The 455,616-nt window shown below is 56.8% G+C and carries 443 protein-coding genes, 7 tRNA genes, 1 pseudogene and 1 riboswitch (1 of these 452 only partly in view); of the genes and pseudogenes, 224 read left to right on the top strand and 227 right to left on the bottom strand.

Features of this window, described 5'->3' with window-relative positions; translation table 11 throughout:
* The 4 genes from AC2FFA_RS02255 to AC2FFA_RS02240 form a co-directional block, all read left to right on the top strand.
* Positions 1–331: the 3' portion of an ester cyclase gene (locus tag AC2FFA_RS02255; RefSeq protein ID WP_299636209.1), read on the top strand. Its footprint begins 101 nt before the window's first position; the window shows 331 of its 432 coding nt (coding positions 102–432); its start codon lies off the left edge, out of view; the stop codon is at positions 329–331.
* Positions 332–456: 125 nt separating this feature from the next.
* On the top strand, positions 457–1,272 hold the full coding sequence (locus tag AC2FFA_RS02250; protein ID WP_496849675.1) for a chromate resistance protein ChrB domain-containing protein: 816 nt from the start codon (positions 457–459) through the stop codon (positions 1,270–1,272).
* A complete protein-coding gene (gene chrA / locus AC2FFA_RS02245; RefSeq protein ID WP_117869029.1) occupies positions 1,269–2,522 on the top strand; it encodes a chromate efflux transporter in 1,254 nt (417 codons plus the stop codon). Before AC2FFA_RS02250 ends, chrA begins: the two co-directional genes overlap by 4 nt.
* Before the next feature lie 76 nt (positions 2,523–2,598).
* Positions 2,599–3,063: an SspB family protein gene (locus AC2FFA_RS02240; protein ID WP_117869030.1), complete on the top strand. Its 465-nt coding sequence runs from the start codon at positions 2,599–2,601 to the stop codon at positions 3,061–3,063.
* Between the two features lie 27 nt (positions 3,064–3,090).
* On the opposite strand, the gene AC2FFA_RS02235 is transcribed toward AC2FFA_RS02240, so the two are convergent.
* The gene (locus tag AC2FFA_RS02235) at positions 3,091–3,654 is read right to left on the bottom strand and encodes a hypothetical protein (protein WP_496717500.1); all 564 of its coding nucleotides are present in this window, start codon (positions 3,652–3,654) and stop codon (positions 3,091–3,093) included.
* A gap of 205 nt (positions 3,655–3,859) precedes the next feature.
* Here AC2FFA_RS02235 and fumC point away from each other — a divergent pair, with 205 nt between their 5' ends.
* Genes fumC through AC2FFA_RS02215 form a run of 4 tightly spaced genes read left to right on the top strand, consistent with a single transcriptional unit; the run spans position 3,860 to position 6,310 of the window.
* Entirely contained in the window at positions 3,860–5,254 is a 1,395-nt protein-coding gene (fumC, locus tag AC2FFA_RS02230) for a class II fumarate hydratase (RefSeq protein ID WP_299896880.1), read from the top strand.
* Entirely contained in the window at positions 5,254–5,430 is a 177-nt protein-coding gene (locus tag AC2FFA_RS02225; RefSeq protein ID WP_117869033.1) for a DUF4169 family protein, read from the top strand. Before fumC ends, AC2FFA_RS02225 begins: the two co-directional genes overlap by 1 nt.
* Complete coding sequence (locus tag AC2FFA_RS02220) at positions 5,427–5,648, top strand: ribbon-helix-helix domain-containing protein (RefSeq protein ID WP_496849673.1); 222 nt, start codon at positions 5,427–5,429, stop codon at positions 5,646–5,648. Before AC2FFA_RS02225 ends, AC2FFA_RS02220 begins: the two co-directional genes overlap by 4 nt.
* Before the next feature lie 59 nt (positions 5,649–5,707).
* A complete protein-coding gene (locus AC2FFA_RS02215) occupies positions 5,708–6,310 on the top strand; it encodes a DNA-3-methyladenine glycosylase I (protein WP_299896873.1) in 603 nt (200 codons plus the stop codon).
* Between the two features lie 4 nt (positions 6,311–6,314).
* Here AC2FFA_RS02215 and AC2FFA_RS02210 read toward each other — a convergent pair whose 3' ends face one another.
* The 4 genes from AC2FFA_RS02210 to AC2FFA_RS02195 form a co-directional block, all read right to left on the bottom strand.
* The gene (locus AC2FFA_RS02210) at positions 6,315–7,196 is read right to left on the bottom strand and encodes a fructose bisphosphate aldolase (protein WP_299896871.1); all 882 of its coding nucleotides are present in this window, start codon (positions 7,194–7,196) and stop codon (positions 6,315–6,317) included.
* A 73-nt stretch (positions 7,197–7,269) separates the two neighbouring features.
* Entirely contained in the window at positions 7,270–8,619 is a 1,350-nt protein-coding gene (locus AC2FFA_RS02205; RefSeq protein WP_496849670.1) for a cytochrome P450, read from the bottom strand.
* Positions 8,616–9,818 (bottom strand): hypothetical protein, encoded by a 1,203-nt coding sequence (locus tag AC2FFA_RS02200; protein ID WP_496849669.1) that lies wholly within the window; start codon positions 9,816–9,818, stop codon positions 8,616–8,618. The genes AC2FFA_RS02205 and AC2FFA_RS02200 overlap by 4 nt, the downstream gene beginning before the upstream one ends.
* 62 nt (positions 9,819–9,880) lie before the next feature.
* Positions 9,881–10,633, bottom strand: coding sequence for a cytochrome c biogenesis CcdA family protein (locus tag AC2FFA_RS02195; protein ID WP_117869038.1), 753 nt, complete (start codon positions 10,631–10,633; stop codon positions 9,881–9,883).
* A 106-nt stretch (positions 10,634–10,739) separates the two neighbouring features.
* Here AC2FFA_RS02195 and AC2FFA_RS02190 point away from each other — a divergent pair, with 106 nt between their 5' ends.
* Complete coding sequence (locus AC2FFA_RS02190; RefSeq protein ID WP_117872764.1) at positions 10,740–10,973, top strand: sulfurtransferase TusA family protein; 234 nt, start codon at positions 10,740–10,742, stop codon at positions 10,971–10,973.
* A 50-nt stretch (positions 10,974–11,023) separates the two neighbouring features.
* Here AC2FFA_RS02190 and AC2FFA_RS02185 read toward each other — a convergent pair whose 3' ends face one another.
* From AC2FFA_RS02185 to purC, 8 genes are all read right to left on the bottom strand, one after another.
* Positions 11,024–13,891 (bottom strand): Rne/Rng family ribonuclease, encoded by a 2,868-nt coding sequence (locus tag AC2FFA_RS02185; protein WP_496849828.1) that lies wholly within the window; start codon positions 13,889–13,891, stop codon positions 11,024–11,026.
* 508 nt (positions 13,892–14,399) lie between these two features.
* Positions 14,400–15,734 carry a sigma-54-dependent transcriptional regulator gene (locus tag AC2FFA_RS02180; RefSeq protein WP_050603452.1) on the bottom strand — a complete coding sequence of 445 codons (1,335 nt, stop codon included), beginning with the start codon at positions 15,732–15,734 and terminating at the stop codon, positions 14,400–14,402.
* Between the two features lie 12 nt (positions 15,735–15,746).
* A complete protein-coding gene (locus AC2FFA_RS02175; RefSeq protein WP_117869040.1) occupies positions 15,747–17,525 on the bottom strand; it encodes a sensor histidine kinase in 1,779 nt (592 codons plus the stop codon).
* 36 nt (positions 17,526–17,561) lie between these two features.
* A complete protein-coding gene (purQ, locus tag AC2FFA_RS02170) occupies positions 17,562–18,230 on the bottom strand; it encodes a phosphoribosylformylglycinamidine synthase subunit PurQ (RefSeq protein WP_496849667.1) in 669 nt (222 codons plus the stop codon).
* A gap of 11 nt (positions 18,231–18,241) precedes the next feature.
* The gene (locus AC2FFA_RS02165) at positions 18,242–19,285 is read right to left on the bottom strand and encodes a zinc-dependent alcohol dehydrogenase family protein (protein ID WP_496849665.1); all 1,044 of its coding nucleotides are present in this window, start codon (positions 19,283–19,285) and stop codon (positions 18,242–18,244) included.
* Positions 19,286–19,289: 4 nt separating this feature from the next.
* Entirely contained in the window at positions 19,290–19,520 is a 231-nt protein-coding gene (gene purS, locus AC2FFA_RS02160) for a phosphoribosylformylglycinamidine synthase subunit PurS (protein WP_117872765.1), read from the bottom strand.
* Between the two features lie 115 nt (positions 19,521–19,635).
* Positions 19,636–20,301, bottom strand: a complete 666-nt coding sequence (locus AC2FFA_RS02155) for a MarC family protein (RefSeq protein WP_117869043.1) — start codon at positions 20,299–20,301, stop codon at positions 19,636–19,638.
* Positions 20,302–20,440: 139 nt separating this feature from the next.
* A complete protein-coding gene (gene purC, locus AC2FFA_RS02150) occupies positions 20,441–21,196 on the bottom strand; it encodes a phosphoribosylaminoimidazolesuccinocarboxamide synthase (RefSeq protein ID WP_117869044.1) in 756 nt (251 codons plus the stop codon).
* 187 nt (positions 21,197–21,383) lie between these two features.
* On the opposite strand from purC, the gene AC2FFA_RS02145 reads away from it, so the two are divergent.
* Both AC2FFA_RS02145 and bmt read left to right on the top strand, forming a co-directional pair.
* Positions 21,384–21,701, top strand: a complete 318-nt coding sequence (locus AC2FFA_RS02145; protein ID WP_117869045.1) for a DUF1476 domain-containing protein — start codon at positions 21,384–21,386, stop codon at positions 21,699–21,701.
* A 120-nt stretch (positions 21,702–21,821) separates the two neighbouring features.
* Positions 21,822–22,835: a betaine--homocysteine S-methyltransferase gene (gene bmt / locus AC2FFA_RS02140; protein WP_496849663.1), complete on the top strand. Its 1,014-nt coding sequence runs from the start codon at positions 21,822–21,824 to the stop codon at positions 22,833–22,835.
* A gap of 11 nt (positions 22,836–22,846) precedes the next feature.
* Here bmt and AC2FFA_RS02135 read toward each other — a convergent pair whose 3' ends face one another.
* The 10 genes from AC2FFA_RS02135 to AC2FFA_RS02090 form a co-directional block, all read right to left on the bottom strand.
* Positions 22,847–23,623: an enoyl-CoA hydratase-related protein gene (locus tag AC2FFA_RS02135; protein WP_117869047.1), complete on the bottom strand. Its 777-nt coding sequence runs from the start codon at positions 23,621–23,623 to the stop codon at positions 22,847–22,849.
* 75 nt (positions 23,624–23,698) lie between these two features.
* A complete protein-coding gene (locus tag AC2FFA_RS02130) occupies positions 23,699–24,154 on the bottom strand; it encodes a cytochrome c-type biogenesis protein (RefSeq protein WP_496849662.1) in 456 nt (151 codons plus the stop codon).
* Complete coding sequence (locus tag AC2FFA_RS02125; RefSeq protein ID WP_117872766.1) at positions 24,151–26,115, bottom strand: heme lyase CcmF/NrfE family subunit; 1,965 nt, start codon at positions 26,113–26,115, stop codon at positions 24,151–24,153. The genes AC2FFA_RS02130 and AC2FFA_RS02125 overlap by 4 nt, the downstream gene beginning before the upstream one ends.
* A 75-nt stretch (positions 26,116–26,190) precedes the next feature.
* Complete coding sequence (locus AC2FFA_RS02120; protein WP_496849660.1) at positions 26,191–26,769, bottom strand: holin family protein; 579 nt, start codon at positions 26,767–26,769, stop codon at positions 26,191–26,193.
* Complete coding sequence (locus tag AC2FFA_RS02115) at positions 26,760–27,371, bottom strand: holin-associated N-acetylmuramidase (RefSeq protein ID WP_117869050.1); 612 nt, start codon at positions 27,369–27,371, stop codon at positions 26,760–26,762. The genes AC2FFA_RS02120 and AC2FFA_RS02115 overlap by 10 nt, the downstream gene beginning before the upstream one ends.
* 118 nt (positions 27,372–27,489) lie before the next feature.
* Complete coding sequence (gene ccmE / locus AC2FFA_RS02110; RefSeq protein ID WP_299636146.1) at positions 27,490–27,936, bottom strand: cytochrome c maturation protein CcmE; 447 nt, start codon at positions 27,934–27,936, stop codon at positions 27,490–27,492.
* Between the two features lie 7 nt (positions 27,937–27,943).
* Positions 27,944–28,972: an N-acetyl-gamma-glutamyl-phosphate reductase gene (gene argC / locus AC2FFA_RS02105; protein ID WP_299896830.1), complete on the bottom strand. Its 1,029-nt coding sequence runs from the start codon at positions 28,970–28,972 to the stop codon at positions 27,944–27,946.
* Positions 28,973–29,066: 94 nt separating this feature from the next.
* Complete coding sequence (locus AC2FFA_RS02100) at positions 29,067–29,876, bottom strand: glutamate racemase (RefSeq protein ID WP_496849657.1); 810 nt, start codon at positions 29,874–29,876, stop codon at positions 29,067–29,069.
* Positions 29,877–29,884: 8 nt separating this feature from the next.
* Positions 29,885–30,763 (bottom strand): lysophospholipid acyltransferase family protein, encoded by an 879-nt coding sequence (locus AC2FFA_RS02095; protein WP_496849655.1) that lies wholly within the window; start codon positions 30,761–30,763, stop codon positions 29,885–29,887.
* A gap of 78 nt (positions 30,764–30,841) precedes the next feature.
* On the bottom strand, positions 30,842–34,261 hold the full coding sequence (locus tag AC2FFA_RS02090; protein WP_496849653.1) for an indolepyruvate ferredoxin oxidoreductase family protein: 3,420 nt from the start codon (positions 34,259–34,261) through the stop codon (positions 30,842–30,844).
* A 169-nt stretch (positions 34,262–34,430) separates the two neighbouring features.
* On the opposite strand from AC2FFA_RS02090, the gene AC2FFA_RS02085 reads away from it, so the two are divergent.
* The 5 genes from AC2FFA_RS02085 to grxD all read left to right on the top strand — a co-directional run bounded on the left by AC2FFA_RS02085 (position 34,431) and on the right by grxD (position 41,183).
* Positions 34,431–35,339 (top strand): LysR family transcriptional regulator, encoded by a 909-nt coding sequence (locus AC2FFA_RS02085; protein WP_117869056.1) that lies wholly within the window; start codon positions 34,431–34,433, stop codon positions 35,337–35,339.
* Positions 35,340–35,609: 270 nt separating this feature from the next.
* Positions 35,610–37,856 (top strand): mechanosensitive ion channel family protein, encoded by a 2,247-nt coding sequence (locus AC2FFA_RS02080; RefSeq protein WP_117872767.1) that lies wholly within the window; start codon positions 35,610–35,612, stop codon positions 37,854–37,856.
* A gap of 180 nt (positions 37,857–38,036) precedes the next feature.
* Positions 38,037–40,196: a phosphoribosylformylglycinamidine synthase subunit PurL gene (gene purL, locus AC2FFA_RS02075; RefSeq protein ID WP_117869057.1), complete on the top strand. Its 2,160-nt coding sequence runs from the start codon at positions 38,037–38,039 to the stop codon at positions 40,194–40,196.
* A gap of 135 nt (positions 40,197–40,331) precedes the next feature.
* Positions 40,332–40,568 carry a BolA/IbaG family iron-sulfur metabolism protein gene (locus AC2FFA_RS02070; protein ID WP_117869058.1) on the top strand — a complete coding sequence of 79 codons (237 nt, stop codon included), beginning with the start codon at positions 40,332–40,334 and terminating at the stop codon, positions 40,566–40,568.
* A gap of 252 nt (positions 40,569–40,820) precedes the next feature.
* The gene (grxD, locus tag AC2FFA_RS02065; RefSeq protein WP_117869060.1) at positions 40,821–41,183 is read left to right on the top strand and encodes a Grx4 family monothiol glutaredoxin; all 363 of its coding nucleotides are present in this window, start codon (positions 40,821–40,823) and stop codon (positions 41,181–41,183) included.
* 6 nt (positions 41,184–41,189) lie between these two features.
* On the opposite strand, the gene AC2FFA_RS02060 is transcribed toward grxD, so the two are convergent.
* From AC2FFA_RS02060 to AC2FFA_RS02050, 3 genes are read right to left on the bottom strand one after another with little or no spacing between them, the layout of a single operon-like run.
* The gene (locus tag AC2FFA_RS02060) at positions 41,190–41,537 is read right to left on the bottom strand and encodes an MliC family protein (RefSeq protein WP_496849650.1); all 348 of its coding nucleotides are present in this window, start codon (positions 41,535–41,537) and stop codon (positions 41,190–41,192) included.
* Positions 41,534–41,929 (bottom strand): cell division protein ZapA, encoded by a 396-nt coding sequence (locus tag AC2FFA_RS02055; RefSeq protein ID WP_117869062.1) that lies wholly within the window; start codon positions 41,927–41,929, stop codon positions 41,534–41,536. Before AC2FFA_RS02055 ends, AC2FFA_RS02060 begins: the two co-directional genes overlap by 4 nt.
* A complete protein-coding gene (locus tag AC2FFA_RS02050; RefSeq protein ID WP_496849648.1) occupies positions 41,929–42,783 on the bottom strand; it encodes a hypothetical protein in 855 nt (284 codons plus the stop codon). The genes AC2FFA_RS02055 and AC2FFA_RS02050 overlap by 1 nt, the downstream gene beginning before the upstream one ends.
* A 236-nt stretch (positions 42,784–43,019) precedes the next feature.
* Between AC2FFA_RS02050 and tkt the strand changes: the two genes are divergently transcribed.
* Positions 43,020–45,044 carry a transketolase gene (tkt, locus tag AC2FFA_RS02045; protein WP_496717478.1) on the top strand — a complete coding sequence of 675 codons (2,025 nt, stop codon included), beginning with the start codon at positions 43,020–43,022 and terminating at the stop codon, positions 45,042–45,044.
* 45 nt (positions 45,045–45,089) lie between these two features.
* Here the strand turns inward: tkt and AC2FFA_RS02040 are convergent, their stop codons facing one another.
* Both AC2FFA_RS02040 and AC2FFA_RS02035 read right to left on the bottom strand, forming a co-directional pair.
* Positions 45,090–45,497 (bottom strand): hypothetical protein, encoded by a 408-nt coding sequence (locus tag AC2FFA_RS02040; RefSeq protein WP_117869064.1) that lies wholly within the window; start codon positions 45,495–45,497, stop codon positions 45,090–45,092.
* Between the two features lies 1 nt (position 45,498).
* Positions 45,499–46,458 carry a DUF808 domain-containing protein gene (locus AC2FFA_RS02035; protein WP_117869065.1) on the bottom strand — a complete coding sequence of 320 codons (960 nt, stop codon included), beginning with the start codon at positions 46,456–46,458 and terminating at the stop codon, positions 45,499–45,501.
* A gap of 182 nt (positions 46,459–46,640) precedes the next feature.
* Here AC2FFA_RS02035 and gap (AC2FFA_RS02030) point away from each other — a divergent pair, with 182 nt between their 5' ends.
* The 3 genes from gap (AC2FFA_RS02030) to gap (AC2FFA_RS02020) all read left to right on the top strand — a co-directional run bounded on the left by gap (AC2FFA_RS02030) (position 46,641) and on the right by gap (AC2FFA_RS02020) (position 48,945).
* Complete coding sequence (gene gap, locus AC2FFA_RS02030) at positions 46,641–47,642, top strand: type I glyceraldehyde-3-phosphate dehydrogenase (RefSeq protein ID WP_496672987.1); 1,002 nt, start codon at positions 46,641–46,643, stop codon at positions 47,640–47,642.
* Between the two features lie 72 nt (positions 47,643–47,714).
* Positions 47,715–47,858 (top strand): hypothetical protein, encoded by a 144-nt coding sequence (locus AC2FFA_RS02025; protein WP_496682063.1) that lies wholly within the window; start codon positions 47,715–47,717, stop codon positions 47,856–47,858.
* A gap of 82 nt (positions 47,859–47,940) precedes the next feature.
* Positions 47,941–48,945, top strand: coding sequence for a type I glyceraldehyde-3-phosphate dehydrogenase (gap, locus tag AC2FFA_RS02020; protein ID WP_496849645.1), 1,005 nt, complete (start codon positions 47,941–47,943; stop codon positions 48,943–48,945).
* Here the strand turns inward: gap (AC2FFA_RS02020) and coaD are convergent.
* From coaD to AC2FFA_RS02005, 3 genes are all read right to left on the bottom strand, one after another.
* On the bottom strand, positions 48,937–49,428 hold the full coding sequence (gene coaD, locus AC2FFA_RS02015) for a pantetheine-phosphate adenylyltransferase (protein WP_117869068.1): 492 nt from the start codon (positions 49,426–49,428) through the stop codon (positions 48,937–48,939). The two genes, gap (AC2FFA_RS02020) and coaD, sit on opposite strands and share 9 nt — an antisense overlap.
* A gap of 85 nt (positions 49,429–49,513) precedes the next feature.
* Positions 49,514–49,951, bottom strand: coding sequence for a CBS domain-containing protein (locus tag AC2FFA_RS02010; protein ID WP_117869069.1), 438 nt, complete (start codon positions 49,949–49,951; stop codon positions 49,514–49,516).
* Positions 49,952–50,011: 60 nt separating this feature from the next.
* Complete coding sequence (locus AC2FFA_RS02005; protein WP_496849642.1) at positions 50,012–50,914, bottom strand: LysR family transcriptional regulator; 903 nt, start codon at positions 50,912–50,914, stop codon at positions 50,012–50,014.
* Between the two features lie 104 nt (positions 50,915–51,018).
* Between AC2FFA_RS02005 and AC2FFA_RS02000 the strand changes: the two genes are divergently transcribed.
* Complete coding sequence (locus AC2FFA_RS02000) at positions 51,019–52,518, top strand: CoA-acylating methylmalonate-semialdehyde dehydrogenase (protein WP_496849641.1); 1,500 nt, start codon at positions 51,019–51,021, stop codon at positions 52,516–52,518.
* Positions 52,519–52,721: 203 nt separating this feature from the next.
* Positions 52,722–53,306 carry a L,D-transpeptidase gene (locus AC2FFA_RS01995; RefSeq protein WP_299897247.1) on the top strand — a complete coding sequence of 195 codons (585 nt, stop codon included), beginning with the start codon at positions 52,722–52,724 and terminating at the stop codon, positions 53,304–53,306.
* A gap of 68 nt (positions 53,307–53,374) precedes the next feature.
* Here AC2FFA_RS01995 and AC2FFA_RS01990 read toward each other — a convergent pair whose 3' ends face one another.
* Positions 53,375–53,851 (bottom strand): fasciclin domain-containing protein, encoded by a 477-nt coding sequence (locus tag AC2FFA_RS01990; RefSeq protein WP_496849640.1) that lies wholly within the window; start codon positions 53,849–53,851, stop codon positions 53,375–53,377.
* Between the two features lie 71 nt (positions 53,852–53,922).
* The gene (locus AC2FFA_RS01985) at positions 53,923–54,774 is read right to left on the bottom strand and encodes a class I SAM-dependent methyltransferase (RefSeq protein WP_496849639.1); all 852 of its coding nucleotides are present in this window, start codon (positions 54,772–54,774) and stop codon (positions 53,923–53,925) included.
* 137 nt (positions 54,775–54,911) lie between these two features.
* Between AC2FFA_RS01985 and AC2FFA_RS01980 the strand changes: the two genes are divergently transcribed.
* The 5 genes from AC2FFA_RS01980 (at position 54,912) to AC2FFA_RS01960 (ending at position 59,470) form a co-directional block, all read left to right on the top strand.
* Entirely contained in the window at positions 54,912–56,027 is a 1,116-nt protein-coding gene (locus AC2FFA_RS01980; protein WP_117872769.1) for a carboxylate-amine ligase, read from the top strand.
* Positions 56,028–56,139: 112 nt separating this feature from the next.
* On the top strand, positions 56,140–57,282 hold the full coding sequence (locus AC2FFA_RS01975; protein WP_496849637.1) for an acyl-CoA dehydrogenase family protein: 1,143 nt from the start codon (positions 56,140–56,142) through the stop codon (positions 57,280–57,282).
* Between the two features lie 7 nt (positions 57,283–57,289).
* A complete protein-coding gene (locus AC2FFA_RS01970) occupies positions 57,290–58,330 on the top strand; it encodes an enoyl-CoA hydratase/isomerase family protein (RefSeq protein WP_496849635.1) in 1,041 nt (346 codons plus the stop codon).
* A gap of 3 nt (positions 58,331–58,333) precedes the next feature.
* Complete coding sequence (mmsB, locus tag AC2FFA_RS01965; RefSeq protein WP_496849634.1) at positions 58,334–59,206, top strand: 3-hydroxyisobutyrate dehydrogenase; 873 nt, start codon at positions 58,334–58,336, stop codon at positions 59,204–59,206.
* A gap of 72 nt (positions 59,207–59,278) precedes the next feature.
* Positions 59,279–59,470, top strand: coding sequence for a YgaP family membrane protein (locus AC2FFA_RS01960; protein ID WP_117869078.1), 192 nt, complete (start codon positions 59,279–59,281; stop codon positions 59,468–59,470).
* 37 nt (positions 59,471–59,507) lie between these two features.
* Here AC2FFA_RS01960 and uvrA read toward each other — a convergent pair whose 3' ends face one another.
* The 3 genes from uvrA to AC2FFA_RS01945 all read right to left on the bottom strand — a co-directional run bounded on the left by uvrA (position 59,508) and on the right by AC2FFA_RS01945 (position 62,741).
* The gene (gene uvrA / locus AC2FFA_RS01955) at positions 59,508–62,366 is read right to left on the bottom strand and encodes an excinuclease ABC subunit UvrA (RefSeq protein ID WP_496849631.1); all 2,859 of its coding nucleotides are present in this window, start codon (positions 62,364–62,366) and stop codon (positions 59,508–59,510) included.
* A 177-nt stretch (positions 62,367–62,543) separates the two neighbouring features.
* Positions 62,544–62,620: transfer RNA gene (locus AC2FFA_RS01950), tRNA-Asp, on the bottom strand.
* Positions 62,621–62,664: 44 nt separating this feature from the next.
* Positions 62,665–62,741, bottom strand: a tRNA-Asp gene (locus AC2FFA_RS01945).
* Between the two features lie 180 nt (positions 62,742–62,921).
* Between AC2FFA_RS01945 and AC2FFA_RS01940 the strand changes: the two genes are divergently transcribed.
* The 3 genes from AC2FFA_RS01940 (at position 62,922) to AC2FFA_RS01930 (ending at position 64,694) form a co-directional block, all read left to right on the top strand.
* Positions 62,922–62,996: transfer RNA gene (locus AC2FFA_RS01940), tRNA-Val, on the top strand.
* 112 nt (positions 62,997–63,108) lie between these two features.
* Complete coding sequence (locus tag AC2FFA_RS01935; protein ID WP_496849630.1) at positions 63,109–63,762, top strand: APC family permease; 654 nt, start codon at positions 63,109–63,111, stop codon at positions 63,760–63,762.
* Positions 63,763–63,764: 2 nt separating this feature from the next.
* The gene (locus AC2FFA_RS01930; RefSeq protein WP_496849628.1) at positions 63,765–64,694 is read left to right on the top strand and encodes an APC family permease; all 930 of its coding nucleotides are present in this window, start codon (positions 63,765–63,767) and stop codon (positions 64,692–64,694) included.
* A 48-nt stretch (positions 64,695–64,742) separates the two neighbouring features.
* Here AC2FFA_RS01930 and lon read toward each other — a convergent pair whose 3' ends face one another.
* From lon to AC2FFA_RS01910, 4 genes are all read right to left on the bottom strand, one after another.
* Complete coding sequence (gene lon / locus AC2FFA_RS01925; protein ID WP_496849626.1) at positions 64,743–67,151, bottom strand: endopeptidase La; 2,409 nt, start codon at positions 67,149–67,151, stop codon at positions 64,743–64,745.
* A gap of 223 nt (positions 67,152–67,374) precedes the next feature.
* On the bottom strand, positions 67,375–67,782 hold the full coding sequence (locus AC2FFA_RS01920; protein ID WP_496849625.1) for a DUF6636 domain-containing protein: 408 nt from the start codon (positions 67,780–67,782) through the stop codon (positions 67,375–67,377).
* A 92-nt stretch (positions 67,783–67,874) separates the two neighbouring features.
* Positions 67,875–69,005, bottom strand: a complete 1,131-nt coding sequence (tgt, locus tag AC2FFA_RS01915) for a tRNA guanosine(34) transglycosylase Tgt (RefSeq protein ID WP_496849623.1) — start codon at positions 69,003–69,005, stop codon at positions 67,875–67,877.
* Between the two features lie 63 nt (positions 69,006–69,068).
* Positions 69,069–69,980 (bottom strand): nucleoside hydrolase, encoded by a 912-nt coding sequence (locus tag AC2FFA_RS01910; protein ID WP_496849621.1) that lies wholly within the window; start codon positions 69,978–69,980, stop codon positions 69,069–69,071.
* A gap of 175 nt (positions 69,981–70,155) precedes the next feature.
* Between AC2FFA_RS01910 and AC2FFA_RS01905 the strand changes: the two genes are divergently transcribed.
* The 3 genes from AC2FFA_RS01905 to AC2FFA_RS01895 all read left to right on the top strand — a co-directional run bounded on the left by AC2FFA_RS01905 (position 70,156) and on the right by AC2FFA_RS01895 (position 71,781).
* A complete protein-coding gene (locus tag AC2FFA_RS01905) occupies positions 70,156–71,046 on the top strand; it encodes an SPFH domain-containing protein (protein ID WP_299643197.1) in 891 nt (296 codons plus the stop codon).
* Complete coding sequence (locus AC2FFA_RS01900; protein ID WP_117872770.1) at positions 71,046–71,324, top strand: NfeD family protein; 279 nt, start codon at positions 71,046–71,048, stop codon at positions 71,322–71,324. The genes AC2FFA_RS01905 and AC2FFA_RS01900 overlap by 1 nt, the downstream gene beginning before the upstream one ends.
* Before the next feature lie 94 nt (positions 71,325–71,418).
* Entirely contained in the window at positions 71,419–71,781 is a 363-nt protein-coding gene (locus tag AC2FFA_RS01895) for an SUF system Fe-S cluster assembly protein (RefSeq protein ID WP_117869086.1), read from the top strand.
* 224 nt (positions 71,782–72,005) lie between these two features.
* On the opposite strand, the gene AC2FFA_RS01890 is transcribed toward AC2FFA_RS01895, so the two are convergent.
* Positions 72,006–72,275, bottom strand: coding sequence for a hypothetical protein (locus AC2FFA_RS01890; RefSeq protein WP_496849619.1), 270 nt, complete (start codon positions 72,273–72,275; stop codon positions 72,006–72,008).
* Between the two features lie 289 nt (positions 72,276–72,564).
* On the opposite strand from AC2FFA_RS01890, the gene AC2FFA_RS01885 reads away from it, so the two are divergent.
* Both AC2FFA_RS01885 and tpiA read left to right on the top strand, forming a co-directional pair.
* Entirely contained in the window at positions 72,565–72,930 is a 366-nt protein-coding gene (locus AC2FFA_RS01885; RefSeq protein ID WP_117869088.1) for a HesB/IscA family protein, read from the top strand.
* A 149-nt stretch (positions 72,931–73,079) separates the two neighbouring features.
* A complete protein-coding gene (tpiA, locus tag AC2FFA_RS01880; protein ID WP_496849617.1) occupies positions 73,080–73,829 on the top strand; it encodes a triose-phosphate isomerase in 750 nt (249 codons plus the stop codon).
* A gap of 96 nt (positions 73,830–73,925) precedes the next feature.
* Here tpiA and AC2FFA_RS01875 read toward each other — a convergent pair whose 3' ends face one another.
* The 6 genes from AC2FFA_RS01875 to AC2FFA_RS01850 all read right to left on the bottom strand — a co-directional run bounded on the left by AC2FFA_RS01875 (position 73,926) and on the right by AC2FFA_RS01850 (position 80,926).
* A complete protein-coding gene (locus tag AC2FFA_RS01875) occupies positions 73,926–74,237 on the bottom strand; it encodes a DMT family transporter (RefSeq protein WP_117869090.1) in 312 nt (103 codons plus the stop codon).
* Between the two features lie 153 nt (positions 74,238–74,390).
* Entirely contained in the window at positions 74,391–75,767 is a 1,377-nt protein-coding gene (locus tag AC2FFA_RS01870) for a TRAP transporter large permease (RefSeq protein WP_496849614.1), read from the bottom strand.
* Complete coding sequence (locus tag AC2FFA_RS01865; protein WP_117869092.1) at positions 75,767–76,444, bottom strand: TRAP transporter small permease; 678 nt, start codon at positions 76,442–76,444, stop codon at positions 75,767–75,769. The genes AC2FFA_RS01870 and AC2FFA_RS01865 overlap by 1 nt, the downstream gene beginning before the upstream one ends.
* Before the next feature lie 111 nt (positions 76,445–76,555).
* The gene (locus tag AC2FFA_RS01860) at positions 76,556–77,557 is read right to left on the bottom strand and encodes a DctP family TRAP transporter solute-binding subunit (RefSeq protein WP_496849613.1); all 1,002 of its coding nucleotides are present in this window, start codon (positions 77,555–77,557) and stop codon (positions 76,556–76,558) included.
* A gap of 361 nt (positions 77,558–77,918) precedes the next feature.
* A complete protein-coding gene (locus AC2FFA_RS01855) occupies positions 77,919–79,148 on the bottom strand; it encodes a sigma-54-dependent transcriptional regulator (RefSeq protein ID WP_496849611.1) in 1,230 nt (409 codons plus the stop codon).
* Entirely contained in the window at positions 79,145–80,926 is a 1,782-nt protein-coding gene (locus tag AC2FFA_RS01850) for a sensor histidine kinase (protein WP_496849610.1), read from the bottom strand. The genes AC2FFA_RS01855 and AC2FFA_RS01850 overlap by 4 nt, the downstream gene beginning before the upstream one ends.
* Here AC2FFA_RS01850 and AC2FFA_RS01845 point away from each other — a divergent pair.
* Entirely contained in the window at positions 80,925–82,106 is a 1,182-nt protein-coding gene (locus AC2FFA_RS01845) for a cytochrome P450 (protein ID WP_496849609.1), read from the top strand. The two genes, AC2FFA_RS01850 and AC2FFA_RS01845, sit on opposite strands and share 2 nt — an antisense overlap.
* Before the next feature lie 137 nt (positions 82,107–82,243).
* Here the strand turns inward: AC2FFA_RS01845 and AC2FFA_RS01840 are convergent, their stop codons facing one another.
* Positions 82,244–82,726 (bottom strand): Lrp/AsnC family transcriptional regulator, encoded by a 483-nt coding sequence (locus tag AC2FFA_RS01840; RefSeq protein ID WP_117869097.1) that lies wholly within the window; start codon positions 82,724–82,726, stop codon positions 82,244–82,246.
* 144 nt (positions 82,727–82,870) lie between these two features.
* Between AC2FFA_RS01840 and cobA the strand changes: the two genes are divergently transcribed.
* The 7 genes from cobA to infC all read left to right on the top strand — a co-directional run bounded on the left by cobA (position 82,871) and on the right by infC (position 88,496).
* A complete protein-coding gene (gene cobA, locus AC2FFA_RS01835; protein ID WP_496849606.1) occupies positions 82,871–83,647 on the top strand; it encodes a uroporphyrinogen-III C-methyltransferase in 777 nt (258 codons plus the stop codon).
* A complete protein-coding gene (locus AC2FFA_RS01830) occupies positions 83,647–83,961 on the top strand; it encodes a DUF2849 domain-containing protein (RefSeq protein ID WP_299896719.1) in 315 nt (104 codons plus the stop codon). The genes cobA and AC2FFA_RS01830 overlap by 1 nt, the downstream gene beginning before the upstream one ends.
* A 65-nt stretch (positions 83,962–84,026) precedes the next feature.
* A complete protein-coding gene (locus AC2FFA_RS01825) occupies positions 84,027–85,691 on the top strand; it encodes a nitrite/sulfite reductase (RefSeq protein ID WP_496849605.1) in 1,665 nt (554 codons plus the stop codon).
* Positions 85,681–86,442 carry a phosphoadenylyl-sulfate reductase gene (locus tag AC2FFA_RS01820; RefSeq protein WP_496682018.1) on the top strand — a complete coding sequence of 254 codons (762 nt, stop codon included), beginning with the start codon at positions 85,681–85,683 and terminating at the stop codon, positions 86,440–86,442. The genes AC2FFA_RS01825 and AC2FFA_RS01820 overlap by 11 nt, the downstream gene beginning before the upstream one ends.
* A complete protein-coding gene (locus tag AC2FFA_RS01815) occupies positions 86,439–86,846 on the top strand; it encodes a DUF934 domain-containing protein (protein WP_496849604.1) in 408 nt (135 codons plus the stop codon). Before AC2FFA_RS01820 ends, AC2FFA_RS01815 begins: the two co-directional genes overlap by 4 nt.
* Positions 86,847–86,955: 109 nt before the next feature.
* On the top strand, positions 86,956–87,789 hold the full coding sequence (locus AC2FFA_RS01810; protein ID WP_117869103.1) for a ferredoxin--NADP reductase: 834 nt from the start codon (positions 86,956–86,958) through the stop codon (positions 87,787–87,789).
* Positions 87,790–87,905: 116 nt separating this feature from the next.
* Positions 87,906–88,496: a translation initiation factor IF-3 gene (gene infC, locus AC2FFA_RS01805; protein ID WP_496672140.1), complete on the top strand. Its 591-nt coding sequence runs from the start codon at positions 87,906–87,908 to the stop codon at positions 88,494–88,496.
* Positions 88,497–88,549: 53 nt separating this feature from the next.
* On the opposite strand, the gene AC2FFA_RS01800 is transcribed toward infC, so the two are convergent.
* The 3 genes from AC2FFA_RS01800 to AC2FFA_RS01790 are packed head-to-tail and all read right to left on the bottom strand — an operon-like array spanning position 88,550 to position 91,103.
* On the bottom strand, positions 88,550–88,975 hold the full coding sequence (locus AC2FFA_RS01800; protein WP_496849603.1) for a hypothetical protein: 426 nt from the start codon (positions 88,973–88,975) through the stop codon (positions 88,550–88,552).
* 41 nt (positions 88,976–89,016) lie between these two features.
* Positions 89,017–90,333, bottom strand: a complete 1,317-nt coding sequence (locus AC2FFA_RS01795) for an aspartate aminotransferase family protein (protein ID WP_496849601.1) — start codon at positions 90,331–90,333, stop codon at positions 89,017–89,019.
* Complete coding sequence (locus tag AC2FFA_RS01790; protein WP_496849599.1) at positions 90,330–91,103, bottom strand: beta-keto acid cleavage family enzyme; 774 nt, start codon at positions 91,101–91,103, stop codon at positions 90,330–90,332. The genes AC2FFA_RS01795 and AC2FFA_RS01790 overlap by 4 nt, the downstream gene beginning before the upstream one ends.
* 85 nt (positions 91,104–91,188) lie before the next feature.
* Here AC2FFA_RS01790 and AC2FFA_RS01785 point away from each other — a divergent pair, with 85 nt between their 5' ends.
* Positions 91,189–92,088: a MurR/RpiR family transcriptional regulator gene (locus tag AC2FFA_RS01785; RefSeq protein ID WP_496849598.1), complete on the top strand. Its 900-nt coding sequence runs from the start codon at positions 91,189–91,191 to the stop codon at positions 92,086–92,088.
* 65 nt (positions 92,089–92,153) lie between these two features.
* Here the strand turns inward: AC2FFA_RS01785 and AC2FFA_RS01780 are convergent, their stop codons facing one another.
* Positions 92,154–93,155 carry a molybdopterin-binding protein gene (locus tag AC2FFA_RS01780; protein ID WP_496849596.1) on the bottom strand — a complete coding sequence of 334 codons (1,002 nt, stop codon included), beginning with the start codon at positions 93,153–93,155 and terminating at the stop codon, positions 92,154–92,156.
* A complete protein-coding gene (locus tag AC2FFA_RS01775; protein ID WP_496849594.1) occupies positions 93,152–94,120 on the bottom strand; it encodes an XdhC family protein in 969 nt (322 codons plus the stop codon). The genes AC2FFA_RS01780 and AC2FFA_RS01775 overlap by 4 nt, the downstream gene beginning before the upstream one ends.
* Positions 94,121–94,349: 229 nt before the next feature.
* Between AC2FFA_RS01775 and AC2FFA_RS01770 the strand changes: the two genes are divergently transcribed.
* Positions 94,350–94,850, top strand: a complete 501-nt coding sequence (locus tag AC2FFA_RS01770) for a hypothetical protein (protein ID WP_496849592.1) — start codon at positions 94,350–94,352, stop codon at positions 94,848–94,850.
* Positions 94,851–94,854: 4 nt separating this feature from the next.
* Here the strand turns inward: AC2FFA_RS01770 and AC2FFA_RS01765 are convergent, their stop codons facing one another.
* The gene (locus AC2FFA_RS01765; protein ID WP_496849590.1) at positions 94,855–96,114 is read right to left on the bottom strand and encodes a vWA domain-containing protein; all 1,260 of its coding nucleotides are present in this window, start codon (positions 96,112–96,114) and stop codon (positions 94,855–94,857) included.
* Between the two features lie 6 nt (positions 96,115–96,120).
* Positions 96,121–97,029, bottom strand: coding sequence for an AAA family ATPase (locus tag AC2FFA_RS01760; RefSeq protein WP_117872772.1), 909 nt, complete (start codon positions 97,027–97,029; stop codon positions 96,121–96,123).
* A 162-nt stretch (positions 97,030–97,191) separates the two neighbouring features.
* Between AC2FFA_RS01760 and pyrC the strand changes: the two genes are divergently transcribed.
* Positions 97,192–98,229 (top strand): dihydroorotase, encoded by a 1,038-nt coding sequence (gene pyrC / locus AC2FFA_RS01755; protein ID WP_496849589.1) that lies wholly within the window; start codon positions 97,192–97,194, stop codon positions 98,227–98,229.
* Here the strand turns inward: pyrC and AC2FFA_RS01750 are convergent.
* Both AC2FFA_RS01750 and AC2FFA_RS01745 read right to left on the bottom strand, forming a co-directional pair.
* Positions 98,226–99,518: an MmgE/PrpD family protein gene (locus tag AC2FFA_RS01750; protein ID WP_496849587.1), complete on the bottom strand. Its 1,293-nt coding sequence runs from the start codon at positions 99,516–99,518 to the stop codon at positions 98,226–98,228. The genes pyrC and AC2FFA_RS01750 overlap by 4 nt on opposite strands.
* A 37-nt stretch (positions 99,519–99,555) precedes the next feature.
* On the bottom strand, positions 99,556–100,002 hold the full coding sequence (locus tag AC2FFA_RS01745) for a type II toxin-antitoxin system RatA family toxin (protein ID WP_117869114.1): 447 nt from the start codon (positions 100,000–100,002) through the stop codon (positions 99,556–99,558).
* Positions 100,003–100,074: 72 nt separating this feature from the next.
* Between AC2FFA_RS01745 and hpt the strand changes: the two genes are divergently transcribed.
* Entirely contained in the window at positions 100,075–100,617 is a 543-nt protein-coding gene (gene hpt / locus AC2FFA_RS01740; RefSeq protein ID WP_299642038.1) for a hypoxanthine phosphoribosyltransferase, read from the top strand.
* 120 nt (positions 100,618–100,737) lie between these two features.
* The gene (locus AC2FFA_RS01735; protein WP_299642036.1) at positions 100,738–101,094 is read left to right on the top strand and encodes a hypothetical protein; all 357 of its coding nucleotides are present in this window, start codon (positions 100,738–100,740) and stop codon (positions 101,092–101,094) included.
* Between the two features lie 11 nt (positions 101,095–101,105).
* Here the strand turns inward: AC2FFA_RS01735 and AC2FFA_RS01730 are convergent, their stop codons facing one another.
* Together AC2FFA_RS01730 and lipA are read right to left on the bottom strand one after the other, a co-directional pair.
* Positions 101,106–102,257, bottom strand: coding sequence for an amidohydrolase (locus AC2FFA_RS01730; protein ID WP_496849585.1), 1,152 nt, complete (start codon positions 102,255–102,257; stop codon positions 101,106–101,108).
* Entirely contained in the window at positions 102,254–103,204 is a 951-nt protein-coding gene (gene lipA, locus AC2FFA_RS01725) for a lipoyl synthase (RefSeq protein ID WP_117869117.1), read from the bottom strand. Before lipA ends, AC2FFA_RS01730 begins: the two co-directional genes overlap by 4 nt.
* Positions 103,205–103,467: 263 nt before the next feature.
* Here lipA and AC2FFA_RS01720 point away from each other — a divergent pair, with 263 nt between their 5' ends.
* A complete protein-coding gene (locus AC2FFA_RS01720) occupies positions 103,468–104,016 on the top strand; it encodes a peroxiredoxin (RefSeq protein ID WP_117869118.1) in 549 nt (182 codons plus the stop codon).
* 48 nt (positions 104,017–104,064) lie between these two features.
* Here AC2FFA_RS01720 and AC2FFA_RS01715 read toward each other — a convergent pair whose 3' ends face one another.
* Positions 104,065–105,144: a DUF6456 domain-containing protein gene (locus AC2FFA_RS01715; protein WP_496849583.1), complete on the bottom strand. Its 1,080-nt coding sequence runs from the start codon at positions 105,142–105,144 to the stop codon at positions 104,065–104,067.
* 240 nt (positions 105,145–105,384) lie between these two features.
* Between AC2FFA_RS01715 and AC2FFA_RS01710 the strand changes: the two genes are divergently transcribed.
* Positions 105,385–105,684 (top strand): DUF6477 family protein, encoded by a 300-nt coding sequence (locus AC2FFA_RS01710; RefSeq protein ID WP_496672053.1) that lies wholly within the window; start codon positions 105,385–105,387, stop codon positions 105,682–105,684.
* Here AC2FFA_RS01710 and AC2FFA_RS01705 read toward each other — a convergent pair whose 3' ends face one another.
* Both AC2FFA_RS01705 and AC2FFA_RS01700 read right to left on the bottom strand, forming a co-directional pair.
* Positions 105,685–107,229, bottom strand: a complete 1,545-nt coding sequence (locus AC2FFA_RS01705) for a trimethylamine methyltransferase family protein (protein ID WP_496849581.1) — start codon at positions 107,227–107,229, stop codon at positions 105,685–105,687. It abuts the gene before it with no gap.
* Positions 107,230–107,352: 123 nt separating this feature from the next.
* The gene (locus tag AC2FFA_RS01700; RefSeq protein WP_496849579.1) at positions 107,353–107,802 is read right to left on the bottom strand and encodes a GNAT family N-acetyltransferase; all 450 of its coding nucleotides are present in this window, start codon (positions 107,800–107,802) and stop codon (positions 107,353–107,355) included.
* Between the two features lie 93 nt (positions 107,803–107,895).
* On the opposite strand from AC2FFA_RS01700, the gene guaA reads away from it, so the two are divergent.
* The 9 genes from guaA (at position 107,896) to AC2FFA_RS01655 (ending at position 117,293) form a co-directional block, all read left to right on the top strand.
* Positions 107,896–109,455, top strand: coding sequence for a glutamine-hydrolyzing GMP synthase (gene guaA, locus AC2FFA_RS01695; RefSeq protein ID WP_496849578.1), 1,560 nt, complete (start codon positions 107,896–107,898; stop codon positions 109,453–109,455).
* Positions 109,456–109,660: 205 nt separating this feature from the next.
* Positions 109,661–110,566: a DMT family transporter gene (locus AC2FFA_RS01690; protein ID WP_299896660.1), complete on the top strand. Its 906-nt coding sequence runs from the start codon at positions 109,661–109,663 to the stop codon at positions 110,564–110,566.
* 126 nt (positions 110,567–110,692) lie between these two features.
* Positions 110,693–111,832, top strand: a complete 1,140-nt coding sequence (locus AC2FFA_RS01685; protein ID WP_496681975.1) for an OmpP1/FadL family transporter — start codon at positions 110,693–110,695, stop codon at positions 111,830–111,832.
* 100 nt (positions 111,833–111,932) lie between these two features.
* Entirely contained in the window at positions 111,933–112,829 is an 897-nt protein-coding gene (locus AC2FFA_RS01680; RefSeq protein ID WP_496849575.1) for a DMT family transporter, read from the top strand.
* Positions 112,830–112,876: 47 nt separating this feature from the next.
* On the top strand, positions 112,877–113,749 hold the full coding sequence (locus tag AC2FFA_RS01675; RefSeq protein ID WP_496849573.1) for an ATPase: 873 nt from the start codon (positions 112,877–112,879) through the stop codon (positions 113,747–113,749).
* 36 nt (positions 113,750–113,785) lie between these two features.
* Positions 113,786–114,703, top strand: a complete 918-nt coding sequence (metA, locus tag AC2FFA_RS01670) for a homoserine O-acetyltransferase MetA (protein ID WP_496849571.1) — start codon at positions 113,786–113,788, stop codon at positions 114,701–114,703.
* Entirely contained in the window at positions 114,693–115,646 is a 954-nt protein-coding gene (locus tag AC2FFA_RS01665; protein WP_496849569.1) for an alpha/beta fold hydrolase, read from the top strand. Before metA ends, AC2FFA_RS01665 begins: the two co-directional genes overlap by 11 nt.
* Positions 115,647–115,695: 49 nt before the next feature.
* The gene (gene ppk2 / locus AC2FFA_RS01660; RefSeq protein WP_117869130.1) at positions 115,696–116,565 is read left to right on the top strand and encodes a polyphosphate kinase 2; all 870 of its coding nucleotides are present in this window, start codon (positions 115,696–115,698) and stop codon (positions 116,563–116,565) included.
* A gap of 113 nt (positions 116,566–116,678) precedes the next feature.
* The gene (locus tag AC2FFA_RS01655; RefSeq protein ID WP_117872774.1) at positions 116,679–117,293 is read left to right on the top strand and encodes a TetR/AcrR family transcriptional regulator; all 615 of its coding nucleotides are present in this window, start codon (positions 116,679–116,681) and stop codon (positions 117,291–117,293) included.
* Between the two features lie 6 nt (positions 117,294–117,299).
* On the opposite strand, the gene AC2FFA_RS01650 is transcribed toward AC2FFA_RS01655, so the two are convergent.
* Both AC2FFA_RS01650 and AC2FFA_RS01645 read right to left on the bottom strand, forming a co-directional pair.
* Positions 117,300–118,358 carry an adenylate/guanylate cyclase domain-containing protein gene (locus tag AC2FFA_RS01650; RefSeq protein ID WP_117869131.1) on the bottom strand — a complete coding sequence of 353 codons (1,059 nt, stop codon included), beginning with the start codon at positions 118,356–118,358 and terminating at the stop codon, positions 117,300–117,302.
* The gene (locus tag AC2FFA_RS01645) at positions 118,355–118,723 is read right to left on the bottom strand and encodes a group I truncated hemoglobin (protein ID WP_117869132.1); all 369 of its coding nucleotides are present in this window, start codon (positions 118,721–118,723) and stop codon (positions 118,355–118,357) included. Before AC2FFA_RS01645 ends, AC2FFA_RS01650 begins: the two co-directional genes overlap by 4 nt.
* A 461-nt stretch (positions 118,724–119,184) precedes the next feature.
* On the opposite strand from AC2FFA_RS01645, the gene speB reads away from it, so the two are divergent.
* Positions 119,185–120,159, top strand: a complete 975-nt coding sequence (speB, locus tag AC2FFA_RS01640) for an agmatinase (protein WP_496849566.1) — start codon at positions 119,185–119,187, stop codon at positions 120,157–120,159.
* Positions 120,160–120,194: 35 nt separating this feature from the next.
* Here speB and AC2FFA_RS01635 read toward each other — a convergent pair whose 3' ends face one another.
* From AC2FFA_RS01635 to AC2FFA_RS01605, 7 genes are all read right to left on the bottom strand, one after another.
* On the bottom strand, positions 120,195–121,415 hold the full coding sequence (locus AC2FFA_RS01635; protein WP_496849564.1) for an aminopeptidase P family protein: 1,221 nt from the start codon (positions 121,413–121,415) through the stop codon (positions 120,195–120,197).
* Positions 121,416–121,577: 162 nt separating this feature from the next.
* Entirely contained in the window at positions 121,578–122,789 is a 1,212-nt protein-coding gene (locus tag AC2FFA_RS01630; protein WP_496849562.1) for an ABC transporter permease, read from the bottom strand.
* Between the two features lie 5 nt (positions 122,790–122,794).
* On the bottom strand, positions 122,795–124,069 hold the full coding sequence (locus AC2FFA_RS01625) for an ABC transporter permease (RefSeq protein WP_299896617.1): 1,275 nt from the start codon (positions 124,067–124,069) through the stop codon (positions 122,795–122,797).
* 70 nt (positions 124,070–124,139) lie between these two features.
* Positions 124,140–125,231: an extracellular solute-binding protein gene (locus AC2FFA_RS01620; protein ID WP_496849560.1), complete on the bottom strand. Its 1,092-nt coding sequence runs from the start codon at positions 125,229–125,231 to the stop codon at positions 124,140–124,142.
* A gap of 103 nt (positions 125,232–125,334) precedes the next feature.
* Positions 125,335–126,435 carry an ABC transporter ATP-binding protein gene (locus AC2FFA_RS01615; protein ID WP_117869138.1) on the bottom strand — a complete coding sequence of 367 codons (1,101 nt, stop codon included), beginning with the start codon at positions 126,433–126,435 and terminating at the stop codon, positions 125,335–125,337.
* Positions 126,436–126,572: 137 nt separating this feature from the next.
* Positions 126,573–127,283: a maleate cis-trans isomerase family protein gene (locus AC2FFA_RS01610; protein ID WP_299896612.1), complete on the bottom strand. Its 711-nt coding sequence runs from the start codon at positions 127,281–127,283 to the stop codon at positions 126,573–126,575.
* Entirely contained in the window at positions 127,280–128,425 is a 1,146-nt protein-coding gene (locus AC2FFA_RS01605) for a M24 family metallopeptidase (protein WP_117869140.1), read from the bottom strand. The genes AC2FFA_RS01610 and AC2FFA_RS01605 overlap by 4 nt, the downstream gene beginning before the upstream one ends.
* Before the next feature lie 194 nt (positions 128,426–128,619).
* Between AC2FFA_RS01605 and AC2FFA_RS01600 the strand changes: the two genes are divergently transcribed.
* Positions 128,620–129,804: a M24 family metallopeptidase gene (locus AC2FFA_RS01600; protein WP_117869141.1), complete on the top strand. Its 1,185-nt coding sequence runs from the start codon at positions 128,620–128,622 to the stop codon at positions 129,802–129,804.
* Positions 129,805–129,837: 33 nt separating this feature from the next.
* Here the strand turns inward: AC2FFA_RS01600 and AC2FFA_RS01595 are convergent, their stop codons facing one another.
* The gene (locus AC2FFA_RS01595; RefSeq protein ID WP_299896607.1) at positions 129,838–130,659 is read right to left on the bottom strand and encodes a LysR family transcriptional regulator; all 822 of its coding nucleotides are present in this window, start codon (positions 130,657–130,659) and stop codon (positions 129,838–129,840) included.
* A gap of 127 nt (positions 130,660–130,786) precedes the next feature.
* Here AC2FFA_RS01595 and AC2FFA_RS01590 point away from each other — a divergent pair, with 127 nt between their 5' ends.
* From AC2FFA_RS01590 to AC2FFA_RS01570, 5 genes are read left to right on the top strand one after another with little or no spacing between them, the layout of a single operon-like run.
* A complete protein-coding gene (locus AC2FFA_RS01590; protein ID WP_496849556.1) occupies positions 130,787–131,386 on the top strand; it encodes an amino acid synthesis family protein in 600 nt (199 codons plus the stop codon).
* The gene (locus tag AC2FFA_RS01585; protein ID WP_496849554.1) at positions 131,358–132,146 is read left to right on the top strand and encodes an alpha/beta fold hydrolase; all 789 of its coding nucleotides are present in this window, start codon (positions 131,358–131,360) and stop codon (positions 132,144–132,146) included. Before AC2FFA_RS01590 ends, AC2FFA_RS01585 begins: the two co-directional genes overlap by 29 nt.
* On the top strand, positions 132,143–133,060 hold the full coding sequence (locus AC2FFA_RS01580; RefSeq protein ID WP_496849553.1) for a flavin reductase family protein: 918 nt from the start codon (positions 132,143–132,145) through the stop codon (positions 133,058–133,060). Before AC2FFA_RS01585 ends, AC2FFA_RS01580 begins: the two co-directional genes overlap by 4 nt.
* A 3-nt stretch (positions 133,061–133,063) precedes the next feature.
* On the top strand, positions 133,064–134,098 hold the full coding sequence (locus AC2FFA_RS01575; protein ID WP_496681942.1) for an LLM class flavin-dependent oxidoreductase: 1,035 nt from the start codon (positions 133,064–133,066) through the stop codon (positions 134,096–134,098).
* 11 nt (positions 134,099–134,109) lie between these two features.
* Positions 134,110–135,588 (top strand): aldehyde dehydrogenase, encoded by a 1,479-nt coding sequence (locus AC2FFA_RS01570; RefSeq protein WP_496849552.1) that lies wholly within the window; start codon positions 134,110–134,112, stop codon positions 135,586–135,588.
* Positions 135,589–136,008: 420 nt separating this feature from the next.
* Here the strand turns inward: AC2FFA_RS01570 and AC2FFA_RS01565 are convergent, their stop codons facing one another.
* From AC2FFA_RS01565 to AC2FFA_RS01555, 3 genes are all read right to left on the bottom strand, one after another.
* Positions 136,009–136,275, bottom strand: a complete 267-nt coding sequence (locus AC2FFA_RS01565; RefSeq protein WP_496849550.1) for a transposase — start codon at positions 136,273–136,275, stop codon at positions 136,009–136,011.
* 105 nt (positions 136,276–136,380) lie between these two features.
* Positions 136,381–137,202 (bottom strand): phytanoyl-CoA dioxygenase family protein, encoded by an 822-nt coding sequence (locus AC2FFA_RS01560; RefSeq protein ID WP_496849548.1) that lies wholly within the window; start codon positions 137,200–137,202, stop codon positions 136,381–136,383.
* On the bottom strand, positions 137,195–138,253 hold the full coding sequence (locus AC2FFA_RS01555) for an L-idonate 5-dehydrogenase (protein ID WP_496849546.1): 1,059 nt from the start codon (positions 138,251–138,253) through the stop codon (positions 137,195–137,197). Before AC2FFA_RS01555 ends, AC2FFA_RS01560 begins: the two co-directional genes overlap by 8 nt.
* A gap of 70 nt (positions 138,254–138,323) precedes the next feature.
* Between AC2FFA_RS01555 and AC2FFA_RS01550 the strand changes: the two genes are divergently transcribed.
* Complete coding sequence (locus AC2FFA_RS01550; RefSeq protein WP_496849544.1) at positions 138,324–139,091, top strand: SDR family oxidoreductase; 768 nt, start codon at positions 138,324–138,326, stop codon at positions 139,089–139,091.
* A gap of 48 nt (positions 139,092–139,139) precedes the next feature.
* Here AC2FFA_RS01550 and AC2FFA_RS01545 read toward each other — a convergent pair whose 3' ends face one another.
* The 5 genes from AC2FFA_RS01545 to AC2FFA_RS01525 are packed head-to-tail and all read right to left on the bottom strand — an operon-like array spanning position 139,140 to position 144,074.
* The gene (locus AC2FFA_RS01545) at positions 139,140–139,730 is read right to left on the bottom strand and encodes a LysE family translocator (protein WP_496849542.1); all 591 of its coding nucleotides are present in this window, start codon (positions 139,728–139,730) and stop codon (positions 139,140–139,142) included.
* A gap of 16 nt (positions 139,731–139,746) precedes the next feature.
* Positions 139,747–140,670, bottom strand: a complete 924-nt coding sequence (locus AC2FFA_RS01540) for a 2-hydroxyacid dehydrogenase (protein WP_496849540.1) — start codon at positions 140,668–140,670, stop codon at positions 139,747–139,749.
* Entirely contained in the window at positions 140,663–141,511 is an 849-nt protein-coding gene (locus AC2FFA_RS01535) for a fumarylacetoacetate hydrolase family protein (RefSeq protein ID WP_117869153.1), read from the bottom strand. Before AC2FFA_RS01535 ends, AC2FFA_RS01540 begins: the two co-directional genes overlap by 8 nt.
* Positions 141,512–141,522: 11 nt before the next feature.
* Positions 141,523–143,319, bottom strand: a complete 1,797-nt coding sequence (locus tag AC2FFA_RS01530) for an IlvD/Edd family dehydratase (RefSeq protein WP_496671980.1) — start codon at positions 143,317–143,319, stop codon at positions 141,523–141,525.
* Positions 143,316–144,074 (bottom strand): SDR family oxidoreductase, encoded by a 759-nt coding sequence (locus AC2FFA_RS01525; protein ID WP_496849537.1) that lies wholly within the window; start codon positions 144,072–144,074, stop codon positions 143,316–143,318. The genes AC2FFA_RS01530 and AC2FFA_RS01525 overlap by 4 nt, the downstream gene beginning before the upstream one ends.
* A 189-nt stretch (positions 144,075–144,263) precedes the next feature.
* On the opposite strand from AC2FFA_RS01525, the gene AC2FFA_RS01520 reads away from it, so the two are divergent.
* Both AC2FFA_RS01520 and denD read left to right on the top strand, forming a co-directional pair.
* Entirely contained in the window at positions 144,264–145,148 is an 885-nt protein-coding gene (locus tag AC2FFA_RS01520) for an NAD(P)-dependent oxidoreductase (protein ID WP_496681924.1), read from the top strand.
* The gene (gene denD / locus AC2FFA_RS01515; protein ID WP_496849535.1) at positions 145,145–146,113 is read left to right on the top strand and encodes a D-erythronate dehydrogenase; all 969 of its coding nucleotides are present in this window, start codon (positions 145,145–145,147) and stop codon (positions 146,111–146,113) included. The genes AC2FFA_RS01520 and denD overlap by 4 nt, the downstream gene beginning before the upstream one ends.
* On the opposite strand, the gene AC2FFA_RS01510 is transcribed toward denD, so the two are convergent.
* Complete coding sequence (locus AC2FFA_RS01510; protein WP_299896564.1) at positions 146,110–146,760, bottom strand: GntR family transcriptional regulator; 651 nt, start codon at positions 146,758–146,760, stop codon at positions 146,110–146,112. The genes denD and AC2FFA_RS01510 overlap by 4 nt on opposite strands.
* Positions 146,761–146,957: 197 nt before the next feature.
* Here AC2FFA_RS01510 and AC2FFA_RS01505 point away from each other — a divergent pair, with 197 nt between their 5' ends.
* From AC2FFA_RS01505 to AC2FFA_RS01460, 10 genes and pseudogenes are all read left to right on the top strand, one after another.
* Positions 146,958–147,971: a TRAP transporter substrate-binding protein gene (locus AC2FFA_RS01505; protein WP_117869159.1), complete on the top strand. Its 1,014-nt coding sequence runs from the start codon at positions 146,958–146,960 to the stop codon at positions 147,969–147,971.
* Positions 147,972–148,050: 79 nt separating this feature from the next.
* Entirely contained in the window at positions 148,051–149,220 is a 1,170-nt protein-coding gene (locus AC2FFA_RS01500) for a mandelate racemase/muconate lactonizing enzyme family protein (protein WP_496681919.1), read from the top strand.
* Positions 149,221–149,236: 16 nt separating this feature from the next.
* The gene (locus tag AC2FFA_RS01495) at positions 149,237–150,079 is read left to right on the top strand and encodes a TRAP transporter small permease subunit (protein ID WP_254683807.1); all 843 of its coding nucleotides are present in this window, start codon (positions 149,237–149,239) and stop codon (positions 150,077–150,079) included.
* Positions 150,079–151,701, top strand: a complete 1,623-nt coding sequence (locus AC2FFA_RS01490; RefSeq protein ID WP_117869161.1) for a TRAP transporter large permease — start codon at positions 150,079–150,081, stop codon at positions 151,699–151,701. The genes AC2FFA_RS01495 and AC2FFA_RS01490 overlap by 1 nt, the downstream gene beginning before the upstream one ends.
* A gap of 10 nt (positions 151,702–151,711) precedes the next feature.
* A complete protein-coding gene (locus AC2FFA_RS01485; RefSeq protein ID WP_496849532.1) occupies positions 151,712–152,662 on the top strand; it encodes a phytanoyl-CoA dioxygenase family protein in 951 nt (316 codons plus the stop codon).
* Positions 152,663–152,686: 24 nt separating this feature from the next.
* The gene (locus tag AC2FFA_RS01480) at positions 152,687–154,189 is read left to right on the top strand and encodes a UxaA family hydrolase (RefSeq protein WP_496849530.1); all 1,503 of its coding nucleotides are present in this window, start codon (positions 152,687–152,689) and stop codon (positions 154,187–154,189) included.
* Positions 154,186–155,190 carry a Gfo/Idh/MocA family protein gene (locus AC2FFA_RS01475; protein WP_496849528.1) on the top strand — a complete coding sequence of 335 codons (1,005 nt, stop codon included), beginning with the start codon at positions 154,186–154,188 and terminating at the stop codon, positions 155,188–155,190. The genes AC2FFA_RS01480 and AC2FFA_RS01475 overlap by 4 nt, the downstream gene beginning before the upstream one ends.
* Positions 155,191–155,289: 99 nt before the next feature.
* Positions 155,290–156,219, top strand: a pseudogene (locus tag AC2FFA_RS01470) (NAD(P)-dependent oxidoreductase); the annotation flags it as partial.
* Between the two features lie 3 nt (positions 156,220–156,222).
* Positions 156,223–157,104, top strand: coding sequence for a DMT family transporter (locus AC2FFA_RS01465; RefSeq protein ID WP_496849527.1), 882 nt, complete (start codon positions 156,223–156,225; stop codon positions 157,102–157,104).
* On the top strand, positions 157,101–157,964 hold the full coding sequence (locus AC2FFA_RS01460) for a sugar kinase (protein WP_496849526.1): 864 nt from the start codon (positions 157,101–157,103) through the stop codon (positions 157,962–157,964). The genes AC2FFA_RS01465 and AC2FFA_RS01460 overlap by 4 nt, the downstream gene beginning before the upstream one ends.
* Here the strand turns inward: AC2FFA_RS01460 and AC2FFA_RS01455 are convergent.
* Together AC2FFA_RS01455 and uxaC are read right to left on the bottom strand one after the other, a co-directional pair.
* Complete coding sequence (locus AC2FFA_RS01455; RefSeq protein WP_496849524.1) at positions 157,951–159,147, bottom strand: mannitol dehydrogenase family protein; 1,197 nt, start codon at positions 159,145–159,147, stop codon at positions 157,951–157,953. The genes AC2FFA_RS01460 and AC2FFA_RS01455 overlap by 14 nt on opposite strands.
* A complete protein-coding gene (uxaC, locus tag AC2FFA_RS01450; protein ID WP_496682301.1) occupies positions 159,148–160,491 on the bottom strand; it encodes a glucuronate isomerase in 1,344 nt (447 codons plus the stop codon).
* Between the two features lie 123 nt (positions 160,492–160,614).
* Between uxaC and AC2FFA_RS01445 the strand changes: the two genes are divergently transcribed.
* The 7 genes from AC2FFA_RS01445 (at position 160,615) to AC2FFA_RS01415 (ending at position 167,378) form a co-directional block, all read left to right on the top strand.
* Positions 160,615–161,631, top strand: coding sequence for a Gfo/Idh/MocA family protein (locus AC2FFA_RS01445; protein ID WP_496849522.1), 1,017 nt, complete (start codon positions 160,615–160,617; stop codon positions 161,629–161,631).
* Entirely contained in the window at positions 161,628–162,629 is a 1,002-nt protein-coding gene (locus AC2FFA_RS01440; RefSeq protein ID WP_496849521.1) for a Gfo/Idh/MocA family protein, read from the top strand. The genes AC2FFA_RS01445 and AC2FFA_RS01440 overlap by 4 nt, the downstream gene beginning before the upstream one ends.
* A complete protein-coding gene (locus AC2FFA_RS01435; RefSeq protein WP_496849519.1) occupies positions 162,626–163,678 on the top strand; it encodes a Gfo/Idh/MocA family protein in 1,053 nt (350 codons plus the stop codon). Before AC2FFA_RS01440 ends, AC2FFA_RS01435 begins: the two co-directional genes overlap by 4 nt.
* Positions 163,675–164,856, top strand: coding sequence for a mannonate dehydratase (gene uxuA / locus AC2FFA_RS01430; RefSeq protein ID WP_496849517.1), 1,182 nt, complete (start codon positions 163,675–163,677; stop codon positions 164,854–164,856). Before AC2FFA_RS01435 ends, uxuA begins: the two co-directional genes overlap by 4 nt.
* A gap of 223 nt (positions 164,857–165,079) precedes the next feature.
* Positions 165,080–165,970, top strand: a complete 891-nt coding sequence (locus tag AC2FFA_RS01425) for an NAD(P)-dependent oxidoreductase (protein ID WP_496849515.1) — start codon at positions 165,080–165,082, stop codon at positions 165,968–165,970.
* 12 nt (positions 165,971–165,982) lie between these two features.
* A complete protein-coding gene (locus AC2FFA_RS01420; RefSeq protein ID WP_496681891.1) occupies positions 165,983–166,846 on the top strand; it encodes a sugar phosphate isomerase/epimerase family protein in 864 nt (287 codons plus the stop codon).
* A 112-nt stretch (positions 166,847–166,958) separates the two neighbouring features.
* Positions 166,959–167,378 carry a secondary thiamine-phosphate synthase enzyme YjbQ gene (locus AC2FFA_RS01415; RefSeq protein ID WP_299896510.1) on the top strand — a complete coding sequence of 140 codons (420 nt, stop codon included), beginning with the start codon at positions 166,959–166,961 and terminating at the stop codon, positions 167,376–167,378.
* A 30-nt stretch (positions 167,379–167,408) separates the two neighbouring features.
* Here AC2FFA_RS01415 and AC2FFA_RS01410 read toward each other — a convergent pair whose 3' ends face one another.
* From AC2FFA_RS01410 to AC2FFA_RS01370, 9 genes are all read right to left on the bottom strand, one after another.
* Positions 167,409–168,179, bottom strand: a complete 771-nt coding sequence (locus AC2FFA_RS01410; protein WP_117869176.1) for an SDR family oxidoreductase — start codon at positions 168,177–168,179, stop codon at positions 167,409–167,411.
* Complete coding sequence (locus tag AC2FFA_RS01405; RefSeq protein WP_496849513.1) at positions 168,176–169,216, bottom strand: zinc-dependent alcohol dehydrogenase; 1,041 nt, start codon at positions 169,214–169,216, stop codon at positions 168,176–168,178. The genes AC2FFA_RS01410 and AC2FFA_RS01405 overlap by 4 nt, the downstream gene beginning before the upstream one ends.
* Positions 169,213–170,313, bottom strand: coding sequence for a mandelate racemase/muconate lactonizing enzyme family protein (locus AC2FFA_RS01400; protein WP_496849511.1), 1,101 nt, complete (start codon positions 170,311–170,313; stop codon positions 169,213–169,215). Before AC2FFA_RS01400 ends, AC2FFA_RS01405 begins: the two co-directional genes overlap by 4 nt.
* A 355-nt stretch (positions 170,314–170,668) precedes the next feature.
* Positions 170,669–171,412, bottom strand: coding sequence for an SDR family NAD(P)-dependent oxidoreductase (locus tag AC2FFA_RS01395; RefSeq protein WP_496849510.1), 744 nt, complete (start codon positions 171,410–171,412; stop codon positions 170,669–170,671).
* A 54-nt stretch (positions 171,413–171,466) separates the two neighbouring features.
* Complete coding sequence (locus AC2FFA_RS01390) at positions 171,467–172,339, bottom strand: NAD(P)-dependent oxidoreductase (protein WP_496671917.1); 873 nt, start codon at positions 172,337–172,339, stop codon at positions 171,467–171,469.
* Positions 172,340–172,364: 25 nt separating this feature from the next.
* Positions 172,365–172,784: a GlcG/HbpS family heme-binding protein gene (locus AC2FFA_RS01385; RefSeq protein WP_496849508.1), complete on the bottom strand. Its 420-nt coding sequence runs from the start codon at positions 172,782–172,784 to the stop codon at positions 172,365–172,367.
* A 19-nt stretch (positions 172,785–172,803) separates the two neighbouring features.
* Positions 172,804–174,090: a TRAP transporter large permease gene (locus AC2FFA_RS01380; protein WP_058272447.1), complete on the bottom strand. Its 1,287-nt coding sequence runs from the start codon at positions 174,088–174,090 to the stop codon at positions 172,804–172,806.
* Positions 174,091–174,092: 2 nt separating this feature from the next.
* The gene (locus AC2FFA_RS01375) at positions 174,093–174,626 is read right to left on the bottom strand and encodes a TRAP transporter small permease (protein ID WP_117869182.1); all 534 of its coding nucleotides are present in this window, start codon (positions 174,624–174,626) and stop codon (positions 174,093–174,095) included.
* Positions 174,627–174,702: 76 nt separating this feature from the next.
* Positions 174,703–175,677 (bottom strand): TRAP transporter substrate-binding protein, encoded by a 975-nt coding sequence (locus AC2FFA_RS01370; RefSeq protein WP_496849506.1) that lies wholly within the window; start codon positions 175,675–175,677, stop codon positions 174,703–174,705.
* 322 nt (positions 175,678–175,999) lie between these two features.
* Between AC2FFA_RS01370 and AC2FFA_RS01365 the strand changes: the two genes are divergently transcribed.
* Positions 176,000–176,668 (top strand): GntR family transcriptional regulator, encoded by a 669-nt coding sequence (locus tag AC2FFA_RS01365; protein ID WP_496849504.1) that lies wholly within the window; start codon positions 176,000–176,002, stop codon positions 176,666–176,668.
* Positions 176,669–176,692: 24 nt separating this feature from the next.
* On the opposite strand, the gene AC2FFA_RS01360 is transcribed toward AC2FFA_RS01365, so the two are convergent.
* The 11 genes from AC2FFA_RS01360 to pyrH form a co-directional block, all read right to left on the bottom strand.
* On the bottom strand, positions 176,693–177,211 hold the full coding sequence (locus tag AC2FFA_RS01360) for a redoxin domain-containing protein (protein WP_496849502.1): 519 nt from the start codon (positions 177,209–177,211) through the stop codon (positions 176,693–176,695).
* A gap of 325 nt (positions 177,212–177,536) precedes the next feature.
* Positions 177,537–178,199: an IS6 family transposase gene (locus AC2FFA_RS01355; RefSeq protein WP_496849500.1), complete on the bottom strand. Its 663-nt coding sequence runs from the start codon at positions 178,197–178,199 to the stop codon at positions 177,537–177,539.
* Positions 178,200–178,521: 322 nt separating this feature from the next.
* Positions 178,522–178,611: transfer RNA gene (locus AC2FFA_RS01350), tRNA-Ser, on the bottom strand.
* A gap of 133 nt (positions 178,612–178,744) precedes the next feature.
* Positions 178,745–181,171, bottom strand: a complete 2,427-nt coding sequence (locus tag AC2FFA_RS01345; RefSeq protein ID WP_496849498.1) for a DUF3772 domain-containing protein — start codon at positions 181,169–181,171, stop codon at positions 178,745–178,747.
* Positions 181,171–182,205, bottom strand: a complete 1,035-nt coding sequence (locus AC2FFA_RS01340) for a cysteine synthase A (protein WP_117869187.1) — start codon at positions 182,203–182,205, stop codon at positions 181,171–181,173. The genes AC2FFA_RS01345 and AC2FFA_RS01340 overlap by 1 nt, the downstream gene beginning before the upstream one ends.
* A gap of 68 nt (positions 182,206–182,273) precedes the next feature.
* A complete protein-coding gene (locus AC2FFA_RS01335; protein WP_496849497.1) occupies positions 182,274–183,389 on the bottom strand; it encodes an NUDIX domain-containing protein in 1,116 nt (371 codons plus the stop codon).
* Between the two features lie 27 nt (positions 183,390–183,416).
* Positions 183,417–183,857, bottom strand: coding sequence for a TrgA family protein (locus AC2FFA_RS01330; RefSeq protein WP_299638645.1), 441 nt, complete (start codon positions 183,855–183,857; stop codon positions 183,417–183,419).
* A 15-nt stretch (positions 183,858–183,872) separates the two neighbouring features.
* The gene (locus AC2FFA_RS01325) at positions 183,873–185,081 is read right to left on the bottom strand and encodes a class I SAM-dependent methyltransferase (protein ID WP_496849496.1); all 1,209 of its coding nucleotides are present in this window, start codon (positions 185,079–185,081) and stop codon (positions 183,873–183,875) included.
* A gap of 69 nt (positions 185,082–185,150) precedes the next feature.
* On the bottom strand, positions 185,151–186,572 hold the full coding sequence (locus AC2FFA_RS01320) for a cryptochrome/photolyase family protein (protein ID WP_496849494.1): 1,422 nt from the start codon (positions 186,570–186,572) through the stop codon (positions 185,151–185,153).
* Between the two features lie 51 nt (positions 186,573–186,623).
* Positions 186,624–187,850, bottom strand: coding sequence for an aminotransferase class V-fold PLP-dependent enzyme (locus tag AC2FFA_RS01315; RefSeq protein WP_496849492.1), 1,227 nt, complete (start codon positions 187,848–187,850; stop codon positions 186,624–186,626).
* 264 nt (positions 187,851–188,114) lie between these two features.
* Complete coding sequence (gene pyrH, locus AC2FFA_RS01310; RefSeq protein WP_117869192.1) at positions 188,115–188,867, bottom strand: UMP kinase; 753 nt, start codon at positions 188,865–188,867, stop codon at positions 188,115–188,117.
* A gap of 97 nt (positions 188,868–188,964) precedes the next feature.
* Here pyrH and miaA point away from each other — a divergent pair, with 97 nt between their 5' ends.
* The 5 genes from miaA (at position 188,965) to AC2FFA_RS01285 (ending at position 196,718) form a co-directional block, all read left to right on the top strand.
* Positions 188,965–189,855, top strand: coding sequence for a tRNA (adenosine(37)-N6)-dimethylallyltransferase MiaA (miaA, locus tag AC2FFA_RS01305; RefSeq protein ID WP_117869193.1), 891 nt, complete (start codon positions 188,965–188,967; stop codon positions 189,853–189,855).
* 356 nt (positions 189,856–190,211) lie between these two features.
* Positions 190,212–191,876 carry an ABC transporter substrate-binding protein gene (locus tag AC2FFA_RS01300; protein ID WP_496849489.1) on the top strand — a complete coding sequence of 555 codons (1,665 nt, stop codon included), beginning with the start codon at positions 190,212–190,214 and terminating at the stop codon, positions 191,874–191,876.
* 136 nt (positions 191,877–192,012) lie between these two features.
* Positions 192,013–193,059, top strand: a complete 1,047-nt coding sequence (locus AC2FFA_RS01295; protein ID WP_117869195.1) for an ABC transporter permease — start codon at positions 192,013–192,015, stop codon at positions 193,057–193,059.
* Positions 193,060–193,072: 13 nt separating this feature from the next.
* Positions 193,073–194,536, top strand: coding sequence for an ABC transporter permease (locus tag AC2FFA_RS01290; protein ID WP_496849487.1), 1,464 nt, complete (start codon positions 193,073–193,075; stop codon positions 194,534–194,536).
* Between the two features lie 94 nt (positions 194,537–194,630).
* Positions 194,631–196,718: a dipeptide ABC transporter ATP-binding protein gene (locus AC2FFA_RS01285; RefSeq protein ID WP_496717366.1), complete on the top strand. Its 2,088-nt coding sequence runs from the start codon at positions 194,631–194,633 to the stop codon at positions 196,716–196,718.
* 120 nt (positions 196,719–196,838) lie between these two features.
* Here AC2FFA_RS01285 and AC2FFA_RS01280 read toward each other — a convergent pair whose 3' ends face one another.
* The 3 genes from AC2FFA_RS01280 to AC2FFA_RS01270 all read right to left on the bottom strand — a co-directional run bounded on the left by AC2FFA_RS01280 (position 196,839) and on the right by AC2FFA_RS01270 (position 199,593).
* On the bottom strand, positions 196,839–197,825 hold the full coding sequence (locus AC2FFA_RS01280) for an MBL fold metallo-hydrolase (protein WP_117869198.1): 987 nt from the start codon (positions 197,823–197,825) through the stop codon (positions 196,839–196,841).
* Between the two features lie 130 nt (positions 197,826–197,955).
* On the bottom strand, positions 197,956–198,918 hold the full coding sequence (locus AC2FFA_RS01275; RefSeq protein WP_496849485.1) for a LuxR C-terminal-related transcriptional regulator: 963 nt from the start codon (positions 198,916–198,918) through the stop codon (positions 197,956–197,958).
* 96 nt (positions 198,919–199,014) lie between these two features.
* Positions 199,015–199,593, bottom strand: coding sequence for a lytic transglycosylase domain-containing protein (locus AC2FFA_RS01270; RefSeq protein ID WP_496849483.1), 579 nt, complete (start codon positions 199,591–199,593; stop codon positions 199,015–199,017).
* Between the two features lie 203 nt (positions 199,594–199,796).
* Between AC2FFA_RS01270 and ssb the strand changes: the two genes are divergently transcribed.
* Together ssb and AC2FFA_RS01260 are read left to right on the top strand one after the other, a co-directional pair.
* On the top strand, positions 199,797–200,285 hold the full coding sequence (gene ssb / locus AC2FFA_RS01265; RefSeq protein ID WP_496849481.1) for a single-stranded DNA-binding protein: 489 nt from the start codon (positions 199,797–199,799) through the stop codon (positions 200,283–200,285).
* A gap of 18 nt (positions 200,286–200,303) precedes the next feature.
* Positions 200,304–201,374: a site-2 protease family protein gene (locus tag AC2FFA_RS01260; RefSeq protein WP_299896433.1), complete on the top strand. Its 1,071-nt coding sequence runs from the start codon at positions 200,304–200,306 to the stop codon at positions 201,372–201,374.
* A 9-nt stretch (positions 201,375–201,383) separates the two neighbouring features.
* Here the strand turns inward: AC2FFA_RS01260 and aroB are convergent, their stop codons facing one another.
* Complete coding sequence (gene aroB, locus AC2FFA_RS01255; RefSeq protein WP_496849479.1) at positions 201,384–202,496, bottom strand: 3-dehydroquinate synthase; 1,113 nt, start codon at positions 202,494–202,496, stop codon at positions 201,384–201,386.
* Positions 202,497–203,084, bottom strand: a complete 588-nt coding sequence (locus tag AC2FFA_RS01250) for a shikimate kinase (protein WP_496849477.1) — start codon at positions 203,082–203,084, stop codon at positions 202,497–202,499.
* 79 nt (positions 203,085–203,163) lie between these two features.
* On the opposite strand from AC2FFA_RS01250, the gene AC2FFA_RS01245 reads away from it, so the two are divergent.
* The 10 genes from AC2FFA_RS01245 (at position 203,164) to AC2FFA_RS01200 (ending at position 215,537) form a co-directional block, all read left to right on the top strand.
* On the top strand, positions 203,164–203,313 hold the full coding sequence (locus AC2FFA_RS01245) for a hypothetical protein (protein WP_162896777.1): 150 nt from the start codon (positions 203,164–203,166) through the stop codon (positions 203,311–203,313).
* Complete coding sequence (locus AC2FFA_RS01240) at positions 203,303–204,823, top strand: hypothetical protein (protein WP_496849474.1); 1,521 nt, start codon at positions 203,303–203,305, stop codon at positions 204,821–204,823. Before AC2FFA_RS01245 ends, AC2FFA_RS01240 begins: the two co-directional genes overlap by 11 nt.
* Positions 204,824–204,825: 2 nt before the next feature.
* Positions 204,826–205,782, top strand: coding sequence for a tyrosine recombinase (locus AC2FFA_RS01235; RefSeq protein ID WP_496849827.1), 957 nt, complete (start codon positions 204,826–204,828; stop codon positions 205,780–205,782).
* 63 nt (positions 205,783–205,845) lie between these two features.
* On the top strand, positions 205,846–207,153 hold the full coding sequence (locus AC2FFA_RS01230; RefSeq protein WP_117869206.1) for an HlyC/CorC family transporter: 1,308 nt from the start codon (positions 205,846–205,848) through the stop codon (positions 207,151–207,153).
* Between the two features lie 86 nt (positions 207,154–207,239).
* The gene (locus AC2FFA_RS01225; protein WP_496671862.1) at positions 207,240–207,995 is read left to right on the top strand and encodes an HpcH/HpaI aldolase family protein; all 756 of its coding nucleotides are present in this window, start codon (positions 207,240–207,242) and stop codon (positions 207,993–207,995) included.
* An 83-nt stretch (positions 207,996–208,078) separates the two neighbouring features.
* Positions 208,079–210,496: a GcvT family protein gene (locus tag AC2FFA_RS01220; protein WP_496849472.1), complete on the top strand. Its 2,418-nt coding sequence runs from the start codon at positions 208,079–208,081 to the stop codon at positions 210,494–210,496.
* A 31-nt stretch (positions 210,497–210,527) separates the two neighbouring features.
* Entirely contained in the window at positions 210,528–211,127 is a 600-nt protein-coding gene (locus tag AC2FFA_RS01215) for a nucleotidyltransferase family protein (protein WP_496849470.1), read from the top strand.
* A 749-nt stretch (positions 211,128–211,876) separates the two neighbouring features.
* Positions 211,877–213,313, top strand: a complete 1,437-nt coding sequence (locus AC2FFA_RS01210; RefSeq protein ID WP_496849468.1) for a DegQ family serine endoprotease — start codon at positions 211,877–211,879, stop codon at positions 213,311–213,313.
* Between the two features lie 180 nt (positions 213,314–213,493).
* The gene (locus AC2FFA_RS01205) at positions 213,494–214,174 is read left to right on the top strand and encodes a response regulator transcription factor (RefSeq protein ID WP_117869211.1); all 681 of its coding nucleotides are present in this window, start codon (positions 213,494–213,496) and stop codon (positions 214,172–214,174) included.
* 49 nt (positions 214,175–214,223) lie between these two features.
* Positions 214,224–215,537, top strand: coding sequence for an ATP-binding protein (locus AC2FFA_RS01200; RefSeq protein WP_254683809.1), 1,314 nt, complete (start codon positions 214,224–214,226; stop codon positions 215,535–215,537).
* Here AC2FFA_RS01200 and AC2FFA_RS01195 read toward each other — a convergent pair.
* Genes AC2FFA_RS01195 through AC2FFA_RS01185 form a run of 3 tightly spaced genes read right to left on the bottom strand, consistent with a single transcriptional unit; the run spans position 215,534 to position 218,277 of the window.
* Positions 215,534–216,001 (bottom strand): CYTH domain-containing protein, encoded by a 468-nt coding sequence (locus AC2FFA_RS01195; protein WP_117869213.1) that lies wholly within the window; start codon positions 215,999–216,001, stop codon positions 215,534–215,536. The genes AC2FFA_RS01200 and AC2FFA_RS01195 overlap by 4 nt on opposite strands.
* Complete coding sequence (locus tag AC2FFA_RS01190; RefSeq protein ID WP_496849465.1) at positions 215,998–216,753, bottom strand: ParA family protein; 756 nt, start codon at positions 216,751–216,753, stop codon at positions 215,998–216,000. Before AC2FFA_RS01190 ends, AC2FFA_RS01195 begins: the two co-directional genes overlap by 4 nt.
* Before the next feature lie 3 nt (positions 216,754–216,756).
* Positions 216,757–218,277: a CHAD domain-containing protein gene (locus AC2FFA_RS01185; RefSeq protein WP_496849463.1), complete on the bottom strand. Its 1,521-nt coding sequence runs from the start codon at positions 218,275–218,277 to the stop codon at positions 216,757–216,759.
* A 303-nt stretch (positions 218,278–218,580) separates the two neighbouring features.
* Here AC2FFA_RS01185 and AC2FFA_RS01180 point away from each other — a divergent pair, with 303 nt between their 5' ends.
* A complete protein-coding gene (locus tag AC2FFA_RS01180) occupies positions 218,581–218,928 on the top strand; it encodes a TfoX/Sxy family protein (RefSeq protein WP_117869216.1) in 348 nt (115 codons plus the stop codon).
* A 54-nt stretch (positions 218,929–218,982) separates the two neighbouring features.
* Here AC2FFA_RS01180 and ndk read toward each other — a convergent pair whose 3' ends face one another.
* Both ndk and AC2FFA_RS01170 read right to left on the bottom strand, forming a co-directional pair.
* Complete coding sequence (gene ndk / locus AC2FFA_RS01175) at positions 218,983–219,405, bottom strand: nucleoside-diphosphate kinase (RefSeq protein WP_496849460.1); 423 nt, start codon at positions 219,403–219,405, stop codon at positions 218,983–218,985.
* Positions 219,406–219,519: 114 nt separating this feature from the next.
* Positions 219,520–220,722, bottom strand: a complete 1,203-nt coding sequence (locus AC2FFA_RS01170; RefSeq protein ID WP_496849825.1) for a multidrug effflux MFS transporter — start codon at positions 220,720–220,722, stop codon at positions 219,520–219,522.
* A gap of 106 nt (positions 220,723–220,828) precedes the next feature.
* Here AC2FFA_RS01170 and AC2FFA_RS01165 point away from each other — a divergent pair, with 106 nt between their 5' ends.
* The 12 genes from AC2FFA_RS01165 (at position 220,829) to AC2FFA_RS01110 (ending at position 234,705) form a co-directional block, all read left to right on the top strand.
* The gene (locus AC2FFA_RS01165) at positions 220,829–222,679 is read left to right on the top strand and encodes an ABC-F family ATP-binding cassette domain-containing protein (protein ID WP_496849458.1); all 1,851 of its coding nucleotides are present in this window, start codon (positions 220,829–220,831) and stop codon (positions 222,677–222,679) included.
* The gene (locus AC2FFA_RS01160; RefSeq protein WP_496671835.1) at positions 222,676–223,065 is read left to right on the top strand and encodes an ACT domain-containing protein; all 390 of its coding nucleotides are present in this window, start codon (positions 222,676–222,678) and stop codon (positions 223,063–223,065) included. Before AC2FFA_RS01165 ends, AC2FFA_RS01160 begins: the two co-directional genes overlap by 4 nt.
* 2 nt (positions 223,066–223,067) lie before the next feature.
* Positions 223,068–223,685 carry a MarC family protein gene (locus tag AC2FFA_RS01155; protein ID WP_117869219.1) on the top strand — a complete coding sequence of 206 codons (618 nt, stop codon included), beginning with the start codon at positions 223,068–223,070 and terminating at the stop codon, positions 223,683–223,685.
* A 42-nt stretch (positions 223,686–223,727) separates the two neighbouring features.
* Positions 223,728–224,309, top strand: coding sequence for a retropepsin-like aspartic protease family protein (locus AC2FFA_RS01150; protein ID WP_299640456.1), 582 nt, complete (start codon positions 223,728–223,730; stop codon positions 224,307–224,309).
* Positions 224,310–224,357: 48 nt separating this feature from the next.
* Entirely contained in the window at positions 224,358–224,978 is a 621-nt protein-coding gene (locus AC2FFA_RS01145; RefSeq protein WP_496849456.1) for an ImuA family protein, read from the top strand.
* 62 nt (positions 224,979–225,040) lie between these two features.
* Complete coding sequence (locus AC2FFA_RS01140; RefSeq protein ID WP_496717345.1) at positions 225,041–226,255, top strand: MFS transporter; 1,215 nt, start codon at positions 225,041–225,043, stop codon at positions 226,253–226,255.
* On the top strand, positions 226,252–226,848 hold the full coding sequence (locus AC2FFA_RS01135; RefSeq protein WP_496849454.1) for a YceI family protein: 597 nt from the start codon (positions 226,252–226,254) through the stop codon (positions 226,846–226,848). Before AC2FFA_RS01140 ends, AC2FFA_RS01135 begins: the two co-directional genes overlap by 4 nt.
* 80 nt (positions 226,849–226,928) lie before the next feature.
* Entirely contained in the window at positions 226,929–228,158 is a 1,230-nt protein-coding gene (locus AC2FFA_RS01130) for an MFS transporter (protein ID WP_117869224.1), read from the top strand.
* Between the two features lie 59 nt (positions 228,159–228,217).
* Positions 228,218–228,382, top strand: coding sequence for a hypothetical protein (locus tag AC2FFA_RS01125; protein ID WP_496671820.1), 165 nt, complete (start codon positions 228,218–228,220; stop codon positions 228,380–228,382).
* 33 nt (positions 228,383–228,415) lie between these two features.
* The gene (metG, locus tag AC2FFA_RS01120; RefSeq protein WP_496849451.1) at positions 228,416–230,161 is read left to right on the top strand and encodes a methionine--tRNA ligase; all 1,746 of its coding nucleotides are present in this window, start codon (positions 228,416–228,418) and stop codon (positions 230,159–230,161) included.
* Between the two features lie 302 nt (positions 230,162–230,463).
* A complete protein-coding gene (locus AC2FFA_RS01115; RefSeq protein ID WP_496849823.1) occupies positions 230,464–231,564 on the top strand; it encodes an efflux RND transporter periplasmic adaptor subunit in 1,101 nt (366 codons plus the stop codon).
* A 3-nt stretch (positions 231,565–231,567) separates the two neighbouring features.
* Positions 231,568–234,705 (top strand): efflux RND transporter permease subunit, encoded by a 3,138-nt coding sequence (locus AC2FFA_RS01110; protein ID WP_496849449.1) that lies wholly within the window; start codon positions 231,568–231,570, stop codon positions 234,703–234,705.
* 74 nt (positions 234,706–234,779) lie between these two features.
* Here AC2FFA_RS01110 and glpD read toward each other — a convergent pair whose 3' ends face one another.
* A complete protein-coding gene (gene glpD, locus AC2FFA_RS01105; RefSeq protein ID WP_496849821.1) occupies positions 234,780–236,363 on the bottom strand; it encodes a glycerol-3-phosphate dehydrogenase in 1,584 nt (527 codons plus the stop codon).
* 180 nt (positions 236,364–236,543) lie between these two features.
* Between glpD and AC2FFA_RS01100 the strand changes: the two genes are divergently transcribed.
* From AC2FFA_RS01100 to AC2FFA_RS01075, 6 genes are all read left to right on the top strand, one after another.
* The gene (locus AC2FFA_RS01100) at positions 236,544–237,305 is read left to right on the top strand and encodes a DeoR/GlpR family DNA-binding transcription regulator (protein ID WP_496849448.1); all 762 of its coding nucleotides are present in this window, start codon (positions 236,544–236,546) and stop codon (positions 237,303–237,305) included.
* Positions 237,306–237,414: 109 nt separating this feature from the next.
* A complete protein-coding gene (locus tag AC2FFA_RS01095; protein WP_162896778.1) occupies positions 237,415–237,570 on the top strand; it encodes a DUF5993 family protein in 156 nt (51 codons plus the stop codon).
* A 10-nt stretch (positions 237,571–237,580) separates the two neighbouring features.
* Positions 237,581–238,150 (top strand): disulfide bond formation protein B, encoded by a 570-nt coding sequence (locus tag AC2FFA_RS01090; RefSeq protein ID WP_299896366.1) that lies wholly within the window; start codon positions 237,581–237,583, stop codon positions 238,148–238,150.
* A 35-nt stretch (positions 238,151–238,185) separates the two neighbouring features.
* On the top strand, positions 238,186–238,548 hold the full coding sequence (locus AC2FFA_RS01085; protein ID WP_496849447.1) for a DUF3302 domain-containing protein: 363 nt from the start codon (positions 238,186–238,188) through the stop codon (positions 238,546–238,548).
* Positions 238,549–238,569: 21 nt separating this feature from the next.
* On the top strand, positions 238,570–239,715 hold the full coding sequence (locus tag AC2FFA_RS01080) for an HlyD family secretion protein (protein ID WP_117869231.1): 1,146 nt from the start codon (positions 238,570–238,572) through the stop codon (positions 239,713–239,715).
* Between the two features lie 11 nt (positions 239,716–239,726).
* On the top strand, positions 239,727–241,277 hold the full coding sequence (locus AC2FFA_RS01075; protein ID WP_496849445.1) for an efflux transporter outer membrane subunit: 1,551 nt from the start codon (positions 239,727–239,729) through the stop codon (positions 241,275–241,277).
* A 3-nt stretch (positions 241,278–241,280) separates the two neighbouring features.
* Here the strand turns inward: AC2FFA_RS01075 and mprF are convergent, their stop codons facing one another.
* Positions 241,281–243,890: a bifunctional lysylphosphatidylglycerol flippase/synthetase MprF gene (mprF, locus tag AC2FFA_RS01070; RefSeq protein WP_496849444.1), complete on the bottom strand. Its 2,610-nt coding sequence runs from the start codon at positions 243,888–243,890 to the stop codon at positions 241,281–241,283.
* A gap of 117 nt (positions 243,891–244,007) precedes the next feature.
* A complete protein-coding gene (locus AC2FFA_RS01065) occupies positions 244,008–244,436 on the bottom strand; it encodes an Lrp/AsnC family transcriptional regulator (protein WP_117869233.1) in 429 nt (142 codons plus the stop codon).
* A gap of 86 nt (positions 244,437–244,522) precedes the next feature.
* On the opposite strand from AC2FFA_RS01065, the gene rocF reads away from it, so the two are divergent.
* Genes rocF through ocd form a run of 3 tightly spaced genes read left to right on the top strand, consistent with a single transcriptional unit; the run spans position 244,523 to position 247,413 of the window.
* Positions 244,523–245,443, top strand: a complete 921-nt coding sequence (rocF, locus tag AC2FFA_RS01060; RefSeq protein ID WP_496717334.1) for an arginase — start codon at positions 244,523–244,525, stop codon at positions 245,441–245,443.
* Positions 245,443–246,363 (top strand): citrulline utilization hydrolase CtlX, encoded by a 921-nt coding sequence (gene ctlX, locus AC2FFA_RS01055; protein WP_299896355.1) that lies wholly within the window; start codon positions 245,443–245,445, stop codon positions 246,361–246,363. The genes rocF and ctlX overlap by 1 nt, the downstream gene beginning before the upstream one ends.
* A 9-nt stretch (positions 246,364–246,372) precedes the next feature.
* Entirely contained in the window at positions 246,373–247,413 is a 1,041-nt protein-coding gene (ocd, locus tag AC2FFA_RS01050) for an ornithine cyclodeaminase (protein ID WP_117869236.1), read from the top strand.
* A gap of 138 nt (positions 247,414–247,551) precedes the next feature.
* On the opposite strand, the gene AC2FFA_RS01045 is transcribed toward ocd, so the two are convergent.
* From AC2FFA_RS01045 to AC2FFA_RS01035, 3 genes are read right to left on the bottom strand one after another with little or no spacing between them, the layout of a single operon-like run.
* Positions 247,552–248,955, bottom strand: coding sequence for a TRAP transporter large permease (locus tag AC2FFA_RS01045; RefSeq protein ID WP_299642438.1), 1,404 nt, complete (start codon positions 248,953–248,955; stop codon positions 247,552–247,554).
* A 3-nt stretch (positions 248,956–248,958) separates the two neighbouring features.
* Positions 248,959–249,588: a TRAP transporter small permease gene (locus AC2FFA_RS01040; RefSeq protein ID WP_117869238.1), complete on the bottom strand. Its 630-nt coding sequence runs from the start codon at positions 249,586–249,588 to the stop codon at positions 248,959–248,961.
* A 57-nt stretch (positions 249,589–249,645) separates the two neighbouring features.
* The gene (locus tag AC2FFA_RS01035; RefSeq protein WP_117869239.1) at positions 249,646–250,662 is read right to left on the bottom strand and encodes a C4-dicarboxylate TRAP transporter substrate-binding protein; all 1,017 of its coding nucleotides are present in this window, start codon (positions 250,660–250,662) and stop codon (positions 249,646–249,648) included.
* Positions 250,663–251,089: 427 nt separating this feature from the next.
* Between AC2FFA_RS01035 and acs the strand changes: the two genes are divergently transcribed.
* The 8 genes from acs to AC2FFA_RS00995 all read left to right on the top strand — a co-directional run bounded on the left by acs (position 251,090) and on the right by AC2FFA_RS00995 (position 260,479).
* The gene (gene acs, locus AC2FFA_RS01030) at positions 251,090–253,054 is read left to right on the top strand and encodes an acetate--CoA ligase (RefSeq protein ID WP_299896346.1); all 1,965 of its coding nucleotides are present in this window, start codon (positions 251,090–251,092) and stop codon (positions 253,052–253,054) included.
* 7 nt (positions 253,055–253,061) lie between these two features.
* On the top strand, positions 253,062–253,745 hold the full coding sequence (locus AC2FFA_RS01025) for an adenylate kinase (protein ID WP_117869241.1): 684 nt from the start codon (positions 253,062–253,064) through the stop codon (positions 253,743–253,745).
* Positions 253,746–253,925: 180 nt separating this feature from the next.
* Positions 253,926–254,207: a DUF4212 domain-containing protein gene (locus AC2FFA_RS01020; RefSeq protein WP_117872784.1), complete on the top strand. Its 282-nt coding sequence runs from the start codon at positions 253,926–253,928 to the stop codon at positions 254,205–254,207.
* Positions 254,208–254,212: 5 nt separating this feature from the next.
* Complete coding sequence (locus tag AC2FFA_RS01015) at positions 254,213–255,997, top strand: sodium:solute symporter family protein (RefSeq protein WP_299896339.1); 1,785 nt, start codon at positions 254,213–254,215, stop codon at positions 255,995–255,997.
* 108 nt (positions 255,998–256,105) lie between these two features.
* The gene (locus tag AC2FFA_RS01010; protein ID WP_496849439.1) at positions 256,106–257,929 is read left to right on the top strand and encodes a DUF294 nucleotidyltransferase-like domain-containing protein; all 1,824 of its coding nucleotides are present in this window, start codon (positions 256,106–256,108) and stop codon (positions 257,927–257,929) included.
* 27 nt (positions 257,930–257,956) lie between these two features.
* A complete protein-coding gene (locus AC2FFA_RS01005) occupies positions 257,957–258,475 on the top strand; it encodes a hypothetical protein (protein WP_117869244.1) in 519 nt (172 codons plus the stop codon).
* A gap of 2 nt (positions 258,476–258,477) precedes the next feature.
* The gene (locus AC2FFA_RS01000) at positions 258,478–259,890 is read left to right on the top strand and encodes a 3'-5' exonuclease (RefSeq protein ID WP_496849438.1); all 1,413 of its coding nucleotides are present in this window, start codon (positions 258,478–258,480) and stop codon (positions 259,888–259,890) included.
* A gap of 88 nt (positions 259,891–259,978) precedes the next feature.
* Complete coding sequence (locus AC2FFA_RS00995; protein WP_496849437.1) at positions 259,979–260,479, top strand: flavin reductase family protein; 501 nt, start codon at positions 259,979–259,981, stop codon at positions 260,477–260,479.
* Here AC2FFA_RS00995 and AC2FFA_RS00990 read toward each other — a convergent pair.
* From AC2FFA_RS00990 to AC2FFA_RS00980, 3 genes are read right to left on the bottom strand one after another with little or no spacing between them, the layout of a single operon-like run.
* Entirely contained in the window at positions 260,476–260,955 is a 480-nt protein-coding gene (locus AC2FFA_RS00990; RefSeq protein WP_496849435.1) for a DUF6505 family protein, read from the bottom strand. The two genes, AC2FFA_RS00995 and AC2FFA_RS00990, sit on opposite strands and share 4 nt — an antisense overlap.
* Positions 260,955–261,650 (bottom strand): biotin/lipoate--protein ligase family protein, encoded by a 696-nt coding sequence (locus AC2FFA_RS00985; protein ID WP_496717325.1) that lies wholly within the window; start codon positions 261,648–261,650, stop codon positions 260,955–260,957. The genes AC2FFA_RS00990 and AC2FFA_RS00985 overlap by 1 nt, the downstream gene beginning before the upstream one ends.
* Positions 261,647–262,708: an Mrp/NBP35 family ATP-binding protein gene (locus AC2FFA_RS00980; protein WP_299896331.1), complete on the bottom strand. Its 1,062-nt coding sequence runs from the start codon at positions 262,706–262,708 to the stop codon at positions 261,647–261,649. Before AC2FFA_RS00980 ends, AC2FFA_RS00985 begins: the two co-directional genes overlap by 4 nt.
* A 122-nt stretch (positions 262,709–262,830) precedes the next feature.
* Here AC2FFA_RS00980 and AC2FFA_RS00975 point away from each other — a divergent pair, with 122 nt between their 5' ends.
* Positions 262,831–263,559, top strand: coding sequence for a c-type cytochrome (locus tag AC2FFA_RS00975; RefSeq protein ID WP_496671776.1), 729 nt, complete (start codon positions 262,831–262,833; stop codon positions 263,557–263,559).
* Here the strand turns inward: AC2FFA_RS00975 and AC2FFA_RS00970 are convergent.
* Positions 263,553–265,505 (bottom strand): 4Fe-4S binding protein, encoded by a 1,953-nt coding sequence (locus tag AC2FFA_RS00970; RefSeq protein WP_496849433.1) that lies wholly within the window; start codon positions 265,503–265,505, stop codon positions 263,553–263,555. The two genes, AC2FFA_RS00975 and AC2FFA_RS00970, sit on opposite strands and share 7 nt — an antisense overlap.
* 263 nt (positions 265,506–265,768) lie before the next feature.
* Here AC2FFA_RS00970 and AC2FFA_RS00965 point away from each other — a divergent pair, with 263 nt between their 5' ends.
* The 11 genes from AC2FFA_RS00965 to AC2FFA_RS00915 all read left to right on the top strand — a co-directional run bounded on the left by AC2FFA_RS00965 (position 265,769) and on the right by AC2FFA_RS00915 (position 275,328).
* Complete coding sequence (locus AC2FFA_RS00965) at positions 265,769–266,323, top strand: DUF3305 domain-containing protein (protein ID WP_299896325.1); 555 nt, start codon at positions 265,769–265,771, stop codon at positions 266,321–266,323.
* Entirely contained in the window at positions 266,320–266,901 is a 582-nt protein-coding gene (locus AC2FFA_RS00960; RefSeq protein ID WP_496671770.1) for a DUF3306 domain-containing protein, read from the top strand. The genes AC2FFA_RS00965 and AC2FFA_RS00960 overlap by 4 nt, the downstream gene beginning before the upstream one ends.
* 4 nt (positions 266,902–266,905) lie before the next feature.
* The gene (locus AC2FFA_RS00955) at positions 266,906–267,517 is read left to right on the top strand and encodes a TorD/DmsD family molecular chaperone (protein WP_117869253.1); all 612 of its coding nucleotides are present in this window, start codon (positions 266,906–266,908) and stop codon (positions 267,515–267,517) included.
* A 57-nt stretch (positions 267,518–267,574) separates the two neighbouring features.
* Positions 267,575–267,763 carry a ubiquinol-cytochrome c reductase iron-sulfur subunit N-terminal domain-containing protein gene (locus AC2FFA_RS00950; RefSeq protein ID WP_117869254.1) on the top strand — a complete coding sequence of 63 codons (189 nt, stop codon included), beginning with the start codon at positions 267,575–267,577 and terminating at the stop codon, positions 267,761–267,763.
* A gap of 105 nt (positions 267,764–267,868) precedes the next feature.
* Positions 267,869–270,763 (top strand): formate dehydrogenase subunit alpha, encoded by a 2,895-nt coding sequence (locus AC2FFA_RS00945; protein ID WP_299896316.1) that lies wholly within the window; start codon positions 267,869–267,871, stop codon positions 270,761–270,763.
* A gap of 12 nt (positions 270,764–270,775) precedes the next feature.
* Positions 270,776–271,369, top strand: a complete 594-nt coding sequence (fdh3B, locus tag AC2FFA_RS00940) for a formate dehydrogenase FDH3 subunit beta (protein WP_010439472.1) — start codon at positions 270,776–270,778, stop codon at positions 271,367–271,369.
* Positions 271,370–271,478: 109 nt separating this feature from the next.
* Entirely contained in the window at positions 271,479–271,829 is a 351-nt protein-coding gene (locus AC2FFA_RS00935) for a putative quinol monooxygenase (protein WP_496849429.1), read from the top strand.
* Positions 271,830–271,856: 27 nt separating this feature from the next.
* Positions 271,857–273,053, top strand: a complete 1,197-nt coding sequence (locus tag AC2FFA_RS00930) for a formate dehydrogenase subunit gamma (protein ID WP_496849427.1) — start codon at positions 271,857–271,859, stop codon at positions 273,051–273,053.
* The gene (locus tag AC2FFA_RS00925; RefSeq protein WP_496849426.1) at positions 273,054–274,316 is read left to right on the top strand and encodes a c-type cytochrome; all 1,263 of its coding nucleotides are present in this window, start codon (positions 273,054–273,056) and stop codon (positions 274,314–274,316) included. It begins immediately after the preceding gene.
* A 13-nt stretch (positions 274,317–274,329) separates the two neighbouring features.
* Complete coding sequence (locus AC2FFA_RS00920) at positions 274,330–274,455, top strand: hypothetical protein (protein WP_256369669.1); 126 nt, start codon at positions 274,330–274,332, stop codon at positions 274,453–274,455.
* Positions 274,456–275,328, top strand: a complete 873-nt coding sequence (locus AC2FFA_RS00915) for a substrate-binding domain-containing protein (RefSeq protein WP_496849424.1) — start codon at positions 274,456–274,458, stop codon at positions 275,326–275,328. It begins immediately after the preceding gene.
* A 48-nt stretch (positions 275,329–275,376) separates the two neighbouring features.
* Here the strand turns inward: AC2FFA_RS00915 and AC2FFA_RS00910 are convergent, their stop codons facing one another.
* The 10 genes from AC2FFA_RS00910 to AC2FFA_RS00865 all read right to left on the bottom strand — a co-directional run bounded on the left by AC2FFA_RS00910 (position 275,377) and on the right by AC2FFA_RS00865 (position 284,701).
* A complete protein-coding gene (locus tag AC2FFA_RS00910) occupies positions 275,377–276,192 on the bottom strand; it encodes an ABC transporter substrate-binding protein (protein ID WP_496849422.1) in 816 nt (271 codons plus the stop codon).
* Between the two features lie 22 nt (positions 276,193–276,214).
* The gene (locus AC2FFA_RS00905; RefSeq protein WP_496849420.1) at positions 276,215–276,949 is read right to left on the bottom strand and encodes an ATP-binding cassette domain-containing protein; all 735 of its coding nucleotides are present in this window, start codon (positions 276,947–276,949) and stop codon (positions 276,215–276,217) included.
* Positions 276,942–277,655, bottom strand: coding sequence for an ABC transporter permease (locus tag AC2FFA_RS00900; RefSeq protein ID WP_496849418.1), 714 nt, complete (start codon positions 277,653–277,655; stop codon positions 276,942–276,944). Before AC2FFA_RS00900 ends, AC2FFA_RS00905 begins: the two co-directional genes overlap by 8 nt.
* A gap of 157 nt (positions 277,656–277,812) precedes the next feature.
* Positions 277,813–278,802 (bottom strand): ABC transporter substrate-binding protein, encoded by a 990-nt coding sequence (locus AC2FFA_RS00895; protein WP_171613730.1) that lies wholly within the window; start codon positions 278,800–278,802, stop codon positions 277,813–277,815.
* Positions 278,803–278,861: 59 nt separating this feature from the next.
* Positions 278,862–279,707, bottom strand: coding sequence for an ABC transporter permease (locus AC2FFA_RS00890; RefSeq protein ID WP_496849416.1), 846 nt, complete (start codon positions 279,705–279,707; stop codon positions 278,862–278,864).
* Positions 279,704–280,621 (bottom strand): ABC transporter permease, encoded by a 918-nt coding sequence (locus AC2FFA_RS00885; RefSeq protein WP_117869265.1) that lies wholly within the window; start codon positions 280,619–280,621, stop codon positions 279,704–279,706. Before AC2FFA_RS00885 ends, AC2FFA_RS00890 begins: the two co-directional genes overlap by 4 nt.
* Complete coding sequence (locus tag AC2FFA_RS00880) at positions 280,618–281,061, bottom strand: GNAT family N-acetyltransferase (RefSeq protein WP_299896287.1); 444 nt, start codon at positions 281,059–281,061, stop codon at positions 280,618–280,620. The genes AC2FFA_RS00885 and AC2FFA_RS00880 overlap by 4 nt, the downstream gene beginning before the upstream one ends.
* Positions 281,051–281,848 carry an ABC transporter ATP-binding protein gene (locus tag AC2FFA_RS00875; RefSeq protein ID WP_117869266.1) on the bottom strand — a complete coding sequence of 266 codons (798 nt, stop codon included), beginning with the start codon at positions 281,846–281,848 and terminating at the stop codon, positions 281,051–281,053. The genes AC2FFA_RS00880 and AC2FFA_RS00875 overlap by 11 nt, the downstream gene beginning before the upstream one ends.
* Positions 281,849–281,903: 55 nt before the next feature.
* The gene (gene hydA, locus AC2FFA_RS00870; protein WP_117869267.1) at positions 281,904–283,358 is read right to left on the bottom strand and encodes a dihydropyrimidinase; all 1,455 of its coding nucleotides are present in this window, start codon (positions 283,356–283,358) and stop codon (positions 281,904–281,906) included.
* 92 nt (positions 283,359–283,450) lie between these two features.
* Positions 283,451–284,701: a Zn-dependent hydrolase gene (locus tag AC2FFA_RS00865; RefSeq protein WP_496849413.1), complete on the bottom strand. Its 1,251-nt coding sequence runs from the start codon at positions 284,699–284,701 to the stop codon at positions 283,451–283,453.
* A gap of 172 nt (positions 284,702–284,873) precedes the next feature.
* Between AC2FFA_RS00865 and AC2FFA_RS00860 the strand changes: the two genes are divergently transcribed.
* Positions 284,874–285,482: a TetR family transcriptional regulator C-terminal domain-containing protein gene (locus tag AC2FFA_RS00860; protein WP_117869269.1), complete on the top strand. Its 609-nt coding sequence runs from the start codon at positions 284,874–284,876 to the stop codon at positions 285,480–285,482.
* A 47-nt stretch (positions 285,483–285,529) separates the two neighbouring features.
* On the opposite strand, the gene preA is transcribed toward AC2FFA_RS00860, so the two are convergent.
* From preA to AC2FFA_RS00845, 3 genes are read right to left on the bottom strand one after another with little or no spacing between them, the layout of a single operon-like run.
* Positions 285,530–286,834, bottom strand: coding sequence for an NAD-dependent dihydropyrimidine dehydrogenase subunit PreA (gene preA / locus AC2FFA_RS00855; protein ID WP_496849411.1), 1,305 nt, complete (start codon positions 286,832–286,834; stop codon positions 285,530–285,532).
* A gap of 18 nt (positions 286,835–286,852) precedes the next feature.
* The gene (locus AC2FFA_RS00850) at positions 286,853–287,689 is read right to left on the bottom strand and encodes a methyltransferase domain-containing protein (RefSeq protein ID WP_496671733.1); all 837 of its coding nucleotides are present in this window, start codon (positions 287,687–287,689) and stop codon (positions 286,853–286,855) included.
* A gap of 46 nt (positions 287,690–287,735) precedes the next feature.
* On the bottom strand, positions 287,736–289,070 hold the full coding sequence (locus AC2FFA_RS00845; protein ID WP_496849409.1) for an NAD(P)-dependent oxidoreductase: 1,335 nt from the start codon (positions 289,068–289,070) through the stop codon (positions 287,736–287,738).
* Between the two features lie 453 nt (positions 289,071–289,523).
* Between AC2FFA_RS00845 and AC2FFA_RS00840 the strand changes: the two genes are divergently transcribed.
* The 3 genes from AC2FFA_RS00840 (at position 289,524) to AC2FFA_RS00830 (ending at position 292,597) form a co-directional block, all read left to right on the top strand.
* A complete protein-coding gene (locus tag AC2FFA_RS00840) occupies positions 289,524–290,519 on the top strand; it encodes a GT-B fold glycosyltransferase domain-containing protein (RefSeq protein ID WP_496671727.1) in 996 nt (331 codons plus the stop codon).
* Between the two features lie 72 nt (positions 290,520–290,591).
* Complete coding sequence (locus AC2FFA_RS00835; RefSeq protein ID WP_496849408.1) at positions 290,592–291,884, top strand: O-acetylhomoserine aminocarboxypropyltransferase/cysteine synthase family protein; 1,293 nt, start codon at positions 290,592–290,594, stop codon at positions 291,882–291,884.
* A gap of 2 nt (positions 291,885–291,886) precedes the next feature.
* A complete protein-coding gene (locus AC2FFA_RS00830) occupies positions 291,887–292,597 on the top strand; it encodes a GNAT family N-acetyltransferase (protein ID WP_496849406.1) in 711 nt (236 codons plus the stop codon).
* Between the two features lie 2 nt (positions 292,598–292,599).
* On the opposite strand, the gene AC2FFA_RS00825 is transcribed toward AC2FFA_RS00830, so the two are convergent.
* A complete protein-coding gene (locus tag AC2FFA_RS00825; RefSeq protein ID WP_496849404.1) occupies positions 292,600–293,304 on the bottom strand; it encodes an SIMPL domain-containing protein in 705 nt (234 codons plus the stop codon).
* Positions 293,305–293,459: 155 nt separating this feature from the next.
* Here AC2FFA_RS00825 and AC2FFA_RS00820 point away from each other — a divergent pair, with 155 nt between their 5' ends.
* Positions 293,460–295,412: a hypothetical protein gene (locus tag AC2FFA_RS00820; RefSeq protein ID WP_496849402.1), complete on the top strand. Its 1,953-nt coding sequence runs from the start codon at positions 293,460–293,462 to the stop codon at positions 295,410–295,412.
* An 88-nt stretch (positions 295,413–295,500) separates the two neighbouring features.
* Here the strand turns inward: AC2FFA_RS00820 and hppD are convergent, their stop codons facing one another.
* A complete protein-coding gene (hppD, locus tag AC2FFA_RS00815) occupies positions 295,501–296,598 on the bottom strand; it encodes a 4-hydroxyphenylpyruvate dioxygenase (protein WP_496849400.1) in 1,098 nt (365 codons plus the stop codon).
* 147 nt (positions 296,599–296,745) lie between these two features.
* On the opposite strand from hppD, the gene AC2FFA_RS00810 reads away from it, so the two are divergent.
* Positions 296,746–297,201 (top strand): Lrp/AsnC family transcriptional regulator, encoded by a 456-nt coding sequence (locus AC2FFA_RS00810; RefSeq protein WP_117869278.1) that lies wholly within the window; start codon positions 296,746–296,748, stop codon positions 297,199–297,201.
* Positions 297,202–297,221: 20 nt separating this feature from the next.
* Positions 297,222–299,102 carry a monovalent cation:proton antiporter-2 (CPA2) family protein gene (locus AC2FFA_RS00805; protein WP_496717299.1) on the top strand — a complete coding sequence of 627 codons (1,881 nt, stop codon included), beginning with the start codon at positions 297,222–297,224 and terminating at the stop codon, positions 299,100–299,102.
* A 30-nt stretch (positions 299,103–299,132) separates the two neighbouring features.
* Here AC2FFA_RS00805 and cobT read toward each other — a convergent pair whose 3' ends face one another.
* Complete coding sequence (cobT, locus tag AC2FFA_RS00800; RefSeq protein WP_496849397.1) at positions 299,133–300,143, bottom strand: nicotinate-nucleotide--dimethylbenzimidazole phosphoribosyltransferase; 1,011 nt, start codon at positions 300,141–300,143, stop codon at positions 299,133–299,135.
* Between the two features lie 78 nt (positions 300,144–300,221).
* Here cobT and cobS point away from each other — a divergent pair, with 78 nt between their 5' ends.
* Positions 300,222–300,986, top strand: a complete 765-nt coding sequence (gene cobS, locus AC2FFA_RS00795; RefSeq protein WP_496849395.1) for an adenosylcobinamide-GDP ribazoletransferase — start codon at positions 300,222–300,224, stop codon at positions 300,984–300,986.
* On the opposite strand, the gene AC2FFA_RS00790 is transcribed toward cobS, so the two are convergent.
* The 6 genes from AC2FFA_RS00790 to AC2FFA_RS00765 all read right to left on the bottom strand — a co-directional run bounded on the left by AC2FFA_RS00790 (position 300,983) and on the right by AC2FFA_RS00765 (position 306,876).
* On the bottom strand, positions 300,983–301,744 hold the full coding sequence (locus AC2FFA_RS00790; RefSeq protein ID WP_117869281.1) for an ion channel: 762 nt from the start codon (positions 301,742–301,744) through the stop codon (positions 300,983–300,985). The two genes, cobS and AC2FFA_RS00790, sit on opposite strands and share 4 nt — an antisense overlap.
* Before the next feature lie 117 nt (positions 301,745–301,861).
* On the bottom strand, positions 301,862–302,371 hold the full coding sequence (locus AC2FFA_RS00785; RefSeq protein ID WP_117869282.1) for a CarD family transcriptional regulator: 510 nt from the start codon (positions 302,369–302,371) through the stop codon (positions 301,862–301,864).
* A gap of 282 nt (positions 302,372–302,653) precedes the next feature.
* Positions 302,654–302,992 carry a ferredoxin FdxA gene (fdxA, locus tag AC2FFA_RS00780; protein WP_117869283.1) on the bottom strand — a complete coding sequence of 113 codons (339 nt, stop codon included), beginning with the start codon at positions 302,990–302,992 and terminating at the stop codon, positions 302,654–302,656.
* Positions 302,993–303,058: 66 nt separating this feature from the next.
* Positions 303,059–303,424 (bottom strand): RNA-binding S4 domain-containing protein, encoded by a 366-nt coding sequence (locus AC2FFA_RS00775; protein ID WP_299896232.1) that lies wholly within the window; start codon positions 303,422–303,424, stop codon positions 303,059–303,061.
* A gap of 6 nt (positions 303,425–303,430) precedes the next feature.
* Positions 303,431–306,244: a helicase-related protein gene (locus AC2FFA_RS00770; protein WP_496849392.1), complete on the bottom strand. Its 2,814-nt coding sequence runs from the start codon at positions 306,242–306,244 to the stop codon at positions 303,431–303,433.
* A 23-nt stretch (positions 306,245–306,267) separates the two neighbouring features.
* Positions 306,268–306,876: a tetratricopeptide repeat protein gene (locus AC2FFA_RS00765; RefSeq protein ID WP_117869286.1), complete on the bottom strand. Its 609-nt coding sequence runs from the start codon at positions 306,874–306,876 to the stop codon at positions 306,268–306,270.
* Between the two features lie 30 nt (positions 306,877–306,906).
* Between AC2FFA_RS00765 and AC2FFA_RS00760 the strand changes: the two genes are divergently transcribed.
* From AC2FFA_RS00760 to AC2FFA_RS00750, 3 genes are all read left to right on the top strand, one after another.
* Entirely contained in the window at positions 306,907–307,197 is a 291-nt protein-coding gene (locus tag AC2FFA_RS00760; protein ID WP_299642517.1) for an SCP2 sterol-binding domain-containing protein, read from the top strand.
* A complete protein-coding gene (locus AC2FFA_RS00755) occupies positions 307,197–308,171 on the top strand; it encodes an alpha/beta fold hydrolase (protein WP_496849389.1) in 975 nt (324 codons plus the stop codon). The genes AC2FFA_RS00760 and AC2FFA_RS00755 overlap by 1 nt, the downstream gene beginning before the upstream one ends.
* 85 nt (positions 308,172–308,256) lie before the next feature.
* Positions 308,257–310,077, top strand: coding sequence for a M3 family oligoendopeptidase (locus AC2FFA_RS00750; protein ID WP_496849388.1), 1,821 nt, complete (start codon positions 308,257–308,259; stop codon positions 310,075–310,077).
* Positions 310,078–310,196: 119 nt separating this feature from the next.
* Here the strand turns inward: AC2FFA_RS00750 and AC2FFA_RS00745 are convergent, their stop codons facing one another.
* From AC2FFA_RS00745 to AC2FFA_RS00725, 5 genes are all read right to left on the bottom strand, one after another.
* The gene (locus AC2FFA_RS00745; RefSeq protein WP_496849386.1) at positions 310,197–311,063 is read right to left on the bottom strand and encodes an alpha/beta fold hydrolase; all 867 of its coding nucleotides are present in this window, start codon (positions 311,061–311,063) and stop codon (positions 310,197–310,199) included.
* Positions 311,064–311,228: 165 nt separating this feature from the next.
* The gene (locus tag AC2FFA_RS00740; protein ID WP_170346639.1) at positions 311,229–311,498 is read right to left on the bottom strand and encodes a DksA/TraR family C4-type zinc finger protein; all 270 of its coding nucleotides are present in this window, start codon (positions 311,496–311,498) and stop codon (positions 311,229–311,231) included.
* Between the two features lie 58 nt (positions 311,499–311,556).
* Positions 311,557–312,531 (bottom strand): Gfo/Idh/MocA family protein, encoded by a 975-nt coding sequence (locus AC2FFA_RS00735; protein WP_496849385.1) that lies wholly within the window; start codon positions 312,529–312,531, stop codon positions 311,557–311,559.
* A gap of 246 nt (positions 312,532–312,777) precedes the next feature.
* Complete coding sequence (rpoH, locus tag AC2FFA_RS00730) at positions 312,778–313,674, bottom strand: RNA polymerase sigma factor RpoH (RefSeq protein ID WP_299643484.1); 897 nt, start codon at positions 313,672–313,674, stop codon at positions 312,778–312,780.
* Positions 313,675–313,819: 145 nt separating this feature from the next.
* Positions 313,820–314,854, bottom strand: coding sequence for an RluA family pseudouridine synthase (locus AC2FFA_RS00725; protein WP_496717283.1), 1,035 nt, complete (start codon positions 314,852–314,854; stop codon positions 313,820–313,822).
* Here AC2FFA_RS00725 and AC2FFA_RS00720 point away from each other — a divergent pair.
* Positions 314,853–315,155: a DUF6476 family protein gene (locus tag AC2FFA_RS00720; RefSeq protein ID WP_496717282.1), complete on the top strand. Its 303-nt coding sequence runs from the start codon at positions 314,853–314,855 to the stop codon at positions 315,153–315,155. The genes AC2FFA_RS00725 and AC2FFA_RS00720 overlap by 2 nt on opposite strands.
* A 49-nt stretch (positions 315,156–315,204) precedes the next feature.
* Here the strand turns inward: AC2FFA_RS00720 and AC2FFA_RS00715 are convergent, their stop codons facing one another.
* The 4 genes from AC2FFA_RS00715 to AC2FFA_RS00700 form a co-directional block, all read right to left on the bottom strand.
* The gene (locus AC2FFA_RS00715) at positions 315,205–317,100 is read right to left on the bottom strand and encodes a glycosyltransferase family 32 protein (protein WP_496849383.1); all 1,896 of its coding nucleotides are present in this window, start codon (positions 317,098–317,100) and stop codon (positions 315,205–315,207) included.
* Positions 317,101–317,127: 27 nt separating this feature from the next.
* Positions 317,128–318,180 (bottom strand): glycosyltransferase family 2 protein, encoded by a 1,053-nt coding sequence (locus tag AC2FFA_RS00710; RefSeq protein ID WP_496817936.1) that lies wholly within the window; start codon positions 318,178–318,180, stop codon positions 317,128–317,130.
* A gap of 22 nt (positions 318,181–318,202) precedes the next feature.
* Positions 318,203–318,874, bottom strand: coding sequence for a class I SAM-dependent methyltransferase (locus tag AC2FFA_RS00705; protein ID WP_496681730.1), 672 nt, complete (start codon positions 318,872–318,874; stop codon positions 318,203–318,205).
* A 94-nt stretch (positions 318,875–318,968) separates the two neighbouring features.
* A complete protein-coding gene (locus tag AC2FFA_RS00700; RefSeq protein ID WP_496849380.1) occupies positions 318,969–320,852 on the bottom strand; it encodes a glycosyltransferase family 92 protein in 1,884 nt (627 codons plus the stop codon).
* Positions 320,853–321,169: 317 nt separating this feature from the next.
* Between AC2FFA_RS00700 and AC2FFA_RS00695 the strand changes: the two genes are divergently transcribed.
* The gene (locus AC2FFA_RS00695) at positions 321,170–322,267 is read left to right on the top strand and encodes an acyltransferase family protein (protein WP_496849379.1); all 1,098 of its coding nucleotides are present in this window, start codon (positions 321,170–321,172) and stop codon (positions 322,265–322,267) included.
* A gap of 32 nt (positions 322,268–322,299) precedes the next feature.
* On the opposite strand, the gene AC2FFA_RS00690 is transcribed toward AC2FFA_RS00695, so the two are convergent.
* Positions 322,300–323,130, bottom strand: coding sequence for a class I SAM-dependent methyltransferase (locus AC2FFA_RS00690; protein WP_496849377.1), 831 nt, complete (start codon positions 323,128–323,130; stop codon positions 322,300–322,302).
* 377 nt (positions 323,131–323,507) lie between these two features.
* Here AC2FFA_RS00690 and AC2FFA_RS00685 point away from each other — a divergent pair, with 377 nt between their 5' ends.
* Positions 323,508–324,260 (top strand): TylF/MycF/NovP-related O-methyltransferase, encoded by a 753-nt coding sequence (locus AC2FFA_RS00685; RefSeq protein WP_496675105.1) that lies wholly within the window; start codon positions 323,508–323,510, stop codon positions 324,258–324,260.
* 360 nt (positions 324,261–324,620) lie between these two features.
* On the opposite strand, the gene AC2FFA_RS00680 is transcribed toward AC2FFA_RS00685, so the two are convergent.
* Positions 324,621–324,707, bottom strand: a tRNA-Leu gene (locus AC2FFA_RS00680).
* 141 nt (positions 324,708–324,848) lie between these two features.
* Here AC2FFA_RS00680 and AC2FFA_RS00675 point away from each other — a divergent pair.
* Together AC2FFA_RS00675 and lipB are read left to right on the top strand one after the other, a co-directional pair.
* The gene (locus tag AC2FFA_RS00675) at positions 324,849–325,508 is read left to right on the top strand and encodes a DsbA family oxidoreductase (protein WP_496849376.1); all 660 of its coding nucleotides are present in this window, start codon (positions 324,849–324,851) and stop codon (positions 325,506–325,508) included.
* A gap of 39 nt (positions 325,509–325,547) precedes the next feature.
* The gene (lipB, locus tag AC2FFA_RS00670) at positions 325,548–326,204 is read left to right on the top strand and encodes a lipoyl(octanoyl) transferase LipB (RefSeq protein ID WP_496849374.1); all 657 of its coding nucleotides are present in this window, start codon (positions 325,548–325,550) and stop codon (positions 326,202–326,204) included.
* Positions 326,205–326,519: 315 nt separating this feature from the next.
* Here the strand turns inward: lipB and AC2FFA_RS00665 are convergent, their stop codons facing one another.
* Positions 326,520–327,461, bottom strand: a complete 942-nt coding sequence (locus AC2FFA_RS00665; RefSeq protein WP_496849372.1) for a cation diffusion facilitator family transporter — start codon at positions 327,459–327,461, stop codon at positions 326,520–326,522.
* Positions 327,462–327,543: 82 nt separating this feature from the next.
* Between AC2FFA_RS00665 and AC2FFA_RS00660 the strand changes: the two genes are divergently transcribed.
* Positions 327,544–327,966, top strand: a complete 423-nt coding sequence (locus AC2FFA_RS00660; RefSeq protein WP_496849370.1) for a MerR family transcriptional regulator — start codon at positions 327,544–327,546, stop codon at positions 327,964–327,966.
* Here the strand turns inward: AC2FFA_RS00660 and AC2FFA_RS00655 are convergent, their stop codons facing one another.
* Complete coding sequence (locus tag AC2FFA_RS00655; RefSeq protein ID WP_496675096.1) at positions 327,967–328,386, bottom strand: HIT family protein; 420 nt, start codon at positions 328,384–328,386, stop codon at positions 327,967–327,969.
* Between the two features lie 305 nt (positions 328,387–328,691).
* Between AC2FFA_RS00655 and ctaD the strand changes: the two genes are divergently transcribed.
* The 3 genes from ctaD to AC2FFA_RS00640 all read left to right on the top strand — a co-directional run bounded on the left by ctaD (position 328,692) and on the right by AC2FFA_RS00640 (position 331,610).
* Entirely contained in the window at positions 328,692–330,350 is a 1,659-nt protein-coding gene (gene ctaD / locus AC2FFA_RS00650) for a cytochrome c oxidase subunit I (protein WP_117869314.1), read from the top strand.
* Positions 330,351–330,474: 124 nt separating this feature from the next.
* Positions 330,475–331,074 (top strand): 2-hydroxychromene-2-carboxylate isomerase, encoded by a 600-nt coding sequence (locus AC2FFA_RS00645; RefSeq protein WP_496849367.1) that lies wholly within the window; start codon positions 330,475–330,477, stop codon positions 331,072–331,074.
* A 44-nt stretch (positions 331,075–331,118) separates the two neighbouring features.
* Positions 331,119–331,610, top strand: a complete 492-nt coding sequence (locus AC2FFA_RS00640) for a DUF2244 domain-containing protein (RefSeq protein ID WP_496849366.1) — start codon at positions 331,119–331,121, stop codon at positions 331,608–331,610.
* Positions 331,611–331,631: 21 nt separating this feature from the next.
* Here AC2FFA_RS00640 and AC2FFA_RS00635 read toward each other — a convergent pair whose 3' ends face one another.
* Entirely contained in the window at positions 331,632–332,117 is a 486-nt protein-coding gene (locus tag AC2FFA_RS00635) for a GatB/YqeY domain-containing protein (RefSeq protein WP_117869317.1), read from the bottom strand.
* A 183-nt stretch (positions 332,118–332,300) separates the two neighbouring features.
* Between AC2FFA_RS00635 and carA the strand changes: the two genes are divergently transcribed.
* A complete protein-coding gene (gene carA, locus AC2FFA_RS00630; RefSeq protein ID WP_496849364.1) occupies positions 332,301–333,467 on the top strand; it encodes a glutamine-hydrolyzing carbamoyl-phosphate synthase small subunit in 1,167 nt (388 codons plus the stop codon).
* Between the two features lie 81 nt (positions 333,468–333,548).
* Positions 333,549–335,426: a glycosyltransferase gene (locus AC2FFA_RS00625; protein ID WP_496849362.1), complete on the top strand. Its 1,878-nt coding sequence runs from the start codon at positions 333,549–333,551 to the stop codon at positions 335,424–335,426.
* Positions 335,427–335,429: 3 nt separating this feature from the next.
* Here the strand turns inward: AC2FFA_RS00625 and AC2FFA_RS00620 are convergent, their stop codons facing one another.
* Complete coding sequence (locus AC2FFA_RS00620) at positions 335,430–336,077, bottom strand: GntR family transcriptional regulator (RefSeq protein ID WP_117869320.1); 648 nt, start codon at positions 336,075–336,077, stop codon at positions 335,430–335,432.
* Between the two features lie 100 nt (positions 336,078–336,177).
* On the opposite strand from AC2FFA_RS00620, the gene AC2FFA_RS00615 reads away from it, so the two are divergent.
* The 3 genes from AC2FFA_RS00615 to AC2FFA_RS00605 all read left to right on the top strand — a co-directional run bounded on the left by AC2FFA_RS00615 (position 336,178) and on the right by AC2FFA_RS00605 (position 338,427).
* Positions 336,178–336,822 (top strand): pyrimidine 5'-nucleotidase, encoded by a 645-nt coding sequence (locus AC2FFA_RS00615; protein WP_496849361.1) that lies wholly within the window; start codon positions 336,178–336,180, stop codon positions 336,820–336,822.
* Between the two features lie 85 nt (positions 336,823–336,907).
* On the top strand, positions 336,908–337,156 hold the full coding sequence (locus tag AC2FFA_RS00610; protein WP_117869322.1) for a hypothetical protein: 249 nt from the start codon (positions 336,908–336,910) through the stop codon (positions 337,154–337,156).
* Between the two features lie 74 nt (positions 337,157–337,230).
* Positions 337,231–338,427 (top strand): UbiH/UbiF family hydroxylase, encoded by a 1,197-nt coding sequence (locus tag AC2FFA_RS00605; protein WP_496849358.1) that lies wholly within the window; start codon positions 337,231–337,233, stop codon positions 338,425–338,427.
* Positions 338,428–338,439: 12 nt separating this feature from the next.
* Here AC2FFA_RS00605 and AC2FFA_RS00600 read toward each other — a convergent pair whose 3' ends face one another.
* Positions 338,440–339,567, bottom strand: a complete 1,128-nt coding sequence (locus AC2FFA_RS00600) for an aminotransferase class V-fold PLP-dependent enzyme (protein ID WP_496849357.1) — start codon at positions 339,565–339,567, stop codon at positions 338,440–338,442.
* A gap of 231 nt (positions 339,568–339,798) precedes the next feature.
* On the opposite strand from AC2FFA_RS00600, the gene hutC reads away from it, so the two are divergent.
* On the top strand, positions 339,799–340,500 hold the full coding sequence (gene hutC / locus AC2FFA_RS00595) for a histidine utilization transcriptional repressor HutC (protein WP_254683811.1): 702 nt from the start codon (positions 339,799–339,801) through the stop codon (positions 340,498–340,500).
* Between the two features lie 6 nt (positions 340,501–340,506).
* Here the strand turns inward: hutC and AC2FFA_RS00590 are convergent, their stop codons facing one another.
* Both AC2FFA_RS00590 and AC2FFA_RS00585 read right to left on the bottom strand, forming a co-directional pair.
* Positions 340,507–340,965 carry an Lrp/AsnC family transcriptional regulator gene (locus AC2FFA_RS00590; protein ID WP_117869325.1) on the bottom strand — a complete coding sequence of 153 codons (459 nt, stop codon included), beginning with the start codon at positions 340,963–340,965 and terminating at the stop codon, positions 340,507–340,509.
* Positions 340,962–341,417 carry an Lrp/AsnC family transcriptional regulator gene (locus tag AC2FFA_RS00585; protein WP_117869326.1) on the bottom strand — a complete coding sequence of 152 codons (456 nt, stop codon included), beginning with the start codon at positions 341,415–341,417 and terminating at the stop codon, positions 340,962–340,964. The genes AC2FFA_RS00590 and AC2FFA_RS00585 overlap by 4 nt, the downstream gene beginning before the upstream one ends.
* Positions 341,418–341,548: 131 nt before the next feature.
* Here AC2FFA_RS00585 and ilvC point away from each other — a divergent pair, with 131 nt between their 5' ends.
* Positions 341,549–342,571, top strand: coding sequence for a ketol-acid reductoisomerase (ilvC, locus tag AC2FFA_RS00580; protein WP_117869327.1), 1,023 nt, complete (start codon positions 341,549–341,551; stop codon positions 342,569–342,571).
* A 134-nt stretch (positions 342,572–342,705) separates the two neighbouring features.
* On the top strand, positions 342,706–343,608 hold the full coding sequence (locus tag AC2FFA_RS00575) for a DMT family transporter (protein WP_496849354.1): 903 nt from the start codon (positions 342,706–342,708) through the stop codon (positions 343,606–343,608).
* Here the strand turns inward: AC2FFA_RS00575 and glmM are convergent.
* The 9 genes from glmM to AC2FFA_RS00530 form a co-directional block, all read right to left on the bottom strand.
* Positions 343,605–344,948 (bottom strand): phosphoglucosamine mutase, encoded by a 1,344-nt coding sequence (gene glmM / locus AC2FFA_RS00570; protein WP_117869329.1) that lies wholly within the window; start codon positions 344,946–344,948, stop codon positions 343,605–343,607. The two genes, AC2FFA_RS00575 and glmM, sit on opposite strands and share 4 nt — an antisense overlap.
* A gap of 33 nt (positions 344,949–344,981) precedes the next feature.
* Entirely contained in the window at positions 344,982–345,980 is a 999-nt protein-coding gene (folP, locus tag AC2FFA_RS00565; RefSeq protein WP_496681694.1) for a dihydropteroate synthase, read from the bottom strand.
* Positions 345,977–346,897, bottom strand: coding sequence for a dihydroneopterin aldolase (locus AC2FFA_RS00560; protein WP_299638497.1), 921 nt, complete (start codon positions 346,895–346,897; stop codon positions 345,977–345,979). The genes folP and AC2FFA_RS00560 overlap by 4 nt, the downstream gene beginning before the upstream one ends.
* 101 nt (positions 346,898–346,998) lie before the next feature.
* A complete protein-coding gene (locus AC2FFA_RS00555) occupies positions 346,999–348,372 on the bottom strand; it encodes a multicopper oxidase family protein (RefSeq protein WP_496849351.1) in 1,374 nt (457 codons plus the stop codon).
* A gap of 74 nt (positions 348,373–348,446) precedes the next feature.
* Positions 348,447–349,121 (bottom strand): cell wall hydrolase, encoded by a 675-nt coding sequence (locus AC2FFA_RS00550; protein WP_299896120.1) that lies wholly within the window; start codon positions 349,119–349,121, stop codon positions 348,447–348,449.
* A gap of 154 nt (positions 349,122–349,275) precedes the next feature.
* Positions 349,276–351,816 carry a putative PEP-binding protein gene (locus AC2FFA_RS00545; protein ID WP_117869333.1) on the bottom strand — a complete coding sequence of 847 codons (2,541 nt, stop codon included), beginning with the start codon at positions 351,814–351,816 and terminating at the stop codon, positions 349,276–349,278.
* An 89-nt stretch (positions 351,817–351,905) separates the two neighbouring features.
* Complete coding sequence (glyS, locus tag AC2FFA_RS00540) at positions 351,906–354,125, bottom strand: glycine--tRNA ligase subunit beta (protein WP_496849348.1); 2,220 nt, start codon at positions 354,123–354,125, stop codon at positions 351,906–351,908.
* A gap of 9 nt (positions 354,126–354,134) precedes the next feature.
* The gene (gltS, locus tag AC2FFA_RS00535; protein WP_496849347.1) at positions 354,135–355,343 is read right to left on the bottom strand and encodes a sodium/glutamate symporter; all 1,209 of its coding nucleotides are present in this window, start codon (positions 355,341–355,343) and stop codon (positions 354,135–354,137) included.
* Positions 355,344–355,351: 8 nt separating this feature from the next.
* Entirely contained in the window at positions 355,352–355,873 is a 522-nt protein-coding gene (locus AC2FFA_RS00530; protein WP_496849346.1) for a DUF6446 family protein, read from the bottom strand.
* Positions 355,874–355,951: 78 nt separating this feature from the next.
* On the opposite strand from AC2FFA_RS00530, the gene AC2FFA_RS00525 reads away from it, so the two are divergent.
* Entirely contained in the window at positions 355,952–356,584 is a 633-nt protein-coding gene (locus AC2FFA_RS00525) for a MarC family protein (RefSeq protein WP_117869337.1), read from the top strand.
* An 8-nt stretch (positions 356,585–356,592) separates the two neighbouring features.
* Here AC2FFA_RS00525 and AC2FFA_RS00520 read toward each other — a convergent pair whose 3' ends face one another.
* Entirely contained in the window at positions 356,593–357,522 is a 930-nt protein-coding gene (locus AC2FFA_RS00520; RefSeq protein WP_117869338.1) for a glycine--tRNA ligase subunit alpha, read from the bottom strand.
* 206 nt (positions 357,523–357,728) lie between these two features.
* Between AC2FFA_RS00520 and AC2FFA_RS00515 the strand changes: the two genes are divergently transcribed.
* Positions 357,729–359,468 carry a serine protease gene (locus tag AC2FFA_RS00515; RefSeq protein ID WP_496849343.1) on the top strand — a complete coding sequence of 580 codons (1,740 nt, stop codon included), beginning with the start codon at positions 357,729–357,731 and terminating at the stop codon, positions 359,466–359,468.
* A 51-nt stretch (positions 359,469–359,519) separates the two neighbouring features.
* Here the strand turns inward: AC2FFA_RS00515 and AC2FFA_RS00510 are convergent, their stop codons facing one another.
* Both AC2FFA_RS00510 and AC2FFA_RS00505 read right to left on the bottom strand, forming a co-directional pair.
* A complete protein-coding gene (locus tag AC2FFA_RS00510) occupies positions 359,520–361,094 on the bottom strand; it encodes a 5-guanidino-2-oxopentanoate decarboxylase (protein WP_496849341.1) in 1,575 nt (524 codons plus the stop codon).
* A complete protein-coding gene (locus AC2FFA_RS00505; protein WP_496849340.1) occupies positions 361,094–362,542 on the bottom strand; it encodes a TrkH family potassium uptake protein in 1,449 nt (482 codons plus the stop codon). Before AC2FFA_RS00505 ends, AC2FFA_RS00510 begins: the two co-directional genes overlap by 1 nt.
* A gap of 11 nt (positions 362,543–362,553) precedes the next feature.
* On the opposite strand from AC2FFA_RS00505, the gene AC2FFA_RS00500 reads away from it, so the two are divergent.
* Complete coding sequence (locus AC2FFA_RS00500) at positions 362,554–363,303, top strand: hypothetical protein (RefSeq protein ID WP_496849338.1); 750 nt, start codon at positions 362,554–362,556, stop codon at positions 363,301–363,303.
* A 340-nt stretch (positions 363,304–363,643) separates the two neighbouring features.
* Here AC2FFA_RS00500 and folE2 read toward each other — a convergent pair whose 3' ends face one another.
* Both folE2 and metZ read right to left on the bottom strand, forming a co-directional pair.
* Entirely contained in the window at positions 363,644–364,747 is a 1,104-nt protein-coding gene (gene folE2, locus AC2FFA_RS00495; RefSeq protein ID WP_496849336.1) for a GTP cyclohydrolase FolE2, read from the bottom strand.
* Positions 364,748–364,978: 231 nt separating this feature from the next.
* Positions 364,979–366,184, bottom strand: coding sequence for an O-succinylhomoserine sulfhydrylase (metZ, locus tag AC2FFA_RS00490; protein ID WP_496849334.1), 1,206 nt, complete (start codon positions 366,182–366,184; stop codon positions 364,979–364,981).
* 61 nt (positions 366,185–366,245) lie between these two features.
* Positions 366,246–366,323, bottom strand: a riboswitch (SAM riboswitch).
* Positions 366,324–366,444: 121 nt separating this feature from the next.
* Here metZ and AC2FFA_RS00485 point away from each other — a divergent pair.
* Positions 366,445–367,143: a glutathione S-transferase N-terminal domain-containing protein gene (locus tag AC2FFA_RS00485; protein ID WP_496849332.1), complete on the top strand. Its 699-nt coding sequence runs from the start codon at positions 366,445–366,447 to the stop codon at positions 367,141–367,143.
* Between the two features lie 804 nt (positions 367,144–367,947).
* Here AC2FFA_RS00485 and AC2FFA_RS00480 read toward each other — a convergent pair.
* A complete protein-coding gene (locus AC2FFA_RS00480; protein WP_496849330.1) occupies positions 367,948–368,319 on the bottom strand; it encodes an OB-fold nucleic acid binding domain-containing protein in 372 nt (123 codons plus the stop codon).
* Positions 368,320–368,446: 127 nt separating this feature from the next.
* Here AC2FFA_RS00480 and AC2FFA_RS00475 point away from each other — a divergent pair, with 127 nt between their 5' ends.
* Together AC2FFA_RS00475 and AC2FFA_RS00470 are read left to right on the top strand one after the other, a co-directional pair.
* The gene (locus AC2FFA_RS00475) at positions 368,447–368,770 is read left to right on the top strand and encodes a 2Fe-2S iron-sulfur cluster-binding protein (protein WP_117869348.1); all 324 of its coding nucleotides are present in this window, start codon (positions 368,447–368,449) and stop codon (positions 368,768–368,770) included.
* Positions 368,771–368,934: 164 nt separating this feature from the next.
* The gene (locus tag AC2FFA_RS00470; protein WP_496849328.1) at positions 368,935–369,513 is read left to right on the top strand and encodes an FG-GAP repeat domain-containing protein; all 579 of its coding nucleotides are present in this window, start codon (positions 368,935–368,937) and stop codon (positions 369,511–369,513) included.
* A 769-nt stretch (positions 369,514–370,282) separates the two neighbouring features.
* Here the strand turns inward: AC2FFA_RS00470 and AC2FFA_RS00465 are convergent.
* The 6 genes from AC2FFA_RS00465 to AC2FFA_RS00440 form a co-directional block, all read right to left on the bottom strand.
* Positions 370,283–370,960: an aspartate/glutamate racemase family protein gene (locus AC2FFA_RS00465; protein WP_496849326.1), complete on the bottom strand. Its 678-nt coding sequence runs from the start codon at positions 370,958–370,960 to the stop codon at positions 370,283–370,285.
* Positions 370,961–370,967: 7 nt separating this feature from the next.
* On the bottom strand, positions 370,968–371,690 hold the full coding sequence (locus AC2FFA_RS00460; RefSeq protein ID WP_496849324.1) for an ABC transporter ATP-binding protein: 723 nt from the start codon (positions 371,688–371,690) through the stop codon (positions 370,968–370,970).
* Between the two features lie 3 nt (positions 371,691–371,693).
* Positions 371,694–372,476, bottom strand: a complete 783-nt coding sequence (locus AC2FFA_RS00455) for an ABC transporter ATP-binding protein (protein ID WP_117869352.1) — start codon at positions 372,474–372,476, stop codon at positions 371,694–371,696.
* Positions 372,473–373,444 (bottom strand): branched-chain amino acid ABC transporter permease, encoded by a 972-nt coding sequence (locus AC2FFA_RS00450; RefSeq protein WP_117869353.1) that lies wholly within the window; start codon positions 373,442–373,444, stop codon positions 372,473–372,475. Before AC2FFA_RS00450 ends, AC2FFA_RS00455 begins: the two co-directional genes overlap by 4 nt.
* A 19-nt stretch (positions 373,445–373,463) precedes the next feature.
* Positions 373,464–374,333 (bottom strand): branched-chain amino acid ABC transporter permease, encoded by an 870-nt coding sequence (locus tag AC2FFA_RS00445; RefSeq protein ID WP_496849322.1) that lies wholly within the window; start codon positions 374,331–374,333, stop codon positions 373,464–373,466.
* A 94-nt stretch (positions 374,334–374,427) separates the two neighbouring features.
* Positions 374,428–375,615 (bottom strand): ABC transporter substrate-binding protein, encoded by a 1,188-nt coding sequence (locus tag AC2FFA_RS00440; protein ID WP_205511943.1) that lies wholly within the window; start codon positions 375,613–375,615, stop codon positions 374,428–374,430.
* A 230-nt stretch (positions 375,616–375,845) separates the two neighbouring features.
* Between AC2FFA_RS00440 and AC2FFA_RS00435 the strand changes: the two genes are divergently transcribed.
* A complete protein-coding gene (locus tag AC2FFA_RS00435) occupies positions 375,846–376,559 on the top strand; it encodes a GntR family transcriptional regulator (RefSeq protein WP_496849320.1) in 714 nt (237 codons plus the stop codon).
* Between the two features lie 462 nt (positions 376,560–377,021).
* On the opposite strand, the gene AC2FFA_RS00430 is transcribed toward AC2FFA_RS00435, so the two are convergent.
* The gene (locus AC2FFA_RS00430) at positions 377,022–377,198 is read right to left on the bottom strand and encodes a hypothetical protein (RefSeq protein ID WP_162896785.1); all 177 of its coding nucleotides are present in this window, start codon (positions 377,196–377,198) and stop codon (positions 377,022–377,024) included.
* 126 nt (positions 377,199–377,324) lie between these two features.
* Positions 377,325–377,549, bottom strand: coding sequence for a hypothetical protein (locus AC2FFA_RS00425; RefSeq protein WP_496849318.1), 225 nt, complete (start codon positions 377,547–377,549; stop codon positions 377,325–377,327).
* Positions 377,550–377,677: 128 nt separating this feature from the next.
* Here AC2FFA_RS00425 and AC2FFA_RS00420 point away from each other — a divergent pair, with 128 nt between their 5' ends.
* A complete protein-coding gene (locus AC2FFA_RS00420; RefSeq protein ID WP_496849316.1) occupies positions 377,678–378,397 on the top strand; it encodes a plasmid recombination protein in 720 nt (239 codons plus the stop codon).
* Between the two features lie 193 nt (positions 378,398–378,590).
* On the opposite strand, the gene AC2FFA_RS00415 is transcribed toward AC2FFA_RS00420, so the two are convergent.
* From AC2FFA_RS00415 to AC2FFA_RS00385, 7 genes are all read right to left on the bottom strand, one after another.
* Complete coding sequence (locus AC2FFA_RS00415; protein WP_496849314.1) at positions 378,591–380,390, bottom strand: NAD(P)-binding domain-containing protein; 1,800 nt, start codon at positions 380,388–380,390, stop codon at positions 378,591–378,593.
* Between the two features lie 148 nt (positions 380,391–380,538).
* Entirely contained in the window at positions 380,539–382,278 is a 1,740-nt protein-coding gene (locus AC2FFA_RS00410; protein WP_496849312.1) for a sigma-54-dependent Fis family transcriptional regulator, read from the bottom strand.
* Positions 382,279–382,616: 338 nt separating this feature from the next.
* Positions 382,617–384,116, bottom strand: a complete 1,500-nt coding sequence (locus AC2FFA_RS00405) for an AMP-binding protein (protein ID WP_496849310.1) — start codon at positions 384,114–384,116, stop codon at positions 382,617–382,619.
* A complete protein-coding gene (gene sauS, locus AC2FFA_RS00400) occupies positions 384,113–385,516 on the bottom strand; it encodes an acylating sulfoacetaldehyde dehydrogenase (protein ID WP_496849309.1) in 1,404 nt (467 codons plus the stop codon). The genes AC2FFA_RS00405 and sauS overlap by 4 nt, the downstream gene beginning before the upstream one ends.
* 61 nt (positions 385,517–385,577) lie before the next feature.
* The gene (locus AC2FFA_RS00395; protein ID WP_117869363.1) at positions 385,578–386,540 is read right to left on the bottom strand and encodes a tripartite tricarboxylate transporter substrate binding protein; all 963 of its coding nucleotides are present in this window, start codon (positions 386,538–386,540) and stop codon (positions 385,578–385,580) included.
* Between the two features lie 47 nt (positions 386,541–386,587).
* The gene (locus AC2FFA_RS00390) at positions 386,588–387,058 is read right to left on the bottom strand and encodes a tripartite tricarboxylate transporter TctB family protein (protein ID WP_117869364.1); all 471 of its coding nucleotides are present in this window, start codon (positions 387,056–387,058) and stop codon (positions 386,588–386,590) included.
* Positions 387,055–388,566 carry a tripartite tricarboxylate transporter permease gene (locus AC2FFA_RS00385; RefSeq protein WP_117869365.1) on the bottom strand — a complete coding sequence of 504 codons (1,512 nt, stop codon included), beginning with the start codon at positions 388,564–388,566 and terminating at the stop codon, positions 387,055–387,057. Before AC2FFA_RS00385 ends, AC2FFA_RS00390 begins: the two co-directional genes overlap by 4 nt.
* A gap of 97 nt (positions 388,567–388,663) precedes the next feature.
* Here AC2FFA_RS00385 and AC2FFA_RS00380 point away from each other — a divergent pair, with 97 nt between their 5' ends.
* Complete coding sequence (locus AC2FFA_RS00380; RefSeq protein ID WP_496849307.1) at positions 388,664–389,704, top strand: LacI family DNA-binding transcriptional regulator; 1,041 nt, start codon at positions 388,664–388,666, stop codon at positions 389,702–389,704.
* Between the two features lie 106 nt (positions 389,705–389,810).
* On the opposite strand, the gene purD is transcribed toward AC2FFA_RS00380, so the two are convergent.
* The gene (purD, locus tag AC2FFA_RS00375; protein ID WP_496849305.1) at positions 389,811–391,079 is read right to left on the bottom strand and encodes a phosphoribosylamine--glycine ligase; all 1,269 of its coding nucleotides are present in this window, start codon (positions 391,077–391,079) and stop codon (positions 389,811–389,813) included.
* A 75-nt stretch (positions 391,080–391,154) separates the two neighbouring features.
* On the opposite strand from purD, the gene xseA reads away from it, so the two are divergent.
* The gene (gene xseA, locus AC2FFA_RS00370) at positions 391,155–392,639 is read left to right on the top strand and encodes an exodeoxyribonuclease VII large subunit (protein ID WP_496849304.1); all 1,485 of its coding nucleotides are present in this window, start codon (positions 391,155–391,157) and stop codon (positions 392,637–392,639) included.
* A gap of 298 nt (positions 392,640–392,937) precedes the next feature.
* Positions 392,938–393,219: a glutathione binding-like protein gene (locus AC2FFA_RS00365; RefSeq protein ID WP_496849302.1), complete on the top strand. Its 282-nt coding sequence runs from the start codon at positions 392,938–392,940 to the stop codon at positions 393,217–393,219.
* 62 nt (positions 393,220–393,281) lie between these two features.
* Here AC2FFA_RS00365 and AC2FFA_RS00360 read toward each other — a convergent pair whose 3' ends face one another.
* Positions 393,282–393,662 carry a hypothetical protein gene (locus tag AC2FFA_RS00360; RefSeq protein ID WP_496849819.1) on the bottom strand — a complete coding sequence of 127 codons (381 nt, stop codon included), beginning with the start codon at positions 393,660–393,662 and terminating at the stop codon, positions 393,282–393,284.
* 155 nt (positions 393,663–393,817) lie between these two features.
* On the opposite strand from AC2FFA_RS00360, the gene AC2FFA_RS00355 reads away from it, so the two are divergent.
* The 5 genes from AC2FFA_RS00355 (at position 393,818) to AC2FFA_RS00335 (ending at position 398,053) form a co-directional block, all read left to right on the top strand.
* Positions 393,818–394,456 carry a lysoplasmalogenase gene (locus AC2FFA_RS00355; RefSeq protein WP_496849300.1) on the top strand — a complete coding sequence of 213 codons (639 nt, stop codon included), beginning with the start codon at positions 393,818–393,820 and terminating at the stop codon, positions 394,454–394,456.
* Positions 394,457–394,514: 58 nt separating this feature from the next.
* Entirely contained in the window at positions 394,515–395,654 is a 1,140-nt protein-coding gene (gene ftsY / locus AC2FFA_RS00350) for a signal recognition particle-docking protein FtsY (RefSeq protein WP_299896020.1), read from the top strand.
* 90 nt (positions 395,655–395,744) lie between these two features.
* Positions 395,745–396,647, top strand: coding sequence for an EamA family transporter (locus tag AC2FFA_RS00345; RefSeq protein WP_496720284.1), 903 nt, complete (start codon positions 395,745–395,747; stop codon positions 396,645–396,647).
* A 16-nt stretch (positions 396,648–396,663) separates the two neighbouring features.
* A complete protein-coding gene (locus tag AC2FFA_RS00340) occupies positions 396,664–397,269 on the top strand; it encodes an inner membrane-spanning protein YciB (RefSeq protein WP_496849298.1) in 606 nt (201 codons plus the stop codon).
* 115 nt (positions 397,270–397,384) lie between these two features.
* Positions 397,385–398,053: a Crp/Fnr family transcriptional regulator gene (locus AC2FFA_RS00335; protein ID WP_117872793.1), complete on the top strand. Its 669-nt coding sequence runs from the start codon at positions 397,385–397,387 to the stop codon at positions 398,051–398,053.
* 225 nt (positions 398,054–398,278) lie between these two features.
* Here AC2FFA_RS00335 and AC2FFA_RS00330 read toward each other — a convergent pair whose 3' ends face one another.
* From AC2FFA_RS00330 to rpiA, 6 genes are all read right to left on the bottom strand, one after another.
* On the bottom strand, positions 398,279–399,793 hold the full coding sequence (locus AC2FFA_RS00330; protein ID WP_496849296.1) for a Do family serine endopeptidase: 1,515 nt from the start codon (positions 399,791–399,793) through the stop codon (positions 398,279–398,281).
* 110 nt (positions 399,794–399,903) lie between these two features.
* Positions 399,904–400,098 (bottom strand): DUF2065 domain-containing protein, encoded by a 195-nt coding sequence (locus tag AC2FFA_RS00325; protein WP_117869374.1) that lies wholly within the window; start codon positions 400,096–400,098, stop codon positions 399,904–399,906.
* Complete coding sequence (hflC, locus tag AC2FFA_RS00320; RefSeq protein WP_117869375.1) at positions 400,098–400,994, bottom strand: protease modulator HflC; 897 nt, start codon at positions 400,992–400,994, stop codon at positions 400,098–400,100. The genes AC2FFA_RS00325 and hflC overlap by 1 nt, the downstream gene beginning before the upstream one ends.
* Complete coding sequence (hflK, locus tag AC2FFA_RS00315; RefSeq protein WP_117869376.1) at positions 400,994–402,136, bottom strand: FtsH protease activity modulator HflK; 1,143 nt, start codon at positions 402,134–402,136, stop codon at positions 400,994–400,996. The genes hflC and hflK overlap by 1 nt, the downstream gene beginning before the upstream one ends.
* A gap of 72 nt (positions 402,137–402,208) precedes the next feature.
* The gene (gene gor, locus AC2FFA_RS00310) at positions 402,209–403,567 is read right to left on the bottom strand and encodes a glutathione-disulfide reductase (RefSeq protein ID WP_496849293.1); all 1,359 of its coding nucleotides are present in this window, start codon (positions 403,565–403,567) and stop codon (positions 402,209–402,211) included.
* 125 nt (positions 403,568–403,692) lie between these two features.
* Positions 403,693–404,481 (bottom strand): ribose-5-phosphate isomerase RpiA, encoded by a 789-nt coding sequence (rpiA, locus tag AC2FFA_RS00305; RefSeq protein ID WP_496849292.1) that lies wholly within the window; start codon positions 404,479–404,481, stop codon positions 403,693–403,695.
* A 167-nt stretch (positions 404,482–404,648) separates the two neighbouring features.
* Here rpiA and AC2FFA_RS00300 point away from each other — a divergent pair, with 167 nt between their 5' ends.
* Genes AC2FFA_RS00300 through AC2FFA_RS00285 form a run of 4 tightly spaced genes read left to right on the top strand, consistent with a single transcriptional unit; the run spans position 404,649 to position 408,125 of the window.
* The gene (locus tag AC2FFA_RS00300) at positions 404,649–405,350 is read left to right on the top strand and encodes a glutathione S-transferase family protein (RefSeq protein WP_496849290.1); all 702 of its coding nucleotides are present in this window, start codon (positions 404,649–404,651) and stop codon (positions 405,348–405,350) included.
* A gap of 1 nt (position 405,351) precedes the next feature.
* On the top strand, positions 405,352–406,725 hold the full coding sequence (locus tag AC2FFA_RS00295) for an L-serine ammonia-lyase (protein ID WP_496849288.1): 1,374 nt from the start codon (positions 405,352–405,354) through the stop codon (positions 406,723–406,725).
* Positions 406,726–406,748: 23 nt separating this feature from the next.
* Positions 406,749–407,165, top strand: a complete 417-nt coding sequence (locus AC2FFA_RS00290; protein WP_496849286.1) for a GFA family protein — start codon at positions 406,749–406,751, stop codon at positions 407,163–407,165.
* Positions 407,166–407,210: 45 nt separating this feature from the next.
* A complete protein-coding gene (locus AC2FFA_RS00285) occupies positions 407,211–408,125 on the top strand; it encodes a DMT family transporter (RefSeq protein ID WP_117869382.1) in 915 nt (304 codons plus the stop codon).
* Here the strand turns inward: AC2FFA_RS00285 and AC2FFA_RS00280 are convergent.
* The gene (locus AC2FFA_RS00280; RefSeq protein WP_496849284.1) at positions 408,070–408,777 is read right to left on the bottom strand and encodes a thiamine diphosphokinase; all 708 of its coding nucleotides are present in this window, start codon (positions 408,775–408,777) and stop codon (positions 408,070–408,072) included. The two genes, AC2FFA_RS00285 and AC2FFA_RS00280, sit on opposite strands and share 56 nt — an antisense overlap.
* A gap of 123 nt (positions 408,778–408,900) precedes the next feature.
* Here AC2FFA_RS00280 and AC2FFA_RS00275 point away from each other — a divergent pair, with 123 nt between their 5' ends.
* Complete coding sequence (locus AC2FFA_RS00275) at positions 408,901–410,613, top strand: hypothetical protein (RefSeq protein WP_496849283.1); 1,713 nt, start codon at positions 408,901–408,903, stop codon at positions 410,611–410,613.
* Between the two features lie 161 nt (positions 410,614–410,774).
* The gene (locus AC2FFA_RS00270) at positions 410,775–411,377 is read left to right on the top strand and encodes a GNAT family N-acetyltransferase (protein ID WP_496849282.1); all 603 of its coding nucleotides are present in this window, start codon (positions 410,775–410,777) and stop codon (positions 411,375–411,377) included.
* On the opposite strand, the gene AC2FFA_RS00265 is transcribed toward AC2FFA_RS00270, so the two are convergent.
* From AC2FFA_RS00265 to nthA, 5 genes are all read right to left on the bottom strand, one after another.
* Positions 411,368–411,604: a DUF2842 domain-containing protein gene (locus AC2FFA_RS00265; RefSeq protein ID WP_496849281.1), complete on the bottom strand. Its 237-nt coding sequence runs from the start codon at positions 411,602–411,604 to the stop codon at positions 411,368–411,370. The genes AC2FFA_RS00270 and AC2FFA_RS00265 overlap by 10 nt on opposite strands.
* Entirely contained in the window at positions 411,604–412,899 is a 1,296-nt protein-coding gene (locus AC2FFA_RS00260; RefSeq protein ID WP_117869387.1) for an adenylosuccinate synthase, read from the bottom strand. The genes AC2FFA_RS00265 and AC2FFA_RS00260 overlap by 1 nt, the downstream gene beginning before the upstream one ends.
* 223 nt (positions 412,900–413,122) lie before the next feature.
* Positions 413,123–413,452, bottom strand: coding sequence for a nitrile hydratase accessory protein (locus AC2FFA_RS00255; protein ID WP_496849279.1), 330 nt, complete (start codon positions 413,450–413,452; stop codon positions 413,123–413,125).
* Positions 413,449–414,126: a nitrile hydratase subunit beta gene (nthB, locus tag AC2FFA_RS00250; RefSeq protein ID WP_496849277.1), complete on the bottom strand. Its 678-nt coding sequence runs from the start codon at positions 414,124–414,126 to the stop codon at positions 413,449–413,451. The genes AC2FFA_RS00255 and nthB overlap by 4 nt, the downstream gene beginning before the upstream one ends.
* Positions 414,123–414,737, bottom strand: coding sequence for a nitrile hydratase subunit alpha (gene nthA, locus AC2FFA_RS00245; RefSeq protein ID WP_117869390.1), 615 nt, complete (start codon positions 414,735–414,737; stop codon positions 414,123–414,125). Before nthA ends, nthB begins: the two co-directional genes overlap by 4 nt.
* 151 nt (positions 414,738–414,888) lie before the next feature.
* Here nthA and secG point away from each other — a divergent pair, with 151 nt between their 5' ends.
* The 12 genes from secG (at position 414,889) to AC2FFA_RS00185 (ending at position 424,131) form a co-directional block, all read left to right on the top strand.
* Positions 414,889–415,254: a preprotein translocase subunit SecG gene (gene secG / locus AC2FFA_RS00240; protein WP_117869391.1), complete on the top strand. Its 366-nt coding sequence runs from the start codon at positions 414,889–414,891 to the stop codon at positions 415,252–415,254.
* A gap of 160 nt (positions 415,255–415,414) precedes the next feature.
* Entirely contained in the window at positions 415,415–417,058 is a 1,644-nt protein-coding gene (pyrG, locus tag AC2FFA_RS00235) for a CTP synthase (RefSeq protein WP_299895979.1), read from the top strand.
* A gap of 122 nt (positions 417,059–417,180) precedes the next feature.
* The gene (locus tag AC2FFA_RS00230) at positions 417,181–417,663 is read left to right on the top strand and encodes a bacterioferritin (protein WP_117869392.1); all 483 of its coding nucleotides are present in this window, start codon (positions 417,181–417,183) and stop codon (positions 417,661–417,663) included.
* 167 nt (positions 417,664–417,830) lie between these two features.
* Positions 417,831–418,607 (top strand): isocitrate lyase/PEP mutase family protein, encoded by a 777-nt coding sequence (locus AC2FFA_RS00225; protein WP_496849274.1) that lies wholly within the window; start codon positions 417,831–417,833, stop codon positions 418,605–418,607.
* Between the two features lie 75 nt (positions 418,608–418,682).
* A complete protein-coding gene (locus AC2FFA_RS00220) occupies positions 418,683–418,976 on the top strand; it encodes a DUF1330 domain-containing protein (RefSeq protein WP_496849817.1) in 294 nt (97 codons plus the stop codon).
* Positions 418,977–419,018: 42 nt separating this feature from the next.
* Positions 419,019–419,468 (top strand): tellurite resistance TerB family protein, encoded by a 450-nt coding sequence (locus tag AC2FFA_RS00215; protein WP_117869395.1) that lies wholly within the window; start codon positions 419,019–419,021, stop codon positions 419,466–419,468.
* 20 nt (positions 419,469–419,488) lie between these two features.
* Positions 419,489–419,926, top strand: a complete 438-nt coding sequence (locus AC2FFA_RS00210) for a tellurite resistance TerB family protein (protein ID WP_117869396.1) — start codon at positions 419,489–419,491, stop codon at positions 419,924–419,926.
* Positions 419,927–419,931: 5 nt separating this feature from the next.
* A complete protein-coding gene (locus tag AC2FFA_RS00205) occupies positions 419,932–420,690 on the top strand; it encodes a phosphate/phosphite/phosphonate ABC transporter substrate-binding protein (protein WP_496849815.1) in 759 nt (252 codons plus the stop codon).
* Between the two features lie 109 nt (positions 420,691–420,799).
* Positions 420,800–421,576, top strand: coding sequence for an ABC transporter ATP-binding protein (locus tag AC2FFA_RS00200; protein ID WP_496849272.1), 777 nt, complete (start codon positions 420,800–420,802; stop codon positions 421,574–421,576).
* Between the two features lie 32 nt (positions 421,577–421,608).
* Positions 421,609–422,358, top strand: coding sequence for a transporter substrate-binding domain-containing protein (locus tag AC2FFA_RS00195; protein ID WP_117869399.1), 750 nt, complete (start codon positions 421,609–421,611; stop codon positions 422,356–422,358).
* A gap of 82 nt (positions 422,359–422,440) precedes the next feature.
* Complete coding sequence (locus AC2FFA_RS00190; RefSeq protein ID WP_117869400.1) at positions 422,441–423,328, top strand: ABC transporter permease; 888 nt, start codon at positions 422,441–422,443, stop codon at positions 423,326–423,328.
* A complete protein-coding gene (locus AC2FFA_RS00185; RefSeq protein ID WP_496849269.1) occupies positions 423,325–424,131 on the top strand; it encodes an ABC transporter permease in 807 nt (268 codons plus the stop codon). The genes AC2FFA_RS00190 and AC2FFA_RS00185 overlap by 4 nt, the downstream gene beginning before the upstream one ends.
* A 93-nt stretch (positions 424,132–424,224) precedes the next feature.
* Here AC2FFA_RS00185 and AC2FFA_RS00180 read toward each other — a convergent pair.
* Both AC2FFA_RS00180 and AC2FFA_RS00175 read right to left on the bottom strand, forming a co-directional pair.
* Positions 424,225–424,301: transfer RNA gene (locus AC2FFA_RS00180), tRNA-His, on the bottom strand.
* Between the two features lie 47 nt (positions 424,302–424,348).
* Positions 424,349–424,831 (bottom strand): GNAT family N-acetyltransferase, encoded by a 483-nt coding sequence (locus AC2FFA_RS00175; protein ID WP_496849267.1) that lies wholly within the window; start codon positions 424,829–424,831, stop codon positions 424,349–424,351.
* Between the two features lie 77 nt (positions 424,832–424,908).
* Here AC2FFA_RS00175 and AC2FFA_RS00170 point away from each other — a divergent pair, with 77 nt between their 5' ends.
* Positions 424,909–425,097: a DUF6324 family protein gene (locus AC2FFA_RS00170; protein WP_117869403.1), complete on the top strand. Its 189-nt coding sequence runs from the start codon at positions 424,909–424,911 to the stop codon at positions 425,095–425,097.
* A 5-nt stretch (positions 425,098–425,102) separates the two neighbouring features.
* On the opposite strand, the gene AC2FFA_RS00165 is transcribed toward AC2FFA_RS00170, so the two are convergent.
* The gene (locus tag AC2FFA_RS00165; protein ID WP_496720251.1) at positions 425,103–425,534 is read right to left on the bottom strand and encodes an MmcB family DNA repair protein; all 432 of its coding nucleotides are present in this window, start codon (positions 425,532–425,534) and stop codon (positions 425,103–425,105) included.
* A 113-nt stretch (positions 425,535–425,647) separates the two neighbouring features.
* Between AC2FFA_RS00165 and AC2FFA_RS00160 the strand changes: the two genes are divergently transcribed.
* Entirely contained in the window at positions 425,648–425,971 is a 324-nt protein-coding gene (locus AC2FFA_RS00160; RefSeq protein ID WP_496720249.1) for an ArsR/SmtB family transcription factor, read from the top strand.
* Positions 425,964–426,389, top strand: a complete 426-nt coding sequence (locus AC2FFA_RS00155; protein ID WP_496849265.1) for an SRPBCC family protein — start codon at positions 425,964–425,966, stop codon at positions 426,387–426,389. Before AC2FFA_RS00160 ends, AC2FFA_RS00155 begins: the two co-directional genes overlap by 8 nt.
* Positions 426,390–426,603: 214 nt before the next feature.
* Here AC2FFA_RS00155 and AC2FFA_RS00150 read toward each other — a convergent pair whose 3' ends face one another.
* The 5 genes from AC2FFA_RS00150 to AC2FFA_RS00130 form a co-directional block, all read right to left on the bottom strand.
* Positions 426,604–426,909 (bottom strand): hypothetical protein, encoded by a 306-nt coding sequence (locus AC2FFA_RS00150; RefSeq protein WP_299895950.1) that lies wholly within the window; start codon positions 426,907–426,909, stop codon positions 426,604–426,606.
* A 59-nt stretch (positions 426,910–426,968) separates the two neighbouring features.
* On the bottom strand, positions 426,969–427,451 hold the full coding sequence (gene nusB, locus AC2FFA_RS00145; protein ID WP_496849263.1) for a transcription antitermination factor NusB: 483 nt from the start codon (positions 427,449–427,451) through the stop codon (positions 426,969–426,971).
* On the bottom strand, positions 427,448–427,999 hold the full coding sequence (locus tag AC2FFA_RS00140; protein WP_299636648.1) for a 6,7-dimethyl-8-ribityllumazine synthase: 552 nt from the start codon (positions 427,997–427,999) through the stop codon (positions 427,448–427,450). Before AC2FFA_RS00140 ends, nusB begins: the two co-directional genes overlap by 4 nt.
* 2 nt (positions 428,000–428,001) lie before the next feature.
* Positions 428,002–429,123 (bottom strand): 3,4-dihydroxy-2-butanone-4-phosphate synthase, encoded by a 1,122-nt coding sequence (ribB, locus tag AC2FFA_RS00135; protein WP_496849261.1) that lies wholly within the window; start codon positions 429,121–429,123, stop codon positions 428,002–428,004.
* A gap of 99 nt (positions 429,124–429,222) precedes the next feature.
* Positions 429,223–429,810 (bottom strand): riboflavin synthase, encoded by a 588-nt coding sequence (locus AC2FFA_RS00130; RefSeq protein ID WP_496849259.1) that lies wholly within the window; start codon positions 429,808–429,810, stop codon positions 429,223–429,225.
* Positions 429,811–429,950: 140 nt separating this feature from the next.
* Between AC2FFA_RS00130 and AC2FFA_RS00125 the strand changes: the two genes are divergently transcribed.
* The 3 genes from AC2FFA_RS00125 (at position 429,951) to AC2FFA_RS00115 (ending at position 434,467) form a co-directional block, all read left to right on the top strand.
* A complete protein-coding gene (locus AC2FFA_RS00125) occupies positions 429,951–431,249 on the top strand; it encodes a capsule polysaccharide biogenesis protein (protein ID WP_496849257.1) in 1,299 nt (432 codons plus the stop codon).
* Positions 431,250–431,353: 104 nt separating this feature from the next.
* Positions 431,354–432,463, top strand: a complete 1,110-nt coding sequence (locus AC2FFA_RS00120; protein ID WP_205511946.1) for a polysaccharide biosynthesis/export family protein — start codon at positions 431,354–431,356, stop codon at positions 432,461–432,463.
* A gap of 3 nt (positions 432,464–432,466) precedes the next feature.
* On the top strand, positions 432,467–434,467 hold the full coding sequence (locus tag AC2FFA_RS00115) for a capsule polysaccharide biogenesis protein (protein ID WP_496849255.1): 2,001 nt from the start codon (positions 432,467–432,469) through the stop codon (positions 434,465–434,467).
* Positions 434,468–434,469: 2 nt separating this feature from the next.
* Here the strand turns inward: AC2FFA_RS00115 and ribD are convergent, their stop codons facing one another.
* The 6 genes from ribD to AC2FFA_RS00085 form a co-directional block, all read right to left on the bottom strand.
* Positions 434,470–435,570, bottom strand: a complete 1,101-nt coding sequence (gene ribD / locus AC2FFA_RS00110; protein ID WP_496849253.1) for a bifunctional diaminohydroxyphosphoribosylaminopyrimidine deaminase/5-amino-6-(5-phosphoribosylamino)uracil reductase RibD — start codon at positions 435,568–435,570, stop codon at positions 434,470–434,472.
* A complete protein-coding gene (nrdR, locus tag AC2FFA_RS00105; RefSeq protein ID WP_117869416.1) occupies positions 435,567–436,037 on the bottom strand; it encodes a transcriptional regulator NrdR in 471 nt (156 codons plus the stop codon). Before nrdR ends, ribD begins: the two co-directional genes overlap by 4 nt.
* Positions 436,038–436,157: 120 nt before the next feature.
* Positions 436,158–436,571: a secondary thiamine-phosphate synthase enzyme YjbQ gene (locus AC2FFA_RS00100; RefSeq protein ID WP_496849251.1), complete on the bottom strand. Its 414-nt coding sequence runs from the start codon at positions 436,569–436,571 to the stop codon at positions 436,158–436,160.
* A gap of 21 nt (positions 436,572–436,592) precedes the next feature.
* The gene (locus AC2FFA_RS00095) at positions 436,593–436,997 is read right to left on the bottom strand and encodes a hypothetical protein (RefSeq protein ID WP_496849250.1); all 405 of its coding nucleotides are present in this window, start codon (positions 436,995–436,997) and stop codon (positions 436,593–436,595) included.
* 78 nt (positions 436,998–437,075) lie between these two features.
* Positions 437,076–437,624, bottom strand: coding sequence for a DUF4166 domain-containing protein (locus AC2FFA_RS00090; protein ID WP_496849248.1), 549 nt, complete (start codon positions 437,622–437,624; stop codon positions 437,076–437,078).
* Positions 437,624–438,061, bottom strand: coding sequence for a thiol-disulfide oxidoreductase DCC family protein (locus tag AC2FFA_RS00085; protein ID WP_496849246.1), 438 nt, complete (start codon positions 438,059–438,061; stop codon positions 437,624–437,626). Before AC2FFA_RS00085 ends, AC2FFA_RS00090 begins: the two co-directional genes overlap by 1 nt.
* Positions 438,062–438,404: 343 nt before the next feature.
* On the opposite strand from AC2FFA_RS00085, the gene AC2FFA_RS00080 reads away from it, so the two are divergent.
* Positions 438,405–439,445 (top strand): helix-turn-helix domain-containing protein, encoded by a 1,041-nt coding sequence (locus AC2FFA_RS00080; RefSeq protein WP_496849244.1) that lies wholly within the window; start codon positions 438,405–438,407, stop codon positions 439,443–439,445.
* 150 nt (positions 439,446–439,595) lie between these two features.
* On the opposite strand, the gene rpoD is transcribed toward AC2FFA_RS00080, so the two are convergent.
* From rpoD to AC2FFA_RS00060, 4 genes are all read right to left on the bottom strand, one after another.
* The gene (gene rpoD / locus AC2FFA_RS00075) at positions 439,596–441,584 is read right to left on the bottom strand and encodes an RNA polymerase sigma factor RpoD (protein ID WP_496849242.1); all 1,989 of its coding nucleotides are present in this window, start codon (positions 441,582–441,584) and stop codon (positions 439,596–439,598) included.
* A gap of 116 nt (positions 441,585–441,700) precedes the next feature.
* A complete protein-coding gene (gene dnaG / locus AC2FFA_RS00070) occupies positions 441,701–443,644 on the bottom strand; it encodes a DNA primase (protein ID WP_496849241.1) in 1,944 nt (647 codons plus the stop codon).
* Positions 443,645–443,724: 80 nt separating this feature from the next.
* Positions 443,725–444,021: a hypothetical protein gene (locus AC2FFA_RS00065; protein ID WP_496849239.1), complete on the bottom strand. Its 297-nt coding sequence runs from the start codon at positions 444,019–444,021 to the stop codon at positions 443,725–443,727.
* 119 nt (positions 444,022–444,140) lie between these two features.
* Entirely contained in the window at positions 444,141–445,571 is a 1,431-nt protein-coding gene (locus AC2FFA_RS00060; RefSeq protein ID WP_299895907.1) for a Glu/Leu/Phe/Val family dehydrogenase, read from the bottom strand.
* 335 nt (positions 445,572–445,906) lie between these two features.
* On the opposite strand from AC2FFA_RS00060, the gene AC2FFA_RS00055 reads away from it, so the two are divergent.
* The 3 genes from AC2FFA_RS00055 to AC2FFA_RS00045 are packed head-to-tail and all read left to right on the top strand — an operon-like array spanning position 445,907 to position 448,672.
* Positions 445,907–447,544 (top strand): pilus assembly protein TadG-related protein, encoded by a 1,638-nt coding sequence (locus AC2FFA_RS00055; RefSeq protein ID WP_496849237.1) that lies wholly within the window; start codon positions 445,907–445,909, stop codon positions 447,542–447,544.
* Positions 447,541–448,071 carry a TadE/TadG family type IV pilus assembly protein gene (locus AC2FFA_RS00050; protein WP_209504322.1) on the top strand — a complete coding sequence of 177 codons (531 nt, stop codon included), beginning with the start codon at positions 447,541–447,543 and terminating at the stop codon, positions 448,069–448,071. Before AC2FFA_RS00055 ends, AC2FFA_RS00050 begins: the two co-directional genes overlap by 4 nt.
* 4 nt (positions 448,072–448,075) lie before the next feature.
* Positions 448,076–448,672 carry a TadE/TadG family type IV pilus assembly protein gene (locus AC2FFA_RS00045; RefSeq protein ID WP_209504323.1) on the top strand — a complete coding sequence of 199 codons (597 nt, stop codon included), beginning with the start codon at positions 448,076–448,078 and terminating at the stop codon, positions 448,670–448,672.
* Here the strand turns inward: AC2FFA_RS00045 and AC2FFA_RS00040 are convergent.
* Positions 448,634–449,113: a hypothetical protein gene (locus AC2FFA_RS00040; RefSeq protein WP_496849235.1), complete on the bottom strand. Its 480-nt coding sequence runs from the start codon at positions 449,111–449,113 to the stop codon at positions 448,634–448,636. The two genes, AC2FFA_RS00045 and AC2FFA_RS00040, sit on opposite strands and share 39 nt — an antisense overlap.
* A 157-nt stretch (positions 449,114–449,270) precedes the next feature.
* Here AC2FFA_RS00040 and AC2FFA_RS00035 point away from each other — a divergent pair, with 157 nt between their 5' ends.
* Positions 449,271–450,182: a pirin family protein gene (locus tag AC2FFA_RS00035; RefSeq protein WP_496849233.1), complete on the top strand. Its 912-nt coding sequence runs from the start codon at positions 449,271–449,273 to the stop codon at positions 450,180–450,182.
* Positions 450,183–450,203: 21 nt separating this feature from the next.
* Here the strand turns inward: AC2FFA_RS00035 and AC2FFA_RS00030 are convergent, their stop codons facing one another.
* The gene (locus tag AC2FFA_RS00030; RefSeq protein WP_117869430.1) at positions 450,204–450,791 is read right to left on the bottom strand and encodes a TetR/AcrR family transcriptional regulator; all 588 of its coding nucleotides are present in this window, start codon (positions 450,789–450,791) and stop codon (positions 450,204–450,206) included.
* Positions 450,792–450,893: 102 nt separating this feature from the next.
* On the opposite strand from AC2FFA_RS00030, the gene AC2FFA_RS00025 reads away from it, so the two are divergent.
* The 5 genes from AC2FFA_RS00025 (at position 450,894) to AC2FFA_RS00005 (ending at position 455,616) form a co-directional block, all read left to right on the top strand.
* Positions 450,894–451,142 carry a hypothetical protein gene (locus AC2FFA_RS00025; protein WP_496849232.1) on the top strand — a complete coding sequence of 83 codons (249 nt, stop codon included), beginning with the start codon at positions 450,894–450,896 and terminating at the stop codon, positions 451,140–451,142.
* Between the two features lie 127 nt (positions 451,143–451,269).
* Positions 451,270–452,556 (top strand): homoserine dehydrogenase, encoded by a 1,287-nt coding sequence (locus AC2FFA_RS00020; protein ID WP_496674950.1) that lies wholly within the window; start codon positions 451,270–451,272, stop codon positions 452,554–452,556.
* A 69-nt stretch (positions 452,557–452,625) separates the two neighbouring features.
* Positions 452,626–453,609, top strand: a complete 984-nt coding sequence (gene glpX / locus AC2FFA_RS00015) for a class II fructose-bisphosphatase (protein WP_117869433.1) — start codon at positions 452,626–452,628, stop codon at positions 453,607–453,609.
* Between the two features lie 91 nt (positions 453,610–453,700).
* Entirely contained in the window at positions 453,701–455,443 is a 1,743-nt protein-coding gene (gene recJ, locus AC2FFA_RS00010; protein WP_496849230.1) for a single-stranded-DNA-specific exonuclease RecJ, read from the top strand.
* A gap of 98 nt (positions 455,444–455,541) precedes the next feature.
* Positions 455,542–455,616, top strand: a tRNA-Glu gene (locus AC2FFA_RS00005).

Below are 455,616 nucleotides of genomic sequence, written 5' to 3'. Positions count from 1 at the left end.
AGGGCTGATTCCGGAAATGCAGGTCGGTGCCGACGATTTCCGGGATCTGGTCATGGCGTTCCGCCACATTCTGGGGGACATCAAGGTCGAGTTGCCCAAGATCATCGAAAACGGCGACTGGGTGTCAGCCATTCTGCATGTTCGTACTTTTCGTGCCGACAATGGCGCGCCACTGGAAGTCACCGGCCAGGTCATGGCGCGGTTCAAAGACGAAAAGATGGTCGAGGCTTACAATCATTTTGATTTCATCTCGTTTTTTGAAGAACTGGGCCAATTTCCATCAGACACCCTACCCGTGTGCATGACAGGGCAGCGCCTGGACTGGGCGTGAACACAACGCAATCTTGACCCCTATGACCCTTGCGCGTTAGCAAGTGTCATGGGGTAAGATTGCGAACGCCCCGTGAGGCGACAGCCCAAGTTTCGCATGTATCCGCGGTTACAAGGAAACATGCCATGGCATCGCCCAACTCTATTTCCCCCAAACAACTCCTGCGTCTGATTGGTACTCCGAATGCGCCCGTTCTATTCGACGTCTGCCTGAATGACGATTTTGACGAAGATCCCTATCTGATCCCCGCGTCAGTCCGGCACCCGGTCACAGATCTTCAGGGGCTGAAATGCAAGATCTCCGGCCGCTCGGCTGTGATTATCTGTCAAAAAGGTAAGAAGCTGAGCCAGGGCGTTGTATCCTGGCTGCGCAGCGAAGGGTATCAAGCCGAATATCTGGAAGGTGGTATGTATGCCTGGCGCGAATTGACCGACGCGCTACGCGTACCCGCAGCCCGCATTCCTGAACGGATTGGTGGTCATACGCTCTGGGTCACGCGCCACCGACCAAAGATCGACAGAATCGCATGTCCCTGGCTGATACGCAGGTTTGTTGATCCCGACGCAAAATTCCTGTTTGTGGCACCCGGCGAAGTCGAAAGCGTTTCGACTGCTTTCAGGGCGTCACCTTTTGATATCGAGAACACGTTCTGGAGCCACCGGGACGACAATTGCACGTTTGACACCATGTTGGATGAATTCGAGCTTCACTCCCCTGCACTTGACCGGTTGGCCACAATAATCCGGGCAGCAGACACGAACCGACACGCGCTTGCACCCGAAGCGGCGGGATTGTTGGCGGTGTCCGTCGGGCTTTCAAGGCAGTATCGCGATGACCACGAAAACCTGGAGGCCGGGATAACCCTTTACGACGCGCTGTATCGCTGGGCTCGCGATGGGTTTGACGAAAGCCATGACTGGCCCACAGGTCGAACACCATGACACCGGTACTGACAGAGATTATCAAGGTCTTCGGCAGGATCGGACTGCTGTCTTTCGGTGGACCCGCTGCACAAATTTCCTTGATGCATCAGGAATTGGTCGAGCGTCGATCCTGGCTGGATGAACAGACGTACCTGCGCGCCCTGTCTCTGTGCATGTTGCTACCTGGTCCAGAGGCGATGCAGCTTGCGACCTATGCGGGGTGGCGTCTGCGCGGTGTTGCTGGCGGGCTGATTGCCGGCAGCTTGTTCGTGTTGCCCGGCGCGGTGGTGATCGCGGTTCTGGTCGCACTCTATTCAGCATTTGGCGATATCCCCTTGGTGCAGTCGGCCTTCACGGGCATCAAGGCAACTGTCATCGTGATCGTTTTGCAGGCGCTTCGCAATCTTTCGCGTAAGGCATTGAACGATCGCGAGCACCGGACAATCGCAATTCTGTCCTTCCTGTCCATTTTTCTGCTGAACCTCCCCTTTCCAGCGATCATTTTCGCTGCCGCTTTCTGGGGGTACGTGACGTTCAAGGGACCCGTTGAAACACCCACACGGGAAGGAACATCACATCTGGCGCGTTCGCTTCGAACGATTGCTGTCTGGTTGCCGCTTTGGCTGGGTCCGCTTGTCGCTCTGAGCGTCACAGGCCATCAACTGCTGAGCGATCTAGGGTGGTTTTTTGCCCGTCTCGCTGTCGTGACCTTTGGCGGCGCATATGCCGTGTTGGCCTATATGACCCAAACGGTTGTTGACCAGTACCACTGGATCAGCACGGATCAGATGATAGATGGGCTGGGTCTGGCGGAAACGACACCGGGTCCGCTAATTCTTGTTACACAGTTTGTCGCCATGCTGACCGGGCAACAGACTGGTGGGTTTACGTTGGCACTTGCCGCAGGTGCAGTTGCATTGTGGGCGACGTTCGTTCCCTGCTTTCTTTGGATTTTTCTTGCGGCCCCTTATCTTGATCGTTTGGCTGCACGTCCCCGCCTGTCAGCAGCCCTGCACGGAATCACCGCAGCCGTCGTCGGAGTGATTCTCAACCTTTCCGTGTGGTTCGCCCTGAATGTTCTTTTCGAATCGGTGCCTGAAAAATCAATGGGGCCATTGGCAATACCCGCGCCGCAGTTATCCGCATTGGATTTCACAGCACTAAGTCTAACTATCCTTGCTGGGGCCTTGATTTTTCGACTGAAATTAGGGATGGGAACTGTGTTGGCCCTGATGTCGATGGCCGGGCTGGTTGCACACAATATCTGATCAATCCGGTCATACCCGCCCTTTCGTTTCCGAACAAAACCCCTATGCTGAGCATAACCACTTTTGAGGATCAAATATGTCGCAAGGCATCGATTATGGAAACCTGATGCACACCGCCATGCGCGGCCTGATCAAAACAGTGCTGACGGAAGTTTCCCGAACCGGTCTACCCGGGGCGCATCACTTCTTTATAACTTTCGACACGCGTGAGAATGGCGTGGAAATCGCAGACTGGCTGCGTGAACGCTATCCCGAAGAAATGACCATCGTCATGCAGCATTGGTTCGAGAACCTGGAAGTCGGAGAGGCCGGCTTTTCCATCACTTTGAATTTCGGAGACGCACCAGAACCGCTGTATGTCCCCTATTCCGCAATCAAGACGTTTGTGGATCCATCGGTCGAGTTCGGTCTTCGCTTTGAAAGCCCGGAAGATGAAGACGAGGAAGATCACATCATCGAAGATGAGATCGAAATCGAAGTCGAAGAAGATGAAGTCCATCACGATGCGGAAGTCGTGTCGCTGGACAGCTTCCGGAAATAACACTTAAAACCCCGCCCTGCGCGGGGTTTATCGCTTCATCAGAAAAGTCTCAACCGACCGGGATTTTTGGCCGTCGATGAATCGTGAGAACGCGAGGTTCAGCCCGCCTTCGGCCAGTGTACGGTCGAATTGCTGCAACTCATAACCTCCATCCTCATCTATAAACAACGAAAACACAGTCAGCGTGTCGCCGACAATGCGGCCCCATACAAACGGCTCGCCCTTCATCGGGTCCAATGGGACTTCGTGACCAAAGACATTGCGTTTCATCGCCGCCGAAAACACGTCCGGGCGGTCCGACGGGACAAAATCAATCGAAAACTTCTGTTCCTTTATACGACCGTCCAACTTGTAGGTTGTCGTCCGCCAACTGACGTTGAAACCGTTTTTGGTCTCGACAATAGAAACGCTCATGTCGCGTGGCGTTGCAGTGCCATCCGCGTCCACAACTTCGGCAGAACCGATATAGTCACCTAAGAATGGTGTTATGTCTGACGCGCGGGCCTGCAAACTCAGAATCGACAGCCACAAAGCGCAAACTGCAAGTATCGCGGCAGCTTTTTCAAGCTTAAGGCGATGGAAATTTGGCATTTTATCCTCCTGGGCGGTCATTGCTCTATTGTAGCCCAGAGGTGTCCGCAAACAACGCACATTCTCCCCCAACAACGATTAAAGTGACGCACCCCGCGCCTATACGTTTGACGTCCTTAAGTTTAAGGTGCGCGCAACTGGCCGATTGCGTCACGGCGTGGCTGCGGCTAAACGGCATACAACTGCATACCAGACGGAGTGACCGATGTCTCAAACCCGCACAGAATCCGACAGCTTTGGCCCGCTCGAGGTTCCTGCCGACAAGTATTGGGGCGCACAGACGCAGCGCTCGATCATGAATTTTCCCATCGGCTGGGAGAAGCAGCCGGTCGCCATCGTGCGCGCGCTGGGCGTGATCAAGAAAGCCTGCGCGATGGAGAACAAGGCGACCGGAACGCTGGACGTCAGGATTGCCGATGCGATCATCCAGGCCGCAGGCGAGGTGATCGAGGGCAAATTTGACGACAACTTCCCGCTGGTCGTATGGCAGACGGGTTCGGGCACCCAGTCGAACATGAATGCGAACGAGGTCATCGCCAACCGCGCTATCGAGATTCTGGGCGGCGTCATTGGCTCAAAGGACCCGGTGCACCCGAATGATCACTGCAACATGGGGCAATCGTCGAACGATACCTTCCCAACCGCCATGCATATCGCCACTGCAATGAGCGTCAGGGACGTGTTGCTTCCGGGGCTTGAGAAACTGGCGTCCGGGCTCGAGCAGAAGGCCAAGGAGTTCAAAGACATCATCAAGATCGGCCGAACGCACACGCAGGACGCGACACCGCTGACACTGGGTCAGGAATTCAGTGGCTATGCCCACCAGGTTCGTCAGGGGATCGCACGCGTACACGCGGCAATGCCGGGGATTTATGAACTGGCCCAGGGCGGTACGGCCGTTGGCACCGGCCTGAACACCCAACACGGCTGGGATAAAGCCGTTGCAGGCCATATGGCACAGATCACCGACCTGCCCTTCGTGACAGCCCCGAACAAGTTCGAAGCGCTGGCCGCCCATGATGCCATGGTCTTCCTTTCGGGCGCTTTAGCGACGATAGCCGGCAGCTGCTACAAGATCGCAAACGACATTCGTTTCTTGGGCTCCGGTCCTCGTTCCGGTCTGGGTGAGCTGATTCTGCCGGAAAATGAGCCCGGGTCGTCGATCATGCCCGGCAAGGTAAACCCGACGCAGGCCGAGGCACTGACTCAGGTCGCCGCGCATGTGATGGGCAACAACGCTGCGATGACATTTGCCGGGTCGCAAGGTCATTTCGAGTTGAACGTCTATAATCCGATGATGTCCTACAACCTGCTGCAATCGATCCAGTTGCTGGGTGATGCCTCCGACAGCTTTACCGAGCGGATGCTACTGGGCATCAAGGCCAATGAGCCGCGAATCGACAAGCTGATGAAGGAATCGCTGATGCTGGTCACGGCGCTTGCCCCAACCATCGGGTATGACAATGCCACCACCGTTGCGAAGACCGCTCATAAGAACGGCACCACCCTCAAGGAAGAAGCCATCGCGCTGGGCTTTGTGGATGAAGCAACCTTTGACGCCGTCGTCCGTCCCGAACAGATGATCGGCCCGAAAGACTGATGGGCAAGCCGGTCAATCTGAACCGGTATCGAAAAGAAAAAGCGCGGGCCGTGAAAAAGGCCCGCGCTGACCAGAACGCGGTCGCGTTTGGACAAACGAAAGCTGAAAAAGAAATCGTGAAGCTTCAACAAGAAAAACAAAAGCGCGACCTCGACAATCATGAGCTGGACGAATGAACGGCCGCCCTGTCAAACGCTCTCTGACCCTGAAAGGGCATCGAACCTCGGTTTCACTCGAGGATGAGTTCTGGAGGGCTTTTCGCGATATCGCTCATGAAAAAGGAAAACCAATCAATGTCTTGGCGGCTGAGATTGATGTGGAACGCGACCCGCAAACCGGCCTTGCATCGGCCATACGCGTCTTTGTTCTGAACTGGTTTCGCAATCGCGATTAGGACTTGTCACTCCTTGATCACCGCGTGTAACGTGAATGGAGAACAAAAGAGGTACATTCATGAGCAACACCATTACCGGCCCGGATGGTCAGCAAAGGTGCGCATGGTGTCAGGCCGCGCCCGAGTTCTTTGAGTATCACGACAATGAATGGGGCTACCCTGTTGGCGAAGACCAACGGTTGTTTGAAAAACTGTGCCTAGAGAGCTTTCAGTCAGGCCTCAGCTGGCGGACAATCCTGAACAAGCGCGAAAACTTCAGGAAAGCCTTCTGCGGATTTGATTTCAACAAGATGGCTGCGTTTTCTGATGCAGATGTGGAACGCCTGCTACAGGACGCCGGGATCATCCGTCATCGCGGCAAGATTGAAGCAGTGATCAACAATGCGCGTTGCGCGCAGGAGTTGGTGGCCGAGGAAGGGTCTCTGGCGGCCTATGTCTGGCGTTATGAAGCTAAAACGCCGCCGCCACCGCAAACAGCATCCACATCTCCCGAGTCTGTGGCCATGTCAAAGGATCTCAAGAAACGGGGGTGGAAGTTTGTTGGCCCCACAACCGTGTTTGCGTTCATGCAGGCCATGGGGCTGGTCAATGACCACGCCGAGGGCTGCATCGGCAGAAAAAAAGCGGCACAGATGCGCCGCTCTTTCACCAAACCTGCCTGACGGATCAGACCGAGGCTTTGTAAATCTTGTCGATGTTACCACCCAGAGCCGCGTTGAATTCGGCATCTGACTGCTGCTTCGACAGACCTTCGGTCAAAGCCCGCGAGAAGGATGCGATCATCTTGCCGTTCTGACCCAACAGGTCGCAGGCTTGTTCCGTCGAATAACCGCCCGACAAGGCCACAACACGCAATACCCGCGGGTGGTCTGCCAGCGCGTCATACAGGTTTGCCTTTGTCGGGATCGTCAGCTTCAGCATCACTTCCTGACCCTCGGCCAGTTGATCGAGGTTTTTGAGGATTTCCGCCTTCAGGATTTCTTCTGCCTCGGCCTTGGTTTGCGAATGGATGTTAACTTCGGGTTCCACGATCGGAACCATACCGGCATCGGTGACTTCGCGGGCAACGTCGAACTGTTGGGCAACCACCGCCGCGATGCCGTCGGCATTCGCTTCGTGAATGACAGAGCGTTCCTTGGTGCCGAACACACCATCGGCCTTGGCCAGGGTCTCGGCCAGACCGGGGATCGGTTTCATCACCTGGACGCCGTTTGCCTGTTCTTCCAGGCCTTTGTCGATCTTCAGGAAAGGCAAGATACCTTTGACCGACCACAGGTAGTCGGCAACCTTGCGGCCTTCGATCTCTTCCCCCAGCGTACGCTCGAACAGGATTGCGCCAATCACTTTGTCCTTGGTGAAGTCGTCGGCCAGAATGATGCGGGCACGCATCTTCTGGATTTCACCGAACATCTCTTCGTCTGAGCTGTAGTCAGATGCCTCGACACCATACAGCGCAAGCGCTTTCGGGGTTGATCCGCCGCTTTGATCCAGTGCCGCGATAAAGCCCGTGCCGTTGATCATCTGCGCGCGCTGTTCTGCTTTGGACATATTGTTTTCCCGTTCAATGATGATTCCGATGTTCTTCCCCGCATACAACAGGGCGTGAACCGATGGTAGGTTGTTAGCGCTCAAACAGGCGTAACCATATGCCATCTTTAGATCGAACCGTCAGATGTGCAACCGGAACAGGTGTTTTTCCCGGGATTGTTTCGAACCGGAAACGGCGCAAGAGCATCGACAGGATCAGCGGCCCTTCGACCATTGCAAACCCGGCCCCGGTGCACACTCGGGGGCCCGCAGAGAACGGAATGTAGGCGTCGCGCTGGCAGCGCTTGCCGTTTTCCGTGTCCCAACGCATAGGATCAAAACCGTCCGGATTGTCCCACAAACGCTCCTGACGGTGCAAATGCCAGGGGCTGATCACGATTTGCGCGCCAACCGGCACATCCCTGTTACGGAACCGTTCGGGGCACGTGGCCTCGCGGACCATCATGGGCACCGGAGGATAAAGGCGTAGCGCTTCGCGAAACACATCCCGGCTGATCCTGAGTTTTGAAACAGAGACAAATGAAGGCTCATCCAGAACAGCGGCTTCATCTGCAACTTTCTGTTGCCATTCCGGGTAAAGGGCCATCAGGTACAGCGTCCAGGCCAGGGCGGACGCACTGGTTTCATGCCCGGCAAGAAAAAAGATCGCTACCTGATCAACCATTTCCTCGGGGTCGAAGAACTGTCCGGTTTCGGGATCAGCCGTTGTCATGATCTTGGTCGCCAGATCATCCGGTGCCGTTCCGTCCTTGATGGCCTTTGCGCGTGTTCCGGTGAGTTCCGCAATCAGCGCCCTGATATCCCGCGCGTTTTGTTTCGTCGCCCTGGAATGGAACCGGGGCAGCCACTTTGGCAACGGAACAAAGGCCGCGAGATTCAGCAAAGGTTGCTCACGCTGATAGGCCAGAAACTTGTCAAACACCTGACTGGCAATAACGTGTTCGATAGGAACGGAAAACAAGGTGCGGAATATGACGTCCGCCGCCGCATGGCTTGTCTGTTCTTCAAATTCGATTTGTCCGCCGACGTGAGGTCGCAACCGTTCCACGCACGCCTCGGCAGCAGCCAGCATGGCAGGAAATGTATCCTTCAACCGCCCGCCTTCGAACGCCGGATCGATAATCCTCCGCTGTCGTTTCCAAGTCTCACCGTTGGTCAGAAATACCGAATTGCCAAGCAACGGCCGCAGGCCTTCGCTGATCCTGCCAGATTTCGGGAAATCGTCAGGTCGCTTCTTGAGGACCGTTTGAATCAGGTCCGGTTGATTGATCATGAACGACCGGAAGAACGGAGTTTTGAATTCGGCCATCCACGCGCGATACAACCGGGCTGGCTGGGCCGACAGCAGGTCATGTCTGAACAGTTTCAAATAGCGCAGCAAAGAAACCTTATCAGGGCGCGGTTCTGGCTTGGGCGGGGTCATGGGCGTACCGAGGTGAACTTGGACACAGGCGTCTCGATGCGGCTGCGCGAAGCCTCACGATCCGCAAACCTTTGCTTCAGCGTCAAAGGACCAGCCGTTATCCGGAAATAGTCATAGCTTCCCGGCTTGTCGAACGCGCAAAGGTACTGAAAGTGCAGGCGAAAAAACCGCCATCGCAATGCCTTCCAACGTTCCGGCGACAACGTTTGCGTAAAGGCCGCCGACAGGACCAGCGGCCAACGCTTGTCAGAGCGCGCAACCCCCGTGACCGCAACCGGATCGCAAAGAGCAAAGGCGCAGCCGTCTCCGGGGGCAGAGACATCGACCCAGGTGAGTTCAGACCGCGTGGACAGGAATTGCAGGTCGGACCGCAACTCATATGCCTGAGGCAGAAATGAAACCATCGGAACAACCTGCCCCAAACTGAGGAAAGACAGTGCTGCCCGCCGCTCCTGCGCGTTCGTTTTTCGGATCAGTTCAGCCAGAACAGACGTTCCCATATGCGCGCCCGAGCTGTGGCCTACGACCAGCACTTCATCCACATCGGACTTAAGCGCAGCTTCGATCGTTTCTCGAAACGAAGCCAACCTGTCATGCAGCTTGGCAGGAGTTTTTCCCTTCAACTGTGCAGAATAAGCGTAATCATGCATCAGGTAGTAAGCAAACAGCCGGTTATCGACCTTGCGAAACCATAACAACAGCGCAACGGCTGCGGCCGCTCCCGGGAACAGCCCCCACCAACCTGCCATGGCTGTGCATGCCCATGCTACCGCAAGCGCAATCAGCAACTGGGACACCAACATACCTACTGGATACAACGCCGCGATCACCGGCCCCTTACGGAGGCGCATCAGACGCCACAATGTGCCGGTTGAAATGTAGATCCAGGCCGTGCGTGCCAATTGCCAATAGGTCGCCGGAATCGAGACCGACATGCTGTCGCGCACGATGTCGGACCACACCAGAACCTCGAACTCAGTTTCAACGGTCAGGCCATCTTGTTCCGAGGTCACACGCCACCCAAAACGCTCGCCTGTCGTCTTTGGGGCGATTGCGATCTCGTACCCCGAGATCCGGGCCTGTTTTTGAGACTCGGTGCGATACAACTCTCGATACCGCCGAGGCGGCATCGGATCGTATCCGGGTATATAGAACACCCGACGTCTGCGCACCTGCGGCTGATTTGTGTGACTGCTCATGCCCTTACCTTCTGACGCGCAGGTTAACGCAGGCTTGAGGTCAAGGTAAGAGGGTCAGGTGCTCAACCGAAATTTGCCAGCGCCGGGAAGGTTTCCAGCAGCCACCAGCTAAAGCGGGTGAAAAGACCCGTGATCAGCATTATTCCGACAAACAACAGCAGGCCGCCCATGACCTTCTCGATCGTGCCCATATACGGTTTGATCCGGTTCATCACGGTCATAGAGCGATTCAGGAACATGGCTGCCAACAAGAACGGAATACCCAAACCCGCAGCGTAAACACCCAGCAAAAGCGTGCCTCGTGCAACCGAGGCTTCGTTGGCAGCCAGTGACAGGATCGCCCCCAGTTGTGGCCCAATGCACGGAGTCCAACCGAATGCAAAAGCAAGGCCAAGGATATAGGCACCAAAGACCGAACCACCGGAATCACCGGTTTCAATCCGTGCTTCGCGATCCAGAAAAGGAATCCGGAAAACATTCAGGAAGTGCAGACCGAAGACAATAACAACGGCTCCGGATAACTTGGCAAATAGCACCTGATTTTGCAGCACAAACGCGCCAAAGGCCGATGCGGTAAATCCAAGCAGCAAAAAGACGGTCGACAGTCCCATGACAAAGAACAGGGCCGACATGGTTGCCTTGCGCCGCGCGCGCGCCTCGTCCTGCATCTCATGTATGGTGACGCCGCTCATATACGCCAGGTAAGGCGGTACGATGGGCAATACGCAGGGCGACAGAAAGCTGATCAAACCACCCAGAAGCGCGACGAACATGGCGGGCAGAAGTCCCGCGTCTATGATTTCGATTCCGAACATGTTTCTGCACATATGTGATGAAGAACGATCCGTCACGGGGCCAAACAGTCACATCCTCGTGCTCGAAATCTGGACAATATTACAACTTCACCCTATCCCGAAAATCATGTCAGAGATTACAGATACCCTGGACGCCTTGGGCCTGTTGTGCCCGTTGCCCGTCCTGAAAGCCCGAAAACGACTGAAGTCTATGCCTGAAGGTGCTGTTCTGCGGGTACTGGCCGATGATCCTGCGGCCATAGTGGATGTCCCACATTTTTGTGCCGAGGCCGGACACACGCTACTTTCGCAAGACCTTGACGGCGCGCATCAGATTTATCTGATCCGGAAATCCTGCTGACCTTTTGCGAGGTCAAAAAAAAGGCGGGCCTGTCAGCCCGCCTTTTTTTGTCAACTTCCCAGCGACCACCAACCGCGCCGTTTAGGCTTGGTTGATACAGGGTCAGGTTCTTCCGCTACGGCTTCCAGCACCGGCTCGGGCGTTGCTACTACCGGCGCGTCATCGACGGGATCGTCGGCATCTTTTACCTCGGATGCTTCCACAGATTCCATAGATGGCTCTTCTGACTCATCGGTCTGTTCCGCCGCATGCGCCATATCCGTGCCGTTTACAGATTGCTCTGTTGGCAACGACGAATCAGGTTCCGCTTCGACAGATTCAGCGGTCACCTCAACCTGATCCGCTGAGACCTCAACGCCTTCACCCTCAATGCTCTCGCGAGCTTCTTCGGTCGCTGATTCTTCTGCAACAGCTTCAACCGCAATGGCAGTTGTTTCTTCAGACTGATTTGTAGCTTCTTCCGCTGTTACGTCTTTCTTACGACGACGTGGAGCACGTTTGCGCTTGGGCTTGGCAGGCTTCTCTTCCTCCGAAGCTTCAGCTTCAGCCGATTCAGCATTTTCAACGTCAGAAGCATCGCTCTCTGCGTCTTCTTGTGCAGGCGTTTCGTCCTCTTCCGCGCTCTGCTCCTGCGTGTCGCCATTGCCCGAGCCCTTTTTGCGGCGGCGGCGACGGCGTTTGCGCTTGGGTTTTGTCTCTTCTTCGGTCTGAGCGATTTCCTCTTCAGCCTCTTCCTCGTCAGAGGAATCGACAAGATCCATCAGCGACGCATCGACCGACACGACAGGCGCCGTGGCCTCGGGAACGATCCTGCTGGCCGTCTTGAATTTCTCCATCGAGAATTCCGGGCTGACCAGATGGATATCCCCTTCGATCCTTACCGACAGGCCGTACCGCGCCTCAATCTGCGCAATATGTTCCCGTTTCTGGTTCATAAGGAAGTTGGCGATGCTAACCGGGCAGCGTACTAACACTTCGCGCGAACGTCGACGGGTACCTTCTTCTTCAATTTGACGCAGGATAGACAAAGCCATGTTGTCGTCCGAGCGGATCAGGCCGGTGCCATGACACGCAGGGCAAGGCTGTGTCGTTGCCTCGATCATACCGGGGCGCAGGCGCTGACGGCTCATTTCCATCAAGCCAAAGCCCGAAATACGACCCACTTGGATGCGCGCACGGTCGGTTTTCAACCGCTCTTTCATACGCTTTTCAACGGCCGCATTATTCTTGCGCTCATCCATATCGATGAAGTCGATCACGATAAGACCGGCCAGATCGCGCAGACGCAACTGCCGTGCAACCTCCTCTGCAGCCTCAAGGTTGGTCTTGAGTGCGGTTTCCTCGATCGACCCTTCCTTCGTGGCACGGCCCGAGTTCACGTCGATCGCCACCAGTGCTTCAGTCACGCCGATCACGATATAGCCACCGGATTTCAACTGTACGGTCGGGTTGAACATCCCCGCCAGATAGCTTTCCACCTGATAGCGCGCGAACAGCGGCAGCGCATCCTCATACCGTTTCACGTTCTTGGCGTGAGACGGCATGATCATCTTCATGAAATCCTTGGCGATGCGGTATCCGCCCTCGCCTTCAACCAGAACCTCGTCGATATCGCGGTTATAAAGATCACGGATCGACCGTTTGATCAGGTCGCCTTCCTCATAGATTTTCGCGGGCGCAATGGATTTCAGCGTCAGTTCGCGGATCTGTTCCCACATGCGCTGCAGGTATTCATAGTCGCGCTTGATCTCGGATTTGGTGCGTTTGGCCCCTGCAGTCCGAATGATCAGACCAGCCCCGGTAGGCACATCAATTTCCGCAGCAATCTCTTTCAGTTTTTTACGGTCCGGCGCATTGGTGATCTTACGGCTGATGCCGCCGCCGCGCGCCGTGTTCGGCATCAAAACGCAATAGCGACCGGCCAGCGACAAATACGTGGTCAGAGCGGCACCCTTGTTGCCACGCTCTTCCTTGACGACCTGAACCAGCAAGACCTGACGTACTTTGATGACTTCCTGTATCTTGTAGCGACGCGGGCGCGGTTTGCGCGGCGGACGAATGTCTTCGCTGTCATCCTCATCAGCTACCGTTTCAATCGAAGCGTCTTTTGAAGCAGCGTCAGCGTTCAGCGTATCGTTGCCGTCCTCATCGGAGTCCTGTTGATCCTCAGTAGCGTCAACAGGTTCTTCTGTTTGCTCCGATTCAGATTGGGTTTCATCCCCTTCCGATTGAACTGCTTCTTCGGGTTCCACAGCCTCTTTGGCTTGTTCGTCTGCGTCGTTTTCCGACGCCTCGACAGCCTGTTCCGTGACAACCTCGGCAACGTCTAACGCGTCCTCATCCGATGCGGCTACAGCCGCTTCTTCGGCCGCCAGCGCGTCGTCACCATCTGGCTCCTCTACCGGAGTTTCAGCGACGACTTCCATCGGCGAGGTACCCTCGGGCACGTCTCCGTTGGAATCGTCACCCTCATCCAAATCAATGGTTTCCATGCCGGATGGTTCCGTCGACACCTCCATCGATTCGACCGGATCGTCGGATTTCACATCCGCGGCCTTTGAACGTGTCCGGGAACGCCGCTTCTTGGGTTTGGCCTCTTCAGCCTCATCGCGCGCCTTCATTGCCTCGGCATAGGCGCGCTCTTCCTCCATCAGCGCCTCGCGGTCAGCAACGGGGATCTGGTAATAGTCCGGATGAATTTCGGAAAACGCCAGGAAACCATGCCGGTTCCCGCCATAATCCACAAAAGCCGCCTGCAGTGACGGCTCAACCCGTGTTACTTTTGCAAGATAGATGTTGCCAGCAAGCTGGCGTTTGTTTTCGGACTCAAAATCGAACTCCTCAACCTTGTTTCCGTCCACCACCACGACGCGGGTTTCTTCCGCGTGGGTGGCATCGATAAGCATTTTCTTAGCCATGTGTCCTTGGTGCACCGCGCCAAACGCGTTGTCCTGACCTGTCCAGGCGGACAGGCGCTTTTGGGGAGGTGTCTTGTCAGGGCGATATCGGACGGCGCGCGGCAGGGTCTGGCGCTTTGGCCCCCTGCCCGTTCTCTCAATCGTTGCGCGCGCGTCATCGCGGTTCTTCTCCGACAGGCGCATCTGAACGCAGCCTGCCCATTTATTCCTTTCGCCCAGATGTTCCGGGCTCAGGTACTCTACTGCCCCTATCGAGGCACAATCGGTCTGCTGAACCGCGAGGTCTTGATCCTCACCAACGGATCAGCAGCGAAACTCAAAGATTCGGGACTTGTAGGCGTCAAATACACCCGGCCCGTTCGGACACAATAAAAGCAACCCTGTGGAAAAGACAATGGGCAAACTGCATTCCATCACCCAACCAGCGTGACGGATCCACTTCATCTGGCCAAAAATATCTCGGGGGAGGCGTTATAGGCGACGGGGGCAGAGCCCCCAATCGCATCGCTTAAAGATAATCCGAACGCTGGAGGCCGTATTTCGCCATCTTTTCGTTCAGCGTCCGACGCGGGAGGCACAGCTCATCCATGACAGACGCAATCGAACCCTTGTGCCTGCGCATCGTGTTGTCGATCAGCATTCGCTCGAACGCTTCGACATATTCTTTCAACGGTTTGCCTTCGGTCGTCATCACCGGTTGCATTTCCTCATGATCCGACATCAAAAGCGACGCGATCGTGCCTGACCCACGACGTGACTGAAGCACCGCCCGTTCGGCAATATTGATCAACTGACGCACATTGCCCGGCCAGGGGGCCTGCAACAACTGCGCAGCCTCCTGCGCGCTCACCTGAGGTGCATCGCAACCATATTCCTCGGCAAACTGCTCACTGAGACGGGTGAACAGGGTCAGGATATCTTCCCCACGCTGGCGCAACGGTGGCATGGTGATGCGCAGCGCCGCCAGGCGATAGAACAGATCTGGGCGCAGCACGTCTTCCGACGTCTTGCCCGCCTCCTGCAAGTTCGAGATGGCAACGATCCGAGTCTCCGCAGGTGTGCCTTGCTCGTTCATCACGCTCAACAGCTTGGCCTGCAACGTATCGCTCAACGCTTCGACATCTTCCAGAACCAGCGTCCCGCCTCGCGCCTCTTCGATGGCAGGCAGTTGCGCATCCTCGGGCATCATCGGACCAAAGAGACGCTTGGCCAGTGCGTCTTCTTCAAGCGCAGCACAGGATACAAGGACAAATTTCTTGCCTGCACGGCTGCCAACAGCATGAAGCGCGTGTGCTACAAGGGTTTTCCCGGTTCCGGTTTCTCCGTCGATCAACACATGACCGTCGGCCTGGCCGAGATCCAAAATATCCTCACGCAGCCGTTCCATAACCGGGCTGGCACCGATCAACTTGTTCATGATCTGCGTGCCACCGGACAGCTCTCGCCGCAGCGCACGGTTGTCCAGTGTCAGTCGGCGCGCATTGCTGGCGCGTTTGGCCAGCTCAGACATACGGTCTGGATTGAACGGTTTTTCAAGGAAGTCAAACGCGCCAACCCTCATCGCCTCAACCGCCATCGGGACATCGCCGTGACCGGTGATCATGATCACCGGCAGGGTGCTGTCGGCTCCCATCAGTTTTTTCAGAAGCTGAATGCCATCCATACCCGGCATCTTGATATCCGAGATCACGATCCCTGGATAATCCGGACCCAGAACCTTGAGCGCATCTTCCGCGCTGGCAAAGGTTTCCGTGTCATATCCGGACAAAGCAAGCCATTGGCTGATTGACTGGCGCATGTCCTGTTCGTCATCCACAATGGCAATTTTCATGGCCTGTGCCATAGTCATTCCTCGTTATTCCGCGGCCTCGAGGCCGTCGCTTCCCAGTGCTGGTAACTGCATTTCAAACACCGCACCGCCGTATTGGCCGTTGCGCGCAGTCAACCGTCCCCCATGGTCGTTCACGATCCCTGACGAGATGGCAAGCCCCAGCCCAACTCCATCTCCGGGTTGTTTGGTGGTATAGAACGGCTCGAACAGGTTCTCGATATTCTCGATCCCATGCCCGTTGTCGCGCACCGTCAGTACAGCCGTATCACCCGCCGCCAGGATGATTTCCACATCTGGCTCTGCCATTGATTTGGTGGCGTCCAGCGCGTTTCTCAAGAGGTTGACCATAACCTGCTCGATCCGCATCCGGTCCCCCATCACCATCACCGGTTCTTCAGGCAGGATCTGAGTGATCTTGACATGGCGCTGGCGCAACTGCGGTTCCATCATCGACAAGGCAGAGGCCAGTGCTTCGCCAAGGTTTACAGGTGAAAACGCGTCCGCCCCCTTGCGGGCGTAAGATTTGAGCTGCCGCGTAATCGCCCCCATCCGTTCGATCAGACCATCGATGCGGCCGAAACTTGCCAGCGCTTCTTCAGGCCGGTTTCGACGCAACAGCAAACGGGCACCGGCCAGATAGGTTTTCATTGCAGCCAGCGGTTGATTCAGCTCGTGACTGACTGCGGCTGACATCTCACCCAATGCCGCCAGTTTCGAGCTTTGGGCAAGGGTCTGTTCAGCCAAATCCAACGTCTTTTCAACCCGTTCGCGTTCAGCGATTTCCCGCTGTAGCCGGGCGTTCAATGCGCGAAGCTCTGCCGACTCGCGCTGAAACAGGGTCATGCGCAACGTCGCGCGTCGGCTCAGCGCGTAGAACGCCAGCGCCAGAAGAATCGCAAAGCCCATGATCTCGAGCGCCAGAACGCTGTTCACTTTCTCGCGGATCGAGGCATAGGTCGTGAATGACGTCATTTGCCAGCCGCGGAAGGGAATGCGCGTTTCCAGACGCATTACCGCCTCGCCTTGCAGGTAGGCGTCGGGTGGCAAAGCTGTCCAATCGGTCGTTGCGCGAATGGCCCGCTGGATGGCCCCTTGGGGTGGCTGACGCAGCAGGGCCGAGCCCTCATCTAGACCTCGCCAGCGCGGCTCAGTAGACAAGATGATGGTTCCGGTGCTGTCTGTAACCATCACCGCATCAGAAATACCGGCCCAGGCCTGTTCAAACTTTTGCAGATCGACTTCGACAACAATTACGCCCAGTATTTCAGCGCTGTTTTCAAGTCGCCGTGAGTAGACAAAGCTGTACCCGCCGGATTCCTTGGGAATGACGGAAAAGATTGTCGCATTTGACCGGATCGCGTCCACGAAATACGATGTGTTCCTGTGTGCCTCGCCCAGTTTACTCCGATCTGTCGCTGCAACCGTTCGCCCGTCACCATCCAACAACCTCAGCGACGCCGCACCGATTTCTTCGACGAAAGAGATCAATCGCTGCGTCGACAGCGAATAGTCCCTGGATTGCAACGCCGAAATCAGGGTCGGATCCCGCGCCAGCAATTGCGGCACGATGGAATTGCGCCGCAATTCGCTCAGCAAATTACCGGAATACAGCGCAAGGCGCAGCTCGGCCCGGTTGCGTGTGGATTCGGTGAACCTGTCAGTCAGCAGACGGTTGGTGACCCAAACCGTTGCGATTGTCGCCACCATCAAAACCAGAACAGCCAGCCGCAGCCGCCATCCCAATGGGGCGCCGCGAAACGGTTTCAGCAGTTTTGACCAGCCTGATCGCACGTCCGAGTTCATGGTCAGACGTTACGCGTGGGCGCGCGTGACCTCAAGTCACGCCGCTTGAAACACACCTGACAATGCGCGGAACAGCGCCGCCCCGTCGGTGCCGCCATGCCTTTGGTCCGCCGCGCGTTCGGGGTGCGGCATCATACCCAGAACACGACGGTTTTCGGAAAGGATCCCTGCGATATCACCGACCGAACCGTTGGGGTTCTCGGTATAGGTGAATGCGATCCTGTCCTGATCCCTCAACGCCGCCAGCGTCGCGTCATCCGCGAAATAGTTGCCGTCGTGATGCGCGATCGGAATACCAATCACGTCGCCCGCATTGTAGCCGCCGGTAAAAACACTGTCGCTGGTTGCGACTTTCAGGCCCACGGTCTTGCAGATGTATTTCAACCCGGCATTTCGCAACAGCGCCCCCGGCAGGATACCCGTTTCCGTGAGAACCTGAAATCCGTTGCAAATCCCCAAGGCGTAACCGCCGCGTTCGGTGTGATTGACCACGGCCTTGCAGATCGGAGATTTCGCGGCAATTGCACCACAGCGCAAATAGTCGCCATAGGAAAAACCACCTGGAACGCCCACGATATCAATGCCTTCCGGCAGCGCGGCATCTTTGTGCCAGACCATGTCGACCTGAAAACCGGCCTGCTCGAAAGCGACCGCGAGGTCTCGGTCACAGTTTGATCCGGGGAATACGATTACGGCTGCGCGCATGGCGGGCCCTCCTACGAGACAAAATCGGTGACGACCGCAACACCCGGAGGAGTTGAATGGTCAAAGGCGGCAAGCTCTGTGCTCACCTGGTTCAGAGATATTTTTCGCGTGACCAATGGGCTCAGGTCAACTCCGCCGCCTGCGATCAGCGATAACAAAGAGGGATAGCGCCAGCTTGGCATTCCACGCGTTCCGAAGACAGAAAGCTGACCGGAATAAAGAACATCCATCGGCAACGCCATCTGAGTGTGGTCCCCGGCAGGCATCCCGATCTGCACCATGCGCCCCATTTTACGCAGGGATCGCATCGCTGAAACGGTCGTCACTTCAATGCCAAGCGCCTCAATCGCAACATGAGCACCGCCACCGGTGAGATCCTTCACCGCCTGCGGCGCATCGCAGGTAGCCGCATTGACCGCCGCGTCAGCGCCCAGAGCCTTGGCATAGTTCAGTTTATCATCCGTGATATCGACAACCACGACACGAGCGCCAAGCGCCTTACCCAAAAGAAGCGTGGATATCCCTACTCCGCCGCCGCCGAAGACAGCGATCCATTCACCACCCTGAACCTTTGCCCGACCGACCAGAGCCTGCCAGGCTGTCGTCACCCTACACCCCAACGCGGCCGCGGTTTCCGGCGCAATACTGTCCGGCAATGACGTCAGGTTCGCATCGGCATGCGCCACCGCTATGTATTCCGCAAAAGCGCCGTCACAGGTGAACCCCGGTACAACCTGATCGGGGCAGATCGTCTGATGCCCCTGCGCGCAATCCGGACACCGGCCGCAAGCCAGAATGAAAGGTGCGATCACCCGATCCCCGACACGCCACCGGGTGACGCGCGCGCCGACTGAAACCACCTCTCCGCAATATTCATGCCCAGGAGTGATGGGCAAGACGACGTCCGGATCCGAACCAGACCACGCGTGCCAGTCTGACCGGCACACGCCGCAGGCCAGCACCCGCACGATAACGCCGTCTTCCGCAGGTGCGGGATCCGGGATCGTCGTTACCTCAAGCGGCTGACGGGAGGTGATCAGACGCGCGGCCCGCATTCAATCAGACCAGTTCGATCTCGTAGCGTTCGATAACCGTGTTGGCCAACAGTTTTTCGCACATCTCGGTCACATCTGCTTCGGTCGCGCCGTCGGCCAGTTCAAGGTCGATCACCTTGCCCTGACGCACACCTTCGACCTGATCAAAGCCCATTGCACCTAATGCGTGCCGAACTGCTTCGCCCTGCGGGTCCAGCACCCCGTTCTTGAGCATCACATGAACCCGTGCTTTCATTTTGGCAACTCCACCTGCGGGCCGCAATCTGCGGCCCATTTCGTTGCGCGGGGGATAGCGCGCCAAATGGCATTCGACAACCCTGTTTGCAAAGCAGTTTGCCGCAGCAATCCAACTATCCGCTTTCTTTGACCAATCCCGGATAATGCGCATCAATTGCATGGAACGTGCCCGTTAGAACCATCTCGACCGCGACGGCGACCAGCAGGATTGCCATGATCCGGGTCAGGACATTGATCATTGTCTCACCCAACAGGCGCGAGATCTGATCTGCGAACAACAAACCCAGCCCCACGATCGCGCAGGCAATCAGGATCGCCGAACCCAGCGTCAAGATTTCGGCGCCGTTAGAGAGTTGGTGCGAAAAAACAATCGTAATGGCAATCGTGCCCGGCCCGATGGTCAGAGGAATGGCCAGCGGTACGACGGCGAAATTCAATTTGCGCTCATGCCCGTCGTCCATAGCAGCCTGATCGCCCGGCGGCCTGTCCTCGGCCTTCAACATCGACATCCCGATTCCGAAAATGATGATCCCGCCAGCAATCCGAAAAGATGGCACATCAATACCGAACACCCCGAGCACTTCTTCCCCGATCACAACCGCGGTCAGCGCAATGACAGTAACCGAAATCGTAACAACGACCGCAACATGCCGCCGTTCGGCCGCAGTACAGTTCTTGGTCATGCTCAGAAAGATCGGGATATTGTACAGCGGATTGAAGATTGCAAGCACGGCTGCCAGAAACTTCAGAAACACTGTCTGATCAAACAGTTCAGCCATTTGACACCCATCCTGAACCTTTTGTGACTGCACGGGGCAAACATGCTCAGGAAACGGGAGGCTGTCAAATTCAACCGCCAACGAAAAAGCGCCGCAAACACAGCCGCGGCGCTTTGGCGAGGTTCCGATCCAGCCCTGCTTAGTTGATCAGCGTCGGTTTGGTGACATTGTTGCTGGGCAGGACGCCCAGTCGGCGTGCAACTTCGGAATAGGCGTCGGTCAAACTGCCCAAATCGCGGCGGAAGACGTCCTTGTCCAGTTTCTGGCCAGTTTCGATATCCCACAGGCGGCAGCTGTCGGGGCTGATTTCATCAGCAACGATCAGGCGCTGATAGTCGCCTTCGAACACGCGTCCGATCTCGATCTTGAAGTCCACCAGACGGATGCCCACCGCCAGCATCACACCACTCATGAAGTCGTTCACCCGCAGGGCGAGGCTGAGGATATCGTCCATGTCCTGCTGGCTGGCCCAGCCAAAAGCGGCAATGTGTTCTTCGGTGACAAGCGGGTCACCCAGCGAGTCGTCCTTGTAGCAATACTCGACGATCGGTCGGGGCAGTTGGGTGCCTTCTGCGATACCCAGACGCTTGGACATCGATCCGGCGGCATAGTTGCGCACGATCACTTCCAGCGGAACGATTTCGCAGTTGCGAACCAACTGCTCACGCATGTTCAGGCGGCGAATGAAGTGGTTCGGGATGCCGATCTGGGTCAGGCCGGTCATGAAGAACTCGGACAGGCGATTGTTGAGCACCCCCTTACCGTCGATCACGTCCTTCTTTTCCGCGTTGAAGGCAGTAGCGTCATCTTTGAAATACTGAACGATCGTGCCCGGTTCAGGGCCTTCGTACAGAATCTTGGCCTTGCCTTCGTAGATTTTCTTGCGACGCGCCATAAGCGACCTTTCCACTCTGCACAGAGGGATTGAGTCCCCTCACGTTGGCGTCCTCATAGTCCAAGCACCCATTTCCCGCAAGTTCATGTACCCGAGAGGCTTTGACGCAGCGCAAATCCCTTGCGTATGGGACGTCGTATAGTCATATCATCAGGAAACAAGATGTAACCCAAGAGGTCCTTACCCTATGACCACGTTCGACGAACGCGAAAACGCCTTTGAAGCCAAGTTTGCCCATGATGAAGAGATGCAGTTCAAGGCGCAGGCCCGCTGCAACAAACTTCTGGGTCTGTGGGCCGCAGAAAAGCTTGGTAAAACTGGTGCAGATGCAGAGGAATATGCAAGGACGGTTGTAATTTCAGACTTTGAGGAAGCCGGGCACGAAGATGTCGTACGCAAGGTTTCGGGCGATCTCGGAAACCTGTCCTCGGACGACGAAATCCGCGCAAAAATGGCCGATCTTCTGCCGGAAGCCAAGGCGCAGGTCCTGAGCGAGAAAGGCTGAGCCTCAGGTGCCTGACTCATGATCTTCATGAGTTTTATGAATTTGATTTGACGCCTTGGTCATGAGACACGGGGCGTCTCTTTTTTAACGGCGTTTTGCGCCTTTTTCTGGAACAACCCTATGACAAACGCGCTGAGCAAGCTTCTGGAAACCAATGACGCCATTCTGGCCGATGGTGCAACAGGGACGAACCTGTTCAACATGGGCCTGCAGTCTGGTGACGCTCCTGAACTTTGGAACGTGGATGCTCCGGACAAGATCCGGGCGCTGTATCAGGGTTCGGTTGATGCAGGCAGCGACCTGTTCCTGACCAACACATTCGGCGGCACATCGGCACGGCTGAAACTGCACGACGCGCAAAATCGCGTGGGAGAGTTGAACCGCATCGGTGCAGAGCTGGGACGTGAAGTCGCCGACAAAGCCGGACGACCTGTCATTGTTGCAGGATCGGTCGGCCCAACCGGAGAAATCATGGAACCGGTCGGCAGCCTGTCGCACGCCGAAGCAGTGGAAATGTTCCACGAACAGGCTGAAGCGCTGAAAGAAGGTGGCGTGGATGTTCTGTGGGTGGAAACCATCAGCGCACCCGAAGAGTTCCGCGCCGCTGCCGAAGCCTTTGCCCTGACCGACATGCCCTGGTGCGGCACGATGAGCTTTGACACGGCCGGTCGCACGATGATGGGTGTGACATCAGCCGATCTGGCCCAACTGGTCGAAACCTTGCCGAATCCGCCTATCGCGTTTGGCGCCAATTGCGGCACTGGCGCATCTGACATTCTGCGCACCGTTCTGGGTTTTGCCGCGCAAGGGACTGAGCGCCCACTGATCTCGAAGGGCAACGCAGGCATTCCGAAATACGTGGATGGTCACATTCACTATGACGGCACGCCCGAGCTGATGGGGCAGTATGCCGCCATGGCGCGGGATGCCGGCGCGACGATCATTGGCGGGTGCTGCGGAACCATGCCCGATCACCTGCGCAAGATGCGTGAGGCGTTGAACACCACGCCTCGTGGCGAACGCCCGACTCTCGATCAGATTGCTGATGCTCTGGGTCCGTTCACATCCGCCTCGGACGGGACGGATGACGATGCGACACCGGAACGCCGCACACGCCGCCGCCGCCGCGCATGATACCAGCCTGATCAGCGCCCTTCGAATTTCGGAGGGCGTTTTTCCATGAAGGCCACCACGCCTTCGGCGAAATCTCTGGAGCGGCCACATTTGCCTTGCAGGTGCGCCTCGGTCTCAAGCTGCTGTTGCAGGGTGTTTTCATAGGTTCCGCGAATGGCCCGCTTGATCGCGTCATAGGCCGCCGTGGGACCTTTCGCCAGATACTCTGCCCTTTTGCGCCAATGGTCGACAAATACGTCATCCGGCACGGCTTCCCAGATCATGCCCCATTCATCCGCCTGCTTTGCAGTGATCTTGTCTGCAAACAAGGCCGCGCCCATTGCTTTGGCCAGCCCCATCTGGCGAGGCATGAACCATGTTCCCCCAGCATCAGGAAGCAGGCCGATACGTGCAAATGCCTGCAGGAAATAGGCGCTTTCCGTCGCAATTACCACGTCGGCACAGAGGGCGAGGTTCGCGCCTGCCCCGGCTGCCGGTCCGTTAACCGCGGCAATCGTGGGCACCGGGCAATTGTGGATGGTGTCCAACATCGGTTCATATTCATCGCGCAACGACCGTTCCAGATCGATCTTGCCGGTTGACGACGCATCACCCAGGTCCTGCCCCGAACAAAACGCAGGACCAGCACCGGTGATAACTATACAGCGGGCCTTGACCGCTGCATCTTTCATGGCGTGAGTAATCTCTGCCCGCATTTGAGTGGTCAGTGCGTTCATCTTGTCCGGCCTGTTCAGTGTCAGAACTGCCAGACTGTCTGTAATATCCAAAGCAACCGTTTCGTAATTCATGAAAACCCTCCCGTCGCGCCACGTGTTTTTGCACACTTACTGGCCCTGACGGAACGGGAAAAGCGGAACCACGCGTCAGTCTTCAAGAATTTGACGCAGACGTTCTTTTTCGTCGTCGCTCAACGACGCGGAGTCAACCGAAGCATGAGCCTTGGCCCGGGCTCGGAGAAAGTTCAGCCCAACCGCGGCAGCGATCAACAGCATGATTGGCCCTGCCAACCACAAAAGCAGGTTCGAGCCGCTGGTGGTCGGCTTCAGAAGGACGTATTCGCCGAACCGATCTACGATAAACGCGATGGCCTGTTCGTCCGTATCCCCTGCGACCAACCGTTCCCGCAGCAGCAGACGCAGGTCTCGGGCTAGATCTGCGTTGCTTTCGTCAATGCTTTCATTGCGACACACAAGGCAACGCAACCCGGCGCTGAGATCGCGTGCCCGTTGTTCCAGAACAGGATCATCCAGTACTTCGTCAGGCTGAACCGCAAAGACAGGTGATGCGAGCATCATCAGAATCAGAACAAGGCGTTTCATTCTGCAGGTACTCCGCCAACCGGGGTTTTTCTGGCACCTGCGGCCACGCGGAACCGCCTGTCACACAGGCTCAAGACACCGCCGAGCGCCATCAGGATACATCCACCCCAGATCCAGTTTGCCAGCGGCTTGATATAGGTTCGCATGACCCAGCCGCCATCTGCCTGTTGATCACCGATCACGACATAGAGATCCCCAAGGAAACGATAATCGATGGCGGCTTCTGTCGTGGGCATTCGCGCAACGGGGTAATCCCGTTTTTCGGGATGCAATGTCCCGATCGGGCGGCCATTCTTTTCAATCAGAACATCCGCCGTGGTCGAGAAATAGTTCGGCCCCTCAACCCGACGGACGTCTTGCAGCGTCAGTGTGAACTGCCCGACTTCGAAAGGTTGTTTGAGCTGGGCGACGCGAATATCCTCGTCCTCCCACGCCGTCAGGCCGGCAATGGCAAAGATAGTGACCCCCAGTCCGGTATGAGCGACGGCTTTGCCCCAATCCGCGCCCGGCAGACGGAACAAGCGTTTCAGACTGCCGTTGCGACCTGTACGGCTCCACAAATCAACTGTGGCACCAAACGTAATCCACGCCCCAAGGAACAGACCCACTGGCCCCAAAGCGCTGCGCCCGGTCTGCATCGCCCAAACCAACAGGGAAATCGCCAGAGCCAGACCAAAGGCATAACGCAGGGACCAAGCTGTCTTTCCAATCCGCCCGCGTTTCCACGGCAGCATCGATCCAATCGGCAGAATTAATCCCAGCAGCACCATGAACGGTGAAAAAGCAGCATTGAAAAACGGAGCCCCGACCGAGAGTTTTCGATCAAACATCATCTCGGCCAACATCGGCCACATGGTGCCGACAAAAACCACAAAACAACTGACCGCCAACAAAACGTTGTTCACGATCAGCGCGCTTTCACGGCTGACCATGCCGAAGACGCCCTTGGCCTCCATCGCCTGCGCCCGTGCTGCAAACAAGGTCAGCGCGCCACCGATAAAGATCACCAGAATGATCAGAATAAAGACACCACGCTCGGGATCATTGGCAAAGGCGTGAACCGACGTCAGCAGCCCTGAACGAACGATGAATGTCCCGATCAACGAAAACCCGAATGCAATGATCGCCAGCAGGATGGTCCAGCTTTTCAGCGCCTCGCGCTTTTCCACAACGATTGCGGAATGCAGCAGCGCCGCCGCCAGAAGCCACGGCATGAACGAAGCGTTCTCAACCGGGTCCCAGAACCAGAAACCGCCCCAGCCCAGCTCATAGTAGGCCCACCAGGACCCCAGCGCGATACCTATGGTCAGAAAGACCCAGGCAGCTAGCGTCCATGGGCGAACCCATCGCCCCCAGGCCGCATCGATACGCCCTTCGATCAGTGCCGCGATGGCAAAGCTGAAAGCCATGCTCAGACCCACATAGCCGAGATACAGAAACGGCGGGTGGAAAGCCAAACCGGGATCCTGCAGGAGAGGGTTCAGATCGCGACCATCGAATGGTGCTATTGCCAGCCGGTCAAACGGGTTCGAAGTTAACAGAATGAATGCGAAAAACGCGACTGCGATGGATGATTGTACCGCCAGCACCCGCGCCTTCAGGCTTGGGGGCAACCCGCCCCCGAAGAAAGCTGCCATCGCTCCGAACAGAGTGACAATCAGCACCCACAGCAGCATCGACCCCTCGTGGTTCCCCCACGTCCCGCTGATCTTGTAAAGCATCGGCTTTGCTGAATGACTGTTTTCGACCACGATCCGCAGCGAAAAATCCGACATTATGAAAGCCCAGATCAGCGCACCGAAGGAAAACGCAGTTAGCAGGAACTGGACGATGGCAGCAGGCTCTGCAAACGCCATCCAGCCGGTCCAGTTTTTTGAAGCGCCGATCAAAGGCACCACGCTTTGCACGATGGCAACGAAAAAGGCGAGGATAAGGGCGAAGTGGCCGAGCTCTGTAATCATGCCCCGGAATATACTCCGAGGCCGAACCGGGGGCCATTAACTTTCGCATGATCCGGGAGCACATAGTGTCGCGGGTCAGCGCCCCCGAAGCCTGCGCCAATCGTTCAGTGCAGGGTTCGCGTCGGGATGTGAGGCGGTCTGTATCAGGTTGGCATCGGGGCCAGGGTCGGCGACGCCCGGACTGTCGCTGCGCATGGCCCGTACCGTTTCTATGTTTCCCATGACCGTCGGCAAGCGCTGCATCGCTGCACCTATATCCCGCTGAAAATCCTGCATTTTGCTCTGATGGCGCGCACCGAAATAGAAAGACACAATCACGCCCAGCAACCACCAAAGAGGTTCCGGCACCAGTGCAATGCCCTGCATACGTTCGGCAAACCACAGTGGATCCACCATTGCGGCAACGAACAATCCCAGCGTTCCAAGCGCCAAAGCCGGGCGCGGCAACCGGTTGACACCATCCATGACACGGTCGAACAGGCCCTTCTCAGCAACCTGAAACTCTCCGCCAAACTGCGTCATGGCCTGGCTTTGCAACTCTGTTGTTCTCTGAGCACGAGACTCAGCGTTTTCCCGGTATATTTCAACCGTTTCACGCACAGCGTTGCGACCGCCCCCGAACAACAGCGCCAATACTCCCGAAATCAGCCCCATGCCGAAACCCTTTCGTTGAATTCACTTTCCGACAAACGATAGCGCGGCGACAGAAACTCTTCGGCCCTTTTGATCCAACCGCCTTTGACCCCGGACCTGGTGCGTGCGTATTTTCTGGATGCCGGGCGTTTGTCGGCGAGCCGAAAGTAATAGTTCCGCCGCGCCACGCCGTACGCATCGCGCAGCGCATTGGGATCAGGCTGTGCCGCCTCTTCGCACGCCTGCGCCGTTTGCACGCCGATCACGCCATCTGCCACAACTTCAAACCCCATTTCGCGCAATAGCCGTTGCAGAATTTTCACCGCCTGTGCACCCGCATTCACATACATATCGAAGACAGAAGCATGCAGAACCTCTGGCAGCAGCGCGATACGCGGTTTTTCAAAGTAGTGCTGAACAAAGATATCGACTGCCTCGCGCTGAGTAAGCGCCCGAACGTCCATTTCGTCAACCAGCCCATCCCCGGTCAGATCCAATCCAAGCCTGCGCATAGTATGGATCGTGACACCAAACTTGGTTGTCCCGCCCGGATCGTCCGGGTCGCTTACGAATCCGCCTTCCCGATGCACAATTTCCTTGGCAATCTGCCGAACCGTTTGCATGGCGCCCTCATTTCGTTGAATGGCGCTGACGATCCTGAAAAAGGATTAACAAGCTTGAATGATTAAGGGCGCTGCCCGCATCCCGCGCGCAACGCCCTCAATACTAAATCCGGTTGGATCAGCTGTCTTCGGCCTCTTTGTATACACCCTGTTCCTTCAACGCGTCCACGACTTCCTTAGGCATGTAAGTCTCGTCATGTTTTGCAAGAATTTCAGTGGCTTCAAACACGCCGTTCACGTAGCTTCCGGTGCCCACCATACCCTGATTTTCAGAGAACAGGTCAGGCAGGACGCCGGTAAAAGAAACCTTGACGCTTTCGCCGCCATCGGTAACGACAAAACGCACGGTTTCACCCTGCCCACGGATGATCGAACCTTCTTCGACCAGGCCGCCAATCCGAAAGACCTCGGTCGGTTTGGGTGGTTCGGCAATCACCTGGCTTGGCGAGCGGAAAAAGTTGATCCCATCGCGCATGGCATACCCAATCAACGCCGTCGACGCCACCAAGGCAACGACAGCTACCAGAATGACTTGTACTCGGCGACGTTTCTTGAGCGTTTTCATACCATCCTCACGGGAATAACGGAGCCATCATCAGGCCTTGGGTTTCAATCTCACCTAACATCAGGTTGGCGTTCTGCAAGGCTTGGCCGCTGCTACCTTTTGTCAGGTTATCCAGCGCCGCGATCACGATCGCGCGCCGTTCGATCCGATCTGCCACAACACCGACATGACAGAAGTTGGACCCGCGCACATGGTGGGTCGACGGTGTCTCGCCCATTGGCAGCATCTGAATGAAAGGCTCGTCCGCGTACGCCTTTGCAAGCGTTTCATAGATGCTCAGCGGGTCGCCTTTTACGTATGTCGTGGCCAGAATGCCCCGGTTTGCAGGGATAAGGTGCGGTGTGAACTGCACATGAACCGTACGCCCGGCCAGTTTGGAAAACTCCTGATCGAATTCGCCCAGATGCCTGTGGGTCCCGCCGACGGCATAGGCATTGGCGCCCTCGCTCAGTTCGGCGTGTAGCAGGTTTTCTTTCAGCGACCGCCCTGCCCCGGAAACAGCGCATTTCAGATCCAGCACGATATCGTCCAGATCAATCACTCCGGCAGAAATCAGCGGCCGAAGAACGTATTGCCCGGTTGCCGCATTGCACCCCGTGCCCGCCACCAGTCGCGCGTCCCGGATTTCGTCGCGATAGAACTCGGTCAGGCCATAAACGGCCTCTTCCTGCTGCTCGAGCGCGGTATGCGGGTTTCCGTACCACTTTTCATATTCGTCCGGGTCAGTCAGCCGGAAGTCAGCAGACAGGTCAATGATTTTCAGATCCTTGGGCAGCGCACTGATCACTTCCTGACTGGTCTTGTGCGGAAGGGCACAAAAACACAGATCGATCCGGGAAAAATCGATCTCGGAAATCTTGCACAGATCCGGCAGGTCCATGTGGCGCAGATGGGGGAAAACCTGCGCCATTGTCATTCCCGCCTTCCGTTCAGCGGCCAGCGCAACGATATCCATGTTCGGGTGTTCGGCGATCAGCCGCACCAGTTCCGCGCCGGTATAGCCCGAGGCGCCTAGAATTGCGATTTTATGGGTCATGTCAGACCTCTTCTCAACGTGTGTCACATGTTACGACCGCCGATGCGACGGCCTTGAAATAAAGAAAGCAGAACGGCCGCGTCCTTGACCTAAGTCAGGCGGCCTCGAATGTGATTTGTCGTCGGAGGAACTGGGTTGCCCGATCGCTCACCACATTGGGTTTCCCCGTTGTCAGGAATCCTCCCGGGCCGTTACCCAACATGTTGGGGTGGCGATGCAAGTAATCCGAAAGGCTTTCAGCAACCAGCGCTCCCTGGCTGTAGACCTGTACGTCAGGTCCCAATGCCGCCTGAAATGCTTCGGCCATCAGCGGGTAATGCGTACAGCCCAGAATGGCTGCCTGCGGTTCGGGCATCTTGCGTTTGAGAGCATCCACATGGCTGCGCACCAGCGCCTCGGCCAGGATCATGTCAGCGTCTTCAATGGCATCCACAACGCCACCACATGCCTGCGCCTCGACATCCACGCCAATTGCCCGGAACGCCAGCTCGCGCTGAAAGGCCCGGCTGGATACAGTCGCGGGCGTGGCGAACAAGGCGACATGCTTGACCGCCACTTCGCGTGGTGGGGAATTGTCGCCCCATTGCCGTTCGGTCAGGGCTTCGATCAATGGAACAAAGACACCGAGAACCCTTTTGCCGTCGGGCACGCCTTCTTCCTGCATCCGACGCAGCGCCGCCGCACTGGCGGTGTTGCAAGCCAGAATCACCAGATTGCAGCCGCGATCCCAAAGGTCCTGCACGGCCTTTCGGGTCAGCTGATAGATGTCCTCGGCATCGCGCACACCGTACGGGGCATGCGCGCTGTCCGCGTAATACAGGAAATCAACGTCAGGCAGACGTGTCTGCGCGGCGCTCAGGACGGTAAGACCGCCCAATCCGGAATCAAAGATACCTACTGCCATTAGCCCCTTCAGGCGCGATGCCGTTCCTCAAACTCGTAGCCATAGTCATACGACTTCAGCGGTGTCGGAGACAGCTCATACGTCGCTTTGCGCAGGAAATCCATCATCTTGCGCGTATCCTTGCCCAGCGGGTCCAGAATGTCGCGTCCGATCGGCGCGCCAATCACCACATTGACCGGGGTATCGACACGTTTTTTGAATTCCTTGATCAGCAGTCCCATGCGCAGTGTGTTATGCATATGGCTTGCGATCTGAAACAGACGTGAGGTGTGCCCGTCGAAGAAAACCGGAACTACAGTGGCATTGGATTTGGCTACCATACGGGCCGTAAAACCGCGCCAACCCGGATCCATGGGATACGCGAACGGATTAACGCCAGTGCTGACCGTACCACCAGGGAAAATCCCGATCGCGCCACCATCCCCAAGGTAGTTAAACGCGGTTTTTCGCGTATCTAGGTTCAGCTTCAACGCTTCTTTTGTATCATCAAACGAAACTGGCAAAACGATACGGTTCAGGTCTTCGGCCTTGCGGAAAACGCGATTTGCAAGAATTCGGAAATCACCACGGGTCTGAGATAAAATGTGACCCATCATCAGGCCATCCAGAATTCCATACGGATGGTTTGCAATCAGGATAAGGGGACCCTCTTTGGGGATATTCGCCAGTGCGCCACCAACGACATCCAAGGTCAATCCATAGCGATCGACCATAACCGACCAGAAATCGCGACCCTTTGCGACCTCTTTCTCGTACCCGTCCGCCCGTTTTATCAGACGCAACCGGCCCGTGGTGTTTTCCATCATCCTAATAACCAACCGCCCCCCTCTGGTTTCGGCGGAATGGGCATACGAGATGTCACGAACGACATGACGGCGAGAAGACATGTAGGGCTCCGTTTTGCTGCGCGCAAAATAAATGCAAGCAGCAGTTTTGACCAGCTATCGTGACACCCGAGTGACGATTTACTCCGCTGCGGCCTGTAATTCAGGCCCACCGCTGCGGATCGATGCCAGCAGGTCCTCTCTCCGCTTGGCAGCTTTGGCCTGATTTTCCCGCAGTACCGGCCCAAATCCGCGGATATCCAGCGGTAAGCGGGCCAAAGCGGAAATCGCATCACGCGTCTCCTGCGACACCAGGGGCAAAACTTCGCGCATGTCCTTTTCATACTGGCGGATCAGGGCGCGTTCCATCTTGCGTTCGGATGAATACCCGAAAATGTCCAGAGGCGTCCCGCGCAACGCTTTCAGTTTGGTCAACAGTTTCAACGCAGTCATGATGGATTCGCTGAACGCACGCTTTTTTGGCCTGCCGTTGCCGCCCGATCCTCCGAATATCGGCGGGGCCAGATGGAAGGTCATCTTGAAGTCACCATCAAACTCTGCCGCCGCCTTTTCCCGGCTGGTCAGCAGAAGGCGCGCAACTTCGTACTCGTCCTTGTACGACAACAGCTTGTGATAGCCTTTTGCCACCGCTTCGCGTACATCCGCGTCCTCTACACTGTCCACCAGCTTGCGGTACCGCTTGGCCAGCCGTGCACCTTGATAGTCCGTCAGGTGCTGGGCACGGAACGCAATGATCTGGTCCAGTGACTTGGGCATTTCAGCCAGGGTTGGGGAAAGGATGGATTGTACTTCTTCTGGATGCAGAACCGCCCAACGGCCGACATCAAACGCGCGCTTGTTGCGTTCGACTGCTGCGCCGTTCAACTCAATGGCCTCAAATATCGCCTGATGGCTGACCGGCAACAGTCCGCGCTGCCAGGTCGCGCCGAAGATCATCATGTTGGAATATATTGAATCCCCCATCACTGCGCGCGCCAGTTCGGTCGCATCAAACAGCGAGACATCTTCTTTCAACCGCGCTTGCAGGGCCAGTTCCAGCTGATCCGTCGGAATGCTGAACTCGGTATCACGCGTGAAGTCGCCAGTCACCGTTTCATGGCTGTTCACGACGGCACCCGTACGTCCGGTACGCGTCAGGCCCAACGTTTTTGCGCCGGCCGAGACCACCAGATCACCGCCAATCAGCGCATGGGCTTCGCCAGTGGCGACACGTATCGCGCTGATGTCCTGGGGGCGGTTGGCCAATCTGCAGTGGATGTGAACTGCGCCGCCTTTCTGAGCCAGGCCCGCCATTTCCATCATGCCCGCGCCTTTTCCGTCAATCTGCGCCGCCTGCGCCAGGATGGCGCCAATGGTTACGACACCCGTACCGCCAACACCGGTAATCACGACGTTGTGCGTGCCGGTGATCTTCGGCAGATCCGGTTTTGGCAGATCCGGCAGATCAATTTCGGTCGTCGCCTCCTTGCGAATTTTCGCGCCCTCAAGCGTCACAAAAGACGGGCAGAAACCGTTCAAGCATGAAAAATCCTTGTTGCAGCTTGATTGATCAATGGCGCGCTTGCGACCCAGTTCAGTTTGCTGCGGAACGATCGAAACGCAGTTTGACTGTACGCCGCAATCACCACAGCCTTCGCATACATCGGTGTTGATGAACACCCGCTTGTCGGGGTCGGGGAATGTACCGCGCTTGCGGCGGCGGCGCTTTTCGGCGGCGCAGGTTTGAACATAAACGATGACCGAAACACCCTCGATCTCGCGAAACTTCTCCTGCACCTGCATGAGGTCGGCTCGCTCGAATGTCTGAACGCTGGCGGGCAAAGCCTTGAAGTTGACGTCTTCCTTTTCGTCATAAACCAGAGCCACCTCTCGGACACCCATTGCCTTGACCTCGGCAACAATCCGTTCGGCAGTCAGGTCACCTTCATTGTCCTGCCCGCCGGTCATGGCGACCGCGTCGTTGAACAGGATCTTGAAGGTGATGTTGGTACCTGCGGACAACGCCGCCCGGATCGCCTGAACGCCCGAATGGTTGTACGTGCCATCGCCAAGGTTCTGGAACACATGCTTGGTTGTCGAAAACGGTGCCTCGCCGATCCAGTTCGCGCCTTCCCCGCCCATTTGCGTGAATCCGGTCGTCTCGCGATCCATCCATTGTACCATGTAGTGACAGCCGATGCCGGCATAGGCGCGGCTGCCATCAGGCACCTTGGTCGAACTGTTGTGTGGACAGCCGGAACAGAAATACGGAAGCCGTGTCGCAATTTCCTGCGCGTTGTCAGCCCGGCGCGCTTCTGACAAAGACGCCAGCCCGGCCCGGATACCATCAGTCTCTCGCCCCTCTTCAATCAGGATTTCGCCCAGCTTTTCAGCGATCATGATCGGGTCAAGCGCACCCCGCGTCGGGAACAGTTCTTCCCGGTGTAACGTCCCGGCACCGCCTTTGTACCAGCCATAGACCCGGCGTCCGCGCCGGTCGTCAAAGATGGCCTCCTTGACCTGAACCTCGATCAGCTTGCGCTTTTCTTCGACGATCACGATCAGGTCCAGCCCCTCGGCCCAGTCGTGGAAACCGGCCATATCCAGCGGGAAAGTCTGCCCCACCTTGTAGGTGGTAATGCCCAGACGCTCGGCCTCGGCTTCGTCAATATTCAGAAGCGAAAGTGCATGTGTCAGGTCCAGCCAGTTCTTGCCTGCCGCGACAAAGCCTATCTTGGCGCCGGGTTTACCCCACATCCGCCTGTCCAGCTTGTTGGCGTGTGAAAACGTCTCGGCCGCGAACCTCTTGTAGTCGATAACGCGCGTTTCCTGCAGATGCGGCGTGTCCCCCAATCGAATGTTCAATCCGCCATCCGGCATATCGAATTCAGGGATGACCACCTGCATTCGGTCCGGACTGCCATCCACGACCGAGGTGACTTCGATCGTGTCCTTCATCGTCTTCAGGCCGACCCAGACACCCGCGAAACGGCTGAGTGCAAATCCATAAATTCCATAGTCGAGGATTTCCTGAACGCCAGCAGGGCTGACGATAGGCATATACATGTCGACCAGCGACCATTCGGACTGATGCAGCACCGTCGAGCTTTCGCCGGTATGGTCATCACCCATCGCCATGAGCACACCGCCATGTTTGGCGGTACCCGCCATGTTTGCGTGGCGCATGACGTCACCGGATCGGTCAACGCCCGGACCCTTGCCATACCAAAGCCCAAATACCCCATCGAACTTGCTGTCGCCGCGCAGACCCGCCTGCTGGCTGCCCCAAAGTGCGGTGGCTGCCAGATCTTCGTTCAAACCGAACTGAAACGTGACATCGCTTTCGGCCAACGGCTTCTGGGCTCGCATCATTTGCTGATCTACGGCCCCCAAAGGAGACCCGCGGTATCCAGTGACCAATCCCGCGGTGTTAAGACCCGCTTGCCGGTCTCTGGCCTTTTGCATCAGCATCAAGCGCACAAGCGCCTGTGTTCCGTTCAGAAGAACGGGGTTTTTCTCAAGATCGAACCGGTCGTTCAGCGTTATCTGTGGCTGGCTCATCAGACGTCTCCCCTCGTCAGATCAGTGTGCTTTACTTAGGTTCATTTTAGGTCATAATTTCTGACCTGTATAGAATTTATCCACTGATATGTAACGATTTCGTCCTTTGAATGTAGAACTTGTTACCTATTTCATATAGGGCTTCTGAAAGATAACGAAAGTTGCGGCGATGGATTGGGACAAGCTTAGAATATTTCACGCGGTGGCCGACGCCGGCAGCCTCACGCACGCCGGAGACAAGCTTAATCTGTCTCAATCCGCCGTAAGCCGACAGATCCGTGCACTGGAAGAGTCGCTGGATGCCACTCTTTTCCACCGTCATGCCCGGGGGCTGATTCTTACTGAACAGGGTGAATTGCTGTTCGACGCCACATCCGCCATGTCCAAACGGCTTGATGCCGCTGCTGCGCGTATTCGGGACAGCGAAGAAGAGGTCTTTGGTGTCTTGCGGGTCACGACGACTTTCGGGTTCGGAACACTCTGGTTAGCCCCGCGCCTGCCCAAGCTGTACGAGCAATACCCTGATCTGAACATCGACCTGATGCTTGAAGAACGCGTTCTTGACCTGCCAATGCGCGAGGCCGACGTCGCCATCCGTATGAAAGAGCCAAGCCAGGCTGATCTGGTGCGCAAACGTCTGATGACAGTTCAGATGATGTTGTATGCGACCCAGGACTATATCGAGACCCATGGCGGCATGCTGCAATCACTGGACGAGATCAAGGACCACCGTCTGATCTGCCAGACCCCTGCGGCACCGCAGGTTGGAGCCAGTGCATCCATGGTGCGCCACCTGATGACCTATAATCCCGGCTCCTTGCTGACGGTGAACAACTATTTTGGCGTGCTTCAGGGCGTTTTGCACAATCTGGGTATCGGTGTCCTGCCCGATTATGTCACGCAGGATTTTCCGCACCTTGTGCCCATCCTGTCAGACATCGAAACCGCAGATGTCCCGGTTTACTTGGCCTACCCGGAAGAATTACGGCACTCAAAACGCGTTGGCGCGTTCCGAGATTTTGTGCAGGACGAAATCATCGCGCAGCGCAAACAGCTGAAACAGATGGGAAAACTGTAGCTATGCGCATGCAGCATATCGGACATGAAGAGATCACAGGGTTAATTATCTTGAACGTTCACAAACTGACCCCTAAATGAGCACTCGAAGGCGGTGATGCTGAAACGCTCATCATCTTCATACCTCCCTGTTGGACTACGGCCGAGCTTATAGCTCGGCCTTTTTTTTGCCCAGGGCATTACATTAAACCAGCGAAAGCTCTGGGAAAAAAACACGCATAGGCATATGATCCCAAAAAAACGATACAATTTCGTGTTTGAGGGAAAATACATGTTCCACCTACCCCGCCTCGTTTTGGCGATCATCTCCGCATTATTCTTGGCGGTGCCGCTATACGCACAAGACACCGGTTCAACTTCTACCGTGACCATTCCGGAAGACCTGACACCCGAACAGGTCGACGATCTGGTCGCGCGTATGTCCGATGACCAGGTTCGCGCCATCCTATTGGAACGCCTTGATGCCGTGGCGGAAAAACAAGCCGCCGAGAAGGCGAACGTAGAAGACCCGTTGACGGAAATAAGCGATATCTGGGCAGAGATGGTCACGTCTTGGACTCATGTTCTGACCACCGTTCCCAACATTGTCACGGCACAGATAACCGCGTTCAGCAATTTTAGTGACACGTTCGGAACGACTGGTGTCTTTACTCTGTTCGGGCTTGTCCTCTCAGTGCTTGTTGTCGGGTTTATTGCTGAAAAGCTGTTTATTTTCCTGACCCGCCGCTGGCATGAGGCAACCGAAGCGGCGGACGAGGCCGACCTTTGGGGCGCCGTCAGCTACCTGTTTCGTCGGTTCTGCCGGGAAATCGCCGGGCTGATCGTATTCTATGTCGTGATACGCGCGGTCGGCCGCGGCCTTCTGACAACGGAACAGATCACCTATGCCGCTCCGTTTGTATTTTATCTTATCTGGGTGCCGCGTTTGGGTGCAGCGGCGTCACGCTTTGTTCTGGCACCGGAGAAACCTCAATTCCGGTTGGTCAACATAGACGACCACTGGGCAAAGTACCTGCATCGCAACCTGATCGGATTGTTGATCCTGATCGGGTTCACGCTGTTCGTCGTTCGGTTCAACGCGCTTAATGGCATCACGGGTGACGATACCCGCATTGGCTTCTGGCTGAACGCCGCAATTCACATCTATATCGCCGTAATCGCCTGGACTGCTCGCGAAGGGCTTTCGCAAATGATGCTGGGGACGGACCCGGACCATACGAAGTTCGATGAAGAAGTCGCGCATTATTACCCCTATTTTGCCATCGGCGTTTCGGTGGCGATCTGGCTGCTGGTTGAGTTTCTGGTCGCACAGCGCGACCCATCGACATTGAGGTTGCTGACCAACGGTGCACATTTCACAACCTTGTTCTGGTTGCTGATCGTCCCCGCGCTTGACACGCTGATCCGTGGTTTGGTGCGGCATTTGCAACCCCCCATGTCGGGCGAAGGCCCTCTTGCCGAACGCGCCTACCGTTCTGCGAAACGCAGCTATATCCGGATTGGTCGCGTTATCGCGGGCCTGGTCGTGGTTTTCATGATCGCACGCGCGTGGCACCTTGACCTGCGCAATGTCGCCTCAGCCGGTGTTGGTGCCGAAGTCGGCGGTGCTGTGATTGAGTTCCTGCTGATCATCGCCGTTGGCTATATCCTGAACGAGGTCGTCTCGTTGTGGATCAACCGTCGATTGGCAAGGGAACAAACTGCGGCCGAGGAGCTAGACGAAGAAGCAGGCGGTGAAGGCGGCGGTGCCGGTGGATCTCGTCTGGCGACCGTTTTGCCCCTGATGCGGATAACGGCCCAGATCACAATTGCCGTGATTTTTGGCCTGCTGGCACTGGGTGCATTAGGCATCAACATCACGCCGCTGCTGGCCGGTGCCGGTGTTCTGGGCCTGGCTATCGGCTTTGGCGCGCAGAAGCTGGTCGCTGATATCGTGGGCGGGGTATTCTTCCTGATCGACGATGCCTTCCGCGTAGGAGAATATGTCGACGTCGGCGGCACGATGGGAACGGTCGAGAAGATCTCGGTTCGCTCAATGCAGCTGCGTCACCATCGAGGTGCCGTGCATACGATCCCGTATGGTGAGATTCAGAAGCTGACAAACTTCAGCCGTGACTGGGTTATCATGAAGCTGAAATTCACCGTGCCGTTTGATACCGACCCCAACAAGGTCAAGAAGATCTTCAAGAAGATCGGTGCCGAGATGATGGCCGACGAGACCCACAAGGATGGCTTCCTGCAACCCTTCAAATCGCAGGGCGTGTTCGACTTTGACGATGTCGGCATGATCATCCGCGGCAAGTTCATGGCCAAGCCCGGAAAACAATTCACACTGCGCAAGGAAATCTTCAACCGGGTCAAGGCAGCCTTCAAGGAAAACGGCATCGACTTTGCCCGCCGTGAGGTGCGTGTTGCGATGCCGGGGCAGGAAGAAGCCGAAAACCTGACCCCGGAACAGAAGGCCGCTGTAGGTGCCGCAGCCGCAGCTCAACTCAACAAAGACCAGGGGTCAGCGTAACCTTCGCGGTTTACGCCTTCGATTTGCGCCAGTACTGCGGTGCATTTCTTCGGAACCGGCAGTGATGCCGGTTCCGTTTTTCTTTGAAAGAAGCAACCTGCGCCGTCTTGACCCTTTCCACACGCGCGCGCTTGCCCTACAAGGCGCGCAATCTCGGCCCACTTGGACACAGGACAGAAGATGCAAGAGCCCGCCATCACACCCGATCTGATTGCTGCACATGGGCTCAAGCCCGAGGAATACGACATGATCCTCGAGATCATCGGGCGTGAACCTACTTTCACCGAGCTTGGCATTTTCTCGGCCATGTGGAACGAACACTGTTCCTACAAGTCTTCGAAGAAATGGTTGCGCACCCTGCCCACCTCTGGGCCTCAGGTGATTTGCGGCCCGGGTGAGAACGCAGGTGTGGTCGATATCGGCGACGGTCAGGCTGTGGTCTTCAAGATGGAAAGCCACAATCACCCGTCTTACATCGAACCTTATCAGGGTGCTGCGACCGGCGTGGGGGGCATCCTGCGCGACGTCTTCACGATGGGCGCACGCCCCATCGCGTCCATGAACGCTTTGTCCTTTGGCGAACCCGGCCATCACAAGACCCGCCAACTGGTCAATGGTGTGGTCGAAGGGATTGGCGGCTACGGAAACTGCTTTGGCGTGCCTTGCGTCGGTGGCGAAGTCCGCTTCCACCCTGCCTACAACGGTAACTGCCTGGTGAACGCATTTGCAGCCGGTCTGGCCGACAGTGACAAGATCTTCTACTCGGCTGCCTCGGGCGTAGGTATGCCCGTCGTCTACCTAGGTGCAAAAACCGGTCGCGACGGCGTGGGCGGCGCAACCATGGCATCCGCCGAGTTCGACGACACCATCGAAGAAAAGCGCCCCACCGTGCAGGTCGGCGACCCCTTCACCGAAAAACGCCTGATGGAGGCGACGCTGGAACTGATGCGGACCGGTGCGGTGATCTCGATCCAGGATATGGGCGCGGCGGGCCTGACCTGTTCCGCCGTTGAAATGGGCGACAAGGGCGGCCTTGGCGTGCGTCTTGATCTGGAAAATGTCCCCCAGCGCGAAGAAAACATGACAGCCTATGAGATGATGCTGTCCGAGTCCCAGGAGCGTATGCTGATGGTCCTCAAGCCCGAGCTTGAGGCCGAGGCCCGCGCCGTCTTCGAAAAATGGGATCTTGATTTCGCAATCGTTGGCGAAACGATTGCCGAAGACCGCTTCCTGATCATGCATAACGGCGAAGTCAAAGCCGATCTGGTTCTGTCCAAACTGTCTTCTACCGCGCCGGAATACGACCGCCCATGGGAGCCTACGCCAGAGGCAGAGGAACTGGCCGAAGTGCCTCAGATCGACCCGATTGACGGGCTGCGCGCTCTGCTCGCTTCGCCCAACTACGCAGGCAAGCAGTGGGTCTATGAACAGTACGACACCATGGTGATGGCGGATTCCGTCCGTACGCCGGGTCTGGGTGCGGGCATGGTTCGCGTCCACGGTACCGACAAGGTGCTTGCCTTCACATCCGACGTGACCCCGCGCTATGTGCGCGCAAACCCTTTTGAGGGCGGCAAACAAGCCGTGGCCGAAGCCTATCGCAACCTGACCGCCGTTGGCGCAAAGCCGCTGGCCACCACGGACAACCTGAACTTCGGCAACCCCGAAAAGCCCGAGATCATGGGCCAGTTTGTCGGTGCCATTCAGGGCATCGGCGCCGCCGTTGACGCGTTGGATATGCCGATCGTGTCGGGCAACGTGTCTCTATACAATGAGACCGACGGGCAGGCCATTCTACCAACCCCCACCATTGGTGCAGTCGGCCTGTTGCAGCACTCGGACGAGGTCATCGGCAACGAGGTGCGCGAAGGTCATGTCGCGCTGGTGATAGGTGAAACCAAGGGGCATCTGGGTCAGTCCGCCCTGTTGGCAGAGGTCTTCAACCGCGAAGACGGCGATGCACCTCATGTCGATCTGGATGCCGAAAAGCGCAACGGTGATTTCATCCGCGCCAACCGCGAAATGATCAAGGCCTGCACCGACCTCAGCGATGGCGGTATCGCTCAGGCTGCCTTCGAACTGGCGGAAGCCGCAGGCGTTGGCGTGTGTCTGGACGATGCGCCGACTGAGTTCCTGTTCGGTGAAGATCAGGCCCGCTATCTTGTTGCGTGCAATTTCGATCAGGCCGAGGCATTGATGATTGCTGCCGGTCAGACCGGCGTTCCGCTGAATGCGGTTGGTCGTTTCACCGGCGAGACGGTCAAGATCGGCAGCTCGGAAGCCTCGCTTGATGAACTTGCCGCAGTTTACCGCAACAGCTTTGCCGAGGCCGTAGCCTGACAACGCCACACGAAAACCAATGGAAACCCGCGCTGTTATCCCGTGGGGGTTTCGTTGTTATTGCATGAGCCAGCGCCCTTGCACGGCCGGTTCATGCGCTCTACATCTTGGGAAAGACCTTCTGGAGTTACCTACATGCCGATGAGCGCCCACGAAATCGAACACCTGCTACGCGAAGCCTTTCCTGATGCCGAGATTCAGGTCGGTGGCCAGGACGGTGTTCATATGTCTGCCATGGTGGTGGACGAAAGCTTTCGCGGAAAGAACCGGGTACAACAGCAGCGTGCCGTTTATGCCGCGCTGAAAGGCAAGATGGATGGCCCGGATGGTGAGTTGCACGCGCTGGCGCTGACCACCAAAGTGCCGGAGTAAAATGGAACATGCGATTGTAATCTCAATTGCGGTCACTGTCTTTGTCGTGCTTGTCGCGCTATTGGCTTGGAGCCGATCCAAAAACGAACCGCAACCAAAGCGCGGATCGCTTCCTGGGATAGGTTATCGCACAATCCACGCAAACTATGATTCAGGCGGGTCTGGCGGAGGGCATTCCACGCAATATCGTGTCCCCAAAGACCCTCAAGACTACGCCAAAGCTATGATGCCGAAGAGCAAAGGAAACGCAAAATGACCGATGTAAAAACCCAGATCGACGAAACCGTCAAAGCCAATGACGTGGTGCTGTACATGAAAGGCACCAAGGAAATGCCTCAATGTGGCTTCTCGTCTCGTGTTGCCGGCGTTCTGAACTACATGGGTGTTGAATACACCGACGTGAACGTACTGGCCGACGAAGACGTGCGTCAGGGCATCAAGGATTATTCCGACTGGCCGACCGTGCCGCAGCTGTATGTCAAAGGCGAATTCGTAGGCGGTTGCGATATCATCACCGAAATGACCCTGTCCGGCGAACTGGACACGTTGTTTGAAGAAAACGGTGTCGGTTACAACAAGGAAGCAGCCGATAAAATCCGCGAAGCAAACGCGTAATCCGACCTACCGGCTGGAACAGTCCTGATAAATCACCTGCTCATTGGCGGCGCCTGCCGCCAAATAGCTGATTGCCGCGTTCCAGCCTTTTGACCGCAGGATATAGGTTCCTTGATCTCCAACGGATTCGTAGCGGATGCCCGACCCGCTTTCGACCTGGCGCATCGCAACCAGAGTGTTGTCCACCATCGTCGCCGCCGCGCCTGATCCGTCAAGCGCGTTGAAATAGGTCACCGGCAACGGAACTCCGTTCTCACAGGTAAATGTAACGGACAGAATGTCGATTTCGGCGAGTGCAGCTGTTGCCGGGAAAACAAGCAGAGCACCGAAAAAGAGATTGCGCAGGTACGTCATTGTGCCGTTTTCTCCTCAACCACCGAAGCCAGCGCTTCTGCACGTGCCGCCAGCTCTGCCAGCGTATCCGTGACGGAAGGCGGGACGACCGCGACTTCAATGCGCTCGGGTTCCGGCGCAGGCGCATTTCGCAGCGATTGAAGCTCGGCCTCGGCCTCGGCCAGCTTGGCCTCTAACGCCTTTACTTTGTCTTCCGTTGCCGCCGTCTTGTCAGCCAGCAGCAGACCGGCCATCAGCAACATGCGGGCTTCCGGCATCCGCCCGATCTGATCGGACAAAACCTGCGCTTCGTCATCCAGCATTTTCGCGGCAGCGTGCAGAAAGGGCTCTTCCCCGTCCCGGCAGGACACATCAAAACCGCGCCCGCCGATATGAATGGTTACCTCGGGCATTACTCTACCTCACCTTCAACAAGTTTCGCCTGCGACAACAGAGGTTCCAAACGTGCCAGCACGGCCTGTGCTTCGGCGGCGTCCGAAGCCTGCGCGGCACGTGTCGCCTCCAACTCGGCGACGGTGGCGCGGTTCAGCAATTCAGCATCCGTCAGCCCTTCTGCCGCCGCAGAGCGCAATTCTTCGACCGAATTCCGCAACTGCTCGTTCGCCTTGCGCATACGTTGCAGATCGTCATCAAGGCGGGACATTGCAGCACCATGGCTGGCCCTCTCGGCCCGCAGCATCTCAAGCTCTGCGCTCAGTTCATTGACCCGCTCGGTATCTTCAAGCTCTGCCTTGAGGCGGCTGTTTTCCGCTTCAACTTCTTTTGCCTGAGCAAGCAATTCACGCATTTGCTCAAGCTCGGCCTTCAACGCGGAAGGATCTCCGATTCCGTCAAGCTCTGCGCGCATCCTTTCGTTCTCGGACTTCAACGCTTCCAGTTCGGCACTGTTGTCCAACGCAGCCTTGGCCTCGGCCAGCTCGGCACGGGCCGCTTCAACAGACGTGATTTTTGCCCTGGCTTCTTCCAGCTCAGCGCGCAACGCATCCGTTTCGTCAGAGTCTGCTGGGGCTGTCCTCAACTCCTCCAGATCGGCACGCAGCTCGTCCACTTGCTGTTCGTGCTGCTCTTTCAGGGTCTTCAGGCGCTCCTGAAGCTGTGCATTGGCGACTCTTTCGTCTTCAAGTTCGGCCTGAAGCCTCTCATCCGCCCCGGTATTCCGGGACGCACCGCCCATTGCTTCGACCCCCGCACTGATACGGTCCATCGCAGCTACAATGCGGTGTTGTAATTCCTCTATCTGGCTCATGCCCCTGTCACCTCTTTATCAAGGTTCATTCTGTCGCGAAGTGATCCGAATCAAAACCGAATCCCGCTTGTTGACAGTCTAACGGAATGCGACAGAAAATACCCACTGTTTGGTTTCAACTACTTGGACCGCACTCTTCACCCGCCCAGTGCGATCAAGGCCCGGTTCCGCTTGCACTTTGGGTGCTGAATGGTATTGAGCCCGCAATCTGCTTTTTATCCAAAGGAACAACGCCCGTGGACCTGACTGCGCTGCGCAAAGCCAACCCCGAACACTGGGACAAAGCTGCGGCAATCCGCACCCTGACCCTTGACGCCGTCGCCGCCGCAAATTCCGGCCATTCCGGCATGCCCATGGGCATGGCCGATGTTGCGACCGTTCTATTCGAAAAGCACCTGAAATTTGATGCCTCCGCCCCGAACTGGCCCGACCGTGACCGGTTCATCCTCTCGGCTGGCCATGGTTCGATGCTGGTCTATTCGCTGCTCTATCTCACCGGTCATGCAGATGTAACGCTGGAAGAGATCAAGAACTTCCGCCAGTTGGGCGCCAAGACCGCGGGTCACCCCGAAAACTTTCTGGTCGACGGTGTTGAAACCACAACCGGCCCTCTTGGTCAGGGCATTTCCAACGCGGTGGGCTTTGCCATGGCCGAGGAAATCCAGCGCGCGCATTACGGCAAGAAAGTCGTGGATCACTATACTTACGTGATCGCGGGCGACGGCTGCCTGATGGAAGGTGTCAGTCAGGAAGCTATCACGTTGGCCGGCCGCCATGAGCTGAGCAAACTGATCGTCTTCTGGGACAACAACAACATCACCATCGACGGCACTGTCGATATTGCGGATCGCACCGATCAGGTCCGCCGTTTCGCGGCCTCGGGCTGGCATGTGATCGAAATCGACGGCCACGACCCCAAGGCCATCGATGCAGCCATCGTTCAGGCGAAGAAGTCGAACAAACCAACCATGATCGCCTGTGAAACCCACATCGCTCTGGGTCATGCTGCACAGGACACCTCGAAAGGTCATGGGGCACTGACAGATCAGGATCAACTGGAAGCCGCGAAAGAGGCCTATGGCTGGCCCCACGGCGCTTTCGAAGTTCCTGGCAACGTCAAATCCGCTTGGAAAGCCATTGGTGCACGTGGCACAGTCGAGCGTGCCGCTTGGGAAGAACGTTTCGCGCAACTGTCCGAGCGCAAGCAGGCCGAGTTCAACCGTGCCTATGCGTTTGAGGCCCCCAAGCGACTGGCTGGTGCCATTCGTGCGTTCAAAAAGCAGATGTCCGAAGAACAGCCGAAACTGGCCACCCGCGCCTCTTCTGAGAGGGTTCTGAACGTTGTGAACCCGATCATGACCGAGACCGTTGGTGGTTCGGCTGACCTGACCGGATCGAATAACACCAAGTCGGCTGATATGGGTGTCTTCCTGCCGGAAAACCGCAAAGGTCGCTATATTCACTACGGTATCCGCGAGCACGGCATGGCCGCAGCGATGAACGGTATGGCCCTGCACGGTGGCATCCGCCCCTATGGCGGTACGTTCATGGCCTTCACCGATTATGCCCGCCCATCGATGCGTCTTGCGGCACTGATGAAGATCCCGTCGGTTTTCGTGATGACCCACGACTCGATCGGTCTGGGCGAAGACGGCCCAACCCACCAGCCGGTGGAACATCTGGCCATCTCGCGCGCGACGCCGAACACCTATGTGTTCCGCCCCGCCGATACGATCGAAACCGCCGAAGCCTGGGAACTGGCGTTGACCTTCAAAGACAGCCCCTCGGTGCTGTCGCTGACCCGCCAGGGTGTGCCGACCGTGCGCAAGGATCACAAGACCAAGAACCTGACCGCGCAAGGCGCCTATGTTCTGGCCGAGGCCGAGGGCAAGCGTCAGGCGATCCTGATTGCAACAGGTTCAGAGGTTTCGCTGGCAATGGAAGCCAAGGCGATGCTCGAGGCCGAAGGCATCGGCACCCGCGTCGTCTCCATGCCCTGCATGGAGCTGTTCGCACAGCAGGACGAAGCCTATCGCAAGCGCGTGCTGCCCGCCGGTCCGGTTCGCGTCGGCATCGAGGCCGCCGTGCGCGCCGGTGGCTGGGATCGCTGGCTGTTGGGCGAGCGTGGCCGCGAAGCCAAGGCAGGCTTTATCGGCATGTCCAGCTTTGGCGCCTCGGCCCCTGCCGGTGAGCTGTACAAGCATTTCGGCATCACAGCCGAAGCAACCGTTGCCAAAGTCAAGGAACTGCTGGGACTGTGAGACAGGCCCACCTGATCGAGCAAAGGGCGGCCTTGGCCGCCCTTTTCAATTGGGTTCAGCGTTAACCCGAAGTGCAAGTTCTTCGTAGGCTTTCAGAGCGTAATCCAAACGCAACTCATACCGTCCTTGCACCACCACTTTCTCAGGGGCTTGCAAACCGAGGCAAGACAACGCCTGGCGAAGATGTGTTCCGGACAGCGGAACATAGGTGGCCGATTGTCCCACCAAAGCGTTGTAGAAGCGTCCCCCGAACCAATTACTACGCTTCTGCGCCGTGAACGCAGTATCAATACGAAAATGCAAGAAACCATACAGATCAGTTTCATCGAATGGGACTTCGTCGGCCGCAACACTCAAAGCAGATAGAAATGAAGCTCCGCCGGTTGATCCGCGCTTACCGACTTGCCGAACCAGAGGGCCATCAATCATCGCGGCCAGACGATAACGGGTCAACTCAATGTTTCGCCTTCTTGTTTAACAGTGGTGAAATGATCCGGGTCGCCACCGGGATCAAAACCAATCCCCAGGCCAAACCAAATACGCCATCCATCGTGGCCTTGGATATCCATTCAACTGCGCCAACCCATTGATCAGAAACCGAATGCCCAATTGCATAGGCCCAATCGTGGATATGATGGCCCAACCATCCAAAGCCCAACACCTCCATCCCGTGGATCACAATTGAGCCGCCGACCCACAGCATCGCCGCGGTTCCCACAATCGACAGGGTTTTCATCACCCCGGGCATCGCTTTGACCAAGCCGCGGCCCATACCACGACCAACAGGAGTTGGAGCGTTATTCGCCAGAAACAGCCCCACGTCATCCATCTTCACGATCAACGCCACCGACCCATAGACGGCCACCGTCACGCCAATCCCCACAACGGCCAAAGTAGCGGCCTGCATCCACAGGTTCGGGGCTTCGATCGCCGCCAATGCAATGGTCATGATCTCGGCAGACAGAATGAAATCCGTTTTGATGGCGCCCTTGACCTTTTGTTCCTCCAGATGGCCCGGGTCGGGGTTCTTCATGTCTTCCTCAATGACATGGCTTCCATGAGGAAACAGAACGTGAAAAATCTTCTCGGCCCCTTCAAAACACAAATATGACCCACCAAGCATCAACAAAGGCGTAATCAGCCACGGTGCAAAATTGGCCAGCAACAAAGCCACAGGCAGCAAGAGTATGATCTTGTTAAAGACCGAACCTCGCGCTATGCGCCAGATGATCGGCAGTTCACGCGCCGGGGCAAAGCCCTGCACGTACTTCGGTGTCACCGCTGCGTCATCAATAATCACACCAGCGGTTTTGGCCCCCGCCTTGCCTGCTGCTGCAACCACATCATCCACTGATGCCGCCGCAACTTTGGCAATGCCCGCCACATCATCCAACAGGGCCAAAAGACCACTCATCGCGTTTCCCTTCACATCTGCTGCTGCAAACCGGACCCTACCTGATCCAACGGCTAGCGCAAGCGTTAGCGCAACCGGCGCAGGTTTGCGCTAACACCTTAAAAATATGCCGTTTTTGCCCTTTTGAGATTCCCTTTTCGCCGCTATATGGCCCTCAAAGCAAGCGCATCTGGAGACGTCATATGACCATCAAGGTCGGTATCAATGGTTTTGGCCGTATTGGCCGCTGCACCCTGTCGCACATCGCCGCGTCCGGGCGCAACGACATCGAAGTGATCAAAGTCAACGCAACTGGCCCTTTGGAAACCTCGGCGCATCTGCTGAAATATGACAGTGTTCACGGGCGTTTCCCGCGCGAGGTTGCCATCGAAGGAAACACCATGGATCTGGGCCGAGGCCCGATGCAGATGTTTTCGACTTACGACATGAACGATCTGGATTGGGAAGGCTGCGACGTCGTTCTGGAATGCACAGGTAAATTCAATGACGGAACCAAGGCGAAAACCCACCTGGAGCGTGGTGCCGGCAAGGTTCTTCTGTCTGCTCCTGGCAAGAATGTCGACAAGACCATCGTCTTCGGTGTGAACCACAACACCCTGACCGCCAACGACAACATGGTATCCAACGGTTCGTGCACAACGAACTGTCTGGCTCCGCTGGCCAAGGTACTGGACGAAGGCGTCGGCATCGAACACGGCATCATGACCACCATCCATGCCTACACCGGGGACCAGCCTACTCTGGACCGTCGCCACAGCGACCTCTACCGTGCTCGCGCTGCTGCAATGTCGATGATCCCGACCTCGACCGGCGCGGCCAAGGCGCTGGGTGAGGTTCTGCCGAACCTGAAGGGTCGTCTGGACGGTTCTGCCATCCGCGTGCCTACTCCGAATGTCTCGGCGGTTGATCTGACATTTCGTGCTTCGCGTGACACCTCGACGGCCGAAATCAACGCGATCGTCGAAGAGGCCGCCAAAGGCCCGATGCAGCGCGTTCTGGGATATGAGCCCGCTCCGCTGGTGTCGACCGACTTCAACCACACTGAGGAAAGCTCGATCTTTGCACCGGATCAGACCCGCGTTGTCGATGACCGTATGGTCCGCGTTCTGGCCTGGTATGACAATGAATGGGGCTTCTCGGTCCGCATGGCCGACGTGGCTGTTGCGATGGGCCGCCTTAACTGACCTTTCGGACTTCGCTTGTACCTTGATGCCCGCTCAGGTTATCTGAGCGGGCATTTTACGTTCGGGACAGCAATGACCAACCAAATCGCTATCTGGCTCGGCCTTCTTCTGCTCGGCGGCATGATGCTGGATGTGACGCTGCACGGGACCGAACATCTGCTTTTCCTCGGAAAGAAGCTTTACGACTTTCTGGACTGGCTCGCTTTCTGGCGGTGACTGAGGTTTTCCTTGACATTTCGCTTGATCTGGCTTTGTTAGCGCTAACTCATATTGCTGAGACATTTGGACGGAGCAGACCATGACCTTGAAACTGGCGATCAACGGATTTGGACGGATCGGGCGCGGGGTTCTGCGCGCGGTGATAGAAAGCGGACGTACGGACGTTGAGATCGTCGCGATCAACGATCTTGGCAAACCCGACATGAACGCGCATCTCTTTGAATTTGACAGCGTTCACGGCCGTTACCCCAACCCGGTCACGCTCAACGATGCTGGTCTGGACGTGGGTCGTGGCCCAATTCGGCTGAGCAGCGAGCGCAACCCCGAGGATCTGCCCTGGTCAGATATTGACGTCGTTCTGGAATGTACGGGCGTGTTTCGTACGCGCGAAGCGGCAGAACGTCACTTCAAAAACGGCTCCCGGAAAGTTCTGATCTCTGCCCCTGCCAGAGGCGACGGCGGTGTGAAAACAATCGTCTTTGGTGTCAACGATAGCGAACTGACCGCCGAGGATCTGGTGGTCTCAAACGCGTCCTGCACCACCAACTGCCTGTCTCCTGTTGCTGCGGCTCTGGATGCCGGTATTGGTATCAAGCACGGCAACATGACCACGGTTCACGCTTACACTGCCAGCCAGCCGGTGCATGATACAGTTGGAAAAGATCCCTACCTGTCGCGAGCAGCGGCGCTGTCGATGATCCCTACGACAACCGGTGCAGCCGCTGCCGTGGGTCTGGTGCTGCCGCAAATCAAAGGGAAACTGACCGGTCAGGCCATCCGTGTTCCAACCCCGAATGTCTCGGTTGTTGATCTTGTGGCCGAGGTTTCACGCCCCACGACCGAAGAAGAGGTCAACCAACTGTTCGTCGATGCAGCCGCCAAAATTCCCGGAGTGCTTGCGGCGGAAAGCCGCCCTCTGGTTTCCATTGATTTCAATCACGATCCGCACAGCTCGACCGTTTCATTGGCTGAAACCAAAGTCACTGATGGCACATTGGTTCGTGTGCTGGCGTGGTATGACAATGAATGGGGTTTCTCGAACCGCATGCTGGACACAGCGGCCGCAATGGGTGCCCTAGCCTAACCGCTGTTTCAGCGCTTCATTGACTCGGGGCGTGACGAATTTCGACACGTCCCCGTTCAACCGGGCGATTTCCTTCACCAGCTTGGACGCAATTGCCTGATGGCGCGCTTCAGCCATCAAAAAGACGGTCTCAATCGAATCGTCCAGAGCGCGGTTCATGCCGACCATCTGAAACTCGTATTCGAAATCGGCGACCGCCCGCAGGCCCCGCACGATGATTTGCGCCCCTACATCCCTCGCGCAGTCAATCAGAAGGTTTTCGAAGGGATGCGCGATGATTTCGGTTCCGGTCTGTTCCGAAAGCCGGGCGCATTCCGCCTCGATCATGGCAACGCGCTCTTCCAACGAGAACAGAGGGCCTTTGTCCCGATTGATGGCCACACCGATAACCAGTTTATCCACCAAAGCTGCCGCCCGACGGATGATATCGATATGCCCCATCGTGATGGGATCAAAGGTTCCAGGATACAATCCAACCCGCATCGCGCCCTCCTGCGCAACAAAATTTCTGCGCAAGCAAACATAACTTTGCTGCAGGTGCAAGTGATTGCTTGGGCAACCCTTGTCGTCAGTGCCCCATTATCATGCCTTCTAGAGCATCTTTTTCCATCGCAAGTTCGGAAAGCTGGGCTTTCACCACATCACCCAAAGTGACAATACCTACGAGTTTTCCGTCTTCAACCACTGGCATATGGCGGAAACGCCCTTCGGTCATGCGGGACATGATGTCTTCTACCGTGGTCTGACGAGTCGCCGTCACAAGATCCTGTGTCATGTATGATTTTACCGGTTGATCCAGACAACCGCTGCCGCTGGCCGCCAGTTCCCGGACGATGTCACGTTCCGACAATATGCCGGCCGCGGTTTCGCCACCGTCGTCGGAAACAACGACCGTACCGATGCGCTTGTCCGCAAGAATCTTCGAGGCCTCTGAGATTGTCGCCGTTGACGCCACGGTCACGACACCATCTGTCGCTTTGGACTTCAGGATGGCCTGTACTAGCATGAAGAATACCTCCGGAATAATAACACTTATTCCAAAGCGTTGCGCGATTGCCGCGACCTGTCAAGCGTCGGGGTCTGCTTCCAAACGAAGCACTTCCTCGCGAATACCGCGTGTCAGGGCATCAGCAAATCGGTTCAACCGCTCGTTGCGCTGGTCTCCCTGATGCCGGACCAGATAGAAGCTGCGCGTCAAACTCACTTGATCCGTCAGGATTTTCCGAAGCCCCGGGTGGAACGGCAACGTGAAATCATGTGCCACGCAAACGCCAGTTCCCAGGCAGACCTGTCGCAACTGTACCGACACCGAATTCGATGCAAGAGCGACACGGTCAACGCCAATATCATTCAGGTAATCCAGTTCCAGGTCAAAGATCATGTCGGGGATATAGCCGATCAACCTGTGGCCCTTCAGGTCAGCGATGTTCCGGATCGGATCATGTCGCTTCAGATACTCTTCGGTCGCGACCATGTGCAGCTTGTAGTCGCTGATTTTCTTCACCAGCAGCTGTCCGGCAGTCGGCGCACTGACCGTGACTGCCATATCTGCTTCTCGACGGGACAGGTTGATCACACGCGGAAGCGCCAGGATCTGAATGTCCAGATCAGGGTTTGCATCGCTGATTTTGGCACAAACCTGAGGCAGCAGGTAGTTGGCACTACCGTCCGGCGCGCCAATCCTGATCTGTCCGCTCAGCGATTTCGTCGGTCCTGTTACCGCCCCGGCCGCCGCGCGCATCGCCTCTTCTGCGTGCAGCCCGTGTTCCAACAGCCGCTGTCCCGCCGGGGTCAGAACATAGCCTTGCTGCGACTTGGTGAACAATGTGGAATCAAGCGTTGCCTCCAAGCGTGCTATGCGCCGACCGGCGGTGGCAGGGTCGATCTTCAGGATGCGACCTGCGGAAGACAGGCTTTCCTCTCGCGCAACAGCCAGGAAAATCCGCATATCATCCCAATTTGGGGTCATTTTGATCCCTTTTGCATTTTTGCAATACTCTTTTGAGACATTGCCTCTGTTCGCGAGATTTCTGCAAGCCTATTCTGCGCGCAAATCTATCGGAGGAGCTATTGATGCAAGACCTGACCCATTTCCTGAACGGCGAAATGGTCGCCGGAACGTCCGGTCGTTTCGACGACGTCTACAACCCGGCAACGGGCGAAATTCAATACAAGTGCCCTATGGCCAGTGCAGCGGAAACCACCGCCGCGATCGAGGCCGCCGCCGCCGCCCAACCCGCATGGGGTGCAACCAACCCGCAAAAACGTGCGCGCGTCATGATGGCCATGGTCGGACTGATGAACCGCGACATGGACAAACTGGCCGAAGCGCTGAGCCGCGAGCACGGCAAAACCATCCCAGACGCAAAGGGCGATTTGCAGCGTGGTCTCGAAGTGATCGAATACTGCATTGGCGCGCCACAGATGCTGAAGGGCGAGTTTACCGACAGCGCGGGCCCCGGCATTGATATGTATTCCATGCGTCAGCCTTTGGGTGTTGTCGGCTCGATCATGCCGTTCAACTTCCCGGCCATGATGCCACTCTGGCACGTCGGCCCCGCTCTGGCCTGCGGTAACGCCGTTGTTCTGAAACCGTCTGAACGCGACCCATCAGTGCCCCTGATGCTGGCCGAACTGTTCGTCGAAGCCGGTTTGCCTAAAGGTGTTTTTCAGGTCGTAAACGGCGACAAGGAAGCGGTTGACACCATTCTCGACAGCGAGATCATTCAGGGCGTCAGTTTTGTCGGCTCAACCCCGATCGCGCAGTATATCTACAGCCGCGCAACGGCGAACGGAAAACGCGCCCAGTGTTTCGGCGGCGCCAAGAACCACATGATCGTCATGCCCGACGCTGATCTTGATCAGGCCGCCGACGCGCTGGTTGGCGCCGGTTTCGGTGCGGCAGGCGAACGCTGCATGGCGGTTTCGGTGGCTGTTCCCGTGGGTGAAGAGACCGCGGACGCACTGATCGAAAAACTGGTGCCGCGTATCGAAAAGCTGAAGGTTGGCCCCTACACTGCCGGCGATGATGTCGACATGGGCCCGGTTGTGACCGCCGCAGCGAAACAACGCATTCTGGGCCTGATCAATTCGGGCGTGGAACAGGGTGCGAAACTGGTTGTCGACAACCGCGACTTCAGCCTGCAAGGCTATGAGGACGGCTTCTTTGTCGGCCCGCATCTGTTCGACAACGTGACCCCCGAGATGGACATCTACAAACAGGAGATCTTTGGCCCGGTTCTGTCCACCGTGCGCGCGGGTTCGTATGAAGAAGCGCTGAAACTGGCGATGGATCACGAATACGGCAATGGCACCGCGATCTTTACCCGTGACGGCGACACCGCGCGTGACTTTGCCAGCCGGATCAATATCGGCATGGTGGGCATCAACGTTCCGATCCCGGTTCCGCTGGCCTATCACACCTTTGGCGGCTGGAAGAAGTCTATGTTCGGCGACCTGAATCAACACGGCCCGGACAGCTTCAAGTTCTACACCCGCACCAAAACAGTGACCGCACGCTGGCCGTCAGGCATCAAGGAAGGTGGCGAGTTCAACTTCAAGGCTATGGACTGATCCAACAGCCCCGAAGTTTTCATGCCCGGCCCGTTCAACGGCCGGGCTTTTCGCATCTTTCCGCCGAAAAACCTGCTTTCCATCACTCGCTCACAAGAAATTCAGGTGGTTCACTCTGGAAAAATGCGAACAATGCTCATATTTTGGCGTCAACAATATACCGAGCAGTGAACCTACCGGAGGCACCCTTGTCCCAATCCCGTATGACCCGTCGCTCTGCCTTGCTGGGCGTGGCCTCTTTGATGGCGACACCTGCCCTTGTTCGGGCACAAAGCGTGGATGCTTTTCCGGAAACGGAAGACGCAATCAGTACGCAACTGCCGGTGCGGCGCAACGTATCGTCCTTCTCGCAGCAGAACTGGCAGGACCATTTCGATGAAGTGGGCGCTGGTTGCCTGCTGGCCGATATCACCAGCCGCGCTGTCCATTACTGGGGGCCTGACGGCACATACAAACTGTACCCAAGTTCCGTACCCATGAGCGAAGAGCTTACCAAACGCGGGTACACGAAAGTCGTGCGCAAAACCGAATTCCCAAGCTGGACACCCACGGCATCAATGCGCGAACGTGACCCTTCGCTGCCGCTTCGGATGGAAGGTGGCGACCCCGGCAACCCGCTGGGAACCCGCGCCATGTATCTGGGTTGGCCTGCGTATCTGGTTCACGGAACGCACGACACGCGAAAGATCGGTCGCCAGAGTTCATCAGGTTGCATCGGCCTGTACAACCAGCATGTCGAAGAACTGTATCCGCTGGTCAAGGTCGGCACGCAGGTTCGTCTGGTCTGACCAATCATCTCTGTAAAGCAAAAGCCCCGGTCGATCGCCGGGGCTTTGTTGTTTCCAGAAACCAGACTTTATTCCGGCAGAATCACCGCATCGACGACGTGGATGACACCATTGCTGGCTTCAATATCTGCCTGCACGACTTTGGCGTCATTCACTTTCACGCCGTTTTTGGCATTGACGCTCAGCCGATCGCCCTGAACAGTCAGAACCTTGGCGCGTTTGCCGGCAATATCACCGGACATAACCTTGGCCGGAACCACGTGATAGGTCAGGATGGCGATCAGTTGATCCTTGTTTTCGGGTTTCAAGAGCGTCTCAACAGTACCTTCAGGAAGCGCAGCAAAGGCTTCGTCTGTGGGTGCAAATACGGTGAACGGACCATTCCCTTTCAGGGTCTCAACCAGCCCTGCGGCCTGAACGGCGGCAACCAATGTGTTGAAGGACCCGGCGGCAACGGCGGTGTCAACGATGTCGGCGGCCTGAGCCTTGAGTGGCATAGCGAATGCAAGTGCGGCGGCTGCGCCCATGAATGTGCGACGGAACATAGCTGTCTTCTCCTCTCCAGCGTGTTATGGAAAGGGATACGGACCTTTTGCCGCTGTGGATCACTCTGATATCATTTTTCTCTGAGCTGCACCCAGATACTCTGCGCGCGTCCTGTGGACAGAAACGGCAAGGCCGCAACGGCATCGGGCCGATCCTGTTGCAGGTAGTATCCCGGCCAAAGCATTGAATACGCGTCAGATTGCAGCAACGCGTGCAGCATGTACTGTTCTCCCCAACCTGGGCAATCATAGAAGAAGCGCTTGGGATATTCGTAGGGCAAAAACACATCGTGAACGTGGATCACCACCCCAGGTTTAAGCGTCGGTATGATGCGACAGAAAAGATGGGCAACGTCGTTGCTCATCCGCACAACATGGCTGGAGTCGATAAACAGAACGTCTCCGGCCTCCAGTTCTGCAAACAGTTCCGGGTCCGTTTCTTCGAGTCGTTCTTGTTCGAACCGATCTACAACGTGGGCAATGTCGGCACGAGGATAAGGGTCGATTGCGGTAATGGTGGTGTTCAGCCTGCCATCGATGATCGCCTGTCGGGTTACACGGGTAGAGTTGCCGCATCCGACTTCGATCACCCGCTTGGGTTGGAAGCGACGGATCATCAAATACAAAGCATCCGCATCCGGGCTGTCATAGTAACCATTTTCTGGGCAATAGCCGGTCTGGTTGCGCGCGGGATCTTTCAGTGCCTCCAAGGCTGCCTTGTGACGCTCGTATTCCGCCACCAGTTGTGAGATGTCGAACCCCTCCATTCCCGGGGACAACGCATATGCAGGACGCGCCAAGCCACCAGCAGCCTCGAAGGCTTCCAGCCGCGCCCGTTCATCCTGTTCCGTAACTCTGTCGACCAGTTTCACCCCCAATTCTTCAAGGGCGGCGTTGATCTTTGGGAATTTTCTGGGTTTCAAGGCGCTGGCTCCGCGATCTGTGATGCAACGTTCCTTACCGCTGCGGACCGTTTCTCTGCAAGGGTAAGCCGGGCAAACCCTTGGCAAAACGTAAATTTCCGTATTCACTGATTGAACTGACAACTGCGAGGGCCGCCATGCAGCAGGAATTTACACTCGGGATCGAAGAAGAATACCTGTTGGTGGATCGCGACAGCCTGCAATTGTCCGAAGCCCCCGAAGCGCTGATGGAAGCCTGCCAAAGCGATTTCGAAGGTCAGGTCAGTCCCGAGTTCCTGCAATGCCAGATAGAGGTTGGAACCAGACCACACACCACGGTAGCTTCAGCGCGCGAAGATCTGAAGCGGCTGCGGTCATGCGTGTCGAAACGGGCGGCCGAATACAACCTTTCCCCTATCGCCGTCTCTTGCCATCCCTTCGCCAACTGGAAAGACCAACACCACACCCGGAAAGAACGGTATGACGCGTTGCAACACGCACTAGGCGGTGTTGCCCGACGGATGCTGATCTGCGGGATGCATGTTCATGTTGGGGTCGAAGACCCTGCGCTTCGGGCCGACCTGATGCCGCAACTGTCGTACTTTCTGCCGCATCTCCTGGCGCTGTCCACATCTTCGCCTTACTGGAGCGGCGAGGATACCGGCCTGTCTTCATACCGTCTGACGGTGTTCGACAACCTGCCGCGTACCGGGCTGCCGCCAGTTTTTGCCAGTTGGAGCGAGTATGAACGGACCACGGGTATTCTGGTCGAGCTTGGCGTCATAGAAGACACCACCAAGATCTGGTGGGATCTGCGCCCTTCGCATCGTTTCCCAACTTTGGAAACACGGATCATGGATGTTCAACCACGGCTGGAGCACACTTTGTCTTTGGCGGCACTGGTGCAGGCGTTGACCCGGATGCTGTGCCGCCTGAAAGACCGCAACCTGCGCTGGCGGCAATATGATCGTTTTCTGATCGGTGAAAACCGCTGGCGCGCTCAACGCTACGGAGTGGGTGAAGGGCTGATTGATTTCGGCGACCGGTCGGTCAAGCCCATGTCTGAACTGATCGGCGACCTTATGGGGTTGTTGGCTGAAGACACCGAGGCCCTCGGCACGATGACTGAACTCGCACGGCTCAGGCAAATTGCTGAAAACGGCACTTCCGCCACGCGCCAACGCCGTATTCATGCCGAGGCAACAGCGCGCGGGGACGATCCGGGGAAAGCCGTCGTGCGCCACCTGATCGAGGAATTTCACGCCGACCTCTGAGTGTTTTCGGCCTCCGGCCCTTTTCAACCGACTCATTGTTGTGCCTGCAAAATTTCTGTAAGAATTCAGAAATAAACAACCGTTCAATTCATTGCCGACGGGAGGGAGCGTCATGGATTTCGCACTCAGCGAGGAACAAACAGCCATTTTCGACATGGCAAACGCGTTTGGGCAGGAAAACATCGCACCCTTTGCGCGCAAGTGGGAGGCGGACGGAACCATTCCAAAAACCCTGTGGCCACGGATAGGCGAGCTTGGCTTCGGCGCGCTTTACGTATCCGAGGAAAGCGGAGGCTCAAATCTGACCCGTCTGGATGCGACCCTGGTTTTCGAGGCCCTGTCAATGGCCTGCCCTTCGGTCGCCGCCTTCCTGTCGATCCACAACATGTGCGCCAAGATGTTGGACAATTTCGCGGATGATGACCTAAAGGCGCGCATCATGCCGGATGTTCTGAGCCTGAATACGGTTCTGAGCTATTGCCTGACGGAACCCGGTTCTGGCTCTGACGCGGCGGCGCTGAAAACCCGCGCCGAACGCACCAACGAAGGTTATACGTTGAATGGCACCAAGGCGTTCATCTCAGGCGGCGGCTATTCCGATGCCTATGTCTGTATGGTGCGTACCGGTCAGGATGGGCCCAAGGGGATCTCGACTGTATATGTCGAGGACGGCACGCCGGGGCTGAGCTTTGGGGCGCTGGAACAGAAAATGGGCTGGAAAAGCCAACCGACCGCGCAGGTTCAGTTCGACGACTGTAAAATTCCCGCTGGCAACCTTGTAGGCACCGAAGGCGACGGATTTAAATATGCCATGATGGGGCTGGATGGTGGGCGGCTCAACATTTCTGCCTGTTCCCTTGGGGCTGCTCAAGCCGGGCTGGATATGACGCTGCAATACATGTCCGAGCGCAAGGCATTCGGCCAATCCATCGATCAGTTCCAAGCCCTTCAGTTCCGTCTGGCAGATATGGAAATCGAATTGCAGGCTGCCCGCACCTTCCTGCGTCAGGCAGCGTGGAAACTGGATCAGGGGGCGCCCGATGCCACTAAATTCTGCGCCATGGCCAAGAAATTCGTGACTGAAACCGGATCGAAAGTGGTAGATCAGTGCCTGCAACTGCATGGCGGTTACGGATATCTTGCGGATTACGGCATCGAAAAGCTTGTGCGCGATCTGCGGGTGCATCAGATTTTGGAAGGCACGAACGAGATCATGCGCGTGATCGTTTCGCGTCAGTTGCTCGCCAACCGCTGAGGCCCCAATGTCAGACATCGAAATCCGCACCACAGGCCGCGCCGGACGCATCACCCTGACCCGCCCCCATGCGCTGAACGCGTTGAGCTATGACATGTGCATGGCCATCGACACGGCGATGCGCAACTGGCGTGAAGACGATGCCGTTGACCTGATCGTTCTGGACGCCGAGGGGGAAAAAGCCTTCTGTGCGGGTGGTGATATTGCCGAACTTTACGAAACAGGCACCAAAGGCAACTTTGCGTATGGTCAGAAGTTCTGGCGCGATGAATATCGTCTGAATGCCCTGATCTTCGAGTATCCCAAACCGGTCATCAGTTTTCTTCAGGGGTTTACCATGGGCGGCGGTGTCGGCATCGGCTGCCATGGCAGCCACCGCGTCGTCGGAGAAAGCTCCAGGATTGCAATGCCCGAATGCTCGATTGGCTTGGTTCCGGATGTTGGCGGTACGCTGATGCTGGCGCTCGCACCTGGGCGATTGGGTGAGTTTCTGGGAACCACAGGCTTCAGAATGGGACCTGCGGACGCGATCCTTGCGGGGTTTGCGGACCATTTCATCCCGCAATCGAGTTGGGCCGATCTGATCGAAATGCTGGAAGCGTCTGGAAATGCTGAACTGGTGGCCGAACATGCCGGAACACCACCCAATGACGAATTGGCAAAGTTGCAAACCGAAGTCGACAAGCATTTTTCCGGTGAAACACTGGGCGACATCCTGACCAGCCTGCGCAGTGATGATCACGAGTTTGCGCAAAAAGCTCTGGAAAAAATAAGAAAAAATGCACCGCTTTCCGTGGCCTGCACGATCGAGATGTTACACCGACTGCGTGGCCCCTCTCTCACCATGCGGCGCGCTTTGGATATGGAGTACCGCTTTACGCACCGATCCATGGAGCACGGTGATTTTCTGGAAGGCATCCGCGCGCAGATCATTGATAAAGACCGCAACCCGAACTGGCAGTTTCCCGATATGGACGTCCCTCTGGTGGCCGTCTCGAAAATGTTACAGCCATTGGGTGCGGACACCCTGACATTCGAGGAGGACTAAGAGATGCAGATCGGGTTCATAGGGCTTGGAAACATGGGGGCACCCATGGCGGTCAATCTGGCAAAGGCCGGGCATCAGGTTCTCGGATTCGACACCGCGGGCGTCACTGTTGACGGGGTTACGCAGGCCGATACTGCGACCGAAGCCGTTACCTCTTCCGATGCTGTCATAACAATGCTGCCGAATGGTGCCATTCTACGGGCAGTTGCAGATCAGATCATTCCCGCCATGGCGAAGGGTGCCGTTCTGATTGATTGCTCGACGGTTGACGTGGACAGCGCGCGCGCAGTCGCAGAACAGGCCAGCGGCGCTGGTCTGTTGTTCGTTGACGCTCCGGTTTCGGGTGGTGTCGGCGGTGCGGCAGGTGGCACCCTGACGTTCATGGCCGGTGGATCAGAAGCCGCCTTTGCAAAGGCTGCTCCCCTGTTCAACATCATGGGGCAAAAAGCGGTTCACTGCGGCGAAGCCGGAGCTGGCCAAGCCGCCAAGATCTGCAACAACATGATTCTGGGCGTCACCATGATTGCCACCTGTGAAGCTTTTGCCCTGGCCGACAAATTGGGTCTGGACCGCCAAAAGATGTTCGACGTGGTCAGCACCTCATCCGGGTACAGTTGGACGATGAACGCCTATTGCCCCGCCCCAGGCGTAGGGCCACAAAGCCCTGCCGACAATGGCTATACTCCTGGATTTGCAGCCGAATTGATGCTGAAAGACCTGCGACTCAGCCAACAAGCCGCAGACAGTGCTGATGCAGATACACCGATGGGACAGGCCGCGACTGCACTTTACGAACAATTCGTCGAAAACGAGGACGGACTGGGCCGCGATTTCAGCGCCATGCTTCCCCGGTTTGAAAAGCGAGGGCGAAGTTGATTCAAGTCATATTCCCATCAGGGAATATAAAGTATCCCAAAGCTATACCCTTTTGGAGAGGATACTTTCGTGATGACTAATAACATGGGTGGGATCGACAAAACACTTCGGATCGCAATAGGCATTGCGCTTATTCTGGGCGCTCTGCTGGGATACGGAACCTGGATGTGGATCGGCGTCGTGCCGTTGGTCACCGGCCTGCTTAATTCATGCCCCCTATACTCGGTGTTGGGAATCAGCACCTGTCCAGCCAAGAAACGTTGATTGGACAGGCGGTGGAGTGAGAGCTGCCTGAAGGCGCCTACTCCGCCGCCACTCGATCCGGGTTGAGCATGGTTTTCAGGTATCTACCGGTATGGCTGCGTTCGATTTGAGCGATCTCTTCGGGTGCACCAACGGCTACGATCTCACCACCACCGTCGCCGCCTTCAGGCCCGATGTCGATGATATGATCGGCGGTTTTCACAACGTCCAGATTATGCTCGATCACCACGACGGTATTGCCCTGATTCACCAATTCATGAAGCACTTCCAATAACTTACGCACATCTTCGAAATGCAGACCTGTGGTTGGCTCGTCCAGGATATAGAGCGTTCGCCCGGTTGACCGTTTTGACAGTTCTTTGGACAGTTTCACGCGCTGTGCCTCACCACCCGACAGCGTGGTCGCCTGTTGACCCACCTTGATATAGCCAAGACCAACGCGGGCCAGCGCATCCATCTTGTCGCGGATTGATGGCACGGCCTTGAAGAATTCCTGCGCGTCTTCCACCGTCATATCAAGCACATCCGCAATGGACTTGCCCTTAAACTTGATCTCAAGCGTTTCGCGATTGTACCGCGCGCCTTTGCAGGTTTCGCAGGTGACATAGACGTCAGGAAGGAAGTGCATCTCGATCTTGATGACGCCGTCGCCCTGACACGCCTCGCACCTTCCCCCCTTGACGTTGAAGCTGAAACGACCCGGCTTGTATCCCCGCGCTTTCGCCTCGGGCAGTCCGGCAAACCAGTCACGGATCGGGGTGAAGGCCCCGGTATAGGTTGCAGGGTTCGACCGCGGAGTCCGCCCGATCGGGCGCTGGTCAATATCGATGACCTTGTCCAGATGCTCCAATCCCTTGATAGTTTCACATGGTGCAGGTGTCTGCCGCGCACCGTTCAACCGCATCGAAGCCGTCTTGAACAACGTCTCAATCGTCAGGGTCGACTTACCGCCACCAGATACACCAGTGACACAAACGAACTTGCCCAAGGGAAACTCGGCCGTAATGTCCTTGAGATTGTTGCCCGAAGCCTTTACGACCGTTACCTTTTTCTTGTTTCCCTTGCGCCGATCGGCGGGTACTGGAATCTCGCGCAGACCCGACAGATACTGCCCCGTGATCGAGGCCGCGTCCGCTGCTATCTGCTCGGGCGTGCCGTGGCTGACCACCTGCCCGCCATGCACGCCTGCACCGGGGCCGATGTCGAACACATAATCTGCTTCGCGGATGGCTTCCTCGTCATGCTCGACAACAATCACGGTGTTGCCCTGATCCCGCAGATTCTTGAGCGTATCCAGCAACCGGTCATTATCACGTTGATGCAAGCCGATAGAGGGCTCGTCCAATACATAAAGAACCCCGGTCAGGCCCGAGCCGATCTGGCTTGCCAGACGAATACGCTGACTTTCGCCGCCAGACAGCGTTCCACTTGAACGAGACAGCGTAAGGTATTCCAAACCAACGTTATTCAGAAATCCCAAGCGCTCTCGAATTTCCTTGAGGATTGCGCGGGCAATCTCATTCTTCTGAGCACTCAGGTGGTTCGGGGCATCCTCAATCCAGGCCAGCGCTTCGCGGATGGACATTTGGACAACCTGACCGACGTGCAGCCCGGCGATCTTCACTGCCAAGGCTTCGGCCCGCAGACGATACCCTTCGCAGGTGCCGCATGGACGGTTATTTTGGTACCGCTCAAATTCCTCACGTATCCACGCGCTGTCGGTTTCGCGATAACGCCGTTCCATATTCGGTATCACGCCTTCGAAACTGCGCGTCACCTGATACACCCGTCCGCCTTCGTCATAGCGGAACTGGATTTCCTCATCGCCCGAGCCCCGCAGGAACACCTGCTGCACATTGCTGGGCAGGTCTTTCCAGGGCGTGTTTTTGTCAAACTCATAATGGCGCGCGATGGCTTCGATTGTCTGAAGGAAATATGGAGACTTGCCTTTCCTCCATGGCGCCAAGGCCCCGTCGTACAGCTTCAGCGTTTGATCCGGCACTACGAGACGCTCGTCAAAGAACAGCTCTACCCCCAACCCATCACAATCCGGGCAGGCTCCGAATGGCGCATTGAACGAAAACAGACGTGGTTCAATCTCGGGAATGGTGAATCCACTGACCGGGCAGGCAAAGTTTTCACTGAACGTAATCCGTTCCGGATCACCCTCACGGGGTGCCGTTTCCAGTATTGCTATCCCATCTGCCAAATCCAGAGCGGTGCGCAGGCTGTCGGCCAAACGCGTCTCCATCCCATCACGAACAACCAGACGGTCGACCACAACGTCGATGTCGTGACGGTATTTTTTGTCCAACGTCGGGGGCTGATCCAGCTCATAGAACTCACCATCCACCTTCACGCGCTGGAACCCCTGCTTGCGAAGCTCCAGGAATTCCTTCCGGTACTCACCTTTGCGGTCACGCACAATCGGGGCCAACAGATAGCCGCGCGTGCCCTCCGCCATCGTCATGATGCGGTCGACCATGTCCTGTACCTGCTGCGCCTCGATCGGCTGGCCAGTGGCCGGGCTGTACGGCGTGCCCGCGCGCGCAAAGAGCAGACGCAGATAATCGTAGATCTCGGTAACGGTCCCCACAGTCGAACGTGGGTTCTTGGAGGTCGTTTTCTGTTCAATCGAAATCGCAGGGGACAGACCACTGATATGATCGACATCGGGCTTTTCCATCATGTCGAGAAACTGCCGCGCATAGGCGGACAAGCTTTCGACGTAACGGCGCTGGCCTTCAGCATAAATCGTATCAAACGCCAGCGACGACTTGCCCGAACCAGACAGGCCTGTGATGACCACCAACTGATCCCGAGGGATATCGACGTCGATGCCCTTGAGGTTATGCTCGCGCGCGCCGCGCACCTCTATATTCTTCAGCTCAGCCATTTCCGGCCCCCAACAAACAAGTGGTTAAGAGATAGGCGAGCTTGCCCGAGTCTCCAACAGAAAAGTTAGAACATTTAGTGAACATACAGATTTTCGCCGACCAAATCAAACTATGGTCATGGTATCGTCCAGTCCAACGCGAGACTTTCTGATCAACAGGTGTTTTTGAGAAGAAAATGGCGCGGTTGACGGGGCTCGAACCCGCGACCCCCGGCGTGACAGGCCGGTACTCTAACCAACTGAGCTACAACCGCGCATCTATTTCATGGCCTTTACCCTGGACCAAGGTTGGCAGCGGTGGCGCGGTTGACGGGGCTCGAACCCGCGACCCCCGGCGTGACAGGCCGGTACTCTAACCATCTGAGCTACAACCGCCCGCTGCATGTTCATTGCTGAACGTTTGGGTGTATTATGGCTACGGTGGGGCAGCGTCAAGCGGCGTTTTGCAGTTTTTTGTCAGAATCCAGTTTTTTGTTCACGAGGCGTTTTTTGCCCTTGCGAGCTTGTCAATTTCACTTGCGACGCACTCTTTGGAAAGCTATGACCGCGTGTCATGGGTGATTAGCTCAGTGGTAGAGCGCTTCGTTCACATCGAAGATGTCAGGAGTTCAAATCTCTTATCACCCACCATCTCCTTTTTAATTCTTTGCTTAGAACCAGCGGGCTTGCCACGTTGGGATTTCGGCGACTATCGTGACCTATTTGGCCCAATAATTGGCCATACGCGGAGGCCGAGGTCATCATGACGGGGTTAAAGCGAGACATCGGCCTATTAGGACTGACCTTCATTTCCGTTGGGGGAATCATAGGGTCGGGCTGGCTATTTGGCCCCCTACTTGCGGTTCAACACGCGGGGCCGGCGGCTGTAATCTCATGGATTATTGGCGCGGTTGCCATGTTCATATTGGCAATCACCTTCGCCGAGATTTCCGCCATGCTTCCCATTCCGGGTGGGATTGCGCGCGTGCCACAGTTTTCGCATGGCAACATCGTGTCGATGGCCATGGGGTGGACGGCCTGGATCGGCTATAACACTACAGCACCAATTGAAGTTGAGGCCATGCTGAAATACCTCGCGCCCTATGCGCCTTGGCTGCATACGGCTGAGACTGGCGATCTGACCGGAGCAGGCGTTTTCGTCGCGTTGGTTTTCATGCTGCTGTTCGTTGCGGTAAATGCACTTGGGGTCAAGTTCTTCACGCGTGTTAATGCGGTCCTTACTTGGGCGAAGATCGCTATACCTGTGGTTCTGTCCATTTTGCTTATCGCAAGTCGCTTCAAGGTTGAAAACTTCTCGCGACCAGATGGATTTGCCCCTACGGTTTGCAAGGAATCATGGCCGCTGTTTCCACTGGAGGGATTATTTTTTCGTTCATTGGTTTTCGCCATGTGGTAGATATGGCTGGCGAAGTTCGAAATCCGAAGTTTGCCATTCCGGCCGCTTTGATATTGTCGATTGTCCTGTGCGCCGCCATTTACCTTGGCTTGCAAGTGGCTTTCATCGGCGCGCTCGACCCATCCATGCTTTCCAAGGGGTGGGCACAACTGAGTTTTGGTGGCGAAGGCCCTCTGGACGCAGTAATCACATCCGTCGGCTTGGTGTGGTTTCTGAGCCTGCTGAATGTCGGATCTGTAATAGGTCCCTTCGGCAATGGGCTGGTTTCAACCGGATCGAACGCGCGTATCGCCCTCGCCCTCTCCCAAAACGGGTTCCTGCCCAAACGATTGAAGGCCCTGTCGTCCTTTGGAGTCCCGTTATGGGCGCTGGCACTGAACTTTCTGATTGGAACGCTGTTCCTGCTGACGGTGCCTTTCACCACTGTTATTGCCCTGAACGGTGCGGCCATCGTCTTGTCATTTGCTGTCGGACCGGTTGCGGTGGTTTGTCTGCGGGATCTTTTACCCGACCATCCTCGGTCGATCCGCATACCGGCCGTTCGCCTTGTCGCGCTGTCGGCATTCGCCATTGCCACACTCATCGTCTATTGGAGCGGATGGGACACGGTCTGGCGGCTTGGCATCGCGCTGATCGTTGGGAAGGTTCTGTTGCTCGTCCGGTTCCGAAATCGTTTAGACGAAATGGACGTCACCGAAGCCTTGTGGCTGATGCCTTATTTTGCTGGTCTTGGGCTGATCTCGTTCCTAGGACAATTTGGAACCGGATCGTTGAAGCAAATTCCGTTTGGATGGGATATTCTGGTTTGCGTCCTGTTTTCATCGATCGTTTTCGTTCTTGCCGTTCGCTCAGCACTGTCACCGGAAAAGTTAAATGAATACATATCTGAAGAAGAGATAGTTGATCCAAAGAAACCCGTAATTGGATTGTAAAAAGGCGGAGCAATTGCCCCGCCTTTTTCATTCATCCAACCTGTCTGCTCAGTGTGCAGTGGCTGATGGCACCGTCGCGTCAGAAGAGGCCGCTGCCGCTGCAGCGGCCTCCTCGGCCGCTTCGTCCCATTCAATTGGTTCCGGTGTACGAACCAGAGAATGCTCAAGAACCTCCGAGACGTGCTTGACCGGGATGATCTTCAATCCCTCCTTCACATTGTCAGGGATATCCGCCAGATCCTTTTCGTTTTCTTCCGGGATCAGGACCGTCTTGATACCACCGCGCAGCGCAGCCAGCAGTTTTTCTTTCAAACCCCCAATCGGCATTGCGTTCCCGCGCAACGAGACCTCGCCCGTCATGGCGATGTCCTTACGAACAGGAATACCTGTCAGAACCGACACGATGGATGTCACCATCGCCAGACCCGCCGACGGACCATCCTTGGGCGTTGCGCCATCGGGCACGTGCACGTGGATGTCGATCTTGTCGAACTGCGGCGGCTTCACTCCTATCTTGGGAGAAATCGACCGCACATAAGACGAAGCCGCATCGATGGACTCTTTCATCACATCGCCTAGCTTACCAGTTGTCTTCATCCTACCCTTACCGGGCAGCTTCAACGCCTCGATATGCAGCAGATCGCCCCCAACCGAGGTCCAGGCCAAACCGGTCACGACACCAACCTGATCGTCCTGCTCGGCCAGACCGTAACGGAACTTTGGCACACCCAGGAACTCATCAAGGTTTTCAGGCGTGACCGTAACGGTTTCCGCCTTTTTCTTGATGATCTTGGTCAGCGACTTCCGTGCCACCTTGGCGATTTCACGCTCGAGGTTCCGCACACCAGCCTCGCGGGTATAGGTGCGGATTATCTTTTGCAGCGCCTCATCGGTCAGTTCAAATTCCTTGGCTTTCAGACCATGGTTTTTGACCTGCTTGGCGATCAGGTGTTGCTTGGCGATCTCTCTTTTTTCGTCCTCGGTATAGCCGGCCAGAGGAATGATCTCCATCCGGTCCAGCAGTGGCCCTGGCATGTTGTAGCTGTTGGACGTGGTCAGGAACATCACGTTGGACAGGTCATATTCGACCTCAAGGTAGTGATCCATGAACGTGCTGTTTTGTTCCGGGTCCAACACTTCCAGCATCGCCGAAGCCGGATCACCACGGAAATCCTGCCCCATCTTGTCGATCTCATCGAGCAGAATGAGAGGGTTCGTGGTTTTCGCCTTTTTCAGCGCCTGAATGATCTTCCCGGGCATCGACCCGATATATGTCCGGCGGTGCCCCCTGATTTCGGATTCGTCACGTACGCCACCCAGGCTGATACGAATGAATTCGCGCCCGGTCGCCCGCGCAACGGACTTACCAAGCGAGGTTTTACCCACGCCCGGAGGGCCCACGAGGCACATGATCGGGCCTTTCAGCTTTTTCGAACGCTGCTGAACGGCCAGATATTCAACGATCCGCTCCTTAACCTTCTCAAGGCCGTAGTGATCGGCATCCAGAACGTCTTGCGCGCGCGCCAGGTCCTTTTTGACGCGGGATTTGGTACCCCACGGCAAAGACAGAATCCAGTCCAGATAGTTGCGTACAACCGTGGCTTCGGCCGACATGGGCGACATGTTCTTGAGCTTCTTCAGCTCGCCTTCCACCTTTTCCAGCGCTTCCTTCGACAGCTTGGTCTCAGCGATTTTGGCTTCCAGCTCCGCAATTTCATTGCTGCCATCCTCGCCATCGCCAAGCTCTTTCTGAATGGCCTTCATCTGCTCATTCAGATAGTACTCTCGCTGGGTCTTCTCCATCTGGGATTTGACACGGGTCTTGATCTTTTTCTCGACCTGCAAAACCGACATTTCGCCCTGCATCAGGCCATAGACTTTTTCAAGCCGCTCGCTGACGCTGAGCGTTTCCAGCAGGTCCTGCTTTTGTTCGACCTCGATGCCCAGATGGCCCGACACAAGGTCGGCCAGTTTTGCCGGCTCGGTGGTTTCACCCACGGCCGTCAGCGCTTCTTCGGGGATGTTCTTACGCACCTTGGCATAGCGTTCGAACTCGTCCGCGACGGTGCGCAACAGGGCTTCGGTCGTGGTAACGTCTCCCGGAATCTCGGTCAGATATTCCGACCGCGCTTCGAAAAACTCTTCGTTTTCAAGAAACTCGGTGATCTGTACGCGCGCCTGCCCTTCGACAAGCACCTTGACGGTGCCATCGGGCAGTTTCAGCAGTTGCAGCACATTGGCCAGAACGCCGGACCGGTAAATACCGTCCTCATCCGGGTCATCGACGCCCGGATCAATCTGGCTGGACAACAGAATTTGTTTGTCGTCCTGCATCACCTCTTCCAGCGCGCGGACGGATTTGTCTCGGCCCACGAAGAGCGGCACGATCATATGCGGGAACACCACAATATCGCGCAGCGGCAGAACGGGGTATGAGGAGTTCAGAGGCTCTTGCATGCTCTATCCTTATCGTTGGCAAGATGGCGCTTGTCCCTCATCGAGGCAACATCCGGCCATCTCCTGTCTTGGACGATAAAGGTGGGGCCTCATCGCCCTTTTTCAACCTTACCGCCATGTAATGTGTCTCAGCATGAACCGAGGTTTTCGGGACTGCAAGATGTCCCGGGGACATATCCACCGAAATTAGTGTGACATGCGTATGCAATGCGCAATTCCAGGGTCAGAACACCCGCTGCACCGCCCGAGATAGAAAAAACCCGTGGCCGTCCCGGTTGCGACATTCCAGACCTTTTGTGGAAGAGCTGCAGGTAAATCCTCCGAACCGACCGGTGACGCCGTATTCCGCACGGTCGAATCCGTCCTGGTTCCGATTTAGCGGCTGGCACAGCATTTCCACAGGGCCGGTATCGAACATCAGGAAGTCATGCCCCCAGTCAGTTTGACAATTCGCGGGACGTGGCATCGCTGGTGGGCCGTATTTTTCAATAATCGTGCACTGGATGTCCGATGAATCCGCGCTTTCTCCCACCGAACACTGAATGTTTTCGGAAGGGGTTTCAAAAGTCCAGACGTCTGAAATTGCAGGGGTGGCGCAAAAAAACACTGCGCCGAGGAAAAAGCGAAACATGAAAGACTCTCCGGGTCGCGAACGAAAATGGCATTGCTTGAAGTGGTTTCAGGATACCGAAAAACCACGCAAATGTCACCCGAATGGACCGGTTACAGGGGCTCGACATCGCCCTGCGCGCGTTGCGCATGGAACTCGGCCTGCCACGCATCAAAGGTGCCCTCAGCAATCGCGTCCCGCATGCCCTGCATGATTTCCTGAAAGTAATGAAGGTTGTGCCAGGTCAGCAACATACCCGAGATCATCTCGTTGGCGCGGAACACATGGTGCAGGTAGGCGCGTGAGTAATTTGCGCAGGCCGGGCATGAACATTTCTCATCCAGCGGGCGCGGATCGTCTGCATGGCGCGCGTTCTTGATGTTCACGACGCCATAGCGGGTGAACACCTGACCGGTACGGCCTGAACGGGACGGCAAGACGCAATCCATCATGTCGATCCCTCGCGCCACTGCTCCGACTATATCATCCGGCTTGCCAACGCCCATCAGGTAACGCGGCTTGTCCACGGGCAGGAAATCGGGTGCATAATCGAGGCAGTCAAACATGGCCTCCTGCCCCTCGCCCACAGCCAAGCCGCCCACGGCGTAGCCTTCGAAGCCAATATTCTTCAACGCCTTGGCGCTTTCTTCCCGCAGGTCCTGCTCAAGACCACCCTGCATGATACCGAACAGAGCATGCCCAGGGCGATCCCCGAATGCGTCACGGGACCGCTCTGCCCAACGCATCGACAAACGCATGGATTCGGCGATCCGGTCACGATCTGCGGGCAACGCGGGGCATTCGTCAAAGCACATCACGATGTCGGAACCAAGAAGGCGTTGAATTTCCATTGACCGTTCAGGTGTCAGCTCGTGTTTCGACCCATCGATATGGGATTTGAAGGTCACACCCTTTTCGGTCAGCTTGCGCAAACCGGCCAGCGACATGACCTGAAACCCCCCCGAGTCCGTCAGGATGGGACGGTCCCAGTTCATGAATTTGTGTAACCCGCCCAGACGATCAATCCGTTCGGCCGTGGGACGCAGCATAAGATGATAGGTGTTGCCCAGCAGAATATCGGCCCCTGTGGCACGGACGCTTTCGGGCATCATCGCCTTGACTGTCGCCGCGGTACCAACTGGCATGAAGGCAGGTGTACGCACTTCGCCACGCGGTGTGTTGATAACACCGGTACGGGCCTTGCCGTCTGCTGCCTTGAGCTTGAAAGAGAATTGCTGGGTCATGTCATCGCCTCGGATCGCCGAACCGGGCAGGATTTGCCCGATCCGATCGGTCTTTGCAACCCGTCAGGGCAAGGACGCAACACGTTCGGTAAACAGACGCACGACCCCTGCCCCATCCACATCGCGACAAACACCAACCACTGGACGATCCGGGTCAGGTTGCGTCGCACCCATCCGATCGCCTTCCGTCACAACACGCAGCCCGGTTTCGACCATGTCGAACATCGCCCCGTGCGAGCAGGCGATCACAGCGGTTGAATCATGCAGGCCGCATCCTTCCAATCCGCCGATTTCTTTGTAGAATTTCAGGTAGAAGCGAGAGATGTCTCGCAAAAAAGATCCCATGTCGGGCGATTTTTGCGCCAAGGCTTCGAAATCTGCAGTCTCATACAGCGTCTTCAGGGTAACGTCCAAACCAACCAGAACCGTTTCGGGCGGAGCGGAAAAGACCTCGTCTGCTGCAAGGGCATCATGATAAATATTGGCTTCGGCATGTTCGGTGATGTTGCCCGAGCAGTACACGGCACCGCCCATGATCACCAACCGGCCAAGATTACCGGCAAATTCCGGGTCCAACCGCATTGCGTTGGCAATGTTGGTCAGCGGTCCGACCGCACACAGGACCAACTCTTCTTTATACATCCGGGCCATCTCAACCAGGAACTCTGCGGCCGGAAGATCGTGGTTTAATCCTAACTCGGGGACTTCGGTGAAATCGCCGAACCCTTCCGGGCCATGCACATGTTCAGACGGTGCATGACTATCAGTCCCCAGCGGGAATGAGGCCCCTTCTGCAACCGGAAGGTCCAGACCCAGCTTGTCCAGCAAGAACCGGGCATTGCGGCTGGACTGGTGAACATGTGTGTTGCCGAACACCGTGGTCAGGCCGATCAGGTCAAATTCAGGCGCAGCGGCGGCATAGGCGATCGCCATGGCATCGTCGATGCCTGGATCCGTATCGATAATCAATTTCATCCCCGCCCGATACCGCAAACAAGCCGGGATGCAAAGCAGTCACAGCAGTTCAGTTCAATGCTAAATTCCCATAGTGAGGCGTTTGCATCTGGCGGTTTTCCCTCCATACCAGAGTTGAAATCCCGCGACTCAATCCCCAAATGTATACCATTGTACACAATAAAAAGAGGACAGAATGACCGAAGATCAGATCATTGGACTGCTTTCGTCAAACATCATTTACCTTCTGGCCGCCGTGCTGGTGGTCATCGTTATTCTCAAGGGCATCAAGATCGTTCCGCAATCCGAAAAGTATGTTGTAGAACGGTTTGGAAGACTGCATTCGGTGCTTGGCCCTGGCATCAATTTCATTGTTCCGTTTCTGGACGTCGCCCGCCACAAGATCTCGATCCTCGAACGGCAGTTGCCGAATGCGACGCAAGACGCGATCACCAAGGATAACGTTCTGGTGCAGATCGACACCTCTGTCTTTTACCGCATTCTCGAGCCGGAAAAGACAGTCTATCGAATCCGCGATGTTGATGGTGCGATTGCAACCACCGTTGCTGGTATCGTTCGCGCCGAGATCGGCAAGATGGATCTGGACGAGGTACAGTCGAACCGCGCCCAGTTGATCACACGCATTCAGGAAAGCGTCGAAACTGCTGTGGATGACTGGGGGATTGAAGTCACCCGGGCCGAGATTCTGGATGTAAATCTGGATCAGGCCACCCGCGATGCCATGCTGCAACAGCTGAACGCGGAACGTGCCCGCCGCGCGCAGGTGACCGAAGCCGAAGGTCAGAAACGTGCCGTCGAATTGCACGCTGATGCCGAGCTGTACGCGGCAGAACAAACCGCCAAGGCACGACGCATTCAGGCCGAGGCCGAGGCATACGCGACAGGCGTCGTCGCCAAGGCCATTCAGGACAATGGCATCCAAGCTGCCCAGTATCAGGTTGCGTTGAAGCAAGTTGAAGCCCTTAATGCGCTGGGCAACGGATCTGGAAAGCAGACAATCGTCGTACCCGCCAACGCACTTGAAGCCTTTGGCGATGCGTTCAAAATGCTCAAAGGAGGTAGATGATGGCTGATCCCTTTTGGCTGACCTGGTGGATCTGGCTGGCGGCCGCGCTGGCACTGGGGATCCTGGAAATCGTTCTGCCCGGGTTCATCTTTCTGGGCTTTGCGATCGGAGCCGCGATCACCGGTCTTATCCTCGTCATCCCCGGAATGACAATGTCGTTGCATGTTCTCGCGCTGATCTTCGCAGTGCTTTCGTTGATCGCATGGCTTGTCCTGCGCAAGCTCTTCGCCTTGCCGCACGGCCAGGTCAAAACCTTCACCCATGACATCAATGACTAAGACATAGTGACGCTCACCCGAGCGCCACTCCCCTACTGGACGCTGTTGCAGGTATTCCCTATATAATCACTCAGGCAACTGACCCGAGGCAAAGATGACTCACCCGAGCGAACAGTTTGAAGGCACCCCGCTTATTGCGCCGTCAACGATTGAACACCCGCTTTACGAGGCCGTGGTCGAAGCGTGCCGCACAGTTTATGACCCTGAAATTCCGGTCAACATCTACGACCTGGGCCTGATCTATACGATCGACATTGCAGCGGACAACGCAGTGAAGGTCATCATGACCCTGACGGCGCCCGGATGTCCGGTCGCGGGCGACATGCCCGGCTGGATTGTCGAGGCAATCGAACCCGTTGCAGGTGTCAAAGAAGTTGATGTCGAACTGACATGGGAGCCGCCCTGGGGCATGGAGATGATGTCGGATGAGGCCCGTCTGGAACTGGGCTTTATGTAGAACCCAGGCACTTCATCCCAGCCAACTGTCACGAAACATTAGTATTTTCGTCACGCATTCGTGCAGCACCTGTCACAATCCTGACAGATAATACCTGTGGTTGGCATTGAAGAATGCTGTATCGAAGGCTGGGTGTGTTATGACCGCCCCCCGGATTCCTGGCCCAATAACATGGACCGTTCTTGCCCGAGAACGGTCCTTTTTTTCCGCTCTCATAACGGCGGTCAATTCAGATTGCAGGTTTCCTTGATTTCAGCGGCTCTGGCGTCCAGTTGTTTGATGTAATCTCCCGACAGCATTTGCAGTCTTTTTTGCTCGGTACCAGTGACCAGCCCAAGCAGAGCGCCGGCAGGAGTGATGGCGGCAATGCTTTCCAGTTGCATGTCTTCCGCGTGTTTCTTTTCCGACGCAATGGCACGCAAATCCCCTTCTGCCGTTGAACAATTCACCGGATGCCGTTCAGATCCCGTCGTGGCCCAAGCTTGGACGGACATCACACACACGTTTACGGAAAAAAGTGCGGTCGCAAAAAAAATTACTTTAACTTTCGACTCTAAATATTTCATATTTATACCACTTCATGTCATGCTATTAATTCAGGCAGGGTTCCAAAACTTCATAAGATCGATGCTAACCCCGCCTCCCGTACCAAGGCAAGTTATCGGATCGGCGACCCGGAAACATTATGCTTAACAGCGAATTCACATTCTTTACACCACATTGCCTTGAGCCCGAGGGGCTTGGACCCTAGATTGGGTGTAACGCGCGACAACGGAGACTTACATGTTCGGCATCCCCGGCAAACAGGCTGTGACCATGACGCCCAAAGCCGCAGAGCAGATTACCCGCCTGATGAATTCAGGCGGTCACGCTGGTTTGCGCATTGGTGTCAAGAAAGGCGGCTGTGCAGGCATGGAATACACCATGGAGTATGTCGATCAGGCAGATCCTCATGACGAAGTCGTCGAGCAGGATGGTGCACGCATCATGATTGCTCCAATGGCTCAGATGTTTCTGTTCGGAACCGAGATCGATTACGAAGTGTCGTTGTTGGAAGCCGGCTTCAAATTCAAGAACCCGAACGTCGTCGATGCCTGTGGCTGCGGAGAATCGATCAAGTTCGACGAAAACATCGCCCAACAAAGCTAAGCCCGCCTCACAACACGACATCTGAGCGGCGCAAGGAGGCTCAATCGTTGATTTCTGCTCCCGAAATCATCCGTCGAGCAGAATTGTAAGATGGTCCCGACAATGCTATCCGCATCCCTAAATCACCGGATGATCAGGGAGATACCGATATGCGGCGGAAGCTGGCGGCTGGAAACTGGAAAATGAATGGGACCGGCGCTGAGCTGGGTGAGTTGAAGGCGCTGTCTCAGAGCCATCCCAAGGCATCGGTCGACATCCTGATTTGTCCCCCGGCCACATTGCTCAGCCGCGCATCAATTGCCGTTCAGGGAACCGCTATCTCTGTTGGTGGTCAGGACTGTCATGCAGCGAAATCCGGCGCGCATACCGGAGATATCAGTGCCGATATGCTGGTGGATGCCGGAGCAACATCGGTCATTCTGGGCCATTCCGAACGGCGCGTGGACCACGGCGAGCTTGACGAAGTTGTGCGGGCCAAAGCGCGTGCGGCGATGGATGCGGGCCTGAAGGCGATCATCTGCGTCGGCGAAAGCCTTGAGCAACGGGAGGCGGCCAATACACTCGACATAATTGGCGGCCAGATGTCCGGCTCGATTCCGGATCAGTCAACCGGCGAGAACCTGATCGTCGCGTATGAACCGATCTGGGCAATTGGCACCGGCAAAGTTCCGACATTGGAAGAAATCGGGGAAGTTCACGACTTCATGCGCGCCCGGCTGGAGCGTCGCTTTGGCGAAGGCGTGGGCCGTTCCGTCCGTCTGCTCTATGGTGGCTCGGTGAAGCCCGGCAATGCGGCGGACATCTTTGCAGTTTCCAATGTCGATGGCGCACTTGTAGGCGGTGCCAGCCTGAAGGCGTCAGAGTTTTCGGGCATCATTCAAGCGTTGGAAAGCGTCTGAACCCGGGCTTTATTCCGCAATATCTTCGGCCCAAAAACGGTCTTTTTTCATGTGTGTCCCGCTCCCTGACGACGCGCTCAGGCTTGGCCTAAGGCTTCAGGCCAGCTTCATCACCACAAGGCCTGTCACGATCAGAACCGCCGCAGCAAATCGTGCGGGCGTCAGCGCTTCACCCAAAAACAGAACACCGACGCTGAACGCCCCCACTGCGCCGATCCCGGTCCAGATCGTGTAGGCGGTGCCCAACGGCAAATCGCGCATTGCCAGCGCCAACAGCCCGAAAGAGCCTATCATCGAAACGCCCATCACGGCCGTTGGCCACAATCGGGTGAACCCGGCTGATTGCTTCATGGCAACCGCCCAGACGATTTCCAGAAGACCGGCAAACAAAAGAAATATCCAGGGCATAAGGCAACCTCGTATCCGTTCGGGTCGTCCCGAATGATGTTCCAGAAAGGAGAGGTCGTCCTCTGAATCCCAGATAGGAACTCTGCACATGGTTTCAAGACGCAAAAAAGCCGGGCGGTCGAAACCACCCGGCTTTGTTCATTGTCGGACCATCTAATTGGTTATTATTTCCGGTCCCATGAAGGTGTTGGGCAGGAAGGTCGATATCCACGGAATATACGTCACCATGATCAGGAAAACGAAGAGCACGGCCAGGAACGGCAGCGCCGCCCTCACAACACTCATCATCGGCATACCCGCAACGCCCGAGGTCACGAACAGGTTCAGACCAACCGGAGGTGTGATCATCCCGATTTCCATGTTCACCACCATGATGATACCCAGATGGATCGGATCAATGCCCAGCTCGATGGCAATCGGGAACACCAGAGGCGCAACGATCACCAACAGGCCCGACGGCTCCATGAACTGACCGCCGATCAGCAGGATCACGTTCACCACAATCAGGAAAGCGACCGGACCAAGGCCCGCCGACAGCATCGCCTCGGCAATATGCTGCGGTACTTGCTCGTCGGTCAGAACATGCTTGAGGATCAGAGCGTTGGCGATGACAAACAGCAGCGTGACAGTCAGTTTCCCAGCCTCAAACAGCGTATGCTTGGTGTCCGGATGGAAGAACGCTGTGATCAGCGCATAGGGTTTTTTGAGCAGCGGCAGATTCTGCGCACCTTCTTCCATGCTCAACGGTCCCATGTCTTTGTACACAAAGCTGGCAATGAAGAACGCATAGACGGCAGCAACGGCAGCGGCTTCGGTCGGTGTAAAGATACCGCCATAAATACCGCCCAGAATGATCACGATCAGGAACAGGCCCCAACCGGCCTCGCGGGCTGAGGTAAAGACCTCTCCCCAGCCTTTCCATTCGCCTTTGGGCAGGTTCTTGACCTTGGCCATGACATAGATGGTGATCATCAGCATCAGCCCTGCCATCAGACCGGGAATAACACCCGCAAGGAACATGCGTCCAACCGAGACCTCAACAGCTGCAGCATAAACGACCATCACGATGGACGGAGGGATCAGAATGCCCAACGTACCTGCGTTACAGATCACACCGGCGGCGAACTCCTTGGAGTAACCCACCTGACGCATTCCCGCGATGACGATCGAGCCGATGGCGACCACGGTCGCCGGGGATGACCCGGACAGTGCTGCGAACAGCATGCAGGCAAACACGCCGGCGATCGCAAGACCGCCGGGCAAATGCCCGACACAGGCGATTGAGAACCGGATGATCCGCCGTGCCACACCGCCGGTCGTCATGAAAGACGAGGCCAGAATGAAGAACGGGATCGCCAGAAGGGTAAAATGCCCTTCGAACGCCTCGAACAACGTACCCGCGACCGAGGCCAACGAACTATCAGAATAGATCAGCAGGAACAGTGTCGAGCTGAGGCCAAGCGCAACTGCAATCGGAACACCGATCAGCAACAGGCCAATGACCATCGAGAAAAGAAGAATGACGTCCATCAGTTGTGCTCTCCCTGCTGAGCACGGACTTCTTCGATCTCGTCCTCGACTTCGTGGCTGGCGACAAGGCGATCCGTTTCACCACGCCAGATCTGAACGGCGACCTGGGTGAACCGGATCACCAGCAGCAGCATCGACACCGGCAGCACCAGATATGGCACCACCTTGGGAAGCTTTTCATAGCCTTCGCCATAGTTGATCAGATCTTCCAGAAACCGCAGCGGAGCGACCATTGGGATATCGTCCACTTCGTAGAAGCTCTGGCTGCGGGCGTCGAAATTGAACCCTGTCGGGAACCAGCGTCCGGATGTTGGCGGTAGATCCGCGAAGACGGCCCAGTAATCATAAGCGCCTTTCAGCAACAGCAACGAGAACACCAGGCAGCACCCCACAGCGATCAGCGCAAGAACGCGACGTGGCGCCGGGGCCAGCATGTTCAGGATTGCGTCCACGCCCAAATGAGAGTGTTTCTTGACCGCATACGAAGCGCCAAGCAGCACCAGCCAGCCGAAAGTGAATACAGTCAGCTCAAGCGCCCACAGGATATTGGAATTGAAAACAAACCGCGCGATCACGTTGGCAAATGTCACGACCGTCATCAGGCCCAACAGCAACGCAATCAGGGTTTCTTCGATATGGTCGACCAGCCCGCCTTGGCCGGATTTCGCACCAGACATCTCTCTGTCCCCACAATTTTATTGATGAGAAGGGTTGGGGCGGGCTTGTTCAGCCCGCCCGGCCAGCGCGTCGATAACTCCCCAGTCCCCGGACGCGTGACCTTATCCGGATCAGAACCCGGCGTTGATTGCCTGCGCGGCGTCGATTTTGTCCTGACCGACGTCACCAGCGAACTGGTCCCAAACGGGTTTCATCGCATCAACCCAGGCCTGACGCTGTTCAGGGTTCAGTTCACGAATGATACCACCTGCGTCTGTAATCGACGCTTTGGCTGCTTCGTTCACGGAAAAGGCTTCTTTGTTTCGCGCCTCGGTCACTTCGGCCAGAATGGTCAGGAACTGATCGCGCACTTCCGGATCCAGGCTGTCCAGCCAGTCCACAGAGGTTACAACCAGATAGTCGATGATGCCGTGGTTGGTTTCAGTGATGCCGTCCTGCACTTCGAAGAATTTCTTGCCATAGATATTCGACCAGGTGTTTTCCTGCCCATCCACAACACCCTGCTGCAGAGCGCCGTAAACTTCCGAGAACGCCATTTTCTGCGGGCTGCCACCGATGGCCTCCATCTGTGCCACCAGAACGTCCGAAGATTGTACACGGAACTTCAGGCCGTTAGCGTCCGACGGATCGAGCAGCGGCTTGTTCGCCGACATCTGCTTCATGCCGTTGTGCCAGAAGGCCAGCCCCTGCAGACCACGGCGCTGCATGCTGTCCTTCATGGCCTGACCATCAGCCGAAGCCTGGAATGCATCCACAGCGTCGATGTTCTTGAACATGAACGGCAGGTCAAACAGGCGGAACTGCTTGGTGAACTTTTCGAACTTCGACAGCGAGGGTGCGGCCAGCTGAACGTCGCCCTGCAACATCGCCTCCAGCACCTTGTCGTCGTTGTAGAGGGTTGAGTTCGGATAGACCTCCACGCACATCACGCCGTTCATCTCGTCGTTGACGCGCTGTTCCAGCAGCGATGCGGCGATGCCCTTGGGGTGTTTGTCGGTGTTGGTCACATGCGCGAATTTGACGACGATCTCACCATCGTCACAGGCTGCCAAACCTGCGGTGGCTGTGACTGTCAGCGCAAGAGCGGTTGCGGCCGTTGTCAGGAATTTCATCTGTCTTTTCCTCCCAGTCTTCCTTGAAACTATCCTTCGACACCAGGTCGGTATCGGATGCAGCGAAGTGAAACGAATCAACGCGATCCGCTCAATGATTTGTTCCCCGCCGTTCGATTTTCCATTTTACGCTTTTATTTCAGTGTGTTTAACCGTGAATTGAAACGATCCTCCGACGCACTCAAATCCCGAGTGCGAGATTCCGCACAGCAATTTTCCAGTTTGTGCGAAAACCCGCACACCCTCCGAATCAAGACAACCGAATCAATTGCTGCGAAACTGCAGTCCGCATTAGCGGGCTGCCTGGCCCAACAGCTTTAGACGCATGTTAATGCGGAAAAAGGTGGCGGGAGCCCGGCCGTTACCGCCGGTAATCTTCAGCCCGAATCTGATACCGTGCCAGCTTGTCGTAAAAAGTCTTGCGCGGCAGCTTCAACGCCTTCGCCGCATCTGACGCTTTGCCGTTGTGACGACCCAGCGCCGCGATAAGCAGTGACCGCTCGACCCGCGCCATCTGTTCGCTGAGGCCCAGATCTGTTGCCTGCGCGACTTCTTCCGGCATACCCAGCACAAACCGCATCGCGGCTGACATCAAAGATCGTGCGTTTCCCGGCCAGTCGCTCGCCATCAGCGACGCAAGATGCTCGGACGAAATCTCCGGGGCAGTAATTCCTGCCTGTTCCGCCGCCTGTGCCACGTAATGACGGAAGATCACCGGAATGTCGTCGGGACGTTCTGCGAGGGATGGAATGCGCACGCGCATTACATCCAGCCTGTAGAACAAGTCAGCATTAAACCGCCCTTCGGAACTCAGCACCGACAGATCAGCGGTCGTTCCCGCAATGATACGCCCACTCGGTCCATGCTCGATCAGCTCCAATGCCGCGTATTGCGTAGCTTGGGGCATGGCAGAAACTTCGTCCAGAAACAACGATCCGCCAGCGGCGTCTTCGCAGCTTTTGGCCAATTCATCGGGGCTGAGGCTTGAAGCGGTGCGTTTGACAAACGGCCCTTGCCCTGCGGGCGACATCAAATGCACGACCTCGGCGACCTTTGAAATGCCGCTGCCCGGCGGTCCTGTCACAAGTACCTCGACACCTGTCGGAGCGACTGTTCGAACCCGCTCGCGCAGCGCCTCGGCCTGCGGCGACAAGCCGAACAATAAGCGCGCGGCAGGGTCTCCACGTTCCAGCTCGGATTTCGCCGCTCTTTGCTCCAAAACCTGCGAACGCGCTGTGAAGGCGCGTTCAAGCACCTCCAAAAGGTCAGACGCGGCGCACGGCTTTTCCAGAAAATCGAACGCGCCCTTTCCCATGGCGTCGACAGCCATGGGAATATCGCCCTCCCCTGTCAAAAGCACCACGGGAAGATCCGGATCGATTTCCCGTGCATAAGACAAAAGATGGAACCCGTCCCGCCCGGGCATACGGATATCCGAGATGATGACACCGGGAAAATCGCGACGTATGTGATCCTTGGCCGCCACAAAGGATCCAGCGGTAATTGGCAGATAGTCCGCCAATTCCAAAGTTTGAGACAGGGCCTCGCGCACGGCAGCATCATCATCGACCAACAAAACCCTGCGCATCACGCGGCCTCTTCCTTGTCGCAAGGTTCCAGTTCGACGGTAAACATGGCCCCATCCTCAGTGTTCGCGCCCCGAATATCACCGCCGAAGCTTTGAACCAGCCCGTATGAAATCGAAAGCCCCAGCCCCAAACCTTCCGACGATCCAACGCTTTTCGTCGAATAGAAGGGCTCGAACATCCGATCGGGGTCTTCAATGCCGGGGCCTGTGTCCTGTAGGGAAACACTCAGCCGGGCACCTTTGCGCAGCGTTATCGTTATATTCCGTTTAGGTCGCCCCAGCATTGCATCCGCCGCATTGTTGATCAGATTCACAAACACCTGCACCAAACGTACTTCCCCCCCCCACACATACACAGCGCTGTTCTGGGGCTCCCAGTTCAGCGTCACATCATCATCTCGCAGGCGGGCCTCTGTCAGTTCAACTGCGGTGTTCAGAACCTGTATCAGGTCAACACGCCCCATTGGTTCGCTTTCGTTGCGGGCAAAAGCACGAAGGTTCTTGATGATCCGCGCCATCCGCGCCGCCATTTCGGATACTCGGCCCAGATTCTCGGCGGCCATTTCAGGTTTTCCCCGCGTCATGAATGCTGTGCCGTTATCTGCAAATTGCCGTATGGCCATAAGCGGCTGGTTCAGTTCATGACTGATCCCTGCCGACATTTGCCCCAAAGCGCTGAGCTTACCCGCCTGAACCAGGTCCGCCTGGGCCCGCCGAAGCGCCGCCTCGGCTTCTTCCCGTTCCGTCACTTCCTTGCGTAAGCTGGCATTTGCAACCGTCAGGTCATGGGTACGTTTGGCCACACGGCTTTCCAGAACGGCATTCGCTTCTGCCAGCGCCCGCCGCCGCTCCATGGCAAGAAAGAGCATCGCCCCGAAGGCCAGACAAATAGCCGCGACAGCCGCCGCCTGAAGCCTGGCAAGTTGCAGGGCCGGTGCCACGTCCACCAGAACCTCGGCAGTCATATCGATAACCGGCAAATCAAGAGTCAGGTGAAGCGCATCTCGTGGCAGGTAACGCCCCCAGTTCAAATGCCACAACTCGTGCCTGCTGACCTGTTTTGAAGAAAAATCAACGGCCGCACCATCTGGCGGCGTCAATCCCGCCTCACCGTCCGCCCGGCGCCAGAACAACAGGTCGGATCTGTTGGAAATGAAAACAACACCATCGGAATCGACAAAGAAAACCGCTTCGGTACTGCCGCGCCACGTCTGTTCAACGTCCTGAACATCAGCAACAACCATCAGCGCGCCTTCGATCTGGCCAGACGGGCCAAAAGCAGGGGCGGCGTAGGAATAAATCCGGTCATCGCCCGCGGGCACAACCTCATGCGCACTGCCCAGTGCGCCCTGCATCGCACGACGGAAAGCTGGGTGCCCGGCCATGTTGCGCTGGGACACCGGTTGCGCCGACACCAAAACCTGCCCGTTCTTATCCAGATACATCATGTTTACGGCGGCAGTCTTGTCTGCAACGTCCAGCAACATACCCCGAGCCTGGCGTATATCGGCCTGTGTTTCCAATTCATGCAAAACGGGATGTGTTGCCATCAGCACGGCAAGTTCCTGGTACACTTGCATCTGCGTGCTCAGCCGGTCAGCCGCCAGCTCAAGATCGGCCTCTGCCTTCTCGCTCAGCTGAGACAGGGCCTGCCGATACCCATAAGACCAGACAAACCCCGACAATAACCCGACGGCGAGCAAAAAACCGGATATGAACCAAACCCTGTGCATAGACAGGGTCTTGCATTCAACGCGCCGCATGGCAAGTGTGCGGCGCATGAAGTCTTTTTCGCAATCACCGACAGACCCGGGTTTCGTCCAAAACCCCTACTCGTTCTACGACATGGCGCGACGCGCAGGCGATCTGTTCTATTGGCAGGACTACGGTATGGTCGCCGCTGTTTCATCCTGCGCGGTTTGCGCCCTGTTTCGGGATCGCAGGTTTGGACGAGAGGTTCCGCCCGAACTGGCAGAGCAAGGTCCCGCCCATCTGGCGCCATGGCTGGACATCGAGGCCCATTCACTGCTTGAAGCAGAACCACCAAGGCACACACGCCTTCGGTCGCTGGTTATGCGCGCTTTCACGTCACGGGCGATTTCTGCGCTGCAACCCTCTATCGAAGACCTTTGCCGCGGCCTGATCAAAGACTTCCCTTGTAATTCGTTCGATCTGTTGGAAGCCTATTGCACTCAGGTGCCGGTGATCACCATCTGTCGGCTTCTCGGCGTACCCGAAAGCATGGCCCCCGACCTGTTGCAGTGGTCACACGATATGGTTGCCATGTATCAGGCCAATCGCACGCAGGACACAGAAGATAGGGCCGCCAAGTCATCTCGGGATTTTACCGGGTTCCTGCAGGAATACATAGAATTGCGGCGCAAAGATCCCGGTGACGATCTGATAACCCGGTTAATACGTGCCGAAGAAGAAGGCGAGAAACTGTCGCTCGACGAACTGGTTGCCACCTGCATCTTGCTGCTGAACGCAGGCCATGAGGCTACAGTGCATTCACTGGGGAACGGGGTAAAAACCTTGTTGCAGACCCATACCGCACCCGACGTCCTGGCACCTGATGGAATCGACGCAACCATCGAAGAGATTCTGCGCTATGACCCGCCTCTGCACATGTTCACTCGCTACGCGTATGAGGACGTCGATCTGTTCGGCCATTCATTCAAACGCGGCGAGCAAGTGGCACTGTTGCTTGGAGCAGCCAACCGCGACCCCGCTGTCTGGGCTGAACCGAACATGTTTCAGCCGCGCCGTCCGATTGAAGTCAACACAAGCTTTGGGGGCGGAATTCACTTCTGTGTCGGAGCACCACTGGCGCGTCTGGAAATGCGTATCGCTTTGCCGATCCTGTTCGAAAGCTGTCCAAATCTGCAACTGGCTGCACCGCCACTTTATTCTGACAGCTATCACTTTCACGGGCTGAATCAGCTGTTGGTCAGAACTTGATCATTGTAACACGCGCTGATCGTCGATGCCTCTGGCGATTATGAATCCGGCCGGATGAAAACACCCATCAGCTCATCTGGCTCAAAACACCCCGAAGGACGCGCCCGGAACGGGTGGAGGTGGCAGCGCCTCGGTTTTTAAGCCCCCTCGGCCAATGCATTCAGCGGCAGCATCGTCGTGGATTTGATTTCTTCCATGGACAATAAAGCCGTGACGTTATGCACGCGCACCTCCGAGATGAGCGACTGGTAGAACTGATCATAGGCACGTGCGTTCTTGACCCGGACCTTGAGAATGTAGTCGATGTCACCCGCCAATCGGTGCGCCTCTTGCACTTCGGGATGATCCTTCAATGCTTTCAGAAATTTACGTTGCCAGTCCGCCTCATGTTCCGAAGTTCGGATTAAGACAAAGAACGTGGCCTCGAACCCAAGCGCCTCGGCATCCAGCAGAACCGTTTGCTGACCAATAATCCCAGCCCCTTTGAGTTTACGGATACGATTCCAAACAGGCGTCTTTGAACTGCCGACCCGAGCCGCAATTTCGTCCAAAGATTGGCCCGCATCGCGTTGCAGCTCAGCCAGAATTTTTCGATCCGTGTCATCTATCCGCACCGACATTCCAATTTTCCTTCTGTTTCGATGCCCCTGTTCCGGTATTCCAGAATTTCGGAACACTTGTCCTTATTTCAGCGGCGATATGGCGCTTTGGTGGGAATATTTCCTATATTGAGGGTCAAGTCAAACAACACCCGAGACGATCCGATGCAGGATTTTCACACGACCAACCCCATAGGCCATGTCGACTTTGTCGGCGCTGGGCCCGGTGACCCCGAGTTGCTGACGCTCAAGGCGCTGACTGCGTTTGAGCAGGCGGATGTGGTGCTGCACGATCGCCTCATCAGCAAACCAGTGCTGGACATGGCCGCTCAAAAGGCCGTTTTGGTCGATGTCGGCAAGGCCGGGTTCGGCCCCTCGTGGAAGCAGAGCGATATCGACGCGCTTCTGGTCGAATACGCCCTGAATGGCCACCGTGTGGTGCGCCTGAAATCGGGCGACCCCACGGTCTTTGGTCGTCTGGACGAAGAAATCGAGGCCATAGATGCGGCCGGTATATCCTGGCAGATCATTCCCGGCATCACAGCGGCCTCTGCTGCCGTGGCTGGCATCGGTCAAAGCTTGACTCGCCGCGGACGCAACTCGTCGGTTCGATTTTTGACGGGACACGACATGCAAGGATTCGCAGATCACGATTGGAACGCTTTGGCTCAGCCGGGTTCCGTCGCAGCGATCTACATGGGCAAGAAATCCGCTCGGTTCATTCAGGGTCGTCTGATCATGCACAGCGCAGATCGCGCCACGCCCATTACTCTGGTCGAGAATGCCTCGCGTCCGGACCAGCGGATATTGGCCACCACGTTGGACCAATTGCCCACCGATCTGGCCGCCGCCGAAATGGATGGACCGGCGCTGACCTTCTATGGCCTTGCCCCGCGCGAAGCTGCGCAGGTTGTAACCGAATTCAACAAGGAGCTTGCCTGATGGCCCGCGCTTTTTCCCCCAAAGTCGTCACTGCAAATGACTTGCTCGAAGGCGACGTGATTTATCTGACCGAAGATGACCGCTGGTCCCGTGACCTGAGCGAAGCAGAACTGATCACCGACGAGGCACATGCGCAGGTTCGCCTGCTGGATGCCGCGCGTCAGGCAAACAAAATCGTGGGCGCCTACCTGGCCGATGCCGTTGCTGGCGAAAACGGTCCCGAACCCACACATTTCCGGGAAGACTTCCGCCGCACTGGTCCGTCCAACTATGCCCACGGCAAACAGGAAACTTCCCCGCAGCCCCGGGCCTGACCTCTGGCCCTTCTCTCTCCCCTTCAAGGCCCCAGGTTCGGGGCTGCAACCAAGGACAGCTAGACATGTATCGCTACTCCGAGTTTGACAAAGATTTTCTGGCAGAGCGTAACGCGCAGTTCCGCGCTCAGGTCGAGCGCCGTATCGACGGTTCGCTGACCGAAGACGAATTCAAACCCCTGCGCCTGATGAACGGTCTGTATCTGCAACTGCACGCCTATATGCTGCGGGTCGCCATTCCCTACGGCACGCTGAACAGCGCACAAATGCGCCAACTGGCCCTGCTGGCTGAAAAGTGGGACAAGGGCTATGGCCACTTCACCACCCGTCAGAACATCCAGTACAACTGGCCGAAACTAAAAGATGTGCCGGACATGCTGGACGCATTGGCCGAGGTTGGCATGCATGCCATTCAGACCTCGGGCAATACCATCCGCAACGTGACCGCCGACCATTTCGCCGGTGCCGCAGCGGATGAGGTCGCCGACCCGCGCCCTTACGCCGAACTGCTGCGCCAGTGGTCCACCGACCACCCGGAATTCCAGTTCATGCCGCGCAAGTTCAAGATCGCGATCACTGGTTCGGAAAACGACCGTGCTGTGATCAAAGCGCATGACATCGGCCTGCAACTGGTCGAGCGTGACGGCGTTCTGGGTACTCGTGTCATCGTCGGTGGCGGCCTAGGCCGGACGCCCATGATCGGCAAGGAACTTTCCGAATTCGTCGCATTCGATGATCTGCTGGCCTATCTGGAGGCGACCGTTTCCGTCTGGAACCAGATCGGACGCCGTGACAACAAATACAAAGCGCGCATCAAGATCACCGTGCACGAGCATGGTATCGACGCCATCCGCGCCAAGGTGAACCAGCGTTTCCTTCAGGTACGCCCGCAGTTCAAAGGCGCGGATATGAACCTGCTGGAGGAGATCAAGGATCATTTCGCGCCACCAGCCTACCGTCAGGCTTCGGTTGCGCCGTTCGAAAGCGCCTACACCAACGATCCGGTCTTCCGCTCGTGGGTCGATACCAACATCGCGCCGCACAAGAACGCGGACCATGCAATCGTCACGATCTCGATCAAGAAGCATGGCCTGACACCGGGTGATGCAACTGCCGAGCAGATGCGTGTGATGGCCGATCTGGCCGAAGAATTCGCCTATGACGAGCTGCGCATCAGCCATGAGCAGAACGTGATCCTGCCCCATGTCCACAAGTCGGACCTGCCTGCGATCCATGCGAAGCTGAAAGAGTACGAACTGGCCACCGCCAATATCGGCCTGATCAGCGACATCATCGCCTGCCCCGGCATGGACTACTGCGCACTGGCAACGGCCCGTTCAATCCCGGTTGCACAGGAAATTGCGACCCGCTTTGAGGATATGAAGCTAGAGCATGATATCGGTCACCTGAAGATCAAGATCTCGGGCTGCATCAACGCATGTGGTCACCACCACGTGGGGCACATCGGCATCCTGGGTCTGGATCGCGCAGGCGTCGAGAACTACCAGATCACTCTGGGTGGTGACGCGACCGAGACAGCCGCGATCGGCGACCGCACCGGTCCGGGCTTTGCCTATGATGAGATCGTGCCGGCCGTGGAACGCATCGTCGACACCTACCTGGATCTGCGCGAGAGTGCTGAAGAGACCTTTCTGATGACCTATCGCCGCGTCGGCATGGCCCCATTCAAGGCCGCCCTCTACCCCGAGGCTCGGGCGAATGCCGCTTGACCTGATCCAAACGGAACTGGGCAAAGATCGAAGCGACCTGACCGAGAAGGTCAACGCATTGAATGCCCGGTTTCGCCACCACAGCGCACATGATGTGATGCATGGTGCCATTGAAGAGATCGACGAACTTGCTCTGGTCTCCAGCTTCGGTGCGGAATCGGTGGTGCTGCTTCATATGGCTGCGGTGGTCGACAAGACGACACCGGTGCTGTTCGTCGACACCCAGATGCTGTTCACCGAAACGCTGGAATACCAACAGGAAGTCAGCGAGCGTCTGGGGCTCAAGAACATCAAGATCATTCGGGCGGATGACGAAGACATTCGACGTGAAGACCCCTATGGCGCGCTGCGTACGCGCGACATGGATGCGTGCTGCAACCTGCGTAAGACATTCCCGTTGCAACAGGCATTGACCGGGTATTGCGGCTGGATTACCGGGCGAAAACGGTTCCAGTCCGGAACTCGCGCCGCGCTCGAGTTTTTCGAGGTCGAAGACGGTACGGGCCGGATCAAGGTCAATCCGTTGGCCCACTGGGCGCCGGACGATGTGCGCGCCTATATGGAAGAAAACAACCTGCCCCGGCATCCGCTGGTGGCCAAAGGATACCCATCGATCGGCTGTGCGCCCTGCACCTCGCCGGTGAAGGAAGGCGAAGACCCTCGTGCCGGACGCTGGCGCGATCAGAACAAGGAAGAATGCGGCATTCATTTTGTCGACGGCAAGATGGTGCGCATCGGAGAGAAAACATGAACGTAATCGTAACGGATGAGGGCTTTTCGCCCGATGACTGGACCGACGGCTTTGTCACTCTGGACGATGCCGCGAACGACGTGGTTGCGCTGGACGTCAGCTCGGACACGGATCCTGATGAACTTTATGATCGGTTGGGCAGTGCCAGGCTGGTCCGGGTGGATTTTCCATCCTTTGCCGATGGTCGCGGCTTTACCATCGCCCGCGCCCTGCGCCTGAAGGGCTATATGGGACGCTTGCGCGCCAAAGGTCACGTTCTGGCTGACCAATATGCCATGGCGCGTCGCAGCGGCTTTGACGAAGTTGAGATTGACGAAGACCTGGCAGATCGCCAGCCCGAAGATCAGTGGCTTTCCCGGGCCAACTGGAAAGAGAACAACTATCAGGCCCGTTTGCGCGGTTAAAAGGCGCACATCGCCAGCTTGTGACACAAAGGGGGCAATCTGTCCCCTTTTCCTGACTTGGATCAACGATTAAACGGAGATGTCGGTTTAGCAGACCGACAGGTAAACGATGACAGAGATGAAGCACGTGAGCGAAGCAACTGCCGTAAAGGCCCCCGTCCTGCCGGACGCGCAAACCGTAACCGAGGTCAAACACTGGACCGACAGCCTGTTCTCTTTCAAGGTGACGCGCCCCGCCACGCTGCGTTTCCGCTCGGGCGAGTTCGTGATGATCGGTCTGCTGGGCGATAATGGCAAGCCATTGCTGCGCGCCTATTCAATCGCCTCGCCTTCGTGGGACGATGAGCTCGAGTTCTATTCGATCAAGGTGCAGGACGGCCCGCTGACTTCGAAGCTTCAGCATATCAAGCCCGGTGACCAGATCATCCTGCGCCCAAAGCCGGTTGGCACTTTGGTGCATGACGCCCTGCTGCCCGGCAAGCGTTTGTGGTTCTTTGCAACCGGCACCGGCTTTGCCCCGTTTGCTTCGCTGCTGCGTGAACCGCAAACATATGAAGATTATGACGAGGTCATCATCACCCACACCTGCCGCGAAGTGGCCGAGTTAGAATACGGCCGCCAATTGATCGACAGCATCCGCCAGGATGAAATGCTGGCCGAGCTTATTGGCGAAGGCTTCGCTGACAAGATCCGTTATTACCCGACGACAACGCGCGAAGAGAGCCCCAAGATGGGCCGGATTACCGACCTGCTGAAGGATGGCACCGTGTTCAGGGATCTGGGCATAGGAGGCGGAATCAAGCCCGAAACCGACCGCGCGATGGTCTGCGGTTCGCTGGCATTCAACCTGGATATCAAGGAAATCCTTGAAGGTTTTGGTCTGCGCGAAGGCGCGAATTCCGAACCCAAGGAGTTTGTGATCGAAAAGGCCTTTGTCGGCTAAAGGTAGGTTGCGTTCGGAGCTTTGTGGCCCCGAACGCAAAAAACACCGGACAAAACACTGTTTTTTCGCAACTGCCGGTGTTTATGCCGCTTGCAGTGCGGCCCGGCCCGGTTTAAATTCCGGGCTCGAAATTCTGCAATTATCAAAGGAATGAACCCATAGCTCGCAGACCTCACAACGCGCCGCCACAACGTGACACCGGCCCGCGCGTCAATGACAAGATCCGTGCCCCCGAAATCCGCCTGATTGGCGCCGAAGGTGAAAATGTCGGGGTGGTTCATCCCGCCAAAGCCATGCAGATGGCCGCCGATGCCGGTCTTGATCTGGTCGAAATTTCGCCCAATGCGAACCCACCGGTCTGCAAGATCATGGACTTCGGCAAATTCAAATATGAAACGCAGAAACGCGAAGCCGAAGCCCGCAAGAAGCAAAAGATCATCGAGGTGAAAGAGGTCAAGTTCCGACCCAACACCGACACGCATGATTACGATGTAAAGATGCGCAACGTATTCAAGTTTCTGGAGAACGGCGACAAGGTGAAAGTCACCCTGCGCTTCCGTGGCCGCGAAATGGCACACCAGAACCTGGGCCGCGAATTGCTGGAGCGTGTCGCTGAGGACATCAAAGAGCTGGGTAAGATCGAAAACATGCCGAAAATGGAAGGCCGTCAGATGATCATGATGATCGGCCCCCTTCCGCAGAAATAACCCGGCCCAAATACCGAAACGATCAAAGCCCCTTCGCCTTCGAAGGGGCTTTTTTAAGTCGCTTTCCTGCTTTTCAACCAATGAGCCGCATCCCTGAAGTCGAACACCAACGATGTGATGTCGACGATCAGAAGCAACCAAAGAAAGCGAACAAAGGCGGGGCTTAGGAATTCTTCTGACATCAGCAGAAGCGTCACGATGATGACCAGCGGCACCCAGCACAGAACGTGCGGCAGGGCCATCGCGCCGCTCATCCCGCGGGCAGCCACCATGATCGGTACGTTCAGCGCCATGCCCGCAATTGCAAGTAAAGCAATCAGATGCCCCCGTGGATGATCAAGAAAGGCCAGCGGAAACAGGTTAACCGGCACCAAAAAAGCGGCCACCCAGATCTGCACCCACAAAGGAAGCGCTCGGAAACTGCGCCAGATATCCAGCACCATGGACTTCGCCCCATACTGATACTTCGCCGGCGACATTAACAAACGTGCTGCGGGCGAACAGGGCATTCACAGTATTGTCAGAGCACTGCTGAAAGAGCGCGTTCCAGTTTTCCGACAAGCTCGCCTATCTGTTCTTCTTCTATAATGAAAGGCGGCGCGAGCAGGATATGGTCTCCGTTCCGACCATCCCTGGTGCCCGCCATGGGATAACAGATCAACCCCTCGGCAAGTGCTGCCTTCTTTAGCTTTCCGGCAATGCCCAGCGATGGATCAAATGGCGTCTTTGCCTCACGGTCTGCCACCAGTTCCACACCACGGAACAGGCCACGGCCCCGCAGGTCACCCACATTCGGGTGCTGTCCAAACGCAGCCTCCAGGGCGGATTGCAATTTGGTCCCGATGACCCCAGCGCGCGTTGGTAATTCACGTTCTGTCAATTCACGGACCACCGCCAGGGCGGCTGCCGTGGCCACGGGATGGCCGACATAAGTGTGACCATGCTGGAAAAACCCTGATCCATCACGGATCGCATCATATATCTCGCCCGTGCACAACATCGCTCCGATCGGTTGATAGCCTGCGCCCAACCCTTTGGCGATGCACAGAATATCCGGTGCGACGCCATCGTGATCGCAGGCAAACAAATGACCGGTGCGCCCCATTCCACACATCACCTCATCCAGAATCAGCAACACTCCGTATTGGTCGCAGATTTCGCGGATGCGCTTGAAGTATCCCTGAACCGCCGGAACCGCGCCAAGGGTAGCGCCGACGACAGGCTCGGCCATAAAGGCCATCACAGTGTCAGGCCCCAGCCGCAGGATTTCCGCCTCCAATTCATTGGCGACGCGTTGGCCGTAGTCAAAGCTGCTCTGGCCCTCAGGTTTCTCGGCGTATTCAAAACAGGCCGAAATATGTGTCATATCGATCAGCATCGGAGCAAACTGTGCCCGTCTCCAGGCGTTGCCACCAGCTGACAAAGCCCCCAGCGTGTTGCCATGGTAGCTCTGCTTGCGAGCTATGACATGACGACGTTCAGGCTGACCAACCTCCAGGAAGTACTGACGCGCGAGCTTGATCGCCGCTTCGGTCGCTTCGGACCCGCCCGAGACGAAATACACCCGGTCCAGGTCCCCGGGAGCATACTGGATCAACAGATCCGCCAATGCTTCAGCCGGTTCGGACGTCATGAACCCGGTATGTGCAAAGGCGATCTTTTCCACCTGCCGTTGCACCGCCTGTATCACCGCCGGGTTCGAATGCCCCAGACAAGACACTGCCGCGTCGCCGCAATCCAGATACCGCTTGCCGCTGGCGTCGATCAGATAACAGCCATCTCCACCCGCCGCGATGGGAAGGTCGGATTTTGTGTGGCGCGGGAAAACATGACTCATGTTTCAGTCCTTCCAAGAGTTTCAACCAAAGCAGCGACCGAAGCCGCGTTATCTGCCCACGGTGCGCCGCCTGGGCCCGTTAAGCTGTTTTCAAATCCGACCCGCACGTCGCCACCGCGCCGCGCAGCCTCGGCCAGACAGGCATGTTCCTGCGCCCCAAAAGCGCATACCATCCAATTTGACCGACTGAAGGGAAACACATCCAGATCCGCAGGGTCAGATTGCTGACCTTCGCTATACCGACCGAGCACAAGCAAACGGTCTGTCTGATCCGCTTTCACCACGCCTTTCAATTGCCAGTCTTCAAGCAAGTCCACGTCTTTCGCGTCATATAGAATATGCTGAACCCGCGTTCCCTGATCCGCGCACAACGCGTAGACCCGAGGCGCAAGATCAGGATCTCGCGCGATCTCTCTGACCGAAATGGATGCCCATTCTGGTTGAACCTTCTTCAGGCACTCAAATTGCGCTGTGACGTCGAAAACTCCTGCCGACTCGGTGGTGATCTGAATATCCATACCCGGCGCCGCACGCTGCAATTCGGTCAGCGTCTCGCGATACAATCCGGCATCCAGCGAATGGTTGCCTTCAGCATTCCGAACATGCAAATGCACGCCGTTCGCACCCGCCGCATAGCAGCCACGTGCAGTCATGATGATCTCGTCCGTTGTGACTGGCAGCGCCGGGTGATCCCGTCTGCCCCGCCGGGCGCCGTTTGGTGCGACCAGAATATACGGCCTGCCAGAGGCTTTTGCTGCGTTCGATGTCATGACGTCCTCTTATCCTGCCTCCAACTAATGCAATCACCTTACGTTTTCAATTTACCCATATAAAAACATATGTTTTATATTTCACATGACGCACCCTCTCACCTCCTTGGTTACGCAATTGCGCCGCGAGATCGATGAGATGCCGGCGCAAATGCAGGTCGCCGCAAAATACATCATCGATCATCCCGGCGACTTCGCATTGAATCCAATCCGAACCACCACCGATCGCATCGGCATCAGCTCGAATGTTCTGATCCGGCTGGCGCAACGCATGGGATATGACAGCTTTGACGCTTTTCGACGTCCGTTTCGAAACGCTCTGACAACCGACGGCGAAGACAGGTTTGGGCAAGACTGGCTGGAACACCTAAAGGAACAAGGGCAGTTTGGTGCGGCGCAGGCACGATTTGCGCAGAACGAAATAAATGTCGTGTCCAGATCGCTGCGGCTCATGGCCCCCCATTTGACGGAACAGGCCGTCGCGCACATCAGATCGGCGCGCCGCTGTTATGTGACTGCCACACGGTCCAGCCATGCGCTGGCCTATTATTTTCACTACGCCGGTCGCATGGCCCATCCCGGGCTTCAGTTGGTGCCCCGCCACATGGGCTCGGCCATCGACGACCTGGTCGAAGCCACCGCCGAGGATTGTCTGTTTGCCATCACGGTTCACCCCTATTCCGCCGACACGATTCAGTCGATGCGCTTTGCGCGCGACCGGTCGATGCGTATCGTGTTGCTGTCGGACAGCAAGGTTATCGCGCCGGGGGTGGAACCGGATGTCGTCCTGCCTGTCAGTACACGAACCCTGCACCCGTTTTCAAGTTTTTCAGGGGCAATGGCCGTCTTGGAGTGTCTGCTGGGGCATCTGTTTGACGCTGGGGGAGAGGCCGCCAGAGAGAGAGTGGAAGCCTATCAGAAGGCGCGGGAAGATACCGGAGCGTACTGGCGCCCCGGCGTTTTGCCAAAGTTCAGAAAACCTTAAACCAAATCATTCAAAGCTTCTGGGTCCAACAACAGAATTCGGCTCCGTTCAGGATCAGCGGCGGATTATTCTTTTCGTTTGGCGCGGGGTTGAGGTCTGGTCGGGATTTCCTTCAACAATCCCCCGACACCCATTCCGGCAATATCTGCCCCGGTCGTTTCGATCCCGCAGGCAATACGCGACAGAACCCAATCCGCCCCGTTCAATGCCGGAGATCGCGCGCACCCGGGCAACCCAATCACTGGTCGATCCTGCATCGAACCCAGAAACAGCAGGTTTCCCGGATCAACCGGCATACCGAACCGATCCACCTGCCCGCCGGCAAGCCGAACAGCAGATGGGGCAACATCATCAGGATCCGACGTCGCGGATCCGGTCAGGATCATCAGCAAATCACCAGCAGTCCTGGAAACCGCCTTGGCCAGTGCATCCACGCGATGCGGTACAATCTGCACATCACACAAATCCAGACCCAAGGCTTCGGTCCGCCCGCGAATGGCGGCGATCCCCTTTTCGTTGGAGGGGCCACCGGGGATATCCGTAACGATCAAACCTGCCGTCTTGTGAACGGGCTTTGCCAGACGCACGGCCCCTTGCGCCAGATTGGCGGCCCGCCGAACATCAGCTTCTGGCACGGCATATGAGATGACCTTGATGGTGGCGACCATGCCCTTCGGACCCATCTGCTGGTATTGCGGAACCGTCGCAACCGTAATCATCGGGTTGACCCGGTTGAACATCTCCAGTGCGTCCACATCCAGAACTGCCACGCCCGGCGCGTCCGCCAACAGGTTGACCCGGCCGGTAAACGCATCGGTCACGCGCAGATTGGCCGACGCCGCATCTGGCGCAAGAGCTGCGGCCAAGGTGCGTGCGGCTTCATCTTCATGGCAATCACCGGGTTCAAGGCGGGCAACGATCACGTCACTGATCCCCGCCTGCGTCAGCTGTGTCACATGCTTTGCCTGCAACGACAGTCCTTTACGCAGTTTTCTCCCGTCCGCCGTCACCGAATGAGCCAGAATGGCACCTTTTGCTTCGGAGACTGCTACCGGACCAAACCTCATGCCTTGCCTCGTAGAACAGCCGTCATCTGCGCCAGAATTGCGACGGCAATCTCGGATGGCCCGGCAGCCCCGATATCCAGCCCGATTGGCCCATGAATCCTCGAGATTTGCGATTCGGTAAAACCCGCCGCTTTCATACGTTCGACGCGTTTGGAATGGGTGCGTGTCGATCCCAATGCACCAATATAGAATACACCCGCATCCAGTGCAGCTTGCAGCGCCGGATCATCCAGTTTTGGATCATGCGTCAGCAGGACAATTGCGGTGCGCGCATCCAGCCCAAGTTTTTCCACAGCCTCATCCGGCCAATCCGTTAGGATCGTTTCCCCAGGGAAACGGGCGTTGGAGGCAAATGCGTCGCGCGGGTCGATAATGGCCGGATCATACCCAGCTATGCGCGCCATCGGCACCAGTGCCTGCGCGATGTGAACCGCGCCGACAATGATCAGCCGTAGCGGTGGGTTGTGTACCGCTACAAAGGTCCGGCCATCTTCTTCAAATCCAGAACGATCCATACGCAACCGTTCCGCATAGGCATTTCGGCGCAAGGCCCTGTGCCCGGTATCGATATTGACTTCATAAGCAATCGGTTCACGAGCGGCGCGGGCTGCAACCAGTTCCGCCAGCATCGGTTCGGGCAGAACCTTCCCGACGGGTTCGACAAGAACGCGTATGGTTCCGCCACAGGCCAGCCCGACCGCAAAGGCGTCTTCATCGCTCACCCCGAATTCCAGCAATCGGGCCTCACCTTCGTCAATGGCCTCAAGCGCTTCGACGATCACTGCACCCTCGACACAGCCACCTGACACAGAGCCTTCGATCCGGCCATCGCCGCCGATCACCAGTTGGGAACCAACCCGGCGCGGCGCGCTGCCCCAGGTTTCGACAACTGTAGCAAGCGCGGCGCCGCTGCCATCGCGGTGCCACTTCAGTGCCGTTTCCGGACTGTTGTCGAATCGTTCCATCAGAACCTCCAGACGTCGTCTGTTTCCCAACATAAGCAGGATTGGCCTGATGAAAAGCGCAACGCCCTTACCAAAACGTCTATGTTGAGCTTTGTGAGCCGATACCAATGCTCGAACTGTATTCAAGAAATCACAGCATTGATTATTAGTGCCACGGGTTTTAGCCTGCGCGTGCAGCCGGCCAAGTGACCGAGCCGCATATCAAACACATTTTTTCGGAGACAAGCAGTTGAAACACTATCTTGCACTGGGCGCAGTGGTTGGCCTTTTGACTTCAACCGCAGCGTGGGCTGACACATTCGAACGTTACGGAGAAGTAGCAGGCTGGAAAGTCTTCATCGACAACGAGAAGAAATCCTGCCTGATCGAGGCCGTAGACGATGCGGAAAACGTCGTTCAGATGGGCCTAACCGAAGATCGCGGCGTGGGATATGTGGGGGTATTCACCAAGGCAGAGACCGACATCAAACGTGGCGAGACGCAAGAAGTGGCCATCTTGATCGGCGACAACATCTATCTGGGTGAAGCCACAGGTATGAAAGGCAATATCACCAAGGGCTATTCCGGTGGCTATGTCCTGTCAGACAGCCCTCAATTCGCGGATGATCTGGCCAAGAAAAAGGTCATGATCGTGTTCCCCGAAACGTCATACGCTTTCACAGTCGATCTGACCGGCACATACAAAGCCATGGAAATGGCCCGTAAGTGCAATGAAGAACAGTTGTCATAGGCGACTATTCGGAAAGCGCGGCCAACAGCCGTGCTTTCTGCCCCTGGTCATCGGGTTGTGAGATCACGGAGGCCAGATCTTCGAGCGAGGCTATGGAATGCCCTGCCCTGAAACTGTCGACATGGGGCAGCATGGCCGCCACCCCCTGAGCCTTGGGGGCAAACCCGTCCCAGCGCAGCAGCGGGTTCAACCAGATCAGGCGTTTTGAGGACAGGTGCAGCCGCTCAACCTCTTTCTCCAGCCTCTCCGGTTCACCCCGCTCTAATCCGTCGGTGATCAGCAGAACAACGGCCCCCTGCCCCATGACCCGTCTTGACCAGTCTCTGTTGAACTGATGCAGACAGTCGCCGATGCGCGTGCCCCCTTCCCAATCCTGCGCCTCGGCCCCGGCAGCTGCAAGAGCTGCGTCAACGTCCCGCTGACGTAAGTGGCGGGTTATGTTGGTCAGGCGCGTGCCGAAAGTGAAAGCATGAACCTTGGCCCAACCTGCCCCCTTAGCGTTCGATACCGTGTGCAGGAAGTGCAGGATGGCACGGCTGTACTGGCTCATTGAACCTGAGATGTCGCACAGGGCCACAAGGTTTGGCCACCGCGGTTTGGGCTCTAGCCGGGCGATATCGCGCAACTCTCCTCCTTGCCGCATGGCTGCTCGCAAAGTGCGGGCACGGTCAATGCGGTGCCCCAGATGGCTGGTTTGACCTCGTCGGGATTCGATGGGCTTGACCGGCAGGGTCAACCGCGCCAAAACGCGCTTGGCTTGCGCGATTTCGGCGGTGCTCATCTGTTCAAAGTCCAGATTGCGGAGACGCTCCTCGGACGATGCCGTCTGCGTGGCGTCAATCTCGATTTCAGTTTCGCCTTCGTCTTGTGCCGCCAGCTCGGGCGTGTCGTGTTCGACGCCATCCAGAAGGGCCTCAGCCGCGCGTTTTTCGCCAGCATCCGCCTTGCGATCCTCCTGCACGCCCCGAATGGCGGGAAGCATCATGGCCATCATGTGCTCCATGTATCGCGGGTCGCGCCAGTACATTCGGAAGACTTGCGCGAAGATCGTGCGATGTTCGGGACGATTCACGAAACAGGCGTGTAGCGTCCAGTAGAAATCCCGTTTCTCGGTAAAACCCGCGGCTTGCACCGCGCGAATTGCGTCAATCACCCGCCCCGGACCAATCGGCAGACCCGCCTTCCGCAGCGCGCGGGCAAAATGGGTAATGTTCTGCGCTAGCTTCGGGTTGTCGGGAATTTCCAGCGGGATTTGTTCGGCCATAACGCGTCAGGCCGGTTCAAGCGTCGCTTTGGCCTCATCCAGAATGCGCTTGGCCTCAGACCCTTGCAGCTTCTGGATGTCGTCCTGGTATTTCAGGATCGCACCCAGCGTATCACCGATCACCTCGGGGCTGAGATTCATCACGTCCAGCGCCAGCAGACATTTGGCCCAGTCAATGGTTTCGGCCACGCCGGGTTTCTTGAACAGGTCCTCGGTGCGCAGACGCTGAACGAAAGCCACAACTTCGCGGCTGAGCGCATCGGCGGCCTCGGGCGCGCGCGCGTGCAGAATTTCGATCTCACGTTCGAAATCGGGATAATCGACCCAGTGATACAGGCAGCGGCGCTTGAGGGCATCGTGCACTTCGCGGGTCCGGTTCGACGTGACAATCACAATGGGTGGTTCGGGGGCTGCAACAGTGCCCAGTTCAGGGATTGTGACCTGAAAATCACTGAGGGCCTCCAGCAGAAAGGCTTCAAACGGTTCATCGGTCCGGTCCAGTTCGTCGATCAGAAGAACCGGCGCTCCGTTTTCGTCCGGGCGCATTGCCTGAAGCAGCGGGCGTTCGATCAGGTATTCATCCGAAAACAGTTCCGCTTGCAACGCGCCTCGGTCGGCTCCGCCCGAAGCTTCGGCCGTTCGGATCGCGACCATCTGCGCCGGAAAGTTCCATTCGTAAACCGCCGTGGACGCGTCCAGACCTTCGTAGCACTGCAATCGGATCAAACGGCGGTTCAGACCGGATGCCAGCGCCTTGGCGATTTCCGTCTTTCCGACACCTGCTTCACCTTCCAGAAACAACGGGCGACCAAGCTTCAGCGAAAGGAACACAACCGTGGCAAGGGCGCGCCCGCAGACATAGCCCTGACTTCCCAGCATCTGCTGCACGGCATCAATGGAATTAGGCTGCGTCATGGAACCTCTCTCTTCTTCGCGGATAAACAGGTCACGCAAGCGCCCTTGCGTCAAGGCCTTACCCCCTGCCTGAGCTACGACGTTCCGGTTGGTTGACAAGTTTTTTCGGCAACTCGTACTGCGCTGGTTGGTCTTTCGGGGCAGCTATGCTAGCGGAAGATCATGACTGATACCCTCACCATCCGCCGCCCCGACGACTGGCATCTGCATCTGCGCGATGGCGCCATGTTGCAGGCCGTTCTGCCCGAAACCGCACGTCATTTCGCCCGTGCGATCATAATGCCGAACCTCGTGCCGCCCGTTATACGCGGGGATCAGGCTGCCGCTTACCGCGACAAGATCCTGGCCGCCTTGCCCGACGGTATGAGGTTTGAGCCGCTGATGACCCTGTACCTGACCGAGGATACAGATGCGCAGGACGTCGCTGCCGCCCATGCCAGCGGGCTGATAAAAGCGGTCAAGCTGTACCCGGCGGGGGCCACGACCAATTCGGCCTCGGGCGTGCGTGACTTTGACAAGGTGCGCCCGGTTTTGGAGAAAATGGCCGAGATCGGCCTGCCCATGTGTGTTCATGGCGAAGTCACCGACACAGAGATCGACATCTTTGACCGCGAAGCCGTGTTCATCGACCGCGTTCTGGACCCGATCCGCCGGTCGACGCCGGGACTGCGCGTGGTGATGGAACATATCACCACGTCCGATGGTGTCGACTATGTCAAAGCCAACGAGGCGGATCTGGGTGCGACGATCACCGCGCACCACCTGATCATCAACCGCAACCATATTCTAGTGGGCGGGATCAAACCGCATTACTATTGCTTGCCGGTCGCCAAGCGCGAGGAACACCGCCAAGCCCTGCTGGCTGCTGCAACGTCGGGTGACGCGCGGTTCTTCCTGGGCACGGACAGCGCTCCGCACACGGATGCCAACAAGGAAATGGCCTGCGGCTGCGCGGGGTGTTTCACTGCGACAAATATCATGTCTCTGGTGGCCGAGATGTTCGACCGCGAAGGTGCCCTGGACAAGCTGGAGGCGTTCGTCTCGCTCAACGGGCCGGGCTTTTACCGCCTGCCTGTGAACGAAGAGACGATTACCCTGACCAAGGGCGAACCGGTTGAATACCCGTCAAAGATCGACACGGACGATGGACCTGTCACGGTGTTCGACCCGGGCTTTCCACTGCACTGGCGCGTGGCTTAACCCGCCATACGTTCAGCCAGATCACGGGCGCGACCTCCGATGCGCAGCATCGACCAGATCGCGTCTGCCTCATCCGTCCCGATCAGCTTCGATGCTTTGACGCGTACACGATCCTCGCGGTCAGATAGCGACATTGGGGTCATCAGGTCATGCGTTGCCTCGCGGCGAACACCGTCGCGACGCAGCAGGGCCAGATGCGCCTGCGTTTCCGACAGGCTTTCATCCGCTTCGACCGTGATGCGGTCTTGCAGAGACGTCATGCGCGGGTCCGCGCAGACCTTGTCGGTGTAGCTGCCCGGCAAAGCCGTATCATACCCCAGCGCCTGCATCGCGATGACCGTCCGATAAGAGAATTTTGCCCCCAGCCCGGTTGTGGGCGACAGCTGATTGCAAACGCTCATCCATCGGGGATGGGTTTTGATTTTGAGCTCGGCCACTTCGGGTTCCGCAATGTCCAGAGCGCGCGCCGCTTCCAACGCCGCGTGCAGGCCGTGGCAACAGGCGTGGAACTTGTGGCTTACCGTTTCGAACAGCCATTCATCGCCCAAACCATCCAGCGCGTTTTGATCCGCTGCACCCTGATGGGTCGCGCCAAATCCGTACGTGCCTTCCAACGCGTCGGCGTTGGCCTGAAATCCACGCTGAACAAGCAGAGCCGTCTCAACCCCGGCCGAAGCGGCTAGCCCGGCATTGTAAGGCTTGCCCATGGTTCCGAACTGGGCCTTCAGCCCAGCCGCGCGCGTTGCTGTCAAACCCAATACGGACCGCATCTGGGTTTTATCCAATCCTAGCAACCGACCGACGGCGACGGCAGCTCCGAATGCACCGGATGTCGCTGTCTGATGAAACCCGGCCTGATAATGACCCCTGCCCAGCCACATGCCGACACGGATTGAAGTTTCCATCCCGACCAGCGCGGCTTCGAGTAAGTCCACCAGAATGCGGTCATCCCATTCGGCTACGGCAAGGACGGCAGGTAGAATGGCAACTGACGGATGCCCTATATGCGCAAAATGCGTGTCGTCGTAATCCAGCGCATGGGAAACAGTTCCATTAACCAAAGCTGCGCCGCGCAATGGGGCCGCGCCCCCGCCGAACAGATGGGCCTGAGCGTTCCCGCCCTCGGCTAGAACCATATCGCGAACCGTACAAGACACGGGCTCAGACGCCCCAGCACGACCAACTGCAACCCAATCCAGAACAGACAAAGATGTGACAACCCTCGCCTGAGCTGTCGTTGAAACCGGGCCCGCCGCGAAGGTGGCCAATGCTGCTGTGAAATCCGTCATGGGCGCAGTCTAGCGTGCGCCCTTGCAGGGTAAAGGCCTAGCCGTAGAGTTCTTTCGCACGTGCCTCGAAGGCGCGCACAATCCGCTGCATGGCTTCGTTGAACACAACCCCGATAATCCCTTGCAGAATGGCGTTCTTGAACTCAAAATCCACATGGAACGAGATGTTGCAGCCCCCATCGGGCGCGTCCTCGAACTGCCAGTCGGATTTCATGTATTTGAAAGGTCCGTCGAGATATTCGGTGTCGATCTTTTTCTGATCGGAAAACAGAGTCACCCGGCTGCCGAACCGTTCGCGGAACACTTTGAACGAGATGACCAGATCGGCCTCCATCACCTCGGCCTCACCAACCGCATAGGTCTTGCGGATCCGGGCCGCGGCGCACCAGGGCAGAAACTTGGGGTAACTGCCTACATCCGCAACAAGATCATACATCTGCTGGGCTGTGTATGGCAGGTGGCGGGTTTCCGAATGGATTGGCATGATGTCCGGTATTTGCAGGTGACAATGGCGCGTCATGTCGTATGTTGCGCGCCAAAGATCAAGGGGGCTGCGATGACTAACCGCGCATATGTGATAGATGAGATGATCTCGGCCAAGGCCATCGCCGCCCGAATCGAGGAGTTATGCCGCGAGATAACGGATGAGTTCGGCGATACGGACAAGCTGGTCGTCGTGGGATTGCTACGCGGCAGTTTCGTCTTCATCGCCGATCTGGTACGTGAGCTGGATCTTCCCATCGAGGTAGATTTTCTTGAGGCATCCTCTTACGGTGATGCGATGGAAAGCAGCCGGGAAGTCCGCATTCTCAAAGACTTGCGCGGCGCGATTGAAGGTCGTGACGTGCTTGTTGTCGAAGATATCGTCGATACGGGCCACACACTGAACCATGTCACCAAGTTGCTTCAAAGCCGCAAGCCCTCTCGTTTGAAGTCCATTGCGTTGCTCGACAAACCCAGCCGTCGCGAAGTTGATTTCCGGTCAGACTGGATTGGCTTTGAAATTCCGGATGAATTCGTCGTGGGCTACGGGATCGACTACGCTCAGCGCAACCGCAACTTGCCCTTTATCGGCAAGGTTCGGTTTACCGAGGACTAGATGCACTTTTGTCGGGCAGTTTGAAGCTCAGCTTTGCAAGCTAAATTCAAAGATCCGAATAATAATAGACAAGCCAAATTGAGTCCGATTACTCTCCTTATCAACTTAGGGGGATTATCGATGAAGCGGATTGTTGCGACAGCTGGTGTCGTTATGGCGATCGTGGCACTTGCAAGTTCGGGTGCTGCAAAGGACAACAAGGGCAAAGGGCAAGGTGCCAATAAAAACAAGGTAGAGAAATCTATCAAGTCAAACGGCAAAGCTGTTCCGCCCGGTCAAATCAAAAGATATACGCGTGGCCAGAAGTTGCCCGATGATCTGAGTTTCGATTACATTGACGACCTCGGAAACTGGAAGCTTAAGCCGTTGGGACCCGGCCAGCGCTATATCCGGGTAGATGATGAAATTCTCTCGATATCTGATGATACGAAGACAGTTATAGAAGCCGTTGGAATCGTTGGTGATCTGGTCAATTAAGTGGATCGCGTCTAGCAGGTTTTGTGAAGCACGATATCAATCGCACTCAGAAAAATCCCGGTTCCAATCGGAATAAGCGCATCCGGGAAGTCATAGTCCGGGTTGTGCAGTTGCGGATGGTCCTGCCCCGCCCCCAACCAGAACATGGCCGCCTTGGCGCTTTTGCCGAACTGGCCGAAATCTTCGGAAAAACGCTGTGGCTGATCGACCAGCATGCAGGCGACGTCCTGATCGGCAAAGGCCTTTGCCAGAACCGTATCAGCTTCGGGATCATTGACACAGGCATCGAACACCTCGTCATAGCTGATTTCCACCGCCAACCCTTCGACCTTCGCTGTTTCGGCAACCAGGGATTCGGCCTCGGCCATCAGGCGCTCCATCCGCGCGTCCGAAACCGTGCGCAGGGTCACCCATAGTTCGGCCTGCCCCGGTGCGACGCCGACTGTGCGCTCGCCCAGAGTGGCATGGGTGACTGTGGTCAGAGCGTAGTCGTCATCCAATTCACCGCCCGCCCCCAATCCGGCCAATGCCAGCATCAGCCTGGACAAGGCACCTGCCGGCGACAAGCCATCTTGCGGGGCAGCTGCATGTGACGTCTTGCCTGTCAGAACAATTTGCATCCCACGCGAGGCGCAGTTCGCGGGACCTACACACAGCTCTACTGCGCCCAGTTCCAGCCCCGGCAAGTTATGCAGAGACAGCACGATGTCAGGCGAAACCTCAGCGAACTGAGGATCGGCCCGGTAAGCAATCGCACCATGTCCGGTTTCTTCGGCGGGTTGGAAAATCAGAACCACGCGGCCAGACTTCGGGCGTTGTTCCTTCAACGCTTCCGCCACCCCGAGAACCATCACCATGTGGCCATCATGGCCGCACAGATGCCCTTTGCCTGCAATCTGAGACGCATAAGCCAGATCCGAGAGTTCCTGAATTGGCAGTCCATCCAGTTCGCATCGAATTCCAACTGTGGGGCCGGGAACGTTGCTTTCGTAAACGGCAGCAACACCGTGCCCGCCAATGCCGCACAGAACCCTGTCTGCACCCGCTTGGCGCAAAAGATCAGCAACCCGCGCTGCGGTATTTTCCTCCTGCCCCGAAAGCTCCGGGTGTTGATGAAACTCGTGGCGCAAGCTGATGAGCTGCGCGATCCGCTCCGGTGTCACGCCTGCTGCAACTTTGCTTGCCGAGCCGCGCGAAGCCGGGCGAAATCGTCACCCGCGTGATACGAAGACCGGGTCAGAGGCGTCGCGGATACCATCAGGAACCCCTTGCCATAGGCCGCCTTTTCGTAAGATGCGAACTCTTCCGGCGTTACGAACCGATCCACTCCGTGATGTTTCGGAGTCGGTTGCAGGTACTGGCCGATGGTCAGGAAATCGATATCCGCCGCGCGCATGTCGTCCATGACCTGACGCACTTGCTGTTCATTTTCACCCAACCCGACCATGATGCCCGATTTGGTGAAGATGGACGGATCAAGCTCTTTCACGCGCTGCAGCAGGCGCAAGGAATGGAAGTATCGCGCACCCGGGCGGACTTCGGGATAGAGGCCCGGAACCGTTTCCAGATTGTGGTTGAACACATCCGGTTTCGCTTCGACCACAATCTCAAGGACATCCTCATCACATTTCAGGAAGTCAGGCGTCAGAATCTCGATCGTGGTTTTCGGAGAACGATGACGCACCGCGCGAATGGTCTGCGCAAAATGCTCAGCCCCGCCATCTTGCAGATCATCGCGGTCCACCGAGGTGATCACCACATGGTTCAGGCCGAGTTTTTCAACCGCGTGAGCCACGCGTCCGGGCTCAAACGCGTCAAGATCGTCGGGGCGACCGGTTGCAATATTGCAGAAGGTGCAGCCGCGCGTACAAATCTCGCCCATGATCATCATGGTGGCATGGCCCTGGCTCCAGCACTCTCCTACGTTGGGGCACCCGGCTTCTTCGCAGACCGTCACCAGATTGTTGTCACGCATGATCCGCCGCGTGTCCGCATAGCCTTTGCCGCCAGGTGCTTTGACCCTGATCCAACTTGGTTTCTTGGGCTGTGCATTGTCCGGACGATGGGCTTTTTCCGGATGGCGCTGTTCGGGGATCTTCAGATCTCGCACGGTCGTTTTCCTGACTTTGGGTCAACTCTTGTCGCTCATAACATAGACAGAAGCGCGGCGTTACACCAGCGGCGCATAGCCGCTATGCGTCGCAACCGCGCAATCGCAGAAAGTCATCATGCGCACATCAGTATTTCCGTATTAAATTTGATATTTAGCGGAACGTTGATCCTATTCGCAATCGCAGCATTTCCTCGATTGAATGCGGTTTAGAACTGTTTTAATTCACACCAAAACCACATGTGAATCACAGGAGTTTGACTATGAAATCCGGCGCAAAACTGCCCGACGTGACCTTTCACACCCGTGTCCGCGACGATTCCATCGAAGGACCAAACCCATTCCGTTGGGAAGACAAGACGACAGCTGACTATTTCGCCGGTAAGCGCGTAATCCTGTTCTCACTGCCAGGCGCGTTCACCCCGACCTGCTCGACTTTCCAGCTTCCCGGTTTTGAAAACGGCTATGCCGATTTCACGGCGATGGGGATCGACGAAATCTACTGCATGTCCGTCAACGACAGCTTCGTGATGAACAAATGGGCGCAGGATCAGGGCTTGAAGAACGTTAAGGTCATCCCCGACGGATCGGCGGAGTTCACCCGGAAAATGGGCATGTTGGTCGACAAGGACAATCTGGGTTTTGGTATGCGCTCATGGCGCTATGCGGCCATCGTCGATGATGGTGTCGTCGAAGCGTGGTTCGAAGAGCCCGGCTTGATGGATAACTGTCCAGAAGACCCTTATGGCGTGTCCTCGCCGGAAAACCTGATGAAACACCTGCGGGCGTCAGCAGAACCCGAAATGGCTTAAGCTGCAAATCCCGAGAAAAGGCCCGAATACACCGGGCCTTTTTTCTGTTCAGCCGATCAACCGGTCTCGTTCCGCCTGATCCTGATAATGTCGTTTCAATCGTTGCAAAGCGATCCGCAGAACAATCTCGCCGGATCGTGCTGACCAACCCATTCGCTTTTCCGCCAGTTCCAGTCCTTCCAGATAGCAACAGCACCGCAACGCGACATCACTCAGCCGTGGCCCCAGATCGGACAAGGCACGTGAAACCCGATCCTTGGCATCAGAAGCTTCCTTGCCCCCATGGCTTTCACTGTCAAAACTGCCTCGACCGCCTGTCGTCAGAAAGCGATCCCAGTTCTGTGAAACCTGAGGGCCGATCTGTGCCAACTCAAAGTCTTCGCGCAAACGCTCTCCGGCGCTGACAAGGGATTCATCCAAAAACGGCTTTCCGTCACGATCCCTTCTGCGCGCCAACGCTATCAGCGGGCTTTCCGCAGCATTGTATCGAATGCGTTTGGCCCGCTCGGCAGACCCGCCCGAAGGCTTGGCCTGAAAGGAACTCTGAGCTTCGGCAAAACCAAAGTCTGTCCCGGCACGCGCCTTGTTTTCTGCCTTGGCGATCAAATGACTTAGCGCGGTTCGCCCGGCTGTGGAAATCCGATATCGCGAAATACGACCAGGATTGTCGCAGGTTATCCAGTCTTTCAAAGCCAAGGCCTGTGCGAACCTGCACTCTACGACCGCGGTTCTAGTTGCCCCTGCCTCGCCGGTGTCGCGTACGACGACAGCCTTGTCCATTTCCTCGGCCACGGCGAGGACCGAACCCGTCTCGCTCAGGCGGCGCAACACACGCAGCGCTTCGTTTTCAAACTCTTCTTCAGCGGTGTTTTCTGACCCGATTGCCGGGCCGTCGATGCAATCCGAAGGTGAAAAATGCGTCTCTGCAAGCGATTGCAAAGCCCTATCCACCAATGGATCGTCGCGGCGCATTTCGATGCGCCTAATTTGTCTGAGGATCGTCGATGCATGGCATCCGGCTGATCGAGCGATATCGCGGATCGAGCGACCGGTCTCGGTATGAGCAAGGTACCTTTGCGCCCCCTCTGGAACCCATGCCGGAATGGTGAAAGCCATGTTGTTTTCCATAATTATTTGTCCTCGTCGACAAAACAAACTGCCACTTTTCGCCCTCGGAATGCGGGTTAACCAATTCTAACTAGAGGTCCATTCGTTACTCGTTCGTTAACCACACAAGGCAAGAACCAGATTTGATTCAAAAAGATATACAGTCGTGAAACCATCGCTCGGAGGGACTCTGACAAAGACAACACCCGCTAAGGTTGTGCAACACATGGCCCTTGAAATTTCGAAAAAGGGACACACGACATGCAGGACCTGATGACAATGATCGCTACCCTCCGCCGCCCACGCATGCTGGCGCGTGCTGCCAGATTCGGGGCGCGGGATTACAATCGGGAGAGGCATCTGCAACGCATTCTGGGATACGGTTCGCTGCCTAGTTCAGGTCAGGCGCTGGTGCGTTTGGTCGAGATGGAAAAAGAGGTAAATGAACAGCGAAAAGAAGACGATGCCGCATACTCACTGGTGCGGCATCTGGATCTGCTTATTGCGTTGTTGGGTGAGGCGCAGCTGTATCAGGCCAGCCGCGCCTCGGTTCTGCAATAATCAGGAAAACGAATCCGGCATGGAGGCCTTTTTTTCGGCGATATAGGCTTCCAGAGCCGCAGCGGTGTCCGGATCCATCTGGGGTTGCTGATAGTTGGCCAGCAAATGTTCAGCCCGAGCTGTGGCCAACGCTCTCGTGTCACGCGCGCCCTCTTCCTGCCAGGTTTCGTATGGTTTGTAATCCAGCACTTCGGATTTCCAGAAGGATTCCTTGAAGTTGGCCTGCGTGTGGGCACAGCCGAGATAGTGCCCACCCGGACCGACCTCGCGGATCGCATCCATGGCCTGAGCGTTTTCGTCATATGCAACGCCTTTGGCCAGCGAATGCAATACTCCCAACTGATCTGCATCCATGACGAACTTCTCGAAGTCGGCAACCAGACCGCCTTCCAGCCAGCCACAGGAATGCAGCATGAAGTTCACGCCCGACAGAAGGCCCATGTTCAATGAGTTCGCTGTTTCGTATGCTGCCTGCGCGTCCGGCAATTTCGATCCGCAGAACGAACCAGCCGACCGGTACGGAAGGTTCAGACGACGTGCCAGCTGGCCGGCACCATAAGTGATATGCGCAGCTTCGGGAGTGCCGAAGGTTGGCGCGCCCGAGTTCATATCGATCGATGTCACGAATGCACCGAAGATCGCGGGGGCACCCGGACGGATTATCTGGCTGTAGGCAACGCCGGCCATGACCTCGGCCAGAACCTGCGTCAAAGTACCGGCCACCGAGACCGGCGCCATCGCTCCGCCCACGATAAAGGGTGAGATGATGCAGGCCTGATTATTGCGCGCATAAACTTCCAGCGAGCCCATCATCACGTCGTCGAATGTCAACGGCGAGTTGATGTTGGTCAGCGAGGTCATCACGGTGTTTTCCTGCACGAACTCCTTACCGAACAGGATTTCGCACATTTCAACCGAATCCTGTGCCCGGCTGGGATCGGTCACAGAGCCCATGAAAGGCTTGTCCGACAGGGTCATATGCGCCTTCAGCATGTCCAGATGGCGCTTGTTCACCGGAATGTCGGTCGGCTCACACACCGTACCGCCCGAGTGGTGCAACCACTTGGACATATAGGCAAGTTTCACGAACTTGTTGAAATCGTCCATGGTTGCATAGCGGCGCCCACCCTGTGCATCACGCACGAATGGAGGACCGTAAACCGGGGCTAGAACCATGTTACGGCCACCGATCACAACTGATTTCTCGGGGTTGCGGGCGTGCTGGGTAAACTGGCTGGGGGCTGTCTTGATCAGCTCACGGGCCAGACCACGCGGGATGCGCACACGCTCACCGTCAATATCTGCGCCTGCGTCACGCCAACGTTCCAGCGCGGCCGGGTTGTCGACAAAGTTGACGCCGATTTCTTCCAACACGGTTTCAGCGTTGTTTTCGATAATCTCGAGCGCCTCTTCGTTGAGAATCTCGAAATTCGGAATGTTACGTTCGATGTATTTCGCAGTCTCGATACGAACTGCGGTACGCTCGGCACGGCGGGCAGCGCCACCGCCACCTCTCGCCCTGCGCCGGGTGTTTGCCTCTGCCATGAGAAAATCCCGTCTGGTTGGTTAGATTGAGCGTTTTGATACAGGTTTGCCAGAACCCAAGCATAGGGATTGCGGCGCTCTGGGGGGAAAAGCGACATTGCCGCCCCCCAACAAAGCCACCATTTAGTCGGGATCAGCCCCCAACGCTTTTTCCATAGTGAGACCGTTGCCCGCCTGAGCCGTCACTTTCCAACCCATGTGCAGATACATGGCAATCGTGCCCTTCATCATCTTATGGGTTCGCAACCTCAGCTTGGATAGTTTGCGCAACCTTGCTTCTTCTTCGGCAAACTGCATTAATCGCCGCGCGACTCCCTGCCCTTGGGCTTCAGGCGAAACCGCTAGGTTGAACACCATGATTGCGTCGTCGATGCGATCAAAAACGATGGCCCCGACTATACCGCCGGATATTGCAAGCACGACGTGGTGGGTCTTGATGTCATCCGCGATTCCGGCAGTGACGTCCGGCAGGTCCTCGATCAGGTTTGTTGCATCTGCATAGGCACTTTCCAGGCACCGCGTTACCTCATCTGCATCCGCCACATCAGCAGTTCTGAATTTGATCTTCGACATAGCACCTGATCTTTCCGCCGGTTTGACTCAGCTTTTGTATCAAATGATGCCATACCGCTTGCACATGCAAGGCTTGCAACTTATGAGCCGGTTATGACCCAGACATCCCACGACCGCCTTCTGATCATCGACTTCGGCAGCCAGGTTACGCAGCTTATCGCTCGCCGCCTGCGCGAGTTGAATGTCTATTGTGAAATTCACCCTTACCAGAATGTCACGATGGAATTCGTGCGGGAAATGGCGCCGCGCGCCGTGATTTTCTCGGGCGGTCCGGACAGCGTGACGCGCGAGGGCTCGCCCCGTGCTCCGCAAGAGATTTTTGATTATGGAGTTCCGATCCTCGGCATCTGCTATGGCCAGCAGGTGATGATGCATCAGCTTGGCGGCAAAGTCGAAAGCGGCCATGGCACAGCCGAGTTTGGTCGGGCCTTTGTTACACCGAAAGACAAACTGGATATCCTGGAGGGCTGGTTCGCGGACGGCGATGAACAAGTCTGGATGAGCCACGGCGACCATGTCAGTGAAATCGCACCGGGGTTTGAGGTATTTGGAACCTCGCCCAACGCACCTTATGCGATCACGGCTGATCCATCGCGGCACTTCTATGCCGTGCAGTTTCACCCCGAGGTACACCATACACCCAAGGGCGCGAAACTGTATGAAAACTTCGTTAAGCTGGCCGGGTTCAAGGGTGACTGGACCATGGGCGCTTATCGCGAAGACATGATCCGCAAGATCCGCGAACAAGTCGGAGACAAGAAGGTCATTTGCGGATTGTCCGGCGGCGTCGACAGCTCGGTTGCCGCGATCCTTATTCACGAAGCAATCGGGGATCAACTGACCTGCGTGTTCGTCGATCACGGGCTGCTGCGCAAGAATGAGGCCGAAGAAGTCGTCGGCATGTTCCGCCACAACTACAACATTCAGTTGATCCACGCAGACGAATCCGAGCTGTTTCTTGGGGAATTGGAAGGTCAGAGCGACCCCGAGACCAAGCGCAAGATCATCGGAAAACTGTTCATCGACGTGTTCCAGAAGCACGCCGATACCATCGACGGCGCCGAATTCCTGGCTCAGGGCACTCTCTATCCCGATGTGATCGAATCAGTGTCGTTCTCGGGCGGGCCTTCTGTAACGATCAAGTCCCATCACAACGTGGGCGGCCTGCCGGAAAAGATGGGCCTGAAACTGGTCGAACCGCTGCGTGAATTGTTCAAGGACGAAGTCCGCGCACTGGGCCGAGAACTTGGTCTGCCGCAGAGCTTCATCGGGCGCCACCCCTTCCCCGGACCGGGTCTGGCCATTCGCTGCCCCGGCGAGATCACCCGCGAAAAACTGGAAATCCTGCGCGAGGCTGACGCAATTTACATCGATCAGATCCGCAAGCACGGGCTCTATGATGACATCTGGCAGGCTTTTGTCGCCATCCTTCCAGTCCGCACAGTGGGCGTGATGGGCGATGGCCGCACCTATGATTACGCCTGTGCGTTGCGGGCCGTTACTTCGGTCGATGGAATGACAGCGGACTATTACCCCTTCAGCCACGAGTTCCTTGGCGAAACGGCGACCCGGATCATCAACGAGGTCAAGGGCATCAACCGATGCACATATGACATCACCTCGAAACCGCCCGGGACCATCGAGTGGGAATGATCCGGCAAAACACCACCGCGTTCGACGCCAAAAACGACCCGATCCGAGGAATTTCTTCCAAGCCGTGTTTGAAAAAGTCGGACGCGACCTTGAACCTGACGCTTCATAAGCGTTTCAATGATTCAACGAATTCAATCTTTTTGATCGCGTAGCGAAGGCCCCGACACCGGGGCCGTGACCGCGCGACCAGGTCGGGGTGTGGCACGTGAATCAGACACAAAAAAACACGTTCAAGGCCGCCTTGTGGATGACTGGAGCCATTGCGTCCTTCTCCTCGATGGCGGTTGCTGGTCGCGAACTGAGCGTCGTGCACGACACGTTCGAGATCATGATGTACCGAAGCCTGGTAGGGTTTGTTGTTGTCGCCCTCGTACTGACTGCCACAGGCGGTTGGGTTCAGGTTTCCACGCAACGCTTGGGTTTGCACGCCCTGCGAAACACCCTGCATTTCACAGGGCAGAATCTTTGGTTCTATGCGGTCGCTGTTGCGCCTTTGGCGCAGGTGTTCGCATTGGAATTCACCCAGCCGCTTTGGGTGATTCTGCTGTCGCCACTTCTTTTGAACGAACGCCTTACTGCGCTTAAGATGACGGCAGCGCTTATTGGTTTTGCCGGCGTTCTGATTGTTACGCGCCCTGGTACGGCGCCCTTGAGCCCCGGCCTTGTGACCGCAGCTGCGTCTGCGATTTTCTTCGCATTTACAACGATTTCGACCAAAAAACTCACACGTTTTGCCAGTATCGGCTGCATCGTTTTCTGGCTTACGACCATGCAGGCGGTTCTTGGGGCCATCGCTGCAGGTTTTGATGGACAGATTTCCTTGCCCACAGCGCAAAGCGCACCCTTTTTGATTCTGGTTGGGCTGGCCGGTCTGTTGGCCCATTTCTGCATAACCAACGCTCTTGCCATCGCCCCGGCGACAGTTGTGATCCCATTTGATTTTGCAAGGCTTCCTACGATCGCAGTGGTCGGAATGATCCTTTACCACGAACCCATCGACCATTGGGTCCTGATAGGTGCCGCAGTCATCTTTTCCGGTATTTTCCTGAATATCTGGTCCGAAAGTCGTAACAGTTTAGCAACAGTTGAAAACACTAGTCGCAATACGTAACGCACCGTCACCAGTTGACCTTAAAGTAACCAAAAAGAGAGTATCGCTCATCATACACGGGATAGGCGTTCGTCACACTCAGCTAAACGCCATTGAAACCCGCGGGAGATTGTTAGGGAGGACAGAATGAAAAAAACACTACTCGCGACCTGCGCTTTGTGTGCTGGAGCGACGGCAGGATACGCAGGCGGACTGGACCGCAGTGGTCAGGGCGTAAACCTGATCTTCGAAGAAGGATCAGTGGTTCAGTTTCGGTTGGGATACACCAACCCCAGCGTAACGGGCACCATGCCAGCTTTGGCTGGACCAAACATTGGGCAACCGGTCGATTCCGGTGAGGTCGCGAACGACTTTTTCACACCGCATCTGGGCTACAAAACGTCACTGACTGAAAAACTCGATTTCGCGATCATGTATGATCAGCCCTTTGGTGCCGATATCCAGTACGCAGCAGCCTTTCCGCTATCGATCAACCCGACTAATCCGTCAGACCCCCGCGTCTTGCAGGCAACCGCTGACACAGACGCGATTACAGCTTTGCTGAGGTACAAATTCGACGGTGGCTTCAGCGCGATTGGTGGTGTTCGCGCACAGCGTGTTACGGCTAATATTACCGTACCGCTTGCTGCCGGGTATAACGTTGATACCGATGCGGACGTTGCATTTGGGTACGTTGTTGGTGTGGCTTGGGAAAAACCTGAGATCGCTGCCAGAGTTGCGCTTACCTATAACTCGAAGATTTCACACGATCTTTCTCAGACAGAATCCAGTGCTTTGACTGGGGGTTTGCCCGTTAACTCTTCGAGTGAAATTGAAACACCCCAGTCGATCAATCTTGACTTTCAAACAGGTGTAGCACCAAAGACGCTTCTGTTCGGTTCAATCCGCTGGGTTGACTGGCCACAGCTCGTCTACAACCCGCCAAACTACCCACCCACCAGCAACCTTGTTGACTACGCTGATTCTACCTTCACGTATTCGTTGGGCATGGGGTACCAGTTCTCGGAAGAGTTCAGTGGCGCTGTGACGTTGGGCTACGAGACTTCCCAGGGCACCCCTGTATCAAACCTCGGCCCGACCGACGGGTTCTGGAGCATTGGTCTGGGCGGAACGTACTCGCTGGAGAATGCGAAGATTTCCGGCGGTGTTCGCTACACCGACATCGGTGATGCGACATCTAATGGCGCTGGCCCGAATGCACGCGGAACGTTCACTGGCAACAGCGCCTGGAGCGTAGGCTTCCAGATTACATACGCGCTGAACTAATCCAAAGATGATTATCCTCAAGGCTCCGCTGTTTCAGCGGAGCCTTTTTTTGCGCAGGTTTCGGGTCGCGGTTCCGTCTGCTGAATGCGAGTGTACGGCCATGAACACGCAAAAACACCTTTCTCAGCGCGCCTGGGCCGAACTCATTTTTCTGGCTGTCATTTGGGGCGCATCCTTTGTGGCCATTCGGATCGCCCTGGACTCCATTCCCGTTATGACATCGGTTTTGCACCGCACGTTCTGGGCGATGCTGGTGCTTTGGCTGGTAGCTTGGGCCAAGGGACTTTCCCTGCCCCGCTCACCCCGCATCTGGGGTGCATTCCTGATCATGGGGTTGCTGAACAATGTCATCCCATTCAGCTTGATGGCATGGGGTCAGCTTTACATCGACTCTGGCCTGACCGCTATTCTGAACGCGACCACGGCCATCTTTGGTGTTCTTGTTGCGGCACTGTTTTTCAAAGATGAGCGTTTGACACAAGCCCGGGTGATCGGCGTTTTTCTAGGTTTTCTCGGTGTCTCAATCATCATCGGAATTCAGACCTTCACGTCTTTCAGCCTGCAAAACACAGCCCAGCTTGCCGTGTTGGCCGGAACGCTCTCGTATGCTTTTGCCGCGGCTTGGGCGCGGTATCATCTGTCTGACCTTCACCCCGTCGTCGCGGCCGCTGGAATGCTGACCGGCTCGACCCTACTAATCCTGCCCCTGACGCTCATGACGGACGGGGTGCCAACGCTTGCTCTGCCCGCGGTCACCTGGGCTGCGATTGGGTATTACGCCATTGTGGCAACAGCGGGGGCATACCTTTTGTATTATCGAGTCCTGGCGATGGCGGGCAGCGGCAACCTGATGCTGGTGACGCTTGTTATCCCTCCTGTCGCCATCGTGCTTGGCGCGATTCTGCGAAACGAAGCGCTGCCGTCGAATGCCTATTTCGGCTTTGTTATCCTCGCCATGGGTCTTCTGGTATTGAACCAAGCTGGCCGCCGCGATTGACGCCGTCCGCTGCCCGATTTAGCAAAGGCAAAAAGGGACAGCACAAGATGATCTATAACACAGCCAAAGACTGGCGCACGGCACGCCGCAAGAAGGTGCTGTTCTTTGGCATGTCCGGTCTGGGTAAGACCTATGTCTCGAACATTCTTCGCGGCTCAGGGAACTGGTTTCATTACTCGATCGACTATCGCATCGGCACCCGGTACATGGGCGAATACATTACCGACAACGCAAAGGCCGAGGCGATGAAAGTCCCGTTCTTGCGTGACCTGCTACTGTCGGATTCCATTTATATCGGCTCCAATATCTCGTTCGCAAACCTGACTCCGGTCGCGGCCTATCTGGGCAAACCGGGCAACCCTGCCCTCGGCGGATTGGAAATGCCGGAATACCGACGCAGGCAGGAACAGTTTCGACTGGCCGAAATACACGCTCTGCTGGATACCGAGTATTTCATCGACCGCGCCGAGCGTCTGTACAAATACCCCCATTTCATCTGCGACACCGGTGGATCGATCTGCGAGTGGGTGGACCCCGAGGATCCGAACGACCGGGTACTGTTCGAGCTTTCGCAACACACCCTGATGATCTGGCTGAAGGGGGATGAGGAACACACGGCAGAGCTTGTACGTCGTTTTGACAAAGCCCCTAAGCCCATGTCCTATCAGGCCGAATTCCTGACCAGAGCCTGGACAGACTATCTGGAACAACACGGATGTTCGGAAACCGATGTGAATCCCGATGATTTCGTCCGTTGGACCTATGCGCAGGCCTTGGCGCACCGTCAGCCGCGCTACGAAGCCATGGCGAATAACTGGGGCGTGACGATTGCAGCCAATGACATCGGTAAAATCCGCGACGCCGCCGATTTCGATGAGTTGATCGAACACACCCTTGAGACCAGGCACAAAAACGCCTAACTACCAGTTTTCACTAATCCCTTAGAAGCCTGACATATGCCCATCAAAATCCCTTCAGATCTGCCTGCTTTTGACGTCCTGACCAAAGAGGGCGTCATGGTCATGGACGAAGATCAGGCAATGCGTCAGGACATCCGCCCACTGCGCATCGGCTTGCTGAACCTGATGCCCAAGAAAATCCAGACCGAAAACCAGTTCGCGCGTCTGATCGGGGCAACTCCATTGCAGATCGATCTGTCTTTGATCCGCATGACTGAACACCGGACCAAAACCACCGCCGCCGAGCATATGTCCGAGTTCTATCGTCCCTTTCAAGAGATCAAAGATCAGAAGCTCGACGGTCTGATCATTACCGGCGCCCCGATCGAACATCTGGAATTTTGTGATGTCACCTATTGGGATGAAATCAGCGAGATCTTCGACTGGACTCAAACCAACGTGCATTCCACCTTTGGTGTGTGTTGGGGCGGGATGGCGATGATCAACCATTTTCACGGTGTCAAAAAGCACATGCTGGACGCAAAAGCCTTTGGTTGTTTCCGGCATCGCAACCTGGATCTGGCGTCTCCGTTCTTGCGCGGTTTCTCGGATGACTGCGTCATTCCGGTCAGCCGATGGACTGAAATGAAACAGGATGAAATCGATCGCGCACCCGGGCTGAGAACCCTGTTGGGCAGCGACGATGTCGGCCCCTGTCTGGTCGAAGATCCCGGCCATCGCGCGTTGTATATCTTTAATCACTTCGAATATGACAGTGACACGCTGAAACAGGAATATGATCGGGACGTCAGCAACGGCACGCCTATCAACGTACCTATCAACTACTATCCCGACGATGATCCATCCAACACGCCGCAGAACCGGTGGCGCAGTCATGCACATCTGCTGTACGGCAACTGGATCAACGAGATCTATCAATCCACGCCTTTCAACATGACAAAAATTGGCCACTAAAGTCCTGATATCCCTTGGCCTGGCCGTTCTGGGCCTTGTCATACTGACAACCTGGCGCAGCGCCCGGAACGAAGCGCTGGCCGAGGCGGCTTACCCCCCCGAAGGTCAGATTCTGGATGTAGGCGGCCTCGCCGTGCACGCCGTGGTCATGGGGGACGGTCCTGATGTCGTTCTGATCCATGGTTCCAGCGGGAACACGCGCGATATGACCTTTGCGCTGGCCCCTATTCTGGCCAAGTCATACCGCGTGATCGTTTTTGACCGACCGGGGTTGGGCTATTCCGAAAGCTTCAATCCGAACGGTGAAACCCTCATTGAACAGGCGGATATCCTGCAACAGGCGGCGGCTCAGCTTGGGGCGGAAAAGCCCATCGTGGCCGGGCAGAGCTATGGCGGATCGGTCTCGCTGGCCTGGGCCGTGACCCGACCCGAGAATATCTCGGCTCTGGTTCTGATAGCTCCGGCCGCTATCCCGTGGGAAACGCCTTTGGATGGGTTCAACCGGCTTGCGTCAACCAAGTCGGGCAATGCGCTGGCCTTGCCCCTGATCAGCTCTTTCGTGCCCGAATGGTACGTAACACAGGCGTTGGACAAGGTATTTGCACCGCAAACGGCGCCGGAAGGCTATGCCGAACACTTTGGGCCAGGGCTGACGATCCGGCGTGGCTCGATGCATGCAAATGCCAAGCAACGCGCCAACCTGCTGGACGAAGTCACCCGCCTGCAACCCAGATATGGCGAGATTTCCGTACCGACCGAAATCATTCACGGAACGGCCGACGATACCGTTGGTCTAGAATGGCATTCTGAACGTCTGATCGAACAAATCCCCGGGGCCGAGTTGATCGAGTTACCGGGTGTCGGTCATATGCCACAGGTGGTCGCAGCACCCGAAGTTGCCGCCGCGATAGATCGCGCGGCGCAGCGAGCGGGTTTGCGTTAACCCAAGCTCTAATCCATAGTCAGATATGGATTTTATCGCGAGGTGACATATGGCCCGGTCAGGAAAAGGCTCCATCGAGAAGTATTTTCGGAAAGACGCGCCCAAATCTGTACGGGAAGAGATTCAAAACGCGAAAAAGGGCGATATTCTGAACCCGACCTACCCGTATTCTGAAAAAATGAAGTCCAAGGATTATGATGAGCAGATGGACCTGCTCCAGATTGAATTGGTCAAAATGCAATCCTGGGTCAAGGAAACCGATCAACGGGTAGCCATCATTTTCGAAGGCCGCGATGCCGCGGGCAAAGGTGGCACCATCAAGCGGTTTCGTGAAAACCTGAACCCCCGCGGCGCGCGCAACGTTGCGCTGGCCAAACCATCAGACGCCGAACGCAGCCAATGGTATTTCCAGCGCTACATCCTGCATCTGCCCGCCGCCGGAGAGATCGTGTTCTTTGATCGCAGTTGGTACAATCGAGGCGTCGTCGAGAATGTCTTTGGCTTCTGTTCACAGGAGCAGCGTGAGCGGTTCTTCCGACAGGTCCTGCCGCTTGAAACCGGTCTGGTGAATGACGGCATCCATTTTTTCAAATTCTGGCTTAATGTCGGGCGTGCAGAACAACTGAACCGTTTTCTGGCGCGCGAAAACGACCCTTTGAAGCAATGGAAGCTCAGCGCGATCGACGTGGCAGGGCTGAACAAATGGGACGAATACACGCAGTCGATCTCGGAAACCCTGACCCGATCGCATTCTGATGCCTGCCCGTGGACAATTGTCCGTTCTGACGACAAAAAACGCGCGCGCCTTGCGGCCATCCGAACGGTTTTGCATGCCTTGGACTATGAAGAGAAGGACAAGAAGAGTATCGGCGAGGTTGATGCCCGTATCTGCGGTGGCCCGGACGTGTGGGAGGCATAAATTGTCGCTCTGCCCTGCCCTGTCGATGCCTTCACGATCATGTATTGGACGACAATGCATCGGTGGTCTATGTCCTTGTCTTCCAACACCCAATCAATGCAACTGAGGCCGGGATGACGAAACGCGGTTATCACCACGGAAACCTGAAGCAAGCCCTGATCGAGGCAGCCTTGTCCCTGATCGAAGACAAGGGCCCGACCGGTTTCACGCTGTCCGAGGCCGCAAAAACTGCCGGTGTCACGCCTGCCGCCGTCTATCGTCATTTTCAAGGGCGCGAGGACCTGATTGCCGAAGCCGCACGGCAGGGGTTTGAGATGTTCGCAGACCTGATGCAATACGCCTACGACGAAGGACAGCCTTCAGCCCTTGCGGCTTTTGAAGCAACGGGGCGTGCTTATCTGGCCTTTGCACGCAAGAACCCCGGGCATTACATTGCCATGTTCGAAAGTGGAATATCCCTGAACCGCACGCCTGAATTGTCCCTGGCAGCAAATCGGGCGAAGTCTGTTCTTGAGCAAGCGGCCGCTGACCTGTCCCAGCATATTCCACCGGAAAAGCGCCCGCCTGCCTCGATGTTCAGCGCGCATATCTGGGCGATGAGCCACGGGGTCGTCGAGCTGTATGCCCGAAATACCGGCGCAACTTCGCCTTTCCCCCCCGAGGACTTGTTGGAAAGCGGTATCGGTATTTATCTGCGCGGTTTGGGTCTGATCCCACAGGACGAATGACGCCAGTCAGAATGAACGACTGCTCTGCGGCATACTCAAACCTGATGTCACATTGATCAGATCCATCTCACCCATCCCCTTGATATCAACGCACCCCAGATCCGAGACCTGAAACTCGTCGATCAGAGCATATTTCATCTCTTCCGGGGCCACGATATTCATGGGGTTGGCAAAGACCTGCAACCGGGATGCGATGTTCACGGCAGGGCCAAACACGTCATAGACATATTTCTGAATGCCCACGACCGATCCTACAGCCGCACCCATACCCAATCCGATCCGGGCCTGCCACTTATGCGGATGGCTTTCGTTGCGGCGCTCGAGATAGCGCAGAAACCTTACCGCGCAATGCGCCACTGCGGTCGCATGATCCGGTGTGGGATCGGGCATGCCTGATACGGCCAGATAGGCATCGCCAATCGTCTTGATCCGCTCACACCCGAATTGTTCGACGATCCGGTCAAATGCCGTGAAGATGTCGTTCAACTCACTCAAGGTCACTGTCGGGTCGGTCTTGGCCGCGAAATCCGTGAACCCGACAAAATCCAGCATCACCACCGAAACCTGCTGATACAGCTGCGGTGTGACAACGCCAAACGTCTTGAACTCTTCATACACCGCTCGCGGCATCAGGTTCAGCAACAGGCGTTCCACCCTCTCCTTTTCGCGCTCAAGCTCTCGGGTATTTCGCTCGACCATGGTGGAATAGCTGTCAATCATGCTTTCCAACTCCCGAATGCGGGTGATGTTCTGACATTCAACAATCAGCACCTGTTCGGACAACCCGCTGGCCAGCGAGACTGTGACCGCAAAAATCAGTGTCCTTCGCTTTGGTTTGATCTGCAATTCGACCGAGTACCGAAGGCCAGATTGCTTCACATCCTCCAGTTCCTTCGGGTCGAGATCAGAAAGAACGTCGCTTAGGGTACTGCCATTGTCAGGTGTACCGAACCATTCCCTGAAGGGCCCGTTGTGAAACACGAACTGCAGGTCGGATGCACGTACTACGGCGACGCCCACTCCGATCGCGCGCAGCAATTGTTCGTTTATAGCAAGAATGCTCATGCCGCATTCCGGGCGACGATGATCGAACGCTTTCCTTCGATCGCCTTCAGCGCAGTTTTGACGTCGCCGTCCGACATACCATGCTGACTCAGCGCGTCGCCAAAGAGCTCGGCCATGACGTCGAATTCATTGTGTGAAATGTTCAAATGCCGATGAACCACTTCGATCCTGTCATCACTGAAAGATGCCGGCCCGCCAATCAAGGACGAAACGAACTTGGTTTGATGGTCGATCAAACGCGGCATATCAATGTCTTCGAAATGGTGGCCGATCTCATCCGAGTCCAACGCCATTTCATAGAAAGTCATCACGACTCGGCTGATCGTTTTGAAGCCGCCATATTTTTCATAAAGTGTCTGTGCCACACGTATACCCGCGCGTTACCAATCAATAACCCCACAACTCTATATCAAATCGATTTTTTTGTTAACGCTTATGATTTTCTGACAGGGAACGATCAAAAACTGTCTTGTTGTACTGGAAAAACCACCAAAGCTTCGCTGGTGCCGAACCTGTTCCACCATAACCGTACCGTTTCTGGCCTGACCTCTATCCGACGTTCAAGCGGCATTAGCTATTTTTCCAATGTGAAAACGGGAAAGAAATGAATTGCACACCACAAACGGGAATATGTCTTGGCTAATCCTGAAGTGCTCCAATGGACTGGTCTGGGTGAACTTTGGACACAAGCCAGCCCACCCCACCGGAAGACATTTTCGCCTGATAAGCCCCCGGAACCTGTCGCTCAAAGAGAATTGTGTTCCAATACAGCGTGTCCTCATGTTCACATGAAGAAAATAAGGCACAACCATCGAAAGGACCGAAAGTGCAGGAACATGGATATGCGTCTGGGCGCCTAAATCTACCTTTCGTCGGAATATCGACCTTCGGAAAATCTCCATACATCGAAAACTGGGACAGAATTGATGCCGATGTTTGCGTCCTCGGCGCGCCCTTCGACTTTGGCACGCAGTGGCGCCCGGGTGCTCGGTTTGGTCCCCGGGCCGTTCGAGAGGCGTCGACCCTTTTCAGTTTCGGCCATGCTGGCGCCTATGATCATGAGGATGACGCGACCTATCTGGACAGTTCGGTTCGGATCGTCGACCTGGGGGACGCGGATATTGTCCACACCAAGACCGAGACCAGCCACAAGAACATAGCCTTTGGTGTGCGAAAGATTCTAGAGGCCGGAGCCCTTCCGCTGGTGATTGGCGGTGATCACTCGGTCAACATCCCCTGCATTTCTGCATTCGAAAGCAACTGCGCTGAAAACGGCCCAATACATGTCGTTCAAATCGATGCGCATTTGGACTTTGTCGATGAACGTCATGGCGTTACCAACGGGCACGGAAACCCCATGCGCCGCGCGATCGAGAAGGACTATGTTTCAGGGATGACCCAGTTGGGTATTCGGAACGTTTCGTCCACGTCCAAGGAAGGGTATGACGACGCGCGTGCGCGCGGATCGGATGTCCTGTCGGTACGGCAGGTTCGCAGACTGGGAACAGAGGCTGTTCTTGACCGCATACCCGCGGGAAAACGGTACTACGTGTCTATTGATATCGATGCATTTTGTCCATCGATCGCACCAGGGACCGGAACTCCAAGCCACGGAGGGTTTCTGTACTATGACGTTCTGGAGATCCTTCAGGGGCTCGCGAAAAGAGGTGACGTGGTCGGCATCGATCTTGTCGAAGTGGCCCCTGCCTACGATCCCACTGAAAGCACTCAGATACTGGCAGCGCAGCTTCTGCTGAATTTTCTGGGCTTCATATTTCACGAACGCGCTCTACACACGTAAAACATCGGGTGGAGCCGAGGCTCCACCCCAAAGCATCAGGCGCCGATAATGTTGTGACCCGGCCCGTAGGGGAATCCGGTGATGTTTTCGGCTCCGTCTTCACCCACTACCAGAATATCATGCTCTCTGTAGCCGCCCGCACCGGGCTGGCCTTCAGGGATCCACAGCATCGGCTCGATCGAGACCACCATGCCGGGTTCCAGCACGGTGTCGATGTCTTCGCGGAGCTCCAGACCGGCTTCGCGACCATAGTAATGGCTAAGAACACCAAACGAGTGGCCATAGCCGAAGGACCGGTATTGCAGCAGGCCTTCGTCGGCAAAGAACCGGTTGATCTCGGCGGTGATACCGGAACAGGTGGCACCGGGTTTGATCAGGCTGAGGCCAAGTTCATGCGCGGCCACATTGGCCTTCCACAGCCGCAGGCTGTCGGCATCCGGCTCGCCCAGAAACAGGGTCCGTTCCAAGGCGGTATAATAGCCCGAGATCATCGGAAAGGTGTTCAGTGACAGGATATCGCCTTTTTGCAACGCGCGTTTGGTGACCGGGTTATGCGCGCCGTCGGTGTTCAAACCCGATTGGAACCAAACCCAGGTGTCGCGATATTCGGCATCAGGATAGGCACGCGCGATTTCCACTTCCATCGCGTCTCGGCCGGCCATTGCAACCTCGATCTCGGTTGCGCCTTCGCGGATTGCGGCATGGATCGCAGCACCACCCACGTCGGCAGTACGGGCACCGCCCTTGATCAATTCGATTTCTTCAGCGGATTTGATCATCCGCGCGGCCATGGTGTCCGTCGCGATGTCAACCAATTCAGGCTCGCCAAGCATGCTCAGCGCTGTGTCGCGCGCCGCCAGCGTCATGTGGTCGCCTTCGATACCGATCCGTTTTGCATTGCCGATCAGGCTCGCAACTGCACGCCAGTAGTTGTCGCGCTTCCAGTCAGTATAAATAACGTTGTCTTCAACAGACCGGCGCCAGGGTTGCCCGGCATCAATATTGGCGGACACGGTGGTGCAGCTGTCCTGGGTCACAACGCAGCCATAGGGGCGCCCGAACGCACAGTACAGAAAGCCTGAGTAATAGGCGATATTCTGCATCGACGTCAGCAGCACCACTGGGATATCTCGCCTGGCCATTATCGCGCGAAGCTTGCCAAGACGGCGGTCATACTCGGCTTTGCTGAACTGCAACGGGGCCTTGTCACCATTGTGGCAGGTGAAGAACTCGGGGCGGTTTGAAATGTCAGTCATCTCTGGTCTCTCATCTTTGCCGGGCATGCAATTCCCGGCCACTTGTCCCGGCGTTCAGGACAGGCGGTCTCGGGGTCCGAGAGCCGATCACCTCCGTAGTCGCCGCGACGCCATCGCAGCGGAGATGAACAGGTGAATCGTTAGATCAGACGGTTTGCTGCGTCAAGCGGGCGAAAGACCCCGCAAACGTTCAGACCGACGCCGCAACAGTTCGACCGTAGTCAGCAGAGCAATAGACAGAACCACAAGGATTGTCGCAACCGCAAGAATGGTTGGACTGATCTGTTCCCGCAGGCCGGTGAACATCTGCCACGGCAACGTCTTTTGGCTGGCGGAGCCTACAAACAGCACCACAACCACTTCGTCGAATGATGTGATAAAGGCAAAGAGACCGCCAGATATGACGCCCGGCAGGATCAACGGCATCTGAATCTTGAAGAAGGTTCGCACGGGTCCAGCACCCATATTGGCTGCCGCCCGGGTCAGAGACCGATCAAAACCGACCAGAGTCGCGGTCACGGTGATGATCACAAACGGAATACCCAGAACGGCGTGGGCCAGAATAACTTTCAGATAGCCCACGAAATTCTTGTTCATGCCCAACGTACCTTCGAGGAAGCGCCCGATATCACTGTAGAAAAAGAACATGCCCGTCGCCGAGATGATCAGCGGGACAATCATCGGAGATATCAGAATTCCCATAATCGCACGGCGCCCGGGAACGTGAGACTGGCTGAGTCCAATGGCAGCCAGTGTTCCCAACGTTACCGAAATAACCGTCGCGATCGGCGCAATGATGAGCGAATTCTTGAAGCTGCGCTGCCATTCGTTGTTGGTGAAGAAATCTCGGTAGTGCTTAAGGGAATAGCCTTCCGGGTCCAGCCGCAGCATCTCGGGGGTGAATGTAAAGAAATCCTCTGCGTTGAAAGACAGCGGCAACACCACAAGGATCGGTGTGATCAGGAACACGAAGATCGCACCACAGATCACGCGAAACAGATAGTGATAAAAAACCTGTTGTGCCGTGAGGTATGGCAGCAGCTTGCGCCGATACCGCCCCTCGTACAACCAGAAGATAAACCAAGCGAAAAACCAGCCGCCGAGCAATCCCAATACTCCGCCCATCAGCCCGGCCACTATGAAACCAACGACACCGAACCCGATGATGTTGACCCAACGTGCGAGGTTTTCGTTCTTCACGAGATTTATGTAGACCCAAGCCAGCCCCGCGATCAGGACAGCTCCACCCAGGATACCCAGGAGGACCGAACCATTTCCGGCTCCGACAAAAATACCGGCAAAAGCCCCTGCGAGTGCGACACTGGGCAAAACCATGGACATGGGTTTGCGGGATATCGGTGTCAGTGCGGCCATCTTGATTATCCCAACTTCACGTTATCGATGCCCACGATCTTGTCGTAGACCCAGTAGAGCAGCAGCACGACCGCCAGAAGGATCGTACCCAAGGCCGCAGCCAGCCCCCAGTTCAGTGAGGACGAGATGTGATAGGCGATCCGGTTCGAAATAAAGACACCCTTGGTGCCGCCCACGATCTCGGGCGTGATGTAGTAACCGATTGCCAGAATGAACACGAGGATCGAACCGGCCCCGATCCCGGGCACGGATTGCGGGAAGTAGATACGCCAGAATGTCGTCCAGTTCGTCGCTCCCATGGATTTGGCAGCGCGCGTATAAGACGGCGGTATGGTCTGCATCACCGAATACATCGGCAAGATCATGAACGGCAAAAGGATATGCGTCATCGCGATGATGGTGCCGATCTGGTTGTTGATGATAATCAGCCGAGCGTCATCAGCGACCAGCCCCAGCCAAACGAGGGTATCGTTAATAACCCCCTGTTGTTGCAACATGACCTTCCACGCGGACGTTCGCACCAGAAGAGACGTCCAGAAGGGCAAAAGGACCAGTATCATCAACAGGTTCGACACCCGCATCGGAAGTGTCGCCAATAGGTAACTGACAGGGTATGCGAGCAGGATACAAGCGCCCGTTATCGCGAGCGACATGAACAGAGTACGTCCGAAAAGCTTGATGAGGATCCGCTTGTCTTCGGGTTGGGCCTGAGCGCCTTCCGGGGTTCTGCGCATATCGACGGCATTCAGGAAGTAGCCATTGGTGACCGCCGGTGAATGGGTCTTGATCACGCGCCAGGTTTGCGGATCTCCCCAGCCTTCATGGATCTCGATCAATTTCTCCTTGAAAGGCGCATCCGCTTCAGGATCCAGTTTTTTGATCTGACGCCCGGATTTGCGGAACAGCGAAGACATACCTGTTTCTTCGTAGTTCAGACGCGAACCAAGGCGAGTGTGTTCTTTGTTTTCGACCGCCACGACCATATCGCGAACGAAAGCATCGTAAACCGCTTCATCCGGAAGCTCCCCGCTTTGAGCATCCCAACCCTTCAGAGTTTCCACAGTAAGTGGAAGGGTTTCCGACACCATGCTGTTTTCCACCGAACGAAACAGCATCGACGCAATCGGCACGATGAAGGAAAACATGACGAACAGCAGAAGCGGAGCGACGAGCATCAACGCCCGCAATTTCTGCCGCCGCAGTGAACGTGCCAGCGATTGCTTGAGCGGCGTTCCGTCCGCTGCCAGCATCGGCCCTGCATTTTGGCTTGCGTCAGTCATCTGTGCCCCTTGGCTCTGCTTGAGTCTGAGGGCGGCGCGCCGCCCCCGACTTTTTCATGAAAACGCGCGCTTATTGCGCCAACCAGGCTTGGAACTTGGCTTCGATATCGTCGCGGTAATCCGCCCAGAACTCGTAGTTGTACAGGAACGTGTTCTTGGCGTTTTCCGGATCGGTCGGCATGTGCGGCGCCATATCGATACCCAGGTCGGCGTGCTGACCCACCAGCGGCGCTGACGATGCCCGGGCCGGACCGTACGAGATGTACTTGGCCTGATCCGCCAAACGCTGGGTGTCAGTTGCGAACATGATATAGTCCAGAGCGCGCTGCTGACGCTCTTCGCTCAGACCAGCAGGGATGATCCAACCGTCTAGGTCAAAGATCTGCGCGTCCCACAGCATGGCAACGGGCTGCTTCTGCTCTTCGATCACGCTGAACAGACGACCGTTATAGGTTGAACCCATGACGATCTCGCCATCAGCCAGAAGTTGCGGTGTATCCGCACCAGCGGACCACCAGACAACGCTGTCTTTGATCGTGTCGAGCTTTGCCAGCGCCTGATCCTGACCTTCCGGAGTGGCCAGAACGTCATAGACATCGTCTTTGGCGACGCCATCACAGATCAGAGCCCATTCCATGTTGTTGATCGCACGCTTTTCAAGCGAACGCTTGCCTGGATAGGCTTCCAGGTCAAATACGGCGCAGACATCGCTGGGCGGAGTGTCTCCGACAAGATCGGTGCGGTAACCAAAAGTGGTTGAATACACGATCTGCGGAATAAAGCAGTCGCTGACCAAAAGGTCGCCGAAATCCTCGGAGGCAGACGTGCCATCCGGCGCCGGCGCAAGCTGAGTGTCAAAGTCGATTTCAAGCGCAAGACCTTCGTCACAAAGACGAATTGCGTCGGCAGCCACAACATCAACCACATCCCAGGTGATGTTGCCGGCTTCGTTCATCGCGCGCAGTTTCGCAACTGCTTCGGCCGAGCTGTCATCATTCAGAATGGTGACACCTGTCTTTTCCGAATAGGGCTCGTGGTACGCCTTTAGCTGTGATTTGGAATAGGCGCCGCCCCAAGAAACGATCGTCATTTCTTCTGCGAATGCACCGCCAGCAATTGCCCCTAGTGCCGCTGCTGTTAACAATGTTTTGGTTGTCTTCATGAATTACTCCCAGTTCTTCCCGTTTATGTGTGTGGTCGGCTGATGCACGGGTTTTCACCAACCGGTCCCTCAGTGAGGTCGCGCTTGTTCCGCGCGACTTGGCCTATGCGTCGAGTGCACGACAATCCTGAGCCAGCCAGCCGATCTCGATCTCCTGCCCCGGTGACAGGCGGATCGCGTCTGGCGCGTTCCGGGTCTTGACGATGAACTCATCATTTCCGGCAACGGACATGCGGAAACGGAACACGTCACCCATGTAAATGAATTCTTTGACGGTTGCCTTCAGCGTATGTGCATCGGCGTGCAGGCGATCCTTGTTGAATTCTACCCGCTCGGGCCGGATCGATACTTTTGTCCGTTCGCCGGGTTCGCGAACATTGATCGGAACAGCGTCAATTTCAGAGCCATCATCCAGTTGGACGAGGCATGTATCGCCATCAATCGTCTTAATGACGCCTTCCATTGTGTTGTTTTCCCCGATGAACTGCGCAACGAAGCTGTTTTCCGGTTCTTCATAGAGCTGATCAGGCGGCGCAAGCTGCTGAATGCGGCCATCGTCAAATACGGCAACACGATCCGACATGGTCAATGCTTCGGTTTGGTCGTGGGTAACATAAACCGTGGTGATTCCCAGTTCATGCGCAAGACGTGTGATTTCGAACTGCATATGCTCACGCAGTTGTTTGTCCAAAGCGCCCAGAGGTTCGTCCATCAACACCAGTTCGGGTTCAAAAACCAAAGCGCGCGCCAAGGCAATTCGCTGTTGTTGACCGCCGGACAACTGAGCCGGACGTCGGCCGCCAAACGCACCCATCTGAACCATGTCCAGAGCACGTTGAACCTTTTCCTCCCGTTCAGACTTGCCCAGTTTGCGGACCTCCAAAGGGAACGAAAGGTTTTCGGCCACCGTCATGTGTGGGAACAGGGCATAGTTCTGAAAAACCATACCAATTCCGCGCTTATGCGGCGGGATATTGTTGATGGGTTTCCCGTCAAGGAGGATTTCGCCATGGGTCGCGGTTTCGAACCCGGCGAGCATCATAAGACATGTTGTCTTACCGGAACCCGACGGCCCGAGCATTGTAAGGAACTCACCCCTGGGCATCGCAAGATTTAGATCTTTAACGACGAGATTCTCGCCATCATAAGACTTCTGAACGCGTTGGAATTCGACAAACGCGGCGTCGTTCGTTGTACCGGTCACAAGACCCCCTGTTTCGTCAAATGATTATCCGAGAGCTTCGGATTTCATTGATCTGTAGGCAGCAGTTAAGACCATGCAGCCAGCATTTGGCAACTCTATTTAGCGGACTTTCTGCATTTTGAGTTCAACCTTAACACTCATTGAAAGCCGCTCAAGTCTCGCATGTGCCATGCAAGGCTTTGATTACTCGAAAGAACAGGCTTTCCGATCCGTTCACGAATCTCAGGGATTGCTTCAAGGGTGCGCAGGTTGGTACAGCTGAGGAAAACGGCCTCAACCGACGGATCAGATCCCAGTTTTGTTGCGGCTTCAATCACGGACTGCACCGAAATCCGAGCGACCTTTGCCTCTTCGGCCTGTCCGAATGTCCCGAAAACATCCATGGTTAAGCCGTTTTCCGAGAACGCGTTACGCAGCGGTGCGTTGACCTCTTCCACGTAAGGCGACAGCAGCGCAAACTTAGAAACACCAAGGTCCGCAGCGCAGGCCGTGGCCGCACGCAAAGGGTTTGTAACTTCCTCTGTTTTGCACGACTGCTTGATGAGTTCCTCCACACGCCCTGATCCAATGACGGAACTGGCCGACGTGCAGCCATAACCTACCACCCGAAAAGGTCGCGCGCTGGGCAATAATTCGGCCGCTGCCGGCAACGCCTTTTCCATCTCGGCAAGGCTTTCCGTTGTCACTTCAATGCCACTGGGAATCCGTGTTACATACAACGGACTTTTCCGGTCCGTGAAATACGTGCTGAATTCCGGCTCAATCGTCTCGTCGACCTGAAGTACGATCAATCCAAGTGGCGCGGCTTGCGGGTCGTCTTCGTCAAGCGTGTAAGGCACGTAAGTCATAGCTCAAGAATCTCCGGCCCGATGCGCGGGCTGATAAAGCGCGGGGCATCGTCTGTTAGGACAATGTTTTCTTCGTGAACTAGGATCTTGTCACCAACTGCAATACCCGGCTCCAGGGTCAGCACCATACCGGGTTCAAGAACGGTCTGGTCCGTCGGGATGAGGGACGGCCATTCAGTCAATGACATGCCCAACCCATGCCCCAGCCGACCGGCATCTGTGCCTTCAGAATCCTTGGTCAGCACCGTGTTCATTGCATGAAACAACTCTGCGGCGGTTGCGCCGGGCCGCGCGATTTCGAATGCAGCATCTGACGCTTCTATCAGCCTGGTGTAAGCAGATTTCACGTCGGAATTTGCTGGGCCGACAGACCAGTTGCGGTCGAAATCGCTGAAATAGCCATCCCAGACCAAGCCGGTGTCAAGCATCAGTACATCGCCATCCTTCAAGGGGGACGAAGACGCAGGCGAAATCACATCAGAATAACCGCCCTGCTCTGCCCCACCTGCGAGATATGGCACCCAGTCGGCGCCCTCTTCCAGACAGAGTATCTGGAAACCGCGAAATACTTCATCCAAAGGCACGCCGGCCCGTGCAATCTCGGGAACGCGCGCGAACGCGCGACCAGCTATGGCGCATGCAGTTTCGATCTTGGTGATTTCTGCATCGGATTTGACCATGCGAAGCTGGCGCAAAATGCCCTGATCTCCGGTGATGCAACGCGAACCGAGACTGTTTCGCAGGCGTTCAATGTCCGACAGGGGCATACGCGCGTGCGTCTCGTGCCCATCCGGCATTCCGATACGACCTTTGGGGGGCGTCAGTTCCGTCAGGGCATCCGTCAAAAGCGAAACGCCGTCATCCTGAAGGTCGGGTGAGCTCCACGTTCGGATGTCGTCGATCCAGGTTTGCCCCATCAATGAGGCGCCGATCGAGGGGATAACTGCGACCGGTTTGCCAGCCGCAGGCAGGATCAGGAACCAAGGGCGGGTCGGGCTTTCCCAGAATCTGGTCAGGTACCCGGTAAAGTAGCGCACATCGGTTTCCGTGGTCAGCAGCAGCGCCGACAGGCCCGCGGCACTCATCATCACCTGTGCGCGTTCAGTACGCGCGGCAAATTCTTCTGGATCGAACCCTCTCATCCGGCGGCCTCAGAGGTGGTGCGCCGCATGCAGGCTGAACCGATGAATCGACGCAGCCTGAATGGCCCAGTCTTTCGGCCCGTTCGGTGTGGATTGATATCGGTTTTCATGCACCCCCCGGAATTTTCATTCGTTGACGTGAGCGGATCGGTAGGGTTCTGTCAACCACAGTCTTTTGTTGACCGGAGGCGCCAATGACCCACTCTGATCCAGCCTTCAGCCAGGCGGAATATGATCGCCGTCTTGCCAAGACCCGAAAGGCGATGGCCGCAAAGGGAATTGACTGCCTTTTTGTCGAAGACCCATCGAACATCGGGTGGCTCACCGGGTATGAGGGATGGTCTTTTTACGTTCACCAGGGTGCCCTGGTTTTTCTTGACGCGGACCCAATCTGGTGGGGGCGTCGGCAGGATACAAACGGTGCGCTGCGTACGGTGTGGATGGGGGACGATCGGGTTTTCGGATACGCCGATCACTTCGTGCAGTCGACCACACGGCATCCAATGCAGGATCTGGCCAAGCTTATTGCTGACTGCGGACACGGCCAGAGCCGAATTGGGGTGGAGCTGGATAATTATTATTACTCGGCCAAAGCCCATATTACACTGACAACTGAACTGCCCGGGGCGACGCTGATAGATGCAACGGCTTTGGTCAACTGGCAACGGGTTGTAAAATCCGGCGAAGAAATCGCCCTGATGCGCAAGGCGGCCCGAATTTCAGAGTTTGTGACTGACGGCGTGCTTGAACGCGTTGAACCCGGCCTGCGCAAGAACGAACTGGTCGCGCAGATTTACCATGACGCGATAACGGGCGTCGAAGATGACTGGGGGGATTACGCGGCCATTGTACCACTGTTGCCGTCAGGGTCAGACGCCGCCGCGCCACATCTGACCTGGAATGGTGATGTGTTCAAATCGGGCGAATGCACCTTTTTTGAGTTGTCCGGCTGCTATCGCCGATATCATGCTCCGTTCTGTCGGTCGGTGTTTCTGGGACGGCCGCCTGATCATCTTAGAAGGGCCGAGGCGGCTTTGGTTGAAGGGTTGGAGGCGGGTCTGGAGGCTGCGCGGCCCGGCAATCGCGCAAAAGATATCGCCAAAGCGCTGGCCGCACCGCTGGAACGTGCGGGGATAGAACGCGGTGCTCGCTGTGGCTATCCTGTAGGCCTCAGCTATCCTCCGGACTGGGGCGAGCGCACGATCTCGTTGCGGGACGAAGACAATACGATCCTCGAAGCCGGGATGACATTTCACTTTATGCCCGGGCTATGGATGGATGATTGGGGGCTTGCGATCACCGAGACCATCCTGATCGATGAAAAAGGACCGGCAGAGTGTCTGTGCAAACGACCACGCAAAATATTCGTCAAGCCCTGATAGGCGCACGAACGATTGAAGGCCCGCGCCGGATCAAACCCGTATCTGTTCAAGCAACCAGTCACGAAACAATGCGGCCGCCGGATTGCTGGCGTCGGCGGAAAGATAATACCCTTCGTTGCATTCGACAGTGCTGTCATGTGCGCTTTCGACAAGACCGGTTGCCATCGCATGTTTCGCCAAAAATTCGCTGATCAGGGCAACCCCGCTGCCATGAACCGCCAAATGAAGCGCCATGCCGAACGTGTCGACGAAAACAGCAGGCTGCCGTCGCACGTCCTGCTTGTCGAACCACGTCTTCCATCCACTGGACGTGCCGACTGCTTCTATCAGGGGAAGGTCGAACGGATCCCCTGCAAGCGTCGGCGCCTTTAGAGCGACAAGCCTGTCAGGCCTCAGGCGCTCGGCCCCCCTGCCCACTTGTTTTTCTGACCCAAACCTGACCTGAACGTCAGCTTGCGACGCGTGAAAATCGTCAGGCCAGATTGCACTGAGCAGCCGCACACTGATCTCTGGATTGCGTGTGGTGAAGTCCGCGAGATTTGGGGCGATGACCCATTGCGCGACACTAACAGAGGTGGCGACCGTCAAGACATCTCCTGGTGCGCTTGCGTCGGCCCTTCCAGCAGCAGCGGCAAGTGCCTCAAGCGCACTGCCGACCTCGGGCAACAGTTTTCGCCCGGCATCCGTCAGGGCCAGACTGCGAGGATGTCTTACAAAAAGTGCTGTCCCCAGACGCATCTCAAGGGACTTTACCTGCTGACTGACGGCCGATTGAGTCAGACCTATTTCCTCGGCAGCCGCGGTAAAACTCAGGGTCCGGGCTGCTGCCTCGAAGGAACGAAACCAGGTCAAGGGTGGAAGTGATTTTCCCATTGATCAAGTTAGCCATTAATCTTTTTAATGCGAAAGCACATAATTCAATCATTTGTCAAAAACCACACTCGTTTCTACCTTTCTCCAGCGCGACAGGAGAGGTGTGATGAAGCCAGAAATACGCAAGATTGTAACCTACGATGAGGAAGTTCTTGTCGAGGGATTTCGCGCTGCGGAAATCCCGTGGCGCATGTTTGCCGTGGCCGCAGTGATTACAAATCCCTGGGCTGGTCGATATGTCGAAGACCTTAAACCCGAAATACACGCATATGGCCCCATACTCGGAAAGATGATGACGGACCGCATGATTGCGTTGGCCGGCAGTGGTGACGCAATCGAAGCCTATGGCAAGGCAGCCGTCGTCGGACTGAATGGCGAGGTCGAGCACGCCTCGGGCATTATTCATACCCTTCGGTTCGGCAACCACTACCGGCAGGCGGTCAGCGCGAAGTCCTATCTGGCTTTTACAAACACGCGTGGCCCTGCGAATGCGCCGATCATGGTGCCATTGATGGACAAAAACGATGCCGGGCGGCGTTCTCACTACCTGACGATTCAATTCTCGATCCCAGACGCACCACGCGACGACGAAATTGTCGTCGTACTGGGGGCGGCAACCTCGGGCAGACCGCATCACCGCATCGGCGACCGTTATCAGGATCTCAAGGATTTGGGCCATGACGTGGACAACCCGGCCGCGGTCTGAAATCGGCGGGCTGGCCGCAATCCAAACTGGCACAGGTCCGGAAATCCTGTTGCTCCACGGGGTTGGCCTGCGGGCCGAAGCCTGGGGCGCGCAGTTAGACGAGTTGGCCTCTGAAGCTCGCCTGACAGCGCCGGACATGCCCGGTCACGGAGAAAGCCCGTTGAGTTTTTTCGACACGGAGCTGTCGGAATACAGTGAAGCAGCACGGAATGTGCTGGGCAGTCTGAACGGTCCGGTCCTAGTTGTCGGCCACTCGATGGGTGCTATGATCGCGCTGGACCTTGCCGCCAAGGCGCCAGATCGGATTTGCGGCGTCGTGGCAATGAATGCCGTTTTTGAACGCGGCGCAAAGGCAGCGCAGGCGGTTCAGGAACGTGCTGCGGGACTGGATGGTGAAACACCGGTTGATCCAAACAGCACGCTGCGCCGGTGGTTCGGTGACATCGGTTCGCCTGAACGTGATGCCTGCCGCGAATGGCTGATGGCCATGGATCCGGCTGCTTACAAGCTGACCTATACGGTTTTTGCACAAAGCCAAAGTCCTTTGCGCAACGCGTTGGAGAAACTTGGCTGCCCCGCACTTTTCCTGACCGGAAGTCTGGAGCCGAACTCCACTCCCGACATGTCGCATAAAATGGCTGAAGTCACCCCGAACGGACGCACGCTGATCATCGATGGAGCGGCCCATATGATGCCGATGACACATTCAATTCAGGTCAACGCCGCCGTTTCCAGCTTTCAAAGCGAGGTGCTATCATGACCAAACTCGACCCCTGCGACCTTCGGCGGGCATTTGGCAGATTCATGACCGGCGTGACGGTAGTTACCACTCGCAACGCCTCTGGCATGGCCGTAGGCTTCACGGCAAATTCCTTCACTTCGGTTTCTCTCGACCCGCCACTGTTGATCGTTTGCCCAGGCAAGAACTTGTCTTCATACAGCGAATTCTCGGCCTGCACCCATTTCACGGTGAGTGTTCTGGCCGAGGGGCAAGAAGATGTGTCCAACACCTTCGCTGGCTTCAAAGGTGATCGGTTCGCCAAAACCGACCATAGCCTCGACGCGCGAGAGATCCCGTTGATCAACGGCGCAGTCGCGACATTTTCCTGCCAGACCCATCGAGTTATCGAGGCAGGTGACCATTGCGTTTTGATCGGTCAGGTCGAAGCCTATTCCCACGACGACCGCCCGGCGCTGGGCTACGCGAACGGGCGGTACTTTAGCCTTGGTCTGGAACGCGGCGCGCTTGAACCGACGGGGCGCCGGATCGTCTGCGGCGCAATCATCGAACACGAAGGCCGCGTGCTGCTTGAGAAAACGGATGCCGGTTTCAGGCCGCCGCAGGTCACATTGTCCGACCGGCGACAGTTGCGGGACAGCCTCCGGCAGGATCTGAATGATCGTGGCATCGACGCAAATCTCGGCGTCGTCTACTCGGTCTATGACGATGCCACAGCGCATCATGTCTACATATTGGGCAATGCGCCGGACCTTCCCAAACACGGCAAACTTGAGGCCGTCGCGATTGAAGATTTGGCGGCCCTTTCCTACACGACGACGCCAATCACCACCATGATTTCTCGTTTTGCGCTGGAAAGCCGAACCCGCGACTTCTCACTTTATCTGGGCAGCGCGCAGCAGGGCGACGTGCACAGCTTTTCTGAAAGGACCTGATGGATGGAGTTTTCCCTTTTTGCACACATGGAGCGGCTGAGCCCCGATCAACCCCATGAGAAGCTGTATGAAGAGTTCATCGCGCTGTGTAAAATGGCCGATGAGGCAGGAATGCGTGCTGTCTGGACCGGTGAGCACCACGGAATGGACTTTACGATCGCACCGAACCCTTTGATGTCCCTTGTAGATATCGCACATCACACCAAGAACGTGCGGCTTGGCACGGGTACAGTGGTTGCGCCGTTCTGGCATCCGATCAAACTGGCCGGCGAAACGGCTGCGGCGGACCTGATGACGGGCGGCCGTATCGAGTTGGGCATCGCCCGCGGCGCCTATTCGTATGAATATGAACGGATGGTGCCGGGGATGGATGCATGGGACGCTGGCCAGCGCATGCGGGAAATCGCGCCGCTTTTGCCCCGGCTGTGGGATGGTGACTGTGCCCATGAAGGAGAGTACTTCAAATTCCCGGCTACCACCTCGGCCCCCAAGCCGGTGCAACCCGGCGGGCCGCCCATCTGGATCGCGGCGCGGGATCCGAACAGTCATGAATTCGGTGTGCAGAACGGCTTTAATATTCAGGTCACACCGCTCTGGCAAGGCATGCATGAGATTGAAACGCTGATGGGCCGCTTTGAGGATGCCTGCGCAAACTATGACGGGCCGCGCCCCAAGATCATGCTTCTGCACCACACCTATGTTGGCAGTGACGATGCTGATCTGGATCGGGCCGCTCAGGAATTGTCTTGCTTCTACAACTACTTCGGGGCCTGGTTTCAAAACAAGCGGCCAGTCCAGCAGGGCTTGATCCAGAAGCTGACGGACGAAGAGATGGCGGCCAACACGATGATGGCTCCGGAAAACCTGGCGCGCGATCTGACTATCGGAACCGCAGATGAAGTCACGGAACGTCTGAAACGCTATGAAGACCTCGGCTACGATGAGTATTCGTTCTGGATAGACAGCGGTATGAGTTTCGAACGCAAGCGCGCATCGCTCGCCCGCTTCATCGACGATGTGATGTCCAAGTTTCAGTGAGGATCAAGACGATGCACCAGAAGCCACACTTCCAGCTTTATATCGACGGTTCGTGGACCGAAGGGGAACACGGGCAAGTGATGAGCTCGCAAAACCCTGCGACGGGCAAGGACTGGTCCAGTTTCGCCTGCGCCGCGCCGGAAGACGTGAACCGCGCCGTTTCTGCGGCGCGTCGGTCACTTGATGATCCAACGTGGCGCGACATGACACAAACCGCGCGCGGCAAACTGTTGTTCAGGCTTGCGGAACTGATCGAGGAAAACGCCAGACACCTGGGCCAGCTTGAGACCACTGACAGCGGTAAGCTGCTTGCCGAAACGGCGAGCCAGACAGCCTATGTCGGTGACTATTATCGATATTATGCGGGGCTCGCGGACAAGATCGAAGGGGCGGTTCTTCCGATCGACAAACCGGACATGCATGTCTTCACCAAACGCGAACCGATTGGTGTGGTGGTCGCTATCGTACCCTGGAACGCACAGATGTTCCTGACCGCAACCAAACTTGGACCCGCGATAGCGGCAGGATGTTCGGTCGTGCTGAAGGCCTCCGAAATTGCGCCCGCTCCGATGTTGGAGTTCGCACGGCTGATCGATGAAGCTGGTTTTCCGCCCGGTGTGGTCTCCGTCATTACCGGGGATGCCGAAAATTGCGCCATCCCGCTTACCCGGCACCCGGACGTGGACCGGATCGCATTCACCGGCGGCCCTGAAACAGCGCGCCATGTAGTGCGCAACTCGGCTGAAAACTTTGCGGTGACCACCTTGGAGCTGGGCGGAAAATCCCCGATCATCGTTTTTGATGATGCCAATCTGGATGGCGCCGCCAATGGCTTGATTGCGGGAAATTTCGGCGCCTCGGGTCAAAGCTGCGTGGCCGGTTCGCGCGGGCTGATTCACCGCCCAGTGCTGGATGCGCTTGCTGACAAGATCGAAGAGAAGATGAAGGGCGTCGTTATCGGTGATCCATTGGAAACGGCCACCAATATTGGCCCGCTCTGCACCGAAGCTCAGTTGGAAAGAATTCAGGCGACTTTGGCGAAAGCCACAGAACAAGGTGCACGCATCCGTTTCGGAGGAAAACCACTGGACCGGCCAGGCAACTACATGGACCCAACACTGGTGGAATGCACGAGCGCAGAGACTGAGACGCTGAAGGTCGAAATGTTCGGCCCCGTAATGTCGTTGCTGCCATTCGAAACGGAAGAGGAAGCCATCGCTTTGGCCAACGACTCTCAGTTTGGGCTTGGGTCTGGTGTTTTCACTGAAAACGTCGCCCGTGCCCACCGGGTTTCATCCCGTTTGAAATCGGGAATTTGCTGGATCAACACATACCGCGCCGTATCACCGATTGCACCTTTCGGCGGCTATAATCAATCCGGTTACGGCAGGGAGGCAGGAATCGAGGCCATTCACGATTACACGAGGACCAAAACTGTCTGGCTGAATACGTCAGAACAGCCAATGTCGAACCCATTCGTCATGCGCTGACAAAAATTTATTTCCTTGTCTTTTTGAAGGCGCAGGTGTTGCGCTTGTCCATCGCACCAAATTCTCTGAGCCCAGCTCATTATGATGCAACGCCTTGTGGTTTCCGGCTGTTTCGAAGCACCCGGATGGCGATCTTTAGTCCATTCGAACCGAATATCTTGTAATGGGTTCCGAATACGGCATTCGCATTCCCGGCAAAGTCGGAGCGACAGCCCAAAGAAACAAACGGGGTTATTTCCGGCCCTTCATGGACGCTATCGAAGTCGGCGATGACCAGGTTACGCACGAGGGGACGGCGAGCTCAGATTGAAACGGCTGTAGTTGCTCGACAAGTCGAGCGCTCAGCAGTTCCCTGTTTTGCTCTGAAATAGCGGTGCTGTCAGACAAATCCGAACCAGTCTCGGCTAGCAACTGTATTCCTTATATGGGTTGAGAATCCCAGTATTGACGGGATTTGCACAGAGCATTTGCTTTTGTGACGAGTTTTCGGGCCTCAGCGGTGATAATGATTTTGTACGATTTTCCGGCCGCGCGTTGGTGATCAGCGAAGGCTTTCAGAACCGAGTTGTGATGAGCCGCAACCAGCGCGGCCTGGAACATCACGTACCGTAGCAAGCGTCGTCCGCCGCCAATGGCTCGTTTCCCGCGCAAAGCCCCACTGTCATGGGCGATTGGTGCGAGTCTCATCAATACTGGGGTTCTCAATCCAAATAAGGAATTCAGTTGCTGGCCTTCGCAATTCAGGTTGGCTTTGGGTTCGATAAAAACATGATTCAGATCCTGCGACGGGAGTCATTGCGCCCCGGCGAAGAGTATTTGTTTCCTGCGGTCTGCATCCCTTTGACACAAAACGAAATCGCTCTCATTCAAAAAACCCCGGGGAGAGGGCGCAACTAAAAAATGTCCAAAATCATCACGCCCTGCGACTAGCGCAACCAGAGTTTTCACGCCGTTTTTCTGCTTCATTGAGGGCTTTATGAAACGCAACGCCGCACCAATGCGTCTAACGTCTGTGTTATTTGGTCCTGATGCGTGAAACAGATGCCCGTGATGCATGGATGCCTGCCCCGCACGTAATTCCACAGCGACTGCATCTTGTTCATTCACATCAACCGCGATTTCCTGCCCACGTGATAACAGATTGTTTTCGCTGAAGGTGTCCACGTGTGGCACGATACGGCTTTTATGGCTGCCGGGAACGAACTTCATACACCCGCTTTGCTCGGAAGCTTCCGAGATCGCAACCCAGCAGGTAACTTCCTCTGCGTCATCCAATCCCCAATAGGTCAGGTCCTGATGCCAGGAAACGATCTTTGTAGATCGAACTTCTTTGACAAATAGTGCTCCGCTCCAAACCATAAGGTCCGGTCCCAATACCGTTGAAGCAACTTCAATCAGTTTAGGATGGCGAAGAAGTGCGTCGAATGAAGGTATTAGTCTGTCCGGATAAGAATATAGCAGCTTCAGTTTATCTGGGTCGTCTTTGAGAATGCGCTCCGCTTCCTCAAAATCATCGCGCAATGCCCGGGTCTCGTTGTCTGTTAGGATGTCCAGCGGTGCTACGAAACCATCTCTTTCATAGGCCTCCGCGACGTCAGGCGATTGTCTATCCATTTTCATTATCCGTGAAAATCAACTGCACCTTCATTGATCGGCTTCGGTCAGATGCGATCTCGAACGCGGCTATCGCCTCCCGTACATCAAAGGAATGCGTCACCAACTGATCGACGTTAATTAGTCCGCTTCGCATCATCTCGACCGCGACTGAAAACTCGGAATGGAAACGGAAAGATCCGCGAAGTGCAATCTCTTTTGCAGTCAACACCTGCATCGGCACCGTCATGTCGCCCCCCAGACCAAGCTGAACTAAGGTTCCGCCCGGGCGCAAACAGGCAACGCCAGACGCCAGAGCGGGTTGGGCACCTGAACACTCCAAATGTATGTCAATTTGGCCCTTGTCTCTCTCAAAAAGCTCCAATTTTTGTGGTTCGTCCTTGGTGTTGATCACCTCGTCTGCACCGCAATCGCGAGCCGTGTTCAACGTCTGATCAGAAATATCGGTTGCTATAATTCTGGCAGCCCCTGACCGTCGTGCAACCATGATCGTAAGACACCCGATCGGACCGCAGCCTGTGACGAGTACCGTCTTACCGACCAGGCTCCCCGCCTGATTAACCGCGTGTAGACAAACAGCCAAAGGTTCCGCCATAGCAGCCTGCGCCGGGGTCAATCCATCTGCTGCAACACATTGGTTGGCTTTGACGACAAGTTTGCTCTGAAAGGCACCTTGGATATGAGGATATGGCATTGCGCTGCCGTAGAATTTCATATCAAGACAGTGGTTTTGCTGACCTTTCAGACAATAGAAGCAAGTTTGGCAGGGACAGGACGGAGAAATTGCGACCAGTTGACCAACGTTTAGCCCAACAGCACCTGCTCCGATGTCCAAAATTTCACCTGCAACTTCATGCCCAAGCGCCATAGGCTCACGCAACCTGATCGAACCAAATCCTCCGTGGTTAAAATAGTGCAGGTCAGAACCGCAAATTCCACCGGCCTTCATTTCAATCAGAGCTTCATCTGAACCTATGTCGCGAACGTTTCGAGTTTCCAACCTAAGATCCTTCGCAGCATGGACAACAACCGCGATATTGGCCGACGACATTGATAAGACCCCCCTATACAGATTGCCAAAAGATACGGATAGTCGGTGCCAACAACCAAGGAGTTTTTGCATGACGCTTGAATTGTTCGACCTAAAGGGAACTCGAGCACTGGTGACGGGCTCTAGCCAAGGCATTGGATTTGCGCTGGCTCGCGGCTTGGCCGCCGCCGGTGCAAAGGTCATTTTGAACGGGCGCGACACCGCAAAACTATCTGCAGCAGCCTCCGAGTTGAACCAGGCAGGCGCCTCGGTACGTGAACTTTCGTTCGATGTGACCGATCATGAAGGTGTCCGATCTGCTGTGGACGACTTTGAAGAAAAAATCGGCCCGATAGACATCTTGGTAAACAACGCCGGAATGCAACACAGGACAGAGTTACAGGATTTCCCCGCTGATGCCTTCGAGCGCCTACTACAGACAAATGTGGCGTCCGTCTTTCACGTCGGTCAGGCAGTGGCACGACATATGATTGAAAGAAAGTCTGGTAAGATCATTAACATTGCATCGGTTCAATCCGCATTGGCCAGACCGGGTATTGCGCCTTACACGGCGACAAAAGGTGCCGTGACCAACCTTACAAAAGGGATGGCAACTGATTGGGCCAAGTATGGTCTTAACTGCAATGCCATTGCGCCTGGATATTTCGATACGCCTTTGAACGCCGCCTTGGTTGCCGACCCAGAGTTCAGTGCATGGCTCGAGAAACGTACTCCGGCCGGCCGCTGGGGCAATGTGGAAGAACTCGTCGGTGCCGCAGTTTTCCTTGCGTCCCCCGCATCCAGCTTCGTCAATGGACATACTCTCTATGTCGATGGTGGAATAACCGCGTCACTCTGATCTGGAACTTTTAATCGTCTGCAAAGCGTGGCTGAACAAAGAAATCCGTCACACCACCGACTTCAAGGCAATCAGCACAACAACCAACAAAGAACCTGCCATCGCTAAGTTGATCCTTCGGTGCGACCTCTCGCTTAAATCAAGGCTACCTAGTTTTGCACCAGCACTCAGCCAGATCATGTGCACTGGCACCCAAATCGTATTGAAAACTATGACTTTTATGATGACCTCCATAAAAGGCGCTTCGGGCAAAAATGCAAACCCTGAAAACAATGCAGTGCCGACCACGTAAGCTTTTGGATTAATGAATTGTAGCGTCAGCCCATTTGCAAATCCAAGTGGTGAGTCTGCAGGAGAGAATCCAACTTTTGAGCCAGCGCTAGCAATGCGCCAGGCGAGAAAAACCAAGTATCCGACCGACGCAAACAACAACAAGTTTCTGAGCACTGGCACAGCCAACGCCGCGGCGGCTACTCCCGAGACCACCAACATCATGTTGATGAACCCGCCCAGCATCAAACCTGCGACAAATGCCAGACCTGCCCGAAAACCAAATGCTGATCCAATTCCGGCCGTTGTCAGAACACCAGGCCCCGGGGTAATCAGCAGAAAGAAAACCGCAACAGCAAACTCAAACACTTGTCAGATTGGCCATTTACACATCTCTGCATTCCGGAACAGCCGTGATAACCGATCCGTCCTTAAGATGTTGCAGCAGGTTGTCGACAGTGAGGTCACCCATGGCTGCACGCGTCTCAAGAGTCGCGCTACCAGCATGAGGAAGAAGAACGACGTTGGGCAGCTCGCGCAGTTCTTTTGGAACACGCGGTTCGCCCTCGAAAACATCCAGCCCCGCCCAACCGAGCTCACCGTTCTGCAATGCTTTGATAAGAGCAGTTTCGTCGACGACTGACCCGCGACTAACGTTTATCAGTGTTCCGTTCGCCCCCAACGCACGCAACACCTCAGCGTTTACCAGCTTATTGGTCGACGAGCCTCCGGGCGTGATGCATATCAGGATGTTCACGTGTTCCGCCAATCCAACCAAATTATCGAAGTAGCGGTACGGAACATCTTTCTGAGTCCGGGTATGATAAGAAATTTCGGGAGCCCATGGCTCCAACTTGTCAACGATCGCCTGACCAATGCGACCAAGACCAAGAATGCCTACTTTTTGATTATCCGCAGATCGGGTCAAAGGGGCGTTACCTTCAACTTCCCATCGTCCGGACCGAACGTAATCATCGTCACGTACGAGCTCTCGATAACATGACAGCAATAGCAGAACTGCCGTGGTTGCGACTTCTTTGTTCAACACATTAGGTGTGTGCGTCACGACAATCCCGCGCTCAGCAGCGGCATTTGCGTCGACGGCGTCGTAACCAACCCCATAGACGCTGATCATTTTCAGATTACTGAGGGAAGTCATTAGGTCATGCGGAACTCCGTCGTGCCCATTTGTAACGATATGCGTTATGCTTTCCGCGTTGAAATCATCCAATTGATGTATGTCGAATACTGAGGTCAGGCGGTCTCGCATCCGTTCTGTGATGCCGCCAATTTGCAACAAGTCAGTCATCTTGGCCGACCTTTTGCCTCTGAACACCCAACCCATCGATGCGAAGCTCCATGACGTCGCCTTTTTTTAGGTAAACTGGTTCCGGCTTGATCCCCATTCCAACACCGGGCGGTGTTCCAGTTGAAATGACGTCGCCTGGGTGCAGTGTGAAAAGCTGGCTTAGATGCTCAATGATCTCGGCAACGGAAAAGATCATCGTAGCGGTGTTCCCGGTTTGCATGCGCTGACCGTTTACATCCAGCGACATAGCAAGACTTTGAGGATCAGGCACCTCGTCTCGGGTCACTAGCCAAGGGCCGGTAGGGCCAAATGTGTCGCAGGATTTTCCTTTGGTCCATTGGCCTGTCAATTGAGTTTGAAAATGCCTTTCAGAGACATCGTTTACGATACAATAGCCAGCAACGTATTCGACCGCGTCAGCCTTGGAAACATATTTGGCCGTTTTGCCGATGACGACGCCGAGTTCGCATTCCCAGTCGGTGTGCGTAGATCCACGCGGCATGACTACGTCATCATATGCCCCAATGACCGCAGAATTTGCCTTGAAAAAAAGTATCGGATGCTTCGGGATTTGAGCACCGGTTTCTGCCGCATGGTCCGAGTAGTTTAATCCAATGCACAGGAATTTTCCGATTTTCCCAATACAAGGTGCGATGCGAGGATCACCCTCTACAATCGGTAGTTTGCCGGTATCCAATGAGCGCAGATTGTCAAGTGTTGCATCATCCAACATCTCACCCGTGATATCGTTGATGTGAGCAGACAGATCCCGTAGTAGGCCCTCAGAGTCGACCAAGGCGGGTTTTTCGGAGCCCTCGGCTCCGTAACGAACAAGTTTCATTTCTGTTCCTTTTAGTGATTGTCGCGTGGCAAGAAACCTCGCGCGATATCGCGGTAGTTTTCTGCACCCTTAAGGGTCATGCCACGATCCAGTCGATCTACTTTTTCGCGGAATATTTCCTGCCACGGTGATTGATTGGGCGGCATCGAATACCCACCGCGCGCCTCTAGATCGCGGGCGCGTTCATGCAGTTCTTCAAGAGAAACCAGCATATCTGCTGTGCCTTTGCCAAGATCGATGCGTAACCGGTCACCATTTTTTACCAAGGCCAACCCGCCGCCTTCCGCAGCTTCGGGTGAAGCATTCAGGATCGAAGGGCTTCCTGATGTGCCGGATTGCCGGCCATCACCGATGCAAGGAAGGGCTTCGATGCCTTGTTTCAACAAATATGCAGGCGGACGCATGTTCACGACCTCTGCGGCACCCGGGTATCCTTTTGGTCCGGCTCCGCGCATGATCAGAATACAGTTTGCGTCGATGTTTTCCGCGGGATCGTCGATCCGATGGTGAAAATCCTCAGGCCCATCAAAAACGACAGCGCTGCCCTCAAATGCATCGGGGTCGTCTGGGTTTGACAGGTAAGCCATTCGAAAAGCTGGCGAGATCACAGATGTCTTCATAATCGCGCTCTCGAACAGATTGCCCGAGAGATTGATGAACCCTGCTTGTTCCTTAACAGGGCTGCTGACAGGCTTGATCACATCACAATTAAGCGACCGGCGCATGGAGCAGTTTTGCCCCATCGCGTTGCCGTTCACCGTTAATGCATCGGGATGAGGAAGCAATCCAGCTTCAAGAAGCTCTCCGACAACTGCAGGAACGCCACCAGCATGTTGGTAATCTTCACCCAGGTATTTCCCGGCTGGTTGCATATTGACCAAAAGAGGTACGTCGTGGCCATGTTTCTGCCAGTCATCGTTGTTCAGCGGAACACCAAGATGCCGGGCAATTGCATTCAGGTGTATCGGCGCATTTGTCGATCCGCCAATGGCCGAGTTAATGACAATCGCATTCTCAAAAGCCTGACGTGTCATCACATCGCTGGGGCGTAAATCCTCCCAGACCATGTCCACAATGCGTTTACCGGTTTCATAGCTGATTTGACCGCGCTCTCTATACGGGGCTGGTATGGCTGCTGATCCCGGCAATTGCATTCCCAAGGCTTCAGCAAGCGAATTCATGGTCGTCGCCGTTCCCATGGTGTTGCAATAGCCAACCGAAGGTGCTGCGGCAGCAGCGATTTCCATAAACTCATCGGTATCAATTTCATCAGCTGCAAGGTCTTCGCGCGCTTTCCAAATAACCGTTCCCGATCCGGCGCGCTCACCTTTCCACCAGCCGTTGAGCATGGGGCCGACCGACAGGGCGATCGCTGGGATGTTGACAGTCGCAGCGGCCATGAGAAGTGCGGGCGTGGTCTTGTCGCAACCAATGTTCAGAACAACGCCATCAATCGGATACCCGAATAGACTCTCCACCAAGGACAGATAAGCGAGATTGCGGTCCAAAGAGGCAGTTGGCCGTTTACCGGTCTCTTGTATCGGGTGCACGGGAATTTCAATGCACGTTCCCCCGGCAGCGATGATCCCGTCGCGAACGCGTTTGGACAACTCGATATGGTGCCGATTGCAAGGGCTTAAATCGCTACCGGTCTGAGCAATGCCAATTATTGGCTTGCCCGACTGCAGCTCCTCACGGGTCAGTCCGTAGTTGAGATATCTTTCGAGATACAACGCGGTCATTTCCAAGTTTTCAGAATTCATAAACCACTTGCGAGACCGCAGATCATCCTTTGATATTACTGTCATTGGCCTGACCAACCCCCATCAATTATATGTGTGTGTCCTGTGGTGAATGCACTCTCATCACTCGCCAGATAGACGACCAATGCAGCAATCTCTTCTGCTTTTGCCACACGCCCCATAGGTTGACGTGCCACAAATTGTGCAAGCGCTTCTTCTCTGCTGCCCAGTTGCTTGCCCAATTTATCGACCCTGCCCCGCCAACTGGGACTGTCGACCGTTCCCGGGCATATGCAATTGCACCGAATTCCTTGCGTTATAAAATCCACGGCCACCGATTTCGTTAGCCCAACAACAGCAGCCTTAGTCGCGCCATAGACGAAGCGATTTGGCGCGCCTATTACAGATCCCAACGCGGACGACATATTGATTATCGACCCTCCGCCACGCTCAAGCATTCCGGGCAAAACAGCCTTAACAGTGCGCACCATTGAACGAACGTTTAGGTCCATGGCAAAATCCCATTCGTCATCTGTTGCTTCGAGAATTGTGCCGTGATGCACGAACCCAGCACAATTAAACAGAACGTCTGGTTTGGCCCGCTCGGCACCTTCTTGGACACTTTCATCATTCGTTACATCCATCTCGAAAATTTCTAAATTTTCGAGATTCTCTCCCCGAATCGAGTTTAGGTTTGTGATGTTTATGTCGGTCGCATAGACAATCGCGCCCTCTCTCGCCATTGCAACCGCGCTGGCAAGTCCGATCCCTTGCGCCGCAGCTGTAACCAACACACGCTTTCCCTTAAGTCTTTCTACCATTTATATTTTCCAACTTCCTTAGTCACAATTGCACCGCTGGCTTTTGGTCCACGGATCAACTGAAGTTCAAAGAAACCTTGGCAAGACTTCGACGACTTGTGGCATGTGAGGCCAGAAACGTTAGCGTATGACAGAGATTGTGGTTTGGCCATAACCAAGCGTGATACATCCCTAGGAGGACAGGAAATCATGAGCAAACAGTTTGATGTCGCTGTGTTGGGAACCGGCCTGATGGGCGTTCCCATGGCGCGGAATCTCCTCAAATCTGGCTTGTCTGTGACCGCATGGAACCGAACCCTAGACAAAGCCAAACCCTTGGTTGCGGAAGGTGCGACGGTAACGGACACCGCCGCGCTGGCGATAGCGGATGCAGACATTATTGTGACCATGCTTTCGGATGGATACGCAACTGGTGCGCTGTTGGCTGACGCGGCGTTCTGCGAGCACTTGAAGCCTGGAATGATCTGGATTGATATGTCTAGCGCCAAGCCTGAACACGCCCGAGAACAATCCGCGCAATTGGCCAGGATGGGGATATCTCATTTGGATGCCCCGGTTTCCGGTGGCACAAGAGGCGCCGAGGCGGCAACCCTTGCGATCATGGTAGGAGGAGACAAAGACGTACTGGAGCAAGTTAAACCAATTCTTTCAGCAATGGGCCAACCTGTCCACGTCGGCCCTAGTGGCTCAGGGCAATTGTGCAAACTGGCCAATCAAACAATTGTTGCTGTAACAATTTCAGCCGTCGCCGAAGCGACACTTTTGGCACAGCAAGGGGGTGCGGATCCAGTGGCCCTGCGTTCGGCATTGAAAGGCGGATTTGCTGATAGCGTTATCCTGCAACAACACGGTGAACGAATGTCTGAGGGCAATTTCGCACCCGGTGGCTTGTGTAAATTTCAGCTAAAGGACTTGGACAACACGTTGGAAGAAGCGAGAAGCCTAGGCATCGAACTGCCCAACACGCAATCTGTACGCGACCGCTTCAAGTATCTTATTGACGAAATGGCTGGGGCTGAACTGGACCATTCGGCTCTGTATCTGGAACTCAAAAAACGGAACAAAATGTCGTGAACCCGATTCTTGTCATTGGCGGAGGAGGGATGTTGGGCCAGAAGTTGGCTCATCGCATTGCGGCTGAAAAGACCTTTGGTGTGAATGCCCAAGTCTCACTGTTCGATCTCGCGTTTCCGCCAAACAGTGCGGTAGGCAATCAGATTGAGGGAAGCTTGACAGCGCCCGGCGTAGCCAAGTCTTTCGCCGCACAGCGCCCAGACGTCATTTTCCATCTCGCTGCTATAGTTTCTGGACAAGCTGAGACCGACTTTGCATTGGGTTGGGACGTCAACCTCATGGCGACGTGGTCACTGCTAAACGCGCTCAAAGATGAACACGAGGTGTCCAAAGGCGAGTACCGGCCGCGATTGGTTTTTGCCTCTTCCATAGCAGTTTTTGGAGCACCATTCCCCGACAAGATAAATGATCAGTTTCTCTCTGCGCCTTTAACCAGTTACGGGGCGCAGAAAGCGGCATCTGAAATAATGATCACGGACTTTAGCAGAAAAGGATTTATCGACGGTATTTCTCTGCGGTTGCCGACTTTGTGCGTACGCCCCGGTAAAGCCAACGCTGCCGCTTCGTCCTTCTTTTCAGGGATTATCCGAGAGCCTTTGAACGGAGAGGAGGCCATATTGCCTGTTGCCGATACTGTACGCCACTGGCATGCCAGTCCACGCGCAGCAGCGGCCTTCTTGACCCACGCTGCCAACTTGGACACCGAACTTTTGAACGACCGACGCTCGTTGAATATGCCTGGCGTAAGTTGCACGGTATCAGAACAGATTGAAGCGCTGCGTACTGTAGCCGGCCAAGACGCAGTTGCCTTAATAAAACGTATTCCTGACGCGGCAATTGAAAGTATAGTTAAGAATTGGCCCCGTGACTTTGAAACGGATCGTGCGCTGGACTTGGGATTCCGGGCGGAATCGAGTTTTGACGATATTGTCCGCGTGTATCTGGAAGATGATTACAAGCGTTAATGGCCCATCGTCTTTCCGGTCAAGTGGCGCTTAAGGTGGTCGTGAATTTTGTCTCTTGTTAATTGCTCATCCCCTGACAGAGCAGCTTCTAGTATATCTGCATGATGCCTTATGTTTTGAGAGATGAACTCGAAATTGCGGTCTGCCACCATCAATTGCTGTCTGAATTGAGAATAAATTCGGCCATGCATTTGCTTCAACGTTTCCGATCCACAAGCAGAAATCAACGTTTGGTGAAATTCCTTCTCCGAGGCAAACCAGATCTCGACAAGGTCGCTCGGGTCGTTTGCGGCGTGAATGCGTTTTTCGATATGGCTGAGTTTGTGATGTGCAGCCGTCAATCTTGCCTCCCAATCCACTCCGCCATTTCGGATCGACATTGCTGTGCCTTCTGCCTCCAGCAAAACACGGACGTGTGTCAATTCGATAAGCTTCTGCGGGGAACGCTTTGGCACGCGGAATCCCTTTTGTTCCTGAAAGTCCACCAAACCAACAGCGGCCAAACGAAAAAGGACTTCACGAACTGCACTCGCAGAGCAGCCATACTCTTTTCGCAGTTCTTCGGCCCGCACCTTGGATCCATGTTCGAATCCATTAGAGATTAGACGCATCTTAAGATCTTGATAAATATCTACTTCTTCGTTCATCCCAGTATGCGCCTTCAAGTTTGTCCAAGGAGCGTCTTAACGCTATTTTCGAATTTTTACAAGAATCTCGAAATTTTTCGTAATTTCAAATTTTTCTTGTTGCATTCGATTCGTCGGCTTAACGTTTACTCGCGTGACAGCAAAGGAGGCAGCAAGATCTCCCACTCCGCGCAACGCTCAACGTCTGGGAGGACAATATGAAAATAGTCAAGACAGCGGCCGTGGCGGCCGTAGCCACGACAATGGCAGCCGGCTTTGCGATGGCTGAAACAACGAAGCTCAGAATTCAAACCCATTTCTCGCCCGAAACTCTATCTGGCCAGATGGCCGCAAAATTCATTGAAGACATTCAGGAAATGTCGAACGGCGAAATCGAAGTTGAAATGTTCTATTCCTCTTCGGTGGTCAAATCAGTTGAAACATTCGATGCCGCAGCTACGGGAATTCTGGATTGCGACATGACGGGTGGCGGCTATCAGACCGGTAAGAATCCGGCCTTCCAGTTTGCGGGCGACCTGCTCGGCGGATACCAGAACCCATATCAGCAAATGGCTTGGCTTCTTCATGGCGGCGGTAGAGAAGCCGTAAACGATCTGTACAACGGCTACGACATGGAATTCATCGGATGGTGGATTCCCGGGCCGGAGTCGCTTGCTTCGACCAAGCCGATTGCAAAAGTGGAAGACTTCAAGGATTGGAAGTTCCGCTCGCCTCCAGGCCTGGCGACCAAAGTGTTCGCGGAACTTGGCGCTTCTCCGATCGTGATGGACTTCAACGAAATCTTTACGGCTTTAGAAACCGGTATCATTGATGGCGCGGATGCTGCAAACCTGACTAACAACGTGGGTCTGGGTCTATACGAGATCGCAGGTCACACAAACTATCCCGGTTTTCACTCGATGCCTGCAGATCACCTAGCCTGTCGCAAAGACGTTTGGGAAGCTATGCCTGCGCACCACAAGAAGATCATGGAAGTCGCAATGGATAGCTTGGCATTGCACAATGCCACAATCAATGAAGTGCAGAACGCTCAGACTGCAAAAGACCTGCAAGCAAAAGGGGTTCAGTTGTACGAATGGTCGCCTGAAGACCTGGCAGCGTATCGCGCGGCCGTTCAGGTCGGTTGGACTGAATTCGCGACGACCCCTGAGGCACAGGCACTTTTGGAAAGTCACATCAACTTCCTGCGTGACCTGGGAGCAATGCAGTAGTCAGGCTTCGACCGAATTACGACGCACGGAGAGGCCGCACTAGCGGCCCCTCCGGATCGGCGCCGGGATCCAGAACTTCATGAAAATCAAAAGAATAATAAGTCACGTACTGCAGTACGACATGCCGGAAGTTTTGGGCTATTCGCAGCAGTATTATGACAAGCGGACAACCCATCTCGTTGAAGTTCAAACGGACGAAGGGGTGACAGGCTGGGGAGAGTGCTTTGGCCCCGGCAACATAGCAGTAGCAAACAAGTCCATCGTCGAAAAAGTAATCCAACCTATGGTGCTGGGTTTGGACCCATTGGACAAAGACGTGATCTGGCACAAGGTGTACAACCTTCTCCGAGATCATGGGCAAAGTGGAATGCCGATGCAGGCCTTGTCCGGGGTAGATATCGCCCTTTGGGACATCACGGGCAAAATCACTGGCCTCCCCCTCCACAAGCTTGTCGGCGGTGCGCATCGGACAAGTGTTCCGTGCTACGGCTACGGCATGATGCTGCGGGATGAACCGATTTCTGATCTGGCCAACCGTTTCGAAGATGAAGCTGCAAAGATCAAGGCAATGGGGTTTACCGCGACCAAAATGAAAACCGGCTTTGGTCCTAAGCCAGATGTAAAGCTGTGCGAGGCGGTGCGACGCGGAGTTGGTGACGACTTTCCTTTTATGGTCGATGCAAACCATGCCTATACGACTTCGGACGCATTTTTTGTCGGTCGTGCGTTGGAAGAACTGGACGCATATTGGTTCGAAGAACCCGTCGCGCCAGAAGACATTGACGGGTACCGCGAACTGCGCTCTTCGCTTAAAGTCAACATCTCGGGCGGAGAGGCGGTATTCAATCGCTGGGCCTGGCGCAATCTTCTTGAAAATCGCGGCATCGATATAGCGCAGCCAGAAGTATGCGCTTTGGGCGGTGTTTCAGAGTATCTCAGGGTACTGGCCCTATGCCACGCACATTTCACTCCGGTCGTAAATCACGTCTGGGGCAGCGCCATCGCCGTCGCAACTAATCTGCACCTACTGGCCGCCATGCCAGCAATTCCAGGCGGTTTGCATCCATGGGAGCCAATGCTGGAGTTCGACACAACGGACAACAAGTTTCGGGACGATCTGCTGACCGTTCCGCTGGAAATTCAAAATCAGGTCAAGGCCAACAACGGCCGTGTCATGATCCCGACTGGCCCCGGACTGGGTGTCGAGCCGGATCGAGACTTTATCGATCACTACAGGATCGAAGGATAGGGACGAGGGTTACGCGATGCACAAGAATTCAGGCGGACCAATTGAATGGCTCATACCGTTGGCCTTCGTCGCGACTGCCAGTTGGCTTGTTTGGCATCTTCCAGCATTCCTGTTGGATTGGCTGCCTTACACCTCAGAATCTCTCAAAAGTCAGGTAACGGAAATCTACCTCCGCAGCGACGTCACGCCCGAAATGTCTGGTGTGTTCGGGGGGTACATCGACGTCATCGACGTGGCCGCGCTAGTGCTTTTACCTGTTCTTGCAGTGATTGGCACAAAGACCGTGCGCCCGGCGACGATGGAGTTCGAAGGCTCGACGGTTATGGACCGCGTCGCCCTGTTCATAGGCCGAGTTACGATGATGATGATAGCAATCATGACTGTCGTGATGCTCTACGAAGTCTTCATGCGCTACATATTGGAAAAGCCAACCGAGTGGGCCAACGAAATGACACTCTGGTTCGCCAGCTTTGTGTTTTTGATGTCTGGCTACTACGCCATGCAGCAACGCAGTCACATTAGAATATTCCTGCTGTACGATGCAGTTCCACGTTGGCTTCAGCGCGTTTTTGATACGGTTTCGACAATACTGATCGTGCTGTTTGCCTTCTTTCTGGTCTACGGCAGCTACAAACAGGTGTTCGTCAACAAGCTCTATAAATGGGAGCTTTATGGCTCCGCCTTCAATCCTCCGATCCCGGCGACATTGCAGCCGATGGTGCTGATCGTGATTACGCTCGTCGCAATGCAAGCAATTTTGAACCTGATCTCGGATTGGAACAAAGAACCGGAAATCCACACGGATGAACCGGATGAGGATGAGATTGAAATGATCAAGCGGGCGGTGGGACAAGACTGATGGATATTGGAACAATCTCACTCATCCTGATGGTCGCCCTGATCGTGCTTCTGGCGATCGGTATGCCCTTGGGTCTGGCCTCGGCCTCGCTTGCGGTTCTGGTTCTCGTCCTGAAGTTCGAACCTACACTTCTTTTGAACCCATTTTCATTCGGCGACGGCATTCTGACCGGCCGGCCGGGAACAGGGCCACTCTATATCCTGGCGCAGAAGATATACGGACTCTTAACGGACTACGTGCTCATATCCGTGCCATTGTTTATCTTCATGGCGTCGCTGCTAGAGCGGTCCGGGATCGCGCGCGACATGTATTCGTCGCTGAATGTCTGGCTGTCCAGAACACGTGGCGGCATCGCGATCGTGACCTCGATCATGGCGGTTATCATGGCGGCCATGTCCGGCATTATCGGCGGTGAGGTTGTCCTGCTGGGCCTTATCGCCCTGCCCCAGATGCTGCGCCTTGGCTACGATCAGAATCTCGCCATCGGCGTAATATGCGCCTCGGGGTCGCTGGGTACCATGATCCCGCCCTCGATCGTTCTGATCATCTATGGGCTGATCACCGAAACCTCGATCAAGTCGTTGTTCACCGCGTCGTTCATTCCCGGCTTCATGCTGGCCTCGATGATCATCCTGTACATTATCATCCGCACGCGGCTGAATCCTCACCACGCGCCGCTGCCTGAACCGGACCCGAACGACCCCGAACCGGTTGAAAAACGCAAGCTGTTTGCGGCCTTCATGAGCATCGTCGTAGCCGGTTTTTCCACCGTTCTGTTTGTCCGGGCCGCGTTTTTCGAGCTTTCTGGCTCGAACGCCGCCAGCCAGGGCGAACCAGCGCGATTGGGAACAGCTGACTACCTGCCTTGGTTTGCCGGCATCACGATCGTCGCCCTTCTGCTGATCTTCTTCGTCTTTGGCAGGCAGCGCGCCAAAATCGGGTGGGAAATGGGCAAAGGTCTCGTCGCGCCGCTGGTCGTCATCGGCGTCGTGCTCGGCTCGATCTATGGCGGGATCACCGGCATCACCGAGGCAGCAGGCATGGGCGCCTTCGCCGTTCTGATCATCGCCATTCTGCGGGGCGAAGGATCATTCGAGCTGGTTTGGGACAGTTTGATGCGGACGCTGAAGTCCACTGGCACCATCATCTGGGTGACCATCGGGGCCGCCGCGCTGGCGGGTGCTTACACCATAGCCGGCGGGCCTCAATATGTGGCCGATCTGATCGTCGGGCAGGACCTGCCGACCATGCTGGTCATTCTGGTAATGATGCTGATCCTGCTGTTCATGGGCGCGTTCATGGATTGGGTCGGCATCGTCCTGTTGATCATTCCTGTCTTTCTGCCGATCGTCCTGCGCCTTCCCATTGAGGAAATCGGACTCATTGGCCAGTTGCAGCCGAGCCATGTCGCCATCTGGTTTGGCGTCGTATTCTGTATGAACATGCAGGTCAGCTTCCTGTCCCCCCCATTTGGCCCGGCCGCGTTCTACCTGAAGTCGGTGGCCCCTCCGCATATCAGCCTGACGGATATCTTCCGCGGCTTCCTCCCATTCATCGGGATCCAGTTGCTGGCGCTTTCCGTTCTTCTGATCTGGCCGGGCATCATCGCGCTGCTTTTGTGAGGTAACACCCATGCTGACACAAGATCAGATTGGCAAGTTCCAGACAGATGGATACCTCGTGGTCGAGGATGTAATTCCCGCCGATGTCCTGGATCGGGTACAAGCCGAATACTCGGATGTCCTGAACCGGCTCTATGATGGTTGGTACAAAAAGGGTCTGGTCAAGGACGAGCCGTCCGGAATGACCTTCTGGGACAAACTACTGTCCGCCTATCAGGCTGGTTGCGACTATTTCCAGCCGCTGGACATCTCGTTGCCCGGCGATCGGATCATGGCGGACACACCTTTCCATATTGGGCCCGCCGTGTTCGACTTGCTGACGACCCCCCCCATGCTGGACATCGTCGAGCAGTTGATCGGGCCAGAGTTGGTCAGCAATCCGATCCAGCACGTTCGGCTGAAGCCACCTGCCCTCATGCTGACAAAGGACGAGGTTCGCGCGCACATCACCGCAACGGACTGGCATCAGGACCGGGCGGTTGCGTTAGAGGACGCGGACCAGTCCGACATGGTCACGGTTTGGATTGCCGTCAACGATGCAACGGTCAAAAACGGCTGCCTGCAAGTGCTGCCAAAGACCCAGGATCAATCAATCCTGCCGCATTGTGCGCGGACGCAGACAGGTATTGCCGAGGGGTTCATTGACGAAGACCGCGCCCTGCCCCTGCCTGTCAAGGCGGGTGGGATCATCCTGTTTGACCCTTTGACGCCACATGCTTCGCTGGTCAATGAAACAGACAGGTTCCGCTGGTCGTTCGATATCCGCTTCAGCGCGGCAGGTCAGCCCACAGGCCGAGACCATTTCCCCAGCTTCATCGCAAGGTCCAGATCGTGCCCCGAAACCGAATTGCGGGATTGGCGTGTCTGCAAGGCCAACTGGGAGTCGGCGCGAGCACGGCTGTCCGGACAACCGCATATTGATCTTCACCGGTGGACATCAGACTCGCCCTTTTGCGCCTAGATTCGGCCGCTAAGAAAGCTGACTATGACTTTTGTACGTTTAGATCGAACGGATAGTGTGGTGGTTGCCACTCGACCCTTGGAGGCAGGCAGTGTTGTCGAGGATGTCACGACTAATGCGCGCATCCCTTCAGGTCACAAGGTCGCCATGCGGATGCTTGCGCCAGGCGAACCGGTCAGAAAATACGCCCAGATTATCGGCTATGCCACTCAACCGATCCAACTCGGCGATCATGTCCATACCCACAACGTCGAGTTCCGCAACACCAGCGTGAACTACGAGTTCGCGACGGATCTCAGGCCCACGAAACCCGCCACCTCGGTCGATACGTTCATGGGTTACCACAGGGACAGCGGCCGGGTCGGCACCCGCAATTATGTCGCGGTCCTGACCACCGTGAATTGTTCGGCGACAGCGGCTCGCATGATCGCAAATCACTTTACGCTGGAAAAGTTGGCCGAGTATCCGAACGTCGATGGCGTGGTGGCCTTTGTCCACGGAACGGGCTGCGGAATGGCCGATTCCGGCGACGGTTTCGAAGCTCTCCAACGAGTCATGTGGGGGTTTGCGAAACACCCCAACCACGCTGCCGTTCTGATGGTCGGTCTGGGCTGCGAGATGAACCAGATCGACTGGCTGCTGGACGCGTATGGGCTAAAGCAGAGCCCCACCTTCCAGACGATGAACATCCAGAACGTCGCCGGATTGCGCCGGACCGTGGAGATGGGCATCAGCAAGATCAATCAGATGCTACCCCTTGCCAATAAGGCACGGCGTAGCGAAGCCCCAGCGTCCGAACTTATGGTTGCGCTGCAATGCGGTGGATCGGACGCTTGGTCTGGTGTGACCGCGAACCCGGCGCTCGGACACGCCTGCGACCTGTTGGTCGCCCAAGGCGGCACAGGTGTCCTTGCGGAAACGCCCGAGATCTACGGAGCAGAACACCTTCTGACCCGTCGCGCTCTCGATCGGGCAACTGGCGAAAAGCTGATCAGACTGATCAATTGGTGGCAGGACTACACCGCCCGCAATCATGCCTCAATGGACAACAACCCAAGCCCCGGCAACAAACAAGGGGGTCTGTCGACCATCCTTGAAAAATCGCTGGGGGCGGCGGTAAAGGGCGGAACCAGCCCTTTGACCGGCGTGTTCAAATACGCCGAACCCATCACCCGCAAAGGATTCACCTTTATGGACAGCCCCGGATATGACCCGGCCTCGGTAACCGGGCAGATCGCGGCCGGGTGCAACCTTGTGTGCTTCACCACGGGGCGTGGCTCTGCCTTTGGATCCAAACCGGCGCCCACGCTGAAAATCGCCACCAACTCTGAATTGGCGACTCGCATGCCCGAAGACATGGACGTGGATGCGGGAGACATTCTGACCAAAGGGGTCAGCGTCGAAGAAAAAGGACAGGAAATATACCGCCGGCTGCTCCAAGTCGCCTCGGGAGCGCGAACCAAGTCCGAGGCGCAGGGCTTGGGTGACTACGAATTCGTTCCCTGGCAAATCGGAGCAGTGATGTGAAAAGGATCCTTGTAGCCGGCGGTGGATTGATCGGTATCCGCCACGTCCGCGCCGTGATTGAGCATCCCGGCTGCATGTTGGTCGGGTTGGCCGATCCAGATGGCTCGATCAAGATAGAAGTGCCGCGTTTTGCTAGTGTGGACGAGGTGCAGGACCCGGTGGATGGCGTCATCATTGCGACGCCGACCCGCCTGCATGCAGAACATGGCATTCTGGCCGCATCCCGCGGTTGGCACATGCTAATCGAAAAGCCGGTTGCCGCATCAGTCGATGATGCCCTGCGCCTGAGGACGGCCGTTCGCCAGGCTAATGTCCGCAGCCTTGTAGGCCACCATCGGCGTTATCACACAACCTTGCAGCAACTGAAAGAGGTGATCGCGCAAGGTACGATTGGACAAGTCATCAACGTCTCGTTGCTGTGGGCCATGCGCAAACCCAACAGCTATTTTGAACAGAACTGGCGGACTTCGGATGGCAGCCCGGTCATGATCAATCTAGTGCACGATATCGATGTCATGCGCTTTGTGATCGGAGAAATCTCGGATGTCGCAGCCCTGCCCGGCGCGTCGGTCCGCGGATCGGATCGGATAGAAAGCGGCGCCGTCGCGATCGCCTTCGAAAACGGCGCGACAGGCACCATCAGCTTTGCCGACTCTGCGCCCAGCCCATGGGGGTTTGAGGCAGGAACCGGCGAAAACCCGAACATCGGCACGACCCGACAGGACATGATGTGGATCACTGGAACCAAGGGCGCTGTAAGTTTTCCTTCCATGACCCTGTGGCGTGGAAAGGATTGGGGCACTGCGGCCCAAAAAGACCAACTTCTACGACCGAAACAAAAACGCGAGCCGCTGGAGGCCCAGTTGGATCACTTTCTTGACGTGATCGACGGCGCCTCACCGTTGATCGACGTCGAGGATGCGGCCCGGACGCTCGAGGTCACATCACGGATAGAACAGGGGCTAAAAGCGCGGTCAGCTCGAGCGCGGGCGCCGACCTGAAGGAAATCCGGCCCCGGCGAAGAACCGGACCACCCAAAAAACCTATGATTACACGCCGGGTAATATGAGCATCCGAACTTCAAAACCGCTCGCGCCAGACACAAGAATGAAAACCAGAGACATTTACGGAAAGGGAAACCAATGAGCAAACCATCAATCGGGTTTATCGGCCTGGGACTAATGGGCGGAGCCATGGTAAGCCGGCTGTTGGACCAGGGATACTCGGTCACGGTCTTGGGAAACCGCGACCGAACGCATCTGGACGACGCGATTGACCGGGGGGCCCGTGAGGCGCAAAACGCCCGAGATCTGGCACAAGCCAGCGACATCGTGATGCTGTGCATGGGAACCTCTGAACAGGTCGAGGGTCGTATGCGCAGTGCAGATGGCGTGATCGAGGGATTGAAGCCCGGGGCGATCGTCATCGACTTTGGCACCTCGCTTCCGGGCAGCACACGCGCCTTGGCCAAGGAGGTTGCCGCAGCCGGCGGAAGCTATCTTGATGCGCCTCTTGGCCGGACGCCCTCGCACGCGCTGGAAGGCAAGCTCAACATCATGACTTCCGGCGACAAGGCAGCCTTTGACAAGGCTGGGCCGACACTGAAGGACTTGGGCGAAAACGTCTTTTACCTTGGCCCTGTCGGATCGGGGCACACCATCAAGTTGATCAACAACTTCTTCGCAATGACCGTCGCGAACGCGATGGCCGAAGCCTTTGCAATGGCAGATATCACCGGTGTTGACCGCAGGCAGCTTTATGACGTGATGGCCGCAGGACCGCTGCATTCCGGAATGATGGATTTCGTCAAAGCCTACGGTGTCGAGAATGACCCGAACCAACTCGCCTTCGCCATCAAGAACGCGGCAAAAGACCTTGGGTATTATGACCGCATGGCGCGCGAGGCCGGTGTTACCAGCGTGATGTCGCAGGGCGCGCTTTCAGCGCTGAACGACGCGCGCGACCACGGTCAGGCGGATGACATGGTCAGCCAGATGGTTGACTACTACGTCAAGCGCTTCAACACCTGAACGATGGCCGTCACCGCCAACCCCACCGCGGACTTGCCGCGTCTGGGCATCGTGCTGATGCTGACGGCGTGGCTGTTCTTTTCACTGGTGGACCTTGGGGCCAAGTGGTTGGCGTTGGCCGGCGTGCCGGCATTTCAATTGGCGTTCATGCGTTACGCGGGGCACTTCGTGATCTCGGTGGGTGTGATCGCCAAAGGCGGGATTGAGGTTGGCCGGTTCAAGACCGACCACCCATGGCAAGTCATCAGCCGGGCCTTGCTGCTGATCTCTGCGACCGTTTTCAACTTTTATGCCCTGCGGTTTCTACCTTTGACCGTCGTGTCAGCGATCATGTTCTCAAGCCCTGTCATCGTGTGTTTTCTGTCCGTTTTCGTGTTGAAAGAGAGCGTTGGCCCTTGGCGTTGGGCGGCCATCATCCTCGGCTTTCTGGGGGTTCTGGTTGTCGTCCGGCCGCTTGGCACGGCCTTTCATCCGACCATGTTGCTGATCGTCTACAACGCCACAGCGTTGGCCTTGTACTCGATGATGACGCGCAGGCTGTCCGGGGTTGTTGCCGTGAACACCATGCAGTTCTACCTCGGGCTTACCGGGACGGTGGTCCTACTGCCTTTCGCCATCTGGTTCTGGGTCCAGCCGGAAAACACCTGGAGCCTGATTGTTTTGATCGGTCTTGGCGTCTTTGGCTGGTGCGGGCATCAACTGCTGACGAACGCGCATCGTTTCGGAACGGCGAACCAGTTGATGCCATTCACCTATTCGTTCCTGATCTACGTTGCGATCTGGGGCTATCTGTTCTTTGACACGATACCGGACGCATTCACATTGGCAGGGGCCGCGCTGATCATGGTTGCAGGCCTCATAATCTGGAAAAGAGAAAAGAAATGACGCGAATTGCCTGTATCGGCGAAGCCATGATCGAATTGTCCATGCTGGAATCTGGCGCAAAGGTGGGCGTCGCTGGGGATTCGCTGAACACCGCCATCTACATGCACCGCGCCGCTCCTGATTTGCAGGTGGAGTATGTAACATGTCTGGGCGACGACCCGTTCTCGGAGCGTATCGCGGGGTTCATCGCCAGTCATGGTATCGTGACATCCGGCATCCGCATCATTCCGAACGCCTCCCCGGGACTCTATGCGATCACGACATCTGCGAACGGTGAACGCAGCTTTACCTATTGGCGCAGCGAGGCAGCCGCCCGTCAGCTTTTTGGCGATCACGACTTCAGTCTGCTGAACGGCTACGACGTGCTGTACTTGTCAGGGATTTCCGTGGCCATTCTTCCGCACGAGGTGAGACTTGCGCTGCTGGACTGGCTCGAAGGCTCTTCCATCCGGTTAGTCTATGACAGCAACTTTCGTCCGCGTCTTTGGGACAGCATCGAGCACGCCCGGCAGATCAACCAACGGCTTTGGCAGCGTGCAGACATAGCCCTGCCGTCCATTGACGACGAGATGGCGCTGTTCGGGGAAAGCCCGGATCAGGTGGCGGCACGCTTTTCCGATCATCACGGCATCGGTGCGTTGAAACGCGGAGAGGATGGCCCCCTGTCGATCGGTCAGAACATTGAGCAGACCTATGAGCCTGCCAAAAACGTGCTGGATACCACAGCCGCGGGCGACAGTTTCAACGGTGGGTACCTCGCAGCCTTGCTGACCGGAAAATCGCAGGCTGAGGCCCTGATGGCCGGACACAATCTGGCATCCACTGTTGTTCAGGTCCGCGGCGCAATCATTCCTGGATAAGTGGCGCGAGATCCTCAGCGCCGACAAGGCGCAAAAGCGGCACTACCGGGTCTGGCTGTTTAACGGCCGAGGCGATTTCCGACGCGCAAGGATCGTTCAGCGCCCTGCCTTCGGCGGTCTCGGACATGCAATAGGAAATCCAGGCCTGCATCCCCGCGATCACCGCTTGAGAGCCGGTTTTACGGAGTGTGGGAACAAACCGATACGGCAGCTTCTGACTGCCATCCATCGCGATTTGGTCCAGCCGGTGCGCCAACTCGGGGTTTTCAAACCGGCGCAACAGGGACTCGGCATAGTCCGGGACCTGTGCTTGCAGTGCAGCGGGCAGCGTTGCGCCCGCATCTTTCATCAACTCGGAAACCAGCGGGCACAAAACCGGGTCTCCAACCGCTTCGTGGACATAGGTCAAACCCCGCTCTAGCCCGGCATAAGCCAACAGTGAATGCGCACCGTTCAATATGCGCAGCTTTCGCGTCTCGTGCGGAACCACGTCATCGACCAGTTGCACACCTGGCCAATCCGGATGCGGGCCGGCGAAACTATCTTCGATTACCCACTCCGAGAACGCCTCTGTCGGAACAGCCATAGGGTCGCCGCTGATTGCGCGAACGGCGTCCGTGGTGGCCGGGGTGATCCGGTCGACCATGGCGTTGGGAAAGCGAACAGCGTCCCAATTCACGTCCAGACTGGCTGCTTTCGAAAAATCGGCAACCGCTGTTTCAAGCGTTTTTCCGTTCTCCATACGATTGTCGCAGCTCAGCACCGTCACTGGCTTGCGCCGTTCAGCAAGGCCAAAGGCAAGAAACCCGATCAGCGTCGCAGGCCCTTGCCCCGCCAGATCGGCGGCAATCGCCGGGTCTTGAAGGTTCAGCTTGCCCGCGGCATCCAAATGATAACCTTTCTCGGTCACGGTCGCCGAGATGATCTCAGCATCCGCCATTACAGTGAAAACCGCTGCACGATCCTCGGGCGCGACCAGAACGTCCCGCAGAGTTTTGATGCGACGGACGCCCTGCCCCTGTACGCACAGATCGTATTCGAAGCCCTGTCGGGCCAATCCATCCCGAACCGAGGATGAACGCAGGCTGACGCCGACAACGTCCCATCCGCCGGCTTGATCGGTGTAATCCAGCAAATGCGCCCGGGCAAAGTTTCCGAGGCCGAAGTGAAGAATTGTACCCATTTAGCTTTGCAATCCGTAAACCTGTTTCGCCAGATCGACCGCCAGCAACCGCGCGAGATGCTCGGCACTGTCCCGCCCGAAATAGCCGCGCGCAACCTGCTCGACCAGATGAAGCGCCACACCCCGTCGCCACAGGTCGTGACGTGCCGGTATGGACAAAAAGGCCCGCGTGTCGTCATTGAATCCAGCCAGATTGTAATATCCGGCCGTTTCAACGACCTGATCGAAATACCGCGCAATCCCGGCTGGGCTGTCATGGAACCACCAAGGCGGCCCGATCCGAAGGCACGGCCAATGTCCCGCCATAGGAGCCAGTTCACGAGCATAGGAGCCTTCGTCCAGTGTGAAAAGGATGACGCGCAGATCCGCCGTGTTTCCAACCCGGTTCAAAAGCGCCTCAAGGCCCGTAACCCAATCCATCGCGATTGGAATGTCAGCCCCCTTGTCCCGTCCGAATTCCCGCATCACCGCGTGGTTGGTGTTGCGCTTGCTACCGGCATGAATCTGCATGGTCAGACCATCATCGACGGACATCTGCGCCATTTCGATCAGCATATGCCCATAGAAGCGGCGGGCGTCCTGTTCGGTACCTTCCCGCCGTCTCAGCCGTTGGTAAAGCGCATCCGCGTCGCCCAGCCACTCGGTCTGCACGCGTTCAATACCGTGGTCGGTGGCCGTACAACCCAGTTGAATGAAATGAGCTCGTCGCATTCGCAGCGCGTTGAGGTAGCCATCATAGCTGCCCAGATCGCAGCCTGTCAGCTCCGCCAACTTGTCCAGGTTCTGTACGAATTCCGGGTCCGCCCCATCTAAAACCCCGTCCGGGCGGAAAGTCGGCACTACGCGCCCGCCCCAACCGCTTGTGCGGACAATCTGATGCTCCGCGAGATCGTCGAGAGCGGAATCAGTGGTGGCCAGAACCTCGATTCCGAACCTGTCGAACAAGGCCCTCGGACGAAATTCAGGTTGCGCCAGTTTTCCCGAAATCTCGTCATAGATCAGGTCGGCCGTACACGAGGACAAATCCTCAGACACGCCAAACGTTTCATTCAGCACGTAGTTCATCCAAATCCGGGATGGCGTCCCCAAAAACAGATGCCAATGCTCGGCAAAGGTGCGAAACACGGCGCGAGGATCCTTCTTGCGGCCCTCTTCGCCAACGCCAAGTTCGGACAATGGAACGCCTTGCGAGTAGAGCATACGGAACACGTAGTGGTCCGGAACCACCAGCAGCTCTGCCGGGTTGGGAAACGGCGCATCGGTTGCAAACCACCCCGGATCGCAGTGACCATGCGGAGACACGATCGGCAGGTCCTTGATACCGAGGTACAGGTCTTCTGCCATCCCTTTCAAACTACCAATCAATTCTGCCTCCGATACAGTTCCCCGCAATTGTTAACACAGTTTTTAATGGTTGCATCTTTCCCGTTCGAACCCGCAGACTGACCGTGTGATCCGGGGGAATGAATGAATATTGCGCTGATTGGTTTGGGGATGGTTTCTGGCACGCATGTCGCCGCCATTCGGGCATCGGATCAAGGCCTCAGTCTTGCCGGAGTCCTCGGGCGCAATCCTGACAAGGCAGCTGAGTTCGCGCGGCGAAACGATACCCGCGCATTCAGCTCGGTCGACGAAATCGCAAACGACCCAAACGTCGACTTTGCGATCATCGCAACTCCGCCTGATCAGCGCACAGAGTTGGTGCGGGTTCTTTCGACCGCTTCGAAACCGATCCTGATGGAAAAGCCCATCGAAAGAACGCTGGACGCCGCGACAGCCATCGTCGATCGGTGTGAGGCGTCAGGCGTGCCGCTGGGCATCGTCTTTCAACACCGCGCCCGCGCCGCCTCGCAAGCCCTGAAATCGGCAGTTGAACAAGGTGAGCTGGGCGCGATCGCAACGGTAGAGATCCGTGTCCCCTGGTGGCGCGATCAGAGTTACTATCACGAGCCTGGTCGCGGAACTTATGCACGCGACGGAGGCGGTGTCATGATCTCGCAGGCAATCCACACGCTTGACCTTGCGATGTGGCTGCTGGGGCCGATCTCGGACATTCAGGCCGTGATGAGAAAAACTCCGTTGCACGATCTCGAAGCCGAGGATTGGGCAGGTGCTGTCTTTGAAATGAAAAACGGCGCAGTGGGCACGTTGATGGCGACCACCGCCGAGTTTCCGGGGGCCGCTGAGTCCATCACCATACAGGGCACGCGCGCCAAGGCCTATCTGGAGTCAGGTGTCCTGACCTTGACCACATTCAATGGCCGGAAATCAACGGTTGGCGAAACCACCGCCACAGGCGGAGGGGCCGATCCCATGGCGTTCACCCATGCGTGGCATCAAGCGGTCATCGAGGATTTTGCCAAGGCCGTTGCCGGTGAAGGGCAGCCCATGGCCACCGGACGCAGTGCCCTATTGACCCACGCCGTCATCGACGCGATGCAGATCGCCAATCGAACCGGCCAGAAAACACGAGTCGCCTCATGAGTCTGACCTGCGTCGCCCTTGGCCTGGACCACCGCCATATCTATGGCATGACGGAAAACATGCGCAAAATCGGCATGGACTGCGTTGGCTATTGGACACAAGGCGATCCGGAAACGCTGGCGGGCTATGTCAAAAGGTTTCCCGATATTCCGCGGCTGACCCGACTGGAAGACGCCCTGAACTGCGGGGCGGATCTGGCGCTGATTTCGGCAATACCGGCGGATAGGGCCGCGTTGACAGTCCGCGCCATGCAGCACGGCATGGATGTCATGAGCGACAAGCCGGGCTGTACGACGTTCGAGCAACTCGACGATATCAAGCGAACGGTCGCGGACACCAGTCGAATCTGGTCGGTGAATTTTTCCGAACGGTTTGAAACGCCCGTCAGCACCCGGGCGACCGAGTTGGTCAAGGCCGGTTCGATCGGACGCGTGATCCAGACGGTCGGTCTTGGCCCGCACCGATTGAACCGGGCAACCCGGCCAGAATGGTTTTTTCAGCGTGACCGCTACGGCGGGATTCTGACCGACATCGCCTCGCATCAGATTGATCAGTTCCTGCACTACACAGGTTCAGAAACCGCGGAGATCACGAACGCCTATGTGGCGAACTACGCAAACCCGAACGATCCCGGATTGCAGGATTTTGGCGAAGTCAAACTGTGCAGCGAGAATGGTACCGGGTACGTCCGGGTTGACTGGCTCACGCCGGATGCGCTGCCAAACTGGGGGGATGGTCGTCTGACGATCCTGGGCACCGAAGGATATATCGAGTTGCGGAAATACGTCGATGTAGGCGGGGCCTCTGGTACAGACCATCTGATCCTCGTCAACGGCGAAACCTGCCAAAAGATCGACGCAACCGACGCCGGCCTTCCCTACTTCGCGCGCCTCGTCGACGACATCCGCAACCGGACCGAAACCGCAATGACGCAGACCCACTGCTTTACGGTCATGGAACTGGCGCTGCGCGCGCAGGAATTGGCGGAACGCAGATGATCAACGTTGCGATCCTTGGCGCAGGTATCGGTGAGCAGCATCTGAACGCGCTGGAACGGCTTGGTCGCACCTTCCAGGTAGCCGCCGTTGTCGACCAGAATGCGGATCGGATCGAACAGATCCGACAGAACTCGGATTTTCGAGCACTGAGCAACATTCAGGACGCGCTGGACGATCCGACGATAGATGTCATCGACGTCTGTCTGCCGCCCCATCTGCATGTACCGACCACCCTTGCGGCACTGGCCGCAGGAAAACACGTCGTCTGCGAGAAACCTCTTGCGACCTCGATGCAGGATGTGGATCGGATCACGGCAGCAGCACGCAGCGCGGGCAGGCAGGTGTTTCCGGTTTTTCAATACCGGTGGGGCTCGTCACTGGCACAATTGCGCCATCTGCAGCGCGCAGGCCTGACCGGAGCCGTCCAAACCGCCGCGCTGGAAACCCATTGGTCCCGAGGGGCAGACTACTATGCGGTGCCCTGGAGGGGAACATGGGCCGGTGAACGCGGCGGCGCAGTGCTGGGCCATGCGATCCACAACCATGATCTGCTGACTCATATCGCGGGTGATATCGCCTGGGTGTCTGCGATGGTCACAACGCGGGTCAACCCGATCGAGACCGAAGACTGCGCCGCAATCTGCTTTGGCATGACTTCCGGAGCATTGTGCACAAGCAGCATCTCCCTGGGCGCCGCCACCGACGAAACCCGCCTGCGGTTCGTCTTTGAAAAACTGACCGCGACTTCTGGCACGGAACCCTATGCTCCGGGTCAATCGCCTTGGACATTCGTCGCGCGGGACTCGGTGGATCAGGTCGCCGTCGACAACGCTCTTGCAGTCGCCGCGGTCGAGCCAACGGGGTTCGAAGGATTCTTTACCGAAGTAGGCAAGGCTCTGCGGCTCGAGGCAAACTCGGCCGTTACGCTGCAGGACGGTGCTGCGTCCATCGGGCTCGTGACGGCGGTTTACCACGCGGCTCGTACCGGGCAGCGCGTTGCCCTTCCTATCAGGCCCGATCACCCGCTGTATGAAGGATGGCTGCCATGAAACAATGCTGGCGTTGGTTCGGCCCCGATGATCCGATCGTCCTGGCCGATCTCCATCAAATCGGTGTTCAGGGCATTGTTACTGCACTGCATCACATCCCGCCGGGAGAACCCTGGGACGAACCGAGCATCGCCGATCGGCAGGCGTTGCTGGCCGCTGCCGGGTACAGTTGGGACGTTGTCGAAAGCCTGCCCGTCTCCGAGGCGATCAAGACGCAGTCTGCTGACATGGCAGAACATCTGCAGGCCTATAAGTCCAGCCTCAGGGCCCTGTCCGCCCGTGGCATCAAAGTCGTTTGCTACAACTTCATGCCAATCCTGGATTGGACGCGTACCGCCCTTCGCGCCCCGCAGCCGCACGGGGGAACGGCCATGCTGTTCGACCTGACGGATTTTGCAGTTTTCGACATACATATTCTCAAGCGGCCGGGCGCGTCCGAAGACTATTCCAGCACCGTCCAACAAGTGGCCACGGACCGTTTTTTGGGCATGTCTGATCATTCCAGGGCCCAATTGAAGCACAATGTCACTGCGGGGCTGCCGGGCGCAAACGATCAGTGGAGCGTGCAGGACGTGCGCGCTTTATTGCAGACCTATGCTCACATAGACCGTGACCGGCTTCGCGCAAACCTGATCGATTTCCTGTCCGAGGTCGCTCCGGTGGCTGAAGAGCAGGGGCTGCGCTTGTGCTGCCATCCGGATGATCCGCCGTTTTCGTTGCTCGGTCTTCCGCGGATCATGTCCAACACCGATGACTACGGCGCCGTTCTGGATGCCGTTGATTTGTCGGCGAACGGCGCAACGCTGTGTACCGGGTCGTTGGGAGTGTCCCCCGAATTCGATGGACCAGGCTTCGTGCGCAGGCATGGCGACCGGATTCACTTTGTCCATTTGCGAAACACCCGACGCATCGCAGGGTCAGACAGCCAGAAGCCGGACTTCTTTGAGGCCCCGCATCTGGAGGGCGACACCGACATGGTCAGCACCATTCGCGAATTGATGAACGAACAGCGCCGCCGCAAATCCCAAGGGCGTGGCGACTGGCAAATTCCGATGCGGCCCGACCACGGACAAGAACTGCTGAGCGATCTGGGCGGACACAGCACTCCCGGCTATCCGCTGATCGGACGAATGCGCGGGTTGGCGGAACTGCGCGGCATCATGGCGGCGTTCTCGTAACGCGTCGGGTCATGCAGTTTCTTTCCGCCGCAACACTTCTTTGCTTGCCTGACCGCCGCATTCTTCGTTTACTTACGGTACGTAAACGGGCAGCGGGGTGTCTTCCGGACTCGCCCGAAGTCTGTTCAAGACGCGTGAAACTCCCGCGAAAACCGATGCGATTGGGCATCATTTTTCGAAACGTCTGCCATACGGCAATGGCGGAAGAACGGGAGAGGTTCAAATGAAAACCGCAGGCGTAATCGGTCTTGGCGACATGGGCAGCGGCCTGGCTAAAAACCTAATCAAGAACGGCTTTGAAACATCCGGTTTCGACCTGAGTGAGACACGCTTGACGGCATTTGCCGACATGGGCGGCCTGCCCAAGGACAGCGTGGGACAGGTCGGCCGTCACGCCGCCAGTGTGTTTGTCATGGTTATGAACGGAGATCAGGCCCGCAATGTCATTCTGGGTGAAAACGGCCTGGTTGCGAACATGGCCAAAGGCGGAACGGTCATCCTGTCGGCGACCATTACCCCGGCCGAAGCAGGCGCTATCGGGCAAGACATGGAGGGCTCGGGCATCCACCTGATCGACACGCCGGTCTCGGGTGGGTTTCCCGGCGCGCAGAACGGCACACTGACGATGATGGCGGCCGGTCCTGAGGAGGTGCTGGACCGAAATGCCGAAGTCATGCAGGCAGTGTCGGCAACCATTCATCGGGTCGGAGAAAACGCCGGCGACGGGCAAACCGTGAAAGCCTGCCTGCAATCCCTTATCGGATCGATCTTTTCCGCCACATTCGAGGCTGCGGCCCTGGCGGCCAAAGCCGGTGTCAGCGGTCAGGCATTGCTTGATGTTTTCTCCTCATCCAGCGCGGGGTGCGGCGTCGTGAATACCGCCCTTGAAAACATCATTGACCGCAAGTTCGAGGCCACCGGTAGTCATATCGCAACCATGCATAAGGACCTGACGATCTCTCTGGCACTAGCCGGTGCGTTGGGCGTTCCCATGCACACAGCGTCATCCGCAATGCAGATCTTTCACGCAGGAAAAACCAAATACCCGAAAGGCGACAACTGGGTGTGTACTCGCGTCATCGAAGAGATCGTTGGCGCAGAATTGCATCGCTGAGGGGGAGCGAACATGAAACTAGGTGTGATTTGCGACGGCATTTCTCGCGATCTGCGGCATGCCGTGGACGTGATGGACGAGTTCGGCTTGGACTATGCAGAGCTTCAGTTCGTTGGTGATACGGAGGTCGGGGACCATTCCCCGCAGGAAATTGCCGAGATCGATGCGCTCTTGCGCGACCGGGGCAAGCCTGTGTCATGTTTGTCGCGCCATATCTTTGCAGGGATGACAGCTGCCAACAGGCCAGGCGACGATCTGCACACTCGGCACATGGACGCCTTGAAACGCGTGATCGACATGGCGCATATCGTGGGGTCTTCGCTGGTTCGGATCATGACCCAACGAAAAGAGCAGATACTCTGGGGAAAAAACGGCGCCGAGAAGTGGAACGTAGCGCATGGGGTATGGAACTCGATGCCCCCGCTGATCGCGCCTGCGGTTGAACTGGCAAGAACTGAGGGGGTGAAGCTTGTCGTGGAAACCGGAAACGGCACACTGGTCAATTCCAACTATACGGCCCGCAAGCTGATTGACGAGTTGGACGCAAAAGACGCGTTGAAAGTGCTGTGGGACCCTGGAAACAACTGCTGGTGTCATGAACTGGCATACCCGGATGGCTATGAAGAACTGCGCGGCGGCTACGTGGGTCACATTCACATCAAGGACGTGAAGGTCGACACGCCGCGGGCAACGCTGGAAGTTTGCCGCATGGGTGAAGGCCAGCTTGCGCCTCTGTTTCAACCCATCGCCGACGCGCTCAGATCCGACGGCTATGATGGCGTCATTTCCTTCGAGAGTGTTTATCACCCCGGCAACGGAAACTTCGAAGATGGTTTTCGTCTGTGTGTGGACAGGTTTAAAAGCCTGTTTGCATGAACAGCGAAGCAATCAGCGTTACAAATTCGATGGATGCACCGTAAAGCTGAACGCCAAATGGGGTGTAGGAGACTGGGCGCGTTCGCGCGGGATCAGGAAAAGGGCCTGCTGGATGAAACAAGAGTTTTTTGACCTGTCAATTGAAACGCCCGGCAAATCCCTCACCGACATCAGCGGGATCGTTCAGCGTGCGGTGTCTGAACATGGATTTGGCTCGGGCCTGCTGACCCTTTGGTGCGTCCACACGGGTGCTGCGCTGTTGGTGCAGGCCAATGCCGATCCCGAGGTACTCAAGGATATCGAGACGTTCTTCGAGGAACTCATACCCAAGTCACCAGGCAAGTATCACCACCGCCCGACCGAGGACGACAACGCTCCGTCGCATCTGCGGGCGCTGTTGACGCAAACTCAAGTATCGATCCCGGTCGAACAGGGGCAGCTTCCGTTGGGTCGCGTGCAAAGCCTGTACCTGTTCGAACATCGCGAGACGCCCAAAACGCGCCGATTGAAGGTGCACTACATCGGGACTTAACGCTTTGGGTCACATGGTGCGTTGCCGGTGCTACCGACCCATCCACCCCCCGTCGACGACAAGGATTTCTCCGTTGACGAAGTCCGACGCGGCAGAGGCAAGAAAGACCACCGGTCCGGCAAAATCATCAGGCGTACCCCAACGACCCTGTGGTGTTCGTTCCAGGATCGACTTCGACCGGACCGGATCATCCTGCAGGGCCTGGGTATTGTCGGTCGCGATGTAGCCGGGGGCGATCGCATTCACGTTCACGCCCTGCCCGGCCCATTCGTTGGCCAATGCCTTGGTCAACTGTCCAATCCCACCTTTCGAGGCCGAATAGCCTGGCACAGTGATCCCTCCCTGAAACGTCAGCAACGAGGCAGTGAAGATGATCTTTCCCGAACCCCGAACCAGCATGTCCTTGCCGATCTCGCGAGACAGAACGAACTGCGAGGACAGGTTCACCTCGATCACTTCGTCCCACCAGTCGTCCGGGTGCTCGGCGGCAGGTTTGCGTTTGATTGTACCGGCGTTGTTGACAAGGATATCAGGGGCTTGTCCGTCGGCCCTCAACTGATCAATGAACCCATGCAGCGCGGCCCGATCCGAGAAGTCGCATTGGTAAGCCCGGAAATTGCGCCCCATCGCCGTGACTGCTTTTTCGACATCCGACCCGGACAGCTCGAGCGAGGCGGACACGCCGATGATATCGGCTCCGGCCGATGCCAGTGCCTCGGCCATGCCGCGCCCGATGCCGCGTTTGCACCCGGTCACAAGGGCGGTCTTTCCCGTCAGGTCGAAACTTTGCAAAACACTCATGAACGCGGTCCTACTTCGATCAGGCTTTTCATTGCGGTTGGGCTGCTATCCAGTGCTTCGAACGCGGCCTGAATGTCTGACAGAGGGTTGACGTCGGTAATCACAACATCCGCGTCCACTCCGCCCGAGGCAACAACTGCGATGGCTTTTTCATAATCCTCTGGCTCATAGACCCGAGCACCGATCAACTGCAGCTCTCGCCAGAAGAACTGGAACAGGTCGATCTGGGGCTTTTGAGCATGGATCGCGACCATTACGATCCGGGCCCGCGTCGCGGCAACCGCGGTCATCGCATCAACACCGGGCTGCGTTCCCGACACCTCGAAAACCACATCTGCACCCTTGTCGCCCGTGCGTGCGTTGATCGTGGCCACCAGATCGGATTCGGTCGGGTTAATCGTGTCAAAGCCAAGTTTTTCGGCTATCGCCAGACGGTTCGGATTCACCTCGGAAATCACAACATTTCCACCTGCATCCCGCGCGACCATGGCAACCAGGATACCGATCGGGCCGCCGCCGATAACGACAACGTCCTCAGCAGGTTGCAGGCCAGACAGGCGCACATCGTGGCAAGCAACGGCGATTGGCTCGATCAATGCTGCGTGATCCATGCGCAAGTCGTCCGGCAGAACGTGCAATGTGTGGGCCGGAACGGTCCATATCTCTTGCATGGCGCCATCGGTATCCAGGCCGAGAAACTTGAGATTTTGGCAGATATGCTGATGCCCCCGCTTGCAGGCCGGGCATTCGCCACAATGATCAAGCGGCCGGACAACGACCTTCTGGCCGGGTTGAACCGTATGCACCCCCTCGCCCACTGCTTCGACGACACCAGACATCTCGTGCCCGATCACCCGGTTCAGGCCGACACGGGCATCCATGTTGCCGTGGTAGACGTGCATATCCGTCCCGCAAATCCCACAATAGGCAACGCGAACCGCAGCCTCGCCGGGGCCCGGAGCCGTCGCTTGGGCTTGCTCTACAGCAAAGATTTTGTTGCCCCTGTAGTATGCCGCAGAGATCGTCTGGGTCGTCATGTATGCATCTCCCTGTGTTCCGCGTTCAATTTGTCCCAGTCGAATTCTACCCCGGTTCCCGGAGTATCCGGGGCTACTGCCAGACAGTCTTCCACAACCAGCGGACGGGTCGTGTACTGGTCTATTGGGAATGAGTGTACTTCTAGCCACCCTGCTTTGGGTTGCGCAGAAACAAGGCTGACGTGCAGCTCCTGCATCCCATGACTGCAAACCGGAATACCGTGCTGTGCGCTTAGCGCGGCCACGCGCAACCAGCCGGTGATCCCGCCGCAGTTTGAGGCATCGGGCTGGATGAAACTCAGCTTCGCGTCATCGAAAGCGTATTCGAACTCGTGTATGGTGTGCAGGTTTTCACCCATGGCAAGGGGAACGCTTGTCGCTTCGGCAATTCGGCCATAGCCTTTGTAGTCATCTGGAATAGTCGGTTCCTCAAACCACAAGATTTCGCAGTCGGCGAACCCTCGGGCCGCCACGATTGCCTGTTCGACGGTCATCGAATAATTCGCGTCAACCATGAAGAACCGGTCCGGTCCCAACATCTCGCGCACCGCCCGGGCACGCGCAAGATCGTCGGCCAGATCCGGTTGCCCGACCTTGATCTTGACTGCGTTGAACCCACGCGCAAGGTAACCTTCGGTCTGGCGCAGCAGTTTCTTCAACGAGAAATTCAGGTCGATCCCGCCAGCGTAGGCCTTGCATCGTTTGGACGCTCCGCCGGCCATCTGCCACAATGGCGCATTCTGCGTTCTGCCGCGAATATCCCACAGGGCAATATCCACGGCTGAGATGGCAAACGAGGCGATCCCGCCCCGTGCGACGTAGTGCACGTGCCACTGCATGGCATCGTACAGGCTTTCGATCTGTTCGGCGTCTTTTCCTACAAGGAACGGCGCCAGGTCATGCTGGATCATCGCCAGGATGGCATGACCTCCCTTGCCCCCCGTATAGGTATACCCGACCCCCTCGATCCCATCCGTCGTTTGAATGGTGACGGTGATCAATTGAAAGAACGTGTGATCCCCATGTTTGGCATCGACCAGGACTTCGGCGAGCGGGACGTTGAACAGCCGCGCTGAAACACTCTCTATGCGATTCACGAACCTAAGACCTTCTGCTGCCTAACAATAACCCGAGACTGTAAAAGGATGACCGCAAAAAGAAAGACTCCACGTATGACCATCTGCCAATAGGCACTGAAACTGATGGTGCCCCGACCGTTTTCAAAGTTCAGACACGCTTGCATCACAGGCAACGGGCCGCATAATCACCACGACGGATGAGCCAAACTCTCTCATAGCTTAACACGCAATTGGTTCCAAAAATTCTGACGACGGAAGGGGCCATTTCGGCCATACATTCACCTATCGCAAGAATACGCATTTTTCGGTTTCCTGTACTTCGAAGTTTGAAAAACGGTAGCGTTCGACAATTATGTAACCTGTTCTGCCGTGGTCACGAGAACAGCATCCCACCATTGATATCGACATTGGTTCCGGTCAGATAAGCCGCGTCCTTGCTTGCTAGAAACGCCACTAGGTTCGCAACATCCTGAGACCGGCCTTGCCGCTTGAGCGGCGCGGCTGCTTCTAGCCCGCGACGGCCTGCATCGGGAGTATGGATGTTATGGAAATCCGTGTCGATCATACCTGGGCAGATTGCATTGACACGAATGTCCGGGCCCAGTTCTTTTGCGAGACTGCGGGTAAATGTCATCACAGCACCTTTTGATGTTGCATAAGCCGACGCACCCGGGCCACCACCGTCGCGACCCGCCTGACTGGCGATGTTTACAATCGCCCCGGATTTCATATGCAGCAGCGCCGCTTTGACCATAAGAAACGTGCTGGTCAGGTTGAGATCCATGACAGCCTGCCAATGTTCAAGCGACATCTCGGTGATTTTCTTGCGCGCGATCAAACCTCCGGCATTATTCACCAGAATGTTCAGGCTGCCATAGGTATCGACCGTCTTGGCGATCAACGCATCGACCTCTTCGGGTTTGTTCAGGTCGCCTTGCATTGCAAACGCCTGTCCACCGATCTTTTTGATCTCGGTTACGGTTTCCTCGGCGCTGGCATTACTGGCGAAGTAGTTCACCGCGACATTTGCCCCTTCGGAGGCAAGTTTGACAGCGCAGGCGCGCCCGATATCGCGGCCGCCACCCGTGACAATTGCGGTCTTTCCCTGAAGTCTCATGGTTGTTCTTCCCCGTTCAATTGGTGCTGCTATGCGTGACTGATTGATCTGACGCTAAAGCTTGGCAAAATAGTCGAAGATTTCCGGCACGTTGCCGTCGCCCATGCCTGCGTCCGCGGCGGCCTGAAGGTTGTTCGCGGTTCCTTCAGCGATCTCGGCACGAGTGCCCACGTCCTCGGCCAGCTTCAGGAAGTAACCAAGATCCTTGTTGGCGTTGTTAATCGAAAACCCCAAATCGCTGACTCCATCCACCGCGTAGTTCTTACAAAACTGCATAAAGGGGGAATTGGACGGTCCAGCTGACATGATGTCAAAAAGCTGCTGTTTGTTAACCCCTGAGCGTTCAGCCACAGCAAAGGCTTGGCTCATGGTGCAAGCCGTCGTCATACCCATAAAGTTGTTGATGAGCTTGGTCACGTGGCCCGCACCCAGTTCGCCGAGGTGAAAGACATTTTCCCCCAGTACATCCAGGACAGGCTTCACCTTCTCAAAGTTGGCCATATCCCCCGCTGCCATGATATTCAGCAAACCATCCTTGGCGTGCATGGGCGTGCGTCCGAGCGGAGCATCAACCATACCGGCACCTTTGGCGGCCAAATCAGCGCCAATTTTTCGTGTGGACGCTGGGATGGAAGTCCCAAAGTCAATGACCACAGCACCTTTTTTTATGCCTGCCAGGATGCCGTCGTCGCCATAGATCAGGCTTTCGACGACTTCCGATGTCGTTACACAAAGCATCACGATGTCGCTATTCGCAGCAAGCTCTCGTGGGGTCGCAACCTCCACAGCGCCGCGGTTGACTGTGGCGGCCACTGCTTCCCTGTTACGACCCATGACAACCAAATCGAAACCGTTGTTTTGCAAGCATTCTGCCATGTTGCCGCCCATGAGACCGAGGCCTATGAAACCGATGACGGGTTTTGTCATATCTGACTCCTTAAACTCTTTCCAATTAGACTTCGCAGAGCGCTGTGACCGCTGCATGCGCGACTTCGAGATCTTGCGCTGGTAAGCCCGAGCTCACTCCGATCCCGCCGACAACATGTCCGTCAACCGTCACAGGGAGGCCACCTGCAACAGTCACCATGCGCCCCCCCAACGATGAAGATATTCCATGTGCGGCCATACCCGGCTGATTAGCTTCACCAAGAGCGTCCGTACCTTTTTGGATGCCGGCCGCGGTGAAGCTCTTGTCGATGGCTAGGTTGATGCTGGTGATCTTGCCGCCGTCCATCCGCTCAAACGCGATGAGGTTGCCGCTTTCGTCGGTGACGGCAATACACATTGGCACGCCGATTTCCTGCGCTTTGGCTCGCGCTCCTGCGATTAACTTGCCCGCGTCATCGATGTCCAGGCGTCTTATTGTCAGCATCGCCTCATTCTCCTTTGATTTAGGGTCCAATGATCAGATTCGGCAGCGTCAGCGATATTGCCGGTACAAAAGTGATCAGCATAAGCGCGGCAAAGATGGCGAGGTAGAAAGGCCAAATCGTTTTGACCGCCTTCTCCATCGGTAGTTTTCCAACAGCACACCCCACAAAGAGACAGGTCCCGACAGGTGGCGTGCAAAGACCAAGACCGAGGTTCACCAAAAGGATCATACCGAACTGCAGCGGGTCGATACCCAGCATGTTCATCACCGGCAGGAAAATCGGCGTGCAGATAAGGATGAGCGCGGCCATGTCCATGATCATCCCCAAGAGCAACAGCACAGCGTTGATCATCAACAAGATCAGGATCGGGTTTTCTGTGATACCCAACAGGAATTCGACTGTTTTTGTCGGCACCCGGTTGAACGTCAGCATATAGGCAAAGGCACCAGCGCAGGCGATCAGGATCATCACCATAGACGTTGTGCGCACCGAAGAGATAACGGCGGTTTTGAAGTTTTCCCAGGACAGGCTGCGATAGACAACAAGCGTCACCACAAAGGCATACATTGCCCCGAACGCGCCGGATTCAGTCACCGTAAAGACGCCTGACAAGACCCCTCCGACAATGATCACGGCCGTCAATAGACCCGGAATCGAACCCACAAAAGCAATGGCAAGTGCGGTCCAACCTGGAAACTGCTCGGCCTGATAACCACGTTTGACCGCTACGACATACGCTGCAATTGCAAGGCAGCAACACATAAGGACGCCGGGCACAACGCCAGCCAGAAACAGTTTTGAGATTGAAACAGCACCGCCTGTTGCAAGGGCAAAGATGATCATGTTGTGGCTGGGCGGGATGATGATCCCGGCAATTGATGATGTCACTGTGACGTTCACCGCATAGTCGGCATCATAACCTTTGTCTTTCATCACCGGTATCAGGATCGACCCAAGCGCCGAAATATCGGCAATTGCCGACCCGGAAATGCCACCAAACAACATGGACGAGAAGACATTGACGATACCAAGCCCACCGCGCACAGCGCCTACGGCAGCCTGCGCGAACCGAACCAACCGGATCGCGATACCACCGTGAAACATAAGCTCACCTGCAAAGATGAAGAACGGGATCGCCATTAGCGAAAAGACGTTGATCCCCGACACGATACGCTGGAATCCAACAAACAGCGGCAATCCTTCAAACCAAAAGGAAGCCAATGCAGCGATACCAAGGGCGTATGCCACTGGCGCGCCTATGATGACACAAAGGGCAAAAACCCCCAACAGAATCATGAGTCCCATGACTATCCCTGATCTATGTTGTCTTGGCGTTCGTCTCGGCCCAGAAACAGGCGGATCAGATGGCCAGTGGAAAAAAGGAACACCAACGCGCCGCTGATTGTCAGTGGCAAGGAGCGCAAGCCCTCTGACCATTGGATGAGCGGGATCAGGGTGTTCCATTTGAATTTGGTCAACTCGACTCCGTACCAAAACATCATGCCACCGAAACCTGCCATCAGGACATCAGAGACCACGACGAAAACCGTTCGCACAGAGGGCGGAACTATATTGCGGAACACGACAACAGAGAGGTGCGTGTGATTGTGCACGCCCGCAGCCGCACCGAGGAACGCGATGACCATGACCAAAAGCAGTGAAACCTGCTCGACCCACGTGGGCGTGTTGTTCAGAACGTAGCGGCCGAATACCAGCCAGGCAAAGATCGCTGTCATAACAACAATGGCGACGCCGGACAGCAACATGCAAACTCGTGCGAGCAGATCAAGGATCCTGTCCATGTTGCGCATGGCGGCAGGTGGGGTATCTGGCTCTTGCATTGGATTTCCTTTGAGACAAAACGCCCGGCATCCAATTGGTGGAGCCGGGCGCTCAAAGTTGGACTTTTAAAGCAACTTATTCAGTAGCTTGCGCCATTTCCACCAACGCTTTCATGTCAGGATTTGCAGCCAAGTAGTCTGCATAAACCGAATCCATTGCGGACTGGAATGGGCCTTTGTCAGCGATTTCGTTGACCGTGATACCAGCCGCTTCAACATCTTTACGCGCTTGCTCAGAGCCAATTGCCCAAAGCTCACGCTGGACCAGTGCGGCTTCTTCTGCTGCACCGCGCACAGCGGCTTGCAACTCAGGCGACAGCGCGTTGAATTTGGCCGTGTTCACGCAGATGCACTCGGGGATAATCAGGTGCTCGGACAAAGAATAATTTGTGGTCACTTCATAGTGACCGACATTCTTGAACGACGGGAAATTGTTCTCCGCACCATCAACAACGCCGGTTTTCAGAGCTTGCTGAACTTCGGAGAAAGCCATTGGAGACGGGTTTCCGCCCATAGCCGAAATCATCGATGTATAAAGATCGTTGTTCATCACACGGATTTTCAGACCTTCGACATCTGCGGGCGTGTTGATCGGCTTTTGGCTGTAGAAAGAACGCGCACCGGCATCAAACCATGCCAGTGGCAGAACGCCTGCTTTACCCATTGCAGCTGAAACAACCTCACCAGCTTCGCCGTCCAGCACGCGGAACATGTGCGGCACATCCTTAAAGATGAAAGGAAGCGATACAAGGTTAGCTTCTTTTACCATTGGGCCAATGGGACCCAGGTTGAAGTTACCGACCTCTATTGCGCCGATACGAACCTGTTCAAGGGCATCCGGTTGGGAACCCAGAACACCACCGTGAAACACATCGACGGTAACTTCGCCGTCTGTAGCTGCGTCAACCAGTTCGGCAAACTTGTCCATTGCAGCCGTGTTGGGATGGCCGTCGTTGTGGATGTTCCAGGCCCGCCAGTTTTCGGCTGAAGCTGATGTTGCAATCAGTGCCACGGCGGTCGCAGTCGCAAAGAACGATTTCGTGAAAGTCATGGGTTCTCCTCCCCGATTAATTTTGGACAGGATTTGGCTTTCATGGAATTTCAGAGACCGTAAGCCACATAGCTTTCGATTTCCCCAAGAACCAGAATCGCTGCTGTCACTAAAGGGACACTAGTATCCAAGTTATGTCAACTGTGAGCATCTAGTATGTCAGATTGCTTGACAGTCGAAGGCGCAGGGCATTTGATAGGTGAAAGGTCCAAATTGGTTCGCTCAAGCAGAAGTCAATAGAAAACCATATTGATTTCAATGCCCTAACGGTGAATCGGGAATACTAAAACGTGATCAAGACAGAGGGCGCAAGCAACATACCGTGGAAGATATAGTCAGACGAACCACAACCGATGCGGTCTATGAAGCGCTACACGACGAAATCGTTTCGCTTGAAATTCTTCCCGGCACGAAGCTTTCCGAATCTGAGGTAGCGAGCCGATTCGGTGTATCACGCCAACCTGTTCGCAACGCGTTCACAAGGCTCGCCAACGAAGATCTGCTCTTAATACGACCACAAAAGGCGACCATAGTTCGGGGATTTTCGATGGAGCGTGTGGCTCTCGCTCGATTGGTTAGAATGGCGGTAGAGTTGGAGATCGTCCATCGAGCAATGGAAGTTTGGGACGCAACACATGAAGCAAAACTTGCAGAAAATCTCGCCTTACAAGAGCAGGCAATCAGTGAAGGTGATCTATCGGCGTTTCACACGCTGGACTATGATTTTCACAAACTGATCTATGTGCTCAGCGGCAATCCGATGGCCTTTGATGTGATGCTAGAATCAAAGCAAAAGGTTGACCGGCTTTGTATGCTCAGCCTTGAAAAGGGTAGTGCCGCAGAAGCCATCCTCGCCGACCACCGTGAGATTGCAGAGGCTATGGCGGCAGGAGACCATGACCAAGCGCAAGCCTCTGTCAGAAAACACCTGTCCCGCCTCGACGAAACCATCGACTTCATTCACAAGACGCACCCAGACTACTTTGAGTAACCGAGGCCAAGCGATCTGGTGGTCTCAGGCCGTTCCTCGTTCCGGACGGTCATTATCAATATTGAATTTCATTCCGTCCAAAAGCTCGTCCAAATCGGGACGTGCCGCAGGGCCGTTAGAGATATCGACCAGCATCAGCGTCCCGTTCGGACGGATACCAAACGCACCAGGTTCGGCGAATAGACCCGTCGTTTCTGCTTCAGATAAAGGTGATGACACATAAAGACCAAGCGAGCGCATTTGCGCTTCGGTCATTCCATAACAAAGATCAAAATCCCAGCCAAATTCTGCTTTGTCTGCCGCAGCTTTTTCTTTGGTGTCAGCAGATACAACAAAAACGTCCATAACGTCATCCCATGCCGGCAGCGCCGCATTCAACTTGTTCAAGAAGCGCTTACAGCGTGGACAATGCTTGCCTCGATAGACAAACAGCATGGTCCAGCGGTCTCTTTGCTGACCGATCGTAACCTTGTCCTCAGACCCCAGTCTCATAAAACTCATTTGCTCGATTTGCGCGCCTACATTTGGTTTGGCTGAGGTCATGAGTCGTTCCTTTGTTCTATAAACAATGGCTATGCGCGGATAACGTTAGCTTAGTTCATGTCACGTTAAGGCAATGATTGAAACCAAGAACGCGATATCATTGGGTACTTGAAAGGCGCGTTCGATCTAAGATTGCCGTTAGTTAACGAGGAATTACCGATACCTACCAGCCGTCACTCTAAGCCCCTCATTGCGGCCGGACATCTAATTCCGCAACAGGTGTGAGGATGCTGTCAGGCAAATTCGAACCAATCTCAGTTTGCCGGCAAATGCGTGAACTTATACGGAACAAAGCTGGCGCCACTCGGCGAGGGTGGCGGTTCGGTTAACTTTTAAAACTGTGTCGTGAATAAAGATGGCGTTCCTGATTGAAGTGGTTGTGCGCCGAAGAATGGACAGCGGCGAACTTTTGCAAACATCGCATCTGTCGGAAACGCAGCATCACTCGTTCCCTTCGTCGAAATGGAAGGTGTGAATTTTCCGCTCGGTTGTTCACCCAGCGTCCCGTTTCCTGCCTTCGCACGTTGCCAATAACTTTCAAAGCGGCGCCATAGAACCGAAGCTTGTCCATCACAATCACTTCCGGCCGGCCATACCTCTTCATTGATTTTCTTAAGAATTTCAACGCTGCATTACGATCCCGGCGCTTAGTGACAAAGCTTTCCATCACTTCACCTTCGTGATCAACGGCCCGCCAAAGGTGGTGTGTCTTGCCATTGATCTTCACGAAAACCTCGTCCAGGTGCCACTGCCAGTTCGAGTAGCAACAAATCCGGCTCACCCTGTTTTTGCGGATCTCAGCTGCGAACACTGGACCAAATCTGTCCCACCAAAACCGCACCGTTTCGTGGCTTACGTCGATGCCGCGCTCATGCAGAAGATCTTCCACGTTCCGCAGCGACAGCGGGAACCGGACATACATCATAACGGCCAGGCGAATGATCTCTGGGCTGGTTTTGAAGTAGCGAAATGGATTGGGTTTTGTCATCCCCGAAGCTACGGAACCACCCTACCCGCCTCAAGCCGGTTTCCTCTGACAATGCCGGTCTAAGTTCATCTAATTCCCGGTTTTTGTGTTCTTCTCGCTTAGTGTGGCTACCAGTTTTCTGGTCACACTATTGCAATAGCAATAGGAGCGAGGTCAGGGCTGACTTAACACTGCGGAGATTTTCGCACAGGTTTAGTTTTCAACAATCCATCTGTTTGGGCGTCAAAACTTGACGAACCGCAGATTCGAAGGGGGGAAGATGACGAACAACATAAACTCTGCCAATAATAATTTAATAAAATCAAACTGGTAGAAAAATTAATGGCGGAGAGACAGGGATTCGAACCCTGGAGACGGTTTCCCGCCTACACACTTTCCAGGCGTGCGCCTTCGACCACTCGGCCACCTCTCCGTGCCGGCGATATTTGGACGAATGCAATCAGATTTGCAAGGCCCCAATTCGGTGAATTCAGTTGAATGCTTAAATTATTCTGTACACCTACTGTAGGGTGACAAAAGGCCAACACGTGCTGGGATCTGGTCGCTCAAACCTCATCACCCGAATCCGAGTCCAAATCCGCCTCGGTCAAATCCGCAGGAGCTTGTGCGACTTTATGTGGTTGATCCTGCTCAGATACGAAAGCATCCTGCTTACCTTTTCCCGAGGCTTGCAGGGTTTCAGGATTTCGCAACCAGATATCACGCTGTGCGAATGGAATCTCGATCCCCGCCTCCGAGAATCTGCGGTTGATTTCATGGTTCATGTCGGATTTCACCGACAGAACCCAATTCACGTCCCGCAGGATCGCCCGTATTTCAAAGTCCAAAGAGTCCGCTCCGAACCCCTGGAATACAACGCTTGGCGCCGGGTTGGCCAAAACCATCGGATGGTTGTTGGCGACTTCACCCAGAATGGTTTCGACCAGACGCGTGTCAGTTCCGTAGGCAACACCCACCGGAACAATCACCCGCCCAATCGTATTGCCACGGGTATAGTTTGTAACAACACCGCTGATCAGGTCAGAATTCGGAACAATTACATCCGTCCTGTCAAACGTCTCGATCCGGGTCGAGCGAACGGAAATGTCCCGCACATATCCCATCATGCCATTCACATCGATCCAATCCCCCTTGGAAATCGGGCGCTCGACCAGAAGGATGATGCCTGAGACGAAGTTTGACACGATTGTCTGCAAACCAAAGCCGATTCCAACAGACAGCGCTCCGGCGACAATCGCCAGCGACGACAAATCAAATCCGGCCACCATGATTGCCACCAACGCGGCAAGAAATATCCCAACGTATCCGGACCCGGCGACAATCGCGTTTTGGCCACCCGGGTCTATGCTGGTTTTCGGCAGAAGCGAATTCCGCAGTCCGCTTTGCAACAGGCGCGTCAGCGTATAACCGATTGCGAAAACGGCAACAAAGGTCAGAAAGTTGCTTGGCGAGATCGTAACTCCGCCGAGATCAAACCCAAGCAGCAAGCGCGACCATACTTCCAGCAGATCAGTCTCGCGTGCGCCCCAATAAATTGCCAGAATTGGCAGTGCCGTGATGGCCAATGCAAACCCGACCAGTACGGAAAAAAGCGAATCTCGCGCGGCTTCTCCCTGCCCTGTGATCCAACCGTAAATTTGACTGATGAACCGCTGCAGGATGACCAAGGCCCCGATCAGCACCAATGTCTTGACCGCAGGAAACACGATTGCTTCGGCCGCATTGGTGTATCCGAAAATCGCCAACAAAGGAGACACGATGCCCAACAGGAACAAAGCCCGACGCAGGAACTCGACCAACTGGCTGAAACCTGCGGAACGGGTCGAGGCAGATTGATCCGGCGGGCCGTCGGTTGTTCGAATCTGGCGTATTCGCAACAACAACAAAGCCGTAGCGACAATGATCGGGAAGCTAACGACGGCGCGGGTCGCGTCGGAAATGTTTTCGATCCGCTCAAACAGCAGCGCCAATTCGTGCAAAACCAGTATCAGGGCAAGCAGGTCTATGTACACGCGCAGTTCGGTGATACGCGCTGCGGACAGACGTTTGAACCCCTGCGAGGCGCCGATCACGTACACCTGGCGACCAATCCAGTCATAGAAAAACAAGATCGCTGCCCAATACGGAACATTCTGAAGCAAAAGGCTGCCCCTCAGCCCCGGAACACCGGTGAGACTGATCGCCGTGACCACGGCAACCACTCCGATCCATGGCAATAGAATTCGCATTAGTGAGATTACGAACGACCATACCCCCGTCCCGGCCCCGCCGAGTAACCTGAGGTAGTCGCCTCCAAGTTCGGACCACCGTTTGCCAAAGATCAGCAGCACGGCTGAAAGGATCAGAAGTATGAAGATTGCGAGCCCACGAGCACGAACTTGCTCGCGCACGACATCTGAACGCAAATTCGTGATCGTTTCGTTTACAAGGCTTTGAATGGCCTCTTTGACATCCACCCATGCCGGCCCCCAATACGCCGGGTTGATCGGCGACGGGCCCTGTTCAAAAAATTCTTTTTTCTGCCGCGCGCGAAGGATCCGATCGATTTCGCTGATCAGCCCATTCGCACGGCTATACGCTTCTTCAGATATGATGCGCGGCACGCGCAGACTGTTGAGCTGTTCTTCTAGATGCGCGCGAAGTTTGGCTATATCTTCGGGTTCGGTCGCGTCCCCTTCGGGTTTGGGGCCCAACGCTTTTATCTGACTTTCAAGCGTCGTGATGCGGTCGGTGTTAGCACCTCGGGCTCGATTGAAGTCTTCCCTGTACCTATTTATTTCTGAACGCAATTTCTCTAGTGCGGCATCCGAAGCCCGGTTCGCCTCAATCACGGATTCGGCCCGGTTCGCCGTTTTGATCCAACCTTGATAATACTCGCTTTGACGATCCGTCAGTTGCGCGACAGCGCTAGTTGAAAACCAGACAAAGCACAGGAATAACAGGGTAAAAAACAGGCGGACCTGTCCAAGCATCACACGTCCTCGAATACGCCGGGAATGCTGCGTGGCGCTTCGGTCATCCAATCCGGAACCGGAAGCTCTTTTTCTCGCAGGAACTCGGGGTTGAACAGCTTTGATTGATACCGAGTGCCGTAATCGCACAGGATGGTCACGATGGTATGACCTGGCCCCATTTCCTTAGCCAGGCGCACCGCCCCTGCCATGTTGATTGCGGTTGAGCCGCCCATGACCAGACCTTCCTCACGCAGCAGGTCAAAGATGTACGGCAGCGCTTCGTTGTCGGTGATCTGATACGAAAAATCCGGTGTAAACCCTTCCAGGTTCTTGGTGATACGCACCTGCCCGATGCCTTCGGCGATCGAACCACCCTCCATCGCGATCTCACCCGTCGTGTAAAACGAATACAGGCCAGCCCCCATGGGATCGGCAAGACCGATTTTGACGCCCTTGGGCTGCAAAACTTCGGCGACGCCTGCCAACGTTCCACCCGACCCGACGGCGCTGACGAACCCGTCAACCTTGCCGCCTGTCTGTTCCCAGATCTCGGGCCCCGTGGTTTCCACATGTGCCTGACGATTCGCCACATTGTCGAACTGGTTGGCCCAGATTGCGCCATTGGGTTCTGTCTGCGCCAGTTCCTCAGCCAGACGGCGGGAATAATGCACGAAATTATTGGGATTGCGATACGGGGCTGCGGGCACCTGAACCAACTGAGCGCCTGCCAAACGCAGCATATCCTTCTTTTCTTCCGACTGGGTCTCGGGGATAACGATAACCGTTTTGAATCCCATCGATGCACCGACCAGAGCCAGACCAATACCGGTATTCCCGGCAGTGCCTTCCACGATGGTACCGCCCGGTTTCAGATCCCCCCGAGCGATTGCATCTTTGATGATAAAAAGAGCAGCACGATCCTTTACCGACTGACCCGGGTTCATGAACTCGGCTTTGCCAAGAATCTCGCATCCAGTCTCTTCGCTGATGCGGCGCAGCCGGATCAGCGGTGTTTTTCCTACTGCGTCAGCAAGATCTCGTGCAATGCGCATGGTCGCCCCTTGTCATTTGGTATCTTCGAAGATTTACAGCCGCACTGCCGCGACCACAAGCGAGATAGTTACGCGCGCAAACGATCCCGATGGCGGGCCAGCCAGTACGCCAGGGACACCAGTTGCAAATCCTTGAAAAGATGGCGGTCCGTCATATCGATAAATTCGTCGAATGGCAGAATCCGGCTGCGGATATCTTCACCCTCTGTGTCCAAGCCACCGGTGATTGTTGTCTCAGTTAAATTGCCAAGTCCGACATAAAGATACATGAAACCCGTAGAGGAACCGCTGGAGGAATACGCGCCGCCCGCATATTCCAGCCTGTCAAATCTAACTCCTGCTTCCTCCATGGCCTCGCGATGCGCCGTCTGTTCAGGCGTTTCGCCGGGGTCGATCATCCCGGCAACTGCTTCCCAAAGCCAGGGCTCCGGATCGTTGATCAAAAACACCGGCGGCCTGAACTGCTCAACCAAAAGCACGGTGTCCCGGATCGGGTCATACGGCAGAACTGACACGGCACTGCCCTGCATCAAACCGCCCCGGTGCAGCACGGGGCCCATGCTGCCGTCATGCTGCAGGAACTGAATGTCGATTTCCTCCATCCCGAAATAGTCCACGTAGACCCGGTCGTGGCGGTGCACAATTACGTCTTCGTCTATGTTCCGCGGGTCGCCGGTTCGCCGCTGGCTGGCCATGATCTTTGCCCAGGCACGGGTTTGAATGGCGCGTACGCTGCGTGCTATGACTTTGGGATCGACTTTGCCGAAATAGGCCATTTCCTCTTCGGCAGCGAGCGCCGTAACCTCGCCCAATTTGTCCACCCAGTCCTGTAACGACCACAACTCACCAGGCTGCCATGCGCCCGGGGTCGGGAAAAAGACCTGCGCCCGGGCTTCGCCCCCGTCCTCCAGAATAACCTTCAACGATTTCAGGTCATAGTCAAAAGACCCTTCGTAATAGGCCAGCCTGGCCAGATCATCGGATGACAAACCCTGCACCAGCAAGCCTTCGGCAGCGGCACCCTTGGCGGGCAGGATCATCGGGAAATCCTGCCCCTGAACCGCGTGAACCTCGTGATCGCACAGCTTGGCAGTATGAAACGTTATTTCGCCCAGCGGACAGCCCAGAACGCGCTGCAACAGCGGCAGATACCGCAGCGTTCCATAGAAGAACAGATCAGACAAATTCAATCTCTCTTGTGACGAAATGGTTCAGCGCCATTTGCGGCTGGCCTGTTCCGTGGCCAGCCCGGCGACAACGGCACCAATGGCGAATGTGATGAGAATCTCGGGGTAGATCAGTTGCTTGCCGTAATCGATTCCAATCGAAAAAATGGCCATCACGGCTTCGAACGGGCCACCATAGCGATTTCGCATTGCAAGATCGAACATACGATAGCACCCCTGCACAAACAGCGCCCAAAAAACCAGTGAGGCAACTCCGGTCAAGCCGTTGTTAATACCCGCAGTCCACCCGCGCCCGGCGCGCTTGCCCATGATTTTCCAGCCACAGATCGCGCCAAGAGCCATGTTCACATAGGTAAAGTAACCATAGTCCTTACCCTCTTCACCATTTTCGATAACCATGCTTGAAACAAGAAAAGCCAGCACGATGAGACAAACAGCGGCTACGAGACGCGAGGCAGTGGGCATGTGACGGTCCGGGAGTTAACTTGGTTTCGATATTGTAATCTGTGTCACATCGCAATTGCCCGTGTCAAAGGCCGCACCGCACGCGGTCAAATAATAATTCCACATGCGGCGGAAACGCTCATCAAACCCCAAGTCCGAGATCTGATCCCATTTGTCGTTGAATGTTTCATACCAGCGGCGCAGAGTCAGGTCATAGCTTTTCCCGAATTCTTTCGAGCGTACAACCTGCAACCCGGCCTGATCTATCTGCTGACGCAGGATTGTCGGTGACGGAAGCATTCCACCTGGGAAGATGTATTTCTGAATGAAATCAACGCCATTCTTGTAAAAATCCCAGCGGTGATCACCCACCGTTATGATTTGAAAAGTCGCTTGAGCGCCAGGTTTCAACCGCTCACGAACGGTTTCGAAATAAACCGGCCAGTATTTTTGACCCACCGCCTCAAACATCTCGATGGATGCTATGCCGTCATAGACCCCGCGTTCATCCCGATAGTCTTGCAGCTTGAATTCGACTTGATCTGATAATCCTGCCTTTTCAATACGTTCCTTGGCGTATTTAAATTGTTCCTGACTGATGGTCAGGCCAGTGACACGCAAACCCCGTTCTTTTGCGGCATATTCCGCGAAGCCGCCCCAACCACATCCGATCTCCAGAACATGGTCCCCCGGTTTTGCACCCATCTCATCCACAAGACTGGCGTACTTGGCTGTCTGCGCATTCTCGAGGCTTTCCTGCCCGGTTTCAAATATCGCACTGGAATAAGTCATCGTCTCGTCCAGCCATGAGCTGTAAAAATCATTTCCCAGATCGTAGTGATACGAGATATTCTTCTTAGCTTGCGCCCTGTTGTTTCGGTGCAGCCAGAACCGCAGCCGTTCATAGGCCTGAACAAGAAACTGGCCCGTAAACCCGTCATAAACGGTTTCGGTTCCTAGATGCACAAGATCCATGAAAGACCGCAGATCAGGTGTACTCCAATGTCCGTCCAGATACGCATCGGAGAAGCCCAGTTCGCCTTCGCGGATCAGGCGTGCAAAGACGTCGTCGTCGTGAATTTCGACCTGAGCAACCGGCCCGGCCTTTGCGCCTTCTGCGCGAAACGTGCGACCATCGGGCAGTTTGATATACAGTCGCCCGGATTCCATCCGGTTCAACATTTTGAAGACTTGGGCGAAATATCTGGGCAGGTTTTTCTGCCCTTCGGTCGTCGTCAGGATCATCCGCTCTCCCCTCTGCGGTACTTGTACAAAGCTAGGCGGCGAAATTGTTTCTGGCAAGTTTTCAGTTCCTTAGTGGGGTTTTCGGCTTTCGTATGCGCGTAAGGCGCGGGTCCGCCCTTCGGACAATTCAACGATCGGCTTGGGGTAATTCGCATCCGGGTGCAGACCCCACGATCTCGGCGCGGCATCAAAATATGAAAGGGCCGTGTTGCCGGGTTCGGCATGGCCTTCAGCGATCCAGTGGCGCACAAACACCCCGTCAGGATCGAATTTCTCTGCTTGTGTCTGGGGATTGAAAATCCGGAAGAACGGGGATGCATCGGGCCCCGAGCCGGCAACCCACTGCCAGCCCATGGCATTACAGGCCGGATCCCAGTCGACCAGACAATCCTCAAACCACTCCATTCCTATTTTCCAATGGGTCATCAGATGCTTGGTCAGATAGCTTGCGACGATCATACGGGCCCGGTTGTGCATCCGACCTGTCACATACATTTGCCGCAGGCCGGCATCGACAACAGAGATACCGGTTCTGGCCTGCCGCCAGGCAGTGACCTCGGGATGGTCCGGATCGGTGTTCCAGGGAAAACTGTCCCATTCCGGCTTCCAGTTGGATGTCACCAGTTGAGGCGTATGGTACATAAGATGATAAGCAAACTCACGCCAGACAAGTTGGCGCAAAAAAGCGTCGGTTCCCCGTGTTCCGGTCAACGCGGCCCGCTGGACCATGTGCCAGACGGTGCGTGGCCCGATCTCACCCAAAGAGAGGTACTCTGACAGGTTGGACGTCCCATCCTGATCAAGCCTGTCCCGAAGATCGGAGTATTGAACAATCCGGTCGAGAAACTCTTCGAGGTGATCCAGAGCGGCCCGCTCGCCAGGTTGCACATGAGGGCGCACGACCCTCGCTCCCCTGTTCATTGCACCCCCCAACCGACAATCGCTCAAGCCGTCAGAAGCAGGCCACGACACAGGTGCCTTAAGCGCAGTAACTGGCGCGTCAGGAAGTTGTACTTCCCGCCCCTGAACCGCACGCCACATCGGTGTGAAAACCCGAAACGGATGACCCGATTTGGTGGCGACAGTCCAGGGTTCAAAAAGCAGATGCCCGGAAAAAGACTTTGCAGTCACACCTTCTGTTGCAAGTACAGACTTAATCTTCTTGTCGCGTTCAATCGAGGCAGGATCGTAAGCGCGGGACCAGAAGACAGAGGTTGCGCCGGTCTCGGCCATAACCCGCTGCACCTGTTCAAGCGCATCCCCGCGTCGAAAGATCAGTCGGCTGCCCATATTGGCCAGTGACGCTTTGAATGCCTCCAACCCTAAGCCTAAACGCCACTTTGGCGCGGCTCCCATCTGGTCGACAATATCGTCATGAATAAAAAGTGGTATAACCGGACGGCCACTTTCGGCCGCCGCAGTCAACGCGGGGTGGTCCGACAGACGTAAATCCCGTCGAAACCACAAAACGATCGGAGCCTGCTCTTGCACTACAATCCGCCCTTGAGGTTCTTATCTATACGCACTCTCAAGGGTAGTGGATCACAAAACGCGCTCAAGAGCCTCTAGAAGCTGATCAATTTCGTGCTGTGTAGTGTAATGTGTGAAGCTGACGCGCAAAACACCTTGTGCCGGATCAACGCCCATCGCCCGCAAGGGACGCACCGCATAGAAGTCTCCGCCGCCTGCCATGACACCATATTGCGCCAGTTCTGCTGCAACTGGTTCAGCCGGACGGTTCAACGAAAGCGCAACGGTGGGCGCGCGCCGGTTGGCGTCAGACGTACCGATCAGACGTACCGCGTTTCGGTCTTTTACTGCATCCAGAACCGGTTGCAGCAGCGACACTTCGTGCGACCGCATCAGATCATGGGCAAACGCTCCCTGCTCTGCCGCGCCCGTCTCGGGTCCGCCATGGTGGGTACACAGCAGCTCAACATAATCCACCATACCAGCACTGGCTGCGATCTGCGCGTGATCGGGGCCAGCCGGGGTGAATCGCTTGTACAAGACGTCACCGTTGAAATAATGCGCCTGGTTGGGCAGCAGCTCTCCCAGTGTGCGGCGGATGACCATGCACCCCTGATGCGGGCCATAGGTCTTGTACGCAGAAAACAAATAAATATCCGGCCCCAGATCGCCAACATTCGGAAATCCGTGCGGGGCGTAGGATACGCCATCAACGCAGACAAACGCACCCGCCGCATGCGCAATAGCAGTGATCTCTGTGACCGGATTGATCTCACCAACAACATTTGAGCAATGAGGAAAACAGACCAGACGCACTTTTTCGTCCAACATGTTTTCCAGATCCTGAGGGTTCAGCGATCCGGTTTCCGGATCGATCTGCCATTCCCTCACCTCAATCCCGTCCTCAGCCAGACGGCGCCATGGGCCAGAGTTGGCTTCGTGATCCTGATTGGTCACGACGATTGCCTCGCCGGGCTGCATCCATTGTCGGAACGCCTGCGCCAAGACATAAGTGTTCTGGGTGGTTGAGGGGCCAAAACTCAACTCATCCGTGTCAACGCCCAGAATGGCGGCCATGCGCGCACGCGCTTCGTCCATTTCGACGCCCGCCAAGCGGCTGGCCTCATATGGGGCGTAGGGCTGAACCTTGCGCTGCGTGTAGAACCGTGTCAGCCGGTCAATCACCGGCTTGCAGGTGTAAGATCCACCCGCGTTTTCGAAAAACGCCTGGCCTTGCAGGCTGGGTTCGGAAAAGGCCGGGAATTGCGCCCGAACGAAATCGATATCCAGAGAGCTCATGCCTCATTGCTCCTTATTTATGCATTCAGATCAATGAGATGCCCACGCATGTTTCCGGACATCTCAGAAATCATGGCAGGTCTTCCAGCCCAGCCTGTGCTCGGGCCTTGGGCCAACAAAGCACGGGGCAGCCCTTCGCCTTGGAAGGACACCGATACTTAGACAGCGCCGTCCTCAACCGTCAAGCAAAAGCAAAACGCAGAAGCCCCGACATAAGGCCGGGGCTTTGAAAGCTTGCAGAGTTGCCCGGCGCTTGCACAGGCCTCAACCCTGAACCTTGGTATAGGTCCCCTCGCCTGCCAGAATTCCGCGGAAGCCACCGGGCTCATCAAGCCCGAATACGATCAGGGGCAGATTGTTGTCGCGTGCCAACGCAATGGCCGAGGCATCCATGACCCGCAGTCGCTTGGCCAGCACGTCATCATAGGTCACGGTATCATAACGCACTGCGTCAGCATGTTCCGCAGGGTCCTTGTCGTACACGCCATCCACTCCGTTCTTGCCCATGAAGATCGCCTCGCACGCCATTTCGTTGGCGCGCAGGGTGGCTGCGGTGTCTGTCGTGAAATATGGATTGCCAGTACCGGCGGCGAAGATACAGACCCGCTTTTTCTCGAGGTGCCGTACGGCGCGGCGGCGGATATAAGGCTCGCATACCTCGTCCATGCGAATGGCCGAGATCACGCGGGTGAACACTCCGTTCTCTTCCAGTGCGGATTGCATCCCCAGCGCGTTCATTACCGTAGCCAACATGCCCATATAATCCGCTGTGGTCCGCTCCATGCCCTGGGCTGAACCGCTCAGGCCCCGAAAAATATTGCCGCCGCCAATGACCATGCAAATCTCAACGCCCAGATCGTGGACCGATTTCACTTCCTGTGCGATGCGTTGCACGGTTGGCGGGTGCAGACCGAATCCCTGATCCCCCATCAACGCCTCCCCTGAAATTTTCAACATGACCCGTTTGTACTTTGTTTTCGGGGACTCAGCAGTTTCAGTAGTAGGGGAAAGGCTCATGTTGCGCTCCGGGCTGGCACGGGGTTAATTTCCGGCGCAAAATGAAGCAAAAGCTCCGCAGGTTCAATGCGGTTGGTGAGGATAGAGGCAACCGCGCATGACCCGGCGATCAACAGACCTGCTTTTTCAGCGACTGTCTCCAATTCCCGAAGACAAGCCGGTTCTGATTGCAGGGCCGACGGCATCGGGGAAATCAGCGTTGGCGCTGGAGATTGCCGAACGGCATGGCGGAGTTATCGTCAACGCGGATGCAAGTCAGGTTTATGACTGCTGGCGCGTCATCTCGGCCAGGCCATCCACTGAGGAAGAAACCCGCGCGCCACATCTGCTGTACGGACATGTCGCCTATGATCAGGATTATTCTACCGGCCATTGGCTGCGCGAGGTCGTGCCCCTGCTCACAGGGGATCAACGCCCGATCATTGTCGGCGGGACGGGCCTTTATTTCTCGGCGCTGACCGAAGGCATGGCGCAAATCCCAGCGACTCCACCTGCGGTTCGGGCTGAGGCTGATCAGATGCCCATGGCAGACCTTCTGGAGGGGGTCGATGCAGACACGCTTGCAGGGCTGGACACGCAGAACCGTGCCCGCGTGCAACGCGCCTGGGAGGTGCAGCGCGCCACAGGTCGTAGCCTGTTGTCCTGGCGGGCCGAAACGCCTCCGCCGATACTGCAGCTTCACGATACGGTTCCCATCGTATTCGATGTCGACAAGACATGGCTGCTGGACAGGATAGAACGCCGCTTTGATCAGATGCTCAAACAGGGTGCAATCGAGGAAGTGCGCGCCATGCAGGACCGGTTCGACCCAACCCTTCCGGCCTGCAAGGCCATAGGTGTTCCGGAACTCAGGGCGTATCTGGACGGCGCGATGACTTTGGATCAGGCGCGCGAGCGCGCAACCATTGCAACAAGGCAATTCGCCAAGCGTCAGCGCACCTGGTTTCGCGCCCGTATGAAGGCATGGAATCACGTCGATTTTTCATAGTGATACCCAGAGCTTTCGACTTTGCTTAAGCAAGACGACCACCAAGTCTCAAAGCTTAACAGAACTTAATGATTTGCTGCGGTTTCCCTTAACAAACTAAGAAAACAATGGGAATGCCGGCATCGCTTTGGGCCGTTTGAAGAAACCACCTCTACGACTGCAACTGATCGCGAATGTCGTTTTTGTACTACTTATGACGATTTCGAACATTGACCTTATCAGAATTCTGGTGCCGAATAACGACATGGGGATGTACAGAGTCCAAAAAACAAAATCCTTCGCTCTGGCGACCGTGAAAATCCGGGTCGCGTAGAGCCACAATCAATCAATAAAATCAGTGTCACAGGGAGACATCCATGACGAATACCGAATCCACCAAAGACAAGGTGCACTGGGCAGCCGAGATGCACGCTCAGGAATACCGCGACGGCAAGCTAAGCCGACGGGAATTCATGACGCGCGCCACCGGTCTTGGAGTTTCAGCCGCCGTGGCCTACAGCATGATCGGATTGCCGACACCTGCTTTGGCCCAAACCGCAAAGCAAGACGGCGGCACACTGCGCGTGCAGATGGAAGTACGCGCACTTAAAGACCCCCGTACCTATGACTGGTCGCAAATCGCAAACGTGACTCGCGGCACACTGGAATATCTGGTCGAATACAACTCGGACGGTTCGTTCCGCGGCATGCTGCTCGAAGGTTGGGAAGTCAACGATGACGCAACCGAATACACTCTGAATGTCCGCCCCGGCGTCAAGTGGAACAACGGCGATGATTTCACGGCTGACGACGTCGCCCGCAACATCGCGCGCTGGTGCGACAAGAGCTCGGAAACCAACTCGATGGCCGGTCGCTTCGCGACCTTGATCGACGCCGATACTGGTCAGGCCGGTGAAGGTGTCATCGAAGTTGTCGACGCAACCACGGTCAAGCTGAACCTGCCCAAACCGGATATCACCCTTATTCCTGGCATGGCCGATTATCCCGGCGCGATTGTTCACAGCTCGTTCAGCGAGACAGACCTGCTGAACAACGTGGGAACCGGCCCCTACCTGATTGATGAGCTTGAAGTCGGTGTAAAAGCCGTTCTGGTTCGCAACCCGGATCACACCTGGTGGGGCGAAGAAGTATTTGGCCGCCCTGCCCTGGATCGTATCGAGTACATCGACTACGGAACTGACCCGTCTGCCTGGCTGGCAGCACTGGAATCCGACGAAGTTGACATGCTTTATGAATCCGTGGGCGAATTCATCGACGTGATGGATGGCCTAGGTTATGTGAAATCCGAAGTTGTGACCGCTGCGACTATCGTTGTTCGTCCCAACCAGCTGGCCGAGATCGACGGTCAGAAACCTTATGCGGACAAACGTGTTCGGCAGGCGATTCAGATGGCTGTAGACAATTCTGTTTGTCTGGAACTGGGCTATGGCGGCCGCGGAGCCCCGGCGGAGAACCATCACGTGGCACCGCTACATCCGGAATACGCAGAACTTCCACCGCAAAAGGTTGATCCTGCGGCAGCCAAGGCGCTGATGGACGAAGCTGGTTTCGGTGACTTCGAACACGAGATCATCTCGATCGACGATGACTGGCGTCGCAACACCACTGATGCCGTTGCCGCGCAGCTGCGCGACGCCGGAATCAATGTCAAGCGGACCGTTCTGCCGGGCAATACCTTCTGGAACGACTGGGCAAAGTACCCGTTCAGCTCGACCAACTGGAACCCGCGTCCGCTGGGTGTGCAGGTCTGGGCACTTGCCTATCGTTCGGGCGAAGCCTGGAACGAGTTTGGCTATGCGAACCCGGAATTTGACGCCATTCTGGAAGAAGCGCTTGCCATTGCTGACGCAGATCAACGTCGCGAAGTCATGGCGCGTGGCGAAGCCCTGCTGCAGGAAGATGGAGTCACGATCCAGCCCTATTGGCGTTCGCTCTATCGTCACATGAAAGAGGGCCTTGTGGATACGGATATGCACGTGACCTTCGAACACCACCACTACAAGTGGGGCTGGGCTGCCTAAGCACTGCCAATGACACACAAGGGGCGCCTGACACGGGCGCCCCTTTCCAGCCGCAGACTTGCCGACGAGGGGTCGGACGTCCGAGGCCAGAAAATGGTCCAATGATCTGCGGAATACCTGAACAACAGGGGCCACCATGGGACTATTCATCCTACGACGGTTCGGAGTGATGCTGCTTACGGCATTATGTCTGACATTCGTCGTCTTTTTCCTGACCAACCTTTACCCGAACCTTGAAAAGCTGGCGAAAACGCAGGGCAACCAGCGCATGTCGGATGAGCAGGTCGAAGCCTGGTTGGATAACCGCGGTTACCTACAGCCAACACTCGTGAAATACGGCCAATGGCTGGGCGTGATGCCTGGATTTCAGAACACCTTGGAAGATGGCCAGTTTGTGGGAACCTGCACGAGACCCGGTTCGACGGCAGAGGACACGGCAAGATATTGCGGTGTTCTTCAGGGCGATTGGGGATACTCGACCGTATTCAAGGACGAAGTCGGAACCATTGTTGGTAAGCGTCTGGGCAACACAGGTTACCTCATGTTCTGGGTTTTGGTCCTGATGGTGCCTTCCGCATTGATTGTTGGTGTTCTGGCCGGGATGCGAGAGGGATCAGCCCTGGATCGATCCCTTTCAACTTTCTCGATCATAACGACAGCGACACCGGAATATGTGTCCGGCGTTATCTTCATCGCAATCTTCACCTCGTCCACGGTTGGATTGAAGTGGTTCAAGGGAACCGCGACGCAAGCGATGGAGAACCCGACATTCGAGAACTTCTTCCTGCCGGTCCTTACCATCGCGCTGTACGGTATGGGCTATATCGCCCGGATGACCCGCGCTTCGATGACCGAGGTGATGACGGCGCAATACATCCGAACCGCGCGGCTGAAAGGCGTCTCGTTCCCGAACATCGTCATGAAACACGCGTTGCGCAACGCGTTGATCGCGCCGTTCACGGTTATCATGCTGCAGTTCCCATGGCTGCTCAACGGCGTCGTAATTGTTGAAACCCTGTTTAACTACAAGGGTTTCGGCTGGGCGCTTGTTCAGGCAGCAGGCAACAACGACATCCAGCTTCTGCTGGCGATTTCGGTCGTGTCGGTCTTTGTTGTTCTGATAACGCAGCTGATCTCGGATATCGGCTACGTCTACCTCAACCCGCGCATCCGCATTTCATAAGGAGGGAGAGATTATGGAACCACTATCCTGGACCGGCTCTATTGCCTTCCTGAACCCGCTGCTGATGATCGCACTGGCAGCACTGATCCTGTCGATCTTGGTCTGGATCATCGTCAGTATATTCCAGCCTGAACAGCAGATTGTCGTGAACCCGGATGGATCCGTCAGTTCAGGCGGCGGTGTCCGCGGACTGATCCAACTTGCGCTGCACTACAGTTTTCTGGCCAGCGTAGGATTGGCCGTGGCCTATCTGGTGCTGGGTATCCTGATGGGCACAGGCGCCGGGATCATCGGCGCCATTTCCCAGCAATTCCTGCCAGTATGGGTCGCGCTGATCATCATGTTCGCCATGTCGATCGCCTTTAAAAGGCGGTTGGGGTTATACGGCAAACTGTATGACAGTCCCATCGGTATGATCGGCTTTGGCCTTGTGATGTTCTGGGTCTTTACCGGCATCTTCGGCGCGCTTGACCTGATCGTTACCCATGACCCGCTGACACAGATCTCTGGCATGAAGAACAAAGTGCCGGGGACACCTTTACCGAACCTGGAGGACGGCGAGTATGCCTGGTATCTTCTGGGCGGTGACAACCTGGCACGTGACGTATTCAGCCGGATGGTCAAAGGGGCCTGGGTCGTGGTGCAGATAGCACCGCTTGCAACGATGTTCGCCTTCATGGTCGGTATTACGCTGGGACTTCCCGCCGGGTATTACGGCGGTCGTCTGGACACGTTCCTGTCTTTCCTGGCAAACCTGATCCTCGCCTTCCCGGTCATCTTGCTGTTCTATCTTCTGGTGACACCGGAAATCGTGGCGACCGGAGTGCCAAACTACATGGCGGCCGTTCTGTTCGTGTTCCCGATCCTGTTCATCTGTGTGTTGCTGAACTCGCGCTATTACACACGCCCGAGTTTCCGCACCCCTCTGCTGATCGGTGTTCTGGGCGTTGCGATCTGGCTGTATCTGTCACTGATTTCAACTGGAGGCTACGTCATCAACACCGAGGCTTATCGGATCTGGGGCCTGCCAACCTATTTGGACCTGTTCGATATCCCCGGCGGTATTCTGGTGGTCTTCGTCTCGGTGGTTTTTGTAAACTCACCCACGGTTTTCCGTATTGTGCGCGGGCTGGCATTGGACATCAAGACACGTGACTACGTGGCCGCGGCCCAGACGCGTGGCGAGGGTCCGTGGTACATCATGTTGTGGGAAATTCTGCCCAACGCCCGTGGTCCGCTGATCGTCGATTTCTGTCTGCGTATCGGTTACACCACCATCCTTTTGGGTACCTTGGGTTTCTTCGGACTGGGCCTGCCGCCTGAAAGCCCGGATTGGGGGTCGACGATCAATGAGGGGCGGAAGCTTCTGTCGATCTACCTGCACCCTGCCCTTCCGCCTGCTTTTGCGCTGCTGTCGCTGGTTCTTGGTCTGAACCTGTTGGCCGACGGCCTGCGCGAAGAAAGCTTGAAGGACTGATGTGATCGAGGCCGGGGGGCCAGCCCCCCCGGACCCACCGGGATATTTTCGGCCAGATGAAGGGGATCCCCGCATTTGGTGAGGAGTAAGCAAGATGAGCAAAATGGCGGATTATGACGGCCCGATCCTGGAGATCGACAAGCTGTCCATCTCATTCTTTACCCGCCTGCGGGAAATTCCCGCCGTGATGGATTTCTCGGTCAGCGTACAGCCCGGCGAAGCCGTGGGGCTGGTTGGCGAATCCGGTTGTGGTAAATCGACCGTGGCGCTGGGCGTGATGCAGGACCTTGGCAAAAACGGCCGCGTCGTCGGAGGCACGATCAAGTTCAAGGGCCGCGATCTGGCAGAGATGTCGAGCGAGGAGTTGCGCGACATTCGCGGAAATGAAATCGCGATGATCTACCAGGAGCCGATGGCCTCGCTGAACCCGGCGATGAAGATCGGCAAACAGCTGATGGAAGTGCCGATGATCCACGAGGGTGTAAGTCAGGAAGAGGCTTACTCTCGTGCACTGGAAGTAGTGACGGACGTTCGCCTGCCGGACCCCGAGCGGATGTTGAATTCGTTTCCGCACCAGCTGTCGGGCGGTCAGCAGCAGCGCATCGTGATTGCTATGGCGCTGATGTCGAAACCGGCGCTGTTGATCCTGGATGAGCCGACAACCGCTTTGGACGTGACGGTTGAGGCCGCTGTGGTCGAACTGGTCAAGGATCTGGGTAAGAAATACGGCACCTCGATGTTGTTTATCTCGCACAACCTCGGGCTGGTTCTGGAAACCTGCGACCGACTATGCGTGATGTATTCGGGTGAAGCGGTCGAGCGCGGCTCGATCAAGGATGTGTTCGACGAGATGCAGCACCCTTATACACAGGCGCTGTTCCGTTCGATCCCGCTGCCGGGCGCAGACAAGAATTCGCGTCCGTTGGTGGCCATTCCGGGGAACTTCCCATTGCCCCACGAGCGGCCTCCGGGCTGCAACTTCGGACCGCGCTGCGACTATTTCGAAGAGGGTCGCTGTGACGCGAAAGACATCCTGATGGAGGCTGTGCCCGGAAATGACCGGCACCATACGCGCTGTCTGAAATTTCAGGAGATCGACTGGAATGCCCCTCTCACTCTGGCGGATCAGAAGGAAAAAGGTGAAATCGGCCGGACGGTACTGAAAATAGACAATCTCAAGAAATACTACGAGGTCGCTGCAAATGCCTTGTTTGGTGGCGGTGAAAAGAAGGTTGTGAAGGCCAACGAGACGCTCAGCTTCGAGGCGCACGAATCTGAGACACTGGCTATCGTGGGGGAATCCGGCTGCGGCAAGTCCACCTTCGCCAAGGTTCTTATGGGGTTGGAGACGGCCACGGACGGACAGATTCTGTTGGACAACCGTAACATCGAGCAGGTGCCCATCGAAGAGCGTGATGCCAAGACGGTCGGCGAAGTTCAGATGGTTTTCCAGAACCCGTTCGACACGCTGAATCCGTCGATGACCGTCGGACGTCAGATCATCCGTGCGCTGGAAATCTTCGGCGTCGGAAACTCTGAGGCCGAGCGCAAGAAGCGGATGCTGGAACTGCTTGATCTGGTGAAGCTGCCGCGCGCCTTTGCGGACAGAATGCCGCGACAACTGTCGGGTGGTCAGAAACAGCGCGTGGGTATCGCACGCGCCTTTGCCGGGGATGCGCGAATCGTTGTGGCGGACGAACCCGTTTCGGCGCTGGATGTGTCGGTTCAGGCAGCCGTGACGGATCTGTTGATGGAGATTCAGCGAGAACACAAAACCACGCTGCTGTTCATCAGCCACGACCTGTCCATCGTGCGTTACCTGAGCGACCGGGTCATGGTGATGTATCTGGGCCATGTTGTGGAATTGGGCACAACGGATCAGGTATTTGCCCCGCCCTATCACCCTTACACCGAAGCGTTGCTGAGCGCGGTTCCGATTGCGGATACCTCGGTCGAGAAACAGCACATCGTTCTGGAAGGTGATATTCCTTCGGCGATGAACCCACCGCCGGGTTGTCCGTTCCAGACACGTTGCCGCTGGAAATCCGAAGTGCCTGATGGACGGTGTGAATCGCATGTGCCGCCGGTGCAGACGCTGGCAGATGGGCATCAGGTAAAATGTCACCTGGCCGAAGATATTCTGGCCCGGATGGAGCCGGTGATAAAAGTCGCGGCGGAATAAACCTGTTGCTAGCATTTAGAAAGGGCCGGTCGGAGACCGGCCCTTTCTCTTGACGCCGTGGTTTGTGGGGAGACAGACGGCGTGTGGAAGTGTGTGTGAGTGGCGACCTTTGGTAATTCGTCAACCGGTCATGACGTTGTTTCCGAAATGCATGAATTCCTGGTTCATTCCGGCAATTCCACCGGCTTCAAGCTGAAGGCTGGCGCTGTCGAGCATCTTGTAACTCTGCTGTCCCTTCACCCAATCGTCCGCAGATTGTAGCGTGGTCAACGTGTAGGACGTGACCTCATTCAGGTAATGTGTGGGGATGATCACCTTGGGCTTGAGCTTGGACACAATGTCGTTGCCCTGATCGAAGCTGAGAATGTGTTCCGAGCCATCCACCGGCAGAGTCAGAACATCCACCTGACCGATTGCGTCCCAGAACTCCTGCGGCGGGTTATGGCGATTGTCGCCCCAGATCAGCGTGCGAATGCCGCCGGTCTCGACCAGATAGACGACCATATCCATGTGACCTACATTGTTCGGCGGGCAGGCTTCCACCCCAAATTCGGCCAGCGCATTGGTCCAGTCATACCATCCCGGCGCGACACAAGCGTGTTTGTCGGCAAAACCCGTGATCTTGATGTCAGAAAACTCGAATTTGCCTACCATACGATCCAGCACCATGGTCGAGTTTGGGCGTTCAATCGCATCATGATCGAAATGTGCATGGGTCGACAGGGTGATGTCTACCGGGATTTGCGGGAACTCGTTGCGGAACCAAAGGCCCCACGCGCCCGACGGATCATCCCGCCAGGGATCAAACAGTGCTGTTGCCCCGTTGGGCGAGGTGATCTTGATCGCACAATGCCCATAATAGTCGATGCCAACCGTCCCGGTGCTGGCCTGACCCGTTGCGCCTTGCAGATCGATCACATGGTTGTTGTTGCCCGGCTGTAGCCACGCCTGAGATTGCGCCTGGGCCGGTTGTGCGCCCAGCACAGAAGCGGTCGCGCCGACCCCGGCAGCGCCTGCCGCCATGAAGAACGACCGGCGCGACAGCCCCGGCGCCAGATGATCTTTGTCCCCGATCAGGATGGTTGGTTTCAGATCTTTGCGATCCATTTTTGTGTACCTCTCTGTTGGACCCTCGCAGTTTTTCCGCGCGTCCCAGCTAAAGGTAACAATTCAAAGCATATCGGCTCAGACCGAAAAAATGGGGGCGAAATATGGGGAGAAACCCCACATTTCACGTTCACGAAATCGAGAGCAAATGACTGCGCAAGTTCTGGTCGCGTCCTTCGAGCCCCAGCTTGCGGCGGATGTTGTTGCGGTGAAAATCAATTGTCGATGTTTCTCGCGACAGGGCCTTGGCAATGTCTTTGGTCGTTTTTCCAAACATGACCATCTGCGCAATCTCGATCTCTGTCGGGGTCATCACTGCAAATGCATCTGTCAGTTTGTCCGACAATGCAGACGTGATCTCGTTCAGGTTCTTCTCGGCCAGTTCAAGATAGACATACTGCGCCTCATCCCCGGAAAGCTGCGTTCGAATTTTTTCCAGATATGGCAGCACTCTGCTGCGCACCTGTTCGACTATTTCGTGATCGCGGCTTTTGCGATCGTCATCCAGACTGGACAGCAGGACGCGCAGCGCCGTGTTGGTTTCCTGCAGCTCACGCGTGCGTTTCGCGACACGTGTTTCCAGCTGTGCCAGTGTTTCGTTGAGTTTTCCTTCCAGCGCGCGACGCAGGTAAACCTCTTGCAACAAAACCAAATCCGACTCGACCATGCGTGCGAACTGCGCCAGCCCTTCGCGGAACAACAAGGCACGTCGGTTCTGCTTGCGATCCAGAACACAAATAGTTCCAAATACCGATCCATCGGGCCATTTCAGTGGAAGGCCGATGTAAAATGTCATCCCATGTTCCAGATCGTCATTGTCCGCCCAAACCGGATCGCACGCAGCATCTTTGACCACCAATTCCTCGTCCCGCTGCAAGACGCCCTGACAATAAAGCTTGGGGTTCAACTGGAAGCTCAAGCCGACCGGATATGGGTTTTCGGGATGATCCGAGGTGATCAGCACCGCATGATCCGGCGCGTCGGTTTTCATGATCAGGCTTGCAGGCACATCCGCCAACTCTGCGACCAGATCAACCAGTTGCTGCCAGTTGGCCAGCGTTTCTCTGGGAATCTCTGGGTGGTCAACAGGCATTTAGGGCCTCACCAGTTACCGGGCGATACCCTTTCAGGTTAGCGGGTCAGGTTGCACATAATCAAGAACTGGACGCTCTGCGCCGCGGCATCGGGTTTAACCGCCCCAGATGACCTTCACGTAGTTCTGGGTTTCCTTGTATGGCGGAATGCCGCCATGCTTTTCCACCGCTTTTGGGCCCGCATTGTAAGCGGCCAAAGCCAATGGCCAGGATTTGAACTTGCGATACTGCCAGGACAGGTATCTGGCCCCACCCTCAAGATTCTGCTTGGGGTCATGGGGGTTGACCCCCAAAAGCTCGGCGGTCTGGGGCATCAGCTGCGCCAATCCCAGAGCACCTTTGTGAGACTTTGCCTGCGGGTTCCATCCGCTTTCCTGCTGCACAAGGCGCAGAAACAAGTCTTCGGGAATGTCATGAAGGCGGGCAGCCTGTTTCGCCAGATCCAGATACTGACCGCGATACTTTCCGGTATATCGCTTGCTGGTCTGCGCACGGGATGTCTTTGGTTTCAACCGCGCGGAATCACGATATTGCGTCGCCGCGCGGGAATCCAAAATCTTGGACTGTTTGAGGAAGATATCCTTACGGCTTTTGGTGGACAGCGTTTGCGCCTGCACAGGCGCGACAGCCAGCACAAGGCAGACAACAGAAAACCCGGCAACCCAAGAACGCATCAATGCCTATCCTGCTCGATAAGAAACCAGTCGGAGTATAGGTATTCCCGCAAAAAATGAAAGCTTGGTAAAGACCAAAGTAAGACTCTTGTTCCACACTGTTGTATCTACTGTTTTCAACCATGATGCAGGCCGTATAGGGTCTCACGAAACAAGTCGCGCCAGATTCGGCGCATTTACGTCAGAACGGAACGAGGAATTACATGGCGGGTTCAGTCAACAAGGTCATTCTGGTCGGAAATCTGGGGCGTGATCCCGAAGTGCGGACATTCCAGAATGGCGGCAAAGTCTGCAATCTGCGTATTGCCACGTCAGAGAACTGGAAAGACCGTAACACGGGTGAACGCCGCGAACGCACAGAATGGCACTCGGTCGCCATCTTCAACGAAGGCTTGGTCCGTGTGGCAGAGCAATACCTGCGCAAGGGTTCAAAGGTCTATCTTGAAGGGCAATTGCAGACCCGCAAGTGGCAGGACCAGTCAGGCCAGGACCGCTATTCTACCGAAGTTGTCCTGCAGGGCTTTGGCTCTACCCTCGTGATGCTGGATGGGCGCGGCGAAGGCGGTGGCGGTGGTTATGGCGGTGGCCAAGCCGGAGGCAGCGGGTACGGAGACCCCTATGGCGGTCCGTCCAGTTCCCCGGCACCGGCACCGGCATCGGGCGGAATCGACGACGACGAGATTCCGTTCTAAGCAAATCGGAGACACGACATGACATGGTCCTTCTCTCTCGGCCGATTGCTCGGGTCCGAACTGAGGGTCCATGTCACATTCTTCTTACTGCTGGCCTGGGTGGGCTTTGCGGCCTATTCAGCAGGCGGCCTGCCGGCAGCCATTGACAACCTCTTGTTTGTTTTGGCCTTGTTTGCCTGTGTGGTCGCCCATGAGTTCGGTCATGCCCTCATGGCCCGGCGGTATGGAATCAAGACCCCAGACATAACACTGTTGCCGATCGGTGGGTTGGCCCGGCTTGAAAGGATGCCGGAAAAGCCGTTGCAAGAAGTCTTGGTGGCACTTGCAGGTCCGGCGGTGAACATCGTGATCTGGATCATTCTGGTCGCGTTTGGTGCTGGACTGCCGATCGAGACGCTTTCCCAGATCGATTCACCGGGCATCGGGTTTCTGAACAGGCTGGCCTATATCAACCTTCTGCTGGCAGTATTCAACATGATCCCGGCCTTCCCCATGGACGGAGGACGCGTGTTCCGCGCCCTTCTTTGCCTGCGCATGGATCGTGTCAAAGCAACACGCGTGGCTGCGCTCGGTGGCCAGATCGTCGCCGTTGGCCTGGGTTTTGTGGGGCTGAGTTCGGGCAACCCGTTTCTTGTGCTGATCGCAGTGTTCGTGTTCATCGCCGCCAACGCAGAAAGCCAGGACGTCGCCTTGCGATCTGCGGCACGCCGCGTTCTGGCCCGGGACGCGATGATCACCGAGTTTCACGCGCTCTCCCCCAACGATACGCTGAGCACAGCAGCACAAGCCGTAATTCACACCACGCAGCATGAGTTCCCTGTACTGGATACGGATCAATCTCTGCTTGGTTTTGTGACCCGAGATCGGCTGTTTGCCGCGCTCGCAGGCGATCAACCCAGATCGGCACCTGCCACCTCGATCATGAATGCCGATGTCCCCGCAGTTTCGCTTACCACCGGCCTCGAGACCGTGTTGGAACATCTGCATAAGGGGGCTCCGGCAATTGCCGTGGTCACTCGGGCTGGTCGGATGATGGGTTACATCACCCGCGAAAACATCGGTGAGTTAATGGTTATTCAGGGTCGTTAGGCTTTCAGTTCAAGCCGTCGCAAGCGCATCCGACAGAACCGAAAGAACCGCATCTTTCGGCACATCTGGCGTCACAAACGCCTCTCCGATCCCGCGCGCGAGAATAAACCGAAGCTGACCGTCCACGACTTTTTTGTCTTGCCCCATCAGATCCACCAGCGCGTCGGCACTTGGCAATTCGCCCGGAATATCAGCCAGATCCGTCTTCATCCCCATCGCACGCAAGTGCGCGCGTACCCGGCTTGGATCCTCTTGCGAACACAAACCCAGCCGAGACGACAGCTCAAACGCCAGCGCACAACCTATTGCCACACCTTCACCGTGCAGAAGGCGGTCAGAATAGCCTGTTGCAGCTTCCAGAGCGTGGCAGAACGTGTGCCCCAGATTGAGAAGAGCCCGGTCGCCTTGTTCGGTTTCATCCCGCGCGACGATATCGGCTTTCATTTGCACTGAACGCGTTACCGCGCGTACGCGGGCCGCCATGTCACCCGAGGAAACGCTTGGCCCGTTCGCCTCTAGCCAATCAAAGAATTTCGCGTCGCCAAGCAAACCGTATTTCACGACTTCGCCATACCCTGACAAAAAATCTCGCTGGGTCATGGTCCCCAGAACAGAGGTGTCGGCCAGAACCAGAGACGGTTGATGAAACGCGCCGATCAGGTTTTTCCCCTGAGGTGCGTTGATCCCGGTCTTTCCCCCAACCGAACTGTCCACTTGCGCCAGCAAGGACGTTGGAATCTGCACAAAACGAACACCACGCCGCAAAACCGCCGCTGCAAAGCCTGCAAGGTCTCCGATGACCCCGCCGCCCAAGGCCACGACGACATCCCGACGTTCGACTTTTTCAGCAAGCAACCACTCGACAGCGCGCTCGAAATGCGGCCAGCTTTTGGTCGCCTCTCCGGAGGGCAATGCCAGTGCGGTCATCTCGATCCCCGCAGCCATCAGCCCGGCGCGCAGGGTCTCAAGATGCAGACCGGCCACGTTTTCATCCGTCAAAACCGCCACTTTTGGCCGGGCCAGAAGTGGTGATATCCAGCCCCCTGCCCGCGTCAGAAGATCTGGACCGATTTCAACATCATACGAGCGGTCATCAAGGTCTACATGTACTGTTTGATGCATTTATTTGAGTTCCAAAACATCAGGGCGTGTCATCAGCGCGTCGACAACGCGGCCTGCCATATTTTCGATCGAGGTCTCGCCATCCGAATCCACAGCCAGATCTGCCTGAGCATAAACCGGCACGCGGGCCTCATAGAGCGCTTTCAACGTCGCATACGGATCGGCTGTGCGCAGCAGTGGACGTGTGTCTTTGTGGCGAACACGATTCCACAGAACATTCAGATCCGCCCGCAGCCAGACTGCAGCACCCTTTTCGGCAATGATGCGACGGTTTTCCGGCTGCAGATACGCCCCGCCACCCGTTGAAAGAATGCCCTTTTTCTCGTTCAGCAATCTCCCGATGACCTGCGATTCCTTGGCGCGAAAGAAAGGTTCACCGTCACGTTCAAAGATTTCCGGAATGGTCATGTTGGCGGCTGATTCGATCTCGGCATCGCTGTCCAGAAACGGAACGCCCAGACGGGCGGCCAATGCGCGCCCCACCGCAGTCTTGCCAGCCCCCATCATACCCACAAGAACCACCGTTTTGTGCAGTTCAAAGCCACCCTGTGTGTCTGCCGACTGTGTGTTATGCTTAATTTCGCTCATTTAACCGTGAATGACGTGATCTTGGGAAAAATGCCAGTTATAACTTGGCCAAAAGCAAAAATTGAGGCAGCGTGGCGCCATGGGCCGACTGATCAAATTCCTGATATATGTTCTTTGCCTGGGGTTCATTGGGCTGGTTGTCTATGCCTATGTCGGACCGTTCTTTGGCGCGGATTTTTCTGCGCCTCAAAGTGAAATCCGCGAACCGGTCGTATTGGATGTCGACTAAACAAGCGCTGTTGGCGATCCTTCTGGCGGGACCGGCACATGCGCAAACCCCGTTGTCTGCGATTGATTGGCTGGCGAATCCGCCGGAAAACCTGCCCGGAACGGTTTTGCTAGAACCGCCGGTGGCGCAGAATGGAGGATTGCCAGAGATTGAGGTGACGCCGCTTGAAGCGCTGTCACAACCGTTGGGCCTGGTTGCGTCGTCCATCACAGGGTTGCCAGTAGAATTGTGGCAAGGCAGCGATGCAAGCCGGCTGGCGGCCCTGATCGCAAGGACGCCCGTTCGCGACAACCCGGCGATGCAACGCTTGTTGTTTACGTTGCTTCTTTCAGAAACCCGCGCACCGGCTGGCCCTGATGCCCAAGAGGTCATGCTGCTGGCGCGACTGGACCGTCTGATGCAACTGGGCGCAGCAGATCCCGTTCAATCGCTGGTTCAGTTGGCCGGGCCGACCGATACACAGGAACGGTTTCAACGCTGGTTTGACGCGACGCTGCTGACCGGTGATGAGGATCGCAGTTGCACCGCCCTTATCGCTGAACCGCACCTGTCAAGGAACTACGCCGCGCAAGTGTTCTGCAAAGCCCGGCGCGGGGATTGGGCGTCGGCCGCGCTGACGCTGGAGGCGGCGCATGCCTTGGACATCCTGCCACCAGAAGACCTGGCGGTTCTGGATCGTTTTCTAAGCCCGGAACTCTATGAAGGCGCGGCTTATCTGCCTCAACCTGAAAACCCGAATCCACTGAGTTTCCGACTGTATGAGGCGATTGGTGAACGGCTTCCGACCGCCTCGTTGCCAAGAGCTTTTGCAAATGCAGATCTTCGGGATGTGGCCGGATGGAAAGCACAGATCGAAGCCGCCGAACGGCTTACACGCATTGGCGCTTTGACGCCCAATCATTTGCTGGGCCTTTATACCGAGCGGTCCCCGGCGGCGTCCGGCGCTGTTTGGGACAGGGTTGCAGCCATCCAACGTTTTGAAAGCGCGCTGGATACCCGAAACGCTGAAGCCATTGGAAAAACACTGCCACCGGTCTGGCAGCAGATGCGTGGCGTCGGGCTTGAAGTGCCCTTCGCCGAATTGTTTGCCAAGCGTTTGTCGAACACTACCTTGGCGGTGCCGGCGACTGAAAACCTGCGCTGGCGCATTCTGATGTTGTCTGACCTGTACGAACAGGCAGCACAATCCGCGCCGGACGACTCAATCGACACCCTATTCCTTGCAGCTTTGGCACAGGGTGATCCGGGGCGGGCGGTTTCTCCTTCTCCTTGGGCGGACGCGGTTGCTCAGGGATTTGAATGGGCGGCGCCCGTACCCAACGATATCGACGCCTTGCTCGACAACGGTCAACTTGGTGAAGCCATACTGGAAGCCATGCAACTGTTTGCGCATGGTGCACGGGGCAATCTGGTGGATCTGACCGCAGCAATCGCAACCTTCCGACGCGTGGGCCTGGAAGACACAGCGCGGCGCGCAGTGTTGAGCCTGTTGATCCTGCAAGAGCGTTGATGATGGGCTCCCCCGCAACAAACGAACTTTGGATTTCGACCTTCCTACAGGCTCAGGCGGCGGAACTTGGGGCGGCGACAAACACGTTGCTGGCCTATGGACGCGATCTGAAAGACTTTGCAACCTGGTTGCAGCACAGGGGATCCGGATTCGATAAGGCAGATCGTGATCAGATCGAAGCCTACCTGATCGACTGCGAGGCACAGGGCTTGTCGCGTTCCACCCGCGCGCGGCGATTGTCAGCCATCAAGCAGCTCTACCGATTTGCGTTCGAGGAAGGCTGGATCGAGACGAACCCCGCCATCCAGATCAAAGGTCCGGGACGGCAGAAGCGGCTGCCCAAAACGCTGGACGTGCCAGAAGTCGACCGCCTGCTTCAGGCTGCCCGACAAACCGGGCGCAGCAAGGCTGATCGCGTACGTAACACGTGTCTGATGGAAGTCCTTTACGCCACCGGAATGCGCGTCACCGAACTTGTGTCCCTGCCCGTTTCCTCGGCCCGTGGCGATCCGCGCATGCTGTTGGTGCTGGGTAAAGGTGGCAAGGAACGCATGGTGCCCCTGTCCCCTCCGGCGCGGGATGCATTGGCTGCCTGGTTGACCGTACGAGACGAAGCCGAAGATCAGACTGTTGAGAAAGGCGGTCAAAGATCTCGCTTTCTGTTCCCGTCGCGCGGTAAGTCCGGCCACCTGACGCGGCACAGGTTTTTTCTGCTGGTCAAGGAACTGGCCGTTCAGGGCGGCGTTTCGCCCGAAAAAGTCACCCCACATACCCTGCGTCACGCCTTTGCCACGCATCTGCTGGCCAACGGCGCTGACCTGCGTTCGATCCAGACTTTATTGGGCCACGCCGACGTTGCAACGACCGAGATTTATACTCATGTTCTGGATGAACGGTTGACTGAACTGGTGTTGCAACACCACCCGCTGAGCAAAGACCCTGACGAAGACAGGGGCTAAGCCCTTGATCCAGCGGGTCGGCATCCCCATAACGGATGCACCATCCTAACCCACCAAGGACCAATGGAACCTTCACCTTCTCTGATCGACAGCACATTCTGGTTTACGTCAGGTGCAATCCTTTTATTGCTCGTTTTGTCCGCCTTTTTTTCGGGTTCGGAAACAGCGCTCACAGCCTCCTCACGCGGAAAGCTGAGGGCACAAGCCGACAAAGGATCACGCGGGGCGAAAAAGGCACTCGAAATCACCGATGACAATGAACGCCTGATCGGCTCGGTTCTTCTGGGCAACAACCTTGTCAACATTCTGGCAGCCTCGCTGGCGACGGCCTTGTTCACTCGTTTGTTCGGCGAAAGCGGCGTGGCGTTGGCGACACTGGTCATGACTCTGCTGGTTCTGATCTTTGCCGAAGTGCTGCCCAAGACCTATGCCATCACCAATTCTGAAAAGGCCGCGGCGGCTGTTGCGCCGATCATCAGCGTCGTCGTGACGGTGTTTTCACCCATTGTGGCCGCGGTGCGACTGCTGGTGCGCGGTGTCTTGCGCCTGTTCGGCGTGCAGATCGATCCTGACAGCAACATTCTGGCTGTACGCGAAGAAATCGCCGGCGCTCTGCAACTCGGTCATTCCGAAGGTGTGGTCGAAAAAGAAGACCGCGACCGCATCTTGGGCGCGCTGGATCTGGGCGACCGGACGGTGGAAGAAATCATGTTGCACCGTTCGAACATCGAGATGATCGACGCCAATGCGGCCCCCGAGGAAATCCTGAAACAATGTCTGCAAAGCCGCCACACCCGCCTGCCTGTTTTCCGGGACGAGCCGGAAAACATTGTAGGCGTTGTACATGCCAAGGACCTCTTTCGGGCCATGTATGCGCAGGCAGGCGGCAGCGACGGCGGCACCGACCGTTTGGCCAGCTTTGACATCGGAAAAGTGGCAAATGCCCCGTATTTTGTGCCTGAAACCACCACGCTGGACGACCAGATGCGGGAATTTCTGCGAATGCACAGCCATTTTGCATTAGTGGTGGATGAATACGGGTCTCTTCGAGGTCTGATTACACTTGAAGATATTCTCGAAGAGATCGTGGGCGAGATTGCCGATGAGTTCGACATAGACGAAGAGGTCCCGGTCACCCGCACCGAAGATGGCCAATACCTAGTCGAAGGTGCCATGACCATCAGAGACATTAACCGTGCGCTGGACTGGTCACTGCCGGATGACGAGGCCAACACGCTGGCCGGCCTTGTGATTCACGAGGCGCAGATGATCCCGGTCGTCGGTCAGGTGTTTTCGTTCCACGGTTTCCGGTTCGAGGTCACGGCACGTGAAGGCAACCGTATCACCGGACTGAAGGTGCGCCCGCTATAACGGCTGCGATTTTTTTCTGAAATGTTCCGGGCGCTGCTAGACTGACTGTCATCAATTTTGCCAATCGATTGCAGGACAAACTCATTATGCCCAGCCTCAAGACGAAATTGCAGGACACAAAAGATCGACTCAGCTCGGTGGTATGTACGATACCTTCGGCGACCGTTACGCAGGCGCTGGCGGCATGCGGGGTCGACTCCGTGATTATCGATCTTGAGCATGGAGCAATCGACTATGCCTCGGCTCACGCTATGATTGCCGCAACTGCGGGAACAAGCTGTGCGCCGTTGGTACGCGTGGCGCAAAACCAGCCAGCGGACGTAAAGCGCGCTTTGGATTTGGGCGCAGAAGGTATCGTGTTTCCCCTTGTCCGAACCGTGGAAGACACCCGGAGCGCCGTCGAAAGCCTGCGCTATCCCCCCGATGGAACCCGTGGTTTCGGACCGTTTCTCGCGCAGTCGCGTTGGGGCGAAACTCTCACCACCTACCCAAGCGTTGTGGGCCCGGAACTAATCTGTTGCATACTGGTCGAAACGGTTGAAGCCCTTGAAAATATCGAATCCATTTGCGCTGTTCCAGGCGTGGATATGCTGATCATCGCACAGTTCGACCTGAGCACTGAGTTGGGCGTGATGGGCCAGTTTGATCACCCGGACTTTGTTTCAGCTGTCCGGAAAGTGGAAAATGCCGCCTTCAATGCCGAAATACCGCTGGGCAATGTGGCGCTGAACGAAGCGCAGGCAACCGATTTGTTTTCTCGCGGCTATCGTCTGGTCGGAGGTTTTGACGCACTTTGGCTGCGCGAGAAGGCTCTGCAAATCCAAAGCTGGTGCAAAACGTAACATACGACATCTGCTGTCGCTAACAGAACAGTAAAATCCGTATCGGCTCGACAGTTTTTCCCAAAACCATAGGGAGATACATCGTGAAAACCACCACCCGTGTCGCAGTTATCGGAGGCGGCGTTGTCGGATGCTCGGTTCTGTATCACCTGACAAAACTGGGCTGGTCCGACGTTATGCTGCTGGAGCGGTCCGAGTTGACCAGCGGATCGACATGGCACGCCGCAGGCGGATTTCACACGTTGAACGGCGACACCAATATGGCGGCGCTGCAGGGGTATACGATCCGGCTGTACAAAGAACTGGAAGAGATCACCGGAATGTCCTGTGGCCTGCACCATGTGGGCGGCGTGACACTGGCCGACAACCAGGACCGGTTCGACATGCTGCTGGCCGAACGCGCCAAGCACAGGTTCATGGGGCTGGAAACCGAAATCGTTGGCCCGGACGAGATCAAGCAGATCGCGCCCATCACCAACACAGACGGCATTATCGGTGCGCTCTATGATCCTCTGGATGGGCATCTTGACCCATCGGGTACCACGCATGCTTATGCCAAGGCAGCCCGCATGGGTGGTGCAACCATAGAAACTCATTGCATGGTACGTGAAACCAACCAACGCCCCGATGGGACCTGGGATGTGGTGACCGACAAAGGTACGATTCACGCCGAACATGTCGTAAACGCAGGCGGGCTCTGGGCGCGTGAGGTTGGCGCGATGGCCGGTGTCTATTTCCCGCTGCACCCTATGGAACATCAGTATCTGGTGACCGACTCGATCCCTCAGATCGGGGCGATCATCGACGCGGGTGGCGAACATCCACACGTCATGGACCCGGCCGGCGAAAGCTATCTGCGGCAGGAAGGGCGCGGTTTGTGCATTGGGTTCTATGAACAACCCTGCAAACCTTGGGCTGTTGATGGTACGCCATGGGAGTTTGGCCATGAATTGCTGCCCGACGATTATGACAAGATCACGGACAGTATCGAATTCGCCTATCGTCGTTTTCCGGTTCTGGCAGAAGCGGGGGTGAAATCGGTGATCCACGGTCCGTTCACCTTTGCACCCGACGGCAACCCTCTGGTCGGGCCGGTACCGGGCATACGCAACTACTGGTCGGCTTGCGGAGTCATGGCAGGCTTCAGCCAGGGTGGCGGCGTTGGCCTGACACTGGCGCAATGGATGATCGAAGGCGAACCCGAACGCGATGTCTTTGCCATGGATGTTGCGCGTTTCGGCGACTGGATCAGCCCGGGCTATACCCGCCCAAAAGTCATCGAGAACTATCAGAAACGCTTCAGCGTCGCCTATCCGAACGAAGAACTGCCCGCAGCGCGCCCCAACCGCACGACCCCGATGTACGACATCTTCACCGATCTGGGGGCGGTTTGGGGACAGCAATACGGTCTGGAGGTCGCCAACTACTTCGCGCAAGGAGACGAGCCGGGATATGAGACGCCTTCGTTCCGGCGTTCGAATGCGTTTGCCGCGACAGGTCGCGAAGTGCGTGCCGTGCGCGAGGGTGTGGGTATCAACGAAGTCCACAATTTCGGCAAGTATCGCATCTCAGGACCCAACGCACGCGGTTGGCTGGATCGGATCATGGCAGGTCGGATTCCGAAACCCGGACGACTGTCGTTGACCCCGATGCTGTCGCCCAAGGGCAAACTGATCGGGGACTTCACTGTTTCCTGCCTCAGTGAGACTGAGTTTCAACTCACGGCTTCCTACGGCAGTCAGGCCTTCCACATGCGTTGGTTCCAGCAGCACACACAGGACGGCGTGACGATTGAGAATATCAGCGACCGCTTGAACGGCTTTCAGATCGCGGGACCCAAGGCAATGCAGGTTCTGGCTGCGTGCTCCCGCGATGACCTGAGTGATTTCCGCTTCCTCGATGTGCGCCGCATGACCGTGGGCATGACGGAATGCATCGCACAGAGGGTCAGTTATACCGGCGATCTTGGATTCGAGATCTACTGCGATCCGATGGCGCAGCGGCAACTTTGGTGGACATTGTGGGAAGCGGGGCAGCCCCATGGCATGGTTCCCTTTGGAATGCGCGCAATGATGAGCCTACGTCTGGACAAGTTCTTCGGGTCGTGGATGCGAGAGTTTTCGCCCGACTACACCGCTGCGGAAACCGGGTTGGACAGGTTCATCTCGTTTCGCAAGAATGCAGACTTCATTGGTCGCGCAGCTGCTGAGGCGGACCGTGCCAAAGGCGCGACACGCACCTTGGTCGCTTTCGAAGTCGAAGCCGATGACACAGACGTCAACGCCTATGAACCGATCTGGTTGGATAGCGCAGTTGTTGGTTTCTGCACCTCAGGTGGCTATTCACACCACGCACGAAAGTCTGTCGCCATGGGTTTCCTGCCGTCTGAACGCGTAGCAGATGGGCTTGAAGTTGAGATCGAAATACTGGGCCAGATGCGCAAGGCAAAGGTTATCTCGACACCCTTGTTTGACGCTGACGGCGCCCGAATGAGGGGATGACTCGCGCCTGGGTCAACGGCATTGTAGCGAGATGATTGAGATTCCCATTATCATTCTGGCTGCGGGTCAATCCAGCCGCATGGGCGGCATCGACAAGCTGATGCAACCGATCAACGGCATTCCGTTGCTCGCCCGTTCCGCAAGCGTGGCCTGCGCTGTTGGGCCTGTGATCGTCGCCCTGCCCCCTGAACCGCATCCAAGATATGACGCGCTTGATGGCTTTGATGTTCAGATCGTTTCGGTCTGGGATGCGGCAGAAGGAATGAATGCCAGTCTGCGCGCCGCGATCCAAAAGCTGCCGTCGGATGCACCAGCCACTATGGTTTTGTTGGCCGATCTACCCGATCTGACCGAAACAGATCTGACCACAATTCTGAAAGCGCGACGTGCCCACCCCGACAACCTGATCTGGCGTGGAACAACCGAGGATGGAAAGCCCGGTCATCCGGTCGTGTTTGACAGATCTCTTTTCGATCAACTGTCACGGCTGAAAGGGGACGACGGCGCGCAGGAGATTGTGCGAAAATATCGGGACAGCGTGCATCTGCATCCCCTGCCCGCCCAAAATGCACGGTTGGATCTGGATACCCCGGAAGACTGGAAGGACTGGCGCGCAAAACACACCCTCTGAACAAACACGGCCCGGTCTAATCGACCGGGCCGGTGCCCAAAACAGGACTACCACTTTGCTCAATCTCCAAAGTGTGGCCAGTGTGCTTTCAGAAACACCCCGACTCCCAAGCAGCTAAACCTAAACAAGACCCCCTCGTTAACATGCCGCTATCACTTTTGGTGATCGAGTTAGCCGCCAGCGCCCCCTAGCGCTTTCGGCTCCCCTCACTTGGGCACCTTCATCCTCACTTATCCGATCGCGCGAAACAATGTAAAATTGGAAGGAAGGGTTAATTTGGGTCTACCTCGAATGGTTTTTGCGCAACATCGCGTTGCGTCAAGTTCAACCTTAAGGCGATTATTCCCTTTGGGAAACGGTAGCGATTCGGGATTAAGCGCAAACTTATTCACCAATATCCGCAGTCGAAAACATGTTTATTGTGTCAAGCCATGCCTCACACAGACTCACCCACAACCATTGGAAGAGCAGCCTTTTTCTCAATCTTTCGGAAGGATGATTGTCAACAAAACAAAACAAATTCAATGTTTTTGAAAGTTTGACGCCATTTTTAGCAACAATCCTCCGATTCGCTTTGGTCCGGATCGGTAAAAGCCCGCGAATCCCGATCGACGTCGGCCGTCACACAACACCGGCTTTGTGGCAAAATTAAGATTTATTAATTGATCAGTCAGGAAACGCCAATTCTGAGAAGGCATCTGTTGTCTCAACGCGCAGCCGCAACTGCGTGAACATAACAGGAGACACAAATGAGCATCCGCAAATCCTCGCTTCTACTTCCCCGCACTTCCAACTGGGCAGGTGCCAGCGCGCTCGGCGCGGCCCTTCTGGCAGCGACGGCCATGCCGTCCATGGCGGACGAGGCATTGGCTGATCTGGTTGAGACCGTTTCACCGTCGGTCGTAACCATCATCGCCGAACACGACGCAGTGCCGACCCCAGCCCAGGGTCAGAACTTTGACTTTGAAGGGCATCCCTTTGGTGAATTCTTCAAACGCTTCGGCGGCCCGGAAGGGTTCAACATGCCGCAACGTGGCCCGTCCCAGGGCCTGGGCTCGGGTTTTGTTCTGGATGAGGCCGGATACATCATCACCAATCACCATGTCGTCGACAATGCCTCGACCGTGACCGTGCGCCTCAGCGATGATCGCACCTTCGACGCCGAAGTGGTCGGAACGGACCCGCTAACGGATATCGCGGTTCTGAAAATCGACGCGGGCACTGACCTGCAAGCCGTGCAACTTGGCGACAGTGACACAATCCGCGTAGGTGAAGACGTGGTCGCCATCGGCAACCCCTTCGGCCTGAGCTCGACCGTGACCACAGGTATCGTTTCGGCAAAAGGCCGCAACATCTCGGAAGGTCCATATGCAGAGTTCATCCAGACGGATGCAGCGATCAACAAGGGCAACTCGGGCGGCCCTCTGTTCAACATGGAAGGCGAAGTTGTTGGCGTGAACTCGGCCATCTATTCGCCCAGCGGTGGGTCGGTCGGTCTTGGATTTGCCGTAACTTCGAACATCGTTGAACACATCGCAGCCGATCTGCGTGATGATGGGCAGGTCAGCCGGGGTTGGCTGGGCGTGTCGATCCAGAACGTTAGCCCACAACTTGCGGCGGCGTTGGGGATTGAGGCTTCCACGGGCGCGTTGGTGTCCGACGTAGTTTCAGGCAGCCCGGCAGACGGCGTCCTGAAGCAAGGCGACGTGATCCTGTCATTCAACGACGATGCCGTAGACTCCAGTGGTGATCTTCCCATCCTTGTGGGCACGACCAAAGTCGGCACCGACAGCACTCTGACCGTGTTGCGTGAGGGCAAGCAGAAAACAGTGTCCCTTACTGTTGGCCAGCATCAGACCGCATCGGCCGAGGCCGACAAACCGGTCGAAGCAGAAGTTGCAGGCACAACGCTCGGTGTTACCGTGGCACCGCTGACCGAAACGGTTCGGGCCGAGAAAGGTGTTGCCGAAAACGTCGAGGGCGTCGTCGTCACCGACCTGAAGCCCGACAGCCCCGCGGCAAAAGCCGGCCTGCAGCGCGGTGACGTGATCGTAAAGTTGGGCAATCAGGACACCTCCACACCGGACGCTCTGAAGGCGGCGCTGGACAGCGAAAAAACCGATCCTGCCCTGGTGCTGATCAATCGTGGCGGCAGCCAGATCTTCGTCGCGGTCGAACTGGCCTGAACCTGAACATGCGTGCGCTGCTTGATGGGGATTTCCGGCGCGCGCCTCACCCGGCGGATCAGAGTTGTCCACTGTCCGCCGGGCTTGCCGGGTGCAGGCCCAGCACCCGGCAAGAACTTCTCCTAACCATATGCTTTACCTGAAATTTGTGATTAAATATAAAAAGAAAGGAGCCCGACCATGAGCCGCCGTCTGTTGATCGTCGAAGATGATGCTGACACAAAGGACTTCATCGCCAAGGGTTTTGGCGAAGAGGGATACGTGGTTGAAACTGCGGCTGACGGTCGCGAGGGGCTGTACCATGCCACTGACGGTGGGTTTGACGCCATTGTTCTGGACAGGATGTTACCCGGTCTGGACGGGCTGTCACTGATCAAATCCATGCGGGCGGCCGGATTGAAAACCCCGGTATTGATGCTGACGGCGATGAGCGCGGTGGACGAACGGGTCAAAGGCCTGCGCTCGGGCGCCGACGATTATCTGGTCAAGCCATTCTCGTTCCAGGAGTTGCACGCCAGGATCGAGGCCTTGCTGCGCCGCCCTCAGGAATCCGAAGAGGCGCCGACATTGACCTGCAAAGACCTGCAGATGGATTTGTTGACCCGCAAAGTCACGCGCGACGGGCACGAGATCACACTGACACCGCGTGAGTTTCAGATTCTCGAGTTTTTCCTGCGTCGCAAAAACCGTGTGGTGTCGCGCACCATGTTGCTTGAAGGAGTTTGGGATTACCACTTTGACCCGAACACCAACGTTGTGGACGTTCATATCTCGAAATTACGGCGCCAGCTGGACGAAGGCGGTGACGCGCAGCTGATTGAAACCGTCCGTGGAGCGGGTTACATGATGTCCGATGGATAACCTTCGGCTTTCGTTAAACAATTCAAGAACAAGGCTGGTAGCAACCAGCATGATTCTGAGCACGATTCTGACAGCGTCTGTGCTCGCGTTCGTCTATGTGACCGCCAACCGAAGCATCGAAGCCGAGACCCGCTCGGTCGTATCAGCAGAGTTGACGGGGCTTGCAGATGAATACGAAAGGCGCGGGCTGATTGGGTTGATCACTGCAATTGAGCGCCGTTTGCCAAGTGCCGCAGAGCGGGACGCGCTCTATCTTTTGACAGATAGGTTGGGCCTCAAACTTGTGGGCAATCTCAAGTCCTGGCCGGTGAACATTGCCGCCGGAAGTGGTTGGGTAGACTTGGAATTACGCCGGGCAGACAATGATCAGCTCGTGTCCGTCTCAGCCGCATCGATCCGCCTGCCGGGCGGCGAGCGCCTTCTGGTTGGGCGGGATGCTGCGTCGCGCCAGCAATTCGACAGGGTTCTGTTTCGCTCAGTTGCCCTGGCGCTGGGGATTGCTTTGGTTCTGAGCGTCATCACCGGTTGGTTGTTCACGCGGTTGGTATTCTCGCGCCTCTCGGATATTGCCAGCACGGCTGAGAATATCGTTTCAGGCGATCTGTCAAAGCGGATGCCGCTGCGTGGAACCGGGGACGAATTCGATCAGGTTTCAGGCACATTGAACAACATGCTCGACCGGATCGAGGAATTGATCAGCAACCTTCGCACCACCTCGAATTCGATTGCGCATGATCTTCGCTCGCCTTTGTCTCGCCTGCGACAACGAGTTGAGGCCCTCTCTGAACCCGGCAAAAGCGATCTGGATCGCGAGATCGATATCGCACGGGCAACGGGTGAAATTGATCACGTTTTGCGCGTACTGGGGCAACTCACCGAAATCTCACGGGCCGAGGCCGGTCTGGGACGAGAGCAATTCGAAACCATCGATTTGCAGCAACTGGTTGGCGATGTTGTAGAGCTTTATGACCCGGTCGCCGCCGATCAAGGCGTGCAACTTGAAGTCAGGGGCTCTGCCCCTGCCATTCAGGGGCACCGGCCTCTTCTGTCGCAAGCTCTTTCCAATCTGTTGGAAAACGCCTTGCGTTACGCACCAGCAGATACCGCGATCACGATTTCTATCGATGCGCGCGACGGTCTTGCCCAGCTAAGCGTCAGGGATCGTGGACCCGGCGTTCCCCCCGAAGAACTGGATCGCCTTCAGCTTCCATTCGTGACACTTGACCCCGCTCGGACGGAACGCAATGCGGGTTTGGGCCTGGCTCTGGTCGCAGCAATTTCACATATGCACGGTGGGAAATTTGCCGCCCGGAACTGTGACCCCGGGCTGGAAACCACGATCAATCTGGCTCAACAGCGTTAATCCGGAACACCATTTATTGCCATGGTCTTGTTTTTATAGCGCGTATCGTCGGTGACATCCGTACCGAACCAATCCGGAGGGACGTATCTTGCGGCCTGGTCCTGTGAGGTGAATTCCACTTCCACCAGGCACAACGGTGCCAGATCTCCCGCGAAGACGTCCAGCTCAAATACCAGACCATCCTGCAATTGAGCGGTGTAGCGTATCTTCTCAACCCGCCGCCCTTCTGTTTCCGGCCAGAAGGTATCGAACTGTTCCGCAGTGATCTCGGCCTCGCGTTCCATCCGCACCAGGCCGCCGACACCTTTCAAAGTCAGGAAATACGCATCGTTTTTTTGCCTCAACCGCAACTCGGCGGAGTCGTCGGGCGCGGTCAGATAACCCTGTCGTACAACGGCTTTTTTCGCTTTGCTCAGGTCCGGCAGGTTTGCCACCAGAAACTTGCGTTCGATTTCTTTGCTCATCGGTTTGAAATCACTCCGCTCTCCAATTCCTCAAACAGTGCCCGGTAGGCAGCACTGGATACACTGCGCCCGGCAAAGGTACTGATCGGGGCACGATGCTGACCCATCTTTTCGATATCCGCAGCGAAAGGAACCGTCGTCTGCAAAAAGCGTTTTGGATACAGCTTGCGCATCGCCTCCATAGTTTCCTGATGCAAAACCTTTCGGTGTTGCACCATCGAAAAAAAGGCCCGCAGTTTTTTCTTGCGCAACTTGTGTTTGTCAAAAAACTCAACCAGCTGATCGAACGTCCGTTCGGACAGGGTTGTGGGAATGACCGGCACGACGATTTCATCGGCTGCCTTGAAGATATTCTCGGACAGGGTCGAAAAATTGGGCGGGCAATCCAGAATGATCACGTCATAATCGCTACCTGCGGCTTTCAAAGCTCTTTTCAACCGCGAACGTTTGTTTCGCATCCGCGACAGGAACACATCAAAATCACGAAAGGTCAGATTCGCTGGCAGCACGTCCAAACCTTCGAAATCGCTGGCCCGGATTGCCTTGGTAAACCGTTCCACATCTTCGAAAAACCGCGCATCCGTCAGCTTTTTCGAAGGCTTCACTCGAAAGTAGAACCCCGATGCGCCCTGGGGGTCAAGGTCACACAGCAGCACCTGTTGCCCCGCCTGCGCATATGCATAAGCCAGGTTCACCGAGGTTGCTGTTTTACCGACACCGCCCTTGTTGCTGTAACAGGCAATGATCTTCATTCCTCACTCCTCTTTCCGGTGAAACAAGGTCCGGAACAAGTGCCGGGTTTCCGGCCCGTCGAATTTCTCAAAGCTGGAAAGCACGCGGCTCCGCTCGGCCTTCTGGCGTTGATCCAGAACCGCGATCAATCCACCCACAGCCAGACCAATCCGCGCATCCACGCGGCCCTGCGCGTTGCTGTGCTGCGCGACAAAGGCCAGCAAAGACTCTTGCTGAACGGAGTAATCGTTAAACAGACCCAGATTGTCCTGCAGCTTTTTCAATGGTTTGATGATCTCCTTGAAGTTCTTTGCATCAAAGAGAGGGCCAAAGAATTCCATCAGGTAGCGCAGTTTTTTACAATCAATGCGAAGGTCATGCACCGTGTCATCCGGAGTGTCGTCGGTGATGCCACGAGCGACCTTGCATACCTTGCGATACCGTTTCCAAATCAATGCGCATGCATATTCGTGTGCCCCGCGCTTTGCGTTTGATCCGGGTTCTAAACGATCTATTCCGTTGAACAATGCTGTCAGATTGGTCAGACAGGCGTTGTATTCTTCGCTGCGCAACCGGCGGGACAAGCGTGACAGTTCCCGCGCGCGTTCCGTCTCGAAAAGGTCGAACATTTCTTGCAAGCCATCATGAAGTATGGACGGTAAGAAACTGAAGTATTTATCTTTTTCCAGAAGGTAGACATCCAGATCACGCATACGGCCGGTGGGGGTCATGAGGTCGGAAAAGACCTGCTTCAAATGCACGGTCTGCGCGTCGGAAAAAACGCCTTTGAACAGGCTGATCACAGATCGGACCTTCCGCAGAGACACTCGGTAATCATGTAGAAATTCCGTGTCGATATCGGCGATAATTCCTTCTTCGTTTTGCCGGGTAACTTTCAGATAGTTTTGAATAATATCCGCAGCGACCTGAATGGATGGTTCAGCTTTTCCCAACTCGATCTCAGGCTTGGCCCGATAGGGAACCATGTCCGGGAAAAGCCCGGCGTAAAACGCTTCGACACCCGACCCGCCCCCTGACATGGCAGACATCGCGGTGTTTACCTTTTGATACGCTCTCTCATACCCACGCAGTCGCTGAAGCTGAACAATCGTCGCCTGACCGGTTGTCGAGGACAGGCACCAAACCTTTCCCCTGACTAGCGTTTTGTCCAACTCATCCAATACGGCGAGTGGTTTCGTCTGAATCTCCCCGGCTCCGATCTGCATCAGCGCGCGCAGTTTCGGAAACCCTTTCAAAGCTGCTTTAACGGGGCCCTGCGGCAGGTCTTGAACAAACCGCCCCTGCCCCTTGCAGCGTTGAGACAGTGGCGCACGGCCATTCTGGAAAAGCCACAGTATTTCCCCGACCTCAACCAGAACACGACCTGATTTCCGCAACGATTGATCGTGGCAATCCAGCTGCACGAAAGGTTTCGCAACTCCTGTTGGGTCGATCCTGATCGTAAACCCGGGAATGAGCCTTTCAAGAAGCGCCTCGTCAATCGGTTTGGACAGAAAGCCTTGAACATCTGAAGGTTCGGTCATGATCCGCCGATCCGGGGCGCTTTCAGGTATTCATTGACATTTGTCTCAACGATCTTCTGCACGCTGGTTCCTCTTCGATGGTTCTGATCCTTCAATACGTACAGGGTTTTCACCTCCAATTTTTGCAAGGAGCTTGTCTTGCCCCTGACCGGGCCACTTTCGGTATTTCTGGCTTCTGAAACTCGGCCCTCCGAGACAGCATGACTTCATGAGAGCTGAAACTCGAGACGACAGCAAGCCATTATGTTTTGGCAATTTACAAACATGGGTGACAGCCCCCGAAGGCGTAAGTAATAGAGACTTATGAGTGATCCCGTTTCCTCGATCCGCAACCTTGGCCCGGCCTTTGAGCAGGCCTGCGCGCGCGCCGGCATCCACTCGGCTGACGAGTTGCGGGAACTGGGGCCGGATGAAGCCTATGCCCGGCTTTTGCGGGCTGGTACCAAAGCACATTTCATCGGCTACTATGTTTTGGTGATGGGGCTTCAGGGACGCCCCTGGAATGATTGCAAGGGTGAAGAGAAAAAAAAGCTGCGACAGCGTTTCGACGCGATCAAGGCCGGTAACAGCGCGGCGCCGGAGAACCAGATGGTTGCGGACCTGGACGCAATCGGCGTTCGCGTCGCTCCCAAAGACCTAAAGCAAGTCTGAACAAAAAAGGCCGCCCCCTTGCAGAGCGGCCCGATCTTTCGGCAGAAAACCGGCTTAACCGACCAGTTCGATACCCGAGAAGAAATACGCGATCTCAACAGCCGCAGTTTCCGGTGCATCCGAACCATGAACCGAGTTTTCACCAACCGATTCAGCGAACTCGGCACGGATGGTGCCGGGTGCTGCGTCTGCCGGGTTAGTTGCGCCCATGACTTCGCGGTTCCTTGCAATGGCACCTTCGCCTTCCAGAACCTGAACAACAACCGGAGCCGACGACATGAACTCGCACAATTCATCATAGAACGGACGCTCGGCGTGAACTTCGTAGAACTTGCCGGCTTGTTCCTTGGTCATGTGGATGCGCTTTTGCGCAACGATGCGCAGACCGGCGTCTTCGAACTTGGCGTTGATCTTGCCAGTCAGGTTGCGGCGGGTTGCGTCGGGTTTGATGATCGAAAATGTGCGTTCCAGTGCCATGTCGGCCTCTCCTTACAATCTGGCGCGGGTCCGCGCCGAAATCCATCGCGCGCCGCGTATCACGGTCTATCGCTCATGAAAAGTGTTATGATGGTCTGCCTGCCGCTTTGAGGTTCAGAATGTGTCGGGTAAAGGGTCCTTCCTGTCCAGACGCCGAACGTAAAGCACTGCAAGCAGGCCTGCAAAGCCGCTTGCCCACATCATGCCCAGAACCAGAAACGGCCCGTTTTTGGGGCTGACAAATGCGCCGGTCATCGAAGTCAGGATCGCACCCAGCGCTACAACCATCGCCCCCGACAACCCCGCCGCACTTCCTGCCAGCTTGGGGCGAACGGACATGACGCCCGCCGAGGCGTTTGCATTGGTCAGCCCGTTGCCGAACCCGACACAGATGGCCGAGCCGAAGAACACCCAGACCGACCCCAGATCAGCCAGAAACAGCAGCAGTCCGCAGAAAGGCCCGGTCGAAGCCACGACCCGGCCGATCAAGATCATCGTGGTCAGACGTGTGTGCGCCGCGATCCGGCCGGTTACGAAGTTCCCGACCATGAACCCACCCGTGATAATGCCAATTCCAAGACCCAGCAATGCGGGGCTCAGGTCGAACCACGCGGCCGCAACCAGCGGAGCACCGGTAATAAAGCTGTAGAACCCGCCGATGGAAAACGCCGCACACAGGGCATACCCCCAGAACCGGCGGGCGCGGAAAAGATGCGGGTATTCCCGCAACTGGGCCGCGAAAGTCGAAGAGCGGTTCATGTTCGTCTCGCCCATATCGAACCACAGCAGCCCCAACAGCCCTGCCCCTAGCACTGTGTAGAGCACAAATCCCGAACGCCAGCCGAACAGCATATCCAGCGTCCCACCCAGCATCGGGCCAAGCATTGGCGCCAAAGCCATGGCCATCGCGACATAACCGAGTTTGCTTGCAGCCTCGTTCGGCGGATACCGATCTCTGATCGATGCGCTGGACAGAACCGACCCAGCCACCACCGCGGCCTGCAAAAGACGGAAGCCGAGAAAGGTCCAGATGGACCCGGCCAGAGAGCATCCGATTGAGGAGATGACGAAGATGGACATACAGATCAACAGGATCGGCCTGCGACCGAAACGATCCGACAAAGGCCCCATGATCAGTTGCAGCACGGCCGAGACCGCTAAATACCCCGCGACCGACAGATTCATGAGGCCATAATCCACCCCGAAGTCTTCGCTCATATGGGCCAGAGACGGCAGAAACATATTCAGCGACAAAACCGACAATGCTGTGGCAAAGATCAGAGTGACCAAGTGTGGAGGCGTCCGGGCCGCGCGCATGTGAAAACCGTTCAGAAAAGCAAACGACACAGCGCTAACACATTGCTTGCAGATTGAACATGCCAAGCCGCTGGCGGCGGCATCACAGCTCTGCTAAGAGCGCTCCATGTTACGGATCGAAGACATCACCTATGCCGTTGAAGGTCGTCCATTGTTTGATGGCGCAACCGCAACGATTCCCGATGGTCACAAGGTTGGCCTTGTCGGTCGGAACGGAACCGGAAAGACCACGCTGTTCCGCCTGATCCGGGGGGAGTTGGCTCTGGAATCCGGTAATATCTCGGTCCCGAAACGCGCTCGGATTGGCGGTGTGGCGCAAGAGGTGCCCTCCTCTGATGTCTCGCTGATCAACACGGTTCTGGCCGCCGATACCGAACGCGGTGCATTGATGGCCGAGGCCGAAAGCGCCGAAGACCCGACACGTATCGCCGAAATTCAGACCCGTCTGGCCGATATCGACGCCTGGTCCGCCGAGGCGCGCGCGGCTTCGATCCTCAAGGGGCTGGGGTTTGATGACGAAGACCAACTGCGCCCGTGCTCGGATTTCTCGGGCGGGTGGCGGATGCGCGTTGCGCTGGCGGCGGTGCTGTTTTCTCAACCAGATCTGCTGCTGCTGGACGAACCGACAAACTATCTGGACCTCGAAGGCGCGCTGTGGCTCGAGAGCTATCTGGCCAAGTATCCTCACACGGTGATCATCATCAGCCACGACCGAGGTCTTCTGAACCGTGCCGTGGGGTCGATCCTGCATCTGGAAGACCGCAAGCTGACCTATTACGCGGTGCCATACGACAAGTTTGCGGAACGCCGTGCGGAACGTCTGGCACAGGCGGAATCGGAAAACGTCAAGGCCAAAGCCCGCATCGCACATTTGCAAAGCTTTGTGGATCGGTTCCGCTATAAGGCATCGAAAGCTGTTCAGGCCCAGTCGCGCCTGAAGATGATCGAACGCATCCAACTGGTCTCGACCCCACAAGAAGCAGCACTCCGTGCGTTCAGCTTTCCGGAACCCGAGGAACTTTCGCCACCGATTATCCAGATTGAGAGCGGCGTCACAGGCTATGGCGAGACAGAGGTGCTGCGGCGTCTGAACCTGCGCATCGACCAAGACGACCGCATTGCGCTGTTGGGCAAGAACGGTCAGGGGAAATCGACCCTGTCCAAGCTGCTCTCGGACCGGCTGCCCCTGATGGCAGGCAGGATGACCCGCAGCAACAAGCTGCGCATCGGCTATTTTGCGCAGCATCAGGTGGATGAGCTCTATGTGGACGAAACACCGCTGGACCACCTGCGCCGCCTGCGCCCTGACGAGGCGCCCGGCAAGTGGCGTTCGCGACTGGCCGGTTTCGGGTTGAACGCGGATCAGGCGGAAACCAAGGTCGGGCGTCTGTCGGGTGGACAGAAAGCGCGCCTTTCACTGCTGCTCGCCACGATCGACGCGCCCCATTTGCTGATCCTTGATGAGCCGACCAACCACCTTGATATCGAAAGCCGCGAGGCGCTGGTCGAGGCGCTGACTGCTTATTCCGGCGCGGTGGTTCTGGTCAGCCACGACATGCATCTGCTGAGCCTTGTCGCGGATCGCCTCTGGCTGGTTTCGGATGGTACGGTCAAACCCTTTGACGGCGACCTTGAAGCCTATCGGTCCCTGCTGCTGGCGCGCGACAGACCCGTCAGGGAAAAGTCCCAGACTGTCAAATCAAAACGCCCCACACGCGAGGCGTTGTTGGCTCTGCGCGCCGATCTGCGCAAATGCGAAGACCGGATCGAAAAGCTGACCGATATGCATGACAGGCTTTCCGCCAAACTGTCCGACCCGGCGTTGTACGAGGACGATAAGATCAACGATCTGGAAACCTGGAACCGCAAGTTCACCGAAGTCACCGAGGCCATGCAAAAAGCCGAGGCTCTATGGGTCGCCGCCGCCGAACGACTTGAACAGGCAGAAACAGCATGAAAACACCCGTCAAAGACACCGGAGCTATGATTTCCGGTATGCATCCCGACTTGCAGCCCGGTGAATTTGCCTTTGTCGTGTGGCCTGAGAACAAACCCTGGCCTGAGGGCACGCGGGCCAGCTGTGTCGAGGCAGAAGGGCTGTCTCTTGTCGTCCCGATCGCTGCGGCACCGCAAGATGCCGTCGCGATGCGTTGCATTACCTTGCAGGTCCATTCCTCGTTGGAAGGTGTTGGTCTGACCGCGGCCGTTTCCAGCGCGCTGGCTCAGGCGGGCATCCCAGCGAACATGGTCGCGGGGTATCACCACGATCATGTCTATGTCCCATCAGGTTGTTCGCAAGATGCCCTGAATATCCTGCAAGACCTGCAACGGAGCAGCAAATAGCAATGGACAGCGCATTCCTGATTACCGCGTTCACAACGCTTTTCGTGGTCCTTGACCCGCCCGCGCAAACTCCGATCTTCGTGGCTCTGACACAGGGCATGGACTGGCATACGCGCCGCTCCATCGCGGTTCGGGCCTGCCTGACAGCAGGCTTTATCCTGGCCCTGTTTGCCGCCTTTGGCGAAGCCCTTCTGGGGTTTGTTGGCATTTCGATGGAGGCGTTCCGCGTCGCAGGAGGCGTCCTGCTGTTCCTGACCGCGCTGGATATGCTGTTTGAACGCCGCACCAAGCGACGCGAAAGCAGCGCCGAGGAAGAGGAACATCCAGACCCGTCCGTTTTTCCCCTGGGCATCCCACTGATTGCAGGCCCCGGCTCGATTGCAACGATGATTCTGCTTGCAGGCCAGCAACCCGGCATCCAGGGCCTTGCCGTTGTCATCGGCGTCATGCTCGTTGTTCTGGCGATGGTCTTCGTGATGTATCTGACATCCGGCGCTGTCGCACGGGTTTTGGGCAAAACCGGGTTGAACGTATTGACGCGACTACTGGGTATGTTGCTTGCGGCCCTGTCTGTTCAATTCATTCTTGATGGCCTCAAGGCCTTTGGATTTGCGTCTTAAATCCCCATATAAAATGCGCGTAACTTGAGTGGGGTGAACCCTGTGGACAGCATCGATATCGGACAACTGGTCTATCTGGTCGTGCTCGGGCTGGCGATCGCGTTCTGGTTCGTTTCGCAAAACCGCCAGTCCCTGAACAAAACATTGCAGCAGGTGATGGCCTGGGTGTTCATCTTTGTTGGCGCCATCGCCGTCATCGGCCTGTGGGAAGACATCCGGTCTTCGGTTGGCCCTGCCCCACAGATGACCGTCACCGGCAACGCGATCGAGGTGCCCCGTGCCTATGACGGTCACTACTATTTGCCGGTTTTGGTGAATGATGAGCCGATCAGCTTTCTTGTCGACACCGGCGCCAGCCAGATCGTGCTCAGCGCTCAGGACGCTGCGCGCGTTGGTATCGATCCTGATCAGTTGAACTATTTCGGACGCGCCTTGACCGCCAACGGTGAGGTGCGCACCGCGCCGGTGCGGCTTGAGACCCTGACCGTAGGACCAATTACCGATCAGAACGTATCGGCCTGGGTCAATGAGGGCGAGCTGGATAAATCGCTTTTGGGGATGGAATACCTGCATCGTTTCTCAAGCATTCAGTTCGTAGATGGCAAGCTGATCTTGTCTCGTTAGCAGCTCTGATCGCTTGAGAACAAAAAAAGAACATGCTAGTGTTCCGGCATGTCTACTCAGCTTCTTGGCCACAAACCTGCGCGTCAGGCACCGAGGGTAAACCTCCATCCGCAGATCACCCTGCAACTGGGCCGTGTGCACGAGGCGTGCGGCCCCGCCCGGCGCAGCTTTGCCATGTGGCTGGCCAGTCAGACACAGGGGCCGGTCTTGTGGATTTCCCCCGCGTGGGAACCTGGCCAGCTAAACCCCGATGGGATGATGGCCTTTACCGATCCGGCCCGGTTCATCTTTGTTCAGCCCACCCGTGCCGAGGATCTGCTGTGGTGTCTGGAGGAGGCGCTGCGCAGCGGGGCCATTCCGCTGATCGTCGGCGACCTGCCCGGCGCGCCGGGGCTGACACCGATACGCCGGATGCATCTGGCCGCCGAACAAGGGGGTACGATGGGGCGGGCTCCGCTTGGTTTGCTGCTGACACCCGGAGATGGTGGCGCGCAAGGGGTTGAGACACGCTGGCACATGGCTGCCACCCATCGGGACGATGCGAGGCTCTGGACCCTGACCCGCCGCCGCGCCCGTGCCCTGCCCCCGGTCACATGGCAGGCCACCATGACCGCCGCCCGTGCCGGTTTGCATCTGAAACGGATCGAAACCGAAGATGCAACGGCGTAAAGCCACGCGGATCACGCAAGAAGTGACTGGTCAAACCCCGGGCCGCGCCCTAGCGTCACCGCATGAGCCATCCGATCCATGACAGTCGCTATTCCTGGCTTCGCCTTCTGATCACGCTCGCCATTGCAACAGTGGCGAATGTTGGCATGTGGGCAGTGATCGTGGTCATGCCCGCGGTTGAAGCCGAATTCGGGGCCGGTCGCGCCGAAGCCTCGATGCCGTATACGCTGGCGATGATCGGTTTTGCCTTGGGTAATATGTGGTTGGGGCAGTTGGTGGACCGGCTGGGTGTCACCAGCGCCCTGATCGGAGCAGCCGTCTTGAGTGCTCTGAGCTATGTGCTGGCAACGCTGGCGCCGAATATAATGTTGCTATCCGCGGCGCATCTTCTGCTTGGGCTGGGCACGTCAATTGGGTTTGGTCCGCTGATCGCCGATATCTCGCATTGGTTCGTGAAGCGGCGCGGTATTGCCGTCGCACTAGTGGCAAGCGGGAATTACCTATCCGGCGCCATCTGGCCCACCATGCTGTCCGGAATTCTGGCTCGGGACGGATGGCAACAGGTCTATCTGACGCTCGCCGTTCTGACGCTTATCGTCGTCATTCCCCTGTCGCTGCTGCTACGCCGCAGGGTGCCGGTCGAGGCACACAGCACCGCCGCAGCATCCGCCCAAATCAATGCACGAAGTGTCGGCGTATCACCACGCGCGCTGCAATATATTCTGGGCCTGGCCGGGATCGGTTGTTGCGTCGCCATGTCGATGCCGCAGGTTCATATCGTCTCGTATTGCGTCGGACTGGGATATGGGCCCGCAGTCGGGGCCGAAATGCTGTCGCTGATGTTATTGGGTGGCGTTGTCAGCCGCATCATCTCGGGTCTGTTGGCTGACCGGCTGGGCGGCGTCGTGACGCTTTTGATCGGTTCTCTTCTGCAATGCATCGCCCTGTTCCTGTTCCTGCCGTACAACGGAATGGTGTCACTTTACGCCATCAGCCTGCTCTTTGGCCTGGCACAGGGTGGCATCGTGCCCAGCTATGCGTTGATTGTCCGTGAATACATGCCGCCGCAAGAAGCTGGCGCGCGGGTCGGGTTCGTCATGATGATGACCATTCTTGGCATGGCACTCGGCGGCTGGATGTCAGGGTGGATATACGACCTCACCGGAAACTACCAACTGGCGTTCGTGAATGGCATTCTTTGGAATGGCCTGAACATTGCAATCGTTCTGATGCTGCTCAGGAGATCCCGCCCCGGACGAGAACGGGTCATGGCATGACCCTTCTGACCCGTCGCAGCCTGCTTGCCGGCCTGGCAACCCTGCCCCTGACCCAGGCGGCACACGCTGCTTTGCGGCCTTACATCTTGTCGGATGAAGGCACCAGGGTCGGGTTCACTTTTGATCTTGCGGGGGTGACTCAGTCAGGGACAATGCCGATCCGGACCGCCGAAGTTCAGATTGACTCACGTCGCCTGCAGAACAGTCAGGTCACAGTGACACTGGACGTCAGCAAGGCCAGAACGCGGCTGCCCTTTGCCCGAATGCCCATGCTCAGCCCCAGCGTATTGGACGCGAAACAGCACCCAACGATCCGATTTGTGTCAACGGACATACAGTTGGGCACGGAAGGACGAATATCAGATGGCGCTCGGATCACGGGTGATCTGACGGTCCGCGGCGTGATCCGCCCGATCACGCTGGAGGCCAATCTGTACCGGCAGGCGGGAAGTGCAGAGAACGATCTGAGCCGTCTGACCATTGGCCTGAAGGGCGCTCTGAACCGGCACGACTTCGGAGCTTCGGGCTATCCTGACCTGGTTCATGACACTGTCGGCCTGGACATCCACGCAGAGATTATCCGCGCGACCTGATCGTCAATTGGCAAAAAACGACTCGCTAAAGTCGAATTGATGCGCGCATTGTGCGGCGACACTGCCAATCTGAGACCACCATGCGCACGATCATTTCATTTGCCGCCCTGTTTCTTTCGGTCATTCTGCTACAGCTTTCGACAGGAGGCGTCGGACCTCTCGATGCCATATCGGGCATCACGCTGAATTTCACAACAGAACAGATCGGCCTATTGGGATCTTCGCACTTTCTGGGGTTTTTCATCGGCTGCTGGTGGGCACCACGTCTGATGGGAAATGTTGGTCATTCGCGTGCATTTGCCGTTTGCACTGCGCTGGGTGCAATGGGCTTGATCGGGCATACGCTGACTGAAAACCCATACATCTGGGCGGCCCTGCGTGTGGCCTCTGGCACCTGCGTGGCAGGCGCGTACACGGTGATCGAGGCCTGGCTGAACGCAAAGGTCACCAATGAAACCCGAGGGCGTGCGATGGGTACGTACCGGATCGCGGATATGGGCGCATCCCTGTGCGCCCAGTTAATTATCGCCGTTCTGCCCCCGGCTTCATATGTCTCATACAACCTGCTTGCGATCTTGTGCTGTGCGTCGCTGCTGCCGTTGACTCTGACCAAAGCAAGCCAGCCCAAAACACCTGATGCGCCTCGCCTTAAACCCGGGCTGGCATGGCGCAGCTCACCGCTGGCCGTGGCGGGTGTGATCGTGGCCGCGGTCAGCTCGGCCTCGTTCCGTATGGTGGGTCCGGTTTACGGGCAAGAAGTCGGCCTTGCCGTCGATCAGATCGCATTCTTCCTGGCCTCGTTCGTAATGGGTGGTGCGCTTGCACAATACCCCGTCGGCTGGCTGGCTGACAAATATGACAGGCGCTGGGTGCTGATCTGGTTGTCAGCTGCAGCGGTGCTCAGTTGTGGCGTCACTATGGCGGCAAGCGGCACCGGAACGATCGGGGTCATGTCGGCAGCGGTATTCTTTGGCCTGACAACCTTCCCGATCTTCTCGGTTTCTTCTGCCCACGCAAATGACTTCGCCACATCCGAGGAACGGGTGGAGCTGTCTGCGGCCCTGATGTTCTGGTTTGCCTTGGGGGCAATTGCATCGCCCTATATTACCTCGACTTTGATCCAGAAATTTGGTCCCGGGGCCCTTTTTGCCTTCGTCGCGTTCGGGCATGTCTTCCTGATCGTATTTGGTCTGGCGCGGATGCGGTCCCGCCCCACCCCCGAGGAGCGTACGAACTATGTTTATGCCCCGCGTACCTCATTCACGATTGGTCGCCTTCTCAAACGGTCGCGGGAAAACTTGAAAAACTAGACACCCGCTGGTTTTTGTATGCCTTTCGTGATTGCCCCGGTTTTTTCGGTCGGCCTTGCATGAAACAAGGACGGGTCCGAACAGCTCAGATGCAACGCATTGCGGTTATACTGTTCCGGGAACGCGAACCAGATCGCCGGGGCAGCGCGGTTTTCGGACCATTCGGCGTCCAAATTGACTTGCAGGTCAATGTCGGGCTTTTGCTGGACGATCACATCATGTAGACGGGCGCGCAGACAGTTACGCGGAAACGGATCATGGCTCGGATTCTCATCACCTCGGCGATCCCCTATATCAACGGGATCAAACACCTCGGCAATCTGATCGGCTCGCAATTGCCTGCCGACTTGTATGCACGTTACCAGCGTGGCCGGGGGAACGAGGTCATGTTCCTGTGCGCCACGGATGAACACGGCACACCAGCCGAGCTGGCAGCGGCCAAGGCGGGTAAACCGGTGGCCGAGTACTGCGCCGACATGTATGCGATTCAGGCCGATATCGCCAATCGGTTTGGGCTCAGCTTCGATCACTTTGGACGCTCGTCCAGCGAACAGAACAAGCGCCTGACCCAGCATTTTGCGGGTAAGTTGGATGACGCGGGCCTCATCCGCGAAGTCAGCGAAAAACAGGTTTATTCCAACGCTGATGGCCGCTTTTTGCCCGATCGGTATATTGAAGGCACCTGCCCCAATTGCGGCTATGACCGCGCGCGCGGCGACCAGTGCGAGAACTGCACCAAGCAGTTGGATCCGACGGACCTGATCGAGCCGCGCTCGGCCATTTCCGGGTCGACCGATCTTGAAATACGTGAAACCAAGCACCTGTATCTGCGCCAATCCGCGATGAAGGATAAGCTGGATGCGTGGATCGACAGCAAGACAGACTGGCCGGTCCTGACCACGTCAATTGCCAAAAAGTGGCTGCATGACGGCGACGGCTTGCAAGACCGTGGCATCACCCGCGATCTGGACTGGGGTGTGCCGGTCAAAAAAGGCGATCAGGAATGGCCGGGGATGGAGGGCAAGGTCTTTTACGTCTGGTTCGACGCCCCCATTGAATACATCGCCTGTGCCAAGGAATGGGCTGACGCCAACGGCAGGGCAGACGCGGATTGGGAACGCTGGTGGCGCACCGACAAGGGCGCGGACGACGTGCGCTATGTCCAGTTCATGGGAAAGGACAACGTGCCGTTCCATACGTTGTCGTTCCCGGCCACCATTCTGGGCACCAACACTCATAATGAAGAGACCGGATCACCCGAACGCTGGAAGCTGGTGGATTTTATCAAGTCGTTCAACTACCTGAATTATGACGGCGGCCAGTTTTCGACCAGCCAGGGCCGTGGCGTGTTCATGGATCAGGCACTGGACATTCTGCCTGCCGATTATTGGCGCTGGTGGCTGCTGAGCCATGCGCCGGAAAGCAGCGACAGTGAGTTCACGTGGGAGAACTTCCAGCAATCGGTGAACAAGGACCTCGCCGACGTTCTGGGCAACTTTGTCAGCCGGATTACCAAATTCTGCCGTTCGAAATTTGGTGAGACCGTGCCCGAAGGCGGTGAGTTTGACGCCCGCGAGCAAGCTCTGATCGAAGAACTCACCAAACGCGTCCGCACCTATGAGGGCCACATGGGGGCGATGGAGGTTCGCAAATCCGCGCAGGAGCTACGGGCAATCTGGGTTGCCGGAAATGAATATCTGCAGGCTGCAGCTCCGTGGTCCACGTTCAAGGAAGACCCCGAGCGGGCAGCTGCGCAGGTACGTCTTGGCCTGAACCTGATCCGCCTTTACGCCGTTCTCAGCGCGCCGTTCATCCCCGACACCTCGGCCCGTATGCTGAGCGCGATGAACACGTTGGATACCAGCTGGCCGGATGATGTCGCCGTGGCGTTGAACGCCCTGCCCTCCGGACACGACTTTACCGTGCCCGACGTTCTGTTCGCCAAGATAGCGGATGAACAGCGTGAAGAATGGCAGGAGAAATTCGCTGGGACCCGCGACTGAACCATCCGATACCTAGAACCAGGGGGGCCATTCCGACCCCCTTCTCGCTCGGGCCCGATGACCACGCCGGGACCTAAGCCAGCATAAGTGCTGAAATTTTTGACATCGGCCCCGATCGACTCAAGATTCATCACGCTTGAGATATCGGCACAAAAAAGTCATCCTGAGATCAAGTTCCTCCGACTCGGGTCGCCCTGACGACCGGGTCGGTATCTTTTGTTTCTGCATCGAACGAGGCTTTCGCCATGTCCCCAGCATTCATTTCGCCCAACAAGACCAGCAGGCATTTGGCCGCCGTATTCATGCTGTTGTCCTTGGGTTTGGCGCATCCTGCGACCGCGCAGGAAGAAGGGGCACCACCGAAGGTTTCCATAGCCGCAGCCTATACCGAGGAAATCACCGACGAGGCCACGTTCATCGGGCGCGCCGAGGCAATCAACAAAGTCGATATCGTGGCGCGCGTGAACGGGTTTCTCAACAGCCGCGAGGTCGAGGATGGAGCGACGGTAAATGAAGGCGACCTGCTGTTCACCATCGAACCCGACCTTTACGAGGCCACGCTTGAGGCCCGAAAAGCCGATCAGAACCGGGCGGAAGCTAATCTTGAGCTGGCAAAGGTTGATCTGGCGCGTAAAGAAGAGCTTTACAAACGTGACGCGACGCCGGAATCGGAACGCGACATCGCGCGCGCCAATGAACTGGTCGCAGAGGCAGAGGTGAAAGCAGCCAAAGCTGCGATCCGGCAGGCCGAGCTCGACCTGAGCTACACGCAGATCCACGCACCATTTGATGGCCGTATCGGCAGGATCACCACAAGCGTTGGCGATGTTGTTGGTCCAAACAACCCTCCACTGGTCAATATCGTCAGCGAGACGCCAATCTACGTGAATTTCTCGTTGAACGAAAAGCTCTTTACCTCGGTTTTGCAGACCGTTGGCGAAAACTCAGCCTCTCTTGCGGATAGTCCGCAAAGCCCAAACGTGCACGTCACCCTGCCCAATGGCACAGAGATGGATGAAGTCGGCAGAATTGTATTCGTTGATAACCGCATCGACCCATTGACCGGCGCAATCACAATGCGGGCCCAATTCGACAATACGGACCGGCTGATCCTGGACGGCGCTTTCGTGAATGTGCAGATCGAAGCGCTGGAGCCGACCTTGCAGGTTCTGGTGCCACAAGCCGCCTTGCAGCGCGATCAGCGGGGCGATTTTGTCCTGGTGGTTAATGACAAGCAAATGGTCGAACAACGCTACATCACAACAGGTGACACTTTTGGTACTGCGATTATCGTGCTGGACGGACTGCGTGAAGGTGAAAGCGTCATTGTCGAGGGCTTGCAGCGGGTCCGCCCCGGTGTGGCTGTTGATGCGGTCGTGGCCTCTGAACAGCCGGGAGAGTAACAGATGTTCTCAGCCCTGTTCATAAGCCGCCCCAAGCTGGCGCTTGTCATCTCACTGGTGCTGACCATCATGGGCGGCATCGGGTACCTGGTTCTGCCGGTCGCGCAGTTTCCGGACATCACGCCACCGGTGGTCAACGTCTCAACCACATATACCGGTGCAAACGCCGAAACCGTTGAAAACACCGTTGCCGCGCCGATTGAGGCGCAGGTCAACGGTGTGGACGACATGATCTATATGACGTCCAGATCGTCGGACAACGGGTCCTACTCGCTGGATGTGACCTTTGAGGTGGGCACCGATCCTGACATCGCATCGGTCAACGTTCAAAACCGGGTTGCGCAGGCCATGTCGTCATTGCCAGCCGAGGTCACTTCGTCCGGCGTCGTGACACAGAAATCTTCGACCAACATGCTGATGCTGGTCACTCTGACCTCACCCGATGGGACCTATGACAGTGTGTTCCTGTCGAACTATGCCTCGATCAATCTGCGCGATGCGCTGGCCCGTGTGCAGGGTGTTGGTAAGGCTGATGTTCTGACCAACCTTGAATACGCCATGCGGATCTGGATGGACCCGGACAAGATGGCGGCGCTGTCCATCACTCCTGGGGATGTCATCAATGCAATCCGGGAACAGAATATCGAAGTGTCTGCCGGTTCCATCGGTGCACCACCTGTACCCGAAGGGCAGACGTTTCAATACACGATCAAATCCAAAGGCCGTCTGACATCCGCAGAAGAATTCGGTGACATTGTTATCCGGACCGGCGATGCCGGCGCCATCGTCCGCGTCAAGGACATCGCTCGGGTTGAGCTTGGCGCAGAATATTATGCGGCTTCGGGCTTTTTTCAGTCGGTTCCTGCCACGGTTATCGGCATCTATCAGGCCCCCGGTGCAAACGCTTTGGCGGTATCGGAACGTGTGCAGGCCGAATTGGAACGGCTGTCCCGCGCGTTCCCGACGGATGTCGAGTATGATGTACCCTTCAACACGACCGACTTTGTCGAGGCCTCTTTGAACGACGTGGTCTCGACTCTGATCCTGACCTTCATTCTCGTTATTTCGGTTGTGTTTGTCTTCCTGGGAAGTTGGCGCGCAACGATCATTCCGGCGGTGGCAATTCCAGTGTCCCTGATCGGCACTTTTGCCTTCCTGCTGGCGTTTGGGATGTCCCTGAACACCATCTCGCTGTTCGCCTTGGTGCTTGCCATTGGTATCGTGGTAGACGACGCCATCGTCGTTGTTGAAAACGTGGAGCGCATTATTGCGGATGAAGGGTTGCCTCCGGCTGAAGCGACCCGAAAAGCCATGGGCCAGATAACTGGACCGGTCATCGCGACCACTTTGGTTCTTCTGGCGGTGTTCGTGCCGGTGACGTTCATGCCCGGCATCTCGGGGCGGTTGTATTCCCAATTTGCGGTCACGATCTCGACCGCTGTCGTTATCTCATCCATCAACGCGCTGACCCTTTCGCCCGCCCTGTGTGGCTTGGTGCTACGTGCCAGATCTGGCCCTCCCAAAGGGCTGCTGGCGGTCTTCGAAAGTTTCATCGGCACGGTTCGCAACGGCTATGTCGCCATAGTACGCAAACTGCTGATTTTCCCCGCCATCGCGCTGGCCATCGTGGTCGGTCTTGGTTTTGGTACGGGGACAATCATGTCGAATACCTCTGCCGGGTTTATCCCGCTTGAGGACAACGGGTACTTGTTCGTCGATGTTCAGTTGCCGGATGCTGCCACTCTGGAACGGACAGAGGCGGTCACCGCACGTCTGGACGAACAGATAAGCGAAATCCCGGGCGTTGCGAGCACGGTTCTTGTCAACGGCTTTTCGATGCTGAACGGCACGATCACCAATGGCGCTGCGATTTTCGTCAATCTCGACAATTGGAGCGAGCGGCAAGAAGACGATCTGAGCGCTGATGCCATTCTGGCCAAGGTACTGGCGATTGCGAATGGTGAATCAGCGGCTTCGATCCTGGCCTTCAACCCACCACCTATCCAGGGTCTTGGCATGTCCGCGGGCGTAGAAATGGAGGTTCAGCAAACCGGCGGTGGCACACCGCAGGATCTGGCCTCGGCCGTGGGTTCGTTCGTGTATTCGGCCAATCAGAGACCCGAGATCGGGCAGGCCTATACAACCTTCCGCGCCAACGTCCCGCAGCTGTTCGTTGATCTGGACCGCGAAAAGGCCAAAACGCTGAATGTCTCGGTCGCCGAGATTTTTCAGACCATGCAGGCACAACTGGGGTCGTACTATGTCAATGACTTCAACCTGTTCGGCCGCGTCTACCGCGTGATGATTCAGGCTGATGGCACTTATCGGGACAATGTCGAGGATATCGCGAACCTCTATGTCCGTTCTCAAAACGGCGACATGGTGCCGTTAGGGACACTGATCGACGTGGAAAACGTGTTGGGTCCGGTTCTGCTGAAGCGCCACAACCTGTTCCGGTCTGCCACGGTGACGGCGGTACCAGCACCCGGCTTGTCCAGCGGCGACGCAATCAACGTGATGACGGAGGAATCCGCAACCGCCCTGCCCCCGGGCTATTCGTTCGAATGGACAGGGACAGCACAGCAACAGCTGGCCTCGGGCAGTCTGGTGATCATCATCCTCGGGCTTGCCATCCTGTTCGGTTACTTGTTCCTGGTGGGTCAGTACGAAAGCTGGACCTTACCTGTTTCAATCCTGCTTTCCGTTGTTGTGGCCCTGTTTGGTGCCGTGGCGGCGGTGGCGATCGTGGGCAGTGACATCAACCTCTATACGCAGATCGGTATGATCATGCTTGTGGGGCTGGCCTCGAAGAACGGTATTCTTATCGTCGAGTTCGCCATGGAGCAACGCGCCAAGGGGTTGTCCATTAAAGAGGCCGCCGCAGAGGCTGCGCATCAGCGTTTCCGCGCAGTGATGATGACTGCCTTGTCCTTCCTCCTCGGTGTTGTACCGCTGCTGGCCGCCAACGGAGCCGGCGCCGCCAGCCAGAAAGCGATTGGTGTCGCGGTGTTCGGCGGGATGCTGGCCGCGACGCTGGTTGGTGTGATCGTGGTGCCCGTGCTCTACGCCCTGATGCAGGGCTTGCGAGAATGGTTGAAGGGCAGCAAGAAGGAGCCCGACCCTTCTGAAGAAGCCGCCTGACTACACAAAAAAGCCCCACCAGAACTGGTGGGGCTTTTTTGCAATCCCGCTGATAGGTTTCAGGTGTTTTAAAGCTAACTTTCATCCTCAGACCGTGCGGACATCCATTGATCGATCCGCGCAATCTGCTCGGGCGTCAGCCGCAAGCCCAATTTGTTGCGGCGCCAAACCACATCTTCGGCTGTGCGGGCATATTCCTTGTCCATCAGCCACGCGACCTCTCGCGCGGTCAGGGTTGCGCCAAAGTCCTCTCCCAGATCGGATACCTGTTTCGCATCTCCAAAAACGTCCCGTGCTTCTGTCCCGTAAGCTCTGATCAAGCGGGCAGCCCAGGTTTCGGTCAAAAAGGGGAAGGCCGTCAAAAGATCGCCTTTCAGGGTTTCGACAGCATCCACCGGAAAATCACCCCCCGGAAGTGCGACACCAGCGGTCCAGGGGCCGGGCAGGTTCGGGAAAAACTCACCAACCTTTTCGAGCGCGCTTTCTGCAAGCCTGCGATAGGTTGTGATCTTGCCGCCAAACACATTCAAAATAGGTGCCCCGCTCTGCGCATCGACTTTCAAAGTGTAATCCCGTGTCGCAGCAGTGGCACTGCTTGCTCCGTCATCATAAAGAGGCCGTACGCCGGAATAGGTCCAAACGACATCTTCGCATGTCACGGCACGTTTGAAGTATTTGGACGCGAAGGCACACAGGTAATCCTGTTCGGCCTCGGTGCAGGCCGGTTTCGTGGCCGGGTCCGGATGGTCCTGATCCGTTGTTCCGATCAGGGTAAAATCCTGCTCGTACGGAATGGCGAAAATGATGCGGCCATCTTCGCCCTGGAAAAAGTAGCATTTGTCGTGATCGTAAAGCCTGGGCGTCACGATATGACTGCCCCGCACAAGCCGCACGCCCTCGCGAGAGTTCACACGGATCTTGGTTTGAATGATGTCACCCACCCAGGGTCCGCCTGCATTGATCAGCATTCTGGCCCGAACCACTTGGGTTTCATCGCTGTCCCGATCCCGAATGGACACTTCCCAAAGATCACCAACCCTCTCGGCCGAGGTCACTTCGGTTCGGACCATGATCTGCGCGCCGCGTGCTTCGGCATCCCGCGCATTCAAGACCACCAGTCGCGAGTCTTCGATCCAGCAGTCAGAGTATTCATAAGCTGTTTCAAACTTGTCCTGCAACGGGCCCCCCTCTGGTGCCGACCGCAGGTCCAATGACGTCGTACCCGGCAAGATTTTGCGCCCGCCCAGATTGTCATACATGAACAGACCCAACCGGATCAGCCAGGCCGGACGCCGCCCCCGCATCCACGGCATGACCTTGCTGAGCAGCCGTGAGGTCGGCGTTTCCGAATCGAACCGCATGTCCTTGTGGTACGGCAGCACAAAGCGCATCGGCCAGCTGATATGCGGCATCGCGCGCAGCAAGGTTTCGCGTTCGATCAGGGCTTCGCGCACCAGACGGATCTCGAAATACTCCAGATACCGCAACCCGCCATGAAACAGCTTGGTCGAGGCTGACGATGTCGCCGAAGCCAGATCGTTCATCTCGGCCAATGTTACTGAAAGACCCCGTCCGGCAGCATCCCGTGCGATGCCGCAACCGTTAATCCCGCCGCCAATGACGAAAAGGTCTGTGATCTGGGTGTCCGTCGACTGCATATCCATTGATTCCCTGCGAAACACGGTTACGGGCATTAGCCAGAACACCCTTCGCTTCGTCAATGTTTATGTTCGTTTTCTTTCTTTTTGCAACGCTGGTATGTATTGCAAGCACGTTGTCTTGCCAAAACCAACAAAAAGAACAAAAACGAAAACGTATCTTCTGCGCCGGAACCGCTCATGTCCCTGTCTTTTCGCCAATCCGACATCTTGAAAATCGCCAGCGCCGAAGGACGCGTTACGGTCGACGGCCTGGCCGAACGCTTTGGTGTCACCGTCCAGACAATCCGACGCGACCTGACAGAGCTTGCAGATGCGGGCAAACTGGACCGGGTTCATGGCGGTGCGGTTCTGCGATCAGGCGTCTCAAATATCGGATACGAAGACCGCCGTGCCTTGAACGCTGACGCCAAGACCCGCATCGCGCAGGCCTGCGCGGCCGAAATCCCAGACGGTGCGTCGGTTTTCATGAACATCGGAACGTCGACCGAGGCCGTGGCAAGACAATTGCTGAACCACAAAAACCTGATGGTGGTGACGAACAATATGAACGTTGCAAACATCCTGATTGAAAACTCCGACTGTGAAATCGTCATGGCCGGTGGCGTCCTGCGTCGAACAGACGGCGGTCTGATCGGCACCCTAACCGTGTCGACCATCCGGCACTTCAAATTCGATCTCGCCGTCATCGGGTGCTCGGCACTGGATACAGACGGAGATCTTTTGGACTTCGACTTTCAGGAAGTTCAGGTCAGCCAGACCATTATCGATCAGGCCCGCCGTACTTTTCTGGTGGCCGATCACTCAAAGTTCCAACGCTCGGCCCCGGCACGCATAGCTTCGATGGCCGAACTTGACGCGGTCTATACCGATGCGCCCCTGCCCGGCACCCTGCCGCAGCGCTGTCGCGAATGGCAAACAAACGTTGTTATCTGCGGTTAAGCAATCGCACCTTTCAACGCTCAGGCGGGTCGCGCGGCTTGCCAGACGGGACTTGGCCTGACACTATCCATTGTAAAAGGAACTGTGCACGGGAGGGGAGAACCGGGCCATGATTGCGCTTTTATTTGCATTACTTACCGCCACGATGGCGCTTAACTATTTCAATCTGACAAAGGCTGGCAACGTGCTATTTTTCGCCACGTTGGCCCTGTGTGTGTATTGGCTGAAATTCCACGCCACCACCCAGCTGACAATTCAACTCTGAGGGGCTTGCCATGACACCTGAACTGTCCCGCACCCTCAACGCGATAGGAATGCTGGCCGTCTGTCTGGTTCTGGCGTTGGCATTTTTCTATCAAGTCGTCCTTTACGAACTGCCCTGCCCGCTTTGCCTGCTGCAGCGCGTCGGACTTGTCGCCGTCGGCGTAGGAATTGGTTTGAACCTGCTCTACGGCGCGCGACCGCAACATTACGCCATCATGCTGATTGCGGCCTTATATGGAGGCAGTGTCTCGATCCGGCAAATTCTTCTGCATATCGTGCCCGGAACCGGGCACTACGGTTCTCCTATTCTGGGGCTGCACTATTATACTTGGGCCGGAATCGCCTTTTTCCTTGTTTTGCTGGGCACATCGATCATGCTGTTGTTTGATCGCCAATACGCGGACCCTTCAAGTCAGGAACCAAAGTTCGGCGGAAATACTCTGGCCAAAATCGCATTTTTCGTCATGCTGGCGCTGGCAGTGCTGAATGCCGGATCGGCCTTGTTGGAATGCGGACCGGGTATCTGCGCCGACCCGCCGACAAGCTACAAGGTGATTGACGAATTGGACGCCGGAAACTGAAGATAACGTAACCTTCCCAAAAAGGAGGCGCGAGCATGGGACTACTGGGACAGCCGCTTGGCTACTATGACTACCTGACTTTCGTGGCATTGATCCTGCTTCTTGCGGCGGTGATGGGTTTGTTTCTGTTCCTCATGGGTCTTCCAGGTCGGATCGCCATCAAACGCAATCATCCCCATGCCGAAGCCGTAAAGATCATGGGCTGGATGGGGTTTCTGGCCGTGGTGCCCTGGGTTCACGCCTTCATGTGGGCGTTCCACGACGGTGTTACAGTCGACATTCGCCGTGGCCCTGATGAGGAAAAAGACGCTATTCGTGATGAAATCAACCGTCTGGGTGGCGATGTCAGGCCTGAGTATCAAGATCGTCTGGACACAGACGACACGCAGCGAAGCTAAGGCTGAAGGAAACAACCAAACATGTTCGTCGCCCTTGGCATCACGTTATTTTACATCATTTTTGTCTGGCTTATCTTCTTCAAGCTGGAATTGCTGAAATTCAACATTGCCTGGGGCATTGTGTCCTTCTGGGTCGGTGCGCATCTGCTGCTGATCTTTCTGGTCGCATTGCGGTTCTTCCAGCCCTTCTCGGTCGACAGCCATGTGGTGCGTTCGACCATACAGATCATCCCAAAGCTGACACAGCCAACGATCCTGACCGAGGTACTTGTGGAACCCAATACACCGGTCACCAAGGGCGATCCGCTCTACCGCTTTGATGACACGGTGTTTTCACTGGCGGTGAACAATGCGCAGGCGCAGTTGGTCGCCGCCGAACAGAATGCCAAAATTCTGGAACAGGATGTGATCGCGTCGACCGAAGCAGTTGAACGTGCAAACGCGCAATTGGCCTACGCGCAGACTCAGCAAGCACGCTATGAAACTCTCGTGCCCGCCGGTGGAGCGCGGCAAGACGATCTGGACCGCTGGAACGAGCAGGTGACAGAAGACCTTGCCGCCGTCAAACAGGCCGAGGCAAATCTGGAAAAAGCACAGTTGGCTGTGGAATCCCAGATAGACGGTGTGAACACGGGTATTCTTCAGGCCCAGGCGCAATTGGCTGAGGCCAGATATTTCCTCGAAAACACAACGATCTACGCACCAGAAAACGGCATGATCGTTTCGCAGCAAGCGCGCCCCGGGCTGGTCGTCGGCGATGTTCGACTGGGCGCGATTGCCAGTTTCGTGACCGAAGACAGCCCCTACATTCTTGCGACCTACCGCCAGCAAAACCTGAAATTCGTGGAACCGGGGCAAGAGGTCGAGGTGGCGCTGGATCTTTACCCGGGTGAAATCCTGACCGGCAAGGTCGAGGCGATCTGGTGGGCTACACGCCAAGGGCAACTGATCCCGTCAGGCCGCCTGCCCGGCTTTGAACTGCCAAAACTGCCTGGTCGAATTGCTGTGCAGATCACCGTCGATGTCCCTGAAGGGCACACTTTCCCAGCGGGTGGCCACGCCGCAGTGGCGATCTACACCGGACAGGGCAAAAGCTTTGAGTTCCTGAGACGCATCAACATCCGTCTCTATTCCTTCGCCAACTTCATCCGACCGCTGGATATCTGAGGATGCGCGCCATGACACTCCGCCGGTTGATGGGAACCGCACTTTGCGCCGCCACTTTGGCGGCCTGCACGCCCGTAGGGCCCGATTTCGTGCGGCCGAACTCTCCGGTCGTGAAACTATGGATCGAGGTCAACACACCCAGCGCCGGCCAAGGCGGCCTGACATCGCGCAGCGCACCCGTGGTTAAATGGTGGGAGACATTCAATGACCCGACCCTCAACCGGCTGATTGCCGAGGCCTACGCCCAAAACCTGACGCTTCAGGTCGCGGGGGCACGGGTGCTGCAAGCGCGGGCACAGTTGGGGATTGCTTTCGGCGAATTGTACCCGCAATCTCAGGCCATCGGCGGGTCATTGCAGCGACGGCAAATCAGCAATAACCTAGGGCCTGTTGCCGATATCAACCGGATCATCCCCCTAGATACGGAATTCTCGACGTCGCAGGTTGGGTTCGATGCCCAGTGGGAACTGGATGTCTGGGGCGCGCAGCGGCGCGGTGTTCAGGCGGCTCGGTCAAATCTGGCCTTGCAGGTCGCAAACTATGACGACGCATTGGTGACACTGACCGGCGACGTCGCCGCGCTCTACGTCAATATTCGCGCGTTGCAGGAATCTTTGGCAGTAGCCCGGGAAAACATCAAATTGCAGCAGGAATCGGCGGACCTGACCCAGCTGCGATTCAACAACGGAGTCACGACCGAGCTGGACGTTCAGGAATCCACAGCCCTGCTCAACAATACCAAGGCCTTGGTGCCCGAGCTGGAAAGTGACCTGCAACAGACCAAGAATGCTTTGGCCGTGCTGCTGGGGACCACGCCATCCCGGATGACCAGTCTTCTTGGGAATTCCGGTCGTATCCCGTCTGCGCGAACAAATGTGGCCGTTGGCGTGCCGGCAGAACTGCTGCGCCGCCGCCCGGATGTCCGCGCGGCAGAACTGGCCGCCGCGACGCAATCGGCACAAGTGGGCATCGCAATGGCTGACCTGTATCCGCAGTTCGTGCTGTCGGGCGCGATCGGTTTGCAGGCATCGGGCGGGCGCGATCTGTTCAGCGGCAACAGCACCACCGGTCTGGCGAGTGCTGGCGTGGTCTGGAACGTGCTTAATTATGGCCGCATCAAGAACAATGTCCGCGCGCAGGATGCGGCATATCAAGCGCTGATTGCCAATTACCAGAACACCGTTCTGACCGCGTATTCCGAAGTGGAAAGCGCAATGGTCGCCTATACGCAAGCGCGAAAACAGGTTGGGTTCTATCAGAAAAGCGTCGATGCCTCACGCAAGGCCGCAGATATCGCCATAAGCCAGTACACGGACGGCATCGCCAGCTATTCGCGCATTCTGAACACGCAGACCGCGCTATTGCGGTCGCAGGCCAACTTGATCGAAGCGCGGCAGCAGGTGTCCAGCAATCTGGTTGCGGTTTACAAAGGTCTGGGCGGCGGATGGCAGATCCGTCAAAACCAAGAGTTCCTGCCTGAAACCGTGCTGGCCGAAATGGCCTATCGCACCGACTGGGGCGATCTGCTTGAAAAAACCCCGACCCGAGCCAGTCTGAACTAGAGGCTACTTGGTCAACCCGCGCAGACCGCCCGAGATCAGGATATTGACCTCGTAAAGGATGCGGGGCGCGGCGAACCCGCCGGGGCTGGCCAGATAGTTGGGGCTCCATTCCGGGTCGAATTTCTGTTTGAACGCGCGCAGCCCTTCGAAATGATAGAACTGCTCGCCATGCTCATAGACAAAGCCGCCGATGCGGTTCCAAAGCGATGCAAGTTGACGGTTTTCGATCCCCGAGAACGGCGCCGCACCCAGCGAGAACCAGTGGAACCCCTGCTGTGATCCCCAATTCATCATTTCCGCAAAAAGTGCATCCATGACAAAGCTTGGACTATCAGGTTCATAGCGCATCAAATCCAGTGACAGCTCGGATTTGTTGCCGCCCTGAAACAGGTTGGCAAAGGCCATGATCTTGCCTGTTTTACCGTCACGCAGAACCGCATGATCAAAATAGGACAGGTACTGATCGTCAAATCCCCCAAGCGCAAAGCCCTTTTCAGCACCCGCCTTTTGTGCCAGCCAATGATCTGAAATAGCGCGCAATTCCGGCAAAACCGAGGCCAGGTCTTCTTTCGGAATGATCTCGAATACATAGCCCTCCCGCTCGGCCCGGTTCCTGGCCTGCCGGAACCGCTTGCGCGACTTTCCATCCAGCGAGAAATCCTTTAGCGGCACCCGCGCGACCTCGCCGATCTTCAGTATCGACAGCCCCAAATCCAGAAATGTCGGCAGGTATTTGGTTGAAACACTGTAGAAGGCACACAGTTTTCCCTCACGGTCCGCCATTTCCCTGAGCTGCCAGATCAATTGCTGCCCCGCTGCTTCATCGCCGACCGGCTCTCCCTTCGAGATCAGAGCGTTGCCCGTGTCTGCGTACGCAATGAATGCAGTTTCATCCGGTGAGATCAGGAACTGTTTGTCACCGGTAAGCGAGATTTGGGATTCGGTATCCTCGCACTCCATCACCAGCCGTTCGACGACACCGGGGATTTCCGTGCGCACAGGTGTCGGAATCTCTCGCCCGAACAGGGAGTTCACGGCCACAATCCCCACGATCACCGCTACGACAAGGCTGGAGCGCAAAAAGCGCGAGGCGTCTCCGTTCCAGCCAAATTCCCACCACAGGGCGTTCTGGTACTCGACGTGGGAATAGGTGAACAGACCGACCCAGAAGATGACTGCCAACAGAACCACGACGCTGATCAGCCAAGGGATATTCAGCCTGAAAATCGACGCGCCACTGACCCGATAGAACGCCCCGCGGAACATGGCCAGAAGGCCAATCGTACCCAGCATCGACAGCGCTTCGTGAGTGTCCAGTCCCTTTGCCAGCGAGGCAAAGAACCCGGCCACCATCAACAACATTGCCACCACCCATGCGCGGTAGAGCTTTCGAAACAAACCGCGAGACACCAGCAAAAGCAGTACTCCGACAGCACTTCCGGCAAGGTGCGATGCCTCGACAAACGATAGCGGCAAAACCTCTCTCAGAACGCCAAGGTTCTGCGTGCCCGCTGGCAACGCTCCGGACACCAGCAGGATCACTCCGGCCACTGCCGCAATCCCGGCTGCCACCATAGGAACGATGGGGCGGATGACCCGATAGACCCATGTCGCGGCCCCACCGATCCTGTGCCTCTGCGTCAGTGCGGACGCGACCGCAATGGACACGCTGGCGATACCGAACGGCAAGAAGGTGTAAACGACGCGATACAACAACAAGGCTGCGATCACATCCGAACGTCCCGACACCCCAAGCCCCGCGATCAGCGTGGCTTCGAATACCCCAAGCCCGCCCGGCGCGTGGCTAAGGATTCCAACGGCGATTGCTGCAATGTAGATCGTGAAGAAATAGGGATAGCCAACGCCCAGATCGTCCGGCATCAGGACATAGAGCGCCATGGACGCGCCAACCAGATCTCCGATAGCGGCCAGTGTCAGCAAGCTGGCCAGTTTGCCGCCTGGCAAATCAAACCCTATACCGGCTAAGCCCAACCGCCTGCCCCCGCTGGACAACCATATGAACATCGCGACCAATGCCCCCAAAAGGCACAATCCGATGACGGTTTCCACCGTTTCGCTGACAGGCATCACTTTGGAGATTCCGTCCGGATGCACGGTCAGCAACACACCCAGAACCAGAACAAGCCCCATCCAGAACGCGACCCAGGACGTTGCGATAACCCCGGCCACCCGCCCCAGATCCAATCCCAAAGACGCATATATCCGGTACCGGATCGCCGTCCCGGTGATGTAGGAAAACCCCAGGCAATTCGATACGGCATAGCCGCTGGCCCCTGCCAATCCGGCTACAGGCAAAGGCACTTTGCCGCCTGCCACACTCTGCACGGCGAACACATCATAGAGCGATAGCGAAAGAAAACTGAACGCAGTCCAAAGCAAGGCGAAAAACATAAGTTTCCACGACGTCGTCGCGATATCGGCCTGGACATCCGACCATTTCACATGCGTAGACAAATCATGCAAAACCGTCAGCGCGATCCCAGTCACGAGAACCGGTATCGCGATCCGCAGCCAGGGTTTTTCCAACATGGCCGTAAGCTTTTCAACCCAGTGCACCGCCAGAGGTTCACCGTCACTTTCCGCATTGGTCATGCTGCACGTCCCCGCCGGTTTCTGATCGCAGATACCACGTGCGGCTCACCCGCCCGTCGACTATCAATACTTCATCTGCCAACAGACTCTGGCACATTTTGTTTTTATCTCAAAGCGCTAGAGCCGCCCCCTGCGTGTTGACAGCAAAAGGTTCGTTTCCGAACGCGTCACACCGTCGATCTTTCGGATCTGAAACAGAACCTCATCCAGTTCGGCCAGAGTTTCGGTGCTGATCTCGGCGATCAGATCCCAACTGCCATTTGTCGAATGAACCGCCGTCACCTGACGCATGGCTCCGATCCGGGCCATCACGCGTTCTGTTCCGCGCCCTTCAATCTCGAGCATCATCAATCCGCGCACCGGGCTTTGCGCCAGATCGCGACGAGTCAAAACGGTGAAGCCGACGATTTCACCGGACTGTTTCAGCCGCTGCAACCTGCTGCGCACCGTTGTACGCGTCACGCCCAGCGTTTCCGACAGCTCTGACAGGCTTGCCCGAGCATCCCGCTGCAACGCATTGAGCAATCGATTGTCCAATTCGTCCATAACGCTTTCTCATAAAGAATTTTCCGAGACCATTTTGAGCAATTTGCTGACTTCACGCAAGACAGTATGACGGCCTAAATGAACATATGGAACTCAAGGATATTATACTGGTTGGCGCCCCGATGGACGCCGGAAAACGCCGTCAGGGATGCCGGATGGGCCCTGATGCGTATCGCGTGGCAGGGTTGGAGCAAGCGCTGTCTGATCTTGGTCACACCGTTCACGATTGGGGCGACGTGCAAGCCGAAAGCGTCGACATTCCCCAACACCCGCACCTGTTCGCCCTGCCCGAATGTGTGGGGTGGACACAAGCTCTCAGCAAAGCTGCGCAAGACGCGGCCGGTCAGGGTATTCCTATTTTCATGGGGGGCGATCACGCCCTGTCCATGGGTACGGTTGCCGGGATGGCCGCCCATGCTGCTCAGATCGATCGCCCCCTGTTTGTACTATGGCTTGACGCCCACAGCGACTTTCATACTCCGGACAGCACGGGCAGCGGCAACCTGCACGGAACGCCGGTGGCGTATTTTACCGGCAGACCCGGGTTCGAGGACTTTCCCCCTTTGCCCGCCGTCATACCGACGGATCGCGTCGGCATGATCGGATTGCGCTCTGTCGACCCGGCGGAACGAGCGGCGCTGGAACAGGACCGCGCCATGCTGGCGGATATGCGCAGCATCGATGAAAATGGCATCAAAGCCCCCCTGTTGGCCTTTCTGGATCGCGTCAGGGCTGAAAACGCTCTGCTACACGTGTCGTTGGATGTCGATTTCCTCGACCCGGCCGTGGCACCCGCAGTCGGCACGACCGTGCCCGGCGGTGCGACCGAGCGCGAAGCCCATTTGGCCATGGAACTGCTGCATGAAAGCGGGCTTGTCTGCTCACTGGACCTGGTCGAACTGAACCCGTTTCTGGATGACCGGGGCCGAACCGCAAAACTGATGGTCGATCTGGCTGCCTCTTTGATGGGCCGCCGTATCTTCGATCGCCCCACCCGGAGTTTCTGATGCTGTCTCTTCAAGCGCCATCTGCCGTTGTCATGATCCGGCCACACGCTTTTGCATCCAACCCGGAAACACGCGATGACAATGCCTTTCAAACGCTGAGCACCGTATCCGCCGAGGCGACATCGGACGCGGCCAGGGATGAACATGATCGGGCGGTGCAACAATTGCGCGACGCCGGAGTCACTGTTCATGTGTTTGACGATTTCGGCGACCTCAACACACCTGACAGCGTTTTTCCTAACAACTGGTTCTCAACACATCCCGGCGGCCATGTGGCGATCTACCCGATGTTTGTGCCATCGCGCAGGCGCGAACGCCGGAACGATGTAATCGAGCTGCTCAAACAGGAATACCGCGTGCAAGATGTCATCGACTATTCCGGGCTGGAACAAGACAACCTGGCTCTGGAAGGAACCGGCGCGATGGTTTTGGATCACGTGGCCCGCATCGCTTACACGGTGACGTCCAATCGCGCGGATCCGGTCTTGCTGGAACGGTTCTGCACGCATTTCAACTATGAGCCAATCGCCTTTGAGGCCCGCGATGCCAAGGGCCGGGACGTTTATCACACCAACGTATTGATGGGAATCGGCACGCATTACGCCTTGATTTGCCTCGATATGATTTCGGACCCTGTTCGCCGCTTGACCGTACACAATCGGCTGGAGGAATCCGGTCGAACCGTCATTGACCTGACCCATGACCAGATCGCCGAGTTCGCGGGTAACGCCATTGAGCTGACGGGGCGGGATGGGTTGGTGCTGGCCCTGTCCCGCAGGGCACTTGGCGCCCTCACACCAGACCAAATCGCAACAATCCAGGACAGTGCAACACCGTTGCCGCTGTCCGTTCCAACAATTGAAACCGCCGGTGGGTCCGTGCGCTGCATGATTGCAGGCGTTCACCTTGCCCGCCGATAGGAGAGCACTATGCAACCTTCAGACAAGGCCCTGGTACCATTCGTTTCCGTCGACAACATGATGCGACTGGTACACCATATTGGCGTCGAGCAGATGATCATGCAGATTGCTGCACAGATCGAATCCGATTTCAAACGATGGGAAAGCTTCGACAAGACGCCGCGCATTCCGGCGCACTCTCCTCATGGCGTGATTGAGCTGATGCCAACTTCGGATGGCGAGGCGTACGGGTTCAAATACGTAAACGGCCATCCCAAGAACACTTCCGAAGGGCTGCAAACAGTAACTGCATTCGGCCTGCTGGCAGACGTCTATACAGGATATCCGACGCTGTTGACCGAAATGACAATGCTGACCGCGCTGCGCACGGCGGCGACTTCGGCTCTGGTCGGGCGCTATCTGGCCCCGAAAAATGCCAAGACAATGGCCATGATCGGCAATGGCGCACAGTCCGAATTTCAGTGCCTCGCCTTCAAGGCAATGTGCGGGATCGACACCGTTCGGCTTTATGACATCGATCCGAATGCCACATCGAAATGCACCGCGAACCTGCAGGGCAAGGGCCTGACCGTCATCCCTTGTAAGACGCCGGAAGACGCCATTGAAGGCGCCCAGATCATCACCACCTGCACGGCAGATAAGAAATACGCAACGATCCTGACCGACAACATGGTTGGGCCCGGCGTCCACATCAACGCCATCGGAGGCGATTGCCCAGGCAAGACCGAGTTGCATCGTGACATCCTGTTACGTTCGGACATCTTCGTCGAATACCCTGAACAAACCCGGATCGAAGGCGAAATTCAGGCGCTGGATTCGGATCACCCTGTGACCGAGATGTGGCAGGTCGTCACCGGCGCCGCCAAGGGGCGCACCGATGAGCGGCAGATCACTTTGTTCGACAGCGTTGGCTTCGCGATCGAGGATTTCTCGGCCCTGCGCTATGTGAAACAGGCGATTGAAGGCACAACGTTCTTTGAACCTCTGGACATGTTGGCGGACCCCGACGATCCACGCGATCTGTTTGGGATGTTGATGCGGGCCGGATAACGCATTGTGGCGATGGGCTCTGTCCCTGTCGCGCCATGCAAGCCTCCCCCGCGGTTTCTAGGGCCTGATGAAGCAAGGGATCCGAACTTCATCTGGCCATAAATATCCCGGAGCGCGAGGCAGAGCCTCGCTTCCGAACTACCCCGCAAGCGATGGCAAGTAGAGGACAATACCCGGGAAAGCCACGAGCGCTGCGATGGTCAGGGCGTCGGCAATGAAAAAGGGTGTGACACCCTTGAAAACATCCTGAACGCTCAGGTCCGGGCGCACACCGGCAACGACAAAGCAGTTCAGCCCAATGGGCGGTGTAATCAGGCAAAACTCGGCCATTTTGACCACCAGAATACCAAACCAGATCGCACACATCGGGCCAGACATTCCAAACGCGCTGTCGGCGGCACTGACGGTTTCACCACCGTTCAAGGCCATCACCGCCGGATAGACCACGGGCAAGGTCAAAAGCAGCATCCCTATTGCGTCCATGAACATGCCCAACACCGCGTAAGCCAGTAGAATGCAGATCAGGATCATCATCGGCGACATCTCGAGCCCCGTGATCCAATCCGAGAAGGCACCGGGAAGGTCGGCGAAACCAAGAAACCGCACATAGATCAGAACGCCCCAGATAATCGAAAAAATCATTGCTGTCAGCTTGGCGGTTTCCAACAGCGCGGATTTGAACTCGGTCCAGCGCATTCCGTGGAACAGAGCGAAACAGAATACGATGAAGGCGCCAATGGCACCGCCTTCTGTCGGTGTACCCCACGCCTTTTCACCAAACGGGTTGTAGACAAAGCAGATGATAATCAGGATGACGGCGACAATCGGGAAGGCACCGGGAAGTGCGGCAAAACGCTGTTTCCAGGTAAACCCCGTGACCGGTGGGCCAACGGATTTGAAAATCACGGCAATCCCAACGATCAGCAGACCATAAACGATTGCGGAAAACGCGCCCGGAATAAAACCCGCCAAAAGCAGTTTGCCGACATCCTGCTCGACGATGATCGCGTAGATCACCAGAATGGCCGAAGGTGGAATCAGGGATGCCAGCGTCCCGCCCGCGGCAACCACACCGGCTGCAAAGCGTTTGTTGTAGCCGACCTTCAGCATTTCCGGAATCGCGATGCGGGCAAAGACGGCGGACGTCGCAACCGAAGCACCGGACACCGCAGCGAAGCCGGCAGTGGCGAAAACGGTCGACACTGCCAACCCTCCAGGAACCCATGCGACCCAGCGTTTTGCTGCCTCGAACAAGGCGCGGGTAAGTCCCGCATAATAAGCCAGATATCCAATCAGGATAAAGGTCGGGATCAGGCTGAGAGTGTGGGACGCGACCTTGGAATGTGGCACCTGCCCTGCGGTTTTGACCGCCACTGTCAGCGCCTTGCCAAACCGGTTCGGGTCGTAGCCGAACTTGGCCCAGAAAATCCAAACCAGCCCGATAAGCCCTGCCAAACCTGCTGCGAACGCAACCCGCATGCCCACCACGACCAGGACCAGAAGGACGCCTGTGACCCAGAGGCCAATCTCAATCGTGTCCATGTATCAGTCCTGCCCTTCGAACTGTTCGGCCTCGGCCGCTGCCTGCGCCGCTGCATCCTGTATCAAAGGAACTGCCGCCGGAGCGTCCAGATCCAGCCAGAAGGCCCGACCATACCCCCAGACCTGTAGCGCAAGGCGCAGGCAGAGAACGGAAAATGCAACGGGTGCCAGCAGCTTGGCCGGCCACAAGGGTATGCCGATGTCGATCGAACTGTCCCGGCTCCACATTGGCGCGCCGAAATCAAACGATCGGTCGAAATGAGACCAACTGCCCCAAACAAGTGCCAGCATCAGGATCAGGATCAGAACCACCGAAAGCAGTTCAAACAGCCACAAAGCTCGTCCGTGCAAGCGGGAAATGACAATATCCATCCGGATATGCCCCCCATCGCGCTGAACATATGAAATGCCCAGAAACGCGATGAGCGGCATCGCCTGTTCGATCCAGTCCACATATCCCGGCAATGGTGCATTCAGAGCGTTACGGCCACTGACGGACACAACGGCCATAACCATCAGTGAAAAAACTGCGAACCCGCTGATCAGCGCCAGAAACCGTTCCAACACCAGCAATCGCTGATCCAGCTGGCTCAGACGGCTACCGTCTACCAGAACCGTGGCTTGTCCTGCCATTCGGATGTTTCCCTATTGTTTGTTACCGGGTGCCCTGAAGGCACCCGGCTTTGACAGTCAGTTGCCGCCGCGCTGTTGCTTAAGCGTCATCTGGACGAGATCATATAGATCCTGCGCTGGCAGGCCCTGTTCCGTCATGTCCGCAATCCATTTTTCACGGATCGGATCAGCCGCCTTCGTACGGAACTCTTCAATTACGGCGTCGTCTATCATGACCTTCTGGACACCCTTTTCTTCCAGGACACCGTCCCATTGCTCAAGCAGGCCGCCGTAATTCGCCAGGTAATGGTCGATCGCTTCATCAATCGAGCTGTCCAGAACTTCACGGTGCTCGGCTGGCAGCGCCTCGTAGGCATCAATGTTGACGACAACCGGGCAGTTCACAGTTCCCGGATTCAGGTTCGCGGTCCACCAGTCAGCTTCGTTTATCGTCCCGAACGAAAGGTGCGCGTGCTGTGCAAAGGCCACGGTGTCGACAACACCCGACTCCATCGCATTAAAGGCTTCTGTCGCCGGAACCGATGTTGGCACTCCTCCGACCGCCTCAAAGGCCTGACCAAGGCCACCGGTCGCCCGGACCCGCATTCCGTCAAATTCAGCCAGTTCATCCCGCGGCTCGCCGGTGCCGACAAGGTTATACTGCGGCATTGGCGAAGTCATGATGATGCGGGCATTCCATTGTGCCATCTCATCCTTGACCGCTGGATGGTCATAAACTGCATGGCTGACCGCAACTTCTTCCTGCAGGTTGTTCACACCCAGAAACGGCAGCTCCAATACGGTGATCGCCCGGTTCTTGTCACGGTGATAGCCGGCACAGAACTGAGCCATCTCGAAGGCACCGATTTCGATCCCATCCAAGTTTTCCTTGGGTTTGGACAGGCCGCCATAGCTGACATTGATGGTGAATTCGCCACCGGTTTTTTCGCTGACCAATTCGGCCAGCTTCTCCACATGTTCTGTAAAGGCGCGGCGCTTGCCCCAGACGGACGCGTTCCATTCTGTTGCGGCGGCTTCGGTTACAAAAGCAACGCCAAGGGCGGCGACTGCGGCACCACTCAACATCTTTTTCATAGTTTTGTCTCCCATTGGTGCGCCCCCTACCGAGGCGCTTGTCGATCAAGCTAGCGCCAACATTCGATTGTGCCAACCCTGTCCGGGATTTGCGCAATTATCAGAAGAAGCCCCATAAAGTGACAAGAAGACCGGCAGTTCTAAGATTACCAATCCTTGCCCACGCTTTCGACATGCCGGGCACGAAAAGTTAATAACACTTAAATTATTGATTTGATTCATTATTTCAGAATTATTTTGACTTTCTTTACTAAACACTTGAAGTAATTAAAATTTCTTTACAAAAAAAACCAAGGATTACACCAATTTATTTATTTATTTTCACAACGCGTTAATATTCAAACTTGGGGAGGAACGGGATCGACATTGCCCAAATGACCGGCAAAGATTCCACAAGCAATCCAGTCCAGAGGGAGGAGCCTCAAAGATGACCACCGCTGCCCAGGCAGATGCCAAGACTTATCCGCCATCCGCAGAAACCGTCGCTCGTGCGCATGTCGACGCCGCAAAGTATGCCGACATGTATGCAGCCTCAATCAGCAACCCCGACGCGTTCTGGGGCGAGCAAGGCAAGCGCATCGACTGGATCAAACCCTTCACCCAGGTCAAGGACGTCAGTTACGATTTTGGCTCAGTCAAGATCAACTGGTATGCTGATGGCACGTTGAATGTTTCGGCCAACTGCCTGGATCGCCATCTGAAAACCCGCGGCGACCAAACCGCAATCATCTGGGAACCAGATGATCCAAATGACCCGGCTCAGCATATCTCGTATGCGGAATTGCATCGCCGCACCTGCCGGATGGCCAATATTCTGGAATCTCTGGGCGTGCGCAAGGGCGATCGCGTCGTCATCTATCTGCCGATGATCCCTGAGGCCGCTTATGCCATGTTGGCCTGTGCACGGATCGGCGCAATTCACTCCATCGTTTTTGCAGGCTTCTCGCCCGACGCTCTGGCCGCACGGATCAACGGTTGCGACGCCAAGGTTGTGATCACCGCAGATGAGGCCCCGCGCGGAGGTCGCAAAACGCCATTGAAGTCCAACGCAGACGCGGCGTTGCTGCACTGCAAGGACACGGTGAAATGCCTTGTGGTCAAGCGCACTGGCGGTCAGACCACCTGGATCAACGGTCGCGACTATGACTACAACGAAATGGCACTTGAGGCGGACGATTACTGTGCCCCTGCCGAGATGAACGCCGAAGATCCGTTGTTCATTCTGTACACATCAGGTTCGACCGGTCAGCCCAAGGGCGTTGTGCACACCACCGGCGGCTATCTGGTCTATGCCGCGATGACACATGAGATCACCTTCGATTACCACGAAGGCGACGTGTATTGGTGCACTGCGGACGTGGGTTGGGTGACTGGCCACAGCTATATCGTATATGGGCCGCTGGCCAATGGTGCGACCACGCTGATGTTTGAAGGTGTGCCGACCTTCCCGGATGCCTCGCGCTTCTGGCAGGTTTGCGAAAAGCACAAGGTGAACCAATTCTATACCGCACCCACCGCGTTGCGCGCGCTCATGGGGCAAGGCAACGAATGGGTCGAGAAATGCGATCTGAGCGATCTTCGCATCCTGGGCACCGTGGGTGAACCGATCAATCCCGAGGCGTGGAACTGGTACAACGACGTTGTCGGCAAAGGCAAATGCCCTATCGTGGACACCTGGTGGCAGACTGAAACCGGTGGTCACCTGATGACCCCACTGCCCGGCGCACATGCGATGAAGCCAGGCTCGGCCATGAAGCCGTTCTTTGGCATCGAACCGGTAGTTCTGGACCCGCAATCCGGCGTCGAGATCGAAGGCAACGGTGTCGAGGGCGTGCTGTGCATCAAAGACAGCTGGCCAGGTCAGATGCGCACTGTCTGGGGTGATCATGAGCGGTTCGAGAAAACCTATTTCTCGGATTATAAAGGCTACTACTTCACGGGTGATGGATGCCGTCGCGACGGAGATGGCGACTACTGGATCACGGGCCGCGTGGATGACGTAATCAACGTATCCGGTCACCGCATGGGCACAGCCGAAGTGGAAAGCGCGCTGGTTGCACATGCTGCTGTGGCTGAGGCTGCTGTGGTTGGATATCCTCATGAAATCAAAGGGCAAGGCATCTATTGCTACGTCACCTTGATGAATGATCGCGAGCCCTCGGACGAGCTGATGAAAGAGCTGCGCACATGGGTCCGCACTGAAATCGGCCCAATTGCGTCCCCGGATGTGATCCAATGGGCACCCGGCCTGCCGAAAACGCGCTCGGGCAAGATCATGCGCCGTATCCTGCGCAAGATTGCCGAGAACGATTTCGGATCGTTGGGCGACACTTCGACACTGGCAGATCCGTCGGTGGTCGAAGACCTGATCGAAAACCGTGCGAACAAGTGAGGATGTGATGGACGCTGCCACGATCACCACACCCGCCGTTCTCATCCTTCTCGGCCCTCCCGGAGCCGGGAAGGGTACGCAAGCCCGCATGCTGGAAGAGAAATTCGGTCTTGTACAACTCAGCACGGGTGACCTGCTGCGCGAAGCGGTCGCGGCCGGAACCGAAGCCGGCAAAGCGGCAAAAGCGGTAATGGAAGCCGGCGACCTGGTCAGCGACGAGATCGTCATCGCAATCCTGCGGGACCGTATGGCTCAGCCGGATTGCGCCAAGGGCGTCATTCTGGACGGCTTCCCGCGCACGACGGTTCAGGCCGAAGCGCTGGACGGTCTGCTGGCATCGAACAACCAGAAGATCGACGCTGCGATCAGCCTTGAGGTGGAAGACGCAGAAATGGTGATCCGTATTTCGGGCCGCTACACCTGCGCTGGCTGTGGTGAAGGTTACCACGACCAGTTCAAGACGCCTGCCGAAGAGGGCAAATGCGACAAGTGTGGCCATACCGAATTCAAGCGCCGTGCGGATGACAATGCCGAAACGGTGGCTTCGCGTCTTGCAGCATACCATGAGCAGACCGCTCCACTGATCACCTACTATGACGGTCAGGGCGTGCTTCAGCGCACAAACGCCATGGGTAAAATCGAAGACATTGCCAATGATCTTGAAGGTATCGTCGGCGAAGCAATGAACTAGGGGGTGGATAAGAGCCGCAAGGCTTTGATCCCAAACAGAATACTTCATTGAACCGCTTTGGCGGACTGGTGGAGTTTTGCCTGACGCCACGTGGTGTTTGGCACAAGTGAGAAACGGCCCGACGCACTGGAGGACTTGGGCACTGGGCCGTCCAACGAGGAAGCGAAGGAGGAACCCGCAATGGCGGATCAATCTACCAACTCCGCGCAGACTGCCGAGTCCGATAAGGGCTATTGGCAGGCCAACCTGCGCCTCATCTACATCAGCCTCGCAATCTGGGCGCTGGTGTCATTTGGATTCGGCATTCTGCTGCGTCCGATGCTGTCGGGGATCGCCGTAGGCGGGACCGATCTGGGCTTTTGGTTCGCACAACAGGGATCGATTCTGGTCTTTCTGGTGCTGATCTTCAACTACGCCTGGCGCATGAACAAGCTAGACGCCGAATACGGTGTTGAGGAGTAAACCCCATGGATCAGTTTACCATCAACCTGCTGTTTGTTGGCGCATCCTTCGCGCTGTACATCGGCATCGCGATCTGGGCCCGAGCGGGGTCCACATCTGAATTTTACGCTGCGGGTCGCGGCATCCATCCTGTCACCAACGGTATGGCAACGGCGGCGGACTGGATGTCTGCGGCTTCGTTCATCTCGATGGCGGGTCTGATTGCCTTCACCGGCTACGACAACAGCTCGTTCCTGATGGGCTGGACCGGTGGTTACGTGTTGCTGGCTCTGCTGCTTGCGCCCTATCTGCGCAAATTTGGCAAGTACACCGTGTCCGAGTTCATCGGCGACCGCTTCTACAGCCAGACCGCGCGCATCGTTGCGGTGATCTGTTTGATCGTTGCTTCGGTGACATACGTGATTGGTCAGATGACCGGCGTTGGCGTGGCTTTTGGTCGCTTCCTCGAAGTGTCGAACACATCCGGCCTGCTGATCGGTGCAGCCGTGGTATTCGCTTATGCGGTGTTTGGCGGAATGAAGGGCGTGACCTACACTCAGGTCGCTCAGTACTGCGTGCTGATTACCGCCTACACCATCCCGGCGATCTTCATCTCGCTGCAGCTGACCGGCACGCCGGTTCCGGCGCTGGGTCTGTTTGGCGACACCGCCAGCGGAGAACCCCTGCTGACCAAGCTGGACGCCATCGTAACCGAGCTGGGCTTCAATGAATACACGGCCCACCACTCGAACACACTGAACATGGTGCTGTTCACCCTGTCGCTGATGATCGGTACTGCGGGTCTGCCGCACGTCATCATGCGCTTCTTCACCGTTCCCAAAGTTGCTGACGCACGTTGGTCTGCTGGCTGGGCGCTGGTTTTCATCGCTCTGCTGTATCTGACTGCCCCTGCGGTTGGTGCCATGGCGCGTCTGAACATCAGTGACATGATGTGGCCCAATGGTGGCATCGAAGGCGGCGCGGTTTCTGTTGAACAAATCGACAATGACGCACGCTATGACTGGATGGCCACCTGGCAGAAAACCGGTCTGCTGGACTGGGAAGACAAAAACGGCGACGGCAAGATTCAGTACTACAATGACAAGTCTGAATCGATGCAGGCACTGGCAGAAGAAAAAGGCTGGGTCGGAAACGAGCTGACCAAGTTCAACCGTGACATCCTGGTTCTGGCCAACCCCGAAATCGCCAACCTTCCGGGTTGGGTGATCGGTCTGGTCGCGGCTGGTGGTCTTGCGGCTGCCCTGTCAACCGCTGCGGGTTTGCTGCTGGCAATCTCGTCGGCTGTGTCGCACGACCTTATCAAAGGTGCGATCAACCCGCAGATCTCGGAAAAAGGCGAGCTTCTGTCAGCGCGGATCGCAATGGCTGTTGCCATCGTTGTCGCAACCTACCTGGGTCTGAACCCACCGGGCTTTGCGGCGCAGACAGTGGCGCTTGCGTTTGGTCTGGCGGCGGCTTCGATCTTCCCGGCGCTGATGATGGGGATCTTCTCGACCCGCATCAACAACACCGGCGCGGTCGCAGGCATGCTGGCTGGTCTGACCGTGACACTGGTCTACATCTTCCTGCACAAGGGCTGGCTGTTCATTCCGGGCACCAACTCGTTCACCGATGCAGACCCCCTGCTGGGTCCGATCAAGTCGACCTCGTTCGGCGCGATTGGTGCCATGGTAAACTTTGCAACAGCCTACATCATTGCAGGTATGACCAAGGAAACTCCGCAGGAGATCAAGGATCTGGTCGAAAGCGTACGCATTCCCCGTGGTGCGGGCGCAGCTCAGGATCACTGAGTATGATGCGGTTGTCGGCACTTGCCTTCGACCGCGTCTTTCGATCCACTGTTCCCGCCCGGCATACCACCGGGCGGGATTTTTTAACCAGAATACCGGAGACATCAGATGCCCCTGTCCCACGATGAAATTGCCCGGTTTCTGAAATCCGTTCATCCCTATGACGCGCTGCCGTCTGACGCCCTGGACCAGATCGTCAAGCAGATCGAGGTCTGGGAGGTTGAGGAAAACGCTTCAGTCTATGAACTCGGCCATACCCTGCCCGGTGTGTTCGTGATCTATGAAGGACAGGTTGAGATCACCGACGAGAACGGTGCAGTCGTTTCTCATCTGGGGTTGCGCAATTCCTTTGGTGAGCGCGGCCTGTTGAGAGACGGCAAAGCCGCCACCAAAGCCCGCGCGCATACACCATCGGTTCTGATGCTACTGCCACCGGATCTGGTCAGGCGGTTGATTGAAGGGCACGATGTCGTCGCCAAATTCTTCGATCGAACCCGGGGCGATCGCAGCGGTCCCCAAAGCCTCGCGACCAGCTCGATTGACGTTCTGATGGCGCGCAATCCTGCCACCTGCCCTGCGGACACGTCGGTTCAGGAAGCGGCCCGGATCATGCGCGACAAACATATCTCGTCGCTTTGCGTGACCGACGGAGATATCTTGAAGGGTATAGCCACCCTACGGGACATTTCGGGCAAGTATGTTGCAGATGGTTTGCCAGCAACCACACAGATTTCGGAAATCATGACTGCAAACCCCGTGACCCTGTCACCCAGTGATATCGGCTCGGATGTTCTTCACATCATGATGGAGCGCGGCATTGGCCACATCCCGATTTCCGAAGGCGGTCGTCTGGTCGGGATCGTGACACAGACCGATCTGACACATTATCAGGCCGTCAACTCGGCCGAGCTGGTTGGCCGCATTGCTAAGGCGGACACTGCTGAAGAAATGGCGCGCGTGACCGCAGAAATTCCGAAACTGCTGGTACAGTTGGTTGCTGGCGGGAACCGGCACGAGATTGTCACGCGGCTCATCACCGATATTGCTGACACTGCTACCCGCCGCCTGCTGAAACTGGCTGAAACCGAACTGGGACCGCCCCCTGTACCCTATTTGTGGCTGGCCTGCGGCTCACAGGGGCGGCAAGAACAAACCGGCGTATCCGATCAGGACAATTGCCTGATGCTGGATGACAGCGTCACCGACGCCGATATGACCTATTTCACCAAACTGGCCAAATTCGTCTCTGACGGGCTGGACGTCTGCGGGTATTTTTACTGCCCCGGCGACATGATGGCGACCAATCCGCGCTGGTGTCAGCCGGTTCGTGTCTGGCGCGACTATTTCAAGGGCTGGATTGCCACGCCAAACCCCGAGGCGCAAATGCTGGCCTCGGTCATGTTTGACCTGCGCCCCATCGGCGGCGCGTTTGAGTTGTTTGCCGACCTGCAAGCGGACACTCTGGCAGCGGCCCGAGCAAACTCGATCTTCGTCGCACACATGATTTCCAACTCGCTGAAGCATACGCCCCCCCTGGGCCTGCTGCGCGGTTTCGCGACGATCCGCTCGGGCGAGCATCGCAACACGCTGGATCTGAAACACAACGGAGTGGTGCCCGTTGTCGATCTGGCACGCATCTACGCATTGCAGGGCGAACTGACCGAAGCCAACACCCGCGCCCGCCTGAAGGCAGCCGAGTCCAGCGGTGTGCTCAGCCCCTCTGGTGCGCGTGACCTGCTGGATGCCTATGATCTGATCGCAGAAACCCGGCTGGAGCATCAGGTTCGGCTGGTTAAATCCGGAGCGATGCCCGACAACTATCTGCCACCGTCCGAATTGTCGGACTTTGAGCGAAGTCATCTGCGCGATGCCTTCGTGGTGGTAAAAACGATGCAATCGGCAGTTGGCCACGGCAAGGGAATGCTGGGCTGACATGCGTCTGAGGAACGGAGAGACCAAATGTTTCTGGAACTGATCGGTACGGTTTTTGCGGGGATCGCATTTGCAGGCATCGTTCTTCTGTTGAACAAGCTGACCGGAGGACGTTTGCCGAAATGGACCACTCCGGTTGCCGCTGGCCTCGGTATGATCGGAATGACCATCACCAGCGAGTATTCCTGGTATGACCGCACGCGCGACCAACTGCCCGAAGAGATGACAATCGTGCAAGAGGTCGAAAGTCGCGCATTTTATCGTCCCTGGACCTACGCAGTACCGTTCGTTGATCGCTTTGCCGCAATCGACACCGTATCTGTGCGGACAAATGAAAACGTTCCGGAACAACGGCTTGTCGATCTCTATTTCTTCGGCCGCTGGGCTCCGGTATCGAAGCTGCCGGTTGCTGTGAACTGTGCAGAAAACCGCCGCGCCAACCTGGCAGATGGCGCCGAGTTCGCCGATGACGGGCGCCTGGTGAACGCTGACTGGATTGCAGCCGGGGACAACGATCCCATCATCGAAGCCACTTGCGGGGTTTGATCATGCTTACCGGATTAAGTCTGAGGGTCAGGATTTTTCTGTTCTTCTGCCTCCTTGCTATTGGAGGGGTTGCGATAAGTGCCACCGCTCTCTGGATCACCTATTCCCGCGCGGGAAATCCCGATCTGTTGAATGATTTCGTCTTTGCTGAAATCCTGATCGGATTTGGATTACTGGCACTGGTTGCAGGTGTTTGGCTGCTGTTTGACGACAACGTCGCCAAACCGATCGAACGTCTTTCCGCCCAGCTGCGTGCCCGTGCTCATGCCGGTGTAAGCACCGACCTCGACATGCAGGCCGCGCGTTATCTGGGCGATCTTGCCCCGGCTGCAGCGGGATTGGCGGAACAACTCGCCTCGAACGCCATGCGCACAGCCGAAGCCGTCGCCGCGGAAACTGCGCATCTGGCTGCGGAGAAACAACGCCTGACCGCCCTGCTGACCGAAATCCCGGTGGCCATGCTGCTGGCCAGTCCGAAGCATCAGATCGTTCTGTACGATGGGCAGGCAGCCGAGGTTCTTGCCCAGATCGCGCATCCTCGTCTGAACGCGTCTCTTTTCGAATATCTCGAAGCCACCGGCCTGACAGACGCTTATGCCAAGATGTGCAAAACCGGAAAGGACGTCTATTGCACCCTGTCCAGCGTGGATGGGCGGCAGACATACTCCGCCCGGATGAAACCCTTGGGCGATGCACCCGGATATATGCTTGTCTTCGAAGACAGCGCGGCACATATGTCACCGGACGATGCCCGCCCGTTGGTCTATGATTTCGAACTTCTCAATACACCGGGGGATGACGCGTTCGAGAACCGCCCCCTTTCGGATCTGTGCTTCGTGGTCTTCGACACGGAAACAACCGGTTTGCTGCCTCACAAGGATGAGATTGTGCAGATCGGCGCTGTACGCGTTCTGAATGGCAAAATCGTTCAGGGTGAGCATCTGGACATGCTGGTTGATCCCGGCATTCCAATTCCACCTGCCTCGACCAAGGTACACAAGATCAGCGACCGCATGGTTCATGGCGCGCCGGATATTGCCGAAGCCGGGCGCGTATTCCATCAGTTCTCGCGTGACGCGGTGATCGTGGCGCATAACGCCCCGTTCGACATGGCGTTCCTGCGTCGTCATGCCAAACGGATGGGTGTTGAATGGGACCATCCGATACTCGACACGGTCCTGCTATCTGCGGTGCTGTTCGGGGCCAGCGATACACACACGCTGGACGCCTTGTGTGAACGGTTGGAAATTACGATCCCCGACGCTTTGCGCCATACAGCACTGGGCGATGCGGTTGCCACGGCCGAGGCATTGGTCAAGATGCTGCCGATCCTGCAAGCCCGTAGTCTGACAACCTTTGGCGAAGTGATTATGGAAACCCGTAAACACGGTCGTTTGCTGGAAGACCTGAACTGACGGCTTATATTGAACTCGGCAGTCAGCTTTTCATGGACAATCCGGGCCACGCATGGCACCTGATGCGCGGCCAAGGATTAAGCGCGCAATGACCGAAAAGACCTTTACACCGACCCCGGATCAAAGCCCCGCCTTTCGGGAAGCACTCGGATGCTTTGGCACCGGCGTCACGATAATTACCGCGCAATCCGACGAAGGTCCGCGCGCCATAACAGTGAATTCATTTGCGTCAGTCTCGTTGGAACCGCCACTGGTCCTGTGGTGTCTGGCCAGGGAATCATTCCGTTTCGATACGTTCAGTACCTGTGATCTCTATTCTATCCACGTCATGGCACAGGATCAGCAGGATCAGGCGTTGCGGTTTGCACGCGATGGAGCAGATTTCTCACATGCAGACTGGACCGAGGATGCGGTCGGGCGTCCACATCTGGCCCAGTGTCTGGCCCGGTTTGATTGCCGTCTGCATGCCCGTCATGACGCCGGCGATCATCTGATCATCGTGGGTCAGGTGGAACAGGTCATGTATCGCACCGGCAAAGGGCTGATCTTCAAACGCGGACAGTTCGGCGGTTTTGTCGACCTGATCTAATCGTCCAGCGACCCGTGAACCGCGAGCGCTTCCAGCTCGGCATCCTGTGGAGTGATCACCCGAAAAGCTTCGTGGACGCCTGTGTCGGTCAATTCCCTTGCGACAATCAACAGCGTGTTGGCCGCGTGGTCTTCGCACAGTTCCGACATGTGATCGATTTCAGCTTGGGCGACACCCAATGCCGCATCTATCGAGGGCGCGCCATAGAACTGCACAAAATGTTCGGCCAGATCACGCGTGATCCGGTTTTTCTCTGAGGCTTCGATCTGCGTCACGGCCACAAAAGTTACCCGGCCAAAGGTTTCCAACCCCAGCCAGCCATTCGCAAATGCCTGTCGCGCCTTGCCTTCAAGATCACCCTGGCCCCAGTTCGAAAACTCGAACCCGCCCGAAACGCACCACTCTCCGGTGCGAGCCGGGGAATGAAACACGTTCATGTCGCTTTCGTCGAAATGGATTGCTCGGGCCAGTTTCATTATCGGTTCTCCAACAAGTCGGTCAGGGGACGAAGGTGCGTATCGACCCCGTCGCGGATCAGCATCCCGAAACGTTCATCCGTTCCAAGGAATACGCCTCCGTCGATCAACGGTTCGCCTACACCACGCAGCAGGCCCATCCATTCGGCGTGCAAGGAGGCGTTGCCATCCTCCTGCCAACGGTTGAGCCAGGTCAACATGTGTCGTGACCAGCTTTCCACCAGCTGCGTTGCCGAAACCTCGGTACAGCCTTCATCGTACAGCGCTGTGATATCGGGGGTTTCGCCCGGCGCGTCACTGGTTTGCAACAGCGTCAGTTCCCAACCAACGATAAGCCAGTCCGGCTCTTCCTCGGGCATTGATGTCGACGCAGCCGCACGGAAACGGCCGCAACGAGCACCGTTTACACAAATCAGGCCATCCCAACCCAAATGCACGGCAACCTCTGGCGGGGCCAAAGCGCCCAGCGCGTTCTGGAATCCCACTGCGCAGAGCGGCAGCATCACCATCGCATCCTGCAACGGCACCTCGGGGGCAAAAACAATTGCCACCCGCAGGAAATCCGCCTGAACGTTGTAAACCACCGTCCCCGCATCGCAGCCCAGCGCCGCCATTGCCAGCGCGCGCTCGAACGGGTCCTCTCCGCCCTGCACGGGATTGCCAGTCAACAGTGGGGGGAATACCGGTTGGCTCATGCGTTGCCCTTGGCGATCAGGTCCCGGGCGATTTTGCGGAACGCCTCGGCCTGCGGGCTGTCAGGTTTGCTGACGACAATCGGCGCGCCTCCGTCAGCGGCGACACGGATGTCCAGATGCAAGGGGATTTCACCCAGCAACGGCACGCCCAGCGCCTCTGCCTCGGACTTGACACCACCATGACCGAAAACGTGTTCTTCATGTCCACAGTTCGAACAGATATGCGTGGACATGTTTTCGATCATCCCAACAATGGGTGTCTTGAGCTGATTGAACATGTCGATCCCTTTGCGGGCATCAATGAGGGCTACGTCCTGTGGCGTCGAAACGACAATGGCTCCGTCCACCTGAAACTTCTGGCTCAGCGTCAGTTGCACGTCACCGGTGCCCGGTGGCAGATCGACAATCAGAACATCCAACGCGCCCCATTGCACCTGGCTCATCATTTGTTGCAGCGCACCCATCAGCATCGGCCCCCGCCAGACAACCGCCTGACCTTCATTGGTCATCAAGCCCATCGACATCATGGTGACGCCGTGGTTGCGCAGTGGTAGGATCGTCTTGCCGTCAGGGCTGGCCGGACGGCCCGAGACACCCAGCATCCTGGGCTGCGACGGCCCGTAGACATCGGCGTCCAGCAAACCCACACGTCGTCCTTCCGCAGCTAATGCGCAGGCAAGGTTGGCCGATACAGTGGATTTGCCTACCCCACCCTTGCCGGACGCAACGGCGATGATCCGATCCACACCCGGTACCGCCTGCGGCCCGGTTTGTGATGGCTTGGGTTTCGGTTTCAGATCCGGCGGCGCCTTTTCGGAATGCGCGGTCATCATGGCCGAAACACTTGCAACGCCTTCAACCATGTGCGCGGCCTTTTCGGCCGTAGCGCGGACAGGTTCCATCTTTTCCGCGTTCTTCGGGTCGATCTCAAGCACAAAGCGCACAGTATCGCCGTCTACGTTCAGGGCACGCACGATGCCCGCACTTACAATGTCCTGCCCGGAAATCGGGTCGGTGATCTTTTTCAGGTTCGCCAGAACCGCATCACGAACACTCATGCTTGTTCCCCTTGATGTACCCTGCTGACAGGGGCGTGCGTATCGACTCACCGCTCATTGCACGTGTCTCCGTCTTTTTCTGTTCAATTGACGCATCCCACCCCGCGAAGTTACGTTGAGCCATGCGCTTTGTCCTCTTGTGCCTGAGCCTGACGCTCTCTGCCACCCCCTCTTGGTCACAAGAGGCTATTGGCCTTGCGGCCCCGGCAGACGTGAACGGCTCTGGCCTGTTGCAACATATCCTTCCTCGCTTCTCTCTCAAGACCGGGATCCGCGTTATTGCGGACGACGCCGGGGTTATGGTGCTGGAAACCGCGCCGCCCGGTGATCCGGTCTTTGCCCGCGGCGAGGTGATCTATCACCTGCGTATCGAAGACAGTGACCGCCAGGCCCGTTTTCTTGAATGGCTGAAGTCGGATATCGGCAAGCGCACGGTGGAAAGCTTTGCTCCGGCACAGGGAGAGCCCTTTTCTGCCAGCTTCGACCTCGCAGTTGTTGAGGCCGATGACATCGTCGATGGCGACACCCAACTCGGCGAAGAATTGTCGATGACCCATTGCGGACGCTGTCATGTTGTCGGGCCAAAGAACCGCATGAATGGCCTGGGGTCGACACCCTCTTTCGCCGTTCTGCGCGCAATGCCTGACTGGTCGCGGCGGTTCGAGGCGTTTTTCGCCCTGAACCCCCACCCTGCATTCACGCAGATCGACGGGCTGACGCCCCCTTTTGATCCCGAACGCCCTTCTCCAATTCACCCGGTTGAGATGACATTGGATGATCTTGACGCGATTCTGGCGTTCGTATCGCGCATCGACGCCGCAGATCTGGGTGCCCCTCTAAAGCTTCAGTGATCCTTTCTGTCCGAATAGTAATCCTCGGTTCTGACGACCCGAGGCCTGGGTTTTGACTGGAACGGATTGTCTTGCTGTTGAAACTGCACGTTCACCCGGCAATTGTCACACATCTGGATCATCCGCGCCTGATCTGAAGTCGCGAACATCGGGTGCGTACCCGACAGCTTCTCCATGATCCGCTCAACCGTGGATTTCACGCCGAACAGCGCCCCGCATTCTACGCAGGCAAAAGGTTCCTCTTCGTTCAGAACCTGCTGTGACAGGGCCGCATCGCTGAGATCAAGTTGTGGAACAAGAGTGATCGCGTCCTCGGGGCAAATGGTCTTGCACATCCCGCATTGCAGACAGGCGTCTTGCTGGAAGTTCAGTTGCGGCTTGTCCGGGTTGTCGATCAAAGCACCTGATGGGCACAGCGACACACAGCTGAGGCACAGGGTGCAGCTATCGGTGTTTACTGCAACCGCCCCGTAAGGCGCATTCTCGGGCAATGGCAAAGGCGCGTCGGCCTGCGGGTTCAGCGCCTGCGCTGCCAGCCGTGCAATTTGCCGGCGATTGCCCAACGGCAGAACCGGATCAGACAAAGGTCGGGGCACCGCTTGCCCATACAACAGATCGGACATCGCATCGGGGTCAGCCTCATCAATCAGACCTATTCCCTCCGAGCCTGCAATGGCATGTGCCAATTCGAGTTCCCGGTTCAGCGCTTGGCGTTCGGTCGTCGGGGCCAGAAGAACATCCACCCGTGCAAACCCATGCGCCAGAGCCGCCAGCATCTCGGCATGGCCAAAGCCAGAAATTACGTTCAGTTCCAACGGGATGACATCCGAAGGTAATCCGCGCCCGAAGCGAGCAGCCAGCCGGATCATCTCAGCTCCGTGGGCGTCATGAACAAGCAACCGAGGCGCAGTGCCACCAGCCCGGCGATAAGTGCGGGCAAGAATATGCATCCGCGACAACAGCGCCGAAACAGGTGGGTCTTCATAGGTTATGGCCGTTGAAGGGCATAGCGCGGCGCAAGCACCACAGCCGGCACATACCATCGGATCGACGGCGACATACTCGCCCGCCGGGGAAATCGCTCCGGTTGGGCAGATATCCAGACAGTTGGAACAGCCCACCTGCCCGGCGCGGGAATGGGCACACAGGGTTTCTTCCAACCGCACATAGAGAGGTTTTTCAAACGTTCCCACCAATTGTGCAGCTTCAAAAGCCAGCCTTTCCACAGCAACCGCATCCTTGGGATCAGCTCGCAGGTAGCCCTCGCGCTTAGCCGGAGCCTGAACAAAAGGTGTTTCACCCGCCAGATCAACGACAATGTCGCACGCAGAAAGCGCTCCGTCCTTTGGATCGGTCCATGCAAAAGCGCCGCGCCCTCCGGGTACGACTTGCTGCAGCGCGTCCAGCCGCAGGGAAAACCCACCTAGCGCACCGGAAACCGAACGAAGCCGCCCCCGCACCACGTCATAGTCCCGCGAGAGAGGATCCGACAGATCGGTCGTCATGACGGTCACAGCCATTGAGTCGGCCAGACGCTCTGCCAGATCAAAGGTCACCGTACCGGGCCCGATGATGAAACAGGTGCCTTCACTGAAGACATCCACGCTAGGCGTGACGGGTTGCGGCAATACGGCCTCGGCCGCCAAGGCCGCCATCTTGGGGGTCGCATCCGCACCTTGATCGGACCACCCTGCCCGATCGCGCAGATCGACAAATCCGGGCGCATCGATATTCAGGTCTTCGGCGAGTGATCGAAAAACTTCCTGCTCTTGCAGGCAGGCAATGACTGTTTCGCCTTCTTTCATCAGCTTGGCGGCTGATTTCAGTTCGGTTGTACAAAGCGCGGTGTGCGCTCTGGAACACCTGATACTGCAAGCGCTCTCAATCACATCCGGGTCCAGCGCCTGAGTACCGGCGCAATCGCATAGCAGTAGTTTGGTGCCCATATCCCCTCCTCAGGAAACCGTTCTGGTCCCATGCACACTAGGCTGTACCCCCGGCAAGACAACTTCAACCCCTTGCCGCACGCCCTGCTCCAGACTGCATTTCGGGCCAAATTGTCAGAAAACATAAGCGTTCATTGGGCCTGCTCACGCAGTTGCTACCCTGGACTACGACCAAAGTCGTAGAGCTTAGGCTTGGCACACAGCCAGTTTGTGTACCATAGTGGACTTGCAAAGGCAGGGGAGAGCCTTTCGGGGAGGAGCCAGTGGCCAAGGCCGCAAGCCAGACTGAAATGCCGGTTGGCGTCATCGTGCGCAAGACACCCGGGGTCACACGTTGGGCCCGGTGGAACTGGCGTGCCGTTGCCCTTTTACCCGGCGCAGGAGCAGCCAACTGGCAGGAGCTGCGCCGTGAAGGCGATGCGGTCGAGTATCACGCCGCCACCCTGCCGCTGACGCTCTGGGCAGATGAAACCGAAGCCTACATGGTCAACCTGTCGGATGGACAGCCTTCGCTATACCTTGTGCTGCGAGACGAACTGAAGGGTGACACGCCCCTGAATGCAGTTCTGATCACCGCCTCTCCGTTCGAAGGGCAGGACTATGCGGATACCGGCGAAGAAATTGTCGAGAAAATCCCGATGACCGAAGGGCTGATCGCCTGGGTTCGGGATTTCACACTGAAACATCATCAGCACGAAGTTTTCGTCAAGCGCCGCCGTGATAAGAAACGGACCGATCTGGTGGAAGACGGCAAAGGTGACGCGCGTATCAGGCAGGAATCGGACGTTTACCGCGCCCCCAGGAAGGTGTTCCAATGACGCGGCCGCGTGATTTCTGGTCGCGCCGAAAGGCCGCTGTTCAGGCTGAAGCCGAAGCCGAGGTTCTGGTTGCGGAAGACCAGGTGATCGCGGCTCAGCAAGCGGAGCTGGATGAAAAGACTGACGCGGACATTCTTGCTGAGTTTGACCTACCCGATCCGGACATGTTGCAGCCCGGCGATGATGTATCGGGTTTTATGGCCAAGGCCGTGCCAGATCGCCTGCGTCGCCGCGCCCTTCGTCGGCTGTGGCGGTTGAACCCGGTTCTGGCCAATGTCGACGGGCTGGTTGATTATGGCGAGGACTATACCGATGCGGCCTGCGTGATCGAAAACATCCAGACCGCCTATCAAGTTGGCAAAGGCATGCTGGCGCATATCGAAGCACTGGCGGCCGACGCAGAAGAAACAACAGACGATGTCGTTGAAAGTGAAGCCGATACGCGTACTGAACCCGAGGCCGCGCCGGTCGAACCCGATCTCGTTCCCGAGCCGGTTTCAGTCGCTCGGGCGGAAGAGCCGGAGGAATTCGACCTTCCCCCGGCACCACGTCGAATGATATTTGAATTTGAAGGATGACCGAATGACCGCAAGTGACGCGCATGCTCTGGACGTTTCAACCGAGGATCGCCTGCGCGCGGATTTCTACAACTTTCTGGGCTTGCTGCTGGCCGGCCCGCCCGACCAGATGCTGCTGGATCAGTTGGCTGGTCTGGGCGGCGATGACACTGACTTGGGCCAGGCCATTCAAGCCATGGCGCGGGTCGCCAAGGTCACCAAGCCCGCCGGGGCCGAGCGGGAATTCAATGCATTGTTCATCGGTTTGGGTCGGGGCGAATTGCTGCCCTATGCCAGCTTCTACCTGACGGGTTTCCTGAACGAAAAACCCTTGGCACAGCTGCGCAACGACATGGCGGTACGTGGGATCACACGTGCCCAAAACGTGTTTGAGCCTGAGGACAACATCGCATCATTGATGGAAATGATGGCCGGAATGATCGTTGGGCGTTTTGGCACCCCGGCCTCACTGGAAGACCAGAAAGCGTTCTGGAACAAACATATCGGCCCCTGGGCCACGCATTTCTATTCAGATTTGGAAGCCGCCGAGAACTCGGTTCTTTATGCATCCGTCGGCACCGCCGGTCGGGTTTTCATGGAGATCGAGCGCGAAGCATTCCGGATGACGGCGGGGTAACCCGCAAATCGCCGGTGTCCAATGGGCACCAAACCGCAATTGGGACAGGAGGAGCCCATGAGCAAGACCAAGGAAGAAGGCGCCACACGCCGCGACTTCCTCAAACTGGCCGGAACCGCAGCACCTGCTGCCGTTGCCGCCGCCAGCCTGACCGGGAAAGCCGAAGCGGCCGAGTTGCCGACCGACGATACCCGCATTCAGGATACTGCGCATACACGCGCCTACATCGAAAGCACCCGGTTCTAGGATCGGACGTTTTCACACCCGACTGACGGTTGCGATTGGCCCCGACGTCGGCTTCAGCAGTACCAAGCCAGCCGTGGCACACACGGCGCGCAAGGGAGGAAACAAATGCTTAGGAAAAAGACCAACGGGGTTGCGAGACGCCCCCAGCGGACAAGTATCCTGTCCCAGGTCGGCGAGAAAACCGTCGATCGCCGCGCATTCCTGCGTGGCTCGGGCCTGACGATCGGCGGCCTTGCCGCGATCAGCGCCACGGGTGGAACCGTGACGCCGGCCAGTGCCCAGACAGCGGCGAACACCGCCGTTGAAAACATCAAATCCGTATGCACCCACTGCTCGGTCGGCTGTACGGTCGTTGCCGAAGTGCAGAACGGTGTCTGGATCGGGCAGGAACCCGGTTGGGACAGCCCGTTCAACCTGGGTGCACACTGCGCCAAAGGGGCATCGGTTCGCGAGCACGCCCATGGCGAACGCCGCCTGAAATATCCGATGAAAAAGGAAGGCGGAGAGTGGAAGCGCATCAGCTGGGAAGAGGCGATCAACGAGATCGGCGACGGCATGATGAGTATCCGCGAAGAATCCGGGCCAGACAGCGTATACTGGTTGGGTTCCGCGAAACATAACAACGAACAGGCCTATCTGTTCCGCAAGTTCGCGGCCTATTGGGGCACGAACAACGTGGACCATCAGGCCCGTATCTGCCACTCGACCACTGTTGCTGGCGTTGCGAATACATGGGGCTACGGCGCCATGACCAATTCGTACAACGACATGCACAACAGCAAGGCGATCTTCATCATCGGCGGCAATCCGGCCGAGGCGCACCCCGTCTCGCTGCTGCATATTCTGCGCGCAAAAGAGCAGAACAACGCACCGCTGATCGTCTGCGACCCGCGCTTTACACGAACCGCGGCCCATGCGGATGAATATGTCCGTTTCCGTCCCGGCACAGATGTTGCGCTGGTCTGGGGTATCCTGTGGCACATCTTCGACAACGGTTGGGAAGACAAAGAGTTCATCCGCACCCGCGTCTGGGGCATGGATCAGATCCGCGAAGAAGTTGCCAAGTGGAACCCGGATGAGGTGGAACGCGTCACCGGTACTCCGGGGTCGCAGCTGAAGCGTGTTGCCCGCACGATGGCGAACAACCGTCCCGGTACGGTCGTCTGGTGTATGGGCGGTACACAGCACACCAACGGCAACAACAACACCCGCGCCTATTGCGTGCTGCAGCTTGCGCTCGGCAACATGGGCACCTCTGGTGGTGGCACCAATATCTTCCGTGGCCATGACAACGTTCAGGGCGCAACGGACCTAGGTGTTCTGTCCCACACCCTGCCCGGTTATTATGGCCTGTCAAAGGGAGCATGGGGCCACTGGGCACGTGTCTGGGGTGAAGAGCCTGAATGGCTGGCGGGTCAGTTCGCGTCGATCAAGGACAAGGAAGGCAAGGATAAGTCGCTGCAGAATGAGCGTGGCATTCCGGTCTCCCGCTGGATCGACGGTGTTCTGGAAGATCCGGCGAACATGGATCAGGACAACAACGTCCGCGCCATGGTTCTGTGGGGTCATGCGCCGAACTCGCAAACGCGGGGCCCGGAAATGAAAACGGCAATGGAAAAGCTGGACATGCTGGTCGTAATCGACCCGTACCCCACCGTTTCTGCCGTTCTGCATGACCGCACCGATGGCGTTTACCTGCTGCCGGCCTGCACACAGTTTGAAACGCGGGGCTCGGTCACGGCTTCGAACCGTTCGCTGCAATGGCGTGACAAGGTGGTAGATCCGCTGTTCGAAAGCTTGCCGGACGAGGTCATCATGGCCAAGTTCGCCAACAAGTTCGGCTGGGCGGATCGGCTCTTCCGCAATATCGAGATGGAAGACCCGGAAACCCCGAATGTTGAAAGCATCACGCGTGAGTTCAACTCGGGCCTCTGGACCATCGGATATACCGGTCAGTCGCCGGAACGCCTGAAAAGCCACATGGCCAACCAGCACACGTTCGACAGAACCACGCTGCAAGCCATTGGTGGACCAAACGACGGCGAGTATTACGGTCTGCCCTGGCCCTGTTGGGGCACCGCCGAGATGGGTCATACGGGGACACCAAACCTCTATGACATGTCCAAACCGGTGGCCGAAGGCGGCCTGACCTTCCGCGCCCGCTTCGGTGTGGAACGCGATGGTGACAACCTGCTGGCCGAAGGGGTCTATAGCGTCGGATCTGAAATTCAGGATGGATACCCTGAATTCACGATGCAGATGCTGATGGACCTTGGCTGGGATGGCGATCTGACGGCTGAGGAACGCGCGGCGATTGATGCCGTGGCAGGACCAGAGACCAACTGGAAAACCGACCTGTCCGGCGGTATCCAGCGGGTTGCAATCGCCCATGGCTGTGCGCCCTTCGGGAACGCCAAAGCCCGCGCGGTTGTCTGGACCTTCCCGGATCCGATCCCACTGCATCGCGAACCGCTCTATACGAACCGGCGCGATCTGGTGGAGGACTATCCGACCTACGAGGACCGTCAGGCCTATCGTCTGCCGACCTTGTATGCCTCAATTCAAAAGAACGACTTTTCAAAGGATTATCCGATAATCCTCACGTCAGGTCGTCTGGTCGAATATGAAGGCGGCGGCGAAGAAACCCGGTCGAACCCGTGGCTGGCCGAACTGCAACAGGACATGTTCGTCGAGATCAACCCCCGCGATGCCAACAACCTTGGTATTCGGGACGGGGCGCAGGTTTGGGTGGAAGGTCCCGAAGGCGGCAAGGTCAAGGTGATGGCGATGCTGACCAACAGGGTCGGTGCCGGCGTGGCGTTTATGCCATTCCACTTCGGCGGCCATTTCCAGGGTCAGGATTTGCGGGACAAATACCCCGCAGGCGCTGATCCCTATGTGCTGGGTGAAAGTTCCAACACCGCCCAGACCTATGGCTATGATTCAGTGACCCAGATGCAGGAGACCAAAGCGACTCTCTGCAAGATCTCGGCAGCGTAAGGAGGACGATAAATGGCTAGAGCAAAGTTTCTCTGCGACGCTGAACGCTGCATCGAGTGCAACGCCTGCGTAACTGCGTGTAAGAACGAGCACGAGGTGCCCTGGGGCATCAACCGCCGCAGGGTGGTGACGATCAATGACGGCAATCCGGGCGAACGCTCGATTTCGGTGGCCTGCATGCATTGTTCCGACGCGCCCTGCATGGCGGTTTGCCCTGTCGACTGCTTCTATCAGAACGAAGAAGGGGTCGTCCTGCACTCGAAGGACCTGTGCATTGGCTGCGGCTATTGCTTCTACGCGTGCCCATTCGGCGCGCCGCAATACCCGCAGGCTGGTAACTTCGGATCGCGTGGCAAGATGGACAAATGTACCTTCTGTGCCGGCGGCCCCGAGGAAACGCATTCGACCGCAGAGTTCGCCAAATATGGTCGCAACCGGATCGCCGAGGGCAAACTGCCCATCTGCGCCGAGATGTGCTCCACCAAGGCCCTGCTCGCTGGTGACGGCGACGTGGTGTCCGCAGTTTACCGTGAACGCGTCGTGGCGCGCGGTTTCGGCTCGGGCGCCTGGGGTTGGGGTACTGCCTACGACCAGAAAGACGGGTAAAACCCGGCCTTAGAAAAATGGCCTCCCGCCACGTGCGGGAGGCTTTCCGGATGCTTCGAGCAGGGATCCGTTTCCTGCATTGGCACAACAATCTATTTTAGAGGCGCACATGACCAATGATGTTTACTGGCTGCTGAAACTTGACCTTAATCTGGATAAAAAGAGTGAGTTCGAAGCGCTTATGGCAGAGATGGTCGCGGCCACGCAGCAGGAGACCGGTGCCAGAAGCTATGAATGGCACATGACCGGTTCGGCCGTCCATATCTTCGAACGCTACGCCAGTTCCGAAGATGCCATGATACATATGCAGAATTTCGGTGCGCATTTTGCTGAACGTTTTCTGGCCCTTCTGACGCCAGTGGGATTGGACGTTTATGGTCCGGCCAAGGATGATCTTCGCGAAGCACTCACGCCAGTCGGCGCCGTTTTTCACCAGCAAATCGGTGGATTTGACCGCTGATATGAAAATGCACAGGAGGATACCCCTATGCGCCTGATTCAGTACCTGCTCGTTTCGATTTTTCTAACCGGAGCCGCATGGGCGCAAGAGACCTCTGAACCCACGGCGGATGAGCGCACCTCGACCGGCGGAGCGACAACCCTGGAAGATATTCTTGCCCGGCAACGTGGTGAGAATGTCGACAACAGCTATCGCTCTGAGAATACCGGTCAGGGCAATGCAGAGGGGTTGCTGGGCCAGCTTGGCACGCGCGGCGTGGCCTCGGACAGCGACGTGTACCGCGCATTGCGCTACGGCTCGGCTGATGTGAAGGTGTCGTCGCATGGCCCTGCGGCGAGCGTGTTGATTCAGGATGGCGGCATGTGGTGGCTGAACTTCCGCACCGGGCCACTACGCGAATACGGCACCTATATCGTTGCCGGGATGCTGGGTATCATCCTACTGTTTTTCCTGATCCGTGGCAAAATACGCATCGACGGTGAAAAAACCGGCCGTACGGTCACGCGTTTCAACGGGTTTGAACGGTTTGGTCATTGGCTTTTTGCGGGGTCGTTCCTGATCCTTGGTGCAACTGGCCTGCTGACGCTTTACGGGCGTGACTTCCTGATCCCGCTGTTCGGGAAGGAAGGGTTTGCCACCATTGCGCAAGGTTGCAAGTGGCTGCACAACAATCTGGCCTGGGCCTTCATGCTTGGCCTGATCATCGTCACGGTAAACTGGATCGCCCATAACATCCCCAACCGCGTGGATCTGAAATGGCTGGCCGCAGGCGGCGGATTATTCACCAAGAACAGCCACCCGCCGGCAAAGAAGTTCAACGCGGGCCAAAAGATCATCTTCTGGGCGTGCATCCTGCTGGGCGCATCGATTAGCCTGTCGGGTCTGTCGCTGTTGTTCCCGTTCGAGATGCCCTTGTTTGCAAAAACCTTCCAGATCGCCAATTCGACCGGTATTCCGCAAATGATGGGCCTGAACCTGCCGGTGCAGATGTCGCCGCAGGAAGAGATGCAATACGCCCAAGTCTGGCATGTGATGGTGGCTTATGTGTTCATTGCGATCATCGTGGCGCATATCTATCTCGGCTCTGTCGGAATGGAGGGCGCCTTTGACGCCATGGGCACCGGCGAGGTCGAAGAACAATGGGCGCGCGAACACCACTCGCTGTGGCTGGAGGAAGTTCAGGAAAAAGAGGCAGGCAAGGCCGCCGCCTCACCCGCTGAATAGATGCGGGGGCTGGTTCTGGCCCTGGCGCTGATCCCGCTGCCCGCCTTGGCCGAATTCTTCACACTCAAAGGGCACGGCGGCCCAATCATGGGAATCGCCACAGCCCCGGACGGGCGTATCGCAACTGCCAGTTTCGACAATTCCGTCGGGCTATGGGCTGATCAGAACCCCGAATGGCTGGAGGGTCATGAAGCTGCCGTGAACGCCGTTGCCTTCAATGGTACTGCCATCTATTCCGCCGGAGATGACTTCACTCTGCGCAAGTGGCCCGGTGGTGACGTGATTGGGCGCCATCAGGGCAAGATCGTTGGTCTGGCAGCGTCCAAGACACACGTTGCGACCGCCAGTTGGGACGGAACAATCGGGGTGTGGCCCGTAAACGGAACCGGCCCCACTACTCTTGGGCCAACCGGAAGCGGTGTGAACGCCGTGGTGTTTTCTTCTGACGGCACGCAGCTTTATTCGGCAGGTATGGATGGATCGCTGCGCATCTGGGACGTGATGAGTGGACAAGAGATCACCCGTCTCATCGAACACGGGTTCGGCATCAATGAACTGGTCCTGAATGAACCAGACAACTGGATCGCTTACGGTGCTGTTGATGGCGTGACCCGAATACTGGACCTTTCCACGGGTGAAGAACGTGATTTTACGCTGGATCGCCGACCCATCCTTGCCTTGGCACTCAGCCCGGATCGCAGGCTTCTCGCCGTGGGTGACGGCGAAGGTTATATCATGGTCATCGATACCGCCGAATGGCGTATCACGCGGGATTTTCGCGCGACGTTGCGAGGGCCAGTCTGGGCCCTGGCCTTTTCCGTCGATGGTGAAAACATCCATGCGGGCGGAATAGACGAGGCCATGTACAGTTGGCCCGTAACCGCCTTTTCCGACCAGCAACAAATGGCGGCAGCAGAGCCGAGTTTCCTCAAAAACCCTGACGAGATGGACAATGGTGAGCGTCAGTTCGCGCGCAAATGTTCAATCTGCCACAGCCTGACACCCGACAGCGAACGCCGCGCAGGTCCTACCTTATACGGGGTTTTCGGCAGACGGGCCGGTACGTCGCCCGGATATTTATACTCGGACACGCTGCAAGGCTCTGACATCATTTGGAATGACGAAACAATAAATGCTCTTTTCGACGAAGGGCCTGACCATTACATTCCGGGGTCTAAGATGCCGATGCAGCGAATTACGGCAGCTCAGGATCGTCACGATCTTATTGCTTTTCTACGCCGCGCAACGGGTGCCCGGAACTGAACTGGAGGAGACCATGAAAGCCTTTCTTGCCGCAGTCGCCGCAATGGTCGTCATTGCAGTAGCAGCGCCTTTTGTGCTGGAGCAGATCGGATTCAGCGCCGCCGACGCCACGTCCGGCTCTGCCGTGCGCCTCGACTGAATGTCGCAATACCTGACCACCCGCGAACTGGCCGATCTGCTGCGCATTGGCGAGCGCAAAGCCTATGATCTCGCCTCGTCAGGCGAGGTGCCCTGCGTGCGCGCCATGGGCAAACTGCTGTTCCCGCGCGCCGAGGTTCTTGCCTGGCTCAACGCTTCGCGATCCGGTCCACAGGTTGCCGAACCGCCCCTGCCCCAGATTGTTGCCGGCAGCCACGATCCCCTGTTGGACTGGGCGCTGCGCAAAAGCGGTTCGGGGCTTGCCACCTATTACGACGGTTCTTTTGACGGGCTGACAAGGCTGAGTGAACGCAACGCACAGGCTGCGGTGTTGCACATCCACGAAGATGGAGGGTTCAACAAAGACTCTCTTCGGGGCGCCCTTGGCGAAGCACCGGTGATCCTGTACGAAGTCGCCCGGCGCAAGCGCGGGCTGCTTCTTGCCCCGGACGTATCGGATATCAAATCATTCGAAGATCTCAAGTCGCGCCGCCTGATCATGCGTCAGGACAGTGCAGCCAGCCAACGCCTGTTCGAAACACAGCTTGAAGCACGTGGCATGTGCCGAGACGATCTGGACGTAACCCCCGGCTGCGCACGCACCGAAGAGGAACTGGCCATCGCCCTTCACGACCAAAAGGCCGAGGTTGGCTTTGGGTTGGGTGCTTTGGCAGGGCTTTACAACCTGGGCTTCGTCCCCACCCATTCCGAGAGGTTGGATTTGGCGATTTGGCGCAGGTCATATTTTGATCCGCCAATGCAAAAACTGATAACGCTGCTGCGCTCGGATCAATTTGCGCAAAGGGCCCGTGAATTCGGTGGCTACGACCTGTCAGACCTGGGCACGATACACCACAACGGTGCCAGCGGGTGAACCATCACCCACCTTGTTCCTTGTCATGGTACTTCTGCCGCAGGCCAGCTATTGGGCGTTCGGAAAGAACACCTGCTGCCCGTCCAGCCTGAACGACGCGATCGCCTCCTGCCCGTCCGGCCCCGTCAGCCAGTCGATAAAGCGTTGACCGGCAGCTGCCCGCACATGCGGGTGTTTTTCAGGATTCACGAGGATCACACCGTATTGATTGAACAGGCGCGGATCCCCCTCGACCAGAACGCCAAGGTTTCCCCGGTTTCCAAAAGACAACCACGTGGCCCGATCCGTCAGCGTATAGGCATCCATTCCACTGGCCACGTTCAGCGTCGCCCCCATACCAGATCCGGTCTCGCGATACCAAGCACCTGAAGCCTCGGCAGGGTCCAGCCCGGCCGCGGACCAATGGCCCAGCTCGGCCTTGTGCGTTCCGCTGTCGTCACCGCGAGATGCAAACGGAACTTCAGCCTCGGCGATTCTTGAGAGCGCGGCCAACACATCGGTGCCGCCGCGAATTCCAGCAGGGTCAGACTTGGGGCCTATCAGAACGAAATCATTATACATCAGATCCTTCCGCTCCACGCCCCAACCGTCAGCAACGAACTTCTCCTCGGCCGGTTTGGAGTGAACCAAAAGAACATCCCCGTCCCCGTTGATGGCGTTGCGAATGGCCTGACCGGTGCCCACTGCCACAACACGAACATCGATACCTGATTCGGCTTCGAACCACGGCAGGATGTAATCCAACAGTCCCGAGTTCTGCGTTGACGTTGTCGACTGCACCACAATAAATGGTTCTTCTGCTGAAACCGCGCTGGTCAACAGGCCCAAAGCTATCACCGCTGCCCGAATTGGTTTCCGGAACATCACACTCTCCTCTTTCTCTTTTTCAGGTAACCAATCCGCCCGCCAAATAGCGGCGCGACGCATCGCTTTCGGGAGAATCCAAAACCTGTTTTGCCGCACCGTGTTCCACGACATGTCCGCCCTGCATCATGACCACGTCCGAGGCCAAACGGCCTGCCTGACCGATATCATGCGTCACCATCACGACCCGCACAGCCCGAGCCGAAGCCCGTAATATCATTCGTTCAATCATCTGGGTCGCGCTTGGATCCAGTGCGCTGGTGGGCTCGTCCAGAAACAAAGTCTCGGGGCTCAATGCCAGCGCCCGTAGAATCGCCAACCGCTGCGCTTCCCCTCCGGACAATGATCGCGCGGGTTGTCTGGCCTTGCCGTCCAGCCCGCCTTCGGTCAGCAATTCGGCGATGCGGGCCTTTCGTGCCGTTCGCCCCATGCCTTGACGCTTTAGAACGAAGTCAAGGTTTGCCGCAACTGATCGACGCAGTAGAACCGGTTTCTGAAACACCATGGCCTGGCGGGCTTTTTGTGCCGCGCCAAGAGGTTTTCCATCCTGGACGACCTGCCCCCGATCCGGAGTGATCAGCCCGTGCAGACAGCGCAGCAACAGGCTTTTGCCTGCACCGTTGGGACCAAGGATCAAGGTTGGCCCCGGCCCATCCAATACCAATGACGAGACGTCCAACAACGCCTTGCCACTACTGCGGATTTGCAGGTTCTCGACCTTCAGGCAATTCACCATGTCGCAGAGCAGGTCACGCATGGCGCACCCCCTCCTGTTCGGCGCGCAGGCTGACCGCGCTCACCATCGCGTTCACGGCCACCGCTATCCCAATCAGGATTGCCCCCAAGGCCAGTGCCAGCGCCAGATTTCCCTTCGAGGTTTCCAGCGCGATGGTTGTGGTCATCACGCGCGTAACATGGTTGATGTTGCCGCCCACAATGATCACCGCGCCCACCTCGGCAATGGCGCGCCCAAACCCCGCAAGCAAGGCCGTGACCAATGCCAGCCGTGCATCCCACAGCAGCACAGGGACCGATGCAAGCCGTGACACGCCCAGTGATCGCAACTGTTCAGAGTACTCCTCGGCCAGCATTTCGACCACCTGTCGGGTCAGCGCGGCAACAATAGGAGTGACCAACACGACCTGAGCGATGATCATTGCCGTCGGGGTATACAAAAGCTCGAGCACACCCAGCGGGCCAGAACGGGACAGCATCAGATAGACCAGCAACCCCACAACCACGGGTGGGAACCCCATCAAGGCGTTCATCAGAACGATCAGCATCCGCCGTCCCGGAAACCGGGCCACAGCCAAAGAAGCACCGACAGGCATGCCAATCAGGGCAGAAATCAGAACCGCAAACACGGATACTTTAAGGGACAACAGCACAATCGCCCAAAGCTCTGAGTCTCCCTCAAAGATCAGAGCGATCGCAGAATTGAATTCTGATGCAAATCCCTGCATTTTTTTCCACTTTTTCTGCATTCCGTACGAAATGCGCTCTTTTACAAGCAAATAATACTCTGTTTTTGGTTTGAGTACAGACACATATCCGGCATTCTAAATGAAAAACGCGGCCCCGATTGGGACCGCGTCTCAATTCGTGAATAGAGGGCTGAAGTTAATTCAGCGCAGCTTCGGTGATCTGATGCGTCCAAGCCCCTTCGGGCTTTTTGGTGATAACCGGATCGGAACCGCCTGCCAGCAGAGTGTTGACAGTGCGGTCGAAATCAGCCGGGTCCAGCGCTCCGTTCGACCCTGCGGTCAACTTGGCGATCTCACCCATCATACGCTTTTGGTGTTCTTCCGTCTGGGCACCGGTTGCATCGTTTTCCAAAACGATTTCCGCCGCTTCGTCTGGATTCTCCTCCGCATATTTCCAACCCTTCATGGACGCGCGAACGAACCGCTCCATCTTGTCAGTGAAGGCCGCATCGCTCAGGTTCTCTTCCAGAACGTAAAGACCATCTTCCAGCGTCGCCACGCCCTGGTCTTCGTACTTGAAGGTCACCAGTTCATCCGGGCTGACACCGGCATCAATGACCTGCCAGTATTCATTGTAGGTCATGGTGCTGATGCAATCCGCCTGACGCTGAAGCAACGGGTCCACGTTAAAGCCCTGCTTCAGAACTTCCACGCCGTTTTCGCCTTTGCCATCAGTGCTGATGCCCAACTGGCTCATCCAGCTCATGAACGGAAACTCGTTGCCAAAGAACCAAACACCCAGCGTGCGGTTCTTGAGATCCTCGGGCGACGAGATCCCGGCGTCTTTCCAGCAGGTCAGCATCATGCCAGAGCTTTTGAACGGTTGAGCAATGTTCACCAGCGGCAGCCCTTTTTCACGAGCAGCAAGCGCGGCGGGCATCCATTCGACGGTGACATCAGCGCCACCGCCTGCAATCACTTGCGTCGGAGCGATGTCAGGTCCGCCGGGAAGAATGGTGACGTCCAGCCCCTCTTCTTCGTAAAAGCCCTTGTCCTTGGCAACGTAGTAGCCCGCGAATTGTGCTTGCGTGACCCACTTCAGTTGCAATGTCACCTCGTCCGCAGCCAGCGCCGCACTGGCTGCCAGACCAAAGGCGGCAACCGCCCCGCTGAGTAGCTTGTTCATCTTCAATTCTCCTAGTTGCTTGTTGTGCCCCAATTTCGGGGTCTGTTGATTTCCTTGTTTTATCCGCGCTGTGACGGGTGCCAGAAGGTCACCACTTTTTCGACCCCCGCCACCAGACCATAAAAAGCTGTACCTGCGAGTGCCGCAACAACGATTTCGGCCCAGACCATGTCTAATGACAGTTGCCCGACGCTGGTAGATATCCGGAACCCCATACCAAGTGTCGGTGAACCGAAGAACTCAGCCACGATAGCGCCGATCAGCGCCAAAGTGGTGGAAATCTTCAGCCCGTTGAAAATGAAGGGCATCGCCGCAGGCAGTCGCAACTTCAAAAAGCTCTGCCAATAGGTTGCGGCATAAGTCTCCATCAGGTCGCGCTGCATCGAGGTGGCCTCACGCAGCCCGGCCACGGTGTTCACGAGCATCGGAAAGAACACCATCACAACCACCACCGCCGCTTTGGAATGCCAGTCAAACCCGAACCACATCACCAGAATGGGGGCGGTCCCGACAATCGGCAGGGCGGCCACGAAATTGCCGACCGGCAACAGGCCCAGACGCAGGAAATCCCAGCGATCCACCGCAATCGCCATCAGAAAGGCCGCAAAGCACCCGATGACATAGCCGCTTAACGCGCCCTTGATGATGGTCTGCACAAAGTCAGCCCACAGGATCGGAAGGCTGTCCGCAAACCGCACCGCAATCACCGATGGCGCTGGCAGGATGACCAGTGGAACCTGAAGGCCGCGCACCAAAAGTTCCCAGATCCCGATGACAGTCAGCCCAAAGATCAAGGGGGCCAGAAACCGCACCATTCGGGTATCGGCGTAAGGCCCACTGGCCAACCGACTGTTCAACCACCAGCCAAAAAGCCAAAGCAGGATAGCACAGAAAACCAGTATCATTGCGCCATCCCCATCCGTTTCAGTACGGCCCGTTCAATCAGCCCCAGCAGCCCGACCAGGCACGCCGCCAGAATGGCTGCAGCAAACAGGGCCGACCAGATCTGTACCGTTTGCCCGTAATAGCTGCCGGCAAGCAACCGCGCGCCCAGACCTGCGACGGCGCCTGTCGGAAGCTCACCAACAATGGCACCGACCAGCGATGCAGCGATCCCAATCTTGAGCGACGTGAACAGATACGGCATCGACGCAGGCAATTGCAGCTTCCAGAAACCCTGAGACCGGCTTGCGTTATACGTCCGCAACAAGTCCAGTTGCATCGCATCAGGACTGCGCAATCCTTTGACCATGCCAACAACAACCGGGAAGAAACTCAGGTAGGCCGATATGATCGCCTTGGGAATGATCCCTTGAATACCAATGGAGTACAAAACAACAATGATCATCGGCGCAAGCGCGATGATCGGAATAGTCTGACTCACAATCGCCCAGGGCATGACCGACAAATCCATCACGCGGCTATGCACGATCCCGACTGCGAGCAGAATGCCCAGCCCGGTGCCAATCGCAAATCCCAGCATCGTAGCACTCAGCGTGACCCAGCCGTGATAGATCAGCGACCGTTTCGAGGTGATCTTTTTCTGGACCGTCGTCTCCCACATCTCGATGGCGACCTGATGCGGGGCCGGCAGTCGAGGCCTGTCCTGTTCCCACGTGGCCGGGATGGCGAAGGCGTTGTTCAAAACAAGACCAACCTCGGACATGTCACGCCGGTCCTTGGCGGATGGCGGCTGCACCACGGCCCCCGCACGTTCCTGTTCGGTCAACACGCCCTTTATGTTCATCGGAATGCAGGCCACGTACCAGAACAGAACAATTGCGGCGACGACGGTGAATACGGCAATGACCTGCTTCATGCACGCCACTCCATCCTATAGACAGGCACGGTATCCGGCGGCACGGGGGGCTCTTCGGCCGTCACTTCGAACCCTTCGCGGCGATAAAAGCGTTGCGCCGATGTATTGGGCCGGTGCGTCGTCAGACAGAGAAAATCGCGGCCCTCTTTTGCTTTGTCGACAAAGCGCTTGCCGATACCCTGTCCCCTCCGGCCGCAATACAGCGCACCGATTTTGTTCTGTGCCGGGTCCACTGACATGTAGCAATCGACCGGATCACCGGCGACCCACATTTCACGGTCGTCGAATGCGTCGCTGATCAGTTTCGCCAGCTCTTCTACCGGCAGTTCATCGGGCATCCAGTCTGTTTGCGTGACCCAGTCATGAACAACCCTGGCGCAGGCTGGCACATCACCTGGAACCGCGCGCCGGATCCTATCCGCATTCAGCTTAGTCGTCATTGGAATGCCCACCCCGCAAACCTTCCCGGACGCGATGCGCGACCTCAATGAACTCCGGAGTGTCACGAATATCCAGCGGCCGCTCCTTGGGCAACGGGCTGTCAATCACATCAGCAATCCGCCCAGGCCGCGGGCTCATCACCACGATCTTTGTGCTCAGGTAAACCGCCTCGGGAATGGAGTGTGTCACGAATCCGATCGTCTTTTCCGTCCGCGCCCAGAGCTCAAGAAGCTGCTCGTTCAGGTGGTCCCGCACGATCTCATCCAGCGCCCCGAACGGCTCGTCCATCAGCAGGATATCCGCATCGAAGGCAAGGGCACGCGCGATACTGGCCCTCTGCTGCATCCCGCCCGACAACTGCCAGGGAAACTTGCCGCCAAACCCTTCCAGATCAACAAGTTCCAGTACCCTCTTCACCTGCTCATCCTGTTCGACAGCGGTGAATCCCATTATCTCAAGAGGCAGTTTTATGTTCTTGGCAATTGTGCGCCAGGGATAAAGGCCCGCAGCCTGAAAGACATACCCGTACGCCCGGTTTCGACGCGCCTCATCGGGGGTCATGCCATTGACGGTCAGCGTCCCGCCCGTAGGTATCTCAAGGGCTGCGATGCAGCGCAGAAAGGTGGTTTTGCCACAACCGGACGGACCGATGAAACTGACGAAATCGCCCTTTTCAATTGTCAGGTTCACGTCCTTGAGGGCGTGTACTGGCCCATCGTTGGTCTGGAATGTCAGGTCTAGCTGCCTTGCCTCGATGACAGGCCGGGTCGTGCTTTCAGTGTTCATTTTATTGCCTTGAGAAGAGTGGTGCCAGGGCCGCCGGCAAGGCCGCCCCAACTGATCAAACACCGGTCGCCGGAATTCCCGTCCGCTCGACAGGCCTTGGGGCCGTCAGCTCTTTCCAGGTGCTCAGCGCCTTGTTGACGGTAGTGTTCGCCTCGCGCGCGACAAAGTCCCCATGACCTTCCTGCGTGCGGATTTCACCGTCATGCACCGCCACCTGTCCCCGTGTCAGGGTAAAGCGTGGCAGACCTTTGACCTCCTTGCCCTCAAACACGTTGTAATCAATCGAGGATTGCTGGGAACCGGCACTGATCGTTTTGGATTTCTCAGGATCCCAAACGACAAGATCAGCATCTGCACCTACCAGAACTGCGCCCTTTTTAGGATAGCAATTCAAAATCTTGGCAATGTTTGTTGAAGTAACAGCTACGAATTCATTCGGCGTCAGGCGCCCTGTGTTGACCCCATGAGTCCACAGCATCGGCATCCGATCTTCCAGCCCGCCGGTGCCGTTCGGGATCTTGGTGAAATCCCCAACGCCAAAGCGTTTCTGTTCGGTTGTGAAGGCGCAATGATCGGTTGCAACCACACTCAACGTTCCGGATTGCAGGCCATTCCACAGACTGTCCTGATGCTGTTTGTTCCGGAACGGAGGGCTCATGACCCGTCGCGCCGCGTGGTCCCAATCCTGATTGAAGTATTCACTTTCGTCCAATGTCAGGTGCTGGATCAGGGGCTCTCCCCACACTCGCTTACCCTGCATTTTCGCCCGGCGGATAGCTTCATGCGCCTCTTCACACGAGGTGTGTACAACGTAAAGCGGCACACCCGCCATGTCCGCAATCATGATCGCCCGGTTGGTGGCTTCACCTTCCACCTGCGGCGGGCGGGAATACGCATGTGCTTCGGGGCCGGTGTTCCCTTCGGCAAGCAGCTTGGCACTCAGTTCTGCCACCACATCCCCGTTCTCGGCATGAACCAGGGCAGTACCGCCAAGCTCCGCAAGACGCTTGAACGAGGCGAACAGCTCATCATCATTCACCATCAGCGCACCCTTGTAGGCCATGAAATGTTTGAAGGTGTTGATACCGCGCGTCTCGATCACGGTTTTGATGTCGTCGAACACCTGTTCTCCCCACCAGGTCACCGCCATGTGGAACGAATAGTCACAATTCGCCCGTGTCGACTTGTTGTCCCAACGTTTCAGTGCATCCAGCAGGCTTTCACCAGGGTTGGGAAGAGCAAAATCGACAACCATCGTCGTGCCGCCGGCCAAGGCCGCCCGCGTCCCGCTTTCAAAGTCATCGCTGGAATAAGTGCCCATGAACGGCATTTCGAGATGGGTATGGGGATCAATCCCGCCCGGCATCACAAAACAGCCGGTTGCGTCCAGCTCCTTATCCCCCGTCAGGTTCATACCGATTTCGGTGATCACGCCACCGTCGACCAATACGTCCGCCTTGTAAGTCAGGTCCGCAGTGACAACGGTTCCGTTTTTGATAACAGTACTCATTTTGAACTCCCTGATGCGGTCTACGCCGCTTGCTTCATCTGGCCAAAAATATCCCGGGGGAGTCGCCCTCGGGGCGACGGGGGCAGCGCCCCCTATTCCACGATTTTGGCAGTCTCGACCACGGCGTGCAGCAGAACATCCGCCCCGGCTGCCGCCCATTCCTTGCTGATTTCCTCGGCCTCGTTATGGCTCAGCCCATCAACACAGGGGCACATGACCATCGCGGTCGGAGCAACCCGGTTGATCCAACAGGCGTCATGCCCCGCACCCGAAATGATATCGGTGTGCGAATAGCCCAGCCGTTCGGCTGCGTTTCGCACGGCAGACACGCAAGCTTCGTCAAATTTCACCGGATCGAACCCACCGACTTTCTCGAATTCGATCTGAAGGCCCATCTCGTCAACGATATCCTCGGCAGCCACCCGCAGGCGGTTTTCCATGTCGGTGATCACCTCCAGCTCGGGCGAGCGGAAATCGACCGTAAACACCACCTTGCCCGGGATCACATTGCGTGAGTTCGGATAGACATCGATATGCCCCGCCGCACCCACCGCATGCGGAGCATGAGACCAGGCGATCTCGTCGACTTTTTCCAGGATCCGCGCCATGGCCAGCCCGGCATTCTTGCGCATCGGCATCGGTGTCGATCCGGTATGAGCATCCTTGCCCGTTACCGTGATCTGCGTCCAACTCAGCCCCTGTCCATGGGTGACGACGCCGATATCGTTGCCTTCGGCTTCAAGGATCGGCCCCTGTTCGATATGCAGCTCAAAGAACGCATGCATCTTGCGGGCGCCCACCTCTTCATCGCCTCGCCAGCCGATACGGTTCAACTCATCCCCGAGCTTTTTGCCCTCAGCGTCTTCGCGGTTATATGCCCAATCCTGCGTGTGCATCCCTGCAAACACGCCCGAGGATAGCATAGCCGGTGCGTAACGCGTGCCTTCTTCGTTTGTCCAGTTGGTGGCGACGATCGGATGTTTTGTCTTGATCCCCAGGTCGTTCAGCGTCCGGATCAGTTCCAGCCCACCCAAGACACCCAGCACACCATCGTATTTACCTCCCGTAGGCTGCGTATCCAGATGCGATCCCACGTAAACCGGCAACGCGTCCGGGTCGGTGCCTTCGCGGAGGGCGAACATGTTGCCCATCTGATCGAGCCCCATGGAACAGCCCGCTTCCTCGCACCACTTCTGGAACAGGGCGCGGCCTTCCGCGTCTTCATCCGTCAGGGTCTGGCGATTGTTGCCGCCGGCGACACCCGGGCCGATCTTGGCCATCTCCATCAGGCTGTCCCACAACCTGTCGCCATTGATCCTGAGATTCTGCGCCGGAGCTGCCATGTTCATCTTCCCTGTTTGCTTGCGATTTAGCTCGCTTTTGGTGTCTTGATTTGACCATATGGTCAAACTCACGCTATCACGGGTTCGGTATCAGTCAAGAATTTGCGCGGCACGGCTGAAATTTTCAGTGTATTCCGCACTTGTTCGACGAAAAAAGAGACACGTTGAAAACATGCCAAAAGACCGCGCACCGACTCGCATTCAGAAAAAGAACCGTGCTGCGATCCTAGAGGCTGCCCTGAACGTGTTTTCTGCTCACGGGTTTCGCGGAGCAACCGTTGATCAGATTGCGGCCGAAGCGGGTCTGAGCAAACCGAACCTGCTGTATTATTTCCCTTCAAAAGAGGCGATCCATACAGAGCTGCTTTCCGGGTTGTTAGAGACCTGGCTGGCCCCGCTGCACGACCTGGACGCAAACGGCGATCCAATGGAAGAAATCCTGGCATACATTCGGCGCAAGTTGCAGATGAGTCAGGAGTTACCACGCGAAAGCCGCCTTTTCGCCAACGAGCTTGTGCAGGGCGCACCGCGCATTCATGATGCTTTGTCCAATGATCTCAAGGCACTGGTCGACGAAAAGACCACGATCCTTACCGGCTGGATGGATCAGGGAAAAATCGCACGAGTGCATCCTTACCACCTGATGTTTTCGATCTGGGCCTTGACACAGCACTATGCTGATTTCGATGTTCAGGTTCGTGCAATTCTGGGCAACGAAGATCCGTTCGAAGGCGCAGAAACCTTTGTTGATACGTTGTACCGAAAACTTCTGAGCCCCTGAAAAAAGGGGCCGCAAAAACGGCCCCTTGACGATCTGTCGCAATCCCCTCATTCGGCCGCTTTGGCCATCGGGTTGTTCGGATGCGTCGTCCAGTTCGCATAAGTTGGCTGAACTTCTTTTCCGGTTCGGGGATCAACCTCGCCCGCTGCCATCGGCACCATATCGATGCAGCCTTCGATCGGGCAAACATCGACGCAGAGGTTACAGGCGACGCACTCGTCATCCATCACCTCGAAGACGCGGTCCTCGGACATGGAAATCGCCTGATGGCTGGTGTCTTCACAGGCCGCGTAACACCGGCCACACTTGATGCACTGATCCTGATCGATCTTGGCTTTGGCGATGTAGTTGAGGTTCAGATACTGCCAGTCGGTGACATTGGGCACCGCGCGCCCGATCACCTCGTCGACGCTTGAATATCCCTTTTCGTCCATCCATTCCGACAGACCCGCAGTCAGTTCGTCGATGATCTTGAAGCCATAGGTCATCGCGGCTGTACACACCTGAACGTTGCCACAGCCCAACGAGATGAACTCGGCCGCATCGCGCCATGTGGTGACGCCGCCGATGCCGGAAATGGGCAGGCCTCGCGTCGCCTCGGCCCGCGCGATCTCGGACACCATCGACAGGGCAATCGGCTTTACTGCCGGGCCGCAATACCCACCGTGACTACCCCTGCCGTCAATCGAAGGTTCAGGGCTGAACGTGTCCAGATTGACGCTGGTGATCGAATTGATTGTGTTGATCAGCGACACCGCATCCGCGCCGCCATTTCTGGCGGCCGCAGCCGGTTTACGGATGTCAGTTATGTTTGGCGTAAGCTTCACGATGACCGGGCGGTCATAGTATTTCTTGCACCAGCGTGTGACCATCTCGATATATTCCGGAACCTGCCCAACGGCCGAGCCCATACCGCGTTCGCTCATCCCATGCGGACAGCCGAAGTTCAGCTCGATCCCGTCGGCACCAGTCTCAGCCACACGCGGCAGTATCGCCTTCCACGCCTCTTCCTCGCATGGCACCATGATTGACGCGATCAGAGCACGGTCCGGGTAATCTGATTTGACCCGCCCCATTTCCTCAAGGTTTACCTCAAGCGGACGATCAGTGATCAGTTCAATATTGTTAAGGCCCAGCAATCTGCGATCAGCGCCATAAATTGCGCCATAACGCGGGCCATTCACGTTCACGACCGGAGGTCCCTCGGACCCAAGAGTTTTCCAGACAACGCCACCCCATCCCGCTTCGAACGCGCGGCGAACGTTGTATTCCTTGTCCGTCGGCGGCGCAGAGGCCAGCCAGTACGGGTTGGGGCTGGAAATGCCCAGAAAGTTTGTCGTCAGATCGGCCATGGCTTCTCCCTTCCCGGCTCAGCCGGTTTTTTTGAATATCATTTCGGTCGGGCGAATGCGCCCGGCCTTGAGGTTTTTGACGTAGTTTTGGAACTTTTCGGGCGCCGTTTCGCCCATCATCAGGTGGATACCCAGCGGTGCTGGTCCGGTCTCGGCTATCTTGGCAAACACGTCCTCGAAGAATTGGATCGCAAACGCGGTGCGGTCTGTTTCGGTGACCAATTCAAGACCAGCCTTCTTTGCGGCGTCCTTATAGACATCCGGCGCGTGAACAAAGGAGGTTTCTGGCAAAGTGGACCAGGGAAGCGGAAAAGCCAGCGGCTCATCCACCTCTCCGCCCATGACGTCGAACAGGGCAAAGGTTCCGCCCGTGGAGAGCGCCCGCGACACTTCCGCAAACAGCCCGGCCTTACTTTCGATGTTCATGCCCACATGCATCATGACCGCAAGGTCGAACCCCGCATCTGGCACAGGCATGTCCAGTGCACTGCCAACGTGAAAGCTGGCCTTTTCAGAATGACCGACCAGATCACTGAGCGCGGCGGCGGTTTCAACGAACTCTGGTGTCAGGTCGACCCCTGTTACCGTTGAATCATATTTGTCCACTATGTACCGGGATGTGCCTCCGATGCCGCATCCGACATCCAGAACACGTGTCGCATGGGTCGGCGAAAGCTGCGCAAACAGGTTGTCGGTTGCAAGAACGCCGCCTGTATGGAACTCATCCCCAGCCTTCAGATCAGCGACCGTGGCCGCATCCGGGTCGATGCCGCTGGCCTCCAGTGCCGCTCGGACGCGTTCGGTCAGTGCACCGGTGGTATAGTGTTGAGCAACAGCTTGTTCGATCTGGGACATGGGAATACCTCAGCAGCGAAAGGAATGGGGTGAATACCCCACCCTATCACGAAAAGAGCGTCGCGTGGATGTCCATTGCCGCGTCCCGACCTTCGGCAACAGCGGTTACGGTCAGGTCTTCGCCACCCGCAGCACAGTCACCACCAGCCCAGACACCAGCCAAGGAGGTTCGGCCAGCCCCGCTGACGGCTATCTTGTTGCCGTCCAGCGTCAGCCCGTCCGGTGTGCCTTCCAGCGTCTGCCCAATAGCCTTGAGCACTTGATCTGCTGGCAGGCGGATCATCTCTCCGGTTCCAGTGAGCTGACCGTTCTGGCTGGATGTATATTCCAACTCAATCTCGGCCGCTGCACCATTGCCGTGTACGGCCACTGGCTGAACATTTGTCAAAATCCGAACACCGTGCGACGCTGCCAGATCCTGCTCGTACCGGCTGGCCCCCATAGCGTCGCGGCCACGACGATAGGCAATGGTCACATGTTCCGCGCCCAGAAGCTTGGACTTCACAGCAGCATCCACCGCGGTCATGCCTCCGCCGATAACGACCACATTCCGCCCAACGGGCAGATTGGCGAGGTCACTGGCCTGCCGCACGTCCGAGATGAAATCGACCGCAGCCCGTACTCCGTCTTTATCGACACCGCCTGCACGCAGGGCGTTGACGCCAGCAAGACCAATGGACAGAAACACCGCGTCGTAGTTTTCGACCAGCCCATCCAATGAGGTGCTTTCGCCCAAAACCGAACCGGTCTCGATTGCAATCCCGCCGATTTTCAGCAGCCAGTCCACCTCGGCCTGTGCAAAATCGTTGGTCGATTTGTAGGCCGCAATACCGTATTCATTCAGGCCGCCGGGTTTGGGCTTGCTTTCATGGATCACCACATCATGGCCCAGCATGGCCAGCCGGTGGGCGCATGCCAGACCCGCAGGCCCAGCCCCCACAACCGCAACTGTCTTACCGGTCGAAGGCGCACGTTCGAACGGATGCACACCCGAGGCCATGATTTCATCGGTGGCAAAACGTTGCAGGCGCCCGATTTCAACCGGTTTTCCTTCGGCGGCTTCGCGAACACAGGCCTCTTCGCACAGTGTCTCGGTTGGACAGACCCGAGCGCACATTCCGCCCAGAATGTTCTGTTCCAGGATCGTGCGCCCTGCTGATTGCGGTTGACCGGCTTGAATCTGGCGAATGAACAACGGGATATCGATATCCGTTGGACAGGCCGTAACGCATGGTGCGTCGTAGCAAAAATAACAGCGATCTGCGGCTACTGCGGCCTCATGCTGCGCAAGTGGCGGATGCAGATCGGTGAAATTTGAGGTCAGCTCATCGCTTGAAAGCCGCCCGGCTACGATACCGGGTGCCATCTGGCCCTGTGCCATCACTCTACTCCCTGTAGATATGTTTGTTATGCTCTCAGCTTGCCACAAATAAATTTTTTATCAATTGGTAAAATTTGCCAAATGGTCAAAAAATGACAAGCCCAGTCAAAATACCTGCATTCTCAGGCGCTTCACCCGCGAACTGAACACAAAAAACGACGTATAACTGAGGCCGGTGTTCGGATTTGACAGAAATACACCCGCCTTCAGGCTGTGCGGGGATCAAAAAAACGGCCCACTGAGCATGGCACGTCGCCGATTTCTCCCTTCCATATGGACTGTGAAACCCTCGAGATGTCTGCAAAGACCACCTTGCGCGAAACCTTCCTCGGCCCGGTGAAGGGAATGACATAGATGATGAAAAATCAAACTATCGGCTTTTGACGCCCCACTCCGCTTGCTGTAACCCGGACCAAGGGTGCCGGTTCCGGCAGCTTTCAGAAATGGGCACAGATGCAGGCAAGTTCTCAGAATTTCAACATCGCGGTTGTCGGGCAAAACAACCGCCTGCAATACGAGGCCCTGTTGTTCGCGGCCTCGCTTCGCCATTGCTCACCTGAGTTCAAGGGCAGGTTGTTTGTTGCCACACCCAACCCGGGCCCGCGCTGGAAGCACGACCCCAGCATTCAGGACGAGGACGTTCTGAGGGCCCTGAACCAGTTGGATGTCGAAATCCTGCCATTCGACTCGCATGTTTTTGGTGAAAGCTACCCTTATGGCAACAAGATCGAGGCTTTGTTGGCCCTGCCGGAAGGTGAACCCTTTGTGTTATTCGATACGGACACGCTGATCACCGGTGACATCACAAGCGTTCCGTTCGATTTCGACCGCCCCGGAGCCTCATTGAAGGTCGAGGGCACGTGGCCAAAGCCGACGCTGTACGGCCCCGGCTTTGACGGTATCTGGCGGGCGCTTTATGCGCGCTTCGGGCTGGATTTCGAAAGCTCGGTGGATCCGGACCAACCCGATGGTTACTGGCGGCGCTACCTTTACTTCAACGCGGGTTACTTCTTTTACAAATGCCCCAGGATTTTCGGTGAACGGTACCTGGACTACGCAAGAACGATCCGGGATGAAAACATTCCCGAATTGACGGGCCAGAACCTTGACCCATGGCTGGATCAGGCGGCCCTGCCGCTGGTCATTCATTCTTTCGGCGGCGGGCGGGATGCTTTGCCTGACGGGCTTCTGGACGGTTCCGTCAGCTGCCACTATCGCCTGTTCCCTTTGCTTTATGCCCGCGAAAGCGATCACGTGATCGATGTGCTGGAAACCGTCGTGGCCCCCAACAAAGTCAAAAAAGTGCTCAAACAGTATGATCCGCTGAAAAAGCTGGTTCTTCAGGGGAAAGGCGCGAAAATCCGCGGCCTGTTTGATCAGGACAACCTGCCGCGACGGGAGCAAGCGCTGCGCAACGCGATCAAAAGCAAAGGCCTCTGGCTGCGCTGACAGGATCGTTGTGCGCAGGCGGGCAATGGCCTACAGATTCCGCAAGACAGATACCAACAGGAGATTTTCAAGATGTCTGACGGCCCGACCTACGGTTTCGACACATTGCAAATTCATGCGGGCGCCCGCCCCGACCCGGCGACCGGAGCGCGCCAGACACCGATTTATCAGACAACTGCCTATGTGTTCCGCGATGCGGACCACGCAGCGGCCTTGTTCAACCTGCAAGAGGTGGGCTTTATCTATTCCCGCCTGACCAACCCAACCGTCGCCGTTCTGCAGGAACGCGTGGCGACGCTTGAGGGCGGCGTCGGCGCAGTCTGCTGCTCGTCCGGGCATGCAGCACAGATCATGGCGCTGTTCCCGTTGATGGGACCGGGTTGCAACGTTGTCGCCTCGACCCGTCTGTATGGCGGCACGGTCACGCAGTTCAGCCAGACGATCAAACGTTTTGGCTGGTCGGCAAAATTCGTGGACACCGATGATCTGGATGCCGTAAAAGCTGCCATCGACGAAAACACCCGCGCGGTTTTCTGCGAATCCATCGCCAACCCTGGCGGTTATGTGACTGATATCCGTGCGTTGGCAGACGTTTCTGATGTTGCGGGCATCCCGCTGATCGTCGACAACACCTCAGCCACGCCGTACCTGTGCCGCCCGATTGAGCACGGTGCGACGCTGGTTGTGCATTCGACCACCAAGTACCTGACCGGCAACGGCACCGTCACTGGCGGGTGCATCGTGGATTCGGGCACGTTCGACTGGTCCGCGAATGACAAATTCCCGTCACTGAGCGAACCCGAACCAGCCTATCACGGCCTGAAGTTCCACGAGACCTTTGGCCCGCTGGCCTTCACGTTCCACGGTATTGCCATTGGCCTGCGCGATCTGGGTATGACCATGAACCCACAGGCAGCCCATTACACGCTGATGGGAATCGAAACACTGTCGCTGCGGATGGAGCGTCACGTTGAAAACGCCCAGAAAATCGCTGCGTGGCTGGAAGCGGATGACCGGGTGGAATACGTCACCTATGCGGGATTGCCGTCATCGCCTTACAAGGACCGGGTCAAGTCACAATATCCACGTGGCGCCGGTGCATTGTTCACCTTTGCGGTGAAGGGTGGCTATGACGCCTGTATCAAACTGGTCAACGCCCTTGAGATTTTCAGCCATGTGGCCAATCTGGGTGACGCACGCTCGCTGATCATTCACTCGGCCTCGACCACCCACCGACAACTGACGCCGGAACAGCAGGAGGCTGCCGGCGCAGGTCCGGGCGTGGTGCGTGTTTCCATCGGGATCGAGGACGTGAACGATCTGATCGCGGATCTTGATCAAGCTCTGGCTAAAGCCAGCGCCTGACGATGACCGGGCACGACACAAACGACCTTGGCCAGCCCATCGGTTTACCGGTTTCGGGTGAATTTCCGCGCCCGACACCGCCGTATACACCGATGGAAGGACAGTATTGTTCTGTCGTGCCACTTGATGTGAACAGACATGCGCCCGGACTGTTCCGGGCGTTTGCAAATGACAGGGATGGTCGTAACTGGACATACCTGCCCTATGGCCCGTTTGACAGTGAGCCGCAGTTTGAAGACTGGGTCCGTGCCAACTGCATGGATGCGGACCCGATGTTTCATACTGTATTGGATGCGGACGAGGTGCCGGTGGGCATGGCATCTTATCTGAGGATCGAACCCGCAGCTGGCGCCATCGAAGTTGGGCATATCCACTTTTCCCCGCTGCTGCAGCGCAAGCCGCAATCGACAGAGGTCATGTACCTCATGATGAAGCGGGTTTTCGACGAGCTTGGCTATCGCCGGTATGAGTGGAAATGTGATGCGCTGAATGCACCGTCACGCAGTGCCGCTGAACGGCTGGGATTTACTTTCGAAGGGGTGTTCCGGCAGGCGACCCATTACAAGGGCCGCAACAGGGACACGGCATGGTACGCGATCATCGACAGTGAATGGCCGCGCATCCGCGATGCATTCGAATCCTGGCTGTCGCCCGACAATTTTGACAGCAAGGGCCAGCAGCGTAAACCGCTGATGGCCCGTGCGAAAGCTTGATCTTATTCCGAAATCTCGAATTCCATCGAGACACTGACGGAAACCGAGACCTCTCCGCCTGCAACGGGAACACCACCCGCATCCGCCATGCTCATGGCGCGCATTTCGGCCATCGGACGGATACCGGCCGTTTGTTCGGATATGGATTGAACCGGGCCGAGCGTTACGCCCGCTGACTGCGCCAACTGTTCTGCCTTGGCAGTGGCTTCACCGACGGCTTTGGCGCGGGCTTGCGCTTCGATCGGTTTGGGATCCTGTACGCCAAAGCTCAAGCCCCCGAAATCATTGGCGCCGTCCTGAATGACCGCGTCCATGATTTTCCCCAATTGGGTCAGGTCGCGCACGCGCACAAACACGCGGTTGGACGCTGTAAAGCCGGTGATTTCAGGCTTCTCCCCATTCTGTCCATGACGACCCGACCAAACGGGCGACAACGACAGGTCCCGTGTCTGGACGTCACGATCTTCGATACCCATCTCGGTCAGGCGCGCCAGGACTTTGGAAACTGCATCCGACGTTGCCTGCATCGCAGCCGAGGCTTCGGCGTTTTCGTTTGTTACGCCCAGCGTGATCGTCGCCATATCGGGTGCGACCTGCACGGTCCCGGTTGCATCAACGGTGATGCGACGTTCTTCCGCATGGGCTGCTCCAGCGGCCGTTGCCGCCATCATCGCGGCCAGAAAAGCGAATGTCTTCAAGGTTATCACTCCAATTTGTTCTGTTCCAAGATGGGTTGGCAGGGCTTGGCCATACAAGAGGAGAGGTTGCCTTTTTCTTTCCCTCGGCGGGTTCCTGCTTTAATGTCGGCCTGCACACGCAAAGTCGTTTGCATTGACGTTGATAATTATGGTTCCTCCGGAATATGAAACCCGCCTTTGCGCTGTCTTTTTCTACGACCGGAATAACACTGCACCACCGTTCGGATGACGACTGGTTCGTCATCGGTACGATTCCGCTGGATGTTCCGGACTTGTCCGGACAGATGCAGGCGTTGCGGGAAAAGGCATTTGCGCTGGAAAATGATCTGAGCTGCAAGCTTGTGCTGCCGGCGGATCAGGTTCGGTTTCTACAGCTATCGACCGATGGGTTGCCCCCAAAAGACCGGACGGAACGTATCAAGAATGCTCTGGTGGAAGCCACACCTTACGCCCTGTCAGAACTGAGTTATGACAGCCAGACCGAAGGTGATACGACCTATGTTTCTGCCGTCGCGGTTGAAACTCTGGCCGAAGCGCGAACCTTTGCCTCGGAACATGGTTTTGTGGTGGTGACGTTCACCGCCGAAGGTCACGAGGGCGCGTTCCCGCGCGAGGCGGTGTTCCGCGAAACCTCAAACAGTTCCGAGGGTTCACACCCGGAAGACCAGCCTGCACTGGTAGAAACGGACGCTCCTGAACAGGCCAATACGTCCGGCCTGCCCACCCATCCTATTGCCGGCACCACCGCACCCGAGGCTTTCCGCGTGCCCCCGGAAACCACGGGTAAGAACGTTGATGGGCCTGCGGGGGTAAACCGGTCTGCCATTCCTGTCTTTGCCGCTGTGCTGCTTGTTGGCGGACTTGTTGGCTCATGGCTGGCAACGGGGTTCGGCTCTGAACAGGATCAGGCGGAACAGAGCCCTGCGCCGGTCGAGGTTTCGACCCCAGAACCAACCCCAGGGCCCACGCCCGAGCCAGAGCCGGACACGGCCGCGCTGGAGGACCCGCAGGAAGTATTTCCGGATCTTGCCACCGATGATCCTGAAGAGCCTCGAACCAACGTCTCAGAGGCGGAGACCGATGCGCAGCCGGATCTGACCGCAACAGACGCAGCAATTCTGGAAGCCCTCAAGGTTGCCCCTACCCCGGTGGAATCCGTCGCTCAGGACCCCGCGACACAGAAGGATATACAGGCCGTTACGGGCGTCAACACAACCGCGCCTGCAGCACCGGAAATATCGGAGACCGTGGAACCGCAGGAGTTTTATCTGGCATCGCTTGACAACTCCGATCTGTTCACCGATGCGGTTGCCTTGCCTCCCGACCCCAGTTTTGACACTGACGCTCCTTTCAAACCCGACGTATCCCCAAACATTGCTGGCACACGATTTGATCTGGATGAGAACGGCCTGGTCGTGCCAACACCGGATGGCACCGTGAATCCGGATGGGGTCATTGTTTTTCTGGGGCGCCCCTCCAAGGTTCCGCCTGAAACTCCGGTTCGTTTCGAAGAAGAACCGCTGGTTGACGAAGCCGACGGCAGGTTGGCCGGAATTCGCCCCAAGCCACGCCCCTCCGATCTGGTTGAAAATTTTGAGCGCGGCCAGCTAGGTGGCCGGTCATTGGAAGAGCTGGCGAGCAAGCGGCCCAAAGAGCGCCCCAAAAGCCTTCAGGTTCAGCCGCAAGTTGACGAAGCACCAACCGCTTTGGCTGTCGTCAGAGTCCCGCGCCCCAAGTCCCGTCCAGCCGGATTGGCCCCTGCCAAAACACCCGCTTCAAGCAGTTCAAATCTGGGGTCTACGGCAGCATTGGATCAGACATCTGATGAAGCAGGGTCGTTCCAACCAAAGACCGTCGCACCCAAAATCCCCTCGACCGCGTCCGTCGCACGACAAGCCACGATCGACAACGCAATCAATCTGCGCAGGCTGAACCTGATCGGAGTCTACGGAACGCCAGCCAACAGACGCGCATTGGTGCGGCTTCCCAGCGGGCGTTACAAGAAGCTGAAAGTCGGAGACCGCATTGACGGCGGCAAGGTCATTGCGATCAGTGACAGTGAACTTCGGTATCAGAAAAAGGGTCGAAACGTGACGCTGGCGATGCCGCGCAGCTGAAACCGGCAATCGATCTTTTGACGCAACAACTGTCACATAAAAGCGCCGGAGGCAGATGAACAGCCCCCGGCGTGCCAGTGCGTTTCAATCAGGCTGCGGAAATCTCGCCGCTTTCGATCTGCTGGCGTTCGATGGATTCGAATAGCGCCTGGAAATTCCCCTCGCCGAAACCATCGTCACCTTTGCGCTGAATGAACTCAAAGAAGATCGGACCGATGACAGTCTTCGAGAATATCTGTAGCAAGATCCGGGTCTCACCCCCATCAACGACACCTTCGCCATCGATCAGGATGCCGTGTTTCATCATCCGGTCCAGCGGCTCATCGTGGTCGGCCACGCGGGTCTTGGACATTTCGTAGTACGCCTTGTTCGGGCCCGGCATGAATTTCAGGCCGTTTTCCGCAATTGCATCGGTCGAGGCGTAAATGTCGTCACTGCCGACGGCGATATGCTGAATGCCTTCACCTTTGTATTTCTTAAGATAGGACACGATCTGACCCGTTTCACCGCGATCTTCGTTGATCGGAATACGGATGCGGCCACAGGGAGATGTCAGCGCGCGGCTGAAAAGCCCGGTGAACTTGCCCTGAATGTCAAAGAAGCGGATTTCGCGAAAGCTGAACAGGTCGCCGTAGAACTTGAACCACTTGTCCATGTTGCCCTTGTAGACGTTGTGCGTCAGGTGATCGAGATAGAAGAACCCCACACCCCGTGGTTTGGATTCTTTGATCCACTCGAATTCCTGATTGTAGGGCGACGTGTCGTAGTACTGATCAATGAAATAGATCAATGATCCGCCGATGCCCTTGATCGCAGGCACATTCATGGTCTTGTCGGCACCGTCGTAAGGTTCTGCACCCTTTGATACCGCATGGTCATATGCTTTCTGCGCGTCCACGACTCTCCAGCCCATAGAAGGAGCGCACGGGCCGTGTTCCGCCACGAACTTTTCCGCGAAACTGTCAGGGTCAGCGTTGAGAATATAGGTGACATCCCCTTGCTGCCACAGTTCGATGGCAGGTTTGTCTTTATGGCGGGCCACCAGGTCGAACCCAATCTTTGCGAACAGATCACGCAGCTCCTGCGGTTCAGGATGGGCAAACTCGACGAATTCAAACCCATCGGTACCGGCAGGGTTTTCTTCGCTGATAACAGATTTCGGTGCGTTGTGCGGGAAAGGACCCATGGCGCGTCTCCTTCGAGAACAGGAATTTCTTTGCTGATTCAAAAATACGACGTTTTTGACGCTGTTTCTGCGCATTGTTTTCTTGTAGACTGCCGTTAGACGCGCAAAACGCGCATAAAAGTTATAAAAGTCAGGATTCTTCCGCACATGCTGGACGCGACCGACAAGCGATTGCTCTCCGCCCTGCAGAAGGACGCGCATCTGACCGCACACCAACTGGGCGAGATGCTGAACCTGTCGCCCAGTCAGGCAGGACGTCGCCGACAACGGCTTGAGGCCGAAGGGTACATCACCGGGTATGCCGCCCGGCTTGACCCGCTGAAACTGGGTCTTCACGTGCAAGGCTTTGTTCAGGTTCATCTGGGTACTCATGGCCCTGAACAATCCGCAAGCTTTGCCCGCATGGTCGATACCCGTCCCGAAATTACCAGCGCATGGACGATGACCGGAGAGGCAGATTACCTGCTGCATATCTACTGTGACGATCTTTCCGCCCTCAACAGCTTGCTACATTCGGTCATCCTGCCGCATCCTGCCGTTGCAAGAGTTCAGAGCCAGATCGTAATGGATCAACTGAAACGCGACGCGCCCCTGCCCACCTGAACGGGCCCGAGAGGACACAAATGGACGTTTTCCTATACCAGGCTTCGATCTATCTGGCAGCGGCAGTCATCGCCGTTCCCCTGTCTGCGAGGCTAGGCTTGGGATCGGTTCTGGGATACCTGGCCGCCGGGATCATCATTGGCCCTGTTCTCGGGCTTGTCGGCGCGGAAACGGAAAACCTTCAGCACGTTGCCGAATTCGGCGTGGTGATGATGCTGTTCCTGATTGGCCTTGAACTGGAGCCGCGCGCGCTGTGGGATATGCGTGACAAGTTGCTGGGGTTGGGCGGGTTGCAGGTTGCGTTGTCAACGGCTGCGATCGCTGCCGTGGCAATCTATGCGAACCACCCGTGGTCGGTTGCTCTGGCCGTCGGGCTGACCTTGTCGCTGTCCTCTACAGCAATCGTTCTTCAGACCCTGTCGGAAAAGGGCCTGATGCAGACAAATGGCGGTCGAGCTACATTTTCGGTGCTGCTGACACAGGACATTGCGGTCATTCCGATCTTGGCCTTGCTGCCACTTCTGGCCTTGCCGGCCATGCCTCATATCGAATCGGATGGTTCGATCGACCGCGGGGCCGGTGATCTTCACGGCGCGGACCATCACAGCCTTTCTCTGGTCGAAGGTTTGCCGGGTTGGGCCGTCACGCTGGTCACGATCGGCGCAGTTGTGTTTGTCATTCTGGCCGGTGTCTACCTGACCCGCCCGCTGTTTCGCTTCATCCACGCGACCCGCCTGCGCGAGATGTATACCGCTCTGGCGCTAATGATCGTGGTCGGGATTTCCTTCCTGATGACCCTCGTCGGCCTTTCCCCTGCCCTTGGCGCTTTTCTGGCGGGCGTGGTTCTGGCCAGTTCCGAGTTCAGACACGAAATGGAAAGCGACCTTGAGCCATTCAAAGGGCTATTGCTCGGACTTTTCTTTATTACGGTCGGTGCTGGTATTGATGTTGCGTATTTCTTCGATGACCCCCTTGACCTGATCGGTCTGGCGCTTCTTTTGATCCTTGCAAAAGGGATCATCCTGTATCTCGTTGGCAAGGCGTTCAAGCTGCATGCGCGCGATCACTGGCTGTTCACGTTGGGGCTGGCGCAAGCCGGTGAGTTTGGCTTTGTCCTGCTGGCATTTTCAACGCAACAGAATGTCATACCCCCCGACCTGTCCCAAAAACTGCTGATGATCATCGCTCTGACGATGCTGATCACACCGCTTCTGTTTATCCTCTACGATCTTCTGTCTCGAAAGATCGGCGACACCTCCAAAGAACCTGTACCGGACGAGATTGATGAAAAAGGCCCCGTCATAATTGCCGGGATTGGCCGGTTCGGACAGATTGTAAACCGGCTGGTGCGGGCCAGCGGTTTCAAGACGGTTGTACTGGACCACAACATCGAAACAATTCAGCTGATGCGCCGTTTCGGCGTCAAAGGCTTTCTGGGCGATCCCACTCGCCCCGAGTTGCTGCGCGCTGCGGGGTTGGAAAAAGCGTCGGTCCTTGTGGCTGCTATGGATGACCACAAGCAAGTCACACGGCTCGTCAGTTTTGCCAGACGGCAGCGCCCTGACTTGCACATCATCGCCCGCGCCCGAGATCGAACCCATGTGTATGAGCTTTATCAGGCTGGTGCCAATGACATCGTGCGGGAACTGTTCGACAGCTCGCTGCGCGCAGGCCGCTATGTTCTGGAGAATATAGGGTTGAGTGAATACGAGGCCGCGCAGGCGGAGCAGACCTTTTACCACCATGACCGGATGTCAGTTCGCGATCTGGCCGAGCTTTGGGTCCCGGGTTTGCCAACAGCGGAAAACAAGAAGTACATCGAGCGCGCGCAGCAACTGGAAAAAGATCTGGAAACCGCGCTGCTGGAACTGGCTGAAAAGCACGCCAAGAAATCCGCCTGACCCAGGTCTGTGCCCGGGTCACGCAAGTACTCAGCCGTCAGATACCCCCGCCTCGGCAAAGGTCGCCATACCGGAATGGCAGGCCACGGCGCTTTTGAGAATGTTGATCGCCAGAGCCCCGCCCGACCCTTCACCCAGCCGGAGACCAAGGCTCAACAGCGGTTCCTTGCCCAGCTTCGCCAACACGGCGCCATGCGCAGCCTCGGCGCTTTGGTGGCCTGCCACGGCGTGATCCAGTGCGGTATCCGACAGCCTCCACAGGCAGGCAGCGGCGGCCGAGCAGATGAACCCATCAAGGATCACAGGAATGCGCAATACTCGCGCAGCGGCAATCGCCCCGGCCATCGCTGCGATCTCACGCCCTCCGAGGCAGCGCAGGATTTCCAGGCCATCCTCTGACCTGTGCAACGCTACACCATCGGCCACAACACGGGTCTTGTTGGTCAGACCTGCATCATCGACGCCCGTCCCGCGACCCGTCCAATCGGACGCGTCACCACCAAACAGCGCGCAGGCAATGGCGGCAGCCGAGGTGGTGTTGCCAATGCCCATCTCGCCCACGACCAACAGGTCAGCCTGCTGATCCACGGCCTGCCAGCCGGTACGCAGCGCGTCCAGCAATTCGGCTTCCGTCATGGCCGGTGCCTGGGTGAAATCTGCGGTCGGGTTGTCCAGATCCAGTGCGTGTACATCCATCGCCGCACCCGCCGCCCGGGCCAATTGGTTGATCGCCGCACCGCCATGTTCGAAGTTCATCACCATTTGCACGGTCACTTCCGAGGGAAAAGCCGAGACCCCCTGTGCAGTGACTCCGTGGTTTCCGGCAAAGACAATGACCTGTGGCGCCGCGATCTGTGGCCGGGCATCTCCTCGCCATCCTGCGTACCAGATAGCCAAATCCTCAAGTCGCCCCAGCGCACCCGGGGGTTTCGTCAGTTGTCCGTTTCGCTCTGCCGCGCCCTGCGCCGCGGTGGCATCCGGCCCCGGAGCAGCAGCGAGCGTAGCGCGGAACGCGTTCAAATCATTCAGTTCAGGCAACATGAAAGCCTCATTGCATCAGAGTGGTCCTGTGTGTTTAACCGAAGCATTGAATCCAACAAGACCCCGAAAGGCACGGGCGTGCAAAAAAACGACACCAAACCCTTTTCCCTGTGGGATATTCCGCTGGCGCTGGTGCTGCTGACCCGCCTGCCCCTGCCTCGGTTGCCTGAACCTGTGTTCAGACGGCAGGCACAGGCGGCATGGGCCTTCCCCGTCGCCGGGCTGGTCGTCGGAGGGATTGCCTGTATGGTTGGATGGCTGGCAATGGTCTTTCATCTGTCCCCGTTGGTTGCTGCGACCTTGTTGGTTGCGACATTGATCATGATGACGGGTGCAATGCACGAGGACGGTCTGGCAGATACGTTCGACGGCCTCTGGGGCGGTTTCACCCCCGAACGCCGACTTGAAATCATGAAAGACAGCCAGATCGGAACCTATGGTGTTCTTGCTTTGGTTATCTCTCAGCTTGCTCGGGTTTTGGCAGTTGCCGCGATTTTGGCAAGCGGATCGGTTTGGACGATTCTGGCGGCTTGCGCGTGTTCACGCGCCCTGATGCCGGTTTTGATGACATCCCTGCCGAACGCCAGAAAATCTGGGCTGAGCCATTCGGTGGGAACCCCCAGCAACATTTCGGTCAGCATGTCCCTGGGCCTGGCCGTTCCAATCGCCGTTTTCCTGTGCGGGGGTATGGCGATCACCGCCATCTTCTCTGCTGCCTTGGTTGCAGCCATCTTGGCGTTGATAGCGCGCAAGAAAATCGGCGGCCAGACCGGGGACATACTTGGGGCATCGCAACAACTGGCAGAGATCGCGTTTCTGCTTGCCATCAGCGCCCGGATTTAGGACGCGCCGCCAGTTTCGATCCGCAGTGTTCCACCACAATGCTTGCAATGCACGGCATCCGGATCATGCCGATACAACCCGCAGCTTGGGCATTTGTGACGTACTTTCTGCGGCATAAAGATCGCCTGCGCCAAACGGACAAACAACGCGACACCCACGACCATGATGAAAACCGAGAACAGCTTCCCCCAAGGGGTGCTCAGCGTGATGTCACCGAAACCAGTTGTCGTCAGGGTGGCCATGGTGAAATACAGCGCGTCTATGTAAGGCGTCTGTGCGTCTTCCGGAATAAAGAACACCAAAACCGCCGTAGAGGTGGCAAAGACAAAAACCATCAGATTGATCGCTGCAATCACCGCGTCTTCATGGGTGCGAAAAAAGCTGCTGTCGCGTCGCAAGTCCCTGAGCAGATGGTATGAGTGGATCAAGCGCAGGGCACGCAGAATCCTCAGGAAAGCCAGGTTGCCCGTCAGAAACGGATCCAGAACCAACGACATGATAACGACAATATCCGCCAGCGTATAAATCTGGCGCAGCAGCTTCCAGCGGTCTTTTGAAATCCAAAGCCGCGCAGAGAAGTCCAACAAAATCAAAAAACCGATCAACTGGCTTGCAAGGACCAAGCCGGGACCGTGAGGGACATGTGCCGTCGCGACAAAGAAAACGATTGTCGTAACATCGAACAGGATCAGCGCGTACCGAAACCAGACCGAAATCGGGTCATGTCCGATATACAGATATCTAACTGTCTGCTTCATGTCCGCCCTGTAGCTTGCTGCATCTACAGTGAAATTAGCGGCACTTCGGCAATTCACCAAGTCACGAAAAAGGCCGCCCCAAACTTGGAGCGGCCCGTTTTTTCACAGAGTTCGCTATCAGGCAGCGCGTGAGGTCAGAACTTCGTCTACCTGTTTGGCGGCGGATACTTCGCCTGCACCAGAAACGGCCGCGACCTCGCGGGTCAGACGCTCCAAGGCCGCTTCGTATAGCTGACGCTCGGAATAGCTCTGCTCGCGCTGATCGTCCGTGCGATGCAGATCGCGGACCACCTCCGCAATCGAAATCAGGTCGCCTGAGTTGATTTTCTGCTCATATTCCTGCGCACGCCGGGACCACATGGCGCGCTTAACCTTCGCCTTGCCTTTCAGCGTTTTCATCGCCTGGCTGATCACATCGGGTGAGCTGAGCGACCGCAGGCCGGATTCGGTAGCCTTGTTCGTCGGCACACGCAACGTCATCTTGTCTTTCTCAAATGAGATGACGAACAGCTCCAGAGAGAACCCCGCGACATCCTGTTCTTCGATCGAGATGATCTGGCCTACGCCATGTGCGGGGTAGACAACATAGTCGTTCGGGCGGAACTCGAGCTTTTTCGACTTTGTCATTCAGTTTTTTCCTTGCTTACGGACGGGACACAGACAACAAAAACACCACATGCGGGGACTGTTTCAGCCCCGACAGGCGGCGATATTGTCAAAAATTCAGAACTCCAAAGTGAGCATACTTGTGGAGCGCATCCCAATCTCGGTCATCATACAGGTACAGAGTATATCACAAAAACACGACACCCGAAAGTTTACCCCACGGGAATTTTTCATATTTATCCTGTTTTCAACTGGTTATACTGCATTCCTTGTGCAGAAAACAGGGATATGAGCGCGAATCGCTTAGCCGCCTTCGCCAGGCGCCTCCGAGAAATACTTCTCCATTTTACCTTCTTCACCATCGTGTTCTTCGGCGTCGGGAAGCGGGTCTTTCTTGGTAACGATCACGGGCCATATTTCCGAGAACTTGCGATTGAATTCGACCCATTGCTCCATGCCTGGCTCGGTATCGGGACGGATCGCATCTGCCGGACATTCCGGCTCGCAAACACCGCAGTCAATGCATTCGTCGGGGTGAATTACCAATGTGTTCTCACCTTCATAGAAACAGTCCACCGGGCACACCTCGACGCAGTCGGTGTATTTGCAAGCGATACAGTTTTCGGTGACAACATAGGTCATGATCGGATTCCCGTTTGCGGTTTGAGCGTTTAGCTAATTCAGTCTGGCCTACTCTTCAAGATAAGATCAGCGATCTTCTGTGCGAGAAAGATCAAGTGCGCGACGGTCTTTCTTAGTCGGACGACCTTTTCCCTCGAACTCCGGATTTTTAGGCGGGACGTCCTGTTTTTCGGTCATATCGAAATACAGCATTTGCGCTTCGGGTGCCGGACCACGGCGTTCACCCAGTTTTTCCACGCGTATGACACGAACAATGCGGCCCTGTGGAAACGTCAGAACGTCACCGGGAGCCACAGCTTGCGCCGGTTTCCGCACCCGGTCTCCGTTCAGCCTGACATAACCGCCGCTGACCTGTTTGGCGGCCAGGCTACGGGTCTTGAAGAACCGTGCCTGCCACAACCATTTATCGATCCGCAGCCTGGCCTCGGCCATTTCGGATCAGTTGCCGTCCTTCAAACCCATCAGCGCAGCAGCAAACGGGTTGTCGGGATCGATGGCCTTTTCCTTTTTCGGAGGCCGTGACGAGAAGGTCTTGGCCCCCTGAGGTTTGCCGCCCTTCTTGCCATGAGGTTTGCCACGGCCATCCTGCGGTTTGCCACGCGGTTTGCCCTTGCCCTGCCCCTGTTCACGGCGCGGGGCCCGGTTGGGCTGTCGCTGACGGGCCCAGGTGAAGGTATAGAACACTTCAACTTCGGGTTCGTCTGACACAGGTTCTGCGGCTAGACTCTCTGCGGAAACCTCGGCTGACGCCTCGGTGCTGTCGGCCGCCTCGGCGGGCGTGGCGACCTCTTCCGCCGCGACTTCACTCGCTGGAGCCTCTTCGGCGGTCGGTTTGTCAGCCGCATCTGCCGCAGGCTGTTCGACCGGTGCAGGTTTGACTTTCGCGCGCTCGCCACGTTCTGCCTTGTAGCCCAGACCCTGCATCAGATCGGCGAACTGATCCAGCGTCATCCCGGTGATCGACAGCATATCGGGTTTGGCCTCGAAACCGCCGCGGCTGTCTTCAGCACGCAGCATGTCGGCCAAGCGTTCCAGCATGTCGATACGGATCGAGCGCTCGCCTGCATCGCGGTAGCCACACATGGTGTCATAACCCTGCGGCGCATCCTTGGCGACCGGCACGGTGACCAGCCCGGGTGGTGGCGCTTCGGGAAACTCCTGCAATCCACTGGACAACGCCCACAGCACCAAACGCAGACGCGTCGGGGCTGGTTTCAGCAATAGCGGCATGAAGATGGTGAACTGGCCAAACCGGATACCATGTTTGCGCAAGGCGCCACGGGCATCCTGATCGAGATCCTTGACCTCTTGTGCGACCTGAGCGCGCGGCAGAACGCCCAGCGCTTCGACCATGCGGAAGGCAAAACCTCTGGCAAGACCGCTGAGTTCCTCATCGCGTGACAGGTTCAGCAACGGCTCAAACAATGCCGCTACTTTTCGGTCAATGAAATGCTGCAACCGGCGCTGCACTTTCTGTTCGACGTCCGGCCCTGCGGCTTCGTCAACGAATACCTCGACAACAGGTTTGAAAGGTTCTGCCCCGGCAACCAGTTTGCCAACGGCATATTCGCCCCACATCAGGCCACCCTGATCAGTGAAATCAATTTCTGTATCGGGCGCATTGTAGAAGCGGTCGGCGCGCAGATGGAATTGCGGCGCGAGTGCTTGCAGGGATGCCGATTTCAGAGCTTTCGCCTCGGTTCCCTGCGCGCTTTTGTCCGGAGTAAACCGGAACCCTTCCAAACGACCGACGAATTCGCCTTCGACGGTCACTTCACCCTTATCATTTACTTCGGCCAAAAGGGCCTCCTTCTGCTTGAGCCGGCGCAGCAACACAGACGTGCGCCGGTCCACAAATCTTTGCGTTAGACGCTCATGCAGAGCGTCAGACAGTCTGTCTTCTACAGTGCGGGTTTCGTCGCGCCAATGTGATTCGTCACGAACCCAACCTTTTCGCTGCGCAACATATGTCCACGTGCGAATATATGCCAATCTTTTAGATAAAGCGTCGATATCGCCGTGGGTCTGATCGATCCGCCGGATCTGCCGTGCCATGAATTCGTCGGGAATAGATCCCCGTTCATGCAGGTGGCCATAGATCACCTCAAGCAAACTGGCGTGTTCTGCATGGCTGATACCGCGAAAATCAGGGATTCTACACACATCCCACAGCAAGCGGATGGACGGGCCGTCGCTTGCACGGGCTATGACCTCGGTCACTTGCGACAGCGATTTCAACGCGTTCAGGTCGTCAGCGGGGCGTGCTTTGATCAGGTGTTCATCATCTGGGCTGACTTCAAGAGAACCGATCAGCGCGTCAATCGAGCCGAACCTCAGGGCAGCATTCCGCCAGTTCACCTTTTTCATCGGCGTAAACCGGCTGTCCATGATCGCCTGAGCCAACCCTTCGTCCAGCGGTGGGGCCTCTCCAGTCACGCCAAAGGTACCATCGGACATACCGCGACCTGCCCGGCCCGCGATCTGCGCCAGCTCATTTGGCGCAAGTGGACGCATCCGGCGCCCATCGAACTTGGACAGGGATGAAAACGCAACGTGGTTCACATCCAGATTCAACCCCATCCCAATAGCGTCCGTGGCGACCAGGTAATCAACCTCACCGTTTTGGTACAGGTCTACCTGTGCATTCCGTGTACGCGGGCTGAGCGCGCCCATAACAACCGCTGCACCACCTTTCTGGCGGCGCAACAATTCGGCGATGGCATAGACGTTTTCTACCGAGAATCCGACGATGGCGCTGCGCGGGGGCATCCGGCTGATCTTCTTGGAGCCAGAGTAAACCAGTTGCGACATCCGCTCTCGCCGCACGAACTGCGCCTGGGGGACCAGCGCCGAAATGGGGCCACGCATTGTGTCTGAGCCCAGGAGCAATGTCTCGTTCGTACCGCGTGACCTGAGAAGACGGTCGGTGAAGACGTGACCCCGTTCAGGATCGGCACAGAGCTGTATCTCATCGATGGCAACAAAATCAGCGCCCATGCCTTCCGGCATCGCTTCAACCGTGCACACCCAATACTGGGCGCGAGGCGGCACAATCCGCTCTTCACCCGTAACCAGCGCCACGACCGACGGCCCACGGATCGCAACGATCTTGTCATAGACCTCGCGCGCCAGCAGGCGCAACGGCAGACCGATCACGCCGGTCCGATGGCCCAGCATGCGCTCAATAGCGTAATGGGTTTTACCAGTGTTGGTCGGGCCCAGTACGGCCACGATTCGGGATGACCCGCTCACATTCGCCCCCTGCGCCTTGAGCCTTACAGCGCCTTGCCTTCAACCTGAGGCTTCAGCCGATTCACGGCATTGGTTACTTCTTCATGATGGGGATGTATAGCCAAGGCCCGAGAATATGCTTCGTAGGCTTTCTGAGGTTCCCCGATAACTTCGAAGATCAGCCCCAGACCGTAAATCGCCTCATAGTGATTTGGATTCAGGGTCAGCACATGTTCCAGGTCGGCAGCCGCCATACCAAATCGCTCAACGCCGAAAAAGGCAGACGCGCGCAGATGCCAACCTTCGGCAAAATCAGGAGCGTGATCCGTCAGTGCCGTCAGGTGATCCAGTGCAGCGTCGACTTCGCCATCATCCAATGCTTCACGGCCCCGTTCCAGCAACAGATCAGCTGACGGCGAGCCGGATTGCGACCAAAGAGCCTGCAATTGCCTATCAATGGCAAATGCCTGTTCGGGCGTCGAGTGGGCCAGTTTTTGCAACAACTCGCCCTCGTCCCGCGAATCCGCCTGTTGCGCGAAGCAATTGGTGGAAAACGTGACTAGGACAAAAAGTGCCGCAACGGTACCTTTGAGATTGTGAATTGCAATGCTCATAACAATAGTCAGTGTAGCGTTGCGACCGGGGATGTCCATTCACGGCGCACTAACAATATGAGGAAAAGCATGAGCGAGATTCTTGAAAAGGCAGCTGCCGCGCTGAACGAAAAACTGGAAGGCGGCGCGTTCGATGCCTCGGCCAAGTTTGATATCGCCGATCTGGGCGCAATTGTTTTGGACGAGAATGGCGCGCGAGTCAGTGATGACGACGCTGACGTTACCATGAGCGCTGACGCCGACACATTCGAACAGATCCTCAGCGGTGAATTGAACCCTACCGGCGCGTTCATGTCCGGCAAGCTGAGCATTGATGGCGACATGGGTGTTGCCATGAAGCTTGCCTCGGTGTTGGCCTGATGGAGTTGTCGCCGGCCCCCTTTTTTGAAGACGTGGCCGGCGGACCTGCCGGTGGAAAGGCCCACTGGTTGACGACGTCTGACCAAAAACGCATTCGCGTTGGTCACTGGCGTCCGGGTGGTCGCGCCCATGGCACCGTAATGGTGTTTCCCGGACGCACGGAATACATAGAAAAATATGGCAATACCGCCGGAGAATTCGTGAATCGGGGGTTCGCGGTGCTGGCCGTAGACTGGCGCGGTCAGGGTCTTGCGGATCGGCTGCTGGAAAACCCACGCATCGGCCATGTCGATCATTTCACCGATTACCAGCACGATGTTCAGGCAACCCTGGACCTTGCTGACGCTCTGGATTTGCCGAAACCGTGGTACGTCGTGGGGCATTCGATGGGCGGCGCCATCGGGTTGCGTGCCGTCATCGAAAAAGGGTGCTTTGCCGCTTGCGCGTTCACGGGCCCGATGTGGGGAATTTTCTTCACTCCGGTGATGAAACCCCTGAGCCGCGTTACCGCATATTGGGGCACGGCGCTTGGCCTTGGCGAACGCACTCCCCCGACCACAACGCTTGAAAGCTATGTCCTATCTCAACCTTTCGACGAGAATATGCTGACCCGCGACCCGGACATGTACCGGATGATGCAAGATCAGCTGAATGCGCATCCCGAACTTGCACTTGGTGCACCTTCCAACCGGTGGCTGCGCGAGTCGCTGGACGAATGTGAATGGTTGATGGAGCAGCCTGCCCCGAAGACACCCTGTCTGACTTTTCTGGGCAGCCACGAGCAAATCGTCGATCGCAAGGCCATAAGGGCACGTATGGCCAATTGGCCGAACGGCACATTGATCGAAATCCCGGACGGAGAACACGAGGTACTGATGGAAGCACCCGACGTTCGGGGACCGGTTCTGGACCAGCTTTCCAAGCATTTCCTGGCCAACCAATCAAATGGAGCGGCCAAGCTGGTTTCCTCGTAAACCTTTTCACCTTCGGGATTGGCCGCTTGTGATCCGGGCGCGCCAACCCTAGATGTTTGCAAAAGCAGTCTACAAAAGGTGATCCATGCGCGACCTTCCCTTTCCCGTCCGTGACGCAAACGCAATGGGCGGTGCCGACAATCTGGGCAATCTGCCCGAATGGGATCTGACGGATCTCTACGCATCCGAAGAGGCGCCCGAACTGGCGCGCGACCTGGACTGGCTGGAAGGCGAATGTGCGGCTTTCGCTGCTGACTATGAAGGCAAGCTGGCAGAACTGGACGCAGCGGCCCTTTTGACCTGCGTTCAACGCAATGAAAAGATCAACGCTATCGCAGGCCGGATCATGTCCTTTGCCGGTTTGCGCTATTATCAACTGACCACCGACGCAGAGCGGGCCAAGTTCCTGTCGGACATGCAGGAAAAAGTCACGATTTTCACAACGCCTCTGGTGTTTTTCACGCTCGAGATCAACCGGATTGAAGATGATCTGCTCAAGGCACATTTTGCTGCCAACCCGGATCTTGCCCGATACGAGCCCGTGTTCCGCCGCATCCGCGCGATGAAGCCCTATCAGCTGTCTGATGAGCTTGAGAAATTCCTGCACGATCTGGGCGTTGTAGGCGACGCGTGGGAACGCCTGTTTGATGAGACCATTGCCGGTCTGACGTTCAATGTGGACGATAATGAACTGAACATCGAAGGCACCCTGAACCTGCTGACCGAACAGGACCGTTCCAAACGTGAGGCTGCGGCGCGCGAATTAGCCTCGGTCTTTCAGGAGAACATCAAAACATTTGCACGTGTTCACAACACGCAGGCCAAAGAAAAAGAAATTGTCGATCGCTGGCGCAGTATGCCAACCGCGCAAACAGGGCGTCACTTGTCGAATGATGTCGAACCCGAAGTGGTCGAGGCCCTGCGCGAGGCGGTTGTGGCCGCCTACCCCAAACTGAGCCATCGTTATTATGAGCTGAAGCGCAAATGGCTGGGTCTGGACGTCATGCAGGTCTGGGACCGCAATGCACCGCTGCCCATGGAAGATACGCGCATTGTAAATTGGGACGAAGCCGAAAAGACGGTAATGGATGCCTATAACGCCTTTGATCCCCGCATGGGCGACATCGCGGCCCCATTCTTCTCGAAAGGCTGGATCGACGCTGCGGTGAAACCCGGCAAAGCCCCGGGCGCCTTCGCGCACCCCACCGTGACCGATGTGCACCCCTATGTGATGCTGAACTACCTGGGCAAACCGCGCGACGTAATGACCCTGGCCCACGAGCTGGGCCACGGCGTGCATCAGGTGCTGGCTGCCGATCAGGGCGAGATGCTGTCCTCGACGCCCCTGACACTGGCCGAAACCGCCAGCGTCTTCGGCGAGATGCTGACCTTCCGCAAGATGCTGGACCAGGCCGAAACGCCCGAACAGCGCAAGGTTCTGCTGGCCGGAAAGGTCGAGGACATGATCAACACGGTGGTCCGCCAGATCGCCTTCTACGACTTTGAATGCAAGCTGCACGCCGCCCGGCGCGAGGGGGAACTGACCCCGGACGACATCAACGCCCTGTGGATGAGCGTTCAGGCCGAAAGCCTTGGCCCCGCGTTTGAATTCATGGACGGGTACGAGACCTTCTGGGCCTATATCCCGCACTTTGTTCACTCGCCCTTCTACGTTTACGCCTATGCCTTCGGCGACGGGTTGGTGAACGCGCTCTATTCGGTCTATGAAAGCGGCGCCGAAGGTTTCGAGGACAAGTATTTCGAAATGCTGCGCGCAGGTGGATCAAAGCACCACAAGGAACTGTTGGCCCCGTTCGGGCTGGATGCCAGCGACCCGAAATTCTGGGACAAGGGCCTGTCGATGATCTCGGGCTTCATTGACGAGTTGGAGGCGATGGAGGGCTGAGACGCCCTTAACAGAGTGTGGCGACATCTGCCTTGCGGAAAAAACTTGCCACGTCCGGCAATGTCGCGCCCAAGGGGCCCTTGAATGCCCGCTACGCGGACAAAGCTGCCTTTGGCTTGCTAAGACAGACTAGCGACCGCGCCGACAAATTCGGTCCACCGCGCGCGGTCCACAAACCCATAGTGTGCTGCACCCGGCCACTCATGCGCTGTGCAATTGGGAAGCTCAGAGCATAGGTGTCGTGGCATTTCCGGTGAAATAATGTCGTCCGCAGTACCATAAAAGAGTTCCACGGGTTGCGCGATATCACTTGGCGAGAAGCCCCAATCCCAAAGGGCCATCGTCATTTCGAAAACACCCTCCTCGTGTTGTTGGTACCCAAGGCGAAAGTTTTCTTCGAACAGGGCTTGTTGCTCGGGAGTACGGAGTATTGTTTTGGCCTCGTTGGGCATCTGGTCAACGACGGACTCCACATATGAAGGGATGTCTTTCAATGCACTTTTGGCACCAGCACGCTCTGCCCAGCGGATCAGGAAGGTCAGGTGGCGCAGTTTCGCGATGGTCTTCAGGTCCTTCAATACCAGCATTTTGGTAACGCCGGGCTCATCAAACGGAGCCACAGGAGAAGCGAGCGCGACCTTGAGCACACGTTCGGGCATGTGGAATGCCACCGCCAATGCGTGAGGGCCGCCTCCGGAATGGCCCGCGACATTGAAGGTATCGAGGTCAAGATGGTCAGCCAGAGCCTCCATATCAGCGCCCCAATCGACCATTCTCCGATCTTTCTTCGGGCTCGACCCGCCGACACCGGGTTCGTCGGCTGCAATCCACCGTACGCCAAGCGAAGCGGTCAGACTGTCGTCGGGGTGACGAATGACGTGAGAGTCAGAAAACCCATGGCTAAAAATCACCGGTGTTCCATTTGGATCGCCGTAAGTGCTGAAGGCGAGCGTTCTACCATCTCTGAGCGTCATGTGTTGGTTCAAGTTGCTCTCCTACAGCGAAATAGCTTCGAGTCGTGTGTTCATCAGGCTGCTGGCATAGATTTGATTTATAGATACGAGCCATACTCATTATTTCTGAACCATAACTATTAAACCGCACAATGAAACGCAGATGTCGATTTGGGCTCATAGCGGCCATACCCAAGATCACTTCAACTGACTGTCTTTCGATCCACGCCGATTGACACCGCCACGTGCCTTGAACGCGCCGTCCCGTTCCTGCTGGCAATCCAGACACAGCTTTACTCCCGGCAACGCGACACGACGCTTTTCCGGTATGGGTTCTTCGCATTCGGCACAATGGGTCAGGCTTTCACCTTGGGGCCGCTTTTGCGCCTGCATCCGCGCCAGTTCATCTGAGATCGACGCTTCGATCTGTTCGCTTACAGCGCCGTCGCGTGCCCAACCTCCGGCCATCGGTCATCTCCTGAAATTGTGACATGCAGAATAGCTGAGCCGTTGGCCGCAACGCAAGTTACAGCGAAACCGCGCCTTCGAATACACGATCAATCACCTCTTGCGTCCCGCGGGAAAATTCCAAAGAACAGGGGTATTCCGCCCCGTCCCGGATTGATCGGCAGAAGGCCTCGACCTGCAACTTGTAATGGTCTGCTCCGGGGAAGCGGTTAACCTGAACTTCAAGCCCCGGCCGGTGCAGCTCAACCCGAGCCTCTCCGAACACACGTGCATTGAACGGGGTCGTCAGACGGATCAAACCGCTTTCGCCGTGAAACACCATCTCCTGATGGGGATGCATCCGTATGGATACATAGCTGGAATAGGAAAAACCGGGGAACTGGGCGCGAATTTCAGTGAAGATGTCGATACCATCCTGCCACCGGATCGCTGACTGCACTGACACAGGCTCTTGCCCGGTTGCAAAGCGTGCTCCACCGATCACGTAGACCCCGATGTCACGCAAACCTCCGCCGCCCGTTTCCGCACGGTTTCGAATGTTCCGAGTGTCAGAGCGATTGTCGAAACTGAATGCACCGGTCACATGTACCAAATTGCCGATGGCACCATCAGCGATCAGTTTCCTTGCAAGCTGCCATTGAGGGTGATGGACGATCATGTATGCCTCGGCGGCCAGCAGGCCGCTTTCATCCCGCTTTTGGATCAACGCGTCGAATTCATCCGCCTTCATGGTCATTGGCTTTTCGCACAGAACGTGCTTGCCAGCTTCCAAGGCTTTCAGGCTCCATTCCGCATGCATATGGTTGGGCAACGGGATGTAGACTGCGTCAATTCCGGTGTCTGCCAACAGCGCATCATAGCTGTCATACACGTGTAAATCCGGGCAAAAAGACTGAAACGGTTCGGCCTTTGCGGCATCGGACGTTGCCAGCGCGGCTAAACGCGCCCCGTTGGCAGCATGTATCGCTGGGGCCATGTATTCACGGGCAAATTTCGCAGCACCCAATACACCAAATTGAACCGGTTTTTGCATTGCGCCCTCCGTACTCGTCTCGTTTCAGATTGTGCGCTTACAAAGGGTCCCCGAAGGCTCGACCTGCCACAATATCAAAGAAGAAAAACTGTTCTTTCTCGTAGCACAGCTTCCGGCCTTCAGCCACTTTTTCGCGCCTCAGCGTCAGTGGCTGCCAATAATTGCAAAAAAAAACGCCCCCTGATCTTCAGAGAGCGTTTTCTGTCTTCGCGCAAACGCGTCAGGGTCGGCCCAAGGACCTATCTGTCAGCTGACGCCCAGCATGCCTTTTTCCCGCGCCAGATCCCGCATTTTCTTTTGCAGCTTCTCGAACGCGCGTACTTCGATCTGGCGAATTCGCTCGCGACTCACGTTATACTGTGTGCTCAATTCCTCGAGCGTGACAGGCTGATCCATCAAACGGCGCTGGGTCAGGATATCCTTTTCCCGATCATTCAGCACATCCAAAGCCGCTGCCAGCAGTTCCCGACGCGCTTCCAGCTCATCGCGTGCTTCGTAATCACCGGCCTGATCGGCATCTTCGTCCTCAAGCCAGTCCTGCCATTGCATGGTGCCTTCGCCTTCGGACCCGACCGTGGCGTTCAGGGACGCATCGCCACCGGACATTCGGCGGTTCATGCTGATGACTTCGTCTTCAGTGACGCCCAGATCCTCCGCGATTTTCTTGACGTTTTCGGGGCGCAGATCACCCTCTTCCAGCGCTCCGATGCGGGCCTTGGCCTTACGCAGGTTGAAAAACAGCTTTTTCTGAGCCGAAGTCGTGCCCAACTTGACCATCGACCAAGACCTTAGGACATACTCCTGAATCGAGGCGCGAATCCACCACATGGCATAAGTCGCCAGACGGAAGCCTTTCTCGGGGTCGAATTTTTTGACCGCCTGCATCAGGCCCACATTGGCCTCGGAAATCACTTCGGCCTGCGGCAGTCCATAGCCGCGATAGCCCATGGCAATCTTGGCTGCCAAACGCAGGTGAGATGTCACCATCTTGTGTGCGGCTTCAGTGTCCTGCTCTTCGACCCAGCGCTTGGCCAGCATGTATTCTTCTTCCGGCTCCAGCAGCGGAAACTTGCGGATTTCCTGCATATAGCGATTCAGGCCGCCCTCGGGCGTCGGTGCGGGGAGATTTGCGTAGTTTGCCATTATGATGTCCCTCCGACAAATGTTTAAGTCTTTAACATAGTATATGGGTAAGGAACCCTTCCCATTCAAGAGGTGCTGCTAACAGTCTGGAATTAATCTTACGTTAAGGAAAGATAAAAAGCCCTTATTCACAGGACTTTGCTTATTATGACAGCGGTGTGCGCAGACGTTCAATAAGGTTCTGCATATCTTGCGGCAAATCAGCCTCAAACCGCAGGGTTTCACAAGTGACCGGGTGTTCAAATCCCAAAACGGCTGCATGAAGCGCCTGACGCGGGAAAGCGCTTACAGACCCGGCGGCGGCTGCGGAAAACGCCTTGGCAGAAAGCTTTCGCTTGCCACCATAAACCGGGTCGCCCACCAGCCCGTGCCCTGCGTGGGCCAAATGAACGCGGATCTGATGGGTTCGGCCCGTTTCAAGCCAGCATTCGATCAGGGCAAGACCCGCAGGAGCTCCAAAGGTTTCGACAACACGCGCACGCGTCACGGCATGGCGCCCACCGTGGAACAGAACCGCCTGTCTCTGACGGTCAGTCTTGTGCCGCGCAAGTTGCGTTGTCACGCGCATGATGTTGCCGGGTTCAAAGCTGATCCCTTTGACACCGCGCAAACGAGGATCGTTGGCATCCGGCACCCCGTAACACACCGCGCGATAATACCGTTCGACACTATGCGCCGCGAACTGCGCAGCCAGACCGTGATGCGCCGCGTCGGACTTAGCGACCACCAGAAGGCCACTTGTTTCCTTGTCGATTCGATGCACGATACCGGGGCGTTTCACCCCGCCGACGCCCGACAGATCGTCTCCGCAATGGTGGAGCAAAGCATTCACCAGAGTACCGCCGGGTGATCCCGGCGCAGGATGTACGACCATACCTGCGGGTTTGTTGACGACGATCAGGTCTGCGTCCTCGAAAACGACCTCAAGTGGGATGTCTTCGGGGCCGATATGGCTGTCTTCGGCCTCGGCCACGACAATCGTGACCCGCGCCCCTTCGACCACCTTGGCCTTGGAATCGCATGTCTCGGCACCGTCGATCTGAACCGCACCTTCTTCGATCAGACGGGCCAGCCGGGTGCGCGACAGGTTTTCCCCATCTGGCACATCCCGGGAAAGCGCCTTATCAAGGCGAGGCGGCGGATTGGCCGCGATGTAAAACTCAATCTGGCGGGTGCCCATGACTGTCCCTTCCGAACCCCAAGAACCGCAGGAAACTCCGCAACTGCGATTGCTGCGGCGGATGGTCATGCTGTTGACCGCGGTGATGATTGGCGGGGTTCTAGTGACATTCGCCCTGATTGTCATCCGCCTATCGGACCGCACCCCCAGCTTACCGGATCAGATCGAGCTGCCCGATGGTGCCCGGGCGCAGGCCTTGACCATCGGGTCAAACTGGTATGCCGTCGTTACCGATGACAATCGCATTCTGATCTTTGACAAAACAACGGGAAAACTGCGCCAGGAGATCGCGATCGAATAGGCCCTGCTGCCTGTTCCGGCGGCATGAAAGATCAGAGGATCACCTTGCTTCAACCGGGAAACAGCCGAGTTCCGGTCCACGCAGCACCCAGACGCTGATCCAGCGCATCCGACCGTATCTTGTGCTTGCCTGAAACCGGGGACAGCATGATGTCGCTCAAGCAAATCCTGTCACCGACCGGGAAAAGCTCTACGCACGCGCATTCGAGGTCCTGCCCCAGGACTTCAGCGATCTGGATCATGTCATCAAAGCGCTCAGGCCGGAGTTCAACGGCGCTGCTGGTTGGTGAAGACAACTCATCTTCGACATACCTGTAGTCGCGATCATGGAGCATCTGAACGCGCCCTCTCCCCCGGTCACGTTCAACCTGCACCAGTTGTACTTTCCCGGCGATCACCCAGAATTTCCAGGTGCCGCACTGTCGGTCTCCGTTCGTCAGATCCTCTTCGATGTAATAGAGGGGCTGCCTTGTGACTCGCCACCATTCGCCTGTCCAGAAGCCCTCGGGCGTTTTGGTCTTATGCCACGCGGCCAGTTGCCGGTTGGCATCGTCGCGCTGCGTGCCATTCAGCGGAAACGACAGGGCCAGCGTGTGACCCTGGCTCAATGTTCCCTTCAACCAATACTGGCCGGGCCCTATGTCGGGTGTTTCCGGCAATTCCGGAATATGCGCCTCCCACATGCGCTGTGGGCAGGCAAGCAGTTCCGAGGCATTTCCCACGAATTTGGACCGGTCAGAGATCAACGTATCGGGGACTTCGCCAAACAGCTTCATGACCACCAGCTTTTCGGCAAATGTCTTTGGGGCGCCCAGGTCGGGTAAAGACCTATGGCTATCCGCATAGTTGTAAAGTGACATGCCAAGCGCATTCAGCCGTGCAGGGTCACTGCCGTAGTGTTCCCAACCGCGCGAAAAACCGACGCGTGGGGGATTGTTCACACCGTGCAGATCGTCAGTTGTGATCGCGTCGAATTCAGCCTGAGCCGCCTTAAGATAGTCTTCCCGGTCAGACAGAAGGGCAACTGACATAGCGCCGCCGGTGGCGACGTGGATTTCTTCTGTCGTTGCGCGCAATGCGGGCAGATTTGCCGGAAACTCCACCGGTTTCAGGCCCCCTCTGCCGTGGCGTGGCAAAGGCGCATCGCCGGGTCGCACGCCCAGATTCCTCAGACGTCGGTCCAGAAACGAATGCCGCTTAATACCGTTTGCAATCCACCATCGCATCCGACGCCCCCACAGATGTACGGCAAGCGTTTCTTCTTTGATATACGCGTCCCTGAACTCTCGGACGTGAATATCATTGGCTTGTCCTGCCCGTCTGAAAGGCAAAGGAAAAAAGACCGGTATGGGGCTGGCATGTTTCAGTTCGTCGTGGTGGCGAAGAAACCACGTCATGACACCGGGGCCGTAGACGCTGTGTTCCTGATCTGACGCATGCGGCAATTCACCCGCGCGTTTCTGACGTTCCAGTTCCTCCCGTTCTTCACCTTCAACCCACGGGCGGATCGGATAAGGATCCTGACAGTATTCGGAATACGCATTCAACGTGGGGCTGTCGGATGGCAGCCGCATGACGGCATTGCAGATGGTATCGCGGTTGAAATACCCAAAGACATGATCTGCCCTTGGTATCGGGGCAAGCGCCAACACATCCGTGTCGCACCACAGAAAGTCCGTTTTCTTCATCAGGTGCAATCTGAAGATATCGGATTGGGGCACGGGCGTCTTGAACTGGTTGTTTACGATGAACTGCTTGGGTTCGTGGATTTCGTTTGCCGACACCAGTTCGATACCATCCGGAACATTGTCGACTTGTCCATAGTGGAACAAAACGACCCTGTGACCGCATTCCACGAAGGACAGCATGCACATCTGCTCCAGAAAGCTCAGGCTGCCTTCCATCCACAGCATCCCAATTGTCGGAAGAGAGCGATCCGCAACCATTAGTCTATTTCTCCGAGGGCTGTGTTGTCAGGACTCTGTCCGGTTTTCGTCAGACGAAGACGGTGCGCCGGCAGACAGACGTTCCCGCACGCCGCGGTCTTTTGCGACAAAATCCACAGCAGGTTTTTCAAGAAGCTTCTGATACAACTCATCATACTCTGGCAGTTTCAGCAGATCGTTGATCAGGGCTTTGTGCCAGCGGAACGCTCTTCTGTGTAACCGTCGAAGCCTGTCGTCAGCGCGAAACTCTTCCAGCACCGCATCCACTTCATCCTTGTACCGCAAGATTGTTTCATCTTTGGCACCACCACGGTTCCAGCGGTCCCAATATTCGGTTCCCAGAGTCTGCGACGAATGATTTGCCCGACCTCGGCTGCGCTTGGCCAGATAGGCCTGTGTAGACCTCACGGCATAGTGGTTGATCTGTGCGACTTCAAAACCAAATGGGGGCGCCACGTGGTTACCGAATGGGGCAGATTCCGTGGCGTGCCCTCCGGGCACTGACCGGAACACGCCGGCCTGCAGTTCGGGGCGGGGGTGCGGGTTGTGCAACCCGTAGCGAAGATAAAAATCCCCCTGTCTGAACAGGGATTTGACAAACCGGCGCCCTGCCCCGCCTTGTTCAAAATCCAGTTCACAATCGTAGAACTGCCGCGTTACGAGCGTATCGCGCATAACATGCCGACCACTGTTCGAGAATATCTTCCAGGGGATGGAAATGACGTCAACGCCAGGCGTTGCCTCGATCAGATCATCAACCCTGTTATTTCCAACGTGAATATTCAGGAATTCATCCGCGTCGCCGACATATATCCATTTTGCGTCTTTCACCACCGGCAAGCGTCGCGCCTGCCTCAGCGCAGATCGATGAATCCCGCCGGTTCCGACACGGTTTGTGTGAAACTCCACATGGCCCAAGTCCTGCAAGCGTCTCAGAATCTGGTTGGTGCCGTCTGTACAATCATTGGTGTAGACAATGATCCGGTCAAACCCCAACACCTTGTGATGGGCCACCCATTCCAAAATATAGGGACCCTCGTTCTTCATCGCAGTGATGAGGACTTTTTCAGGCTTTTCCATCGCTGCCACTTATCCCCGCTGCCTAGTCGTTCTGACCTTTGCTGTCATCTTGCGGGACAATCTTTTCGATTGCGATCTGCGCGCCGGCAATCGCGCGAATGCGCAACTCTCGGGGGTGCTGGCCCAGAAATTCGTTGACCGCACGGATCACGCCATCGCCCCACCAGCCGCGGCGGTGGTAGTCGTCGAATGCCATGATCCCACCGGGTTTGATCTTGGGAAACAAAGCGGCCAGATCGGCGGTCACGCCTTCATATGAATGATCCCCATCAACATAGGCAAACGAGATGCTGTCATCATCGAAAAGCTCAAGCGCGGGCACCGAGAAATCCCGGATAATAGCGACCTTGCCCTCTTCGATCTCGGCCTCGAAAGACTTTACGACCTTCTGGAAGATGGCCTCCATCTTTTCGTCTTCGGTCCGGCCCACAAACGCAGTTGTATGCGAATCCTCACCAATGTGTTTCCACGGATCGATCAGAAACAGCTGACTGGGCTCAATCAACTTCAGAATGGTCGGAGAGAATTCGCCCTGCCAGACACCGATCTCAACGGCCACCCCGCCCTTTGGCAGACGCGAAAGGAATGTGCGACGGATTGCTTCCTTGCTGTTCTTGCGTTTGGTCGCCTTGTCAGCCTTCGGTTTCTTCTGGCTGCCGGGCGCAACACCGATAACCTTGGGTTCGTTTGACATCTCGACCTCACTTGCAGACGGGTGTCCTGTTCACGCAAAACCCGTTTTGTTTATTGAAACATGGCTACCACGCCGTCGGCTCAAGAACCAGAAGCTATGCATCCTTTTTGTCAAGTGGTGGCAACTTGTCGATACCAAGCCACGGTGGCTGCAAGCTGGTTATCCGGTACCGTGCGGCATTGCGCCCCAGAAAACTGTTTATCGCTGCATTCATACCGGTATACGACCCACCTCCATGACGGCGATAGGATGTGAACGCGATACTGCCCCCGGGTGCGAGAACCCGGTCGATGCGGCGCAAAAGCTGGTTCATCACCTGCTCTGCCCGAACTCCGCGAATGATGACGACGCCGACGCTTTCGTCTTCAAACAGCTTCAGCATCAAGGGGGGCAGCGCCCGGTAGACATGCAATCGTCCGGCAAGAATGGGGTCGCGGAAATATTCCAGCAGTGCATAAAACGTGCGATCCAATGCCTGTAGCTCGGGATCCTGAGTTGCATCCGCACAGGTGAAGCCGTCCCAAGACAGCCCCCACGGCCCTATGACCGTCAATTTTTCGACAGCGTCCAGGCCAAGAATTTCTTCTATGATTTCAGCCTCAACATGTCCGATCAGCACCCAGTTCTTCTTGCCACTGATTGATCCAAGAAAACTCTGCCGCTGGTCTCTTGTTCTTTCAACTTCAGGAGGGACAGCAGGCAGGAAAACAGGATCCTTTGGATCAAACGGCACCGAAACCTGTTTGGCATCCGTAATTTGCGCGTGTTGCGCGGCGGCCTCTTCGTAATCGAACGACGTTTCGAGGGCGTCGAGCCGAACAAACCAGGGGAAATTGCTTGGCTTGGAGTTCTCGGGTTTGGACATTTTGCCAAGGCGGGTCCACTTCGCGACCTGGGCAAATGTGATTTCGGGGTCCTTGTACATTTCGGCGTTGAATGACAAATCACCATCTTCCATCACCCCGAGCTCCAGTGCCTTGACATAGCGCCCGCTGCGAAAGCGGCTGAACTTTGCGATAAAATCCCGCGCTACCTCGGTTTTTCGGAGGCTTGCAATACGTTCCTTGTGAAATGCAACCGCCTGATGATGCAGTTGCCCCAAAACAGGATCTGATCGCAGTTTTTCAAAAACCTCGCGAAGGCGTGTGACTTTGGACAGGACCGAGGTTTCTTCGACGTCGTTATAACAATGCAGTTTCCAGTAAGCTTGACCGGTTGCCTCCATCTTCGGATGAAAGCTCGAGGTGTTCACATCCCCTCGCAGCCGTTTCATCAGATAGCTTTCCACAGACCTCACCGCATAGTGGTTCATCCGAAAAAGCCTGCGCCCAAACCCTGCGCCCGTCGATGAATACGCCCACCCGCGTCTTCGCATTGCTGGCGGCAACGGGTCACCATCCCCATCTACCCACGCAAATCGATCCGCCTTGTTTGGTATCGGACCCCGCGGACGATGCGTACTTATCGTCCGATACGATCCGTTATTGCGGAACAGCGATTTGAACGCCCGCAAGTTATGGGGACTGACGGCACCAAGCTCGCCTGCACGGGTGAATTGCTCGACAACGAACCGGTCTTCGAACTCGACGATTCCGTTGTGCCCGAACAACTGCCAAATTGCAGCAAACCCATCTGCGTGCGGCAATGCACGAAATAAATCGTCCAGCGTCCCGTCGCCGATGCGAATATCAAGGAATTCATCTACGTCGCAGACCAATATCCATTCGGCCTCTTTGCTCCAGGGGTGTTCCATGGCGTTTGCATAAGCTGAAGCCTGAGGTCCAAACTCCCACGGGCCGGGATTGTCGATATGCGCCAGGAATCCAAGCTCCTCGCATCGCCGAAGGATCGCGTCGGTGCCATCGGAACAATCATTTGAATTGACTATAAAATGCGTGAAGCCGATCGAAAGATAGTATGCAATCCATTCCAGGATGAACGGCCCTTCGTCTTTCATCGTGGATATGACAAGTCTCATCGCATCTACCTGCACCCGTGGCCCGCAAATTCAGGATAGCGGGAAAAAACGCATCTTTGCAGATGTATAGCGCGCATCCCTGCCTGCGGCTTTGTTACGGGCCCCGGAATTGCATTGCAAGTGGACGAGCCCGCCGGTTCACCAATTGCCAGACCCAAACTCCGCAGACGATCACAGCCTCGCGGGTCGCGTCCGTTGCGTGCGGCTTTGTGCTTGAAAACGTCAATCGGATTGCCATCGGGTATCAACCATTTATAGCTGACGCTCAACATTGCCAAAGTCTCTTGGCAGCAAGGATGCGGTATCTCGAGTGGGTCATGACAGGTAGTCTCAAAGATCAAAGGGTGCATGGCCTTGATGCTCTGCGCGGTATCGCAGCGTCTGCGATCGTGTTTGTACACGCGGTGCAAATTCATCCACTTGGTGTCGATTACAAAAACTGGGCTATCGACTATTTTTCGATGGGGGTGCCGCTGTTTTTCTTAATCAGCGCTATGTCCATGTCGCTGGCTTATCCAAAGGGTGTTCCCTTTGATCGAATCTGGGCCTATGCCTTGCGCCGTTTTTTTCGAATTGCCCCACTCTTTTACCTGATGCTCTGTGCTTGGCTATATATAGGTGTCCAGGCCGAAACAGGTACAATCATCAGGAATATGACATTTCTGTTTGGGTTTGTCCCCAGTGAACAAGCAAGTCTTGTTCCGGCGGGTTGGTCAATTGGCGTCGAAGTCATCTTCTATCTTTTGTTCCCATTCTTTTGGGCTTGGCGGAACATTTGGGCCGCGCTGTCTCTCTTTTTGCTCGCCTGCTTGGGATGGGCGGCCGTTAACTACAATGGCCACGGCGAAGCTCCCGATTATTACTATTGGACCAGCTTTTTCACGAACGCCCCGTATTTTGCGTTGGGCCTGATCGTCTGGTGCATCTACCGTTTGACACCTGCGTCGTTCGCGCGCCCTCTTGGCTATTTCACCCTCGCAGCGGGTCTGGCCGGGTTGATATACATGTTTCAGTTTGGGCCAGTCCTTGATGACGCGCAGAAGATGTATAAGCCGGTCCAGCTCGAGTTTGTGTTGGGCTGGGGCGCTGCCTCTGCAAGTCTCGCGCTATCACAAGCGCTTCGACCTGTTTCTTTACTCTACAACTCTGCTACCCGCTTTCTTGGAAAGATCAGTTACAGTCTGTACCTGATGCACCCGTTTCTAATCTACAAGACAAGCCTGACCCGATGGGCCGCTACGCTTACGGACAATCCGGATCTTGTGGTGCCCGTCGTCTGCGCGATTACCCTTGCCGTAACAATACCAGTTGCAACTGTTATCTACTACGCTGTCGAAATTCCATTCATGCGTCTCGCCCGCCATCTCACCAAGCCGGATCCGAGAAACACAGCCTTACAACAATTGGCATCGTGACAGCAGAGCACGCCCACCGACACAACGCGACTCTATAGTACCAGGGGAATAACCTCTCCCTTATTGCGGGCAATGTCGGTGATGTCAAAAGCACCGCTTTGCAGTTCAGCGTCGCCCCGAACAACCATCACAGAGTGATTTTTGACGATGACCTCACGAACGATGTCCGGGCGACAAGCGCAGGACATGACGCACTGAAGCACCAGGTTCGCCAGCCCCTCTTTCCCGTCGAAATAGTCCGAATTGTAGTGTTCTTCCATCGTGGACCATTGCCAGTCTTCAATGACGAAGACGCCCCCTTCCGACATGCGCGGAAAAACGAGGTTAAATGACAGCATCGTTTCCAAGTACTGGTGCGAAGCGTCATCTATGACGAGATCAATTTTCTCGTTGCCGAACTCTGCGTCCAGCAATTCACCAAACCGATTGATGTCAGCCTGACTTATCCCCTTGTAAAGACGAACGTTGTCCTGCCGCGAATGCCGGTCGATATAGGCGTCAAGGTGAGGCAGTTCGCGTGTCGAATATTCAACTGCAACCAGTTTGTCAGGCTGAAAAACACGATCAAGCAGAGCGACGCTCCCTCCCTGCCACACTCCGATATCGACGATATTGCGAACACCAATCTTAGAAGTACAATCGAGTTCGGCCTCGATCATTTCGCGGGTTTTCACCAGCAGAAACTCGTTATCGTTTGATGTGATTTCGTGGTATTCAGCATCATCGACCGTGGCGAAAAAACTGACGCCACCAACGGTGCATCTGTTATGCTCTGACCAGACAATCGGTTGAACTTTCTTCTTTTTCGAACCGCCTGAAATTGAGTGCAAGGCAGTTGAGATAGCCTCCCTAAATTTGTTCACCACAATGCCCTTACCTGATGGGTTGTTTCTTCATCACCTGAAAGGCTTGGTTTTACAAGCTTCCTGAACATCCAAGGCAGAAAGAAACGCAGGGCAGTTGTTTCACGACCTCGAAAATGGGGCGGATCAGATCATATTCGCCAAGCCTGATGCTGAAGTTGGCGCAAACATTCGCGTAATTCGTAGCGTCAAAAACGATATGTTTCACTCTGCACGTCAGAGCTGGAAGCTAAGGCACGTCTAAGTTGAAAAAAACGCAGTTCACAGGAAATGTGACTCCATTTAGCCAACCCTCCAGGCGATTTCCCGCGATTCTTATTGAAACTTTACAGCAGAGAGGTCAGAACCAGCCAGACATCTATGCAAGGTTATAATCTATGCTCGCGGAACTTCGGGAACAATATCTGACCACGGTTGCCCGCGCCCTGGATGGCACGATTTATGAAGACCCACCAATTCTGTTTGGAGACACCAAACCGGATTATGACTCCAAAAACCGTGAATACGGCTGGGATTGGCCGTCTGTTGCGTTCACGATGGTGGGCAGCAAGCGATTGGCCAATGTTCGCGCCATGGTAGAATCCGTCATTGGCAACCAGGTTCCCGGCGATTTTGTCGAAACCGGAGTATGGCGTGGCGGTGCCAGCATCTTTGCGAAGGCGGTTCTCTTTGCGTACGGCCAGAATGACCGACGTGTCGTTCTATGCGACTCGTTTCAGGGCCTGCCCGAGCCAAATGAAGAGCTTTACCCAGAGGACAAAGGGTCTGACTTTCACAAGTACGACGCCCTGGCCGTGTCAGCTGATACAGTAAGGGCAAATTTTGAAAAGTTTGGGCTTCTGGATGATCAGGTTGTGTTCATTGAAGGCTTCTTCAAAGACACCATGCCACTGGTACCCAGCGAGCAGATCGCCGTGCTGCGTCTTGACGGTGACATGTATGAATCAACCATAGATCCTTTGCGGCACCTTTTCGGCAAAGTCTCGAAAGGTGGATGGATCATCGTTGACGACTATCATGTGGTTCCCGCAGCCAAAGCTGCCGTGCATGATTATCTTGACGAAGTGGGGTATCAGCCACCCGCGATCAATGAAATCGATGGTGTGGGTGTCTATTTCCAGAAGGTGTAGAGAGAACCCCCTGGAACAGACTTGGAGTTCAGGTCACGGGTCAGGTTGCGCCTACAACTTGCGGGCGCTGCTGACGTCGGGGCCCGTCACCTGAACACCTGAAACGTCAGGCTCAGCAAGGCTGTGGCCTATTCGTGTTTCAGAATGGCCGACCAAGCAAACACCCCCGGGGGGCGCTACCGGACAGCATCCTCAACATCCCGATGAACGTCCACAAAGTGGAACTGATTCAAGTTCTGAAAGCGTCTATTTCACTTGGTATAGCTGTCTTCGACAGCCCTTTCGGGCCTCGCTCAGTGGACAAAAGAGCGGATGCAATCTTCGCACCTTTCATCAATTTCTTATTTTTTCACTGAGAGTTGGTGCGGTCGAGAAGACTCGAACTTCCACGGGTGTTACCCCACAGCGACCTCAACGCTGCGCGTCTACCAATTCCGCCACGACCGCACTGCCAATGACTTGGTAAAGCGGCGTATAGACGTTGGTGTGCGCGATGTGAAGAGGCAAAAACACTCCGGTTCAAAAACCTTCACCGCGACCTTATCTATGCTACCGGACAACACGCTAATGATCTGACAGGAGCCGCAGATGACCCCGCCCGATAACCGCCCAATCGTTCAGATCGATATCGTCTCGGATGTTGTGTGCCCCTGGTGTGTTGTCGGGTTTCGGCAGCTTGAAGAAGCGCTGCAGCAACAGGGTGTTCTTGCCCGGCTTCGCTGGCATCCGTTCGAGTTGAACCCGAACATGCCGCCCGAGGGCCAGAATTTGCGCGAGCATATCATGGAGAAATACGGCACGACCGGTGACCAAAGCCAGCAGGCCCGGGACAGGCTTACCTCGATCGGCGCTGAGCTCGGCTTTACCTTCAACTTCGACGAAGACAGCAGAATGGTGAATACATTCGCGGCGCATCAGTTGCTGGATTGGACGGAAGGGTTTGGTCGGCAGCATCCATTGAAACTGGCTCTGTTTGACGCGTATTTCACACATCAGAGGGATGTTTCCGATATTGATGTTCTGCTGGAAGCTGTTCGGTCCATCGGGCTGGACGCGGAAAAAGCGCGACAAGCGCTTGAAAGCGCAAAACACATAGCCCCCGTACGTGAAAAGCAGCAGTTCTGGACCAGCCGGGGCATTTCAGGTGTGCCATCCATGGTATTTGGCGGAAAATATCTGCTGACCGGCGCGCAAGGATCTGAAACCTATGCACAGGTGTTGCAACGTTGCCTGTCTGAGGCCGCCTGACCCCTTTCCCTGACCGATCTGGACGGTTATGAGGCCGACATGGAATGGAAAATCACCGATGGTCTGACCAGCTATGACGACGCCGTTGCCTTTATGGAGGCGCGGGTCGCCGCAGTCGCAAGTGGCGACGCCGAGGAATGTGTCTGGCTGTTGGAACACCCGCCGCTTTATACTGCTGGAACCTCAGCCAAGATCGAGGATCTGACCGACCCTGATCGGTTTCCGGTTTATGAAAGCAAACGCGGGGGCGAATACACCTATCACGGGCCCGGTCAGCGTGTGGCCTATGTCATGCTGGATCTGAACAAACGGGGACGCGATGTGCGCCGTTTTGTGACGCAGCTTGAAACCTGGGTGATTTCAGCGCTGGCGGAGTTCAATGTACAAGGTGAGATTCGTGGCGGGCGCGTGGGGGTTTGGGTTCGGCGTGACGACAAGCCTTTGACGGCGACCGGCAAACCGGCGGAAGATAAAATCGCCGCCATTGGTTTGCGCCTGCGCAAATGGGTCAGTTTTCACGGTATCTCAGTGAATGTCGAACCGGATCTGGAACATTTTTCGGGCATCGTCCCATGCGGGATAAGCGAATACGGCGTGACGTCATTGGTCGATCTGGGGCTGCCGGTGACAATGGCGGATATTGATGCAGCTCTGGAAAAGACATTCGCAGACGTTTTTGGATCTGCTGATTCCTGAGCTCAACTGCCAATCGCTGCGCAGCGAATCGCTGCGCTCTACTGTAGCAAACAACAATCCTTGTGACCGGGTGGCTCTGTTTCCCATGCGTAAGGCAATTAACCCTGAATTCGGTGGATTTAGGGAAGTCTTTAAGCATTTTATAACTCAGGTAGATACAAAGGCCCCGTTAACGAGTAATATGGAACTGCCAATCAAGAGTGAGTGGTATGTTAACCGGTGATCCAGGGCTCGCCCTCGAAATCCGAGAAGTGTTTGGTTACGAGTCTGCCGTTCCGACCCCAAATCGGAACGGCAATTCTCTTTTAGGCACCGCTATTCTTCCTGGTGCCCAAATCGGGACGAACCGACGCAGGCGCGGTCGGCCTGTTCCAGTTCGAGCGTCGCATGGCCTACCCCAAAACGATCCAGAAGGGTTAGCCTGACACTGTTCCGCACCTCTTCGGCCTTTTGCCAGGCGTCTGTATCGATGACCAGATGAGCCGTCAGCGCGGGCTGCCGTTCCTGCATGCTCCACAAATGCATGTGATGCACTTCGGCCACCCCTTCTGTTTCTTCAATAGCCGCCGCAACTAGCTCTGGTTCCAGGTCGAGCGGTGCGCCTAGCATCAGAATGCGGATCGTCTCACCTATCTCACTTTTGACATGCCACATGATATAGACGGAGATCAGGATCGTCACCACCGGGTCCACCCATGTCCAGCCGAACAGGATCACTGCGGTGCCCGCCACGATCACGGCGACTGATCCCAATGCGTCAGCAACATTATGAATGAATGCGGCCCGGATATTCATGCTCTCCTTGGCCAGAGCATACGTCAGCGCAGCGGTTACGAGATCGACCACCAATGCCAGCGCGGCGATCCAAACCATAATCCATCCGTTGATCGGCTCGGGTTCAAAAAACCGCATCACTCCTTCGTAGAACAGATAGACAGACAGCACGATCAACGCGGTGTAATTGACCAATGCGGCGACGACTTCGGCCCGGCCATAGCCAAAGCTCATACGGGCATCGGCGGGGCGCCGGGCTATCTTTCGGGCGAAAAACGCGATTATCAGCGCGACGGCGTCCGAAAAGTTGTGCAGCGCATCGGCAATCAACGCCAGAGAGCCCGAAATGAAGCCACCGATGACCTGAGCCACAGTCAGGAACATGTTCACCCCAATCGCCCAGGCGACGCGCGCATCACCTGCGTCCGGATCGATGTGACTATGATGATGACCATGTCCGGTGTGGGAATGCTGGTGTGCCATGTCGCTTCCTGTCCCTTGTTACGGCTTCCCAGAACATGTAGTTCCTCTAGCCACTAGAGGTTCAAGAGGCCGCAACGGAAAAATGTACTCAATCGGGGACTTATCGCGCCGAACCGGAGTGAAAATTCCCACAATCCGGTTTTATGAAAACAAAGGCCTTTTGCCCAGGCCAGAGCGAACGGCGGGCAATCAACGCCGGTATGACGATACCGCGTTAAAACAGCTGATCTTCATTCGCCATTGTCGTGACCTGGGATTATCACTGGCCGACGTCGTGGGCTTGCTGTCCCTTGAGGGCGCGTCTGGCAGCGACCTTAACCGGGCGCACGAAATTGCCGAAAAGCAACTGGCCGACCTCCGGGATCGTATTGCCCGCCTTCAAAACCTCGAGGCGGAACTGACCCGAATTTCAGCGGCCTGCGACGGGCAGCACGACCACGTCTGTGCCGTGCCGCACGCGTTTCAGGATCATGGCGAATTTATGGGGCCACCTGGCGCCGAATGATCAGGCGAGTGCGGCGCTGATCTTTTTCGCGTGGTCCCCGATAAGCTCGAAATCCCCCATCTTGCCCGGTGGGCGCATGGAAACGCCTTCGTAGCGCGGCAAGATGTGAAAATGCAGGTGGAAGACTTCCTGCCCGCCTGCCGCCTCACTGAATTGCTGAATTGTCACCCCGTCCGCGTCAAATGCGGACTTAACGGCCCTGGCCATTTTCTGCACCGTTCTCATAACTGCCGTCAGTTGCTCGGGCGTAGCGTCCAGTACGTTGCGGCAGGGCGTTTTGGGGATTACCAGTAGATGCCCGTCAGTGCGTGGCATGATATCCATGAAAGCCAGCGTTTCGTCATCCTCATACACGCGCGTGCACGGGATTTCTCCGCGCAGGATTTTCGCAAAAATATTGTCGGGGTCGTAATCAGCCATCTCAAACCTCTGGATTGCGGGTGTTGGCACCGTTCTGAGACGCGCGCAGGCAACGGTCAAGGCGGAACTCTGCCAACACCCTTGCCGCATCGACAGGCCGGGCTTGAATTCTCGTCCGCCACGCCCAGATACCCCATGTTGAAGGCTGGAAAATCGCGCGGCACCCGCCTGCCCGCGACAATTAATCTTGATCCAGATCAAACTCGGCCATTGAAGGTGCCCTCTCCACATTCTAAAACCAGCAGGAATCCCGCGCGTTGGAGAGGTCCGACTGCGCGGTGCAGTTGCAACAGGAGGCACCTATAATGGCAGACGCAGCCATTCATGGCCACGACCATGAAGACGAGCGCAGCTTTTTCCAGCGCTGGTTCATGTCGACCAACCACAAGGACATCGGGATTCTGTACCTGGTCGTTTCGGCGCTTGCCGGTCTGATCTCGGTTCTGATGACCGTCTACATGCGGCTCGAGCTGATGCACCCGGGCGTTCAGTACATGTGCTTGGAAGGCTTCATGGCCGACCCATGTACACCCAACGGGCATCTGTGGAACGTCATGATCACCTACCACGGTGTTCTGATGATGTTCTTTGTTGTCATCCCGGCCCTGTTCGGCGGTTTTGGCAACTATTTCATGCCGTTGCAGATCGGCGCGCCGGATATGGCGTTCCCGCGGATGAACAACCTGTCCTTCTGGCTGTATGTCGCTGGTACCTCGCTGGGTGTGGCCTCGCTGCTCAGCCCCGGGGGTAACGATCAGCTTGGTTCGGGCGTCGGCTGGGTTTTGTACCCGCCGCTGTCGACGACCGAGGGCGGCATGTCCATGGATCTTGCGATCTTTGCCGTGCACGTATCGGGCGCCTCCTCGATCCTCGGCGCGATCAACATGATCACAACCTTCCTGAACATGCGTGCCCCGGGCATGACCCTGTTCAAGGTGCCGCTGTTCAGCTGGTCGATCTTTGTCACCGCGTGGCTGATTCTGCTGGCTCTGCCGGTTCTGGCGGGCGCGATCACCATGCTGCTGATGGACCGCAACTTTGGCTTCACCTTCTTTGATCCGGCCGGCGGCGGCGATCCGATCCTGTATCAGCACATCCTGTGGTTCTTCGGCCACCCGGAAGTGTACATCGTGATCCTGCCCGGATTCGGCATCATCAGCCATGTCATCGCGACCTTCTCGCGCAAACCGATCTTCGGTTATCTGCCGATGGTTTGGGCGATCATCGCGATTGGTGTTCTGGGCTTCGTCGTGTGGGCCCACCACATGTACACCGTTGGCATGTCGCTGCGTCAGCAGGCCTATTTCATGCTGGCCACGATGGTCATCGCGGTTCCGACAGGGGTTAAAGTCTTCTCGTGGATTGCGACGATGTGGGGCGGTTCCATCGAGTTCAAGACACCGATGCTGTTCGCCTTCGGCTTCCTGTTCCTGTTCACCGTCGGCGGTGTGACCGGTGTGGTTCTGTCGCAGGCTGGCGTGGACCGCGCCTATCACGACACCTACTACGTGGTCGCGCACTTCCACTACGTGATGTCGCTGGGCGCAGTATTCGCGATCTTTGCCGGGGTGTACTTCTACTTCAGCAAAATGACCGGCCGTCAGTACTCAGAGTTCTGGGGCAAGGTTCACTTCTGGATGTTCTTCATCGGCGCCAACCTGACCTTCTTCCCGCAGCACTTCCTGGGTCGTCAGGGTATGCCGCGCCGCTATATCGACTACCCAGAGGCTTTCGCCCAGTGGAACTTCGTTTCGTCGATCGGTGCGTTCATCTCGTTCGCCTCGTTCCTGCTGTTCTTTGGCATCGTGTTCTACGCCCTGTTCCGTGGTGCGAAAGAAACGCGTCCAAACCCGTGGAACGAATACGCGGACACGCTGGAATGGACCCTGCCCACGCCGCCGCCCGAACACACGTTCGAGCAACTGCCCAAGCAGGAAGACTGGGACAAGGGCCACGCGCATTGATCCCGATCTGATACAAAGAAAAACCCCGCCCAAGTGGCGGGGTTTTTCATTGCCTTCGCAGCCGGTTCGCCAATTGCACCAAAATCCGCTATGATACCCCCGCAGAACAGTCGGAGGATCGGCAATGCCGGAAATCGACTTTTGGTATTCAATCGGCAGCACATACAGCTTCCTTACCGTGATGCGTCTGGACGATTGGCGCGTTGAACATGACGCCACTGTTAACTGGCGGCCCTTCAATGTGCGCACGATCATGTCAGCACAGCAGAATATCCCGTTCACCGGAAAACCGGAAAAATCCACATATATGTGGCGCGACATCGAACGTCGCTGTGCCAAGTATCACATCCACGCCAGCCTGCCGGCACCCTATCCGATTTCCGACCTGGCCTTGGCCAATCAGATCGCTGTCCTTGGCATGATGGATGGATGGGGCAAATCTTTTACCCAAAACCTGTACCGTATCTGGTTTGAGGAAGGCGTCGACGCAGGCAGCGAAATCGCTCTGTCCGAAGCTTTGCTGCGCTGCCAGCAAGATCCCCGTCTGACACTGGCACGTGCGCGCAGCCCGGATATCGTCGCGGCACTGGAAGCTGAAACGGATATTGCCGTGAAACTGGGTGTTTTCGGTGCTCCCAGCTTTGTCGTGAGGCAAGAAGTGTTCTGGGGCGACGACCGTTTGGATGACGCCTTGTCTTGGGCGCGTGTCGGCCACGTCGTCTGATCAAAACCCGTCGACTTGACGCAGCACCGCGTTATGTTTCCGGTATGCCGTACAAATGGAATCAGACATCCGAAACCGAACAGGAACTGCGCCTCTGGCCGCATAACTCTCTGCCGCGACGCGGGGCAATGATCACTGTCCTGTCAGTGTTTCTGTTCGGCCTGATCCCGCTGCTGGCCGTGCTCGGATCAGTGGTACTGTGGGGACTGTTACCATTTCTGCTGATTTCGGTGTTGGGCCTGTGGTTTGCCCTTCAGGCGAACTATCGGGCGCGCAGCGTTTCCGAGGTATTGACGCTAACTGGTACCGAGGCCCACCTCGTCCACCATACTCGAGGCAACGGGTCGCAGGAATGGTCCTGTAACCGGTACTGGGCGCGACCTGAAATGCACGAGAAAGGCGGCCCTGTCCCTCATTACGTCACCCTTATTGGAGACGGGCGCGAGGTCGAAATAGGAGCGTTCCTGTCTGAGGATGAGCGCATCACGCTCTATGACGAATTGGTCCAAAAACTGCGCGAACCAATCGCGCAGTAATTGCCTTGAGCATCGGATGACTCAGCAGTTTCCGTTTGACGCGGCGCAGAGGTGGTCCTTGACCATCGGCCCGACCTTGCCGAAATCCATCTGACCGGTATAGCGGGTCTTCAGCTCGCCCATGACCTTTCCCATGTCACGAATGGAACCGGCTCCGGTTGAAGTAATCGCGGCCTGAATCGCTTTTGACACTTCATCATCATCCAGCTGCTTGGGCAGAAACTCTTCGATGACGGCAACTTCCTGCATCTCGCGCTCGGCCAAATCCAGGCGTCCGCCCTCTTCATAGGCGCGCGCGCTTTCCTTGCGTTGCTTGGTCATTTTACCAAGTATTTCAAGAACCTCTGCATCACCGCAGCCTTTGACCTCTTCGTTGTCCGAGGCGCGCGCGGCGATGTCACGGTCCTTGATGGCCGCGTTGATCAACCGCAGCGTCGATAGACGCTCGGCTGCCTTGTCTTTCATTGCTTGCTTCAGGGCGGCATTCACCCGTGATCGCATGTCCATTTGGCTTGTCCATCCCCATGACAACGGAACCCCGAACATATCTAAACAAAAAGCGTGTTACAACCGGGGGCGATCAGTCTTAACCTATTGAAAAATAACGATAGCCTAAAAAATGAACGGACTTGACCCAAGCGCCCAACCCCCTTAGGTATGCGCCGGTTTACCTTGCAGGAGAGTCGCGCCATGGCCCAGAACGTCCCGTCCAAGCCCACCGCATGTCTGGCCTTGGCCGACGGAACACTGTTTTACGGCCTCGGCTTCGGTGCAACCGGACAGACCGTGGCTGAACTCTGCTTCAACACAGCCATGACCGGATATCAGGAAATCATGACCGATCCATCCTATGCCGGGCAGATCGTAACCTTTACCTTCCCCCATATCGGCAATGTCGGCGTGAACCCGGAAGATGACGAAACCGGCGATCCGGTCGCCGCTGGCATGGTTGTCAAATGGGATCCGACCGAGCCGTCCAACTGGCGCTCGGCCGAGGAGCTGAAGGGCTGGCTTGCCCGCCGTGGCCGTATCGCCATCGGCGGCGTTGATACCCGTCGCCTCACACGCGCCATCCGCCAGCAAGGTGCGCCGCATGTGGCGCTGGCTCATGACCCCGAGGGCAATTTCGACATCGAAGCCCTGGTTGCTGCGGCCCGCGGCTTTGCCGGGCTGGAAGGTATGGACTTGGCCAAGGAAGTCACCTGTGCCCAAAGCTATCGCTGGGGTGAAATGCGGTGGGCGTGGCCTGACGGGTACAAGCGACAAGAGGCCCCTACCCACAAAGTCGTGGCTGTGGATTACGGTGCCAAGCGCAACATTCTGCGCTGCCTCGCCTCGGCTGGATGTGATGTCACCGTATTGCCAGCGACAGCAACCGCAGCCGAAGTGCTGGCCCATCAACCAGACGGCGTTTTCCTGTCGAACGGTCCCGGCGACCCGGCCGCAACTGGTGCTTATGCTGTGCCGATGATCAAGGAAATCCTGGACACAACCGATCTGCCCGTCTTCGGTATCTGCCTTGGCCACCAGATGCTGGCACTGGCTTTGGGCGGTCAGACAGTCAAGATGAACCATGGTCATCACGGCGCGAACCACCCGGTCAAGGATCTGGACACCGGCAAGGTCGAAATCACCTCGATGAATCACGGTTTTGCCGTGGACGCGCAGTCTCTGCCGGAAGGCGTTGTTGAGACCCACAGGTCGCTGTTTGATGGCTCGAACTGCGGTATCCGCATGACTGACAGACCTGTATACTCGGTACAATATCACCCCGAAGCATCGCCCGGGCCTCAGGACAGTTTCTATCTGTTCGAACGTTTCGCCGATGCGATGGAAAAGAAAAAAGAGCAGGCATAACGCCGGAATTTTCCAGAGTTAACGGCACGTTAACCTTGTTTGAACAACCCTGAGCGCAGGTAACTGTGCCAGGGTTTTATTATGGTTGAGCTTAACCTCCAGGATTTTACAACCGCCGCCCCGTTCCCGGCGCCCGGTTTTCGCAAACCGCTGGGCACTTGCCTGTTGGAGAACGAGGTCATCACCCGCTCGCAACTGGACCACGCATTGAGCCTGCAGGCCAGACAGAAAGCGCCCCTTGGCGAGATTTTGGTTGGCGAAGGATATGCCAACAGGCAAGACGTTCTGACGGCCCTATCCACGCAGTTCGAGTGGCAAATCGCGGACCTTGAACAGATCCCACCAATGCGCGGATTGTGCGAACTGAAGCCAGTAGATTTCTGGCTTGAACACAATGTTATTCCCTGGTTGCGCATAGGCCCGCTGCTTTTGGTCGCCACCGCCCGGCCTGATCGTTTTGCGACCGTTGTTGCCGAGATGCAGGATTGCGACCATGCCATCCTGCCGGTTCTTGCGGATTCTAATCAGATCGACCGGGTCATTGCACTGCACTTCTCGCAGACACTCGCAAATGCTGCCGAAACCCGTGTAAACGCCGCACAAAGCTGCCGCAACTGGACCGCCGGATCCCGGCTCGTAACATCCGCAACAGCGGTGAGTGTGTTGTTTCTTTTCGCCCTATTCCCCGCGTTTGGATTGATGGTTTTGTTGGGCGCGGCCGTGGGGACTTTGGTTCTTTTTGCAGCCTTTAGGACAATTGGCACCCTTGCCTACCTCGGCGACCACATGAAAAAGCCGACCGAACCACCAGAGGCGGCAATCGCGCTTCGACACCCCTGCGTGTCCATCATGGTGCCGTTGTACAAGGAACGAGAAATCGCGAATGCTCTGGTGCAGCGGCTCCAAAGGCTGACCTACCCCAAAGCGCTTCTGGACGTCATTCTCGTGCTTGAGGAAACGGATGACGTGACGCGCGACGCCCTTGCGCAGACGGCTCTGCCCAGTTGGATGCGTGTTGTTGTCGTCCCGGAATTGAACGGGCTGACCACCAAACCGCGCGCCATGAATTACGCGCTGGACTTTTGCCGTGGTGACATCGTTGGCGTTTGGGATGCCGAAGACGCACCTCAGCCAGATCAGATCGAACGTGTGGTGGCGCATTTCACTCAAGCTTCGCCCGAGGTGGTTTGCCTGCAAGGTGTTCTGGATTACTATAACCCTCGCACAAACTGGCGGTCACGCTGTTTTACCATTGAGTACAACAGCTGGTTTCGTGTGATCCTGCCGGGCATCGCACGTATGGGCCTGGTCGTCCCGCTTGGGGGAACGACGTTCTTTTTCCGCCGTGAGAAGCTGTTGGAACTGGGCGGCTGGGACGCCCACAATGTTACCGAAGATGCCGATTTGGGCGTGCGGCTTTGCCGGGCCGGTTATCGGACCGAGATGGTGGATACCACGACATTCGAAGAGGCAAACTTTCGAGCCTGGCCGTGGGTGAAGCAACGCTCACGTTGGCTCAAGGGTTTCATGGTTACCTATCTTGTGCACATGCGTAACCCTCGGAAACTGTATGCGGACCTGGGTGCAGTGAAGTTTCTTGGCCTACAGACGTTCTTCCTGGGCACGCTGGGTCAATTCCTGCTGGCCCCTGTTCTCTGGATTTTCTGGCTATACGCCATGGGCATAACCAATCCGATGGAGCAAATCCTGTCACACCAGATGGCAACAGTGTTGGTCTGGCTGTTTCTGGCGACCGAGGCCCTGAATATCTGCGCCGGGATCATCGCTGTATCCGCGCGTGAACGCCGTTTCTTGCTGCCTTGGGTCCCGACGATGTTTCTGTATTTTCCACTAGGTGTGGTTGCCGGTTACAAAGCGCTGTGGGAGCTGGCGACAAATCCGTTTTTTTGGGACAAAACCCAACATGGTCAGGCCAGCGAAGACATTCCGCTGGCCTGACGTTCATTTATCGCGACGACTGGCATCCTGTTTCAGACGAGTCATGAAAGCGATTGAGATATGCTCCTTCAGCGCCCGCCCCGCGGCTTCCTCGTCGCGGGCGGCGATGGCTTCTACAATTCCCTTATGCTCACTTTGTGCAATCTCACCACGCCCCTGAACTGCCAGAGAAGTGGTCGCCATCAGGGCCATCGTCCGGTGGACCAGATCGAGCTGCTGAACCAGATAGCGGTTGTGTGACGCCAGATGAATCTGTTCGTGAAACCGTCGGTTGGCGCGCGACAAAGCCGTTGGGTCATCGATAAGTTTGTCGTCTTCAACAACCATATCCTGAAGAACCTTGATCTCTTCTTCAGTAGCGTGTTTTGCGGCCAGCCGTGCGGCAAGCCCTTCAAGTTCCCGGCGCACAATGTAAAGCTCGGCCATCTGGTTGTGGTCCAGAGACGCCACGATCAATGACCTCCCGTCCCGTTCCAGCAAGGATTGGGTTTCCAAGCGTTGCAGCGCTTCACGGATCGGAGTGCGCGACACGCCGAACCGTTCAGCCAATTCGCTTTCGACCAATCGATCACCGGGCTTGTAGACCCCCACATCGATAGCTTCGAGAATAAGGCTGTAGGCGTCCTTGGTCGGGGATCGGGTTTGGCTCATGGGATCATTTGTCTCCTCGTTCGGACATGTCTAGCCGTGTCAGGGGGCGGCGATCAAGTACAGCATTGAAAACCGCCCGACTGCGCCCTAAACCCAAGCCATGGTCAAACCTTCGTTTAGTCATGTCACCCAATGGGTGTTCGATCTGGATAACACCCTGTATCCGCCGCAGATGCGGCTGTTCGATCAGATCGAAGTTCTGATGACGGACTATGTGGTGCAAGCCATCGGTGTGGAACGGGCCGAGGCCGACAGGCTACGCGCGCACTACTGGCGCGAATACGGGACAACGCTGGCCGGATTGATGGCCGAACATGATCTGGACCCCGACCCTTATCTGCACGCGGTACATCAGGTTGACATGAGCCACATGGACCCGGATGCGGAACTGGCCGATCATATACGCGCCCTTCCAGGTCGGCGGATCGTCTACACCAACGGCAGCGCGCCCTACGCGGAACGTGTATTGGATGCACGCGGCCTGACAGGCTTGTTCGACGCGATATATGGTGTCGAACACGCAGGGTATCGACCAAAGCCCGAAAAAGCTGCGTTCGAAGCGATCTTTGAAAAGGACGGCCTTCAGGCCGAAATGGCGGCGATGTTCGAAGACGACCCTCGCAATCTTGCGGCCCCGCACGAGATGGGAATGCGTACGGTTCATGTTTCTCCTGACCGGCATGAAGCCGATCACATCCACCATCACACGGACGATCTGACCGCGTTTTTGGCCCGCCTGCGATAGCCTGTCACAGTGCGACGATCTGCACGTTCCGCACCTGCATCTGCGTCCCTATATGCGCAGCAGCGACGAACAGATGGAGACCCCGATGAGCGCGATCGAGATGCCCGGACGCCTGCCGATTTGGCAACGTCTTTTCTTTGCAATTCCGGTTATGGGGTGGCTGGCGCGCGACGCGGCTAACGCTAAGCCAGAAGATCTGTACTATACTGTCGCTGCCATTTTCAGCATGTGGGGCTGTTCCATAATGCTGTTCGGCCTTCCCGGTCTCTACATCCCCGCCCTTATGATGGTGCCGGTGATGTTTCTGATCCTCGTCCTGATTTCGCGCGGCTGAAATACGGGACAGGATGTCACTTGGTACTCGGGGCAGATCCGAATTAGGTTCTGCCCGGAATGATGAGAGGCGCCATGACCGACAGCTGTGACATCCTGATTTCCGGTGGTGGGATCGCCGGTCTGACTGCTGCGGCGGTATTCGGAACGGCAGGATTTGAAGTGATCTGCGTTGATCCGAGCCCTCCGATCACCGAGCGGGATGTGGACGGGTCAGACCTGCGCACCACAGCTTTTTTGCAGCCTGCGCGCGGCCTGCTGGAACAATGCGGTCTGTGGGCAAGGCTGGATGCTCACGCGGCTCCGCTGCAAATCATGCGGATCGTTGACGCGGGCGGCGACGTGCCCGAGCCGCGCGTTGTCCGCGACTTCAACGCAGCCGACATTTCTGAACACCCTTTCGGTTGGAATTTGCCCAACTGGTTGCTGCGCCGAGAAATGGTGGCGCGACTGGCTGAATTGCCCAATGTCGATTTCCGCCCCGGCACCGGAACCACCAGCTTGTTCACCCGAACCGCCGAGGCCCGCGTGGGCCTGAGCGATGGAAGCCGCGTCCGGTGTAAACTGGTGCTTGCCGCCGATGGTCGCAACTCACCTATGCGCGAAGCCGCCGGGATCAAAGTGCACACGACACGATATGGGCAGAAGGCGCTGGCATTTGCGGTGACACACCCAATTCCACACGAGCAAGTCTCGACCGAGATTCACAGATCCGGGGGACCGTTCACGATGGTGCCTCTGCCTGACTGGAAAGGGCAGCCCTCGTCCGCCATTGTCTGGATGGAACGCGGACCGAAGGCCGTTGAACTCCTGAACCTTGAGCCCGAGGCATTCGAAGCCGCTATGACCGCTCGTTCTTGCGGTTTGTTCGGCCCGCTGAATTTGGCCTCCCGCAGAACGATCTGGCCGATCATCAGCCAATCCGCAGAACGGCTGGCGGGGGAACGCATTGCCCTGATGGCTGAGGCCGCGCATGTGGTGCCACCCATCGGAGCACAGGGATTGAACATGTCGCTGGGCGATCTGCGTTGCCTGCTGGATTTGGCGCAGGCCCGGCCCGAAGGTCTGGGAGACGCACAGATGCTGGACGCCTATCACAAGGCCCGTCACACCGAGGTCGAGATGCGCGTCAAGGGCATTGATCTGCTGAACCGCGCCTCGATGATCGAGGCACGTCCGCTGCGGGATGCACGGGCGATGGGTCTGAGCGCGCTTTATTCTCTGCCAAGCGTGCGCAAGACGTTGATGCAGATGGGCCTTGGCGTTCGCTAAGGCCCGGTCCGCTTACAGAACCTGATCCAGCACCCGCTTCAAACGCGCGATGGTGCCGTCCACGTCGTACAGCTTGTCGAGCCCGAACAGGCCCAACCGAAAAGTGCTGAACCCTTCGGGCTCATCGCATTGCAACGGGACACCAGCGGCAATCTGCATACCCAGTGCCGCAAATTTCCTGCCGTTCTGAATTTCGGGATCCGAGGTGTAGCTGACCACAACTCCGGGCGCGCCGAAACCGTCGGCGGCAACCGAAACAACGCCCTTGTCCTTCAGCATCGACCGCACACCGTCGCCCAACGCCCACTGCGCCGCACGCAGTTTTTCGAACCCATAATCTCGAGTCTCTGCCATGGTGTCGCGGAAAGCCAGCAAAGCATCGGTCGGCATCGTGGCGTGATAGGCGTGGCCGCCGTTTTCATAGGCTTGCATGATCTGCCGCCATTTCTTCAAATCAATGGCGAAACTGTCAGAACTGGTCTGCTCCAGCCGTGCCTCGCCCCGTTCAGACAGCATGACCAGACCGGCACATGGCGACGCGCTCCACCCCTTCTGAGGCGCAGAGATCAGAACATCGACACCGGTGGTTTTCATGTCCACCCAGGCGCAACCCGACGCAATGCAATCCAACACCATCAATGCACCCACCTCGTGCGCCGCGCTTGCCAGCGCGGTCACATAATCATCCGGCAGAATGACCCCCGCCGAGGTTTCGACATGCGGAGCAAAAACAACACCGGGCTTTTGTTCGCGAATCGCGGCGACGACCTCTTCGATCGGAGCAGGCGCAAAAGGCGATGGGCTGGCATTGCCAGTCTCCCGCGCTTTCATGACCGTGGTCGAGTTTGTCAGGGAACCGCTCTCAATGATCTGGCTCCACCGGTACGAGAACCATCCGTTGCGAACCACCAGCACATCCGCGCCGCGCGCAAACTGTCGGGCGACCGCTTCCATGGCATAGGTTCCACCGCCCGGAATAACTGCGACACCTTCCGCGTTGTACACGTCTTTCAGCATGTCCGAAATGTCGCGCATCACCTGCTGAAACTTCTGCGACATATGGTTCAGAGAGCGGTCGGTAAACACGACCGAGAATTCTTCAAGCCCGTTCGGGTCAACGGTATCCAACAAGGCAGGCATGAGGCGTCCTTTCCAAATCGTTTTCGAAGTTTTGTCCCCTTTGCTCGTGCGGGTAAAGCCCATTCGCGACAAAAGTTTGACCCCATGTAAAGTAGCGGAAACAGTAACTTTTTTCCGCCTACGCCCCTGAAAACACGAGAAATGACGCCAAGTAGTGTCACTTCCCCTTTACACTTCTGCTTGATTCTGAACAGATGCGCACACTTTATACTTGAAGGGACATATTTACCCGTGACGATACAAAAGCGGATCAGCTTCCAGTTCGTTCGAGACGAAGTAAAACGACGCATTGAAAGCCGTGTCTGGCCACAAGGATCGCTTTTGCCGACAGAGACTCAGCTGGCTGAGGAATTCAATTGCGCCCGGGCCACTGTGAACAGAGCCATGAGGGAACTGGCCGATCAGGGCTTTGTCGAGCGCAAACGCAAGAGCGGAACACGTGTCAAGAAAGAGCCCAGCAAACACGCCAAACTCGAATTTTCACTGGCGCGGCAAGTGGTCGAAAGCCAGAATGCAACCTATCGCTACGCGCTTGTTGAACGGAACGTAGTCACCAGCCCCGGATGGCTTTCGTCACAAATCAACGTGGCACCGGATGTGCGCGTTCTGCATATTGTCTGCATGCATTATGCAAATAATCGGCCTTTTCAGATGGAAGAACGGTGGATCAACATTGAGGCTGTTCCAGATGTAGAGGACGCGGACCTGATCGAACAGGGGCCACATGAGTGGCTGTTGACGGCTGCGCCCTTTACCGACGCCGAGGTTGCTTTCTGCGCCATTTCTGCGGATGCGCGGTTGGCAGAATTCATGGGCACCACGGCAGGGACATCCATGATTCAGATGGAACGCACAACGTGGAAAGAAGACAAACCACTCACCTTTGCGCGTATGACACACCATCCGGGTTATTGTATTCGTACCAAATACTGAGCGTATTCAACCGATCGGCCCAGGTAGGCGTTCTTCGCTAAGCAGCACGTTTGCCTCGACATCGCCCGCGCCCGGCAATGTCATGATCCGGCGCCGCAATACACGCTCGAAATCAGCCAAGTCTCGGGCCACGACACGCAGTCGATAGTCATACAGTCCAAGCACATGCTCGACTGTCTGCACCTCGGGAACGGCACTGACGGCGCGCTCAAAATCTTCAAGGCTGATCTGGCCTTTTCGCCCGAGTTTGATACCCAGAAAGACGGTAACACCAAACCCAAGCGCCTCGGCATTCAGGCGCAGCCGTCGGCCCTTGATTACCCCGGTTTCTTCCAGCCTGCGGATACGACGCCACGTGGCGGGTTGAGATAACCCGAACCTGCGCCCCAACGCTCCGGCACTTTGCGTCGCGTCCTGTTGCAGTGCGCGAAGAAGACCGCGATCAATCTCATCCAGCTCAATCATACCGGCAGTACCTCGTCCCGCTTGACCCTCGCGATATGCATCAGGGCCTCGATATCGGCGATATGAGGCAGGGTCAGAATCCGGTCGCGATAGAGCTGCTGATAGTGCTTCATATCTCTTGCAATGACGGAAAGACGAACGTCGACACGACCCAGAAAGGTCTGGATCTCGATTACCTCTGCCACATCACGCGCCGCCTGCGTGAATTCGTCGAACGCACGGGCTTGAGTCTTGTCAAGCGTGATCCGAAGCGAGACCTCGACTGCATATCCCATCGCGGCCCAGTCTATCACGGCCTCCTGCCCTTCGATGATCCCTGCGGCCTGCATCTTTTCGATCCGCCGCCAGCAGACACCCGCGCTGATCCGGCAAAGATCGGCCAGTTCCGCTGTTGTCAGGCTCGGGTCTGCTTGAAAGTGGCGCAGAATGCGTCGATCAATATCATCAAGCATGATTTTTTTATTTTCTCCTGTTATCGCGAATTATTCTTCATCTTTTTTGCAAATACTCAAGCCCAACCCTATCGCCATTGCGCGAACAGGCAGATACAACCGCCGCAACCTAACCAGAAAGGACCGGCGAAATGCGCGTCTATTACGATCGCGATTGCGACATCAACCTGATCAAAGACAAGAAAGTGGCCATCCTCGGCTATGGCTCGCAAGGTCACGCTCACGCGCTGAACCTGCGCGACTCCGGTGCAAAGAACCTGGTCGTCGCCCTGCGCGAAGGATCGCCTTCGGCTAAAAAAGCCGAAGCCGAAGGTTTGCAAGTCATGGGCATCGCCGAAGCGGCGGCCTGGTGCGACGTCATCATGTTCACCATGCCCGACGAGCTACAGGCCGAGACCTACAAAAAATACGTCCACGACAACATCAAGCCCGGTGCGGCCATCGCGTTTGCGCACGGCCTGAATGTTCACTTCGGCCTGATCGAGCCGAAAGAAGGCGTCGACGTCATCATGATGGCCCCCAAGGGCCCCGGCCATACAGTGCGCGGCGAATACACCAAGGGCGGCGGCGTTCCCTGCCTGGTCGCGGTTCACAACGACGCAACCGGCAAGGCGCTGGAAATCGGCTTGTCCTACTGCTCGGCCATTGGTGGCGGCCGCTCGGGCATCATCGAAACCAACTTCCGTGAAGAGTGTGAGACCGACCTGTTCGGCGAACAGGCTGTTCTGTGCGGCGGTCTGGTCGAACTGATCCGTTGCGGGTTTGAGACTTTGGTCGAAGCCGGGTACGCCCCTGAAATGGCCTATTTCGAGTGTCTGCACGAAGTGAAACTGATCGTCGATCTGATCTACGAAGGCGGCATCGCCAACATGGATTATTCGATCTCGAACACCGCAGAGTACGGCCAGTACGTCACCGGGCCGCGTATCCTGAAATACGACGAAACCAAAGCGCGTATGAAAGAGGTCCTGAACGACATCCAGCAGGGTAAATTCGTTCGTGACTTCATGCTGGAAAACGCCGTTGGCCAGCCGACCATCAAAGCGGCGCGCCGTGCCAATGACGAGCATCAGATCGAAGAAACCGGCGCCAAGCTGCGCGGCATGATGCCGTGGATCTCGGCCGGCAAAATGGTCGACAAAGAAAAGAACTAAGCCTGACCTTAGTCAGCATCAGGGCGGCCACAGCGGTCGCCCTTTTTCGTTTGCACAAAAAAGTGGCGCGGCACATAAACGCCCGATCAGACTAATCTATTTCGCGAACTTGCGCTGCCCGACAGGACAAACCAATGGTGCAACAGCCGACAAAACAGGACTGGAGCGGCGTCTTTACGCTGGGCCTGATCTGGGGCGCAACGTTCATGGTCGTTGCGATGGCGCTGGAAGGCTATGGGCCGATCACGGTCGCCACGTCCAGAACCACCCTGGGTGCCGTAACGCTTCTGTTGCTGATGTGGGTAACCGGGCGCAAAATGCCTGTTCTGACGCCTGCCCTTGGGAGTTCGATACTTCTGATTGGTGTTCTATCCACAGCCGTACCCTTCATGCTGCTCAGCTGGGGGCAACAATTCGTACCATCCGCCTTTGCTGGGTTGTCCATGGCCGCCATTCCACTGATGGTATTGCCGCTTGCGCATTTCTTTTCTGACGAGCCGCTTAATCTACGTCGCTTGCTGGGCGTGTGTCTGGGCTTCTCGGGAGCTTTGGTATTGATCGGCCCCGGTCTGGCACAGCTTGGCCAGGGAGCCGAACCTCTGGCCCAATTGGCCTGTATCACTGCCGCATTGTGCTATGCGTCTTCGTCGATTTTGACCCGTCGCTGTCCGCCTGTCGACCCGTTGGCGCTTGCTGCGCTGACCCTGCTGGTTGGGGCTGCTTTGTTGGTGCCAATCATGCTGATGGCCGAAGGCTTGCCCAGATGGCAAGGCACGCGCCCCACACTTGCTCTGATCGTGCTGGGCTTGGTGCCGACGGCATTCGCCACCCTGCTGCGCGTGTCCATTACCCGCAGCGCAGGTTCTGTGTTTCTGACACTGGTGAACTATCAGGTGCCCATCTGGTCAATGGTATTCGGCGCGTGGGTTCTGTCCGAGGCCCTGCCCCTGCGCTTTTTCATCGCCCTTGCGTTGATCCTGACAGGCATGGCCATCAGTCAATGGTTCAGCCTGCGCAAGGTTCTGTTCGGGCACTAGCTTGTGGCGGCCTCGACCTCGGCGACGATGCTGTCAACGACTTGGGTCAGCAACCCATCGTCTTCGCATTCAGCCATCACGCGGATCAACGGTTCGGTCCCGGATTTGCGGATCAACAACCGGCCCTGCCCATTCAACCGTGCCTCGGCATCGGCAATGGCCGCCTGTACACTTTGCACCTCCAACGGGGTTTGATCGCTGGAATAACGTACATTCTTCAGCAACTGCGGCACGGTTTCGAACTGTTTGGACAGATCCGACGCCTTGCGCCCCGACAGAACCATTTCCGCCAGGAAATGCAGGCCTGCCATCAAGCCGTCACCGGTGGTGGCATAATCGCTCATCACGATATGGCCGGACTGTTCCCCGCCAAGGTTGAACCCACCTTCACGCATCCGTTCGACCACGTAGCGATCGCCGACGGCCGTTCGCTCCAGACGCAAACCCTGCGCTGTCAAGTGGCGTTCCAGACCCAGGTTGGACATGACAGTCGCGACCAGGGCATCGCCCTTCAACTGGCCCGATTTCTTCCACGCCGTCGCCAGCAAAGCCATAAGCTGATCGCCGTCAGCCACCTGACCGGTTTCATCGACCACAACCACCCTATCCGCGTCGCCATCCAGACAAATGCCCACGTCGGCACCATGCGCGACAACGGTTTCAGCGGCCAGATGTGGCTTGGTCGATCCGCAGTTGAGGTTGATGTTCTTGCCGTTGGGCGCAATTCCCACGGGAATCACATCTGCACCCAGCTCCCACAGAACTTCCGGCGCGGTGCGGTGGGCTGCGCCGTTTGCACAATCGATCACCACTTTCAAACCATCCAGACTCACGTTCCGCGGCAACGACGATTTCACACGCTCGCCATAGCGAAACCGTGCATCGTCAACCCGGCGCGCCCGACCGATATTCTGCGCCTGGGCTGGCCTGACGCCATCGTCGATCAGCCTTTCGATTTCGACCTCGGCCTGATCGGACAGTTTGTAGCCGTCCGGGCCAAAGAACTTGATCCCGTTGTCTTCGGCAGGGTTATGGCTGGCCGAAATCATGACGCCCAAATCGGCTCGCATGGACCGGGTCATGAGACCAACGGCGGGGGTCGGAACGGGTCCCAGCAGCAACACATTCATTCCTGTGGACGTCAATCCGGCCGTCAGCGCATTTTCCAACATATAGCCGGACAGGCGTGTATCCTTACCGATGACAACCCGGTGCACACCTGTCGCGTCGCGTCGAAAGTACCGCCCGACCGCTGCCCCGATGCGCAGCGCCATCTCTGCCGTCATCGGATGCGTGTTGGCGGTGCCCCGCACCCCGTCGGTTCCGAACAGCTTGCGCATAAGTGTCACTCCGTGATTTGTCGTGCGACCGGATTACCGGACAGCAGCCCATAGGCGCAAGGCCTGAGAGGTCTCGGCCACGTCATGAACGCGAATGATCTGCACGCCCTGAGACAATCCTGCCAGAGCCACTGCAATTGATCCCGGTGCGCGGGCAGTCTTGCGAGGTTCATTTCCGATGGACCCAATGAAGCCCTTGCGCGACACGCCCAGTAGGATCGGGCAGCCCAACCCGTGGAACAGGCTGAGATTGCGCAGAAGGGTCAAATTGTGATCCTCTGTCTTCCCAAACCCGATCCCGGGATCCACGACGATCAGATCGCGGCTCAGGCCCAAGCCTTCCAGCATCGCAATCTGGCTTTCGAGAAAGTCGTAAACATCCAGCAGAACATTGTCGTATTGTGGATCGTCCTGCATCGTCGCCGGATCACCTTGCATGTGCATGACACAGACAGGCGCACCTTGCGTGACACAGAACGGTGCCAATTCCGGATCGAAGGTGAAGCCCGAGACATCGTTGACCAACCCCGCCCCGGCGTCACAGGCGGCCTTGGCGACGTCGGCCTTGCGTGTATCGATGGAAATCAAAGCGCCTGTTTCTGACCGGATCGCTTCGATCAACGGGCGGGTTCGTGCAATCTCTTCCTCCACCGGAACAAAATCAGCACCCGGGCGGGTGGATTCTCCACCGATATCCAGAATTGTTGCCCCATGCGCCACCATCTCGACTGCAGCCGCACGGGCCGCGTTCGCCGAGCTGTGAACACCGCCATCCGAGAAACTGTCCGGCGTGGCATTCAGAATCCCCATGATATGAGGCACGTGCATGTCGAGACCTGCGACGTCAGCCCGCGGTTGGCTCAAACGGCAAAGGTGATCCGACGGAACGTCCGAGGCCGCGACGATTTCGGGTTCGGACCCGCGCCGCAGGGCCTCGACATGGGTGAACCAGAGCGGTTGGCCGGCCAGCGGCACAGCGTCTGTGGGACGAGTCGCTCCATGCTGGACCAGTGGTCTGAAATAGGCGCTCACAGCTGGGCCTGATCCACCGCAACAGCGCGCAATGGCGTTTTGGGTTCCGTCGGCAAAGCGCCGCCGATCACCATCATTTCGCTCGCCTCAAAGGTCGCGGCAAACCATGCAGCCAACGCTACGGCATCCGACGGGGCAGCGGACGGGCCGTCAACGGCGTCCAATACGATCTTGGATGGCGCCCAAACGCAGATTTGGCCGTTCTTCATCGCCCAATCCAATTCGGTCCGCGTCGAGACCACCACACAGCGATGATCTCGTGCCGCCAGAACCCACGCATTCTGTTCGATGGCCAATAGGTCAATCCGGCGCTGCGTCATCGCATGTCCCGTTTGTGGAGCGGCCAGTTCCGACGCCCCGACACACAGGATCAGTGGACGCCGACGGTTCTCCAACTGATCAATCCAACCCGTCAGATTATCCGAGGCAATGGCGTCATTCGACAGGAACACAAGGCGGGGGTGCGGGCGTTCTTCTTCGGCCACTTCGTGGTGGACCGAGTCTTTTCCGCGCACGATCTCAACCCCCAATGCGCCCGGACCCCGATCCAGTTTTTCGATGCGAACAAAGACTCTTACAGCCTGAGGCTCAAGCAGTATGCGTTCCGCAACACGCTCTGCCAATGTCTCAAGCAGATTCAGGCGCTCGGCCGCCAGCTCATAGGCGATGGATTCCGTTACCCTGTCATAAGACAGGATGCGATCCACATCATCATCAATCGGGTCTGTCAGAGGCCGGACTTCGACCACGATGTTGAAACAGATCCGCTGGGTTGTTCCCCGCTCGGCCTGGAAGGCACCGATTTCGACTTCGACAATATGGTCGCGCAACGAGATACGATCCAACGGCCCCCGGGGGGACGTCGCCTCGGACCGTTCGGACGGGTGTGCGAATGCCAGACGGATTTCAGAACTCATGGGTCAGGCCTTTTCGGGCTCGTTTCAAAGTTCGCCTACTATAGGCGTTGCGAGGGCCTATAGCATTCAAACAAGCGCCATTCCAACCGCCGAATGCGTCGTCAGAAGACCCGAAACCAGCTCATCATCCCGGACGCGGCGTGCCCCAGCATATGGCAATGCAGCAACCAGTTCCCCGGATTGTCCGCGATCAATGCGAATTGGCGAGCCTGTCCTCGCCCGACCAGAATAGTGTCGCGCCAGGGACCAAGAGAACCATCACCAAGGATCAGTCGGAAGTGATGTCCGTGCAGATGCATCGCATGCGGAAAGGCGGATTCATTCACAAACTCAATCCTGTGCAAACTACCGACAGCAGCATCCAGAAACGGCTCTTCGGGGCGCTCGGCGTAACCATTCAGCGCCCAGAACTTGCCCAACTGCGCCAACTCGCGGCCCGACAATTCAGCTTCGCCCAGCCGGGCACTTTCCAGCCAGCGCATTGCACCACCTTGCAGACGCATCTGGTGCGTTTGTGCTTCTTGAAGATTTCCGATCTCAGGCAAGGGATTAGACGGCAATGCTGACACACCCTGCCTGTGCGCCTTCGCAGCACTACCACTGACTTCGAACCGCGCCAGACCAAAGGATCCATCCCTTTCGACACTGACCAAGCTTGCCGTATCTCCTTCGGCGGTGACATCGACAATCAGATCCGCGCGCTGCGCCGGCGCCAGCGGGAAAGAGCTGGATAGTTCTAGTGGCTTTTCCAAAGGCATTCCATCCAACGCGACGATCCACCCCACAAGACCATCCAGATCCAGATCCAGGATCCGGGCATTGGACGCGTTGACCAGTCGCAGTCGCAGCCGCTCGTTTCTTCGCACCGCATACACAGGATCGAATGATCCGTTGACGGTAAGGATGTTCCCAAGCCGACCTGCATGGCTCAGATCATGGCCATTGTCGAAATCATCCATTATCTGTGCGGTCTCAGGGTTCAACCGCCAATCATCCAACATCAGCACCAGATCCTGATCGACATCCGGTGCCGTGGCCTCTGCAACGATCAGCGGCCCGTAAAGCCCGCGGGCCACCTGTTCCATCGACCGGTTATGCGCGTGGTACCAATAGGTGCCCGCGTCGGGAACGACGAAGTCATAGTCAAAAGAACTGCCCGGTACGACGGCATCCTGAGTCAAACCGGGCACACCGTCCATGGCGTTGTCTATGCGGATCCCGTGCCAGTGGACCGATGTTGCTTGCGGAAGGTCATTCACCAGTTTGCGCTGAACGCGTGCGCCCTGATCGACCCTTATGGCCGTTCCGGGGACTGTGTCACCGTAACTCCAGACTGTTGTGTCAGGAAACCCTTGAGGTGCAACGCGTTGGCGGGTCACATGCGCCTTGAGCGGCGGATAACCAGCCCGGGCCGCGACCGGCAGAATTGTGGCTGCGACGGCTGTTTTAAGAATGTGTCGTCGGGTGAAAAGCATTACGGGCCTCCTGAGCCCGTAATATAGACTGCAACCCGCATCGCGCCATCAAGCTTCCAGCGCGGGTGCGTCAATCAGTTGCTCGCTGTCCGATAGTTGTGGCGGTAGAAAATATGCACACCAATCCGCGCAGTCTGCTTATAGACACGCGACCAAGATGGACGGACCGCTGTCGTGTGGTAGTGCGTCGCCCCTTCGGTCAGCTCTTTGCCAACACCATCAATAGCTGCACGAGCGACTTTGGATACGCGCTCATAGGCCTTCTTCTCATGAATGACTTCTTTGCGGCCGTCGCAAGTGTACGTGAACTGGCACTGGTATTTCTTACCGGTCCCCTGGCGGATTACACCACACAATGAACTCGGAAAGCGGCTGCTCTTGACCCGGTTCAGAATAACCTCGGCCACTGCAAACTGACCGCGCACGCTTTCGCCACGGGCTTCGAAGTACAACGCCTCGGACAGGCACTTCCAGTTTTCGTCACCGGTCGCCTTGGGCCGTTGGTCAAGCCAGTCCTTGGAGTATGTTATTTCAACAGGTTTAGCCGCCTTACGGGGCTGGAACAGTTTAAAATAGTCACGAAAGCTTTGCGCCGGCAATTCGCTGCGGGCGACAAGTTCTTTCTTTGCAGTATCAATCGCTTCCCTCTCGGCGAAGGACGCACTCGGCAGCACGGTTGCTGCCATTGTGGCAACAGCCATTATGTAACGTAGCATCAGATAACCTCGCACAGGCACTTCACGCGCCATACCCTCCCCCGGCGGGCGCGACGAGGCATCTAACGCAATCTAGCGAAAAGGTCCAGTCTTTCAAAAAATGCAAGTGGAATCTTGCCCGTAGCGAAGATAAATTTCGCCTACGAGTGTCCAGATAACCCACTAATCCTTGGGTTTTCAGGCCCTGTCAACCCCCAAGTCTGGAGGAAATCGCCAGTTGAGCGGCAGCCAGCCGAGCGACCGGAACCCGGAACGGAGAGCATGACACATAGTCGAACCCCAGATCGCGACAGATGGCGATTGATTCGGGGTTTCCGCCGTGTTCTCCGCAAACAGACAGGGTCACATCCGGTTTCGCAGCTCGTCCCCGCTCAGCTCCAAGCTTAAGCAGTTCCCCTACCCCATCCGGATCAAGAACGTGGAACGGATCTTCCCGAAACACTCCCTGCCGAACATACGCCGACATAAAGCGCCCAGCGTCGTCGCGGGACAGACCATAGGTCATCTGCGTCAGGTCATTTGTTCCGAAACTCATGAACGCGGTCTGCGGGGCAATCTCTTCTGCGCGCAGACAGGCGCGCGGGGTTTCGACCATCACACCCAGCCGATATTCAAACTCCTGCCCTCGTTCCGACGCTACCGCCGCCGCCACCGTATCAATGCGGGACTTGACCAGTTCGACCTCTCGTTTAGCGGATACCAGCGGTATCATCACTTCGGGCACGACGGGGGCACCATTCTTTCTGGCATCCAGCGTGGCTTCAAAGATCGCGCGCGCTTGCATGTCATAGATTTCAGGCACGGTCACACCCAGACGAACACCGCGCAGGCCCAGCATCGGATTGTATTCGGTCATCGCATCAACCCGACGCTCGACATCGGAAACCGGCAAATCCAGCGCCTCGGCCAATTCCCGTTGACCGCTGCGCGTGGTTGGCAGGAACTCGTGCAATGGAGGGTCGAACAGGCGAATGCAGACGGGCTGCCCTTCCATGATTCTGAACAGCTGAACAAAGTCCTCACGCTGCATCGGAAGCAAACGTTCCAGCACAGCCGCCCTGCCCGACGACGTTTGTGCAAAAATCATCTCGCGCATCACGATCAGGCGGCCGGGCTCAAAGAACATATGCTCTGTCCGGCACAAACCGATCCCCTGCGCCTGAAAATTGCGCGCCGTTTGCGCATCGGCCGGTGTGTCGGCATTGGCGCGGATGTCAATATCACGCTCGGCATCGGCCCACGCCATCAATGTCTGAAAACAATCATCCAGCGCGGCTTCAAGCATGGCAGGCTGCCCCGCCAGCACCTGTCCAGAGCTGCCATCGATGGTCAGAACATCGCCAGTTTTGAAGACACGACCATCGGGCGCAGTTAGCATCTTCTGTTTTGTCTGGAACCGGATGTCAGAAGCGCCAACGATACAGGGCAAGCCAAGCCCACGACCAATCACGGCGGCATGGCTGGTCATCCCGCCTTTTTCAGTCAGAACCGCAACGGCAGCATGCATCCCGCGCACATCCTCGGGCGAGGTTTCGCGGCGAACCAGGACACAGGCCTCCCCGCGCGCGGCACTGGCCTGCGCTTCTGCAGATGTAAACACGATCTTTCCCGTTGAAGCGCCCGGGCTGGCACCGATGGCCGTCGTCAGCACATCACGCCGCGCTTCCGGATGGACCTGCCGGTGCAATAGTTCATTCAACGCGTGGGGGTCGACACGCATCACCGCCTCCTGCGGCGGTATGATCCCGTCTTCAGCCAGACGAACGGCAATTCGCATCGCCGCGCGCGAAGTTCTCTGAACCCGGACGCCATCCAGAATATGCACTTTGCCGTTTTGAATGACGAACTCGACCTGCATTTCTTCGCGCAGTTTTTTGCGCATCAACGCGGCTTGTTCCTTCAACTCGGCAAACGCTTTGGGTGCGACTTCTTCAAGCGACGGTCCACGCGGGTCTTTTTCAAGAAACAGCGCTGCCACATCTTCGCCCAGCGCATCCCGGCCCTGGCTCTGGCTCAGGTAACGCCCTGTGATCTGCGGCATTCCGGTGGTGGAGTCGACCAGTTGAAGCACACCTGACCCGCACTCACCTTGTCCGACCCCTGGGATCATCTCTTGAATGACAAGCCCAAGACCAGCATCTGCGGGGGCGCCTTTGGCCTGCCGCAACAGCCGTGCGGATGTCCCGTCCCATGCGCGGGCCATCGAGCGCAAAACCCCGATCAACTGCTCACCGCGGTCCTGCGGGAAGGCTTCGTCCGTTTCATCTTCGTATGCGCGCAAGGAATGGCGCAGACCTTCGCTGCCATCCATGTCGATGTCATCGAACACGTCCGCGTCCAGCCGCGCCACGTGGATCGCGTAGCTTTGAACAAACCTGCGATACAGCGCTGCGGCGGCCTCTGCCCCCATGGTATCGGACAGGTCCACGTAGCGTGCATCATTCATACCAATGTTCAGAACCGCACCGGGCCCACCCCAATCGGGATCTTCGGAACTTGGTCGGACGCACAGCAGTGTCGCCGGATCGAATTGCTCAAGGATCGCGTCAAGGTTCGGAACATCGCCTTCCGCAATCTGGTGGACTGCATCAAACGACAACGCGACGGTCCGGGGCACCGGCAGGTCCAGTCGAACCAGTCGTTGCAGACATTTGGCTCGCCCGCCATGTGTATGAGCCGTGACCGGAGCATCGGGTGTAATGAGCGTGGTATGCGGATTATTCTGCACTGCAGCACCTTTTGATTTGCGTGCAGCATAAGCGCTTGCGCCCTTCGTGCAAGGGCGTTGTGGGCAGGCATCGCTGCGTGCCCGAGGTTTTAGCCTTCGATCCGCGACAGATCGGCCACGCTGGAACAAACCTGCCGAATCTGACTGAGCAGGTTCAGCCGGTTGCGGCGGACAACGTCATTGTCGGTGTTGACCTGAACGTCCTCAAAAAACCCATCCACAGGTCCGCGCAGCGCGGCCATGGCGGCCACAGCGGTTGGGAAGTCTTCGGACTTCAGAGCCACATCGATCTGCGACTGAGCCCTATCCAAAGCCGCAAAAACCGCCTTCTCGCTGTCGGTCTCGGCGAATTTCACATCTGCTCCGTAGGAGTATTCCACTCCGTCCTTTTCCTCGGCCTGGGTCAGGATGTTGTTGGCCCGTTTGAACCCCTGCACGAGGTTTTCCCCATCCTCGGTCGCGATCACGGCATTCAGCGCGCGCGCTCGTTTGACCAGCAGGTTGAGGTCGTCATTGCCATCCTTCGCGATACAGGCGTCGATGATGTCGTGGCGGATGCCCTCATCTCGGAGGAAGACCTTGAGCCGGTCGTGGAAGAAGGACAAAAGGTCATCGGACGTATCGGGAACCTTTTTCTCCAATCTCAGGAAGTCGCCGTTCGGCATCTTAGCCAGCTTTTCCTTGACCGCCTGGAAAGCCGCACCAAAGACGCCATGGTCCGCGATTTCGCCCAACAACGCATTGATATCATCGGTCGCCAGCGCATCATTTGCGGCACTTTCTGCGCGCACCAGTTGGCTGTCAAAATATCGATCCAGCTTCAGACGCAAGTTGTTATTCAACACCAGGCGAATAATACCCAACGCCGCGCGACGCAGAGCGAACGGGTCTTTCGACCCGGTAGGTTTCTCATCAATCGCCCAGAACCCGGTCAGCGTATCCAGCTTGTCCGCCAGTGCCACGGTCACCGACAGCGGCGCGGTTGGCACGTCATCCGATGGACCCAGCGGTGAATAGTGTTCCTGCGCCACAGCAGCCACGGCAGCGTCTTCGCCTGCCGCTTCGACATAGTAACGCCCCATAAGCCCCTGAAGTTCGGGGAATTCATAGACCATCTCGGAACTCAGATCGGCCTTGGCCAGACGCGCGGCTTTCTCGACCTGATCCGGGTCGGCGCCCGTCACCGGCGCGAGTTCACGGGCCAGCGCCGCGATGCGATCAATCCGTTGGGCCTGGGTGCCCAACTTATTGTGGAAGGTCACGTTCTCCAGCGCACGGGTCCATTGGGTGATGTCCGACTTGGCAATGCGCAGGTCGTTCTCCCAGAAGAACTTGGCATCGGCCAGACGTGCCGACAGCACCTTTTGGTTCCCCGCCAGTATGGTCGCGCCATTGTCAGCGGTTTCGCGGTTGGCGACGGTGATGAACCGTTCGATCCGACCTGTCTTGGGGTTGCGCACCGAGAAGAATTTCTGGTGCTCTTTCATCGAGGTCTGCAACACTTCGGGCGGAAGTTCCAGAAACTCGTCATCGATCTGGCCCATCAAAACCACGGGCCATTCGACCAGACCGGCCACTTCTGCCAACAGTCCCTTGTCTTCTACAATTTCCAGACCGGCGGCAAAAGCCATGTTCTGCGCATCATTCCAGATGTGCTCGGCGCGTTCATCCGGTGACAGAATCACGAATGCGCGTTTCAGCTTGGCGGCATAGTCCTCGAAAGACGTAACCGGGAACCGGTTGGGGGCCATGAAACGATGACCGGCTGTGGTGTCACCGAAATGGATGCCATCGACCTCCATCGGAACGACCTGCGCCCCGGAGTCATCGGTCAGGATGCACAGAATGGAATGCAACGGACGGACCCACCGCAGACTGCCACTGCCCCAACGCATGGATTTGGGCCATGGGAAATTGCGAATGGTGGCCTCCAGCACTTCGGCAATGATCTCGGCGGCCGGACGACCCGCCTTCTCGATGGTGGCGAAATAAACGGCGCCCTTGGGCGTCTCGCGCTCTTCCAGTTGGTCGCGGGTCATGCCCGCGCCCCGCAGGAAACCCTCAATCGCTTTGTCCGGCGCGCCGACCTTGGGTCCTTTGCGCTCTTCCCGGATTGTCGGGCTTTGCGCCAGCAGACCTTCCACCGCCAATGTCAGACGGCGGGGTGTCGTCAGGGTGGCAGCGCTTGAATAAGTCAAGCCAGCCTCTACCAGACCATCGGCAATCCGCTTTTTCAGATCCTCACCTGCTCGCGCTTGCATCCGCGCAGGAATCTCTTCGGAAAACAGTTCGATCAGCAAGTCGGGCATTGTCGGTCCTTAGAAATTTACGATCGTCTGAATGACGATGGCATTTGCGATATCCACAAAGAAGGCGGATACAAGGGGCAGCACGATAAAGGCAATAGGCGAAGGCCCATATCGCTTGGTTACCGCGGTCATATTTGCAATCGCCGTGGGTGTGGCGCCCAGGGCGAATCCTCCGAAGCCCGCTGCCAGCACCGCCCCCCGATAGTTCGAGCCCATCAAGGGAAACAGAACCCAAATCACGAAAACGACCGTGAACAGAGTTTGCGCCGACATGATCACGGCAATTGCCATGCCCAGTTCCGCGATGGTCCACAACTGCAGGCTCATCAATGACATTGCCAGAAAAGCACCAAGAGCGAATTCAGACAGCAATGCCAGTGACGGTGTACGCGCAACCGGCGGCGCCGACGGAGCGATGGCCGCTCGGACATTCGAGATCACGATGCCCATGATCAGGCAAGGCACAAACAGCGGCAGTTTCAGCCCCGCTGCCGAAATCGCCTCGCCCAGCGCATAGCCCAGAATAATCGCAAGGTTCAGGTGCAGCAGCACGCGCATAATGGTCATATGGTCAATTTCGGTGGCCGCGGTCGTTTTTTCCGGCAGTCCGACCGTATGTTCTTCGTCAGGGCGGTCCGGCGACAGGCCTCGTGTTTCCACCAGAAGACGGGCGATGGGGCCACCCACCAGCGCTGCAAGCACCAGACCAAGCGTTGCCACAGCAACGCCAAGTTCGGTTGCACCGTCCAGACCCGTTGCGCCGGCTACTTCGGGTGCCCATGCGATTGCGGTTCCGTGTCCACCAATCAATGCGGCCGAACCGAACAGAACGCCAGCTTGCACCGGATAGCCAAACAAGGAAGCCCCTGCCGCGCCTATAACGTTCTGCGCAACGATCGTAACAAGCGTCAAAATCAGCAGGATCACCAGAGGTTTACCACCGGCAATCAAGTCAGAAAGCCGCGCGTTCAATCCGATTCCGGCAAAGAACAGAACCAGCAGAGCGTCCCTGGTCTGCAACTCGAATGACAGCTCAACACTGGCAACGAGATAGAGAAGCAAGACCACGAGCGAGGCCAAAAGGCCGCCTGTGACCGGTTCAGGAATGTTGAACTGTCTAAGAACCGCGACTTTGCTGTTAATCCTAGCACCCAACAAATACACCGCAAAGCCCAGAGTTGCAGTAATGAAGTCCGGGATCAAAACGGCGTCGGCCATGGTTTTCCTCAGTTATCAGGGTGTTTTGGGCACTCCTCACCCACTACCGTACCGTCATAGGCTTTTTCACCGCAATTGTTCAACGCGTGCCAGACATACCCCTTGCCGTCCTTGGCAACCGCCACAATCCGGTCGACGCCGAAATGGATGTTTTTCACACCCAAGAACGCCTGAGCCTGACCTGATTTCAGCGCATCGCCTAGCGACACGGCGTCGTAACAGTCAAACCAACCCGGCGCGGTCAATGGTTCGGGGTTTTCGACAGGAATAAATCCGGCCATCTGATCCGGTTTTAGATCCGTTTCAAAACAGCCGCGGTAGCGGATCGGAGAACTGTCTGCGTCGATCGCCTGAAACTCTGAATAGGGGATCGGGAGGGGCGTATCGCCTTCTTCCGTCATCAGGACCACGTCCTGACCGGGTTGCGCTTCGACCTCATAGTAGAAACCGTAGATCTGCAAATAATACATTCCGGCCCCGGCGACCAGGGCCGACAGCAACAGGACAATTGCCAGCAGTTTTCCCGTCATCTCTTAAACCGCCTCTTTCAAGTTCTTGTAAAATAGGACAGGTTTCATCCGGGTACAGGCATTAATGAGGTCAACACCATGGATTCCACGCTTGCTGTCGGTTTTTTCGGCGCATTGTTTGCGATCATGAACCCGGTTACCAACCTGCCGGTGTTTCTGAGCGTCACTCAGGACCTGCCTGCCGCCGACCAGCGCAAGATTGCGGTGAAGACGGTGATCTATTGCCTGATCCTTGGTGGTGCCTTTGCGCTGGTTGGAAGTCAAGCACTTGGCCTTTTTGGCATCAGCGTCAATCACCTGCGCGTCGCCGGAGGCCTGGTCGTCATGATGATCGGCCTCAACATGCTGAACGGAAACGAAAGCACCTCTCACCACGGAACGAAGGGAGAGAAGGAGGCTTACCCCGAACCAGACACTGTGGCCTTTTACCCGCTGGCCTTTCCTATCCTGGTGGGCCCCGGCACGATAACCACCCTGATCCTGTATGCACATCAGGTCAAAACTCCGGTCGAAGCCTTTGTTTATGCAGGAGTATTCCTCACCATAGTTGGCCTGCTTCTGATCACGTTCTGGAACGCCGCGTGGCTGGCTGAACGATTGTCCAGCAACGCGCGCGTGATCATGAGCCGCTTCATGGGCATGATCCTTGCCGCCATTGCCGTCAGCATGATCGCAGACGGACTCAAAGCACTTTTGCCCGGACTGGCCTGATTGCCTCATCAGGCCTGAAACCCGGCGGCCTCGGTCTGCACGAATGCATCCGCACATTGTTTGGCCAGCGCCCGAACTCGCCCGATATAGGCCTGCCGTTCTGTCACTGAGATTACCCCGCGCGCGTCCAGCAGGTTGAAGATGTGACTCGCCTTGATGCATTGATCATAGGCGGGATGCGCCATGATGATGCGTTTGCCAGTCTTGGGGTCCACATCCTCCTGCGCCAGAATGGCGGCGCACTCGACTTCGGCCTCTTCGAAGTGGCGCAGCAGGACCTCGGTGTTCGCGACATCGAAGTTCCAGCGGGCGTATTCCTCTTCGGTCTGCTTGAAGATATCGCCGTATGTCAAAGGGCTGGGCGACTGGGGATCGTTGAACGGCATGTCCATCACGTGATCAATGCCCAGAACATACATGGCCAGACGCTCAAGCCCATAGGTCAGTTCGCCTGATACCGGTGCGCAGTCATGCCCGCCGACCTGTTGAAAATAGGTGAACTGGCTTACTTCCATTCCGTCACACCAGACTTCCCAACCCAGGCCCCACGCGCCGAGTGTTGGGCTTTCCCAGTCATCTTCGACGAACCGGATGTCATGCAGATCCATATCGATACCGATGGCTTGCAGGCTCCCCAGATACAGTTCCTGCAAATCCGGTGGGCTGGGTTTGATCAGTACCTGATACTGATAGTAGTGCTGCAACCGGTTCGGGTTCTCACCGTAACGCCCATCCGTCGGGCGGCGCGACGGTTGAACGTAAGCCGCGGCCCAAGCCTTGGACCCCAGCGCGCGCAGGGTCGTCGCGGGATGGAACGTTCCGGCCCCAACTTCCATGTCATAGGGCTGCAGAATCGCACAGCCTTTTGACGCCCAATAGGTCTGAAGCCGCAGGATGATCTCCTGAAATGAACGCGGTGCGCTGGTCGGTTCGGTCATGACATTCCCTCTGGGCGCCTTTACGCCCGGTTCCGGTCGGTTTTGCCCTTCCTATGCAAGGGGCCAAGGGGCGTCAACGGGGCTTGGGGCCAAGCCTGTATCTGCAGGGCCACACAGCAAATTCCCCGCATTCATGGCATGGCGTTTCGCAAGTGAATTCGCGTATTCTGTGCCAAAGCACGAACACTGCATAAAACGGGCAGACTATGACACGCGTATTTTCAGTAATCCTATTGTTTCTTCTGGTCGGCCTGCGCGCCGCAACCGCGCAACAAGATCCCGGCGTCTGGGTCCAGATCGAGGCTCAGCCCTCGCTGAGCAAAGCACAAGAGCGGGCCCAGGCCTATGCCGGTGCGTTACCGGACGTGAACGGATTTCGTCTGAACAGCGGCTGGTATGCAATCGTGATCGGCCCTTATGCACGCACTGACGCCGAACAGGTATTGCGCGTTTATCAGACCGAGGGCCAGATCCCGCGCGACAGCTACATCGCATTTTCCAGTGCGATGGGACAACAGTTCTGGCCCGTCGGAGCAAATGTACTGAACCGTGGCACCGTCGCGGCACCAATTGAACCGGCGGCGCAACTGGAAGAAGCCCCGGCCGTGGTCACGCCTCAGAATTCGGATGAAAACCGCGCACAGGCGCTGCAGTCCGAACGCCTGCTGACCGCGCAGGAACGCAAAGATCTGCAAACGGCTCTGCGCGCGGCCGGGTTTTACAACTCGACCATTGATGGTGCGTTCGGGCAAGGCACCCGCCGCTCGATGAGCGATTGGCAGCGCTATAACGGGTTTGATGCAACGGGGGTGCTGACCACTTTGCAGCGCAAGGCCCTGATGGATGAATACAACGCGCCGCTGATCTCTGTCGGAATGGAGCGGTATTCCGACGACAAGGCCGGGATTGTGCTCGACATGCCTCTGGGCGCTCTGAGCCTTGATCGTTATGAAGCCCCGTTCGCACATTTCAAAAGCATCTCTGACCTGAACGCCAACGCGCTCCTGATCAGCCAGGAGGGAGACAAGAACACGTTCCGCGCCCTTTACGAGGTGATGCAATCGCTTGAGATCGTTCCGCTGAATGGCCCTCGTGAACTGGGCCGCGACCGGTTTACCCTTGAAGGACGCGGCAACGGCATAGTGTCCTTTACGCAAGCGCAATTGGCGGATGGAAAAATCAAGGGTTTCACCCTTGTCTGGCCCGAAGGAGACGAGGCACGTCGCCTGCGAGTTCTGTCAGCGATGAAGTCCCGCTTCAGCACAACGGATGCGGCTCTGGATGCCGCCGCCGGTGCATCCGCAGAACAGCGCATTGATCTGGTGTCGGGCCTTCAGGTCCGAAAGCCCCGACTGACACGTTCTGGTTTCTTCGCGGATGAGAATGGGACAGTACTGACGGTTTCTGAGGCCGCAGACAGGTGCACGCGGATCACGCTGGATGGTGATCAGGAGGTTCAACTGGCCCTGACAGACCCTGAACTTGGCGTTTCAGTCCTGCGTCCTGCAAAGACACTCGCCCCCATGAGCGTCGCCGCATTCAGTGCCGCCATTCCGCGCATCAAGTCGGAGGTGGCCGTGTCCGGCTATTCCTATGAGGGCGCATTGGGCGGCCCTTCTCTGACCTTCGGGCAGGTCGCTGACGTTCGTGGGCTGAAAGGTGAGGCGGGCGTCAAGCGTCTGGCGTTGAACGCCCAACCCGGCGACGCAGGCGGCCCCGTTTTCAATGACAGCGGCAACGTCGTCGGAATGCTGTTGCCCACACCGTCCGAAGGGCGCACCCTGCCCGCTTCGGTCAGCCTTGCGGCCACCGTTGATCGGTTGACCGAAATTCTGGCAGAGGCCGGAGTGGCCGGTCAGTCGAGCGAGGAAACCACACGGATCTCGCCCAATGAGTTGAACCGGCGCGCAACCGGGATGACGGTTCTGGTTCGCTGCTGGGATTGATCCGACAGCACATCAACAAAAAACGCCGCAGGAAAGTGCGGCGCTTTTTCGTTACAGAATGTCAGGTGTCACGTGGATCAAGGTTGGCACAGGCGCATCGAATGCGGCTCGGACTGCACTTTGCATCTCTGCCACATTCGAAGGTGCTGAAGAGCGCGCACCGAAGGCTTGGGCGAGTTTGCAGAAATCAGGATTGTGGGCCATGACCGCATTGGGGGCGATCTGACTGCGCACCATACTGTCCTCGATTTCTTTCAGTTTGCCGTTGTCCCATAGAATGATCGGCAGCGACAAACCCAGTTCAACCGCCACGCCCAGTTCCTGCATCGTGTAATGGAACCCGTAATCCCCGGCGATAACGGCCGTGGGTTTGCGGCGTCGGGCAACCGCCCCGCCAATACCGGCGGGCAACCCATAGCCAAGAGTGCCAAACCCCGTCGGATGATGCCAGTGATGAGGATAGGCCATGTCCCATACCTCTTTTGCTACGTAAGCAAATTGCGTCATGTCCGAATAGATCATGGTGTCGGCCGGCATGGCCGCGCGCAGGGCGTCTGCAATCGGCACGATTCCCGGCCGCTCGGCATCCACCTCAGCACGCCAGCGGGCGCGCATGTCGGCCACTTCCTCGGCTGACCAGCCCGTTGCTGGTTTCATGTCTTGGGTTGCGTGCCACAGGGCGCGGGCAAAGCTCTGGCTGTCGACTTGCAGCTTGATGGCGGCGCGGCGACGATCAGACAGAACCTCGGGGTCGAGATCAACGCGTATCAAGGTCGCCTTGTGCCCCAACTCATGCCGCCACAAATCGACCTCGCCCAGCTCGGCCCCTACCGCGATCACCAGATCAGCCGATGCTATCACCTCGGCACTGCCGGGACGCGGCAACATGGACCCGAAATCCAGCGGATAATTTGCGCCCGACAACCCACGTCCGGCATAGGTGGTAAAGCACGCCGCCCCCAGCTGCGTCAGAATCTGCCGCCATTCATTAGATTTGCAGCCTCCACCCAGAATGAACAGCGGCCTGCGGGCCAGGTTCAACATGGACACAACCGATGACACGTCAGGCGGCAACGCTTTGGTGCGCAGCGCGGGCTGGTTGGGGAACGGCGCCGGGTCGGCCTCGGCCTCCAACTGTGCGATGGGCACCTGAATGTGCTTGGGTCGCGGGCGCAAAAGCTCGAATTCTTCAAACGCCCGTTCTATCAGCCCATAGGCAGCTTCGGCGGAATCGGCCTGTAGAGACCAATCCGCAACCGTACCGGCGGCGGCACGTTGATCATTCATCTGGTGCAACTGGCCCCGGACGGCCTGTGTTTCATCCAGACAGGAGGACAGAATCAGCATCGGAACCGAGTCGCTGTAGGCCTGTCCGATCGGGGTCATAATGTTGCACAAACCGGGTCCGGTGATCACATAGGCGACGCCGGGCTGGCCGGTCGCACGCGCGTAACCGTCAGCCATGAAACCAGCCCCCTGCTCGTGCCGGGCCAGAACATGCGTGATTCCGGCCTCTTCGATACCGCGATACATTTCCTGATTGTGGACACCGGGAATGCCGAAAATCACATCCACACCACGATCCTTGAGCATATGCGAGATTTGCGCGCCAAGGGGTCTTTTCATCAGCCTCTCCAGAATTGAACGGTGAAGATCGCGTATACGGCCAAAAGCTCGAGCCGCCCGACCAGCATTCCGGTTGTCAGCAGCCATTTGGCCGTATCGTTAAGACCTGCAAAATTACCCGCAGGTCCGATCTGATCGCCAAGACCTGGGCCAACGTTGGCCAGCGCTGTCGCGGCCCCGGACACGGAAGTAATGAAGTCCAGACCTGTCAGTGCCAACGCCCAGGACAACACGCCCATCGACAGAACAAAGAACATGAAAAAACTCATCACCGAGGTCAGAACGTCCCGTCCGACCGGCCTTCCATCATAGAGCGGCATGAACACGCCATGAGGGGACCTGATCCGTTTGATCTGGCTTTTGATCGAGGCAAACAGCAACTGATACCGGAAAACCTTGATCGAACACGCCGTCGACCCCGCGCATCCACCGATCAATCCGATCAGGAAAAACAACATGATCGGAAAGCTGCCCCACCCCATGTAATCGACACTGGCATATCCTGTCCCCGAGATGATCGAGGTGATATTGAACAACGACTCGCGGAACGCCTGTTCCCAGTGATGGGGAAAGACCGAGGTCAGAAAGACTGACATGATGACAACCAGAACCAGAATGGTCGCCAGAAATGCCCGTATTTGACTGTCTTTCCATAAGGACGCCGTATGACCATTGGCCAATTGGACATAGCGCACAAAGGGAAGAGCCGCCAAAATCATGAAGACGGATGCAGCATATTCGGCCGGGCCTGAAAATGTTCCAAACGAGGCATCATAGTTCGAAAAACCGCCGGTAGACATCGTCGTGAACGCGTGCACCAACGCGTCAAAAAAACTCATCCCTAACCCGGAATAGACCAGCACGCATACAAGAGTCAGAAAGACGTAGATCAGGGAAATCTGTCCCGCAATCTCTTGCGCGCGTGGCAGGATTTTTCCCATGGTTTCAAATCCTTCCGATCGGAAGATTTGCATGCCACCAACCCGCAATTCCGGCAGGAACACCATGGCGACAACGATGATACCGATACCCCCCAGCCATTGCAGGATACCCCGCCACAACAAAAGCCCCTGCGGCAGCGTATCCAACCCTGATATCACGGTCGAACCTGTCGTCGTCAGTCCTGACATCGCCTCGAAATACGCATCGACAAAGCGCAGCTCGGTTTCACCGAACAGAAACGGAATTGCACCGAAGACGGGCAGCGCAACCCAGACCCCTGTTGTCAACAGAAAGGTCTGCCGAATGGTCAACCCCTCGCCCACGCCATTCGAACAACTCATCGCCAGAACGGATCCGGTCAGCATCGTGATGATCGCGCTTTCCAGGAAGACATTCCATTCGCCGCGACCCTCGATGATGTCCGCAAGCATAGGAAACAGCATGGTCGCCCCAAGAATGGCGACCAGCAAGCCAATCACATATCCGACCGGGCGAAGATCCATCATAACGCGCAGCGTTGGCGCGCCAGCCCGACCGTGTCAAGCAGATGATCCCGGATTACGCGTCTGTTTTGCTATCTGCCCCCGGCATCGCGGGTGGATTCGACGGCGACCGGGTTTTGCGCGCCTGCGGTTTTGATTGCTCTACCGCTGCCGCGGGTTTTGGCTGCGTAGCAGAAGGCGCTTGCTTCGGAGATGTTGCCTTGGGCGTACGGGGCGCGGGTTTTGCTCGGGTCGATTCGGTTTTTTCAAGCGTCTTAGCAGCTTTGGACCGTGCGGAGGGCGCCTTGGTCGCGGAATCCGCAGGTCGGGCCCGAGGTTTTTTCACCGGGGCTGATGCACCCGAGGAAGACGCGGCAGGGGTCGCGTTCCGTGCAACCGGCTTAACGTTATTGGCACCAGATACAGCCGGTTTCGTTTCTGTTTTTGGCCGCGGTGCCGGTTTTGGTGCTGGTTTGGCTTTCACTGCAGTTTCAACCCTAGGGGTGGCGGCGGCGCGTGGCTTCGCGGAAAACTCTGCAGGTTTGGGTTCGGGTTTCGGTGTAACCGCAACAACCTTCTTTACCGGTTTCTTCGCAACAGCGGTCTTTTGGGCCGCTGAATTTGACACGCGCGGCGCGGTAGCATTGGCCTTGACCGTCGTCTTTTTAACCGGTTTTGCAGGAGCTGATGCAGCCGAGTGCAGTGCTTGCACAGGTGCCATGGGCAGTTCAAACGCAGAACGGGCCACAATTTGCATGATCTTTATCTGGTTGACCATTGCGTAGCCTGCCATGCGAATTGCCGCAGCTTGAAACTCCAGCGGTTGGGTAATCGGATTCATTACATGTTTCTCCTGTAAAAACGATGCAGCCCGAGATTTGTGACTAAAGTGCCTTGTCCGCTTCGATTTCTCGAGCGACGGTTTAGGTCTTGCAGTCCAAGGCGTCTCACGTCTCGGCTTCCTTTCAGGGCCGTTCACCATTCAATTGGCGTACAACAGCTGCTGCATTCCCTATGGACATACAAGAAAAAACCGCGCAGATGCAGCATTTTTGCTGCATTGCGGCAAAGGAGCGCCTACAGATGAAATCTCTGATTAAATTCTAGCCGCTTACGCAGGTGTATTCACCCAACGTGAAACAGGGTAGTGAACAGTCTTGGATCCAAGCTGGATGCCGCAAAGGTTGGTCCTTCGGTCAGAATCGACACGGCGTCGTGGCTGTGCAGGCTTTCCTGATGGCTGGCGACAACCCGGAAATCACCGACGTGATGATCTGCCAGCAATTCAGCGCAGAACAAGCGCGCCGCATCTTCGACAAAAATCGGATTGGCGGCGTTCAGCTCGGCAAAAGCCTGTTCATCTTCACGTTTGACCATGACCTGCGTTTCGGTCGGAACCGCGCGTCGGCATAGCCCGATCAGGTCTTCAAACCACAGACAATCGGCGTCGCAATCGACGACCACGGAAATCCGCGCGACAGAACGTTGCGAATGTGGTGTCGCCAATTGTCCCCGCGTGGAACGAGCATGTTCACTCAGTTCCAAAGAGCACGGGCAGGTCGAGGAATAGACATAGTCCAGATGCATGATCTTCTGGCGCACACCGTTGGATTCCACCAGTTCCAGAGCGATGTCGTAATACTGGTACCCTTCCAGACCCGATCTCAGGCTCTTGATCTTGTCCGGGTAGGAAAACCGCATTTGGATACGGGCATCGAAACTGTCCAGATCGGTCATGTAGTCGTCAAGCGCCGCCTCCATCACTTCGAAACTGAATGTGCGCTCAGCATGTTTGTAGAATGACCGCATGATCCGGGACATGTTGATGCCCTTTTTCTCGGCCTCAAGGCTGACGGTACCGGTGATTGACGTCTCAAGCGCCAGGTCTTCACCCTCTTTCCGATGAAATCGGATCGGTAGGCGGAAATTCGAGATGCCGACATGCTGGATCTGCTGCTTGGCACCGCGGATCAGGCTGGACGGACCGTTTTGCAAATCAGGCAATGTCGCGCGGTAATCCGCGTCAACTGAGAAACCATCCGGGTACTCGCGCGAGAGCGAAGGATAGTTCACCGCAGTCAGGCCGGGCACCAGCCGCGCAATAGCCGGATCTAGTTGGCTGATCTCGGATGCCGTCGCAGATTCCGCCCATTGCCGCAGAACCTTCAGAGCCTCGGCAGCTTTTTCCTGATCCGGAGTATCATCAATGTCGCGCGGGTGAACGTTCATCGGCTGCGGTTCCTCGAATGGTCGGCAGAATATATACGGCTGCAGGTCACTTACCAGTTTAACCCATTACGCAGGAAATAGCAGTCCGGATTGAAAAAACCGGCGCAAAACCGTCATTTTGCAACGAATTACGCCTTTCGCAGACGCAAAGGTCAGGCTTCAACCGTGAATACCACCCGAAAAGACGCCGCGTTCACAGACAACGCGACGCCTAAAGCGGTAAGAGGCTTTTCACTGTGCTCCAGTTTGTTTCTGCGAAGCCTCCAATGCCTGCTGGATGTCCGCCAGCAAGTCCCCGGCGTCTTCCAGGCCAACTGAAAAACGGATCAGGCCCGGCGTTATGCCCAGCTCATCTTTTTGTGCATCACTCAGACGCTGGTGGGTGGTGGTCGCCGGGTGCGTCGCGATCGACTTGGCATCGCCCAGGTTGTTGGAGATCACAGGAATGGTCATCGCATTCAGGAAAGCAAAAGCCGCGTCCTTGCCACCCTTAATATCCAGAGACAACACGGTTCCGCCCTTTCCGCCAAGTTGCGATTGAACCAGAGCATTTTGCGCGTGGGTCTTCAAACCAGGGTAAAGGGTACGCAACAGCGCGGTATGCCCTTCAAGCGCCTCCGCGATCCTTTGCGCGCTGTCGGCCTGCGCATTGACGCGCAGCGCCATGGTTTCTAGACCTTTGAGCATGACCCAGGCGTTGAACGGGCTGAGCGCGCCGCCGGTATGTTTCAGATACGGCTCAACGGTTCCGCGGATGAAGTCCCTAGTGCCGATGATGACGCCGCCCAGCGCACGGCCTTGCCCGTCAATGTGCTTGGTTGCCGAATAAACGACCACATCCGCGCCCTGTTCTATCGCGCGCGAGAAGACGGGCGTCGAGAACACATTGTCCACCACCACAATGGCGCCGACTGCATGGGCCAGCTCGGACACGGATGCGATGTCGATCACTTCAAGAGTCGGGTTCGACATGGACTCGAAGAAGACCGCCTTGGTGTCCGGGCGGATCGCTGCCTGCCATTGCTCCAGATCGGTGCCGTCCACAAAGGTCACTTCGACGCCAAAACGGGTCAGGATGTTCTCAAGAATGTACAGGCAGGACCCGAACAGTGCCTTTGCTGAAACAACATGCTCCCCGGCCTTCAACATCGAGGTCAGCGCACCGTTGACCGCCGCCATGCCCGAGGCCGTCGCAAACGCATCCTCGCCACCTTCAAGTGCCGCTATACGCTGTTCGAACATAGATACGGTCGGATTGCCATAGCGGGCATAGATGAACTCATCGGGGCCGCATTCCAGAAACCGGGCTTCGGCCTGTTCGGCGCTTTCGTAGACAAAGCCCTGCGTCAGGAAAATCGCCTCGCTCACCTCATTGTACTGACTGCGGCGGATACCGCCATGGACGGCTTGTGTGCGCTTGTTCCAGTTCTCGCTCATCTCATTCCTTTCAGCCTCTGGCGGAGGCAAACAAAAAACCCCAGACGCGGCCAAGCGAAAGGGGTCTTTCATCCTGACCTTTTAGCGGTGTTGTTTAGCGTGGCCCGCAATCCGGTAACAAATCGCCACGTAGCTCTGGGATGGCAATACGCCTCGGGCGGTTTGCGGTCAAGCCCGGCTTGCATTCGGTCACGCTTTCGTAAGCCGCACTTGCCGAGCCGGCAGAAACCCGCATGATCCCCCCAACATCAGGAGAACACATGGCTGACCCGATTGATCTGTTTTTCTGGCCCACACCGAACGGCTGGAAAGTGTCCATCGCTCTGGAAGAGATGGAGCTGCCCTACACCACTCATCTGATCGATATCGGAAAGGGTGATCAGTTCGACCCCCGATTCCTGAAGATCGCCCCGAACAACCGGATGCCAGCAATCGTGGATCCAGACGGGCCAGATGGTACACCGATCTCGGTTTTTGAAAGCGGCGCAATCCTGATGTATCTGGCCCGCAAGACCGGGCGGTTCTATGGAAAGACCGAGCGTGATCGGATCGCCGTCGAAGAATGGCTGATGTGGCAGATGGGCGGCGTTGGTCCGATGGCCGGTCAGGCGCATCACTTCCTGAAATACGCCCCTCAGCTGAGCCCCCCACAGGACCTGCCCTACGCCAAAGACCGTTACCGGGCCGAGGTCGGTCGTCTTTACGGGGTACTCGACAGACGGCTGGCCGAGAACGAATACGTTGCAGGAGACTTCTATTCGATTGCAGACATGTCGATCTGGGGCTGGGCCAGCCTGTGGGAAGGGCAGCAGCAAGTGCTGGAGGACAAACCCCACTTTGCGCGCTGGCTGAAGGCCGTCGGCGCCCGCCCCGGCGTTCAGGCCGGGCGCGCTCTGCACGCAGATCTACGTGGAGACAATCGCGACAAGCAGGCGCAGGAGGTCTTGTTCAAACGATGACTGCGTTGAAAACCCGTTTGGATTGACGCTGATCATCGGCCCTGGCTGCCTTGGCCGCGGCAGGATCGGCTAGCGAAACTTGAATTCGGGCTCCGCAGGGAAAGACATCGGTCTACTCCTCCAAACCCCACTGCGCAACGCGGCAGTATTTCTGTGGTCAACGCGCATCCGGGGCGTCAGGACAAAAGCCGCTTGCGTTTTCCTTACCGCGTTTTTCCCAACTGGTTCTGCGGGTCGCTCATTCGTATCGAAAGAAAGGCCACCCGGCACCTTCGAGCGCGCCGAACGAAAGTTGGGAACCGAGTGCATTTTTTCACCGGTTTCTTCCACCAAACGTGTCATCTCTTTGCGCTTTAGATGTTGCAATTCCGAGAGGTATTTTTGGGTTTTCCCAAGGTGTCTGTGCTCGAAAGAATGGGCATTCAATGCTTCTTCGATCATTCTGGCGGTATGCACATATCCCTTTGAGCGTGTAAGCGCCAAGAGCTCCTCGAGGCGACTGGTTATCTGGCTCTCATCCAGATGGACGTTTTTTTCGAAAGATCCATGTTGTGTTACGTTGGGCATCTGAACCGACTCTGAGATGATGTGAGTAGCGTGCAATCGCGTCTGCGTTCTGACACAGGCGACGCATAGAGTTGCCTGCCATTACTCACGCGGCATCAAAGAGTCGACCAACCAGCGCCAAAGTGGCAAAAAAGCGCCTCTGTTCCGCCGGTGCATCAGGGGGCAACCAGGCGAGCACAGGTCTTGGTGCGCGCAAGGCGGCAACGCAGACGTCGGCTTTTGGCCGTGAAAGCTGGCCTACCCCTCGCCCCGCACCAGCACATCCAACATCCCCGAAATATCCTCGATCTCTTCCGCAATCACATGGGTCACTGAATGCGCCCGCTGCATCCGGCCTGTCACTTTCAGCAACCGCCCCGAAATCACCGCACGGCGGAACTGTTCGTAGATTTTGCGCCAGACCACCACATTCACGATCCCGGTCTCATCTTCAAGCGTCAGAAAGATCACGCCCTTGGCCGTCCCCGGCCTCTGCCGCAGGATCACCAGCCCGGCCACAGCCACGCGCGCACCCTCAGACGGGGAATCCAGTTGGTTGGAAGGCAGACAAGACGGCGGGCGCGGCCAATCACGGTTTGAAGCCACAGGGCGAATGGGTGTAACAAGCATGAGAACAAAAATAGAACAAATAGCAAGAAAGTCCAGACACGGCGCACTGAGTCGCAAATGAGGCTGGAAAGACCTAAATGCCTTCACTAAGGAAGAAATCGAACATCGCAAAAGGAAGACGCACGCAATGGCAAAGATCACCTATGTCGAGCACGGCGGTACCGAACATACAGTCGAGGTCGCCAACGGACTGACCGTCATGGAAGGGGCCCGTGACAACAACATTCCCGGCATCGAGGCCGATTGCGGCGGCGCCTGCGCCTGCTCGACCTGCCATGTTTACGTCCATCCCGACTGGATCGAAAAAATTCCGGCAAAGGATGACATGGAAGAAGACATGCTGGACTTTGCGTTCGAGCCCGATCCGGCCCGCTCGCGCCTGACCTGCCAAATCAAAGTCACGGATGCGCTGGACGGGCTGGTCGTTCAGATGCCCGAAAAACAAATCTGATGCACAACAAGGCGCCGTGGCTACCCCGCTGCTTTTGGCAAAAACGGGCGCGCGGCGCTTTCTTACCTTTTGGACTTTGGCTCACGCTGCCACTAGCTGGCACGGCAGATACCATTAACGACGCCCGCTTCACAGAACCAACCACTCGTTACGCCCATGGCGTCTTGGGTGACACTATCGAATATGGCGCGCTGGAATTCACGACCGGCAATACGGTCGTAACTGTTCGCCTGCCACAGGATCGCGTGTTCGAAGACATCGCTCCGCGCTTGGCAGACATCAACCGAGATGGTGCACGCGAAGCAATTGTCGTTGAATCCCACAACAACTCAGGGGCTCAACTAGCGATCTACGACGCCGCCGGAGAAAAGATCGCAGCCACGCCTCATATCGGTACCCGCTTCCGCTGGCTCGCCCCGATTGGGGCCGCCGACCTGGACGGCGACGGGTATATCGAGATCGCTTACATCGACCGCCCTCACCTGGCCAAAACATTGCGTATCTGGCGCTTCAAAGACGGCGGGTTGGCAGAAGTGGCCGCTCTGCCCGGATTGACCAACCACAGGATCGGTGAAGATTTCATTTCCGGCGGCCTGCGCACCTGCGGCGACCGCCCTGAACTGATCGTAGCCAGCGCCGACTGGTCGCGGATCGTCAGCGTCTCCTATGACAACGGCTGGATCAAATCTGACCTGGGCCCGTTCAAAGGCCACAAAAGCCTAGCCCAAGCCCTGAACTGCTGATCCGCCTCTTCATCTGGCCAAAAACACCCTGGGGGGGGGTGGGCGGTTGAAAGGAAATCGTCCAGTGGACGATTTCGACCGCGAACGCGCACAGCGCCGGGAGACCGCAAAACCGAGGGGGCAGCGACCTTAGCCCGTTCGTTAGTTGTACTTTCAGTTGCGGTCGAGAAGTTGTCATCCCTGATTGTGATCCATCGGGCATTGCCCAAGCGCGAACGTCAAAATCGGGCCTTTGCAGCTGTCCAAGAAGTATTGGTTCGCTGCAATGCGGCTTCCCGAAAGCAGCCATTCGCGCGTCACCAAAACCCAGACCAAAAGCTGAAGGACATACCCCAAAGAAGCGCTTGCTTTGCATCTTAGCGTGCCTCCCTACCCGTTCCGAAGCGCGCCAATACAAAGACGCACATCTTGGTCGCTCTGAACTTTGCAGAACCGATATTTGAAAAGTAAACAAGATCCTGAAGCGGTTCGGATGGCCAGCCGATGTACAGGAAGTCAGGTTGAAATTTTTGAAATCCTGATCGAACAAGCTCGCCGGTTTGCTAATCAGCTTGTTTGGCACATGTACTGAATCACATCCTTCGGGCATGCAAAAGCTAAGTTAGATAGGATCGAAGTTGCGAACATGATCCGAATTAAGCAATTCGAAATACCTTGGATCCCTGGATTTTTCAAAATTGCTGTTGTTGTGGGAGATCTGTGTCTGGCGGGCGGGTATTTTCCGCACTTCGATAATTTGCGACACAACGCAAGTTCCCGATTGTGATGATCAGGCATAAGAACAGAGCTTCGACGTTGTTAGTTTGGCTTTGACCAACGCCTCCGCGAAGGTGACAGCACATACAACGCCATCAACAACCGGCAAACCAAATTCCTCGGACAAATGCGACATCAAGTCTGTCATCCCTGCACAACCCAAAACAATGGCCTCAGCCCTGTCTTCATCAATCGCGGCCCGAATCTCGGCCCTGATTTTGTCGACGGTGTTCGGGTCGTTTTCCTCAAGTTTTAGAACCGGTACGTCTGATGCGCGAACACGAACGCAACGGCGGTCTAGACCATAGCGCAACAGGTTCGATTCCAATCCTGCAAGGGAGCGGGACAATGTTGTGATGACGCTGAACTTTGGACTGATCATCGACGCCGCGTGATATGCGGCCTCGCCCACACCGATAACCGGTGCCGATGTGACACAGCGCACCGCATCAACACCGGTATCATCAAAACAAGCGACAACAACGGCATCGGCATCCGGATGCTCTTTGACAACGTCCAACAATCCAGGCACGCAAGTGGATACATCCAGATAGCCTTGGATACTAGCCGGACCATCTTGCGAGCTCGTGGCAATGATCTCAGTTTCCGGATCCGCAACAGCCCGGGCCGCCGCCTCAATCTTTCGGGTCATGGAACTGGTGGTGTTGGGATTGACGACAAGCAGTTTCACAACATCCTCACACTTCTCCGCCAAGATAGGCGGCTTTGATCCGGGGATCGGTCAGAAGTTCCTTGGATTTTCCAGAAATAACGACATTACCGGTGGTCAGCGCGTAGGCCCGGTGCGAAATCGACAGCGCCATGCGCGAGTTTTGTTCGACCAGCAGCACAGAAACACCCTCATCGCGATTGATGGCCACGATCGAACGGGCGATATCCTGTACTAGTTTGGGCGCGATGCCCAGCGACGGCTCGTCCAGCAACAACAGGCGCGGTTTTGCCATCAGCGCACGTCCGATGACCATCATCTGCTGTTCGCCACCCGACAGGGTGCCGGCCGATTGGGAATAGCGCTCTTTCAGCCGTGGAAACCGTTCCAGGACCGAATCCAGCGTTTGCTGGATGCCTGCTCTGTTCGACCGGGTGAACGCCCCCATCAGTAGGTTGTCTTTCACAGTCATATAGGGAAAGACACGGCGTCCTTCGGGCACCATTGCAATACCTTTGGATACGATGTCTGCCGGATTGGCACCGTCAATCTGTTCACCCTCAAAAGAAACCGAGCCGGCCTTGACCTGAGCCAACCCTGTGATCGCCCGCAGGATCGAGCTTTTGCCCGCACCGTTGGCGCCGATCAGCGCAACGGTTTCTCCCTGCTCCAGATCGATCGACACACCTTTCAGCGCATAGACATGGTCGTAGTAGAGCTCGACATCCTTGAATTCCAACATCTTTGTCATGGCTCAGATCCCGATCTCGTCATCCGCGCTGCCCAGATAGGCTTCGATGACCTTTTCGTTGTTCTGGATTTCCCCAGGCGTCCCTTCGGCGATCATTTCGCCAAAGTTTAGAACCACAATCCGGTCGGATATATTCATCACCGCAGGCATGTCGTGTTCCACCAACAGCACCGTAACACCCCGGTCATCGCGCACCTTGCGCACCAGATTGACCATTTTCATGGTTTCGTCATGGTTCATCCCGGCAAAGGGTTCATCCAACAGCAGGACCTTGGGATCAGTGGCCAATCCAATGGCAATTCCCAGCGCCCGCAAGTTCCCTTGTGGCAGGTTCGAGGCCTGCTCATTGGCGATCTCGGTCATGCCAAGGAATTCGATCAGATCGTCGGCATATTGGCCAAAGCTGTCGACATCCTCATGCGCCATCCTGGTGCCCCAGAAATACCCCGCCAATGAGGCGCGGGCCCGCAAATGCTGCGCGACGATGATGCTTTCGCGCACGGTCATCGACTTGAAGATAGTCGTTTCCTGAAACGTGCGAACGACCCCTTTACGCGCCACCACATGCGGCTTCAGGTTCGAAATCCTTTCGCCCTTGAACAGCACCTCCCCCGTTGTTGTAGGCAAAAAGGACGAGATCATCTTGAACAGTGTGCTTTTTCCAGCCCCGTTTGGCCCGATCACTGACAGGATCTCATTTTCATTGACATTGAAGGAGATATCGCTGTTGGCGGTCAAACCGCCGAACTTCTTGGTGACATGGCGGATTTCCAGTAGATGACTCATTTGTCGGCCCCCTTTTTACCGGGAAGGCGAAGGCTCAGCAGGCCGTTGGGCAGCACCAACATCAGGATGATCAGCAAGCTGGAATAGGCCAACAGTTGGAAGCGACCCAATTCAAACAGCAGGTCCCAACCGAAATACAGAACCAGTGTGCCCAGCATTGGGCCAAAGACATATCCCAAACCGCCCAGGAAACAATTCAGCATGAAGTTCACGCTGTCGGCGACCTGAAAGCTGGAAGGGTAAACCGACTGTGCGATTGAGCCGAACATCGCCCCGCCAATACCGCCCAGAAAGGACGAGATCGCGAACACGATGACCCGGATGTACGAGATGTTGACGCCGATAGAACTGGCCAACTCCTCGTTCTGCTGCATCGACCGACACAGATGGCCAAGCCGCGAATTCACCAGCCGATACATGGCGGCAAAGGTCAGCACCATCAGCACGCTGGCGGCGTAGTAGAAGGCAAGCCTTGGGTTTTCCAGCGTCGCGAAATCCGGGATCAGGGTCAGGCCCAGAACCGACACCCCTCCGGGCAGCGGGATCGAGGTGATACCCTTGGCCCCATTCGTAATTGGCAAGGCCAGCGCGGTCAGGGTGACCACCTGCGTCAGCACCAGTGAAATCATGGCAAAGTAGACACCGCGCAGGCGCAGGATCGGAACCCCGATCACAACCGCCACAGCGGCGGCGAACAGCCCCGCCAGCGGCAACGACAGCCAAAAGGACATACCGGCCTTGGTCACCAAAACGGCTGAAACATAGGCCCCGATCAGGGCAAATGCCCCCTGACCGATATTGATGCGCCCGATATAGAAAGTTAGCCAAACTCCTGCGCTGGCTATAGACAAGAGCGCCACCGAGGTCAGAGTATAATACAGGTCGGACCGCCCCGATGCCGTGATAAAACCAGGTATTGCGATGAAGACGGTCAGCAGGAAGATAGCCAAGCCGACCCATTGGATCATGTTGAGTTTCGGCACTGTGTTATCCCCACGGTTTGCCCATCAGCCCCTGCGGACGGATGGCCAGGAAAATCATCAGCGAGACGAAAATCAGCAGATAGGTGATATCGCCATACTGCGAGAGGACGGCCAGACCAATGGCTTCGAGAAAGCCAAGGATAATCCCGCCCGCAATCGCGCCTGAGATCACACCCGCACCTCCGATCATCACCATCATGAAGGCTTTGATCGAGGTCGGTCCGCCCATGCCAAGATTGACGCCGGTGATCGTCACCAGCAATCCACCAACCAGACCGGCCAGCATGGCACCCAGGGCGAAACCGATCATCGAATACCGGGCGACGTTGACCCCCATCAACTGCGCCGCCGTCCGATCTTGCGCCAGCGCGCGCAGCGCTCGGCCAGTTTTGGAATGCTGCATGAACAAGATAAACGAGATGATCGACAGGATGGCCAAAACGCAGATCAGGATGCGATCATAGGGCATGATCAATCGGAAATCCCAATTGAAAACACCGTCGACGATTTTGGGAACACCGCGTTGCTTCTCGCCAAAGACCAGCAAGATGATCGCATCGAAAAAGAACGCCAAACCTGCCGCCAGAAGCATTGTGCTCTCCTCGCGGGAAGATCGACGTATAACCGGCGCAAACAGAAAACGCTCAATCAATGCGCCAAGCACTGCAAGTGTGATACAGGACGCCAAAAGCGCCAGCACAAACGGCCAGCCCAGCTGTCCGTAAAACGTATAGGTGACAAAACCGCCAAGAACATACATCTGCCCATGGGCAAAATTCAGCACGTTCATCAGGGCGAAAATCAGCGTCAATCCAAGGGCGATCATCGCATATTGCGCGCCCAGATAGATGCCATTTGCTAGTATCTGTTCCATGAGTATCCCGCGTAAGGTTCGGGTATCCCAGGCTGGAGATCAGCCCGGGAGGTCAGTGGCTCGGTAGGCTTTTGCCTTGGTTGGGAGTATTGCCTCAGTCGACTTCAGCGACAAAGAGCGTTTCAAACGCACCGTCCTGATAGACATTGACGACCAGTGGAACGGCAATCTGACGCTTTTGTCCGAACGACGTCGTGCCCACATAGCGCATCTTGGCGTCGCCCTTCATGAACGGATTGGGGGCCTCGAACGTGTCCATCGTGGCTTGGAACGCCGCGACATCCTCGATACCAGCCGGGTTCGCATTCAATGTCGCCAGAATGTATTCCAGCGCATAGACTTTGGTGTTGGACTCGTCGTTATATTCGCCGAACATATCAGTATAGCGTTTGACGAATTCCTTCATGTCATCCGATGCGATCTCGGGCGTTGACGCGCCGCCAACCGAAATGAACCCATTGGCCAGATCGCCTGCCCCTTCACGCAGAACCGTCGCATCCTGCGCGGTTTCGGTTGAGATGATACCCTGGAACCCGAGCTCGCGCGCTGAACGGATCAGCTGAGGCGCATTGGCCGGGGAAACGCCGGACAGAACCAGCAAGTCCGGCTGCGTGCGCATAACCGGGGTCAACACCGGCGTGAAATCGGTGGTGTCCACCTGATAAGTCACGTTGTCGGAAACAACCTCAAGCCCCAACGCCTTGGCCGCTTCGATACCGCCATCCCGCTGGCTGAGCGGATCGGACTCGTTCGCGGCGACGAAAGCAACAGACTTCACGCCCTTTTCATCCTTGAGGTATTTATAGATCGCGGGACCGGACTGATAATTGGCAACCATACCCAGAACGGCATTCGATGCGGGGGCCGAGTACAGCTCTTTCGGGAAGGCATAGGGGAAATACATTATCCCTTGCGCTTCGGCGACCGGACGCACCGCTGCGGCACCGTCATCCACGTTGGGGCCGACCACATAGTGGATACCTTCTTGCGCCATCTTTTCCATACCGGCGATGGCGCGCTTGGGGTCTTTCTGATCGTCAAACGAGACGATTTCGATATCGTAGGTGGTGTCACCAATTTTGTAACCACCAGCCTCATTGATCCATTCAGCTCGCGCTTCCATCGAGCGCTGATTGGAAATGCCCCAGGCCGCCGCCGGACCAGAGGTCACGCCAACAAAGCCTATCTTAAGGACCGGGTTCTCGGCCCAGGCGGCCGATCCAAGCACGGATGCGGCCAGCGCCAAAGCAGCCGATGATTTCATCAGAGTTCTGCGTTTCATTATTTCCTCCCTACTGAGGTATCGGCGCCTCTTTCGGGCGCTTGCAAAAATAGACTGTGTCATCGGTCGAATCCCGGTGAACGCGTCAAGTTCTGCATTGTTAACAATTTCTGTCAACACTTTTTGTTGTGCGAAATATTGATATTGTCAACAAAACTCCGATATATTGTAAGAAGAAAGCCTTGCAGCTATTAACAAATTTCAGGCTTACCCCACCGGAATGAAACGAGATGACGGACGAATCTGAAGACAAGCTAGGCACCCTGCGAACCGATCCTGATGAACAAATGATCGTTGATCGGATTTATTCTGCGGTGATGGAGCAGAAACTGGCTCCCAGAACCAAGCTGAGCGAGCTGGCATTGTGTGAGACCTTCGGTGTCGGTCGAATGCGCGTGCGCCGCGCGCTGTTGCTGCTTAGTAGCCAGGGGATCGTCGATCTGCGTTCCAATCGTGGTGCGTATGTTGCCTGCCCCAGCGCCGATGAGGCTCGCGAGGTCTTTGTTGCCCGTCTGATGATTGAAACTGGCATCGTGCGAGAACTGGCGCGTGGCATCAGTGATGAGGGTGTTCAAGTCTTACGTGCGCATGTCGAGAAAGAAGAGATTGCACGAAATGATGATGACAGGACTGAAATGATCCGTCTTTCAGGTGCCTTTCACGTCGAACTGGCGCGATGTCACAAGAACTCGGTTCTGACCCGCGTTCTGCGAGAGTTGGTCACCCGCACTTCACTGATCGTTGCTCTGTTCGGATCAAACCGCAATGCCACCTGCCCGGATGACGAACATACTTCGATCATTGACGCGATTGCAGATGGCCAGCCGCAAGCGGCCGAAGACGCCATACGTCACCATATTCTTCATGTTCAGAATTCGCTGGACCTCGAACAAACCCAAAAGACAGAACCTGATTTGGCGAAGATATTAAGCGGGCGAATGTAATTCGCATTTGGGGTTGTGCCGCAGGATTTTTTTGGCGTCGCTCGTGGGCACACAATCTGCGGCATTCAATCATCTCGTAACCTTCAGGGCGCTTCATTGCACAAGCTCATCGTATAGCTCTAAATTGGCCGTGGCCCGCTTTCAACTGATCGAACGTTTGATAACTTGAATGTCCGCTTCTAACTCAGTGCCTGGCGATTTATGCGTCAGCAGCGAATGCCTTCTTCCCGCCCGTTTCCTCGCCCCCACTCTCAACAGGGGACAACAACGGGTTCGTCCTCGGAGCTGCTACCCAACAATGCCCCACTTCTGAGATGCATCTCGGCTTGCAACCCGTTTTGCGCTCCCTTTTCCGGCATCAGCGTGATCTTGTCGATGAGCATCGCCAGATATCCCTGCGCTTCCTCGAGACGGATTTCTGCAAGTCTGAGCTACAACGAGCATAAACGACGGCGCGGAGAGTCATGGCGTTTCCTTGATGGGGTGGTTCAAATTGGCGGCGGGTTGCGACGCGATGGCTTGCACCTCGGCGCGCGCCATCAGCTTGAGCAGACCGCGCAGGGCGATCTGTGTTTGGTTGTTTGCGCCCTGTGGCGCGTTGACGGCCTGAGCGGTGAACTGAAGGGGTGTACTGTCCATATCGGGGTCCCTGTGTTGGTGTCAGCCGAGAGTGGCAGTCGGAACTTGGGATCGACGGAATTTTTGCAGAAAACAGTTTGGATGGTTTGATCCGAAAGCGCCTTTGCGCCTCCGGATCGTTGCAGGTCAGGTCATATCCTGGCCGCGCAGCGTCAGCGCGATTTGCTCGGATCGGCGCAATCGGCCGAGTGTTTGCAGGGTTGTGCGCAACGACATCAGGGGCTGGATCTTGCTCTCCAGATCCCGCGCCTTCGGCTCCAGCTTTTCGATATGGTAGCCGCCGGGCACGTGGTTCTCATCCGAGATAAACTCGGTGCGCCGTCCAGTGTCGACAACTTCGATCAGCCGCATCAGCACACACTCCAACGCATCGAGGTCTCGCGCAGAGAAAATCTTCTCCTAGGCTATCCGCACCGCAAGACGGCGCGCGGCATTGGCACTTTGTATGGCGTGCAACGCGTCATGGTCCTCTGCGTGAGGTGATCATCACAGCGCACAAGGACTGGTTTGCAGCGTTTGATCACGACAACATAGACCACCTGTTTGGTGAGAGTCGCCAGGACCAATTTGAGCAAGCGGCTGTGGCGTGGCTCAAAGACAGCTTTGGAGATGATGTCATTCTCGCACGGGCTGATCTTGATGAGACCACCTATCGTATCCACGCGGTTGTGTTGCCGCGCTCACAAACCAAAGACGGGTGCAAGATGCTGCAGCCATCGGTGCACGCTCTGATCAAGGACTATGAGAAAGCGCAAGACAGCGTTGGCGAGTGGTTCTCAGAATTGGGTCTGCAACGCGGAGAGCGGCGCAAGCAGGCACTGCGAGACGCGGTGCATCAGCATCGCAATGATCAGACATCAAGCGCCAATGAGAACGAGGGACTCGCGAGCCTTCCGGAGCATGTGGAGCACGTTAGCCCGCGCAAATGGCGGGAAGAGAAAGAATGGCAACTGACAGAGCGTGAAGCCCACGTAGGCAAACGCGAGAAACAAGCCGCGACGGAAGACGATGCCTTCAGGCGCAAAGTCTTCGTGCTCTTTGAAGCCGTTGCCAAAATCGGCGCCAAAAAAAAGATACAGCGTCATCCGCTGCGCCCAGCAGGCATCGACCAAGAAGTCGAGAAACTGCGGGGGGTTAAAAAAGAGCAAGCCGAAGGTGATGGCAAGACCAGATCCGGAACCCAAGGGGTAAGCGGCTAAAGGCACCCAAAACGAACAGAAAAAGGGCGCGGATCAAACCGTGCCCTTCTTCAATGTGTTTTTTTACCGCTTTGGCTATTCAGGGTGCTCGCAGTGTCTAAAGCGGACCTTCACGTCGCCCTCCTCCAGGGTCGGCAATGCGGACTTTCAATCGAAAAAAATGAAAGTCCGCTTATTGATTGTAGCGCATGCTTTAACTGAAGTGATGCACTTCTTGAAAGCCGTAGACCGGCGTCGGGATACCCTCCATCCGGGCCTTTATTTGAAGCGCCAGGAACTGTGAATAATGCCGGGACTGATGCAGGTTTCCACCATGCATCCAAAGGTTTGGAACCTGTGTCGGCTTCCACATATTGCGTTGCTCGCCTTCCCAAGGCCCCGGGTCCTTGGTTGTGTCAGAGCCTAGACCCCAACATTTTCCAAGGCGATCTGCCATATCCTGGCCCATCAGGTCCGCGACCCAGCCGTTCATCGAATTATACCCGGTCGCATAGACCACCAGATCGGCATCCAGATGCGTTCCGTCATCAAGGATAACTCCGGTTTCATCAAGCGCAGTGACCTGACCGCGTTTCAGTTTGATCTCGCCATCAATGATCAACTGGCTGGCCCCGATATCGATGTAATAGCCCGATCCGCGACGCAGGTATTTCATGAACAGGCCGCTGTCATCATCGCCCCAATCCAGCCAGAATCCGGCCTTTTCAAGGCCGTCATAAAACTCTTTGTCCTGCTCTTTCATCGCGGCATAAGCCGGAATCTGGAATTCGTGCAGAATGCGATAGGGCAGCGACGCAAAAATCAGATCGGCTTTTTCGGTCGTCATGCCTGACTGCACCGCACGTTCAGAATAGAGATCGCCCAGTCCGATTTCCATGAGGGTGTCCGAGCGGACAATATGGGTTGAGGACCGCTGCACCATTGTCACGTCAGCATCGTTTTCCCAAAGCGCCGCGCAGATATCGTGGGCCGAGTTGTTGGACCCCACCACAACGACCTTCTTACCGGCCCATTTGTCGGGACCTTCATGTTCCGACGAATGCACCTGTTCGCCTTTGAAAACATCCATACCCGGAAAATCAGGCATGCGTTTCTTGCCGGACATCCCCGTCGCCATGATCAGATGTTTGGGCCGCAGCACAACTTCTTCGCCGTCCCGGTCCACAGTGATGGTCCATTCGCCCTTGTCTTCTTTGAACGTGGCGGATTTGGCCGTCGTGCGCGTCCAATAGTTCAGCTCCATCACCTTGGTGTACATCTCAAGCCAGTCACCGATCTTGTCCTTGGGCGAGAACACGGGCCAGTTTTCCGGGAACTTGATATAGGGCAGATGGTCGTACCAGACCGGGTCATGCAGGCAGAGGGATTTGTAGCGATTGCGCCAACTGTCGCCGGGCCGGTCATTCCGTTCAACGATGATCGTCGGAACACCCAGCTGACGCAGCCGCGCACCCATGGCGATCCCACCTTGACCACCGCCGATGATGACGCAGTAGGGCTGTGTTTTGTAGCCCAGTTCAGCCTCTTCCTGCGCCCGTTCTTCGGCCCATGTGGACCTGTGTTTGCCCGCACCATGCTTGGCCCCAAGTGGGCGGTTGAACCCTTTGGGCTCTTCATGACCTTTCAGCTCGACCATCGTGGTCAGCAGGGTCCATATCTTGCCATCCTTGAGGCGCAGCAACCCGTAGCCGCGTGCCAATCCAGTTTCGAACTCGATCCATGAGGTGGTTATTCCGCCGTCTTCTGTGGGCACCTCACCTTCGGATACTTTCCAACCGCTCGGTTTGGTTGTGACCAGCTGATGCGAAAGCATATCTGCCACCTGCGCCTTGCCTTCGACCGTTTTGATATTCCAGGTAAAGCTGACCAGATCGCGCCAATAACAATCGTCTTGGAACATATCGCACGCGGCACTGATATCGCCTTTGGATAAAGCCGCACCGAAGTCATCCAGAAACCCCTGCACCTGATCCGAGAGTGTTGTGTCGAGCATGTGATCCTCCCTATCTCCACGGAGCAGAAGGCTGGCAAATCCGTGACCCTTCGGGCAAGCGGATTTGGTGAATCAACACTTGGTGCGGTCCAAAAACGCCATAGCTTGTTGCGCGCGCAACAAGGGCGCAACACGGGTACGTGTTCGTTTAAGCGGGCGGTTTAAGCCCGGCTTTTCGCATACGGCGCAGGATCGTCGATCGGTTCACACCAAGGCGCCTTGCCAGTTGGGACATGTTCCAATCGCAAGCACGCAAAAGTGTTTCCAGATCATCTGATTCCTGCTTTTGCGTAGGGGCGAGCGCCGGGGCGGGCAAATCCGTTAAGTCGATGATGTTGTCCCCACACAGGGCGACCGAACTTTGCAGTAGATGTTCCAGTTCACGAATATTTCCGCGCCACAACCGTGATTTCAAATCGGCGCGGGCAGCGGTCGACAGGCGAATATCATGGCTGGCAAACCGTCGGAGCAGACGATCAATTAGCCAATCCAAATCCGCACGGTGGCGCAAAGGCGGCAGAGACAATGTGGCCCCCGCAATCCGGTGAAGCAGATCTTCACGCAGACCGCCCTGCAATCCTGCCGGGGGCTGCCGGCATGAGGCGATGATCCTCAGATCAGCGCGCCGCTCAAGCACTGCCAAAAGAGAGGCCTGCGCAGGCTCGCTTAGGTCTTCAACGCCGCGCAGGAACAGTGTGCCAGGTTCGATAGCATGGCAGAAGCTGAATGTCGGAGTGTCGCAGCAGATCACGGTGTGGAAATCCTGTGTCGCGGGATCGGCCATATGGATCGCGCGCGCCAGCTTGGTTTTGCCTGTCCCGCTTTCACCGGTCAGTAAAAGCGGCAGATTTGTCGGCGCTAGACGGGCAGCCTTGTTCAAAAGTTGCTGAAGGCCCACATCCAGCCCCGCAAAGCTGCCAAGGGCACCAGGCAGAACCTGTTCGCGTTTGCGCAGGGCTGCCGTCATCTGCGGCGTCTGTGGCGCAACGGCATGACCATAGAGCGCGCGCCCATCCTTGAGGTGTAGAACGCGGTCTTCGGACGGTCTGCCGCGCATGAATTCGGGCATGTCATCAACACTGATTTCAAGCCAGTCCTGCAATTGCGACCCGATCAGGTGGCCTGAACCGTCCGGGTCCAGTGCACATCGGGCCCCCGAAGTCATACCGATGATCTTGCCGCCTCCGTCCACTGCAACCGCCGCTTCAGGATCGACCTCAAGAAATTCGGGGCTGGCAGAAAAGCGCAGGACCCAATCGCGCCGGGTCGATGCCATCAGGTTTGCCATCTCGACGCGACGTGCGGAATTCGTCACCAATGTCATGGCCAGATTCTGCGATGCCTTAGGCGAGGGTCCACGCAACAAAGACACATCCAGAACAGCCGCAAGACCACCTTTGGTGTCAAAAATAGGTGCTGCCGTACAAGACAGCGGCGTATGCGTGATTGAAAAATGATCGCCCTGATGAATCGTCACCGGCTGACCTGTAACGATACACGACCCCACCCCGTTCGTTCCTGCCAACTCTTCCGTCCACTTGAATCCCAGATGCAGACCCGCAGTTCTGAGCTCGTCCTCGAAGTTCCGGTCGCCAAAGTAATCAACGCAGACGCCATCTGCATCCGCAAGCATCAGGACGTAGTTCTGCCCTGCCACCTGCGCAAACAGGGATTGCAGTCCCGAACGCGCCGTTGCGATCAGACGTTCGGATTGTTCCAGATGTTCACGGAATTTGGTGTCCGGGAGGATGTGCGCTGGTTCCTGTCGTGAGGGATCCATTCCATAGGTTTCAACACAGCGCTGCCAGCTATCCGCGACAAGTCGGTCTCGCCCTGTATCGAACCCGCTTAAGACACGGTCAATCTCTTTTGAGTGCTGGCGGTCCAACAGCTTCCCGTCCTACAAATCCTTCCTAAAAATAGCATGAGTATAGCTGCGCGCCTATGTTCAATATTCGACTGGCAAACGTTTGGCGCGTTGCCTCGTCAAGCTGACCTTCGTTAATCGCGCAGCATTGGACCCTTTCGGCTCGAAGCTGACGTTTGGTGAATTCCTCCCAATGTCCGCATTTCGGACGAAGCTGATATTCGCATTGTCTGTCCAAATGTCAGCTAACTTTCGCAGACCGCCCTCATAGTCCCGAACTGCGGCAGGTTGAAATGAGTTGTGCGCGCCACATCACAACTCGTTCTACTCGATGCTTACTTATGTCGAGAATTCAACCCTCACCGCGTCATCTCAGGCAGTTTGATCCTTTGGATCTTACCGGATGGGCCTTTCGGCAATTCTTCCAGTAAATAAACCGTGTCTGGAGATTTGAACGCGCCGAGCTTTTGGACACAAATCTCGACAAGTTGTTCGGACGACAATTTGGAGCCATCACACAATTTAACGGCCGCCTCCACACGTTCACCATAAGTTTTGCACGGGCGAGCAAAAGCGGCGGCTTCGATTACGTCAGGATGCGAATACAATGCTTCGTCGATTTCACGAGGGGCAATGTTTTCCCCTCCCTTGATAATCAGTTCCTTCAGTCGACCGGTGACAAAGAAATACCCGTCGTTGTCGATATGGCCCAAGTCACCTGTTCGAAGCCACCCGTCCGAGGTGAAGGTTTCGCCGGTTGCGTCGGGGTTCTTGAGATACTCGCGCATGACGTTTGGTCCACGCACAGCGATCTCGCCTTGCAGATGAGGTGGTAGAGGAATCAGATCAGGCGACAGGATGCATGCCTCATTGCCAAACGCCTTGCCCGGTGAGCCAATTTTGCGAATGCCCGGCGGCAATGGGTTCGATAGTATCTGGGCGGCGGTTTCGGTCAGGCCCATGGTTTCAACAATCGGCACTTCGAAACGGGCTTCGAATGCAGTTTGCACATCGGGTGCAAGCGGGGATGACGCTGAACGGCCGAAGCGTAACCGACCCCGGGTGTTGGATGACGGGGTTATGTCAGAGTGGAGCAGGTGCGAGATGATTGTCGGCACGACAGAGAACCATGTCGCCTTCGCTTCTTCGCACTGGTCCCAAAACTTGCTGGTTGAAAACTTCTCGGCCACCGCCAATGATCCGCCAGAGACCAATGCGCTTATGACCGTTACGCACAAGCCGTTGATGTGGTAAATTGGCAATACGCAGAGACCGCGATCGCTTGGCGTCAACCTGTGCGCCACGGTTGGTGTCCAACCGCCTGCCAACAAGCTCGCGTGGCTGTGCACGACACCTTTGGGGCGTCCGGTTGTCCCCGATGTGTACATTAACAGTGCGTCGTCTGCAGGCTCAAGCCGGTGTAATACCGGGGCTTTGTTGTCACCGGCTTCTGTGAGCCGAGACATTCTCGTCGGGCTTACCCTTTCGAACAAATTGACCTGGGCCTCGCCGACAAGTGCAATGCGCGCTTCGCAGTGATCCAGCGCATATCCTATAGCCTCGTCTCCCGCGACGAGGTTGATCACCGTCGCACGGAACCCGCCGTAAAGCACTCCGTAAAGGCATTCGATTGCCTTGCGACCGTTTGGCTGTAGGATTGCGACGCTCGTCCCTTTATTCAGTCCCAACGCCGTCAATTGTTGCGCAAGTTGTTTTGCTTTGCTCTGCAAATCCGACCAGGTCAGCGCAGGTTCGCCGTCAAAAAACAAATAGGCGTCGCGATCACCGTCGGTGCTTGCCCGGTCATCTAGCCAGTCGCGGACGGTGCCGTTTGGCGGCGTATGATCATCCACCTTCATTCCCCTGCATCCGCCCAGTAATCTGCGAAGATGTCTTCGACGGTGGGTTCGATAGGTGGAATTTCCCGAACGATTTTGGTGGTTTGAATGAAGTGCTTCCAATGCAGGTTCTCATCAATCGCATTGCCGCCCCAACTGCCGCATCCCATCGAAAGCGAGAAGGGCATGCCGTTGTTGAATGAGCCACCGGTCGCGAAAGTGTGCGCCTGATTGACGATGACACGGCAGGTTGGCATCAAGGTACCCAATGCCACCGCACGCGCGTCATCTGCAGTGTGAATGCCGATGGAATGTCCTGCCCCTTGATAGTCCAGAATGCGCGCCGCGATAGCTCGCGCGTCATCGTAGTCCTTCGCGCGGTAAAGCGCGGCAACGCGGCTTAGCTTTTCGCCGGACAGCGGATGATCCGGGCCGATGCCTTTGGTTTCGACCGCAAGGAACTTTGTGTCTTCGGGCAGCTGATCAGACAGACCTAACGCCGCAATCATCTTGTCGGCATCCTGCGCGATGACTTCCCGGTTCAGATGGCCGTCGGGCCAAAGCTTCGAAACAATCTGAGCTTCGTCTTCCACCAGCGCCCCACCTTCAGTGGCGAGCGCCGCAATGAAATCCTCATAGATCACGTCCACAACGATCATCGAGTTTTCAGACGAACAAGAAGTTGCGTTGTCGAACGTCTTGGAAGCGGTAATTTTCTGAGCAGCAGCCTTCAGATCGGCGGTCTCGTCAACGATAACCGTAACGTTTCCTGCGCCCACGGCTACAGCGGGTGTACCGCAGGTCTGGGCACGATGGACATTGTTCTGGCTGCCTGTGCAAATCACCCGATCGCACAGCTCCATCATGGCCTGAGTTTTGGCCTTGGAGCCGGGCGCTGGGACCATCTGAACCAGATCATGATTCAGCCCCAGCTTGTCAAATTCGGCATGAACGTTGGACAAAAGCAACTCGCAGCTGGCCACACCTTTGGGCGAAGGGGCAACAACCACCGCGTTGCCACACTTCAATGCGTTAATGATGTTGTTGGCAGGCGTGGCTGCAGGATTGGTCGAGGGCACCACAGCGCCCACCACCCCGATGGGGCGCGCGATTTCGGTGATGCCGGTGGAGGCGTCGTTGCTGATAATCCCGTGCGTTTTCACGCCCTTGATGTCGCGCATCAAGCCAAGTGTCTTGCGATGGTTCTTGATGATCTTGTCGGGCACATTGCCAAGCCCGGTTGTCGCGACCGCAAGTTCGGCCAAAGCCCGATTGCGAGAAGGCTCCATAATCGCCCAAGCGGCAGCTTCGGCTGCGCGGTCATAGCGCCTTTGGTCGGCACCCGTCTCGTAAGCTTTCTGAGCGGCGCGCGCTCGAGCCACAACCCTGCTCAATTGAGCAATATCATCATGTGCATTCATCGCGAAATTCCTATGGAAGAGGATAGGGCACGGGTCGCCCTATCCATTACTCTGCCACTCGTTAAAGACCTGCCAGAAGCTCTTTCAGTGTTTCCTGACGCGCAGCCCACATTTCCTGAACCTCTTCACGGGTCATAATGTGCATGGGCGAACCGCCTGCTTTCATTTTGCCCGCCACACGCGAGTTCTTGAACATCTCGGGTACGGTTGCGGCCAGTTTGTCGATGACCTCTGGCGGCGTTCCTTTGGGCACCATGACACCGCGGAAATTCACGCTGGCGTTGTCGATGTCAAAGCCCTGCTCTTTTAACGTCGGGACGTCAGGCAGGAACTCATTGCGTTCCAGATCAAACACGCCAAGGATTTTGACGTTGCCCGCTTCCTGTGCACGGAATGCGTCTGACAGATTATTCACGCCGCCCATGACGTCACCCGCTATCACAGCTTTCATTGCTGCCGCACCGCCACCTTTGGTCGGGATATATGCCATTTTAACACCTGCTTCTTTCTCAAGTTGCAAGGCGGCAATGTGGTGTCCAACAAATAGACCTGCCCCAGAGAACGTCAGTTTCCCGGGGTTTTCCTTGGCGTAGGTGACCACGTCCTCCATGGAGTTGAACGGGCTGTCCTTGGCCACCACAAATACCGCGGGGTCAGCGCCCCAGTTGGCGATCGGTTCAAAGCTGTCCGCCGAGTATTCGACACCGCCCTTAATCGACTGCGCAATGAAATGCGGAATGTTGTATGCCCCGAGCGTATAGCCATCAGCCTCGGCCTGGGTTGCAAACCAGTTCCAGCCAACCCGCCCACCAGCGCCGGGTTTGTTGATGATCGCAATGGGCATACCAAGCGCATCTTCATTGCCTGCCGTCATGGTGACAATGCGGGCCTGGAAGTCAGTGGCCCCGCCAGCACCATAGCTGACCATCATCATGATGGGGCGTTCCGGGTAATCCTCGGCGATGGCCATGCCACCGGTCAGGGACATTAGCGCCAACGCGGCGCCTGCCAGTAAATGTTTCATGTTAGATCCTCCCTTGGATTTTTGATCGCCGCTTTGCGCGGTCTTTTTCAGAAAAATATCTCTCGCGGTGTGTAGACTTTGAGCAGCAGGGCGAAGAGCCCGTACATCACCGCCAGAAACCCTGCCGTGATGATCACGCGCTTGACCCAGGTCTTGGCTTCGTCATGTGGCGCCGGGTCGTAGAAGCTGAGAAGCAAGAAAAACGTGATCGTACCCGCGGTGTAGAAACCCAACGCCTTGGCGGCCCAGAAAATGTAGACAAGCGCGATGGTCAGGCCTGGCAGAAGCCACACGAAATCTTTGCGCGAAACGCCATTTCCCACCTTTGTCCAACCAAGGATCGCTTTGACGAATGTCCACAATGCCAAGACGACGAAGACGGTCGAAATCAAACGCGGAAACAGGAAGGCTTCGGCAGGCTGTTGTGTATAGCTTACCCATGCCACCCACATTCCGACCGCCGCAATAATGCCGGACGCCACAATGTGTTGAACGCGTGGAAGACTGATTTGGCTCATCCCATGATCTCCTCTTTAGAGGTGTAGCGACGGCTGCGAAGTTCCATCCAGACCGAATAAGCAATTGATGCAATCACGATGGCAATTAGGACGATGTTCAGCGTGCCAGTCAGGAAATAGCTCGCCATCCCGTCAGTGGCTCCGGCAATCATTGACCCTTGGATGAAATTTGCTTCGGCAATCGGGCCAAGGATCAGGCCAAGCACCAGCGGCGCGGCCGAGAAGCCGAAGCGTTCAAGGAAGTACATCATAACGCCCAATGCGGCCATGACGTAAACGTCGCCCATGCTGGACTGGACCGAGTAGCTGCCGAAGACGGCGAGCCCCAGAACAACGGCCGCCATGACGCTTTGCGGCACCTGTGCAACCCGGGCGGCAAGGCCAGCCACATAAAGGCCGAAGATGCACATGAGCACCTGACCGATCAGCATCGAGTTGATAAAGGTCCACGCCACATCCGGATGATTGTCAAAGAGATCGGTGCCCGGAAAAATTCCGTGGATCAGCAGACCACCCAGCAGCACTGCTGCCGTGGGCGAACCAGGGATCGACAGCGTCAGAAGTGGCACAAGGCTTGGGCCGACCATGGCGTTGTTCGCGCTTTCTGCTGCGATCACACCTTCACTGTGGCCCTTGCCAAATTTATCGCGTTCCGGGCTGAACTTTTTGGTTTGGTCATAGGCGACAAGACCTGCGATTTGACCTCCGACGCCTGGGATAAGCCCAATGACCGAACCTGTGATGGTACCAATGCTAAGGGCGCGAGGGCGGCGCAGAAGCTCGCGCACCGCATCCATGATCGAATGTTTCTCGACCTCGATCACTTCAGCATTTGCAGCTTTGCGGCCTTTTGCGAACATGGTCAGTACCTGGGGAATGGCAAACAACCCGATGAGCGCCGCAATGATGTTGATACCGCCACCCAATGCTGGGTGAAAAATAAACCGCTGCGCGCCCATGATGTCGTCAAATCCGATGGTCGCAAGCCAGAGGCCGATGCAACCGGACAGAAGGCCCTTCACCACCGAAGCGCTGTCCAGCGAACCGATTACAGTGACGCCAAGGATGGCGAGCCAGAACAGGTGACTGGGACCGAATGCCAGCGCCCATTGCGCCAGTACGGGTGTCAGGAAGATCAACAGCAGAACACCAATCACGCCCCCGACTGCCGAAGCTAGGAAGCTGAGCTGCAACGCTTGAGCCCCTTTGCCTTGCTTGGCCATGGTGTGACCGTCCAACGTCGTTGCGATGTTTGCAGGTGCACCGGGAATTTTAAGAAGGATGGCGCTGACCGCGCCACCTGCCACTGTGGATGTATAGGCCGCTCCCAAAAGGATCAGTCCCTGAACGGGTGTCAGGTGGAAGGTGAAGGGGATTAAAAGGGCCACTGCCATTGTCGGTGATAGTCCGGGGGTTGCCCCCAAAATCAGCCCACCAATCGTCCCCAAAAGCAACAAGCCAAAAGAGATCGGTGTGAAGACATCTCCGAAGTAATAAAGGAATTCCAAAGTTCCACCTGATGGTTTTCTCACGTTGACATCACAGGCTAAGAGATGAAAATAGTTTTGCAAATGTTTTCATTTTTTAGCCGAAGAAGTGTGAATAATGGCTCGAAAACAAAAAGATAAACCTGATATCGTCGCTGTTGCGAAAGCGGCAGGGGTTTCCATCTCGACGGTCTCGCGAAGCTTCAATCACCCTGATCTTCTCAAACCGGCGACTCGCAAGAAGATTGATCGAGCGGTGCAGAAACTGGGCTATATTCGCAATCGCGCGGCGCAGGTGATGCATGGGCGGCGCAGTGGCACCATCGGACTGGTCGTGCCAACAATTGACAACGCGATCTTTGCCGAATTGATCCAGTCCTTCTCTGATGGGCTGGATCAGTACGGTTTCACGATGCTTATTGCATCTCACGGTTTCGATTTGGATCGCGAATACAAAATGCTGCGCAAACTGATGGAACACCGTGTCGATGGGCTGGCGCTTATCGGGTTGGAACACTCGGACGCCACCCATCAACTAATCGAACAGCAGGGGGTGCCAACTGTTGCAATCTGGAACTATGCCGACAACGCACGATTGTCTTGCGTAGGGGTTCAAAATTCAGAGGCTGGCCGCTTGGCCGTGTGTCACCTGTTGGATCTCGGCCACCGCGACATCGGCCTTGTCTTTCCCGACCTTGCTGGAAACGACCGAGCTCACGATCGGTTGCACGGAGCTCTCTCAGAGCTGCGGCGGAAAAAGATCAAGGTGCCGGAAGAGTGGCAACTGCAGGCCCCCTACAGCATTGCGGACTCAAAACGCGCTAGCCTGTCATTGTTGGGGAAGTCTCCGCGCCCCAGTGCCATTTTGTGCGGTAATGACATTATTGCTCAAGGCGTGCTTTATGCCGCGAAACACTTGGGCATTGCTGTGCCTAGAGAACTTTCAATAATGGGGATCGGCGATTTCAAAGGATCGGGAGAAATCGAACCGTCACTCTCCACCATCCGCATTCCGGCCAAACGAATTGGAGCTTTGGCCGCAAAGCAAATAGCGGACGCCGTTACTGGAAAAAGCGCGGGTACAACGGCGACAAATTACGAACTCAGTGTATTAGTTCGGGATTCCACCGCGACCCCATCTGGAATGGCAAACACCTGAAACGGTCCTGAACATCTTGGCGAACACAGCTTCGGCCCAAGCTGTCAAGTGCGAGGTAGTGCCATACAAAAGTGCAATCGACGGCTTGGCAGCGCCCCCTATCCCGTCAAACATCCAATGCACGCCATCCGATATCGCGCCGATAAAACCCTTCAGGCCAATCCACACCTTCAACCATTTCATAGGCCCGGTCGCGCGCCTCTTTCAGCGTGTTTCCACGCGCGGTCACGTTCAGGACACGCCCGCCCGAGGCCACAACCTGCCCTTCCACAGTCTTCGTTCCCGCGTGGAATACCATGTTTCGGCTGTCTTCAGGCAGCGCGTTCAACCCTTTGATCGCAGTGCCTTTCTCATAAGCGCCAGGGTAGCCATTCGCCGCCATCACGACCGTGATGGCATGGTCATCCGCCCAATTCACCCGCACCTCATCCAACCTGCCTTCGGCAGCGGCGTGCATCAGGTCCATCGCTTGCGCGCCCATACGCATCATCAACACCTGACACTCCGGGTCACCGAAGCGAACGTTGTATTCAACCAGCCTTGGCTGCCCATCCTTGATCATCAACCCTGCATAAAGAACCCCCTGAAACGGCGTTCCCCGGCGTTTCATCTCGGCGATCGTAGGACGCACGATCTCTTCCATCGCGCGCGCTTCTACTTGTTCACTTAAAACCGGAGCCGGAGAATACGCCCCCATTCCGCCGGTGTTCAGGCCAGTATCGCCTTCACCTACCCGTTTGTGATCCTGGGCCGTGCCGACAGAGAGAATGTTCTCTCCATCGCACAGAACGAACAGCGAGGCTTCTTCGCCATCCATGAACTCTTCAATCACGACTTCCGCGCCCGCACCGCCGAAAGCACCGCCAAACATGTCGTCAATGGCGTCCAGTGCGGTCTTTTCGTCCATCGCAACGATCACGCCCTTGCCTGCGGCCAGCCCATCGGCCTTGACCACAATTGGCGCGCCCTGTTCGCGGATATAAGCTTTGGCAGGCTCAGCCTCGGTGAAACGGGCATAGGCTGCAGTGGGGGCTTTGGCCGCGTCACAGATTTCTTTGGTGAAGCTTTTCGACGCTTCCAGCTTCGCTGCCTCGGCTGAGGGCCCAAAAACCAGAACTCCGGCTTCGCGCAAGCGATCAGCCACACCGGCCGCCAAAGGCGCCTCGGGCCCGACAATCACGAAATCAATCGCGTTTTCTTCGGCAAAGCTGACAACAGCACCGCCGTTTTCAATATCAAGAGTGGCACAGTCAGCGATCTGAGCGATCCCCGCATTCCCCGGCGCAACGATCAGGCGGTCACATTTGGGGTTTTGCAGCACTGCCCATGCCAGGCTGTGTTCGCGCCCTCCGCTGCCGAGAATGAGGATATTCATGAAAGCTCTCCGATCTGCTTGGCCTTGCCTGCGCGGCGTTCTAAGCTGGGTGAGCATTTGAAACAAGGCGCTGAAATGTCCGACCTGCTTGATGACCCGATTCCGGGCCAAAACACCCCTGAATACACAGTGTCCGAAATTTCGGGTGAGGTGAAACGGACGCTCGAAGGCTCGTTCGGGCGAATTCGCGTCCGGGGTGAGGTTGGGCGCGTGTTCAAGGCGCGATCTGGGCACCTTTATTATGACATCAAGGATGACCGGAACGTTTTGGCCTGCACCACCTGGAAAGGGCAGGTTGCAGGTCTGTCCGTTGTGCCGGAAGAAGGGTTGGAGGTCGTCGTCACCGGTCGCCTTACCGCTTTTGGGGCACAATCCAAATACAACCTGAACGTCGACGAGGTTTCCGTCGCTGGTCAGGGCGCGCTGATGGCGTTGCTGGAAAAGCGCAAGAAGCAGCTTGAGGCCGAAGGATTATTCGCGCCCGAACGCAAAAAAAACCTGCCGTACCTGCCGCAGGTTATTGGCGTGGTCACATCCCCCTCAGGCGCAGTAATCCGCGACATTCTGCATCGACTCAGGGACAGGTTCCCACGCAAGGTGCTGATCTGGCCCGTGGCCGTACAAGGAGCAAACTGCGCTTCTGAGGTTGCCCGCGCCATCGAAGGCTTCAACCAATTGACACCCGGCGGCGCGTTGCCCCGGCCCGATCTAATCATCGTAGCCCGCGGCGGCGGATCAATCGAAGATCTGTGGGGTTTCAATGAAGAGATCGTCGCGCGCGCCGCTGCCGCGTCGGACATACCGTTGATCTCGGCCGTTGGGCACGAGACCGATACCACCTTGATAGATTTCGTCTCGGACCAGCGCGCTCCAACGCCCACCGCAGCCGCCGAACTGGCCGTCCCCGTCCGCATGGAGTTGCTCGCCTGGACTGGCGAGCAAGGCGCACGCTTGTCACGGGCCGCAACTGACGCAGTCCAACGCCGAGCGCAAAGGCTGCACGATCTGTCCCGCGCGCTTCCGCGCCCGGACAGTCTGTTGAACTCTCCGAGACAACGTCTTGATTTGATTGCAGATCGCCTCACACCCGCCTTGATACGCGGGGTGCAGAACCGTCGCCTTCAAGTGGTGGAACTGTCTGCCCATCTGCGCCCCTCAACCCTGCGCAGTCTGGTATCTGCACGACGGGAATCACTGCACAACCTGTCCTCGCGCCTATCCCTGCGACCAATCCAAAAGGAAATCGACCAGCAGCAGCAAAACCTCAATCGTCTTGGCGATCGAATGCATACGGCCCAAACCGCACGGTTGGATCGCCTCAAACAGCAACTCGAAGCGACGGATCGCCTGCGCGAGACGTTGAGTTACAAGGCCACTTTGGACCGCGGATACGCGGTCGTCCGGGCCGAGGGAAATGTGATCACCACCAAGGCCCAGGCCGCCAAACAAACGGCGCTTGAGATCGAATTCGCCGATGGCATTCTCAGCACCGGCGCGGCCGCGAAACCGTCTTCGAAGAAACCCAAACCGGGCGCCCCGGATCAAGGATCGCTGTTCTAGGCCATGCTGACCATCTGGGGCCGAAGAACATCATCGAATGTACAGGCGCTGATGTGGTGCGTGGGTGAGCTGGCGCTAGGTTTTCAACGCCACGATGTGGGGCACAGGTTCGGCGGGCTGAACACGGATGGCTTTCGCAAACTGAACCCAAACGGCACCATCCCGGAGATACAGGATAGCGAACGCCCCCGCTTTGGGAGACGGGCCCAATCCTGCGGTATCTGGCCTCCGCGTAGGGTGAGGTTGATTTCTGGCCACGCGACCCGACCCGGCAAGCCGAAGTGGACAAGTGGGCGGAATGGGCCAAGATCAACGTCGCGATGGCATTCACGGCACCTGTTTTCTGGCGGATCGTGCGGACACCGGAGGTAGAGCGCGACCACCATGCAATCAAAAAAAAGCCGTGACAGCGCTTGAAAGCACGCTGGTAATCGCCAATGCGCAACTGCCTGAACAGGCGTTCCTGTGCGGCTCTTGTCTGACTTTGGCCGATATCCAGATGGGACACGTTCGCTACCGCTACTATGACATCGAAATATCACGTACATCACTGCCCAATTTGCGCCGTTACTATGGCTGACCGAAGGGCCAGCTTACCAGACCCATGTCATGATCAGCTACGAGGAGCAGCGCCGAAGCTGATCAAACACCAACGTCGGGCCCGTAGCATACCATTTCCTCCCCAAGATCCTCTGCCTCATACAGTTCGGTCGCTTGCGGATTACCCTCGAACTGCGCGATCAGCCCGCCACCTGATTGGGTAAAGACCCAACATTGCGGATCCAGCCTGTCTTCGTAGAGGAAACAAATCTGCTCATCCCGCTGGTACCAGATACCTTCCTTGCAATTCCCGTCGATAAAAGACCAGATCACACGACGGTTCGGAAGGTACCGTTCAACCCCGTAAACCTGCCCGTCGAACCCGTAGAAAAGAGTTTTTCCCCGCGTATACTTGTCGAATTCCGGGCCCGACAAAGGCGTTTGTGCCGCCACGGATTGTGCGGCAAAGGTTGCGAGAATCATCATGGATCTGAACATGTTTCCATTTTGTCAGAAGCGGTCCGGTCACGCCATTCGCCTGTTGGATCGGGGTCATCACAAGGCGCTTAACTCGACGTAAGCGGTTGATTTCACGCCACGCCCAAGATCAGATTATTCTGAACCGGCGAGGAGATGACATGACAACCATACTTTCCTGGACCGCCTTTGGCTGCGCCCTTGGTTATCTGCCACTGACCTCCCGACCCGCCGGATCTTTGCGCACCGTGCTGAAAACCGCTTCAGTCGTCCTGTTGGCGGTCATAGCCGTCTTGCACAGTGGGCCTTGGCTGTTGGTTCTTGCGCTCGCTCTGTGCGCGTTCGGCGACGCTATGCTGTCACGCGAAACAGATGCCACGTTCATGGCGGGCATCGCCGCTTTTGCCGCCGGGCATCTGGCCTATATCGCTCTGTTCCTGTCTCATCCGACCAGTTCCGTTGCGCTGATTTGGAACGCACCAGCGATTGTATGGTCGTTGATCATTCTTGGCATCATCATGGCCACAATGCTTGCGCCCCGCGCCGGAGACCTGAAAGGGCCCGTTCTGGCCTATATCCCGATAATTCTTGGAATGGGGATCACTGTGCTGGCACTGCCGGATATTGGCCCGCTGCGGTGGGCCTTTCCCGCGGCCATAGGCTTCATCGCCTCAGATCTGATCCTCGCATCCGAGAAGTTTCTGCTGCCGCCGAACCACCCTGCCCTCAAGGTAACGCCTTATCTGGTGTGGCCCCTCTACTGGGGCGCGCAATTCGGCTTTGTCCTTGCGTTCGCGTGACCCTTTGCAACTGCCGCAAATCCGCATTAGGTGAAGGGAACACCTGTGGAGACCAAGTATGGCGTTTTTCTCAAAGCTAAAGGACAAGCTGTTCAAATCCTCATCTCGTCTTGAAGAGGGGCTGGAAGCCATCGTCGAGGATGGTGGCGAGGAAACTACGGCTCCCGACCCGCTGATCCCTGAACCACAACCCGAACCGCAACCAGTCCCTGAAGTACCGGACCCAGCCCCGGCCCCGCAACCAGTTGAACCGCCCACGCCGATCCCGGCTGACCCCACCCCCGTCGCTCCACCTCCGGAAATCCCTGAATCCAAAGGTATCCTGAACCGCCTGTTCAATCGAGGCGCCGTCACGGAAATGCGCCGCACACTGGATGATGACATGCTGGAGCAGCTGGAGGAGCTGTTGATCGCCTCGGACATGGGCGTCGACACGGCCTTACGTGTCACGTCGAACATGGCTGAAGGCCGCTTTGGCCGCAAACTGTCGACCACAGAGATCAAGCAACTTCTGTCCCAGGAAGTCGCCCGCGTGATGGAGCCTGTGGCCAAACCTCTGCCGATCTATCCCAAACGGCCACAAGTGGTGCTGGTCGTCGGCGTCAACGGCTCAGGCAAGACCACGACAATTGGAAAACTGGCAAGCCAGTTCAAAGAGGCCGGCAAAAAGGTCATCATCGCCGCCGGCGACACCTTCCGCGCTGCGGCCGTAGAACAGTTGCAGGTCTGGGGCGATCGCGCCGGAGTTCCGGTTCTGACTGCACCCGAAGGCTCGGATCCCGCCAGCCTTGCCTTTGATGCGCTGACCCGTGCACAGGCAGAGGGCGCCGATCTGCTGATGATTGATACTGCAGGCCGCCTGCAAAACCGCACCGACCTGATGGAGGAACTGGCCAAAATCGTTCGCGTCATCCGCAAGGTTGATGACACCGCTCCACACAATACTTTGCTCGTACTCGACGCCACCACCGGTCAGAACGCGCTGAGCCAGGTGGAAACGTTCCGTAATCTGGCGGACGTTTCCGGTCTGGTCATGACCAAGCTGGACGGCACGGCAAAAGGCGGTGTTCTTGTTGCGCTGGCAGACAAATTCGGGTTGCCCATCCACGCGATCGGCGTCGGCGAACAGATCGATGACCTTGCCCCTTTCGACCCGGAAGAATTCGCCGCCGCCCTCACCGGTCTCGACAAAAGCTGATCCGAGGCTTCATCTGGCCCAAAATATCCTCGGGGGGTGTGGGGGGCAGACAGCCCCCCAACTTCTCCGCTCCGAAAAAGGTCCGCGAATTTGAGCGACTGGCTGATCTCTCTCGAAGGCACCGAGGCCGGACACCAGCTGGCATTGGCGCTGGCTTTGATGGCGGCGTTCCTGCACGCGGTCTTCGGTGCATTGCAAAAAGGCAGGCATGACCCGTGGCTGTCCCGAGGTGCAATCGACGCCTGCTATTGCCTTATGGCAGCCCCCTTCGCCTTTTTCGTGGTGCCCTGGCCCGAACCTCATATGTGGCCGATCTTCGCACTCGTCTGGCTGATCCACATTGCCTACAAGACCCTGCAGGCCATGGCATACACCAAAGGCTCTTACACCGTCGTCTATCCGGTGGTGCGCGGGACGGGTCCGCTGTTCACTGTCATCGGCGCCTATCTATTGTTCGGTGAAGCATTCTCGGCTGTTCAATGGCTGGGCGTAGCTACGTTGCTGGCAGGGATATTCGGGTTGGCCGCCTACAATTTAAGGTTCCTTGAAACCAACAGGGATACGCTGGGGATCGCACTAACACTGGCGATCATCACAGGTCTGTTTGTGGCCCTGTATACCACTTATGACGCCTATGGCATTCGCGCTACCACCGATCCGTTCACCTTTCTGGCCTGGTTCTTCATGATCGACGGCGCGGCCATGCCGATCTACGCATTTCTCAGGTGGCGCGCGATGGCGCACAGACCTGCGCCTGGTCCGCTGATGTTACGCGGCTTCGCTGGCGGTATCATCGCCCCTTTGTCGTTCGGGGCAATCATGCTGGCCACCCGGCTGGACAAGGTCGGTGAAGCAGCCGTTCTGCGCGAAACCTCAACAGTCTTTGCGGCGCTGATCGGCTGGCTTGTGCTAAAGGAAACCGTTGGTCCAAGACGCATTGCCTTGATGGCATTGATTGCACTTGGCGCCGTAATAGTTGAAATGGGCGGGTAAGCAGCAGGAAGTACAGATGACAGGCAAAAAAGACATCAATCCGTTTCTGAAACAGGTTCTGGAACTTGGCCCCCCGCTGGCCTTTTTCTTCATCTACCTGCGCCTGCGCGACGACAGCTTTCTGATCGGCGGCATCGAATATTCCGGGTTTATCATCGCCACGATAATCTTCGTCCCGCTGATGTTGGGGGCAATGGGTATCCTTTGGTATCTGACCGGCAAACTCAGCCGGATGCAGATATTCACAGCCTTCATGGTGATTTTCTTTGGTGGCCTAACTGCCTGGTTCAACGACGAGCGGTTCTTCAAGATGAAAACCACACTTGTCTATGGACTGTTCGCCCTGATTCTCGGCATCGGTCTGATGCAAAAGAAATCCTACCTGGCCTATGTTCTGGACGAAATGCTGCCGATGAAGCACGAAGGCTGGATTATACTCACGCGCCGGCTGTGCGCGTGTTTTGCCGCTCTGGCCGCCGCAAACGAGTTCGTCTGGCGCACCATGTCCACGGACCTGTGGGTCAAGATCGAGACCTTCGGCTTTCCCATCGCGCTGATGGCCTTCCTGATGCTGCAATTCAGCATTCTTCAGCGCTATATGGAAGATCCAGAGCAAAAATAGCTGCCCTTACTTCCGCCAGACCAGCGAAAACAAACAAAATTCTTGGCTTGAGCGCTCAGCTATGGGAAGTTGTGCCACCACCCACTCTCATACTTTGCCCAAGATCGGTGCATACATGACGGCCTTTCCCACCAGCGGCTTCCTTGCCGAAGCTTCCGACGGGCTCAGAAAAATGCTTTCGGCGCAGGCGACCGAAATCTCTCTGTCCCCAGGTGAAATACTTTTTGAACAAGGCGACGAGGGCGACTCTCTCTACGCCATTCTGGAAGGCACGTTAGAGGTTTCCTTTCTGGCCATGAGCGGCCGCAAATTGACGCTTACCCTAATGCGCCCGGGCGAAGTCTTTGGTGAAATCGCATTGTTCGACAATGGACCGCGGACGGCGACCATCGCGGCTGCCGAACAGTCACGTGTACTGCGCGTACGCCGCAACGACGTTATGAACCAGATAAGGCAACAGCCTGATCTTGCAGTAGATATGATCCGTCTGGCCGGATTGCGAATGCGATGGATGGGATCGCAATTGAACGAACAGGTCTTTCTGCCCATGCCTATTCGACTGGCTCGCAAGCTGCTGCACCTGTCGGGTTTGCAGGACGACCCGTCCGCGCGCATCACCCTGTCGCAGAGCGAGCTGGCCGAATTTGTCGGAGCCACGCGCGAAGCCGTATCCAAAACCATCTCAACCTGGAAACGCGACAACATGGTCGAAGCGTCTCGTGGGGGTTTGCTGATCCAGGATTTTGAAGCCCTGCGAGAGTTGGCTGATTCAGATCTTATTTGATCAGGTGTGATCTGGTTCACAGAACATCGATCCCACGTTGACCTAAGGTGAGTTTGTTACCGTAGGAGGTCAGAGAATCATCCCCGATATCTGTCCACTGACCTCTCCCTGTATCTGAGCCATACGCAATATCTGCGTATGGCTCATTTTTTTGTGGCGCATCGGTGATGCCCGGTTTGGTCTGCGACCAAGAAAAAGGCCGGGAGGTTTTCCCGGCCTATTCCGTTAGTCCTCGAGGCTCAGCGCCACAAAACGCGGATCGCCGCCCCTGCGCACCAACAGCAGCAGAGATTTGCGACCGGCTTCGCGCGATTCTTCCATACGAGCTTCGAGATCCCCGATGGTTTCCACTTTTTGCTGGCCTGCTTCGGTGATCAGATCACCGGCTCGCATTCCCTTGGCATAGGCCTCAGATGCTTCATCGACATCCGTAATCACAAGGCCGTCTGCATCAGCATCCAGTCCCAGATCTGCACGCAGGGTGTCAGTCAGGGGGGATATCGTAAGGCCAAGAATATCCGCGTTTTCGTCAACCGGTGCTTCCTGCGGTTCCTCCTCGCCACTGTCAGCGCGTTCGGCATCCTCACGGCGTCCCAGCGTCACAAGTACGGTCTGCGTTCCGCCATCGCGATGCACGATCACTCTGACGGACTTGCCGACGTCTGCTTCACCAACCTGACGTACCAAAGCTCGCGTGTCTTCCACCTCAACGCCGTCAAAGCTGAGGATCACGTCACCCGCCTTCAACCCGGCTTCCTTGGCGGGGCCGTCCGGCACATCGCTGATCAGCGCGCCGCCCGGTTTTTCCAGCCCCATGGCCTCGGCCATGTCTTCGGTTACGTCCTGAATACGGACCCCTAGCCAACCGCGACGGGTCTCGCCGTATTCACGCAGTTGATCGACAACCTTCACGACGACATTCGACGCCATCGAGAAGCCTATGCCGATCGAACCGCCATTGGGTGACAGGATTGCAGTGTTCACACCGATCACTTCGCCGTCCATGTTGAACAAGGGCCCGCCCGAGTTGCCCCGGTTGATCGCCGCATCCGTTTGAATGTAATCGTCGTAGGTTCCACTCAGCGCTCGGTTACGGGCCGACACAATCCCGGCAGACACCGAGAACCCCTGCCCTAGAGGGTTGCCCATAGCAATGACCCAGTCTCCGACGCGCGCCACGTCGCTGTCGCCGAACTTCACGTATTTTAGCGGGCCCGAAGCCTCGACCTTGAGCAGAGCGATATCGGTTTTCTCATCAGTTCCGATGACTTTGGCCGCCAGCTCTTTCTTGGGCTGACCATCGCCGGGGAAGAATTCCACAAGGATTTCATCAGCTTCGGCAATCACATGGTTGTTTGTGACGATAAAGCCATCTTCCGAGATCACGAACCCCGATCCCAGCGCATTACTGCGTCTCGGCGCGTTGTCGTCATCTCCGCCGTTGCGGTCCTGAAATTCGCGGAAGAAATCCTCGAACGGGGACCCTTCGGGCACTATGCCCTGCGGGCCAGTCTGGCCCTCGATCAGGGTGCTGGTTGTGATGTTCACCACCGCCGGGCTGATTTTATCTGCCAGCGGCGCCAGGCTTTCGCCTCGGGCCTGAGCCGCGGCCGATTGGGCCAGCAAAAGCAGTGAACCGGCAAAAGCCAGCCACATCAGCCGCAACCAAACACTCACTTCGTCCCACCGGACGGATACACTGCGCGCTTTCGCCTGCACTTGAGCTCTCCTTGTCGACATTCTCGCTAAAACCGCGTGTACACGGCCTTTCTTACCAACCAATGTAGTCAGTTTGACCCGGCGAGCAACTCGGGATCGCAACGAAACCACCGGCAAGTGAAACCGCCGCATCAAAAGCCCAGCTGTTGCGCCCCCCAAAGCAGGATCAGCCCACTGATCACACACAACAATCCGGCGAGACGACGGGCTTGCTCGGGCATGTCCCGCAAGGCTTCAAGCATCCGTTCGATAAGCGAAGGGGCCAGCGCATAGGCCAGCCCCTCGACGATCAATACCAGCCCAAAGGCCAGAAGGATCATGCCCATTATTCAGAAGCCGGAGCCGCTGGCACAGGCCGCCCTGTAGGAGATCCAAGGTAATTGAAGAACTCTGAATCCGGGCTCAACACCAGCGAGCTGTTGCCGCCTTGCAGCGCATTCTCGTAAGCTGTCAGTGAGCGGTAAAACTCAAAGAACTCCGGATCGGCACCGTAGGCTTCAGCAAAGATCGCGTTGCGTTCGGCGTCGGCCTCACCGCGGGTGATTTCAGCCTCACGACGCGCATCCGACACTAGTTCAACCACAGTTCGGTCGGCCTGCGCACGAACCCGCTGCGCGGCCTCGTTACCACGCGCGCGTTCGTCGGTTGCTTCACGTTCCCGCTCGGCCTTCATCCGGTCGAACGTTGCCTCAAGGTTGGCTTGCGGCAGGTCAGTCGCTTTCAGGCGTACGTCAATCACGGTAACACCCAGTGCACGTGCCTCGGCAATAGCACTGTTGCGGATACGCAGCATCAGCGCGGCGCGGTCGGAACTCAGGATGTCGCGCGAGGACACCGAACCCAGAACTTCGCGGGTTTCGGCGCGCAAAATGCGATCCAGTCGATCTTCGGCAACCGGGATACCGCCAACACCAACCGCCTGGCGGAACTGGTTCAGATCCGAAATCCGGTAACGTGCAAAAGCGTCAACCACGAGGCGACGATCATCCAGAGGTGTGACCTCCAGCGGCTGCACGTCGATGGACAAGATGCGGTCGTCATAGCGCACCACTTCCTGAATCAGCGGAATTTTGAACGCCAGACCTGGCTCTTCCTTCACAGCGACAACGCGGCCAAATTGCAGAACCAGAGCACGCTCGCGCTCGTCCACGATGAAGATCGAGGACAGCACGCCGACTATCGCGATAAAAACGATCGGCAATATAAATGTCGTCTTACGCATCAGTTGCTCTCCCCTGCAGGGCTTCGGCGCAGCTCGTTGAGCGGCAGATAGGGCACAACGCCCTGCCCTTGCCCACTCGAGCTCGGGTCTAGAATGATCTTATCGACGTCACCCAAAATCTGTTCCATCCGTTCCAGATACAAACGCTTGCGTGTCACGTCCGGTGCCTTGGAATACTCTTCCAGAACCGCGCTAAAGCGACTGGCCTCACCCTGAGCACTGTTGATCTGTTGAGCACGGTACCCTTCGGCCTCTTCAAGAATCTGCGCAGCTTCACCGCGCGCCTCGGCAAGAACCCGATTGGCATAGGCGTCGGCCACGTTTTGCAGACGGTCACGCTCCTGCGCAGCAGCCTGAACATCGCGGAACGCGGCAATCACGTCCTGCGGCGGGTCGGCCTTGTCAAAGTTAACGCGGACAATATTCACGCCGGAATCGTAACTGTCCATCGTGGACTGAATCAGCTCCTGAAGGCGGTCGGCGATGACACCGCGATCCCTGTTCAGAATCGGAGCAAGCTCACTTTGCGCAATAATCTCGCGCATGGCCGATTCCGATACAGCACGGATTGTCTGTCGCGGATCGCGCAGGTTGAACAAGAACTTGGCCGGGTCATTGATGTTCCAGACGACCTGGTAGTCAATGTCGACCACGTTCTCGTCACCGGTCAACATCAGGCCATCGTCACTGCCGCGTGCTCCGCCCATGTCTTCGTTTTGTTCGCGGGTAACCGGAATGACTTCGGCGGTGACAAACGGCCATGGCGCAAAGTTCAGACCCGGATTTCCAACAGCCGAAAACTCGCCCAGAAACAGTTCGACTGACTGTTCTTCGGGTTTGACGGTGTAAAAACTTGCAAGGCCCCACAAAACTGCAGCCGCCACCAGACCGATCGCAATTGTGCCCTTTGTAAAGGCCGGGCCACCGCCGCCCTGACCACCGCTGCCACCACGACCACCGCCGCCGCGACCGCCCATAAGGACGCGAAGCTGCTCCTGGCCTTTTTTCATCAGCTCGTCGATCTCGGGGATCTGCGGGCCGTCGCCTTCGGGCGGCTTGCGCCCGTCCCCGTTGTTACCCCGATTTCCTCCGCCACCGGATGAGCCTCCGCCCCCCCAGGGGCCGCCGCTGTTGCCCGCCATATGTATCTTTTCCCTTGTATTGGACCGTGTGATCACGGGTTCCCTTGTAACGTGTGTGCGCGCGCTTGCAAATCAAGCCGTGCGTACAGGTTGCCGCATTGTCACCAGTTCTTCGGCCATCACCGGATGAACTGCAACCGTGCGATCGAAATCTTCCTTTGTCGCGCCCATCTTTACGGCAACTCCGGCCAGCTGGATCATCTCACCGGCACCCGGAGCCACAATGTGGCAGCCTAGTACTTTGCGGGTAGCCTGAGAAACGATCAGTTTCATCAAAACCCGCTGCGTTCCACCGGCAAACGCCTTCTGCATCGGCTTGAACGACGTCGCATAGACCTCAATCGGTTCCTGTGCCGAGGCTTCCTCCTCGCTCAGGCCTACTGTGCCGAATTCAGGTTGCGTGAAAATGGCGGTTGGGATCAGCTCGTGATCTACAGGTGTCGGGTTGCCTTTGAAAACAGTTTCTACAAAAGCCATCCCTTCACGGATGGCCACGGGTGTCAGGTTGACCCGGTCGGTCACATCGCCAATGGCATAGATCGACGGAACAGCGGTCTGGCTGTATTCATCCACGACGATCTCACCCTTGCGACCACGCTCGACGCCCAGATCTTCCAGCCCGAGATTGTCGGCATTCGGCGCACGGCCTGTGGCGTACATGACCACGTCAAAACGATCCTCGGTGCCGTCAGTTGCCTTGACGCGGATCTGTTCACCATCCCTAGTCATTTCCAGCACATTGGTGCCCAGACGAACGTCGATACCGTTCTGACGCATTTCTTCGCAGATCAGCCCGCGCGCTTCTTCATCAAAACCACGCAGGATTTGTGCACCGCGGTAGAATTGCGTGGTCTCGACGCCAAGACCGTTCATGATCCCGGCGAATTCGCTGGCGATATAGCCACCACCGACGATCAGAATACTCTTTGGCAGCTTGTCCAGATGGAAAATCTCGTTCGACGTGATCGCAAGATCCGATCCCGGGAACTCTGGCACAACCGGGCGACCGCCTGTTGCAATCAGGATGTGTTTGGCAGTTTTCCGGCTGCCACCAGTCAGCTCGACCGTGTGCGCATCCACCAGGCGCGCGCGCTGATCAAAGTTTTCAACGCCGTTGTTTTTCAGGATGCCGCGATAAATTCCTTCCAGCCGGTCCAGTTCGGCAACGAGTTTGCCGTGAAACGTATCCCAGTCAAACGCGCCGGGCTGAACGTCCCAACCATAGGCTTTTGCATCTTCAACCATGCCCGAGTATTCGCTGGCAAAGACCATCAGTTTCTTTGGCACGCAGCCCCGGATCACACAGGTGCCGCCATATCGGTCTTCTTCAGCCAGCGCGACCTTTGCACCCGTTTCACCCGCCGCCACACGTGCCGCTCGGACCCCGCCCGAGCCTCCGCCGATGACGAAAAGATCATAGTCAAAGCTCATGCCGGTTTCCTTCGTTCAACTTGCAAATTCCTCTGGATATCTGGGCGCGAAAACCGCGGTGCCAACCCCCGGGCGCGGATTATTCGACCTTTTACCGACGCTTGTCCGAATAGCTTGCATGAAACTCAGTCCGTTTGATCGGAAAACAGGTTTTCTCGAGAGTCACGCGACAGCTGATCCAGTTCAAGGGTGCCCGCGTTGATATCCCGCAGTTCGACCCGCCCGTCTCCATGGCCGATGACGACCTTGTCACAGATATCGATAAACAGGCCGTTTTCCACCACGCCGGGAACCTGATTGAGGATCAAGGCCATCTGACGGGGATTGCCGATGCGCTGTAGGTGCAGGTCAAGAATGTGGTTGCCTTCATCTGTCACGAACGGGGCCTCTCCATTCATACGCAGCGCCGCCGAGGTTCCCAGCACATCCATCGCATCCAGCGCTTCTTCGATCAGTGTCCGTGTGGTTTGCCAGCCAAAGGGGACAACCTCGACCGGCAAAGGAAAAGCACCCAGCGTTTCCACCTCTTTCCCGGCATCGGCGATGACGATCATCTGATCGCTGGCTGTGGCAACGATTTTTTCCTGCAAATGCGCGCCGCCACCGCCCTTGATCAGGTTCAGGTCACCATCGAATTCGTCCGCGCCATCGATGGTCATGTCCAGCCACCCGGCCTGATCCAGAGAAATGACTTCGATCCCGACTTGGCGTGCCAGCTGCGCGGTGCGGGTGGACGTGGGAACACCTTTGATCCGCAGGCCTTCGTCCTGCACCCGTTCACCCAAACGGCGGACCAGCCAGGCCGCTGTAGACCCTGTTCCAAGACCCACGCGCATACCGTCCTCGACCATCTCGGCGGCACGGCATGCAGCCACAAATTTTGCGGTGTCGATGGGCGACAATTCTCCGGTCATGGCAGCTTTCCCAGTTTGGCCTGCCGGTGTTATAGGGAATGCACCACACAACTGCGACCACAATTTGCGGTCCGGCAAGTTCAAAGATGTCTCAAAACTGCGCGTTTCCTATCGGAAACGTCGCAATCATGTCTTCCGCAGGAATCTTTGTCATATAGATTGCCCGCATGATGACCCGATACCGCCTGCATTATGCCCCTGATAACGCCTCGCTGGTGGTCCGGCTGGTGCTGGAAGAAATGGGTGCGCCCTATGAAACCGTGCTGGTCGATCGCCGTCGAAACGAACAAGACAGCGTAGCGTATCGGGCGTTGAACCCCAACGGGCTGATCCCTGTGCTTGAAACTCCGCAAGGGCCGATCTTTGAAACGGCGGCAATCCTGCTGTGGCTGTCCGAGCGCCACGGTCAACTGGCCCCGGCGGCAGAAGCCCCCGAACGCGCCGAGTTTTTGAAATGGTTGTTCTTTGCGTCCAATACCCTGCACGCCGATCTGCGCATTCTGTTTTACGCCGAGAAATACATCGATCCCCCACGGGCCGATACGTTGCGTGCAGGTATCCGACCCCGTTTAAAGCAACACCTGCAACTGCTGGACGCGCTGGCAAAACACGCGCCGATCTGGTTCAGCGCAGAATGTCCGTCGGTTCTGACCTATTACGTCGCATGCATGATGCGCTGGATGGCCGTGTACCCGGCCAAGGCAGATCGCAGTTGGTATCAACTGACTGACACCCCGGCCCTGCAAACCATCCTGGCACAGCTTGAGACGCGCCCTGCCACCCTCGCAGCCATCGCGGCCGAGGGTCTGGGACCCACACCGTACACCTCTCCTATTTACGCTACCCCCTTAGAAGGCTCAGCTACCTGACATGTTCCTCTCTGTCTTCGATATGTTCAAAGTGGGCATCGGCCCGTCCTCCTCGCACACCATGGGCCCCATGGTGGCGGCGGCTCGCTTTCTGGACATGATGCGTGCATCACCATTTGAATTTGCAGGTCTGAAGGGCTCGCTGCATGGCTCGCTCGCCTTTACCGGCGTTGGCCATGCAACCGACCGGGCGACCATTCTGGGATTGGCCGGCTTTGTTCCGGACACCTACGACAACGGCAAGGCCGAGGCCGTATTGGCGGACATCGCCAAGACACACACAGTTACCCCCGAAGGCCTGCCGACACTTCAATTCGACCCAAAAGCTGACCTGGTTTTCGACTATGACACCAACCTGCCGGGGCACGCCAACGGGATGATCCTGATGGCCACAGACGCGCAGGGGGACGTGATCCTGCGTCAGGTGTTCTATTCCATCGGTGGCGGTTTTGTCCTGACCGAAGAAGAGCTGGCCGAGGGCAAGGCAACCGACGAAGGCGCGCCTGTACCGTTCCCGTTCAAGTCTGCCGCGGAGATGCTGGATATGGCCAAATCCAGTGGAAACAGCATCGCCGAGATGAAGCGCGCCAATGAGATAGCGCGCGGCTGTGCTGACAGTTTTGCCAAAGGCTCTGCCCGCCTGTGGGACGTCATGAATGCCTGTATCGAACGCGGTTTGACGACTGACGGCATCCTGCCGGGCGGGCTGAAGGTGCGCCGAAGGGCAAAGGGTATCTATGACGCGCTGATGGCCGAACGCGGCATGAACCTGACCGCGCCGCACACGATCAACGATTGGATGAGCGTCTACGCCATGGCGGTCAACGAAGAAAACGCCGCCGGTGGGCAAGTTGTTACAGCGCCCACCAACGGGGCGGCGGGCGTTCTGCCTGCGGTGCTGCGCTATTACCTGGACCACGTGCCCGGGGCCTCGGAAAGCCATATCGAGGACTTCCTGCTGACCGCCGCCGCGATTGGCGGGCTGGTCAAGTACAACGCCTCGATCTCGGGTGCCGAAGCGGGATGTCAGGCCGAGGTCGGCAGCGCATCTGCCATGGCGGCAGCCGGGCTTTGCGCCGTTATGGGCGGCACACCCGAGCAGGTTGAAAACGCCGCCGAGATTGCATTGGAGCATCATCTGGGCATGACCTGCGATCCCGTCGCCGGTCTGGTTCAGGTGCCCTGTATCGAGCGGAACGGACTGGGTGCCATCAAGGCGGTGTCTGCTGCATCGCTGGCCCTGCGCGGCGACGGTGAGCATTTCGTGCCGCTGGACGCAGTGATCGAAACCATGCGTCAGACCGGTCATGACATGCACGAAAGGTACAAAGAAACCTCACTTGGCGGGTTGGCCGTGAACGTGCCAAACTGCTGAGACCGCAATAAGAGAGGGTCGATATGCGTGGACATTGCCTGTGCGGCAGCATCAAGTACGAGATTGACACTCCTGCCCTGTCCTGTGTCACCTGTCATTGCGACAGCTGCCGACGCCAATGCGCTGCACCGATGACCACCTATTTCGCAGTTCGTGACGGAAAGTGGCGCTGGATCGGAGAAGAGCCGAAACGCTTCAACTCTTCTCCCGGTGTCGAGCGCAGTTTTTGCCCGCATTGCGGCACCCCAATCTCATTCCGTTCAGCCAAGATGTCGGATATGATGCACCTGTATGTAGCCACTTTGGAGACCCCAGAGGCGTTACAGCCCACGTTGCACGTGTCTCATGAGGAAAAGCTGAGCTGGCTGCACCTGGATGACGGTCTGCCCACCTGCACCGGGCCGGATTACACAAAAATTCAACCCCTGCCGGACGCCTGACATTCGACCTTTCAACTGCGCCGCGAAGCAGATAGCGTCGCGCTCATGACTCAGGATCGTCCCGTCTTCGGCATCTTTTTGATGTTAGGTTTTTGCGTGCTCGCACCCTTGGGAGATGCGATGGCAAAGCTGTTGGGTGAGACGACTCCGTTAGGTCTGCTGGTTGCTGTCCGCTTCGCGGTGCAAGCGTTGATTCTCATCCCCCTTGTGGTGATGACGGGTCGGCCCTGGCGGATGCGCGGGCGGATTCTGCGCCTGACAGTCATCCGCACGCTGCTGCACATCATCGGCATAACTGCGATGTTCAGCGCGCTGCAGTTCCTGCCTTTGGCTGACGCCATCGCCATTGCCTTTGTCATGCCTTTCATCATGTTGCTGCTGGGCAGATACGTTCTGGGCGAAGAGGTCGGCGCGCGGCGCCTTGTGGCTTGCATCGTCGGTTTCATCGGCACACTTCTGGTCATCCAGCCCAGCTTTTCCGAGGTCGGCGCACCTGCTCTGCTGCCTTTGATCGTTGCCGTGGTTTTTGCGTTGTTCATGCTGGTCACGCGCCAGATCGCCAAGGAAACTGATCCGATTTCCTTGCAGGCGGTGTCTGGCGTCCTGGCAACTGTGGTGCTGGTTCCTGTCCTTGTGATCGGAACACCGCTTGGTATCTGGGACCTGTCAGCCGCCTTGCCCGCCCCCGACATGTATTGGTTGCTGATCGCGATTGGAGTTCTGGGGACCGTCGCGCATCTGCTGATGACATGGTCACTGCGCTATGCACCTTCGGCCACGCTGGCCCCGATGCAATACCTGGAAATCCCGGTGGCAACCCTGATTGGCTGGGTAATTTTCAGCGACCTGCCGGACGGGCCGGCAGCGGTTGGCATCATGATCACAGTCGCCGCCGGTTTGTACGTTATTCTTCGCGAACGGGCCACCGCTCGCACTGTCCCGACAGAAACACCTGCATGAGCGGATCGAGTGCAGTGCGGGGAGCCATGACCAAAAGGCCTGGTCCATCCATCTGCAATTCAACATCCGAAAGCGCGCGATTGGAAGTACCCACCTGCCCGTCCGGATGAAACCGCAGGCCGTCGATGGGCCATTCCAGCCCGGTGCTGCGCCCCGTCACCGAGCGCATTGAAAACAGGGAAACCACATCTCCGGGCGAAACCGGCAGCCGGATTCGGGGAGGCGCGTGAAAAACCACCTCATGCTCGCCCAACAAAATGCAGGCCTGGTCCTGACGTCTGACAAGTATGCTCAGAACTGCAAGCTGATGATCAAGTCGTCCGCCAAGAAAACCGGCCCCCAAAACCAGCGGAGCCTGCACATTGCGCAAGGCCTTGTCGAAATCGGTGCTGTCCTGCTCGCGAATGGCAAAAAGCCGGTCAGACGGGATTTTCGCTTTCGACGCGTTGTCCAGCGAATCGAAATCCCCGATGACCGCGTCCGGAATCCGACCTGATTCTGTCAGAACTGCCGCCCCACCATCCGCTGCAACGACTGAAGTGACGCGGTTCAGCACCAAATTCAGGTCGTCGAAACCAACATAACCGCCCCCAAACAACCCGATTGGATCAGCAGAGCGTACAATTGGTTCATTTTTCCTAAGATTGGCCATTTTTCCCGGATTTGGACACATTAAGACCACAAAATGATAGGTTCATGCATAAAGTTCAGAGCCTCCGTGTGCTCCCGATTCCGGGTAAGTGGGCTCTTGTAGTTTGTAAAGGACGTGCGTCTGATGGTACAGAATAACAAGGTATTAACCGTTTCATATGGAACCTTCTCCTGCACTTTGGAAGGATTCGACGATTCCTTTGAAACGATGAAGGCCATTGCCGAATATTTCCGCGATCTCGCTGCGGATGATCGGTACTTCGGCTCGGAGCCTCCGCAACCAGACGCCGAAATGCTGACCCGCATTGCACGCCGCGATGCATCGCAACGCGTTGAAGCCAGTCAAAACGAATCCGGGCTTTTGCTGCGTGCTTCATCAGGCACCGAAGCCCCGGCACCGATCGCTTCTGACGCACCGGCCCCGCACACGGCTGATATTGATATCATGAAAACCCCCGCTCCCGAATATACTCAACCAAGCCCGGCACAGACCTCTTTCGCGGACGCGGAAACCGTCGAAGACACCCCTTCTCCGGCAGCCGATAGCATCGCAGCGAAACTGCAGCGTATCCGAGCCGTTGTTTCCCATTCGGACGTCCCCCCTACTGCCTATTCCGAAGACGAGGAGTCTTCGTTGCTGGCCAACACCGCCCCGCCGGTGGACGCCGTAGCAGCTGCTTTCGAAGCCGGTGCTCTCAGTTCGGAAGACTTTGAAGAACCTGCCGAGCCCGAGGCCGCGGAAATCGAGGATCTGCAAGCGCTCGATGTAGAAGACGTACAGGCCGATGAAGCGCCCGCAACAGCAGAAATGCAGGGCATCGAAACCGCAGAACCGGGTATCGAGAACGTTTCCGAACAGCAAGTGCCACTGACCCCCGAGCACCTGCAGGACGAGGATTTCGAAGAAACAACGGAAACCGCACAGCTTCCTGCAGAGCCCCTGTTCTCGGATCTTGAAGACGATAGCGAAGAGGAATTCGACAAAGAAGATGTTCCAAACATCCTCAACGTTGAAGACGTGGCGATCGAGTCCGAAGAAGAACCAGGTGAAGAGCCGCAGGACGATCAGGCGCAGGGTGTGCAGGGTGTATTGTCGGAAGAGGACGAATATCGACTGATGTCTGAGATTTCGGAAATCGAAAAAGACATGGCAGGTCGTTCCAGCCAGAAACTGACAGATGACGCCGATCCTGATCAGGATATCTCGCGACTGATGGCCAAAACCGGTGAACACATGGAGGATCCCTCCAGCAGCGACGCGCGAGAAACTTACTCGCATCTTCGTACTGCCGTTGCCGCAACCGAGGCCGACCGTGATGACCAAACGACTCCGGACGCCTCGCCTGTCGATGAGTACCGCGTTGACTTGGCGTCAGCGGTCAGCCCGCGCCGCCCCGAGGTAAACGTGACCAGTATACGCCCTGAAGCTGATACTCCGGCCCCGTTGAAGCTGGTTGCCGAGCAGCGCGTGGACGATCAAAGCGAATCCAGTGGCCCCGTGATGCCGCGTCGCGTCACCACTCAGACAGAAGAAACCGAGTCGGAAGAAGGCGGTTTTGCGCAATTCGCACAGGATCAGGGCGCACAGTCGCTTCAGGATCTGCTGGAAGCAGCTGCGGCCTACCTGTCCTTTATCGAAGGACAGCAGCAATTCTCGCGCCCGCAACTGATGAACAAGGTCCGCTCTTTGAAGCAGGATGAGTTCAATCGCGAAGAAAGCCTGCGTTCGTTCGGACAGCTGTTGCGCGACGGAAAAATCGAGAAAGCTGGTGGTGGCCGTTTTGCTGCGTCCAACCTAATCGGTTTCCGCCCTGATGATGAGCGCGCAGTAGGCTAACTGCCATACCAGTTGACAAACAGGGCCGGCTGCCCCACCGGCCCTTTTTCTTTTGACGACAACCAAAAATACCGAAACTGAGTAATTTTTTCAATAATATCACCCAACGGGTGACGCTGCAGTGCAGAAATATGGTATGATCATACGATAGTAATTTCGTCATGATATCCGTTTCAGACATGGGCAGCGCTATGCAAGATGTCATAATCCGCCGACTTCGGAGGTGCGATCAGGCCTTAATTAAACACCATTTCAACAAGTTGGATGAAGAGATATTGTTGTCGCGCTTTGGAGTGCCTGTTCAGCCGCAGGGATTGCAAGACTACCTTTCCAACATGTTTGCTGATGCAGCATTCGTTTTCGGAGCATTCCCGGATCCTTGCCTGCGTGGTCTAGGAGAATTGCGCCTGATACCTGACCACAAACACCACGTTGCCGAAGTAGCCTTTACCGTAGAGAAGGCCTGGCAGGATCGGGGCATCGGCGATGCATTGCTGTCACGCCTCATTACGGTCGCCCAAAATCGAGGGATCAGAGAAGTTCACATGCTTTGCCTTGCGGCAAACCAAAAAATGCGGCGCTTGGCCGCCAAGCACAACGCCAAGCTGACCCTTGTACCGGGTCAGGTCGAGGCTACCCTGATCACTCCGTGGCCGACACCGTTTAGTATGGCCAAAGAAATCACAGGCGAGTACCACGCGTTTGCACGCGCAGTGCTCAACTGGCCCAACCATGTGCACACATCAAACGAGGCTCAGGATTGATCCGGGTCTTCTTTGCCAACCCCGCGAAAAACGAACTTGAACGGCAGGGCCCAAAGAATGCCCAGAACGATATAGACCAGAAGTTCCACCCATATCGGGGGGCGCTCCAGCCAGTTCAAAACCGTCACCACCGCCACAATGTAAAGTGGTAGGCCGATCACAAGAACAACCAACGACCAGCGCCGGCGCGCCTTGTAACTCAGACCTGTTTTCTTCTCTTTCTTCATCAATCAGCAAACGGGTCGGTCACCAGAATGGTGTCGTCCCGCTCCGGGCTGGTGGACAGAAGGGCCACAGGGCATTCGATCAGCTCTTCGACCCGGCGCACATACTTGATCGCATTGGCCGGCAAATCAGCCCAGCTGCGCGCGCCTTCGGTCGATTCGCTCCAACCCGGCATTTCTTCGTAGATCGGTGTGCAACGTGCCTGCTGGTCAGCCGCTGTCGGCAGATAGTCCATGCGTTCACCGTCTAGCTCATACCCTGTACAGATCTTCAGAGTTTCGAACCCATCCAGAACGTCCAGTTTTGTCAAAGAGATACCGTTCACGCCACTGGTCGCACAGGTCTGACGGACCAGGCACGCGTCGAACCATCCGCAACGGCGTTTGCGACCTGTTGTTGTCCCGAATTCATGCCCACGTTCACCCAGGCGCTGACCATCCGCATCCTCAAGTTCTGTCGGGAATGGGCCTTCGCCGACACGGGTGGTGTAGGCTTTTACAATCCCCAGCACAAAATCGATCGATCCCGGTCCAATCCCGACCCCTGTCGCGGCCTGACCTGCGATCACGTTGGACGAGGTCACGAATGGATAGGTGCCGAAATCGATGTCCAGCAGCGCCCCTTGCGCCCCTTCGAACAGGATGCGTTTTCCGGCTTTGCGCTTTTCGTTCAGAACTTTCCAGACCGGAGCAGCAAAAGGCAGAATGCTCTGCGCGATCTCTTTCAATTGGGCAATCAGCGCGTCGCGGTCGACCAGTTCGATTCCCAGACCTTTGCGCAGCGGGTCATGGTGCTGCAAAGCGCGGTCCACCCGTGCCTCGAGCGTGGCTTCATCCGCCAGATCGGCGACACGCACGGAACGGCGCCCGACCTTGTCTTCATAAGCCGGTCCAATCCCACGACCTGTAGTGCCGATTTTGGTGCCTTTGCTTGCCGCTTCTTCACGCGCCCGATCCAGCTCACCGTGAATCGGCAGGATCAGCGGGGTGTTCTCGGCAATCATCAACGTATCGGGGGTGATCTCCACACCCTGCGCCCGGATGGTCGCAATTTCCTTAAGCAAGTGCCAGGGATCCAGCACGACGCCGTTGCCGATGACGCTCAGCTTGCCACCGCGCACGACACCGGAAGGCAGCGCATGCAGTTTATAGACTTCTCCATCGATCACCAGCGTGTGACCAGCGTTATGTCCGCCCTGAAAACGCGCGATCACGTCCGCCCGTTCGCTGAGCCAGTCGACGATCTTGCCTTTTCCTTCGTCACCCCACTGGGCGCCGACAACAACCACGTTGGCCATATCCGGTCCTTTTGCGCTGAGTTATCAAACCCGGCTCATATAGCGGGGCGCAAACGGCAGGGAAACCGATATTTCGCCGCAGATGAAAATCGCGCGAACGCGCGATGCCTCAGGCGGGGATATTTATAGCCAGATGAAAAGCGGATCCCCGGCTTCATCTGGCAAAAAAATAGCCGGGGGAGTCTCTCGGAACGGGCGGCGGGGCAGAGCCCCCTACCCGACATCAACGCAAATGCACCGGTTGCCCATGAGGTGTCGTCAGATATGCTTCTTCCCAGAATTGACATAACTGTTTTACATCCTGCTGCAGCGCAGTGCCCTGCTCGGCCAACAACCCCTCAAGCGTTTCCAGCCATGCTTTGAAGTAATCGTCACCTCCATCCAGTTCTCGAGAGAGTCCGTGGCGCTTCAACGTATTCGAGAACCGGGTGGCCCAGTCGGGCCATTCGAACCGACCGGCCTCGTTCAACGCCACGGTGACAGCGAATACCTGAGCGTGCCAGGGCTCGGCAAAGACGGGATCGGGTGCGCTGTGGGTGATGCAATCGCTCATGCCGGCTCCAGGTAGCTTTGCCAGAGGTCCAATACGACTTCGTCATCGGGGTGTTCAGGGTTGGCCCAAAGCTCCGATGCCGGGAATGCCACGGCATAAATCGGTTCAGGCGCTTCGCCCAGCCCGTGAGCGTTGGAATCAGGCAGGACATGGGTTCCGTGCAGGCGCAGGACTCGGCCCTTGGCACCAGACGCATAGATCGGCAGGCGCGTATGGCCGCCATCTACAAGCCGATTCGCTGCGGGGCGATTTGTGACAACCTGTTGCCCGACAGAAAACCGCACCGACACCGTCGAGGGCCTGTCCGCCGGCCCACCTTTGGCCAAAGCAGCAGAAACAGCTTCCGCTTTCAGCCTCCTATCTGCCAGTGGACTCGGTACGTCATTCCCATCGCCCCGCAGGTCGGCCAAGGTAAGAACGCCGCGTTCTACCAGCAGGTCAGCCAGGCCCGATATCCACTTCTCATAGTACGAAAACCGCGTGTAGTCTTTCGGGGACAGCCGTTCGCGTGCGTGGCGAGATATGTCGATGTTCCACTGCCCCAGAAAGCCGGATGCAAGTGTCACTGCCAGTGCCCGTGCGTTCCAGTCTTCGGCAAAAACCGGTGCATTCTCGGCTTCGGGACTTATCGGACCATCTCCGAACCGGCCTCCCATGTCATGAACGCGGGTCATGAAAGGACCTTCGGCAGGCCCGTGCCGATCATACTGTCGCGTGTCACAAGCGCAGCAAGTTCCTCCTCACTCATCCCATCTGTGCCTTCGGGACGCATCGGCAGAACGAGGTAGCGAACCTCGGCGGTCGAATCCCAGACCCGTACGGAAGTTCCCTCGTCCAAGGTGACACCGAATTCAGCCAGTACTTTGCGGGGCTCACGCACCGCACGAGCTCGATAGGCATCAGATTTGTACCAGCCCGGCGGGATACCCAGCAAAGGCCAAGGATAGCAACTGCATAAGGTGCAGACGACCATGTTGTGCCGGGCCGGCGTGTTTTCGACAACAACCATGTGTTCGCCCTGGCGACCATAATAGCCGAGATCCGCGACCACCGGGGTGGCGTCTTCCAACAGAGCGGCCTTGAAAGCTGGGTCGCTCCAGGCTTTGGCAACAACCCGCGCGCCGTTCTGCGGGCCAATCTTGTTCTGATAGGTGTCGATGATTTCATCCAGAGCCGCTGGATCGATCAGACCTTTGCGGGTCAGAATCGTTTCAAGCGCTTTGACACGCAATGCGGGTTCAGGCGGCAAAAGGGCGTGCGGGTGGTCGTGGTCGTCATGTGGCATAGGCCGCAGCCTGCGTCACGCATCGGCGTTCTGTCCAGCCCCTTTACCGTGATATCATGCATCACGTGCGGTGATGCGAACTCCTGACTTGCCCCCGCTGGCAAACTTGCATAAGTACCACGCGATACACGCCACGCTGTACAGGACCACCATGGAAAACGTCGTTCTCATTATCCACCTTCTTTTGGCTCTGGGCCTGATTGCCGTTGTTCTGTTGCAGCGGTCCGAAGGCGGTGGCCTTGGCATGGGTGGTGGTGGCGGTGGTGCCATGACAGGCCGTGCAGCAGCGACCGCTTTGGGCAAACTGACCTGGATCCTCGCCGCTTGCTTTATCGTAACCTCGATAACGTTGACCATTCTGGCGGCTCAGAAGTCTTCGGGCAGCTCGGTGATCGACCGTTTGGGCGTTCCGGCTCCGGCTTCGACTGAGGAAAGCACACCGGCGGTTCCGGCGGCGGATGACCTTCTGCCGCCTGCACAGGACGACAATGCACCGCTGATCCCGCAAGCGGACTAAGCCACTACACTTAGAAACTCAAAAGAGAACTGCAACAGCATCTTGCGGTTCTCTTGCGCTTTGGGCGCGAATCCTTTATACGTGAAGTCCCGTGATGCAGCGGTTTTTCGTAAACCGTCGGGCAGCTGATTTTGACGTCTCACGGGAGCAGCCGAAAAACATGGCGCGTTTTATTTTCATCACCGGTGGTGTGGTTTCGTCTTTGGGCAAGGGACTGGCTTCGGCGGCGTTGGGCGCCTTGTTGCAGGCCCGAGGATACTCGGTACGCCTGCGCAAGCTGGACCCCTATTTGAACGTCGATCCCGGCACAATGTCGCCGTTCGAACATGGTGAAGTTTTCGTCACCGACGACGGGGCCGAAACCGATCTGGATCTAGGCCATTACGAACGTTTCACCGGCGTGGCCGCGCGCAAGACCGACTCGGTCAGTTCGGGCCGGATCTATTCCAACGTGCTCGAAAAGGAACGCCGCGGCGACTACTTGGGCAAGACCATCCAGGTGATCCCGCACGTCACCAACGAGATCAAGGATTTCATCGCCATCGGCGAGGACGAGGTCGATTTCATGCTGTGTGAGATCGGCGGCACCGTGGGTGATATCGAGGGCCTGCCGTTCTTCGAAGCCATCCGTCAGTTCAGTCAGGACAAGCCGCGCGGTCAGTGCATTTTCATGCACCTGACACTGCTGCCCTATATCAAGGCTTCCGGTGAGCTGAAAACCAAGCCGACACAGCACTCGGTTAAGGAACTGCGCTCGATCGGTCTGGCACCTGACATTCTTGTCTGCCGCTCGGAAGGGCCGATCCCGACCAAGGAACGCGAAAAACTTGCCCTGTTCTGTAATGTGCGCCCCGACAGTGTGATCGCAGCGCAGGATCTGAGCACCATCTATGACGCCCCTCTGGCCTATCACCGCGAAGGTCTGGATCAGGCCGTTTTGGACGCGTTCCAGATCAGCCCTGCACCCAAACCCGATCTGGCCAAATGGGAAGATGTCAGCGACCGCATACACAACGCCGAGGGCGAGGTGAAAGTTGCCATCGTGGGCAAGTATACTCAGCTTGAAGATGCCTATAAGTCGATTGCCGAGGCATTGACTCATGGCGGCATGGCAAACAGGGTCAAGGTCAAGGTCGAGTGGGTCGACGCCGAGGTGTTCGATAACGAAGACGTCGCACCATATCTTGAAGGTTTCCACGCCATCCTCGTCCCCGGAGGCTTTGGTGAGCGCGGCACAGAAGGAAAAATCAAGGCAGCCCAATATGCGCGCGAACACCAGGTCCCCTATCTGGGCATCTGCCTGGGTATGCAGATGGCCGTGATCGAAGCCGCCCGGAATGCCGCTGGTATCAAGGAAGCGGGTTCAGAGGAATTTGACCACGAAGCCGGCAAGAAGCGTTTTGAGCCTGTCGTGTACCATCTGAAGGAATGGGTGCAGGGCAACCACAAGGTCGAACGCAAGGTCGGCGACGACAAGGGCGGCACCATGCGTCTGGGCGCCTACAACGCGGTGCTGGCGGAGGGATCGAAAGTCGCTGAGGTTTATGGCGGCACACAGATCGAGGAGCGCCACCGTCACCGTTATGAGGTGGACATCAAGTACCGTGAGCAGCTTGAAAAGGCGGGGCTCAATTTCTCGGGCATGTCGCCGGACGGTCGCTTGCCAGAGATCGTGGAATGGTCGGATCACCCATGGTTCATCGGCGTGCAGTACCATCCGGAATTGAAATCCAAACCGTTCGACCCGCATCCCCTCTTCCGCGATTTTGTACGCGCTGCGAAAGACACTTCGCGCCTGGTCTGACACCGGGCTGTGTCGGACTGTCACCCCGCGTTGTTTTGTGTGGACTGATCTCTTAACTGTGTGTGTAAGCAGAATTTCTGCTTCACACGTTCGATGCCGTTCAGAGTTTCAGGAGATTTCCGATGAGCAACGCAACAACGATTACCAACCTTCAACAAGCGCTTCACATGGAGCTGACGGCGGCGCACCAGTATCAGCTGCATGCCCATGTGCTGGAGGACTGGGGCCTTGATATCCTTGCGGAAAAAATGCGCGCTGAAATGCAGGAAGAACTGGGCCACTCCGACGCGTTCATTGAGCGTATCCTGTTCCTTGGTGGCGTACCCGAACTTGCGTTCCAGAAAAGCCCTGCAGCTGCGGCTTCTCTGGAAGACATGTTCGCTGCGGACCTGAAGGATGAAACCGAGGCGGTCGACTTCTATACCAACGCCGCGCTGCAGGCCGCCGAGGTCGGGGATGTAGGATCAAGGACCCTATTCGAACGCATCTTGTTGGAAGAAGAAGGTCACAAAGACTGGTTAGATACACAGTTGAACCTGCTGAAACGCCTGGGTGAAGCCAACTTCAGCGCAAAATTCGTATCCGGTGTGGCAAACGACGCCTGAAGCACCTACGATCGCTTGCCCAAACGCCAGCATCGCTCAAACCATCATATCATGGTCTGAGCGATGCGGTTTCGGTCACTTCAATGTGACGTTCCAGTGCAAAAAACCTCTACTCGGTCTGCCCCCATGGGGTTAACTGTTGATCACACCACGACAGGAGAGCCCCGATGAGCGATCAATCCCAAAGCGCGAAGACCTTTACCAGCCTTCACAAAAAGGGCGACCCCGTCATTCTGTTCAACATCTGGGATGCTGGAAGTGCCAGCGCGGTGCGTGATGCAGGCGCGCAAGCCATTGCTACCGGCAGCGCACCTGTTGCCATGGCACAAGGTTTTGGCGATGGGCAGAACATCCCGCTAGAGGTCGCTTTGGACAATGCGCGCCGCATCGTTGCAGCGGTTGATCTTCCGGTGACACTGGATTTCGAAGGGGCGTATGCCGAAGACCCGCAAGGTATCGCGCAAAACGTCAAGCGTGCGCTGGATTGCGGCGTGGTTGGTTTCAATTTCGAAGATCAGATCATCGGCGGTGACGGGCTGTACGATACAGCGGTTCAGGCCAAGCGCGTCGAGGCCATGCGAGAGGCCTGCGAAAGCGCGGGTATAGCTGCCTATGTCAACGCGAGAACCGATATTTTCCTGAAGTCTCCGGCAGAAACACATGATGAGGCCATGCTGGACGACGCCATTGCACGTGCTTCGGCCTATGAAGCAGCGGGGGCCAGCGGTTTTTTTGCTCCGGGGTTGAAAGACGAGATGATGATCGGCCATCTGTGCGAGAGGTCAAATCTGCCCGTCAACATCATCGCCCTGCCCGGCACCCCCGGCACACCACGCCTGGCTGAACTGGGGGTTGCGCGCGTCAGCTATGGTCCGGTTCCTTATCGCCAGATGATCAAATGGTTAACAGATCAGGCGCACGCCGCTATCCACTACCGCACCTGATCATCCTGAGGTTGCAGGATTGCAATTGGCGGCATTTCTCATCACCCTGCCTTTGAAACTGAACAGGAGGCAAGCCTGTTGAAAGGCTGTTGGGTCGCACATGTCGATGTGGACGACATGGACACATACAAGACATACATCGCTGCAAATGCGGAACCCTTTGCAGCTTATGGTGCACGCTTTCTGACGCGGGGTGGAAAACGTGAAGTGAAGGAAGGAGCGGCGCGCGCGCGAACCGTTGTAATAGAATTTCCCAGCTATGAAGATGCGCTTGCCTGTTACGAAAGCGAAGCATACCAGAAAGCCAAAGCTTCGCGCGCCCCGGTGTCGATGGGCGATCTTGTGATCATTCAGGGCTATGACGAGTAGTCTACGCTTGGCCTGCCACAAAATATGGAATAACTTGTAGCCATGTTGAAAAAGTTCTTTCAGGCGTTCAGACCGCCTCAGCATGAACATCTACCGGACCCGGATGCCGAACTTGCTCTGGGCGCGCTCATGGTGCGTGTGGCGCAGGCCGATCGGGATTACAAGCTGGAAGAGATCAGCCTGATCGACAAAATCCTGGCCCGTCTCTACCAGCATAATGCAATCGAAGCGGCCAAGGTTCGCGCCACGTGCGAAAAGCTCCATGCGGCTGCGCCTGAAACCGATACATTCGGTAAACTGATCCGGGAAACAACGGACTTGAAAGAGCGTCTGGCCGCGCTGGATGCACTTTGGGAAGTCGTTCTGGCCGACGGAACGTCCGACGAAGGTGAAATGAAAATTGTCGAAGAAGCCCGCGTCGCCATGGGCTTGAGCTTCAACGACAGTAAGGCCGCACGTGAACGCGTTCAAAGTCGCTTGGATGTGAGTTAGGCGCTCGCTATATCTAACACATGTTCAGTGAATTTCTTTCCAGGCTCACGCAGCCTCAGCCCGATCCGCTTGTCGATGATGACGCCCGCCTCGCCCTGACGGCCCTGCTGGTGCGTCTGGCGCGGTCCGACAATGACTATTCCGATACCGAAATGGCTCGGATAGACCGAATCTCGGCACAACGTTTCGGCCTGTCTCCGTTCGAAAGTGCTGCCCTGCGCGCACGTGCCGAAAATCTGGAGGCGGAAGCCCCGGACACCGTCCGCTTTACCCGAGCCATCAAAGAGGCGGTTGCCTATGAAGACCGCTTGGCGGTCGTTCAGGCGCTGTGGTCCGTGGCTCTGGCCGATGGGCACCGCACAAGCGAGGAAGATTCGCTGCTGCGTCTGGTTGTCAGTCTTCTGGGCGTCAGTGATGTGGACTCCGCTTTGGCACGTCAAAAGGCTGCTAAGTCGTGAGTGCAATGCTGGGCATGTATGACATGCCCGCCCTGCAAGCAGCCAATGACCGGTTCTGGGGAATGATTCGCGCCCAACTGGAATCAGGCCCCGAACACCTTACCCGCGACAAAGATGTGTGGAAGGTCTGGCGAGACCCGAACCTGGTTCTAGCCCAAACCTGTGGCATGCCGTACCGAACCCAATTGCATGGCGATGTCCAACTGGTTGGCACCCCGGATTATGGCCTGCCCGGGTGCCCCCCCGGATACTATTGCTCGGTCTTTGTGGCCCGGCATGACGACGCCCGGGATCTGGCGGGTCTGAGCACCGGCGTGTTCGCGTATAATGAAGGCTTGTCCCAATCCGGCTGGGCGGCCCCGATTACACACATGTCCCATGCAAACCTGAGCCCCGCCGAACTTTTGGAAACCGGTGGGCATGCACTGTCCGCCCAAGCCGTCGAAGACGGCAAAGCCGACTTTGCCGCGCTGGACATACTGACGTGGCTGATTCTGCAACAGCACACCAATCTGGGGACCAAACTGCGCGAACTGGCAAGGACGTCACCGACTCCGACTCTTCCCTACATCACATCGATGGGTCGGAATCCGCGGGTCATTGCAGGCGCTGTTCGGGCCGCAATTGACCAGCTTTGTGACGATGATCAACGATTGCTGCATATTCGCGGGTTGATCGACATTCCCGCAGCCCACTATCTTGCTGTTCCCACTCCGCCTTCCCCCAAAGATGGCAGATCAACGACTGCCCAAATTGTTGACTGATTTTGACCAATTTGGGTGTTTCTCCGCTTGATTCTGTCATTTGCGCATTGCATTGACCTTTTTTTTCGGCCCTAGTACCGGACCAACACCACCAACCACTGGACTGCCCGTGACAGAAACTGATCCCGTCATCGAAATCAAAGACCTTCACAAAAGCTTCGGAAATCTAGAGGTGTTGAAGGGGGTGGATATCACGGCACATCGCGGTGACGTGGTTTCGCTGATCGGGTCGTCCGGCTCGGGGAAGTCGACACTTCTGCGGTGCTGCAACCTTCTGGAAGACAGCCAACAGGGCGAAATCCTTTTCAAGGGTGAGCCGGTCAAGTGGACCGGTCAAAGCCATGGGCGCCGCCCAGCAGATCCCAAGCAGGTTCTGCGTATCCGCACGAACCTGTCCATGGTGTTCCAGCAGTTCAACCTTTGGGCTCATTTGACCATTCTCCAAAATGTGATGGAAGCTCCGGTCACTGTTCTGGGGCGTGACAAGGTCGAGGTTGAAGACAGCGCCCGCAAATACCTTGAGAAAGTAGGCATCGGCGACAAATGCGATGTCTATCCCGCTCAGCTATCCGGCGGACAACAACAACGTGCCGCCATCGCCCGCGGTCTGTGCATGGAACCCGAGGCCCTGTTGTTCGACGAGCCCACATCGGCACTGGATCCCGAGCTGGAACAGGAAGTAATTAAGGTAATCAAGGACTTGGCTGCTGAAGGGCGCACGATGATCATCGTGACGCATGACATGAAAATGGCCGCCGACATCTCAAGCCACGTGGTGTTCCTGCACCAAGGCCTGATCGAAGAAGAAGGCACGCCGGAAGATATCTTTACGTTACCCGAATCCGAAAGGCTTCGGGGCTTTCTCTCCGCCACTCAGGCGGCTTAACTTCAAAACAGAACCAAACTGGGGAGTAACCAATGAAAAACCTGATTCTGTCCACTGCCGCACTGGCACTGACCGCCGGTATCGCCATGGCCGACACGGTCCGCATGGGGACCGAGGGCGCCTACCCTCCGTACAACTTCATCAACGATGCCGGCGAAATCGACGGTTTCGAGCGTGAAGTCGGCGACGAACTGTGCAAGCGCGCGAACCTGGAATGCGAGTGGGTCAAGAACGACTGGGATTCGATCATTCCGAACCTGGTCTCGGGCAACTACGACACCATCATCGCGGGCATGTCGATCACCGACGAGCGTGACGAAGTCATCGACTTCACCCAGAACTATTTCCCGCCTGCGGCTTCGGCCTATGTCGGTGCATCGGACGGTGTCGATGTCACCACCGGCGTCGTTGCCGCACAGACTGCGACCATTCAGGCTGGCCACGTGGCTGAATCGGGCGCGACTCTGGTCGAGTTTGCAACTCCGGAAGAAACCATCGCTGCCGTCCGTAACGGCGAAGCCGATGCCGTGTTTGCCGACAAGGATTTCCTGGTGCCGATCGTAGAAGAATCCGCCGGAGAGCTGGTCTTCGTTGGCGATGACGTCCCGCTGGGCGGTGGCATCGGACTGGGCATCCGTGAATCGGATGGCGAACTGCGCGGTAAGTTCGACGAGGCGATCACTTCGATGAAAGCGGACGGGTCGTTGAACGAACTGATCACCAAGTGGTTCGGCGAAGGCGTTCCGACCTACAACGCTGACGGTTCGGTCGTTACAAACTAATCCGTATCAAGCGGTTCGGCGCGTCCATCGCGCCGAACCCTGCCTGGTGGAATACCCGGGTACGACGTTCGAAAGACGCTTCATGTTTTCCTATTGCGCTGACCCTGACACGCTCGGAACATTCCGTTGGTTCTCTTGCTACCTGACCAACGGTGTTCACTGGTCCTTCTACCTGTCATTCCTAAAGGTGCTGGGATTGCTGGCGGTGACCGCGCCGGTCGCGTTGGCGTTTGGCTTTATGGGCGCAATGGCCGCCCGATCACATTTCCCACCCCTCAGCTGGCTGGGTAATGGATATATTGCCATTGTGCGCGGTGTTCCGGACATCGCCTTCTTCCTGTTTTTCGTGATAGCCTTGGACCAGGCGTTCGAATGGACTCGGCATAAGATCCTGTGCCCTGAATGGACCGACCCGATCCGTCAGGGAAATGATTTTATCGTCTGTCAGGCGGCCAAGCTGCCATTGGGGACCGCACCGGAATGGATGCATGAAACCTATGGTTTTTTCCTGGCTGTTATTACTTTCTCAATCGTTTTCGGCGCGTTTGCCGCGAACGTTCTTTTTGGTGGAATGCGCGCGGTTCCCCACGCACAGCTTGAAACCGCCGAGGCCTATGGCATGTCCCGTCGCCAGACGTTCTGGCGCATCCTTGTGCCGCAGATGTGGGTCTACGCCCTGCCTGGCTTGTCGAACCTTTGGATGGTCCTTATCAAAGCCACACCGCTGCTGTTCCTGCTGGGCATTGAAGACATCGTCTATTGGGCCCGCGAGCTAGGTGGCACCAAGACCTCCAAGTTTACCCAGTATCCGCATGGCGACTGGCGCATGTGGTACTTCCTGTTCCTGCTTGTCTTCTACCTCGGCATGACACGTGTGTCTGAACTTGGGCTGGAGAAGCTGATGCGGAGGCTGTCCCACGGACAGGCCACATCAGGCGGCGAGCTTCTGCGCAAGGAGACCACGGCATGAGCTGCTTGCAGACAATTCAAGATTATGGCCTGCGGTCCCTCGGTATTGGCGAGCGTCTGCTGCCCAAGACTGACTTCACTCTGTGTGAGCAGTTCACACTGATCGGGTCGGGCATGATCTGGAATGTCTATTTCGGGATCATGGCTCTGGCGACCGGGTTCTTCCTGGCCACCGCCCTCGCAGTAGGTAAGGCATCCAGCAACAAATGGCTCCGCAAACCTTCGGAATGGTTTATCTTCCTGTTCCGCGGTTCGCCTTTGTTTATCCAGTTTTTTTTCGCCTATTTCCTGTTCCTGTCGCTGAAGAAATCCAACCCGATGTTCGACGCCTTTACCGCGGCCTGGCTGGGCGCGCTGATCGTTCTGTTCCTGAACACCGCGGCTTATACGGGCGAGATTTTCTATGGCGCGCTGCGATCCATTCCCAAAGGCGATATTGAAGCTGCGGATGCCTATGGCATGTCCGGTTGGGCGCGTTTCCGCCGGATCATCTGGCCCACCATGTTGCGGCTTGCATGGCCTGCTTACACAAACGAAGCAATCTTTCTCTTCCACGCAACAACGCTGGTCTTCTTTTCAGCTTTCCCAGCTTGGCAGCAACGTGGAGACGCCTTGTACTACGCCAGTTACTTTGCCGACAAGACGTTCAACCCGTTCATCCCATACCCGATTCTGGCGTTCTATTTCATCCTGCTGACACTGGTGATCGTCGGGGTCTTTGGCCTGATCAACAAGCGCTTGAACCGGCACCTGCCGGTCGCAAGGCAGGCCAAGATGCGGTTCAAACTGAATCTGGCGCGCTAATTTCCGGCGCGCCGACCACGTCCGGAAACAAAGCCAAATCAACGACAGTCAATGCGCACCCGCACGCTTTTTTCAGCACATTCAGGAGGGAAGTGGTACCGCCTCCCTGGCTTGAACAGGGGACCTCTGGATCCACAATCCAGCGCTCTAACCAACTGAGCTAAGGCGGCACTCGTGAGGGGCGATGTACCGAACACGCCCGCGGAATGCAAGAGGATTAAAACCGAAATTTCCAGCTTTGTTCGACAAGATCGACACCAAAGGAATGCACCGCTTTGCTGTCCATTAACTCCCAGCCAGACGCTTTGTACAGAGCGCAGGCGGCGGTATGGCTTTCGTGTGTCCACAGGACCATTTCCCGGTAACCTGCCTCGCGTGCGAAAGCAGTACACGTATGTAAAAGCCGCTTTCCCAGTCCTAGCCCTCGTGCTTCCGGGACAAGTAGGAACAAGCGCAGCTTGGCGATACTTCGGTCAACAGCAACGCAGAAAACACTGCCCAGACGCCGCCCTTCCCGTTCCGCGATCCAGCCTCTTTCAAGCTCAGGGTCACTGTTGTCGATGAAATCATCAAGGATGCTGGCCACCAACGGGGCAAAGCTGTCATCAAACCCTTCGTCCCGGGCATAAAGCAGACCGTGCTGTTCAACCAGCCACGCGGCGTCATCGGGGCGAAAGGATCTGAGAACGGCGTCTTCCATGTCTCATCTGACCGCAAAGGTGACTTGATTCTCAACCCCGTGCGCGCTAGCAGGAACGCTCAGTCTCGGAGGCACAGATGGGCATCAATACCGAACGCGACATTCAGGCTAACCTGCAAATCGGACCGACCGATCAGGGTATGGTCCGCCTGTTCATCGAAGCTGACGGCATCGAAATTCCAATGGATTTTGACCCGGAAGAAGCAGAAGAAATCGCCGACGAAATTCGCGCCGCGATACAAGCCGCCCTCGCCGTCAAAGGCTGAACTTCTTACAAACGTGGATCGCGCAGCGCATGCAAGCGGCGCGCGGCATCTGTTGCAAATTTCTGGATCATTTTCTTACGCCGCGCCGGGGCGATTGTGTCTTCGGGTGCCATTCGTACGATTTCCGCATCATAAGCGTCGGCGATGATCAGGCCCGTTTCATCAGGCAACAGATCGGTCGGGAACTCTGTGTCGACGGCCCAGAAGAATCGGTCACACCATTCCAAATAGCCCTGCCATTTCGCATCCGACTGATAATCAGCACGGCTGGACTTGCATTCAATCACCCACAATTCACCCCGCGGGCCTAACCCCATTACATCCACACGCAGCCCGCGCGCAGGCACGAATTCTTCAACAGAAACAAATCCATGCGTCGCAAGATGTCGCGCGACACCGCGTGCCAGTTTTTGTCCAGGCTGAAGATCCAATGTCATATTCGAAATGTGAACAATTGGTGAACAAAAGTAAAGCGTCATTGCGTCTTGACATAATACCTTATGGTATCACATTTATATAATACCAAATGGTATCCCATCTGAGGTTGCTTATGGAAAACCAAACTCAAAACGCGTTTCGTGCGCTGGCCGATCCCACACGCAGGGACATCGTGCAACTGCTCTCGTCTCAGGACATGACGATCAGGCAACTGACCGACCGGTTCGACATGACCCGGGCTGCCGTCAAGAAACACCTGACCGTGCTGTCGGACGGCGGGCTGATCTCGGTCGAAGTGCGCGGGCGAGAACGCATCAACCGACTTGAACCACAGGGGATGGCCCCTGTGCTCGACTGGCTCAGATACTTCGACCGGTTCTGGGACGATCGCCTGAACTCACTAAAAGAAGCTATTGAAAGGAAACAAAATGACTGATGCCGTATTGAAGAAATCGATTTTCCTGAGGGCGGAACCGGAAACCGTTTGGGCTTATCTGACGGAACCTGACCACCTTGCAGAATGGTTCCACAAACCTGAAAAAACGCTGACGGAAGGTCAGAAGCTTGAGATGCTCGGCACAACAAGCGGCGACTTGTTGATCTGGGGAGAGGTCCGTGCCGCCAAACCTCCCAGGTATTTGAAGTACACTTTCACAGTGAAACCTATGGGCGACGCCATAAGCACGGTGAAGTGGACTTTGGAACCTGTGGCAGGTGGAACACGCCTGGATCTGCTGCATGAAGGTCTGCCACAAGGTGCCGACGCATTTGGCCTGATCCTGGCCCTGGATAAAGGCTGGGATGAACATTTCGGCAAGATGCGTGTTGCATTGCACGAAACTGTTGATGCATGACCCCTTGTGTGAACCCGTCAGACGCCCTACTTAAGCGCTTGGCGGGTTCTGCCCTTCTTGTGACAGGTAGCATTCTGGTGGCCTTAAGCAATTCCGAGGGGGCTGGCTCTGTTCAGGTCCTGGCCTGATTACCTGGCGCCCACCTGTACATACAGGTCCTCGGGAATCAAACCGCACGGTTGATTGGTGGTCCCGCCGCACTTTACCCGATTTATCAGCGCCCTGCGCGAACTTCCTTCTTGACCGTTGCAGGTTCAAAGCTGTGCACGACCGGCGTTCCCCGACGTGGCCCCTGCGGCTTTTCGGCCAAGCTCATGATCTTGTAAGCGAACTGAACACCCGCAAAAACGATACCGTTCATGAACCAGATCATTACCAGCGCAATCAGGCCGATTTCCGAACCGGTGATCAGATGCCGAAGGTTCGCGACGTTCAGCGCCAATAGCGCCCCGACAAACACGGCAGAAATGACAAAACCCCAAGCGACTTGCGTGATATACAGGCGGATCAGTTTGGGCATGGCGAACCTCCTTGCGCTGTGACATTCATCTTAGCGCATGTCTGGTTCAGGTAAACGTGTCAGAACGCCTCGGGCTGAGCCTCGCGTGCCATGTGATCCAGCACGGCATTGACGAATTTAGGTTCTTTACCTTCAGGGAAAAAGGCACGCGCCACATCGACAAACTCGGTGATCACCACCTTGGGAGGTGTGTCGCTTTGGGTCAGTTCCGCACCCGCCGCGCGGAACAGCGCGCGCAGGGTCGGGTCGATGCGCGAAATCGGCCACTTGGCCACCAGCGCACGGTCGGTCATCTGGTCGATTGGGGCCTGATAGTTCACGGCGTCATCCACCAGCTTGCGGAACAGCGCGCTGTCGCCCTCAAGCATCTCGTCGCCCTCGTAGACCGCGCCAAACCGATGATCCAGAAACTCGTTTACGACGGCTTCAGTCGTCTGCCCGGACTGCTCCATCTGGAACAGCGCCTGCACGGCATAAAGCCGGGCGGCGGATTTCTTAAGGCGTTTCTGGTTGGTCGGTTTCGGCGCGTCTGTCTTGGTCATGCTGTCGTGGGTCCGTTGTTGTCGCCCGCCACTAGGATGGACTCGGACGGCGGCTTGAAGCCGACGCCCTTTTTGGAAGAGCCCCACTTACGGCTGAGCGCAATCAGATGCAAGGCCGCAGCGGCCGCGCCGCCCCCTTTATTCATCTTTTCGGGGTTGGCGCGCACTTCGGCCTGTTCGTCATTCTCGACGGTCAATATGCCATTGCCGATGCACAACCCCTGCAGGCCCATCAATTGAATGGCCCGGCTGGAATCGTTGCAGACGGTTTCGTAATGCGTGGTCTCACCGCGAATGACGCAGCCCAACGCGACATAGCCGTCAAAATTACACTGTCGGTCGGCCATGGCGATGGCTGTGGGAATTTCCAGCGCGCCGGGAACTTCGACCACTTCACAGGTCCCGCCAGCTGCTTCGATTTCAGCCGTGGCACCCGCGATCAGGTTGTCGGCAATCGAGCGGTAGAACGGGGCCGCCACGATCAATAGTTTCACCGGTTTGTCGAAACTGGGTGTCGGCAGAATCCCGTGTTTGTCTTGTTCAGCCATGTTCAGTCTTCCTTCAGAATCGAGCGGGTACCGACGATGGACAAGCCAAACGCGTCGAGCCCCAGATACACCGTTTCAGGAGAGTCGGTCAGAAGCACCAGTTCCTGAATACCCATCTTGGACAGGATCTGCGCCCCCAGACCGGTTTGCTTTATGGTGCGCGGACCTTCATCCTCGACCGCATACAGTGAGTTGCGCGGCTGGCGGAACAGGCAAACCACACCGCGTCCCTCTTCGGCGATTTTTTCCATTGCGCGCGGCAACTCGCGGGAAGACTTCGGACCAAGACCCAGGATATCAGGTGCTTCGTGCAGGGCGTGTGTACGCGTCAGAACAGGCTCTGGCGTGGTGATGTCACCCTTGATCATGACAACATGTTCAATGCCGTGGGTCTGATCGGTGAAAATCCGCATTTCCCACTCACCACCGTATTCCGAGGTGACTGTTTCACGCGAGGTCTCGACAACCAGATTGTCGTTGCGCGACCGGTAGCTGATCAGATCGCTGATCGTGCCGATTTTCATATTGTGCTCTTTGGCGATCTCGACCAGATCCGGCAGGCGCGCCATGGTTCCGTCTGCATTCATGATCTCGCAGATCACTCCTGACGGGTTAAGCCCGGCAAGGCGCGAGATATCCACGGCGGCCTCAGTATGGCCAGCGCGCACCAGCACCCCGCCCCGCTTTGCCCGCAACGGGAAGACATGCCCCGGGGTGGCGATACGCGCCATCGTGTTCTGTTCGTTGATTGCGGTCGCAACGGTCAGCGCTCGGTCGGCGGCTGAAATCCCAGTGCTGACACCTTCGCGCGCCTCAATCGATACCGTAAAGGCGGTCTCGTGCCGGGACGAGTTGTTCACAGCCATCATCGGCAGTCCCAGCGCATCTATCCGTTCCGCCGTCATCGGCAAACAGATCAGACCGCGCCCGTGGGTAGCCATGAAGTTGATCGCCTCGGCATCTGCAAACTCGGCGGGGATCACCAGATCGCCCTCGTTCTCACGATCTTCATGATCGACCAGAATGTACATCCGGCCTGCACGCGCCTCTTCGATGATATCTTCGATCGGGCTGATCGCGTCGCGCAACTGGGCCTCGACCGGTCCGGGGGTTTCAAAGCTCATGGGGCAGCCTTTCACATGGCAGGTTTGCTCGGCGGAATAGACCACTGAGGGCGCAAAGACCAGTCCACAAACGGCGCAGGTGCTTTCCGACGCGACGTATCAGGACATCTCGGCCAGACGCGCGACGTACCGGGCCAGCGTATCGATCTCAAGATTGACGTGATCGCCCACGCCGACATCGCCCCAGGTTGTGACTTCTTTGGTGTGAGGGATGAAATTGATGCCAAACTCGCAATCACTCACGTCATTGACCGTCAGCGATGTCCCGTTCAGCGCAACCGACCCTTTGGGCGCTATGAACCGGGCCAGTTCCTTCGGTGCGCGCAAGGTGACACGTGTGCTGTCGCCTTCATCCTCGACCGCGACCACTTTGGCCACGTCATCCACATGGCCCGAAACAATGTGACCGCCCAGTTCATCACCCACTTTCAGCGCTCGCTCCAGATTGACACGCTTGCCGACGGCCCATGTATCAAGGTTGGTCTTCGAAACCGTCTCGGCGCTGATCTGAACATCATACCAATCGTCGCCCAGCGCGATCACTGTCAGGCACACGCCATCACTGGCGATCGAGGCACCGATATCGATACTGGCCGTGTCATAGGCTGTCCTGATCCGGGCGCGCAGATCTCCTTGCTGTTCCAGCTCGGTGACAGTTCCGATGTCGGTGACGATCCCTGTGAACATTCCGTTAACCCTCAGTTCCTACCCTGTGTCTGACATTCACCGTCGAGGTAAGCCCAATGGGCGTCCCGGGCAAGCCCCACCTTGCCGTACAAGGCCCAAACAGGCATAGTTTCAGCAACAAAACCAAAAGAGCAGTCCAGATGCCGCAAACGCCTTCAGGCTCAGATGATCGGGTCTTCCTGTTCCTTCAGGGGCCTCATGGGCCGTTTTTCTCGGCGCTCGGGCAGATGTTACGCGCCACGGGGGCGCAAGTCTGGCGGGTTGGGTTCAATGCGGGCGATCAGGCCTTCTGGTTTGACAAGGCATGTTTCATAGCATTTCAGAACCAGCCCGGCGATTGGCCCAAAAAACTGAACAGATTGATTGCCGACAAGGCGGTCACGGATATCGTTCTTTATGGCGACACAAGACCTGTCCATGCCCGGGCGGTTGAGATCGCCAAGTCGCACGGGCTTACCATTCACGTTTTCGAAGAAGGTTATCTGCGGCCTTGGTGGGTCACGTACGAGCGGGATGGATCAAACGGGCACTCGCGTCTCATGTCATTGGATGTGGACCAGATGCGGCAGGCTCTGGCCCAGTCGGACAGCAAGGCACCTCCGCCTCCGTCACATTGGGGGGATATGCGGCAACATATTTTCTACGGCGCCCTCTATCATTGGTTCGTGATGTTTCTGAACAGGAGATACCGCAATTTCAAGCGCCATCGTGATCTGTCGGTTTCGCAGGAGTTCAGATTGTATTTCAAACGTCTGATGTTGATGCCTGTTCATCGCCTGCAACGCAGCGTTGCGACGGCGCGTGTCAGATGGGGGGGCTTCCCATATCACCTCGTGCTGCTGCAACTCGGGCATGACAGTTCGGTTCAGGCCCATTCCCGTTTCTCCTGTATGTCCGATTTTCTGGAGCTGGTCATTGCCGGATTCGCGCAAGGCGCACCGACGCACCACAGACTGGTCGTGAAAGAGCACCCTCTGGAAAACCACCGTGAACCATTGCACCTGCGTGCCATGGAGATAGCCAGGAAACACGGAGTACAGAACCGTGTTCACTATGTCCCCGGCGGCAAACTGGCAAGTTTGCTGGATGAGGCAAATTCGGCCGTCACCGTGAACTCCACTGCGGGGCAGCAGGTCTTGTGGCGGGGTATTCCGCTGCGGACTTTCGGGCGTTCGGTTTATGACAAGACCGACTTCGTATCGCAGCAGTCGATCGCCGCGTTTTTTGCTGACCCTGACGCGCCTGATGTCGAAGCATATCGCAGCTATCGGCAATTCCTGCTGGAAACCAGCCAGGTTCCGGGCGGCTTTTATTCCCGGCGCGGACGTCGGCAATTGTTGCGCCGCGCCGTGGACATGATGCTAAGCAGCAGCGACCCCTATCAGGCCATTCTGAACAAGAACGAGGCGCAGACGCCACAGTTGAAAATCGTCGAGTAGACCGGATGCTCTGTGACTGGAAGTTGAGCGATTTACCGGGTAATCTTCCGGCAACAACAAAAGACTGAGGATATCCGGCAGTGCAATTCTCTCCTAAGCGATGGATGCGGGGGGTTTCCCTTGTGGCCACAATCGGCTTGCTGGCGGCCTGCCAACTTCCGAAATCCGGGCCAAACAAGACCGAAATTCTGGCTGGCGCAGTTCAGAATGGCGGCAACGCGTTTGTCGTCGAAGTCGATGATCGCGTGACACGCCTCACATCCGCCGTGCCTCAGTTTGGCTTTTCTTCCTCGTTCAGCAGCGCCCAGGCCTTGACCGCCGACACTGTACGGCCCGGAGACGTGCTGGGCCTGACCATATGGGAAAACGTGGACGACGGTTTGCTGTCCGGCGAAACCGGTACGGCAACCGCCCTGGATGAAGTTCAGGTCGATAGCGACGGTTTTATTTTTGTCCCTTATGCAGGTCGGATTCGGGCCGCAGGGAACACGCCGGAACAGCTTCGCGTTTTGATCACGAACAAGCTGCGTGAACAGACACCCGACCCACAGATCGAAGTGCGGCGTGTTGCTGGTGACGGATCCACCGTCTCGCTGACGGGAACTGTCGCATCTCCCGGCATCTATCCGATCGAACGCCCAACCCGTTCGCTGCTTGGCATGCTGTCTCAGGCGGGCGGGGTTTCTGTAGCGTCAGATATCGCGCTGGTGACTCTGATCCGAGGGGGTCAAAAGGGCACCGTCTGGTACGAAGACCTGTTCCGCAATCCAAAACTGGACGTCGCATTGCGTGGCGGAGACCGCATTTTGGTGGAAGAAGATAGCAGGTCATACATCGCTCTAGGTGCCACAGGTGGCCAATCGCGCGTCGCCTTTGAAAGCCAGGATCTTTCTGCGCTGGAAGCATTGGCCCAGGTCGGTGGTTTACTGACGCTGTCCTCTGATCCAACCGGTATTTTCATTCTGCGAAAAGAACGCCAGGACGTCGCACGCAGTATCACCGGACGCGCCGATTTTAAGGGCGACCAGCGTATGATCTACCTGCTGAACCTGACGGCCCCCAACGGCCTGTTCATTGCGCGGGATTTCGTGATCCGCGACGATGATACGATTTATGTGACCGAAGCACCCTATGCACAGTGGAGCAAATCCATCTCGCTTATCGCTGGTGGCCTGACCCCCATCGCAAACGTTGCCACGCTGACCGGCAACTGATGCATGGTACCCGATCCGGACAGCGCAGCCGGGGCCAAGCGCACCCAGCTGTTTGTCTATAACGGTGGCTTCCTGACGCAGAAACGTCTCAGGCGTATTCTGACGCTTTCGGGCTATGACATTCGCCTGGGTTTTCCCAAGGATGGCGGCTGCGTAGGACTCTGGGGTAACAGCCCTACTGCGTATCGGGGTCTACGGGTCGCCGAAAAATACAATGCCCCGGTTCTGCTCGTCGAAGACGCCTTGCTCAGGTCCCTGCATCCGGGCCGTGCCGGTGAACCCCCGTTGGGCCTGTTGCTGGACCGTTCAGGCCCGCATTTTGATGCGGCCGAACCTTCGGACCTTGAGAAGTTGCTGAACGCTGATCCGCTGGACGACACCGCGCTGCTGAACCGCGCGCGTGCCGCGATCGAGCGGGTCAGGGAGCTGCACCTCAGCAAGTATTCAGCGTTTGACCCGGATATTGTCGCACCCGACCCCGGATATGTACTGGTCATCGATCAGACGGTTGGCGATGCTGCTGTCACGGCAAGTGGTGCCGATCGTGCCCGTTTTCTTGAAATGCTGGTGGTCGCACAGGAGGAGAATCCCGGCGCGCGCATTTTGATCAAGACACATCCAGAAACGCTGGCGGGTCATCGTCAGGGGCACTTTACCGATCAGGACCTGTCAGACCGGGTCACTCGGTTTGACAAGCCGATCAGCCCGTGGCCCCTGCTTGAGGGCGCAATCGCGGTCTATACCGTATCCTCGCAACTGGGCTTCGAAGCGATCCTGGCCGGTCACAAACCGCGCATTTTCGGCCAACCTTTCTACGCCAGTTGGGGCCTGACGCAGGATGAATTCCCAGTCCAACGCCGTCAGCGCAATCTGACCCGCGCGCAACTGTTCGCGGCCGCGATGCTGCTTTACCCGACTTGGTACGACCCTTACCGAGATCAGCTGTGCGAACTGGAAACGGTTCTGGACACGTTGGAGGCACAGACCCGCGCGTGGCGGCAGGACAGGCACGGTTGGACCGCCGCTGGCATGCGCTTGTGGAAACGAAGACACTTGCAGCAGATTTTCGGGCGACATGGCAAGTTGCGCTTTACGTCCACACAGCCCATCGCCTCAGATCGCCCCCATATGGTCTGGGCCAGTCAGGCGCGCGAAAGCGAAGGGGCAGTTCGCGTGGAAGACGGATTCTTGCGTTCACGCGGATTGGGGGCCGCACTTGTTCCGCCTCTATCCTTGGTAACGGACGAAATCGGCATCTACTACGACCCCACAAAACCCAGCCAGTTGGAAAACCTGATCGGCGAGCGCGCAACATTGCGTCCGGATCAGGAATTACGCGCTGAAAGACTTGTTGAGAGATTGCTGGCCGATGGTTTGAGCAAGTATAACTCGGGCCAGCCAGCGCCTTCCCTGCCCGACGGGCATCGTATTCTTGTGCCCGGACAAGTTGAAGATGATGCCTCGATCCTGTTGGGCACCAACACAGTGCGTAGCAATCTGGCACTGCTGCAAACCGCGCGCAAGGCCAACCCCAACGCGATCCTGATCTACAAACCGCACCCAGATGTCGAAGCCGGGTTACGGGATGGCCAGATAGACGCAGAGGCACTTGCAGACTTTGTTGTGACCCATATTGACCCCGCCTCTCTGCTTCCGCAGGTGCACGAGGTGTGGACGATGACATCGCTGTTGGGGTTCGAGGCATTGTTGCGCGGGGTGAAGATCACGACTTTGGGCGCGCCCTTCTATGCGGGATGGGGCCTGACCACCGATCTCGATACCGTTCCCGTCAGGCGAGGCGCACGGCCATCGCTGATGGGCCTGGTGCACGCCACCTTGATTGACTATCCGCGCTATTTCGATCCGATCACCAGACAACCCTGCCCTGTCGAAGTGGCTGTTGAACGCTTGGCGCTGGGGTATTCGGCACCGTCTGGTCCGTTCAATCGTTTCCTGGCAAAGCTGCAGGGCGCGTTCGCGACGCACGCTCATCTTTGGCGTTGACGTTATTCCGACGCTCTGCGCCAACGGTGCAAAACATCCCCGCCGACCGCCTGCGTTTCGATCAAATCGAACCTCGGTGCGACCTCCAGCGTTTCCAGACCAAGTGTCCCGACCGCGGCCAGTCCTTCGGCTCCGATGGTCAAACCGGCAGTGAACCCGATCAGTTCGTCCACCAGATCCTCAGCCAGCAACGAAGCCGCAAGCGCAGCCCCACCTTCGCAGAAGACGCTGGTCAGACCGGCCTGACCCAGTTGCTGAAGCAGATCCAACGCATCGATATGGTGGTCCTTCAACGCGCAGGGGATCAGCTTTGCCCCCAATCCCTCCCACGCCTGTGCACGTTCGGCATCCGGGTGATGCGCATGGCAGAGCCAGACAGGTATCTTTGAGGCCGTGCGCGCTAGCTGCCCCATCAGAGAAATATCCATATGGCGGGACACCACGACGCGGACGGGTTGATGCTCAACGCCAAGATCCCGAACGGTCAGCGAGGGGTCGTCGGCGCGCGCCGTCCCTGCCCCGACCATCACTGCATCGTGACGTGCACGCATGGCATGGACCACACGACGTGCTTGCGGTCCGGTAATCCATTGACTGTGCCCTGTCGAAGTTGCGATGCGCCCGTCAAAACTGCTGGCCATCTTCAGCGTCACAAAAGGCCGGCCTTGCTCAGTCTTGAGGAAGAAGCCTTCCAGATCCCGTTCTGCCTGTTCCGCAAGAACGCCATTTACAACGTCAATCCCTGCCTCGCGCAATATGGCAAAACCCTGCCCAGCCACGCGCGGATCGCTGTCTTCGACAGCGGCCACAACACGGGATACACCTGCCGCAATCAAGGCCTCGGCGCAGGGCGGCGTTTTGCCGTGATGGGCACAGGGCTCCAGCGTTACATAGGCGGTCGCACCACGCGCACCCTGCCCGGCCTGAACCAATGCTTCGGTCTCGGCATGAGGGCGGCCACCCGGTTGTGTCCAGCCCCGCCCAATGATCCGGTCATCACGAACGATGACACACCCCACGGCGGGGTTCGGCCAGCACGTCCCCTGACCGCGCCGCCCCAAAGACAGGGCAAGCGCCATAAATCGCTTATCTGCTTCGTTCACTCGTCAGTCGAAGGCTGCGGCGGGCGCAGTTCGTGGACGAACTCCTCGAAATCATCGGCCGCCTGGAAATTCTTGTACACACTCGCAAAGCGAACATAGGCGACAGTGTCGATCCGCGCCAGAGCTTCCATAACGATTTCACCGATCTTGTTGGACGGGATATCCGTGTCGCCCATGCTTTCCAGACGGCGCACGATGCCCGAGATCATCTGATCGATCCGTTCGGGATCAACGGGCCGTTTCTGCATCGAGATGCGGATCGAACGCTCCAGCTTGTCGCGATCGAAATCCTCGCGTTTACCATTGGTTTTTATGACAACCAGATCACGCAGCTGCACACGTTCGTAGGTCGTGAACCGTCCGCCACAGGCCGGGCAGAACCGGCGTCGGCGGATAGCCACGTGGTCCTCTGCCGGGCGTGAATCTTTCACCTGAGTGTCGATATTTCCGCAAAACGGGCAGCGCATCCGCCGTCTCCTCGTACCATGTTCGGCCTCTTTTTGTAAGCGCTGCGGCTTACTTATCCACAACTATAGGGCAGCCGCTAGGGTTTGGGTAGTCGGAAATTCAAACCGCTAAATAAAGGGTCAGGCCAGATGCGCGGCAACCTTCCTTTGATGCGGCGCAGTACGGTGTTCAAACAGGTAAATCCCTTGCCATATTCCAAGCACAGGCCGACCCTGCGACACCGGGATCGTCAGCGAAACCGGCATGAGCGACGCTTTGATATGCGCTGGCATATCATCCGGGCCTTCATACGTATGCCTCAGGTAGGACATGGCGGGGTTGTCTGACCGAGGAACGAGCCGCTCAAAAAACGCCTGAAGATCAGTTTGAACCTCGGGGTCCGCGTTTTCCTGGATCAACAACGAGCAAGAGGTGTGGCGAACGAACAGAGTCAAAACCCCATCCTTCGCTACCCGTTCAAGCCATTGCAGCACATCAGACGTAAATTCGTACAGCCCCGACCCTTGAGTGTGCAAAACGAATTCAGTCTGCATCGTTACAATCCCGCGCGCCAATCAATCGTTGAAGAACGGCCGATAGTTACACCGTGCATTCGCACCTTGTATAGATGCACTGTTACCGGGCTGAAACCCGAACGAAACAAAGCTGCTTGGTTGCACATCAACCGACTGAGGCTGCTTAATCGAAAACTGAACTGCTGTTCTGCGCCCGGTGGTGACACTGGGCCCGTATCCTCGCAACACATAAATCCGGTCCATCCAGCCCAACCCCAAGGTCCGGCGCGCATAATCCGCGGCCGCGCACCAATAGCCTTCGACACGTTTGTCACCGCGCGGGATGACCTCAAAATCAGTGGCGTTGATGGGTTCTGTTCGAAATCCATTCGGCGCAGCATCTGCTGTCATAGGGATACTGAGGGTCAAGGCGGCCAGCGCGGCGAAGGTGCATAACTGTTTCATCGTTAATTCTTCCCTGATTGCTTGTTCCAAATAGGTTAGACGAACTTCATCGCGTGCACAGGGCACCTCACGATCAATTCAACCCGCTTCGTGCATTGCGTGATCCGGCGTGAGCCAGCCCTGATAGCGGATCAGCAGACCCAATCCCGGTGCCTCTGCTGACACGTCGAACCTGAACCGGCCCGTTGCATCCTGCCATTCCCGTGTATGCGAACGTGGCACCGCAAAAAAAGGTACCGGGATGCCCAATACTGTCAGGCGGAGGATCCTGATATACAGCGCGCCGTTCTGCCAGCTGGGCTTCAGCCAGATTGAAATCGCTCCGAAATCCTCGCGGACACTTGCCCGCGTGCTGTCATAGGTCAGACAGGAGGTTGTGCGATGGCCGGCGAAGTCGCGTTCCCAAATTACGGCCTGACCTTCTGAGCGTACCTTCACTGATACTGCGACGTCCTTTCCGTCCTGCGGAAATCCGGCCACGCGCGTTGCAAAAGCAACCAAGGCACCTGCGCCAAGCTCGATATCGCATCGACCTGAGTAGGATGCCTCGGAGCTTTGCAGCCGAAGGACCGCATCTGGCACGTCATCAACCGAACCCAGCGCCTGCAAAAACGGATCCCACGACATCAAAATCCATCGCTCGCAAAACGTGCCTTCACATCAGGTCCCGGCACCAAACATGTCTTGGTTTTTCCGAACAATGTATATCTGTTTCGCGCAATCAGGCTGTAAATCGGATCTTTGACTAAACCGGGCAGGAACCGGCACACCGAAAGCAGCGGCCACAAACCCGGCAATTGACGCATCGCGGCGGCAAACGCATCCAGATTTTGATAGACTGCGCCATTCACTATCACCAGATTTGTCTGAAAGTCGCATGTGGGCAGATCAAGGTCGCGATACAGTTTTTGTCCAAGGGGTGACTGCGCTGTCGCGAATTGGAAATTCCTTGACCGATCACGTTCAAGCATGAATCGGAAAAAGCCCGAACACAGAACGCATTCACCATCAAATACGATCAGGTTTCCAATGCGGGTATCTGTGTTTCCGGCCTTGTCTCGCATTCGCATCGCACAAGTGTCATCATTCGAGTCAGGATGACAATTCCAGCGTCGCAGAACAATGCGACACTTGCGGAAGAAAAAGAGTGTGCCGGGGAGCCCTGAGCGGAGGCTGGTGATTTCTCCGAGGCTCTGACCTCATCCCCATAAAGGTCTCGACCCGGCAACGCTGCTGATTTGGGCAGCCAGGTGCCTCAGTTCATGTGCGTTCCGGTCAAAACCTTTCGAGAACTTGCCAACACATCGAACGCCGTTGCACAATCCCCCTAGCCAATAGCCAAAGTCAAAAACGGGATTTCTGTGATAGCCTGTTAGAGTATTTGAGAACGTAAGGTGTTGTTCCACGATGGATGTAGATATCGGCCGACTACATTTTTTGACCCGGGCGCTTGATCGCCTCACCGGCAATAGCGAAGTATCTCAGCGGGTAATGATGCAGACCGGGCTTCGACAGCAAGACATCGCGCCCCCTGCCGCAGTCTACAGTGCGCATAAAGAGGCCCTGTTCATCCGACACGCCTGTGACGCCGTTGGTGACATCACATTTGCGGCACGCACTGGGCTCAAGGTCACGTCGGCTTCGACCGTTACAGGGTATATCAGCAAATACTCACGCGATTTGAAGCAGGTGATGGAAAACCTGTCACGCTTTCACGGAATCATCGACCCGGCCATCGGGCTCAGCTTCCGTGTTGCCGGCAACTTCGCGGCGCTTGAGGCCGATTGGAAAGATGCCAGCTTTGCCCGCTATCATCGGCGCACGGAATTCCTGTTGTTCGCTGCGTTGGCAAGAATGAGGAACCTCACGCAGGTGAATTTGTACCCGATTGAGATGCGCTTTCAGCACAAAGTTGGAAACCACATCAAAACCTACGAAAAGCTGGCAGGCTGTCCCGTGGTTTTCGGAGCTGAAAAGATCGAGATCATTCTGCCGTTATCTGCGCTGGATTTGCAGGTGCCGACCTATGATCCAAAGCTGCGGGCGCATTTGCTCGAATACGGTGAAAGACTGTTGGCCGAGAAGCCATCCCCCAAGAATATGACCCGTGCCCGTGTCGAAGGGCTGATCACCCGATCCCTGCCCGGCGCAATCCTGCAAGCCGAAGATGTAGCCGCTGATCTGGGCATGAGCCTCAGAACCTTCAGCCGACGCCTTAAGGATGAAGGCACCAGCTATCGCGATATTGTTGACGATCTAAGGTGTGATCTGGCCCAGACTTTCATCACAAATGGCATGCCTCTGTCTGAAATCTCATACGCGCTAGGGTATGCTGATCAGGCTGCTTTTTCGACCGCCTTCAAACGGTGGACAGGTCAGCCGCCCAGCGCCTTCAAAACCCGTGTGGAACATCCCATTCGGACAGCTGGCCAGGGGTCATCGGTATGAAAAACCTCGCCCCGGCCTGTCCCATGAGTGGACTGGACCGATATAGAAAGGCACACCACCCGGACCTTGTGCGTTCTCGCCGATGTGATGTGAGAACCAGCCAATGTGAACAAAATGAAAAAAGGCGCCTCGGTCGAGGCGCCTAAAAGTTTACTGATCCAGGAACGAACGGAGTTTCCGTGAACGGCTGGGGTGTTTCAGCTTCCGCAGCGCTTTCGCTTCGATCTGACGAATACGTTCGCGGGTAACACTGAACTGTTGGCCGACCTCTTCCAGAGTGTGGTCGGTGTTCATGCCGATGCCGAAACGCATCCGCAGAACCCGTTCCTCGCGCGGGGTGAGCGAGGCAAGAACCCGGGTCGTGGTTTCCTTGAGGTTTTCCTGAATGGCACTGTCCAGCGGCAGCACGGCATTCTTGTCCTCAATGAAATCGCCAAGCTGGCTGTCTTCCTCGTCGCCGATGGGCGTTTCCAGCGAAATCGGCTCTTTGGCGATTTTCATCACCTTGCGAACCTTTTCCAGCGGCATTTGCAGCTTTTCCGCCAGTTCTTCAGGCGTCGGTTCACGACCGATCTCGTGCAGCATCTGACGACCGGTCCGGACCAGCTTGTTGATCGTTTCGATCATATGAACCGGAATACGGATCGTGCGGGCCTGATCCGCGATCGAGCGGGTGATCGCCTGCCGGATCCACCAGGTCGCATAGGTCGAAAACTTGTAGCCACGGCGGTATTCGAACTTGTCCACGGCCTTCATCAGGCCAATGTTGCCTTCCTGAATAAGATCAAGGAATTGTAGGCCGCGATTCGTGTATTTTTTGGCAATTGAAATCACCAGACGCAGGTTCGCTTCGACCATTTCCTTCTTGGCCTGACGCGCTTCTTTTTCGCCCTTCTGAACCTGCTGCACGATGCGGCGAAATTCAGAGATATCCAGACCGACATACTGACCAACCTGGGCCATGTCGTTGCGCAGTTCTTCAACCTTGGAGGTTGAACGTTCGATGAACATCTGCCAACCCCGGCCCGGTTTTCCAGCCATCTCGGCCAGCCAGTTCGGATCAAGTTCCCGCCCGCGATAAGCGTCGATGAACTCACGGCGGTTAATGCGCGCCTGATCCGCCAGTTTCACCATCGAGCTGTCTAGCGACATGACGCGACGGTTGATCCCATAAAGCTGGTCAATCAATGCGTCGATACGGTTGTTGTGCAGGTGAAGACCATTCACCAGCTCGACTATCTCGGCCCGCAGCTTCTGATACGTCGCCTCGTCTTTTTCGCTGAAAGTGCCGTCTTCGTTCAGCGTAGCCGAAATCCGGCTGTCCTGCATTTCAGACAGCATCGAGAAGTCGGTCGAGATGCGCTCCAAGGTTGTCAGAACCTGATCCTTCAGCGCCGCTTCCATCGCGGCCAGCGACATGTTGGCCTGATCGTCGTCATCGTCATCGTCGTCGTTGTTCAGCGGGTTGCCATCGGCATCCAGCTCAGGGCCGCTATCCTTGGCCGGCTTGTTCGCCTGCACCGCCGACGTATCAACGACCGGCTCATCAACGTCACCGTCTTCGTCCAACTGGTTGCCGAACGTGGTTTCCAAATCAATGACATCCCGCAGAAGAATGTCTTCGGACAGCAATTCGTCGTGCCAGATTGTGATCGCCTGGAAGGTCAGCGGGCTTTCACACAGGCCGGCAATCATCGTGTTGCGACCGGCTTCGATCCGCTTGGCGATTGCGATCTCGCCCTCGCGGCTCAGCAATTCAACCGAACCCATCTCACGCAGATACATGCGGACGGGGTCGTCCGTGCGGTCCAGCTTTTCTGCGCCTGCACCAGCCAGTGCAACCTCGCGGTTGCTTTCCGCGGCAACCAGTTCGGTCGAGCCTTTGTTCTCTTCTTCTTCGGCCTCTTCATCTTCGATGATGTTGATGCCCATCTCGGACAGCATCGACATAACGTCTTCGATCTGTTCCGAGCTGACCTGATCAGGCGGCAGGACCTGATTGAGCTGGTCGTAGGTGATGTAACCTTTCTCGCGAGCCTCGGCGATCATCTTCTTGACGTTGGCCTGGCTCATGTCCAGCGAGATTTCCTGTTCCTGCTCGTCGGATTTGCGGTCTTCGTTCGTATCCTTGGCGGCCATTCAATGCTCCTGCAGGGATGGGTGATTCGTCTCAGCCGAATCATTAGCGCGTATAAGTGATTCGGCCACCCGTTTACCCGTTTTTCTTTTCCAGTGCCTTACGAAAACACCACTTATCAGCGTTTCCGCTCGAATTTGATACCTGACATGATCGCCGCAAACGCGTCTTTCTCGTCACGATTGATTCGCGCGCCGTTGTCGGCGACGTCGAATACGGCCCGGTCTTCGTTCTGGCTGCGGCTTGTTCGGTTACGCTCTTCGGCGGCTTGCGCCAGCCGATATGTCAGCGCCTCATCAGCCAGATCAGACAGTTCTTCTGCAGCTTCAGCAATCTCGGCATCCAACCCCCGGAGCGCTTTGATTTTCGCGAGTTCCTCGGCCAGTGTCATTTCGGCCTTTTCTACGTCGCCTGGCTTGAACACACAGGGGATAACTGCCACATGGCGAAGCGTCAGCAGGTTTTCAAGGGCGTCAGGTCCCATTGATGCGATAATGTGGTCTTTCAGGTTGTCCGGATCATCGATCGCATGACGCAGAACAGCATCGCGCAATGCTGCGTGGTCAGGATCGTGACACTCCATTTCTTCCAACTGGTGCTCAAATTGAACAACAACCTTGGGATTCAGGATTGAGATCGCCAGAATAGCGGCTTCGCGCAGATGGATGTCCGCGTTTTCCGAAGAGGCCAGAAACGAACTGCGCGCGCCCGGCGTCGCTTTTTGCGGCGGCTGCCATTTGCCGCGCGGTTGCCACTGACGATTTTGCGGTTGTCGTTGTGGGCGGAACAGTTGCCAGCGCAGATCTTTGATTTCCTGCCCGTAATGCGAACGGATCGACGGGTCCCGGATAAGCTTGATCTTGTCGCGCAAGGATTTATCCAAAGCCGCCTTGCGCTCGGGGCTGTCGAAAACCTTGCCTTCGGTCTCGCGCTGCCACAGCAACTTGACCATCGGATTGGCACCATCCAGCACAGCCTTTACGGCCCCTGCCCCTTCGGCGCGCAAAAGATCGTCCGGGTCCTTACCTTCAGGCATCAAAGCAAAACGCAGGGATTTTCCGGCCTCCAGCAGAGGCAGCGCCAGATCAACCGCCCGCATGGCCGCTCGCAGACCTGCGGCATCCCCGTCCAGCGCTATGATCGGCTCATCTGCGATCCGCCAGAGCAGTTGCAACTGGTGTTCCGTAATGGCCGTTCCTAACGGTGCAACCGACGCACCAAAGCCCGCCTCGGCCAGCGCGATCACGTCCATATACCCTTCGGCCACGATCAACGGCTGCCCTTTGCCCGCCGCCTGCCGCGCTGGACCTTGATTGTAAAGGCTGCGCCCCTTGTCGAACAACTCGGTCTCGGGTGAGTTCAGGTATTTCGCGTTGTCATTCGGGTCCATCGCGCGGCCACCGAATGCAATGCAGCGCCCACGCGGATCACGGATCGGGTACATGATCCGATTGCGGAAGGTGTCGTAGGGTTTTTTGCCCTTGTTTGAAGGCTTGGCCAGCCCGGCGCTAAGGATCAGCTCCTCGTCGATGCTCTTGCCGCGCAGGTGATCCCAAAGCGCCTGCCAACCGTTCGGCGCAAACCCGATCTCCCACCGATCCAGCGCCCTTTGATCCAGACCCCGGCGCGACAAGTAATCCCGTGCCTCTGCCCCCGCCGCTGTTTTGAGCTGCAAGCGGAAGAACTGCACGGCCTGCTCCATCACATCGGCAAGCTGACTGCGGCGGTCCTGCTTTTCCTGCGCCTTGGGATCACGCGCAGGCATCGGCATCCCGGCCTCGCGGGCCAATATTTCAACGGCTTCGATGAACGAGACATTCTCAGTCTCTTTCACGAAGCTGATCGCGTCGCCCTTGGCGTGACAGCCGAAGCAGTAATAAAACCCCTTTTGGTCGTCGACATGGAATGAGGCTGTCTTTTCGTGATGAAACGGGCAAGGCGCCCACATGTCACCCTTGCCTTGATTGGATTTGCGCTGATCCCACATCACCTTGCGCCCGACGACCTGAGACAGGCTCAGGCGGGCGCGTAGTTCATCCAGAAATCCGGGGGGCAGTGACATGGGTCAAACCTGACAGAAACGGGAACGCGCGCCAAGGGTATGACGCGCGTTTGTCCACAGGGAAATGATGGTGCTGTGGATTATTGCTGCAAACACAGCTCAAGCCACGCGGCACCCAGATCCTTTTTGCGCACGTCGCGCATCTTTTGTTCGTAGACCCACGGTGTGATCAGCGGGATCGCGGCGTTATAGTTCTCAGGCCATGATGGGCCACTATCTGCAACGGCTTGTGCTACATCACGTTCTTTCACGCGATCCAGCCGGGCCTTTTGTATCGCGGCTACGACATCAGCCTGATACTTGCAGCTTTCTTCCTTTGTTTCCTGTGCGACCAAAGGGGTGGCCAGCAGAGCCGCGACAATGGCTATACGCAACATGGGGGTCTCCGGGATTCGTTTCTCTGAGTGTCTACTATCCGTCAAACTAACGGGCCACCATCGACATTCAAGCCGCAGAACGTTCAGGCGGGGCGAAATGATCATCCCGCCTGTTTGATTCAGAGCCCCTTGGCGCGATAGCTTTTGGCCACGCGGTCGATCGCGACGATATAGGCCGCAGTACGCAGGTCTTCGACATCGTCACGGCTGTGCCACACCTCACGCATCGACTGGTAGGCAATACGCATGGTGTCATCGAGGCCTGAGCGCACCAGTTCAAGCTCATCAGCACCCTTGAGGTATTTGGCCTTGAAGTCTGGCGACATCGACCACGCATCACCCAGATAACGGTCCAGCCGCTCCAACTCGCTGACAATCAGTTCATGCCGCGCCTCTTCCTGGCGACGCTGCATCCGACCGAAACGAATGTGGCTAAGGTTCTTGACCCATTCGAAATAAGATACCGTCACACCGCCCGCGTTGGCATACATATCTGGGATGATGATGGTGCCTTTCTTGCGAAGAACCTCATCCGCGCCAGCAGTGACCGGGCCATTCGCGGCCTCTATGATCAAAGGCGCTTTGATCCGATCAGCGTTGGACAGGTTGATGACAGCTTCTAGGGCTGCCGGGATCAGGATATCGCACTCAGCCTCCAGAACGCTTGCGCCTTCTGCTGAATGTGTCGCGTCCGGGTAATCCTTGACCCCGCCATGCTTGACGATCCACTGCCGAACGGCTTCGACATCGATACCGTCCGGGTTGTACAACGCCCCGTCCCACTCGATGATACCGACAACGCGCGAGCCGTCTTCCTCGCTCAGGAACTTCGCCGCGTGATAGCCCACGTTGCCGAGCCCCTGCACCACGACGCGCTTTCCATCCAGCTTTCCCGACAGGCCAGCCTTCTGGACGTCTTCAGGGTGACGGAAGAACTCGCGCAGAGCATATTGTATGCCACGACCGGTCGCCTCGACCCGCCCCGCGATGCCACCTGCGTTCAATGGCTTACCGGTCACACAGGCACGCGCATTGATATCGGTGGTGTTCATCCGCGCGTATTGGTCGGCCATCCAGGCCATTTCGCGTTCGCCCGTGCCCATGTCGGGCGCCGGAACGTTTTGCGACGGGTTGATCAGATCGCGCTTGGCAAGCTCATAGGCAAAGCGTCGCGTTATCTGTTCCAGCTCGTGCTCTTCGTATTTCCGCGGATCGATGCAAAGCCCACCTTTCGAACCGCCGAACGGTGTTTCGACAAGAGCACATTTGTAGGTCATCAGCGCAGCCAGAGCTTCGACCTCATCCTGATTCACCGCGGTAGCGTAGCGAATGCCGCCTTTGACCGGCTCCATATGTTCGGAATGGACAGACCTGTACCCGGTGAAGGTGTGGATCTCGCCGCGCAGGCGCACACCAAACCGAACGGTGTAGGTCGCGTTACAAACCCGGATTTTCTGCTCCAGCCCCGGCGGCAGTTCCATCAGGGCTGCCGCCCTGTTGAACATCAGGTCAACACTTTCGCGAAAGCTTGGTTCTTGGATGCCGGTCATAAAATCCTCCGTACCGCTGGATGACGAAACGTCATGACGTTTTGTCGCACCACTCAACGCTGGCTGCAATCAAACAATGCACTTTTTTTCATCACCTTCTTAATAGCAACTTAAGCACCTGATAGTGAGTCGCCCAATCCGGTCAATCGCTTAACGGATTGTCTTCATTTCATCGACAGACCGGGGGGAATCGCGAAAATTATACCCCTTGAGTGCGCAAAAAGGCCGAAACCAAGCCTTTTTCGCCCAATTCACGCCACGTTTGAAAATTAACTTTGTCCCAAATCTCTTTTTCTTTGACGCACGAATTCGACGTGTGAGGCGGAGTAACCAGAATGCTAAATTCCTTGCTTTGTAACGACGGCTCGAAACCGAAGCGCAAAACGTTCAAGTTAGAGCAGTTCGCTCGGAACGAAGATGGCGTCTTCACTATTTTCGTATTGTTTATGGTGGTCCTGATGCTGGCAATTACCGGCATGGCCATGGATGTCATGAAGTATGAGCGTGACCGCGCCAGCCTGCAATCCACTCTGGACCGCGCTGTGCTTGCTGCCGCTGACCTTGACCAGGATCTTCCTGCCAAGGCGGTTGTCGATTCTTACATGGACAAGGCCGGGCTGGGCAATCTGAACGCCATTACGACGGTTGTTGAAGGTTTCGGCTCCAAAAAAGTAAGTGCTACAGCCGAAGCGGTTGTTCCGACCCGCTATCTGAGGTTCGGCAAAGTCACTGAACTGGGCCTTGTTGCCAGCAGTGCGGCTGAAGAATCCATTGGCGCCGTAGAAATCTCGTTGGTTCTCGACATTTCCGGCTCTATGTCGCGCTCGTCTGCCACGCCATCGAAGACAAAAATCGCAGTGTTGAGAGAAGCTGCGTCGGAATTTGTAAGGCTCATGCTGGACAAACCTGACGAAACACAGATTTCAATCTCGATTGTTCCTTATGCAACGCAGGTCAACGCGGGTGCGCCAATCCTGGACAAGTTCACAAATGTCACTCAGGAGCACAGCTATTCGCACTGCGTAAACTTCATTCCGGAACAGTACAGCGATTCTGATCTGGAACGCGATGACACGTTGGAGCGCACCGCCCATTTCGATCCTTTCACCTATTCTGAAGGGTCAATCGACCTGCCCGTTTGTCCGGTCCGCGCAGGAAGTGCAATCACCCCTGTCACCGACAATATGAACAAACTGCTTGCTCAGATTGCGTCCCTCACCCCCGGTGGGAACACGTCGATCGATATTGGGATGAAGTGGGGTACTGCCCTGCTGGACCCGAGCATGCGCGGAATTGTTCGCGACCTGTCGCTGGAACAGGATCCGTCCTATGCAGGTACAACAATTGTGCCATCAAAATTCTCGGTCCGCCCGTCGAACTATGGCACCGACGTCCTGAAGATCGCCATTGTTATGACCGATGGTCAAAACACCGATCAATACATGCTTAACCCATCGCTGCGCGAAGGCATGTCAGATGTCTGGTACAACTCGGAAGCCGGAGAATACACTGTGTATCATTCTCAGGGTCGTCCGAATTTCTTTTGGCCTCAGCAGGGCGTTTGGGCAGATCACCCCTACGGAAATCCGGAACCCGAGACACATCTGAACGAAGAACTCGGAACAGCGGTTCGGCTGACATATCCTGAACTCTTCAATCGAATTTCTTTGGCCTCGAATGCACGCGACAACTATTACTGGCAGTCCAGCGGGTGGGCGGAATGGTATTCCAAGGCCTATGCGAAAGTCGAAACGTCGGCCAAGAACCAGCGCACCAAGCACGTTTGTGACGCGGCCAAGGATCAGGGTATCATCGTTTACGGCATTGCATTCGAGGCGCCCAGAAGTGGGTACAGGACCCTGAAAGACTGTGCCAGCTCTGACAGCCACGTCTATGACGTAAGTGGCCTGAACCTTGAGAAAGCCTTTGAATCCATCGCATCTTCGATCCGCAAACTGAGGCTAACCCAATGATCAGCAGAAAGCTGTCGCATCTCCGCCTGTTTCGGCAATCTGAGGCAGGCAATGCGACAATCGAGTTCATCATGCTCGTACCCTTCTTCCTGGCGCTTCTCGTGGCAGGAGCCGAGCTTTCTATCATCACAATGCGACATGCTGCTTTGGAGCGTGGGGTTGATCTGATCGTAAGGGATATTCGCCTGGGCACCGGTACGAACTGGGATCACGACGTGATCAGAGATCGGATTTGCGATGTTTCCGGCATCCAGGATTGTACGGGGAACCTGCGGCTGCAAATGATTAAACAGGACGCGTTCGCTGGAATCGTGCTTTCGGACAACGTCCCCTGCACGGACAGTTCCGAAGATCCCAAACCGGTTCTGGATTTCAAAAGCGGCCAATCCAATGAGTTGATGATCCTGCGGGCCTGTTTGCGCATAGATCCGGTTCTTGAGACCTCAGCCATTGCCAAGCTTGTCCCGGACGCTACCGGCCACTACGCGGTGACCGCGACGACAGCATTCGTACAGGAGCCACTGTAAGATCATGTCTGTACTCCAAATCCTGAAAAATCGCGTCAAAGTCTTCAAAAAAGACGAAAGCGGCATTCTGACCGTTGAAGCCCTCATGATTTTTCCACTGATGCTGTGGACGATCACGTTCACGTTCACTGCATTTGAGGGGTTTCGTCAAAGCGCCTCCAATCTGAAGGCTGCTTATACGATCAGCGACCTGATTTCGCGTGAAACGCAGGCCGTGACCGATGTGTATATCGACTCGCTGCACGATTTGGCAGGAAAGATGGTCAATAACCGGTCAGATGTGAAAATGCGGGTCTCGCTGATTGTTTACGATGAGGACGATGATCGCCACTACGTTCGCTGGTCGACTGTACGCGGCTTTGACAATGAGTGGGACGACGACAAGATCGGAGAAATCGAAGACCGCTTGCCACCGATGCCCAATCAGGACACCGTTATTCTGGTTGAAACGTCCAATGAATACATCCCCACGTTCCGACCGGGCTGGGATTTTGCGACAGGTATCACCTTTGAGAACTTCATCTTTACCCGTCCCCGCTTTACAAACGAAGTTGCTTGTAACTTAACCCAGACCCCGTTCGTCTGCACAAATAGCGGATAGAATTTCGGACATGAACTTGGCTTCGGCGGCAGATGTCATGCCGCCCACGCCAACTCGGTGACCAACCCGCCACCACAATCCCGGAGCCCAGCGGTTCGCCGCCTTGTTTCGCGTACGGACCAGAAAGCCGTTTGACGGTTTGAACGCGAACACACCACGATCTACCGTTTCAATATCGGCCACTTCCGCGATGATCTGACCCGATCCCGTTCGCAACTCGGTCCGCGTCAGTTCGATACGGTCTTCTGTGGCGCGCCAGACGCGAAGCGCCAGCCAAAGCGATGCACCGCCAACGACAAACAGAAACACCTGCCAAACCGGTTCGGGTGGCGATGCCAGCGCGACGTAGGTAACCAGCATTCCAACCGTTGTCAGCATCCCTACCCCGGTCCATCGTCTGGGGGATGAGGCCTGAATCGTTGCCAACACGTCGTCCTGCATGGATGTCTCCTGTCTGATCCGCTTCGACTTAGCGATTTTCCAGGGGAAACAACAGGGCTTTGGTTGCGCAGCAAATTTGCACAGCTCCGGTTAATTGACGCTGATTGACCGCATTCACGCAGGGGTTACATGCTGATCAAACGAACCGGAGGCGAATATGTCCCTTAGACCTACACTGGAAACACGCAGGGCCACCCCGACGATGGAAGGGGCCGGCGTGAAACTTCACCGCGCATTCGGGTTTCAGGACCCGTCCGAACTTGATCCTTTCCTGCTGTTCGACGACTTCAGGAACGACCGGCCGCAGGACTATCAGGCCGGTTTTCCCTGGCATCCGCATCGCGGAATCGAGACGATCACCTATGTTCTGGCCGGATCGGTCGAGCATTCGGATTCGCTGGGCAACACCGGCACTTTGGGCGCGGGCGACGTGCAGTGGATGACGGCGGGGTCCGGCATCCTGCATCAGGAAATGCCGCAGGGAAACACCTCGGGGCAGATGCACGGGTTTCAACTTTGGGGCAACCTGCCTTCGGATCAGAAGATGACTGCCCCGCGCTATCAGGATGTTCAAAGCAAGGACATCCCCGAAGTCACTGATGACGACGGCACGACCGTTCGGGTGATTGTCGGCGATTTCTGGGGCAAGACCGGCCCCGTGGATGGCATCGCGGCAGATCCACAATATCTGGACATCTCGGTCCCCGCAGGTTTGAAAAAGACCTTCCGCATAGACAGTTACCGTCGTGCCTTTGCCTATGTGTTTCAAGGTCAGGCAGCCTTTGCAGATGCATCACAACCGTCCGGTGTGCTGCTGGAGAAAGAGGTCGCCGGGCAAGAGATGAATATCCGGGATATGTCGGGCGACCGCACGCTTGTCCGTTTCGGGACAGGGGACGAAATCACCGTTCAGGCTGGCCCCGAAGGCGTGCGGTTTCTGCTGATCTCGGGGGCTCCGATCAATGAACCCGTCGCCTGGCATGGCCCGATCGTGATGAACACGCGGGCCGAACTTGAACAAGCCTTTCGGGACCTGCGCAACGGGACCTTCATTCGCCCTGCGCACTGACACTGTGACGGTCTGGCCGTGTCAGGCCGTCACCGCCTTATGCACCATGTTCCAATAGATCTGTTCAACCTCGTCCAGTGACAGCCGCCCTCCGGACCTGTACCAGGTCATCACACCGTTCAACATGGCAATCACCGCCAGCGTGGCGATCTTGGTGTCCGGTATTGCAAACTGACCAGCCTGTTGGCCAGAGTGAAGGATGTCTTCCAACGCGTTTTCGTACTGACGCCGAAGGTCTTCGATTTCGGCGAAGTTTTCGGGTGAGAGGTTGCGCAGTTCCATATAGGCGATGAACACCTCGTCAGGGCGTTGCAGATGGAAACGAATGTGAAAGCCAACAAATCGGCGCAACGCTTGCTGACAGTCATCGCAGCGCTCCAGCGCGTTGAGCGCTGAAAGCAGCTCCTGCATATGTTCCCGCATTAACCGATACAGCAAACTCTGCTTGTCCGGCGTGTAATTGTACAACGCCCCCGCTTGAACGCCGACCTCTTTCGCGATCTGTCGCATCGAGACCGCTGCATAGCCGTGGCGGGCAAACAGGTTCAGGGCCGCCTTTCGGATGCGCGGGCCTGTAATATCAGAGTGGGAGCCTTGAGTACGTGCCATGCGCCCACAGTATCTGAACAAATGTTCATATAGAACCCCGCTTGATCGACGTCAGTAAAAGGTGCATCACGAAAGGACGAGCGAAACCGAAAAGCGTGCCACATGAAACTGCTGCCTGTTCTGCCTATTATTCTTGTGTTTGCCGGGTGTTCAGACTTTCCCGAACTTGAAGGAAGTGAACCGGCCTCGGTCAAATCGGCCCCCTACCCGCGTCTTGTCCCGTTGCAGGAAACTTTGGGGCCTTCTATTGACCCCATCAGCCAGGCCGCAGAGGTGGAAGAAGACCTGACGCAGCGCAGCGAGGCGCTGGCTAAAAAGGCCCAGGCGCTGCAAAACGCGCAAACCAACTAAAGCGCGACATTTCATGCCTACAATCCCCCGGTGACGGATTGCACCCTTGGCCTGAACCCGATAAGGCAGCGCTGATCGGGCGGGCGTCCGAATTCAGATAAGTTTCGAGCGAAAAGGAACCCACGAAATGACACAGGCACTGCGGCTGGGAATTGCGGGCTTGGGAACTGTCGGCGTGGGTGTCGTCAAGATTGTCCGCCGCCATGCAGAGTTGCTGAAGACACGCACGGGCCGATCGATTGAAATCGTGGCCGTATCTGCACGGGATCCAAACAAAGATCGTGGCGTGAACCTGTCAGATTATGCGTGGGAAACCGACCCGGTTGCGCTGGCAAAACGCGACGATATCGATGTCTATGTCGAACTGATGGGCGGCGAAAACGGCCCTGCCAAAGCCTCGGTCGAAGCCGCGCTGGCCAGCGGTAAAGATGTCGTGACCGCCAACAAGGCGTTGCTGGCTATTCACGGGCAGGAACTGGCCGAACAGGCCGAAGCCGCAGGTCGCGTCATCCGGTTTGAGGCCGCAGTCGCGGGCGGTATCCCCGTAATCAAATCCCTGACCGAAGGGCTGGCCGGAAACGAGATCACGCGTGTGATGGGCGTGATGAACGGCACCTGCAACTACATTCTGACCCGGATGCAATCGCAGCGTCAGGGCTATAACGCCCTGTTCGACGAATGCGCCGAACTTGGGTATCTTGAGGCCGACCCCAATCTGGATGTCGGTGGCATCGACGCCGCGCACAAACTGGCTTTGCTGGCCTCGATTGCTTTTGGCACCAAGCCGAATTTCGACGGGATCGAAATCGAAGGCATTCAGCAAATCAGCCTCGACGATATCGACCAGGCCGAGGATATGGGCTTCCGCATCAAGCTGCTGGGCGTGGCACAGCGCACTGCGCGCGGGCTGGAGCAGCGCATGCAGCCTTGCCTTGTGCCCAGCGACTCGCCGTTGGGTCAATTAGAAGGCGGCACCAACATGGTGGTGATCGAAGGCGACGCGGTGGAACAGGTTGTTCTGCGTGGCCCGGGTGCAGGCGAAGGCCCGACCGCCAGCGCCGTAATGGGCGACGTCTGCGATCTGGCACGTGGGTTGCAAATCCCGACCTTTGGTCGACCGGCCAATTCGCTGGAAACCGCGGCCCCCGCTGTCACCGGTCTGCCGGCGCCTTATTATCTGCGGCTGGGCCTGTTGGACAAACCCGGTGCTCTGGCCAAGGTTGCAGCCATTCTGGGCGATGCGGGTGTCTCGATTGACCGGATGCGCCAGTATGCCCATGCCGAAAGCACAGCGCCTGTGTTGATCGTTACCCACAAAACCACCCGCGCCGCGCTGGACGTCGCGCTGGACCGGTTCCGGGAAACGGATGTGGTAGCTGGCGACCCCGTCGCTTTGCGGATTGAAGAGGTTTGAACTTGCGGCCTGCATGAAACGCAAGCTATGCCGATAGAAACGGCTTTAATGACCAGAGGATACTGAACAATGAGTGCTGCCAAAACCGATTTCAACGACCGCCTGCTGTCTCTGGGGCTGGCAAGGGTGGCAGAACAGGCTGCGCTGGCCTCGGCTTTTCTGGTGGGGCGTGGTGACGAGAAGGCCGCCGACCAGGCCGCCGTAAATGCGATGCGCGAACAGCTGAACATGCTGGACATTGCTGGCGTCGTGGTGATCGGTGAAGGTGAACGCGACGAAGCTCCGATGCTTTATATCGGCGAAGAAGTCGGCACCGGAAACGGCCCTGGCGTGGACATCGCGCTGGACCCGCTGGAAGGCACAACGCTGACCGCCAAGGATATGCCCAACGCACTGACCGTGATTGCAATGGGTCCTCGCGGTTCCATGCTGCACGCGCCGGACGTTTACATGGACAAGCTGGCCGTTGGTCCGGGCCTGCCCGAGGGTGTCGTCAATCTGGACATGTCTCCGCGTGAACGCGTTGAGGCACTGGCCAAGGCCAAAGGCTGCAAACCGGCCGACATCACCGTCTGTATTCTGGAACGTCCCCGTCACGAGGCGATGATTGCCGAAGTACGCGAAACCGGAGCCTCGATCCGCCTGATCACCGATGGTGACGTGGCGGGCGTCATGCATTGCGCTGAAAGCGAAGTGACCGGCATCGACATGTATATGGGCCAGGGTGGCGCGCCCGAGGGGGTGTTGGCTGCTGCTGCGCTGAAATGCATGGGCGGTCAGATCTTTGGTCGCCTGTTGTTCCGCAATGATGACGAACGGGGCCGTGCTGCCAAGGCCGGCATCACTGATCTGGACCGGGTATATTCGCGCGATGAGATGGTGACTGCGGATGTGATCTTTGCCGCTACAGGCGTAACCGGCGGCTCTCTGTTGCCGCGCATCAAGCGCGAGCCGGGTTGGGTGGAAACCACGACGCTGCTGATGCGGTCAAAGACCGGGTCCGTGCGCCGCATGTCGTATCGTACTCCCACTTGGCCGCACGATAACGCTTAACGGCTTGCGCCGTTGCCTTCGGCCTGCATAACTTGAAGAAACGAAAAGGCCGGGTCCGCGAGGGTCCGGCCTTGGCACATAAGAGGCATGGATGAGTTTTCTTGGGGTTGAGCAATCATTTACAGGTCGGCGCTGGGTTGGCCCGGGAGCCGAGGTGGAACGGGCTGCCGAGATGATGGCGCAACAGACCGACCTGCCTCGTGCGGTATGTCAGGTTCTGGCCCGTCGTGGCGTGCCGGTCATGGAGGCGCGCGGCTTCCTGGATCCAAAACTCAAGGAACTGCTGCCCGATCCTCGCGACATGAAAGACATGGAAGCGGCGGCGACACGCTTCCTGGACACCGTGCGTCGTCGCGAGAAGATCGCGGTGTTCGCAGATTACGATGTTGACGGCGGCAGTTCTGCCGCGCTGCTGCTGGTTTGGCTTCGGCAGATGGGATTGCAGGCGACCCTTTATGTGCCGGATCGGATTGATGAGGGATATGGTCCCAATGCCCCGGCAATGCGAGAGCTGGCAGCCAGCCACGATCTGATCATTTGCGTCGATTGCGGCACCCTCAGCCATGAACCGATTGCCGCAGCCAAGGGTGCGGATGTAATTGTGCTGGATCATCACCTTGGCGGCGAAACCCTGCCGGACTGCGTTGCCGTCGTGAATCCCAACCGGCAGGATGAAAGCGGTGATCTGGGCTATTTCTGCGCGGCGGGTGTCGTGTTTCTGATGTTGGTCGAAGCTGGGCGCCAATTGCGCGAGGCGGGCGCAAAGGGGCCTGACCTGATGTCGATGCTGGACCTGGTGGCCCTGGCAACCGTGGCTGACGTCGCGCCTCTGATCAGTGCCAATCGCGCCCTTGTTCGACAAGGCCTGAAAGTGATGGCGCAAAGGCAACGCCCCGGACTTGTCGCATTGTCCGATGTCTCACGCATGGATACGGCGCCTAACAGCTATCACCTAGGTTTTCTGCTTGGTCCCCGCGTTAACGCGGGCGGTCGCATCGGACAGGCCGATCTGGGTGCCCGCCTGCTGAGCACGGATTCCCTGCCCGAGGCACAGGCCCTGTCCGAACGGCTGGACGCGTTGAACACAGAACGCCGGGACATTGAAAATGCCGTACGCGCTGCAGCAATGGAACAGGCCGAAGGCCGCGGTCTCGACGCGCCACTGGTCTGGGCAGCCGGTGAAGGCTGGCACCCCGGTGTGGTGGGCATCGTGGCGTCTCGATTGAAGGAAACCGCCAACCGTCCGGCCATTGTGATCGGTTTTCACGGTGATGAGGGCAAAGGCTCGGGCCGCTCGGTCTCGGGTGTGGATTTAGGGGCGTCGATCCAGCGGCTCGCGGCTGAAGGGTTGCTGGTCAAGGGTGGCGGCCACAAGATGGCCGCTGGACTTACCGTCATGCGCGACAAACTGGAACCTGCCATGGAACGTCTCAGTGAATTGCTGGCAAAACAAGGCGCAGGTCAGGGCGGCCCGGCGGATATGAAGCTGGACGGTGCCCTTATGCCGGGTGCGGCGACAGTGGAACTGGTCGAACAGATCGAACAGGCCGGACCCTTTGGTGCCGGAGCCCCCGCCCCGCGATACGCGCTTCCGGATCTCCAGGTGCGTTTTGCCAAACGTGTGGGGGAAACGCATCTGAAGCTGTCGTTGTCCGATGGCATGGGCGGCGGGCTGGATGCGATTGCCTTTGGTGCCTTTGACGGTCCGATGGGCGAGAAATTGTCAAATCATGGTGGCGCACGCTTTCATTTTGCAGGCCGACTTGAGGTGAACACCTGGGGTGGACGCCAATCTGTGCAACTCAGGCTCGAGGACGCGGCAGAGGCAAATTGACGTCTCGCCCAGATAGGCCAAAAAACTTTCAACTCCCTGCGTTTTTCGGCTTGCGGGGGTCACAGTGAAACCGTAAAAGGCCCTCCACAAGCCAGCGTGGCCCGTTCGTCTATCGGTTAGGACGCCAGGTTTTCAACCTGGAAAGAGGGGTTCGATTCCCCTACGGGCTACCA

The organism is Ruegeria sp. YTSB088, assembly GCF_059609825.1.
The sequence above is the reverse complement of the archived record's forward strand: the minus strand, read 5'-3'. Positions and strand labels throughout refer to the sequence as shown.

Excerpts from the sequence above, each read along its gene's own strand:
- AC2FFA_RS02250 (WP_496849675.1), top strand. The coding sequence starts at position 457 with ATGGCATCGCCCAACTCTATTTCCCCCAAACAACTCCTGCGTCTGATT.
- chrA (WP_117869029.1), top strand. The coding sequence starts at position 1,269 with ATGACACCGGTACTGACAGAGATTATCAAGGTCTTCGGCAGGATCGGA.
- AC2FFA_RS02240 (WP_117869030.1), top strand. The coding sequence starts at position 2,599 with ATGTCGCAAGGCATCGATTATGGAAACCTGATGCACACCGCCATGCGC.
- AC2FFA_RS02235 (WP_496717500.1), bottom strand. The coding sequence starts at position 3,654 with ATGCCAAATTTCCATCGCCTTAAGCTTGAAAAAGCTGCCGCGATACTT.
- fumC (WP_299896880.1), top strand. The coding sequence starts at position 3,860 with ATGTCTCAAACCCGCACAGAATCCGACAGCTTTGGCCCGCTCGAGGTT.
- AC2FFA_RS02225 (WP_117869033.1), top strand. The coding sequence starts at position 5,254 with ATGGGCAAGCCGGTCAATCTGAACCGGTATCGAAAAGAAAAAGCGCGG.
- AC2FFA_RS02220 (WP_496849673.1), top strand. The coding sequence starts at position 5,427 with ATGAACGGCCGCCCTGTCAAACGCTCTCTGACCCTGAAAGGGCATCGA.
- AC2FFA_RS02215 (WP_299896873.1), top strand. The coding sequence starts at position 5,708 with ATGAGCAACACCATTACCGGCCCGGATGGTCAGCAAAGGTGCGCATGG.
- AC2FFA_RS02210 (WP_299896871.1), bottom strand. The coding sequence starts at position 7,196 with ATGTCCAAAGCAGAACAGCGCGCGCAGATGATCAACGGCACGGGCTTT.
- AC2FFA_RS02205 (WP_496849670.1), bottom strand. The coding sequence starts at position 8,619 with ATGACCCCGCCCAAGCCAGAACCGCGCCCTGATAAGGTTTCTTTGCTG.
- AC2FFA_RS02200 (WP_496849669.1), bottom strand. The coding sequence starts at position 9,818 with ATGAGCAGTCACACAAATCAGCCGCAGGTGCGCAGACGTCGGGTGTTC.
- AC2FFA_RS02195 (WP_117869038.1), bottom strand. The coding sequence starts at position 10,633 with ATGTTCGGAATCGAAATCATAGACGCGGGACTTCTGCCCGCCATGTTC.
- AC2FFA_RS02190 (WP_117872764.1), top strand. The coding sequence starts at position 10,740 with ATGTCAGAGATTACAGATACCCTGGACGCCTTGGGCCTGTTGTGCCCG.
- AC2FFA_RS02185 (WP_496849828.1), bottom strand. The coding sequence starts at position 13,891 with ATGGCTAAGAAAATGCTTATCGATGCCACCCACGCGGAAGAAACCCGC.
- AC2FFA_RS02180 (WP_050603452.1), bottom strand. The coding sequence starts at position 15,734 with ATGGCACAGGCCATGAAAATTGCCATTGTGGATGACGAACAGGACATG.
- AC2FFA_RS02175 (WP_117869040.1), bottom strand. The coding sequence starts at position 17,525 with ATGAACTCGGACGTGCGATCAGGCTGGTCAAAACTGCTGAAACCGTTT.
- purQ (WP_496849667.1), bottom strand. The coding sequence starts at position 18,230 with ATGCGCGCAGCCGTAATCGTATTCCCCGGATCAAACTGTGACCGAGAC.
- AC2FFA_RS02165 (WP_496849665.1), bottom strand. The coding sequence starts at position 19,285 with ATGCGGGCCGCGCGTCTGATCACCTCCCGTCAGCCGCTTGAGGTAACG.
- purS (WP_117872765.1), bottom strand. The coding sequence starts at position 19,520 with ATGAAAGCACGGGTTCATGTGATGCTCAAGAACGGGGTGCTGGACCCG.
- AC2FFA_RS02155 (WP_117869043.1), bottom strand. The coding sequence starts at position 20,301 with ATGGCTGAACTGTTTGATCAGACAGTGTTTCTGAAGTTTCTGGCAGCC.
- purC (WP_117869044.1), bottom strand. The coding sequence starts at position 21,196 with ATGGCGCGTCGCAAGAAAATCTACGAAGGCAAGGCCAAGATTCTGTAC.
- AC2FFA_RS02145 (WP_117869045.1), top strand. The coding sequence starts at position 21,384 with ATGACCACGTTCGACGAACGCGAAAACGCCTTTGAAGCCAAGTTTGCC.
- bmt (WP_496849663.1), top strand. The coding sequence starts at position 21,822 with ATGACAAACGCGCTGAGCAAGCTTCTGGAAACCAATGACGCCATTCTG.
- AC2FFA_RS02135 (WP_117869047.1), bottom strand. The coding sequence starts at position 23,623 with ATGAATTACGAAACGGTTGCTTTGGATATTACAGACAGTCTGGCAGTT.
- AC2FFA_RS02130 (WP_496849662.1), bottom strand. The coding sequence starts at position 24,154 with ATGAAACGCCTTGTTCTGATTCTGATGATGCTCGCATCACCTGTCTTT.
- AC2FFA_RS02125 (WP_117872766.1), bottom strand. The coding sequence starts at position 26,115 with ATGATTACAGAGCTCGGCCACTTCGCCCTTATCCTCGCCTTTTTCGTT.
- AC2FFA_RS02120 (WP_496849660.1), bottom strand. The coding sequence starts at position 26,769 with ATGGGGCTGATTTCGGGAGTATTGGCGCTGTTGTTCGGGGGCGGTCGC.
- AC2FFA_RS02115 (WP_117869050.1), bottom strand. The coding sequence starts at position 27,371 with ATGCAAACGGTTCGGCAGATTGCCAAGGAAATTGTGCATCGGGAAGGC.
- ccmE (WP_299636146.1), bottom strand. The coding sequence starts at position 27,936 with ATGAAAACGCTCAAGAAACGTCGCCGAGTACAAGTCATTCTGGTAGCT.
- argC (WP_299896830.1), bottom strand. The coding sequence starts at position 28,972 with ATGACCCATAAAATCGCAATTCTAGGCGCCTCGGGCTATACCGGCGCG.
- AC2FFA_RS02100 (WP_496849657.1), bottom strand. The coding sequence starts at position 29,876 with ATGGCAGTAGGTATCTTTGATTCCGGATTGGGCGGTCTTACCGTCCTG.
- AC2FFA_RS02095 (WP_496849655.1), bottom strand. The coding sequence starts at position 30,763 with ATGTCTTCTCGCCGTCATGTCGTTCGTGACATCTCGTATGCCCATTCC.
- AC2FFA_RS02090 (WP_496849653.1), bottom strand. The coding sequence starts at position 34,261 with ATGAGCCAGCCACAGATAACGCTGAACGACCGGTTCGATCTTGAGAAA.
- AC2FFA_RS02085 (WP_117869056.1), top strand. The coding sequence starts at position 34,431 with ATGGATTGGGACAAGCTTAGAATATTTCACGCGGTGGCCGACGCCGGC.
- AC2FFA_RS02080 (WP_117872767.1), top strand. The coding sequence starts at position 35,610 with ATGTTCCACCTACCCCGCCTCGTTTTGGCGATCATCTCCGCATTATTC.
- purL (WP_117869057.1), top strand. The coding sequence starts at position 38,037 with ATGCAAGAGCCCGCCATCACACCCGATCTGATTGCTGCACATGGGCTC.
- AC2FFA_RS02070 (WP_117869058.1), top strand. The coding sequence starts at position 40,332 with ATGCCGATGAGCGCCCACGAAATCGAACACCTGCTACGCGAAGCCTTT.
- grxD (WP_117869060.1), top strand. The coding sequence starts at position 40,821 with ATGACCGATGTAAAAACCCAGATCGACGAAACCGTCAAAGCCAATGAC.
- AC2FFA_RS02060 (WP_496849650.1), bottom strand. The coding sequence starts at position 41,537 with ATGACGTACCTGCGCAATCTCTTTTTCGGTGCTCTGCTTGTTTTCCCG.
- AC2FFA_RS02055 (WP_117869062.1), bottom strand. The coding sequence starts at position 41,929 with ATGCCCGAGGTAACCATTCATATCGGCGGGCGCGGTTTTGATGTGTCC.
- AC2FFA_RS02050 (WP_496849648.1), bottom strand. The coding sequence starts at position 42,783 with ATGAGCCAGATAGAGGAATTACAACACCGCATTGTAGCTGCGATGGAC.
- AC2FFA_RS02035 (WP_117869065.1), bottom strand. The coding sequence starts at position 46,458 with ATGAGTGGTCTTTTGGCCCTGTTGGATGATGTGGCGGGCATTGCCAAA.
- gap (WP_496672987.1), top strand. The coding sequence starts at position 46,641 with ATGACCATCAAGGTCGGTATCAATGGTTTTGGCCGTATTGGCCGCTGC.
- AC2FFA_RS02025 (WP_496682063.1), top strand. The coding sequence starts at position 47,715 with ATGACCAACCAAATCGCTATCTGGCTCGGCCTTCTTCTGCTCGGCGGC.
- gap (WP_496849645.1), top strand. The coding sequence starts at position 47,941 with ATGACCTTGAAACTGGCGATCAACGGATTTGGACGGATCGGGCGCGGG.
- coaD (WP_117869068.1), bottom strand. The coding sequence starts at position 49,428 with ATGCGGGTTGGATTGTATCCTGGAACCTTTGATCCCATCACGATGGGG.
- AC2FFA_RS02010 (WP_117869069.1), bottom strand. The coding sequence starts at position 49,951 with ATGCTAGTACAGGCCATCCTGAAGTCCAAAGCGACAGATGGTGTCGTG.
- AC2FFA_RS02005 (WP_496849642.1), bottom strand. The coding sequence starts at position 50,914 with ATGACCCCAAATTGGGATGATATGCGGATTTTCCTGGCTGTTGCGCGA.
- AC2FFA_RS02000 (WP_496849641.1), top strand. The coding sequence starts at position 51,019 with ATGCAAGACCTGACCCATTTCCTGAACGGCGAAATGGTCGCCGGAACG.
- AC2FFA_RS01995 (WP_299897247.1), top strand. The coding sequence starts at position 52,722 with ATGACCCGTCGCTCTGCCTTGCTGGGCGTGGCCTCTTTGATGGCGACA.
- AC2FFA_RS01990 (WP_496849640.1), bottom strand. The coding sequence starts at position 53,851 with ATGTTCCGTCGCACATTCATGGGCGCAGCCGCCGCACTTGCATTCGCT.
- AC2FFA_RS01980 (WP_117872769.1), top strand. The coding sequence starts at position 54,912 with ATGCAGCAGGAATTTACACTCGGGATCGAAGAAGAATACCTGTTGGTG.
- AC2FFA_RS01975 (WP_496849637.1), top strand. The coding sequence starts at position 56,140 with ATGGATTTCGCACTCAGCGAGGAACAAACAGCCATTTTCGACATGGCA.
- AC2FFA_RS01970 (WP_496849635.1), top strand. The coding sequence starts at position 57,290 with ATGTCAGACATCGAAATCCGCACCACAGGCCGCGCCGGACGCATCACC.
- mmsB (WP_496849634.1), top strand. The coding sequence starts at position 58,334 with ATGCAGATCGGGTTCATAGGGCTTGGAAACATGGGGGCACCCATGGCG.
- AC2FFA_RS01960 (WP_117869078.1), top strand. The coding sequence starts at position 59,279 with ATGACTAATAACATGGGTGGGATCGACAAAACACTTCGGATCGCAATA.
- uvrA (WP_496849631.1), bottom strand. The coding sequence starts at position 62,366 with ATGGCTGAGCTGAAGAATATAGAGGTGCGCGGCGCGCGCGAGCATAAC.
- AC2FFA_RS01935 (WP_496849630.1), top strand. The coding sequence starts at position 63,109 with ATGACGGGGTTAAAGCGAGACATCGGCCTATTAGGACTGACCTTCATT.
- AC2FFA_RS01930 (WP_496849628.1), top strand. The coding sequence starts at position 63,765 with ATGGCTGGCGAAGTTCGAAATCCGAAGTTTGCCATTCCGGCCGCTTTG.
- lon (WP_496849626.1), bottom strand. The coding sequence starts at position 67,151 with ATGCAAGAGCCTCTGAACTCCTCATACCCCGTTCTGCCGCTGCGCGAT.
- AC2FFA_RS01920 (WP_496849625.1), bottom strand. The coding sequence starts at position 67,782 with ATGTTTCGCTTTTTCCTCGGCGCAGTGTTTTTTTGCGCCACCCCTGCA.
- tgt (WP_496849623.1), bottom strand. The coding sequence starts at position 69,005 with ATGACCCAGCAATTCTCTTTCAAGCTCAAGGCAGCAGACGGCAAGGCC.
- AC2FFA_RS01910 (WP_496849621.1), bottom strand. The coding sequence starts at position 69,980 with ATGAAATTGATTATCGATACGGATCCAGGCATCGACGATGCCATGGCG.
- AC2FFA_RS01905 (WP_299643197.1), top strand. The coding sequence starts at position 70,156 with ATGACCGAAGATCAGATCATTGGACTGCTTTCGTCAAACATCATTTAC.
- AC2FFA_RS01900 (WP_117872770.1), top strand. The coding sequence starts at position 71,046 with ATGGCTGATCCCTTTTGGCTGACCTGGTGGATCTGGCTGGCGGCCGCG.
- AC2FFA_RS01895 (WP_117869086.1), top strand. The coding sequence starts at position 71,419 with ATGACTCACCCGAGCGAACAGTTTGAAGGCACCCCGCTTATTGCGCCG.
- AC2FFA_RS01890 (WP_496849619.1), bottom strand. The coding sequence starts at position 72,275 with ATGTCCGTCCAAGCTTGGGCCACGACGGGATCTGAACGGCATCCGGTG.
- AC2FFA_RS01885 (WP_117869088.1), top strand. The coding sequence starts at position 72,565 with ATGTTCGGCATCCCCGGCAAACAGGCTGTGACCATGACGCCCAAAGCC.
- tpiA (WP_496849617.1), top strand. The coding sequence starts at position 73,080 with ATGCGGCGGAAGCTGGCGGCTGGAAACTGGAAAATGAATGGGACCGGC.
- AC2FFA_RS01875 (WP_117869090.1), bottom strand. The coding sequence starts at position 74,237 with ATGCCCTGGATATTTCTTTTGTTTGCCGGTCTTCTGGAAATCGTCTGG.
- AC2FFA_RS01870 (WP_496849614.1), bottom strand. The coding sequence starts at position 75,767 with ATGGACGTCATTCTTCTTTTCTCGATGGTCATTGGCCTGTTGCTGATC.
- AC2FFA_RS01865 (WP_117869092.1), bottom strand. The coding sequence starts at position 76,444 with ATGTCTGGTGCGAAATCCGGCCAAGGCGGGCTGGTCGACCATATCGAA.
- AC2FFA_RS01860 (WP_496849613.1), bottom strand. The coding sequence starts at position 77,557 with ATGAAATTCCTGACAACGGCCGCAACCGCTCTTGCGCTGACAGTCACA.
- AC2FFA_RS01845 (WP_496849609.1), top strand. The coding sequence starts at position 80,925 with ATGAAGTCTTTTTCGCAATCACCGACAGACCCGGGTTTCGTCCAAAAC.
- AC2FFA_RS01850 (WP_496849610.1), bottom strand. The coding sequence starts at position 80,926 with ATGCGCCGCACACTTGCCATGCGGCGCGTTGAATGCAAGACCCTGTCT.
- AC2FFA_RS01840 (WP_117869097.1), bottom strand. The coding sequence starts at position 82,726 with ATGTCGGTGCGGATAGATGACACGGATCGAAAAATTCTGGCTGAGCTG.
- cobA (WP_496849606.1), top strand. The coding sequence starts at position 82,871 with ATGCAGGATTTTCACACGACCAACCCCATAGGCCATGTCGACTTTGTC.
- AC2FFA_RS01830 (WP_299896719.1), top strand. The coding sequence starts at position 83,647 with ATGGCCCGCGCTTTTTCCCCCAAAGTCGTCACTGCAAATGACTTGCTC.
- AC2FFA_RS01825 (WP_496849605.1), top strand. The coding sequence starts at position 84,027 with ATGTATCGCTACTCCGAGTTTGACAAAGATTTTCTGGCAGAGCGTAAC.
- AC2FFA_RS01820 (WP_496682018.1), top strand. The coding sequence starts at position 85,681 with ATGCCGCTTGACCTGATCCAAACGGAACTGGGCAAAGATCGAAGCGAC.
- AC2FFA_RS01815 (WP_496849604.1), top strand. The coding sequence starts at position 86,439 with ATGAACGTAATCGTAACGGATGAGGGCTTTTCGCCCGATGACTGGACC.
- AC2FFA_RS01810 (WP_117869103.1), top strand. The coding sequence starts at position 86,956 with ATGACAGAGATGAAGCACGTGAGCGAAGCAACTGCCGTAAAGGCCCCC.
- AC2FFA_RS01800 (WP_496849603.1), bottom strand. The coding sequence starts at position 88,975 with ATGTCGCCGGCGAAGTATCAGTATGGGGCGAAGTCCATGGTGCTGGAT.
- AC2FFA_RS01795 (WP_496849601.1), bottom strand. The coding sequence starts at position 90,333 with ATGAGTCATGTTTTCCCGCGCCACACAAAATCCGACCTTCCCATCGCG.
- AC2FFA_RS01790 (WP_496849599.1), bottom strand. The coding sequence starts at position 91,103 with ATGACATCGAACGCAGCAAAAGCCTCTGGCAGGCCGTATATTCTGGTC.
- AC2FFA_RS01785 (WP_496849598.1), top strand. The coding sequence starts at position 91,189 with ATGACGCACCCTCTCACCTCCTTGGTTACGCAATTGCGCCGCGAGATC.
- AC2FFA_RS01780 (WP_496849596.1), bottom strand. The coding sequence starts at position 93,155 with ATGAGGTTTGGTCCGGTAGCAGTCTCCGAAGCAAAAGGTGCCATTCTG.
- AC2FFA_RS01775 (WP_496849594.1), bottom strand. The coding sequence starts at position 94,120 with ATGGAACGATTCGACAACAGTCCGGAAACGGCACTGAAGTGGCACCGC.
- AC2FFA_RS01765 (WP_496849590.1), bottom strand. The coding sequence starts at position 96,114 with ATGGCCGAACAAATCCCGCTGGAAATTCCCGACAACCCGAAGCTAGCG.
- AC2FFA_RS01760 (WP_117872772.1), bottom strand. The coding sequence starts at position 97,029 with ATGACGCAGCCTAATTCCATTGATGCCGTGCAGCAGATGCTGGGAAGT.
- pyrC (WP_496849589.1), top strand. The coding sequence starts at position 97,192 with ATGACTGATACCCTCACCATCCGCCGCCCCGACGACTGGCATCTGCAT.
- AC2FFA_RS01750 (WP_496849587.1), bottom strand. The coding sequence starts at position 99,518 with ATGACGGATTTCACAGCAGCATTGGCCACCTTCGCGGCGGGCCCGGTT.
- AC2FFA_RS01745 (WP_117869114.1), bottom strand. The coding sequence starts at position 100,002 with ATGCCAATCCATTCGGAAACCCGCCACCTGCCATACACAGCCCAGCAG.
- hpt (WP_299642038.1), top strand. The coding sequence starts at position 100,075 with ATGACTAACCGCGCATATGTGATAGATGAGATGATCTCGGCCAAGGCC.
- AC2FFA_RS01735 (WP_299642036.1), top strand. The coding sequence starts at position 100,738 with ATGAAGCGGATTGTTGCGACAGCTGGTGTCGTTATGGCGATCGTGGCA.
- AC2FFA_RS01720 (WP_117869118.1), top strand. The coding sequence starts at position 103,468 with ATGAAATCCGGCGCAAAACTGCCCGACGTGACCTTTCACACCCGTGTC.
- AC2FFA_RS01715 (WP_496849583.1), bottom strand. The coding sequence starts at position 105,144 with ATGGAAAACAACATGGCTTTCACCATTCCGGCATGGGTTCCAGAGGGG.
- AC2FFA_RS01710 (WP_496672053.1), top strand. The coding sequence starts at position 105,385 with ATGCAGGACCTGATGACAATGATCGCTACCCTCCGCCGCCCACGCATG.
- AC2FFA_RS01705 (WP_496849581.1), bottom strand. The coding sequence starts at position 107,229 with ATGGCAGAGGCAAACACCCGGCGCAGGGCGAGAGGTGGCGGTGGCGCT.
- AC2FFA_RS01700 (WP_496849579.1), bottom strand. The coding sequence starts at position 107,802 with ATGTCGAAGATCAAATTCAGAACTGCTGATGTGGCGGATGCAGATGAG.
- guaA (WP_496849578.1), top strand. The coding sequence starts at position 107,896 with ATGACCCAGACATCCCACGACCGCCTTCTGATCATCGACTTCGGCAGC.
- AC2FFA_RS01685 (WP_496681975.1), top strand. The coding sequence starts at position 110,693 with ATGAAAAAAACACTACTCGCGACCTGCGCTTTGTGTGCTGGAGCGACG.
- AC2FFA_RS01680 (WP_496849575.1), top strand. The coding sequence starts at position 111,933 with ATGAACACGCAAAAACACCTTTCTCAGCGCGCCTGGGCCGAACTCATT.
- AC2FFA_RS01675 (WP_496849573.1), top strand. The coding sequence starts at position 112,877 with ATGATCTATAACACAGCCAAAGACTGGCGCACGGCACGCCGCAAGAAG.
- metA (WP_496849571.1), top strand. The coding sequence starts at position 113,786 with ATGCCCATCAAAATCCCTTCAGATCTGCCTGCTTTTGACGTCCTGACC.
- ppk2 (WP_117869130.1), top strand. The coding sequence starts at position 115,696 with ATGGCCCGGTCAGGAAAAGGCTCCATCGAGAAGTATTTTCGGAAAGAC.
- AC2FFA_RS01655 (WP_117872774.1), top strand. The coding sequence starts at position 116,679 with ATGACGAAACGCGGTTATCACCACGGAAACCTGAAGCAAGCCCTGATC.
- AC2FFA_RS01650 (WP_117869131.1), bottom strand. The coding sequence starts at position 118,358 with ATGAGCATTCTTGCTATAAACGAACAATTGCTGCGCGCGATCGGAGTG.
- AC2FFA_RS01635 (WP_496849564.1), bottom strand. The coding sequence starts at position 121,415 with ATGACTGACATTTCAAACCGCCCCGAGTTCTTCACCTGCCACAATGGT.
- AC2FFA_RS01630 (WP_496849562.1), bottom strand. The coding sequence starts at position 122,789 with ATGGCCGCACTGACACCGATATCCCGCAAACCCATGTCCATGGTTTTG.
- AC2FFA_RS01625 (WP_299896617.1), bottom strand. The coding sequence starts at position 124,069 with ATGACTGACGCAAGCCAAAATGCAGGGCCGATGCTGGCAGCGGACGGA.
- AC2FFA_RS01620 (WP_496849560.1), bottom strand. The coding sequence starts at position 125,231 with ATGAAGACAACCAAAACATTGTTAACAGCAGCGGCACTAGGGGCAATT.
- AC2FFA_RS01610 (WP_299896612.1), bottom strand. The coding sequence starts at position 127,283 with ATGACTTACGTGCCTTACACGCTTGACGAAGACGACCCGCAAGCCGCG.
- AC2FFA_RS01605 (WP_117869140.1), bottom strand. The coding sequence starts at position 128,425 with ATGAGAGGGTTCGATCCAGAAGAATTTGCCGCGCGTACTGAACGCGCA.
- AC2FFA_RS01600 (WP_117869141.1), top strand. The coding sequence starts at position 128,620 with ATGACCCACTCTGATCCAGCCTTCAGCCAGGCGGAATATGATCGCCGT.
- AC2FFA_RS01590 (WP_496849556.1), top strand. The coding sequence starts at position 130,787 with ATGAAGCCAGAAATACGCAAGATTGTAACCTACGATGAGGAAGTTCTT.
- AC2FFA_RS01585 (WP_496849554.1), top strand. The coding sequence starts at position 131,358 with ATGACGTGGACAACCCGGCCGCGGTCTGAAATCGGCGGGCTGGCCGCA.
- AC2FFA_RS01580 (WP_496849553.1), top strand. The coding sequence starts at position 132,143 with ATGACCAAACTCGACCCCTGCGACCTTCGGCGGGCATTTGGCAGATTC.
- AC2FFA_RS01575 (WP_496681942.1), top strand. The coding sequence starts at position 133,064 with ATGGAGTTTTCCCTTTTTGCACACATGGAGCGGCTGAGCCCCGATCAA.
- AC2FFA_RS01570 (WP_496849552.1), top strand. The coding sequence starts at position 134,110 with ATGCACCAGAAGCCACACTTCCAGCTTTATATCGACGGTTCGTGGACC.
- AC2FFA_RS01565 (WP_496849550.1), bottom strand. The coding sequence starts at position 136,275 with ATGAGACTCGCACCAATCGCCCATGACAGTGGGGCTTTGCGCGGGAAA.
- AC2FFA_RS01560 (WP_496849548.1), bottom strand. The coding sequence starts at position 137,202 with ATGGATAGACAATCGCCTGACGTCGCGGAGGCCTATGAAAGAGATGGT.
- AC2FFA_RS01555 (WP_496849546.1), bottom strand. The coding sequence starts at position 138,253 with ATGTCGTCGGCCAATATCGCGGTTGTTGTCCATGCTGCGAAGGATCTT.
- AC2FFA_RS01550 (WP_496849544.1), top strand. The coding sequence starts at position 138,324 with ATGACGCTTGAATTGTTCGACCTAAAGGGAACTCGAGCACTGGTGACG.
- AC2FFA_RS01540 (WP_496849540.1), bottom strand. The coding sequence starts at position 140,670 with ATGACTGACTTGTTGCAAATTGGCGGCATCACAGAACGGATGCGAGAC.
- AC2FFA_RS01535 (WP_117869153.1), bottom strand. The coding sequence starts at position 141,511 with ATGAAACTTGTTCGTTACGGAGCCGAGGGCTCCGAAAAACCCGCCTTG.
- AC2FFA_RS01530 (WP_496671980.1), bottom strand. The coding sequence starts at position 143,319 with ATGACAGTAATATCAAAGGATGATCTGCGGTCTCGCAAGTGGTTTATG.
- AC2FFA_RS01525 (WP_496849537.1), bottom strand. The coding sequence starts at position 144,074 with ATGGTAGAAAGACTTAAGGGAAAGCGTGTGTTGGTTACAGCTGCGGCG.
- AC2FFA_RS01520 (WP_496681924.1), top strand. The coding sequence starts at position 144,264 with ATGAGCAAACAGTTTGATGTCGCTGTGTTGGGAACCGGCCTGATGGGC.
- AC2FFA_RS01510 (WP_299896564.1), bottom strand. The coding sequence starts at position 146,760 with ATGAACGAAGAAGTAGATATTTATCAAGATCTTAAGATGCGTCTAATC.
- AC2FFA_RS01505 (WP_117869159.1), top strand. The coding sequence starts at position 146,958 with ATGAAAATAGTCAAGACAGCGGCCGTGGCGGCCGTAGCCACGACAATG.
- AC2FFA_RS01500 (WP_496681919.1), top strand. The coding sequence starts at position 148,051 with ATGAAAATCAAAAGAATAATAAGTCACGTACTGCAGTACGACATGCCG.
- AC2FFA_RS01495 (WP_254683807.1), top strand. The coding sequence starts at position 149,237 with ATGCACAAGAATTCAGGCGGACCAATTGAATGGCTCATACCGTTGGCC.
- AC2FFA_RS01490 (WP_117869161.1), top strand. The coding sequence starts at position 150,079 with ATGGATATTGGAACAATCTCACTCATCCTGATGGTCGCCCTGATCGTG.
- AC2FFA_RS01485 (WP_496849532.1), top strand. The coding sequence starts at position 151,712 with ATGCTGACACAAGATCAGATTGGCAAGTTCCAGACAGATGGATACCTC.
- AC2FFA_RS01480 (WP_496849530.1), top strand. The coding sequence starts at position 152,687 with ATGACTTTTGTACGTTTAGATCGAACGGATAGTGTGGTGGTTGCCACT.
- AC2FFA_RS01465 (WP_496849527.1), top strand. The coding sequence starts at position 156,223 with ATGGCCGTCACCGCCAACCCCACCGCGGACTTGCCGCGTCTGGGCATC.
- AC2FFA_RS01460 (WP_496849526.1), top strand. The coding sequence starts at position 157,101 with ATGACGCGAATTGCCTGTATCGGCGAAGCCATGATCGAATTGTCCATG.
- AC2FFA_RS01455 (WP_496849524.1), bottom strand. The coding sequence starts at position 159,147 with ATGGGTACAATTCTTCACTTCGGCCTCGGAAACTTTGCCCGGGCGCAT.
- uxaC (WP_496682301.1), bottom strand. The coding sequence starts at position 160,491 with ATGGCAGAAGACCTGTACCTCGGTATCAAGGACCTGCCGATCGTGTCT.
- AC2FFA_RS01445 (WP_496849522.1), top strand. The coding sequence starts at position 160,615 with ATGAATATTGCGCTGATTGGTTTGGGGATGGTTTCTGGCACGCATGTC.
- AC2FFA_RS01440 (WP_496849521.1), top strand. The coding sequence starts at position 161,628 with ATGAGTCTGACCTGCGTCGCCCTTGGCCTGGACCACCGCCATATCTAT.
- AC2FFA_RS01435 (WP_496849519.1), top strand. The coding sequence starts at position 162,626 with ATGATCAACGTTGCGATCCTTGGCGCAGGTATCGGTGAGCAGCATCTG.
- uxuA (WP_496849517.1), top strand. The coding sequence starts at position 163,675 with ATGAAACAATGCTGGCGTTGGTTCGGCCCCGATGATCCGATCGTCCTG.
- AC2FFA_RS01425 (WP_496849515.1), top strand. The coding sequence starts at position 165,080 with ATGAAAACCGCAGGCGTAATCGGTCTTGGCGACATGGGCAGCGGCCTG.
- AC2FFA_RS01420 (WP_496681891.1), top strand. The coding sequence starts at position 165,983 with ATGAAACTAGGTGTGATTTGCGACGGCATTTCTCGCGATCTGCGGCAT.
- AC2FFA_RS01415 (WP_299896510.1), top strand. The coding sequence starts at position 166,959 with ATGAAACAAGAGTTTTTTGACCTGTCAATTGAAACGCCCGGCAAATCC.
- AC2FFA_RS01410 (WP_117869176.1), bottom strand. The coding sequence starts at position 168,179 with ATGAGTGTTTTGCAAAGTTTCGACCTGACGGGAAAGACCGCCCTTGTG.
- AC2FFA_RS01405 (WP_496849513.1), bottom strand. The coding sequence starts at position 169,216 with ATGACGACCCAGACGATCTCTGCGGCATACTACAGGGGCAACAAAATC.
- AC2FFA_RS01395 (WP_496849510.1), bottom strand. The coding sequence starts at position 171,412 with ATGAGACTTCAGGGAAAGACCGCAATTGTCACGGGTGGCGGCCGCGAT.
- AC2FFA_RS01390 (WP_496671917.1), bottom strand. The coding sequence starts at position 172,339 with ATGACAAAACCCGTCATCGGTTTCATAGGCCTCGGTCTCATGGGCGGC.
- AC2FFA_RS01385 (WP_496849508.1), bottom strand. The coding sequence starts at position 172,784 with ATGCTGACAATAAGACGCCTGGACATCGATGACGCGGGCAAGTTAATC.
- AC2FFA_RS01380 (WP_058272447.1), bottom strand. The coding sequence starts at position 174,090 with ATGGGACTCATGATTCTGTTGGGGGTTTTTGCCCTTTGTGTCATCATA.
- AC2FFA_RS01375 (WP_117869182.1), bottom strand. The coding sequence starts at position 174,626 with ATGCAAGAGCCAGATACCCCACCTGCCGCCATGCGCAACATGGACAGG.
- AC2FFA_RS01370 (WP_496849506.1), bottom strand. The coding sequence starts at position 175,677 with ATGACTTTCACGAAATCGTTCTTTGCGACTGCGACCGCCGTGGCACTG.
- AC2FFA_RS01360 (WP_496849502.1), bottom strand. The coding sequence starts at position 177,211 with ATGACCTCAGCCAAACCAAATGTAGGCGCGCAAATCGAGCAAATGAGT.
- AC2FFA_RS01355 (WP_496849500.1), bottom strand. The coding sequence starts at position 178,199 with ATGACAAAACCCAATCCATTTCGCTACTTCAAAACCAGCCCAGAGATC.
- AC2FFA_RS01345 (WP_496849498.1), bottom strand. The coding sequence starts at position 181,171 with ATGCTTGGACAGGTCCGCCTGTTTTTTACCCTGTTATTCCTGTGCTTT.
- AC2FFA_RS01340 (WP_117869187.1), bottom strand. The coding sequence starts at position 182,205 with ATGCGCATTGCACGAGATCTTGCTGACGCAGTAGGAAAAACACCGCTG.
- AC2FFA_RS01330 (WP_299638645.1), bottom strand. The coding sequence starts at position 183,857 with ATGCCCACTGCCTCGCGTCTCGTAGCCGCTGTTTGTCTCATCGTGCTG.
- AC2FFA_RS01325 (WP_496849496.1), bottom strand. The coding sequence starts at position 185,081 with ATGATCCTGACGACGACCGAAGGGCAGAAAAACCTGCCCAGATATTTC.
- AC2FFA_RS01315 (WP_496849492.1), bottom strand. The coding sequence starts at position 187,850 with ATGAGCTCTCTGGATATCGATTTCGTTCGGGCGCAATTCCCGGCCTTT.
- pyrH (WP_117869192.1), bottom strand. The coding sequence starts at position 188,867 with ATGAGCCTTTCCCCTACTACTGAAACTGCTGAGTCCCCGAAAACAAAG.
- miaA (WP_117869193.1), top strand. The coding sequence starts at position 188,965 with ATGACCCGGCGATCAACAGACCTGCTTTTTCAGCGACTGTCTCCAATT.
- AC2FFA_RS01300 (WP_496849489.1), top strand. The coding sequence starts at position 190,212 with ATGACGAATACCGAATCCACCAAAGACAAGGTGCACTGGGCAGCCGAG.
- AC2FFA_RS01295 (WP_117869195.1), top strand. The coding sequence starts at position 192,013 with ATGGGACTATTCATCCTACGACGGTTCGGAGTGATGCTGCTTACGGCA.
- AC2FFA_RS01290 (WP_496849487.1), top strand. The coding sequence starts at position 193,073 with ATGGAACCACTATCCTGGACCGGCTCTATTGCCTTCCTGAACCCGCTG.
- AC2FFA_RS01285 (WP_496717366.1), top strand. The coding sequence starts at position 194,631 with ATGAGCAAAATGGCGGATTATGACGGCCCGATCCTGGAGATCGACAAG.
- AC2FFA_RS01280 (WP_117869198.1), bottom strand. The coding sequence starts at position 197,825 with ATGGATCGCAAAGATCTGAAACCAACCATCCTGATCGGGGACAAAGAT.
- AC2FFA_RS01275 (WP_496849485.1), bottom strand. The coding sequence starts at position 198,918 with ATGCCTGTTGACCACCCAGAGATTCCCAGAGAAACGCTGGCCAACTGG.
- AC2FFA_RS01270 (WP_496849483.1), bottom strand. The coding sequence starts at position 199,593 with ATGCGTTCTTGGGTTGCCGGGTTTTCTGTTGTCTGCCTTGTGCTGGCT.
- ssb (WP_496849481.1), top strand. The coding sequence starts at position 199,797 with ATGGCGGGTTCAGTCAACAAGGTCATTCTGGTCGGAAATCTGGGGCGT.
- AC2FFA_RS01260 (WP_299896433.1), top strand. The coding sequence starts at position 200,304 with ATGACATGGTCCTTCTCTCTCGGCCGATTGCTCGGGTCCGAACTGAGG.
- aroB (WP_496849479.1), bottom strand. The coding sequence starts at position 202,496 with ATGCATCAAACAGTACATGTAGACCTTGATGACCGCTCGTATGATGTT.
- AC2FFA_RS01250 (WP_496849477.1), bottom strand. The coding sequence starts at position 203,084 with ATGAGCGAAATTAAGCATAACACACAGTCGGCAGACACACAGGGTGGC.
- AC2FFA_RS01245 (WP_162896777.1), top strand. The coding sequence starts at position 203,164 with ATGGGCCGACTGATCAAATTCCTGATATATGTTCTTTGCCTGGGGTTC.
- AC2FFA_RS01240 (WP_496849474.1), top strand. The coding sequence starts at position 203,303 with ATGTCGACTAAACAAGCGCTGTTGGCGATCCTTCTGGCGGGACCGGCA.
- AC2FFA_RS01235 (WP_496849827.1), top strand. The coding sequence starts at position 204,826 with ATGGGCTCCCCCGCAACAAACGAACTTTGGATTTCGACCTTCCTACAG.
- AC2FFA_RS01230 (WP_117869206.1), top strand. The coding sequence starts at position 205,846 with ATGGAACCTTCACCTTCTCTGATCGACAGCACATTCTGGTTTACGTCA.
- AC2FFA_RS01225 (WP_496671862.1), top strand. The coding sequence starts at position 207,240 with ATGCCCAGCCTCAAGACGAAATTGCAGGACACAAAAGATCGACTCAGC.
- AC2FFA_RS01215 (WP_496849470.1), top strand. The coding sequence starts at position 210,528 with ATGATTGAGATTCCCATTATCATTCTGGCTGCGGGTCAATCCAGCCGC.
- AC2FFA_RS01210 (WP_496849468.1), top strand. The coding sequence starts at position 211,877 with ATGAGCATCCGCAAATCCTCGCTTCTACTTCCCCGCACTTCCAACTGG.
- AC2FFA_RS01205 (WP_117869211.1), top strand. The coding sequence starts at position 213,494 with ATGAGCCGCCGTCTGTTGATCGTCGAAGATGATGCTGACACAAAGGAC.
- AC2FFA_RS01200 (WP_254683809.1), top strand. The coding sequence starts at position 214,224 with ATGATTCTGAGCACGATTCTGACAGCGTCTGTGCTCGCGTTCGTCTAT.
- AC2FFA_RS01195 (WP_117869213.1), bottom strand. The coding sequence starts at position 216,001 with ATGAGCAAAGAAATCGAACGCAAGTTTCTGGTGGCAAACCTGCCGGAC.
- AC2FFA_RS01190 (WP_496849465.1), bottom strand. The coding sequence starts at position 216,753 with ATGAAGATCATTGCCTGTTACAGCAACAAGGGCGGTGTCGGTAAAACA.
- AC2FFA_RS01185 (WP_496849463.1), bottom strand. The coding sequence starts at position 218,277 with ATGACCGAACCTTCAGATGTTCAAGGCTTTCTGTCCAAACCGATTGAC.
- AC2FFA_RS01180 (WP_117869216.1), top strand. The coding sequence starts at position 218,581 with ATGAGTGATCCCGTTTCCTCGATCCGCAACCTTGGCCCGGCCTTTGAG.
- ndk (WP_496849460.1), bottom strand. The coding sequence starts at position 219,405 with ATGGCACTGGAACGCACATTTTCGATCATCAAACCCGACGCAACCCGC.
- AC2FFA_RS01170 (WP_496849825.1), bottom strand. The coding sequence starts at position 220,722 with ATGCGCGCGGCCCGGACGCCTCCACACTTGGTCACTCTGATCTTTGCC.
- AC2FFA_RS01165 (WP_496849458.1), top strand. The coding sequence starts at position 220,829 with ATGTTACGGATCGAAGACATCACCTATGCCGTTGAAGGTCGTCCATTG.
- AC2FFA_RS01160 (WP_496671835.1), top strand. The coding sequence starts at position 222,676 with ATGAAAACACCCGTCAAAGACACCGGAGCTATGATTTCCGGTATGCAT.
- AC2FFA_RS01155 (WP_117869219.1), top strand. The coding sequence starts at position 223,068 with ATGGACAGCGCATTCCTGATTACCGCGTTCACAACGCTTTTCGTGGTC.
- AC2FFA_RS01145 (WP_496849456.1), top strand. The coding sequence starts at position 224,358 with ATGTCTACTCAGCTTCTTGGCCACAAACCTGCGCGTCAGGCACCGAGG.
- AC2FFA_RS01140 (WP_496717345.1), top strand. The coding sequence starts at position 225,041 with ATGAGCCATCCGATCCATGACAGTCGCTATTCCTGGCTTCGCCTTCTG.
- AC2FFA_RS01135 (WP_496849454.1), top strand. The coding sequence starts at position 226,252 with ATGACCCTTCTGACCCGTCGCAGCCTGCTTGCCGGCCTGGCAACCCTG.
- AC2FFA_RS01130 (WP_117869224.1), top strand. The coding sequence starts at position 226,929 with ATGCGCACGATCATTTCATTTGCCGCCCTGTTTCTTTCGGTCATTCTG.
- AC2FFA_RS01125 (WP_496671820.1), top strand. The coding sequence starts at position 228,218 with ATGAAACAAGGACGGGTCCGAACAGCTCAGATGCAACGCATTGCGGTT.
- metG (WP_496849451.1), top strand. The coding sequence starts at position 228,416 with ATGGCTCGGATTCTCATCACCTCGGCGATCCCCTATATCAACGGGATC.
- AC2FFA_RS01115 (WP_496849823.1), top strand. The coding sequence starts at position 230,464 with ATGCTGTTGTCCTTGGGTTTGGCGCATCCTGCGACCGCGCAGGAAGAA.
- AC2FFA_RS01110 (WP_496849449.1), top strand. The coding sequence starts at position 231,568 with ATGTTCTCAGCCCTGTTCATAAGCCGCCCCAAGCTGGCGCTTGTCATC.
- glpD (WP_496849821.1), bottom strand. The coding sequence starts at position 236,363 with ATGCAGTCGACGGACACCCAGATCACAGACCTTTTCGTCATTGGCGGC.
- AC2FFA_RS01100 (WP_496849448.1), top strand. The coding sequence starts at position 236,544 with ATGTCCCTGTCTTTTCGCCAATCCGACATCTTGAAAATCGCCAGCGCC.
- AC2FFA_RS01095 (WP_162896778.1), top strand. The coding sequence starts at position 237,415 with ATGATTGCGCTTTTATTTGCATTACTTACCGCCACGATGGCGCTTAAC.
- AC2FFA_RS01090 (WP_299896366.1), top strand. The coding sequence starts at position 237,581 with ATGACACCTGAACTGTCCCGCACCCTCAACGCGATAGGAATGCTGGCC.
- AC2FFA_RS01085 (WP_496849447.1), top strand. The coding sequence starts at position 238,186 with ATGGGACTACTGGGACAGCCGCTTGGCTACTATGACTACCTGACTTTC.
- AC2FFA_RS01080 (WP_117869231.1), top strand. The coding sequence starts at position 238,570 with ATGTTCGTCGCCCTTGGCATCACGTTATTTTACATCATTTTTGTCTGG.
- AC2FFA_RS01075 (WP_496849445.1), top strand. The coding sequence starts at position 239,727 with ATGACACTCCGCCGGTTGATGGGAACCGCACTTTGCGCCGCCACTTTG.
- mprF (WP_496849444.1), bottom strand. The coding sequence starts at position 243,890 with ATGACCAATGCGGAAAGTGACGGTGAACCTCTGGCGGTGCACTGGGTT.
- AC2FFA_RS01065 (WP_117869233.1), bottom strand. The coding sequence starts at position 244,436 with ATGGACGAATTGGACAATCGATTGCTCAATGCGTTGCAGCGGGATGCT.
- rocF (WP_496717334.1), top strand. The coding sequence starts at position 244,523 with ATGGAACTCAAGGATATTATACTGGTTGGCGCCCCGATGGACGCCGGA.
- ctlX (WP_299896355.1), top strand. The coding sequence starts at position 245,443 with ATGCTGTCTCTTCAAGCGCCATCTGCCGTTGTCATGATCCGGCCACAC.
- ocd (WP_117869236.1), top strand. The coding sequence starts at position 246,373 with ATGCAACCTTCAGACAAGGCCCTGGTACCATTCGTTTCCGTCGACAAC.
- AC2FFA_RS01045 (WP_299642438.1), bottom strand. The coding sequence starts at position 248,955 with ATGGACACGATTGAGATTGGCCTCTGGGTCACAGGCGTCCTTCTGGTC.
- AC2FFA_RS01040 (WP_117869238.1), bottom strand. The coding sequence starts at position 249,588 with ATGGCAGGACAAGCCACGGTTCTGGTAGACGGTAGCCGTCTGAGCCAG.
- AC2FFA_RS01035 (WP_117869239.1), bottom strand. The coding sequence starts at position 250,662 with ATGAAAAAGATGTTGAGTGGTGCCGCAGTCGCCGCCCTTGGCGTTGCT.
- acs (WP_299896346.1), top strand. The coding sequence starts at position 251,090 with ATGACCACCGCTGCCCAGGCAGATGCCAAGACTTATCCGCCATCCGCA.
- AC2FFA_RS01025 (WP_117869241.1), top strand. The coding sequence starts at position 253,062 with ATGGACGCTGCCACGATCACCACACCCGCCGTTCTCATCCTTCTCGGC.
- AC2FFA_RS01020 (WP_117872784.1), top strand. The coding sequence starts at position 253,926 with ATGGCGGATCAATCTACCAACTCCGCGCAGACTGCCGAGTCCGATAAG.
- AC2FFA_RS01015 (WP_299896339.1), top strand. The coding sequence starts at position 254,213 with ATGGATCAGTTTACCATCAACCTGCTGTTTGTTGGCGCATCCTTCGCG.
- AC2FFA_RS01010 (WP_496849439.1), top strand. The coding sequence starts at position 256,106 with ATGCCCCTGTCCCACGATGAAATTGCCCGGTTTCTGAAATCCGTTCAT.
- AC2FFA_RS01005 (WP_117869244.1), top strand. The coding sequence starts at position 257,957 with ATGTTTCTGGAACTGATCGGTACGGTTTTTGCGGGGATCGCATTTGCA.
- AC2FFA_RS01000 (WP_496849438.1), top strand. The coding sequence starts at position 258,478 with ATGCTTACCGGATTAAGTCTGAGGGTCAGGATTTTTCTGTTCTTCTGC.
- AC2FFA_RS00995 (WP_496849437.1), top strand. The coding sequence starts at position 259,979 with ATGACCGAAAAGACCTTTACACCGACCCCGGATCAAAGCCCCGCCTTT.
- AC2FFA_RS00990 (WP_496849435.1), bottom strand. The coding sequence starts at position 260,955 with ATGAAACTGGCCCGAGCAATCCATTTCGACGAAAGCGACATGAACGTG.
- AC2FFA_RS00985 (WP_496717325.1), bottom strand. The coding sequence starts at position 261,650 with ATGAGCCAACCGGTATTCCCCCCACTGTTGACTGGCAATCCCGTGCAG.
- AC2FFA_RS00980 (WP_299896331.1), bottom strand. The coding sequence starts at position 262,708 with ATGAGTGTTCGTGATGCGGTTCTGGCGAACCTGAAAAAGATCACCGAC.
- AC2FFA_RS00975 (WP_496671776.1), top strand. The coding sequence starts at position 262,831 with ATGCGCTTTGTCCTCTTGTGCCTGAGCCTGACGCTCTCTGCCACCCCC.
- AC2FFA_RS00970 (WP_496849433.1), bottom strand. The coding sequence starts at position 265,505 with ATGGGCACCAAACTACTGCTATGCGATTGCGCCGGTACTCAGGCGCTG.
- AC2FFA_RS00960 (WP_496671770.1), top strand. The coding sequence starts at position 266,320 with ATGACGCGGCCGCGTGATTTCTGGTCGCGCCGAAAGGCCGCTGTTCAG.
- AC2FFA_RS00955 (WP_117869253.1), top strand. The coding sequence starts at position 266,906 with ATGACCGCAAGTGACGCGCATGCTCTGGACGTTTCAACCGAGGATCGC.
- AC2FFA_RS00950 (WP_117869254.1), top strand. The coding sequence starts at position 267,575 with ATGAGCAAGACCAAGGAAGAAGGCGCCACACGCCGCGACTTCCTCAAA.
- AC2FFA_RS00945 (WP_299896316.1), top strand. The coding sequence starts at position 267,869 with ATGCTTAGGAAAAAGACCAACGGGGTTGCGAGACGCCCCCAGCGGACA.
- fdh3B (WP_010439472.1), top strand. The coding sequence starts at position 270,776 with ATGGCTAGAGCAAAGTTTCTCTGCGACGCTGAACGCTGCATCGAGTGC.
- AC2FFA_RS00935 (WP_496849429.1), top strand. The coding sequence starts at position 271,479 with ATGACCAATGATGTTTACTGGCTGCTGAAACTTGACCTTAATCTGGAT.
- AC2FFA_RS00930 (WP_496849427.1), top strand. The coding sequence starts at position 271,857 with ATGCGCCTGATTCAGTACCTGCTCGTTTCGATTTTTCTAACCGGAGCC.
- AC2FFA_RS00925 (WP_496849426.1), top strand. The coding sequence starts at position 273,054 with ATGCGGGGGCTGGTTCTGGCCCTGGCGCTGATCCCGCTGCCCGCCTTG.
- AC2FFA_RS00920 (WP_256369669.1), top strand. The coding sequence starts at position 274,330 with ATGAAAGCCTTTCTTGCCGCAGTCGCCGCAATGGTCGTCATTGCAGTA.
- AC2FFA_RS00915 (WP_496849424.1), top strand. The coding sequence starts at position 274,456 with ATGTCGCAATACCTGACCACCCGCGAACTGGCCGATCTGCTGCGCATT.
- AC2FFA_RS00910 (WP_496849422.1), bottom strand. The coding sequence starts at position 276,192 with ATGTTCCGGAAACCAATTCGGGCAGCGGTGATAGCTTTGGGCCTGTTG.
- AC2FFA_RS00905 (WP_496849420.1), bottom strand. The coding sequence starts at position 276,949 with ATGCGTGACCTGCTCTGCGACATGGTGAATTGCCTGAAGGTCGAGAAC.
- AC2FFA_RS00900 (WP_496849418.1), bottom strand. The coding sequence starts at position 277,655 with ATGCAGGGATTTGCATCAGAATTCAATTCTGCGATCGCTCTGATCTTT.
- AC2FFA_RS00895 (WP_171613730.1), bottom strand. The coding sequence starts at position 278,802 with ATGAACAAGCTACTCAGCGGGGCGGTTGCCGCCTTTGGTCTGGCAGCC.
- AC2FFA_RS00890 (WP_496849416.1), bottom strand. The coding sequence starts at position 279,707 with ATGATACTGGTTTTCTGTGCTATCCTGCTTTGGCTTTTTGGCTGGTGG.
- AC2FFA_RS00885 (WP_117869265.1), bottom strand. The coding sequence starts at position 280,621 with ATGAAGCAGGTCATTGCCGTATTCACCGTCGTCGCCGCAATTGTTCTG.
- AC2FFA_RS00880 (WP_299896287.1), bottom strand. The coding sequence starts at position 281,061 with ATGACGACTAAGCTGAATGCGGATAGGATCCGGCGCGCGGTTCCAGGT.
- AC2FFA_RS00875 (WP_117869266.1), bottom strand. The coding sequence starts at position 281,848 with ATGAACACTGAAAGCACGACCCGGCCTGTCATCGAGGCAAGGCAGCTA.
- hydA (WP_117869267.1), bottom strand. The coding sequence starts at position 283,358 with ATGAGTACTGTTATCAAAAACGGAACCGTTGTCACTGCGGACCTGACT.
- AC2FFA_RS00865 (WP_496849413.1), bottom strand. The coding sequence starts at position 284,701 with ATGGCAGCTCCGGCGCAGAATCTCAGGATCAATGGCGACAGGTTGTGG.
- AC2FFA_RS00860 (WP_117869269.1), top strand. The coding sequence starts at position 284,874 with ATGCCAAAAGACCGCGCACCGACTCGCATTCAGAAAAAGAACCGTGCT.
- preA (WP_496849411.1), bottom strand. The coding sequence starts at position 286,834 with ATGGCCGATCTGACGACAAACTTTCTGGGCATTTCCAGCCCCAACCCG.
- AC2FFA_RS00850 (WP_496671733.1), bottom strand. The coding sequence starts at position 287,689 with ATGTCCCAGATCGAACAAGCTGTTGCTCAACACTATACCACCGGTGCA.
- AC2FFA_RS00845 (WP_496849409.1), bottom strand. The coding sequence starts at position 289,070 with ATGGCACAGGGCCAGATGGCACCCGGTATCGTAGCCGGGCGGCTTTCA.
- AC2FFA_RS00840 (WP_496671727.1), top strand. The coding sequence starts at position 289,524 with ATGCAGGCAAGTTCTCAGAATTTCAACATCGCGGTTGTCGGGCAAAAC.
- AC2FFA_RS00835 (WP_496849408.1), top strand. The coding sequence starts at position 290,592 with ATGTCTGACGGCCCGACCTACGGTTTCGACACATTGCAAATTCATGCG.
- AC2FFA_RS00830 (WP_496849406.1), top strand. The coding sequence starts at position 291,887 with ATGACCGGGCACGACACAAACGACCTTGGCCAGCCCATCGGTTTACCG.
- AC2FFA_RS00820 (WP_496849402.1), top strand. The coding sequence starts at position 293,460 with ATGAAACCCGCCTTTGCGCTGTCTTTTTCTACGACCGGAATAACACTG.
- hppD (WP_496849400.1), bottom strand. The coding sequence starts at position 296,598 with ATGGGTCCTTTCCCGCACAACGCACCGAAATCTGTTATCAGCGAAGAA.
- AC2FFA_RS00810 (WP_117869278.1), top strand. The coding sequence starts at position 296,746 with ATGCTGGACGCGACCGACAAGCGATTGCTCTCCGCCCTGCAGAAGGAC.
- AC2FFA_RS00805 (WP_496717299.1), top strand. The coding sequence starts at position 297,222 with ATGGACGTTTTCCTATACCAGGCTTCGATCTATCTGGCAGCGGCAGTC.
- cobT (WP_496849397.1), bottom strand. The coding sequence starts at position 300,143 with ATGTTGCCTGAACTGAATGATTTGAACGCGTTCCGCGCTACGCTCGCT.
- AC2FFA_RS00790 (WP_117869281.1), bottom strand. The coding sequence starts at position 301,744 with ATGAAGCAGACAGTTAGATATCTGTATATCGGACATGACCCGATTTCG.
- AC2FFA_RS00785 (WP_117869282.1), bottom strand. The coding sequence starts at position 302,371 with ATGACAAAGTCGAAAAAGCTCGAGTTCCGCCCGAACGACTATGTTGTC.
- fdxA (WP_117869283.1), bottom strand. The coding sequence starts at position 302,992 with ATGACCTATGTTGTCACCGAAAACTGTATCGCTTGCAAATACACCGAC.
- AC2FFA_RS00775 (WP_299896232.1), bottom strand. The coding sequence starts at position 303,424 with ATGGCCGAGGCCAGGCTGCGGATCGATAAATGGTTGTGGCAGGCACGG.
- AC2FFA_RS00765 (WP_117869286.1), bottom strand. The coding sequence starts at position 306,876 with ATGGACATCCCCGGTCGCAACGCTACACTGACTATTGTTATGAGCATT.
- AC2FFA_RS00760 (WP_299642517.1), top strand. The coding sequence starts at position 306,907 with ATGAGCGAGATTCTTGAAAAGGCAGCTGCCGCGCTGAACGAAAAACTG.
- AC2FFA_RS00755 (WP_496849389.1), top strand. The coding sequence starts at position 307,197 with ATGGAGTTGTCGCCGGCCCCCTTTTTTGAAGACGTGGCCGGCGGACCT.
- AC2FFA_RS00750 (WP_496849388.1), top strand. The coding sequence starts at position 308,257 with ATGCGCGACCTTCCCTTTCCCGTCCGTGACGCAAACGCAATGGGCGGT.
- AC2FFA_RS00740 (WP_170346639.1), bottom strand. The coding sequence starts at position 311,498 with ATGGCCGGAGGTTGGGCACGCGACGGCGCTGTAAGCGAACAGATCGAA.
- AC2FFA_RS00735 (WP_496849385.1), bottom strand. The coding sequence starts at position 312,531 with ATGCAAAAACCGGTTCAATTTGGTGTATTGGGTGCTGCGAAATTTGCC.
- rpoH (WP_299643484.1), bottom strand. The coding sequence starts at position 313,674 with ATGGCAAACTACGCAAATCTCCCCGCACCGACGCCCGAGGGCGGCCTG.
- AC2FFA_RS00720 (WP_496717282.1), top strand. The coding sequence starts at position 314,853 with ATGACTGTCCCTTCCGAACCCCAAGAACCGCAGGAAACTCCGCAACTG.
- AC2FFA_RS00725 (WP_496717283.1), bottom strand. The coding sequence starts at position 314,854 with ATGGGCACCCGCCAGATTGAGTTTTACATCGCGGCCAATCCGCCGCCT.
- AC2FFA_RS00715 (WP_496849383.1), bottom strand. The coding sequence starts at position 317,100 with ATGGTTGCGGATCGCTCTCTTCCGACAATTGGGATGCTGTGGATGGAA.
- AC2FFA_RS00710 (WP_496817936.1), bottom strand. The coding sequence starts at position 318,180 with ATGGAAAAGCCTGAAAAAGTCCTCATCACTGCGATGAAGAACGAGGGT.
- AC2FFA_RS00705 (WP_496681730.1), bottom strand. The coding sequence starts at position 318,874 with ATGTCAAACGAACCCAAGGTTATCGGTGTTGCGCCCGGCAGCCAGAAG.
- AC2FFA_RS00700 (WP_496849380.1), bottom strand. The coding sequence starts at position 320,852 with ATGAGACTTGTCATATCCACGATGAAAGACGAAGGGCCGTTCATCCTG.
- AC2FFA_RS00695 (WP_496849379.1), top strand. The coding sequence starts at position 321,170 with ATGACAGGTAGTCTCAAAGATCAAAGGGTGCATGGCCTTGATGCTCTG.
- AC2FFA_RS00685 (WP_496675105.1), top strand. The coding sequence starts at position 323,508 with ATGCTCGCGGAACTTCGGGAACAATATCTGACCACGGTTGCCCGCGCC.
- AC2FFA_RS00675 (WP_496849376.1), top strand. The coding sequence starts at position 324,849 with ATGACCCCGCCCGATAACCGCCCAATCGTTCAGATCGATATCGTCTCG.
- lipB (WP_496849374.1), top strand. The coding sequence starts at position 325,548 with ATGGAATGGAAAATCACCGATGGTCTGACCAGCTATGACGACGCCGTT.
- AC2FFA_RS00665 (WP_496849372.1), bottom strand. The coding sequence starts at position 327,461 with ATGGCACACCAGCATTCCCACACCGGACATGGTCATCATCATAGTCAC.
- AC2FFA_RS00660 (WP_496849370.1), top strand. The coding sequence starts at position 327,544 with ATGTACTCAATCGGGGACTTATCGCGCCGAACCGGAGTGAAAATTCCC.
- AC2FFA_RS00655 (WP_496675096.1), bottom strand. The coding sequence starts at position 328,386 with ATGGCTGATTACGACCCCGACAATATTTTTGCGAAAATCCTGCGCGGA.
- ctaD (WP_117869314.1), top strand. The coding sequence starts at position 328,692 with ATGGCAGACGCAGCCATTCATGGCCACGACCATGAAGACGAGCGCAGC.
- AC2FFA_RS00645 (WP_496849367.1), top strand. The coding sequence starts at position 330,475 with ATGCCGGAAATCGACTTTTGGTATTCAATCGGCAGCACATACAGCTTC.
- AC2FFA_RS00640 (WP_496849366.1), top strand. The coding sequence starts at position 331,119 with ATGCCGTACAAATGGAATCAGACATCCGAAACCGAACAGGAACTGCGC.
- AC2FFA_RS00635 (WP_117869317.1), bottom strand. The coding sequence starts at position 332,117 with ATGGACATGCGATCACGGGTGAATGCCGCCCTGAAGCAAGCAATGAAA.
- carA (WP_496849364.1), top strand. The coding sequence starts at position 332,301 with ATGGCCCAGAACGTCCCGTCCAAGCCCACCGCATGTCTGGCCTTGGCC.
- AC2FFA_RS00625 (WP_496849362.1), top strand. The coding sequence starts at position 333,549 with ATGGTTGAGCTTAACCTCCAGGATTTTACAACCGCCGCCCCGTTCCCG.
- AC2FFA_RS00620 (WP_117869320.1), bottom strand. The coding sequence starts at position 336,077 with ATGAGCCAAACCCGATCCCCGACCAAGGACGCCTACAGCCTTATTCTC.
- AC2FFA_RS00615 (WP_496849361.1), top strand. The coding sequence starts at position 336,178 with ATGGTCAAACCTTCGTTTAGTCATGTCACCCAATGGGTGTTCGATCTG.
- AC2FFA_RS00610 (WP_117869322.1), top strand. The coding sequence starts at position 336,908 with ATGAGCGCGATCGAGATGCCCGGACGCCTGCCGATTTGGCAACGTCTT.
- AC2FFA_RS00605 (WP_496849358.1), top strand. The coding sequence starts at position 337,231 with ATGACCGACAGCTGTGACATCCTGATTTCCGGTGGTGGGATCGCCGGT.
- AC2FFA_RS00600 (WP_496849357.1), bottom strand. The coding sequence starts at position 339,567 with ATGCCTGCCTTGTTGGATACCGTTGACCCGAACGGGCTTGAAGAATTC.
- AC2FFA_RS00590 (WP_117869325.1), bottom strand. The coding sequence starts at position 340,965 with ATGATTGAGCTGGATGAGATTGATCGCGGTCTTCTTCGCGCACTGCAA.
- AC2FFA_RS00585 (WP_117869326.1), bottom strand. The coding sequence starts at position 341,417 with ATGCTTGATGATATTGATCGACGCATTCTGCGCCACTTTCAAGCAGAC.
- ilvC (WP_117869327.1), top strand. The coding sequence starts at position 341,549 with ATGCGCGTCTATTACGATCGCGATTGCGACATCAACCTGATCAAAGAC.
- AC2FFA_RS00575 (WP_496849354.1), top strand. The coding sequence starts at position 342,706 with ATGGTGCAACAGCCGACAAAACAGGACTGGAGCGGCGTCTTTACGCTG.
- glmM (WP_117869329.1), bottom strand. The coding sequence starts at position 344,948 with ATGCGCAAGCTGTTCGGAACCGACGGGGTGCGGGGCACCGCCAACACG.
- AC2FFA_RS00560 (WP_299638497.1), bottom strand. The coding sequence starts at position 346,897 with ATGAGTTCTGAAATCCGTCTGGCATTCGCACACCCGTCCGAACGGTCC.
- AC2FFA_RS00555 (WP_496849351.1), bottom strand. The coding sequence starts at position 348,372 with ATGCTTTTCACCCGACGACACATTCTTAAAACAGCCGTCGCAGCCACA.
- AC2FFA_RS00550 (WP_299896120.1), bottom strand. The coding sequence starts at position 349,121 with ATGGCGCGTGAAGTGCCTGTGCGAGGTTATCTGATGCTACGTTACATA.
- glyS (WP_496849348.1), bottom strand. The coding sequence starts at position 354,125 with ATGCCCGACTTGCTGATCGAACTGTTTTCCGAAGAGATTCCTGCGCGG.
- gltS (WP_496849347.1), bottom strand. The coding sequence starts at position 355,343 with ATGGCCGACGCCGTTTTGATCCCGGACTTCATTACTGCAACTCTGGGC.
- AC2FFA_RS00530 (WP_496849346.1), bottom strand. The coding sequence starts at position 355,873 with ATGACGGGAAAACTGCTGGCAATTGTCCTGTTGCTGTCGGCCCTGGTC.
- AC2FFA_RS00525 (WP_117869337.1), top strand. The coding sequence starts at position 355,952 with ATGGATTCCACGCTTGCTGTCGGTTTTTTCGGCGCATTGTTTGCGATC.
- AC2FFA_RS00520 (WP_117869338.1), bottom strand. The coding sequence starts at position 357,522 with ATGACCGAACCGACCAGCGCACCGCGTTCATTTCAGGAGATCATCCTG.
- AC2FFA_RS00515 (WP_496849343.1), top strand. The coding sequence starts at position 357,729 with ATGACACGCGTATTTTCAGTAATCCTATTGTTTCTTCTGGTCGGCCTG.
- AC2FFA_RS00510 (WP_496849341.1), bottom strand. The coding sequence starts at position 361,094 with ATGAAAAGACCCCTTGGCGCGCAAATCTCGCATATGCTCAAGGATCGT.
- AC2FFA_RS00505 (WP_496849340.1), bottom strand. The coding sequence starts at position 362,542 with ATGATGGATCTTCGCCCGGTCGGATATGTGATTGGCTTGCTGGTCGCC.
- folE2 (WP_496849336.1), bottom strand. The coding sequence starts at position 364,747 with ATGAACGTTCACCCGCGCGACATTGATGATACTCCGGATCAGGAAAAA.
- metZ (WP_496849334.1), bottom strand. The coding sequence starts at position 366,184 with ATGAGCGAGAACTGGAACAAGCGCACACAAGCCGTCCATGGCGGTATC.
- AC2FFA_RS00485 (WP_496849332.1), top strand. The coding sequence starts at position 366,445 with ATGGCTGACCCGATTGATCTGTTTTTCTGGCCCACACCGAACGGCTGG.
- AC2FFA_RS00480 (WP_496849330.1), bottom strand. The coding sequence starts at position 368,319 with ATGCTTGTTACACCCATTCGCCCTGTGGCTTCAAACCGTGATTGGCCG.
- AC2FFA_RS00475 (WP_117869348.1), top strand. The coding sequence starts at position 368,447 with ATGGCAAAGATCACCTATGTCGAGCACGGCGGTACCGAACATACAGTC.
- AC2FFA_RS00460 (WP_496849324.1), bottom strand. The coding sequence starts at position 371,690 with ATGACAAAGATGTTGGAATTCAAGGATGTCGAGCTCTACTACGACCAT.
- AC2FFA_RS00455 (WP_117869352.1), bottom strand. The coding sequence starts at position 372,476 with ATGAGTCATCTACTGGAAATCCGCCATGTCACCAAGAAGTTCGGCGGT.
- AC2FFA_RS00450 (WP_117869353.1), bottom strand. The coding sequence starts at position 373,444 with ATGATCCAATGGGTCGGCTTGGCTATCTTCCTGCTGACCGTCTTCATC.
- AC2FFA_RS00445 (WP_496849322.1), bottom strand. The coding sequence starts at position 374,333 with ATGGAACAGATACTAGCAAATGGCATCTATCTGGGCGCGCAATATGCG.
- AC2FFA_RS00440 (WP_205511943.1), bottom strand. The coding sequence starts at position 375,615 with ATGAAACGCAGAACTCTGATGAAATCATCGGCTGCTTTGGCGCTGGCC.
- AC2FFA_RS00435 (WP_496849320.1), top strand. The coding sequence starts at position 375,846 with ATGACGGACGAATCTGAAGACAAGCTAGGCACCCTGCGAACCGATCCT.
- AC2FFA_RS00430 (WP_162896785.1), bottom strand. The coding sequence starts at position 377,198 with ATGGACAGTACACCCCTTCAGTTCACCGCTCAGGCCGTCAACGCGCCA.
- AC2FFA_RS00425 (WP_496849318.1), bottom strand. The coding sequence starts at position 377,549 with ATGCGGCTGATCGAAGTTGTCGACACTGGACGGCGCACCGAGTTTATC.
- AC2FFA_RS00415 (WP_496849314.1), bottom strand. The coding sequence starts at position 380,390 with ATGCTCGACACAACACTCTCGGATCAGGTGCAGGGGTTTCTGGATGAC.
- AC2FFA_RS00405 (WP_496849310.1), bottom strand. The coding sequence starts at position 384,116 with ATGAAGGTGGATGATCATACGCCGCCAAACGGCACCGTCCGCGACTGG.
- sauS (WP_496849309.1), bottom strand. The coding sequence starts at position 385,516 with ATGAATGCACATGATGATATTGCTCAATTGAGCAGGGTTGTGGCTCGA.
- AC2FFA_RS00395 (WP_117869363.1), bottom strand. The coding sequence starts at position 386,540 with ATGAAACATTTACTGGCAGGCGCCGCGTTGGCGCTAATGTCCCTGACC.
- AC2FFA_RS00390 (WP_117869364.1), bottom strand. The coding sequence starts at position 387,058 with ATGAGCCAAATCAGTCTTCCACGCGTTCAACACATTGTGGCGTCCGGC.
- AC2FFA_RS00380 (WP_496849307.1), top strand. The coding sequence starts at position 388,664 with ATGGCTCGAAAACAAAAAGATAAACCTGATATCGTCGCTGTTGCGAAA.
- purD (WP_496849305.1), bottom strand. The coding sequence starts at position 391,079 with ATGAATATCCTCATTCTCGGCAGCGGAGGGCGCGAACACAGCCTGGCA.
- xseA (WP_496849304.1), top strand. The coding sequence starts at position 391,155 with ATGTCCGACCTGCTTGATGACCCGATTCCGGGCCAAAACACCCCTGAA.
- AC2FFA_RS00365 (WP_496849302.1), top strand. The coding sequence starts at position 392,938 with ATGGGCCAAGATCAACGTCGCGATGGCATTCACGGCACCTGTTTTCTG.
- AC2FFA_RS00360 (WP_496849819.1), bottom strand. The coding sequence starts at position 393,662 with ATGATTCTCGCAACCTTTGCCGCACAATCCGTGGCGGCACAAACGCCT.
- AC2FFA_RS00355 (WP_496849300.1), top strand. The coding sequence starts at position 393,818 with ATGACAACCATACTTTCCTGGACCGCCTTTGGCTGCGCCCTTGGTTAT.
- ftsY (WP_299896020.1), top strand. The coding sequence starts at position 394,515 with ATGGCGTTTTTCTCAAAGCTAAAGGACAAGCTGTTCAAATCCTCATCT.
- AC2FFA_RS00340 (WP_496849298.1), top strand. The coding sequence starts at position 396,664 with ATGACAGGCAAAAAAGACATCAATCCGTTTCTGAAACAGGTTCTGGAA.
- AC2FFA_RS00335 (WP_117872793.1), top strand. The coding sequence starts at position 397,385 with ATGACGGCCTTTCCCACCAGCGGCTTCCTTGCCGAAGCTTCCGACGGG.
- AC2FFA_RS00330 (WP_496849296.1), bottom strand. The coding sequence starts at position 399,793 with ATGTCGACAAGGAGAGCTCAAGTGCAGGCGAAAGCGCGCAGTGTATCC.
- AC2FFA_RS00325 (WP_117869374.1), bottom strand. The coding sequence starts at position 400,098 with ATGGGCATGATCCTTCTGGCCTTTGGGCTGGTATTGATCGTCGAGGGG.
- hflC (WP_117869375.1), bottom strand. The coding sequence starts at position 400,994 with ATGCGTAAGACGACATTTATATTGCCGATCGTTTTTATCGCGATAGTC.
- hflK (WP_117869376.1), bottom strand. The coding sequence starts at position 402,136 with ATGGCGGGCAACAGCGGCGGCCCCTGGGGGGGCGGAGGCTCATCCGGT.
- gor (WP_496849293.1), bottom strand. The coding sequence starts at position 403,567 with ATGAGCTTTGACTATGATCTTTTCGTCATCGGCGGAGGCTCGGGCGGG.
- rpiA (WP_496849292.1), bottom strand. The coding sequence starts at position 404,481 with ATGACCGGAGAATTGTCGCCCATCGACACCGCAAAATTTGTGGCTGCA.
- AC2FFA_RS00300 (WP_496849290.1), top strand. The coding sequence starts at position 404,649 with ATGATGACCCGATACCGCCTGCATTATGCCCCTGATAACGCCTCGCTG.
- AC2FFA_RS00295 (WP_496849288.1), top strand. The coding sequence starts at position 405,352 with ATGTTCCTCTCTGTCTTCGATATGTTCAAAGTGGGCATCGGCCCGTCC.
- AC2FFA_RS00290 (WP_496849286.1), top strand. The coding sequence starts at position 406,749 with ATGCGTGGACATTGCCTGTGCGGCAGCATCAAGTACGAGATTGACACT.
- AC2FFA_RS00285 (WP_117869382.1), top strand. The coding sequence starts at position 407,211 with ATGACTCAGGATCGTCCCGTCTTCGGCATCTTTTTGATGTTAGGTTTT.
- AC2FFA_RS00280 (WP_496849284.1), bottom strand. The coding sequence starts at position 408,777 with ATGGCCAATCTTAGGAAAAATGAACCAATTGTACGCTCTGCTGATCCA.
- AC2FFA_RS00275 (WP_496849283.1), top strand. The coding sequence starts at position 408,901 with ATGGTACAGAATAACAAGGTATTAACCGTTTCATATGGAACCTTCTCC.
- AC2FFA_RS00270 (WP_496849282.1), top strand. The coding sequence starts at position 410,775 with ATGATATCCGTTTCAGACATGGGCAGCGCTATGCAAGATGTCATAATC.
- AC2FFA_RS00265 (WP_496849281.1), bottom strand. The coding sequence starts at position 411,604 with ATGAAGAAAGAGAAGAAAACAGGTCTGAGTTACAAGGCGCGCCGGCGC.
- AC2FFA_RS00260 (WP_117869387.1), bottom strand. The coding sequence starts at position 412,899 with ATGGCCAACGTGGTTGTTGTCGGCGCCCAGTGGGGTGACGAAGGAAAA.
- AC2FFA_RS00255 (WP_496849279.1), bottom strand. The coding sequence starts at position 413,452 with ATGAGCGATTGCATCACCCACAGCGCACCCGATCCCGTCTTTGCCGAG.
- nthB (WP_496849277.1), bottom strand. The coding sequence starts at position 414,126 with ATGACCCGCGTTCATGACATGGGAGGCCGGTTCGGAGATGGTCCGATA.
- nthA (WP_117869390.1), bottom strand. The coding sequence starts at position 414,737 with ATGCCACATGACGACCACGACCACCCGCACGCCCTTTTGCCGCCTGAA.
- secG (WP_117869391.1), top strand. The coding sequence starts at position 414,889 with ATGGAAAACGTCGTTCTCATTATCCACCTTCTTTTGGCTCTGGGCCTG.
- pyrG (WP_299895979.1), top strand. The coding sequence starts at position 415,415 with ATGGCGCGTTTTATTTTCATCACCGGTGGTGTGGTTTCGTCTTTGGGC.
- AC2FFA_RS00230 (WP_117869392.1), top strand. The coding sequence starts at position 417,181 with ATGAGCAACGCAACAACGATTACCAACCTTCAACAAGCGCTTCACATG.
- AC2FFA_RS00225 (WP_496849274.1), top strand. The coding sequence starts at position 417,831 with ATGAGCGATCAATCCCAAAGCGCGAAGACCTTTACCAGCCTTCACAAA.
- AC2FFA_RS00215 (WP_117869395.1), top strand. The coding sequence starts at position 419,019 with ATGTTGAAAAAGTTCTTTCAGGCGTTCAGACCGCCTCAGCATGAACAT.
- AC2FFA_RS00210 (WP_117869396.1), top strand. The coding sequence starts at position 419,489 with ATGTTCAGTGAATTTCTTTCCAGGCTCACGCAGCCTCAGCCCGATCCG.
- AC2FFA_RS00205 (WP_496849815.1), top strand. The coding sequence starts at position 419,932 with ATGCTGGGCATGTATGACATGCCCGCCCTGCAAGCAGCCAATGACCGG.
- AC2FFA_RS00195 (WP_117869399.1), top strand. The coding sequence starts at position 421,609 with ATGAAAAACCTGATTCTGTCCACTGCCGCACTGGCACTGACCGCCGGT.
- AC2FFA_RS00190 (WP_117869400.1), top strand. The coding sequence starts at position 422,441 with ATGTTTTCCTATTGCGCTGACCCTGACACGCTCGGAACATTCCGTTGG.
- AC2FFA_RS00185 (WP_496849269.1), top strand. The coding sequence starts at position 423,325 with ATGAGCTGCTTGCAGACAATTCAAGATTATGGCCTGCGGTCCCTCGGT.
- AC2FFA_RS00175 (WP_496849267.1), bottom strand. The coding sequence starts at position 424,831 with ATGGAAGACGCCGTTCTCAGATCCTTTCGCCCCGATGACGCCGCGTGG.
- AC2FFA_RS00170 (WP_117869403.1), top strand. The coding sequence starts at position 424,909 with ATGGGCATCAATACCGAACGCGACATTCAGGCTAACCTGCAAATCGGA.
- AC2FFA_RS00165 (WP_496720251.1), bottom strand. The coding sequence starts at position 425,534 with ATGACATTGGATCTTCAGCCTGGACAAAAACTGGCACGCGGTGTCGCG.
- AC2FFA_RS00160 (WP_496720249.1), top strand. The coding sequence starts at position 425,648 with ATGGAAAACCAAACTCAAAACGCGTTTCGTGCGCTGGCCGATCCCACA.
- AC2FFA_RS00155 (WP_496849265.1), top strand. The coding sequence starts at position 425,964 with ATGACTGATGCCGTATTGAAGAAATCGATTTTCCTGAGGGCGGAACCG.
- AC2FFA_RS00150 (WP_299895950.1), bottom strand. The coding sequence starts at position 426,909 with ATGCCCAAACTGATCCGCCTGTATATCACGCAAGTCGCTTGGGGTTTT.
- nusB (WP_496849263.1), bottom strand. The coding sequence starts at position 427,451 with ATGACCAAGACAGACGCGCCGAAACCGACCAACCAGAAACGCCTTAAG.
- AC2FFA_RS00140 (WP_299636648.1), bottom strand. The coding sequence starts at position 427,999 with ATGGCTGAACAAGACAAACACGGGATTCTGCCGACACCCAGTTTCGAC.
- ribB (WP_496849261.1), bottom strand. The coding sequence starts at position 429,123 with ATGAGCTTTGAAACCCCCGGACCGGTCGAGGCCCAGTTGCGCGACGCG.
- AC2FFA_RS00130 (WP_496849259.1), bottom strand. The coding sequence starts at position 429,810 with ATGTTCACAGGGATCGTCACCGACATCGGAACTGTCACCGAGCTGGAA.
- AC2FFA_RS00125 (WP_496849257.1), top strand. The coding sequence starts at position 429,951 with ATGCCGCAAACGCCTTCAGGCTCAGATGATCGGGTCTTCCTGTTCCTT.
- AC2FFA_RS00120 (WP_205511946.1), top strand. The coding sequence starts at position 431,354 with ATGCGGGGGGTTTCCCTTGTGGCCACAATCGGCTTGCTGGCGGCCTGC.
- AC2FFA_RS00115 (WP_496849255.1), top strand. The coding sequence starts at position 432,467 with ATGGTACCCGATCCGGACAGCGCAGCCGGGGCCAAGCGCACCCAGCTG.
- nrdR (WP_117869416.1), bottom strand. The coding sequence starts at position 436,037 with ATGCGCTGCCCGTTTTGCGGAAATATCGACACTCAGGTGAAAGATTCA.
- AC2FFA_RS00100 (WP_496849251.1), bottom strand. The coding sequence starts at position 436,571 with ATGCAGACTGAATTCGTTTTGCACACTCAAGGGTCGGGGCTGTACGAA.
- AC2FFA_RS00095 (WP_496849250.1), bottom strand. The coding sequence starts at position 436,997 with ATGAAACAGTTATGCACCTTCGCCGCGCTGGCCGCCTTGACCCTCAGT.
- AC2FFA_RS00090 (WP_496849248.1), bottom strand. The coding sequence starts at position 437,624 with ATGTCGTGGGATCCGTTTTTGCAGGCGCTGGGTTCGGTTGATGACGTG.
- AC2FFA_RS00085 (WP_496849246.1), bottom strand. The coding sequence starts at position 438,061 with ATGCGAGACAAGGCCGGAAACACAGATACCCGCATTGGAAACCTGATC.
- AC2FFA_RS00080 (WP_496849244.1), top strand. The coding sequence starts at position 438,405 with ATGGATGTAGATATCGGCCGACTACATTTTTTGACCCGGGCGCTTGAT.
- rpoD (WP_496849242.1), bottom strand. The coding sequence starts at position 441,584 with ATGGCCGCCAAGGATACGAACGAAGACCGCAAATCCGACGAGCAGGAA.
- dnaG (WP_496849241.1), bottom strand. The coding sequence starts at position 443,644 with ATGTCACTGCCCCCCGGATTTCTGGATGAACTACGCGCCCGCCTGAGC.
- AC2FFA_RS00065 (WP_496849239.1), bottom strand. The coding sequence starts at position 444,021 with ATGTTGCGTATAGCCATTGTCGCGGCTCTGCTGGCCACCCCTTTGGTC.
- AC2FFA_RS00060 (WP_299895907.1), bottom strand. The coding sequence starts at position 445,571 with ATGACCGGCATCCAAGAACCAAGCTTTCGCGAAAGTGTTGACCTGATG.
- AC2FFA_RS00055 (WP_496849237.1), top strand. The coding sequence starts at position 445,907 with ATGCTAAATTCCTTGCTTTGTAACGACGGCTCGAAACCGAAGCGCAAA.
- AC2FFA_RS00050 (WP_209504322.1), top strand. The coding sequence starts at position 447,541 with ATGATCAGCAGAAAGCTGTCGCATCTCCGCCTGTTTCGGCAATCTGAG.
- AC2FFA_RS00045 (WP_209504323.1), top strand. The coding sequence starts at position 448,076 with ATGTCTGTACTCCAAATCCTGAAAAATCGCGTCAAAGTCTTCAAAAAA.
- AC2FFA_RS00040 (WP_496849235.1), bottom strand. The coding sequence starts at position 449,113 with ATGCAGGACGACGTGTTGGCAACGATTCAGGCCTCATCCCCCAGACGA.
- AC2FFA_RS00035 (WP_496849233.1), top strand. The coding sequence starts at position 449,271 with ATGTCCCTTAGACCTACACTGGAAACACGCAGGGCCACCCCGACGATG.
- AC2FFA_RS00030 (WP_117869430.1), bottom strand. The coding sequence starts at position 450,791 with ATGGCACGTACTCAAGGCTCCCACTCTGATATTACAGGCCCGCGCATC.
- AC2FFA_RS00025 (WP_496849232.1), top strand. The coding sequence starts at position 450,894 with ATGAAACTGCTGCCTGTTCTGCCTATTATTCTTGTGTTTGCCGGGTGT.
- AC2FFA_RS00020 (WP_496674950.1), top strand. The coding sequence starts at position 451,270 with ATGACACAGGCACTGCGGCTGGGAATTGCGGGCTTGGGAACTGTCGGC.
- glpX (WP_117869433.1), top strand. The coding sequence starts at position 452,626 with ATGAGTGCTGCCAAAACCGATTTCAACGACCGCCTGCTGTCTCTGGGG.
- recJ (WP_496849230.1), top strand. The coding sequence starts at position 453,701 with ATGAGTTTTCTTGGGGTTGAGCAATCATTTACAGGTCGGCGCTGGGTT.